The sequence below is a fragment of the Pedobacter frigiditerrae genome (genome assembly GCF_004331645.1).
Lineage (GTDB): Bacteria > Bacteroidota > Bacteroidia > Sphingobacteriales > Sphingobacteriaceae > Pedobacter > Pedobacter frigiditerrae.
Window position 1 is genome coordinate 57,672 of the sequence record NZ_SJSK01000004.1, and the last position, 461,373, is coordinate 519,044.

The 461,373-nt window shown below is 35.2% G+C and carries 403 protein-coding genes, 3 tRNA genes and 1 other RNA gene (2 of these 407 running past the window's edge); 228 read left to right on the top strand and 179 right to left on the bottom strand.

From position 1 onward, the window contains the following. The 4 genes from EZ428_RS15380 to EZ428_RS15395 form a co-directional block, all read right to left on the bottom strand. Nucleotides 1–1,406, bottom strand: partial view of an alpha-L-fucosidase gene (locus EZ428_RS15380; RefSeq protein ID WP_225871076.1) — the 5' portion only. It extends 487 nt beyond the left edge of the window; only the first 1,406 of its 1,893 coding nucleotides appear in the window; it begins with the start codon at nt 1,404–1,406; its stop codon lies off the left edge, out of view. Between the two features lie 223 nt (nt 1,407–1,629). Continuing rightward, nucleotides 1,630–2,094: a GNAT family N-acetyltransferase gene (locus tag EZ428_RS15385; RefSeq protein ID WP_131554080.1), complete on the bottom strand. Its 465-nt coding sequence runs from the start codon at nt 2,092–2,094 to the stop codon at nt 1,630–1,632. Between the two features lie 259 nt (nt 2,095–2,353). Further along, a complete protein-coding gene (locus EZ428_RS15390) occupies nt 2,354–3,628 on the bottom strand; it encodes a M16 family metallopeptidase (RefSeq protein ID WP_131554081.1) in 1,275 nt (424 codons plus the stop codon). Then, nucleotides 3,621–4,859 carry a M16 family metallopeptidase gene (locus EZ428_RS15395; RefSeq protein ID WP_131554082.1) on the bottom strand — a complete coding sequence of 413 codons (1,239 nt, stop codon included), beginning with the start codon at nt 4,857–4,859 and terminating at the stop codon, nt 3,621–3,623. Before EZ428_RS15395 ends, EZ428_RS15390 begins: the two co-directional genes overlap by 8 nt. Before the next feature lie 239 nt (nt 4,860–5,098). Here EZ428_RS15395 and EZ428_RS15400 point away from each other — a divergent pair, with 239 nt between their 5' ends. From EZ428_RS15400 to EZ428_RS15420, 5 genes are all read left to right on the top strand, one after another. Beyond that, nucleotides 5,099–6,223: a CofH family radical SAM protein gene (locus tag EZ428_RS15400; RefSeq protein ID WP_131554527.1), complete on the top strand. Its 1,125-nt coding sequence runs from the start codon at nt 5,099–5,101 to the stop codon at nt 6,221–6,223. 382 nt (nt 6,224–6,605) lie between these two features. Next, nucleotides 6,606–7,856, top strand: coding sequence for a 6-bladed beta-propeller (locus EZ428_RS15405; protein ID WP_131554083.1), 1,251 nt, complete (start codon nt 6,606–6,608; stop codon nt 7,854–7,856). A gap of 2 nt (nt 7,857–7,858) precedes the next feature. Next, on the top strand, nt 7,859–10,690 hold the full coding sequence (locus tag EZ428_RS15410) for a TonB-dependent receptor (protein WP_131554084.1): 2,832 nt from the start codon (nt 7,859–7,861) through the stop codon (nt 10,688–10,690). A gap of 83 nt (nt 10,691–10,773) precedes the next feature. Further along, the gene (locus tag EZ428_RS15415; protein ID WP_131554085.1) at nt 10,774–11,280 is read left to right on the top strand and encodes a hypothetical protein; all 507 of its coding nucleotides are present in this window, start codon (nt 10,774–10,776) and stop codon (nt 11,278–11,280) included. Between the two features lie 10 nt (nt 11,281–11,290). Beyond that, complete coding sequence (locus EZ428_RS15420; RefSeq protein WP_131554086.1) at nt 11,291–11,797, top strand: hypothetical protein; 507 nt, start codon at nt 11,291–11,293, stop codon at nt 11,795–11,797. A gap of 349 nt (nt 11,798–12,146) precedes the next feature. Here the strand turns inward: EZ428_RS15420 and EZ428_RS15425 are convergent, their stop codons facing one another. Continuing rightward, nucleotides 12,147–13,007 carry a ferritin-like domain-containing protein gene (locus EZ428_RS15425; protein WP_131554087.1) on the bottom strand — a complete coding sequence of 287 codons (861 nt, stop codon included), beginning with the start codon at nt 13,005–13,007 and terminating at the stop codon, nt 12,147–12,149. Between the two features lie 18 nt (nt 13,008–13,025). Next, nucleotides 13,026–13,745: a ferritin-like domain-containing protein gene (locus EZ428_RS15430; protein WP_131554088.1), complete on the bottom strand. Its 720-nt coding sequence runs from the start codon at nt 13,743–13,745 to the stop codon at nt 13,026–13,028. A gap of 119 nt (nt 13,746–13,864) precedes the next feature. Here EZ428_RS15430 and EZ428_RS15435 point away from each other — a divergent pair, with 119 nt between their 5' ends. The 4 genes from EZ428_RS15435 (at nt 13,865) to EZ428_RS15450 (ending at nt 19,510) form a co-directional block, all read left to right on the top strand. Continuing rightward, nucleotides 13,865–14,668: a LytR/AlgR family response regulator transcription factor gene (locus tag EZ428_RS15435; RefSeq protein ID WP_225871077.1), complete on the top strand. Its 804-nt coding sequence runs from the start codon at nt 13,865–13,867 to the stop codon at nt 14,666–14,668. Further along, nucleotides 14,658–17,591: a sensor histidine kinase gene (locus tag EZ428_RS15440; RefSeq protein WP_131554089.1), complete on the top strand. Its 2,934-nt coding sequence runs from the start codon at nt 14,658–14,660 to the stop codon at nt 17,589–17,591. The genes EZ428_RS15435 and EZ428_RS15440 overlap by 11 nt, the downstream gene beginning before the upstream one ends. A gap of 516 nt (nt 17,592–18,107) precedes the next feature. After that, on the top strand, nt 18,108–18,320 hold the full coding sequence (locus EZ428_RS15445) for a hypothetical protein (RefSeq protein WP_131554090.1): 213 nt from the start codon (nt 18,108–18,110) through the stop codon (nt 18,318–18,320). Nucleotides 18,321–18,391: 71 nt separating this feature from the next. Continuing rightward, complete coding sequence (locus EZ428_RS15450; protein WP_131554091.1) at nt 18,392–19,510, top strand: GNAT family N-acetyltransferase; 1,119 nt, start codon at nt 18,392–18,394, stop codon at nt 19,508–19,510. Here EZ428_RS15450 and EZ428_RS15455 read toward each other — a convergent pair. From EZ428_RS15455 to EZ428_RS15480, 6 genes are all read right to left on the bottom strand, one after another. Then, nucleotides 19,507–19,863, bottom strand: a complete 357-nt coding sequence (locus EZ428_RS15455; protein WP_131554092.1) for a helix-turn-helix domain-containing protein — start codon at nt 19,861–19,863, stop codon at nt 19,507–19,509. The genes EZ428_RS15450 and EZ428_RS15455 overlap by 4 nt on opposite strands. Nucleotides 19,864–19,884: 21 nt before the next feature. Next, complete coding sequence (locus EZ428_RS15460) at nt 19,885–21,240, bottom strand: UDP-N-acetylmuramate--L-alanine ligase (RefSeq protein ID WP_131554093.1); 1,356 nt, start codon at nt 21,238–21,240, stop codon at nt 19,885–19,887. Between the two features lie 142 nt (nt 21,241–21,382). Continuing rightward, nucleotides 21,383–22,222 carry a 50S ribosomal protein L11 methyltransferase gene (prmA, locus tag EZ428_RS15465; protein WP_131554094.1) on the bottom strand — a complete coding sequence of 280 codons (840 nt, stop codon included), beginning with the start codon at nt 22,220–22,222 and terminating at the stop codon, nt 21,383–21,385. 291 nt (nt 22,223–22,513) lie between these two features. Further along, nucleotides 22,514–23,275 (bottom strand): triose-phosphate isomerase, encoded by a 762-nt coding sequence (gene tpiA, locus EZ428_RS15470; RefSeq protein ID WP_131554095.1) that lies wholly within the window; start codon nt 23,273–23,275, stop codon nt 22,514–22,516. 420 nt (nt 23,276–23,695) lie between these two features. Further along, nucleotides 23,696–24,868: a putative sugar nucleotidyl transferase gene (locus EZ428_RS15475; RefSeq protein WP_131554096.1), complete on the bottom strand. Its 1,173-nt coding sequence runs from the start codon at nt 24,866–24,868 to the stop codon at nt 23,696–23,698. A gap of 70 nt (nt 24,869–24,938) precedes the next feature. Continuing rightward, complete coding sequence (locus tag EZ428_RS15480; RefSeq protein WP_131554097.1) at nt 24,939–25,187, bottom strand: type B 50S ribosomal protein L31; 249 nt, start codon at nt 25,185–25,187, stop codon at nt 24,939–24,941. 259 nt (nt 25,188–25,446) lie between these two features. Here EZ428_RS15480 and EZ428_RS15485 point away from each other — a divergent pair, with 259 nt between their 5' ends. Beyond that, a complete protein-coding gene (locus tag EZ428_RS15485; protein WP_131554098.1) occupies nt 25,447–26,049 on the top strand; it encodes a hypothetical protein in 603 nt (200 codons plus the stop codon). 50 nt (nt 26,050–26,099) lie between these two features. On the opposite strand, the gene EZ428_RS15490 is transcribed toward EZ428_RS15485, so the two are convergent. From EZ428_RS15490 to EZ428_RS15500, 3 genes are all read right to left on the bottom strand, one after another. Next, on the bottom strand, nt 26,100–27,227 hold the full coding sequence (locus EZ428_RS15490) for a hypothetical protein (protein ID WP_131554099.1): 1,128 nt from the start codon (nt 27,225–27,227) through the stop codon (nt 26,100–26,102). Nucleotides 27,228–27,407: 180 nt separating this feature from the next. Next, a complete protein-coding gene (locus EZ428_RS15495; protein ID WP_131554100.1) occupies nt 27,408–27,848 on the bottom strand; it encodes a hypothetical protein in 441 nt (146 codons plus the stop codon). Between the two features lie 91 nt (nt 27,849–27,939). Next, nucleotides 27,940–28,140 (bottom strand): hypothetical protein, encoded by a 201-nt coding sequence (locus EZ428_RS15500; protein ID WP_131554101.1) that lies wholly within the window; start codon nt 28,138–28,140, stop codon nt 27,940–27,942. Between the two features lie 1,005 nt (nt 28,141–29,145). On the opposite strand from EZ428_RS15500, the gene EZ428_RS15505 reads away from it, so the two are divergent. Together EZ428_RS15505 and EZ428_RS15510 are read left to right on the top strand one after the other, a co-directional pair. Beyond that, nucleotides 29,146–29,688, top strand: coding sequence for a hypothetical protein (locus tag EZ428_RS15505; protein WP_131554102.1), 543 nt, complete (start codon nt 29,146–29,148; stop codon nt 29,686–29,688). 208 nt (nt 29,689–29,896) lie between these two features. After that, nucleotides 29,897–31,516 (top strand): amidase, encoded by a 1,620-nt coding sequence (locus EZ428_RS15510; RefSeq protein WP_131554103.1) that lies wholly within the window; start codon nt 29,897–29,899, stop codon nt 31,514–31,516. A 277-nt stretch (nt 31,517–31,793) separates the two neighbouring features. On the opposite strand, the gene EZ428_RS15515 is transcribed toward EZ428_RS15510, so the two are convergent. Together EZ428_RS15515 and mce are read right to left on the bottom strand one after the other, a co-directional pair. Beyond that, nucleotides 31,794–32,084 carry a hypothetical protein gene (locus tag EZ428_RS15515; RefSeq protein ID WP_131554104.1) on the bottom strand — a complete coding sequence of 97 codons (291 nt, stop codon included), beginning with the start codon at nt 32,082–32,084 and terminating at the stop codon, nt 31,794–31,796. 235 nt (nt 32,085–32,319) lie between these two features. Then, on the bottom strand, nt 32,320–32,727 hold the full coding sequence (gene mce, locus EZ428_RS15520) for a methylmalonyl-CoA epimerase (RefSeq protein ID WP_131554105.1): 408 nt from the start codon (nt 32,725–32,727) through the stop codon (nt 32,320–32,322). 121 nt (nt 32,728–32,848) lie between these two features. On the opposite strand from mce, the gene EZ428_RS15525 reads away from it, so the two are divergent. The 6 genes from EZ428_RS15525 to EZ428_RS15550 all read left to right on the top strand — a co-directional run bounded on the left by EZ428_RS15525 (nt 32,849) and on the right by EZ428_RS15550 (nt 40,317). Continuing rightward, nucleotides 32,849–34,060, top strand: a complete 1,212-nt coding sequence (locus EZ428_RS15525) for an IscS subfamily cysteine desulfurase (protein WP_131554106.1) — start codon at nt 32,849–32,851, stop codon at nt 34,058–34,060. Nucleotides 34,061–34,250: 190 nt separating this feature from the next. After that, the gene (iscU, locus tag EZ428_RS15530; protein WP_131554107.1) at nt 34,251–34,664 is read left to right on the top strand and encodes a Fe-S cluster assembly scaffold IscU; all 414 of its coding nucleotides are present in this window, start codon (nt 34,251–34,253) and stop codon (nt 34,662–34,664) included. 148 nt (nt 34,665–34,812) lie between these two features. Beyond that, on the top strand, nt 34,813–35,139 hold the full coding sequence (locus EZ428_RS15535; RefSeq protein ID WP_131554108.1) for a HesB/IscA family protein: 327 nt from the start codon (nt 34,813–34,815) through the stop codon (nt 35,137–35,139). Between the two features lie 517 nt (nt 35,140–35,656). Further along, nucleotides 35,657–37,564, top strand: coding sequence for an AMP-dependent synthetase/ligase (locus EZ428_RS15540; protein ID WP_131554109.1), 1,908 nt, complete (start codon nt 35,657–35,659; stop codon nt 37,562–37,564). A gap of 600 nt (nt 37,565–38,164) precedes the next feature. Next, nucleotides 38,165–39,874: a lysine--tRNA ligase gene (gene lysS / locus EZ428_RS15545; RefSeq protein ID WP_131554110.1), complete on the top strand. Its 1,710-nt coding sequence runs from the start codon at nt 38,165–38,167 to the stop codon at nt 39,872–39,874. Nucleotides 39,875–40,107: 233 nt separating this feature from the next. Then, nucleotides 40,108–40,317 (top strand): hypothetical protein, encoded by a 210-nt coding sequence (locus EZ428_RS15550; protein WP_131554111.1) that lies wholly within the window; start codon nt 40,108–40,110, stop codon nt 40,315–40,317. A 227-nt stretch (nt 40,318–40,544) separates the two neighbouring features. Here the strand turns inward: EZ428_RS15550 and EZ428_RS15555 are convergent, their stop codons facing one another. After that, nucleotides 40,545–41,087 carry a DUF2892 domain-containing protein gene (locus EZ428_RS15555; protein ID WP_131554112.1) on the bottom strand — a complete coding sequence of 181 codons (543 nt, stop codon included), beginning with the start codon at nt 41,085–41,087 and terminating at the stop codon, nt 40,545–40,547. A 155-nt stretch (nt 41,088–41,242) separates the two neighbouring features. Between EZ428_RS15555 and EZ428_RS15560 the strand changes: the two genes are divergently transcribed. Continuing rightward, a complete protein-coding gene (locus tag EZ428_RS15560) occupies nt 41,243–41,791 on the top strand; it encodes a thioredoxin family protein (RefSeq protein ID WP_131554113.1) in 549 nt (182 codons plus the stop codon). A gap of 1 nt (nt 41,792) precedes the next feature. After that, entirely contained in the window at nt 41,793–42,479 is a 687-nt protein-coding gene (ung, locus tag EZ428_RS15565; RefSeq protein ID WP_131554114.1) for a uracil-DNA glycosylase, read from the top strand. Between the two features lie 41 nt (nt 42,480–42,520). Here ung and EZ428_RS15570 read toward each other — a convergent pair whose 3' ends face one another. Continuing rightward, nucleotides 42,521–42,991, bottom strand: coding sequence for an Lrp/AsnC family transcriptional regulator (locus EZ428_RS15570; protein ID WP_055133732.1), 471 nt, complete (start codon nt 42,989–42,991; stop codon nt 42,521–42,523). Nucleotides 42,992–43,098: 107 nt separating this feature from the next. Between EZ428_RS15570 and EZ428_RS15575 the strand changes: the two genes are divergently transcribed. Further along, the gene (locus EZ428_RS15575; protein WP_317126456.1) at nt 43,099–43,779 is read left to right on the top strand and encodes a metal-dependent transcriptional regulator; all 681 of its coding nucleotides are present in this window, start codon (nt 43,099–43,101) and stop codon (nt 43,777–43,779) included. Between the two features lies 1 nt (nt 43,780). Then, a complete protein-coding gene (locus tag EZ428_RS15580) occupies nt 43,781–45,637 on the top strand; it encodes an Nramp family divalent metal transporter (protein WP_131554115.1) in 1,857 nt (618 codons plus the stop codon). Here EZ428_RS15580 and EZ428_RS15585 read toward each other — a convergent pair. Together EZ428_RS15585 and EZ428_RS15590 are read right to left on the bottom strand one after the other, a co-directional pair. Beyond that, complete coding sequence (locus EZ428_RS15585) at nt 45,634–46,080, bottom strand: thioredoxin family protein (protein ID WP_131554116.1); 447 nt, start codon at nt 46,078–46,080, stop codon at nt 45,634–45,636. The genes EZ428_RS15580 and EZ428_RS15585 overlap by 4 nt on opposite strands. Before the next feature lie 2 nt (nt 46,081–46,082). Continuing rightward, nucleotides 46,083–48,365 carry a TonB-dependent receptor gene (locus EZ428_RS15590; protein ID WP_131554117.1) on the bottom strand — a complete coding sequence of 761 codons (2,283 nt, stop codon included), beginning with the start codon at nt 48,363–48,365 and terminating at the stop codon, nt 46,083–46,085. A gap of 157 nt (nt 48,366–48,522) precedes the next feature. Here EZ428_RS15590 and smpB point away from each other — a divergent pair, with 157 nt between their 5' ends. Further along, nucleotides 48,523–48,972, top strand: a complete 450-nt coding sequence (smpB, locus tag EZ428_RS15595; RefSeq protein WP_131554118.1) for an SsrA-binding protein — start codon at nt 48,523–48,525, stop codon at nt 48,970–48,972. A 63-nt stretch (nt 48,973–49,035) separates the two neighbouring features. On the opposite strand, the gene EZ428_RS15600 is transcribed toward smpB, so the two are convergent. Next, complete coding sequence (locus EZ428_RS15600; protein ID WP_131554119.1) at nt 49,036–49,692, bottom strand: protein-L-isoaspartate(D-aspartate) O-methyltransferase; 657 nt, start codon at nt 49,690–49,692, stop codon at nt 49,036–49,038. A 205-nt stretch (nt 49,693–49,897) separates the two neighbouring features. Here EZ428_RS15600 and EZ428_RS15605 point away from each other — a divergent pair, with 205 nt between their 5' ends. Further along, the gene (locus EZ428_RS15605; protein ID WP_131554120.1) at nt 49,898–50,578 is read left to right on the top strand and encodes a hypothetical protein; all 681 of its coding nucleotides are present in this window, start codon (nt 49,898–49,900) and stop codon (nt 50,576–50,578) included. Here EZ428_RS15605 and priA read toward each other — a convergent pair. Further along, a complete protein-coding gene (priA, locus tag EZ428_RS15610; RefSeq protein ID WP_131554121.1) occupies nt 50,575–53,052 on the bottom strand; it encodes a replication restart helicase PriA in 2,478 nt (825 codons plus the stop codon). The genes EZ428_RS15605 and priA overlap by 4 nt on opposite strands. Next, entirely contained in the window at nt 53,052–53,435 is a 384-nt protein-coding gene (locus tag EZ428_RS15615) for a DUF423 domain-containing protein (protein WP_131554122.1), read from the bottom strand. The genes priA and EZ428_RS15615 overlap by 1 nt, the downstream gene beginning before the upstream one ends. A gap of 90 nt (nt 53,436–53,525) precedes the next feature. Between EZ428_RS15615 and EZ428_RS15620 the strand changes: the two genes are divergently transcribed. Both EZ428_RS15620 and EZ428_RS15625 read left to right on the top strand, forming a co-directional pair. After that, complete coding sequence (locus EZ428_RS15620; protein WP_131554123.1) at nt 53,526–55,097, top strand: hypothetical protein; 1,572 nt, start codon at nt 53,526–53,528, stop codon at nt 55,095–55,097. Nucleotides 55,098–55,111: 14 nt separating this feature from the next. Continuing rightward, nucleotides 55,112–56,527, top strand: coding sequence for a DUF5723 family protein (locus tag EZ428_RS15625; protein ID WP_131554124.1), 1,416 nt, complete (start codon nt 55,112–55,114; stop codon nt 56,525–56,527). Here the strand turns inward: EZ428_RS15625 and tsaB are convergent. From tsaB to EZ428_RS15660, 7 genes are all read right to left on the bottom strand, one after another. Further along, nucleotides 56,524–57,213: a tRNA (adenosine(37)-N6)-threonylcarbamoyltransferase complex dimerization subunit type 1 TsaB gene (gene tsaB / locus EZ428_RS15630; RefSeq protein ID WP_131554125.1), complete on the bottom strand. Its 690-nt coding sequence runs from the start codon at nt 57,211–57,213 to the stop codon at nt 56,524–56,526. The two genes, EZ428_RS15625 and tsaB, sit on opposite strands and share 4 nt — an antisense overlap. Before the next feature lie 53 nt (nt 57,214–57,266). Beyond that, a complete protein-coding gene (gene yidD / locus EZ428_RS15635) occupies nt 57,267–57,497 on the bottom strand; it encodes a membrane protein insertion efficiency factor YidD (RefSeq protein ID WP_131554126.1) in 231 nt (76 codons plus the stop codon). Next, on the bottom strand, nt 57,484–57,879 hold the full coding sequence (gene rnpA / locus EZ428_RS15640; protein WP_131554127.1) for a ribonuclease P protein component: 396 nt from the start codon (nt 57,877–57,879) through the stop codon (nt 57,484–57,486). The genes yidD and rnpA overlap by 14 nt, the downstream gene beginning before the upstream one ends. 83 nt (nt 57,880–57,962) lie before the next feature. Then, the gene (rpmH, locus tag EZ428_RS15645; protein WP_055133745.1) at nt 57,963–58,121 is read right to left on the bottom strand and encodes a 50S ribosomal protein L34; all 159 of its coding nucleotides are present in this window, start codon (nt 58,119–58,121) and stop codon (nt 57,963–57,965) included. Between the two features lie 392 nt (nt 58,122–58,513). Continuing rightward, a complete protein-coding gene (locus tag EZ428_RS15650; RefSeq protein ID WP_131554128.1) occupies nt 58,514–59,248 on the bottom strand; it encodes a LytR/AlgR family response regulator transcription factor in 735 nt (244 codons plus the stop codon). Then, on the bottom strand, nt 59,226–60,287 hold the full coding sequence (locus EZ428_RS15655) for a sensor histidine kinase (RefSeq protein ID WP_225871078.1): 1,062 nt from the start codon (nt 60,285–60,287) through the stop codon (nt 59,226–59,228). The genes EZ428_RS15650 and EZ428_RS15655 overlap by 23 nt, the downstream gene beginning before the upstream one ends. 24 nt (nt 60,288–60,311) lie before the next feature. Further along, on the bottom strand, nt 60,312–61,127 hold the full coding sequence (locus EZ428_RS15660; RefSeq protein WP_131554129.1) for a LiaF transmembrane domain-containing protein: 816 nt from the start codon (nt 61,125–61,127) through the stop codon (nt 60,312–60,314). A gap of 244 nt (nt 61,128–61,371) precedes the next feature. Between EZ428_RS15660 and EZ428_RS15665 the strand changes: the two genes are divergently transcribed. Further along, nucleotides 61,372–63,645, top strand: a complete 2,274-nt coding sequence (locus tag EZ428_RS15665; protein ID WP_131554130.1) for a S9 family peptidase — start codon at nt 61,372–61,374, stop codon at nt 63,643–63,645. A gap of 55 nt (nt 63,646–63,700) precedes the next feature. Then, nucleotides 63,701–64,576 carry a ChaN family lipoprotein gene (locus EZ428_RS15670; protein ID WP_131554131.1) on the top strand — a complete coding sequence of 292 codons (876 nt, stop codon included), beginning with the start codon at nt 63,701–63,703 and terminating at the stop codon, nt 64,574–64,576. A 96-nt stretch (nt 64,577–64,672) separates the two neighbouring features. Here the strand turns inward: EZ428_RS15670 and mscL are convergent, their stop codons facing one another. Next, complete coding sequence (gene mscL, locus EZ428_RS15675) at nt 64,673–65,059, bottom strand: large-conductance mechanosensitive channel protein MscL (RefSeq protein ID WP_131554132.1); 387 nt, start codon at nt 65,057–65,059, stop codon at nt 64,673–64,675. Between the two features lie 179 nt (nt 65,060–65,238). Between mscL and rpoN the strand changes: the two genes are divergently transcribed. Then, nucleotides 65,239–66,711 carry an RNA polymerase factor sigma-54 gene (gene rpoN, locus EZ428_RS15680; protein ID WP_131554133.1) on the top strand — a complete coding sequence of 491 codons (1,473 nt, stop codon included), beginning with the start codon at nt 65,239–65,241 and terminating at the stop codon, nt 66,709–66,711. Nucleotides 66,712–66,811: 100 nt separating this feature from the next. Here the strand turns inward: rpoN and EZ428_RS15685 are convergent, their stop codons facing one another. The 3 genes from EZ428_RS15685 to EZ428_RS15695 form a co-directional block, all read right to left on the bottom strand. Further along, nucleotides 66,812–67,822, bottom strand: a complete 1,011-nt coding sequence (locus EZ428_RS15685; RefSeq protein WP_131554134.1) for a PorP/SprF family type IX secretion system membrane protein — start codon at nt 67,820–67,822, stop codon at nt 66,812–66,814. A gap of 2 nt (nt 67,823–67,824) precedes the next feature. Beyond that, nucleotides 67,825–71,298, bottom strand: coding sequence for a PKD domain-containing protein (locus tag EZ428_RS15690; protein WP_131554135.1), 3,474 nt, complete (start codon nt 71,296–71,298; stop codon nt 67,825–67,827). A gap of 137 nt (nt 71,299–71,435) precedes the next feature. Continuing rightward, on the bottom strand, nt 71,436–71,891 hold the full coding sequence (locus EZ428_RS15695; protein ID WP_131554136.1) for a response regulator: 456 nt from the start codon (nt 71,889–71,891) through the stop codon (nt 71,436–71,438). A 119-nt stretch (nt 71,892–72,010) separates the two neighbouring features. Here EZ428_RS15695 and EZ428_RS15700 point away from each other — a divergent pair, with 119 nt between their 5' ends. From EZ428_RS15700 to EZ428_RS15725, 6 genes are all read left to right on the top strand, one after another. Next, the gene (locus EZ428_RS15700) at nt 72,011–74,335 is read left to right on the top strand and encodes an Rv1355c family protein (RefSeq protein ID WP_131554137.1); all 2,325 of its coding nucleotides are present in this window, start codon (nt 72,011–72,013) and stop codon (nt 74,333–74,335) included. Then, nucleotides 74,322–75,044 (top strand): hypothetical protein, encoded by a 723-nt coding sequence (locus EZ428_RS15705; protein ID WP_131554138.1) that lies wholly within the window; start codon nt 74,322–74,324, stop codon nt 75,042–75,044. Before EZ428_RS15700 ends, EZ428_RS15705 begins: the two co-directional genes overlap by 14 nt. Further along, nucleotides 75,041–77,164: a sensor histidine kinase gene (locus EZ428_RS15710; protein ID WP_131554139.1), complete on the top strand. Its 2,124-nt coding sequence runs from the start codon at nt 75,041–75,043 to the stop codon at nt 77,162–77,164. The genes EZ428_RS15705 and EZ428_RS15710 overlap by 4 nt, the downstream gene beginning before the upstream one ends. Before the next feature lie 3 nt (nt 77,165–77,167). Continuing rightward, nucleotides 77,168–78,253: a hybrid sensor histidine kinase/response regulator gene (locus EZ428_RS15715; RefSeq protein WP_131554140.1), complete on the top strand. Its 1,086-nt coding sequence runs from the start codon at nt 77,168–77,170 to the stop codon at nt 78,251–78,253. 31 nt (nt 78,254–78,284) lie between these two features. Further along, nucleotides 78,285–78,677 (top strand): response regulator, encoded by a 393-nt coding sequence (locus EZ428_RS15720; RefSeq protein ID WP_131554141.1) that lies wholly within the window; start codon nt 78,285–78,287, stop codon nt 78,675–78,677. A 75-nt stretch (nt 78,678–78,752) separates the two neighbouring features. Beyond that, nucleotides 78,753–79,040 (top strand): hypothetical protein, encoded by a 288-nt coding sequence (locus EZ428_RS15725; protein WP_131554142.1) that lies wholly within the window; start codon nt 78,753–78,755, stop codon nt 79,038–79,040. 313 nt (nt 79,041–79,353) lie between these two features. Here EZ428_RS15725 and EZ428_RS15730 read toward each other — a convergent pair whose 3' ends face one another. The 5 genes from EZ428_RS15730 to EZ428_RS15750 all read right to left on the bottom strand — a co-directional run bounded on the left by EZ428_RS15730 (nt 79,354) and on the right by EZ428_RS15750 (nt 83,581). Continuing rightward, a complete protein-coding gene (locus EZ428_RS15730) occupies nt 79,354–79,821 on the bottom strand; it encodes a hypothetical protein (RefSeq protein ID WP_131554143.1) in 468 nt (155 codons plus the stop codon). A gap of 202 nt (nt 79,822–80,023) precedes the next feature. After that, nucleotides 80,024–80,887 carry an OmpA/MotB family protein gene (locus EZ428_RS15735; RefSeq protein WP_205945729.1) on the bottom strand — a complete coding sequence of 288 codons (864 nt, stop codon included), beginning with the start codon at nt 80,885–80,887 and terminating at the stop codon, nt 80,024–80,026. Between the two features lie 65 nt (nt 80,888–80,952). Next, nucleotides 80,953–82,053 (bottom strand): hypothetical protein, encoded by a 1,101-nt coding sequence (locus EZ428_RS15740; protein WP_131554145.1) that lies wholly within the window; start codon nt 82,051–82,053, stop codon nt 80,953–80,955. Next, complete coding sequence (locus EZ428_RS15745) at nt 82,037–83,143, bottom strand: hypothetical protein (protein ID WP_131554146.1); 1,107 nt, start codon at nt 83,141–83,143, stop codon at nt 82,037–82,039. The genes EZ428_RS15740 and EZ428_RS15745 overlap by 17 nt, the downstream gene beginning before the upstream one ends. A gap of 42 nt (nt 83,144–83,185) precedes the next feature. After that, nucleotides 83,186–83,581 (bottom strand): DUF1573 domain-containing protein, encoded by a 396-nt coding sequence (locus tag EZ428_RS15750; RefSeq protein WP_131554147.1) that lies wholly within the window; start codon nt 83,579–83,581, stop codon nt 83,186–83,188. 318 nt (nt 83,582–83,899) lie between these two features. On the opposite strand from EZ428_RS15750, the gene EZ428_RS15755 reads away from it, so the two are divergent. Continuing rightward, nucleotides 83,900–84,277 (top strand): VOC family protein, encoded by a 378-nt coding sequence (locus tag EZ428_RS15755; RefSeq protein WP_131554148.1) that lies wholly within the window; start codon nt 83,900–83,902, stop codon nt 84,275–84,277. 71 nt (nt 84,278–84,348) lie between these two features. On the opposite strand, the gene EZ428_RS15760 is transcribed toward EZ428_RS15755, so the two are convergent. Both EZ428_RS15760 and EZ428_RS15765 read right to left on the bottom strand, forming a co-directional pair. Further along, nucleotides 84,349–84,576 (bottom strand): hypothetical protein, encoded by a 228-nt coding sequence (locus EZ428_RS15760; protein ID WP_131554149.1) that lies wholly within the window; start codon nt 84,574–84,576, stop codon nt 84,349–84,351. 142 nt (nt 84,577–84,718) lie between these two features. Then, nucleotides 84,719–86,425, bottom strand: a complete 1,707-nt coding sequence (locus EZ428_RS15765) for an FAD/NAD(P)-binding protein (RefSeq protein WP_131554150.1) — start codon at nt 86,423–86,425, stop codon at nt 84,719–84,721. Between the two features lie 206 nt (nt 86,426–86,631). On the opposite strand from EZ428_RS15765, the gene EZ428_RS15770 reads away from it, so the two are divergent. After that, a complete protein-coding gene (locus EZ428_RS15770; RefSeq protein ID WP_131554151.1) occupies nt 86,632–88,086 on the top strand; it encodes an SDR family oxidoreductase in 1,455 nt (484 codons plus the stop codon). 125 nt (nt 88,087–88,211) lie between these two features. Here the strand turns inward: EZ428_RS15770 and EZ428_RS15775 are convergent, their stop codons facing one another. Then, the gene (locus tag EZ428_RS15775; protein ID WP_131554152.1) at nt 88,212–88,982 is read right to left on the bottom strand and encodes a 3-keto-disaccharide hydrolase; all 771 of its coding nucleotides are present in this window, start codon (nt 88,980–88,982) and stop codon (nt 88,212–88,214) included. A 199-nt stretch (nt 88,983–89,181) separates the two neighbouring features. Between EZ428_RS15775 and EZ428_RS15780 the strand changes: the two genes are divergently transcribed. The 8 genes from EZ428_RS15780 to EZ428_RS15815 all read left to right on the top strand — a co-directional run bounded on the left by EZ428_RS15780 (nt 89,182) and on the right by EZ428_RS15815 (nt 95,003). After that, nucleotides 89,182–89,544: a response regulator transcription factor gene (locus tag EZ428_RS15780; RefSeq protein ID WP_131554153.1), complete on the top strand. Its 363-nt coding sequence runs from the start codon at nt 89,182–89,184 to the stop codon at nt 89,542–89,544. Between the two features lie 61 nt (nt 89,545–89,605). After that, entirely contained in the window at nt 89,606–90,490 is an 885-nt protein-coding gene (locus tag EZ428_RS15785; RefSeq protein ID WP_131554154.1) for a MerR family transcriptional regulator, read from the top strand. Nucleotides 90,491–90,493: 3 nt separating this feature from the next. Beyond that, nucleotides 90,494–91,993 carry a phytoene desaturase family protein gene (locus tag EZ428_RS15790; RefSeq protein ID WP_131554155.1) on the top strand — a complete coding sequence of 500 codons (1,500 nt, stop codon included), beginning with the start codon at nt 90,494–90,496 and terminating at the stop codon, nt 91,991–91,993. After that, complete coding sequence (locus EZ428_RS15795; protein WP_131554156.1) at nt 91,990–92,826, top strand: phytoene/squalene synthase family protein; 837 nt, start codon at nt 91,990–91,992, stop codon at nt 92,824–92,826. The genes EZ428_RS15790 and EZ428_RS15795 overlap by 4 nt, the downstream gene beginning before the upstream one ends. Further along, nucleotides 92,823–93,338 carry a hypothetical protein gene (locus EZ428_RS15800; protein WP_131554157.1) on the top strand — a complete coding sequence of 172 codons (516 nt, stop codon included), beginning with the start codon at nt 92,823–92,825 and terminating at the stop codon, nt 93,336–93,338. Before EZ428_RS15795 ends, EZ428_RS15800 begins: the two co-directional genes overlap by 4 nt. Beyond that, nucleotides 93,323–93,847 (top strand): isopentenyl-diphosphate Delta-isomerase, encoded by a 525-nt coding sequence (gene idi, locus EZ428_RS15805; protein WP_131554158.1) that lies wholly within the window; start codon nt 93,323–93,325, stop codon nt 93,845–93,847. The genes EZ428_RS15800 and idi overlap by 16 nt, the downstream gene beginning before the upstream one ends. After that, nucleotides 93,847–94,317, top strand: coding sequence for a sterol desaturase family protein (locus EZ428_RS15810; RefSeq protein WP_131554159.1), 471 nt, complete (start codon nt 93,847–93,849; stop codon nt 94,315–94,317). The genes idi and EZ428_RS15810 overlap by 1 nt, the downstream gene beginning before the upstream one ends. Further along, nucleotides 94,314–95,003, top strand: coding sequence for a lycopene cyclase domain-containing protein (locus EZ428_RS15815; RefSeq protein ID WP_131554160.1), 690 nt, complete (start codon nt 94,314–94,316; stop codon nt 95,001–95,003). Before EZ428_RS15810 ends, EZ428_RS15815 begins: the two co-directional genes overlap by 4 nt. A gap of 34 nt (nt 95,004–95,037) precedes the next feature. Here the strand turns inward: EZ428_RS15815 and EZ428_RS15820 are convergent, their stop codons facing one another. After that, nucleotides 95,038–96,393, bottom strand: a complete 1,356-nt coding sequence (locus EZ428_RS15820) for an alkaline phosphatase family protein (RefSeq protein WP_131554161.1) — start codon at nt 96,391–96,393, stop codon at nt 95,038–95,040. A 348-nt stretch (nt 96,394–96,741) separates the two neighbouring features. Continuing rightward, entirely contained in the window at nt 96,742–97,587 is an 846-nt protein-coding gene (locus EZ428_RS15825) for a metallophosphoesterase family protein (RefSeq protein ID WP_131554162.1), read from the bottom strand. A gap of 213 nt (nt 97,588–97,800) precedes the next feature. On the opposite strand from EZ428_RS15825, the gene EZ428_RS15830 reads away from it, so the two are divergent. The 4 genes from EZ428_RS15830 (at nt 97,801) to EZ428_RS15845 (ending at nt 103,752) form a co-directional block, all read left to right on the top strand. Next, nucleotides 97,801–98,418 carry a sigma-70 family RNA polymerase sigma factor gene (locus EZ428_RS15830; RefSeq protein ID WP_131554163.1) on the top strand — a complete coding sequence of 206 codons (618 nt, stop codon included), beginning with the start codon at nt 97,801–97,803 and terminating at the stop codon, nt 98,416–98,418. A 58-nt stretch (nt 98,419–98,476) separates the two neighbouring features. Further along, nucleotides 98,477–99,445, top strand: coding sequence for a FecR family protein (locus EZ428_RS15835; protein WP_131554164.1), 969 nt, complete (start codon nt 98,477–98,479; stop codon nt 99,443–99,445). A 156-nt stretch (nt 99,446–99,601) separates the two neighbouring features. Then, nucleotides 99,602–102,934 carry a TonB-dependent receptor gene (locus EZ428_RS15840; RefSeq protein WP_131554165.1) on the top strand — a complete coding sequence of 1,111 codons (3,333 nt, stop codon included), beginning with the start codon at nt 99,602–99,604 and terminating at the stop codon, nt 102,932–102,934. Nucleotides 102,935–102,945: 11 nt separating this feature from the next. Continuing rightward, nucleotides 102,946–103,752, top strand: a complete 807-nt coding sequence (locus EZ428_RS15845; RefSeq protein ID WP_131554166.1) for a hypothetical protein — start codon at nt 102,946–102,948, stop codon at nt 103,750–103,752. 212 nt (nt 103,753–103,964) lie between these two features. Here the strand turns inward: EZ428_RS15845 and EZ428_RS15850 are convergent, their stop codons facing one another. Then, on the bottom strand, nt 103,965–104,603 hold the full coding sequence (locus tag EZ428_RS15850) for a DUF6266 family protein (RefSeq protein ID WP_131554167.1): 639 nt from the start codon (nt 104,601–104,603) through the stop codon (nt 103,965–103,967). Between the two features lie 407 nt (nt 104,604–105,010). Here EZ428_RS15850 and EZ428_RS15855 point away from each other — a divergent pair, with 407 nt between their 5' ends. Beyond that, complete coding sequence (locus EZ428_RS15855; protein ID WP_131554168.1) at nt 105,011–105,556, top strand: GrpB family protein; 546 nt, start codon at nt 105,011–105,013, stop codon at nt 105,554–105,556. 21 nt (nt 105,557–105,577) lie between these two features. On the opposite strand, the gene EZ428_RS15860 is transcribed toward EZ428_RS15855, so the two are convergent. Continuing rightward, nucleotides 105,578–105,931: a winged helix-turn-helix transcriptional regulator gene (locus tag EZ428_RS15860; protein WP_131554169.1), complete on the bottom strand. Its 354-nt coding sequence runs from the start codon at nt 105,929–105,931 to the stop codon at nt 105,578–105,580. Nucleotides 105,932–106,075: 144 nt separating this feature from the next. Here EZ428_RS15860 and EZ428_RS15865 point away from each other — a divergent pair, with 144 nt between their 5' ends. From EZ428_RS15865 to EZ428_RS15960, 20 genes are all read left to right on the top strand, one after another. Then, nucleotides 106,076–106,870, top strand: a complete 795-nt coding sequence (locus EZ428_RS15865; RefSeq protein ID WP_131554170.1) for an SDR family oxidoreductase — start codon at nt 106,076–106,078, stop codon at nt 106,868–106,870. Between the two features lie 21 nt (nt 106,871–106,891). Continuing rightward, the gene (locus EZ428_RS15870; RefSeq protein ID WP_131554171.1) at nt 106,892–107,206 is read left to right on the top strand and encodes a nuclear transport factor 2 family protein; all 315 of its coding nucleotides are present in this window, start codon (nt 106,892–106,894) and stop codon (nt 107,204–107,206) included. Nucleotides 107,207–107,325: 119 nt separating this feature from the next. Next, nucleotides 107,326–108,321 carry an SDR family NAD(P)-dependent oxidoreductase gene (locus tag EZ428_RS15875; protein WP_131554172.1) on the top strand — a complete coding sequence of 332 codons (996 nt, stop codon included), beginning with the start codon at nt 107,326–107,328 and terminating at the stop codon, nt 108,319–108,321. 30 nt (nt 108,322–108,351) lie between these two features. Next, nucleotides 108,352–109,185, top strand: a complete 834-nt coding sequence (locus tag EZ428_RS15880) for an AraC family transcriptional regulator (protein ID WP_131554173.1) — start codon at nt 108,352–108,354, stop codon at nt 109,183–109,185. Nucleotides 109,186–109,215: 30 nt separating this feature from the next. Further along, entirely contained in the window at nt 109,216–109,641 is a 426-nt protein-coding gene (locus EZ428_RS15885) for a DUF1801 domain-containing protein (RefSeq protein ID WP_131554174.1), read from the top strand. Nucleotide 109,642: 1 nt separating this feature from the next. Beyond that, on the top strand, nt 109,643–110,158 hold the full coding sequence (locus tag EZ428_RS15890) for a GNAT family N-acetyltransferase (RefSeq protein WP_131554175.1): 516 nt from the start codon (nt 109,643–109,645) through the stop codon (nt 110,156–110,158). A gap of 88 nt (nt 110,159–110,246) precedes the next feature. Beyond that, complete coding sequence (locus EZ428_RS15895) at nt 110,247–111,965, top strand: hypothetical protein (RefSeq protein WP_131554176.1); 1,719 nt, start codon at nt 110,247–110,249, stop codon at nt 111,963–111,965. Between the two features lie 4 nt (nt 111,966–111,969). Further along, complete coding sequence (locus EZ428_RS15900) at nt 111,970–112,449, top strand: GyrI-like domain-containing protein (protein WP_131554177.1); 480 nt, start codon at nt 111,970–111,972, stop codon at nt 112,447–112,449. Nucleotides 112,450–112,453: 4 nt separating this feature from the next. Next, nucleotides 112,454–113,047, top strand: a complete 594-nt coding sequence (locus EZ428_RS15905) for an HD domain-containing protein (protein WP_131554178.1) — start codon at nt 112,454–112,456, stop codon at nt 113,045–113,047. A 348-nt stretch (nt 113,048–113,395) separates the two neighbouring features. Further along, on the top strand, nt 113,396–114,148 hold the full coding sequence (locus EZ428_RS15910) for a DUF1835 domain-containing protein (RefSeq protein WP_131554179.1): 753 nt from the start codon (nt 113,396–113,398) through the stop codon (nt 114,146–114,148). A 114-nt stretch (nt 114,149–114,262) separates the two neighbouring features. Beyond that, entirely contained in the window at nt 114,263–114,907 is a 645-nt protein-coding gene (locus EZ428_RS15915) for a hypothetical protein (protein ID WP_131554180.1), read from the top strand. Nucleotides 114,908–114,988: 81 nt separating this feature from the next. Beyond that, a complete protein-coding gene (locus EZ428_RS15920; RefSeq protein ID WP_131554181.1) occupies nt 114,989–115,759 on the top strand; it encodes a hypothetical protein in 771 nt (256 codons plus the stop codon). A 14-nt stretch (nt 115,760–115,773) separates the two neighbouring features. Beyond that, nucleotides 115,774–116,358 carry a hypothetical protein gene (locus EZ428_RS15925; protein WP_131554182.1) on the top strand — a complete coding sequence of 195 codons (585 nt, stop codon included), beginning with the start codon at nt 115,774–115,776 and terminating at the stop codon, nt 116,356–116,358. Nucleotides 116,359–116,526: 168 nt separating this feature from the next. Next, nucleotides 116,527–117,282: a hypothetical protein gene (locus EZ428_RS15930; RefSeq protein WP_131554183.1), complete on the top strand. Its 756-nt coding sequence runs from the start codon at nt 116,527–116,529 to the stop codon at nt 117,280–117,282. A gap of 138 nt (nt 117,283–117,420) precedes the next feature. After that, nucleotides 117,421–117,873 carry a hypothetical protein gene (locus EZ428_RS15935; protein WP_131554184.1) on the top strand — a complete coding sequence of 151 codons (453 nt, stop codon included), beginning with the start codon at nt 117,421–117,423 and terminating at the stop codon, nt 117,871–117,873. Nucleotides 117,874–118,060: 187 nt separating this feature from the next. After that, nucleotides 118,061–118,708 carry a hypothetical protein gene (locus tag EZ428_RS15940; protein WP_205945731.1) on the top strand — a complete coding sequence of 216 codons (648 nt, stop codon included), beginning with the start codon at nt 118,061–118,063 and terminating at the stop codon, nt 118,706–118,708. A gap of 318 nt (nt 118,709–119,026) precedes the next feature. Then, nucleotides 119,027–119,407, top strand: a complete 381-nt coding sequence (locus EZ428_RS15945) for a hypothetical protein (protein ID WP_131554185.1) — start codon at nt 119,027–119,029, stop codon at nt 119,405–119,407. Between the two features lie 227 nt (nt 119,408–119,634). Beyond that, nucleotides 119,635–120,552, top strand: coding sequence for a helix-turn-helix domain-containing protein (locus EZ428_RS15950; RefSeq protein WP_225871079.1), 918 nt, complete (start codon nt 119,635–119,637; stop codon nt 120,550–120,552). A gap of 175 nt (nt 120,553–120,727) precedes the next feature. Next, the gene (locus EZ428_RS15955) at nt 120,728–121,411 is read left to right on the top strand and encodes a hypothetical protein (protein ID WP_131554186.1); all 684 of its coding nucleotides are present in this window, start codon (nt 120,728–120,730) and stop codon (nt 121,409–121,411) included. A 1-nt stretch (nt 121,412) separates the two neighbouring features. After that, complete coding sequence (locus tag EZ428_RS15960; protein WP_131554187.1) at nt 121,413–121,664, top strand: FUSC family protein; 252 nt, start codon at nt 121,413–121,415, stop codon at nt 121,662–121,664. Between the two features lie 62 nt (nt 121,665–121,726). Here EZ428_RS15960 and EZ428_RS15965 read toward each other — a convergent pair whose 3' ends face one another. Beyond that, nucleotides 121,727–124,144, bottom strand: a complete 2,418-nt coding sequence (locus EZ428_RS15965) for a TonB-dependent receptor domain-containing protein (RefSeq protein WP_131554188.1) — start codon at nt 124,142–124,144, stop codon at nt 121,727–121,729. A gap of 115 nt (nt 124,145–124,259) precedes the next feature. Here EZ428_RS15965 and EZ428_RS15970 point away from each other — a divergent pair, with 115 nt between their 5' ends. Genes EZ428_RS15970 through EZ428_RS15980 form a run of 3 tightly spaced genes read left to right on the top strand, consistent with a single transcriptional unit; the run spans nt 124,260 to nt 126,998 of the window. Then, nucleotides 124,260–124,937: a response regulator transcription factor gene (locus tag EZ428_RS15970; RefSeq protein WP_131554189.1), complete on the top strand. Its 678-nt coding sequence runs from the start codon at nt 124,260–124,262 to the stop codon at nt 124,935–124,937. Beyond that, nucleotides 124,934–126,184 carry a sensor histidine kinase gene (locus EZ428_RS15975; RefSeq protein WP_131554190.1) on the top strand — a complete coding sequence of 417 codons (1,251 nt, stop codon included), beginning with the start codon at nt 124,934–124,936 and terminating at the stop codon, nt 126,182–126,184. Before EZ428_RS15970 ends, EZ428_RS15975 begins: the two co-directional genes overlap by 4 nt. 52 nt (nt 126,185–126,236) lie before the next feature. Beyond that, on the top strand, nt 126,237–126,998 hold the full coding sequence (locus tag EZ428_RS15980; protein WP_165501792.1) for a phosphatase PAP2 family protein: 762 nt from the start codon (nt 126,237–126,239) through the stop codon (nt 126,996–126,998). Here the strand turns inward: EZ428_RS15980 and EZ428_RS15985 are convergent. Further along, nucleotides 126,995–127,591, bottom strand: a complete 597-nt coding sequence (locus tag EZ428_RS15985) for an HD domain-containing protein (protein ID WP_131554192.1) — start codon at nt 127,589–127,591, stop codon at nt 126,995–126,997. The two genes, EZ428_RS15980 and EZ428_RS15985, sit on opposite strands and share 4 nt — an antisense overlap. 122 nt (nt 127,592–127,713) lie before the next feature. On the opposite strand from EZ428_RS15985, the gene EZ428_RS15990 reads away from it, so the two are divergent. Beyond that, entirely contained in the window at nt 127,714–129,636 is a 1,923-nt protein-coding gene (locus tag EZ428_RS15990) for an LTA synthase family protein (RefSeq protein WP_131554193.1), read from the top strand. 25 nt (nt 129,637–129,661) lie between these two features. On the opposite strand, the gene EZ428_RS15995 is transcribed toward EZ428_RS15990, so the two are convergent. The 4 genes from EZ428_RS15995 to EZ428_RS16010 form a co-directional block, all read right to left on the bottom strand. Further along, nucleotides 129,662–131,434 carry an alpha-1,3-galactosidase-related protein gene (locus tag EZ428_RS15995; RefSeq protein ID WP_317126457.1) on the bottom strand — a complete coding sequence of 591 codons (1,773 nt, stop codon included), beginning with the start codon at nt 131,432–131,434 and terminating at the stop codon, nt 129,662–129,664. A gap of 78 nt (nt 131,435–131,512) precedes the next feature. Further along, entirely contained in the window at nt 131,513–133,726 is a 2,214-nt protein-coding gene (locus tag EZ428_RS16000; protein ID WP_131554195.1) for a glycoside hydrolase family 95 protein, read from the bottom strand. A 98-nt stretch (nt 133,727–133,824) separates the two neighbouring features. Next, nucleotides 133,825–136,170 (bottom strand): family 20 glycosylhydrolase, encoded by a 2,346-nt coding sequence (locus tag EZ428_RS16005; protein WP_205945733.1) that lies wholly within the window; start codon nt 136,168–136,170, stop codon nt 133,825–133,827. Between the two features lie 235 nt (nt 136,171–136,405). After that, a complete protein-coding gene (locus EZ428_RS16010; protein WP_131554196.1) occupies nt 136,406–137,821 on the bottom strand; it encodes a TlpA family protein disulfide reductase in 1,416 nt (471 codons plus the stop codon). 204 nt (nt 137,822–138,025) lie between these two features. Here EZ428_RS16010 and EZ428_RS16015 point away from each other — a divergent pair, with 204 nt between their 5' ends. Then, the gene (locus EZ428_RS16015; RefSeq protein ID WP_131554197.1) at nt 138,026–138,619 is read left to right on the top strand and encodes a dihydrofolate reductase family protein; all 594 of its coding nucleotides are present in this window, start codon (nt 138,026–138,028) and stop codon (nt 138,617–138,619) included. Nucleotides 138,620–138,705: 86 nt separating this feature from the next. Here the strand turns inward: EZ428_RS16015 and EZ428_RS16020 are convergent, their stop codons facing one another. The 12 genes from EZ428_RS16020 to EZ428_RS16075 form a co-directional block, all read right to left on the bottom strand. After that, nucleotides 138,706–139,977: a glycoside hydrolase family 88 protein gene (locus EZ428_RS16020; RefSeq protein WP_131554198.1), complete on the bottom strand. Its 1,272-nt coding sequence runs from the start codon at nt 139,975–139,977 to the stop codon at nt 138,706–138,708. Nucleotides 139,978–140,021: 44 nt separating this feature from the next. Continuing rightward, nucleotides 140,022–141,593 carry a DUF4955 domain-containing protein gene (locus EZ428_RS16025; RefSeq protein WP_165501793.1) on the bottom strand — a complete coding sequence of 524 codons (1,572 nt, stop codon included), beginning with the start codon at nt 141,591–141,593 and terminating at the stop codon, nt 140,022–140,024. A gap of 157 nt (nt 141,594–141,750) precedes the next feature. Continuing rightward, entirely contained in the window at nt 141,751–142,662 is a 912-nt protein-coding gene (locus EZ428_RS16030) for a DUF5017 domain-containing protein (RefSeq protein ID WP_131554200.1), read from the bottom strand. Between the two features lie 74 nt (nt 142,663–142,736). Continuing rightward, the gene (locus EZ428_RS16035) at nt 142,737–144,614 is read right to left on the bottom strand and encodes a RagB/SusD family nutrient uptake outer membrane protein (RefSeq protein ID WP_165501794.1); all 1,878 of its coding nucleotides are present in this window, start codon (nt 144,612–144,614) and stop codon (nt 142,737–142,739) included. A 19-nt stretch (nt 144,615–144,633) separates the two neighbouring features. Continuing rightward, nucleotides 144,634–147,834: a SusC/RagA family TonB-linked outer membrane protein gene (locus EZ428_RS16040; RefSeq protein WP_131554202.1), complete on the bottom strand. Its 3,201-nt coding sequence runs from the start codon at nt 147,832–147,834 to the stop codon at nt 144,634–144,636. 267 nt (nt 147,835–148,101) lie between these two features. After that, a complete protein-coding gene (locus EZ428_RS16045; protein WP_131554203.1) occupies nt 148,102–152,184 on the bottom strand; it encodes a hybrid sensor histidine kinase/response regulator transcription factor in 4,083 nt (1,360 codons plus the stop codon). 177 nt (nt 152,185–152,361) lie between these two features. Then, nucleotides 152,362–152,808, bottom strand: a complete 447-nt coding sequence (locus EZ428_RS16050; protein ID WP_225871080.1) for a DoxX family protein — start codon at nt 152,806–152,808, stop codon at nt 152,362–152,364. A gap of 68 nt (nt 152,809–152,876) precedes the next feature. Beyond that, nucleotides 152,877–153,566 carry a hydrolase gene (locus EZ428_RS16055; RefSeq protein ID WP_131554204.1) on the bottom strand — a complete coding sequence of 230 codons (690 nt, stop codon included), beginning with the start codon at nt 153,564–153,566 and terminating at the stop codon, nt 152,877–152,879. Nucleotides 153,567–153,584: 18 nt separating this feature from the next. Further along, entirely contained in the window at nt 153,585–154,427 is an 843-nt protein-coding gene (locus EZ428_RS16060) for an oxidoreductase (RefSeq protein ID WP_131554205.1), read from the bottom strand. Nucleotides 154,428–154,432: 5 nt separating this feature from the next. Further along, a complete protein-coding gene (locus tag EZ428_RS16065; RefSeq protein WP_131554206.1) occupies nt 154,433–155,215 on the bottom strand; it encodes an alpha/beta hydrolase in 783 nt (260 codons plus the stop codon). A 180-nt stretch (nt 155,216–155,395) separates the two neighbouring features. Next, nucleotides 155,396–156,766 carry an alginate export family protein gene (locus EZ428_RS16070; protein ID WP_205945736.1) on the bottom strand — a complete coding sequence of 457 codons (1,371 nt, stop codon included), beginning with the start codon at nt 156,764–156,766 and terminating at the stop codon, nt 155,396–155,398. Between the two features lie 179 nt (nt 156,767–156,945). After that, nucleotides 156,946–158,889, bottom strand: a complete 1,944-nt coding sequence (locus EZ428_RS16075; protein ID WP_131554207.1) for a sigma 54-interacting transcriptional regulator — start codon at nt 158,887–158,889, stop codon at nt 156,946–156,948. 421 nt (nt 158,890–159,310) lie between these two features. On the opposite strand from EZ428_RS16075, the gene EZ428_RS16080 reads away from it, so the two are divergent. From EZ428_RS16080 to EZ428_RS16105, 6 genes are read left to right on the top strand one after another with little or no spacing between them, the layout of a single operon-like run. Next, nucleotides 159,311–160,066: an SDR family oxidoreductase gene (locus EZ428_RS16080; RefSeq protein WP_131554208.1), complete on the top strand. Its 756-nt coding sequence runs from the start codon at nt 159,311–159,313 to the stop codon at nt 160,064–160,066. A 17-nt stretch (nt 160,067–160,083) separates the two neighbouring features. After that, nucleotides 160,084–160,872, top strand: a complete 789-nt coding sequence (locus EZ428_RS16085; RefSeq protein ID WP_131554209.1) for an alpha/beta hydrolase — start codon at nt 160,084–160,086, stop codon at nt 160,870–160,872. A gap of 31 nt (nt 160,873–160,903) precedes the next feature. Then, nucleotides 160,904–162,670, top strand: coding sequence for an amidohydrolase (locus EZ428_RS16090; RefSeq protein WP_131554210.1), 1,767 nt, complete (start codon nt 160,904–160,906; stop codon nt 162,668–162,670). Next, complete coding sequence (locus EZ428_RS16095) at nt 162,667–163,179, top strand: VOC family protein (RefSeq protein ID WP_165501795.1); 513 nt, start codon at nt 162,667–162,669, stop codon at nt 163,177–163,179. The genes EZ428_RS16090 and EZ428_RS16095 overlap by 4 nt, the downstream gene beginning before the upstream one ends. A 3-nt stretch (nt 163,180–163,182) precedes the next feature. Then, a complete protein-coding gene (locus EZ428_RS16100) occupies nt 163,183–164,202 on the top strand; it encodes an MBL fold metallo-hydrolase (RefSeq protein WP_131554212.1) in 1,020 nt (339 codons plus the stop codon). Between the two features lie 16 nt (nt 164,203–164,218). Then, entirely contained in the window at nt 164,219–165,157 is a 939-nt protein-coding gene (locus tag EZ428_RS16105) for an alpha/beta hydrolase (RefSeq protein WP_165501796.1), read from the top strand. Nucleotides 165,158–165,292: 135 nt separating this feature from the next. Here EZ428_RS16105 and EZ428_RS16110 read toward each other — a convergent pair whose 3' ends face one another. Further along, nucleotides 165,293–168,088 (bottom strand): tetratricopeptide repeat-containing sensor histidine kinase, encoded by a 2,796-nt coding sequence (locus tag EZ428_RS16110; RefSeq protein WP_131554213.1) that lies wholly within the window; start codon nt 168,086–168,088, stop codon nt 165,293–165,295. Nucleotides 168,089–168,436: 348 nt separating this feature from the next. On the opposite strand from EZ428_RS16110, the gene EZ428_RS16115 reads away from it, so the two are divergent. Both EZ428_RS16115 and EZ428_RS16120 read left to right on the top strand, forming a co-directional pair. Continuing rightward, on the top strand, nt 168,437–168,970 hold the full coding sequence (locus EZ428_RS16115) for a YceI family protein (RefSeq protein ID WP_205945738.1): 534 nt from the start codon (nt 168,437–168,439) through the stop codon (nt 168,968–168,970). A gap of 128 nt (nt 168,971–169,098) precedes the next feature. Continuing rightward, nucleotides 169,099–169,536, top strand: coding sequence for a DoxX family protein (locus EZ428_RS16120; RefSeq protein ID WP_131554215.1), 438 nt, complete (start codon nt 169,099–169,101; stop codon nt 169,534–169,536). 76 nt (nt 169,537–169,612) lie between these two features. Here EZ428_RS16120 and EZ428_RS16125 read toward each other — a convergent pair whose 3' ends face one another. The 3 genes from EZ428_RS16125 to EZ428_RS16135 all read right to left on the bottom strand — a co-directional run bounded on the left by EZ428_RS16125 (nt 169,613) and on the right by EZ428_RS16135 (nt 174,578). After that, entirely contained in the window at nt 169,613–171,862 is a 2,250-nt protein-coding gene (locus EZ428_RS16125) for a tetratricopeptide repeat-containing sensor histidine kinase (RefSeq protein WP_131554216.1), read from the bottom strand. Between the two features lie 700 nt (nt 171,863–172,562). Further along, the gene (locus EZ428_RS16130) at nt 172,563–173,615 is read right to left on the bottom strand and encodes an endonuclease/exonuclease/phosphatase family protein (protein WP_131554217.1); all 1,053 of its coding nucleotides are present in this window, start codon (nt 173,613–173,615) and stop codon (nt 172,563–172,565) included. A 96-nt stretch (nt 173,616–173,711) separates the two neighbouring features. After that, the gene (locus EZ428_RS16135) at nt 173,712–174,578 is read right to left on the bottom strand and encodes a DUF808 domain-containing protein (protein ID WP_131554218.1); all 867 of its coding nucleotides are present in this window, start codon (nt 174,576–174,578) and stop codon (nt 173,712–173,714) included. Between the two features lie 153 nt (nt 174,579–174,731). Between EZ428_RS16135 and EZ428_RS16140 the strand changes: the two genes are divergently transcribed. The 3 genes from EZ428_RS16140 to EZ428_RS16150 all read left to right on the top strand — a co-directional run bounded on the left by EZ428_RS16140 (nt 174,732) and on the right by EZ428_RS16150 (nt 176,408). Next, complete coding sequence (locus EZ428_RS16140) at nt 174,732–175,052, top strand: cupin domain-containing protein (RefSeq protein WP_131554219.1); 321 nt, start codon at nt 174,732–174,734, stop codon at nt 175,050–175,052. Between the two features lie 7 nt (nt 175,053–175,059). Then, complete coding sequence (locus EZ428_RS16145) at nt 175,060–175,848, top strand: SDR family oxidoreductase (protein WP_131554220.1); 789 nt, start codon at nt 175,060–175,062, stop codon at nt 175,846–175,848. Nucleotides 175,849–175,916: 68 nt separating this feature from the next. After that, nucleotides 175,917–176,408: a hypothetical protein gene (locus EZ428_RS16150; RefSeq protein WP_131554221.1), complete on the top strand. Its 492-nt coding sequence runs from the start codon at nt 175,917–175,919 to the stop codon at nt 176,406–176,408. 174 nt (nt 176,409–176,582) lie between these two features. Here the strand turns inward: EZ428_RS16150 and EZ428_RS16155 are convergent, their stop codons facing one another. The 4 genes from EZ428_RS16155 to EZ428_RS16170 form a co-directional block, all read right to left on the bottom strand. After that, nucleotides 176,583–176,810, bottom strand: coding sequence for a hypothetical protein (locus EZ428_RS16155; RefSeq protein ID WP_131554222.1), 228 nt, complete (start codon nt 176,808–176,810; stop codon nt 176,583–176,585). A 542-nt stretch (nt 176,811–177,352) separates the two neighbouring features. After that, nucleotides 177,353–177,910 (bottom strand): hypothetical protein, encoded by a 558-nt coding sequence (locus EZ428_RS16160; protein WP_131554223.1) that lies wholly within the window; start codon nt 177,908–177,910, stop codon nt 177,353–177,355. A gap of 156 nt (nt 177,911–178,066) precedes the next feature. After that, nucleotides 178,067–178,612, bottom strand: a complete 546-nt coding sequence (locus EZ428_RS16165; protein WP_131554224.1) for a hypothetical protein — start codon at nt 178,610–178,612, stop codon at nt 178,067–178,069. A gap of 449 nt (nt 178,613–179,061) precedes the next feature. Beyond that, a tRNA-Ile gene (locus EZ428_RS16170) sits at nt 179,062–179,135 on the bottom strand. 66 nt (nt 179,136–179,201) lie between these two features. Here EZ428_RS16170 and EZ428_RS16175 point away from each other — a divergent pair. Then, nucleotides 179,202–179,837 carry an HAD family hydrolase gene (locus tag EZ428_RS16175; protein ID WP_131554225.1) on the top strand — a complete coding sequence of 212 codons (636 nt, stop codon included), beginning with the start codon at nt 179,202–179,204 and terminating at the stop codon, nt 179,835–179,837. 3 nt (nt 179,838–179,840) lie between these two features. Here the strand turns inward: EZ428_RS16175 and EZ428_RS16180 are convergent, their stop codons facing one another. Beyond that, complete coding sequence (locus EZ428_RS16180; protein WP_131554226.1) at nt 179,841–181,091, bottom strand: carboxypeptidase-like regulatory domain-containing protein; 1,251 nt, start codon at nt 181,089–181,091, stop codon at nt 179,841–179,843. 34 nt (nt 181,092–181,125) lie between these two features. Here EZ428_RS16180 and EZ428_RS16185 point away from each other — a divergent pair, with 34 nt between their 5' ends. Further along, the gene (locus tag EZ428_RS16185; protein ID WP_131554227.1) at nt 181,126–181,443 is read left to right on the top strand and encodes a DUF962 domain-containing protein; all 318 of its coding nucleotides are present in this window, start codon (nt 181,126–181,128) and stop codon (nt 181,441–181,443) included. Between the two features lie 190 nt (nt 181,444–181,633). Then, entirely contained in the window at nt 181,634–183,913 is a 2,280-nt protein-coding gene (gene katG / locus EZ428_RS16190) for a catalase/peroxidase HPI (RefSeq protein WP_131554228.1), read from the top strand. Nucleotides 183,914–184,189: 276 nt separating this feature from the next. Here katG and EZ428_RS16200 read toward each other — a convergent pair whose 3' ends face one another. The 10 genes from EZ428_RS16200 to EZ428_RS16245 form a co-directional block, all read right to left on the bottom strand. Next, nucleotides 184,190–184,750: a DUF4082 domain-containing protein gene (locus EZ428_RS16200; protein ID WP_165501797.1), complete on the bottom strand. Its 561-nt coding sequence runs from the start codon at nt 184,748–184,750 to the stop codon at nt 184,190–184,192. Between the two features lie 28 nt (nt 184,751–184,778). Next, complete coding sequence (locus tag EZ428_RS16205) at nt 184,779–185,228, bottom strand: hypothetical protein (RefSeq protein ID WP_131554231.1); 450 nt, start codon at nt 185,226–185,228, stop codon at nt 184,779–184,781. A 36-nt stretch (nt 185,229–185,264) separates the two neighbouring features. Further along, on the bottom strand, nt 185,265–185,795 hold the full coding sequence (locus tag EZ428_RS16210; protein ID WP_131554232.1) for a hypothetical protein: 531 nt from the start codon (nt 185,793–185,795) through the stop codon (nt 185,265–185,267). 24 nt (nt 185,796–185,819) lie between these two features. Continuing rightward, nucleotides 185,820–187,352: an RICIN domain-containing protein gene (locus EZ428_RS16215; protein ID WP_131554233.1), complete on the bottom strand. Its 1,533-nt coding sequence runs from the start codon at nt 187,350–187,352 to the stop codon at nt 185,820–185,822. A 5-nt stretch (nt 187,353–187,357) separates the two neighbouring features. Next, on the bottom strand, nt 187,358–188,332 hold the full coding sequence (locus EZ428_RS16220) for a hypothetical protein (protein ID WP_131554234.1): 975 nt from the start codon (nt 188,330–188,332) through the stop codon (nt 187,358–187,360). A 17-nt stretch (nt 188,333–188,349) separates the two neighbouring features. Next, nucleotides 188,350–189,663, bottom strand: coding sequence for an OmpA family protein (locus EZ428_RS16225; protein ID WP_131554235.1), 1,314 nt, complete (start codon nt 189,661–189,663; stop codon nt 188,350–188,352). 19 nt (nt 189,664–189,682) lie between these two features. Beyond that, nucleotides 189,683–190,423, bottom strand: a complete 741-nt coding sequence (locus EZ428_RS16230) for a hypothetical protein (protein ID WP_131554236.1) — start codon at nt 190,421–190,423, stop codon at nt 189,683–189,685. Between the two features lie 86 nt (nt 190,424–190,509). Beyond that, on the bottom strand, nt 190,510–191,268 hold the full coding sequence (locus tag EZ428_RS16235) for a hypothetical protein (RefSeq protein WP_131554237.1): 759 nt from the start codon (nt 191,266–191,268) through the stop codon (nt 190,510–190,512). 80 nt (nt 191,269–191,348) lie between these two features. Then, the gene (locus EZ428_RS16240; protein ID WP_131554238.1) at nt 191,349–191,975 is read right to left on the bottom strand and encodes a response regulator transcription factor; all 627 of its coding nucleotides are present in this window, start codon (nt 191,973–191,975) and stop codon (nt 191,349–191,351) included. A gap of 57 nt (nt 191,976–192,032) precedes the next feature. Continuing rightward, nucleotides 192,033–194,222 carry a tetratricopeptide repeat-containing sensor histidine kinase gene (locus tag EZ428_RS16245; RefSeq protein ID WP_131554239.1) on the bottom strand — a complete coding sequence of 730 codons (2,190 nt, stop codon included), beginning with the start codon at nt 194,220–194,222 and terminating at the stop codon, nt 192,033–192,035. A 207-nt stretch (nt 194,223–194,429) separates the two neighbouring features. On the opposite strand from EZ428_RS16245, the gene EZ428_RS16250 reads away from it, so the two are divergent. After that, nucleotides 194,430–195,224: a helix-turn-helix transcriptional regulator gene (locus tag EZ428_RS16250; RefSeq protein ID WP_131554240.1), complete on the top strand. Its 795-nt coding sequence runs from the start codon at nt 194,430–194,432 to the stop codon at nt 195,222–195,224. 48 nt (nt 195,225–195,272) lie between these two features. Here EZ428_RS16250 and EZ428_RS16255 read toward each other — a convergent pair whose 3' ends face one another. Next, the gene (locus EZ428_RS16255) at nt 195,273–196,457 is read right to left on the bottom strand and encodes a proline dehydrogenase family protein (protein WP_131554241.1); all 1,185 of its coding nucleotides are present in this window, start codon (nt 196,455–196,457) and stop codon (nt 195,273–195,275) included. Nucleotides 196,458–196,552: 95 nt separating this feature from the next. On the opposite strand from EZ428_RS16255, the gene EZ428_RS16260 reads away from it, so the two are divergent. The 10 genes from EZ428_RS16260 (at nt 196,553) to EZ428_RS16305 (ending at nt 206,839) form a co-directional block, all read left to right on the top strand. Beyond that, complete coding sequence (locus tag EZ428_RS16260; RefSeq protein ID WP_131554242.1) at nt 196,553–196,759, top strand: RNA-binding S4 domain-containing protein; 207 nt, start codon at nt 196,553–196,555, stop codon at nt 196,757–196,759. Next, nucleotides 196,759–197,817, top strand: coding sequence for a 3-dehydroquinate synthase (gene aroB / locus EZ428_RS16265; protein WP_131554243.1), 1,059 nt, complete (start codon nt 196,759–196,761; stop codon nt 197,815–197,817). The genes EZ428_RS16260 and aroB overlap by 1 nt, the downstream gene beginning before the upstream one ends. Before the next feature lie 2 nt (nt 197,818–197,819). Next, entirely contained in the window at nt 197,820–198,761 is a 942-nt protein-coding gene (locus EZ428_RS16270; RefSeq protein ID WP_131554244.1) for a sterol desaturase family protein, read from the top strand. A 416-nt stretch (nt 198,762–199,177) separates the two neighbouring features. Continuing rightward, nucleotides 199,178–200,113 (top strand): hypothetical protein, encoded by a 936-nt coding sequence (locus tag EZ428_RS16275; RefSeq protein WP_131554245.1) that lies wholly within the window; start codon nt 199,178–199,180, stop codon nt 200,111–200,113. A gap of 294 nt (nt 200,114–200,407) precedes the next feature. Next, entirely contained in the window at nt 200,408–201,241 is an 834-nt protein-coding gene (locus EZ428_RS16280) for a prephenate dehydratase (RefSeq protein WP_131554246.1), read from the top strand. A gap of 92 nt (nt 201,242–201,333) precedes the next feature. Next, nucleotides 201,334–202,470 (top strand): chorismate mutase, encoded by a 1,137-nt coding sequence (locus EZ428_RS16285; protein ID WP_131554247.1) that lies wholly within the window; start codon nt 201,334–201,336, stop codon nt 202,468–202,470. A gap of 107 nt (nt 202,471–202,577) precedes the next feature. Next, a complete protein-coding gene (aroA, locus tag EZ428_RS16290; RefSeq protein WP_131554248.1) occupies nt 202,578–203,864 on the top strand; it encodes a 3-phosphoshikimate 1-carboxyvinyltransferase in 1,287 nt (428 codons plus the stop codon). A gap of 81 nt (nt 203,865–203,945) precedes the next feature. Beyond that, a complete protein-coding gene (gene aroC / locus EZ428_RS16295; protein ID WP_131554249.1) occupies nt 203,946–205,031 on the top strand; it encodes a chorismate synthase in 1,086 nt (361 codons plus the stop codon). A gap of 327 nt (nt 205,032–205,358) precedes the next feature. After that, nucleotides 205,359–205,964 (top strand): DUF1684 domain-containing protein, encoded by a 606-nt coding sequence (locus tag EZ428_RS16300; RefSeq protein ID WP_131554250.1) that lies wholly within the window; start codon nt 205,359–205,361, stop codon nt 205,962–205,964. Between the two features lie 128 nt (nt 205,965–206,092). Next, on the top strand, nt 206,093–206,839 hold the full coding sequence (locus EZ428_RS16305; RefSeq protein ID WP_131554251.1) for a LytR/AlgR family response regulator transcription factor: 747 nt from the start codon (nt 206,093–206,095) through the stop codon (nt 206,837–206,839). 1 nt (nt 206,840) lies between these two features. Here EZ428_RS16305 and EZ428_RS16310 read toward each other — a convergent pair whose 3' ends face one another. Both EZ428_RS16310 and EZ428_RS24005 read right to left on the bottom strand, forming a co-directional pair. After that, complete coding sequence (locus EZ428_RS16310) at nt 206,841–209,159, bottom strand: tetratricopeptide repeat protein (RefSeq protein ID WP_131554252.1); 2,319 nt, start codon at nt 209,157–209,159, stop codon at nt 206,841–206,843. Next, a complete protein-coding gene (locus EZ428_RS24005) occupies nt 209,149–209,310 on the bottom strand; it encodes a hypothetical protein (protein WP_165501798.1) in 162 nt (53 codons plus the stop codon). The genes EZ428_RS16310 and EZ428_RS24005 overlap by 11 nt, the downstream gene beginning before the upstream one ends. Before the next feature lie 56 nt (nt 209,311–209,366). Between EZ428_RS24005 and EZ428_RS16315 the strand changes: the two genes are divergently transcribed. Further along, the gene (locus tag EZ428_RS16315; RefSeq protein WP_131554253.1) at nt 209,367–210,119 is read left to right on the top strand and encodes a DUF6498-containing protein; all 753 of its coding nucleotides are present in this window, start codon (nt 209,367–209,369) and stop codon (nt 210,117–210,119) included. Between the two features lie 379 nt (nt 210,120–210,498). Here EZ428_RS16315 and EZ428_RS16320 read toward each other — a convergent pair whose 3' ends face one another. Beyond that, nucleotides 210,499–212,925 carry an alpha-ketoacid dehydrogenase subunit alpha/beta gene (locus EZ428_RS16320; protein ID WP_131554254.1) on the bottom strand — a complete coding sequence of 809 codons (2,427 nt, stop codon included), beginning with the start codon at nt 212,923–212,925 and terminating at the stop codon, nt 210,499–210,501. A 209-nt stretch (nt 212,926–213,134) separates the two neighbouring features. On the opposite strand from EZ428_RS16320, the gene EZ428_RS16325 reads away from it, so the two are divergent. The 4 genes from EZ428_RS16325 to EZ428_RS16340 all read left to right on the top strand — a co-directional run bounded on the left by EZ428_RS16325 (nt 213,135) and on the right by EZ428_RS16340 (nt 216,110). Next, nucleotides 213,135–213,527, top strand: coding sequence for a DUF1573 domain-containing protein (locus tag EZ428_RS16325; RefSeq protein WP_131554255.1), 393 nt, complete (start codon nt 213,135–213,137; stop codon nt 213,525–213,527). A gap of 63 nt (nt 213,528–213,590) precedes the next feature. Beyond that, on the top strand, nt 213,591–214,790 hold the full coding sequence (locus EZ428_RS16330; RefSeq protein WP_131554256.1) for a pyridoxal phosphate-dependent aminotransferase: 1,200 nt from the start codon (nt 213,591–213,593) through the stop codon (nt 214,788–214,790). 277 nt (nt 214,791–215,067) lie between these two features. Next, nucleotides 215,068–215,349 carry a DUF6922 domain-containing protein gene (locus EZ428_RS16335; RefSeq protein WP_131554257.1) on the top strand — a complete coding sequence of 94 codons (282 nt, stop codon included), beginning with the start codon at nt 215,068–215,070 and terminating at the stop codon, nt 215,347–215,349. Beyond that, a complete protein-coding gene (locus tag EZ428_RS16340; protein WP_131554258.1) occupies nt 215,349–216,110 on the top strand; it encodes a nucleotidyl transferase AbiEii/AbiGii toxin family protein in 762 nt (253 codons plus the stop codon). Before EZ428_RS16335 ends, EZ428_RS16340 begins: the two co-directional genes overlap by 1 nt. Nucleotides 216,111–216,205: 95 nt before the next feature. On the opposite strand, the gene ssrA is transcribed toward EZ428_RS16340, so the two are convergent. From ssrA to EZ428_RS16360, 4 genes are all read right to left on the bottom strand, one after another. After that, nucleotides 216,206–216,573: a transfer-messenger RNA gene (ssrA, locus tag EZ428_RS16345) on the bottom strand. 270 nt (nt 216,574–216,843) lie between these two features. Further along, nucleotides 216,844–217,170 carry a DMT family transporter gene (locus EZ428_RS16350; protein WP_131554259.1) on the bottom strand — a complete coding sequence of 109 codons (327 nt, stop codon included), beginning with the start codon at nt 217,168–217,170 and terminating at the stop codon, nt 216,844–216,846. A gap of 73 nt (nt 217,171–217,243) precedes the next feature. After that, nucleotides 217,244–217,807 (bottom strand): Crp/Fnr family transcriptional regulator, encoded by a 564-nt coding sequence (locus tag EZ428_RS16355; protein ID WP_131554260.1) that lies wholly within the window; start codon nt 217,805–217,807, stop codon nt 217,244–217,246. Nucleotides 217,808–217,864: 57 nt separating this feature from the next. Beyond that, nucleotides 217,865–218,947: a glycoside hydrolase family 18 protein gene (locus EZ428_RS16360; RefSeq protein ID WP_131554261.1), complete on the bottom strand. Its 1,083-nt coding sequence runs from the start codon at nt 218,945–218,947 to the stop codon at nt 217,865–217,867. Between the two features lie 394 nt (nt 218,948–219,341). On the opposite strand from EZ428_RS16360, the gene EZ428_RS16365 reads away from it, so the two are divergent. Together EZ428_RS16365 and EZ428_RS16370 are read left to right on the top strand one after the other, a co-directional pair. After that, nucleotides 219,342–219,794 carry a hypothetical protein gene (locus tag EZ428_RS16365; RefSeq protein WP_131554262.1) on the top strand — a complete coding sequence of 151 codons (453 nt, stop codon included), beginning with the start codon at nt 219,342–219,344 and terminating at the stop codon, nt 219,792–219,794. A 64-nt stretch (nt 219,795–219,858) separates the two neighbouring features. Then, nucleotides 219,859–221,157, top strand: a complete 1,299-nt coding sequence (locus tag EZ428_RS16370; protein WP_205945739.1) for an MFS transporter — start codon at nt 219,859–219,861, stop codon at nt 221,155–221,157. Nucleotides 221,158–221,254: 97 nt separating this feature from the next. Here the strand turns inward: EZ428_RS16370 and EZ428_RS16375 are convergent, their stop codons facing one another. The 3 genes from EZ428_RS16375 to EZ428_RS16385 all read right to left on the bottom strand — a co-directional run bounded on the left by EZ428_RS16375 (nt 221,255) and on the right by EZ428_RS16385 (nt 223,461). Beyond that, complete coding sequence (locus EZ428_RS16375) at nt 221,255–222,334, bottom strand: acyltransferase family protein (RefSeq protein ID WP_131554263.1); 1,080 nt, start codon at nt 222,332–222,334, stop codon at nt 221,255–221,257. A gap of 195 nt (nt 222,335–222,529) precedes the next feature. Then, nucleotides 222,530–222,736, bottom strand: coding sequence for a hypothetical protein (locus EZ428_RS16380; protein WP_131554264.1), 207 nt, complete (start codon nt 222,734–222,736; stop codon nt 222,530–222,532). Nucleotides 222,737–222,765: 29 nt separating this feature from the next. After that, a complete protein-coding gene (locus tag EZ428_RS16385; protein WP_165501799.1) occupies nt 222,766–223,461 on the bottom strand; it encodes an endonuclease/exonuclease/phosphatase family protein in 696 nt (231 codons plus the stop codon). A 326-nt stretch (nt 223,462–223,787) separates the two neighbouring features. On the opposite strand from EZ428_RS16385, the gene EZ428_RS16390 reads away from it, so the two are divergent. Together EZ428_RS16390 and EZ428_RS16395 are read left to right on the top strand one after the other, a co-directional pair. After that, the gene (locus tag EZ428_RS16390) at nt 223,788–230,180 is read left to right on the top strand and encodes an alpha-2-macroglobulin family protein (RefSeq protein WP_165501800.1); all 6,393 of its coding nucleotides are present in this window, start codon (nt 223,788–223,790) and stop codon (nt 230,178–230,180) included. Nucleotides 230,181–230,331: 151 nt separating this feature from the next. Next, on the top strand, nt 230,332–230,991 hold the full coding sequence (locus EZ428_RS16395) for a phosphatase PAP2 family protein (RefSeq protein WP_131554267.1): 660 nt from the start codon (nt 230,332–230,334) through the stop codon (nt 230,989–230,991). 537 nt (nt 230,992–231,528) lie between these two features. Here the strand turns inward: EZ428_RS16395 and EZ428_RS16400 are convergent. After that, nucleotides 231,529–233,304 (bottom strand): glycoside hydrolase family 9 protein, encoded by a 1,776-nt coding sequence (locus tag EZ428_RS16400; protein WP_131554268.1) that lies wholly within the window; start codon nt 233,302–233,304, stop codon nt 231,529–231,531. Nucleotides 233,305–233,451: 147 nt separating this feature from the next. Here EZ428_RS16400 and EZ428_RS16405 point away from each other — a divergent pair, with 147 nt between their 5' ends. The 3 genes from EZ428_RS16405 to EZ428_RS16415 all read left to right on the top strand — a co-directional run bounded on the left by EZ428_RS16405 (nt 233,452) and on the right by EZ428_RS16415 (nt 236,288). Next, on the top strand, nt 233,452–234,828 hold the full coding sequence (locus EZ428_RS16405; protein ID WP_131554269.1) for an exonuclease domain-containing protein: 1,377 nt from the start codon (nt 233,452–233,454) through the stop codon (nt 234,826–234,828). A 169-nt stretch (nt 234,829–234,997) separates the two neighbouring features. Next, nucleotides 234,998–235,885 (top strand): AraC family transcriptional regulator, encoded by an 888-nt coding sequence (locus tag EZ428_RS16410; RefSeq protein WP_131554270.1) that lies wholly within the window; start codon nt 234,998–235,000, stop codon nt 235,883–235,885. Beyond that, nucleotides 235,872–236,288, top strand: a complete 417-nt coding sequence (locus EZ428_RS16415; protein ID WP_131554271.1) for a DUF983 domain-containing protein — start codon at nt 235,872–235,874, stop codon at nt 236,286–236,288. Before EZ428_RS16410 ends, EZ428_RS16415 begins: the two co-directional genes overlap by 14 nt. Before the next feature lie 98 nt (nt 236,289–236,386). Here EZ428_RS16415 and EZ428_RS24010 read toward each other — a convergent pair whose 3' ends face one another. Then, nucleotides 236,387–236,539, bottom strand: a complete 153-nt coding sequence (locus EZ428_RS24010) for a hypothetical protein (protein WP_165501801.1) — start codon at nt 236,537–236,539, stop codon at nt 236,387–236,389. A 103-nt stretch (nt 236,540–236,642) separates the two neighbouring features. After that, nucleotides 236,643–237,242, bottom strand: coding sequence for an LURP-one-related/scramblase family protein (locus tag EZ428_RS16420; RefSeq protein WP_131554272.1), 600 nt, complete (start codon nt 237,240–237,242; stop codon nt 236,643–236,645). 160 nt (nt 237,243–237,402) lie between these two features. Here EZ428_RS16420 and EZ428_RS16425 point away from each other — a divergent pair, with 160 nt between their 5' ends. After that, complete coding sequence (locus tag EZ428_RS16425) at nt 237,403–238,248, top strand: CvfB family protein (protein WP_131554273.1); 846 nt, start codon at nt 237,403–237,405, stop codon at nt 238,246–238,248. A gap of 236 nt (nt 238,249–238,484) precedes the next feature. Next, complete coding sequence (locus EZ428_RS16435) at nt 238,485–238,682, top strand: cold-shock protein (protein ID WP_131554275.1); 198 nt, start codon at nt 238,485–238,487, stop codon at nt 238,680–238,682. A gap of 128 nt (nt 238,683–238,810) precedes the next feature. Here the strand turns inward: EZ428_RS16435 and EZ428_RS16440 are convergent, their stop codons facing one another. After that, nucleotides 238,811–240,256, bottom strand: a complete 1,446-nt coding sequence (locus EZ428_RS16440) for an ATP-dependent DNA helicase (RefSeq protein ID WP_131554276.1) — start codon at nt 240,254–240,256, stop codon at nt 238,811–238,813. 52 nt (nt 240,257–240,308) lie between these two features. Between EZ428_RS16440 and EZ428_RS16445 the strand changes: the two genes are divergently transcribed. The 3 genes from EZ428_RS16445 (at nt 240,309) to coaD (ending at nt 242,290) form a co-directional block, all read left to right on the top strand. Continuing rightward, entirely contained in the window at nt 240,309–241,130 is an 822-nt protein-coding gene (locus tag EZ428_RS16445; protein WP_131554277.1) for a DUF3822 family protein, read from the top strand. Further along, nucleotides 241,121–241,663: an RsmD family RNA methyltransferase gene (locus tag EZ428_RS16450; RefSeq protein ID WP_131554278.1), complete on the top strand. Its 543-nt coding sequence runs from the start codon at nt 241,121–241,123 to the stop codon at nt 241,661–241,663. The genes EZ428_RS16445 and EZ428_RS16450 overlap by 10 nt, the downstream gene beginning before the upstream one ends. Nucleotides 241,664–241,828: 165 nt before the next feature. Then, a complete protein-coding gene (gene coaD / locus EZ428_RS16455) occupies nt 241,829–242,290 on the top strand; it encodes a pantetheine-phosphate adenylyltransferase (RefSeq protein ID WP_131554279.1) in 462 nt (153 codons plus the stop codon). Nucleotides 242,291–242,295: 5 nt separating this feature from the next. On the opposite strand, the gene EZ428_RS16460 is transcribed toward coaD, so the two are convergent. Then, on the bottom strand, nt 242,296–242,919 hold the full coding sequence (locus EZ428_RS16460) for an NUDIX hydrolase (RefSeq protein WP_225871081.1): 624 nt from the start codon (nt 242,917–242,919) through the stop codon (nt 242,296–242,298). A gap of 253 nt (nt 242,920–243,172) precedes the next feature. Between EZ428_RS16460 and pyrE the strand changes: the two genes are divergently transcribed. The 9 genes from pyrE (at nt 243,173) to EZ428_RS16505 (ending at nt 257,271) form a co-directional block, all read left to right on the top strand. Beyond that, nucleotides 243,173–243,832 (top strand): orotate phosphoribosyltransferase, encoded by a 660-nt coding sequence (pyrE, locus tag EZ428_RS16465; protein WP_131554280.1) that lies wholly within the window; start codon nt 243,173–243,175, stop codon nt 243,830–243,832. Between the two features lie 46 nt (nt 243,833–243,878). Further along, on the top strand, nt 243,879–244,277 hold the full coding sequence (locus tag EZ428_RS16470; protein ID WP_131554281.1) for an SRPBCC family protein: 399 nt from the start codon (nt 243,879–243,881) through the stop codon (nt 244,275–244,277). Between the two features lie 127 nt (nt 244,278–244,404). Continuing rightward, on the top strand, nt 244,405–247,074 hold the full coding sequence (locus EZ428_RS16475) for a glycoside hydrolase family 78 protein (protein ID WP_131554282.1): 2,670 nt from the start codon (nt 244,405–244,407) through the stop codon (nt 247,072–247,074). A 110-nt stretch (nt 247,075–247,184) separates the two neighbouring features. Further along, nucleotides 247,185–248,894, top strand: coding sequence for an alpha-L-rhamnosidase-related protein (locus EZ428_RS16480; protein ID WP_131554283.1), 1,710 nt, complete (start codon nt 247,185–247,187; stop codon nt 248,892–248,894). Nucleotides 248,895–249,279: 385 nt separating this feature from the next. Then, the gene (clpB, locus tag EZ428_RS16485) at nt 249,280–251,880 is read left to right on the top strand and encodes an ATP-dependent chaperone ClpB (RefSeq protein ID WP_131554284.1); all 2,601 of its coding nucleotides are present in this window, start codon (nt 249,280–249,282) and stop codon (nt 251,878–251,880) included. 650 nt (nt 251,881–252,530) lie between these two features. After that, nucleotides 252,531–253,046 carry a DUF6646 family protein gene (locus tag EZ428_RS16490; RefSeq protein WP_131554285.1) on the top strand — a complete coding sequence of 172 codons (516 nt, stop codon included), beginning with the start codon at nt 252,531–252,533 and terminating at the stop codon, nt 253,044–253,046. 171 nt (nt 253,047–253,217) lie between these two features. Continuing rightward, nucleotides 253,218–253,838 carry an outer membrane beta-barrel protein gene (locus EZ428_RS16495; protein ID WP_131554286.1) on the top strand — a complete coding sequence of 207 codons (621 nt, stop codon included), beginning with the start codon at nt 253,218–253,220 and terminating at the stop codon, nt 253,836–253,838. 158 nt (nt 253,839–253,996) lie between these two features. Continuing rightward, the gene (locus EZ428_RS16500) at nt 253,997–256,483 is read left to right on the top strand and encodes a hypothetical protein (RefSeq protein ID WP_165501802.1); all 2,487 of its coding nucleotides are present in this window, start codon (nt 253,997–253,999) and stop codon (nt 256,481–256,483) included. Between the two features lie 140 nt (nt 256,484–256,623). Beyond that, the gene (locus tag EZ428_RS16505) at nt 256,624–257,271 is read left to right on the top strand and encodes an outer membrane beta-barrel protein (RefSeq protein ID WP_131554288.1); all 648 of its coding nucleotides are present in this window, start codon (nt 256,624–256,626) and stop codon (nt 257,269–257,271) included. A 61-nt stretch (nt 257,272–257,332) separates the two neighbouring features. On the opposite strand, the gene EZ428_RS16510 is transcribed toward EZ428_RS16505, so the two are convergent. The 3 genes from EZ428_RS16510 to EZ428_RS16520 all read right to left on the bottom strand — a co-directional run bounded on the left by EZ428_RS16510 (nt 257,333) and on the right by EZ428_RS16520 (nt 262,935). Further along, nucleotides 257,333–258,988, bottom strand: coding sequence for a M28 family metallopeptidase (locus EZ428_RS16510; protein ID WP_131554289.1), 1,656 nt, complete (start codon nt 258,986–258,988; stop codon nt 257,333–257,335). Between the two features lie 123 nt (nt 258,989–259,111). After that, entirely contained in the window at nt 259,112–260,320 is a 1,209-nt protein-coding gene (locus EZ428_RS16515; protein ID WP_131554290.1) for an MFS transporter, read from the bottom strand. Between the two features lie 110 nt (nt 260,321–260,430). Beyond that, entirely contained in the window at nt 260,431–262,935 is a 2,505-nt protein-coding gene (locus EZ428_RS16520; RefSeq protein ID WP_131554291.1) for a S9 family peptidase, read from the bottom strand. A 188-nt stretch (nt 262,936–263,123) separates the two neighbouring features. Here EZ428_RS16520 and EZ428_RS16525 point away from each other — a divergent pair, with 188 nt between their 5' ends. Next, nucleotides 263,124–264,002 carry a polysaccharide deacetylase family protein gene (locus EZ428_RS16525; RefSeq protein WP_131554292.1) on the top strand — a complete coding sequence of 293 codons (879 nt, stop codon included), beginning with the start codon at nt 263,124–263,126 and terminating at the stop codon, nt 264,000–264,002. An 80-nt stretch (nt 264,003–264,082) separates the two neighbouring features. On the opposite strand, the gene EZ428_RS16530 is transcribed toward EZ428_RS16525, so the two are convergent. The 3 genes from EZ428_RS16530 to EZ428_RS16540 form a co-directional block, all read right to left on the bottom strand. Continuing rightward, nucleotides 264,083–264,535 (bottom strand): 3-oxoacyl-ACP synthase, encoded by a 453-nt coding sequence (locus EZ428_RS16530; protein ID WP_131554293.1) that lies wholly within the window; start codon nt 264,533–264,535, stop codon nt 264,083–264,085. Nucleotides 264,536–264,647: 112 nt separating this feature from the next. Next, nucleotides 264,648–265,223: a nitroreductase family protein gene (locus EZ428_RS16535; RefSeq protein ID WP_131554294.1), complete on the bottom strand. Its 576-nt coding sequence runs from the start codon at nt 265,221–265,223 to the stop codon at nt 264,648–264,650. A 66-nt stretch (nt 265,224–265,289) separates the two neighbouring features. Beyond that, a complete protein-coding gene (locus EZ428_RS16540) occupies nt 265,290–265,847 on the bottom strand; it encodes a hypothetical protein (protein ID WP_131554295.1) in 558 nt (185 codons plus the stop codon). A 64-nt stretch (nt 265,848–265,911) separates the two neighbouring features. Here EZ428_RS16540 and EZ428_RS16545 point away from each other — a divergent pair, with 64 nt between their 5' ends. The 4 genes from EZ428_RS16545 to EZ428_RS16560 all read left to right on the top strand — a co-directional run bounded on the left by EZ428_RS16545 (nt 265,912) and on the right by EZ428_RS16560 (nt 269,961). Then, on the top strand, nt 265,912–266,616 hold the full coding sequence (locus tag EZ428_RS16545; protein WP_131554296.1) for a hypothetical protein: 705 nt from the start codon (nt 265,912–265,914) through the stop codon (nt 266,614–266,616). A gap of 251 nt (nt 266,617–266,867) precedes the next feature. Next, nucleotides 266,868–268,490, top strand: a complete 1,623-nt coding sequence (locus tag EZ428_RS16550; RefSeq protein WP_131554297.1) for an ABC-F family ATP-binding cassette domain-containing protein — start codon at nt 266,868–266,870, stop codon at nt 268,488–268,490. 125 nt (nt 268,491–268,615) lie between these two features. After that, nucleotides 268,616–269,242 carry a Uma2 family endonuclease gene (locus tag EZ428_RS16555; protein ID WP_131554298.1) on the top strand — a complete coding sequence of 209 codons (627 nt, stop codon included), beginning with the start codon at nt 268,616–268,618 and terminating at the stop codon, nt 269,240–269,242. A 53-nt stretch (nt 269,243–269,295) separates the two neighbouring features. Continuing rightward, the gene (locus EZ428_RS16560; RefSeq protein ID WP_131554299.1) at nt 269,296–269,961 is read left to right on the top strand and encodes a hypothetical protein; all 666 of its coding nucleotides are present in this window, start codon (nt 269,296–269,298) and stop codon (nt 269,959–269,961) included. Nucleotides 269,962–269,965: 4 nt separating this feature from the next. Here EZ428_RS16560 and EZ428_RS24015 read toward each other — a convergent pair whose 3' ends face one another. Further along, nucleotides 269,966–270,115, bottom strand: a complete 150-nt coding sequence (locus EZ428_RS24015) for a hypothetical protein (protein ID WP_165501803.1) — start codon at nt 270,113–270,115, stop codon at nt 269,966–269,968. A 133-nt stretch (nt 270,116–270,248) separates the two neighbouring features. Here EZ428_RS24015 and EZ428_RS16565 point away from each other — a divergent pair, with 133 nt between their 5' ends. From EZ428_RS16565 to EZ428_RS16575, 3 genes are read left to right on the top strand one after another with little or no spacing between them, the layout of a single operon-like run. Further along, nucleotides 270,249–270,878, top strand: coding sequence for an ABC transporter ATP-binding protein (locus tag EZ428_RS16565; RefSeq protein ID WP_131554300.1), 630 nt, complete (start codon nt 270,249–270,251; stop codon nt 270,876–270,878). After that, nucleotides 270,875–272,077: an ABC transporter permease gene (locus tag EZ428_RS16570; protein WP_131554301.1), complete on the top strand. Its 1,203-nt coding sequence runs from the start codon at nt 270,875–270,877 to the stop codon at nt 272,075–272,077. The genes EZ428_RS16565 and EZ428_RS16570 overlap by 4 nt, the downstream gene beginning before the upstream one ends. Before the next feature lie 4 nt (nt 272,078–272,081). Then, on the top strand, nt 272,082–272,525 hold the full coding sequence (locus EZ428_RS16575) for a hypothetical protein (protein WP_131554302.1): 444 nt from the start codon (nt 272,082–272,084) through the stop codon (nt 272,523–272,525). Between the two features lie 151 nt (nt 272,526–272,676). On the opposite strand, the gene EZ428_RS16580 is transcribed toward EZ428_RS16575, so the two are convergent. The 3 genes from EZ428_RS16580 to EZ428_RS16590 form a co-directional block, all read right to left on the bottom strand. Then, nucleotides 272,677–273,180, bottom strand: coding sequence for an FKBP-type peptidyl-prolyl cis-trans isomerase (locus EZ428_RS16580; protein WP_131554303.1), 504 nt, complete (start codon nt 273,178–273,180; stop codon nt 272,677–272,679). 327 nt (nt 273,181–273,507) lie between these two features. Beyond that, nucleotides 273,508–273,705 carry a hypothetical protein gene (locus EZ428_RS16585; RefSeq protein WP_131554304.1) on the bottom strand — a complete coding sequence of 66 codons (198 nt, stop codon included), beginning with the start codon at nt 273,703–273,705 and terminating at the stop codon, nt 273,508–273,510. Nucleotides 273,706–273,727: 22 nt separating this feature from the next. Beyond that, nucleotides 273,728–275,743: a thioredoxin domain-containing protein gene (locus EZ428_RS16590; protein WP_131554305.1), complete on the bottom strand. Its 2,016-nt coding sequence runs from the start codon at nt 275,741–275,743 to the stop codon at nt 273,728–273,730. Nucleotides 275,744–275,980: 237 nt separating this feature from the next. On the opposite strand from EZ428_RS16590, the gene EZ428_RS16595 reads away from it, so the two are divergent. Beyond that, nucleotides 275,981–277,078 (top strand): mandelate racemase/muconate lactonizing enzyme family protein, encoded by a 1,098-nt coding sequence (locus tag EZ428_RS16595; protein ID WP_131554306.1) that lies wholly within the window; start codon nt 275,981–275,983, stop codon nt 277,076–277,078. Nucleotides 277,079–277,307: 229 nt separating this feature from the next. Beyond that, nucleotides 277,308–277,913 (top strand): GIN domain-containing protein, encoded by a 606-nt coding sequence (locus EZ428_RS16600; protein ID WP_131554307.1) that lies wholly within the window; start codon nt 277,308–277,310, stop codon nt 277,911–277,913. 153 nt (nt 277,914–278,066) lie between these two features. Here the strand turns inward: EZ428_RS16600 and EZ428_RS16605 are convergent, their stop codons facing one another. After that, entirely contained in the window at nt 278,067–278,933 is an 867-nt protein-coding gene (locus EZ428_RS16605; RefSeq protein ID WP_131554308.1) for a glycoside hydrolase family 25 protein, read from the bottom strand. Between the two features lie 93 nt (nt 278,934–279,026). Here EZ428_RS16605 and EZ428_RS16610 point away from each other — a divergent pair, with 93 nt between their 5' ends. From EZ428_RS16610 to EZ428_RS16625, 4 genes are all read left to right on the top strand, one after another. Continuing rightward, entirely contained in the window at nt 279,027–279,440 is a 414-nt protein-coding gene (locus EZ428_RS16610; protein ID WP_131554309.1) for a hypothetical protein, read from the top strand. 10 nt (nt 279,441–279,450) lie between these two features. Beyond that, nucleotides 279,451–279,972 carry a hypothetical protein gene (locus tag EZ428_RS16615; RefSeq protein ID WP_131554310.1) on the top strand — a complete coding sequence of 174 codons (522 nt, stop codon included), beginning with the start codon at nt 279,451–279,453 and terminating at the stop codon, nt 279,970–279,972. A gap of 173 nt (nt 279,973–280,145) precedes the next feature. Beyond that, nucleotides 280,146–280,610, top strand: coding sequence for a hypothetical protein (locus EZ428_RS16620; RefSeq protein ID WP_131554311.1), 465 nt, complete (start codon nt 280,146–280,148; stop codon nt 280,608–280,610). A gap of 13 nt (nt 280,611–280,623) precedes the next feature. Then, entirely contained in the window at nt 280,624–280,881 is a 258-nt protein-coding gene (locus EZ428_RS16625) for a hypothetical protein (RefSeq protein ID WP_131554312.1), read from the top strand. Between the two features lie 253 nt (nt 280,882–281,134). Here EZ428_RS16625 and EZ428_RS16630 read toward each other — a convergent pair whose 3' ends face one another. Continuing rightward, nucleotides 281,135–282,505, bottom strand: coding sequence for a dipeptidase (locus EZ428_RS16630; protein ID WP_131554313.1), 1,371 nt, complete (start codon nt 282,503–282,505; stop codon nt 281,135–281,137). 172 nt (nt 282,506–282,677) lie between these two features. Between EZ428_RS16630 and EZ428_RS16635 the strand changes: the two genes are divergently transcribed. From EZ428_RS16635 to murA, 7 genes are all read left to right on the top strand, one after another. Beyond that, nucleotides 282,678–283,640: a GDSL-type esterase/lipase family protein gene (locus EZ428_RS16635; protein ID WP_131554314.1), complete on the top strand. Its 963-nt coding sequence runs from the start codon at nt 282,678–282,680 to the stop codon at nt 283,638–283,640. 55 nt (nt 283,641–283,695) lie between these two features. Next, nucleotides 283,696–284,229: a PH domain-containing protein gene (locus EZ428_RS16640; RefSeq protein WP_131554315.1), complete on the top strand. Its 534-nt coding sequence runs from the start codon at nt 283,696–283,698 to the stop codon at nt 284,227–284,229. Further along, nucleotides 284,229–285,734 carry a PH domain-containing protein gene (locus EZ428_RS16645; protein WP_131554316.1) on the top strand — a complete coding sequence of 502 codons (1,506 nt, stop codon included), beginning with the start codon at nt 284,229–284,231 and terminating at the stop codon, nt 285,732–285,734. Before EZ428_RS16640 ends, EZ428_RS16645 begins: the two co-directional genes overlap by 1 nt. A gap of 16 nt (nt 285,735–285,750) precedes the next feature. Next, the gene (locus EZ428_RS16650; RefSeq protein WP_131554317.1) at nt 285,751–286,320 is read left to right on the top strand and encodes a transposase; all 570 of its coding nucleotides are present in this window, start codon (nt 285,751–285,753) and stop codon (nt 286,318–286,320) included. Between the two features lie 641 nt (nt 286,321–286,961). Next, on the top strand, nt 286,962–289,247 hold the full coding sequence (locus EZ428_RS16655) for an ATP-dependent helicase (protein ID WP_131554318.1): 2,286 nt from the start codon (nt 286,962–286,964) through the stop codon (nt 289,245–289,247). A 403-nt stretch (nt 289,248–289,650) separates the two neighbouring features. Continuing rightward, nucleotides 289,651–290,325: a DUF4290 domain-containing protein gene (locus EZ428_RS16660; protein WP_131554319.1), complete on the top strand. Its 675-nt coding sequence runs from the start codon at nt 289,651–289,653 to the stop codon at nt 290,323–290,325. Between the two features lie 61 nt (nt 290,326–290,386). Next, entirely contained in the window at nt 290,387–291,712 is a 1,326-nt protein-coding gene (gene murA / locus EZ428_RS16665) for a UDP-N-acetylglucosamine 1-carboxyvinyltransferase (protein ID WP_131554320.1), read from the top strand. Nucleotides 291,713–291,987: 275 nt separating this feature from the next. Here murA and EZ428_RS16670 read toward each other — a convergent pair whose 3' ends face one another. Beyond that, complete coding sequence (locus EZ428_RS16670) at nt 291,988–293,349, bottom strand: pyridoxal-phosphate dependent enzyme (protein ID WP_131554321.1); 1,362 nt, start codon at nt 293,347–293,349, stop codon at nt 291,988–291,990. Nucleotides 293,350–293,481: 132 nt separating this feature from the next. Next, on the bottom strand, nt 293,482–294,573 hold the full coding sequence (dprA, locus tag EZ428_RS16675; RefSeq protein WP_131554322.1) for a DNA-processing protein DprA: 1,092 nt from the start codon (nt 294,571–294,573) through the stop codon (nt 293,482–293,484). Between the two features lie 158 nt (nt 294,574–294,731). On the opposite strand from dprA, the gene EZ428_RS16680 reads away from it, so the two are divergent. The 3 genes from EZ428_RS16680 to EZ428_RS16690 are packed head-to-tail and all read left to right on the top strand — an operon-like array spanning nt 294,732 to nt 298,610. Continuing rightward, the gene (locus tag EZ428_RS16680) at nt 294,732–295,100 is read left to right on the top strand and encodes a BlaI/MecI/CopY family transcriptional regulator (protein ID WP_131554323.1); all 369 of its coding nucleotides are present in this window, start codon (nt 294,732–294,734) and stop codon (nt 295,098–295,100) included. Then, complete coding sequence (locus tag EZ428_RS16685; RefSeq protein ID WP_131554324.1) at nt 295,100–296,599, top strand: TlpA disulfide reductase family protein; 1,500 nt, start codon at nt 295,100–295,102, stop codon at nt 296,597–296,599. The genes EZ428_RS16680 and EZ428_RS16685 overlap by 1 nt, the downstream gene beginning before the upstream one ends. A 4-nt stretch (nt 296,600–296,603) precedes the next feature. Further along, on the top strand, nt 296,604–298,610 hold the full coding sequence (locus EZ428_RS16690; RefSeq protein WP_131554325.1) for a M56 family metallopeptidase: 2,007 nt from the start codon (nt 296,604–296,606) through the stop codon (nt 298,608–298,610). Nucleotides 298,611–298,629: 19 nt separating this feature from the next. Here EZ428_RS16690 and rsmG read toward each other — a convergent pair whose 3' ends face one another. Then, nucleotides 298,630–299,265 (bottom strand): 16S rRNA (guanine(527)-N(7))-methyltransferase RsmG, encoded by a 636-nt coding sequence (rsmG, locus tag EZ428_RS16695; protein ID WP_131554326.1) that lies wholly within the window; start codon nt 299,263–299,265, stop codon nt 298,630–298,632. Nucleotides 299,266–299,300: 35 nt separating this feature from the next. Next, on the bottom strand, nt 299,301–300,422 hold the full coding sequence (locus tag EZ428_RS16700) for a glycosyltransferase (protein WP_131554327.1): 1,122 nt from the start codon (nt 300,420–300,422) through the stop codon (nt 299,301–299,303). 136 nt (nt 300,423–300,558) lie between these two features. On the opposite strand from EZ428_RS16700, the gene tgt reads away from it, so the two are divergent. The 5 genes from tgt (at nt 300,559) to EZ428_RS16725 (ending at nt 307,354) form a co-directional block, all read left to right on the top strand. Beyond that, nucleotides 300,559–301,689 (top strand): tRNA guanosine(34) transglycosylase Tgt, encoded by a 1,131-nt coding sequence (gene tgt, locus EZ428_RS16705; RefSeq protein ID WP_131554328.1) that lies wholly within the window; start codon nt 300,559–300,561, stop codon nt 301,687–301,689. Then, entirely contained in the window at nt 301,690–302,793 is a 1,104-nt protein-coding gene (locus tag EZ428_RS16710) for an LptF/LptG family permease (protein ID WP_131554329.1), read from the top strand. Further along, nucleotides 302,793–303,686 (top strand): DMT family transporter, encoded by an 894-nt coding sequence (locus EZ428_RS16715; RefSeq protein ID WP_131554330.1) that lies wholly within the window; start codon nt 302,793–302,795, stop codon nt 303,684–303,686. Before EZ428_RS16710 ends, EZ428_RS16715 begins: the two co-directional genes overlap by 1 nt. A 535-nt stretch (nt 303,687–304,221) precedes the next feature. After that, the gene (locus EZ428_RS16720; protein ID WP_131554331.1) at nt 304,222–307,029 is read left to right on the top strand and encodes a hypothetical protein; all 2,808 of its coding nucleotides are present in this window, start codon (nt 304,222–304,224) and stop codon (nt 307,027–307,029) included. A gap of 37 nt (nt 307,030–307,066) precedes the next feature. Next, on the top strand, nt 307,067–307,354 hold the full coding sequence (locus EZ428_RS16725; protein WP_131554332.1) for a LapA family protein: 288 nt from the start codon (nt 307,067–307,069) through the stop codon (nt 307,352–307,354). 428 nt (nt 307,355–307,782) lie between these two features. Here the strand turns inward: EZ428_RS16725 and EZ428_RS16730 are convergent, their stop codons facing one another. The 7 genes from EZ428_RS16730 to EZ428_RS16760 form a co-directional block, all read right to left on the bottom strand. Beyond that, nucleotides 307,783–308,664 (bottom strand): PorP/SprF family type IX secretion system membrane protein, encoded by an 882-nt coding sequence (locus EZ428_RS16730; protein ID WP_131554333.1) that lies wholly within the window; start codon nt 308,662–308,664, stop codon nt 307,783–307,785. Between the two features lie 103 nt (nt 308,665–308,767). Next, nucleotides 308,768–315,274: an MBG domain-containing protein gene (locus EZ428_RS16735; RefSeq protein ID WP_131554334.1), complete on the bottom strand. Its 6,507-nt coding sequence runs from the start codon at nt 315,272–315,274 to the stop codon at nt 308,768–308,770. A gap of 452 nt (nt 315,275–315,726) precedes the next feature. Then, nucleotides 315,727–317,472, bottom strand: coding sequence for a hypothetical protein (locus EZ428_RS16740; RefSeq protein ID WP_131554335.1), 1,746 nt, complete (start codon nt 317,470–317,472; stop codon nt 315,727–315,729). 485 nt (nt 317,473–317,957) lie between these two features. Further along, nucleotides 317,958–319,124 (bottom strand): trans-sulfuration enzyme family protein, encoded by a 1,167-nt coding sequence (locus EZ428_RS16745; protein WP_131554336.1) that lies wholly within the window; start codon nt 319,122–319,124, stop codon nt 317,958–317,960. Between the two features lie 39 nt (nt 319,125–319,163). Further along, nucleotides 319,164–319,577, bottom strand: coding sequence for an OsmC family protein (locus tag EZ428_RS16750; protein WP_131554337.1), 414 nt, complete (start codon nt 319,575–319,577; stop codon nt 319,164–319,166). 75 nt (nt 319,578–319,652) lie between these two features. After that, nucleotides 319,653–320,456: a 4-(cytidine 5'-diphospho)-2-C-methyl-D-erythritol kinase gene (ispE, locus tag EZ428_RS16755; RefSeq protein WP_131554338.1), complete on the bottom strand. Its 804-nt coding sequence runs from the start codon at nt 320,454–320,456 to the stop codon at nt 319,653–319,655. A gap of 44 nt (nt 320,457–320,500) precedes the next feature. Beyond that, nucleotides 320,501–321,085 carry a DUF1287 domain-containing protein gene (locus EZ428_RS16760; protein ID WP_131554339.1) on the bottom strand — a complete coding sequence of 195 codons (585 nt, stop codon included), beginning with the start codon at nt 321,083–321,085 and terminating at the stop codon, nt 320,501–320,503. A 219-nt stretch (nt 321,086–321,304) separates the two neighbouring features. On the opposite strand from EZ428_RS16760, the gene EZ428_RS16765 reads away from it, so the two are divergent. From EZ428_RS16765 to EZ428_RS16790, 6 genes are all read left to right on the top strand, one after another. Then, the gene (locus tag EZ428_RS16765; RefSeq protein ID WP_131554340.1) at nt 321,305–322,615 is read left to right on the top strand and encodes a Gfo/Idh/MocA family protein; all 1,311 of its coding nucleotides are present in this window, start codon (nt 321,305–321,307) and stop codon (nt 322,613–322,615) included. Between the two features lie 135 nt (nt 322,616–322,750). Next, the gene (locus EZ428_RS16770; RefSeq protein WP_131554341.1) at nt 322,751–323,545 is read left to right on the top strand and encodes a thymidylate synthase; all 795 of its coding nucleotides are present in this window, start codon (nt 322,751–322,753) and stop codon (nt 323,543–323,545) included. Between the two features lie 73 nt (nt 323,546–323,618). Continuing rightward, the gene (locus EZ428_RS16775; RefSeq protein ID WP_131554342.1) at nt 323,619–324,107 is read left to right on the top strand and encodes a dihydrofolate reductase; all 489 of its coding nucleotides are present in this window, start codon (nt 323,619–323,621) and stop codon (nt 324,105–324,107) included. A 107-nt stretch (nt 324,108–324,214) separates the two neighbouring features. Continuing rightward, on the top strand, nt 324,215–327,184 hold the full coding sequence (gene secDF, locus EZ428_RS16780; protein WP_131554343.1) for a protein translocase subunit SecDF: 2,970 nt from the start codon (nt 324,215–324,217) through the stop codon (nt 327,182–327,184). A 401-nt stretch (nt 327,185–327,585) separates the two neighbouring features. Next, nucleotides 327,586–328,938: an NAD(P)/FAD-dependent oxidoreductase gene (locus EZ428_RS16785; RefSeq protein ID WP_131554344.1), complete on the top strand. Its 1,353-nt coding sequence runs from the start codon at nt 327,586–327,588 to the stop codon at nt 328,936–328,938. Between the two features lie 38 nt (nt 328,939–328,976). Continuing rightward, nucleotides 328,977–329,840 (top strand): hydroxymethylglutaryl-CoA lyase, encoded by an 864-nt coding sequence (locus EZ428_RS16790; RefSeq protein WP_131554345.1) that lies wholly within the window; start codon nt 328,977–328,979, stop codon nt 329,838–329,840. 92 nt (nt 329,841–329,932) lie between these two features. Here the strand turns inward: EZ428_RS16790 and EZ428_RS16795 are convergent, their stop codons facing one another. Further along, entirely contained in the window at nt 329,933–330,358 is a 426-nt protein-coding gene (locus tag EZ428_RS16795) for a GNAT family N-acetyltransferase (RefSeq protein WP_131554346.1), read from the bottom strand. After that, nucleotides 330,324–330,830: a low affinity iron permease family protein gene (locus tag EZ428_RS16800; protein WP_131554347.1), complete on the bottom strand. Its 507-nt coding sequence runs from the start codon at nt 330,828–330,830 to the stop codon at nt 330,324–330,326. Before EZ428_RS16800 ends, EZ428_RS16795 begins: the two co-directional genes overlap by 35 nt. 212 nt (nt 330,831–331,042) lie before the next feature. Between EZ428_RS16800 and EZ428_RS16805 the strand changes: the two genes are divergently transcribed. Genes EZ428_RS16805 through EZ428_RS16820 form a run of 4 tightly spaced genes read left to right on the top strand, consistent with a single transcriptional unit; the run spans nt 331,043 to nt 336,438 of the window. Further along, the gene (locus tag EZ428_RS16805; protein WP_131554348.1) at nt 331,043–333,874 is read left to right on the top strand and encodes a TonB-dependent receptor; all 2,832 of its coding nucleotides are present in this window, start codon (nt 331,043–331,045) and stop codon (nt 333,872–333,874) included. Beyond that, nucleotides 333,865–334,662, top strand: a complete 798-nt coding sequence (locus EZ428_RS16810; protein WP_131554349.1) for a DUF4249 family protein — start codon at nt 333,865–333,867, stop codon at nt 334,660–334,662. Before EZ428_RS16805 ends, EZ428_RS16810 begins: the two co-directional genes overlap by 10 nt. A gap of 29 nt (nt 334,663–334,691) precedes the next feature. Beyond that, nucleotides 334,692–335,738, top strand: a complete 1,047-nt coding sequence (locus EZ428_RS16815; RefSeq protein WP_131554350.1) for a sensor histidine kinase — start codon at nt 334,692–334,694, stop codon at nt 335,736–335,738. 1 nt (nt 335,739) lies between these two features. Next, on the top strand, nt 335,740–336,438 hold the full coding sequence (locus tag EZ428_RS16820) for a LytR/AlgR family response regulator transcription factor (protein WP_131554351.1): 699 nt from the start codon (nt 335,740–335,742) through the stop codon (nt 336,436–336,438). Nucleotides 336,439–336,488: 50 nt separating this feature from the next. Here the strand turns inward: EZ428_RS16820 and fbaA are convergent, their stop codons facing one another. Continuing rightward, nucleotides 336,489–337,568, bottom strand: coding sequence for a class II fructose-bisphosphate aldolase (gene fbaA / locus EZ428_RS16825; protein ID WP_131554352.1), 1,080 nt, complete (start codon nt 337,566–337,568; stop codon nt 336,489–336,491). A gap of 208 nt (nt 337,569–337,776) precedes the next feature. On the opposite strand from fbaA, the gene accD reads away from it, so the two are divergent. From accD to EZ428_RS16860, 7 genes are all read left to right on the top strand, one after another. Continuing rightward, complete coding sequence (gene accD, locus EZ428_RS16830) at nt 337,777–338,622, top strand: acetyl-CoA carboxylase, carboxyltransferase subunit beta (RefSeq protein WP_131554353.1); 846 nt, start codon at nt 337,777–337,779, stop codon at nt 338,620–338,622. 304 nt (nt 338,623–338,926) lie between these two features. Further along, nucleotides 338,927–339,691 (top strand): type I methionyl aminopeptidase, encoded by a 765-nt coding sequence (gene map, locus EZ428_RS16835; RefSeq protein ID WP_131554354.1) that lies wholly within the window; start codon nt 338,927–338,929, stop codon nt 339,689–339,691. 10 nt (nt 339,692–339,701) lie between these two features. Beyond that, the gene (locus tag EZ428_RS16840; protein ID WP_131554355.1) at nt 339,702–340,064 is read left to right on the top strand and encodes a VOC family protein; all 363 of its coding nucleotides are present in this window, start codon (nt 339,702–339,704) and stop codon (nt 340,062–340,064) included. Nucleotides 340,065–340,101: 37 nt separating this feature from the next. After that, nucleotides 340,102–340,386 carry a hypothetical protein gene (locus EZ428_RS16845; RefSeq protein WP_131554356.1) on the top strand — a complete coding sequence of 95 codons (285 nt, stop codon included), beginning with the start codon at nt 340,102–340,104 and terminating at the stop codon, nt 340,384–340,386. After that, the gene (locus tag EZ428_RS16850; protein ID WP_131554357.1) at nt 340,367–340,765 is read left to right on the top strand and encodes a hypothetical protein; all 399 of its coding nucleotides are present in this window, start codon (nt 340,367–340,369) and stop codon (nt 340,763–340,765) included. Before EZ428_RS16845 ends, EZ428_RS16850 begins: the two co-directional genes overlap by 20 nt. Before the next feature lie 38 nt (nt 340,766–340,803). Beyond that, on the top strand, nt 340,804–341,532 hold the full coding sequence (locus EZ428_RS16855) for an N-acetylmuramoyl-L-alanine amidase (RefSeq protein WP_131554358.1): 729 nt from the start codon (nt 340,804–340,806) through the stop codon (nt 341,530–341,532). An 11-nt stretch (nt 341,533–341,543) separates the two neighbouring features. Next, entirely contained in the window at nt 341,544–342,008 is a 465-nt protein-coding gene (locus tag EZ428_RS16860; protein ID WP_131554359.1) for a YciI family protein, read from the top strand. A gap of 145 nt (nt 342,009–342,153) precedes the next feature. On the opposite strand, the gene EZ428_RS16865 is transcribed toward EZ428_RS16860, so the two are convergent. The 6 genes from EZ428_RS16865 to glmM all read right to left on the bottom strand — a co-directional run bounded on the left by EZ428_RS16865 (nt 342,154) and on the right by glmM (nt 349,097). Continuing rightward, nucleotides 342,154–343,158 (bottom strand): cytochrome d ubiquinol oxidase subunit II, encoded by a 1,005-nt coding sequence (locus tag EZ428_RS16865; RefSeq protein WP_131554360.1) that lies wholly within the window; start codon nt 343,156–343,158, stop codon nt 342,154–342,156. Nucleotides 343,159–343,160: 2 nt separating this feature from the next. Beyond that, nucleotides 343,161–344,498, bottom strand: a complete 1,338-nt coding sequence (locus tag EZ428_RS16870) for a cytochrome ubiquinol oxidase subunit I (RefSeq protein ID WP_131554361.1) — start codon at nt 344,496–344,498, stop codon at nt 343,161–343,163. Nucleotides 344,499–344,685: 187 nt separating this feature from the next. Beyond that, nucleotides 344,686–345,585 (bottom strand): MBL fold metallo-hydrolase, encoded by a 900-nt coding sequence (locus EZ428_RS16875; protein ID WP_131554362.1) that lies wholly within the window; start codon nt 345,583–345,585, stop codon nt 344,686–344,688. 60 nt (nt 345,586–345,645) lie between these two features. After that, complete coding sequence (locus EZ428_RS16880) at nt 345,646–345,855, bottom strand: hypothetical protein (protein ID WP_131554363.1); 210 nt, start codon at nt 345,853–345,855, stop codon at nt 345,646–345,648. 696 nt (nt 345,856–346,551) lie between these two features. Continuing rightward, entirely contained in the window at nt 346,552–347,700 is a 1,149-nt protein-coding gene (locus EZ428_RS16885; protein ID WP_131554364.1) for a cysteine desulfurase family protein, read from the bottom strand. A gap of 8 nt (nt 347,701–347,708) precedes the next feature. Beyond that, the gene (glmM, locus tag EZ428_RS16890) at nt 347,709–349,097 is read right to left on the bottom strand and encodes a phosphoglucosamine mutase (protein ID WP_131554365.1); all 1,389 of its coding nucleotides are present in this window, start codon (nt 349,095–349,097) and stop codon (nt 347,709–347,711) included. 170 nt (nt 349,098–349,267) lie between these two features. Between glmM and EZ428_RS16895 the strand changes: the two genes are divergently transcribed. The 3 genes from EZ428_RS16895 to EZ428_RS16905 are packed head-to-tail and all read left to right on the top strand — an operon-like array spanning nt 349,268 to nt 351,286. Then, nucleotides 349,268–349,999 (top strand): class I SAM-dependent methyltransferase, encoded by a 732-nt coding sequence (locus tag EZ428_RS16895; RefSeq protein WP_131554366.1) that lies wholly within the window; start codon nt 349,268–349,270, stop codon nt 349,997–349,999. Continuing rightward, nucleotides 349,996–350,559 carry a phosphatase PAP2 family protein gene (locus tag EZ428_RS16900; protein ID WP_131554367.1) on the top strand — a complete coding sequence of 188 codons (564 nt, stop codon included), beginning with the start codon at nt 349,996–349,998 and terminating at the stop codon, nt 350,557–350,559. Before EZ428_RS16895 ends, EZ428_RS16900 begins: the two co-directional genes overlap by 4 nt. Nucleotide 350,560: 1 nt before the next feature. After that, nucleotides 350,561–351,286, top strand: a complete 726-nt coding sequence (locus tag EZ428_RS16905; RefSeq protein ID WP_131554368.1) for a ZIP family metal transporter — start codon at nt 350,561–350,563, stop codon at nt 351,284–351,286. Nucleotides 351,287–351,289: 3 nt separating this feature from the next. Here EZ428_RS16905 and EZ428_RS16910 read toward each other — a convergent pair whose 3' ends face one another. The 9 genes from EZ428_RS16910 to EZ428_RS16950 form a co-directional block, all read right to left on the bottom strand. Then, nucleotides 351,290–351,742: a MarR family winged helix-turn-helix transcriptional regulator gene (locus EZ428_RS16910; RefSeq protein WP_131554369.1), complete on the bottom strand. Its 453-nt coding sequence runs from the start codon at nt 351,740–351,742 to the stop codon at nt 351,290–351,292. Then, nucleotides 351,702–351,917, bottom strand: coding sequence for a DUF5522 domain-containing protein (locus EZ428_RS16915; protein ID WP_131554370.1), 216 nt, complete (start codon nt 351,915–351,917; stop codon nt 351,702–351,704). The genes EZ428_RS16910 and EZ428_RS16915 overlap by 41 nt, the downstream gene beginning before the upstream one ends. Beyond that, nucleotides 351,917–352,873 (bottom strand): MBL fold metallo-hydrolase, encoded by a 957-nt coding sequence (locus EZ428_RS16920; RefSeq protein ID WP_131554371.1) that lies wholly within the window; start codon nt 352,871–352,873, stop codon nt 351,917–351,919. Before EZ428_RS16920 ends, EZ428_RS16915 begins: the two co-directional genes overlap by 1 nt. 24 nt (nt 352,874–352,897) lie before the next feature. Then, nucleotides 352,898–353,488 carry a dephospho-CoA kinase gene (coaE, locus tag EZ428_RS16925; RefSeq protein ID WP_131554372.1) on the bottom strand — a complete coding sequence of 197 codons (591 nt, stop codon included), beginning with the start codon at nt 353,486–353,488 and terminating at the stop codon, nt 352,898–352,900. Next, nucleotides 353,488–354,435 (bottom strand): CdaR family protein, encoded by a 948-nt coding sequence (locus tag EZ428_RS16930; protein WP_131554373.1) that lies wholly within the window; start codon nt 354,433–354,435, stop codon nt 353,488–353,490. The genes coaE and EZ428_RS16930 overlap by 1 nt, the downstream gene beginning before the upstream one ends. A gap of 70 nt (nt 354,436–354,505) precedes the next feature. Beyond that, entirely contained in the window at nt 354,506–354,835 is a 330-nt protein-coding gene (gene yajC / locus EZ428_RS16935) for a preprotein translocase subunit YajC (RefSeq protein WP_131554374.1), read from the bottom strand. 105 nt (nt 354,836–354,940) lie between these two features. Beyond that, entirely contained in the window at nt 354,941–355,384 is a 444-nt protein-coding gene (locus EZ428_RS16940) for a DUF1573 domain-containing protein (RefSeq protein WP_131554375.1), read from the bottom strand. 6 nt (nt 355,385–355,390) lie between these two features. Next, complete coding sequence (gene nusB / locus EZ428_RS16945) at nt 355,391–356,284, bottom strand: transcription antitermination factor NusB (RefSeq protein ID WP_225871082.1); 894 nt, start codon at nt 356,282–356,284, stop codon at nt 355,391–355,393. Nucleotides 356,285–356,378: 94 nt separating this feature from the next. Beyond that, nucleotides 356,379–357,467 (bottom strand): Glu/Leu/Phe/Val family dehydrogenase, encoded by a 1,089-nt coding sequence (locus EZ428_RS16950; RefSeq protein ID WP_131554377.1) that lies wholly within the window; start codon nt 357,465–357,467, stop codon nt 356,379–356,381. A 102-nt stretch (nt 357,468–357,569) separates the two neighbouring features. Here EZ428_RS16950 and EZ428_RS16955 point away from each other — a divergent pair, with 102 nt between their 5' ends. Both EZ428_RS16955 and EZ428_RS16960 read left to right on the top strand, forming a co-directional pair. Beyond that, on the top strand, nt 357,570–359,354 hold the full coding sequence (locus EZ428_RS16955; RefSeq protein WP_131554378.1) for an ABC transporter ATP-binding protein: 1,785 nt from the start codon (nt 357,570–357,572) through the stop codon (nt 359,352–359,354). A 131-nt stretch (nt 359,355–359,485) separates the two neighbouring features. Next, nucleotides 359,486–359,818, top strand: coding sequence for a DUF3276 family protein (locus EZ428_RS16960; protein WP_131554379.1), 333 nt, complete (start codon nt 359,486–359,488; stop codon nt 359,816–359,818). Nucleotides 359,819–360,230: 412 nt separating this feature from the next. Here EZ428_RS16960 and EZ428_RS16965 read toward each other — a convergent pair whose 3' ends face one another. Next, a complete protein-coding gene (locus EZ428_RS16965; protein WP_131554380.1) occupies nt 360,231–360,704 on the bottom strand; it encodes a DUF5362 family protein in 474 nt (157 codons plus the stop codon). A gap of 250 nt (nt 360,705–360,954) precedes the next feature. Here EZ428_RS16965 and ychF point away from each other — a divergent pair, with 250 nt between their 5' ends. Then, complete coding sequence (gene ychF, locus EZ428_RS16970; RefSeq protein ID WP_131554381.1) at nt 360,955–362,049, top strand: redox-regulated ATPase YchF; 1,095 nt, start codon at nt 360,955–360,957, stop codon at nt 362,047–362,049. A 385-nt stretch (nt 362,050–362,434) separates the two neighbouring features. Here the strand turns inward: ychF and mgtE are convergent, their stop codons facing one another. After that, nucleotides 362,435–363,808 (bottom strand): magnesium transporter, encoded by a 1,374-nt coding sequence (gene mgtE / locus EZ428_RS16975; RefSeq protein WP_131554382.1) that lies wholly within the window; start codon nt 363,806–363,808, stop codon nt 362,435–362,437. A gap of 319 nt (nt 363,809–364,127) precedes the next feature. Between mgtE and EZ428_RS16980 the strand changes: the two genes are divergently transcribed. From EZ428_RS16980 to EZ428_RS16995, 4 genes are all read left to right on the top strand, one after another. Continuing rightward, nucleotides 364,128–365,714, top strand: a complete 1,587-nt coding sequence (locus EZ428_RS16980) for a flavin monoamine oxidase family protein (protein WP_205945740.1) — start codon at nt 364,128–364,130, stop codon at nt 365,712–365,714. 16 nt (nt 365,715–365,730) lie between these two features. Beyond that, nucleotides 365,731–366,903 (top strand): pyridoxal phosphate-dependent aminotransferase, encoded by a 1,173-nt coding sequence (locus tag EZ428_RS16985; protein WP_131554383.1) that lies wholly within the window; start codon nt 365,731–365,733, stop codon nt 366,901–366,903. Nucleotides 366,904–366,920: 17 nt separating this feature from the next. Beyond that, complete coding sequence (locus EZ428_RS16990; protein ID WP_131554384.1) at nt 366,921–367,919, top strand: Hint domain-containing protein; 999 nt, start codon at nt 366,921–366,923, stop codon at nt 367,917–367,919. Between the two features lie 70 nt (nt 367,920–367,989). After that, nucleotides 367,990–369,000: a PorP/SprF family type IX secretion system membrane protein gene (locus EZ428_RS16995; protein ID WP_131554385.1), complete on the top strand. Its 1,011-nt coding sequence runs from the start codon at nt 367,990–367,992 to the stop codon at nt 368,998–369,000. On the opposite strand, the gene EZ428_RS17000 is transcribed toward EZ428_RS16995, so the two are convergent. Next, nucleotides 368,997–372,509, bottom strand: a complete 3,513-nt coding sequence (locus EZ428_RS17000; RefSeq protein ID WP_131554386.1) for a gliding motility-associated C-terminal domain-containing protein — start codon at nt 372,507–372,509, stop codon at nt 368,997–368,999. The two genes, EZ428_RS16995 and EZ428_RS17000, sit on opposite strands and share 4 nt — an antisense overlap. 135 nt (nt 372,510–372,644) lie before the next feature. On the opposite strand from EZ428_RS17000, the gene EZ428_RS17005 reads away from it, so the two are divergent. From EZ428_RS17005 to EZ428_RS17015, 3 genes are all read left to right on the top strand, one after another. Next, nucleotides 372,645–372,716: transfer RNA gene (locus tag EZ428_RS17005), tRNA-Arg, on the top strand. A 140-nt stretch (nt 372,717–372,856) separates the two neighbouring features. Further along, entirely contained in the window at nt 372,857–374,089 is a 1,233-nt protein-coding gene (locus EZ428_RS17010; RefSeq protein ID WP_131554387.1) for a YaiO family outer membrane beta-barrel protein, read from the top strand. Between the two features lie 5 nt (nt 374,090–374,094). Continuing rightward, nucleotides 374,095–375,249 (top strand): hypothetical protein, encoded by a 1,155-nt coding sequence (locus EZ428_RS17015; RefSeq protein ID WP_131554388.1) that lies wholly within the window; start codon nt 374,095–374,097, stop codon nt 375,247–375,249. Here the strand turns inward: EZ428_RS17015 and EZ428_RS17020 are convergent, their stop codons facing one another. From EZ428_RS17020 to EZ428_RS17035, 4 genes are read right to left on the bottom strand one after another with little or no spacing between them, the layout of a single operon-like run. Continuing rightward, a complete protein-coding gene (locus tag EZ428_RS17020; RefSeq protein WP_131554389.1) occupies nt 375,250–377,289 on the bottom strand; it encodes an LTA synthase family protein in 2,040 nt (679 codons plus the stop codon). Between the two features lie 9 nt (nt 377,290–377,298). Continuing rightward, the gene (locus EZ428_RS17025) at nt 377,299–378,732 is read right to left on the bottom strand and encodes a glycosyltransferase family 2 protein (protein ID WP_131554390.1); all 1,434 of its coding nucleotides are present in this window, start codon (nt 378,730–378,732) and stop codon (nt 377,299–377,301) included. After that, nucleotides 378,729–379,721 (bottom strand): HEAT repeat domain-containing protein, encoded by a 993-nt coding sequence (locus EZ428_RS17030; RefSeq protein ID WP_131554391.1) that lies wholly within the window; start codon nt 379,719–379,721, stop codon nt 378,729–378,731. The genes EZ428_RS17025 and EZ428_RS17030 overlap by 4 nt, the downstream gene beginning before the upstream one ends. A gap of 59 nt (nt 379,722–379,780) precedes the next feature. Continuing rightward, the gene (locus EZ428_RS17035; RefSeq protein WP_131554392.1) at nt 379,781–380,152 is read right to left on the bottom strand and encodes a response regulator; all 372 of its coding nucleotides are present in this window, start codon (nt 380,150–380,152) and stop codon (nt 379,781–379,783) included. Nucleotides 380,153–380,368: 216 nt separating this feature from the next. On the opposite strand from EZ428_RS17035, the gene EZ428_RS17040 reads away from it, so the two are divergent. Continuing rightward, nucleotides 380,369–381,571, top strand: coding sequence for a GAF domain-containing sensor histidine kinase (locus EZ428_RS17040; RefSeq protein WP_131554393.1), 1,203 nt, complete (start codon nt 380,369–380,371; stop codon nt 381,569–381,571). 48 nt (nt 381,572–381,619) lie between these two features. On the opposite strand, the gene EZ428_RS17045 is transcribed toward EZ428_RS17040, so the two are convergent. The 4 genes from EZ428_RS17045 to EZ428_RS17060 form a co-directional block, all read right to left on the bottom strand. Further along, nucleotides 381,620–383,029, bottom strand: coding sequence for an efflux transporter outer membrane subunit (locus tag EZ428_RS17045; RefSeq protein ID WP_131554394.1), 1,410 nt, complete (start codon nt 383,027–383,029; stop codon nt 381,620–381,622). 102 nt (nt 383,030–383,131) lie between these two features. Next, complete coding sequence (locus tag EZ428_RS17050) at nt 383,132–386,299, bottom strand: efflux RND transporter permease subunit (RefSeq protein WP_131554395.1); 3,168 nt, start codon at nt 386,297–386,299, stop codon at nt 383,132–383,134. Between the two features lie 4 nt (nt 386,300–386,303). Beyond that, nucleotides 386,304–387,500, bottom strand: coding sequence for an efflux RND transporter periplasmic adaptor subunit (locus EZ428_RS17055; RefSeq protein WP_131554396.1), 1,197 nt, complete (start codon nt 387,498–387,500; stop codon nt 386,304–386,306). A gap of 79 nt (nt 387,501–387,579) precedes the next feature. After that, nucleotides 387,580–388,179: a TetR/AcrR family transcriptional regulator gene (locus tag EZ428_RS17060; protein WP_131554397.1), complete on the bottom strand. Its 600-nt coding sequence runs from the start codon at nt 388,177–388,179 to the stop codon at nt 387,580–387,582. 151 nt (nt 388,180–388,330) lie between these two features. Here EZ428_RS17060 and EZ428_RS17065 point away from each other — a divergent pair, with 151 nt between their 5' ends. Then, on the top strand, nt 388,331–389,626 hold the full coding sequence (locus EZ428_RS17065; RefSeq protein ID WP_131554398.1) for a hypothetical protein: 1,296 nt from the start codon (nt 388,331–388,333) through the stop codon (nt 389,624–389,626). Between the two features lie 135 nt (nt 389,627–389,761). On the opposite strand, the gene EZ428_RS17070 is transcribed toward EZ428_RS17065, so the two are convergent. From EZ428_RS17070 to EZ428_RS17090, 5 genes are read right to left on the bottom strand one after another with little or no spacing between them, the layout of a single operon-like run. Then, nucleotides 389,762–392,176 carry a GAF domain-containing protein gene (locus EZ428_RS17070; protein ID WP_131554399.1) on the bottom strand — a complete coding sequence of 805 codons (2,415 nt, stop codon included), beginning with the start codon at nt 392,174–392,176 and terminating at the stop codon, nt 389,762–389,764. A 9-nt stretch (nt 392,177–392,185) separates the two neighbouring features. Beyond that, on the bottom strand, nt 392,186–395,791 hold the full coding sequence (locus EZ428_RS17075) for a BamA/TamA family outer membrane protein (protein ID WP_131554400.1): 3,606 nt from the start codon (nt 395,789–395,791) through the stop codon (nt 392,186–392,188). A 39-nt stretch (nt 395,792–395,830) separates the two neighbouring features. Next, on the bottom strand, nt 395,831–396,715 hold the full coding sequence (locus EZ428_RS17080; protein ID WP_225871083.1) for an SdiA-regulated domain-containing protein: 885 nt from the start codon (nt 396,713–396,715) through the stop codon (nt 395,831–395,833). Then, nucleotides 396,708–398,762: a polyphosphate kinase 1 gene (ppk1, locus tag EZ428_RS17085; protein ID WP_131554401.1), complete on the bottom strand. Its 2,055-nt coding sequence runs from the start codon at nt 398,760–398,762 to the stop codon at nt 396,708–396,710. The genes EZ428_RS17080 and ppk1 overlap by 8 nt, the downstream gene beginning before the upstream one ends. Before the next feature lies 1 nt (nt 398,763). Then, the gene (locus EZ428_RS17090; protein WP_131554402.1) at nt 398,764–399,969 is read right to left on the bottom strand and encodes a Pycsar system effector family protein; all 1,206 of its coding nucleotides are present in this window, start codon (nt 399,967–399,969) and stop codon (nt 398,764–398,766) included. Between the two features lie 179 nt (nt 399,970–400,148). Between EZ428_RS17090 and EZ428_RS17095 the strand changes: the two genes are divergently transcribed. The 4 genes from EZ428_RS17095 (at nt 400,149) to EZ428_RS17110 (ending at nt 404,750) form a co-directional block, all read left to right on the top strand. Continuing rightward, a complete protein-coding gene (locus EZ428_RS17095) occupies nt 400,149–401,318 on the top strand; it encodes an alginate lyase family protein (RefSeq protein ID WP_131554403.1) in 1,170 nt (389 codons plus the stop codon). A 72-nt stretch (nt 401,319–401,390) separates the two neighbouring features. Then, entirely contained in the window at nt 401,391–401,879 is a 489-nt protein-coding gene (locus EZ428_RS17100) for a TspO/MBR family protein (protein WP_131554404.1), read from the top strand. 64 nt (nt 401,880–401,943) lie between these two features. Further along, nucleotides 401,944–404,226: a patatin-like phospholipase family protein gene (locus EZ428_RS17105; RefSeq protein ID WP_131554405.1), complete on the top strand. Its 2,283-nt coding sequence runs from the start codon at nt 401,944–401,946 to the stop codon at nt 404,224–404,226. After that, on the top strand, nt 404,223–404,750 hold the full coding sequence (locus EZ428_RS17110) for a hypothetical protein (protein WP_131554406.1): 528 nt from the start codon (nt 404,223–404,225) through the stop codon (nt 404,748–404,750). Before EZ428_RS17105 ends, EZ428_RS17110 begins: the two co-directional genes overlap by 4 nt. A gap of 259 nt (nt 404,751–405,009) precedes the next feature. Here the strand turns inward: EZ428_RS17110 and tamL are convergent, their stop codons facing one another. Continuing rightward, the gene (gene tamL, locus EZ428_RS17115) at nt 405,010–407,433 is read right to left on the bottom strand and encodes a translocation and assembly module lipoprotein TamL (RefSeq protein WP_131554407.1); all 2,424 of its coding nucleotides are present in this window, start codon (nt 407,431–407,433) and stop codon (nt 405,010–405,012) included. Between tamL and EZ428_RS17120 the strand changes: the two genes are divergently transcribed. The 9 genes from EZ428_RS17120 to EZ428_RS17160 all read left to right on the top strand — a co-directional run bounded on the left by EZ428_RS17120 (nt 407,424) and on the right by EZ428_RS17160 (nt 411,890). Next, entirely contained in the window at nt 407,424–408,170 is a 747-nt protein-coding gene (locus EZ428_RS17120) for a TrmH family RNA methyltransferase (protein WP_131554408.1), read from the top strand. The two genes, tamL and EZ428_RS17120, sit on opposite strands and share 10 nt — an antisense overlap. A gap of 100 nt (nt 408,171–408,270) precedes the next feature. Beyond that, nucleotides 408,271–408,342 (top strand) — tRNA-Cys (locus EZ428_RS17125). Nucleotides 408,343–408,380: 38 nt separating this feature from the next. Beyond that, a complete protein-coding gene (locus EZ428_RS17130; protein WP_131554409.1) occupies nt 408,381–408,560 on the top strand; it encodes a spore protein in 180 nt (59 codons plus the stop codon). Nucleotides 408,561–408,786: 226 nt separating this feature from the next. Continuing rightward, nucleotides 408,787–409,344 (top strand): YdeI/OmpD-associated family protein, encoded by a 558-nt coding sequence (locus tag EZ428_RS17135; RefSeq protein WP_131554410.1) that lies wholly within the window; start codon nt 408,787–408,789, stop codon nt 409,342–409,344. Between the two features lie 67 nt (nt 409,345–409,411). After that, the gene (locus tag EZ428_RS17140; RefSeq protein ID WP_131554411.1) at nt 409,412–409,846 is read left to right on the top strand and encodes an SRPBCC family protein; all 435 of its coding nucleotides are present in this window, start codon (nt 409,412–409,414) and stop codon (nt 409,844–409,846) included. Between the two features lie 47 nt (nt 409,847–409,893). After that, nucleotides 409,894–410,442 carry a hypothetical protein gene (locus EZ428_RS17145; RefSeq protein WP_131554412.1) on the top strand — a complete coding sequence of 183 codons (549 nt, stop codon included), beginning with the start codon at nt 409,894–409,896 and terminating at the stop codon, nt 410,440–410,442. Nucleotides 410,443–410,448: 6 nt separating this feature from the next. Then, entirely contained in the window at nt 410,449–410,814 is a 366-nt protein-coding gene (locus EZ428_RS17150) for an iron chaperone (protein WP_131554413.1), read from the top strand. A gap of 4 nt (nt 410,815–410,818) precedes the next feature. Continuing rightward, complete coding sequence (locus tag EZ428_RS17155) at nt 410,819–411,217, top strand: GNAT family N-acetyltransferase (RefSeq protein ID WP_131554414.1); 399 nt, start codon at nt 410,819–410,821, stop codon at nt 411,215–411,217. A gap of 76 nt (nt 411,218–411,293) precedes the next feature. Then, complete coding sequence (locus EZ428_RS17160) at nt 411,294–411,890, top strand: hypothetical protein (RefSeq protein ID WP_131554415.1); 597 nt, start codon at nt 411,294–411,296, stop codon at nt 411,888–411,890. A 24-nt stretch (nt 411,891–411,914) separates the two neighbouring features. On the opposite strand, the gene EZ428_RS17165 is transcribed toward EZ428_RS17160, so the two are convergent. The 3 genes from EZ428_RS17165 to EZ428_RS17175 all read right to left on the bottom strand — a co-directional run bounded on the left by EZ428_RS17165 (nt 411,915) and on the right by EZ428_RS17175 (nt 414,222). After that, complete coding sequence (locus EZ428_RS17165) at nt 411,915–412,946, bottom strand: quinone-dependent dihydroorotate dehydrogenase (protein WP_131554416.1); 1,032 nt, start codon at nt 412,944–412,946, stop codon at nt 411,915–411,917. 161 nt (nt 412,947–413,107) lie between these two features. Further along, entirely contained in the window at nt 413,108–413,758 is a 651-nt protein-coding gene (locus EZ428_RS17170) for an NAD(P)-dependent oxidoreductase (RefSeq protein ID WP_131554417.1), read from the bottom strand. A 53-nt stretch (nt 413,759–413,811) separates the two neighbouring features. After that, entirely contained in the window at nt 413,812–414,222 is a 411-nt protein-coding gene (locus EZ428_RS17175) for an Rrf2 family transcriptional regulator (protein WP_131554418.1), read from the bottom strand. A 281-nt stretch (nt 414,223–414,503) separates the two neighbouring features. Between EZ428_RS17175 and EZ428_RS17180 the strand changes: the two genes are divergently transcribed. Both EZ428_RS17180 and EZ428_RS17185 read left to right on the top strand, forming a co-directional pair. Beyond that, complete coding sequence (locus EZ428_RS17180; RefSeq protein ID WP_131554419.1) at nt 414,504–416,414, top strand: ABC-F family ATP-binding cassette domain-containing protein; 1,911 nt, start codon at nt 414,504–414,506, stop codon at nt 416,412–416,414. Further along, nucleotides 416,414–417,667: a type IX secretion system plug protein gene (locus EZ428_RS17185; RefSeq protein ID WP_131554420.1), complete on the top strand. Its 1,254-nt coding sequence runs from the start codon at nt 416,414–416,416 to the stop codon at nt 417,665–417,667. Before EZ428_RS17180 ends, EZ428_RS17185 begins: the two co-directional genes overlap by 1 nt. Nucleotides 417,668–417,747: 80 nt before the next feature. On the opposite strand, the gene EZ428_RS17190 is transcribed toward EZ428_RS17185, so the two are convergent. Further along, nucleotides 417,748–419,223, bottom strand: coding sequence for an alpha-amylase (locus tag EZ428_RS17190; protein WP_131554421.1), 1,476 nt, complete (start codon nt 419,221–419,223; stop codon nt 417,748–417,750). 440 nt (nt 419,224–419,663) lie between these two features. On the opposite strand from EZ428_RS17190, the gene EZ428_RS17195 reads away from it, so the two are divergent. Further along, on the top strand, nt 419,664–420,185 hold the full coding sequence (locus EZ428_RS17195; protein ID WP_131554541.1) for an acyl-CoA thioesterase: 522 nt from the start codon (nt 419,664–419,666) through the stop codon (nt 420,183–420,185). An 18-nt stretch (nt 420,186–420,203) separates the two neighbouring features. Here the strand turns inward: EZ428_RS17195 and EZ428_RS17200 are convergent, their stop codons facing one another. The 5 genes from EZ428_RS17200 to holA form a co-directional block, all read right to left on the bottom strand. Next, on the bottom strand, nt 420,204–420,803 hold the full coding sequence (locus EZ428_RS17200; protein ID WP_131554422.1) for a hypothetical protein: 600 nt from the start codon (nt 420,801–420,803) through the stop codon (nt 420,204–420,206). Nucleotides 420,804–420,905: 102 nt separating this feature from the next. After that, the gene (locus EZ428_RS17205; protein ID WP_131554423.1) at nt 420,906–421,310 is read right to left on the bottom strand and encodes an EVE domain-containing protein; all 405 of its coding nucleotides are present in this window, start codon (nt 421,308–421,310) and stop codon (nt 420,906–420,908) included. Between the two features lie 104 nt (nt 421,311–421,414). Continuing rightward, nucleotides 421,415–423,979, bottom strand: coding sequence for a zinc-dependent metalloprotease (locus EZ428_RS17210; protein ID WP_131554424.1), 2,565 nt, complete (start codon nt 423,977–423,979; stop codon nt 421,415–421,417). A 98-nt stretch (nt 423,980–424,077) separates the two neighbouring features. Then, entirely contained in the window at nt 424,078–424,437 is a 360-nt protein-coding gene (locus EZ428_RS17215) for a VOC family protein (protein ID WP_131554425.1), read from the bottom strand. A gap of 59 nt (nt 424,438–424,496) precedes the next feature. Next, nucleotides 424,497–425,522 (bottom strand): DNA polymerase III subunit delta, encoded by a 1,026-nt coding sequence (gene holA / locus EZ428_RS17220; RefSeq protein ID WP_131554426.1) that lies wholly within the window; start codon nt 425,520–425,522, stop codon nt 424,497–424,499. Between the two features lie 79 nt (nt 425,523–425,601). Between holA and EZ428_RS17225 the strand changes: the two genes are divergently transcribed. After that, nucleotides 425,602–426,066: a type I restriction enzyme HsdR N-terminal domain-containing protein gene (locus tag EZ428_RS17225; protein WP_205945741.1), complete on the top strand. Its 465-nt coding sequence runs from the start codon at nt 425,602–425,604 to the stop codon at nt 426,064–426,066. A gap of 135 nt (nt 426,067–426,201) precedes the next feature. Here EZ428_RS17225 and EZ428_RS17230 read toward each other — a convergent pair whose 3' ends face one another. The 10 genes from EZ428_RS17230 to EZ428_RS17275 form a co-directional block, all read right to left on the bottom strand. Then, nucleotides 426,202–427,389 carry a Gfo/Idh/MocA family protein gene (locus tag EZ428_RS17230; RefSeq protein WP_131554427.1) on the bottom strand — a complete coding sequence of 396 codons (1,188 nt, stop codon included), beginning with the start codon at nt 427,387–427,389 and terminating at the stop codon, nt 426,202–426,204. Beyond that, a complete protein-coding gene (locus EZ428_RS17235; RefSeq protein ID WP_131554428.1) occupies nt 427,389–428,759 on the bottom strand; it encodes a 3-keto-disaccharide hydrolase in 1,371 nt (456 codons plus the stop codon). Before EZ428_RS17235 ends, EZ428_RS17230 begins: the two co-directional genes overlap by 1 nt. A gap of 59 nt (nt 428,760–428,818) precedes the next feature. Continuing rightward, on the bottom strand, nt 428,819–430,174 hold the full coding sequence (locus EZ428_RS17240) for a Gfo/Idh/MocA family protein (RefSeq protein ID WP_131554429.1): 1,356 nt from the start codon (nt 430,172–430,174) through the stop codon (nt 428,819–428,821). Nucleotides 430,175–430,417: 243 nt separating this feature from the next. Continuing rightward, entirely contained in the window at nt 430,418–430,948 is a 531-nt protein-coding gene (locus EZ428_RS17245) for a hypothetical protein (protein ID WP_131554430.1), read from the bottom strand. A 157-nt stretch (nt 430,949–431,105) separates the two neighbouring features. Next, a complete protein-coding gene (locus tag EZ428_RS17250) occupies nt 431,106–431,696 on the bottom strand; it encodes a hypothetical protein (RefSeq protein ID WP_131554431.1) in 591 nt (196 codons plus the stop codon). A 5-nt stretch (nt 431,697–431,701) separates the two neighbouring features. Then, on the bottom strand, nt 431,702–434,365 hold the full coding sequence (locus EZ428_RS17255) for a valine--tRNA ligase (protein ID WP_131554432.1): 2,664 nt from the start codon (nt 434,363–434,365) through the stop codon (nt 431,702–431,704). Nucleotides 434,366–434,665: 300 nt separating this feature from the next. Then, nucleotides 434,666–435,148, bottom strand: coding sequence for a hypothetical protein (locus EZ428_RS17260; protein ID WP_131554433.1), 483 nt, complete (start codon nt 435,146–435,148; stop codon nt 434,666–434,668). Nucleotides 435,149–435,161: 13 nt separating this feature from the next. Next, nucleotides 435,162–435,788, bottom strand: a complete 627-nt coding sequence (locus EZ428_RS17265; protein ID WP_131554434.1) for a Uma2 family endonuclease — start codon at nt 435,786–435,788, stop codon at nt 435,162–435,164. 52 nt (nt 435,789–435,840) lie between these two features. Further along, the gene (locus EZ428_RS17270) at nt 435,841–436,233 is read right to left on the bottom strand and encodes a hypothetical protein (RefSeq protein ID WP_131554435.1); all 393 of its coding nucleotides are present in this window, start codon (nt 436,231–436,233) and stop codon (nt 435,841–435,843) included. A gap of 2 nt (nt 436,234–436,235) precedes the next feature. Beyond that, entirely contained in the window at nt 436,236–438,194 is a 1,959-nt protein-coding gene (locus EZ428_RS17275; protein ID WP_131554436.1) for a heavy metal translocating P-type ATPase, read from the bottom strand. A gap of 258 nt (nt 438,195–438,452) precedes the next feature. Here EZ428_RS17275 and EZ428_RS17280 point away from each other — a divergent pair, with 258 nt between their 5' ends. Further along, nucleotides 438,453–440,489 (top strand): M13 family metallopeptidase, encoded by a 2,037-nt coding sequence (locus tag EZ428_RS17280; protein WP_131554437.1) that lies wholly within the window; start codon nt 438,453–438,455, stop codon nt 440,487–440,489. Between the two features lie 172 nt (nt 440,490–440,661). Here EZ428_RS17280 and EZ428_RS17285 read toward each other — a convergent pair whose 3' ends face one another. Further along, nucleotides 440,662–441,000: an MmcQ/YjbR family DNA-binding protein gene (locus EZ428_RS17285; protein ID WP_131554438.1), complete on the bottom strand. Its 339-nt coding sequence runs from the start codon at nt 440,998–441,000 to the stop codon at nt 440,662–440,664. Nucleotides 441,001–441,065: 65 nt separating this feature from the next. Between EZ428_RS17285 and mnmD the strand changes: the two genes are divergently transcribed. From mnmD to EZ428_RS17355, 14 genes are all read left to right on the top strand, one after another. Then, nucleotides 441,066–441,737, top strand: coding sequence for a tRNA (5-methylaminomethyl-2-thiouridine)(34)-methyltransferase MnmD (gene mnmD / locus EZ428_RS17290; RefSeq protein ID WP_131554439.1), 672 nt, complete (start codon nt 441,066–441,068; stop codon nt 441,735–441,737). 85 nt (nt 441,738–441,822) lie between these two features. Beyond that, the gene (locus EZ428_RS17295; RefSeq protein WP_131554440.1) at nt 441,823–442,938 is read left to right on the top strand and encodes an AI-2E family transporter; all 1,116 of its coding nucleotides are present in this window, start codon (nt 441,823–441,825) and stop codon (nt 442,936–442,938) included. Beyond that, nucleotides 442,939–443,244: a hypothetical protein gene (locus tag EZ428_RS17300; RefSeq protein WP_131554441.1), complete on the top strand. Its 306-nt coding sequence runs from the start codon at nt 442,939–442,941 to the stop codon at nt 443,242–443,244. Between the two features lies 1 nt (nt 443,245). Continuing rightward, on the top strand, nt 443,246–444,052 hold the full coding sequence (gene mazG, locus EZ428_RS17305; protein WP_131554442.1) for a nucleoside triphosphate pyrophosphohydrolase: 807 nt from the start codon (nt 443,246–443,248) through the stop codon (nt 444,050–444,052). Nucleotides 444,053–444,142: 90 nt separating this feature from the next. Then, complete coding sequence (locus EZ428_RS17310) at nt 444,143–444,610, top strand: hypothetical protein (protein ID WP_131554443.1); 468 nt, start codon at nt 444,143–444,145, stop codon at nt 444,608–444,610. 82 nt (nt 444,611–444,692) lie between these two features. Then, entirely contained in the window at nt 444,693–445,322 is a 630-nt protein-coding gene (locus EZ428_RS17315) for a hypothetical protein (RefSeq protein ID WP_131554444.1), read from the top strand. 841 nt (nt 445,323–446,163) lie between these two features. Beyond that, nucleotides 446,164–446,724 (top strand): RNA polymerase sigma factor, encoded by a 561-nt coding sequence (locus EZ428_RS17320; protein ID WP_131554445.1) that lies wholly within the window; start codon nt 446,164–446,166, stop codon nt 446,722–446,724. 4 nt (nt 446,725–446,728) lie between these two features. After that, on the top strand, nt 446,729–447,022 hold the full coding sequence (locus EZ428_RS17325) for a hypothetical protein (RefSeq protein ID WP_131554446.1): 294 nt from the start codon (nt 446,729–446,731) through the stop codon (nt 447,020–447,022). 6 nt (nt 447,023–447,028) lie between these two features. Then, entirely contained in the window at nt 447,029–447,589 is a 561-nt protein-coding gene (locus tag EZ428_RS17330) for a Spy/CpxP family protein refolding chaperone (RefSeq protein WP_131554447.1), read from the top strand. Nucleotides 447,590–447,665: 76 nt separating this feature from the next. Continuing rightward, nucleotides 447,666–448,448: a YHYH protein gene (locus EZ428_RS17335; protein ID WP_131554448.1), complete on the top strand. Its 783-nt coding sequence runs from the start codon at nt 447,666–447,668 to the stop codon at nt 448,446–448,448. Further along, on the top strand, nt 448,448–449,050 hold the full coding sequence (locus EZ428_RS17340; protein ID WP_131554449.1) for a toxin-antitoxin system YwqK family antitoxin: 603 nt from the start codon (nt 448,448–448,450) through the stop codon (nt 449,048–449,050). The genes EZ428_RS17335 and EZ428_RS17340 overlap by 1 nt, the downstream gene beginning before the upstream one ends. Further along, complete coding sequence (locus EZ428_RS17345) at nt 448,944–449,663, top strand: SCO family protein (RefSeq protein WP_205945742.1); 720 nt, start codon at nt 448,944–448,946, stop codon at nt 449,661–449,663. Before EZ428_RS17340 ends, EZ428_RS17345 begins: the two co-directional genes overlap by 107 nt. A gap of 134 nt (nt 449,664–449,797) precedes the next feature. Further along, nucleotides 449,798–450,505: a M949_RS01915 family surface polysaccharide biosynthesis protein gene (locus EZ428_RS17350; RefSeq protein WP_131554450.1), complete on the top strand. Its 708-nt coding sequence runs from the start codon at nt 449,798–449,800 to the stop codon at nt 450,503–450,505. A 75-nt stretch (nt 450,506–450,580) separates the two neighbouring features. Continuing rightward, nucleotides 450,581–451,105 carry a hypothetical protein gene (locus tag EZ428_RS17355; protein WP_131554451.1) on the top strand — a complete coding sequence of 175 codons (525 nt, stop codon included), beginning with the start codon at nt 450,581–450,583 and terminating at the stop codon, nt 451,103–451,105. Nucleotides 451,106–451,186: 81 nt separating this feature from the next. On the opposite strand, the gene EZ428_RS17360 is transcribed toward EZ428_RS17355, so the two are convergent. Beyond that, the gene (locus EZ428_RS17360; RefSeq protein ID WP_131554452.1) at nt 451,187–452,485 is read right to left on the bottom strand and encodes a DEAD/DEAH box helicase; all 1,299 of its coding nucleotides are present in this window, start codon (nt 452,483–452,485) and stop codon (nt 451,187–451,189) included. 144 nt (nt 452,486–452,629) lie between these two features. On the opposite strand from EZ428_RS17360, the gene EZ428_RS17365 reads away from it, so the two are divergent. From EZ428_RS17365 to EZ428_RS17405, 9 genes are all read left to right on the top strand, one after another. Further along, entirely contained in the window at nt 452,630–453,040 is a 411-nt protein-coding gene (locus EZ428_RS17365) for a hypothetical protein (protein WP_131554453.1), read from the top strand. 75 nt (nt 453,041–453,115) lie between these two features. Next, nucleotides 453,116–453,595 (top strand): RNA polymerase sigma factor, encoded by a 480-nt coding sequence (locus EZ428_RS17370; RefSeq protein ID WP_225871084.1) that lies wholly within the window; start codon nt 453,116–453,118, stop codon nt 453,593–453,595. Next, a complete protein-coding gene (locus tag EZ428_RS17375) occupies nt 453,592–454,962 on the top strand; it encodes a hypothetical protein (RefSeq protein WP_131554455.1) in 1,371 nt (456 codons plus the stop codon). Before EZ428_RS17370 ends, EZ428_RS17375 begins: the two co-directional genes overlap by 4 nt. Nucleotides 454,963–454,967: 5 nt before the next feature. Beyond that, entirely contained in the window at nt 454,968–455,396 is a 429-nt protein-coding gene (locus EZ428_RS17380) for a hypothetical protein (protein WP_131554456.1), read from the top strand. An 81-nt stretch (nt 455,397–455,477) separates the two neighbouring features. Further along, nucleotides 455,478–457,901, top strand: a complete 2,424-nt coding sequence (locus EZ428_RS17385; RefSeq protein WP_131554457.1) for an alpha/beta hydrolase family protein — start codon at nt 455,478–455,480, stop codon at nt 457,899–457,901. A 602-nt stretch (nt 457,902–458,503) separates the two neighbouring features. Next, complete coding sequence (locus EZ428_RS17390; RefSeq protein WP_131554458.1) at nt 458,504–459,343, top strand: ThuA domain-containing protein; 840 nt, start codon at nt 458,504–458,506, stop codon at nt 459,341–459,343. Between the two features lie 79 nt (nt 459,344–459,422). Then, nucleotides 459,423–459,896 carry a DinB family protein gene (locus EZ428_RS17395; protein ID WP_165501804.1) on the top strand — a complete coding sequence of 158 codons (474 nt, stop codon included), beginning with the start codon at nt 459,423–459,425 and terminating at the stop codon, nt 459,894–459,896. Beyond that, nucleotides 459,896–460,543 (top strand): hypothetical protein, encoded by a 648-nt coding sequence (locus EZ428_RS17400; protein WP_131554460.1) that lies wholly within the window; start codon nt 459,896–459,898, stop codon nt 460,541–460,543. Before EZ428_RS17395 ends, EZ428_RS17400 begins: the two co-directional genes overlap by 1 nt. Nucleotides 460,544–460,689: 146 nt before the next feature. Then, on the top strand, nt 460,690–461,373 hold the 5' portion of the coding sequence (locus tag EZ428_RS17405; protein WP_131554461.1) for a T6SS effector amidase Tae4 family protein. It continues 1,194 nt past the right edge of the window; only the first 684 of its 1,878 coding nucleotides appear in the window; the start codon lies at nt 460,690–460,692; the stop codon falls past the right edge of the window.

A 461,373-nucleotide genomic window follows, 5' to 3' on the forward strand; every position in this document is an offset into this window, starting at 1 on the left:
TTAGGAACCGAAATTTCTAAATCACTTGGATTAACCCTACTAAAATTTAATGATTTATTCGGCACAGTTAACAAATAAGCCTTAGTGATTTCACTTTGAAGTCCACCAACGATTAATTTCCCATTACTAGGCCAATTAAATACATGAAGGTAAAGTTTATTGTCCTTTTGTGTTGACACACCCCAAGGCTGAAGCGTTAATGGGGTTTTGGAGGTTCCGTGAATACTCTCACTGTTAACTGCCATCCACTTTCCAATTTCAGTCAATATTTTTTGGTCGGCAACATCAAATGCACCATCTCCTTTTGGGCCAATATTCATTAACAGATTGCCGCCCCGAGATGCTGATTTAGCTAATAATTGTATTAAAAAAGCACTGGTCTTGTGACGTTTATCAAATTTTGAGTATCCATATGATTCATTTGTTGTTGGTATCGCCTCCCAATCACCCTTAACAGGAAAAAACTCGGCAGGGCGATCCGCTGTATTTTGATAGTCGCCTAAATTAAGATTTGATGCCCTTGCCAATCTACCATTTACAACCACATTTGGATCTGACTTACGAATGGCCTCTAGTATCCTGATATTCTCTGAAAGTGGCAATTTTCCGGGTGTGTCGAACCATAAAATATCTGGATGATAGTTTTGGATCAATTCTAAAATTTGCGGGATAGCTTTTTCATTTACATATTTAACAGCGTTCGGCAATAATTCTGGATGTCGATCAAACCAGTTTGCGCCCCCAAATAGTAATTTATCCCCTCCCGGATTATTATATTCCCAATCATTTCCGGGTGCATCTGGATGTTCCCAATCAAATGCATGAGAATAGTAAAAACCAAACTTAATTCCTTGCTTTTTACAAGCTTCTTGCAATTCAGCCAAAGGATCATGTTTCCAAGGACTTTGTTTAGCTAAGGTGAAATCGGATACTTTCGAATCGAATAAAGCGAAACCATCATGATGTTTTGCTGTGATAATGAAATATTTCATTCCAGCTGTTTTAGCAGCTTTAACCCATTCATCTGCATTAAATTTTATAGGATTAAACTGATGCGCAACATCTAGGTATTCGGCACGAAAGATTTTTTCTTTCCGCATTAAATGTTCTGCATAGCCATCTACCTTTTTGCCTTTCCATTCGCCACCAGGCAACGAATAAACACCCCAATGGATAAACATTCCAAATCGAGCATCTGTCCACCATGCTAATCTGTTTGCGTTGTCTTTCTGAGAATCTTTCCACCAACCATTTAAAGCCTTATCAATTTGTTCTTGATCTCTTAATTTGGCTTGATTAAGCATGGCCTCTTCATCGCCTGTTTGCGCAAACAAAAGATTTGAAGCAAAAAAAAGGAAGAAAATCAGGTTATAGGTTTTTAGGTATTTCATAAAATCAATTCTCATCAGCTCATAATTTTAGTGTTGATAGAATCGAAAACCATCAATCTTTATTTGTACTGCTTTAACTACATCATATTCGAATGACGTAGTTTGGAAAACAATTATATCAAAAAGCAAGCTGAATAAAGTTCGTTAAATCAGCAAATAACTCTTCAATTTTGGCATAGAAGATTTATTTTTAATGAAACGACATAGAAGAGATATAACGAGAAATGCTGAAGGGAAGCTAAGTTAAAGGCTCATCCTGCTCGCAATGCTGCCTCAACTGTTTAGGGCCTTGTGGCCAAATAAAGGCAGTAGTTTGTTTTTTCCAGCCCATACTTTTATAAAAAGGATCTGCCCCCGGTGCTGCACTTAAATTTACAAAGTGATAATTCTCTAATTGATTGTTTAAGGTAGTTACCAAATACTTTCCTAAACCCTGTCCCTGAAAATCTGGATCTACCACGATATCGGCTAACATGGCGTAATATCTGCCATCGCCCACAACTCTGCCAAAGGCGATGATTTTATCACCTTCAAACACAAAAATGGTAGTAGTGCTGTTTTTAAAAGCCAAAGCTATTTCTTCCGCTTTGCGATGTTTCCACTCAATTTTATAGAATAAAGAAATTACATAGTCCCAATCTATGCTGTTTAAATCTGGGTTAATTTTATAAGTGTAAGCTGGGTTTTCAGTGAGATTGTTCATCAGTATTATAAATGTTCACTACAAACGAAAAGTAGTGGTAAATGTTTTAATTATGGTTGGTTCTTCATTTTACTATCGGTCAGTTAAACCAACCATTAGGTTAATTGAGCAATTCAGTTAACCTTTCTATCGCTTTGAGATACCCAGCCACTTGTCCCGAATTTACTTCGGGAAGCTGGGTATGACGAATATTTCAAACTATGTGCGCTATATTCCTGCTAGACGGACAGGCAGGCGCTCGGTTTGTTATGACGGATTATTATTTCTTACCCACCACAACTTTAGTCATCGCGTTCCAATCTAGATATTGATTTGCTGTTGCAATGATTTCTTCAGGTGTAATCGTTTTTACGGTATGAATGTATTTGGTGTAATAATCGTAATCCAGATCTGAGAAATAAATGTTTTTGAATTTATCAGCGTGAGAAAAAGCATTCTCTAAACTGCCCAACATAGAACCAAGCATGTAATTTCTAACTAAGCCTAACTCCTCTTCCGCTACTAGCTCTGTCTTTAAAATATTAATCTCTTTTTCAATCTCTTCCAAAGCACTCACACAAACTTCTGTTCCTACTTCTGTGGCGATAAAGAAATAACCAGCATGTCTTAAAGATGCAATACCTGAACCAATTCCGTAAGTATAACCTTTATCTTCACGAATATTAGCCATTAAACGAGAACCGAAATATCCACCTAACAAGGTATTTACGATTTGTAATTTGGCGAAATCTTCATGTTTTCTATTGATAGTTAAATTACCCATTCTAATGGCAGACTGCACAGCATCAGCCTTTTCTATGTAAACATCGCTACCTGCAATGGGTAAATGATTAAATTCATTTGCCACTGAAGCATTATGATTTTCCCAAGATTTACCAAAAAACTGATTCAATAAATCGAACTCTTTTGTTTCAAACTTACCTGCAGCAATGATGGTACAATTCTCTGGTTTAAAAGCCGCTTTAAAATAAGCCAATAAATCATCTCTCTTTAAATCATCGTAATGCGACATTGAAATATCAGAGCCATAAGCGGTTTCCCCAAAAATGGTATTGGCGAAGGTTTTACGAGCCAGAAAATCATTCTTCTGTAGATTTACCTTTAACTTTTGCTTTTGGTTCTGAATAAAAATATCCAACTCTTGTTGAGGAAAAATACTTTCATTTAAAATTGACCAAATGATAGGTAAAACCGAAACTAGGTGTTTATTTAAACTATGTAGTGTGATCGCAGTATGGTCAGCTCCATAATCTGTCTGCAAATATGCACCATAATAATCTACCTGTTCTGCTATTTGTTTGGCAGATAATTTTTTTGTGCCATTATTAATCAAACTGTTTACAGAAACTGCTTGTAGAGGTTTATTCTGGTCGTAATTTACATTCTGAAAGATAAATTCTATGCGAACTAATTCTTGCTGACCAGCATTTACCGTAAAAACCTTAATCCCATTGTCTAGTTGTTGGGCTTTTGGTTTAATAAAATTGATTTCATTTACCTGTATAAAATCAGGTGCTATGGTACGATTAAGCATTGGCTAAATAATATAAGGTAGAAGATTTTTCTTTTTTAAAGGTGGTTTTTGCTGCTTCCTGAATTTGTTCGGCTGTAATTACTAAATACTTGTCAATTTCGACATTTAACAACTGTGCATCGCCCAACAATTCGTAATAAGCTAAGTTCATTGCTTTATCCAACAAGCTCATTTCAGAGAAAACCATGATCGATTCAGATTTATTTTTCACCTTGGTCAGCTCATCATCCGTTACCAAATGACTAGCAATCTTTTCTAACTCTGCCCAAATTGCTTTTTCAGCTACCTCCATCTCTACTCCAGCTATCAATTTACCTTCAACAATAAATAAACCTTCATCTAAACTGCTAGACATATAGGCATTTATATCGCTAAATAATTGCTGTTCCTTTAACAGGCTGTTGTACAAACGAGAAGAATGGCCTTGCGATAAAATATCCGACAGCAAATCATAAACCTGGTAAGTTTTGTCTAATCTAGGTGGCATTTTAAACACAACATAAATGGCATTTAAAGGCACGCTTGCATTAACGGTAAGTGTCCTTGCTTCATTTTGCGGCTGTTCTTTAGGTAAATTTCTATTGTATTTATCTCCTGCCGGGATAGGTTCAAACCATTTCTCTGCAAGGGCTTTCACATCTTCGGTTTTCACGTTTCCACCAACTACCAGAATCGCATTTTGCGGCGTGTAATGTTTTTTGAAAAATGCTTTTACATCTTCCATTTTGGCAGTTTCTATCTGCGCTAAATCCTGGCCAATTGTTGCCCATCTGTAAGGATGAGTTTCATAGGCTAAAGGGCGTAACTTTAACCAAACATCGCCATAAGGCTGATTTAGGTAACGTTGTTTAAACTCTTCCATCACCACGTTACGTTGTGTGTCTAAGCTCTTTTCAGAGAAAGCCAAACTCAACATCCTGTCACTTTCTAACCAAAACGCAGTTTCAATGTTTTCTGCTGGCAAAGTGATGTAATAATTGGTAATGTCGTTACTTGTAAATGCATTGTTCTCACCGCCAACACGCTGCAGAGGCTCATCGTAGTTAGGTACATTTACAGAGCCACCAAACATTAAGTGCTCAAACAAATGCGCAAAACCTGTTCTTCCTTCTTCCTCATCCCTTGCACCAACATCATATAAAATATTTAGAACTGCCATTGGCGTTGTTGGATCTTCGTGAACCAAAACTTTTAAGCCATTGGCAAGTGTAAAACGATTAAAGTCTACCATATAATTTTTTAGAGCGGTAAAGATATATAAAAAGGTAAGATGGAAAATGTAAAATGAAAGATGTTTAGTCGGGATAATGTTAAATTGTTTGTTCGTTGACCGTTGAGCGTTGTTCGTTTGACCACAAGCGATGAACGACAAACGACAGACGATGAACGATGAACGAAAAACGCCAGAAAAAACGACAAACGACAGACGATGGACGAAAAACTTTCCGACTAAAACAATTATCTTTGTACATGAATACTGCCGAATTATTACAGCGGGCTTTGAATTTCGACTTTTTAACGAAAGAAGAAGGCGTTTTTTTATACCACAATGCAGAAACTGCAGAGCTGGCTTATGTTGCAAACGAGTTAAGAAAAATTCAAGTACCTAGTGGAAAAGTAACTTGGCAAATTGACCGTAACGTAAACACTACTAATGTTTGCATTGCCAACTGTAAATTCTGTAATTTCTTCCGCAGGCCTGGTCACGATGAAAGTTACATTACCGACATTGAAACTTATAAAGTTAAAATTGAAGAAACTTTTCGCTTAGGCGGAGACCAACTTTTATTGCAAGGGGGGCATCACCCAGATTTAGGTTTAAGTTTTTATGCTAACCTTTTTAAGGAGCTGAAAGAATTATATCCAGATTTAAAGCTACACGCTTTAGGTCCACCAGAAATTGCTCACGTTGCTAAACTAGAGGGAATTTCACATACTGAAGTTTTAAGGGAATTAAAGGCTAATGGCATGGATTCATTACCAGGCGCCGGGGCAGAAATATTAAATGATAGGGTTAGAAGATTAATTTCTAAAGGTAAGTGTGGCGGACAAGAATGGCTTGATGTGATGAGAGCTGCACATCAATTAGACATCACTACTTCTGCAACTATGATGTTTGGCCACGTAGAAACCATTGAAGAACGTTTTGAGCATCTAGTGTGGATTAGGGAAGTACAAAGTGAAAAACCTGAACACGCAAAAGGCTTTTTAGCCTTTATTCCTTGGCCTTTTCAGGATGATGGTACTTTATTAAAACGCTTAAGAGGTATTAGCAATAACGTTACTGGCGATGAATACGTAAGGATGTTGGCGCTTAGCAGAATTATGCTGCCAAACGTTAAAAACATACAGGCAAGTTGGTTAACTGTTGGAAAAGCGGTAGCTCAAATGTGTTTACACGCTGGGGCTAATGATTTCGGTTCTATCATGATCGAAGAAAATGTAGTATCAGCAGCAGGTGCTCCACATCGTTTTACAGCAAACGGAATTCAGACTGCAATTAAAGAAGCAGGTTTTGAGCCTCAGTTACGTGGACAACAATATAACTACCGTGATTTACCTAGCCAACTAGAAGAACAAGTTATTACTTATTAATGGATATTACATTTTCAGTTTTGAAAACTTTAAACCCTATTTAGAAATCTCTAATTAGGGTTTTTGGTTATATATCCCCTTAGCTAACTATTTAGAAGTTGTTAAATTTCATCGAATAAACTCATAATGAGTAGTCACCCTGAGCGTAGTCGAAGCCTGCCTGCCGGACAGGCAGGGGTTTAATGGAGGGTCTTCGACTCCGCTCAGACTGACATCATATTTATAATCTATTTTCAAACCATTTCTTAAAATAATCTCCCTAATTGTATCTTTTAAATTACCAAAATGTTAAAAATTGTAAAACTTCAGAGAATAACGTTCTTTTTAGTTATCATTGGTCAACACACAATTTTTAACCTAACTGAATAACAATTACCGCTCTATGAAACCGCTTAAGCTGTTCCTCTATGTTTTGCTCTATGCGCAATCCTTAACCTTATTAACCTTCGCTCAAACTGGTAAAATTGACAGTATCGGAATGGTTACTTTACGAATAGACCCTCAAAGTGCAAGAGGTGCTGCCATTTCTCAGATTTTTGATGAAGTAAAATTTATCCCTCTAGAAACCACAAAAGAAAGTTTATTTGGAAATATCGCACAACTAAAGATAGCTGGCAATAAGTTCGTTATTTATGATTACGACACTAGGTCCATCCTACTCTTTAGTGATGAAGGAAAATACATCAGCAAAATTGATGCTACCAAACTTCAAACTGATAAAGAAGACAAAGAAAAAGCACAGTCTTACGGTTTCAGAACCGTAAATGAAGAAGGGAAAGACTATATCGTAATCTTTACCAGCAACAATGTTCAATATTTTACAATGGATGGCAAATTCATTAAAAAAGTAAAAAACTATAGCTATTCTGACGAGATTACCATGTCTAAAGGTAATGTGGTTGCAAAACTAGGAATGTATATCAAAAAAGGAAAGGACAGTACTTTTTATAAGTTAAATGTCATTAATAAAGTTAAAAAAGATACCATTGGTTATTTTAAATTTGACACTAAATTATACGAAACGGATGATTGGTATGGTGATGGTGGAATTAGTCAATATGCTCCAAATGAAGCATTCTGGAGTACTTTTTATGATTATAACCTCTATAAAATAACACCAGATAAAGTTTCATTAGCCTATAAATTCGTGCTCCCTGCTATTAATACTCTACCTAAAGACTTTCTAACCAATCCAATCTATGTTAAGAAAAGATTCGATTATTTCGAAAAAAATAAAAAGGTTATACATGGTTTAGGGAAGAGCTATTTATTAGGAGACAACCTCTACTTAAGGTTTTCAAACGTTTTCTGGGACAAGGATCAAAAGAAAAACTTAATATACAATATCAAAACAAGCGAATTGATTTCTTTTCAAGATTTAGAACCTGATAGCCTTTCTTCCTTTTTACCTATAACCGATTCGGGCTTTGGTTATGATTTTGAAAATCGTGGTTTTTTGGCATTTGAGGATGGAAAGTTTTACACCAGTTATTCGTCTTTAGCCATGTTTGCTTTTAAAGAACGAAGTGCGGGTAAGACAACAAAGTATCCTCCACTCTTAGAAAATTACTTTAAAACTGGCGACAGAAAGAGTAACCCGGTACTAGTAGTCTTTAAACCAAAAACCAAATAATTATGCGCTTCCTTTTCGTTTTAACCATAGGTATGTTATGCCTATGCGCTTCCTCATCTTACGCACAACAACCTACAAATCCTTCTGCACCTACCACAGGAACAATAAAAGGAATAGTTCGCGATACGGCCCACAATTATGTACTAAAGGCTGCCACCGTTTCTATTTACCGTGCTGATAGTTCTGTTTTAAATTATCAGTTAAGTAATAATTACGGTGAATTTAAATTTACAAATGTGCCAATTGGTCAAATATTACGAATTGACATTAGCAATATAGGATATGAAACACTCCGTCAGAAAATAACAATTCCGAAAGGTGAAACCCTACTTGATTTAAAAACTTTAGTATTAAACCCTAGAAATGAGACCCTGAAGGAAGTGGTGATTAGCATACCTCCTATTACCTACAACAACGATACCTTAGAAATAAATGCAGCTGCCTTTAAATTAGATACAAATGCAACGGTAGAGGATTTGCTCAAAAAAGTGCCAAACATTACAGTTTGGGGCGATGGTATCATTACAGTTAATGGTAAAGAAGTGAAGAGTTTATTGGTAAATGGAAAACAATTTTTTGATGGCGATAATAAAGTAACGCTTCAAAATATACCAAAAAATGCATTAGAGAAAATCCAGATATTTAATAATGCAGACCGCAATAATCCATTAGACAGTAACCTTATTGCCAATTTAAAACTAAAAAAAGGAAAAGACAGGTCTTATTTTGGAAAGATTGGTATTGGATACGGAACCGATAATCATTACCAGCTTGATGGGAATATTAATTTTACCACACCAAAATTACAGCTCTCGATTATTGGAGCTACAAATGATGTTAACAAAATACCAAATGACATTAATACTTTAGTTCGAAACAGTACTTTCAAAGGTATAGGTACGAGTGTAGAATATCAACCAGATTTTAGGCAAACAGGTATTAATAAAGGAATTGTTGCTGGTGCTAAGATGAACTATAATTTTACTCCAGACAGTAAAGAGTGGAATAACAAAAGTTCGATGAGTGCTGATTATTATTTCAGAAATACAGAAACAAACAACAGTGGTAAAACTGATAACATTACAACCTTATCTACTAATAATAAAATATTTTCTCTTTCAGAAAATACGTCCGTTAACAATAGTGAAAGTCATCGTATAAATTCACAGTTTAATTACTTTAAAAAAAATCATCAAATTGACATCAGTGAATCTTTTAATACCGATAACAGCAGCAGTAAATCAATCAATCTTAGAAATGCATCTGATAACAATAACAAGCCAATCAGTACAAATGATGGAAGGAGTACTAGTAATTCGGACAGTCAAAATTTAAATTTAAGAGCAAATTATAGCTACAACAATTATAACAACTGGAAACAAAGATTTAAAGGTTTTAACTTAAGCTATAATTTATCTATGAATAATAGAAATAGCGATAGAAATGAAATTACCGAATTTAAAGATTTGTTAACCCCTACCTTAAATAGAGATTTCAACAGAAATTATCAAACGGATGCTAAAACCTTGAATCAGAATATCAATTTAACTGTTCGTGATTTGAGATCATTGATTTTTGGCAATAAAAATTTATCTGACTTTAATGGAGAAATAACGGCAAAACTTGATTTAGACAATAACAAAAACAACAATCAAGTACAAGATTTAAATAGCGGTACATATCAAGTAAACAATTACCTTTCCAATAATTTACAAACCAATCAAGCGGTTTTTACACCAGGGTTTTCTATCTCCAAAAACTTTAGCAAGAATTTAAGCAATCGTTATAATAAAAATTTAAGCATCAGATTTACTGCTGCACAACAATTGAGTTATCAAGACAATAAATCAATAAAAAGTTTTCAAAACATAAATAGAGATTACAACAATTTCATTCCAACAGCTAGCATTTCCTATTCTAATTACCAATACGGAACACATCAAACCAGCATTTCATTAAACTACAATACACAGATTATCATTCCCACGATTAATCAGTTGGCACCTTTAACAGATAGTACTAATTTATATAACCTACAAAGAGGAAACCTGAACCTTGTAGAAGCAAAAACCAAGTCATTAAACTTAAGTATTTACAGATATGACATGCGAAGTAAGAATACACTCAACTTTAGCGCAAACGCTTCAATTGGTTTAACTGAGGATGCAATTATTGACAGTTCGTTTATTGATGCCAGAAATAGAAGAAATAATTATTTGGCAAATGCTGATGGGACTAAATACGCTCGTATATATGGAGACGTACGTAAATCATTAAAGTTTAAATCTGCCGAGTTGAAATTTGGCTATACCACTAGCTTTAACGTTAATCGTACACCCAACTACTTAAATGGACTTTTTAATTTTTCTAACAATACTTCAACTGAAAATAAAATCTCTACTAACTTTACTTTCAAGGATAAATTTGCATTAGAAGGCGCCCAAAGTATTGGAACCAGTTCATCAAAGCAAAAATCGCTAAACACAGCATATAAGAATACAACACTTACTTCGAGCTTAAGTACTAACTACAATTTCACCAAAAAGTTTTCTTTGAATAGTAATGTAAGTTTTAATAGTAATAATCCTTCTGTTGGTGAGACCGTGAACTTTACAATTTGGAATGCAGAATTTAACTACCGTTTTACAAAAGGTAATAACGCAGAAATCAAACTATCTGCCTTAGATTTACTGAAACAAAACAGGGCTATATTTAACTTTGCAGGAACTAATACATTTACAACTTCTACCAGAAACGTATTGCAACAATATTTCATGGTAACACTGTCTTATTATCCACGCAAGTTTGGAAACAATGCAGCGGTTAAAAAGTAGTATTTAAAATAAAAATCAATTTTATTTTTATAATTTGGACTGCAGATAAGTAGGCCTTAATTTTTTATTAATAAAGTTCAATTATGTTCAAAAAAGCAACCCTTGTATTATTTCTTTCATTTATAAGCATATATGTAAATGCACAGGAAGGATGGTTTAAACAAAAAATTAATGAGAAAGTAACTGTAAACTTCCCTATTGAACCTAAAAAACTTAATGAGCAAAGTTATGGCTTTAAGGATAATGATGGGGTAGTTTTTGTAGTTTCATCTGTTGATCTTTTGAAGGTAACAGGAATGGCATTGGATGATTTTAATACACAAGTAAAAACGCAAGAATTCGCAGATGAATTTATGTCTGGTTTAACCCCTACAATGTCAAAGTTTACCTTTATGTCTGCTAAAATTACTACAATAAAAGGTAATACGGCTTATTATGTTACTGGAAGAGATGAAGCAAACAAAACCACTATATACATGAATATTGTTTTTGTAGACGGAACTGGCCATAGCATTACCAGTATGGTTCCAGATGGAAAAAGCACTAAAAACACAGATTTGTTTTTGACAAATATTTTCATTTCCAAGTAATTTGAGCCTAATGTTTAAAAAACTATCTATTGTTGTAATTCTAGTCAGTTTAAATTTTTGTGCAAATGCTCAAAAAGATTGGGTAAAACAAAAGTTTGATGAGAGATTAACCCTCTCTTTTCCCGCAGAGACGAAAAAGGTTTCAGAAAGCACATATATTGCTAGAGACAGTACCGGAACCGTATTTGGCGTTGTTGTGGTTCCGATTGATAAAAGTTCTTTTCTATCGGCAACAAGTACCGATTCTTTATTAACCAGAATTAAATTTATTGATGTTATTGTAGGTGATATCAAATCTAAGATGCCAAAATATGCCATCGGCGATATTAAGGTTAATCAGGTTAACAACGTAAAAACATATTCTCTTGAAGGTATAAATGAAGAAAATAAATCTACGGTATACATTAACATATTTTTAGTTAACGATATATCTTATTCCTTAACTTGTTTTGTTCCTGCGGGTATTAGCACCGCTAATAAAGATGTTTTCTTTAAAGGTTTTTCTATTAGCAAGTAAGAATAAAACTTATTTCCGCTGCTCGATGAACACATCAGTCCAGATAGCTATAACATATTGTGGCACAAGCATATCCGAATTGCATTATTCCCACAAAAGCGGGAACCCCCAAAGGGCTCAGCGCAGCTAATCGTAAAGCAAAAAGTTATTCAATTAGCCTTTCGATCGCATTAAGATACCCTTCCGATAGCTATCGGAACGAGTTGGGTATGACGTACATTTTAACGCCCTTCTATTTTGTGTCTACACCACAGGTAGCCTTCTATAGAAGCGAAAAATTTAAATTTTCTTGCAAAAAAAAGGGAAGAAAACTTACATCTTCTTCCCCACTTAGATAAACCAATTAAAACTACGATAATTTTCTTGTTTTGATGAAAATGTTTGCAATGGTTTTTACTGCAGAACCAGTTAAAAACTCATCAAAGCATTCTGCTGCATGAGTTTGTGTTACCGCAGTTCCATTAATTCCAGTAATTTCTATTCCAGCAATCATTGTATTTTGTTCGCCTGCATAAACAGCATTTACTTGTGATATACCTGTATCATTACCATTGGCCGAGTAAGAAATCCAAGGTTTTAAGGCAACCCCTAAAGATGCCGCGGTCATTTGGCGTAAGTGCGATGCATGGCGAGCCTCAACAGAGTGAATTTGCAAAGCTGTGGTTAAAACCGGCATTCCTTTTAACACAGGAGCTTGCCCTTTATATGCTCTAACACCTGTGTCTTCAAAAGCAGTCGCTACCTTTAAGAACGTTTGGTAATTGCTAAAAACATCTGCGAAAGCAGTCCCGAAAGTAGCGGCTCCAGTAAAATCAAAGTCGGCATCTACAAAAGGGGTAACAGCTGCAGCACCTAGAGCACCTTTTAATAAGTTTACGTGTGCCAACTCATGGTTACGAATGGTGGTAATTGCAGCATTTGAAGCCGTAGTTGGAAAAGAGATGGTAGAATTTGTTAAAGCGTGGTTGTAAAAATGGTATTCTAAGTATTCTAAAGTTAAAGCAAAGTTTAAAACTTCATTAACATTAGCCGGATTAGTTTGTCCGTAAGCTTTTTGAAACATTGAGCCTAAGGCTAATGGTAATGCGGCCAAAGAGATTTTCTTTCCAACATTAAAAAAGTCTTTCATTGCCGCTCTTCGTGGACTTAATCTTTCATAGATTTCGCCATCAACTTTTTCTATTTCTTCTAATATATTTACAATATTCATGATTTCTGATTTTTAAGGTTAAAGGTTGATAACATTGATTTTGGTTTTAACATACTTGCCAGCTATCGCCAAAACTTTATCTGGAGTTAATTGACCGTCTAATCCATTGGCATTATCTGCACCAAGTGCAGAAAGACTAGCTAGATCAGCAAAAGTTCCATTAGAGATCTGATCTCTAACCCAAGCAGCATGGCGAGCTTCTACAGAAACAATCTGTCCGGCAATTACTAAATAACCTGTATCTTTTAACCTAACGCCTGCTCCATTATAGGCAGCAACACCTAAATCTTCAAACGCTTGAGCCGCAGCTAACACGCTTGTGGCACTTGTAAAATCTATACTCGAAAAATCTACCGATAAACTACCAATTGCGGCAGTTCCCAATGCTTTCTTAAAGAATTCTCTATGCGCAATTTCGTGAAATTGAACATCTTGAAAATAATTTTTCTGAACAGTTGTAAAAGCTGATGGTGGTGCAGATGCTACCTGAATGTAAAATGCAGCTTCCAATTGCTCTAAAGCATAAGCATAATTTAACACACCAAAATCGTCTTTAAAATCCAGTGTTACACCACTTGTAACAATAGGTCTGTCTTTTCTACAACCTGCTGCAGTTAAAGCAACAATGGCTGCTCCTGCCCCTGCAAATTGCAAGAAAGAGCGGCGCTCTAGTTTAGCGTCCAAAATGCTGCTTTCTTTAAGCATTACATCTTGTTCTTTTTCGTTTAAATTTTCCATAAGAATGATTTTTGATTTAAGGTTCGTTTAAAGGTCTTATGCATACACTTACGGTAAATATTTTAATTCGGTTTTTGCGATAGAATAAATATTTCTTAATACCTCCATTTTTTGATAAATTGAGCCAAATAAAAACGACAGCTGTGTTAAATGCCATTATTGTAGACGACGAAGAATTTGCCCGCTCTTCTCTTTATTTTTTATTACAAGAAAATTGTGATCAAGTAAACATACTAGGCATTGCAAAATCTGTAGCAGAAGCCCGTACACTTTTAACTGCACATCAAATAGATTTAATCTTTTTAGACATTGCCATGCCTGGCGAAAATGGTTTTGAATTGATACCACAGGCACAAATTAGCAATGCCACTGTGATTTTTACTACAGCTTACGACCAATATGCCCTAAAAGCAATTAAAGCAAATGCCTTAGATTATTTATTAAAACCTATTGACATTGACGATTTAAAGGAAGCTGTTGTAAAGGCAGAAAAGTACATAAACCTGAGTAAAGCGGGTAACAACAGAAATGAAAGCTTAAAAAATTTAGCTGCAGATTTAACGGATAGAACCGCTATTAAAAAGATAACCTTACCAAGTGGCCAAGGTTATAGATTGGTAGATATTGATGATATTATACACATTGAAGCAGATAGTAATTACTCTGTTTTTCATTTAACTAATTTAGAAAAGATTGCCGTTTCTAAAGTATTGAAGGATTATGAAGAGATCCTACCAGAGAATAGGTTTGTAAGGATTCATAAATCGAGTATTGTAAATCTCAAATATATAAAGGAGTACAATTCTAAAAATGGCTTACAAGTAATATTAAACAATGGCGATGCCATAAACGTTTCTCGAAGAAGAGCTAGTGATTTTTTTGATAAAATAAAGAACTACACCGATTTTCAAAGTGAGAATTAAATTTCCATACCTATTTTTTTGTTTATCGGCATTCATTTTTGTTTCGGTATTAAAAAGTAATGCTCAAACTGCATACCTTCCACATTATACAACCAAAAATGGCTTACCAAGTAATAATTGTTATTACACCTTACAAGACAAAAAAGGTTTTATTTGGGTTGCCACCGATGCTGGCGTAAGTAGGTTTGATGGTGCCGTTTTTGAGAATTTCTCTGTTGATGATGGTTTGCCAGACAATCAGGTTTTACAATTAAGGGAAGATAGTAAAGGAAGAATCTGGTTTTTATCCTTAAACGGACAGCTTAGCTATTACTACAATGGAAAAATCTATAATCCAGATAACGATAAACAACTTAAACAATTAAATTTCAATGCAGTTATTGTTTCATTTCTAGAAGATAGTAAGGGCCGCATTTGGTTTGGCACCAACAAAAACATTATTGGTGTATGGGATGGAAAATCGTTAATCAAATACAGTTCGCCTAATACCGAAAAACAATATGCAAATGCCTTTATCAATGAAGATAAACAAGGAAACATTTGGGCCTATAGTACAACGGCAACCTTTTTATACATCAAAAGTAACTTCGTTTTAGTGGAGGATAAACTACTACCACTATCCTACAAAACCTTAACAAGAAAAGACAGAACTGTTTATTTTTTAGACAATACAGGCTTAAATATTAAAAATGGAAGTGAAACAGAGCTAATCTTGAATATCAATCCAGAGTTATTGACTAATAGTCCAGGTTATTTATATGTTGATAAAGAATCTATTTGGTTAAGCAACAATAGTGGTGTATATGCAATTGATTTTGATGGAAAAGTAAATCAATTGTTAAAGGATATAGATGTTAACCAAGTTATAAAAGACCAGGATAGAAATATTTGGTTTACTACAAAAAATGGAATTTATCGTTTGCCAGAAGCTAAGGAGCGATTGTACATTTTAAATAAAATAAATGGCTTAAGTAATGATGTAATTAAAAGTGTTACCAAAGATGGGAATGGAAAAATATGGATGGGCATTGGAAATGGTATCAATATCTTAAACCCTCACACCAAAGCTGTTCAAAAAATAAACCTCCGTGATCAAAAAAAATACAATCTTGTCAAACAACTAACATTCGATAAAAAGAACCAAACCATGTTCTTTTCATCAGATTATGGTTTGGGCTATCTTTCAACTAATAATCCATCTTCAACTGGCATTAGCTACCTTAAAGAAACCAATAATTCTGTTTTTGTAGTTAAAAATTTTAGTATCGATACAGGTTCGAGACTTGCTCTTTCCTTATCATCTGGTGTGGTAATCATTAACGATAGATTTAAAAAATTCGCATTTTCTTCCTTAAATTATGTAGAAAACAAAGATTACTTTAAAGATCGTTCCTACCGCGTTTATTATGATCATTTCCAAAACTTATGGTTCTCCAATACAAATGGTTTAACAGAATTTGGCAAAGGTCTTTTAAAGAAATATTATCAAAAGAATAGCTTATTAACCAAAAGGATAAATGACATTAAACAATTAGACAATAACATCATTGCATTAGCAACAGATGGCTATGGCATTGTTTTTATGCAGAATGGCAAAATCATTAAACAGCTTAAACAAAAAGACGGCTTAAACAATAACATCATTAACCGACTTTTTGTGCAGCATGATTTCTTATGGGCAATTAGCAATACAGGTGTCAATCGCATAGCAGTAAATCAAAACCAGTTTATCATTAGCTCTTTTGATTATGCGAATGAGTTATTATCCGACGATTTAAATGATATTTTTATAGATACTGATACTGCTTATTTTGCAACCAATAATGGATTAGTTTATTTTGCGCACAGTCAGAAGTCACAGCAAACAAAAGCACCAAACACTTATATATCATCCGTAAGTGTTAACAAGGAGCTTTTAGATTTAAGTTATTCAAGTTTTACGCTAAAGCCAGAAGAGCGAAACATCACTTTTAATTATAGTGCAATTGATTTCAAGAATAAAAAAATCATTTACCGTTATCGGTTAAAGGACGATGAAAACTGGTCGGAAACTAGAAATAGGCGATTAGAGCTCTCGTCATTAGAGCCAGGCGAGTATTGTTTTGAAGTTTCGGCCAAAAGCCAAGATAGCCAGTGGAGCACTCCAACCAAGATCAATTTTGTTATAGAAAAACACTTTTGGCAAACCTGGTGGTTTTTAATCATCGTGATGGTTATTGGTGCTTATTTATTATACATCATTACCGTTCGTATTACCAAAAGGCAAAAAAACAAGGAGCAAGAACAATTACTGCTCAAAAATAAAATCCTGATGTTAGAGCAACAGGCATTGCAGGCCATGATGAATCCTCATTTTGTGTTTAATGTGATGAATTCTATCCAGCATTACATCAATACACAAAACACCTCATCTGCAAATAAGGTATTAACGGGTTTCGCAAAACTGATTAGAAAAAACCTAGAAATCTGTACCAAGAGTTACATTAACCTGGAAGAGGAAATTGAATATTTGAATCTTTACCTGAGTCTAGAGAAATATCGTTTCGGGGAAAAATTCATTTATAGCATTAATGTTGATGGGCAGATTGACAAGGAAGAAACTCAAATCCCCTCAATGTTATTGCAACCCTATATAGAAAATGCCATTTGGCATGGTATCATGCCAAAAGAAGAAGGTGGCGAAGTTCAAATCAACATTGATCAAAAAGATGAAGATTATTTATGGATTAAAATCATTGATAACGGCGTTGGAATCAAAAATTCGTTATTAGCTAAAAACTCGGCTCACCAAAGCAAGGGAATGAATTTAACGCAAGAAAGAATTAATTTATTGAACAAAATTGAAGCAAAACCAATACAACTGTTTATAGAACAGAACGGAAATAGTGGTACTACCATCACTATTTTAGTCCCATTAAGTTAATTTTTACCGTTTACTCAATTATTCATACCACTTACTCAATAATCTTAAATCATTAGGCAATTAGCATTAAACTTGTTATAAGATATTAAACAAACAGAAATTGTTTGTTCAAAAAACGTTCTTATAGGATTGACAAAAGATATTTTTTAACCTAACCTAAAACTATATCTCAATTCAGGTTTCATTTGTGTGTTAAAAGCGTCCCAATTAAATTGAGACGCTTTTTTGTTTTAACGCATTTTCTCAGTCTTTAAATAGTTCAGTATTTTTACATTTTAATTAAAAGATTATATAGAAAGCTTTGATTTGTTTTCATTTCATTTAATCCAATAACATCGTTTAACGCTAACTACCTGCATTTCAGTCAAAGAAAAAATTAAAAAAAAGTTTCAGAAAAAATCTTTTTATTATAATTTTGATTTAAATATTAATTCTAAAAAAACAGGCTTCTTTCTATTAAAAGATTTTTGTAATTTAGAGTACCATTAATACTTTCTTACTATTAATTTTTGTTTTATGAAAGCGCCAAAAAAACCAACCGGTAAAGACATTATTAACAAACCCCTTTCTAGTAAAGAGGATGATGAGGATGAAGACGACGACATACTAGAAACAGAGGATCTGGATGATGATGTTGAAGTTGATGAAGAATTCGATGTGCCAATAGATGATATCAGCACATTCGATAGTTTCGATGACGATGATGACGATGACGACGATAGATATTAGTCTGAAATATAAAATATGATCAGTAAAAGCATCCTTATAGGGTGCTTTTTATTTTAATTAGCTACCATAGCATGAAGATTGTACCAGTTAAGGATAAAAAAAGTAAGCAAGAGTTTTTAAATGTTGTAGAGTCAATCTACCAAAACGATAAAAGTTGGATCCGTCCATTAGATAATGATATCGAAAAGGTATTTGATGTAAATAGTAATCCTTTTTTTAAACATGGGCAATGCACAAGGTGGATATTAAAAGACAATAACAACAAAACCATAGGTAGAGTTGCTGCTTTTATTAATGAGAAAAAAGCGCATAATTATGAAGTACCTACTGGCGGAATGGGCTTTTTCGAATGTATAAATAACAAAGAAGCTGCTTTTTTACTTTTCGATACTGCTAAAAACTGGTTGCAAGAAAAAGGTATGAAAGCAATGGAAGGCCCAATTAACTTTGGAGAGAACGATACCTTCTGGGGCTTACTGGTAGAAGGCTTTACGCCACCTTCTTATGGAATGAATTACCATTTGCCTTATTACCATCAGTTTTTTGTAGACTATGGTTTTATAACGGCTTATGAGCAATTAACCAATCACATTAACCTTACCATTCCTTTTCCTGCCAGATTTACCAAAATAGCCAACTGGGTGGCTGCTAAACCAGATTATAGTTTTGAGCATTTCAAAAAAGCAAATGCCGAAAAGTACATTAATGATTTAATGGAGATCTATAATGATGGCTGGCAAGATTTCGAAAACTTTGTTCCCATTAAAAAAGAAACTTTAACAGAGAGTTTCAAGCAAATGGAAGTAATCATGGACGAAAACCTAATCTGGTTTGCCTATGCCAATGGAGAACCTGCAGCTTTCGTAGTCATCATTCCAGATGCCAATCAAATGATAAGAGGACTTAATGGTAAACTAGGCCTAATAGAAAAGTTAAAGTTTGCTTACAAACGTTGGATTGGCGTAAAACGAATGCGTGCTATTGTGATGGGAACAAAAACTAAATTCCAAAAGCTTGGATTAGAGTCTGCCCTATTTATTAAACTAGGAGAATATGTTTTACCTAAAAACCAATATGTGGAGCTAGAGCTATCTTGGGTAGGCGATTTTAATGAAAAGATGATAGCTATACATGAAGCAACGGGTGCCACTTTTGGTAAGCGACACCTAACCATGCGAAAAACTTTTTAACTAGGGTTATTACTCCTTATTTCCTCGTATAGATCTATTACCTTTTTTTGAAGTTTGATAATCTCATCTTCTTGGTCAGCTAGCCTTTCTTTTAGCACCCTGACCTCAGTAGCACTACCAGGATTAACACTAATCCCTTCTTTTGCTATGATATCGAATATAGAAACCTCAAAAAGATTTGCAATTTGATTTAACCTAGAGATATTAATATCAGTAATGCCACTTTCTATCTTCGAAAATGCTGGAATGGAAATTTTTAAGCATTTTGCTGCTTCTCCCTGGCTCCAGCCTTTTTTTTGACGAAGCTGCCTTATATTCTTACCAATACTGCTGTTTTTACCAACGATGCCCATTGTTTAGTTATTTGATTTATACTAAACATTCAACTCTAATGCCAATTTAACCAAATCTATACCCCCAAAATTACCAGAGCTCATTAATAAAAGGTTTGTATTAGAAAAATCTAAGCTCCTTAAATAATTTTCCAGTGCTTCTGCCTCGCTAAAAAAGATGATGTTTTTGTCATTAAAAGATGTTTGAACATCTTGCTCATTTAATGGCTCCATCTTTTTATGTTTAAATGTTTTTTCATCAATATAAACGAGGGCAAGGTCTGCATCGTGCATCGTATCTTTATATTGTTGCAAAAATTCTTTGTTTAAGCTACTAAAGGTATGCAGTTCCATACAAGCTACTAGCTTTCTATTGGTAAATTGTGCTTTTACTGCACTAATGGTAGCTGTTAACTTAGATGGCGAGTGTGCAAAATCCTTGTAAACACTGCTATACTGAGTAGCATTTAAAAGCTCCAAACGTTTGGCAGCACCAGTAAAAGAAGAAATAGCTGTATTAAAATCTTCCTCATCTATACCTAGCTGTTCACATACCAATCTTGCTGCATTTAGGTTCATTAGATTATGATCGCCGAAGACTTGCAATGGGGTGTTTTGAGGCAAGAGATATGTTACACCATCAATTAATCTATGTGCCGGAATCGAGTAAGGAATCTTGTCTAGATTTGCTTTTGAATTAACAACAATCTTTCTTAATTCTAAATCATTTTCACAATAGATTAATTTGCCCTTGGGTAATATCGTGTCAATAAATTGAGTGAACTGGGAAATATAATCCTCAAACGTTGGGAACACGTTAATATGGTCCCAAGCAATGCCACTAATTACTGCTATGTTAGCTTGGTACAAATGAAACTTTGGTCTCCTATCAATTGGCGATGCCAAATACTCATCTCCTTCTATAATAATTACAGGAGCAGCATCAGTAACCTTTACCATGGTTTCAAAACCTGCCAACTGTGCCCCAACTAAATAATCGAAGTCTCTTTTATAATAATTAAGCACGTGCAAAATCATAGAAGTAATGGTGGTTTTACCATGGCTGCCACCTATCACTACCCTTAATTTATCTTTAGATTGCTCGTAAATATATTCAGGGTAAGAATAAATCTTTATGCCCATTGCTTGCACCTTCAATAACTCAGGGTTATCTAAACGAGCATGCATTCCTAATATAACAGCATCAAGGTCTGGCGTTATGTTTTCTTCAAACCAACCAAACTCGGCAGGTAACAAGCCATAATTAGCTAACCTGGTACTAGATGGCTCAAAAATCACATCATCAGAACCTGTAACCTTAAAACCTTTTTTATGTAAAGCAATGGCCAGGTTGTGCATCGCACTTCCGCCAATGGCGATAAAATGTATTCTTTTCATTCGTTTTTCTTTTTTCGTTGGGCGTTGTTCGTTGAGCGTTGTTCGTTTGGCGTTGTTCGTTGAGCGTTTGACAGTGGACGAAAAACGAAAGACGGTGGACGAAAGACGTTGATCATCCTAAACGCCTTAACTACTCCACATCTCAACTTTTCACAAACTTCGCCGCTACCCAATCGCCAATCTTTTTATGGTCTATGTAGTTTAATCCAAATTTAGCGCAGTGATCTTTAATCATACCTAGATCTGGTGTTTCATAAAAACCGCTAAAATAGATGGATCCGCCTTGCCTTAACACCGCAGCGTAGCTTTCTATCTGATCTAATAAAATGTTTCTATTGATGTTTGCCAAAATGATATCAAATTCTTGTTGAGGAATTACATCCTTACTACCGCAAAGCGATGTCAAGTTGTCAATCTCATTTAGGTTAGCGTTTTCAATCGCACTGCTATAACATACCTCATCATTATCAATGGCAACAATATCCTTCGCTCCTCTTTTTGATGCTAAAATACCCAATATACCTGTACCCGCCCCCATATCCAAGATTACTTTATCCTGCACATCGGCTTCTAAGATGTAAAGCATCATCATTGTAGTAGTTTGATGGTGACCAGTACCAAAAGCCATTTTCGGATCTATCACGATCTCATATTTGTATTGAGGCTGATGTTCGTGAAAGGTTGCCCTTACATAACAATCATCATTAATGATCAGCGGTGTAAAGTTCTTTTCCCACTCTTCATTCCAGTTTTCTGGAGCGATTGAACTTACTACATACTCATGTACTAATTCATCACCATAGCTAGCTAAAATAGACTTTAACTCCTCTTCATTAAACTGATTAGCTATGATAAAAGCATCAAAACCAGTTTCGGTATCTTCGAAGGTATCAAAACCGATATCGCCAAGCTCAGCAATCAAAATATCTTTTTGATATTCCTCAACATCAGTAAAACTGAAGGTTACTTTTTTGTATTCCATTAAACTATTTAAATTTTAAATTACCTTGATTCGTGCCTCCACTAACCAGGCCGTAAATATTAATCTTTCAACTTCGCTCAGGATGACAATTTACGTTCTCTCGAGACTGTCTAAAAATAAAACCACATAGACACATAGGATATTTGAAGTTTATGACAGGAAGATAAATCTTCTAAAACATAGCCTTTATGTACCTATTGCAATTCCCTTGGGCATCTTTGTCAGATTGGAATTTGCATAAAAACCATGTGCCTATGTGGTTAAATTATATTTTAATAAAATTTAGACAGACTAAGAATTGAAAGTTTTAACGATGTCTACAAAATCACGAGATTTTAAAGAAGCACCACCAATTAAGCCACCATCAATATCATGTTGAGCAAATAATTCAGCTGCATTTTTAGGGTTACAACTTCCACCATATAAAATCGTGGTATCATCAGCAACACTCATTCCGTATTTTGCATCAATTTTAGCCCTAATGAAAGCGTGTATGTCTTGTGCTTGCTCTGGTGAAGCTGTTAAACCTGTACCAATTGCCCATACTGGCTCATAAGCTAAAATCACTTTACCAAAATCTTCAGCACTTAATCCGAATACTCCATTTTCTAATTGAGTTTCTAAAACGTGGTAATAACTACCATTGTTTCTTTCATCTAAGGTTTCTCCAATGCAAAAGATAGGCACTAAATTGTGCTGTAAAGCGATCACGGTTTTAGATGCCAATAATTCATCAGATTCTGCAAAATATTGTCTGCGTTCTGAGTGGCCAACCAATACGTATTCACTACCTGTAGATTTGATCATCTTAGCAGAGATCTCCCCAGTATAAGCGCCACTTTCGTTCTGGTGACAGTTTTGCGCACCAATTTTAACCACGCCATTTCCTAACTGTGCTAAACTGTTTAAATGAATAAAAGGTGAGCAAATCACAACCGTTTGGTCGCCCTTTTTCTCATCCCTAACCATATTTACAATTTCCGAAAATAAGGATATGCCTTCGCTATATTCCAAGTTCATTTTCCAGTTACCAGCAACAATTTTCTTTCTCATATTTTTAAGTTTGTCATCCTGAGTATCATAGCTTGTCCCGACTTCTTCGGGAAAGGATCTCTAAGCTGAAATTTATATTTTATTATTTCTCTTTAAATTAATTTCTTCATCTCAAGGATAGAAGATAATCTATTAGTTTAGCTCAACATGCAGATATCTCCTCGCTGCCTGCCTGCGGTAGGCAGGCGCTGCGTTCGATATGACGGCTGAGTTTCGTATTCCGCTGTTCGACCTAAACCTCTAAACCCTAACCTCTAACCAACTTCCCACCTAGACAGTTAACCAATTAACCAGTTTCTACAGTTAACCTCCACTATAATCGTTGTTCGTTGACCGTTGGTCGTCTTTCGTTGCACCTACACCTAGACAGTTAACCAATTAACCAGTTTCTACAGTTAACCACTTACTCTACTCCCCACCTTAAAAATGCCTCAAAGCTTTCGTCCGCTCAAAAACCTCAGTTATTATAGCTATCTCCACATCATCCAACTCCATTCCTCTTCTATTGTAAACCAATTTAGCGGTCTCTAACATTTTATTTAACGTATATACCTCGAAACCGTGTGCGCCACCCCAAGCAAAATCTGGAATAAAATTACGAGGGAAACCAGCACCAAATACATTGGCACTAACACCAGCAACTGTTCCTGTGTTAAACATGGTGTTGATACCACATTTAGCATGGTCGGCCATGATTAAACCACAGAATTGCAAACCTGTTTTACGGAAACTTTCTTGCTCATAGTCCCACAATTTTACCTCAGCATAATTGTTCTTTAAATTAGAATTATTGGTATCAGCGCCAATGTTACACCATTGACCCATAACCGAATTACCCAAATAACCCTCATGGCCTTTAGAAGAATAACCCCAAATTACAGCATTATTAATTTCGCCACCAACCCTACTAAATGGGCCAATGGTAGTTTGAGGATAGATTTTAGCTCCCATTTTAACAGAAGACCCTTCGCAAAGTGCAAAAGAACCCCTAATGAAACATCCTTCCCAAACCTGGCTGTTTTTCCCTAAATAAATTGGACCCTGTAAACTATTGAAGGTAGAACACTCGGCCGTTGCTCCTTCTTCTACAAAAATGTTATCTCCTAAAAAAACATTGGTACTACTTAGCGTAGCTGATGTTTTGTCTTTGGTTAGCAATTTAAAATCTTCCCTTATCTCTAAATCATTAGACCTGAAAATGTCTTCAGGGAATTGGATATGTGTAAAAGGATAATCAAAACTCAACGTCTCAACAACAACCGACTCAACATTTAATTCAACAGTAGGTTGTTCCAATTTAATGGCTAAGCATAAGTTTCCAGCGTACAAACCTTGACCAGGCTTTAAGCCTAACACAGTGTCAATTAAAGCTTCGTTAGGGCAAACAGCACCATTGATAAATAAATCAGCTTGTTTTGCCGTGAATTTTGAAGAAAGGTAATCTTGAGTTTGAAAGCCGAAATCAGCATTTAAGTGTTTCGCCCATTTTTCGGCAATGGTTAAAATCCCGACGCGTAAATCGGCCACAGGCCTGGTGAAAGTAAGTGGTCTGAGCGAGCGCCAAGACTTATCATCAAATAGATTGATTGCCATAAGCAACAAAAATAAAAAAAGTCCCGAGCAATGCACGGGACTTTCGATTTTTTTCTGCTTTCGCTTGAAATTATTTCTTAGCGTAACGAGTTTTGAATTTATCGATACGACCTGCTGTATCAACCAATTTCATTTTACCAGTGTAAAAAGGGTGAGAAGTATGAGAAATCTCTAATTTATACAATGGATACTCATTTCCATCTTCCCATTTGATAGTTTCTTTAGTGTCAACACAAGATTTAGTTAAAAACTGATACTCGTTAGACATATCTTTAAATACTACAAATCTGTAGTTTGATGGATGCAAATCTTTTTTCATTTGAATATTATTTAAGTTATTTATGTTGAAACGTTCAAGAACCTAATTGCAATTTGCTGGCAACAATGCTTATGACGTTTCTGATTGTCTTTTCTATCTCTATTTTAGAGGATGCAAATATCATTATTTTTATTTTTAAATACAAATGGTATTTGGATTTTTTTGAGACACTTGCATTTATGAGCTCGATAGACTTTTGATTTAATTAAAAGTGGGCTGTTAAAGCAAAGAAAGGATATAAATAATTCTATCTTTAAAAATGGATATAAATTTATTAGATAGTGGTCCAAACTGGGCAGATGTTGTTACTGCTGTTACTTCAATTGCTGGTATTGCAATTGGAATATTTGGAACATTTTTTTTAATTAGAACTTTTAGGGAACAACAACGAACTACCAAGGAACAAGAGAAGTTAACAAAGGAACAGGAGCTTATTAAAGAAGATAATCGAACAGACATTAGATTAAGAAACCTACCTTATTTCGTATTCAGTACTCCTCGCTCAGGAGAGATTATGATTGGAGAACCAAAAGATCGGGCTGATTACTACTTCAATATGGTGTTGGATAAAAATTCCTGCGGTTTCTTCGAAATTATTTATTATCAAAATAATTCATTTCAAATAAATGCAAGAGGTTTTGATAATGGCTTAATGCTTGTCGAAAAATCAGTTATCAATTTTAATATGACCATAAGGGTACCAATTGATGGAAAGGATTTATTGCCGTTAGCTAAAAATGGCAAATTTACTTTACATTTTGTAGATATTTATGATAACGAATATGAACAAAACTGCTTTGTTACACCAAGATCCATCACGCAAGAGAAAGCTAAATATCTAGGGAAATTTAATAATGAATAAACATTTATTTTGAGGTTTATCTTCAAAACCTATCTATTATTATTTTAAATTTAGAATTCAACTTCATTAAATGCTATTTCTTGGGCAATGATTCTCACATTACCAGACAAATCAGTCAAATTTCTTTTGCGATAGTATTCTTCTAAATCACCTATTGGCATCCACCTACTACCAACATGGAATTTATTAAAAGCTTCTTCAAATCCTTGCTGAGTTAAAGATATCTCTTGAATTGAGTGTTTTAGAATCTGCTCAGTTGATGCTCTAAGCTCATTTATTTTGCAAAGAGGTATATGGTCTCCCATTGTCATCATTTTAGAACCCTTAGGCATAATTTTATTGGTAGGTCTTAAAAAAGCTGCACAATATGGAAAACGATAAGGGCTTGCCGAGGCAAATGCACTTGGAACCTCGCAATGATTACATGCACAAGTATTGGTATACATCCTTTCCAACTGTCTTTTTTCTCTTTCATCAAAAGAAAGACTCAATGTTTTCCAGGTTTTGTATTGCAAATGAGCAAACCTTACCATATTCAATCTTAAATCATAGCATTCATAAATTACATCAACACCCAAAACTTGTTCGATTTTATTTGGATGCGCAAGATAAAGCCTTAAAATTTTCCCATCAGGCAATCTGTAATCTTTTCTATCTACTTCTTCATCAATTAACTTGAACTCTTTTCTATTAGCTATATAAAAATCATGACTTAATAATTCATGTTCATTCATCTTACGCACATCAAAGCTTTTCAATGCACTTAATAATTGTTTTTTATAACCCCTATTAGCTTTAACATCCTTTGAGGATTTGGAATTCTTTTGAATGGTTGCATCACATTTATCAATCTCTTGTTGTATCATTGAGATAGCTGTGGAACTTAAAATGCTATCATAATTTTCACTTTCTTTAAATTCTATTTCTGCATCAGCAGATTCCTTAAATCTCTTAACAAGATCACTTTCAACTTTCTCTGGTAAGTAATCTATTATAGTATCGTAAATTGCAGGTGATATATCCTTAATATATGCAATTGCTTTCTGATATGTGGGTACATAATTACTTTTCAGCGCTACATTTAGAACATCTCTCATTCCAGTTACTATTTGAAATGCAGCATTTGCTTTCTCCTCGTCACTGAATTCTTCATTTTCAAAAAAATCTTCTTTTAGCATAATTATGGTTAAAATTTGAAATAGAAATAATTAATATATTATTACATATTTCATTGAGAGTATTTAGATTAGCTAAAGCTAATTGGAATAATCCATTAAACCTAAAATGTAAACGTTACGAACATTTGATAGCGAATACCTTATATCGCCGTAATTTTTAGGTAGCAGAAAACAGCTTGGTTAATTTCGCCTAGGTGCAGACCTTGTATGAGGTCTAACATAGGTGCCATCTTTTCTAGTATAGCCTTTTACTTGAACTGTGCCTCCACTATAAGTACTTTTTGTTCCGCTATAATTGGCTTTTGAATTTGTGTTATAAGCATAACCTTTTTCATTAGTGAAGGTTAATCCATCAGCTTGTTTTTTATTAAGTTTTGCTAATAGTCTCCATGAAGATTTATAGGTAGAATAACCCGAATAAACACCAAACGTAGTTAGCCTTTTTTCTTTGTTTCCTTTTACTACAAATGGCTTTTCAGCAGAAATTTTAAAAATTTCATCATTGCTGTTTGCTGTTGAGTAGACAGGTATTTCACTATCCGAAACTACTAGATAATAATTGGTTGTACATCCTGATAAGATTAATAGAATAAGGAGAGGTAATAAAGAGAATCTTTTCATAATAATTTAGTTTGATAAATCGCATGCAATGTATCGTTTAAATAACCTTATTAATTACGGTTAACCGTAAATTCAATTATTGTTGTCAATATCAAACCTTAATAAAACTCACCAACTGTTCTATTGGTATGCCCAAAAAGTCACTGGCTTGGTAAACCGTAGGTTGTTGCCATTTTTTCAATTCAAAAAAATCACGCATTTGCGCCATGATGTTTTGGCAGGTTCTATCCCCCTTGCCAGTTATTGCCTTTAAGTCGGCAGTGTAAAATATCAATCTTTTTAAAGTCTCCATTGTTGTTTCTCATTTGGTAAATGTTAGGTATAACAACACAAAGTTAATTACATATCAAGCATTTAGCGCACAACAGTGCATTTTTAGCAGATTGAAAATCGTCGAAGAAGCCCAATTACGAATTTCATAATAGCGCTTCTTAGCGCATTACGAAATTGGCAACGAGTTAGGGTTTTCGTTAGGCCTTGTCGGTTCACAACTCAACAAATTAACCCCTTAACAACTCAACAATTTCAAAAAAAACCATCATTTCACCGTCGCTTCACCGTCAATTGGATGTCGGTTCACCGTCGTAAAGCCAGTTTCGACGGTGAATCGACGGTATACCGAGCCTATACCGACGGTAAAAGCGGCTATTAACTCATAGATATCTCCTCGCTGCGCTCCGTTCGATATGACGGTATGAGAGCTGAGGGATTTGGGAGTTTGCAACCCTTCATAACACGACTAACTTTCCTAAGTACGAGGACGGCCTTGAATGCAAGGGAAGGAAGAATAGTTAATTGTTTAAAGAGTTAACCTCTCTCTAGCTTAATATCAGCAAGGTGGAGAAGTGAGGCTTTTTCAGCTGAACGGCTCAGCTTGCGGCTCAAAACAATTGACGTATTATTCCGACATGGCATTCACAGCCTTGAACTTTTGGTCCTTTTGGTTCAAGCCAAAAGGACTTGACCCCTTCGGCTGTCAAGAGCCGAGGCAAGCCTTTGCGTTGGGTAAGTTTTATATACAAAACCTCCCCCTTACCCCTCCGATTGATCGGAGTAAACTCTCCAGAGGGGGACAGCATAGTTCAAGAAAAGAATAACGCAGCAACATCAAATACGCTAGAAACGTAAAAATGCGTGTAAATACGCTAAAAGCGCCAAAAAACGAATTCCATCATTTTTACAAGCCTCACCTTTACACCATACATCAGCTACCGGTACAAAAAACAGATGTAAATAAATTAATTATTTAACAATTTAAAAATTAGAAAACATAGCTAAGTCTGAAAACAATGAAGTAATGTTTGGCGCTCGTGGACGAGTGGGTAACCTAGTGGTATTTAAAAACTTTGGGAGTAACCAAACGGTAATCTCTAGATTAAAGAGAAAAGTAAAAAATCCAGTTTATACCAATAAACAGGAAGAGGTAAAGTACAAATTCAAGGAGGCGGTAATTTACGCAAGAGGTATCGTCGGCGACCCAGATTTGTTGGCATTTTACCAAAAGTTTGCCAAGCCTGGCACATCAGCCTACAACTTGGCACTAGCAGATTTTTGCAAGGCGCCAGAAATCAGGTTAATTGATACCGACAACTACTTAGGGCAAATTGGTGACAAAATTAGGGCAAGAGTCATCGACAATTTTAGAGTCATGGCAGTAAAAATCTCCATTTACGATGCAAGTGACACCTTAATTGAAAGTGGTTTGGCTATTTTGGCTGCAAACAGCGTAGACTGGCTTTACGAGACAACCTTAGCAAATGGTAATTTAGCTGGCACAAAAATCGTTGCAGAGGCAACAGATATGCCTGGCAACACCACTTCTAAAACAGTAGTCATCTAAAACCGAAACATAACTCCTGAAGAATAGCTCAGGGGTTATGTTTTTTATGTCATTCCATCATCCTTATTTTTACTTCCCATCTTTCAAACTTTACTGACTTTTCCCAAAGGGACGCCTATGGCAGGGGCTTAACGCCTCAACAACTTCACGCCTCAACAACCCAACTTCCCAACTTTTTAGCTATATTTATTCCTCAATCATCCTAAAAATGAACAGAAGAAACTTTATCAAAAATGGCACTGCTGCTGGTGTAATCTCTACCCTTGGAATTGGTACCGCAAATGCTCTAGTTACTGAAACCGTAAATGCAAATGAACCAAGTTTTGCTGTCCACTTCGATCTAAATGAGGTAACGGTTAGGCAGTTGCAAGAAATGATGGAAAGCGGCAAGCTAAATTCTAAATCGTTGACTAAAAAATATCTGAAAAGAATTCAGGAGATTGATAAAAGTGGCCCGAAATTAAATGCGGTGATTGAATTAAACCCAGATGCATTAGCCATTGCTAGTGAAATGGATGCAGAAAGAAAAGCTGGAAAAGTTCGTGGCCCCATGCATGGTATTCCGGTTTTAATTAAGGATAATATTAATACGGGAGATAAAATGCAAACCACTGCTGGCTCATTGGCCTTAGTGGGTAATATCGCATCGGCGGATGCCTTTATCATCAAACAATTACGTACGGCAGGAGCTGTTATCTTAGGAAAGACTAATTTAAGCGAATGGGCAAACTTTCGCTCTAACAGACCTTGCAGTGGCTGGAGCAGCAGAGGCGGACAAACAAAAAACCCTTATATATTGGATAGAAGTCCGAGTGGCTCAAGTTCTGGCTCTGGCTCGGCAGTATCGGCTAATTTATGTGCGGTGGCCATTGGCACAGAAACCAACGGCTCTATCATTGCCCCATCTAGTTTCAATGGGGTTGTAGGTATAAAACCAACAGTGGGTTTATTAAGTAGAAGTGGCATTATTCCTATTTCTTTTACGCAAGACACTGCCGGACCAATGACTAGAAATGTTACTGATGCTGCCATTTTATTGGGTGCTTTAACAGGGATAGACGCAGCAGATGAAGTAACTAAAACAAGTGAAGGAAAGATTTATCCTGATTATACCCAGTTTTTGAAAACCGATGCACTTAAAGGCAAAAAGATTGGATTTGAAAAGTCATTTTTAAACGGTCATGAAGGTGTGGTTGGTTTATACAAAGCAGCAATTGAAAAATTTAAGGAACTTGGTGCCGAAGTTATAGAGATAGAGCTACAAAAGGAAATGCGCACCATTAATGCAAGTGTTTTACAGCCCGAATTTAAAGTAGGTTTAAATGCTTACTTAGCAACGGCTAACGCTAAAGTTAAAACCTTAAGTGATGTTATCGCCTTCAATAAAGCAAATGAAAGTACTGCTATGCCTTATTTTAAGCAGGAGAACCTAGAAAATAGTGATAAAGCTCCTGATTTAAATAGCAGTGCCTATAAAGAAGCCTTAGCGAAAGTTAATTCGGCTAAAAAAATCATCAACGATATAATGGAGAAAAATCAATTGGATGCTATTGCAGGTACCAGTTATGGTATTCCCTCACTAATTGATCTTTTTAATGGTGACTCGGGTGGTGGTTTCTATTTTGCATCACCAGCTGCCATGGCAGGTTTCCCTCATATTACCGTTCCAATGGGAAGGATCTACGAGCTTCCAGTAGGTCTATCCATCTTTGCCAGTGCCTACCAAGAACCTGTTATTTTGGGCATTGCTTATGCTTACGAGCAGGCAACAAAACATAGGGCAGCGCCTAAATTCATTAAGAATTCTAATTTTTCCTCTGGAATTTAGATATATTGATTTAACCATCTAAGACAGCTAAGAAAATCTAAGGTTAAAGGCCTGCTAAGCTGCCCTTGGATTGCTTAGATGGTAATTATTATTTGGTTCTTACCACCTAAGGCACCTGAGAAAACCTATTGTGTTTGATTTTAACCAGCTAAGACAGCTAAGAAAATCTAAGGATATTGAATGTGAGCTAAGCCACATTAAAATTTCTTATATGGTGATCATTTTTGTTATCGAAATCTATCTTTCGGACTTTCCGACTTTACTGACTTCCGGACTCCTAACCACTACTATACTTCTTCCAAGTTTCCACCTTCGCTTTTTGCCTTTCTATATAAGCATCGGCGATAATTTCTGCAGTGCTTTTACCTTCCGTATTTTCTAATAAATCTTTCAGTTTATATTGGTCTACATCTGCACGATACAAAACCTGCAGCAATTTTGGAAAATCGTCTTCTACTAGATATTCGAATGTTTTAATGAGTACTTCACGAAGATGGGCTTCGCTAATGTTTTCAGGAACATCGAAATGTTTAGAGATTAATTTAAGTAAAGAGGTCGTATCCGTCATTTTTTTGTTTGTTGTTTTGCGATATTTAAACACAGAGAACTCCGAGTGTTCCACAGAGAAAACTGAGTTTTGTGTAGTTCTGTTTAATTTTCTTTATATAAATTAACCGCAAAGGACGCTGAGAACGCTAAGTTTTTGTAAAGAACCATTTAGTCTTACACCTTTATTCATTCTGCTCTTTCGGACTTTACTGACTTTCGGACTTCCCGACTTTCCCAATGAACTAATGAACCAACTAAACCCACTTTATCTCCTGGCAAAGCTCAATCAAAACCCCATTTGCATCTTTAGGATGTACAAAACAAACCATTTTATTATCTGCACCTTTTTTAGGCGCATCGTTTAGTAAGGTAAATCCTTCGTTCCTTAGCCTTTCCATTTCTTCCAGGATATCATCTACCAAAAAAGCAATGTGATGAATGCCCTCTCCTTTTTTTTCTAAAAACTTAGCAATTGGGCTATCAGGCGATGTTGCTTCCAACAACTCGACCTTGTTTTCTCCAGGTTTTAAAAAGGCTGTATTCACGTATTCTGATGCAACTAGCTCAGTTTTATAACAATCGGTATTCAACAAACGTTGATAAATATCTATCGAACTAGTCAGGTTTTTTACGGCAATGCCGATATGTTCAATCTTATTCATGGTAGCTACGGTTAAGTGAATGTAAAAATGCGAGTTTTAACTATAGGTTCATAGCTATAATCTATTATTGTTAGGAAACTTTTTTTGTATCTTTGTGTATTAATAAGAACAAAAAAATATAATGGAACTTCCGATTTACTTAGATAACAATGCTACCACACCTCTAGATCCTAGAGTATTAGAAGCGATGTTGCCATATTTTACCACCAAATTTGGTAATGCAGCAAGCCGTAACCATCCTTTCGGTTGGGTAGCCGAAGAAGGTGTTGATTACGCTCGTGAGCAGGTGGCAAAATTAATTGGTTGTACCGAAAAAGAAATCATATTTACCTCTGGTGCTACAGAAGCCGACAATTTAGGTATTAAAGGTGTTTTTGAGATGTACTCAGATAAAGGCAATCACATTATCACTGCAACAACAGAGCATAAAGCAATTTTAGACACTTGTAAACACCTAGAAAAACAAGGTGCAAGAGTTACTTATTTAAAGGTTAAAGAAGATGGTTTAATTGATTTAGCTGAATTGGAAGCTGCAATGACGCCAGAAACAATTTTAGTAACCATCATGTATGGTAACAACGAAATTGGTGTAATTCAGCCAATAAAAGAAATAGCTGCCATTGCACATAAACATGGCGCTTTATTTTTTACAGACGCTACACAAGCAGTTGGTAAAATTCCAGTAAATGTAATTGAAGACGGCATTGACTTAATGGCTTTCAGTGCACACAAAATGTACGGACCAAAAGGTGTTGGTGCTTTATATGTACGCAGAAAAAACCCTAGGGTTAAAGTAACTTCACAGATGGATGGTGGTGGCCATGAGCGTGGCATGCGTTCTGGAACATTAAATGTACCTGGTATTGTTGGCTTGGGTAAAGCTTGTGAACTTTGTCGCTTAGAAATGGACGAAGAAGCTAAACGTTTATCAGCCTTACGTGATAAATTAGAAGCAGCTTTAACCACAATGGAAGAAAGTTATGTAAATGGTAATACGCAACATCGTTTACCACACGTAGCAAACATCTCTTTCAAATATGTAGAAGGTGAAGGCTTAATGATGGCAATGAAAGATTTAGCAGTATCTTCTGGATCTGCTTGTACATCTGCTTCATTAGAACCATCTTATGTATTAAAGAGCTTAGGTTTATCAGATGATTTAGCTCACTCTTCTATCCGTTTCGGCTTAGGTCGTTTCACTACAGAAGAAGAAGTTGATTACGCAATAGAGAATACTAAAAAAGCAGTTAACCACTTAAGAGACCTTTCTCCACTTTGGGAAATGTTTAAAGAAGGAATCGATTTGAGTAAAATCGAGTGGGCAGAACACTAGATAGATTGACGATTGTAGATTGACGTCCCGATAACTATCGGGATACGATTTAAGAACTACAGTTGCAACAATAAAAAGTTAAGTACAATTGAGATTGACGAATTACGATTAACAATCTTCAATTAAAAATATTAAATAGAACATTGATTTTGGAAAATCGTAAATCCAAAATCTACAATCTAAAATCAAAATGGCATATTCAGAAAAAGTAATGGAACACTATACCAACCCACGTAACGTTGGTACATTAAACAAAGACAGCAAATCTGTTGGTACAGGTTTAGTTGGCGCTCCTGAGTGTGGAGACGTAATGCGTTTACAAATTGAAGTAGATGCAAACAATGTAATTACTGATGCTAAATTTAAAACATTTGGTTGTGGTTCGGCAATTGCTTCTTCTTCTTTAGCTACTGAGTGGTTAAAAGGAAAAACAATTGATGAGGCTTTAACTATCGATAACATGGATATTGTTGAAGAATTGGCTTTACCACCAGTAAAAATTCACTGTTCTGTTTTGGCAGAAGATGCAATTAAATCTGCAATTAACGATTACCGCGTTAAAAATGGTTTAGAAGCATTTGAATTGGCTAAATCGCACCACTAAATAAGTATTTAGTAGCTAGTACTTAGTAGTTAGATATATTCAATAATCTAATTTTTATTAAGTAAAACTACTAACAGAGTAAAAAGTACAACGCACTGGTTTGTAACTAGGTCTAAATACTTCATACTAAATACTAATTACTAAAAATATGATTACGATAACCGATAAAGCAAAAAGCAAAATAGACCACTTAATTCAGGATTCTGAAATGGGTTCTGATTATTTTTTACGTGTTTCCGTAAAAGGGGGTGGCTGCTCTGGTTTGTCTTATAATTTAGACTTTGATAACGAAGAGCAAAAAGGCGATCAATTTTTTGAAGATCGTGGCATCAGGATAGCCTTAGACATGAAATCATTTTTATACCTAGCAGGTACAGAACTTGATTTTACCGATGGCTTAAATGGTAAAGGATTTGCCTTCAATAACCCTAACGCTAGCCGTTCATGCGGCTGTGGCGAAAGTTTTTCTGTTTAATAACAATTATTAAATTTCCTAGAGGGTCTCGAATTTCGGGACCTTTTTTGGTTTTAGGGTTTTATCACTTAAGGTACCTGAGAATACCGAAGGCTTTTTTACCAGCTAAGACAGCTGAGAAAATCTAAGAATATTTTTTACCACCTAAGAAACCTTAGAACACTGAAGAATGGTTTCCTTTTTATAAAGTTTTGTCATTCCGACTTCGGAGGAATCTGCTTAGTAGAGTTTAGCTGAATAGATTCTTCGCTGTGCTACCGATGTGAAATCGGCACACGTCTGAATGACAAAAACACTCAGGATTAAGTATCATAATTTATTTATCTCTTCAGTTTGCTCTATGATCCTTCATCTTTCCGACTCTCGGACTTCCCGACTTTCTGACTCCTCCATCTTCCCTATTTCCCATTCCCTCATCTAAAATTTTTACGTACTTTTGTAATCCGCTTTACTTTAGTCTTGTAGGTTTAGCGCAAAACCATTATCATTGTTTAAGCACAACCCAAATATTTAATACATGGTATCCTTTAACGAATTCTCTACAGTTCCTAGTTTATTAAGAAACGTAGTGGAGAACATACATAAACCAGAAGACACATTCTTAATTCATAAAAAAAATACAACTTGGGAAGAAATTTCTTTCAAGGACACTTTATTAAGAGCCGACGCCATATCTGCTTTCTTTTTAGAAAAAGGAATTGCCAAGGGCGATAGATTGGGCTTAATGATAGAGAACTGTCCAGAATATGTTTATTTCGATCAAGGCATACAACAGATTGGTGCTATCAATACATCAATCTATCCTACCTTATCAGAACACGAAGTAGAATACATTATTAATGACTCTGGTATTAAAGCTATCCTGATTGGTAATCCGTTTTTATTAAAGAAAATATTAAAGATATCAGCCAATTGCCAAGAATTAAAATACATCATTCCAGCTTTTGCAGGATATGAAAAAATAGCCATTCCAGAAGCTAATAAAGCGGAGATTATCCCTTTTACTACTTTATTAGAAAAAACGGTAAGTGCAGAAGAGCAAAAGTTAATTAATCTTAGAAGAAGAGAAGTTTTACCTGCTGATGTATCATCCTTAATTTACACCTCTGGAACTACAGGAACTCCAAAGGGCGTAATGTTAACCCACAATAATTTTGTAGAAAACGTAAATGTATGTTTGCAACAGATTCCTGTAATTGATGAAACGGAGACTTTCCTTTCCTTTTTACCACTTTCGCACGTGTTTGAGCGCACAGCTACTTACCATGTATGTTGTGCCCAAGGCTGTAAAATTGCCTTTGCTCAGAGCTTAGAATTGTTGGCTAAAAATATGGGCGAAGTAAGACCAACGGTAATGTCTTGCGTACCCCGTTTATTAGAACGTATTCATGATAAGGCCATTAAATCTGGTACAGCAGGTGGCGGAACAAAAGCCAAAATATTTACTTGGGCTTTAGCAACAGGGAACGATTATCGCGTTAAAAAAGAAGCGGGAAAAAACCCTGGCTTAATATTAGGCGCCAAAAAAGCAATTGCTGAAAAATTAGTATTCAGCAAAATAAAAGAGAAAACTGGTGGCAGATTAAAATTTATGATTTCTGGTGGTGCTGCCCTACCTAAAAATGTGGGCGAGTTTTTTGGTGATTTAGGCATCAAGATCCTAGAAGGTTTTGGGTTGACCGAAACTTCACCGGTAATGTCGGTAACCGAATACCACCGACAAGTTTATGGTACAGTTGGTCGTGTAATACCTGGCATTGAAGTAGGCATTCAAAACTACGATACCAAGGAAATATTAGCCATTCAAACTCACGAAAGCTTCAATGAAGATTTTGAGAGTGAAGAAGGCGAATTAATTGTTCGCGGTCACTGTGTAATGAAAGGTTATTTTAACAAACCTGCTGAAACGGCCGAGGCAATTGATAGGGATAAATGGTTCCATACAGGTGATATTGCTCGTTTTTATAAAGGTAATCTACAAATCACCGATAGGTTAAAGAATATGATTGTGAATGCTTATGGCAAAAATGTTTATCCCACACCTGTGGAGAACATTTATTTAAAAAGCCCTAAGATTGAACAATTGTTCTTAATTGGCGATAAACGTGAGTTCATTACTGCCATCATTATTCCGAATAGAGAAACTTTACAGGAGACTTTTAATTTAAAAGATTCATTCTTCCAAGAGGAAGGAGATTTTATCGAAAACCCAGAGATTAAAGAGTGGTTTGAGAAAGATATCAAAAAGATTTCTAACGAGCTGGCAAAGTTTGAGCGTATCAAAAATTTCAAAATAAAACGTAGTCCATTTAGCATGGAAGAAGGTGAAATTACGCCTACCATGAAGGTTAAACGTAGAATTGTAGAGAAAAAATACGCTGAAGCGATTAACGCGATGTATGAAGAAGGCGTAGAGGCTGAGTAGTAAGTTTCGTCACCCTGAATTTATTTCAGGGTCTTTTAGTCCGGATGCTGAAATAAATTCAGCATGACGTGTAGGATAAACCATTATGCTAATAAAATTTAAATAATGAATATTAACCTATAAAAAACGAAATCGATTACGAACAAGCTTTAACTAGACTTGAGTTAATTTTCGAATCAAAAAAAGGTTCTCCACAAGGTGATGAACTTGAGGTGTTAGGAATATTGATTGAGAAATATGAAAATGAGTATTTCCTATTAGGTTTGTAGAAATCGTAACAACCGAACCCAGTTCGTCATTTACCTCTGGTTGGTGTTATCACAAACCATTTTAGTATCATTTGACTTTTGAGGCTCATTCTTTCTTTTACGCCAAGCTTTAATGGTAACCTACCAGCACAAACTTTTGTTATCTAAACGGGATAGCAGCGGAAAGCCCGGAATGTAGCGTAGCGAAATGAGGACTTGCAGCGTATAGCCCGACTACCATTAATAGTAATTCTCATTTGCCTTTCTAAAAACTAAAAATGCTACAGCATTAAGATTACTTCGTGCCTCGCAATGACGAACTAATTTATTACTTTTGCACAAAATACTATAAATGAGTACAGGATTATCAGAACAGGAATTATTACGTCGCGATTCATTAAAACAACTTCGCGAGTTGGGCATCAACCCATATCCTGCAGAAGCTTATGAAATAAATGCCAATGCAGCAGACATTTTAGCGAACTACGAAAAAGATAAAACAGCATATAAGACCATCAGCCTTGCTGGTAGAATAATGGGACGTAATATCATGGGTGCAGCTTCTTTTGCTGAACTACAAGATGCAACTGGCCGTATTCAAATTTATTTAAAACGTGATGAGCTTTGTCCTGGTGATGATAAGACACTTTACAATACTGTATTTAAGAAGTTATTAGATATCGGCGATTTCATCGGAATAGAGGGTTATGTTTTTACTACACAAACTGGCGAAATCTCTATACACGTTACTAAATTCACTGTTCTATCGAAGTCTTTACGTCCTTTGCCTATTGTAAAACGTGATGATGAAGGAAACGTTTATGATGGTTTTACCAATCCAGAGTTACGCTATAGAATGCGTTATGTAGATTTAACGGTTAACCCAGATTATAAACAAATCTTCATTAATCGCTCTAAAGTGATTAACACGATGCGTAATTACTTTGATAATCAGGGTTGGATGGAAGTAGAAACTCCTATTCTACAAGCTGTTCACGGTGGTGCAGCTGCCCGTCCGTTTGGCACGCACCACAATACTTTAGATATGCCTTTGTTTTTGCGTATTGCGAATGAATTGTATCTGAAAAGATTAATCGTAGCAGGTTTTGATGGTGTTTATGAGATTGGTAAGATGTTCCGTAACGAAGGGATGGACAGAACACACAACCCTGAATTCACCTCAATGGAAATCTATGTAGCTTATAAAGACTACGTTTGGATGATGGGTATGGTTGAAGAATGTTTAGAGAAAATTGCCGTAGCCATACATGGCTCTCCTATAGTAAAAGTTGGAGAACACGAAATTGATTTTGCTGGTCCGTACGAGAAATTAACGATGTACGAATCGATTCAAAAATATACAGGTATCGATGTTTCTGAAATGACTGAGGCTGAACTTGTACAGACTTGTACAGCTTTAGGAATAGCCACAGATGATACGATGGGTCGCGGTAAATTGGTTGATGAACTTTTCAGTGAGAAAGTGGAAGATAAATTAATTCAGCCAACATACATTACCGATTATCCGATAGAGATGACTCCTTTAGCCAAGAAACACCGTAGTAAAGACGGCTTGGTTGAACGTTTCGAATTATTTGTAATGGGTAAAGAGATTGGTAATGCTTATACTGAGTTGAATGATCCAATTGACCAAAAAGAACGTTTTGAAGAGCAATTAAAATTAGCAGCCAGGGGCGATGACGAAGCAATGGCAATGGACGATGATTTTGTTCGTGCTTTAGAATACGGCATGCCTCCTACTTCTGGTTTAGGTATTGGCATAGACCGTTTGGTGATGTTAATGACAAATCAATCTACCATACAGGAAGTATTGTTTTTCCCGCAGATGCGCCCAGAGAAAAAGAAAATTGAGCTTACAGCTGAAGAAGCAGAATTATTTGCCTTGGTTAAAGAAGATCAGCAATATCTGCTAACCGATATTAAAGCAAAACTTGCTGATTGGAGCAATAAAAAATGGGATACAACTTTAAAAGGCCTAACTGGAAAAGGGATTTTAAAAGTTACAAAAACCGATGATGGTCTGTTTTTATCTGGTAAGTAGTTAGCGTCATTTCGACGATAGGAGAAATCTCTAAGTTATATAACCACTGGATTCTGTTTCTTATATAAAACTAACAGATATCTTACCGATAAATATCGGCACAAGCTCTCGCTTTGCTGCGTTCGACGTGACGGCGATGAGGCTTAACATAATCATAACAAAAACTTAAAGGCTTGTTGTATAAATATACGACAAGCCTTCTTTAATTTTAGGCAGTTGAAAATAAGTATGTTATGAATAGCACGAGCCTAGAAATTACCGAAAAAGAATATTGCATTAAACTGAGCAAAGAAACATTTGATCTTTCTTTAATCCGTCAGTTAATTAAACGCATACAAGCAGAGGAATTATTTTTCAGTCGTAAAAATGATTTTGAAGAAGATTTAATCAGCAGAAGTTCGTCAGAATTTGAGGAGAACTTTGATAGATTGGATGATAAGTAGGGAGTCCGAAAGTCAGTAAAGTCGGGAAGTCAGAAAGATTGTTGAGTTGTTAAGCTGTATGGAATTGAAAGACTAAAGCATGCGAACTATTACTTTGTGTTCTGTGACTCGCAACCTCCCTTGTATTTAGATAGAACCATCAGAAAATTAAAAAAACTAATAGATTCAAAAATCCGCAGGCTAAAGGTTATATATCCAAACCTCTGACTTGCGGACTTTAAAAACATTTAACGAGAATATCTCACTTGTTGTTGTTTATCCATCATTCCCATCTGATCTTTCATTTGTTTGATTTGATCAGCTAGTAATTTTTGTTTATCCGCTTTTTTAGCTTCTGCAAGGTATCTATTTGCCTCTAGCTTATTTCTTTTACCCATTGCAATACCAGCTAAACTTAATTTAGCCAAGGCAATGTTATGGTCCATATGTAATCCTAAATTTAATGCAGCCTTAAAATACTTTTCAGATTTCATAGGTGCTTTTCTAGATTCAATTAACCCGATTAATAAATTATAATAACCGTGTTGAACCCTGTTTAACTCTTTTTCGTAACTTTTTATTCTTCCTAAGAATTGCTCTGCCTTTGGCATATTATCTTTACGTAAATACCATTGAGCAATTAACATGTTTTCGTTGTAGAAATAAGTAATGAAAATGAATATGCTTAAAAAGACTAAAAGAATTCCCCAGCCCCAAAAGCCGAAGATAAAAAGTGCAACTGCTGCACCAACAAAAGCAAAGCCTATAATTAGGCGTATTAGATTTGGCATAGAATTATAATATTTGTGCAAATATCGTGTTTATATACCAAAAAATAGATTTAAAATTTATAATTTCATCAAATATTACAAACGAAAGAAATGGAAATTTTATAAAAGTTAAACCATTTATATCCATTACCGTCATACCTTGAAATTATAATTACATGAAGAACATACTTACTGCCCTAACCTTATTATTTGCCATGAATGCAGGTGCACAAGAATTAAATAAAAAAATTGAAGACCCAAATAGACATAAACAAGTCATGTTAAACTTGTGTACAAGAGAAGGAATTACTTCATTTCCAGAATTTAAAGAAAGTTACGACCCTAACTACGCTGCCTATAAACCAGATTCTACTGCATTCGCAGCTTTATCTAAGCTCATCAAAGGTAAAAAAATTACTATTGTTTTAGGTACATGGTGTGGAGACAGTAAATATCAGGTTCCTCATTTCTTGAAAATAATGGATGGTCTTAAAATTGATGAAGATAAAATTACCATTATTGGAGTAGATGGTGCTAAACATGCTGAAAATGGCTTAATTGACAGCTTGAAAATCACAAATGTTCCGACATTTATCTTCTTTGATAAAAAGGGAAAAGAGGTTGGCCGCATTACAGAGCATCCAAAAGAAACACTGGAAAAGGATATGCTTAAAATTTTGGCAGTAACCAAGAAAACTAAGGCATCAGAAACAAAAACCAAGTAATATGGCCGCAGCATTAGAACCGGGATGGTTAAATGTATTAAGCGACGAACTTGAAAAGCCTTACATGAAGGAACTTAAATCCTTTTTGCTTCAAGAAAAGCAAAAAGGATTTGTTGTTTATCCGAAGGGGGCTGACATTTTTAATGCTTTTAACCATACCCCATTTGATAAAGTTAAAGTTGTTATTTTAGGCCAGGACCCTTATCATGGACAGGGACAAGCGCATGGGCTTTCTTTTTCTGTTCAAAAAGGAATTGCTGTACCTCCATCCTTAAAAAACATGTACAAGGAATTGGCAGAAGAGTTCCCAGACTTCAAGACCCCGAGTCACGGTGATTTGACTACTTGGGCAGACCAAGGTGTTTTATTATTAAATGCAACTTTAACGGTTAGGGCAAACGAGGCAGGCTCACATCAGAAACGAGGTTGGGAAATATTTACAGATCACGTTATCTCACAATTATCAGCAAAAAAAACTGGCTTGGTATTTTTGCTTTGGGGTAAATTTGCGCAACAAAAGGAAAGCTTAATAGATACTAGTAAACATTTTGTATTGAAAGCTGCACACCCCTCTCCCTTTTCTGCTTACAATGGTTTTTTCGGTTCAAATCACTTTAAGAAAACAAATGAAATCTTAGAAAAAGAAGGCTTAGAGCCAATTAATTGGCAAATAGACCCCAACCCCTAAAGGGGCTTTTATATTTCTCCCCCTTTAGGGGCTGGGGGTAATTAATACTCCAAAGGCACAATTGGCTCTTTCTTGGTAGTAGACATGATCATCATGGTTTGAAATGTTTTAACCACAGAAATCTTACTGATTTTATCCATGATTAAGCGCTCATAAGCTTTGATGTCATTTACGTAAACCTTCAATAAAAAATCTGCCTGACCTGTTACGTGGTGACATTCTGTAATTTCATTGATCTGATTCACTTCATCCAAAAATATTTGAATGGTATTATTTTTATGAAAATCTAACTGAACTTGAATAAAGGTTTTAATACCTAATCCTAATTTTTCTTCATCAACTAAAGCATGGTAGCTTTTAATATAGCCAGACATTTCCAATTTACGAACTCGCTCCAAAGTTGGTGCAGGTGATAAGCCAATTTCTTGCGATAAAAGTAAATTGGTTATTCTACCATTTTCTTGAAGCAGTTTTAAAATTTTAAAATCGGTTTTATCTAGTTCTGTTGCCATAAAATTTGATTTGATGTTCAAAGGTAGTATACTAACGCAATGTAGCCAAATATTATTCTATAAAATTTAAGATTAAATACTTTTTATTTTATCAAAAATTTTTAGATTTGTCTAAACTTATAATTAGATTAACAAAAATGCAATCTTATACTGAAGAGAATTACCTTAAAATAATCTATCATTTATCTGTTATTAGTAATCCTGTGCAAACCAATGCCATTGCAGAGAAGATTCAAACCAAGGCTGCCTCAGTTACAGATATGCTGAAAAAGCTATCTGACAAGGAGTTGGTTGATTATGTAAAATACCAAGGTGTTACCTTAACAGAAAAAGGAAAACTTGCAGCGATAAACATCGTTAGGAAGCATCGCCTTTGGGAAGTTTTTTTAGTAGAAAAGTTAAATTTTAAATGGGATGAAGTACATGATGTAGCTGAGGAATTGGAACATATTAAATCAACTTTGTTGATAGAAAGATTAGATGAGTTCTTAGAATTTCCAAAAGTAGATCCTCATGGCGACCCTATACCCGATCAGCACGGAAACTTTGCCGCCATATCTTTTGTAAAACTAAATAGGCTTAAAGTAAACGACAAGGGCACTATAACAGGAGTTAGCGAGCACTCTTCTCCTTTTCTAAAACACTTAGAAAAATTAGGATTGACATTGGGAAAAAAAATAGAAGTTTCAGAAATTATAGATTTTGATGGTTCTGTAGAATTATCGATAGATGGGAATAAAATAAACATTAGCAGAGAAGTAGCAAAACACATATTAATTAGCAAATAAGATGGAGAAAAAATCACTAAGTGAGGTACATAAAAGTGTTGCTACGAACAAAAGAACAGGCTGGAAAAGGATTTTAGCTTTTATTGGCCCTGCTTATTTAGTAAGTGTAGGTTATATGGACCCAGGAAACTGGGCGACTGATATAGCTGGAGGTAGTAAATTTGGGTATCAATTAATTTGGATATTGCTGATGTCTAACTTAATTGCACTTTTACTACAATCATTAAGTGCCAGATTAGGTATTGTTAGAGGTTTAGACTTAGCCCAAGCATCCAGAAATGCCTATCCAAAATGGGTTAATTTCCCCATGTTTATACTGGCACAAACAGCCATTATTGCTTGCGACTTAGCCGAGATTATCGGTATGGCAATAGGTTTACATCTTTTATTTGGCCTGCCACTAATTTGGGGGGTTTCTGTCACCATTTTTGATACTGTTATTTTGCTTTTCTTACTTAACAAAGGGATGCGAAAGATGGAAGCTTTTATTGTTTCTATGGTATTTATTGTTGGTGTTTCGTTTCTTATCGAAATGTTTATTGTTGAACCTTCATTAAAAGAAATTGCTAAAGGGTTTAAGCCATCTATGCTTTCTGGAGAAGCTTTATATATTGCCATTGGTATAATTGGAGCTACTGTAATGCCACACAATTTATATTTACATTCTTCATTGGTACAAACCAGGAAATTTGAAAGAGATAATAAAGGGATTAAAGAAGCCATCAAGTTTAATTTTATTGATACCGCAATTGCCTTAAACCTTGCTTTTTTCGTAAATGCTGCCATCCTAATTCTAGCTGCTGCCGCCTTTTTCACAAATGGTTTCAACGATGTTGCTGAAATTCAAGACGCACATAATTTATTGAGCCATATTTTTGGACCGATTGCTCCTGCTTTATTTGCCATTGCTTTAATTGCAGCCGGGCAAAGCTCTACAGTGACAGGAACCTTAGCAGGGCAAATTATAATGGAAGGACATTTAAACCTAAGGATTCAACCTTGGCTAAGAAGACTAATTACTCGTTTATTGGCTATTATACCTGCTTTTTGTACAATATTATTCTTTGGTGAGGATGCTCTTGGTGGACTTTTAATACTAAGTCAAGTGGTATTAAGTTTACAATTAGGCTTTGCCATTATTCCTTTAATTCACTTAACCTCTGATAAAAAAGAGATGAAAGATTTTACAATTAAAACTTGGGTTAAAGTTTTAGCATGGATGAGTGCTGTAGTAATTGTAAGTCTGAATATAAAATTGGTTATAGAAGAAATTACAGGGTGGATTGCAGAAGCTGATGGTTGGTACATTTATGTAATTGTAATACCATTAGCCATATTGATTGGACTTTTATTGGTTTACATTTTCTTATATCCTCTTTTAAGTAAAAAACAAAGGGTTGGAAATGTACCTCATGGAAATGCTTTGGCTATTGATACGGTAGAGAAGATTAATTATAAAAAAATTGGTATCACGGTAGATTTCTCTAAAAATGATAGGAATACCATTCGTCACGCCTTAATTCAAGGTGGAAAAGATGCACATTATTATTTAATCCATGTTGTGGAAACCGCAGCAGCAAGGTACCACGGCCAAACAACAATGGATCACGAGACACAGACTGATACTGAAAATCTAGAAAAATACAGATTAAATTTACTTGACTTGGGTTATGAGTCCAGTGCACACATAGGCTTTGGGGGAACTGCAAAAGCGATAGCTGAAATCACCAAACAAAACCATTTAGAGTTGTTGGTAATGGGAGCGCATGGACACAAGGGTTTAAAGGATTTGATATTTGGAACTACGGTAGATTCGGTAAGACACAAAGTTACTATACCGGTTTTAATTGTCCGTTAGTATTTGATATTGTTAAGCACTTTAAATAAGTTAGTTGCTTTTATAAATCCTTTATGTTGATAAAGGATTTCATTAGCATTAGTTAATATATAAATTGATGGAAAAGTTAGCTTTTGCTTATTGGCTAGTATTATTGCCATTTCATGAAAACCTAAACTAGGATTAAATGAAAATTTATGGTTCTGGTAAACTATGGGCGTTTGGTCTTCAGCATTTAACTCAACAAAGTAATATTGTTGGTCTAATAACTTAATAATAGCTGGTTCTTTAAAAACAGTTTCGTCCATTGCCTTGCAATAGTTGCACCAACTTGCGCTCACAAAAACTATTATGTTTTTCTTTTCTATATTTTGAAGACTGTCTAATTGATTAAAGCTATAGATCTTTTGCGCTTTACTTGATAAAGAACTAATCATCAACATTACAATCAACAAATATTTCATTGTTATTTTATATTAAGTCTTACCCCTAAGAAACCTCTTATGCCTTGGTTAGGAGCATATACATAACTAGGGTCAAATGTTAAACCATAAGGATTCTCAGGTGTAACCAAAACTTGTCCGTTCTGGCCAAACTGTACATTCTTATCGAAAGGGTCATTAGAGCGAGCAATTATAAATGGCGTTCCCTTATTTGGCGTAAAATTCAGCAAGTTTTTTACACCTCCATAAATCTCCATATCCTTAACCCCATCATAAACCAATTGAATATTCTGTATTGTCCATGTTGGAGAAAATTGCCTACGAGGATCTAAATCGCTTAACAAGGGTAAACGCATTGGACTGTAAACATTTCCAGTATAATCTATCCCAAGATGGAGTTTGTTTATTTTATAGGATACTGCCCAGGTTCCAGAAAATTTTTCTGTTAAAATTTGCTGCTGTTTTATGCCGTTCTCAATAACGCTAACATCCTGGTAAGTTGTACCTACAGTTAATTTCAGACCTGAACTAAAAGCCATATCCAGGTTTGCTGTTAAGCCTCTACTCACTGCATAACCATTAAGATTATCATAAATAATTTGATTTGGATTAGAATCATAGTCGCCAATAATTCTATTATTAAAGTAAGTGTAAAATGCAGATAAATCTATTCCTAAAAACGAGCCACTTTTTAGATATACCTTTTTCAGAAAGTTTAAATTGAGGTTATAGGTACGTTCAGGTCTTAATTTATCATTAATTACAATATCCCTTGCTCCTGTTAGTGCCGCGTGATCTTCAGTAAAAATATTAACTACCCTAAAACCAGTCCCAGCATTTAACCTAATTATATTTTTATCATTTATGCTCCATTTATAGGCAAATCTTGGTGTAAATATATTGCCATGAATGGAGTTGTAATCATATCTCAGCCCTGCTAAAACAGAATGTTCTTTATTTAATTTAACTTCATCCTGTACAAATAAACCCGGCAAAAATGTTTTCTCTGGCATGTTTATTTGATTTGAAATATCATTAGATGCTGTTGCTGGGGTATTGTCATCATAAAAAGTATACCTAAAAGCCGCTCCAAAAAGTAAATCATTGTTTCCTATTTTTTTATCCCAAGTAAATTGTGAGAAAGCAATTTGTTGTTTAGCGATATAAGATGTAGTACCATACCTACTATCTTGATCATGGTTGGTTAACGAAAATGCCAAGAACATCCTCTCTCTAATTGGGAGTTGATAATTTCCAATTAGTTCTACTCTTTTGGTGTAAATACTCTCACCATAAACTTTGTCGCCACCTCTAAAAGATTTATTCCAATTCATTTCTCCACCCCACCTATCTTCGTACAAATATCTTCCAGCAATAGAAAAAAGTCTATTTTCTTTTCTGGTTATATTCCATTTTTGGAAAACTGAAACTCTATCTTGCAAAGTTACATCAGTAAATCCATCATGATTATGATCTACTTTGTTGCCGTATTTAAAATAGTTTATACCCGTTAAAAAAGATGTCTTGCGACTTAGATTTACTTTAAAACCAATATCCATATTGTATTCTTTATAGTCAGTTGCCATAAAATCAGCAGAAAATAATGAGGCATTTTGCACCTTTTTGGTTATGATATTAATTAAACCTCCAACAGCTTCACTTCCATATAATGATGAAGCAGGACCTTTTACCACCTCAATTCTTTCTACTAAGGCATTTGGTATTCCAGACAAACCGTAAACAGTAGAAAGACTGCTCACAATTGGCATTCCATCAATTAAAACCATAGTGTATGGTCCTTCTAAGCCATTAATATGGATATCTCCTGTATTACAGATATTGCAATTGAGTTGTGGACGTACACCATTTACATTTTGTAAAGCATCAAAAATACTTGGTGTTGGGTTTTTCTTGAAAAACTTTGCTGTGTAAATTTCTACAGGGACAGGGCTTTCTAATCTATTTACTTCTTTTTGAGTGCCAGTAATAACAACCTCATTTAACTTCTCATCTAATGATTCAAGCTGTATTTTTGATAGTGAAGTATCTGATTTTAAATCAATTTTAAGAATAATGGTTTTAAAACCAATTGCACTAATTTTCAGATTATAAATAGCCGGTTTGAGGTTAGCGTATTTAAAATTCCCTAAACTATCGGTAAAAACTGTAGCTTTTAGATCTGTTATTGACACAGAAATCCTACTTGCAGTCGCATCCGAAGACACAACACCTGCCAACTTATATTGTTGAGCATTAACATTTTGAAATATAAATAAAACTATTAATAGTGTAAGTATCTTTTGCATTTTAATAAATTAGTCTTACAAAAATATAAATTTAGATTAATCTAAAAAACAATTTAGACAATTATTTAAATATATTTCAGAAATGAGTTAAAATCTAAGTCCTATTCATATTGGCAATGTTTATTTCTAAAGAAATAACGATATTTGTTTTTACGATATGAAGAACGACATCCAAATAAAAAATAAGAGAGCATATTTTGATTACCACATCCTAGATAGTTATGTTGCTGGTATTGCACTTTTAGGTACAGAAATTAAGGCAATTAGACAAGGTAAAGCGAATATGACAGACGCCTTTTGTATGTTTATTGGCGATGTGTTATATGTAAGAAACCTTCATGTTTCAGAATATAGTCACAGTTCTTTTCATCACCATGACATTAAAAGGGATCGAGTTTTACTTTTACATAAGAAAGAATTAAAGAAACTGAAGATCAAAGGTGAAGAGAAAGGCTTCACGATAGTGCCATTAAGAATTTTCACCAATGAGAGAGGCTTTGCTAAAATGGAAATTGCGATTGCTCAAGGTAAAAAAGAATTTGACAAACGCGATAGCATTAAAGATAGAGAGAGCAAACGTGAGATGGATAGAGCGATGAAGGTTTAAACCCCCAACCCCCTAAAGGGGGGGATAAGAAAATTAAAAAGTCCCCTTTAGGGGATTTAGGGGTTACCAAGCTTGATCGCCCACCAGAGGAACAAACCTAAAGGTATCTAATTCAATTCTATCAAAGTCATTTTCATTTACCCGGATAACAGTTATCATTTTCTGAGTCTTCTCATCTCCTACTGGAATAACTAAAATACCACCAATTTTAAGCTGTTTTAATAAAATTTCTGGAACAAATGGTGCGCCTGCCGTTACAATGATTTTATCGTATGGAGCATATTCTTCTATGCCTTTTGAGCCATCACCTAAAAAAAAATTAGCCTTATAACCCATTCCAGGTAATACTTTTAAAGTATGGTTGTAAATATTTGGTTGGCGTTCGATAGTATACACCTTTGCACCAACTTCCATTAAAATACAGGTTTGATAACCAGAACCAGTTCCAATTTCTAATACTTTATCTCCTTTTTGGATATGAAGTAATTCGGTTTGATAAGCAACTGTGTAGGGCTGAGAAATCGTTTGTCCATCGCCAATAGGAAAGGCAATGTCTTTATAAGCCTGGTTCCAAAAAGTTTCATCAAAAAAGAAATGTCGCGGAACTTTGCCAATTGCCTTTAAGACCTTTTCATCTGTAATGCCCCTATCTTTAAGTAATGCAACTAATTTTTTTCTTCCTCCCTGTTCTCTGTAATTGTCAACGAATTTGTATGCCATTTCATTTCAAAAATAGCTGTTTAAACTTAATGAGAATAAATTTTTATCCACAAATGCATCTATAAAAGTCTAACAAGCATAAAATCAACGTTAAAATTTCTTCTAGTTTCTTGTTTATTGGCAATTCTTATAAACTATAAAGAATGGATTGCTTTTAAATGCTAAATAATTTCTACTTTTAGATTCGAATTTACTTTTTTGGCTTATGAAAAAAATATTACTTATCATAGTTTGTGTATTCTTATATTACAATGGGTTTTCTCAGGTTGAAGGAAATTATAATTATAGCATTGGCATAAGGGGATATTCTTTAATGCAAATGCCAAAAATTTTAAACCAAACCAATTCACAAGATTATACTGATACCTATCTTAATGGCTTTCTTGTTAAATTCAATGACAATCAAATTAGCCTTCGCTTAAATGGCAATTACTTTAGAAAAGACCTAAGCTTTCGTAATCAGTGCGAAAATTGTGAAATTGCAACAGGGAAAATGACGGATTTCGGTTTTAAAGTTGGATTTGAAAAAAGTATAAGTTATGCTAAGATACAGCCTTATTTTGGTGGCGACATGGGTTTTAGGGCCAACCATTTTACTGGGGAGATTAAAACTGCCAACCCAAAAAGCACTAGCGCTCCGTACAATGTTGACTCTGATAAAAATGGTTTTATTTTCGCACCAATCTTAGGACTTAAAATTAATCCAATTAGTCAAATCTCCATTTTTGCTGAAACAAGTTTAGATTTTTATTATTCTTACGAACGTCAAGAAACGATTCAGCAAGACGCAGCGAACACACGATCATTTGTAAAATATAACAAATGGGAATTTTTATTAAACCCAATTTCAATAGGAATTCAAGTACATCTTGTTGGAAGAAATTAATAAGGATCTACGTCAATCTGAGTAATTACACTCTTGAAGTCTTTTTGCGCGTTAAAATCTTTGATGGTTTCTTTTAAAACAGTTTTAACTTTTTGAATTGGTGCATTTTTTTCGACCTTAATAATAATTTGCTTGATATAGTAATTTCTAATTCTAGCTACTAAAGGTTGTTCTGGCCCTAAAATTCTATTCCCTAATTGTATTTTTAGAGCATTAGCTAGACTTTGGGCTGCAATATTTAAGACATTAGAGTCCTTGTGTTTTACATTAATGAATATCAAACGAGTAAAAGGAGGATAATTGAACTGTTTACGTTCTATCATCTCATCGTTATACATCTCTGTATAATTATTTTCTATTACTTGTTTAATGATACGATGAGAATCATCATAAGCTTGTATACAAACTTTACCTTGCTTATCTCTTCTACCTGCTCTACCTGCTACTTGCGCCAATAATTGATAACTTCTCTCAAACGCCCTAAAATCTGGGTAATTAAGCAAGGTATCTGCATTAATTACACCAATTAAACTAACATTATCAAAATCTAATCCTTTGGCCACCATTTGTGTCCCTATTAAAATTTGAGTTTTTTTGTCCTGAAAATCGGAGATGATTTGTTGCATTCCATTTTTAGTTCTGGTGCTATCTAAGTCTAAACGAGCAATTTTCACATCTGGAAAAATAAGACTTAGTTCCTCTTCTATTCTTTCAGTTCCAAAACCTTTTTGCTCAATGTGCACTGAACCACAGGCAGGGCAAATATTAATGCTACTTTGATGATAACCACAATAGTGACAATGTAATTTACCACTTGTTTTATGATAGGTTAAACTTACATCGCAATTAACGCATTTTGGCGCATAACCACAGGTAGCACAAATTAATATAGTTGCATACCCTCTTCTATTTTGAAATAAAATGATTTGCTCCTTATTCTCCAAAGCAATTGCCATGTCATCTATTAACACACTAGTAAAATAAGAAGTCATTTTTTTACGTTTGGTTTCTTCAGCAATGCTAACCACTTGTTGTAACGGTAGCTGAACACCTCCAAATCGCTCATTTAAAATAACTAAACCATACTTTTCTGTTTCTGCATTATAAAAACTCTCTATTGATGGTGTTGCCGAACCTAGTATTACTTTAGCTTGATGTAAATGACCCAGAAAAACAGCTGCATCTCTGGCTTGATACCTTGGTGCTGGCTCGTGTTGTTTATATGAAGACTCATGTTCTTCATCAACCACAATTAACTTTAAATCTTTAAATGGTAAAAAGACGGCTGAACGCGCACCTAACACAACTTGATAAGAACCATTTAACACTTTGTTCCAGATCTCTACCCTTTCATTATCGTTAAATTTAGAATGATAAACACCGATCTTATCACCAAAGTATTTTTTAATTCGTTCTACTATCTGCGTGGTAAGCGCAATTTCTGGCAATAGAAAAAGTACTTGTCCACCTTGTGCAATAGCAGTTTCAATTAGCTTAATGTATAATTGGGTTTTCCCAGAAGCTGTAATTCCATGTAGTAACACCACATCTTTATTTGCAAATTGAGCTTCAATATCCAAAAATGCCTTTTGTTGAGCAGCACTTAGCTCAAAATTGACTTCAAATTCATCATGAGCATCGTTTAATCTACTTACCTGCCTTTTCTCAACATTAAAAATATCTTTATCTATTAAAGATTTTAATGCAGCTTGTCCGCTACCAGATTCTTCTAACAATTTTTGTTTTGGAATGGTAGTTTCACTTTTAGAAAGTTTTAAATAGGCCAATAATGCATCTAATTGTTTTGGTGCTTTTTCTAAAAGTGAGAACAATTGTTTTAGGTTTTCTTCATCCTTGTAAAAAGGGTTTAAAGAAATGAATGATTTTAACAGTGGCCTGTATTTTTCAATAACTTCTTCAGCTATATAAATTACTTCCTTACTAATTAAAGAGTTGATAATTGGATAAACAGTTTTCTGTCCTAATAATTCAACCACATCATCAATACTAATGCGTTGCTGTTTATGCAATACATCAATTATTAAGCTTTCCTTTTCTGTCAAGTTTAATTCCAAAGGCAATTCATCTCGCAACACTAAAATCGTTTCACTAGCCAGTTTTAGCCCAGTTGGTAATGCTGCTGCCATTACATCGCCTTCATTGCATAGATAATAAGCCGTAATCCAGTCCCAAAACTCAAATTGTTTTGCTGTAATAACGGGGATTTCATCCACAACATCGATTATGTACTTTGCTTGATAAAATTCTGGCGGTTGCTGACCAATACTTTTAACTAAGGCTGTATATATTTTATGTTTTCCAAATTGAACAACTACACGTTTGCCCACTGCAACTTTATCATTGAGCTCAAACGGTACACGATAAGTATAATTTATAGCTAATGACAAAGGCAATATCACTTCTACAAAAAGTGTTTCCCTTTCAGAAAAATCCAATGAAGTTGCAAATTGCATTATTTATCTTTTAGTGCGGCAAGGAATAGACAAACCCAACCCAATATAAAACACAAACCTCCAATTGGAGTAATTGGACCAATGAATTGAGCAGAAAAATGATAAATATCTTTTAATGCTAAAAGATAAAGAGAACCAGAGAACAAGATAATCCCTAGTGTAAAGAAAATATAGGAAAGGCCGATTAATTTGTTTTTATAACGAGCAAAGGTAGAAAGGTATAAAAGTGCAAAAACGTGATAAAACTGATATTCGACTCCTTTTTGCCAAATTTCTAAAGACGTTACACTAATTAACGCCTTAAGGCTATGCGCACCAAATGCACCTAACATAACTGCTAGTCCACCCAAAAAAGCAGCAGTAAGGATTATACGTTTGTTCATGAGTAATCGGCTTAATATAAATGCTAAATTAAGAAAATGCCCTTATAATCTCTGTAATACCAAAATTAAATTAAATTTGTAGTTACGGTCATGAGAAAGATATACATAACATTAGGAGTTTTATTTTTGGGGGTAATTGCTATGGCCTATTTGTATTTTTCTAACCTAAATACAGAAGCAAATGCAAATAATATATCTTTAAATGCTGTTGCAAAAGAGGCTAGCCTTGTCTTCAGTTTTGATAACGATAAGAGCTTTTATGAAATATTACGTGGGCAGGATTTACTTCAAAATATTTTAGGAGAGAAAAAATCTAAAGAGTTAAAATCTTTAAGAGAAAACCTCATCGAGAACCATGAAATTTTTAATCAACTAGATGGACAAAAAATCTACATCGGTATATTACCTGGATTAGAAAACACAGTTGATTTCTTAATTAGCACGCAACTCAAGGCCAATTCCGATCCAATAAAAGTATTAGATAACCTAAAATCCAGTAAAATAAAGATAGAAAAGGTAAAGGATATTTATAAGTTAAGCTTTACGGATAGCACCAATTGTTTTGTAGGCATTAAAGATAAATTGATTTTAATTTCTAATTCGGCATCAACCATTGAAAATAATTTTACAAATCAAAAAATTGAAAAGGGTTTTGTTGATTACGTGAAAGCAAATTCTAGATTTAATAAAAATACTTTAGCAAATCTGTATATTAACTTTAATAACACACCATTATTACTCAAAAACCTACTAAATAGCAGTTTAACTGGAGAACTCCATATTTTTAGTCAGCAAAATACTTATGTTGCATTAAGTTATAATTTTAGTAAGGAGAAGTTATTATTTAATGGGAATACTGATGTAAATGACAATAATTACTTCAAGCTATTTTCTAAGATACCTGAGCAAAAAATAAATATCAATGTAATCCTTCCCACAAAAACGGCCAACTATGCTATTTACGCTATAAATGATTATACCAGTTGGCGAAAACAATTAATGGAATTACAAACAGGAAGAAGTGAAACTGAAAAGCTTAATAAAAACATTGCAAACATCAATCAAACTTATAGACTTGATATAGAACAAATTTTCATTAAATATTGTAATCGTCAGTTTGTTAGTTTTCAGCTGAATACTGGAGAGAAATTTGGGGCTGTAGCCTTAAATGATGGAGAAAAATTAAATCAACTTTTATTAGACCTAAGCGCGGAGTATGCAACAGATATTAGGATTTTTAAAGAAGCAAATATACCTTATATATTTTTTGGCGATCCATTTAAAAAGTTCGAAAGACCATTTTATACCATAATTGATAATTATTTAGTAATGGCAAACAATGCAAGCAGCATTAACTCATTCTTAAATAGCTATAGTAATGGAGACTTGTTAATCAATAATGAAGATTACAGAGGCTTAACAGATCAACTTTCTACATCTGCAACCATATCATTTTATGTAAATAATAAGAACTCAAATGATATTTTCGGAAGAAATCTAAAGAGACCATACTACAAACAGTACCAGTCTAAGGATGGATTTAAGTATTATGATGCGTTTTCTTATCAGCTCTCGGGAGGTAGTGGAAGATTTTTAAGTAATGTTTTGCTTTACAAAAAAGCAGAGAAAGTTATTGAGCCAGATACTTTAAACACAAATTAGTAATTTAGGTGATTATGAGAAAAAAATACTTTTTAGCATGTGTCTTATTACTTGTAATCAGCAACTTAAAAGCGCAACAATATGCATTATTTAATACACGAACAATGTTCGATGCCTTTGAAAACCCAGCTGCAAGGTCTTTCACTTTAGATAGTTCCGGTAAATTTGCCTCTAATTTCTTTTTCCCAAATTTTGCTGTAAATGCAGCTCATAAAGGTAGTGCTGATGATGTAATTAGGAAATTGGCCAATACAGGGATTTATGACACTGGAACCATACCTTTAGGTGCTGGAATAAGAAATAAGCTCTTCCAAAACTCTAATGTTTACCTAGCTACTTTCAGAATTTTTAGCTCCTATAAGTTTAATCAGGAAATTGGTTTTGCATGGCAAGTAAGAACAGATGCCTATGCAGATTACACCAATGAAACACTCGCTATTTTAGATTCTTACAAAAAATTTGATGCAGGCCCTTACGAAGACGTCTTTAACTCTAGCGGTTATCAGCAATCTTACCATCAATTTAGTGTAGGCATTAGAGAAAATTGGGATAAAAGACTAGCATTTGGCCTAAAATTAAGCCTATTAAGCGGCATAGCTTATAATAAAATCGACATTAACAATTCATATTTCTACCTAGACCAACTTAATAACAGATTAGATATAGGTGTAAATGGAACATATAAAGGCACTTTCCTTTATGAAGATGAGATTGAAAAGAAAATGCTCATTCCTACCTTTAAAAACCCAGGCCTATCTGTAAGTTTAGGCACAACCTATTCATCAAGAAGTGGATATTTTTTAATGGGAAACATTAAGGATTTAGGTTTTATAAGGTGGAACAAAAAATCTCACGTCGCTAAATTTAATACTATAAAAAGCATAACTGATGTAGCTAATGCTGATGTAACTGAAGAGGTATTGGAAATTGCACAAGATGCAGATGAACAGAAAAGGTTTCTTACCCCAACTAATGCAAAAGCAGATTTTTTAATTTCGAGAACATTTAATTTTTATAAACCCAGCGTCGTCATTTCTAAAAATTTGTTTCACCAGGGAGGAGATATTGCATTTGTAAACACATTTAAAACAGGTAATTTATCAGCAAGTTTAACACCGGTATATAATTTCAACAAATTCATTATGGTGGGTATTCAGGGCATGTACCAGACGCCAAACTTTGAATTTTTTCTGGGAACAGATAATTTAGGTAAGTCTATTTCTTTAGGTAGGGGAATAAATCAAAGTGATGCATTAGTTGGAAAAGGATATATTGGTGGTTCTATTTATATGGGCTTAGGCATAAAATTTGGGCAAACTGTAAATCATCCTATGAACTTGAGTACAATGCCTGGCGTAAATGGCGCAAGAGTTTATAAAGGATTTTTTAGAAGTATTTATGATTTCTTTGTAAAGCCAAAGCAGTTTTAAAGCACCTTGTTTTTGGGGGTGGTAAAAACGAAATCTTTTAAGTAAAATGGCTCGAAATAAGCAACATCTTCAAAGCTTTCATTCACGAAAGCTGCATTTGCAAGGTTGCTCATATGGGCAGCAGAATTAAAATTAACATTTGAAAAATGTGCATTTTGATGTATTAAAACAGGCGCACATTTGGCTGCGCCATCACCAATAAATGTTAAATAATTACTATCAAGCTCTAAAACAAAACTCTTTTCATCTACAATTTTTGCATTAACTGTCTCTACCTGATGAAGATGATTATCATACACTGCTGTAAAAACTTCCATTCGCCTAGCATCTATCATAGGGCAAATTAAACCGCCATAGTTAGGATGTTGAATTAAAAACCCATTTGCCATCATCTGCAAAGTATTAATAGCAATTAAAGGTTTATCTAAAGCAAAACACAAACCTTTAGCTGTGGAAACACCAATACGTAAGCCAGTATAAGAACCAGGACCCTTACTTACCGCAACCGCTTCTAAATCTGCATATTTAAGATTAGCAGTCCTCATGACCTCTTCAATAAATAGCGTTAAGCTAGAAGCATGAATGTTTTGAGCCGTTTCTTCCCTTAATGCAATTGTTTCTCCGTTAACAGAAATTGCAACAGAACAAACTTGGGTAGCGGTTTCAATTTGTAAGATGGTTGCCATTGCTCAAATATAAGAAGGTAAAATGGAAAATGTAAGATGGAAGTTATTTTTAGCTAGGGAACTGGATCATGTCCGTGTTTACCCCAAGGATGGCAACTTGCAATGCGTTTTAAGGTAAGCCAACCACCATAAAACGGTCCGTGTTTCTTAATGGCCTCTACACCGTATTGTGAGCAAGTAGGTGTAAATCTACAACTTGCACCTAACAATGGCGATAAAAGCAACTGATACAGCTTAATGATGCCTAGAAATAACCAAGAAAACAATAACTTAATTATTTTCATCAGCTGTAAATTGACTGGTTAACTTTTTTAGGGCATTAGCTAGTTTTTTTTCAAAGAACGCATAATCGTAATGCTCTTTTCCAATAAACTGTAGAGACAGTAATAATAAATCCTTGCGATTGGCTAAAGCACTATACAACAAGGCTTCTTTTTGCTGGCGATACGCTTCACGAGTTCTTCTTTTTATTAAGTTACGGTCTACCGCGTGTTTAAAACGCTTTTTAGCCACATTAATAACCACTTGAGCAGGATATTGATGTGGCTCTTCACTAAAAAGAAAAGTTAGCCGAAATGGATATAATAAAAAAGAAGAACCGTTTTTAAATAGCAAGTCTAATGACTTTTTGCTACATAACCGTTCTTCTTTGTTAAATTTGTTCATCTTTTTGATTGTTACCTACACAAGGTTTTGCAGACTAATTACTGCACCAGGTGCCAAAGGCATCCCTTTGGGACAATCAAAAATTATGCTTTATGACGACGCTCGTCAGAAACTGATAATCTTTTTCTTCCTTTTGCACGGCGAGATGCTAATACTCTTCTACCGTTTGCTGTAGCCATTCTTTCGCGGAAGCCATGCTTGTTTCTTCTCTTTCTTTGCGAAGGTTGGAATGTTCTTTTCATAACTGTATAATATCTTAACTAGAGTTTTTAAATAAGAGGTGCAAATATAATGCGATTTTTCTAAAAATGCAAGAGGCATTTAGTTTTATTTTTTATTTATTTCCAAAGTTGTTAGACTTAGAAGATTAATGGTTGTAAAACTACTTAAAGTCCTTTTAATGTAAATCAAAGATAGTAATTCTTTTGAATCTGTAGTTCCGCCCCCACTTCAACTTCTTGTTTTCGCACCTCAAACTTGCGGCTTTCTCGCTATGGTTAGATTTAAGTGCAAGTTTTGTGCACAGAACTGAGTTTCCTAAACCAGATTGGTAACGATAGCTCTTGAGCTGAAAGCGAAAAGGTTAAAGCAGGACAAGCTTTAATGGCTGCAGTAATTTGCTTTTCGAAAAAATCTACAAACCCAATGCGGCTTTCAGTTTCACGTATCCAGTTTTACTAACTGGCAACCAAATTCCCGATTTTAAGAGCACAATATAACTTTCTTTTTCCTTCAATTCTATTTTGGTTACCTCTGCCAAATTAATGATGTAAGAACGATGAATTCTAATAAACTGATTTGGATCTAATGTTTGTTCAAAGAAACTCATCGTTTTATTTTTATGGAAATTACCTTCTGTTGTATTTAATTTCACATAATCATCATCTGCCTCAATGTAATTAAGTTCAGTAACAGGAATTATTTTAATTACGCCTGCATTTTTCACCACAATCCTGCTGTTTTGTGCTGGGGATAACGATGCGCTTTCCAATAGCTCATTACTAGTTTCACCTTTGGCTAGTTTAGCAGGCAATTTCTGCATGGCTTGGTCAAAACGCACTTGCTCTATTGGTTTTAACAAGTAATCTACCGCATTAACCTCAAATGCTTTAATGGCATATTCATCAAACGCTGTGGTAAAAATAACAGCAGGGTGATTTTCTACCAATTCAAGCATCTCAAAACCACTTATTTTCGGCATCTGGATATCTAAGAAAATAAAATCTGGCTTGTGCTGGGTAATCGCTTTTAATCCTTCGAAACCATCGCTACATTCAGCAACAATTTCTATGTCTGGATACGATTTCAAATAGTGCTTAACCACATCCCTTGCTAAAGCTTCATCGTCAATTAGTATCGTTCTTATCATCTTTTTGAGGTATTTTAAGCGTAGTAATGTATAAATTATCGTTTTGCGTTTCTGTTTGTAAAAGATTGCTATCAGCAAATAACAAATATAATCTTCTTCTAATTGCAGACAAGCCAAACCCAGTTCCTTTACTCGCCTTCATTTCTAGGTCATAAGGGTTAGAAACACAAATAACCAAAGCCTTATTTTCAAGCTTTACTCTCATTGCAATAGTTATAGCTGTTGATGTGTTGTACAAACCAAACTTAATTGCATTTTCTACTATAGGCTGCAATAAAGTTCCTGGCAAACATAAACCTAAAGTGTCTTCTTCAATTTGTACATCAATATTTAACCTATGGCTAAAACGAACTTTTTCTATATCTAAATATAATTGAATATACTCCATTTCTTCGGCTACGTTTACCCAAACTTCATCATCACGCTTTAAAGTACCACGTAAAAATGCAGCTAATTTGGTAATCATTGTTCCTGCTTCAGTCGGATTTACAATGGTTAATGCATATACAGAGTTTAAACTATTGAATAGAAAGTGAGGCTGCAATTGGTGCCTTAACTTATTCAGTTCTGCTTCCTTTGCTAAATTTTGGGCAGTTAACAATCTATCTTGCGTGGCAGATTGTTCTTCTACCCTGTACCATAATATATTAGCCAAGGCACACCAACTTAAACACAAAAAAACTATTAATGCCCTATAAGGAAGGGAGAATTTCAAAAACTCAATATAATCAGCTTCTCTACTAAAAACATAGCTCAGACCATATTTTGCCAAGAAAACAACCACCAACGTAAGCACAATTGTCAGTAGTAACAGAAATAACATTTTCTCATTTTTAGGCTGATAATAGCCCAGCATGTTACTTAGGGTTATACAGCCAATGGCCAATAGACCATTACTAAGAATGCTATCGGCCAAGGCAATTTGCCAAGAAAAATCTAAGGTATAATAAATCAGAAAGGCACAAATCCCAATCCAACAGAGCAGTATAATACTACAGACAGATTTTATTTGTTTTATGGATAAGGGTGTTGTTGTCAAAACTCTAAGTTTAAGGTGAACTGATTAATAGTTTCTAATATCAACCCCACCAAACATCGCTATGCCTTTTATAATTAATAATTTATTTGGTCCTTCAGCTAATGGCTGAATACTCCTTTTATCGTCTAAACCTCCAAATATTGCAGCTATCTCAGATTTCACATGCCAACCTGGAGGGATGATTATTTTGCATCCACCAAATACGGCAGTGATGTCGATTGTAATTTCACCCTCAAAATCTGCCTGTGTTAAATTCAAATCACAACCTCCGAAAACGGCAGTGACTTCGCCCCCTTTAAAGTTCTTAGAGTAAATTGTTTGATGACTGCCACCAAATACGTTTACAGAATCTAAATAATCATTACTACTTGTTTTCTTTTCAGCATTTGGATTAAAATTTGGGTCTTCTGCTGGGTTAGCCAAATAAGGGTCATGTTCGCCAAATCTTGTTTTCCATTTATCACCTTTATTTTTCCATTTCGCTTTGTGTTTAAAGTCGCTTTTTGGTTTAAAGATTAAAAATAAACCTAATGCAATAATTAAGGCTGGCCATCCAATTTTATCAAAATCAATTGTATCATCAAGTGCTTCTTTTAAAGTAAAAAATGCACCAATGATGATTAATATCACACCATTTCCATTTTTAAAATTATGTTTAAATCCTATAAATAAACCTATTAGGATTAATATGTTGCTCCAGTGAAATATCCAACTAGGCAAATTTAAACCGCAATTATTTAGCAGTAAAAGTGAACCAACTCCAATTATAATTAATCCAGCCCAAACTTTTCCGGAGTTGTTCGCTGTATTTTTATTTTCGTTTATATTATTATTTTCCATTTCCTTATTCTCTAAATGTATATCCAAATGTAAGGGGAACTTTTACATTCGACAACCATACTTTGTTATTTACAAGCTTATTCTCGGTAAAAAGCATTAATTAATCGGTAAGTATTTTTGCTTTTTGTTAAAACCAATTGGCCAAGCGTTATAAATGATTAATTTAAGTTTACGATTGGTTAAATTATAGAAAATATTTTTTCAATTTTAATCGTAATCTTGATTATTCTAAAATCTTAATGCGATGATAAAACCCATCTTAATATACTGCCTTACTTTATTCTTTTTATTTTGCAATCCTTCAGATGGTAAATCACAGGGAAAAGTAGAAGATTATCAACGAGCCGAACTATTTAATGGCTTAATGCAAAACAAAATATATCATGCTCCTACAAACATCAAATGGCTGGCTGATAAGAGACAGTATTTCTACAGCATACTTACAGCAAAAGGAACCGAATATCGATTAGTGGATCCACACAGCTTAATACAAGCATCAGCTTTTGACCAAGAAAGACTTGCTGCAGAACTTTCTTCTCTTACTAATTCTAAGTTAGAAGCCTTTAAACTTCCAATTACGAATGTAGCAATGAACAATAATGCTACAGAATTGAATTTTAATTATGGCGATAAACAATGGACTTATGACTTGGCTACCTTTAAGTGCAAGGAAATAGTAAAACAAGACAACCAAAGGCAAACAGGATATTGGGGAGATAGACAGGGAGATGCTTTAGATAGAAAAGTAAAATCCCCTGATGGGAAATGGAATGCCTACATTAAAAACTACAATGTATACATTAAAGGCACAGAACCAACAGCTAAAGAATTTCAATTAAGTTTTGATGGTTCTGAAGGAGAATATTACAATACCGAGTTAGCTTGGTCTCCTGATTCTAAAAAATTAGCCACTTATAAAGTTCGCCCTGCTAAACCGCATTTAATTTACTTAATAGAATCCTCTCCTACTACCCAACTCCAGCCCATTCTACAATCTAGAAACTATTTAAAACCTGGCGATGCGCTAGCTCAGTCACAACCATCTTTATTTATCATAGATACTAAAAAACAAATAGCTGTTGACCAAAGTAAAATCCCAACCCAATATGCTTTAACCAATTTGCAATGGAGAACAGACAGCAGAGCATTTACTTTTGAATACAATCAAAGAGGGCATCAAAAATATAGTGTTGTAGAAGTTAATACAACGGGATTTGTTAAAGAATTGATTGCAGAGGAAAGCAAAACCTTTATACATTACAGTGGAAAAAGATTTAGGTATGATATTAATGATGGAAAAGAAATAATTTGGGCTTCTGAACGAGACGGATGGAATCATTTATATCTATACGATGGGGAAGGGAAATTAAAAAATCAAATAACCAAAGGAGAATGGGTAATACGAAGTATAATTAATGTTAACGAAAAAGAAAGAACTATTCTGTTTGAAGGTAGTGGCATGGAAAAAAGTCAAGACCCTTATTTTATTCAATACTATAAAATTAATTTTGATGGTACAGGACTAATAAAATTAACTACTGAAGACGGAAATCATAAAGCGTATTTTAGTGATGATTTTAGCACATTTATAGACACATATTCTCGAATAGATAAAGTACAAATAACCATTTTAAGAAATGGCAAAACTGGAAAGCTATTAAAAGAATTAGAGCAAGCAGACATTAATCCCTTACTTAAAACTGGATGGAAATTACCAGAAGTTTTTAGTGCAAAAGGTAGGGATGGCAAAACAGATATTTGGGGAATGATTATCCGTCCAAGTAATTTTAACCCATCAAAAAAATATCCTGTTATAGAATATATTTATGCTGGACCACATGACTCTTTCGTACCAAAAAGCTTTGTAAACGACTCAAGAGGCTCCTTACATGAATTGGCCGAACTGGGTTTTATCGTAGTGCAGATAGACGGAATGGGAACTTCTAACCGTTCTAAAGCGTTCCATGATGTGGCTTGGAAAAACTTAAAAGACGGCGGCTTTCCAGATAGAATACTCTGGATAAAAGAAGCAGCCAAGAAATATAATTACATGGATTTAAGCAGGGTTGGCATTTTCGGTAATTCTGCAGGTGGTCAAAGTTTGTTAGGAGCTTTGTTATTTCATCCAGACTTCTATAAAGTTGCAGTTTCCTCTTCTGGATGCCATGATAATAGAATGGATAAAATATGGTGGAACGAACAATGGATGGGCTATCCTATTGGTCCAGAATACGGCGAATCTTCTAACGTAGACAATGCTTATAGATTACAGGGGAAATTACTGCTAATTCTAGGTGAGTTAGATGACAATGTAGACCCTTCCTCAACCATGCAAGTAATAAATCAATTAGTTAAGGCCAACAAGAATTTTGATTTTTTAATGGTGCCTGGAATGAAACATTCTTTAGGTGGCGATTATGGTGAGCATAAAAGGCGTGATTTCTTTGTCAAACATCTATTGGGTGTTGATCCACCAGAATGGGCTTGGAAAACGAATATAACCATCCCCAAACCCTAAATATTTTATAGAGCTATTGATTTTTGATACATTCGTAGTTATAAACTAAATAACTATGATTAAAAGATTATTTATTGTCTTATTCATTTCTATCCCTCTGTTTGGAATGGCACAAGATCTCAGTAAGCACTATAAGATTTACGATGTAAAAAAACAAAAAACTATAACTGTTGATGATATAGTAACTGATTTAGCTACTGCCAACGTTTTGTTTTTTGGTGAAGAACACAATGATTCAATCGGACATTATTTAGAAGCTATGCTATTTAAAAAAATTGCTGCGGCTTATCCTGGCAAGGCTGCTTTAACCATGGAAATGTTCCATACCGATATTCAACCAGTTATAAATGAATATTTAAACGGACTTATTAGCGAGAAAAACTTTATTAAAGAAGCCAGAGCGTGGAATAATTACAAAGATTATAAGCCAATGATAGAAACGGCCAAAACCAACAAACTAGATGTAATTGGTGGTAATGGAGCTGCTAGATACAGTAATGCAGTTACCAGAGGTGGATTGGAGGTCCTAAATCAATTACCAGAAAGTTCTAAGCAGTTTATAGCCCCCTTACCAATAGATACTGCTACAGGACGATATTTAGAAAAATTCATTGAAACTTTAGGCGGTCATAGTATGGGAGGAATGAAAGTTTATCAAACTCAAAATTTCTGGGATGCTACCATGTCATGGTCAATTGCGAAATATGCAAAGGCAAATAAGGATAAAAAGATTTTTCAGGTTAACGGCCGTTTTCATAGCGACGAGAAATTAGGCACTTTAGCAAAGCTGAAAAAGTATGCACCTAAGCTTAAGTTATTAAATATTTCATCTTTCTCTGCTGAGGATTTTAATAATCCAGATTGGAAGAAATATGAAAATTTGGGAGATTATATCATTGTAACCGACCCAACTTTAAAAAGAACTTTTTAAATACCTTAAGCAAGAAAAAACCTCAAATTCATTAAAATCCTTCGACAAGCTCAGGATGACAATTCATGAATTTGAGGTTTTTGTAATTTATTAAGTTTATTTATTTTTCAATAAATCTCTTATCTCAGTTAAAAGTATTTCTTCTTTTGTTGGTGCAGGTGGAGCAGATGGAGCTACTTCTTCTTTTTTCTTAGCATTATTTACAACTTTAATAATTACAAATAAAACTAGCGCAACGATTATAAATGAGATTAATTGCGAAAGGAAATTCCCATATTTAATAGCAGTTCCTGCAATAGTCAACTTACTTAAATCTTCTAATCCGGCTGCCTTTAGCGCAGGCCCCAGAATGGCAGGCGTTATAATATCTTCTACCAATGAGCTTACTATTTTTCCAAAAGCAGCACCAATAATTACACCGACAGCTAAATCAATTACATTGCCTTTAATGGCAAACTCTTTAAATTCTTTAACAAACCCCATAAATACTTATAATTTTAGTTTAATTTTTTGATTTTGTTAGCTTAAAAGTAGTAAACTTTAAAACCAATTCAAGTTATTTTGCACAAAAAATAAGCCACTTATATTCATTTCATTATTATTATTCCTTAAATGTAAAGCAAATGTTTATTTTTGAACATTAATACCATCTTCCTTCAAATATGTTAAGACAAAATTTACAGCAAAAATTACTACAAAAGTTATCACCTCAACAAATACAATTCATTAAATTGTTGCAGGTGCCTACGGTTGCTTTAGATACACGCATTAAGGAAGAACTAGAGGATAATCCTGCATTAGAAGATCCAAGTTTAATGACTGCCGATGAGCCAGTTAGCGAATATGACGATTTAAATGAGCGTGATGATTTTGATCCCGAAGCTAAAGAAGACTCTTCAACAGATGAATTCAATGTAGAAGATTACTTACAAGACGACAATACCAACGACTACAGTACCTCATACAACAATGGAGATGATGATGAAGAGAAAAAAGAAACTCCAATTGCCATCGAAAGCACTTTTTTCGAAAGCTTACAAGAACAATTAGACCTTGTTCCTTTATCAGATACCGACTTTATTGTGGGCAAACAAATTATAGGAAGTTTAGATGATGATGGTTATTTACGCCGTCCTATTACTTCTATGATTGACGATTTGGCCTTCTCTCAAAACGTAATGGTTGAGGAAGAAGATGTTTTAGAAATGCTCAAGGTAATTCAAGGTTTTGACCCACCTGGCATTGCTGCTCGTGATTTGCAAGAATGCTTATCATTACAATTAAAACGCAAGGATGTAAACAATCCTATCATTAAAAAAGCCATTGCTATTGTAGAGCATCATTTAGATGAATTTACACGTAAGCATTACGATAAACTGGAGAAATCTGTAGGTTTAAATAACGATGAATTAAAAGATGTGGTAGCCGAAATTCTTCGTCTAAACCCGAAACCAGGAGATTCCAATCAGGTAACTACCAAACAACTTCAAATCATACCAGATTTTCACATCAGCAACAATGATGGGATTTTAATATTAACCCTGAATTCTAAAAATGCTCCTGAATTAAGGGTTAGTCGCTCTTACATGGATATGTTTGATCATTATGATAAAGCATCCCAAAAAGATAAAAAAATGAAGGAAGCTGTTCAGTTTGTTAAGCAAAAGTTAGATTCTGCAAAATGGTTTATAGATGCCATTAAACAAAGGCAGCAAACTTTACTTAAAACAATGAATGCGATCATGCATTATCAGTATGAGTATTTTTTAACAGCTGATGAACGCAAAATGCGTCCTATGATTTTAAAAGACATTGCTGATAAAATAGGAATGGACATTTCAACCGTATCTAGGGTAGCAAACTCTAAATATGTTCAAACGGAATTTGGCACATTTTTATTAAAATCTTTCTTTTCAGAGGCTATTCAGACCGAAAGTGGAGAAGAAGTTTCTAATAAAGAAGTAAAGAAAATACTGGAAGATTGTATTGGAAACGAAGATAAACGTCGCCCTTTGGCAGATGAAAAATTAACTGAAATCTTAAAAGAAAGAGGTTATAACATTGCCAGAAGAACAGTTGCTAAATATCGTGAGCAAATGAACATTCCTGTTGCAAGATTAAGGAAGGAGCTTTAGTTTCGCTTTGCGAATAATTGTACGCTTTACTGCCGTGCTGGCAGGTATTAAAATAATCTCGCCAATTTTTTAATACCTTAGTTAGTCAAACTTTACCAACTTACCACATCCTCATAGAGCTTAATACTTGATAAACGTTGTTAAGCTGTAATCCTAAAACAATTTCGTGGCTACCATAACTCACTTTGTTTAACTGTGACGTTGTGAAGTCATAGGAGTAAGTTAAATTTACCAGTTTACTCACATTCAATCCGGCCATTGCAGAATAAGAATCATTATGTCTGTAACTTCCCCCTAACCAAAACCTATCTTTAAATCCGAGTTTTAAGTTAACATCAACAGATAGTGGAGTTGGACTTACGTATTTCACCATAATTGAAGGAATGGCTGTAATACTTTCATCGATATATAATTTATAACCAGTTGTAAAAAAAGCATGGGGCACTTCTTTACCTGTTTTATAATTTGGATCGCTTGTAAAAGCCAGTTTCTGAGGTAAAATTTGTTGAACCGATGCACCAGCAAAAAAACGAGCGCCATACAACCAAACCCCTAAACTTAGATCTGGCTTAACCTGACTAACTATTGCATTATTTAATGCGGGATCATTTGGATTTTCTAATGTCAACTGATTAATATCTAATCCAATTCTCGTTACACCAGCTGCAGCACCAACAGATAAATTTAATGTCCCGGTTAGTTGAAGGTGATAGGCATAAGTTAAATTTGCATCTAACCGTGAAATAGGACCTGTTTTATCTAATACAACCGTTGCCCCCATTCCATGATGAGAGGGTGAAGCTGTATAGTTTTGACTATAATCATCTGCTCTAGGGTCTTCGCCCTTCTCTGGCATTGATAATGGATTTTTCCATAAATAATCTGGACTTAAGCTCCAATGAGCAGAAGCAAATGTAGTTTGAGGAGCGTTATCAATTCCAGACCATTGTTTCCTATATCCAGCTTTAAAATCTGTATAGTTTTCAATCCCACTCAATGCTGGGTTTAATAGAAAATTATTAAAGATATATTGAGTATACTGAGGCTTTTGCTGACCGAAGACAGAAATACTTATCAATGATAAAGCAAAAATGTAAAAAATCTTCTTCAAAACTATCTTATAATTGTTAGGTTTCCAGTAATGCTTTTTCTACCGCTATTTGGATTGATAATATAGTAATAAGTTCCGATAGGTAAAGGCTTATTATTATAATTTCCATCGAAAGGTACAGCATATCCTTTACTAAAATACACTCTTTCGCCATTTCTATTGTATATTTCTACATTAGCATTTGGGTAAGTATCTAAATATTTTACATTCCAAACATCATTTACCCCATCTCCATTAGGCGTAAAACTGTTAGGCGCATTAACACTCTGCAAAACATATACATATACATCATCTGTCATGTAACAACCCTGACTTGATGTAACTGTCAGTGTGTATTTGGTATCCTGCTCTGGATTTGCTATTGGACTTAAAACATCATCAGCACTTAATCCTATAGATGGTGTCCATTTATAGCTTAATCCATTTCCTCTTGCCGTAGCTGAGATTTGTTTTTGGCCACCTGCCAATAAATAGAAATCTGCACCAGCATCTACAGTTGGTACTGGATAAACTTCTATGGTTTGTGTTTGAGCATTGGTACAACCATTACTAGCAGTAAAAGTATAGGTAATATCATGAACTCCAATACCTGCAATTATCGGATTAAATAAGCCTGTTGTACTTACTCCTTTGCCGGTATACTCATAAGAACCCAATAAACCTCCGGTTTCTGCACCTGTAAATTGAACTACACCACCATTTAAGCAAACCGCTTCAAGTGCATCAAATTTTACCACAGGTGAAGCCAGTAAAATAACATCATGTATAATTTCATTTGAACAAGTACCTCCTGAATAAACAACCATTCTAACTTTTAAGGTTTTGGTTAATGGTGCGGTAAACTGAGGATAAATAAAATCATATAGCTTGCCTACTGTGGGATCTAAATCATCATCACCATACTTTACTCCGTCTATATACCATTGTACCTTAGTTATATTGCCAAAATCTACAGTGGATATATTTTTCAATGTAAACAACTGATTACTACATAAATTATTGGCATTTAAAGTCTCAAAATCTGCTTTTGGGAAAGAACCATTTACAGTAAAAGGTAGAGATAAAGTTTTTGCACAACCATTAACGTTGGTTATAATTAAAGTTACTGTATAGTTTCCAGGAGCATTATATTTATGCTTGCCATCTCTTTCCGTTGAAGTATTAAGTGCTCCAGAAGCGACATCTCCAAAATTCCATAAATAAGTAAGCCCTGTTGGGATCGTGCCATCATAATCTGTTGATGAATTAACAAAAACAGCTTGTGCATCTGCTAAACAAACATCAGGAATAATAAAATCGGCAATCGGTAAGGTTGTGATATTAACATCTAGCGAAAATGGTTTACTAATACAGCCTTTATCACTTTCTGCTACTAAGGTCACCGTATATTTTCCTGGAGCTGCATATTTATAATTAAATGGAGTTCCATCTCCTTGAATTGGAGCTTTACCATCGCCCATATCCCAAGTCCACTTTACAATAGTTCCGGGTGCAGCAATTGTTGATTGATTAATAAAAGAAATATCTGTATCTATACAAGAATTCTGGTTAACTACAAATAAGGAAGTTACTTTTGGATTAATTAATATATCTTCCGTAGCGACGTCAGATAAACAACCATTTTCTGCTCCAACAGAAAGTGTAACTGTAAAATTCCCACTTGCCGCATAAGTATGTTTAGGGTTTTGTTCGGTTGATGTTTTGCCATCTCCGAAATCCCAAAGCCACTTAGTGATTATTTTACCTGTAACCTGTGAGGAACTTACATCTTTAAAAGCTATTTCTTTGTCTGCACAACCTGAAGTAACTTTGGTAAATACCGCTTTTGGCAAGGGATCTACATCGAAATTAAAAATCAATTCAATCTCACTTGTTGGAAAACAAGTACCACCATTAGGTGGTATGGTTGCAGTAGCAGAAATTTGTGTTCTTCCTACAACAGCAAATGCCTTATTAACTGGGGCTGTATAAGTATATAAAGTTTGACCATTAACTGTAGACTGGACACCAATTGGCGCATTATCAATATAATCTGGTGTGCCGTCGCTAAATTTCCAAACCAGTTTTAGCAATTGATAAGGCAAGGTTAGCTTAAAATCTGCTGGCTGACCAATACAGGCAGATGCATTTTCTTCTCCTGTAGTTTTATTAAGCAACAACAAAAATTGCGTAGAAGCAAGGCTTGTTCCAGCAGAATAAGCATAAGATTCTGCATTACCAAAACCATAAGCAATAGCATTAAAACCATCATCAGCTGTTAATGTTAAACTCTCTTCAAACACTTGAATTTGGATATAGGAGTAATTTGCATCACCCGGCACTGGTTGCCAAATCCCATTATCAGGAAGATTGCCATTTAACTTAAAGGTAGATGTCTTTGCTGTTTTCATAAATATGTTTACATATTTAGTTTGAATAGCTTGGTTACTTGAAGAAAACACCGTAATATTCTTAATGTTAAATTCAGTAGGGTTCAATAAAACCATTTCAGGGTCTCCAATTATCATATTGCCTGCAATACTAGAACATGCTTGTGTTAGTGAATATTGGGCTACACTAATTAATTTATCTGCAGATACTAAAACAGCCTCAGTTAATTGTTGAGTTTCATAAAATTGTCCTTTGTTTATTTTCTGGACTAATCCATTTACATTAATATTGGTATTATCTTCTTGAGCTAAAACCCTTAAGATATACCTTCTACCTATAAAAGGTATTGCGCCATAATTTTTCCCCCAGCTATTAGTTGTATAAAGTTGTTGAAATAATGGGTCTCTAGAGCCTGTACAAGCTATGGTGAGCGAGGTACTTCCAGAAAAAGCAGCAAATCGCTTACATTGAGAGGTAAGTGGGTTTACCTCCACAAAAGTACCCGTTAGATCAGCACCCCCACCAGGTAAATATTCATAAACATCACCAGCTTTAGGCAATGAAACATTCCTTGTAGTACCATTAACCTCATGTATAACTAAATCTGTCTTATCTTCCGTTGCAACTAATACCAAAAAATTTCCACCACCACCATCTTGGGTATAATTCATAGAATAATACTTTTGACCTAGTGATTCTCTCGGTAAAATTAATGAGGCTGCAGATCGAGCCCCTGCATAAATATGCGCATATACAGCAACATTTGGTTTTCCTGCCGTCGTAACAACATGTATTCCTTTGTTAGTCAATACCGCATTACCTTCTGAAGCATTGATGTATGAATTTGCCCTCGGAACACTAAAAGTAACAATGGTATTTGCTAAAATCGGCTTAGTTTCGGTATAAGCACCGCAACTTACAGTAACTTCAGAATTAGCTTTACTCGTTACAAAAACATTCATGTTAGCCAAACTATTACCACTTGGATCATGTGTTGGAAAGGGAAGCCAAAAATCTGACCCCTCATTAGAAATATTCTGAGCCTTTGCTATCTGAAAAAAACCAGCAAAAAGTAGTACAATTATAGATGGTAATAGTTTCTTCATTTGACGAGCGACGGACAAAAAATTAACCCCCGTTTTACAATAATAATTATTATTATATTAAAGTAATGCTTTTGTTTAGGAAGAATCGACGAATTACCTAATTGCCTAGATAAAAACGAACTAAATTGCGTAAAGTGCTATGATAAAAGATTTTGCCTGGCTATAAACTCTAATTGGCTATTGGCAATCAAAAGTTTTTCTGTTAGTTCTTTATTCTCTTTTCTAAGGGTATAAATTTCCTTGGCTTTTTCTATATTGATCCTTAAATCTTCTTCCATCCAAGGCTTTTGGATATACCTATAAACTTGCCCCTTATTAATGGCATCTATAACTGCATCAATGTCTGTATATCCTGTTAAGATCATTCTTATTGGTTCTGGATGTTTTTCTAAAATAGAAGCTAAAAACTCAACCCCAGTTGTCCTTGGCATCCGCTGATCGGTGATAATGATATGAATGTCTTCCTTATCAAGTATCTTTCTCCCCTCCTCTGCAGACTCTGCTGTAAAAATTTTATATAACCTACGATAAGTTGCCGCAAAAGCACTTAGGTTATGGGGTTCGTCATCTACATATAAAATGTTTGTACTCATTTGTGCTGCCAATAAAAAGATAAAAATACTTTTTTATTATAACTCTTAAAAGACTAATTTAGTTGTTTTAACAATTAAAAGTATTTTTATTTATTATATCTCCCCATTTAAATACAAAAATGCATCATGAAACTGGCTTAAACCCTACTTTATCGCAGCTTATTTCAGAAACTTCCAGACAAAAAACAGTATATAAACCTGTATTTTTCAACCTGTTAGACACAGCCCAAAAAAGTGCATTCGAACAACTGATTTCAACTAAAAATAATTTACAAGTTTACGATCATATCTATACCCAAGTTGAAGAATTAATTAAATGTTTATACCCAACTATTGTTTTTTTACCACCTAGTGAGTTAGAAAAGGCTGTAAAGAATCATTTTGGAGAAAAATCCACTGATGATTTTGGGGTTTGGGTCTACTATCCTTGGGCAGAAAAATTAGTTCACCTTTTAGATGAGCAAGAATTTGCCATTGTTCGTACCAACAGAAATAAACATAAAATTACAGCTCAAGAACAGGCGCTCTTATCTCAAAAGAAAATTGGAGTAATGGGTTTATCCGTTGGCCAATCGGTTTCCTTAACACTAGCAATGGAACGTGGGTTTGGAGAGTTACGCATCGCGGATTTTGATGAGCTAGACCTGAGCAACATTAATAGAATTAGAACAGGGGTTTATAACCTTAAAATTCTGAAAACTGTAATTGTTGCAAGGGAAATTGCAGAAATAGACCCTTACTTAAATGTGGTTTGTTTTGATGAAGGCATAACTGACGAAAACCTTGATCGTTTTTTAACGGAAAATGGCAAAATCGATTTACTAATAGATGAATGCGATAGTTTCGACATAAAAATTAATGCCCGTAACAAAGCAAAAATATTTGGTATACCTGTTCTAATGGAAGGAAGTGATAGAGGCACTATCGATATTGAAAGGTTTGATTTAGAACCCGAAAGACCCGTTTTACACGGCATGGTTGAACATTTGGACATGAGCAAGTATAAATCGCTTACTACATTAGATGAGAGAATACCATACATTACTGCGGTAACGGGAGTTGAAACCCTATCCCCTAGAATGAAAGCCTCAGCTGTAGAAATAATGGCTACCATTTCTACTTGGCCTCAACTGGCAAGTGCGGTAACTTATGGAGGTGGTATCACTGCAGATTTATCTAGAAAAATCCTATTAGGCAACCTGAATATTTCTGGTCGTTTTTTCCTTGATTTAGATGAATTAATTGCTGATCCAGAAAAAACTACTGATCCAAAAACAACTACAAATCTAACGCCGCTTTCTCTAGAAAATATAGAAGACTTTATTAAAACCAATCGCTTGGCTTTTGACGAAAATAAGCAGCAGCTATCAGAAGACATTTTAAACGACTTGATAACTGCTGCTGGAAAAGCCCCATCAGGCGGCAACAATCAACCTTGGCGTTGGCATTATCAAAATGGCTTATTGCATTTGTTTTTAGAGCAAAGTGATGCGCAAGCTTATTTAGACCCTCAATATATTTCATCTTACATTTCAATAGGCTCTGCCATTGAAAATCTTTTATTAAAAGCAGCTCATCTAAATTTAGCTGTTAACTGGAATTTAACTCCTCAATTTGCACCAAATCATTTAGCCTGGTTTAGTTTTACCTCAAGTTATCAGCCTACTGAGCAAGAAATAACTTTAGCTAAACAAATTGATTTAAGACATACCAATCGTAAAATTACACCTAAGCAAGAAATTGATCAAATTGACTTAAACCAACTTTCAAGTCTTGTAGAACAAATTCCTAATGCCCAACTCCAATGGATCACTGATCCGGAAATGATTAAAAACATTGGCGCTATTTCTACTCAAACAGATTTACTAAGGATGTTTATTCCAGAAGCTCATGAAGACTTCATTACCAAAGAGATGCGCTGGGATTTAAACGAAGTACAAGCTAAAGAAGACGGAATAGGTATACACACCTTAGATTTGAGCAATAATGATTTAATAGGCATTCGCTTATTAAAAGATAAAAAGATGATTAGCTTTTTGCAGCAAATGAATGGCGGTAGTGGCTTTAAGAGACTAACCATGATGCAGTTCATGGCTTCATCAGCTATTGGCTTAATTACAATGCCAAAAGGCGAAATCAATTCATTTATTGAAGGTGGAAGGGCTGCGGAGAAATTATGGTTAGGCGCTACAGCATTAGAACTTCAAATTCACCCTATTAATGTTCCTTTAATATTTTTCTATAAAAACAGTGTTGAAGATAGTTTAGCTATTCCTTTGGAAAACAAGGCACAATTAACTTTGGCCGAACAAAATTTCAATCGGTTGTTTAGTCTTTCAACTGAACAACCTATCTTTATGTTCAGAATTTTTAAAGCCGCTCCGTCACCAGAAAGAACCATCCGAAAATCAATCTTTAAAACATTCTCAATTGGAAGAGCTTAAGCCACATATAGATAACCTTTACTTCAGGGCTTTTAGAGCAGTTGACGATCGTGCCTCCTGTATGAAATTTATAGAAGGCCATACCCATGTATTAGAAGTATTCGGCATCACTCAAATCACATCTGCTAAAATAGACTGGGTACTAAACCCAGATGTTTACGTTATTTTGGTAAGTGCCGAAAAAGATGGCAAGGCATTGGCTGGAGGAAGAATACATCAGGCCAATAGAAAAAATTCTTTACCCTTAGAAGATGCTGTTGGCAATATGGACGACAGGATCTATAAAATGGTTGAAGACAGAACCGATGCTGGCACAGGTGAATTTTGCGGTCTTTGGAACTCTTGGGAAATTGCGGGATTAGGTATTGGTAGTGTACATTTAAGTATAGCAAGTGTTGCTTTAGCAGGCATACTTAACTTAGATACTTTATTTAGTTTGTGCGCACCTGCCACTTATCGTAATTCTATTAGAGGTGGTTTTAGGGTAATTACGGAAATTGGTGTCAATGGTAAATTTTATTATCCAAAAGAAGATCTAACTGCCACAGCTATCTTAATTGATGATGTGCAAAATCTACCAGAAACACACGATGATATTAGAACAGCTATTATGGAATTGAGGAAAAATAACACCTTAACCCAACAACTACCGGCTAAAACAGGAGAAGTAGTTAACTTGCATTTTGATTTGAACCTAAGCAAAGAATGAAAAAATCATTAACGCTCTTCATTTTCATTATTATTTCATTCATTCACCCCAATTGGGCGCATGCACAAGAAAAAACCTCATTAAGTACTGAAGGTTTTAAGGCATACTTTTATAAAGACACCAGCAATAAAGCAACTATAAAAGACATAGTTGGTAAAGATTTTACCGCAGCAAATTCAGATATTTTAAACTTCGGTTTAGATAGATTTACGTATTGGATAAAAATGGTACCCACGGCAGAAAAGTATCATTCAAAACTTGCACTGCAAATAGACCAACCTAGATTATCATCATCTCAATTATTCTTTTACAATACCTCAATAACAGAAATACCTGAATATAACCCATTCTCCTCTACGCAAAAGAAGTTTACACAGGGAAAGATATATTTATTGCCTAAAAATTTAAGCAAAGAAAGTACGCTGTATTTAAAGCTAAATTCTAAAGAGGTATTTGTAGTTCCATTAAGCATCATTAAAGAAAATTCCTTATTAGACACTTTTACACTTAGAGGAATTGTATTTGGGTTTTACACTGGTATCATGGGTATCATGTTTGTATATAACCTATTTCTTTTCATCATAGTAAGAGATAGAAGTTATCTATACTACATTTTCTATATCCTTTCTACCTGGTTAACACAGGTAACATTACAAGGTTATTCTTCTAAATATTTCTGGGAACAGGGTAGTTTTTTAGATCATAACGCCATAATTATCTTCTCAAACTCGGCCTTATTTTTTGCAAGCTTATTTACCATTTCCTTTTTAAACACCAAAGTCTTTTCAAAAATATCCCATAAGCTATTTACCATAATTTGTTATGCTTCTTTTTTAAATGTTTTTGTATTATTCATCTTCGGAGCAGACATTGCATTTATTATCATGCAATTCATCACCCTGGTGGGAGCAATAATCGCGCTTTCAACTTCGTATGTTGTTTACTTTAAAAAACATTTTAAACCTGCTGGGTATTATTTGGTAGCTTGGTCTGTATTGTTACTGGGTGCTATCTTTTTCATCTTAAAAGATTACAGTATCATTCCATACAACAACTTCACTATTTATCTGCTACAAATTACTTCTGCATTAGAAGTGATGTTGCTTTCATTTGCATTGGCCGATAAAATTAACTTCTTCAAGAAGGAAAATGAAGTAGCACAAGCACAAGCCTTAAATGCTTCATTAGAAAACCAAAAGTTAATCAGGGAACAAAACATTGTACTTGAGAAAAAAGTACATGAAAGAACTGAAGAATTGCAAAGCGCAAACTCTACACTTAATATCACCTTAACAAATTTAAAGGAAACACAATCTCAATTAGTAGATGCAGAGAAAATGGCTGCTCTTGGTCAATTAACAGCCGGAATTGCTCATGAAATTAACAACCCTATTAATTTTGTAACCTCTAACATTAAACCCTTAGAATTAGACATCAATGATTTAAAAGATATTATCACTAAATACGAAGAAATTGATTTTGATGGTGACGTAAAGGCTCAAGTAGAAGAGATAGAAGCTTTTAAGAAACAAATAGACCTTGGCTTTGTTAATACTGAAATCGTTTCATTACTCTCTGGAATTAGTGAAGGCGCTAAGCGAACTGCTGAGATTATTAGAAGTTTAAGAAACTTTAGTCGGCTTGATGAAAGCGATATGAAACCTGTCGATTTAAACGAGGGTTTGCAGTCTACCTTGGTTTTGGTTAGAAACAATATGCCTGATAATTTAACCGTTATTAATGAATTGGGCAACTTGCCTAAAGTAGAGTGTCAGCCAGGTAAAATAAATCAAGTATTCATGAACTTGGTTTCAAATGCAATTCAGGCTATAAAAAGTAAAAAGGTACCCGGTGATGAAGAATTTTTAACCATTAAAAGTTGGTATGAAGAACAGCAGGTAAAAATTAGCATTAAAGACACTGGTATTGGAATGAGCGAAGAAACAAAACATCGAATTTTTGAACCATTTTTTACCACTAAAGATATTGGAGAAGGTACGGGCCTTGGTCTTTCTATTGTGTTCAGTATCATAGAGAAACACAAAGGTCATATAGATGTTATATCTAAACTTGGTGTTGGAACAGAATTTATTATTACCTTGAATGTAAATCCAGAATAAGCGATGCCAGCAAGAAACCAAAGTGTAAGAATTTTATACATCGATGATGAAGAAAATAACCTGCAAGCATTTAAGGCTAGCTTCAGGCGTCAGTATGAGATCTATACAGCTAATTCTGCAGCAGAAGGCTTAAAGATATTGCAAAATGTGGATTTACATGTGATCATTGCCGATCAAAAGATGCCCAAAACAACTGGTGTCGAATTCTTTAAAAGCATTGCAGAAACTTACCCTGATCCTATCAGAATCCTTTTAACTGGCTATACAGATATAGATGCCTTGGCCGATGCAATTAATCACGGTGATATTTATAGGTACATACAAAAACCCTGGAACGACTTAGAACTACATAACTCTATAAAAAATGCTTACGATGCCTATAGAGCCAAAGTAGATTTACGTAACAAGGTAGCAGAGTTAGAAAAAACAAACAACGAATTAAATAGATTTATATATAGTATATCCCATGAATTAAGAGCGCCTTTAGTTTCTGTTATTGGCATTGTTAATTTGGTTAAAATGGAAGGACTGTATGATTCTAGTGGTGAATATTGGGGCTTAATAGAAACTTGCTCAAATAAACTAGATTATTATATCCAAAAAACACTTCAATATTACAAAAACAATAAAAACAATACTGATGCTAGCGAGGTAGATTTTACAAAAATGATTTCAGAGCTAGTAGAAGTTTATTCTTATGCAGACAAAGACACTCAGTTTACCATCCATGTAGATCAAGAAATTCCTTTTTTAGGTGATGTATTTAGGATAGAAGTGATTCTTGGTAATTTAATTTCAAATGCCATCAAATACCAAAAAGTAACTGAGTTAAACAAAAAAGTAAATATTGAAGTAAATGTAAAGCCAGACTTAGCTCACATTAGCATTAGTGACAACGGAATGGGTATTTTAAACGAACACCTCGAAAAAATATTTACTCAGTTTTTTAAGAGTAAAGTACACCATGGTAGTGGATTAGGTTTATTTATTGTTAAAGAAGCTTTAAATAAAATTGATGGTCGAATTTCAGTAAGCTCCGACCTTGATAAAGGAACAACATTTAAGATAACTATTCCAAATATTAAATAACAGTTATCATCTATAATAGAATTAATAATTAATGTTAAACAAGACAAATAAGGTAATGCTGATCGATGACAACGAAATCGATTTAAAAATTAATGCAAAGCTAATTAGTTTGTTTAAGCTTTTTGATGAAACCATTATCTGCCAATCTGCAGAAGAGGCATTAGATTACCTTAATAAATATTCAAATGAGTCAGACAAACTGCCAAGCTTTATTCTTTTAGACATTCAAATGCCAGATATGGATGGTTTTGATTTTTTAGAACAATACAAAAACCTAAGTAAGACTTTTACCGACAGGTGTACCATTGCCATGCTGTCATCTACTCTAGATTTTGGAGATATTCAGCGGGCAGAAGCCAATCCTTATGTGGTTAAATTATTAAAAAAACCACTTTCCCTGCCAGAGTTAACCAAACTGGTTTAATTCCTATTTTCTCTTTTTTGGTAAAAACTTTTAATTAAGCGTTTTGTTATTATGCTGAACCTAAAATTAACCAAAATGGACAATTTAGAAAATATTGCAGGCTTAGGAAAAAACCACGACAAAGCCGCTCACGAAAATGACATCGCTAAAAAACAAAGCGAAGCCCAACCAGCAGCAGAAAATTTAGACATGATGCCTCATAGTGTCAATAAAGACGGCAATAAGGATTTCAAAGAAACTGTTGAATTTGATAAAGTTGCCAACGTGCATAATGAGGCAGCAGAATATGCTCAAAAAGAACACGAAAAGGCAGACAACTGGGAAAACACGAATGAAAACGGCCCTGATCAACCAACTTTTTAATTATCTAACATCTTTGCGAAGACCGATTTTTCATCGCCTGAGACAATCTGTTAATATGATTGCTTTGAAATTCCAATTAGATTTATTGGAAAACGATGGGCTGTAATTCTTGGCGAGTACAGCCTTGGGAATTCTTCGATATTTCATTTTCCGTCATTTCGACAGAGCGCAGCGACGAGAAATCTGTATTATAATAGCACCAAAATATAAATAACCCGAAACAAAAAGGATTTTCACTAATGTCCGGTTTAGGGAACAGGGGTTCATTAGTACATTTATTACTTATTAAAAAACACTCTACAAAGGCTACTTTTCAAGTTTCATCAATAAACAACACCCAATTTGTTCTCAGTTTTTTCTGGTAAAGATACTTTCGCTCATAGCTATCATTTTCATCACATTTATTATAAATAAAATACGTTGCTTTTCGTCCTGAGGAGTTTTCATTCCTCATCTGAAAAATCATTTGTGAAAATAATCCACAACTCCCTAATTCATTGTACTCACAACTAACTTCTTTGACCTCATTTTGAATCATTAATTTCGCCAAGTCATCATCATATAAAAAATTACCTCGAGGACTTTTTGTGCGTTTAGCTACAAAAACTAAAATAGCCTTGTGTCTTTTATAATTTTGTACAATTATTTCTCGTTGAATATAGGATACCATATTGTCAAAACCTGCCCTATGTTCTGTGAAATAGCTCTCATATTTGGCAGAATCTGTTTTACAAGACAAAATCATTACATAAAATACCATCAATATCATTTTCTTAATCATAGTTATCTATAATTTAATCTACTCTCACGCAAGTCTTAAAGCTGACGTTAATTCTAGGGTAGACTGTGCCCTAACAGAAACCAAAATACAATAATTCATTTAATAAAAGCCTAAAAAACAAAAGCCCCGACAAATGTCGAGGCTTTTTCATTAGAGGCATTCTTTAGAAAAGAACCCCTTAAATATTTAAACCGTTAAATGACTATGGTTTAGTTTCAGCCGGTGCTTTACCAATTAACTCCATGAACTGATCTAACTTAGGCGTAATGATAATTTGTGTACGTCTATTTTTAGATTTACCAGCTTCATTATCATTAGCAACCAAAGGATTGTATTCTCCTCGTCCTCCTGCCGTTAAACGTTTAGGGTCTACCTTATAGGTGGTCTGCAAAGCTTGAACCACTGACGAGGCTCTTAAAGCACTTAAATCCCAGTTATTTCTAATGTTAGGTTTAGCGATAGGCACATTATCCGTATTACCTTCAATCAACACATCGTAATTGCTATAGTCTGAAATAATTTTGGCAATTTTACTTAATGTAGCTCCTGCTTTATCAGATATTTCATAACTACCAGATTTGTACAACATATTGTCAGATAAAGAAATGTAAACCACTCCTTTTAATACCTGTACATCAACATCGCTCATTTCTTGTTGACTTAAAGAACGTGTTAAATTATTTGTTAAAACCACATTTAACGAATCGCTTTTGTTTTTAGCGTTTACTAATTGCTGAATGTATTTGTTAGAACTGTTAATCTCATCTACCAATTTAGAAATGTTAACGTTTCCTTGGCTACTTGAGTTTAAACATTTGTTTAAAGCTGCTTGTAAAGCCACAGCATTAGCTTTTTCTGCTGCAATTTGTTCTTCTAAACTTTTGATCCTGATTTTTCCACCAGACGCATCACTTTCGCTAGCTTGTAAACGCTGATTGAGTTGTTCATTACTCTGTTGCAGTTTAGTGTTTGTAGACTGCAGTTCTGCGAATTTTTTGTTACTCACACAGCCTGTAGCCATTACACCAACTAAACAAACTGAGGGTATTAATATTGATAATTTCATAATCTTTAATTTTTAGTTTCTAAAAGACTATGTTATAACAACCAATAGGAGTTAAAGTTTTTTATTTAATGCTCAACCTTAAAGCTTAAATAAGTAAATGTTTTGTTTTGCTGCTTATCTTTCCGCACATCCCTATCAAAAACACGGTTTAAGTTATTAGCAGCCAAATCCTCTAATCGGTTATCTATTTTAAGTTGATAAATACCTTTTCGCCAATTTTGTTTTGGTGTAAACATCCAAGACTCACCAGCATTAACCTTAACTTCTCCCCTTACGGTTTTACCTTTGTCATCCAATACTTCAATAGATTCTAATAACAGGTAATGATCTAAATATTCTCCGGTGGTAATGTTAAGGCTAGATCTTATATTAGGAATTGGTCTACTAATCAGCCATTTTTTTACATCCGGAATTTGATCATCTCTCTTACCTGCAATAAACTTCCTTTTATATTCTTTTGCCAATGCCAAACCTTGATGGTCTTTCCAACTTGGTGAAATAACCAATTGATAAGCTTGAGCAGTTTTTAAGGGATTACCCAATTTCTGATTTAAAATTAAATCCCTCTTTATACGGCCAGGATCTAACCAAACTGTTAATACCTTACCAGTGGTATCCCAAAGTTCAGGTTGTAGATTTAGAAACACATTGCGCATGGTATCTCCTTTTTTATCTAGCAAAGTGATATAATTTAAAGATTCGCCAGTTCGCATTGGCTTAGAAAACGCTATATATATCTTCAATAGATTTTCTGGAATGGTATCTACATCAGGGTAGATTTTTACAATCTTTGGCGCATTGTTTTTTGGAGTAGGAACCTGAATAGAACCAATGAGTTTTTCGCCATCATAAATTTGATATTGAAAACCGAAGGTTAAAGGAATAAGTGGCTTAAAAAGGACTATACTATCTTGATCCTTAAAAACACCTAGAATTGAAACTTTAGCAACAGCATTTTGATCAATAACTTTCAAGTCATCAATCGCTCCCTTTATCAATCCTTTTGGGATTTGAATACCTACTGGGAATTGTTTTGCATAAACAATGCTTAGTTTATTTTCGCTTTTTTTACAAGCTGCAAAAAAGGCCAATAACAAAAATACCAGGCCATATTTGAAACATAACCTGGTATTCTTTAAATTTTTAAACTTAAATGTTTTTACCATCCGAAGTCCAAAGGTCTAAATCTCCATTGGCTTTTTTCTGTATCAATACTGCCCTAGTATCATCCAATTTATCTAATTGCATTACTTTTTCATAAGGTAAGGCAGTGAAATTTACACCAGCGGTTGTAGCTACTTTTGAAGTTAATGAACCTTCAAATTTTTGAATCTCATCATAGCTTACTTTTGCAGCAGGTCTACGGTCATTAGCCATTACCAAAAAGTCTTTACTGTCAGTTTTTAACCAAATCATATCTGCTGGTGTATTCTGATTACCCATTTCAGCAATTGTTCTTCCTTTAGCACTTGCCCCTGGCTTTAAATCGTCCATGGCAAAAAGCACTAATGGTGTACAAGTATAACTTGCCACCACATAATCCTTACCAGCTATTTTGGTAACCGAGAAAGTACGGATTGGAGAAGTTGTCTCGTACCTACCATGGGCACCATGATACATTTCTAAAGATGATTCGTCTTCTTGTTTTCCAGTAAAAGGAAAGCCTATGCTTCTAAATGATGAACTGAATTCTTTATTGCTTAAACCACTCACCATCAGCTTACCATTATAGTAACCAAGGTCTGAGATGGATGAAACCCTTAATGGCCTACCCCTTTGGTCTTTTGCATCTGCCGCTGCAACGTTATTTAACGCAATTGAAGAAAAACTCACATCTTTTAATGAAACTGATTTAATCTCATTATCTGCATTAAGCATTAGCAAAAGAGGTGTTCCATCTGCACTTTTAACCGCAATGTACAATTTCTTAGAAATTGGGTTTACTGCAATATCAGTAATATTTATATTTTCTTTTGCTGTTCCTAAGGCCTCAGCAATTTTTACATCAATGTTTTTTAGTTCAAATGCTTTAGCGGTATTTACCTTTTTAGTGTCTTTAGTATCTACGGCAAAAACTGCCGCACTTTGAGAATCACCAATAAACAACACGCCATTAGGACCAAAACTTAATGCCGTAATTGATTTAATTTCTGGGGTACCAACAGTTAAACCATAAGGATTAGCTGCTTTGCGAGTACCTGCAAACAATAAAACGCCAGCCACTATGGCTGCTAGAAATAGATAAGACTTTTTCATAATTATTATTTTTATAATCAATTAGGCATCAGCCGATGCTTTTTATTTTGAAGTTACAGTAGCAACTACTTCACCTTTGATGTATACTTTTTTAACTGCTTCTGTAGCATTAGATCTGATGGTTGTTTCTTTTGTAAACTGACCAATAGCAGCTGCGTTATAAGTTAAGGTTATAGAACCAGTTGCTCCTTTTTTAATTGGAGTTTTTGTAAACTCAGCAACAGTACAACCACAAGTAGGCTCAACTGCACTAAGAATTAATGGTTTATCGCCAACGTTTGTAAATTTTAAAGTTGCAGTAACTGGAGTACCTTGTTTTACCTTACCAAAATCGTAAGTTTCTTTTTCAAATTTAAACTGAGGCTCAGTATCAACATGCATAGCTGTCATCGCAGTAAAACCTAGTACTACCGCAAAAAGGAGAATTAATTTTTTCATAATTTATAAATCTTAATCGAATATACATAAAAAGTAAATTAGCTAGTACTTTGATTATAAAACTTTTGTAAAAAGTATGTTAGACCACCATATAATAAAATAACCGCATAAATACATAGGAGGCATAGAAGGATATTGAAGTGTTATGTGGTAAAATTGTGTAAACACGCTTAAAGATCTTTTTAACTATCTACAACAAACAAACCTATGTGCTCCATATGCCTATGTGGTAAAAAACAGTTTGAGCAGGCTGGAAACTAAAAAACACCTATGTCGTCTATGTGGTAAAATCCCTAAATTTGAAAAACAAATCACCTTATGCACATAGACCACGCTACAATCCGTACCAATCACTTAAAGGAAACTAGAGATTTTATGGTTTCAGTATTTGACTTAGTTGAGGGCAAACGGCCCGAAACCATTGCTGCTTTGGTAGATGGCTATTGGTTGTACTGGAAGGATTCGCCTTTAGTACACATTATCAAAAGTCCTTCAGATACGGAAGAAATTGCAAACAACTCAACTGAAGCAATTGACCATTTTGCATTAATTATGGAAGATCACGAGGCCTTTAAACAAAAACTAATAGCGATGGAAGTCCCTTTCAAATTAATGGATGTTCCTGAACTAAAAATCAAACGCATCTTCTTGCATACGCCACAAAATATTTTGATTGAAACTATATTTAGATATTGAGGTAAAATTATGTTAAAACAAAGGTTGTTTGTCATCCAGAGCGAAGCGAAGGATCTATACGGCAAGTATTTTTATTTACGCATGTCTTTTTTAGTATGCGCTTTCCAATAAAATTTTCCGTCTTTTCCGCCTTCCCAAATATCACTAACCGCTTGTTTTTTAACAGGGATTTCTTTATCAACTAGCATTAATGCCTTGGCAACTCGCCTAAAACGCTTGTTCCATTTTCTTTTCATCAACTTTTCTGAGGTAGCTGTTGTAAAGCCGAAAAAGGGAGTTTTTCTTTTGGAGCGTGACATTTGAATACGATCACGAAAGATAACAAAAAAGCGGGAGCAATTCATCCGCCTTGCCCCCGCTTTATTTACTTAACCTATAATACTATACGTTTATTAAAGTTAAATATTATCGATATTCTTTAGATGTGTAAGTATTTGTTAATTAGATACTTTTAATAATTCTAGCAGAGGCTTCTTCAGAAAAATCAAGCCCAGAATAATCTGGATTAAAACCACCAATATAGGGTACAGCCATCATAAAAATCCTATCATTAAAAGCTCCATATTCATCAACCACATTAAAATTATCATTAATGGCAATCCCTGGCACTTTTAAGTAATAGTTGCCAGTTTCGGTTAATTCTATAGCTTCTTCATCATCAACTCTAGCTACTTCACCTTCTTCTTTAGACTTAAACTTTAATTTAGCGGGGCTAATCGTTCTATCATCTACCAAACTTTTAAATGGAAACTGATTATAGTTTAAATGAGGTTGACCAACACAGTCGATAAAAGTTTTGTAATAAACAGCTTCAGGCTTTCCATTTTCAGCTTGGTAATGATAAACAATACCTCCATCTTTTTTTACTTCTATTTCGCTATCAGCTCCAACTGAAATCAAGTCTAATACGCCGGCCTTGTGCAAAGCCAACAATTCTACACAAGAACTTTGAGGTACAAAAGCAATCACTATAGAAATTAACGGCATCAACGTCTTTTGCAAACGTAACATATCCTCCGCTGTTAAATATTTTGCCGGATAATTCATTGCAAAACTTAACATGGCCAACAACTCTTTCCAATAAACCGATTGTTTACGCTTAATAGATTTTTCTGCTTCTAAATATTCTGCCTTTAACAATTGAAAGGGATCTAGTCGTTCTCTCAAATCCATTAAAAAATCTACAAAACCTTCCATCCTCATTTCAGCAATTTGGCTGTAAAACTCAGGAGCCTTCGTTTTAATGATTTCCTTAAAATCCTTGTCGAAAATATAATCTAACGAAATAAAACCATCATTCTCTTGCCTATGGACTTGTATTTCTTCTTTACCTAATAGCGATTTACCAGAAAGCCTGGGATCTTCTAAATGAAACCTAACAGCAGGTAACATCCCATTTCTAGAATGCATGACCAATTTAAAACCCTCGCTTTGTTTATTTAGAACGTAAGTAAGTTCATCGTTTTTATCCAATTCGAACCTTCCGTTTTTTCTGCTTAAAGTTCTAATGGCATCAATAGCTGTTAATGAAGACCCTTTAATGGCTACGGGGTGATTAATTTGAAGTGATAATTTTGATGGTGGATAAGGAGAATCGAAATAACCATCAATCTTATCTTCATGCTTTTTAGGCCAATTATGCCCAGTGCAAACAATTACGTGGTCAAAAGTATAGCTGTTATCATCAGCCAATTTTACCTTTACCTTATCCTCTTTTGGTAAATCAACAATATCAGTTACGTTTGCACCTAAGTAAATGTTGGTTTGTAGTTCAACTTCATCAGCTTTTTGTTTCAAGAGCTCAAACTGAGCAGCAAGATATTTCCCGAAAAATAACCTTGGCAATACCCTGTATTCATTAAAGTGATTGGGGTCAATGTTAAATTTAGCTAAGTAATCTGCAGGCAATGTTTTTACCCAGTCTGCAATGTGGCAAACAATGGTAGGGATTTCATTATCAGAAACATTGGTAATATGTTCGTAGTTAGCACCTTCTGCACTATAAGGCATACCTGCCCCTAAAGTTTGTTTTCTTTCAAAAATGGAAATTTCAATATCATCTCGTTTGGCTTCTACAAACCTTTTATACATAAAAAGTGCGCTCGGTCCGCCGCCAAGTATGGCAATGCTCTTCTTTGTTTTATCCATTTAATGAAATTAATTCAGGTATCGTTATGCTAATTTTCTCTCTAAACCAAAAAAAAGTTAAATGGTTTCAATAAATATAGAAAAGGTTTACCACAAGAAACATAGCATATATAGTTTCAACTTACCCATACCTTTATACTAAGTAGTTTTATATCGAAACATCTTAAACGTCTCAGTGTTTCGTATATAAGTTTACAGTTCAATTTATGAAAATACTCTTAACAGGTGCAAATGGTTACATAGGAACTAGGTTATTACCTATCCTTTTAGAACAAGGTGTCGAGGTAGTTTGTATGGTTAGGGATAAAAGAAGATATGTAGCTGAAACTGAATTTGGCAATCAAGTAAAAATCATTAATGGTGATTTGCTAGAACCAGAAACATTAAAGAACATACCGCAGGATATAGAAATCGCTTACTACCTTGTTCATTCCATGTCTGGAAGTGGTGATTTTGCGGATTTAGAATTAAAGTCTGCACAAAACTTTGTTAAAGCTATTCAGCACACCAATTGCAAACAAATTATTTATTTAACAGGCATTGTTAATGATGAACAACTATCAAAACATTTAAGTTCCCGTTTGGCCGTTGAGGATGAACTGAAACAATCTGGCCTAGCTTATACTATTTTGCGAGCAGCTATTATTATTGGTTCTGGTTCTGCCTCTTTTGAAATCATAAGGGATTTAGCGGAAAAATTACCTGTGATGGTTGCACCAAAATGGGTAAGAACAAAATGCCAACCCATTGCTATTAGGGATGTGCTAGCCTATTTAAGTGAAGTGATGGCAAATGAAAAAGCCTACAACCAAATTTTCGATATCGGCGGACCAGACATTTTAACCTACAAGCAAATGCTGCTTCAATATGCTGAGTCTAGAGACTTAAAGCGATGGATTATTACCGTGCCAATCCTAACGCCTAAATTATCATCCTTATGGCTTAATTTGGTAACAGCAGTTCCTTATTCTTTGGCGAGAAGTTTGGTTGACAGTATGAAGAACGAAGTGATTTGCCAAAATGACCATATCAAAAAAGTAGTGCCCAGAAAATGTTTAACCTACAAAGAAGCACTCCAATTAGCCTTTGAAAAGATAGAGCAGAATTCTATTGTGAGCAGTTGGAAAGATGCCCTAAATAGAGGTTATTTAGAAACATCATTCATGGACCAAATTAAAGTACCTCAGAATGGAACTTTAGAATATAAAGTTAAAATGCCTTTTGAACGCAAAGCTGAAGAAGTTTTTGAGAACATTTGGGGCATCGGTGGCAATAGAGGATGGTATTACCTAGACTGGCTATGGAGTTTACGAGGCTTTTTAGATAAGTTATTTGGAGGCGTAGGCACAAGACGTGGGCGTACAAGTAGTACTACTTTACAAGCAGGCGATGTATTAGATTTTTGGCGTGTATTATTAGCAGACCAAACCAACAAAAGGTTATTACTTTATGCAGAAATGAAAGTACCTGGCGAAGCTTGGTTAGAATTAAAAATCATCCAATTTCATGGCAAATCTTATTTATCTCAAATAGCAACCTTTAGACCAAATGGCTTGTGGGGCAGAATGTATTGGTATGCCATGTTTCCTTTCCATTTGGTGTTATTTAAAGGAATGGCAAAACAGATTACACAATACAAGCCTGTAGAAATTATTCATTGATAATTTCTACAGATGGAGAAACCTACTAATAGTTAGGTTTTGTCATTCAGAGCGCAGCGAAGAATCTATTTAATGAATTTCACTCATAGATTCCTCCGAAGTCGGAATGACAAATTTTAAACCACCTACAACTCCCTAACCCAAATATTTCTAAAGCTGATTGGCTCACTCGGGTCACCATGCGATTGTAGCTTAATCGGACTAGCATCGTGTGCTTTTGAGTAACTTGGTTTACCAATATATTGTGTTGGACCAGTTAACTCGAAATTATTCTGCACCAAAACACCGTTAAATAAAACGGTAACTTTTGCAGGGCTTTTTAAAGTTCCATCTTGATTAAATACTGGAGCAGTCCAAATCACATCATAAGTTTGCCATTCCCCTGGTTTTTTATTGGCGTTTACCAATGGCGTAGTTTGTTTATAAACACTTGCAGCCTGTCCGTTTGTATAAGTTTTGTTATTGTACGAATCCATGATCTGTAATTCATACCCCGCATCACCAGCGCCAATAGAAGCCATAAATAAACCGCTATTACCACGATTTTGACCCGTGCCCGTGATATTACTTGGTATCAACCATTCTAAATGCAGCTGGTAATTATTAAATGCTTTTTTGGTTTCAATATTACCGGTTTTTTTGTCGACAGTTACCACACCATCCTTCACAATCCATTTAGCAGCACCTTTATCATTCACACTAACCCATTGATCTAAGTTTTTACCATCAAATAATATAATGGCATCAGATGGCGCTGCAGTATTTGTAGCCCCTGGTGTAACTACAACAGGTACTGGCGTATAAAATTCTGTGTCTTCGTGTTTCGCTTGTGCTTGTGCTTGCGTTGCAAAAAATGAGGCAGTTAATAAAGTAGTGATAAAGAAATAACGTTTCATTGTTCTCGTATTTTAAAGCTGGTTCTATATTTAGTTTTTTGAATTCCTAAATATCGTTTTTCTTGTTGGATTATTTTAATCGATTGAAAAAATTATAAAACTTAGGTCTCTAAATGTGGATAAATCAACAAAGTTGAAAACTCCTATAAACATCTGACATTCATTGAGGTTAAGTGTATATACATTAAAACATTGACTTATGAAGAAGTGCATATATGTTTTGGAAGACAACCCTGGTATAAGAGATATTATAGAATATTTATTAACCGAAGAAGATTATGAGGTATTTGCTTATGCCAACGCAAGTACATTTTGGAAACAAATAAACAATTTTATACCAGATATGGTAATACTAGATGTGATGTTGCCTGATGGAAATGGATTGGAGATTTGCAATCAATTAAAAAGCAATGCCAAAACCCACGACGTTCCAATAATGATGATGTCTGGCAATAATTACCTGAGCAAGGTTAAATCAAAATGCCCTGCAGACGAATATATCAATAAACCCTTTGATTTAAACGATTTTACCAATCGGATAGAAAGATATGTTCATAATTAATTTGAAATAAAACAATTTTAAGAAATCTTTGTCTAGATTTATATCGTAAATATCTAGACAAATGAAACTATCAATATCTAATTTAGAGCGGCTTTCAGGAATTCCTATTCATACTATTCGAATTTGGGAGCGTAGGTATAACGCTTTAACCCCATCTCGTTCTATCGGTAACACTAGATCATATAGTGATGCCGATCTGAAAAGATTACTTGATATCTCTAGTTTAAATCAAGCTGGATTAAAAATATCAGAAGCCTGTGCCCTATCACCCATAGAAGTTGATGATTTCTTAAAAAAAGACATAGCTAATACCATCAATGATAACATCCAATATGAGTTTTACATTAGCCAACTCTTAAAATTTGGTATAGCCTATAATGAAACTGCATTTGGTACTTTAATAACTCAAGCCATTACAGCACACGGTGTAGAAGATTCTTACCAGCAAATCATTTACCCATTATTACAAAGATTAGGTTTAATGTGGAGAAGGGACAACATCTGCCCTGCTCAAGAACATTTTATTTCTGGTATCATTCGCCAAAAATTAATGACTGCAATTGATAACATTCCTTTAAAAACCCAAACAAAATCATCATGGTTGCTATTTCTACCTGAAGATGAAGCACACGATATCCCGCTGCTTTTTGCTAGTTATCTATTGCGTGCAAACGGATTTAAGGTTCTTTACCTAGGTGATCGAGTTCCTCTTGAATCCTTGGAAGATGCGATGAAAAATTTTAAGGCTGAACATTTATTATTATTTATGGTTCGCCAAAGAACAATTGCAGATGCTACAAACTATTTAGCAGAAATAGAAAATCATTTTGGTGATGCAAAAATTCACCTAGCAGGAAATGAAAAATTAATCAATGGTCTTTCTTTAAGTAAACGAATTAGCCATTTTAAGTCTATTGATGAGTTTAGAAATCTATTACTTAATTAAACCATGCCTAAACAAAATACACAACCAAAAGTAGCAGTTATAGGATCTGGTTTCGCCGGTCTTAGCGCAGCTGCACACCTTGCAAAGGCTGGTTATTTAGTTGATGTGTATGAAAAAAATGATACAATTGGTGGTAGAGCTAGGCAGCTAAAAACAGACAATGGTTACGTTTTTGATATGGGACCTAGTTGGTACTGGATGCCAGATGTGTTTGATAAGTTCTTTAATGAATTTGGCTATCAGCCAAGTGATTTTTTCGAATTAACTAAGCTAGATCCTGGGTTTTCAATTGTATTTGGAGAAAATGATGTTGTCAATATTCCAGATGACCCAATTGCATTGGATGAACTTTTCGAATCGATAGAAAAAGGAAGTGCAAAACAACTGGCAGCTTTTATGAAAGAAGCTGAATATAAATACAATGTGGGAATGAAAAAATTGGTTTACAAGCCTGGCCTCTCATTCACAGAATTTATTGACCTAGACATTATAACAGGCGTATTTAAACTTCAACTTTTTCAATCTTTTAGCCAACACGTTAAAAAATATTTTAAACATCCAAAGCTGATTGCCCTAATGGAGTTTCCTATTTTGTTTTTAGGCGCAACTGCCGAAAACACCCCTGCTTTATATAGCTTAATGAATTACGCAGGATTAAAGCTGGGAACTTGGTATCCTAAAGGTGGCTTCTCAGCAATAATTAACGCGATGAAAAAAGTGGCAGAAAAACAAGGCGTTAACTTTTACACCAATGAACCAGTTTTGAAAATCAATGTCACCAATAAAAAAGTTTCACAGGTTGTACTAGCTAATAAAAAGGCAAAAGATTATGATGCTATTTTGGCCGCAGCAGATTATCATCATGTAGAAAATGTTTTATTAGGCAATGATTACAGGAACTACGATGAAAAATATTGGAATAAAAGATTGTTAGCTCCATCTAGCTTGATTTTCTATTTGGGGGTAACCAAAAAAATTAATAAGCTCGAGCACCATAACTTGTTTTTTGATGAAGACTTAAAAGTTCATGCAAATGAAATTTACCACGAGCCGCAATGGCCTAGCAAACCACTATTTTACGTTTGCTGTACCTCAAAAACTGATGATGATGTTGCCCCTAAAGGTCACGAAAATATTTTTGTACTGATGCCCCTAGCTACCGGTTTAAAAGATACGGAAGAGTTAAGGGAACAGTACTTTGAAATGATCATGGAGAGGTTAGAAAAACATACTTCAGAAGCTATCAGACCTCATATAGACTACAAAAAAAGCTACTGCATAAAAGATTTTGTTAATGATTATAATTCTTACAAAGGCAATGCATATGGCCTAGCCAATACTTTAATGCAAACCGCAAACCTTAAACCATCTATTAAAAATAAAAAGCTCAATAATTTATTTTATGCTGGACAGCTTACCGTCCCCGGGCCAGGAGTTCCTCCTTCTATCATCTCTGGAAAAGTGGCTGCCTTACAACTCAGAAACTACATCGATAACTTATGAAAGCCATTTTTGACAATTTATCTGCCGAATGCAGTAAGCTAACTACCCTTCGTTACAGTACAAGTTTTTCATTGGGAATCTATTTCCTCAATAAAAAGCTAAGGCAACCTATTTATGCTATTTACGGTTTTGTTCGCTTGGCTGATGAAATTGTAGATAGTTTCCATGATTATGACAAGGATTTCCTCCTTAAAAAATTCAAGAATGATTGTTATGAGGCAATAGAACAAGGTATTAGTTTAAATCCAATCTTAAACTCATTTCAGCAAGTGGTTAATGAATATGAAATTGATAGGGAACTAATTGACCTATTTTTGCAGAGTATGGAAATGGATTTAAACTATCAAACCTATTCGTCAGACAAATACGACGAATATATTTTAGGGTCTGCACAAGTGGTTGGCCTTATGTGTTTAAGAGTTTTTACAGATAAAAACACACAAGATTACGAGAAACTAAAGGATTCTGCAATGATGTTAGGTTCTGCATTTCAGAAGGTTAATTTTTTGAGAGACATCAATGCAGATTATAATTTGTTAAATAGAACTTATTTTCCAAATGTTAACTTATCACAATTTAACAATGTAGAGAAAAAACAAATTGAAGAAGATATAGAAAGAGAATTCAAGGCAGCGCTCCAGGGCATTAAACTGTTGCCAAAATCTGCCAAGAGTGGTGTTTACTTAGCCTATATTTATTATTTAGAACTGTTCAAGAAGATCAAAAGAACATCCGCAGAAAAGGTAATGAACAAAAGAATTAGAATTTCTAATGGACATAAATTCGGATTAATGTGCGATTCGTTGATTCGTTACAAAATAAACGTATTATGAAATTGTTGCTAGTTGCTTTATTAACGATTACTACAAGCAGAATGAATTTGGAGGAGATAGAAATAGTAACTTTGCGAAAACTTTATTATGAAGCCGCCGAGAGCAAAGCTGCAGCTGTAAAACTAACAAGTACGCTATCAAAAGTGAATGATCAATCTAAGGCTTTATTGATTTGTTACAAAGGTGCGGCACAAATGATGGAAGCAAAATATGCGTTTAGCCCCATTACCAAATTTAGCAAGTTCAGTAAAGGTAAGTCGGCAATAGAAAAAGCAATAGTTAAAGACCCAAAACAAATTGAGATTAGATTTATAAGATTTTCCATACAAACAAATCTTCCTTTCTTTTTGGGCTATAACGAATCTATCAAAACAGATAAGGAAATGCTCATCAATTCAATAAATAAAATTGATGATGAAAATTTGAAGCAAAATGTCGTTAACTATTTGTTAACCTCAAAATATTGTACAAGTGATGAAATCAAAAGAATAAGAAATTGGCAGAAAACGTAATACTTGTCGACAAGTACGACAATGAAATTGGACTTATGCCTAAAATGCAAGCACATATTGAAGGCGAGCTTCATCGTGCCTTTTCTATTTTCATATTTAATAGTAAAGGTCAGTTATTATTGCAACAAAGAGCTTTTGGCAAATATCATTCAGGTGGTAAATGGACAAATACTTGTTGTAGTCATCCCAGATTGGGAGAAAGCAACTTAGCGGCAGCACATAGAAGGCTTAAAGAAGAAATGGGAATGAGCTGTGAGCTATCTTATGGTTTTAATTTCATTTACAAAGCCAGCGTAAATGAAGGAATTTTAGAACATGAGTTTGATCATGTTTATTTTGGAATCAGTGATGATTTGCCCGAAATTAATACGGAAGAAGTATCAGATTATAAATATTTAGCTATAGAAGACCTGGCACAAGACCTATCGCACAAACCAGATTCATACACAGAATGGTTAAAGATTTGCTTTAATAAGGTTATAGAGTTCTATCCTCAAATATATAAGTAATGGAAACATTGGGTAACATAGGAATTGTAATAGGCACTTTCTTGGCGATGGAAGGAGTTGCTTGGCTAACGCACAAATACATTATGCACGGCATATTTTGGTTTTTGCATAGAGACCATCATCAAAAAGATCATGACGATTTTTTAGAACGTAATGATTTCTTTTTCTTGATTTTTGCCATTCCAGGGATTGTTTGTCTAGCATTAGGTAATTTTTATAATTATCCAATTGCGTTACACGTTGGAATAGGTATTACCTTATATGGCATTTGCTATTTTTTGGTCCATGATATATTTATTCATCAGCGTTTTAAAATATTTAGAAATACAGACAATTGGTATTTTAAGGCGATTAGACGAGCACATAAAATGCACCATAAACATCTCAATAAACAACATGGAGAGTGTTTTGGAATGCTTTGGGTGCCGTTTAAATATTTTATGGAAAGCAAAAAAACTAAAGCGGCATGAAATACACTTATTTATTGATTGATTTTTTCACCATTATCATTCCGTTTATATTTTCATTTCATCCTAAATTAAAGTTCCACCGAACCTGGAAATCTTTCTTCCCAGCAGTTATTTTAACTGGCTTAGTTTTTATAGCTTGGGATATTTATTTTACTTACTTGGGGGTTTGGGGCTTCAACCCTACTTATACCATAGGGATAAAAATTGGCAATTTACCCATCGAAGAAATCCTGTTTTTTCTTTGCATCCCCTATTCCTGCGTATTTACATATCACTGCCTCAATCTATTATTAGATCTTAATATTAACCAAAAATTAGAAAATATCCTTTCTATTTTGTTTATGATATTGGGGTTATCTGTTGGTTTTATTTTCTTAGATAAAATATATACAGCAGTGACTGCCTTTGGTTTTTTTGCCTTAATAGCTATCGCTAAATATATTTTAAGGGTAAATTGGTTAAGTAAGTTTTATTTCGTTTATCTCATTTTATTAATTCCATTTTTAATTGTAAATGGACTTTTAACAGGAACTGGCTTGGCAGCGCCAGTGGTTTGGTATAATAATACAGAGATTATTGGCATTAGAATTTTAACCATTCCTATAGAAGATGTTTTTTATGGGATGGATTTAATTTTACTGAATTTGATAATTTACTTGGGCATGGAGAATAAACTAAAAGCATAAAAAGCAACCAGAGGCGGTTGCTTTTTATGCTTAATTATTTCTTTGCCGGTGCGAGCAAGCCTGGATATAAAATCCCGTCTGTTTGAAGATTTAGATTCAATAACTTGGCAATTAATGGTGCAATGTCTTCCTGACCCATTAAAGGTAAAACAGTGCCTTGTTTAATCCCTTTACCAAAAGCAACAAAACCTGTTTGTATTTCTTTAAAATCTGTTGGCAGATAACCATGTGTCCCTCCACTTGCTGGCGCAATCATGTCACCAGTTGCCGCGGCGCCAAAACTAAATCCTTGATTTGCCGCCAACGCCAAAAAAGCTGTAGGATCACCTTGAGCCTTTGTTAAGGCTTCCTTATCTAACACATGAAACATTCTTTTAAAACCTTCTGGAAGTTGCTCAAGCGCTTGTTTTATTTTCTCTAAACTCGCTTTATCTTTTGGGTCTTTAAGGTGTAAAAAAGAAGAGCCACCACTTTGTTGGAAATAAGCTTTCCATCCTTCTTTATTTGCATCATCATATAAACCCAATTTGGCTAACAACACGTTTGGCTTAAATTGAGTATGGATATCTACAAAACCATGATCGCCTGTAATGATAAAGGTGGTATTTTTACCATATCCTGCCGCTTCTACTGCATCCATAATGGTTTTTACGGCAACATCTGCACCTGCTACTGAAGACCTCACTTTATCACCGTCTCTACCTTGCTCGTGTTCAAAATGATCTACAAGGGCAATGTGTATAGCCAAAAAGGCTGGCTTATAACGTTTCAAAATGTAAGCTGCCATTCTAGCTTTATTCTGATCGCTGGTATAATAATCCAACGTTGCTCCATATTCGGCGAATTTGCCTATTGCATAATCTTGTACTTCTTGAAAAAGCGCTTTAGGGTTAGATTCTTGTAGCATTGCTTTAATCTCATCTTTTTTCTCGCCTTTATCCTTTGGTAAAATCACATATTCTGGTAAATTATAATCAATAGGTGCGCCAACAGTTACGGGCCAGCTTACTCCTGCTGTGGTTAAACCTGCTTCTTTTGCAGCTGTCCAAATGGTTGGCACTTTAATATCCTTGTAATACCAAAACCACTTACCCGAAATACCTAAAGGCTCAACAGGTGTATTGTAATAAATACCGTGTTTGGCTGGCAACACACCGCTTACCATGGTAGTATGGGAAGGATAAGTTACAGTGGGAAAACTTCCTCTTACACCCTCTGCGTATGAACCCGTTTGCATAGCCTGACGGATGTTAACCATCCCCCATTGTGGATCTAAATAAAATTCAGGTCGTAACCCATCAATACTAATGAGCACTACGTGATTTTCTTGGGCACTTGCTTGGTTTATCGAATACCAGCATAAAAGGATAAGGGCAAATATTTTTTTCATGTTTATTATTTTACCACGAAAGTATCGGCCTAAAATGCCCTTAAGGTTTTATAAACATTAAGAAAATGTTAACCTGATCAAAGGTTCATAATGCTGAAAAGGATTTTAAACGCAAAGGACGCCAAGGGCGCAAAGCTTGGCAAATAATTTCTTCTTGCTCTTTGTTCTTTGCGGTTTATTTTTTTTGTGAACTGTGCAGGAAAACCAGCTATGGAATACTGCCTTTGTTATTTAAACCTGTCCCGATAGTTATCGGGAGAAACGGAAAGTCTCAATTCTTTATTGAGCTTGGAGTTAAAAGCAGTACCAACTTGCCAAAAACCACTACCATTCGTTTTCGAATTTAAATTATAACTTGGTCTGATTCAGCGTTGGTGTTTTACTGGCGTTAACCTGAAAAGTGTTTATTTTATCATCTTCAGTTATCTCTACCATTCTGAAACCCTTATAATTGGTGCCCCAGTTACCGCCAATATGCGCATCAAAAAAGTGTGGTAATTTGTTAGTATAAAATACCGAATCAAGACTATGATCATGGCCATGGAAAACTGCCTTCACATTAGAATAACCATGCAGCAAACTCACCGTGTCCTTACATTCAACAAACGGACTTTCTGGCACCCAAAAGTGAGGTGGGATATGCAAAATCACAAACACCGTTTTTAATGAACTAAATTTGTCTAGTTCTTTTTTCAGGAATGCATTATCCGGACAACGGTAAGTACCTTTTGTATCAGATGTGTTGGCTAATACAAAACCCACTCCATTTTTTTGGAAACTATAATTGTCTTCATAACCAAACGCGGCTTTCCAAATGGCAGCATCTGCATGATCGTGATTACCTGGCACAGCATACACAGGCATCTTTAATCGATCATGGTATTGTTTTTTCAGTTCGGGCAACAATGCTGGCGCATCGTGCACCAAATCTCCATTAAAGATTAAAAAATCAATTGGTTCCTCTGCGTGAGTTTCATTTACCCATTGTACAAAATTCTCATGATCCTTTTTAAAATCAGTCCCTGGCTGACCGTAATGTCCATCTGAAGCAATGGCAAAGCGTAGTTTCTTAACGGGATTAAATTGCTGGGCCGTAGTAGTACCTACGCTCGCAACTGCTTTAATGGCTGGTGCAAAACAGGCCATCGCTAATCCTGCTAAGCTTCCTTTAATAAAAAATCTTCTATCAGACATAACCTTTAATAAATCAATTTCAATATTAGCCTATACATAAAAACTTGACATCAAATCTATGTTATTTATAGATTAAGACTAATATCCAAAATAAAAATTATTTCTATCCGTGTGTCTTATACTTTCATAGCTATAAGGCTGATGTGAGCCTCATTTCTTAACATTCTATTAATATCTCCAACATTATCTTTGCCCAGGTTAAATACCAAGCAAATGGAACACTTAGGCGAACAGGAACTTCTGCAGCTGATCAGGACTGATGATTATACTGCTTTTGAAGAATTGCATCGCCGTTATTATAAATCTTTGTTTACCCTAGCTGCTAAAAAGATTGGGGACCAAGATGACGCTTATGATTTGATGCAGGATATGTTTATTGAACTTTGGGAAAAACGAAGAACATTTTCAATTAACAATCCATTGCAGAACTATCTCAAAAATAGGCTCTGGTTTAAGCTTTCCGGTTATTTTAGAACTAAAGGATTCAAAGAAAAACATTTCCGCAATTTTACCGATTTTTTACAACAGCAACACGCTATCGCTCCTTATATGGACCAGCAGGAAATGCGGGAAATGGACCTTCAATACGAAGTTGTAATGGAAGTAATTAACCGAACCATTGCAGAAATGCCCGATAAAATGAGGAAAGTTTTTCTGCTGAGCCGCAGCAATCAATATTCTATTTTAGAGATTGCCCAACAGCTCAATATCTCTCCAAAAACAGTTAAGAATCAAATTAACATTGCACTTAACCGTATTAGGCAGGCTACCTCCGATCCTTCTATCTCTGCTTTGGAACTTATTATTTTAATTTGGTTAACAATTAGATAACACAAACTTAACGATTAGTTTCTGGGCCTTTTAGCTAAGTACTGCTTATTACTATTGTATGCAGGAAAGAAATCAACTTATAGTACTTTTTCAAAAATATCAGCAGGGCTTGGTAAATGAAGAAGAAAAAACGATGATCGCACGCTGGCTCATCCAACTAGAGCTAATGGGAGAGCAGCTAACGCCAATAGAATTACAGGCCAAGGCAACACTTTCAAGAAGCGAACTTAAAAACCTCTTCTTCCCTACCGAAATACCCAAAGTAAAAGTTGTACGTTTCCCAGTTTGGTTAAAATCGATAGCTGCAAGTCTCTTCATCGCAGTTGCTTTTGGAACCATTTATTACGCCAATCATCATGAAAAGGAGTTACCACTCCTAAATACCTTCCAGCAAACAGTTACGCAAATTGGTGAAATGAAGGTCATTACCTTACCCGATGGTTCAAAAATTACTTTGAACAACCAGAGTAGGTTAAAATATCCCGCTCGCTTTAGTGAAAAAACTAGAGAAGTTCATTTAACTGGAGAAGCATTTTTTGAAGTCGTACATGATTCCAAAAAACCTTTCAAGGTTTTTACTGACAAGCTGAACATACAGGTATTGGGTACTTCCTTTAACGTAACTGCCTACCCAGAGGATGAGCAAATATCAGTTGCAGTAGCAACAGGGAAAGTTGGAGTAATGGATAAAAGCAACAAACAAACTGCTGCACAATTATTACTTCCAGGAGATCGACTTTCTTATCACCGTCTGAATCAAAAATTTAGCAACTCTAAATTGGCAATCTCAGACATCAACTCCTGGGATGTAGGGAAACTAGTGTTTAAAAATGAAACGCTTGAACAAATTACCAAACAATTACAACGCTACTACAGCGTAAAATTCGTATTCAAAAATGATTCTTTACTCAAGAGACAAATCAGCCTAAGAACAAATAACCAGCAACTAGCAACGCTAATGAAGGCTTTAAGTCTTTCTGGTAATTTCCGTTACAAAATTGAAGGCGACCAAATTACACTTTGGTAAGCACAATTAAATGAAGAAAAGGAGGAACAAGCCTATGTAAAACAATCGTCCATTCCTATCAGAATAAAAAAGAGCGAAAGTGGTGGAACACTTCCGCTCAAATACAAGTTTTTCTGATCCATCATTTTTCAAGACAATAAACCATTTAAAAAAACCATGCACAATTCTACAAAAATTAATGTAATTAAACTGCTTTTTGCGATGACGAGATTTACCTTTCTGGTAACTATACTATCCATTACCTTAACAGGAGTGCTGTTGGGCGCTGAGGCAAAATCTCAAGATTTAAACAAAGTTAAAATAACCTTTGCAGCCAAAAATACCACTATAGCCAAGCTATTTGAAAAAATAGAGCAGCAAACTGGCTTCGCCTTTTCTTTTGCCAAAAAAATTGGCGATCAGTCCATTGTATCATTCCAGGCAAAAGACATGTTATTATCTGACATACTAAAGGAACTAGCAATAGTTAAACGTCTTAAATTCACACAGTTTGACGAACTTATCGCCGTTAGTGAGCTACCAATACCTCCAAAACCAGGCCGTATATCTGGAAAAGTAACAGACGATAGAGGTGAGCCTTTGCCAGGCGCATCCATCAAGATCATAGAAACTGGGCAGGTGGCTCAGAGCAATACCGATGGGAGCTATGTCATTAACCTCCAACCTGGCATATATACCCTAGAATATAGCTATATCTCTTTTCAAACCCAGCGCGTTACAGAGGTAGCTGTTACAGAAAATCGAAATACGCCATTAAATATCTCGTTAAAAACTGCTTCAAATGGACTAAAAGAGATTGTTATCACCTCTGATTACAAAAAGGCATCTATTGCGAGCCTATATAAACTGCAGCAAAATACAGCTTACCTGTCAGATGGAATTTCTGCCGAGCAAATCAGTGCTACTCCAGACAAACATGTCGGTGAAACCTTAAAACGCATTACTGGGGTAAGTACAACCGATAACAGAAGAGTTGTGGTCCGTGGTATTGCCGAACGCTATAACGTTTCACTTTTAAACGGAAGTACATTGCCTAGTACTAGTGTGCAGCAACGAGATTTTGAATTTAACCTGATCCCTACAAATTTGGTAGAGAATATAGTGGTCGCCAAATCTATGACAGCAGATATGCCTTATGGCTTTGCAGGAGGATTGATACAGATTACTACTAAATCGGTACCTAACGAGAATTTTCTGTCCTTTAGTGCAGGAACTTCGTTTAACTCACTCACAACTGGAAAAGATTTTATGGGTTATGGCAGAGGAAAGTATGATTATTTTGGTTTTGATGACGGCGAAAGGGATCATTTTCCTGAAGGAATATTTAATCTTGGTGGATTTGACCCTAGGTTATCAGATGCACAAAACAAAATAAAGGCCGCTCAAGTTGGCGAGCAGAATAAAAGAATTGGTGGCACAGAAAGATTGGGCACCAGAATTTTTAAAGCCATGCCTTCTCAAAACTACCAGGTGAGCTTGGGCAGATCTTATGCGCTAGACAGTACAAGTAGAAAAAGAATTGGATTTGTAGCATCGGCAAGCTACCGTAATACCCAATCTAACGATGAAATTGCTAGCATGCGTAGAGGAGATTGGAGCCAACAACCAGTCAGGGGCGATGACCCGACCGATATAAATACTGGAAATATATATGGTTTTAACACTACGATGGCCTTACTTGTAAATGGTGGTTTTAAAACGCCAAGCCATCAAATCAATACCTATAATCTGTACACTCGTATTTTTGATAATAGGTTTAGCAGGATCACAGGTTGGAGCCATGAAAACCCTAAAAACGATGGCGACATGAAATTTCCAGGTACAGCAGAAGATGATCGCCCTAAATTTACCGACCTGTTGCAAAACAAATTGAGTAGCACGCATAAAATTGGAAAAATAAAAATAGAATGGAGTGCAGCAAGAACCGTTTTGAAGTCGATAGAAAAAGATGCCGTATCAGCATCGATTAATACTCGCGAAATTGGCAACATGGCTCCATTTTCTTATTATGTACCAAATAGTTATTCAGATCCAGGTTTTGGCGCTGTACATCGGGATCAATATACTTTTAGAGAACAAAATTTTGATGCAATTCTTAATGTATCTTATGATTTTAGAATTGGCAGCACCTCACATACATTTAAAACTGGTGTAAACTACTTAAAGAAACACGCCGAATTTAATTGGGGAATATTACCGATCAGTATCGGATCCAAGTCAACCGTACCAATAGCCCAAATTCCAATCCAACAATGGGGAAATTACATGGATATGAGTGGACCAGGAAGTAACCTATTCTATTTTCCAGCTAATTATTCCTTAAATAAATTTGAGGCTGAAAGTGCCAATAAAGGTGGTTTCGTAATGATGGACCATAAGTTTTTTTCTAACCTGAGAATAGTTTATGGTTTAAGAGCAGATTATTACAAGTTGGATACAGTAGTAAACGCTGCCAGTTTATTAAGAGATAAAAATAACAGATTGATATTTGCAGAAGAAAAAGACTGGCGTGTCATGCCATCTGCCAATATCACCTATAGCCCTGTTAAAGAGTTAAATATAAGAGCCTCTTATGCTAAATCGGCAGTAAGGCCAGGTATGATGGAAAATTCTAGATTCTCTCGTTTCGATCCTGATTATGGTTCACAAGTAAAAAGTAGTGGTGTATCGAGTACCATTATAGATAATTATGATGCCAAGATAGAATTGTTTCCAGGAGCTGGAGAGTTATTATCAGTAGGCTATTTCTATAAATATTTAGACAAGCCAGCAGAATTTTACCGTTTAGACAGGGAAAATAATGGAGTAGGTTATATCAATATTACTAATTCTGATTGGGCAAAAGTAAAAGGATGGGAATTTGAGCTGCGTAAAAGCCTTGGTTTTCTTGCTGATAAAGTTCCTTTCTTGGGCAATGTATTTTTGAGTGGCAACCTAACGCTCCAAAAATCTACAGTGAGGGCAAGAGAACTGCAAGTTAAGGTATTGGCAGATAACACAGATTCTTTATATTATACCTATATCAAACATCCTCGTGCACTTTACGGCCAGGTGCCCTTGCTTTACAATGCAGGATTGCAATATGTGGGCAAAAAACTGGGACTTAACATAACCTATAATCATGCAGGCTATAAAACTTTTATTACAGCCAGTCAACCAAATTTGGTGGAATATGAAAGACCACGTTCCCAGTTTGATGCACAGATCAGCTATAAATTCCTAAAAGGAAAAATGGAATCGAGACTGAACATGAGTAACCTACTGAATGCTCCTTTCAGGCATTTCATTAACGATGGAAGCACTTTTGACATTATACCTGATGGTGTAGGTGAAGAATGGCAAGACAGGTATAAATATAAATTTGGCTTCACTGAAAAATTTGAAGAAGGTTATGTAGATCCATTAACCAATAGGCGAGTTGGCGACAGGCAAAGTTCTACCCGTTACTTGGGCACCACATTTAGCTTATCTCTTACCTATAACCTTTAATTATACAAATCATGAAAATATATAAAATACATTACCTATTGGTTCTCTGTTCGCTATTACTATTGGCCAGTTGCGAAAAAGATGGCGAAATTGTAGTGAAAAATGTAAAAGCCCTTAAACCTTTTGAGTTGAGGGGATATGTAGTTGGCGATACGCTTGAACAATATTTTGACGGGAAAAAGATCCGCGATTATTATGGCAAAGCTATGCTTGGAACTGTAAGACCAGAACTTGCTTTTACAAATGATGAAATATTGATGCAATTTAAAAACAAACGCACAAAAGAATTAGTGTATGAACAAAAATTTAGCATTAAAGATGCTGATAATGTAGTACCCAAGTTTTTTTATGATGGTTCAAAGTTTTCTAATAAATATGAATATCCTACTGCACAAGGAAAAGACTATTTAGTTAACTTCTATCTTGATGCTCCGAAGGGATTAGAAGCGGTAGATATTGCTACAGATGTATTGGAGTATTATATTGATGCAAATAATCAATTGGTGATTGTTAACGTTACAAGCTTTCCGATTGCAGCGGATTTAAAACCAGGCAAATGGACGCCGTACTATACGCTCACACCGCCACCAACACCCAATCCCACGCAAGCTGGCACCGATTTTTATCCCGTTATTACACTCAAAAATTCTAAAACAAAAAAGTACGTAATTAATGATAATGCTTTTGACAGCTCAATACAGATGGAAATCCCAGATCAATGGACATCTCAAGGAAAAACACAAAGTATGCATATATTGGGAAAAATAAACTCACTCAAGGCCTATTATTTTGAGGTTAATGATTTAGTTCAATATTAATAATTATGAAGAACCCCTAGCTTACTACAAAACATAATAGCATCAATTAATCCCAATTTGCAGCGGAATTAATTGATGCTATTTATGAACTCTCATCTGATTAGCTAAACAACAAATTCCATTTCCAAGAAGAAAACCCCAGTTAGCTCCAAAGTATGCATCAAAAAAATGTGGTAATTTGTTGGTATAAAAGACCGAATCAAGACTGTGTTTTAAACAATTACACAACCTACATAGCTACTCATCGCAATTTTCTGTCGATCATCTGAGATAAAAGAAATCCAAATGTGAAATTCATTACCTTTTTCAGATGAATCGATTTCAATGGTTTCCATGCAATCACGTCTTCTCGCACCACTCAGTTTGCCATAAATTCGCTGATCTTTTACATTATAGGCCATGACCATCACTTGGTCTGTTGCCCTAGGCCATACATTGCCTGCATTATTTGTCCAACTGAAATGAAAACCCACATCGTCCGTTAATACTGTTGGGTTTTCTACACCAATTAAACTGCCATAAGTTAAACAGACTTTGGAGCAATCAATGTCTCCATTTGCCTCCTGTGCATAAAGCATGTTGTAAGATTTGGCTGCATTGTGTGCAGTCATCATCCTCAGCTTAGATTCTAGATTGTACCCTACCCTTACGAAGGGAATTAAGGGTCGGAGAAAATCCTGCATCTTGTTAAAACCAGACCTGCACGCCTTTTGATCGGCTGTGCCTTTTTTGTTTTTTACACTCTTCTTAGGTAACCCTCTCATTACCCATTGTCCATTGAGTGGATAGCCAACTACGCTACCTACTTTTCCTGTGAAACCACCGTTGATTCCGTTTCTAAATGTTGCCATAATTTTTTTAAGATTATGGGATGATTGATACCAAGTTATGTAAAGAATCGTAATGTTGTATCTATTTCTACAAATTTAACTCGGGGTTAAAACGGGGTTTGGTCGGATATGTTTGTCACAAGTCCGAACAAAGTCCGAACCAAGTCCGTCTAAAGTCCGTTTTAACTAGCACGCTTTTACGACTTCTTTACGAACCTCTATTAACTAAAGGTTAATAGAGAATTGGAGAAAAAATGAGAAAAATATGGAGGACCTATCCAAATACAGTAAAAGTGTAGATGAAAAATTTGCTCATTTTAGGAATCAGATTTCAGGATAGCCGGGTGATTTTAATTTAGCTTATCGATATCTTATTTATGCAAGCTATTGTATATATTTAGGTGCTGTAGATCATTTTAGAAAACAGAATGCTAATAAAAAAATACACATCAAATTGGATCAAGGATTTTAATGACATAAGAGGTGTAATCGACAATGGGCTACATGGATTTGTATATAGTATTGAACACGTTGGAAGTACAGCTGTGCCAAATTTAGATTCCAAACCAATAATCGATATAGATATTATTTATGCCGATGAAGCAGATTGGCATAAAATAAAAGCAGGATTAGCAGCCATCGGATATGACCATCATGGAAATCAAGGAATTGAAGAACGTGATGTTTTTAAAAGGAATGGAAAATGTACAAATGAAACTTTAGATACCATAAAGCATCACCTCTATGTTTGCCCTGTTGGAAGCAAGGCATTAGAAAGACATATTTTATCTCGGGATTTTTTAAGAAAAAATGACTGGGCTAGATCGGCATATCAACAAATGAAATATGAATTGGCCGAAAAAGCGAATCAGGATAGAAAGAGATATGCAGAATTGAAGGAACTAAATGTTAATGAATTTATTGATTCAATTATTGAAAAAGAACGCACAACAATGGGTTTAAGAAATAATTAATTAATAACAAATTTATTCCACTTACCCCTTTTTCAAAATCACACTCCTCAAACGTTTTTCATTTTCATCACCCCAATTTCCTAAAGCTGAAATGACAGGAACCAGGGTTTTGCCGAAATCAGTTAAACTATATTCAACTTTTGGCGGAACAACAGGATAGATTTTCTTCATGACCAATTCGTGTTCTTCCAGCTCTTTTAATTGGATAGTTAACACCCTGCGTGAGGCATCTGGAATTTTACGATGTAATTCGCTTGGGCGTTGATGTCCTTCATTAATGAACCACAACAAACGGATTTTCCATTTTCCATAAAGCACTTCGCCAATCAAGTCTAGCCCACAATTCAAATTCAAGGGTATCTTTCTATCATTCATAGGTTAAAGTTAGCCCAATGTTCCAAGCTCTACAATAGGGGAAAAAATTATCCCTATGCAATTCGATTTTCCCTTATTGTATAAACTGATGATACACCTCAATTTTGTAATGTTAATTAAACGCTAACAAAAACAATTAGAAAAATGGAACAAGAATTTAATTTTAACAATGAACTATCGGGTAAAATAGCCTTGGTAACAGGAGGTACAAAAGGCACAGGAAAAGCTATCGCAGAGCGCTTACTAAAAGCAGGTGCTACAGTTATTATTACTGCACGAAACGCACCAGAAAAAGAAAACAGCTACTTGCATTTCATCCCTTCCGATTTAAGCAAGGCAGAAGGAGCACAAAAAGTAGTAACTGAAGTTTTAGAAAAATATGGAAGGTTAGATATTCTAATTAATAATCTAGGTTCTTCAATAACTCCTGCCGGTGGTTTTGCTTTATTAACGGATGAAGATTGGGAATCAACCCTGCAAGCTAATTTGCTTGCTCCCGTACGACTGGACAGAGGATTTTTACCACAAATGATTGAACAAAAAAGTGGGGTTATTATTCATATCGCCTCTATCCAAGGCAAACTACCATTATACGATTCTACATTGCCTTATGCAGCTTCAAAAGCAGCATTGATAAATTACAGTAAAAGCTTATCAAATGAAGTAACACCACAGGGTGTTCGTGTGCTCACGGTTTCGCCAGGATGGATAAATACGACTGCATCTAAAGCTTGGCTTGGTGAGATTGCAAGAAACGCAAAGAGTAGCGTAGAGGAGGCTCAACAAAGTGTTATGAATGCCTTGGGTGGAATACCTTTTGGAAGACCTGCCGAGCCAGAAGAAGTAGCAGAGTTAGTTGGCTTTCTTGTTTCGCCAAGGGCTAATTATTTGACAGGAACAGCATTTGTAATTGATGGCGGAACAATACCAACTATTTAATAATCATTAAAAATCAACAAAATGAATTTACCAAATGTAGTCTCAGAACTAATAAACTCACAAAACAATTTTGACAGCGCAACCTATGCTCAGTGTTTTACCGAGACAGCCGTAGTTTTCGACGAAGGAAAAACGCACAATGGAAGAAAAGAAATAGAAATTTGGATAGAAAAGGCAAATAAGGAATATCAAGCAACGATGAAACCGCTTGAATATTCAGAAATCGAAAACACCTTGAAAACTGAAGTTTCAGGAACGTTTCCTGGAAGTCCAATTACAATGACTTATCATTATGAATTTGAGGACGGACTAATTAAATCACTCAAAATTGTTTAACCCCTAAAACATCCCTAAACCCCTGACCGTTTAAACAAAGTACATTCGGACGTTTAAACAAAGTCGTTTATAACTATACCCTTTACTTTTGTTCCATCAAACAATTAAAATTTAAAAAAATGGAACAGCATAATTATCAAGGTGCATTACAACAACCTATAGGTTCAGGATTTAATGCTAAATCTACAGCTAGTGAAGTTATCAAAGGGATTGACCTTAATGGAAAAATTGCCATTGTAACTGGCGGAAATACAGGGATAGGTTTAGAAACCGTAAAAACACTTTCAGCCGCTGGCGCAACAGTGATTGTACCTGCAAGGGACATTGAAAAAGCAAAAAGAAACTTGGATGGTATTAGACGTGTAGAAATAGAACAAATGGATTTAATGAACCCTAACTCTATTGACACTTTTGCTGAAAATTTTTTGGCTTCAGGCAGACCATTGCCTCTGCTCATTAACAATGCAGGTATCATGTGGGTGCCCTTACGTAGAGATCATCGAGGTTATGAATCGCAACTGGCGACTAATTATTTGGCCTTGTATCAGCTAACGGCTAGGTTATGGCCAGCCTTAAAACAGGCAAATGGTGCAAGAGTAGTGAACGTATCTTCTGGCGGACATCAATTTTCAGATTTTAATTTTGAAGATCCTAATTTCCTACATCGGGAATATGAAACCTTACTGGGATATGGACAGTCAAAAACAGCAGTCAACCTTTTTTCATTGGAGTTTGACAACTGTGCAAAAGCACATCAAGTGCGAAGCTATTCGTTATGCCCTGGTGCGGTTGGTGATACTGAACTTGGGAGAGAAGCGCCAATTGATTTGTTTCAAAAATTAGGCTACAGCGATGCAGAAGGAAATATATTACCCGAAGTTAAAGCATCCTTAAAAACAATTCCACAGGGAGCAGCCACAACGGTTTGGGCGGCAACAAGCCCAATACTAAACCGTATTGGAGGGGTTTATTGTGAAAATGTTGATATAGCCGTTTTAAGTGCTAATGCAGCCCTTATAGGTGGCATTAAATCTTATTCTTTAGATGAAACCAATGCCAAACGATTATGGAAATTAAGTGAAGAGATGACAGGAATAACATTCGACTTTAATTGATATTTCGTAACTTTCTACCACACGAGCAATATGGATTATCAGGTAAATTACATCAACCCCGAAATTAAACTTTCTAGTTATACTGGTAAGTTGTTTAAAACGGAAGCCGCTTTTGATGACCATTTGCTGGTGTGGTTAATTACGGGAGAAACAAAAATTATTCAGGCAGATGAAAGTTTTGTATTTGGAGCGGGGAGTACTTTTTTAATTCCGAGAAATCAATTGGCAACCATTATCAATATACCAAAAGATGGATTGCCACACAAGGCAGTCGCCATGCACTTAACAACCAAAAGATTGAGGGATTTTTATGGCCATGAAAATGCAAGGCAAAAAGTCGTTCTTCCTAAAATTTTCAGTTTTCATCAGCATCCTTTATTAGCAAGTTGTTTGGCTTCGCTAATTCCTTATTTTGAAATGCAGGAAAATTTCCCAGAGCACATCGCATCCTTAAAAATTACAGAAGCAATTGCTATTCTTAAAACTATTGATAAAGATATAGACACTGTTTTAGCCAACTTTGAGGAGCCTGGCAAGATTGATTTGGCGGCTTTTATGGAAAAGAATTTTATGTTTAATATGCCATTGGAAAAATTTGGCTATTTAACTGGTCGAAGCCTGACAACCTATAAAAGAGATTTTTATAGAATTTTTAAACTTACACCCCAACGTTGGTTAACCAAAAAAAGGTTAGAATTAGCACATTATCAGCTTTACGAAAAGAACAAAAAACCAATTGAGGTTTATTATGAAATTGGTTTTGAGAATTTATCACACTTTTCTTATGCATTTAAAAAACAATTTGGATACTCGCCGACTGAACTGATGGAAAAAAAGTCTATCATTAACAATGGTTTAGTGTAATAAATTAAAGCAATCCGTAATTTAGATGACATGAACGTAACGAATCAAATCAAAGAATATATTGAAAGTCAACCAGAGCCAAAAAGTAGTGAAATGCAGGAGTTGCATCAACACATCCTAAAGGCATTACCTGATTGTAAATTATGGTTCTTAGATGGTAAAAACAGTGAAGGTAAAGTTGTTTCTAATCCTAATATAGGTTATGGTTTGCAAACCATGAAATATGCTGATGGTAAAACCAGGGACTTTTATCAAATTGGATTGAGTGCAAATACAACAGGAATCTCTGTTTATATCCTTGGTATTGAGGATAAAAAATTCTTGGCCGAAACCTATGGTACTGCATTAGGCAAAGCGAGCCTAACCGGCTATTGCATTAAGTTTAAGAAGTTAAAAGACATCAACCTTGATGTACTCGAGGAAGCAATACGATATGGGGTTACACAAACACTTTAATATGTTAAATAAAAATTTCACACCCTTCCCTATTTTAAAAACTGAAAGACTTACCCTCAGGCAATTAGAAATTGGTGATGACCAAGAAATTTTCACCTTGCGTTCTGACAGTGAAATCAATAAATACCTCGACAGAAAAAGAAGTGACAGCCTTGAAGATGCTAAGAGCTTTATAAATAATATTCTTACTAATGGTGCCTTATATTGGGCAATAACCTTAGGAAACAATAATAGATTGATTGGCACAATATGTCTTTATGGTTTTTCAGATCAAAATCGCAGTTGTGAAATTGGATATGAGCTTTTAACAAATTTTCAAGGCCAAGGCATCATGCAGGAAGCTGCAAAAAAAGTTATTGATTATGCATTTAACACTATTGAGGTTCAAAAAATTGAAGCTTTCCTTCATAAAGATAACCAGCGTTCTGTACAACTACTGGATAAACTTTCGTTTAAGAAATCAGATAAAGCTGATGAGACAAATCCAGAGTTAATAGGATACTATTTGACAATTTAAAATAAGAAATCATTTAGTATTTTGATATTTGAGGCTTGAAAAACGCTGTAAATATTCATTACTAAATTATAAGTCTAGATACGACTCAATGAACAAACAATTAACGATCTTATTAGTATTACTCCTGTCTTTAACCAGCACTTATGGACAGAAAGTTTACGAGCCACAAATCCTAATACTTGCACCAGACCTTACCAAATATGAGCCATCGTTTGAAAAGGAGATCGTAGATTATAATAAAGAAATTAAGAAAAAAATAAACCTCTCAGAACGAGAAGCAACGCTTAATTCTCCTGACTTTAAAAAGCAACCTGAGAACATACAACTTATAAGCAAGAGTGAAATTGAGTTTTCTAAAGACATTGATTTTTTTAAGCAGGCAAGCATTATAGCTGAAAGTTTTTTGACCTATCGTTTCTATGAGAAATTTCCTAATCTATTAATAAAGCTAAAAGATGCTAAAAGCAATGGCACATTAGGCAATTTAAAAACCTATGCAGACGCTGAGAAACTTCAATATGTTTTAAATTTTGCGTCAATTGAACTTTATAAAGAGAACAAGATAAATTATGCGAAAATTAAAATTCAGCTCTATGATAACATTTCAAATTCAATTATCCTCGAAAAAGCATACATCGGCGACTGGAACAACCCTGGCTTTGAATTTACTTGTAAAGACAAAACAATTAATTGCACTTTAAGTAATGCCTTATCACAAGCACTTGCAGAAGTTATTCATACCATAGCATCAAACAGCCCTACACTAAAAAGAGAAAGACAATTACAAGAAGAAAGATTTGAAGCTTTAATGAAAGATTATTTCAATCGATATTTCGATAAACAAGACTTAAAAGCCATCATTTCTTCATTAGATAGCAATGTTAATACTGAAATAGCATATCAGGCACTTTTTAATGCGGATAAAAGTAAATTTGTAGCCTTCTTTTTAGAGCAAGTTTCCACGCAAGACTTTAAAGCTTTAAAGGACAGTAAAAAGGATAAAAATGTAAAGATCATTTCAGATAAAGGGATAAAAGACAAGGGTTTTTTAGATGATATTCCAAAAACATACGCATATATCGTTAAAGGCGTAAAGCACAAGGATAAGTGGTACCATGAGAAATCTAATGTCACTTATTTTAGTGCCAATAGCTCAAATGAGGGACAACAAGAATTCTTTAATAATCTACAACAATGGAACTTTTTTAAAGAAAACTCAACAGCATTTAATCCAGACTTTTGGGAAACTGAACTATTTGAAAAGGTGCCAGATCTTAGAAAAGATCCCGACTGGGAAAAATACGGAACATCTATGTGGAAAACAGATGAAATTAACAACAGACCCTATATCGGTTTATATAAGATAGTTGCAAATAATTTCAAAAAGGAACTAGAAAAGGAAAATTCAATATTTGATAAGAGCAAAACAGCTTTATTTGCTCAGTTTTACCAGGATCTAAAGGCCAAAAATCCACAAGCATATCAAAAGATATCAGAACATTCTTTAATCTATCCCACAAATAAATCAATTGTACTTAACCCAACTTTAATTACAAGTAAAGATGGGAAAAAGACTATCCATTATTTTGTTATACTAGCCAATCAAAATAATGTTTTTGAATGGACCTATTTTGAGCCAAAAAAGATAACGGATGATTTATATGGAAGTGAGGTTGTAGACCAGATCAGCGGACTTACGGATTGGAATTTTTCTGTAGACAATTTAAATGATATGGATTTCTGGAAGAAATACGTTTTACTGCAAGCAGATGGCAAATACAAATACTTAAGTGAGGTTAGACAATAAGTAAATGACACCAAGAATTGAAACATTAAACGAAAGGAAATTAGTTGGAATGCGCCTAACCATGAGTTTTGCAGACTATAAAATCGCTGAACTTTGGCGAAGCTTCTTGCCTAGGCGAAAAGAAATAACCAACAACTGCACAAATGATTTAATTTCATTGGTTGTTTACGAAGCAAATCATTTTACACATTTTAGTCCATCCAATCCATTTGAAAGGTGGGCTACTATTGAAGTGGCAGACTTTGAGCATATCCCAATAGGAATGGAATCGTTTATTATACCAGGCGGACTTTATGCAGTTTTTGACTATAAAGGCCTAAATACTGACCCCTCCATCTTTCAATATATTCTGGGGACTTGGTTGCCAAATTCGGACTATATTTTAGACAATCGACCACATTTTGAAGTTTTAGGCGAGCAATACAAAAACAACGACCCCACATCAGAAGAAGAAATTTGGATACCCATAAAAACGAAATTATAACATCATGCAAACTGAGGATTTATTAAAACAGGTAGCTTTCATCAAAGAGATTGACAAGTTAAAATATATCCAACGAAAGACTAAATTGTTCAATAGCGACAGGTATGAAAATGACGCTGAACATAGTTGGCATTTAGCCATGATGACCATTGTATTGGCTAATCATGCTGATAAGCCAATAGATGTATTGAAGGTCTTGAAAATGGTTTTGATACACGATATTGTGGAAATTGATGCAGGTGATACTTTTATCTATGATGCTTCAAAAAATCACAGCAATATAGCAGAAGAATTGATTGCCGCTAAACGAATTTTCGGACTTCTACCCACCGCGCAAGCACAAGAATTTATTGCCATTTGGGAAGAATTTGAGGCAGGCATTACAGCTGAGGCAAAATTTGCAAAAACAATGGATAGGTTTGAACCCTTATTGCAAAATACCTCAAACAAGGGTGGTACTTGGGCAGAATTTAATGTACCCTACCAGCAAGTTTATGATAAGAAAAAAGCAATTAAAGATGGCTCTGCAACCATTTGGAATTATGCAGAACAACTACTTACTGAAAGTGTGGAGAAGGGGATTTTAAATAATAAATAACTCCCGTCATCCGATGAATATGGGTAAAATTCAGGTTTCATCGGATGACTAACAAGTAGCAATAGTATAGTGTCAACCGATGAGATTTACAGGGCGCATTATCCCAAAGGGACTCCTTGGGAGTACTCATCGGATGACAAGTGAGTGCGTCATGCTCAGCTTGACTGGGCATCTTAATGCATTTTCACTTTTCAATCGTTCGGTGTCTCACCAACCGAAACACCATACTAATTAAGCGAGTGGAGGCACCAGCCGATAGGCAAACTAAAGATCCTAATTATTCGTTTGAGGGCATTAATAAACTTGTGTATATTTAGGAGTTAGCAGTAATTCAAAAACATCACAATCATGATTCATCATATTTTAAACGGAGATGCTCTTGCCTACAGTTTTCATAATTCAAAAATTACTGGAGATATCATCGTTTTCAGAGAAGCACTTATTGATGGAAACTTATCAGGCGATAATTTAAATGACTTTTGGCATTCAAGGGCTAAATACATTGGAATACCAGCAGCAGCATATCACAACAATGTTGTAAAGGAATTTGAGAAAATAATGAATGCTCCTGACAATTCCGAATTCAACCTTTGGTTTGAGTATGATTTGTTCTGTCAGGTTAACATGTGGTTCGTGATTTCAATTATCAATCGTTTATCAATAAAGAAGAAAGTTTCTATTGTTTATACTTCCCATTTAGACAAAACAAATAAACAGTTTTGGAATGGTTATGGGCAAGCAAATTCAACTGAACTTGTCATTTGTTTTGCTAACAGAACGCTTTTAGATAATACTGACTTACAATTAGGGCAAGACTTATGGACTGCTTATCAAAGCAACAATCTTGACGAATTAATTCGCCTTGCAAAAAATCAATCTTCTGCTTTCCCGTATTTGCAAGAAGTAGTTGAAGCTCATGTTGACCGTTTTCCAAAAAATGGGGCAAAAGGAAGACCTGAAAAAGTTATTGATGACATTATACAAAATGGTGTTACCGACTTTAATGATGTGTTTAGAGAGTTTTGGAATAGGGAAAGTATTTATGGTTTTGGTGACACTCAACTAAAACACCTTTATGATAAAGTAATGCACAATCGCTAAATTGCTTTGGCGTAAAGGCGATTGACGAGATAGGAATAACATTCTTTGCAAATTTCGGCTGGTGGAGACACCAGCCGATAGACAACAAAAACTGAAAAGCAGAAATTAAAACCCGTGATATTTATTATAATTTTTTTAGTTGCCATTGTTATTGGAACCACAATTGGCGTTTATTATATAACTAAATGGTTTGGCTATCCTAAGGCAGCAAAGTATGTAACCATGATCTTTGTTTCATGTCTTTTGTATTTGGTAGATATGGCGGTTTTTGAAGACAGGCTTTTTTCAAAAGGTGATGCAAAGGCACTTGTTGGCGATACAAAAAAAGTATTTAAAAAACGTACGGGTTTATCAATAAGTGACTCTATTAGCAACATTGATGTGAATGACAACTACGAACTACTGGAGGGAGAATTTAGTATTGTCTTCAAGACAACAGAATCTCAAATTAAGTCATGGCTAAATGGCAAGCCACCTTGGAATAATATAAAATGGCATAAGGGTCAAATTCCTCATAAATTAGGGGCTTCAGTTAAATTTAATTTCGCAGACGGAGTTGGTTTGGGGATTTATGATAATGGCGAAAGTATCTATTTAGGTGATAAGGATTTGGTAAAATTACTTAATGACACTACAAATTACTATAGTTACGTGGAAGATTGTTGTTCTGATGAAAAAGGCTTAAGATTTCACGATGGAAGACTTTTGATACTTCAACCGCGAACCAGAATGATATATTATTCAGTTTGGGATTTTTAGGGAACAACAGCTGCTAACATAGGTTTTACAAATTTTTGGGTAATAGTTGCTATGCGAGTTCAGTAATTATTTATTAAGTTAGTGCTTGCGATAATTGAAGTAAGTAAATTCAAAAATTTGCAAAGCCACAAAACCTTAGTGGCAACTCTAAAAGACAAGACAACATTGAAACTATTCAACTTCATAAAGCGACAACCCAAAACGGATTTCTCACCTGAGCAGACGATAAGACGTTTGGTTGACTATATGCCCGACTTTTATAAGACACACAGTCAGTTTATTAATTGTGTTGAATTTTTAGACAACAGAGAATGGGAGCTTGCACTCGACAGTTTAATCGAACTTGCGAACGAAACAGAGCATTACTTTTCAGAAGACTTTTGGCTTGGACTTGCAGACGCTGCTGATAAAATGGATTTAACAGATGAAGCAAAGTATTGTCGAAAGCAAATCAATCGAAACGAACGAGACATAAAATTAAAGACACCATTTGGCTGGACAACTATAAAATTTGACGACACACATTTTCAACACCATATCTCGGAGAAACTTAAAGAAGAATGGGCAATTGAAAGACGTGAAAAAGGTAAAGTCCAAGAATTAATAGCGAAAGAAGGAGTGCATCTAAAATCACACGGACGAAGCGGTTTTTTATACATTACAGACAATGGTAGAATTGCCGAAGTTGAGTTTGAATTAGGAATGAATGGGCTTATTATGTATTTCAACAGTTTGACAAATTGGTCATTACCGACAAAGCAAACACTAACCGCTAACGAGAAACAGAAAATAAAAATTGATATTAATAACTGGGCGACAAAAACAAAAAATGCAATCGAATTTGACGACTGAAAGAAGAGCAGATAATGAAAAAACTTTTAACACTAATAATTCTATTTGTAGGACTAAATCAATCATACGGACAAACCCTAACTTATGATGACTTTAAAAGTTTAATTCCTTATCTAAAGACAGAAGACTGGAAATCTGCATTTAAAGAATCAAGCAAACTATTAACAGCAGAAAAAGACACCTCTGATTTTCATGCTATTATACTATACATTAATATTTTTTCTGCTGCTGGTATGGTTACAGAAAACCAAATGTCTTACAAGGAGCTTGAACAAAATGTAATGAAATTTCAAGGACAAAAGATCATCATGCCTGCTCATCCCGTGACAACAAAAGACGGTGCTTTAAGCCAACTAAAATTTGAAGTAACAGATTCAACAAATACAGCTTTTACTTCTGCGGCAAACTCCACAGGTACAAACATTCTTTGTTTTGAAAAATTTATATTCAAAGACAAAGTTAACCTTGACGATTTTACTGAGAAATCAATTGTTCGCTGTGGTGGAACACTTGAAAAAATAGAAACCAATCCTAATAAATCATTAATTTGGATTTTACGATTGACAGTTAAAGACGCTTTTGCGAGAAAGGCAAATTAACACCGCCATCCGACAAGTCGCGGAGCGTTACTTGCAATTTTGGCACTTATTTTTTTTGGTATAAACGGTTCTAGTTTTTCATGCAACCGTCGACACCTTTACGGTCCCAAAGTTAAATTTGGCGAGCTGTTAAAGTTGTGTAGATTACTTAATGCTTTTACAAAAACTATGAATTGGATTAAAAAAACATTTGGAAGCCCTTTTAAAATCTATCTCTTCGGAATTATACTATTCTTAGGATTTTGTGTTATAGGAATTCCGATTCTAAGCATAGGACATTCTGGAGGAGAACAAGTTCCCATGACTCTTATTGCCTATGCTTTAAATTACTTTATATATGGGCTTTTTTTTATTAGTATTTTAACCTCTATCCTATTTTGGATTTGGTTTAAAAAATATTGGTATATTAATTTGATAATATTTATTTTAACTGGGGTTTTAATAGTTCCAAGTTTAGTCTCCGAAATTTATGACGACAGACAACCTGATTTGACAGTAAAATATCTAAGGCCCGTATCTAAAGCTGTATTCTTGAAAGATAGCCTAAATGCTGAATTAGCCATTGACTGTTTAATAGTCTTTAACAATAGACTTTATGGTGGGACAGATGTTAATGATGGAGTACTTGACACTATAATTTATTCTCCATCTGGAAATCAAATCTTCATCATTTATGCTAATAAATTTGAATCGAATGATTTGGGGAATGATTTAGATCCAGCATATTTTTCAGCTAACAAGCGGGGCAAGGATAATGAATGGGAATTAGAACCTGGGCTTAACAAAGTCCAATTAAGCGGCAGCTACCAAACCATAAAGGAGCTAAAAGAAGCTGTTAGAAAATTCTATTTCAATGAATATAAATTTAAACCAAGTGACAGTTTGGAAGAAAACTATTTTTGGAAAACAAAAAAAGATCGTTAATAATTGCACCTAACAACGGTTAGCAAAAGTGGCGGAGAATCTCTCTACAACCCTTAATCTTTTAGTAACTTTATCTAAACCGCCACCATTGCCAAGCCGCAAAAAACGTTATACGAAATATTAAAAACTCTGCTAATAATGAAACTCTTCATTTTTTTCATCTCAATACTAATCATTAGTTGTTCTCGAGAAGACACAAGAAGTGTAATAGCGATTAAGCCTGAATGGAAAGAGTTCAATTCCAAAGATTCAATTCCAAAACAGCTGAACGCTGTTTTATTTGCATTAAACGGTGAAACAAAAATTGCAAATCCAAATGAAGATTATAATGCAACTGATGTTGTTGAGATTGAATTACTCGATCGAAAATTGCGGTTATTGTCAAAAAAAGACAGTAATTGGAGAATGATTTATGAGGAAGGTGGTATTGCGAACTATGATGTCTACATAGAATGTGAGATTCGTAATGATTCTCTCTTCAACGTAAAAATCGGATATCCATCTCAACTTATAGAAACTAATGATAATCTTACAGCATTTTTAAAACAAGGAAAAATGCAATTGCATAAAATGAAAGTTAGTTATAAGTAAATAATTCGTACAACAACAGGTTTAGAAAATTGCTAGCAAAGTCCGCTCACTCCTTTCATCACTTTTTATTAAATTTAGTGCTGTATTACAGAGGCACTATATATAATTTCGTGATTTCCTAAATCTGAAAAACGGTAACAGTCACTTCAAACTAAATGCTACACACAACACCTCAATTGATCCACAAATGGAAAGTTTAACAATAAAGCAAATGGTTAAGAAACATTCGGTTTTGATATGCTTGGTCATTTCCGTGATTTTGATCGTTATAGCAGCCTCAGTTTATCCCGGTGGCTCATTGCTCGACAAAAATTCTATAGGTTTTGACTGGTCAAAAAATTTCATAAGTAATTTGTTTGCAGCAAAAGCGATAAATGGTTCAGTAAACCCTGGCCGGATTTGGGCAGTTATTGGAATGGCATTTCAATCGGTTGGTTATGGTATCTTTTTTATCAACATGTCAAAAAAAATACCTTTAAGACTATGGGCTAATATTTTAAAATTTATAGGCGCTGCCAACATCTTACTTATTTTCCTAATTGCAACACCGTTGCATGACCTGGGAACAATATCAATCATTTTAACATTGTTTGGTCTATTTACCATTACTATATTTATCCTAAAGTCAAAACTTCATTTACTTAAATTCTGCTGTATCATTTGCTTACTCACTTTTTACTGTTTCTTTTCTCTATTCGGTTTTGGTTATATGGATTGGGCAATCATCATGCAGAAGGTATATAATGCAAGCTCGATACTATTAGTTTTAGGATTAGAGTATTTCACTAAACATGAAGACTTTAGCCAGATTAAATCGGAAAAACAAAAAACATAACTCGAGTTTACCAAAAAGCAACGGTACGTTACAACGCAGACACATTTGTGGTAAAAATAGGCCATCGCAAAACGTTAACGGTAATTTAAAATGACTGACAACACGATTAAAAAAAGGACAATTATTACAACATTCATTTGTGTCGTTTATCTCCTGCTCACATTTTTTTTCTATCATATTGACAAGCATTTAACTGGAGCTGTTTTCATTATCTTGACGCTGCTCATCCCTACATTTTTTATTGCTATAGTAGTTTACGCTATCAGCGGAATAAATAAAATCTTTCGAAACAGAAAAAAATTAACTTTAATGCAGTGTTTGCCCGCAATTATTACTTTAACCACCTTGACTTATGCAATTTTCAGTCCATACCGACTTGACTCTGAAAGATTAGAAAGCGAAGTAGAAATTAGGGCTTGTTACGAAGGAACGCAAAACCAAGCTTACATCAAATTCCGAAAAGACAAATCATTCGAATTAAATTGGACTGGCATTTTTGGTTATGATGAATGGTGGACCGGGCAATGGAGCAAAAAGGGTGACTCCTTATTGTTAAAATATGATGGTAAAAGAGCCAAGCAACTTGGCGACACAATTTTAATTGCCAACGGATACTTAAATCCAATAGGGCATTCGGTTGACAAGGCAAAATTTCCACGACCAATGTTTTATCTTGGATATTGCAGAAATGAAAATTAAAATGGTAAACAGACGATAAAGAAAAACTATTTTTCTATCGGTCAATGAGACGCCAGCCGATAGGCAAAAGAAAAAATTGACACAGAAATAAAAAAAAGACAACAATACACCTAACAGTTATAGAAATACAACTAAAAGTAGCGCATAAACAACTAATGGTAGCGGACAAAAATGTTCAACAACAATGAGGCAGAATAACTTTGTAGCATCAATAAAAACATAAAATTATGATGCTAAATTCAAAAACAATTGGCAATAAAATTGCCGAAGCTAGAAAGAAAATTAACCTTTCACAAGCAGAACTTGCTCAACAAGTTTCAATCAGTCCACAAGCAGTAGGAAAATGGGAACGTGGCGAATCTATGCCAGACATCTCCACTTTAAACAGACTCGCAGAAATTCTTGGAGTTGACCTGAACTACTTCTCTGACAGTTTTAAGACAAGGGAACTTGAAACCACAACTTATGAGCAATTTAACAAGCCCACGGCAGAGAAAATAACTCCAAAACCAAAAAATAAAGCAGAATGGAATTGGGATATGTCTCAAGGAAACTGGGTTGATGCTGACTTTTCGGGTTTAAAGAACTTGAAGGAGAAATTCAGTTCTTCAAACATGAAAAACTGTAAATTCATGAGCTCTGATTTGTCGGGACTTATTCTAGGAAAGAATAATATTGAATTGTGTGATTTTTCATTTTCAGATATGAGAGACAGTAAAATTCAATCTTCAAACCTTTCAAATAATAATTTCAATAAATGTTCTTTTATAGATGCTGAACTTTTTAAAAACAATATTGAAAAATGCAATTTCTCTGAAGCAGACTTTTCGGGTACAGAAATTACAGAAACAAATTTTGAGCGCAATGATGTTAATGATGTAGTTTGGAAGTTCACTAAATTTCTAAAGTCTAACATAAGCAATGTTACTTTAACAGGAACTTTTGAGGATTGCCATTTTGAGCACTGTGCTTTTTATGGCGTTAAGTTTGAAAACGCAATCATTCTAAATACCTTTTTCAAATATAATGAAAGGTTTAAAAAAGTTCAATTTGTAAACTGCAAGGTGGACAGTATAACTTATGCATTTTTGAAAAATAACCAAGCAAATTTAACAGGAATTAGTATAATAGAGATACCGGAATAAAAAACATAACTCGCAACATTATTTTGTCAAAATGGCTCGAAAATCTTTTATGAAATGTTAAATTGCATAAAGTTTATTCGAGCCATAGGCTTAGCGTAACAGCACGTTATATGCCATTTTAAACAGACAAAGAGTTCAACAATTTAATGCCCTGTACTAAACGTAAAAGAGGATCATGCAAGAAGAAATTAGTAAACATTCAAGAAAAATCTACAAGACAGTAAAGGATCCAAAGCATACTTTTAGCGAAAAAGCTAAAGAAATTACGATTGAAATTTTTATAATCGTTTTTGCTGTATCGCTTTCTATTTGGCTGCATGGCTGGAGTGAACACAGACACGAACAAAAGGAAGCAAATAAATTCTTGAAAGAATTAAATGAAGACCTTGCTGCTGACATTAAGGTACTTGAGGAAAACAAAAACACAGCAACCATGCTGAATAACGATTATAAGTTTATGCTTGCTTTGAAAAAGAATAAAACAAGCGACAGCCTTATTGGTTCACATACTAATTTTTCACTGCTAAGTACAAATTTTAATGTAGGGAGATATGAAGGTTTTAAATCTAGTGGAAAAATTGGAACCATTGAAGATGACAAAATAAAAAACAAAATATTAAGTTACTATCAGCAAACTATACCCAATTTAACCTCTAGGGTAAACTTCATCAATGCAGAACAATTAAGGATACTGGATGTAGATGCAGGAAATCTTTCGCTAAATGATGTTTATACTACCCAAAGGATGCAATCAAAGTATTTTAACCTTCAGTACAATACAAATTCTCTTATAGCCACGTATGAAGAGGTTATAAAACAGCTTAATGAAATCATCTTGGAAAACAAAAAGAAAGAATAAAATGATAAAAAAACCACTATCAGCATTAACAGATCAAGAACTCTTACAAGAGGCAAAAAAAAGGAAATCAACTGCCATAATCGATGCGGTATTAATTGGATTTTTAATAGGCGTTGTGTTTTATAGCATAGTAAAAAGCAGCTTTGGATTTTTGATGCTCATTCCTATATTTCTCGCTTATAAGCTGATTAATAAACCAAAACATGATAACAAAGAATTGGAAGCTCTTTTAAAAGAGCGGAATTTAAAATAAAAGGTGAAGAATGTTATTATGGTGTTTCAGCTACATCATCCCACTATTGAACCAATGAATAGTTAAAACTTATAACTATACCCCAATCTAAACACCTGTGTTTCGTAATAATCCGTACTTATTAGATTAAATCCATTTCCTGAGATGTTTTTATGAATACGTAATGTATTTAGAATATCTGTACCATTTAAGAATAATTCGCCTTTACCTTTTTGAATTTGCTTTTTAAAGCCCATATCAACTGAAAACCTCGAGCCAATTTTACCTTGTGGAATTAAATCTGGTGCTAAATAAACAGCAGTCAACTGAAATTGGGTTGATGGTTTAAACTTAAATGAACCATTAAATTTTACATTTCCAGAAGTTATACTTTCCTCAGCCATGCTATAAACTGTAGGTATAGGATAGCGATTGGTTACACTGAATGCCTTAATGGTATTTTTGTAAACTGCTCCACTGGTGTTAAAAGAGAACCAAGGCGTTAACTCCTGTTGTAAAACAACTTCTCCTCCAGTATTATAACTCTTGCCTGCATTTTGAAAGATATTGTACAAAATTGTATTTCCAGTCACCTGGGTGGCAATCCGGGTAATGGTAGCATTTATCATTTTATGATATAACGAAGTATAAACATTTCCTTTTTTCCAATTTAATCGATAACCTAATTCTATGGTATTGGTAAATTGAGGTCGCAATGTCGGATTACCAACTTTTAACAATTCTGGTTCATCATACTTTGGAAAAATACGGATATCAACTTCGTTTGGCCTGTCTACCCTTCTATTAAAGAACATTGATAACTTATTTTTATCATCAATTTTATAAGCGAAACGTAAGTTGGGAAATGGACGGGCATAATCATAACCATCACTTTGGTAAGTATTATGATTTGGGTTTACATCATATTTTACTTTTACATATTCAAATCTTAACCCTGCCTCTAGCTCCACATGGTTATTCTCAAAAATATAGTTTCCGTAAACTGCTGGTATGGTTTCCTTATAGTCTGCCCATCCACCTGCATTGGCATCAATTGGAGAATTTAAGCCAGGGAAAAATTGCATATTAGTTGGTATAGTTCTCCTTCTAAATTTAACACCAGTCTCAATTCTACCTTGTTTTAAAGGTTTAATGTAATCTAGGTTAAAATCTGCAACGTGTTCATCAGACAATAAGGCAAAAGAATCTTGACCAGTAAACGTAGGCATGATATTGGTAAAGAAATATTTTTCGTCCTCCCTATGCCAGGTGTAATTAAAGCCAGCATTTAATAAATGTCCGGGTTGTTTAAATTTATGCTGATAGATGGCAGATCCTGTAACCGTGTATTTCACTTCATCTTCTAAAAACTGCCATAAACGCAAACGTTGAGTTAGGCTTGCATTAAAATAAGGTATATCTCCCCTGTCTAATATCTTTTCTCTATTAAAATACCCAGAAAAAGTAAAAGAATTTTGCTCATCAGGATTATAATCTACACCAGATTTTACAGTGGTAAATGTAGTTGTCCGGTTACGTTTAACTTGTTGATTAATAACCGTTCCATCGGTATAAGTTCGGCTTGCAAATTCATTTCTATTTAAGGTTTGCGTATAAAGCCAATCGCCCTGTAAAAATGTGTTTAACTTATTTTTTCTATAGTTAAGTGAGACCGATGGATTTAATTTTGGCGTTGCCTGGTATTGCGGTCTAATGCTTGGCAAATTTTCTTTTCTCTCCCATAAAGTACCTAAACCCGTTGTCAATCCAATTTTACCATTAAAACCATCTTGTTTGTTCTTTTTGTAAATGATATTGATGATACCCGCATTACCATTTGCATCATATTTAGCAGACGGGTTATTGATGATTTCTATTCGCTCAATTGCTGATGCTGGAATATTATCTAATCCTGTTTGTGAACCAAAGCCTGTAATTGCATTTTGTTTCCCATCAATTAGAATGGCTACTTTATCGTTACCACGCAATTGTATTTTCCCATCTTGTATAGTTACCCCAGGTAAATTCTGCATGGCTTGTAAAACTGAACCACCCACCTGACTTACATTATTAGCAAGGTTAAAAGATTTTTTATCCATTTTATCTGATAAACCATCAGTATTTTGAGCAATAACGGTAACCTCGTTTAAGGTTTTTGCATCTGCGTCAATAGCAATATGACCAAGGTCTAAAAAAGCATTTAAGTTACCAGTGGTGATGTCTTGTGATTTGCTTAAATAACCAATATATGTAATGGAGATGGTGTAAGTACCAACAGCTATATCTACCAATTTAAAACGCCCTTCTTCATCAGTAATGGTACCTACTATAAATTTTTGATCCGTTTTGGTTTTAAGGATGATGTTGGCATAAGGAATGGGGGCCTTGCTTTTACTATCTAAAACCAATCCGGAAACTGTTGTTTTAATAGTTTGTGCATTGGCTGCAAATCCAACCAAAAGCACAACAAATAATAATTTAAAGAATTTAAAGATTTGCATATTTAAAGATATTATATATTTAGGTGCATAGATAAAATCTAATTCTGTTTGAATTTGGTAGTTGGTAAAATTTTAAATCAATTTTTCTACAGAATTATATTGTTATTTTGCTTGTATGAAACTCCTGATAATTGAAGATGAAGAATCGCTTAGAGACAGCATGGTCTCCTACTTTAAAGGAGAAGGAAATATCTGTGAGATTGCTGTAGATTACCCATCTGCTATAGAAAAGATAAACCTTTATCATTACGATTGTATTTTGATGGATTTAACTTTGCCAGGTGGTGATGGACTACAAGTACTGAGAGAATTAAAAAAGATAAACCGTAAAGAAGGAGTATTGATCATTTCGGCACGACATTCTTTAGATGACAAATTAAATGGGTTAGATTTAGGAGCGGACGATTACCTAGTTAAACCTTTTCATCTCTCGGAGCTTAAAGCTAGAGTAATGGCTATTGTCCGCAGGAAAAACTTTAGCGGCAATAACATCTTAATTTTTAACGAAATAAGAATCGATGTCATGGCAATGGAAGTTAAGATTAATGATAAGTTACTTAACCTTACCAAAAAGGAATATGACTTATTGATCTACTTTATTTCTAATCAAGGAAAAGTAATTACCAAAAATGCCATTGCTGAACATTTATGGGGAGATGAAATTGACTTATCAGATGACTTTGATTTTATTTATACGCATATTAAAAACCTAAGGAAAAAAATTGTGGAGGCAGGCGCTAAAGACTACATCAAATCCATGTATGGCGTGGGCTACAAACTAGAACAAATATGAAATTAGCACAACGGTACAACAGGGCAAACTTGCTTACTTCATCCATAATTTTGGTTATAACAGGAGTAATTTATTATATCGCCATTCACTTTATATTAACCAATAAGCTAGATAAAGATTTAGTAATTGAAGAAAAAGAGATTCAGGCCTACGTTTTAAACTATGGAAAACTACCTTCTCCAGGCGATTTTTTGCATCAAAAAGTAGCCTACGTAAAACTTGGCAATAAAAAAGTTAATAGAAATTTCTTTTACGACAACTATAATAGAGCAAACGAAAAAGAAAGCGAACCAGGTAGAACACTAATCACCTCTGTAATTGTAAATGGCCAAAACTATCAAGTTAGCATCAGTAAATCAAGGGCAGAGTCTGAAGATTTAATTCGTTTAATCTTCTTTATCACGCTTGCCGTAACCATACTGCTATTAGTTTCTTTATTACTAATTAACAGGTTTTTACTCCAAAGCATTTGGCGTCCCTTTTATGCTACTTTAAATACTATGAAAGCCTTTAACTTAACCGCAAAGACCGATATAAAAGCGCAACAAACAAACATAGAAGAATTTAATGAGCTGAATATTGCAGTTGGCAGTATGGCTGATAGCGTAAAAAAAGACTATAAAGAGCTTAAAACCTTTACCGACAATGCTTCTCATGAAATGATGACTCCCCTAGCTGTAATTAACTCAAAGCTAGACTTACTATTACAAGGCGAAGCATTAAATCCTCAGCAAGGAGAATTAATAGATGAAATTTATAATTCGGTGGGCAGATTGGGCAGATTAAATCATTCGTTATTATTATTAGCCAAAATAGAAAACAAACTCATTCCTGAACAAGAAACATTTAATTTAAAGGATTTAATAGTGGAGAAAATCAAATTGTTTCAAGAATTAGTGAATGGAAAAAATATTACACTCACTCAAAACTTATTAGACAAAGAAATAATGATGAGTAAATACTTAGCTGATATCTTGTTAAATAATCTTTTAAGCAATGCAATCAGGCATAATTATAATAATGGTACTATTACAATTGATTTAAATAAAACTGAATTGATTATCTCTAATACAAGTAAGGACAATACTTTGGATCAAGCCCAGGCTTTTGAAAGGTTTTACAAAACACCATCATCAGAAGGTATGGGTTTGGGATTGGCAATGGTTAAGCAAATTGCCGGGCTTCATCAATTTGACATTACCTACACTTATCAAGATAAGCTGCATATTTTCTGCTTAACGTTTTAACACTACAGAATTTCTTCAAGGTTTGGATTTAGCTTAGATGCAAATCCATACCATGAAAAGCATATTGTTATTGCTCTTTCTATTAGCGATAAAATTAAATGCTCAAGAAATTGATAGCAATAAGGTTGAGGCTGAGGCTAAGTTTGAGCATAACCTTTCCAACCCTAAGAAGTTTGAATCATATATTATCCCTAGTTTATTTGTTAGTTATGGAGTAATATCTCTTGGCAATAATGCCATAAGAGATTTAGATTTCAGCACTAAGGCAGAGTTGAGCGAAGATCATCCAAAATTTGCTGCTCACATTGATGATTACATAGAATTTTCGCCATTATTTGCCATGTATGGTTTAGATATTGCAGGTATTAAATCTAAAAATAAGGTTGGCGATCAAAGTGCGATGGTACTGATGACTACCGTAATTACAACGGCTGTGATTACCACCTTGAAACATCAAGTACATCGTTTAAGGCCTGATGGTTCTAGTTATAACTCCTTTCCTTCTGGACATACGGCTACTGCTTTTGCAGCTGCAGAATTATTTAATCAAGAATTCAAAGGTCAATCACCTTGGTTTGGTTATGCAGGTTACACCATTGCAAGTGCAACTGGAATATTGAGAATGTACAATAACAAACATTGGCTAAGTGATGTAGTTGCTGGAGCAGGATTTGGTATTTTATCAACTAAACTTACCTACGTTATTTATCCCTATCTCAAAAAGATTTTCAAGGTTAATGAGAGGAAGTTAAGCATTGCCCCCGCCTACCAAAATGGTTCTTTAGGTTTTGGCTTAGGTTATAAGTTAAATTAACCCTGCATTTTCCGTAATAATTTTTGAATGTTTTTGTCTTTAAGAGGTTGAAGTTTTTCTTTTCCATATATGGTAAAGTATTCATGAGAAGTTAGCATTTCTAAGTTCATTAGGTTCCACTCCTTATCCTGATAAACAACATTCAGTAGTTTTTCCCATTCTAACCTCAATGCGTTTTCAAATTCATTATAATCTTCCCTAGAAAGATGATAAAAATCTGCATCACAAATTACCATCTCTATTTTATTTTTCGGCGATTGGGGGTATGTTGTTGCAGAGATACAAGAAACAACCTTATTTACAAATGCACGGTCCATCTTTAGTTCTTTTAAGAATTGTTTAGCAATCTTAATACTAATTTTTTCATGTCCCTTATATTGTGTGGTATAGCCAACATCATGAAACCAGGCGGCAACTTCAACTATCAACAGTTCCTCTGCTGATAAATTTGTTCTTTCTGCAATTTCTATTACAGCATTTACCACATTTAAGGTGTGGTTTTGACTATGAAAATAGAGTTTTGAATCAAGCTCATCTTTTAATAGCCTACCTACAAACTGCGAAACAACCTCTATTAATCCAATTCTATTCATACGCCTTATTTAAACAAGGATAAGTTGAAAATCTGAAGAGATTTTGAAGTATAGGCTAACACAATACAAATTCAGATTTTCTTCAGAATTCGAGGGTATATTTGTTCTCAAACCAATCATTAATGCGCTCCAAAATCAAGATTCATCCAATCCTTAAAAATAGGTTTGGCACTGTTTTATTAGCAGTTTGCTTATTTTGCCTAACATCATTACTCACTAGAATTACCTTATTGGTTTTTTCAAGTGCATCGTTCGACTGGACTATCATTAATATACTTCGTGTTTTTATAGTCGGCTTAATCTTCGATTTAGCAGCAGTATCTTATGCCATTATACCTCTGGTACTTTACCTATGGCTTTTCCCTGCCAAATGGTTTGATAAACGATTCAACAAAATAGTACTGCTGGTTTATTTTTTCATTATCACTACTACACTTATCGCTAATGCTATTTCTGAGTTTATTTTTTGGGAAGAGTTTTCGGTGAGGTTTAATTTCATTGCTGTAGATTATTTGGTTTATACCACAGAAGTAATTGGAAATATCCGTCAGTCGTATCCCATTAACACCATTCTTGCTGTCTTATTCATTTTTTCTGCATTAGTTACCTATGGCCTAAAAAACCTGATTTGGCAATCGACCAGCAAGCAAACCAAGTTTAAACAAAGAAGCAAAATAGCATTATTGATTCTTTTGGTTCCAGTAGCCACTTATTTTTTGGTAAACCATAAATGGAAAACACAAAGTGATAACCAATATGTAAATGAACTCTCTGGCAATGGGATGTATGATTTCGGCTTTGCTTTTTGGCACAATGAGTTAGATTATGATACATTTTACAAAACCTTACCCATACAGGATGCTGTTAACCTATTTAGAAAAACTTTTATAAAAGATACTTTACAAAAAACTGGCAGCTACAGTGAAAGAAAAATATCAAGTGCTGAGCAACCAAAGCAAATGAATGTGGTTTTAATAAGCGTAGAAAGTTTAAGTGCATCATTTTTGGGCAGTTTTGGAAACACACAAAATATCACACCTTGTATGGATTCTTTAGCCAAACAAGGAATGTTATTTACTAACCTATATGCTTCTGGCACTAGAACAGTCAGAGGGCTTGAAGCACTTTCGCTTTGCATTCCACCTACTCCAGGACAATCTATCGTTAAACGACCAGACAACAAAAATCTATTTACACTTGGTGCTGTATTTAAAGAAAAAGGTTACCACAGTAGGTTTATATATGGTGGTTATAGTTATTTCGATAACATGCATGAATTCTTTTCTCAAAACGGTTATGATGTAACAGATAGAGATGCATTAAAGGATTCAGAAATTCATTATTCTAATATCTGGGGTGTAGCAGATGAGGATTTATTTACGTTATCATTAAGAGAACTTGATAAAGACTATAAGGCAAAAAAACCATTCTTTGCACAGATCATGACGGTATCCAATCACAGACCCTATACTTACCCAGACGGAAGGATTGATATTCCATCTCATACCGGTAGAGAAGGTGCTGTAAAATACACAGATTATGCCATTGGTAAATTTATCCGGGAAGCTAAATTGAAGCCTTGGTTTGCCAATACCCTTTTTATTATAGTAGCTGATCATTGTGCCTCAAGTGCTGGCAAGGTAGAGTTACCTGTAGACAAATATCATATCCCAATGATATTTTATGCACCTCATCACATTAAACCTTCAAAATTTGAAAAGTTAACGGCACAGATAGATATTGGACCTACGTTATTGGGCTATTTAAACTTTAGCTATAAAAGTAAGTTCTTCGGACAAGATGTCTTTAAAATGAAAGACAATGAAGAAAGAGCATTCATTAGCACTTACCAAAGTTTAGGTTATATCAAGAACAATCAACTTGTTATTTTAAATCCTAATAAAAAAGTAAAATCTTATACACCCGATTTTATAAATGGCAATTCAAAACCTGTTGGGGCTAATCCTTCTCTAATAGATGAGGCAATAGCTAATTATGAATTGGCATCTTATCTCTATAAAAATAAGTTATATGGTTTTAAATAAGTGTTTACAGACAAGATTTAGTGCATTACTGAGGCTTCAGTTCAACTAATTCTCCATCAATCTTATTAACATCCATAGCCAGGTTCACTACCCTCTCTAATAAAACTCTTTTTTTGTTGTGGTGAAAAGCTGGGTAGGTCTTATTGGTGAAAATCTTATTATGACTAAAACGAAGTCCGTCTACCGACTTTGCGTAAAGGATAGGTTGATCGAAAGTTTCGAAGGTATTATTCTCTATCTTGATTCCAGAGTGAAAGTATTTCTTTTGTTCTTTTAGGTTAGGAATTTCGGGATAAATAGAAATTACGGCACTTGTAAACTGGTACATACTTGTTAAGGCATTCACAAACTTATTATTAGAAATGGTAACATCTGTGCAGGTTCCTGTTTCGTACCAACCATTGGCATCCCCACATAAAAGGATAGCGGAGCCTGAGGTATGATCAAAAAGATTGTGGGTTACCACAACGGGTTTAGGCGTACTGAACAAGGCGCCCCTTGCCCTATTGTTACGAATGATATTACCAGTAAAACTAACTGAAGGTGTCCATGATATGTTCTCTATTCCGATAGCTGTTTTAGCAGGATCTATTGCTACGTCGAGCGGTTTACTAAAGGTTATCTTAAATTCTTTCATAGGGGATTTCACATCACCTTGTACAGGTGAAATAGACGTAATGGTATTTTTTGTGTCCCAAAGTTCCATTGTGTTGGATCTTATGAACTGAACCGTGTCTTTTACATTACCCCAATCGAAACCATAAGACTGCCCATGCATGTATCTTCCAATAACGGTATGGTCATCTATTTTTTGGATGATTTTAAGATAGGTTCCGTGAACATTAATCGCATCATCCATCATTCCTTCATATAGGCCATTTTTAGAAATGATCTTACCCCAGCATCCAGAAAAATGAGTAGCATCAGCTTGGGTGGTAAAATACCTGGAATCATTTTTCCCTCTTAAACAGACGCCAAAACCATCCATGTAAATGTTCTCGGTTAATTGAGCTAATAGCCCCATTCCTTCTGCATAATGAACTTTCACGTTCTCAAAGCTAATATCCTTACCCTTATGCACAAAGATTCCTGGCGATGGCCTTGGGCCGCTCCTCATGGCAATTACCGTTCCAGGCACCAGTTTTTTATTCTTCCAACGTACACTGATCTTGCCTGGAGAAATTTCAGTAACTCCTCTGGTACCTACAGCAATATCTCCAGTATTGAAAACAATGCGTTTGGTATCTTTCTCAAATGCGATACCTGAGCCTGGGCGCATTTCCCAACCTTCTCCACGGTTGTAAAACACGCTATCCTTTATTTTATAATCTACCCATGGCGCTACTTGGTAAATGATATTTCCTTTTAGGGTATCGTTTTCGATAATTTGGATTTGGGAGATTTGTGGTTTTTCAAAATCAATAGAAAGGTTTTTAATCTTTACGTTAGTACTTCCAATTAGTGCAATTGGCAACATTCGTCCATGAAACATCAAGTCTGCACCCTTTCCATCAAGCGTCAGGTTTTTCCAATTTTCTAAAGCTATACCAACTATTTTGGGATTATCCTGATCATGGTTAGAAATGTAATATTCTCTTTTTTCGGCACCTTCTGGATAAAAATCATAACGACCTTTTTGAAATTGAATAACAACAGCTACCTGCTCATTATTCTCACTTTTAATCTTTTGAAGTACGGTAATTAATAATGCTGAAGTATTCTTCCCATTGCCGGGTAAGATGCCATAATTGGCTAACTTATAGATTTTGGTCTTTGTTTGGGCTTTTAATGAGTTCATCAAGCAGATGCTCATTAATAGCAACAACATAATTTTGCTATAGGAATTAAAGTTAAGCTTACGATTAGGCATATTAAATTAATTGAGTTTTACTGAAAGTATTTCTTTAAGTTCTCCGTTAATACGAAGCTTTACTTTTTCAGGATTTTTAGAATAGATCTGATAACTGGTCACCTTTCCATTTAACCATTTACAGTTTACGGTAAAGCCACCTCTTGCTTTAAGTCCAGTAAACTCCCCTGCTGTAGCCCAAGCTTCTGGAATAGCAGGCAACAACTGAACTTCACCAGCATGGCTTTGCAATAACATTTCGGCCATTGCAGCACTGATTCCAAAATTTCCATCTAATTGAAATGGAGGGTGATTGGCAAATAAATTCGGCAAGGTATTATAGGTCAGTAGTCCTCTAATCATCATGCCTGCCTTTTCGCCATCCCCTAATCTTGCCCACAAAGCAGCTCGCCATGGCCAGGTCCAAGAACGTCTACTATCACCAACTGTAGACTCAACAGTAAAAGGTTTATTTATATTTTTGCCATAGTTACCACTTCTACTTCTTAAAGAAATAATGGCTGCATTTGCTAAATCTGGCGTATTCGTCGTGCTAATTTCACGTCCTGGATATACGGCAAATAGCTGTGAGGTATGGCGATGCTGATCATCGGGATCATCACGATCTTCTTGCCATTCTTGTAGTTGCCCCCACTTACCAATTTTATTTGGGGCAAGCTTTTGCTGCATTTCTGCTATTTTCTTTTGATAATCAGCATCTATACCAAGTTCTTTAGCAGCCAGCAGGTAATTTTGAAACAAGTCCCATACGATCTGTTGGTCATGCATTACACCATCTTCTCTCGGCCCATGTTCTGGCGACCAGCCATTCGGCACCAATAAAGTCCCATCCTTACTTAGCTTTAAACGATCTTCCCAGAACTGGCAAAGTTCTTTTAATATGGGATAAGCAGTATTTTGCAAATACGATTTATCTCTGGTAAAATCCCAATGTTCAAACACATGCTGGGCATACCATGCGCTAGCAGGAATATTCCATTCCCAACCGTTACCTCCAAAAATACTCTGGCTTGTTCTTGCTGTCCAGCCTCTTGTATTTTCACCAAAGGCTTTACGCGTAGCAATTCGACAAGGTTCCTGAGCGGCTACTATAAAATCGATAAGTGGCAGATGGCATTCAGATAGATTAGTTGATTCTGCTGCCCAATAATTCATCTGTATGTTAATGTTATTATGATAATCACTTGCCCAAGCCGGCGTATTGCTATTATTCCATAGTCCTTGTAAATTGGCAGGAAGACCTCCCGGTCTAGAAGAGCTTACCAAAAGATAACGACCATATTGAAAAAGCAATTCTTCGAGGTCTGGATCTTTAACACCAGTGGCATATTTTTTTAGCCTTGCATCAATTGGAAGGTTTAATTGTGCTTGCGCTGTTTCGCCAATATTAATGATAGCTGCATCAGTTAATTTACTGATATCCTTGATATGCCTACTTAATAGCTTAGCATAACTCAGTTGTTTTGCAGTTGTTAATTCCTTGTCTATTCTTGGCATTGGATCGTCACCTCTCCATCCTAAACTATAGCTGGGCTTATAATTGGTACCTGCATCCAAATAAAAGATAATTGAATTACAATTTTTAAAGCTTAGGGTATTACCTTCAATATCAACAGAACCGCCATTTTTAACCAACTTTAACTTTGCAGCATATTTTAATTGATTAGGCATTTCTCCCATAAAACTCAATCCATCTGTACTTGCAGTACTTATTGCACCTTGCGCTGATTGCATGGAAACCTTGCCTGATAAAGCTCCTTTTCTATTCGCGGTATACCTGAAAACAATAACTTGATCTGGATAACTGGCAAAAGCCTCACGAGTATAGGTAACTCCATTTAACTCAAAAGTGGTAGTATGTATACCAGTATTGATATTCAACTCCCTACGATAAGCTTTTACGGCATCTATTTGATCAAAGTTTATGATAAACTCTCCAAAGTTTCGGTAAGAACCAAATCCACGATCACCAGTTTGGTATTCGCCATCCCAATTGTTATCGCCAGACCAAAGGCTTTGTTCATTAAACTGGATGCGTTCTGTTTTAACACCTCCGTACAACATTGCTCCCATACGTCCATTACCAATAGGCAATGCTTCTGGCTCCCATTTTTCGGCAGGTTGCTGATACCAGAGTTTATTTTTGTTTCCAGTATCGGCTTTAGCTGTAATTATGCTGAGCAATAACAAGAAGAAAGTAAGGTTCTTAAAGTTTTTCATTCTTTAATTTAAATTAGAAATATTTAAAATTAACATCAAGCATTAAAGCTACACAAACGTTTGTTTTTGATTAGCATGGATTGAGGCCCTTAAACGATTTAATTTAGATTAGCGATTAAGATTTCATTCAATCGTTTATTATAAACCTTTAAACCAGAAACTAATCCATGAGCTGCATTTTTGGTATCTCCTACCTCACTTAGAGGAAATATAAGGGTTTGCATCCTGCTTATTTTATCTTTTGTATTGGCGAAGCTTAACTTTTTACCTTCCATTTTTTGGACTAGCTTTCCATCCACATATAACCAAGTGCCTTTTTCATTTCCTGTAATTACAATTTTATAGGTTTTATCTTGTTCAAATGCAAAATCGAAAATATCAGTATAATTCTCTCTACTAAAACCTAATCTTAAACTATCGGCTTTAGACAAAAACACCCTGGCATTTTCAGAGTTAAACAAGGTGACATCAACATTGCTTCCTATAGCGGGCTTTAAAGAAAAGGCAACTGAATAGGGATAGCCAATTTCCTTTAAAGGCAATTGGATTGATTTTGATGATTTAGCAAGCAGTTCGTTTTTTAAAACCAAGGAATCAGCATCTGCTGAAGGAACGACACCTCGCATATTTAGGCCTGGTCCCTCGCCAATGTTAATACTGTTTTTAGCAAAGTTATTCCAGTCAGACTGCGCTGTTTTTCCTACCCACATTTTTTCTGCTAACACTTGCATTGCAGGAAAAACCCTTTGATGAACATCTTTCATTGTAATCCCATTCCCTACATGATCATTCCATACCGCAAACATTCCTCCCCTTATTTTTGGATGCCCCATTAAAAAGGTTACATTTCCAATTTGATTAGGTTCCCAGGTTTGATAAAGACGTTTCACATTCAAGAAATCATAATAATAGCCAGCAGCCGGAACAATATATAGGGACCCGTCTGGTGTACTGATCTGATCGTAACCCAAGCGAACCATTTCTTTAGGTTCTGCATAACCATTGTACCAAGCATTCATGGTTACTCCTTCAGCAGTAACAGGTGTATTCCCCTGAGCGTGTGTTAATGCACCCCAAAGTCGTACCTTTTTACCAAAACCCTTTACGAAACGGATATAATGATCGGTAAATGCCCTAAAACTTTCTGCTTCTTTTTTTGAATATTCATCTGTTCCAATATGCACTTCAGGATCTACAAACACAGGATCTTTTCCGCCTATATATTCTTTAAAAACATTATCTATAATCTCATAAGTTTTAGGGTTGTTGATATCCAAGTGATCCATTCCATAAGCTTTACTTCCTATCTCTGGAAACGCTTTGGTAAATGCCAATGAGTGTGCGGGCACATCAATTTCAGGTATAATGCGTATGCCATACAATTGTGCTTTTAACTGCAGTTCTTTAAATTCAGCTTTGGTATAATGACCATCCCTTGCTGTCAATTCCGGATAAGTACTACTTTCCAATCTAAAGGCAGAATAGGTTTTATTCCAATCGCCTTCAAAAAACTGCTTAAAACCATTGTCGTTTAAATGAATATGAAAATCGCCCATTTTATAATAGGCCATCATTTTTACATAGTGTTTTAGAAAGTCGAGCGTAAAAAATTTACGACCAACATCGAGCACCAAGCCCCTCACTTCATATTTTGGATAATCATGCGCCTTACCCTTAACAATTTGATGATGTGATGGATCTTGTTCTAACAATTGCAAAATGGTTCTGGTAGCCCAAAAAGCACCTTTATAATAAGGAGCTCTGACATGTATGGTTTGATCGATAGCAATGCTATAACCTTCATTGCCTAAGTTTTTTTGTGTTACATCAATACCAAGAACAATATCTCCTGCCTTTGCCTTACCCTTAGCAATGCTTATTGTAGTATAACCCGTTAATAGTTTAAGCTCTTGCAAAAAGATCATTGCTGCCGGTGTTAACAATTTTTCGGCACCTGCGCTAATGATGATCCTACTATTTGGCAATAATTTAAAATGACCATTTCCGCCATTCCACTCTTGCAAAGAAGGGATTACAAAAGGCTGCTTGTTTATACCTGTCTGCGGACGAAACTGTCCTGCTACCATTACGGCTTGTTGAAACTCATACGCCTTGTTATTTTGTGTATTCTTTAATTTAAACACCAATTGAACTTCACAATCAACCAATGGCTGATAAATTTTTCCCTTTAAATCTATCACAGGTTTTCTACTGGAGCCATAAAGAGAAAGCTCATACCCCGCAATTGGTTTCGGAATTACCAACTGACGAGTACCTTGTGCTATTTTAGCTGAAAAAGACAATCCCGCAATTACGGTTTTAAAGGCTGTTGAATCGGCTCCATCTAGTTTTTGTTCTTCTATCTGCTTCGATTGTTGGGCTTTGCTGAACTGAAAACTCAAGAAGATCATGCTGGCCATAAGCCATTTAATTTTCAAAGACATTTGATGTGTTTTTTAGGATCGGGTATTTGGTTTAATCTAAACTATCAATATTTAACCCAAAGGAAGATTTAAACACCACACAAACGTTTGAGATGGAAGTAAAATGCATTAAGATAACCAGTCGAGCTGGGTATGACGAATCTTTAAATTTACGTCATTCCCGTGCAAACGGGAATCCCAAATGGCTCAGCGCAGCTAATCTCTACCCGTGGCTGGTGTCCTCACCAGCCATATACTATTCACTAATATAATCTGCGATGTACTTTTCCCAGTTAACACCAAAAGGTATAATTACAAATTTTCCTTGCGGACTAATTAAGAATTTCGATGGCCAAGAAGAAACATTGTAATTGGTTTCGATTACATTATCAGACATCACCACTGGAAAACTATACTTAAATTGATTCATGTATGCTTTTACAGCTGGCTCATTATCTCTACTTGCAATGGTAATGACATTAAGTTTTGGCAACTGGCCATTTTGGGTTTTTAGATATACCTTTTGCAAATCAGGGTGTTCTGCCCTGCATGGCCCGCACCAAGTTCCCCAGAAATCTATTAATGTCCATTGATTTTTCTGGTTACCAAGCTTGTATGGGGTTCCATCTAATTGAAGCAATGCAAATGCAGGTGCAGTTTTAAACGTGGTATTGAATTGATTGAGCCATAACTCATTAAATCTAGCCTGATCTTTGTAAAGTGCCTTTGCTTTTGCCTTGAAAGATGGATCATTCATAGACAACGCCATGATGGTTTTAAATTTCTCCTCATCATTAGCCAAAGTAGCTAAATAATCATCGGCGAAGGAATATTTTTCTTCTCCTAATAAAAAGATCATATCATAGAAATAGGCATGCGAAGCAGTTTTATCAATCATATCAGGACTGTATTCATTTGCCAACTTTAGAAATGCCATTTTTTCAACCTTATCCTGAGTATTTTGGGCAGCAATAAAGTTTGTATAGGCAAACATGTACCTGTACCAAGCCCTAATTTCTTTAGTTGACCTTGTCAGTTCGTTTGGATCTAACTCCTTTTGATTCTTTTGAAGATTGCTATAAATTAACTTAAAAAGTTTATCGCCAGTTGATTTGAGTGCTGCATCAGCTACCATTAGTTGGGCAATCAGTAAACCATATCTTGCTTTTCTTTCCGCGTAAAAATCGGTTTGAGCTGATAAATAGGTCAAGTACTCCTTACCAATTGCCAATAATTTGGTAGGGTCTTTCTGATTGTCTTGCGCTTCTACCCATTTAGCTACTACATAGCTATTATTTTTTAAAAAAGGATTAGTGTCGTTGCCAAATCGACTTAGTATGATATGTGCATTCTTTTTTTCCTCCTTCATTAAAGCAAATACCGAATCGATGGTCATGTTCATCTTTTTAATATGGGCCAAAAATGAAGTATCGGTTTTCATCTTTTCTTGTACAGCGCCAAGGAAAGACTGAGCGAAACTATTGTGCAACAAATCTTCAGCAGATTGCTGGTTGCTTGCAGCTAGTTTCTGCATGAAATATACCGCGGAGTCTGGTTGTTTGTCCTTAGTTCGTTGAAAACTATTAAAGTAATTAATCTCATCCTGAACGTTTTGAGCTAAAATAGCGAAGGATAAAAATAGGAGCGGAATAAAAATGGCTAGTCTTTTCATAAAAGGATTTAGTTCTAAGTTTTGAAATTAACAAAACATTTAGAATTACCATCTCTTAAATATTTTAATCCATAAATTTTGTCTTAATCTACCACTAAGATTGGCGCAATCATACTGCAACAGTATTTCTTTATTAACGACCTTGGCTTAGCAAAAACAATGTTGAAGATAATTTAGTTATAACATTAGAAAGGAGATCATACCATGAGAAAAATAATCGTGCTATCAATGATCACGTTAGATGGGGTAATGCAAGCCCCAGGTGGTCCTGATGAGGATACATCTGGCAATTTTAAATATGGAGGTTGGGTTGCGCCATTTGGCGATGAAGATTCAGACAAGGTAATGCAAAGATTGATGAAACCAGCAGATATTTTATTGGGCAGAAAAACATTTCAGATTTGGGAACCCTATTGGCCTAAAAACACAGCGTTTTGGCCAACTATAAACGAGGTAACAAAATATGTAATGTCTACAACCCTTACCCAATCTGAATGGGAAAATACAGTTTTCTTGAATAGCTTATCAGACATTGAACAGCTGAAAAACTCAAATGGTGCTGATCTACAAGTTTGGGGCAGTGCAGAGCTGATTCAGCTGTTACTTAAGCATGATCTAGTTGATGAGCTTTGGTTAATGATCCATCCAATAACATTGGGTAAGGGCAAAAAAATATTTACCGACGGACCGTTTCCCGCAGCATTTACTTTAATAGAGAGTACTGTTACGCCTAGTGGGGTAATCTTTGTGAATTACAAACGAGCTGGAGAAGTAAAAACAGGTAATGCAGGAGCTTAGAAAGAAACCAGCATGAGCATATACATTGCTTGTATGCTCATACTAGTTTCATTAACAAATAAGTAGGTTTATAAGGTAATCCTGTTCTAACGTAATTTAGCATACCGCAGTAATGCTTCAAGAAAGTAATAATCTGCATAAACTAGGGGTACATCAATTTCAGTTTTATGAGGTAAACTACCTACGCAGTGTTTTAAGATAAACCCAGCATTGGTGCCTGTTTTTGCCAAATATTCATCACCAGATAATGATTTAAGCATTTGTTCGGCAGGTTTAAAATACTTGCCATGACCATCCTTAGAGAAAGTACTTAACTCTAGCAAAGCTGAAGCCACTAAGGCAGCAGCAGAAGCATCGCGTGGGATGTAGGCTAATTTATTGGCATTATAATCAAAATCTGGTGTATAACCTTTTTGTTCGGCATTAAAGTCCCAATATGGGATTTTATCTTTTGGTAAGTTAGGGTGATTGATATAAAAGTCAGCTGCTTTTTGAGCTGCTGCTAAAAAACGTTTGTCTTTAGTTTCCCTGTACATCATGGTAAAACCATAAATGGCCCAACCTTGCCCCCTACTCCAAGTCGAATTGTCCGCATAGCCTTGGTTGGTTTGCTGGTGCAATACTTTACCATTGGCATCATAGTCAACCACATGATAAGTACTAAAATCTGCTCTGAAATGGTTTTTCATTGTATTTAAGGCATGGCTCATGGCTACTTTCTTATACTTAGGATTACCTGTAATCTTAGAAACATAACAAAGCATTTCCAAATTCATCATGTTGTCTATAATCACTGGGTATTGCCAGGTAGTTTTCTGGTCCCAAGATTTTTTTGCGTTCCATGATTTGATTAATCCAATTTTGGGGTCAAAACGAGTTAAAGCAGACTCGGCAGATTGGATAAGTATCTTTCGGTATTTCTCTAACTTTTTAGGATCCTTTTCAAACCTCATTGCATTGCCAAAGGAACAATACATGACAAAACCTATGTCATGATGTTGCGTTAAAAATTGCGCCTGCTCCAGTGCTTCAGTCCATTTAGTGGCTGCAGTTTTCCATTGCGGATTTTTAGTATAGTCGTAAAGGTACCACAAGCTGCCAGCAAAAAACCCTTGGGTCCAATCCCACACATCTGTTGTTCTTAATGAGCCATCGCTATTAGTGGTGCGAGGAAAACGAGTGATATCGGTTGATGTTTTGAGCAAATCATTATATTGCTTTTGGGCAACTGTAAAATCTTTCTTAATCAACGTTGATTTAGGCGATTGCCATAAAAATGAAGAAGCTGTTACAGCAACTACAAATGCCGATACCAGCAGTAGGTTTTGTTTTTTGATTTTTAAATTAGTTAATTTCATTTTGTGTTTTTGAATGTGAAAGATTGCTAAAGGTTAATTAACAGCTACTTTAACTGCTGTAACCAAGTAGGCACTTTTTTTAAACGTTGTTGTAATTGTGCTTGGTAAAGTGAGATGGGAGTGACTTGTTTATCCAATCCTTCTAAATAGCTTAAATTCTCCCTTTTAAAAGTGGTACCCTTACTTATAAATCCAGCAACAATAGGTTGCACCATTTTAAACCAAACATCTTCTTTGTCGTCTGGCCAAAAATTAAAATCTTTAATGGCTGCGTTGGTTTGTTTATAATTCCAAAACACTAATCCTTGCAAGTGATTGGGCAAATTTTCTATGGCCCCTCCTTGATGCCCCGCCATGAAACCTCCAGTAACATTGTCTAATAAAGTATTTCTGGGCTGACTGGCATGTGATTCAAAGGAGGTGTTGGCTGGATAAGTGCAATTATAAATTACCGTATTAACTGCCCCATGTGAGCTACCGAAAGAGTGCCACTGTGAAGCTTCATCTACTAAATTGGCCAACAAAACATTGGTAGAATGATTGGAAGTAATGGCCTCATGACCAGCATTGCCTGTAACTGTACAATTTAAGATACTTACATTGGCACTTTGTTGTACAATGGCTGCAATACTGCAATTAGTGAACCTGCAATTGCGCATCCATGAATTGGTAACTCTTGAGAACATGAAAAGGTTAAATCCACTGTCATCTTTCCAAGAAGCATGGTGCACAAACTTGGTTTGCCAGTTGCCCACAAAGGAAATATCTTCAATACCAACTTCTTCTGCATTTGCAAATCTCGAAACAGTCCAACCATATTTTGGATCTATATTGATTGCTATCGGTGCATGCAAACCAATTGTTAAGCCATCCATTTTAACTACTTGATAGTATAAACAAACATCTACTCCTTTTTCTACAAGGTATTTCCAATTTTGGTTAAGTTCATGTTTGCCCAAAGTTTCTTGAATTAATGCAGGCGAGTTATTTAACATCTTTAATGCAATCCAATCCCCCACCTTTAACTGGCCAATTTTATCGAGAGTTAATTCAATAGCTCCAACCTTAGCCGTTTTTTGTACCTGACCAACCTCCATATCCCTGCCACCAGCGGTAAAGGTTATCATAGGTCTACCAGTCCACATTTGCTTTGGATTTATTGGAGCTAACATCTCCTTCATGAATAATTCTGTTCCTCCTTGCCCTGCACCACTGCCCCGAAAAATGATGTTACTCCCTTTTGAGACAATGCCTTTAACTTGAGCCGTATCTTGATTAATTAAAAACCTACCCTTTGGAAAAAAGACAATCCCAGATCCATTTTTGTTGGCTGCATTAATTGCTGCCTGAATAGCATCCTTATCTGAAATTTCATCATTTGGTATGGCTCCATAATCAATAACATTAAACACCTTGTAGTCTTTCATATCGGGGATGGCTTTTACACCACTGTGGTAACCAGCATAGGAGAAATCTGGCAATATAGATTGTTCTTTATCTTTTTGATAGGCTTGGAACAATTGTGATGGTACAGTTGATTGTCCCATTGCAAGGTTCACTACAAATAGCGTAAACAAAAGAGTGCCACTAAATATTTTTTGATGAATTGAAATCATAAGATTTTTAAAAAGTATTAGGTTAGTCATAATGGCTAAACATAAATCAAGCCCAGCGTTATTAAAAAACACTTTATCTGGTATGCATAAGCTTGATTATTGTTAATGAAATTATATTGGAAGAAAAGTCAAACCCCTTCGTATCTAGTCGAAAGACCTAAGGGATAATTTCGATATCAAATTCTTTCATCACCTGTTTATTATCATTTAAAGTATTGTTGCTAGCAATAAAGATCACTTTATATTTTCCTACAGCAGTGTATTGAAACGTATAGTTTTTTAATGGTGCCGAAGTGAGGTTTTTAATCGGGATACTCACATCTGGCGCCACCTTAGTTAAATCTAGTGGTTTGCTTATGGCCCAAGTCTCATTGGTAGGTGCAGTAGCTCCACCACCTATAACCTGAATTTGTGTAGCGGAGGCAATCCAACTACCACTTGCTGGTGTTCTTACATTTCCATATACCGTCCATGAAATATCCGAAAGACTAGTAACATTAACGGTAGATCCATCAGGCAACAAGTTGTTGACAGCAAAATTCTTAAACGTCCAAGTTTTTTGAGTAGAACCAGTAACTCCATTGTATTTCAGAGCAAGGTATAATGGTTTTCCAGCTACATATAAATCTGAAAGTACTATTTTTCCTGAAGCTGTATTATCAGCACCGGTAGAAAGTATGGCCCTATTGGTAATATCTGTCCAATTTGCATTTACCACACTGGCCGAATCAAGTGCCATTAGGTTATTAGATGCCAACAATTTTAAGGTATTGGTCTGTACACCAAATTGTGCATATGATGTAAACTGAAGACTCGGCTCTCCGGCTGCAGAAGTACGATTTTTATTGGCATAGGTAAAGCCTGCCGTACCTGGATAGGTTATAATTGTGTTTGCATTTCCTGTAGTTGTATATTTACAGGTATCACCAAGCTTAAATACGAAGGCATTGCCATTTTTAGACCTTGCATTGCTTAGTTGGATGTCCCAATTTGGTTCTTCAACTAGTAAGGATTTTTCGCAGCTTGCAAAGAGGCAAACGAAAAGGGTAAGTATGATAAAGTTTTTCATCTATTTATAGTTTATTTTTAAAGGTGATGAAGCCTACCTACTACAGGCAGGGCTCATGTTAATTTAATTTAGGTTTACCAACCAGCATTTTGCACCAGTGATTTATTTAAATTAAGTTCATAATCAGGAATAGGGAGCCAAATATTTCTAGGCGCTACATTTCTTGCCCCAGTTAATCCATTTGCACTGGCACTGGCACCGTTAGCTTCACAATAGATCTTAAACGTAATCATGTCCTGATAGAAATTGCCCCAACGGGTAACATCGTTTTTGCGTAATGACTCCGCATTAAACTCACGTAATCTTTCATCACGTATAGCAAGCTGGAAATTTTCCTTACTTAAACCTGTGATTAAATTAGCTTCGGTACCTGTAGTAATAGTTGCCGTTGCAATTGCTCCCGTTCCATTTCCACCTGTAATGGTTACAGTAGGTGCAGCGGTATAATAGCTTCCAGTTGCAATAATACCCGGACTGGTTATATTGATCCCCGTTACTCTACCCGCAGAGATAGTTGCGGTAGCTGTGGCACCAGCACCACCCCCACCTGTAATGGTTACCGTAGGCACCGTAGTGTAACCAGTTCCTCCGTTAGTAACGCTAATCGTTTTAACCACATTACCATTTAAAATGCCATACCCCCTTTTGCGAACCATGTTAATGGCATCATAAGCTGTTAAGCTACCCCCTGTTGGTACAGTACTTGACCCAACCAGCTCATTTGCAGCTTCAGCATACATTAGTAAAATATCCGAATAGCGAATTACAGGCCAGTTTATGCCATAAATCCCCAAGTTACGTGCTTCTGCTGGCGCATATTCTCTTCTAAATTTACCCGATGGCATTAACCAAGGATTAGTTACCGGATTTTTCACCCTAGCACCAGAAGAAATAGCATAAATATAGTTTGAGCAATTCCAATCTCTTCTTAAATCAAAGGAAGTTTTAGGTGTAGAAGTGCTACTGGCATTAACCTCATAAGCATCAAATAAATTACGCGTAACGTATACCCAACTCACGGCACTGTATGAAGATGGATCATTGGCAACAATTGTAGAAGGAATCCCGAAGAAATTTCCAATATCATTAGCTCCCTTTGTTACCGTTCCAGCTGGAGCGGTAGCAAAACCCCATTCTAAAATGTTCTCTTTAACATCATATTTATCTTGCATTAGATTAATAAATACCTGCTTATAATCTGGGTTTAGTGCGTGTTGACCTGAGTTGATCACTTTTGCACAATAATCTACAGCGTTTTGGTATTTAGTAGCATCATTTACAGGATAACCTGCCATATACAAGTATGTTCTAGCCAACATGGCCTGTACTGCTGTAACGGTTACCACATCATTATAACCCAAACTTGCAGATGTATAGCCCTGTAATAAACCTTCGGCTTCTTTTAAGTCTGTTTCAATCTGTGCATAAACTTGCTTTGGATTAGATGCAGGAATATCAATATCGGTAATAGATGAAGGTTTTAAACTGATCACTACATTTTGAAAATGTGTAGTTAAAAGCCAATAATAATAAGCCCGCAAGAATAAAGTTTGTCCTTTAATTCTATTTCTATTGGTCTCATTCATAGTTGGCTTATTGATATTATCCAATAAGATATTCGCATTATTAATTCCCTGATAGCAGGCCAACCAAATGGCATGTACGTTTACATTTGAAGGCGTGAGGGTATATCTAAATCCTCTTGAATCTCCATCAGCTGCTCTATTAGATAGTAATTCATCGGCTGTTTCATAGTAACCTGTTAATATCTGTCCGTATAAGCGGGGGCTCATCATAGGCCCATAAACACCGTTTAGCGCCTGTTGCAGTTGTTCTTGTGTATTAAAATAATTCGCTGGTGTATAAAAATCAGTTGGCTCTGTCTCTAATGCTTTTTTGCAAGAGCAAATACTGATCACAAAGCAGATCAGAAGTATATATTTTAGTTTCATGACATTCATAATTTTTAGATTAAAAAGTAGCGTTTACACCAAATACAATAGTTAATGAATGTGGGTATCCTGCGTAATCAAACCCTGGCGTGAGGTTACTCTGTCTAGAAGAGATCTCTGGATCCATACCTGAATATCTGGTGATAGTAGCCAGATTTTGTGCCGAAACATTAATGCGTAAATTGTTCATCCCCCATCTTTGAATGGTGTTCTTAGGTACAGTATATCCAAACGAGACTGTTCTCAATTTTAAATAAGAACCATCCTCAATTACCCTCGAGGAATAGGCTGCAGCTCCCTGTCCACCTGCCCTGAAATAAGTATTGTTGGGATTAATTGGTGTCCAACGTTCTGCATAACTTGCAAATTGATTTAAGTTAGGGTTTGCTACGATACCACCTTCAAAAATGTATCTATTGGCATTGATTACGTCATTTCCTACAGACCATTGCAACAATACATTCAGGTCAAATCCTTTATAGCTAAAGTTATTGGAAAAACCACCGGTATATTTAGGCAATCCATTTCCAATAACGGTATAATCAGAACCATTAATTAATAGGTCTCCATTAATATCCTTGTACTTCACATCTCCAGGTTGCACTGCAGTTCTTGCGGCTAAATTGGTTGTTACATTAGATTTAAGCAAATAGGTGCCGTTGGGCATTTTATCAAAATCACCATACTGATAAACACCATCAGAAGCCAATCCGTACATTTGCCCCAATGGGTTTCCAACCATAGATATATAAGGGAACAAACCGCTATAAGTAGTGTTAAAAAAGGTTCCATTACCCGCTAAGAGGTAATTCTGGTTATCTGTTAGTGCCAAGATTTTGTTCTGGTTAAAACTGATATTGAAATTGGTAGACCAGCTAAAATCTTTGGTTACAATATTTCTCGAATCAATTGAAAGCTCTAATCCTTGGTTTTGCAAACTTCCAACATTTTTAAATCCAGCACTTCCCTCTACTCCTATTGAGTAAGGCAACGAGGCATTTAATAAAAGGTCTTTGGTTTTTTTGCGATAGATATCGGCTGTAACACTGATCCTATCTTTTAGAAAACCTAAATCTAAGCCAATATTAGTTTGCTCACTGGTTTCCCACCTCAGGTTTTCATTACCAATAGCAGAAAGATAAGTTCCGTTTTGAGCAGGCTGATTATTAGCAGAATACCAATAGTTTGTATTTGACAACTGCAGTTGTTGCATATAGGCAAAATCGCCTACTCTATTGTTACCAGATTGACCGAAACCTACACGCAACTTTGCATTTGAAATCCAATTAAGGTTTTTCATGAATTCTTCATTGCTAAAACGCCAAGCTCCAGATACAGAAGGGAAATAACCCCACTTACTTCCTGGAGGGAATTTCGAAGAACCATCAGCTCTAACAGAAGCTGTTAATAAGTACTTAGATTTGTAATCATAGTTTACCCTGGCCAATACCGACTGCATGGCCCACCTAGAGCTATTAGAAACCCTGCTGGTATTAGCAGCGGCAGCTAAGTCAAGCCCATCCAAACCTAAATCTTCATTAGGTAATTGAAAAGCAGTGAAAGACCTGTTCGAGCTATTGTTACCTTGTGCATTATAGTTTACTAAGGCGTTAAAATTATGGTTCTTGCCAAGTTTAGCCTTGTAATTTAAAGTGTTATCTGACAACCAACTTGCTTGATTTGCAAAACCAATGGTTCCATTAGGACCAGATGCCACATACTTGCTACCTGCTTGTGTTTTAGAGTTGTTTAGGATGTTGGTTTCGACATTATTTTTGGTAATGCCCCCAGCTACTCTAAAGGTAAGATTCTTTAAAATGGCATATTCTGCATAAGCATTGGCGGTTAGGTTATTCGTTTTAAATCTTGTTTGTTGATTTTGAAGGTTAAGTAAAGGGTTTACCCGATAATCTTGATTATTGCCAAATTCATTAACTGGATCGTAAAAATCTACCAATGGATCATAGTTTTTTCCCGAAACAGATACACCATTAGTTGGTCTTTGCCCCCATACCGAATAAAGAAGTACAGATGAGGCATAAAAATTGGTGGCACTTACCGGAATACCAAACTGTTCGCTATTAGCATAATTGGCATTTATCCCTGCTTTAATTTTGTTATTGATCTTCTGATCTAAAACAAACCTACCTTGATATCTTCTAAAACCACCAAACTTCACAATACCTTTCTGGTTGTTAAAATTACCAGAAATAGCATACTGGGTACCCTCCGTGCCACCTCTAATGGCAATATCGTGGTTTTGATTTTGCCCTGTTTGATAAACATAATCCTGCATATCAAGGCTTGTAGCATTTCTATACGAATCTAGTGTAGTACCATTTTTAAGATAGGTAGAATCTGCAAATGGCGAGTTAAGATCTTTAACATACCTTACAAATTCGTAGGCATCCATTAACTTAATTTTTTCTGGTACCTTTTGAATTCCGTAATAGGCATTATAAACAACTTGAGGGGGGCCCGATTTACCTTTTTTAGTGGTAATTAAAACTACCCCATTAGCTCCTCTGGCACCATATATAGCCGTAGCTGATGCATCTTTTAATACATCTATTGATTCGATGTCAGATGGACTGATAGAATTTGCATTAGAAGATTCAGAAGGGAAACCATCTACTACATACAGCGGCGAATTATCTTGTGTAATGGAACCCGCTCCCCTAATTATAATATTAGCCACAGCACCTGGTTGCCCATCGCTGCTTTGTACCTGAACGCCGGCAACTCTACCCGCCAAAGCTTCATCAAATGATTTTACTGGAGCTTTAGCAAAATCTTTCATGTTTACAGAGCCAATTGACCCTGTTAAGTCGCTTCTTTTCTGGGTACCATACCCCACAACAACCACATCATTTAGGCTTGTTGAGCTAGGACTCATTGATACATTAATGCTTGTCTTTGTTCCTACTATTACTTCTTGTGTAGTATAACCAATATAGTTAAAAACTAAACGGTCTGTGGCTAAAGCCTGAATTTTGAATTTTCCATCTTTATCCGTTTGAACACTTTGCTTTGTGCCTTTAACCAAGATAGATACCCCCGGTAGCACTTCGCTTTTTTCGTCTATCACAAGACCCACTATCGTTTTCTGCTGACTATAAACTTTAGTAGTTAATAATAAAGAGATCAAAAGAATCAAAAGCTTAGGAATAACCCAGCACCTAAGTCCTCTCACCCCACGTTCATTGTAAAGTTTGTTCATAATTTTAATTGTTTAATTTGGTTAGTGGCTTTTTTATTGTAAAGCCTAATTACAACACATCAAAATTACCTAGCTATAGCCAAAATAGGGGGTTGATATTAATTTTTATAGGGGTAATAATTGGTGATTTAGCGCTAATAATAGCTTTTTTATAAAAGATCGCCAATTGCTTAACTAGATTAACACCGTTGCCTTCTACAGTTTTTTTGGTGCTGAAATAATATTTTAAGCTATTGATTTGAGATGATAATTCAGTTCAAAAGGGAATTACTCGTTTGTCTTTTTGTTATATTCAGAAGGTGCAACCCCATATTGCTTACGGAATTCTTTACTGAAATATTTTCTGTCGTTAAAGCCAACAGCATAAGCAACTTCTGCAATATTTAAGTTATGCTCTGCTAAAAGTTGTGCAGCTCTTTTTAGCCGCTGAGATTTGATAAAATCAGCAATGGATAACCCCGTAAGCACCTTAATTTTTTTATAGAGTACCGTTTGGCTCATTCCAATATTTTCTACCAGGCTGCCAACATTAAATTCTGGATCTTCCATATTCTCCTCAATAAGCAGCATCAGCTTGTTTAAGAATTTCTCATCTGGCGATACACATTCAAGCTGTCGGGGGGTGAGCATGATTTGCCTGATGTATTTTTCCTTTAAACTTTCACGCCCTTGTAAAAGGTTGCGAATACTTAATTCAAGCACTTGAATACTAAAAGGCTTAGTGATATAAACATCTGCCCCTGCCTCTAAGCCATCAACCTGGTGCAAGTGTGAGGCCATGGCTGTAAGCATGATCACGGGAATATGATTGGTGCTTTCTTCGGCCTTTAAGCGGCTGCAAAATTCTAATCCATTAAGCTCTGGCATGGTTACATCACTCACAATAAGATCAGGAATATGCTCAATTGCCTTTATCCAACCTTCCAGACCATTCACACTCTCTAGGATATGGTAAGTTGACTGTAGAGACTGCACAATAAAGCCACGTAACTCGTCATTATCCTCTACAACCTGAATGGTATATTTTTTTTCCACAATTATTACATCAAGAGGGCCATTTTCATTCAATACCATTATTCCGGGAAGGTGAGCTTCAGGCTGAATTACCATCTCTGTTGCTAACAATTCATCTGGTTTAAAATGAGCCTTACCCAATAATAGCGTTACAGAAAGGGTCGTATTGCCATTACTTGCACTAGAAGATGGAGTACTTGAAACAGCAATTTCACCGCTGTGCAAGTCTACAATATTTTTTACAAGGGCCAAGCCTATCCCCCATCCCTCTATAGTAGCAGAGCCTGAATTAACCTGATAAAAATTGGTAAATATTTTATCCTGCACCTCCAGTGGAATGCCTATACCTGTATCGGCAATAACAACCTTTACACTTTCAGTTTCTTTAGCAATAGAAAAACTTATTTTACCACCATCTGGGGTATATTTAAAGGCATTAGACAAGATATTATAAAAAACCTTTTCCATTTGGCCAATGTCAAACCAGGTATAAATCTGCTCTTCCTCGCAATTAAAACTATAAGCTATATTTTTAATCTCTGCAAGCCCCTCATAAGAATTATAAATGCTACGACAAAACACAACAAGGTCATTCTCTGACACCTGCAATTTAGCATTCCCAGTTTCTATCTTTCTAAAATCCAACAATTCACTGATGAGGCGCAACAGCCTGTCGGTATTTCTTTTAATACCATGTAATTGATGATTAACCGTATTGTTTTCCCTTGTTAATTTGATCAACTTTTCTAGCGGGGCAAAAATCAAGGTAAGTGGCGTACGTATCTCATGTGAAATCCTGGTAAAGAAATCGAGTTTCATCTGATAAAGTTCCTGCTGTCGCTCATTGTTCAAATGTTCAAAATAAAGCTCAGATTCGAGGCGCTGTTGCCTGCGGGTAAACCGGAGGATGAAATAAAACAGGAAGGAACCTGCGATAAAATAAAGCGTATAAGCCCACCAAGTACGCCATACTGGTGGTAGAATACGTATTTCAAGCCTTGCTGGTGTCTCATTCCAAAGACCATCATTGTTACTGCCTTTTACCAAAAAGGTATATCTTCCAGATGGCAAATTGGTATAAGTTGCCGAAGAGATAGCTCCTTCATTCCAATTTTTATCAAATCCCTCTAATTTATATTTATACCTATTCTTTCTGGGCTTGATATAGTTTAATGCAGCAAACTCTATGGTAAAAACATTTTGCTGAGAAGAGAAGGTTATTTCCTTAGTTAAACTCATTGCCCTTTTTAACAATCTATCGGCTGCATTGATCATGACAGGCTGATTAAAAAGCTTCAATGAGGTAAATACAACGCGTGGACTAAAATGATTTTCCTTGATGTGATCGGGATAAAAAGAAACCAAACCATTATAACCACCAAAGAACATTTGCCCTTCGCTGTCTTTTAATCTGGATGTATTATTGAAGACATTTCCTGGAAGCCCATCGCTGGTATTATAAACTTTAAAGGTGATGCGTTGCTTGTCAAATTTTACCAAACCATTTTCAGAGCTCAACCACAAAAAAGCCTTATCATCTTCTAAAATAGCTAATATATTATCTCCTGGTAATCCATCTTTCTCAGCATAGGTTCTGAAAGTCTTTTTTAGCGGGTTATAAGCACTTAAGCCGCCATGATAGGTACCGATCCAAATTGTACCTTGTTTATCTTCGAAGAAACAATTTGCATAACTATTTGCAAGACCAGGTGTTGATCCACCAATAAAAGTTACATAGTTGCTTGAGCCTCGTGGACGATATTTTATGCTATGCCTGGTTCCGATCCAAATGTTGTGTTTCGAATCCTCAAATAATATGGCAACTTGTTTATCTATATTGTTAATGCTCTTAATGTCTACAGATTTAAATTTTCCAGTTTCAGTGTAAAAGCGATCTAGCCCTAACTGCGTACCCACCCAAAATTCACCCTCACTATCTTGAAACACACAATTTACTTCATCAGAACTCAGCGAAGTCTGATCAAAATCCCGACTTCTGTAATGAATAAAATCATTTTTATTTGGCCTGAAGAGATTTATTCCACCCAAGGCCGTTCCTATCCAAACCCGTTGCGATTTATCAATTAAAATAGATTTAACCAGATTAGAACTCAGGCTATTTGTGTCCTTCACCGTGTTTTTATAGGCAATAAAGCTATTTGTTTCCCTGTTAAAGTAATTTAACCCACCGGCTTCGGTACCAATCCATAAATTATGCTTTTTATCCTCAACTATAGTACTGATAATATTGCTACTCACACTACTTTTATATTTATTGTCTTGGTAAACTTCAAATGGAGTAACTATGGTATGCACCACATCTAACCCACCAAAATAGGTACCGATCCATACAGAGCCGCAGTCATCCTCATAAATATCATGTATAGAATTTTGGCTTAGGCTAGATGGGTTTGCAGAATCATGCACATAATTCTCAAATTTTTCTGTTTCAGGATCTAGTATGGATAATCCTTCTTGTGTACCAATCCATAATTTCCCTCTTCTATCAACTAAAATTTTACGAACATGGTCATTAACCAAAGAATTGGAGGAATTTTCGCTGTGTAAAAAACGCTTAAATGAGCTTTTGCTTTCCTCATACAAACTAATCCCATCGTATTTAGTACCCACCCACAACCTTTTCTTTTGATCTTCTGTAATGGTTGTTATCAGGTTCCCACTTATTGAATTGCTATCTTTTGAATGATTAAAGAAAACACTGTGATATCTCCCCTTTACCTTGGTCAGTTGAACCAAACCAGCGGTGGTACCCACCCAAATGCGGTTAACATGGTCCTGAAAAATGGCCTGCACCTGATAGGGTACTTTAAGACCAAGATTAAATGTCTTAAAAACTTTATTGTTTTTATCGGTTGAATAGGTTAAACCATTATTACTACCCAGCCACAGCACGCCTTCACGGTCTTTATAAATACAATTTGCCCTATCCACACCTGTAACGCTATGGGTAAAAGATTCGCTTTCGGGATCAAATTTATCTAGCCCCCATAAAGACCCTACCCACAAGACCTTGTCATTATCTAATGTTAATGCCTTTACAAAATCATTAGAGGCAATACTATTTTTATGCTGTGGGTTATTTTTAAATACTTTTATCTCTTTACCATCATACCTATTCAATCCATATTTTGTACCAAACCACATAAAGCCTTGGGCATCTTTTACGATAGAGAGTACTGAGTTTGGGGAAAGACCATTTTCTACAATCAAATGGTTAAAGACCAATCGATTTTGAGCATAGCCCAATAAGCCTGAACCGCATACAAAAAATACGGCAAAAAAATATCTAATGCTTTTAATGGATAGCATTTGCATATCGAGGTTCTATAACTTGGCTTATCATGAGTAACAAATCTAAATATTCCATTAGATAAATAAGTCAAAATTTATAATAACATCAGCTTGTTATTCAACAATACCCTCCCTACCTAAACTTGACCAAAAACAGGCTGTACCATAATATGGTAAAACCCATTGCTCGTAACAAATAGCTCAACCCTTAAATTTCTTTGTTAAATGGCTTAATGCACCAGTAGACCAAATCGCCCATAAAATAAGTACGGGTTGAAAAAACAGTCTTGCCAACCTTTTAGCATCTGTATCTAGTCCAAATGCATTGGTATGGTTTAGGTATTGTGCAATGTTTCCAGGAAAGATCAGCACATAGAATATGGCTAAGGCTATACCTACCTTTATCCTTTGTTTTTTCCAGAAAACCATACCCAAGCCCAACGCTGCCTCTACAATACCCGAGAGGATAACCGTTAAATCCTTACTCAAAGGACTCCAGTTTGGCACTTGCGCCTGAAATTCACTGCGCTGAAAACTGAGGTGACCTACGGCAGCAGCAATCATGAAAACACCTAAAATTATCCTAAAAGTCTTTTGAAGGGTTGTGGTTTGGTCTTGAGGCTGTTGCATATCGATATTCCTACACATTTCGAGCCAAAATCACAACAAAAAAAGCCTGTCTGTCGACAAGCTTTTTTATAAATCATGCAAGCAGTTTAGTGTTTAACCATTTCCCTACTGTACTGTACCCCTATTCCGTAAGCCCCTCCATATTTAACCACAAGGTCGTTAACTGGTAAATAGGTTTCTTGCCTAGCCCAATCTCTTTGCAACTCTAGTAAGTATTGCATGGAAGTAATGGGATGTGCTCCAGCTTGTACCATCCTTGCAATTGCCATTTCATGTGCTTCCTTTGTCAGATCTCCACTGGCATCGGTAATTACATACACATTATAACCGTCGCTGATGGCCGATAGTACTGGCCCAACTACACAGACACTTGTCCATAGCCCCCCCATCACTAATGTTTTTTTCCCTTTGACAACAACCGCTTTGTAAAATGCTGCATCTTCCCAACTGTTCATGGTAGAGCGGTCTATATAACCAGAAGTTTTTTTCGGATAAAATTCTTCAATTTCTGGAAATACTGGACCGCTAAATGATTTTTCGGCAACGGTGGTGACTATGGTAGGCACCCTGAAAATTTTAGACGCACCGGCAACAATTGCGGTGTTATTTCTAAGTTGATCAATGGCAATACTTTTTGTGGGGAAGGCCATCTGCCCTTCATGATCTATTAATATTAAGGTGTGGTTAGTTGGGTTTAACAACATTGGACTAGGTTTTTGGGCATATGCGCCAAATGATGCGATGCCTATGAAGGCTGATAGTATTATCTTTTTCATTGTTTTATGATTTAAAGTTTATTGGTTAAAATCTGTAGAAACGGAGAGTTGTAAATGAGCAGCCATTTGTGTTTTGAGTTGTTCTATTTTATAACCTGCATACTTTATGGCATCTGAGCCTAAAAGTATCCTGAGCGGCGGGTTTTCCATTTCGCTTATTTTATAGATCACTTGTGCCGCTTTCTCTGGATCGCCTGGTTGGTTCCCGACAATCTCTTGAGAATGCATTCTTTTGATTTCACTGATCTCCGTATATTCAGTAAGCTCTTTGGAAGGCAATGCTACTGAGCCATTTTTAAGAAAGTTGGTTCTGAAATAACCGGGCTCTACTATGGTTACCTTCAACTTAAAAGGAGTTAGCTCTTCTGCCAAAGCTTCAGAAAATCCTTCCATGGCAAATTTTGTAGCACAATAAATACCCCAACCCTTTCCTGCAATAAGCCCAAAAACGGAAGATATATTGATGATATGGCCTTTACCTGCCTTTCTCATTCCTGGTAAAACAGCTCTTACCATACCTAAAGCAGCAAATACATTGATATCAAAACTAGCCTGAACTTCTTCCTTTGAAGCTTCCTCAATTCCTGCCATCAGGCCATAGCCAGCGTTATTAACCAATACATCGATGCTTCCAAAAGTTTCTTCTGCAAACATTACAGCTGCTTGGATACTGGCTTCATCAAGTAAGTCTACTTCTATAGGTAAAAAATTTGCCGATGAGATACCTACTACTTTTTTTAAGGACTGTACTTTTCGGGCAGTTGCCACCACATTATCGCCATTGGCCAGCGCCATTTTTACTATCTCTAAACCAATGCCTTGAGAGGTTCCAGTAATTAACCACGTTTTTTTAGTTTCCATGCTTCTTATTTCCCTCCTTTTGATGCTAGTAAAATCACATCGGCTATTGCCTTAGGATTTGAAATATAGAGACTGTGACTACCCTTTATCTCTATTGTTTTTGCATTGGCCGCCTTGTACATTGAGCGCTCCAGGTCTGGATGAATGCTTTTATCTGCTGTTGCCACAATTGCATAAGTGGGCTTAGTTTTCCAAGCCGCAGTGGTAATTGGCGTTAAAAATGATTTAACGTTGATGGGTTGTTGAGAATCTGCCATAAAATTGGCTTTTTCAACACTTTGTTCTGGTGCGAAACATTCCCTGAACTTGGCTTTATCAAAATACAACAGGCCATTTTTATCTGGGGGTAAGATTCCGTTCACTGGCAATTGTGGCCCCGATTGGATGAGCGAAATTGCCGATTGTTTGGCATCGGGCATAAAAGCAGCCACATATACCAGCCCAACTACCTTGTCTGCGTTACCTGCTTCGGTAATTACTACGCCACCCCATGAATGCCCGACTAGTATAACCGGTCCATCTTGGGCTTCAATTGCTCTATTGGTTGCAGCAACGTCATCTTCCAATGAAGTTAAGGGGTTTTGAACAATGGTAACATTATACCCAGCCTTTTTCAATTGATCATAAACTCCAGACCAACCCGAACCATCTACAAAAGCACCATGTACAATTACAATGTTTTTAGCTTCTTGTTTACCTTGGGCCATTAATGAACCTGCAGCGGCAAAAAACAGTAGCAAGGAAGTAGCAAGGAGCTTCGTTTTCCTTAAAGTTGTTTGTGTTTTCATTTTATTGTTTTTAGTTTTTAATTAAGTTCTTAATCCTAATGCAAGCTAAACACCAAACAATTAACATACTGTAAATCAATATTTTAAAAACAAATTCAATGCACAAACTACTATATTTCGTAACTTTTAATAGTGAAATGGCTAAATGAAGCGTGTGGGCCAAGGGGAACGAGCTAGAATTTAAAATTTAAAAGTTGCTGTAGCGCCAAGCATAGTGATATCCTTACCGCTCCCACTCTCTTTCAGGTAACTGCCACTATTAAACCAGGTAAATTCTGCCCTAAAGTATAGATAGTTAGTAGGTACATACTCCAATGTTGAGCCTAGCTGTGCACCAATATATTTTGAAATAGTATTTTTTCCGGAGTAGAGCAATCGGCCATTTACGGCATAAATTCCATCATTTTTTTGCATTCTCCAGAATACATCATAATCTTGTATAAATGTGATTGTTTTAGAAAGTGAAATTTCAAGATAAGGATGTATATCGAAGAGATTAGCAGGACCAATCAATGCAGCAAGGCCAAAATACCCACCTCTAGGAAACAATGGATTAAAGGTATTTAACTCCTCATCTCCATAAACTTTGTCTCCGCTGATCGCTTCTGTTTTTAAGCCAATCTTTGGTTGGTAAGGAACGTTAATTAATGAGTAAGACAGATTTGCAGACATAGTCCATGCTGAAATATCTTTACCTGAAAAGTTCCCAAATTGATAGAGCCCTTCAGTGTCATATTGAAAACGAGCATAGCTACGTGCAGCACGAAGTCCTAGGGAATGCCTCATTTCCTGTCCCTTTCCTTCGTCAAAAGCCGAAGATTTTCTTTTATATCCAAAGTAATAAACATCTAGGTTATCAAAGGGCAATAACTTTGACAATGCTCCATAAGCGCCCCAAAACCTTATTGCTTTCGAAGGATCATCATCAAAAATTCCTTTTTTAACTTGTACATAATTGGTAAAGAAGGCATCTAATCTAATCTTATTAGAATTAAATATAAGCTTTGCACCATCAAATGACTGCCTATTATTCGGGGCTTCCCTAACCGATACTATACGCTGCGAGCCGTATGAGATCTCTTGTCTCCCCAAACGGAGCACTATCGTATTTTCTTGAATTGGAAGATTGATATCCACAAATGCTTGATGCAGATCAAGTGGATTTTGATTAACTGGCGAGGGTTCTTCGATTTCCCCATTGCTCATGCCACCTTGTAGTTGTACAAAAGCTCTCAATCCTTTGCCTACATGCAAATCACCGTGAAAAAGATATCTTGATAATACAAATCCATCATTATCTTGAACCGCATCTCCCCAATCAGGGTTGGTATACTTAAAGTATTGGGTTCTAAACTCACCGCCAAAGCTAGCATACACCTTTTTATTAGATGAAAGTGGCAGAAACTTGATTTTTTTGTACCAAGTATTGGTATCTGTAGCAAGGTGTTGATAGTCTTCATCATACCTCAGTTGTTTAAACTTAATGTTTTGAGCTTTTACCATTATGGGAAGCAACACCAATAATGAAATCAATATTTTTTTTATCTGCATGGTTATCGATATTTGTTATTACCGATAACCAATCCATATGCCGTAAGCAAATATCTTGTCCTTTGTACATCCAGTGCTTTTTAAAAAACTATCTTGCTATATTTAGAGAAACCAACACATCAAATGGCGAAATAAAGTAATTTGCCTTTTCACTTCACTAAAAACTAGTTAAGCCCCCTCTAACCAACATGTTTTCTCACGATGCCCAATCTTTTCATTTTTGAATTTAGTGTAGTTGCTGGCACATCCAAAAGCTCGGCTGCTCCACCCGGACCAGATATCCTGCCACCACTTTTCTTGAGTACAGTTAAAATATAATCACGTTCATTTTCGTCAATGGATTTCACATGTCCGTCTTCCTGCTGCACTAGAGGCCGATCTGTAGGCGTATTGGGCAAGATTACCCTGTCTATGTTATTTTCCCGACTTAACAGGATATTTCTTTCCATGATATGCTCTAACTCTCTTACATTTCCCGGCCAAGCATAATCCTCTAATTCCTTGAGCGCCTGGTCTGATAGCTTAACCTCTGCTTTTCCAACCATAGCCCCATACTTTTCTAGAAAATGCGCCACCAATATGGGTATGTCACCTTTTCTATCTCTCAAGGGGGGCAGTATAATTGGGAATACATTTAGTCTGTAATAAAGATCTAGCCTAAAACGACCCGCAGCAACTTCCTTTTCCAGATTGCAATTGGTGGCGGCTATTATTCTTACATCTATCTTGATGGTCTCTCTCCCGCCAAGCCTTTCAATTTCCCTTTCCTGTAATACTCGTAATAACTTTGCCTGTGACTCCAATGGTAACTCTCCCATTTCGTCCAAGAATATCGTACCACCCGATGCCTGCTCAAATTTCCCGATCCGCCTTTCTATTGCCCCGGTGAAAGCTCCCTTCTCATGCCCAAATAGCTCTGATTCGATCAGGTGTGTGGGCAATGCAGCGCAATTGACCACGACTATAGGTTTCTTGGACCTTGGGGAAAGTTCATGTATGGACTTGGCAAACCGTTCTTTTCCAGTACCACTTTCACCCAAAATAAGGACAGACGTTTCTAGCGGTGCAACAATGGATAGGTGATCTAATGCTGTAAGTAAAAGATGGCTTTTACCAATAATTCCCACAAAACCGTTTTGCTTTACATTAGCAGCATACATTTTATTGGGGTTTACCTGAAGGTTTTCTCTTGGTGCTCTTTTAACATCCTTAACTATACCATCAAAGGTTAATGACATTTGTTTTTGCAGGCGATTAACCAGCGTTAAGTGACGATTGTTATATACATCGTTCTTACGACTATAAAAAGATAAGGTAAATCCTGCTCTCCCCTCAATTGGAATAAACATGACCAAGTTAGATGACATACCAAAAGTTTTGGCAACCAGTTTTTTTGATGGATTGATTTTACATACTTCTTCGAAATCGGCTAGGTTATAAATGGCCGATCTGGTATCTTCTGATGCTGGAACTTGGTACTTAGTAAGGTCCGATGATTGAAGCCCTGTCATGGTCATCAGTTCCTGAGTTCCGATAGCTTGGTATTCATTAAAGCTCAATCGCAAGAAACAAACACCATCGTATGGTATGCTATCTAGGTTTTTCATACCTATGGCAACAAAATCGAAAGGAATATGTGGCTGTATCGTCTTGGATATTTTCAGAAACTTGTCTTGCCAATTAATTTCTTGTGAAATAATATCCGTAATTACCGACTGCAAAGCTAGTTCTGTATCACGCTTAAGAGAAATGTTCTGATGATGCAGGTATTGTGCAATTTCCAGGCTTACCAATACATCTTTTTCTCGGAAAGGCTTTACCAAGAAGCCGTAGGGTTGCGTACTTTTTGCTTGCTCTAATATTTTTTGATTCGAATTAGCAGATAGGTAAACAAAGGCAATGTTCCTTTCCAACAACTCTTTGGCTAAATCAATACCTGTAAGTTTACCTTCCAGATGAATGTCTAACAAGACCAATTGGGGGGTGTGTTTAGCGATAATCACTCGGGCCTCTTCAACTGAGCTTGCTATGCCACAAACTAGGTAGCCAGCTTTTTCCAATATCATAGAAAGATCATTGGCGACAATAAATTCGTCTTCTACTATCAATATTTTTATGCCCATGATAGTTTTTCTTTAATTTGAGAGCTAGACTTTGAACAATAAATAGCGTTAAAATGCATGGTTCAATTTTAAATTTAGATTTTGTATAGCTAGGGATGCAAAATAGATGCCCAATAAATTCTAATGCTTTTAGGTCAATACAGTTACCTGAGAGATGGTAAAATGGCTATTTTCCGTTAAATGGCGAAATATCGTCAATTAACCAATCACAGTGTATTAGCCTACTCTAAATTCGTTTAAAAAACCGAAGCTACCAAATATGGTGAAATAATGGACTGAACCATATTTCGCTATCTCACATCGTCACTCGACGAAATACAGTAAGGACACACCAATGAATTAATGTCAAAATGCTATAAATCAGGTAATTGAACATATGGTATTGCTATTGTATTTATCGGTTCACGTATAACAACAAAGCATGAAAAAATTATTCAATAAAATAGCACTAATTACCGGGGGAAACAGCGGTATTGGCTACGCAACTGCAAAATTGCTAAAGGAACAGGGAGCAACCGTGATCATCACCGGTAGGGATGAAAACAAGTTAGCCAGTGTTTCAGCTGCATTAGGTGTCATGGCAATTAAATGTAATCAAGATAGCCTAGCGTCCATCAATCAAATGACTAGCGAAATACAAGGTAAATTTGGTCAACTGGACATTATTTTCCTTAATGCCGGAATTGCGGAGTTCTCGCCGTTTGAACAGGCAAGTGAAGCCCATTTCGACAACCTTTTCAATGTGAATGTAAAGGGCGTGTTTTTCACTTTGCAAGGATTAATCCCTTTGCTGAAAGAAGGTGGTTCAATTATTTTCAATACTTCTGTAAATGCTCAGCTAGGGATGCCAGGATCAGGAGTATATGCGGCAACCAAAGGGGCATTGTTAAGTTTAAACAGGGTTCTAGCAAAGGAACTTGCCGACAGAAAGATACGTGTCAATGCAATTTCGCCAGGCCCGGTACAAACACCACTATATGACACCCTGGGAATGGCCACCGATGCAATCACAATGATGGGTCAAATCCTAAGTCAAAAAATCCTTCTTGGCCGTTTTGGCCAACCTGAAGAGATAGCAAATGTGGTTTCTTTCCTCTCTGGCGACGAATCAAGCTTCATAACTGGAACGGAAATCGTAGTTGACGGTGGCTTTACCGTAAATGCCATAACAGGCTAACAACTTAATCTTAGATTATGAAAATAAAAACTTTAGCACCCAGAAATATCGTCTTCATTACAGGAGCATTTGTAAGCAGTAGCAGTTGGGACCAATTGCAAATTTTCTTTAGGGAAAGGGGATTTGAAACCGCTACCCCTGCATGGCCATTCAAAGAATCTTCTGCCAATGCACTTAGATTGAGGCATCCAGATCAAGAAGTGGCCTCAACAAGATTGGCAAGTTTAGTAGAATACTATACAGCATATGTTTCAAAACTCCCAGAAAAGCCAATCCTAATTGGCCACTCGATGGGTGGTCTCTTGGTTCAACTCCTTATCCAAAAAGGACTCGCTTTTGCTGGTATTGCCATTCACTCCTTACAGCCACAAGGCATTTTTACTTTCAAGTTTTCTTTTTATAAGGCTGGATGGGGCCCCTTAGGCTTTTTCACCTCCACAAAAAAAACCTATCTGATGTCTTTTAAGGAGTGGCAATATGCATTTACCAATTGTATGCCTTATGAAGAACAAAAAGAGGCCTATTATAAATTTCTAATACCAGAATCAAAGCTAGTTGTGCGTGATGCCATTACAAGTGTAGCTAAGGTTGATTTTAAGAAACCCCATGTACCCCTGCTCTTCATTTCTGGTAGCATAGATAGGTTTATTCCCGCTTCGCTTAACTATTCAAACTACAAAAAATATAGCCATAGTGGTTCTATTACAGCTTATAAAGAATTTGAAGGAAGAAATCATTTTGTGTTGGGACAGCCCGGCTGGGAGGAAAGTGCAAATTATATCCTTGGTTGGATAAGCAACCTATAATCATTAATCACACTACATAACATTAAAAGAGATGAATTGCAAAATCAAATTCTTACTCCTACTGGCCATTTGCCCCTTGTTATTATTTGCCCAAAAGGCCGATCTCATCATCATTAATGGGAAAATTGCCACTATGAATAAGGCAAATGAATTTAGGCAAGCAGTAGCTATCAAAAATGGAATTATCCAAGAGGTAGGCCTATCCGCACACATCCTTAATACCTATAAAGCAAAATCTACAAGAATAATTGATGCTGGTGGAAAAACGGTTATACCTGGACTTAATGACAGTCACATGCACATTATCAGAGAGGGATTGCACTACAACAGTGAGCTTCGCTGGGATGGGGTTAAAACTCTTAAACGTGCAATGGAAATATTAAAAGAACAAGCACAGCGTACTCCCCCAGGTGTTTGGATCAAAGTAATAGGCGGATGGAATGAGTTCCAATTTGTAGAGAAAAGACAACCTACCATTGATGAAATTAATGAAGCTGTACCAGACAAACCTGTATTCATTACTTATCTCTATGGCAAAGCATTTCTTAACAAAAAAGGAATTGAAGTATTGGGTTATAATCAAAATACCCACTACGAAGGAAGCCTTTTAGAAAAAGACAAGAATGGTAAATTAACAGGGTTAATGTTTGCCAAGGAGACGCCAAAAGCACTCTATACCACATTGGCACTTACTACCGTGCTTAACCATGAAGAAAGGTTAAACAGTACGCTCCAATTTTATAGAGAACTGAACAGTTTCGGGCTAACCAGTGCTGTAGATGCCGCTGGTGGTGGACAAAATTATGATGCAGACTATGGGGTTGCAGCAGAATTAGCCAAACAAGGAAAATTGAATGTAAGGACATCCTATTATCTCTTCGCACAAAAAAAGGGAACTGAATTAAAGGATTATCAAAAGTGGGTAGCAACTACCTATCCCAATAAAAACGACCATATGCTGATGGCTAATGGTTATTCAATGGAAGGCGCCGGAGAAAATATCGTAGCGTCTGCAGCAGATTTTGAGAATTTCCTAGAACCTAGAATTGTCCTTTCTGACAGTATGGAGACTGACCTTGAACCCATAATTCGCCTGTTGGTTAAAAATAAATGGCCATTTAGATTACATGCCACCTACGGCGAATCTATTGAACGGATGTTAAAGGTGTTTGAAAAGGTAAATAAAGATATACCATTTAATGGCTTAAGATGGTGCTTTGACAATGCAGAAACAATAACAGATGCACAGCTGCTAAGAGTAAAGCAATTAGGAGGAGGTGTTGCCGTACAGTTTAGGATGTACTTTCAAGGAGAGCTTTACAACAAGATGTACGGCAAGCCAGAAAGGCAACTCCCTCCCATTAAACAGATGCTAAAATTGGGCATTCCGGTTGGTGTTGGTACTGACGCACCAAGGATTTCTACCTACAACCCATGGATGTCCCTCCATTGGTTATTAACGGGAAAAACAATTGGAGGAATGCAATTCTGGCCAAAAGACCAAGTACTAGACAAGTACACAGCACTAAAATTATACACAGCTGGTAGCGCCTGGTTTTCTGGGGAGGAAAAATTAAAGGGAAAAATCAAAAAGGGAATGTACGCGGATATGGTAATTCTTTCTGGCGATTATTTCCAACTTCCAAACGATGAGATCAGAAAACTCGCGGCAAAAGTTACTATCGTAAACGGTAAGGTAGTTTATGCTACAGCCGAATATAAATCGCTTGACCCAGGTATAGCAGCTGTTATACCATCATGGTCGCCAGTAAAATATCATGGAGGATATCAAAGATGAATAAGCGCATAAAAACCCTTTCAATAGTACTGTTAATATTGGGATGCCAATTTGCAAAAGAACTAAGCGCACAAGAAAAATTCAAGGTTTTCGGAATGGCCATCAGCGTAAAAGATTTAGAGGTATCCATTAAGTGGTATCATGACATACTTGGCTTCAGGGTGCTACAGAGGTCTGAATTTCCACTGATCAACGCAAAAACTGCCTTTATAGAAGGTGCCGGCATACGCCTTGAGTTACTAGAAGTGAAAGATTCTTTTCGCGAGGCATCACTTTTTGCAGACCCACCAAACCATATGCGCCTGATCGGAAACAAGGCTCTCATACTTTATGTGGACAACCTTAACCAGATTACAAAGGAACTAGAAATAAAAAAGGTTGTGTTTGCCTTCAAGGAGGTAAAGCTGAACGACAAGGGATTAACAAGCACGCTTATCCGAGATCCTGATGGAAATTTCATCAGCATTTTCGGCAAAAAGGGAATGATTCCAATTAACCAAAAAAAATAAAAAATGAAAAAGAAAAGACTATTTATTTTAATGTTCTTATTGAGCTTGCTCAACTTAAAGAACATCGCCATGGCTCAGCTGCCACTGCCCCCACACGTTCCCATTTGGGATGCGAACAAAGTGGAACTAAAACTGCAGAAAATAACAGCAGATGCTTATGCCATTATCCCCTCAACCGCAGTCACGGAAACCTCAAAAGGTATACCACAAGCTACAACGGGTGGATTTATTATTGGCGAAAAAGGTGTGTTGTTAATCGAGGTGATGATGACCAAAAGGCTTTTCGACCAGCAAATCAAATTGATTCGTTCGGTAACCGACAAGCCCATTCTTTTTGCAGTGAACACCAGTGACCATGGCGATCACTGTTTCGGCAACTACCTATTACCTCCAACAACACTGATTATCCAGAATGAGTTTGCCAAAGATAACCTTGCAGCAAACTACGAAGGGATTAAACAGTTTATGGTAATGCTTTTTGGCACGAACAGGGGTATAGAAAATACCGTTTATCGCCCTGCAGATATTGTTATTCCAAAAAATAGTAATCTTAAGATAGACTTGGGCAAAGGAAAAATCATTGAACTGATGAACGTGGGCACTGCACAATCTCCAGCCGATCTGTTTGTATGGATGCCATCAACCAAGGTATTTTGGGCAGGAAATCCTTTCATAGCGGAAAGCCCCACCATCCCTTGGTTGTTCGATGGCTTCTTCTTGGAGCCAGCAGAAAACCTCAAAAAAGTTTACGATTTCTTACCAAATGATGCCATCGTAATTCCAGGGCACGGAAAAATGACCAATAAGGCAGGTATCAAATACACCATTGATTATGTAGAGACCTTAAAGACTAATGTAGAAAAAGCAGTTGCAGAAGGACTAAGCCTTGAGCAAGCAAAGGCATCCATCAAAATGCCAGAATTTAACAAAGGTTACGTGCTTTTCGATTGGTTGCATTTCAATTTTAATCTTCCAAATGCCTTTAAAGACATCAGTGCAAATAAAAAATCAAACATTAAATAACCTCAAAAATAAAATCATGAAAAAAACAGCAAAATGCTTGATGGTGCTTACCGCCATCTATCTCCTAATGACAATGACTGCAGACAAGGTTCTTGCAGCGACAACAGTGAAGGCTGCAAATCCGCCAGCTAATTTTAAACACCAATACGCCACAGTAAATGGCGTAAAAATTCACTATGTTATCGGTGGTAAGGGAGCCCCTTTATTATTAGTTCATGGATTTGGTCAGAATTGGTACATGTGGAACCGCTTATTGCCAGAACTTTCTAAACACTTTACCGTAATAGCGCCAGATTTGAGAGGTGTGGGAGAATCCAGTAAGCCAGCTGGGGGCTATGATAAAAAGACAATGGCAAAGGATATGCATGAGTTAATGAAAAAACTGGGTTATAGCAGTATAAATTTAGCAGGCCATGACATTGGTTTAATGGTTGCTTATGCGTACGCTGCCCAATTTCCAGGTGAAGTTAAAAAATTGGCATTAATGGATGCATTACTTCCGGGGGTAGAACCAGTTTGGAGCCAAGTAAAGGCAGGTGCATGGTGGTTTGGTTTCTTCGGGATGCCTAATTCTGGTGAAATTGTTTCGGGTAAAGCTGGCCTTTTCCTAACCAGCTTCTGGCCTTTGGTTGGTTATGTTAAAAACCCATTCACCGTTGCAGAAAAAAATGAATTTATCAGAGCATATAGTGTTACAGGCGCTACAACTGGAGCATTTCATTGGTTTGGTGCTTTTCCGCAAGATGCGAAAGACAACGTAGAACTGATGAAAACAAAATTGCCTATGCCATTGCTTGCTATGGGCTCACAACATTTTGCAGCTCCATTCTTAGCGAGCCATTCTAAACTGGTTGCCACAAATGTGAAAGAATCAATTATAAAAGACTCTGGACATTGGATTGTACAGGAACAAACGGCACAAACATTAAAAGGACTACTTGATTTCTTTAAATAGGTTCATCAAGACAAGAAAAGGGTTTATGATTATAATCATAAACCCTTTTTATTGATTTAGTTCACTGGTTCATTTGTTCATTAGGCCTACGCCTTAAACTTTCAACTCTAAACTTTCAACTCCAAACTCGCAACCTCAACTCGCCATTACAGATAGGTAAGCCGTTTCGCCACTCATTAAATTCACCTTAAAGTTAATGTGGATGCTTAAACCGTTATTATTTAAAAAGCTACAGTTCCCGCCTAACTGCTTGCTAAGACCTAAGATTAGGCTCATTCCTAGTGATTTGGCTTTTTTAGGATCAAAACCTGTAACCAATCCCTTTCCGTTATCCTTGATCATCAGCGTTAGCGCATCTTCACCGATGGCAGCAAGAGAAATTTCTATCTTAGGATTTTCAGTATCTTCAAATGCATATTTAATGGCGTTGGTAATTGATTCGTTTAAGATTAACCCTAAGGGAATAGCCTGGCCAATGTCTAAGCTCAAGGGTAGCATGTCTATCTCAAAAATCACTTTTGTATCACGATTCATTGAGTCAGAAAAATAAGCGACCATCTCGCTTACATAATCCCTAATATTTATGCACGACATTGATTCTGATTGGTAAAGGCGTTGGTGTATCATTGACATTGCTTGCATGCGATGCTGACTTTGCTTGAGGGCCAATAAAGCGACATCATTATCCAAGTAATCGGTTTGCGCCCGGAGTAGGCTAATCACAATTTGTAGGTTGTTTTTCACCCGATGGTGGATTTCTTTCACCAGCCATTCCTTTTCTATGATCAGGGATTCTTTCTTTTCTACCAATTCTTGCAGGGAACGATTTTGTTGACTTATCTCTTCCTTCTGTGCATTCAGCAGCTTATTGGCCCTTTGCTTGAGCCGATAACGACTCAAGAGAAGGGAGACAACAATCGCTAAAAGCAAAATACCTCCATAGGTTAAACCTTTATTGATTTTTGCTTGCGATAATAGCGTTTGTTGCAACTTCGCTTCTTTTTCAAGTCGTTTAATGTTTTGATCGTTTTCTGCCGCCCTAAGTCTAAAAACAGTAAAATCGCGATCTCTTCTCTGATCTTCCAGTGCAGAAATTTTTAATTCCTGTTGTCTTTTTTGCTGGTCGAGCCTCATCTGCAAACTAGTCTGATGGAGCAGTGTCTGATGTAAGAGATCTTGCTTCTCCAAAATTTGGATATTTTTCTGCTTCAATAGAATATCCTTATCCTTTTTGTCGGTTTCATATTGGATCTGCAGCTCTAAATATCTTTTTTTGTTGGTGGTATTGTAAATGGTATCATTGATGGCTTTATATTTCAGAAAGTGATTAAGCGCACTGGCATAATTTCCACCTGCAGAATCTATCCTGTAAAGGTAGAGCTGTATGTTTCGCTGATCATTCGCTGTTAGCACGTTATGAGGGATGTTTTTTAAAGTTTCCAAATATGGTTTTGCTTTATCCCATTGCCTGGTCCTGAGGTAAAATCCAGCAATCAAGTCAATCGCCTTATTCTTGAATGTCGATCCCAGTTTGTCACTGACTTGTACAGCATCAAGATAATATTTCTCTGCAATGTCAAACTTTCCTAGTTTGGCGTACAATCCTCCTCTAATTACAGGGAGTACGGTTTGCTCAGGACCAGGTTGCGGTGGATATTTTTTTTCCATTTTATCAATAAAATCCAGTGCTTCAACCACTTTCCCGTTTCTTCCCATCACATCTGCGATGGATCGAACCAAAACCAGCGCTTCGCCGGGAACTAACCTTGTTTTTTTCTCTACCAACTCAAACGCGAGTTTAAAGGTCTCCATACTTTTATCGAGCTGGTTCATCGCCAAATATAGTGCACCTAATTGCTGGTAAGTAACTGCCAATCTGCTAGTCTGTTTGTATTTTACAGCGGCATTGATTGATTCAATGTAATAACGCAATGCTTTCTCATTATTACCATAATCTATACAAATATTGGCAAGACTCGCGTAGGCATAAACAATTACTGGACTTTTAGTAACCTTGAACAATTCTATAGCTGGAAGCAGTTCCTTTTCCGCTAATGTGTTGTCATTTTGAGTACGGTAAAAGTTTGCTTTACATAGCATAATCATGGCTATGGTATCCTTATGGTTCAGCTTGGTATAAATTTTAATGCATCGATCTGCGCCACTGATCAATTCACGGGAATATTTGGCAAGATGCGGAAGATTTGACACCAACATGGTAAGTGTTCGCCCAGCCATCCGTTCATCCCCTTTTAACTCGTAAGTCCTGATGAGCTCCTTATAGATTTCAACGCCTTTATCGGTATCTCCTACCGTAAGCTGAAACATAGCAAATTGTGATTTCACCATTAATTGGACAGTCGTTGAACCGAGATTCTTGGCAATCGCATCAGCTCTATGCAGGTAAATAAAGGTACTGTCGATATTTTCTTTTGTTCGCCTACGTGCCACTGCTTGTTTGGCCAAAGAGATCCATAATGCAACCTGACTTTGCCTCCCCAGATTTTTTAGTCGGCCCTTGGTAGTTTTGATATCGCCTTTGGCAAGGTAAACTCTGGCTTCCAGCAGTTTAGCAAAATCCATACCTTTAGCATAGCCAATATTAACACTTAATGAATTTGCACGTTTAGCAAAAAGGATGGCACTATCTAGTAACTCAATTTGATCTAAATATTGATCGAGCTGCTCATATCCTTTGTCTAATAAATTCTTAACCCTTAGGGTATCTTTTGTGGAAAGTTTTTGATAACCTTTTGATTGATGCTGCTGTGCAACCGCTGAAGTACACATTAAACATATGAATGCTAACAAAATGTGTCTAAAGCAAGCTTTTTTAATTCTTCCGCAAATTAAAAACGGGGCAAATCGGGATTTTGCAGCCAATAATAACCGAATTGATGTATTGAGGGTCATAGATATGGAGCGAATCATAGGCTGACGTGAATTATATTTGAGGTTATCCACTGAAACTTTGGCTCTTTTTTCTCCATAGATCGAGATAACCTCAAATTGAAGCCATTAATGTACCATAGTACACACACCTGATAATCAGATGGTTAATTAACGGCAGCAATCGCCATTTGACGAAATCTCGTATTTTGACGAATGAACATGAAAACGTTCCTTAAGAAAGTTTTGTAGTTCGACGACATGAGGTGATTTAATGTCAGCGATTAGCGAAATAACGCAAGTGTTTTTTCCTATATAGTAAATAAATATCTGAATTACAATAACTTACATTTATGGACAGTAATTTGTAATGGCTATTTTAAAAAAATTATGACAACACATTGGAAAATTGATCCTTCTCACAGCGAGATTGAATTTAAGGTAAGGCACCTTATGATTACGACCATTACTGGTCACTTCGCTACTTATAACTTAGAAGTAGAAACTGAAGGAGACGAGTTTACAAATGCAGCTAAAATCGAATTCACTGCTGATGTTAATTCAATAGGTACAAATAACCAGCAACGCGATGAACATTTAAAATCTGCTGAGTTCTTTGATGCAGAACTTCATCCAAAAATCACTTTTATAGGTAATCAATTAGAAAAGAATGATGCGATATATCTTCTTCATGGGGCACTTACCATTAAAGGAGTTACCAAAAGCATACCACTCGAAGTAGAGTTCGGTGGCATTATCGTTGATCCCTATGGTCAATACAAAGCTGGTTTTACCATTACTGGAAAAATTAGCCGAAAAGAATTCGGTCTGGTATGGAACCCGATGACAGAGGCTGGACAGGTTGTTGTTGGTGATCAGATTCGAATTAACTGTAACATACAATTGATCAAAACCGAAGCTTAACCTTAAATCACAATGAAACGGCTTATCCATTTGATTGTAGCTTATTGGCTTTCCAAAAACTTCAAAAAACATTAGGTATCAGTATCAAATGGATAACCGTAATTTTTCACCCACCTTCAAACGTCGTCATGATCAAATTCAAGAACTTGCTACTTCCTATTACCAGTACTAAAACAATGGACTTTTGTATGCTGTTCTTCAGAATAGCCATATCTTTAGAACTCATATTTGTACATGGCCTTAAAAAAATTGGAATTAATGGTTTGCCCGAAACAGTACCCAATCCATTTAATATGCCCCAAAGCCTAAATGAAATTATTGCCATTGCAGCAAATCTCTTTTTTCCTCAACTGATTATCATGGGTCTTTTCACAAGGCTTTCTACGCTTCCAATACTAGCAGTTACATTAACAGGCTACTTCATCGTGCACGGAAATGACTCCTTGCTTGAAAGAGATATTCCATTCATGTTTAGCCTAGGTTACCTAATGATTGCCTTTGCGGGCCCTGGAAGGTATTCTCTTGATCATTATTTCTTTGGCAACAAAAAAGCAGCAGAAGTTTAACTGGTCAATTGATTAATTGTGGGTTAACTTATTGGCATTCTATCTCAACTACTAAACTATAAATGCTATCACAATGCTAAAAATCCCTTTTAAAGGTGATATTAATGGTACATCCTTGGTTGCTGCTAAACTCCAAACTTCCACCGAGTTGCTTGCATAAACCACGCATTAGGTTAAGCCCCAAAGATTCAACTTTGTTAAAATCGAAACCAGGTGAGAAACCAGTTCCATTGTCTGCTATCGTTAACTCGTAAAAGTTGTCATTGCTTTTTATTATTTTGATGTAAATAACTCCAATTTCATCGGGTCCGTAGGCATACTTAATGGCATTGGTAATTGCTTCATTAAGTATGAGACCCAGTGTTACTGCCTGTGCAACATGCAGGTCTATCGATTCAAGATGTTTTTCAAAGGTTATACGGTTATCTAGCGAGTAGCTTCCTTTCAAGTAACCAATCAATTCTTCAATATAGGCAGGGATGCTAATCAGCTCGAGGCTTTCAGATTGATATAACTTTTGATGGATCAAGGCAATGGCATGGACTCTATTTTCGCTGTTTTGTATGGCTACCAATGCCTCATCATTATTAATGTAAATAGATTGACTATGCAAAAGACTGGTTATAATTTGCAGATTATTTTTTACCCGATGATGAATTTCCTTTAACAACCATTCCTTATCTTGTAACAAATCATCTTTTTCGGCGATAAGCAAGCTTAAGGAAGCATTTTTGAGATCTATTTCCTTCGATTTTTTTTGGTTAATGCTAAAGCTATTGTATAAAAGTCCAATCACAAGAAAAAGTAAGAAAACACCCGATAGAATCCAATTACGAGTAAGATTTGCCCGTTTGATATTCTCGTTTTGTATCTGCTGGTCTTTTTTTAAAATCCTGATATCATTTTCCTTTTGCTTAGTGGCATATTTGATTTCCAGTTCTGCTATCTGCTTACTTTTAGTTACATTAAAAATAGAATCACTAATATTCTTGAAGGTATTTAAATGATAGAGTGCAGATGGATAATTCTTATTGGCCGAATCAATTTTATATTGGAGATAATGATAATCCTTCATCTCAGCAGCGCCCCCCTGAACAAAATCTTTTTCGCTGATGTATAGGGATGCTTTTTTGAATTGTTTTTGGTTGACATAAAACTTGCCAATGTCATAGTTAGCTATCTGCAGGACAACTGGGTGTGTCGGAAAGGCTCTATATCTCTTTATCATATTTATATAGGCATCTTCGGCCAGTTTAACCTTACCCAGTGCCTCGTAACAATAGGCTTTCATTTGAAACAAGTTTGCTTCATTATCTCCACCTATTGGTGGAAATTCCCTCGCTAGATTGGTGATGTAAGCCAATGCTTCAGTAGCTTGTTTAAGCTTGATATGTTCTTGTACTAAAAAACCTGTGGTTCGATAAATAGACACTTGCGAAAGCTTTTCCTTTCTTCTCACCTCAATTGTTTTTTTATACCAGAAGATACTTTTGGCAGAATTCCCCAAGAACTGGTAAATTTCGGCCAGTTCACCATAAATAAAACTCTTTTTCCTATTAGTGGTATCATTGGTTTTAATCATCCAGTCGCGTGAAGCTAGTGCATAGTATAAGGCATTTGATAGGTTGCCTTTATATCGATAATAACGTGCTAGTTGTACATAGGCATAGTCTAATTCTGCAGCGCTGGTGTGTTTATATTCTTTTATTAGGGAAAGGTAAAGTTTTGGCAATGTGTCTAACTTCCCTGAATTGGCAATTAGATCAATCATCCACTCTTTAGTTTTGATGAGCATATTAATTTTCTTGTACCTGAGCGCCCGACTTTGTAGAGCTTTTAGATAGCTCAGTTGATCCTTTGCATTTCCATGATACTCTGCTGTTTTATTAAGTACGCCCCAACAGTTGAGCTCATCATCTATGAAATTATTTGATGAAAAAAAACCGATGGCCTTGAAGATTTTTTTTCGTCCATTAACTGTATCTCCTGCATAACATTCGGCTTCGCCTATTCCGCTCAAAACAGTCATCTGCCAATAATTTTTATCTGCCGTCTTATAAGCGTTGGCTATTTTCATGGCCAAATTGTAAGCCAGGAATGTTGAATCGCGATGTTCTGGATGCTTATATTGGATAAACAGATAATTATGGGCTTTGGCGAGTTTATTTAAGGCACGTATTTTTGATGTATCGTCCTTGCTCAACAACACATCCAACCTTTCCTGCTTGGTTAACTGAGATAAGGTTTGTGCAAAACTAACTTGGCAAAAAAAGATTGCTGTGGCAAAAAATAAAATCTTCCTTATCACATTGAGGTATATTGGCATCTAAAAATTTATTGAGCGTGTATGGCTAATCACCTTTCAGCGGGACTTACTCGTAAATACCACACCAATATAACTAATTATCTCACATGGGCTAAATAAATTGGTAAAAAGGACAGAGCATAGGGTGTTTATGCAGATAACTCCTAGCCCTATTAATATTTAGTTTCTTTAGCAAGGAGTGGTTTTCCCGCTGCTTCTATTTTCCATCTCCAAACCTCTTCTTAGCCAAGTTTTGTCGAAGTAAAACCGCGTTTCTAGCGTTCCTGTAGGCCAAAACCTACTCTAATCGAGTAAATTAGCATCAACAGCCCTGTTTTCTAGGGCTTTTATCGAAGCAGTACCCTACTAGGTGCCTACAAGGTGCCTACTTAGTAGCTTGTAGTTATAGGCCCTGGCAAGAGCAGAGTTAGACCGCGGTAAGGGCTGAGTTGTTGAGTTGTGGAGTTTTAGCAATAAACGAAAAAGGTGTTTGAAGTTTAAGCTATATAAGAGCGATGCGAAAGCATTAACTAAACATTAGTGGAGACTTAGCGGTAGTAGTACCATCCTACGTCCATCCTTCGTTCATCCTTCGTTCATCTTACGTTTACCCTTCGTTCTTACAGGCTTTGTGGTATAGGCGAATAAACTCCAATGGAGCGTTATGAGGAAGGTAGTAATTTACGAAAAAAGGAATGAAAAAAGCTTTTTCGTACAAAACTTAGGTTGAGGTAGCTGCATTTAACTTCTCATCGGCAATTTCCAAATCATTGGCATCTGCTATCGGTTTTTCGTTCAGCTTTTCGGCAGGTGGATCATACTGTAAATTTACACACATGGGAAAATGGTCTGAACCACAGCTCTCCATTCTTTTGATACCCGATAGGGTAAAATCTGCAGAGCAAAAGATATGGTCTAATGGAAAACGCAGAAAAAAGTACTTGGCATTAAAGCTATTAAAAAATCCTCTTCCCCTTCTCGGGTCCAACAAACCACTTACTTTTCCAAAGAGCTCAGTAGTGTAACTCCAGGCCACATCGTTCAAATCGCCCATTACAATTACAGGCAGTTTGCAAGTCTTTGCCCTTTCTCCTATCATTAAAATTTCTTTATCTCTTTCGGTAGAGCGAGGGTTTTCTTGTGGAACGGGTGGCTTTGGATGCAAACAATATAACCTTACCCACTGCCCCGCCTTTAGTTGAACATCTACCTCAATGGAAGGAATATCATCTTCCACTAAAAAATTAATACTTCCCTCGCGTAAGGCTAACCTCGAATAAAACATCATCCCATAGGTATTTTCGAGCGGTAGCTTGAGCTGATGCGGATAGTGCTTGCTAATTATATCAATCTGATCTTGCCACCATTGGTTGGTCTCTACCATCAATATTACATCAGGATCACATTTTTCAATCAATCGAAGGTAACTTTCGCTCTTCCGGTTATCTTGGTAAACATTGGCTATTAATAGTGAAATATTATGATCGCCATTTGGTTTTCTTGCCGCTATGATCTGTTTTTTGGCGAAAACGGTAAATGGCAAAATTTGATAGGCCAGGTAACAGGCATTAATTAAAAGTACCAAAAACACCACTTGCTCAGCAACTGTAACAGGTAAAAAACAGGCGTTCAATACAATCAATAGGGCATTTACTGTTAATTTCTGTAATCTTGGATATTCAAATACCCTAAAGATCCAAAAATCGTTACGCACCAATGGGATCAAGGTTAAGCACACCATGAAGAGAGAGACGTAGAAAAGTGTTTGATGCATGAGGGAGATTGGTTTGGATAAAAATTAAAAGTAGGTATTTATTCGGCTTAACTAAGGCCTAAATCAGCTAAGCAAGGAGAGCAGCCATTACCCAAATTATTTCCTGAACAAGGAATAAAGCTTTTTACCAAAATACACAAATACAACAACAATAAGCCCGGCGATTAAACCGATCCCAAATTCGGTGATGATACTTGGAATGGATGGAAAAAGATGGTGCAGAAAGGGTATATTATGGACAAAAATACCTCCAGAAACCAATATCAATGCAATGGTACCAACAAAAGCCAATACCTTGATGATAATAGGAAGAGCCTTCACCAAGAAAACCCCCAAGGCATTTAAAATTCCCTTTTCGCCAGAGCTTTTAATGAGCCTAAAGCCTAAATCGTCCATTCTTACAATGAGTGCCACAATACCATAAACGCCAATAGTTGCTAGTAAAGCCACTACCGAAACCGTCAAGATCTGGATGGTTGTACTACTTTCTAAGGCTGTACCCAAGGCAATAATCACAATCTCTACAGACAGGATAAAATCGGTAAGCACTGCCGACTTCACTTTTGCTTTTTCTGCTACTGCAGCATCTTCAATCACGTCGGTGGCGGCTGGGTGCACCTCCTTTTTTTTATGGAATAGGTACTCGACTATTTTTTCGACCCCCTCATAGGCTAAATAAAAGCCTCCAATAACCAATATAAATTTAATGGCGACGGGAAAAAAGGCATTTAGCAATAACGCAATAGGCACAATGATTAACTTATTCAATAAAGACCCTTTAGTAATTGCCCATAAAACTGGAATTTCTCGAGAAGAAAGAAAACCCGTCGCCTTCTCTGCATTAACGGCTAAATCATCGCCAAGTATACCTGCCGTTTTTTTGGTTGCTACTTTTGCTGCCAAGGCAACATCATCCATTAAAGCTGCTATATCATCTAAAATTGCAAAAAAACCTGAAGCCATATCTTATCTTTTTCGTAATGTCGCAAAATAGACAATCGATCTGCCTTATGCAATAAAGAGGTTAAATGATTGCAGCATTTGCCCAAGAATTTTACATTTAGCCATCTCTCCGTAAATTCTGATTTGCTAAATTTACCCAAACGATAAAAAAATATGATAGCAATAGATACGCTTCCCGTTAAAGACGTAATTCCTGGTTTCCATGGCAGGTTTGTGCATACCAAACACTCTACCCTTGGTTTTTGGGAAATTGATAAGGGGTCAATCCTCCCTGCCCATAGCCATTTGCATGAGCAGATTACCGAGGTACGGGAAGGGCAATTTCAGCTCACATTTAATGGGGAGACAAATGTATACAGCCCAGGGATGATTGCTGTTATCCCTCCATACGTGGAGCATAGTGGCATTGCGCTAACCGATTGTAAACTGCTTGACATTTTTCTTCCTGTTAGGGAAGATTACAAAGCCTTATAACCAACCTATGAAAATAGAACTGAAAGATAAAAACGCCTTAGTGGGTGCAAGTTCGCAGGGCATCGGCCTTGCCATTGCAACTGAGCTTGCGCAATGTGGCGCAAATGTTACCTTGATGGCTCGTGATGAGCTGCGGATGGAACAACTCATCAAACAACTCCCAAGCATTCATCCAAATCAGCGCCATAGCTATCTGAAAGTCGATTTTTCAGACTTCCAGTCATTTGACACCAAAATCACAAGCTTTTTCGAAAACAATACCATCGACATTTTGGTAAACAATACCAATGGTCCAATGGCAGGAAAGGCAACCGAACTGGGCATAAATGAATACCAGCAAGCCTTTGACTTGCTTTTCAAGTCTGTTTGTCAGACCACTTTGCTTGCCTTAAAGCACATGAAAGCTCAAAAATTTGGCAGGATCATTAACGTATCCTCCATTTCTGTTAAGGAACCCATTGCAAACTTGGCGCTTTCTAACAGCATCCGTTCGGCCACTGCGGCTTGGGCAAAAACACTCGCAACAGAGCTTGCAGCAGATGGCATCACCGTTAATAACATCATGACAGGCCTATTCTATACAGACCGCCTAAAACACCTGATCGAAACCGAGGCCGAGGGATCTGGAAAAAGCCATCAAGAAATCAAGGACCAAAGGGAAAGCCAAATACCGATGAAGCGCTTCGGGAAACCGGAAGAATATGGCCATTTAGCCTGCTTTTTGGCCTCTGAATATGCCAGCTACATCACGGGTATCAATATTCCAATAGATGGCGGACTCGGGAAGAGTAACTAGCTTCCTAATATAATTTCGGGACAGCTATGAGCTCTATTAATTATTTTTCAGACAACTAACTTTACTCTATGAAAAAAAAATTATTATTTAAATATAGTTTACTGCTACTGACTGCTTTGCTTATAGAGTGGTTGCTTCTCTTGTATTCTCCATTCAATATACCAAAATATATTCCAAGCACTCCTCTTCGACTTGATGGTCTTCTTCTATTTGTAACGATCCTGCTTATTTTAATCTTTTCAAGTAAAGAGTTTTTAAGACAACATCCAAGCGCTTCGATCTACAAACTCACTACATTAGGAGCAATAACTTGTTTAATCTCGGAGACAATCTTTCAAGCTATTCGCCAGCCTTTTTTGAATGTAGAAGGCTTCAATGAAAGATTGCAATATCTTTTAACTGGGGTGATTGGTATTTCGATATTTGCAGCAATCCTATCATTTTTTGTAGCATTTCAATTAAAAACACGACGTACCTTCTATTTAGTACTGATGATAATTGGTTTTGCTGTTTTGGTAAACTTAATTAAGTATTTTTTCCCGTCACTATTCACTAATTAATAATCTTGGTTAAAGAAAACGTAATTGCTGATCACGTATTTATTTTTCCTTTGGTTGGTGTTATCACCAACCACTTTTATTTAAATATGTTCCATAATGAGTAATCAATGTGTTTTCTTCGGCATCTAAATAATATTTAGCTGAAGAATAGATGTAATCTTCTGGTAAATTACATCATCCTTTACGGACTGGATTTTGATGGATATAATCTAATTTTTGTTCAAGAATTTTTCTACTATTCATTGTTGCATTAAAAGGCCTTCTTCCCCAAAAATGATAGTTTCTATCTGCTTGAGAGCTTTTGAAATTTTCTAATTCATTGGGATGATTTGCAATCAGATTAAATTTTAATTGCTGAGCTGTATATTTTAAAAATTGTTGCTGAAGCTTTTCTCTAACCACAAATCTTGTCTACGCCAAAGTATATGTACGTGGTTTGGCATTAAGACATATCCATAAAGCCAAATTCTTTTATCATTTACCAAAAACTTTAAGCTAGAAAGAACAATCTCCATATGTTTCTCCTTGGATAATAGATTTCGCCAATTTAAACAGGTTGCTGTGAAGAATTCTATGTTAGAGTGCATTAAGGCAATATAAAAAACTTTAATTGTTTTTTGGTTGGTGATAATACTGACCTCAACAGACAGGTCAACAAAACCACTAGTATATTATCGGATTTAGGCAATTTTAAGCCCACAAATTCTTTATCATGCCGACATCCGACACATCAGCCCAGAACACGGATTCAGAGTCTTAAAAAACCTTAAAATCAGCCGATTAACCAGTTTCAAGCGAAACGGAGTGACCACTTTGGAGCGTAATAAGTGGCCACTTTTGGCATAACCCCCAGTTTGCTGTAATATACTTTTCTAGCCATATCAATTTAGTTTAAATTCAGCAATGTTTCTAGCAATTGACAATAACGTATTGCAAATCCACTCTTAGCTGCAGCTCATTTTAATAAGTTTGTTTTGTTCTAATTTTATTTCTCTATATCCACCTTCAATATATTCTATAATTTCAATTGGATAATTCAAAAGTGCTGTATGTTCAGTAAAGTCATTTTCATTCCACTTCTTTAATATAGGTCGATAAGTTTCAACGTGGGCACAAAAGTCCTTAAAGCATGCAGGGAATTCATTTCCAATAATTAAATCACTATTCTTGATAATTATCTCATATGCTTTTTCATTGATTGGAATAAAAATCGTCTTCATCCAATTTCTCCAAATTTCCTTTTCTTCTTCTGTCGGAGGATTATTTTTATCAAAATATGAAATGATGTTGCTTCGATATTTATTCCTAAATTCTATCCAAGAAGCGTTTGATGAAGACATTAAACTTAACAATGGCCCGTAAAATTCCTTTAACTGACGATTAATTCGTTCAAGTTTGTCTTTTCTGTTTGCGATGTTAATGTCATTTGCATATTTCGCTAAATAGCCAATGACCGCTAAGGCAATAGTGACAATTGTTGTTATTATAAATTTATCATCCATAATTTCAATTTGTTTAAGTACATCTAACGTTTTGTAGATTTGCGATGCGGCGGATTTTTAGCACAAATGTTCAATAGAATTACTGCTGAACCTTGCACAAATATTTTATAGAAGCACTTCAGCCGCCATATTGCCAAACCGATGTTGATGGCAGTTTTATTGAGAATATTCACCATTTTCTTCTAATTGAAAATAGTCATCAGCCTGAGCTACAACATTTTTCGCAGGGCAAGAAGTGTAATCACCACCATCACTTCTATGGCAAACAAATGCCTTATTGCTGTTAAATGTTACTTCAGCAATTTCACCTGGTTTAATAATTGTTCTATAAAATCCACCTGTGTCCCATTCTAAAAGCAAGTGAATGTTTTTTGTTTCGCTCATATTTTCAAATGAAGCGTAGCTGTCTCTGACAATTTTCCTAGGATATTGTGGGTCTGGACGTTTTGGACAATGAGCACTCAACATAACAATTCTGGCGTCACGAGATATTTTGTTAAGTCCTTTTTCTTTTAATAGCCGCTTAATGTCATTACCAAAATTGGTCGATGTTTTGATGTTTTCTTTGGAACTCTCAAGAAAAAACAATAACTCATTAAGATTATCATTGTCCCTGAAAATCTTAATCAATTTTGAAATCCATTCCGTTGACCATTCAACATAAAGCTCTCTGTCATCTGGCAGTAGATTTAAATCTTTCATTTTTTATCTTTTAAATGCTTACTTCTTAATACGGTGTTCGGCTTGTCCGTTATGTGTTAATGTAAAAGTCTGTGAATTAAATCAAAGCAGTGTTTTAGCTATAATTTCAAGGATTATTATGTGTCCGAAAAATTACCGCCAACTTGCATATAGGTCTTACATCATCAGACCTATCCATCCATTTTTCGGTAGATAGGTCTGATAATGATCATCCTTTTTTAAATATATTTAAAAAAATGTAGATTTTATATCTCTAATTTATGCTATACAATATAGTATGATAAATAACCAATAGGCGTATAAAAAATTCGGGCACAAAAAAAGCCTAATCAGTTAAGATTAAGCTTTCTTTATCAGTGCGCCCTCCTGGGCTTCCCGATGAAGGATCGGGATAAACTTCTCGCCCATCTATGCATAAAAAAAGCATCCTATTGGATGCTTTTTTTCAGTGCGCCCACCTGGGCTCGAACCAGGGACCAAAAGATTATGAGTCTTCTACTCTAACCAACTGAGCTATAGGCGCCGAAAACGTATTAGGTTTTGCGAGTGCAATGTTACATATTTGCATCGAATTTTGGAAACACTTTTTATGGAAAATATAAAAAATATTATTTTCGATTATGGCAATGTCATCTTCGAGATCAACTTTAAAATCACGCAAGAAGCTTTTAGTCAATTAGGTATATCAGATATCGATGCATTTTTTGCCCATAAAGGACATAACTCCTTATTTGACGATTTAGAGATGTCGAAGATCAGTAGAAACCAATTTAGGGACGGAATTAGGGCTGCAGCCAATAACCCTAGCCTTAGCGACGAACAGATTGATGCCGCTTGGAACAGTTTATTAATTGGCGTTTCTAAAGGAAACCATGACGTTTTACTGGAAGCAAAAGCTAAATACCGCACTTTTTTACTGAGTAATAGCAATGAAATTCACTACGATTGGATAGTTAATCACATCCAAGAACAATTTGGCATTAGCAACTATGACGATTTATTCGAAAAGGCCTACTTTTCGCAACACATGGGTTTACGTAAGCCTAACCTTAACATTTTTGAGCAGGTTATTAAAGATAACAACCTAGATCCCGCAGAAACCCTTTTTATTGATGATAGTCCGCAACACCTAGCCGGTGCCAAAAAAGCTGGCTTACATACATTATTGATGGATAAACACCCAGAACAATTAAGAGAATTCTTAGAAACTAATGCTATACTTTAGCTATCACTTATCGGGGTCATAATCCCAAGGTAAAACTTGGGCTATCCTTCTTTCAGACATATTGCCGTAAACAAACAATCTTAATTCTGGGAAATAACCATTGCTCTGCACACTTATCCCTCCATCTTCAACAAAATACATGTAACTGCTTTGGTCCTTAGTTTTACCATGACTATCTTTTGCCACAACAGTTTCAACTGGCTTTACACTCATATTTTGCCTAGCCAATTCGTTAGGCTTGTAAGTTACCATTATGGTATCCTTAAAATTAAATTTAACCACATCTAACTGCCTATTTAATACAGCTAGCTTTCTTAAAGAAACTCGCGAAGTATCTAGGGCCACAATATCATTTTGTTTCATGATCATTTGATAATAGCCAATGGTATCACGATCCTTAAAGAGATATTTGATATCATAATTTGGATTATTTTTCTCTGCGTAAATTTCTGCTATTTTCAATTGAATGATTTTACGAACCCGTTCCTTTTCCTTGTTTTTATGAGTCCGATAAGCATAAAGCCTGAACCCATCATTAGTTAAGTTATTCTGATAAACAGACCTCATGAAATGCATTTGAGACCCATAATAGGCAGAGGCTCTCCATGCCCTTACCATGGCCTCTTTTCCTTTTGTAATTAGCAGCTCTTCAAAAAATGTAGAGTATTCAAATTGCAATACGTCTGTGTTAAAAGCATATTTAAAATTTTCTAGATCTAATTTAATGCGATAGGCTAGCATTGAGTTTTCTATAACTAATGGTTCTTTTGCATAAGCTATTAACTCATTTGATTCTTTGTCGAAATAAAAAGACAACGTCTCTGGATTCTTTATTTTTGCATTCACAGCAAAATGAAGATCTGTTCCCATTAATATCTTAGTAAATAGATCTCCCCATTTGTTAAAATTTTCACTTTTAATCTTTTTACCTTTAACAACAACTTCTTTTAAAGTATTGCTTTGAGGTTTTAAAGCAATTAAAAGTATTTCATTTTTATTTGGCGTAATGAGTACTATTTTCTTTTCGTAATTTAAGTGAGAAGCTACTAGTTCTACTTTTCCATTGTATGGAACACTGAGGATAAATTTCCCATCGTTGTCTGTAGTGGTTCCAATTGTGCTACTATTGATGTAGATGGTAATTCCAGCAAGACTTACATTGGTCTTTTCATCAACGACCTTCCCTGTAATAATAGTTTGCGCTTGAGTTCCTACAGCTAAGAACAACAAAAAAAAGATTAATATTTTTTTCATAATTTTAATATTGAAATATAACTAAAGATTTAGAATGAGCGAAAAAAGATTTACATCCCTAAAAGAATTCTATCCTTTTTATTTAACTGAGCACAGAAATTTAACCAGTCGCATTTTACATTTCATCGGCACTGCCCTATTAATCTTATGTGTTATTGCCGCCATGCTTTTTCACGACTGGCGGTTTTTGGTAGTTGTTCCATTTATTGGTTATGGATTTGCTTGGGTCGGGCATTTCTTCTTCGAAAAGAATAAACCCGCCACATTTCAATATCCTGGTTATAGCTTGGCAAGTGATTTTATGCTTTTTTGGGATTTATTAAGCGGTAAACAACCATTTAGGGTCAAATAGTTTTTGCCTATATCCCTATAGATAAAAAGCTTTTGCTTTCCCAATCCATTCTATATAGATTTGTTTACAACGAGAAAGCAATCTATTCTAATTGATTTATTGATTGCTTTCACTAAATTAGTTTGCATCCTTTTTTAAGGATTTACCAAATATCTGAACAATCGGCTTCTTTTAAACAAAACAATGTACAATGGAAAATAACCCAAACGGCGACATCAGCAAATGCCCATTTCACAATGGTAGCATGAACAGCAATGCAATTAATGGCGGTACAAAAAACCGTGATTGGTGGCCCAATAAATTAAATGTCCAAATCCTTCGTCAACACTCCTCTTTATCAAACCCAATGGGCGATGACTTTGACTATGCCGCAGCATTCAATAGCCTTGATTTAGAGGGTTTGAAAAAAGACCTAACTGCTTTAATGACAGATTCGCAAGATTGGTGGCCTGCAGATTTTGGCCATTATGGTGGTTTATTTATTCGCATGGCTTGGCATAGTGCTGGTACTTACCGTGTAGGCGATGGTAGAGGTGGTGCCGGACAAGGGCAACAACGTTTTGCCCCATTAAACAGTTGGCCAGATAATGTGAGTTTAGATAAAGCTCGTCGTTTGCTTTGGCCTATTAAACAGAAATACGGAAATAAAATATCTTGGGCAGATTTAATGGTACTTACAGGCAACGTAGCCTTAGAATCAATGGGTTTTAAAACCTTTGGTTTTGCTGGTGGCCGTGCCGATGTTTGGGAAGCTAGTGAAGATATTTATTGGGGTTCTGAAACCACTTGGCTAGGTAACGATGAACGCTATTCGAGGGGAAAAGAAGGTGTTGCAGCACACGGTGTTGTCTCATCTGATGAAAATGCGGATGGAAAAGAACACTCTCACGATTTAGAAAAACCGTTAGGCGCTGCGCATATGGGTTTAATTTATGTAAACCCAGAAGGACCAGATGGAAATCCAGACCCAATTGCTGCAGCAAGAGACATTCGTGAAACTTTTGCCCGTATGGCAATGAATGATGAAGAAACAGTGGCCTTAATAGCAGGCGGACATACATTCGGAAAAACACATGGTGCAGCTTCTTCAGACCATGTAGGCAAAGAGCCAGAGGCTGGAAGCATGGAACAGCAAGGTTTTGGTTGGAGTAATAGTTTTGGTTCGGGAAAAGGACCTGATACCATTACCAGTGGATTAGAAGTAACATGGACAACCACACCTACACAATGGAGTAATAACTTTTTCGAAAACCTTTTCGCCTTTGAATGGGAATTAACCAAAAGTCCTGCTGGCGCACACCAATGGGTGGCAAAAAATGCAGAAGCCATCATTCCAGATGCCTATGATGCTACTAAAAAACATAAACCAAGTATGCTTACTACCGATTTATCTTTAAGATTAGATCCCGCATACGAAAAAATATCTAGACGTTTCTTAGAAAACCCTGATCAGTTTGCTGATGCTTTTGCTCGTGCTTGGTTTAAATTAACACATAGAGACATGGGGCCAAGAGCACTTTACTTAGGTCCAGATGTGCCAGCAGAAGTATTATTATGGCAAGACCCTATCCCTGCAGTAGACCATCAATTAATTGATGATAAGGATATTGCAAGCTTAAAAGAAACGATTTTAGCAAGCGGCTTATCAGTTGCTCAATTGGTAGCTGCAGCCTGGGCCTCAGCTTCTACTTTTAGAGGTTCTGACAAACGTGGTGGTGCTAATGGTGCTCGCATCCGTTTAGCTCCTCAAAAATATTGGAAGGTAAACAGCTCAGCTTCGTTGGATAAAGTATTAAGTGTTTTAGAACAGATTCAAAATGACTTTAACGGCGTGCAAACAGGTGGCAAAAAAGTTTCACTGGCAGATTTAATCGTCCTGGCGGGATGTGCTGGAGTTGAAAAAGCAGCAAAAAATGCTGGTCACGATGTTAAGGTTCCTTTTACGGCTGGCCGTGCTGATGCCTCACAAGCAGAAACTGATGTAGAATCTTTCAGCGCAATGGAGCCATTGGCAGATGGTTTTAGGAATTATCAAAAAGGTAACTCTAGCATTTCTACTGAAGCTTTATTAATTGATAAAGCACAATTATTAACCTTAACTGCTCCAGAAATGGCAGTTTTAGTAGGTGGTTTACGTGTGTTAGACACTAATTTCGATGGATCTAAACATGGTGTCTTAACTGATAAAACAGCGGTGTTAACTAACGATTTCTTTGTGAATTTGCTAGATATGGAGACCGCGTGGAAATCTGTAGACCATTACCAACAATCTTTTGAGGGTAGAGACAGAAACAGCGGTGAGCTAAAATGGACTGCAACTCGTGCCGATTTGGTATTTGGTTCTAATTCTGAATTAAGGGTAATTGCTGAGGTGTATGCGAGTAGCGATGCAAAAGACAAATTTGTAAAGGATTTTGTAGCTGCCTGGAATAAGGTAATGAACTTAGATCGTTTTGATTTAGCTAAATAAATAAGCAATGTATACTTTGTCAATCTGTAAAAGATTGGCAAAGTTTTCTTCAATATGAAACCAGAGCAAAAAGAAAAACTAAAAATATGGGTTAAAAAGCTCGGCTTTTGGGGTTTTATGTTTTTCTTGGTTAAAGGTTTAGTTTGGTTGGCTATTGGCTATTTTATAGTGAAGTAGGTTTGGCATGTTATAAGCTTTCCTATCTGCAACAATCCATAAAATTTGAAATGCTATAAAATTTAGAATTATAGCTATAAACGGCCTCCAGCATCCACTTTAATTAGCTACTTCCCATTCAAAATCCAAATCAATTAGGCCATGTAATACGTTATCGATTTTAAACTCAGGATAACGTTGATATTTACCTTCCGCATAAACGCTACTGGTAAGGCTTATTTCTTGTAGTTTTAACGGCAACCTGTCAAATGTTAAAACGTGGTAATAATACTGCCTTACGTTAATGGTTAAACAATAGGTTTTATTGGCTTTTACAGGGATTTGAAAATAACCAAAGTTGTATTTGCTCGGATTACCATTATTATAAGTGTAAGTGTCAATCAATTTTTTTTCATCGGCATCCCAAAGAGATAAACGCAAATTGCCTGTTTGAGGATTTTTGATACGAATACCTCTAATACGCCCATTTTTATGGGGTTTAAATTCAATGCCCAACTCAAAATTTGGCTCACCATCTTCAACTATTCTATACTGGGTTGGGTACTGATTAAATGATTTGGCAAAAATGCCTTCTTCACCATTATAGCTGATGCCATTTTTTAAAACGGTACAACCAAAAAACAAGCAGCTTGTAATTAAGGCTAAGCAAAATTTTCTCACTTTATGATATTTTAAATTTATTATAAAATTATCCTCCCTCAGCGGCTCTCTTATTTCTTCTTTCTTCAGCAGCTCTTTCACGAGCTAATCTTTGTCTTTCTTCTCGGGCTCGTTGTGCTGCTGCTTTTTGCGGGTCGTTTCTTTGTGTAGAGGAGTTGTTATTAGGTTGTCTTTCTGCACGCATTGCTTCTAATCTTCTTTCTTTTGCCGCTTCCTGATCACGTTTTTTCTGTTCATTCTCGATATCACGTTGTTTGTTTGCTTGCTCTCTTTTTTCCTTCATTTTTCTCTCCTTTTCTCGTTTACACATCACGTAGTCCATAGTTTCCCGATTAACTTCAGCTGATGTTTGACCTTTTTTGTACTTAGGTAGCGGGCAAGGAGCATCGTCGCCCTGTTCGTTTGTTTTTTTTTGAGCCATAGTTGCTGTTGCCAATCCAATTAAAATTAGCAAAGCGGATGTTTTTAAAAGTTTCATTATATGTAGATTTATAGGTTTACCAAAGAGAATTATTTAGGGGATCATATTCATTGTTATCTCAGCAGAAGAATTATTGGTTTTTGATAGCTCATTCTGACTGCCAACACCTGTAGGAACAATAACTAACCTCAATTTTATTTCTTTGCCGTAGGCATTTTCGGGTGTGTTTCTAAATATAAATACCTGCTTTACTAATTCATCTTTTCCCATTGCTACGGCTGGTATTGGCACTTGTGCAGATTGTATGTGAATCATGGTTTCACGAATATCATAACCCACTCTATGTGCTGCTTTATAGCTATATTCTGCATATACCATACTTGGTTTGGCGTTTACCATTCCAATGTTTTTTACAATAAAATTGATGGACATTCTTACATCTTGTTTTGTTCCAGGAACTTTTTCCACGCCAGAACCACCAGTTACAATTACAGGTATAAGATCGAAAGTTAAATCTGGCAAGGCTCTAGAAGCTGCAACATTAGGGTTAACAACTACATCAGTTTTTTTACCTTTTTGCGCATTTGCACTACATAACCCACTTATCAAAAGCGTAGTTATCATTAATAATTTTTTTATCATCACGTTTTATCTAATAATTTGAAATGTTTTTGAACGGCTATCTCCTGTAAAATAATGGATTGGTGCAGCAACTTGATCCACTAAAACCCTGGTTTCGCCACCAATGGTTAGTGTAATTTTAAGTTTGTCTAAATACCAGTTGTCGGCTCCAATACCACCGCCACCAGTATGCCTTAGCACAATATCTTCAATATCATCAAAATTAAAGGGTGCAGCAGTAATGGTTTTAATAGTAGTTTTTTCAGTAAAGTTGCGCCAGTTTCTGCCTGCGTTTATATTGTTTAGTGCAATATTTCTTACTGGTCTAATTTTTAATCTAATCAATATATTTAGGTTGTCATTTCCTCCACGTAAATCATCTCCGCCAGTTAAAGTTTCTATTTTAACGATTGGATTTACAACTGCTGTTCTTGGTGTTGGCGTAGCAGGATTGCTTGCACTTATGCTCGATAAAACTCCTTTAAAAACTTGCCCTTCGCTTGAACCATCCCCACCTTCGTAAACGAATCTAAAAAGCGGTCTGGTAATACCTTCAGAACTTACAAAATCGTTAAATCGATGGGTTTTTAGCATGCCGTTTTCTTTTATTTTAGCAGTGGCTGATATTTTATTTACGTTCCAGTTATCTTTTTCGGCAATGTTGAATATGGTAGTGGTGGGTGTGCCACCATTTTTACGGTTTCTGTAAACATGTATTTCTCGAAGGTCATCAACAGTAATATCTGCAGGCAAAGGAACTGTTACTCTTTTTATAGAGTTATTTGGCCAATTTTGGTCTTTGTTCGAATTTAATAAAATCGCATCGGCTTTGTTTCTAATTAAAATTCTTATTTCTACATTTTCCTGAAAAGGTTTCATTTCCAGGTTATCGGCACCAGTTTTAAAATCGATATCAATTTTATTAGCTGAAGGTGGCGCTACAATAACCGGCTCACTGCGTAAAGTTCTATCTGCAACCATTGGTGTAGCCACAGGTGTTCTGCTTACCGTGCCAAGTGGTACAGGAGTAAACACCCAAATTATATTGGTGGTTTTGTCGTACTCAACAGGATTATAATCTCTATTTTTATAATCAAAAAGTACTGCTGTGCCACCAGTATTTACATCTCTAAATTGTGTGCCTAAAAAAACTTCATTTCTGCTGGTAAGCACCTTTGGCTGTATGGTATAATAAACATCCTTATCTGTTGTAATGTAAAACTGCTGAAATCTTTTATTGGTACCGGCCATTAAGGGTTCTAGCTTCACTGCCGGACTTATGCCAGAAAGTGTACCTTGTAATTCGCTAAAAGTAAGGTACTTGTTGCTTTTAAGGTTTTTAATAGTGAAATATTTTGGCATTCCGGGTACGGCAATTACATCAAAAATTTGCTCGGTACAACTAAAATTCTCACAGCCATTTGCTAAAATTAAATTCCATGTTGCATTGAATTGCATAACCTTGCTATTTGCATCTAATTTAATGGTATAACGCCCTGGCCTAAGTTGTGCAAGTACAATTGTTGGGAAAAGTAGGAGAAGAAAAATGAGCTTTTTCATAATGTTTATTTGCTAAAATGAATTCTAAAGTCTTTAATTATGCTATAAGCAACACCAGATGCGCTACCGTAATTATTATCTGGATTGCCTTTTACAGTAAAAGGTTTTGATGAAAAATACATGCCTGCATTTTTGTAATTAATCAAGTCGGTATCAATAGCTAACATTTTTACATTAGATGAATAATCAGTCGCTAAATCGCTAGTCTTATGCCCAACGCTAATATTTGGCACCACTTCTACAAAAATATTTCCGTTTTGTAAAGCATAATTACTTACCATAAATACAGCTTTTATAGCAGGTTTATTTGATGCTACTGTACTTGAAATAACCGGAACAGTTGCACCAGAATTAAAAATAAAATCTCTGATTTGATTTGCTTCGGCTCTTTCTAAACCAATTTTCGAGAACATAGTAGCTTGTGTTTTGTAATTGCTTAGCGCTGTTCCATTTTCGTTAACAATTGGGCAGGCTACATAACTGCCATCGGCTAGTTTTTCTATTAGCCTAACTTTTACAGTACCAGCCATTTTTTTGCAATCGTTATTATGTATGGGTAAGGAGAAACCACTAAAGCTTATGTTTTGTGTATTTGCAGCTTTTATGGTGATAGATAAAATATTGCTTTTAAATACGTTACCAAAGGTTGGATAATCGCCAGTACAAATTAAAGTACGCTGAAATTCATCATCAAACTTGATATAAGCAACATGGCCTGGAGCAACTTTTAGAGATATATTGCGCTTATTGGTAAATGGGTATCTAAATGGGTCAACAACGTTTGCGTATTTTGCTACCCGACCAGCAAAATTGGGTTGCTCGTAAATTTCCACTCTATCTATATGCGTAGTTGTGGGTAATTGTATGGCTTCAATTGGCAACGGATTTCTATCAATTGGAGTAACAACTCTAGGATTTATTTGTGCACTTACGCCTATACAAACTAGTATAAGGCAAAAAATGATTGATAATTTTTTCATGGTATTTAGTTTTAGTATTATTTAATTTTTACGAACTCAACCCTGCGGTTGTTTGCCTTATTAATTTCGCTGGTGTTTGGCATTGCAGGTATGCTCTCGCCTTTGCCATCTGTTTGCATACGGGTTGTAGCTATCCCAAAATCAGTGCTTAGCATCATTTTTAAAGCATCAGCACGTTGTTTTGAAAGTTTAAGGTTGTCTTTCTCATCGCCATCGCTATCGGTATGGCCAATTATTTTAATTTTAACGATAGGGTTCTCTTGTAAAATAACTGCGATGGATTTGATTAATCCTAATGATTCAGGTTTGATATTTGCCGAGTTTACATCAAACAAAATACCCGATGAAACAAACTTGCCTTCGTTAATCAATTTGTTTCTGGTATCAGGATTGCCTACTGCCAACCTTAAATTGTTGATGTAGTATTTGTCTTCCTCTTTCTTGAAATTTCCAGTTTGAAATAAGATGCTATTGTATTTTTTGCCATCAAAAAAGGCATTGGGTAAATCCCATACTTTTTCTTGATTTAAATAAACACGTAAACGGTTTTTTTGTCGCCAAATACTAACGTGAACGGTTGGCTTAACATCGCTAATAAATTCATTTTGCATGGCTTTATTCTTATCGCCATAATTGCCATTTGTATACACCTGATAATTGGTGGTGCCTTTACTATTTGAGGTAGACACCGATTTAGGATGGATGCTTACTTCTATACCATTTCTACCTAATCGATTAAACTGTTTCCATTTCACGTAATCCGTATTTGGGTTTGCCAGTTCGGCAATAGAAAAACTGAATGGATTGCTATAAAAATTGAAGTTAGCGCTGCTGGTTACATCAAATTCTAAAGTAAAATTATCAGGCAGATTATTGATAAACTGGGGCATAAACACACCGTTTTTACCTACATTAAACCAATGTTCGCCATTTAGCTCTACAATTTCACCACCGCTGTTGGTGCTCCATTTGGTCGGGAAATCGCCCAAATTATCTTGGCTAAAATTTTCTACCACTAAAATTTTATCGCCCTGCACAAAATCGAATTTCCTTAGAATATCAGAATTTTGTTGTGGTGCAGGGCTACTTTCTTCAGGCTGTTGTTCGGTTGTTCGGTTAGTTAATGTATCCGCCTTTGCGGCATTTTTAGCTTTTTTGCCTTTAAAAATACTACCAATTCCTTTTTCAATTTTATCGATACCTGCATTTACACCTTTGTTTAAACTTTCGTTAACTCGGCCTTCTGCATTACGCTTAATTTCCTTTGTGTTAATTTGTGCCTGGGATACACTAGAAATTAACATTAATAATATAAATAATTTAGTTGCCATTATTAATTCAATTAAGGGGTTAGTTTACTATAATATTAAAAGTGCAAGGAGGACATTTTTTGTTCTTGCATAGAGGATTAATTACAAATCTATATTTGCCGGCAGTTGTAAATGGCGAGTTTACACCATCTATTTTAAAATTCAGAAAATTTTGGACTGTACCGGTACCTAAATTGGTTAGCTTAGCATTTAATATAGCATCGCAATTACCATCGCATTTATAGCCACCTTTAAATGAAAAGGGCTGGTCTTTTTTAAGGTTGATGGTTGACCCACAAGCAATAAGTTTTGAAACATTGTCTATAGCTGCATAAATATTATCCCAACCTGCTTTGTTACAATTACAATCTGCAACTTCATCGCAGGTTACCCCAAAATAAAACTTTACACCTGGGCATTTTTTGCCTCCACAAACCGGGAAAATCTCTAAAATGTAATTTCCGCCAGTTTCAAATTCATATTGCAAAGGAAAGGTGAAATTAGAATAGGTTTTGATAATTGCACCAGCAGCGTTTTTCAACGTAGCATTAAGTTTAACTTCGCAAACCTGCCCCGTGTAGCTGCATTTATAACCACCGTTTAAGGTAAACGGTGTTTTACATTTTACGCTAAACTGATGCCCATCTCTAACAGTTTGGTTAGTTTTCTGGTAAGAAAAAACAAAAGGATTAAAACCGTTAGGATTGCATTCGCATTTTTGTGCATTAGCGATATGGCTAATGGCAACAAGTAAGATTAGAAGAATTAATAGTTTTTTCATAATATGATGTTTAAGATGGATAGATAATGATTTAAAATTTTAATTACGCAAGGTGGGTAGTTGCTTTGTAGACTGTAGATAATCTATTACTTTTTGATGTATTCGAATGTTTCTGTATTGCTACCAACCATCACACGTTTTGTAGCATAACCATCAGTATTATACTCGTATGTATAATTTGTTGTATTAGTAGTTCCAATACCTGCATTAAAAAAAACCACCGTTAAATAGTTATTGGAATTTATAATGCCCGATCCATAACCCACAGGGTACAAAAGCGCATAAGACTTTTTATTATCGAAATTACTGTAAGTAGCTCTACTTTGTAAAGAGCCAGTGCCATTGTATTTTTTTATTTCGACTATATTTTTTCCATCGGCACTTTTGGTATACAAAGCAGATGAAATAATACTATTACTAGTATTATATGTGGTTGATTTAATTTCGTTAACTAAATATTCGTAAGTAGTATAACCTTCAGATAATCCTGTTGCATTAATAAATAACGTTGTGCGAATTAATTTACCTTCAATATTGTATGTTTTTAATTCTCTGATATCGGGTTTTAAAGTTGATACATAATCATATACAGCATCTATTACAGCACCTTCATTGGTTAAAATATTTATTTTGTAAGTGTAAGAAGGGTCTGTGGGTTCATAAGTGCTCGCAAATACCATACTGGTTGGTTTATTCTGAGTATCATAAGACCAAGTTTCGGCACCTATATATGTGGTTAGTTTACTCAAATAAGTTTTTTGCTCAGCTACAGGTTCTGCATTTCTGTTTTTCTTACAAGAAGTAAACATTACAACACAAAGCAGCATTAATATTTTTGTTTTCATTGCAACTAGTTTAATGTGTTAACTAATCAAAATTAATCTGTTAGCACACAGCCATCAATACCATAAAAGGGTGATGCAGCTTAGTTTTGATTGTATTTATAAATGGCTTCGGTGGCGCTATTTACTTGCAATTTTTTATATATTTTTTTGATGTGGCTACGAATGGTTTCAACAGAAATATCAAGCTGGCTGGCAATCATTTTATAGCTAAAACCTTTTACAACATGTTCTAAAATTTCAGTTTCGCGAAGTGTTAATAATTCTAAGGTATGTTTATGGGCTTCTTGTTTTTTGGGGATAAAAGAAAGTACCTTTTTTGCAATGCTGCTAGTCATTGGCGCACCACCTGCCATCACATCGGTGATAGCGACAGGTATTTGGTCAAAATTCTTCTTTAAAATGTAACCATTTGCACCAGCACAAATAGCGTTGAAAATGTTTTCCTCATCTTCAAAAACGGTTAGCATAATTACATATACCTTTTGGTTTGTTATTCTTATTTTCTTTAAAGCTTCTACACCATTAATACCAGGCATATCAATATCCATTAAAATTACATCTGGTGTTAATGTTTTTAATGTTTCTTCAATCGTATTAGCATCTGGCATTGCTTTTAAGAGATTAAAACCTGCATTCCACGCTAACATGGTTTCTATGCTAAACCTTAAATCCTGATTGTCTTCAAATATTAATACATCTATTACCATAACTTCTAATCTTTCAGTTCAAATTTAATTTGTTGAATTTCCAACCTATAACCCCAATTAGGGTAGTTTTATTAAAAGTTGTAATAGCGTGCCAGATAATTCGTGAGTAATTGTTAGCATTCCATTGATAGCCAATGCCCTTTCTTTCATACTTCTTAATCCTGTACCAGATGTTTCGCCCTTCCAAGTACCATTGTCTGTAATATTTAGTTGTGCGGTATTTTTAGATGTTTTTGTAAACCTTATAGTTACCTCATCTGCATCAGCATGTTTACAGATATTAGTTAATGCCTCTTTATAAATCAGTAAAATTTCTTTGCGGTATTCTATGGGCAATGATTTAGTTTCTAACTCTTCATCTGCATCAAATAGCAAATTAATATTTAGTGGCTCTAATGTTTGCGTAGCGAATTCTCGCATCCTGATAAAGAGATTTTTTAATTTTTCATTGTTCGGTTGGATGCTCCAAACAATATCACTCATACTTTGCTGAATTGTTTTACTTTGTGAAGCTATTTTGCCCAATATTTTTTTTGCTTCATCTGCATTCACGTCAATCGCTTGTTGTGATACCTTACTTAAAATATTGATACTTGTTAGCGTACTGCCAATCTCATCATGTAAATCCTTACTTATGTTGTTTCGAATGTTAAGCAGTGCAGTCTGTTGTTCTAGCTTTTTCTTTAATTGATAACGATTAAAAAAAGTAAAAAGTAAAAGTGTCAACAATATAAAACCTCCTAATAATAAGTTTCGAGTGGTTTTTTCGTTAGTCAGTTCACGTTCTTTAGCTTGTTGTTCTGTTTTGGCCAAACGCAATTGTTGTTCTTTGTTTATGGCATTAAGGTTCTGCGTTTTTATTTTTTCATTCTGTTCATCCAATCTTAAATCCTGTAATTGTTTCTCTTTTGATAGAAGTTCTATTTCACTTTGTTTTTGCCTCGCCAGTAATATATTGCCGGCAATTAATGCATTTTGCTTTTCAATCTGTAGTTGTTTCAAACGCTCAGAAGTAACTAATTTTGTAATTTCTGTATCTTTTTTTTCCGTTTCGTACTTAACTCTTACTTCTTCTATTCTAGATAAATTACTTCTTTCTATAATGCTATCTCGATATAAGATATGCTGTTTATAATTTTCATAAGCCTTTTGAAAATTTTTCTTCGAGATATAGAAATTACTTAGTTTTTCGTAGGCATTGCTAATGTTTTCTTTGTTCTTTAAAGACTTAGATAAAGCCAGAGCCTTGTTGTAATACGAAATAGAAGTTGTACTATCATTAATATTGTTGGCTAAATTGCCTGCAGAAACATACAATCGAGATAAAATTTGCTTGTCATCTATTTTTTCCGAAAGCTCAATAGATTTTGTTTGCCATTGTAAAGCAGCTTGATAATTTTTTGTACTAATAATTTCATAGGTAGACATGCCCGCATACGCACTTGCCATCAGTTTTTTGTTATCAGTTTGTTCTGCATGAGCTACCGCTGCTTTTAGGTACTGCTTAGCGAGTACATTTTCTTTCTTCAATAAGTAGAGTTGACCAATGTTCATACTGGCAATAACTAGTCCTGGTTTATCATTAATTTTCTCCCTGATAGAAATTCCAGTTTTTTGGTAATTGATGGCATCATCAATTTTGCCCATTAAATAATAAACCGAAGAGATATTGCTGTAAGTTTCGCCAATACCTCTTTTATTGTCGTTTAACTCGTGTAGCTTTAAAGCATTAAAGAAATTATTAATCGCTTTGTCTTTATCTCCAATGGCTAAAAAAAGAGAACCTAAATTACTGTAAACCTCGGCAGCTTTTTTAGACTCCTTTTTGGCCAAACTCATTGTTAATGCACTATTATATTGGTGGTTGGCTAAATCATTTTTGCCTTCTTCCATATAGTAGATGCCTCTTCTATTATTTAAACTTATTAATAAAGTGGTGTCTTTTAATTGATTGGCAATTGGTGATGCCAAATCATCATAAACTTTAAATTCCTTAAATTCTCTTTTTTTGATGCTTATTTCTGCAAGTAAATCGTAAACCGATGCTTCGATTTTTTTATTTTTAGCTTGTTTAGCTTTCACTAACTCAGTGTTAAGTAAGGTAGTGGCCTGATTGTAATTTCCAGTATTGATGTAATTATTTGCACTGATCAATAAGTGCTCAAAAGATGAATTGTTTTGGGCATAACTATTTTGTATAGTAAAAAGAAATACAAAAAACACTTTTAAAAAATCTTGAAAAAGCATAGTTAGATAGTTGAGGCATTGTTATTTTAGAGTGGATTAGTGTTCTGACTTTTGTGATGTTTAGTTTTAACATATTCACAAAAAACGGTTTTAACCATTACCCTCTACACTCAAATTTAATCGTTAAACAAGGACTAAAAAATAGTAGATATCTATCATTTTTAATTGATTACAAAAAAGATTATCTTGGATAGACCTAACTACACTATGAAAAATTTAAAACCATTAACTACTGAACAGTTTGAGAAAAATGCAAAATCAGATAAAGAATTAGGTATTATAAATTATGAGGCTTTTTTTGAAACCCAAATAAAAGAAGCTCCTAATTTTGCAATAGGACCCTATTATTGGTTTATTGGCGATAATGCGAATATGCTAATTACTGTAGCAAGCAATAATATTGGCGAGCTTAGTCCTTTTAGCAAATCTGAATGGGAAAATAAACCTGCATTATTTTTTGTGGAAAATATTCATCCTGAAGATAGCTTCTATGTGTTATCTGCCATCCAATACGCGATGGATAGAATTATTGAGCTTCCTCCAGATAAACAATCAAATGTTCGAATCAATATATATGCTCGAATGTTAAATGCTCAAAAAGTATTTCGTTGGGTATTGATACAAATGCCTGGATTGTATGTAAATAACGGCAACCTTACTACTTGCGGCTTGATGATGGTTACTGATTTAACACACTTTAATTTTAATGGAAGACCTATTTTAATGACACTTGTGAATGTTATAGATGGTAAAACCGAATATTACTACTTGGCTCTGGGAGAAGGGTTAACTCTAAAAAATGTTGATCTGCCAATTATAACTAAACGAGAAAGACAGTTGTTAAATCTAATTCTTAGAGGATTAAACAGCCCTAAGATTGCGAACGAATTATGCATTTCCTACTCTACTGTAGAAAATCATAAAAGAAATTTGCGTAGAAAAACGAATACAAAAACATCAGCTGAATTAGTACACTTTATAATGAGCAATAATTTGTTATAAGCCTAATTTTTATAAGCGAACTGGTGCAACTTCGATTTGCATCTGAACTTAAAGCCTTCTCCTAGCTTTCTCCTTACTAATTAACCCTAACTCCCTACCCGTTTGTCCGGCAACAGAAGTATTTTCTTGTGCCCTTCTAAACAAATAAGGCATTACTGCTTTAATTGGCCCATAGGGAACATATTTGGCAACGTTATACCCTGCATCAGATAAGTTAAAGCTCAAGTTATCGCTCATGCCCAATAGCTGCGCAAAATAAATATGAGGATGGTTGTGTGCAATGTTATTTTGATCTATCAACTCTGTTAACAAACGAGAGCTTTCTTCATTATGTGTACCACAAACAATGGCAATTTGGTCTAGGTGTTTAATGCAGAATCTTAAACTTTCATCATAATCTCTATCCGTTGCTTCCTTGTCTGGTTGTATTGGCGATGCATAACCCATTTCTAAAGCACGTTTGCGCTCTTTTTCCATATAAGCACCACGCACCATTTTAACGCCTAAAATAAAGCCAGTTTCTTTGGCAATTAAATAATCTGCTTTTAAATCTGCCAATTTATCATGGCGATACATTTGGTAAGTATTGTAAACGATTAATCCTTCTTTGTTGAATTTAATAATCATATCTAACGCCAATTCATCAATGGTATCTTGTACCCATGAATCTTCAGCATCAATCATTACAGGAACTTTTTTATCAAACGCAGCCTGACAAATTTTTTCGCAACGAGCTTTCACCCTTGCATACTCTTCAGTTTCTATAGCAGTTAGTTCTTGCTTTGCATCCAATTTCTCTAATAAAGCAAATCGGCCAATGCCTGTAATTTTAAAAACAGTAATGGGAACTCTTGGGTCTCCATCTGCCCTATTTATGGTTCTAATGATTTCTTCGCAGGTAAAATCAAATACTTCTTCTTCATCCTCTCCTTCTACAGAGTAATCTAAAATAGTACCTACATGACCTAAGCTTAGTTGCTCAATTGTTTTTTCGCATTCTTCGATGGTCTCCCCGCCACAAAACTGCTTAAAGATGGTAGCCTTAATTGCTCCTTTAATTGGAAAACCAACATTTAACAAAAAATTAGTTATCGGCGGACCAACTTGTGTTAAAAAGTTACTGCTAATGATTTTAAAAAGCCAATATGCTTGGTTTAATTCGCCATTAGTTTTATTGCGAAACGCGATTTCTGTATTGTCAAAATTGATTTTTTTTCTGGGCGATGATTCCATTTGTGATGTTTGGTTAGTCAGAAGTTTGCAAAAATATAAATTACAACCGTTGTTAAGGCAAAACACTTTATAAATAATTGTAAATTTGCAGCACAATGATAAAATTCAAACTCGAAGGCGAATTTATTCCGCTAATTGCACTCTTAAAAGCTACGGCACTGGTTCAAAGTGGTGGTGAAGCTCAATCTATAGTAGAAGAAGGTTTGGTAAAGTATAACGGAACGGTTGACTATAGAAAACGTCTTAAGGTTCGCGTTGGTGATAAAGTAGATTTCATGGGCAAAATAATCGAGGTAATTTAATGGAACCAATTAAAAGCGCTGGGCATTCCATTTACTTCGAATCTGGATTAAGCCCCTTAAAAGACATATTAGAAAAGAATAAATACAGTAAGGTTTTTGTTTTTGCAGATACCAATACCGCTGAATTGTGTATCCCTGTTTTCAGGTCGTTATTAGATGATTTAGAAGATTTCGACATCATTGAAACCGATTCTGGCGAAGAAAACAAGAACATAGACTTTTGTATCGGCATTTGGAAAACCTTGCTAGATTTTGGTGCCGACCGTAAATGTTTGATGATTAACTTAGGTGGTGGTGTAATTACCGATATGGGTGGCTTTGTGGCATCAACCTATAAAAGAGGAATAGATTTCATTAATATCCCAACTACTTTATTGTCTCAAGTAGATGCTTCTGTTGGCGGTAAAACCGGAATAGATATAGATAACGTTAAGAACATGGTGGGCACATTCAGCTTGCCACAAGCTGTATTTATAGAAAATACTTTTTTAACTACTTTATCTAAAAGAGAAATGTTATCTGGCTTTGCCGAAATGATTAAACACGGTTTAATTGTAGATGCAGCTTATTACGAAGAGTTAAAAAACAGCGATTACCAAAACATTACGCCACAAGCTATTTATCGCTCTGTGGAGATTAAAAACGAAGTAGTAACAGAAGACCCCTTAGAAAAAGGTTTACGTAAAATATTAAATTTTGGACATACCATTGGCCACGCAGTAGAGAGTTATTCGCTTTCTAAAGACAAAAAACCTTTAACGCATGGTGAGGCGATTGCAATTGGTATGGTTTGTGAAGGTTTCCTTTCTGCAAAGTATTGCAATTTAACTGAAGATGAATTAAAGGATTTAACTGCTTATATCACTAGTATTTATCCAAAATATAACATCAAGGAAAAAAGCTTTGCTGCATTGATTGGTTTAATGCAAAGCGACAAGAAGAACGAAGAAGGTCATATCCTGTTCTCTTTATTAGAAAAAATTGGCCATTGTACTTTCAACTGTAAGGTAACTGACAAGGATATCTTAGCCAGTTTGAATTACTATAATAGTTTGTAAAAATGAAGTTTACTGGTAGCGATATTTCTGTAGGTGGGTTGTTTGGGTTTGTAATTGTTTTAACCTTGGTTGAAATGTATATCAGTTACATACACGACAAAAAAATATATACCAAACGAGATACTTGGACCAATATCTATTTAATGACTGTAGCTGTGGTTATTAATTTGGGAATGAAAACCGCTACCTTTTTTCTTTTAGAATATTGCTATCAGTTTAGGCTTTTCCAAATCACAAATATTTGGGTTTATTGGATCATTTTAATTCTAGCGCAAGACTTCTTATATTGGTTTTTACATACCGTAGGTCATTATATCCGTTTCTTTTGGGCAATGCACGTTACGCATCACTCCTCAGAACATTTTAACTTAACCACTGGTTTCCGTTCTACGGTTTTTGAACCACTATACAGAGTTTTCTTCTATTTGCCTTTGGCCTTTATGGGTTTTACGGCAATGGATATCCTTTTTGCATACCTAGTAACTCAAATTTACGGCAACTTAGTGCATACCCAAGCAGTTGGTAAATTGCATCCTTGGTTCGAGTATATATTTGTAACGCCTTCACATCATCGTGTGCATCATGCTAGTAATGTCCGCTACCTAGATAAAAATATGGGCATGGTTTTAATTCTTTGGGACAGGTGGTTTGGTACTTTTCAGGAAGAATTACCAGAAGATGCCATTAAATATGGTTTAACCACACAACCAAAAGATACTGGGCCAGTTAACATCATTTTCCACGAGTTTATTGCTTTAAAAAATGATGTTAAAAAAGCACCAACTTTTATGGATAAGATTAAATACATCCTATATCCTCCAGGCTGGAGCCATGATGGCAGCACACAAATTGCCAAGGTCATGCAAAAGCAATTGCGAGATGAAGAGAACTTGAAAGATAGCGAGACTGTGCAATCAGAAAAGCAAGGGTTAAAGCAGGCTTAACTCTTATAACAATTTGTAAACCGTAAAGTGGCAAAGAGCGAAAAGAAATTATTTGCCAAACTTTGCGCACTTAGCGCTCTTTGCGGTTAATTCCTTATTTCTTTGTGATCCTGTAGGTGGTTTTGTCCAGCCAAGTATCCCTACCTCAGTTATATGAACCCGATAGAGTGTAGGTATTTTTATGCTGAGCGAACTTGCACTGAGCGCAGTAGAAGTGGAAGCACAAATACCGAAATAATGGCAGGGCAGAAACTGCAACTAAATACTGACATTGTTTTTCAGTCAACTTAAGCAGCTAATATGGCACAAGAGTACTAAGGTTTTCTTCTGGGCATTCTAGAAATGTAAATACCAAAAAGTAGGTATTATTTATCAAGTTAAAACTGGTATTTTTGTTTCAACTTAATGCTCTTTTTATGAAACCTCTTAAATACATTATCCTATTCTATTTTCTGGTTGCATTTGCACCAAAAAGCCAGGCCCAAAACATGGATAACATTACTGCTTTACTAACAGAAGGTTATACCATTGAAGAGTTACACGGACTAACAGATGTATTAACTATCGATAATCATAGATCTGTGCTTGAAAAAAAGGGATTTAAATTTGAAAAAAATGATACTGAAAGTGGCTCCTATGTTTACAAGAAAAATGACTATGTAAGTTTTTACGTAAATTATGAGAAGGGCAAATTAACCTCTGTTCATTTTAAATCTTCACCTCAAAAGTTTTATAAAGCAATCGCCGAAATTAAAGATAACAGCAAATTCACTTACTCTAGCGAAAAAGCCAGTGGAACTGGAAAACTTATCTATTACAAATATTCAGGACATAGCATGTCTACCAATGATAATTATTACAGGGTTACTATGTGGCCTAAGGAGGAGTCCACAACTAGCAGTTCATCTACAACAACCCCAACTGTTAGTCCAGCTCTAGCTCCTACAGCAATAGAGACCTATTATTCGGCAAAGGAAATTGCAGATGCGATGAATGCTAACATTGGATGGGCCAATATTAATTTTTCCAAGCCAACTTATGAGTTTGAAGTGAAAGGAAGTATGGATATGGACAAACGATCAATTAGGTTTATCTCAAAATCAAATGTGTTGTATGTACAAATGAACATACCTAGAAATGGAGAATGTGATTATGGCTTAAAGGAAGTAAAAGCCAAATGGACTGGACAAGCAGGAGGTGGTTCTGGAATATACGATCAATATTATTTTACATTTGAGTATCCATATAGTTGTGGCGGCATAGACTACAAAAATATATATGTTACTTTCAAAACCAAGCCATCCTTCACTAAAGCTGGAATAGAAGCGTGGATTAGAAAAAATGCTTACTAATGAAATATTTGTAAGCATTTGGAGGCAACATGACCATCGTAATGGGTTTTCTAACTAACAAATTTAATTCTGTTTAAAATATTTTCAAATAGTTCTTGACAAATTAAATTCTGAATTGTACATTTGGCATCAAGAAAGAAAAAATGCAATTAACAAACACATATTACTTTGGTTACTTCTACTATTTTAGTAAGAGCCGGGGCTAGTATGCAAAAAGATAGATAAAAATATTAAAATGTATAAAAAAGTCCCGGCCTAAAGCCGGGACTTTTTTGTTTAACGCCAAATGCAATAATGAAGACAAAAACAAGAGTAGCTATACAGGGTATCAAAGCATCGTTTCACGAAGAAGCTGCATTTAAGTTTTTTGGTAGAGATATCGAAACCATAGAATGTAATTCATTTAAACAAACTTGCGAGGTTTTAGAAAATGACAAGGCTGATTATGTCATCATGGCCATAGAAAATTCTATCGCTGGTAGCTTATTACCTAACTACACTTTAATTAGGGAATACAATTTTACTGTAAGTGGCGAAGTTTATCTTCCTATCCAATTGCATTTAATGGCACTTCCAGGAGTTAAATTCAAAGACATTAAGTTTGCCACCTCTCACCCTATCGCTATTAGACAATGTGTTGATTTTTTTGATGATTACCCAAACATTCAAGTAATTGAAAGTAGCGATACTGCGGCTTGTGCCAAAAAAATCAGGGATGAGCAATTAACTGATACCGTTGCCATTGCCAATACACTAGCAGCAGAATTATACGGCTTAAATATTATTGAACGTAGAATAGAATCTAATAAGAAAAACTATACTCGTTTTTTAATCCTTCAAAAAGAAAAAATTGAAGACAATAAAGACATCAATAAAGCTTCTATCTGTTTCCAAGTTGGCAATTATGTAGGTGCGTTAGCTAAAGTGTTAAATATTTTTGCTGAACTAAATGTAAACTTAACCAAGATCCAATCTATGCCTGTGTTAGGTAAAAGAAACGATTATTACTTCTATATAGACATGGAATGGCAAAACATGGAGAACTATGATACAGCTATCCGTAAAGCCCTAAAATACACGGTAAACTTTAACATCATGGGCGAATACCAAAAGAACGACAGCGTTTAAAACAGTCCGAAAGTCTGGAGACAGAAAGTCCGAAAGACATTTCTAACTACTAATTACTATATACTAAATACTTACATACAAATCCCAAAAAAATGAAATTACAATTAAACATCCAGCCTTTAGATAGTTGGATTAACATCAAAAACGAACCATTATTAATCTCTGGACCTTGTAGCGCAGAAACTGAAGACCAATTATTATCTACTGCTCATTTATTAAAAGCAACTGGAAAAGTTAGTGTTTTAAGAGCTGGTATCTGGAAACCACGTACGCGTCCGGGAGAATTTGAAGGAATTGGCAGCATTGGTTTACAATGGTTAAAACGTGCCAAAGAAGAAACTGGCTTACCAACAGCAGTTGAAGTTGCAAACGCCAAACACGTAGAGGAAGCTTTAGCAGCAGGCGTAGACATTCTTTGGATTGGTGCTCGTTCTACCGTAAACCCTTTCACAGTTCAAGAAATTGCTGATGCTTTACAAGGTGTTGATATCCCAGTATTGGTAAAAAACCCTGTAAACCCTGATTTACAATTATGGATTGGTGCTTTAGAGCGTATCAACAAAGCTGGTATCACTAAATTAGGTGCTATTCACAGAGGTTTCTCTTCATTCGAGAAAAGTGCTTTCCGTAACGAACCAATGTGGGAACTAGCTATCCAATTGAAAACTTTATGCCCAGAATTGCCAATCATTAACGATCCAAGTCATATTTGTGGTAACCGCGAGTTAATTCCTTATATCTCTCAAAAAGCATTGGATTTGGACATGCAAGGTTTAATGATTGAGTCGCACTTAGACCCTTCAGTTGCTTGGACAGATGCTAAACAACAAGTTACTCCAGCTGCACTGGCAGAAATGGTGAGCAAGTTTACTTTACGTCAGCCTGAATCTAAAAATGAAGAATTTACAGATAAGTTAGCTGATTTAAGAAAAGAAATTGATAAAATCGACGACCTAGTATTGCAAAAATTAGCCGAGCGCATGAGCATTACTCAGAAAATTGGTGAGTTTAAAAGAGATAACCAAGTAACCATTTTACAGGTTAACCGTTGGGATGAAATCATGCAAAAACGTACTTCATTTGCTAAAGCACTAAAATTAGATGTAAACTTTACGGAGAAATTCTTAGAATTAGTTCACGGAGAATCTATCCGCAGACAAACAGAAATCATGAATGCTGGTAAAGCTGAAGCAGGAATTGCAGCAGAAGCGCACGTAGAAACGAAATAGTTATTGGTTAATTGTTTGAATTGGTTAAGCGGTTAACTGCTAAACCGTAAGCTTTGATTCGACAAAACATCTAAATACTAATTACTATATACTATATACTAAAAATAATGTCTAAAAACGTATTGCTTTCTTTTACGGGAAACAAACAGATTGATACAGAAATAAAACTAACAGGTTCTAAAAGCGAATGCAATAGAGCTCTAGTTATTAGTGCACTAAGCAAAGGTTCGGTAAGTGTAGAAAACTTATCTGTTGCCGCTGATACGGTTACGCTTAACAAAGTGCTTAATGAGTTGGGAGAAAAAAGTTTAGAGCTTGGAAACGTCTCAAATCTCAAATCTCAAATCTCAAATCTAGTTGACATCGGTCCGGCAGGTACGGCAATGCGATTTTTAACTGCTTTTTTAGCAATACAAGATGGTAAGTTCTTCTTAACAGGAACTGAAAGAATGAAGCAAAGACCTATTGGGATTTTGGTTGAAGCTTTAAAAAGTATTGGAGGGAATATTTCTTATGAAGAAAATGAAGGATTCCCTCCTTTACAAATTCTTGGCCCTTTTAAACAAACATCAAAAAATGTTAAAATAAAAGGTGATATCAGCAGTCAATACATCTCTGCTTTATTAATGATTGCCCCTTCTCTCCCATTGGGACTAACTTTAGAGATTGAAGGCGAATTAACATCAAAACCTTATGTGGAGATGACTTTAACAATGTTAGCGCAAGTTGGAATTAGAAATGATTGGAATGAAAATACCATCACTATCGAACCTCAAACTTTTAACAGTGCTAAACTTTATGTAGAACCAGATTGGAGTGCTGCTTCTTACTGGTATGCCATTGCAGCATTGGCTGATGAAGCAAGTATCTTTTTACCAGGATTAAATGGATATAGTCTACAAGGTGATAGTAAAATCACCGAGATCATGGCAAACTTTGGGATCACCTCTCAATTTAAAAATGGTGGCGTTTATCTGAAAAAAGAACCTAAACAAATAGAACGTAAAATATTTGATTTAAAGGAATGCCCAGATCTAGCGCAAACCATTGTGGTTATTTGTGCTGCCCTAGGTCATGATGCTACCTTTACCGGATTAGAAACTTTAAAAATTAAAGAAACCAATCGTGTTTTAGCCTTACAAACTGAGTTGGCTAAAATTGGCGTAAAATTCATCGAAAAAAACTTAAGCTATAAATTAGATTGCTCTGGCCTGCATTTCCCAGAGAAAATAACAATCAGCACTTACGAAGACCATAGAATGGCAATGGCTTTTGCGCCGCTAGCCTTAAAAATCAACCAAGTAGAAATTGAAGAAAAACAAGTCGTAGAAAAATCTTATCCTTACTTTTGGGATGATTTGGAGAAGGCGGGGTTTTCAGTAGTTAGTACTTAGTATAAAGTATTTAGACTGGACTCAAAAATTACAAGTAAAAATCAATCTAACTACTAAATACTAACTACTTTATACTTACTCATGTCAGGCAATTCATTCGGTAAATTATTTAAAATCACAACTTTTGGCGAATCACATGGTGTAGCTATCGGCGTTATCATTGATGGCTGTCCTGCAGGATTAACAATTGATATCGACTTTATCCAATCAGAATTAGATAAACGTAAACCTGGTCAATCTAAAATAACCACACAACGTAAAGAAAGTGATCTAGTTCAGATTTTATCTGGAACTTTTGAAGGTAAAAGTACAGGTACACCCATCAGTTTGCTAATTCCGAATGAAGATCAACGTTCCAAAGATTATGGGCACAATGTAGATGTATATCGCCCTTCTCATGCCGATTATACTTATGATGCAAAATATGGTATTCGCGATCATAGAGGTGGTGGTCGATCTTCTGCTCGTGAAACTGCTGCTCGTGTTGCAGCAGGGGCTATTGCTAAACTATTGCTAAAGGAAAAAGGAATTGAGATTTTTGCGCACGTAACCGCAGTTGGACAAATTAATGCGCCAAACTTTAATTCGAATAACTTAGCCGAGGCTTTGGCTGTTAGAGAAGAAAACATTGTTCGTTGTGCCGACCCCGCAACGGCAAACCAAATGATAGACTTTATCGATTCTGTTAGAAAAGATGGAGATACTGTTGGTGGTAAAGTTGGTTGTATCATTAAAAATTGTCCTGTAGGTTTAGGAGAACCAGTTTTTGATAAGCTTCATGCAGATTTAGGAAAAGCCATGCTGAGCATTAATGCTGTTCATGGATTTGAGTATGGCTCTGGTTTTGCAGGAAGCGAGATGAGAGGATCTGAACACAATGATGTTTTCCTCGCGGGAGACAAGCCTAAAACACTAACTAATTATTCGGGCGGTATACAAGGTGGCATTTCTAATGGAATGGACATTACTTTTATTACTGCTTTTAAGCCAGTAGCAACAATCATGCACAATCAGCAAACCATAAATGCTGCCGGTGAAGCTGCAGAAATTAAGGGAAAAGGTCGTCACGACCCTTGTGTAGTACCTAGAGCTGTGATTATTGTAGAAGCCATGGCTGCTTTGGTTTTGGCAGATCATTTATTGAGACAGAGAAGTAATCGTTTATAGTAGTTCATTAGTGTCATTGGTTCATGAGTTCACTGTTTCATTGCCCCCCTGCTAAATATCCTTATTTATAGTGTTTTTTATTTGGGTTTCCATTGTCGATATTTAAATTTTGGTGTGCGTCGTACCCAACTTGATTGGGTATCTTAAAGCGATAGAAAAGAAAAATCTATCAATTTCGACTTACAATTCCCTCCTGACAGCTATCGGGATTCACGGGCATGAGGGAGTGTAAATAAAACTGGGGTCCGTCAGCGACATTGGTTTATGAGTTCAATTGTTCATTCTTCATTGCTTCATTATATTCTCTCAGAAATATATATTTGTACCATGAAATACCTTATCATCCTATCTTTTTTGATCAGTTCTACCGGTTTTGCACAAAGTTACAACGAGCTAATCACCAAACATAGAGAAGAATATAAAGCTGATTTTATTAAAGACAACAACTCTCCTCTTAGAAAATCAGACATCAAACATTTAAATTTTTACAATGCGGATAGCAATTATAGAGTTGTTGCTGAAGTTATGCTGTTAGAAAATCAGAAAATTTTTAAAATGCCAACCTATGCCGGAACAACTGCCGATTATATCCGTTATGCAAATTTAAAGTTTCTATTGAATGGTAAGCCTGTACAACTAACTGTATATAAAAACATCGCACTTTCAGCTAATCCAGCTTACAAGGAATACCTTTTCTTGCCATTTACCGATCAAACTAACAATAAAGAAACCTATGGAGGCGGTCGTTATATCGATTTAAAGTCTTCTGCAATTGCTAACGGCAAAATAGAGTTTGATTTTAACAAGGCCTACAACCCCTATTGTGCTTACAGTGATGGTTACAGATGTCCGATACCACCAGAAGAAAACGACCTAGCCATTTCAATTTTAGCCGGAGAGAAACTATTTACTGGAGAAAAGAAACATAAATAAAATTTTAAACAACTGTATTTTAAGTCGTTAACCTTGATAATTTAGATGACCAAAACCTTTAGCTCTATTTTATAATTAACTTAAAAGAAAAGCTATTTTAGTAGTTGTATTTAGATTATATTTAAGCAATGACAAATTATAAATGTTTAATTGTAGATGATAATGAAATTGAGCGTGCTGCAATAGAAATGCATCTGCGCAAAATTAATCGGCTAGACATTGTTGCTGTTTGCAATAACGGAATTGAAGCCGCAGATGTCTTACTGAATCAACCTATCGACATTGTATTCTCAGACATCGATATGCCTGAGTTATCTGGAATGGCCTTGTTAAAAAGCATAAAAAATGCGCCAATCTTTATTTTCATTACTAGTTTTACAGAATATGCCGCCGAGAGTTTTAACCTAGATGCATTAGATTTTATTGTAAAGCCCACAACCTTCGAACGTTTGTTAAAGGCAAGTACAAAGGCTATAGAATACCTTGATTTAAAAAGTGCAGCAAGCCCTAACAGCAATCCGCTTCCCCTACCAGAATCTGAAGATTTTTTCTTTATCAAAGAAACAAAGGGATTTACTAAGCTTAAATACGACGATGTGATCTACATTGAAAGTATGGGCGATTTTTCTAGAATATATACTGCCCAAAACAATCACATCACACTAATTAACCTCAAAAACCTGGAGCGTCAATTACCTGCAGAATTTGTTAGGATTCATAAACAATATGTAATTAATGTAAATCAAATTGCCACCATATCAAATTATGAGGTGCTGTTAAATCATAATCATGCTGCTCCAATTAGCTTAATTAACAGAAAAGAATTAATAGAAAAGATAGCAAGCAAAACTTTATCTAGGCATATTAAAGAGTAGTTTAAACAGCTTTTGGCAAACTTAAAGTAAAAACACTTCCACTATTAAGCCTGCTATTTGCCTGCAATGATCCATTCATCATTTTTGTGAATGTTTTACATAAAATTAAACCAATCCCAGTTCCTTTCTCTTTATTTGTACCGTACGTACTTTTACCTGTCTCTAAATGGGTAGAAGTATTAAAGTTAACCACTTGTTCAGTAGGCATTCCTATCCCATTATCCATTATACTGATTTTCACTTTTTTACCATCCTTTATAGAGTTCAATTCAATTACCCCATTATTCGGCGTAAATTTAATGGCATTACTGATTAGGTTTCTAACAATTAAGGAAGTCATGTTCATATCTGCTAAACACAATGTTCCCGAAGGGATATTATTTTGTATGATGATTGATTTTTGGTTAGCTATAGTTAACATAGAGTTGATCACTTCCTGAATACAGAGCTGAATATCGAATTTTTCTATAATTGGCTCAAAACCTTGCATCTGGCTCGATGCCCAGTTCAACAAGTTTTCCATCATTGAAGAAGTATAACCCAATGTGTTTTTAAGATTGCCAGCATACCTGGTTAATTCATCTTGACTAATATTTCCTTCTTCTAAAAGCTGTATAAAAGAAATTAAGGAATTAACAGGAGAACGCATGTCATGGCTAACTACGCTAAATATGGTATCTTTTACCTTACTCAGGTTCTCAAGCTCTCTTTTTTGCTCAGAAACCATCCTATTTAGCCTTGCTGTTTTGCGCTGTGTGTAAAACACAAATGCTCCAGATAAGAACAAAACAGTGGCAAGTACAACTAAAAAAGTATTCACATTTTTATTAATCCTCAATTCATTACTTTTCAGGTCAATTTCTTTCTCTTTTTCTGCCTTAGCCAATAACGCTAACAATCGTTGTTCATCTAATGCATTTTTTTCGTTTTCTAAGTCCGATTGTCTTTTTAGAAAAGTAATGCGCTGTAAACTTTTTTCTTTATCACTTAAAGCTAATTCTTGTTTTCTTAGTGTAAGTTGTTGCTGTTGCTGTCTTGCCAAAAAAACCTGTCTCTGTAGCTCAACATCTGTCATTTTCTGTTTAAGTTGATAATCATTTTCCTTGATGGTAAAATCTAGTTGCAACTGTCTCCTTGTAATTTCATTCTCTTTTTCCTTATTAAAGATTTGGTCCTTAAATGAAATGTACGACCTGTAATAATTTAAGGATTGGTTAAAATTACCTTGTTTTTCTTCTATTAAACTTAGTTTCTGATAGGCGTTTCTTTGTACTTCTAACAATTTGTGTTCTTGGGCAATCTTTAAGGCTTCTAACAATAAGTCCGTTGCCTTTTTATATTCATTTTCTTTAAAATAGAAATCGCTTAAAGCCAATAAACTAATGGCATAATAACTTTTATCATCTTGTTTGTTATTGTACGCTATTGCTTTTAAATAAGACTTAAGTGCTAACTCTTGAGTTCCAGTCGCTTCATAAACGGTTCCTAAATCTTGGTGGATAGGCCCTAAAACCGATGCATCTTTTAAATCTTCTGCTACTTTTAAACCTTTTATTAGGTATTCTAACGCCTTATTATATTTTTGGTTTGAGGCAACACCTAGCTTTGTAAGCTCAGTTTCCGATGCCTGAATAAAAGTAGAGCCCAGCATGCTGTAAACTACTGCCAAACCCCTGTTGCTTTCATTTCCAACGCCAAAAACCTTTAATGCTTTTTGTAAATAATTGTAAGCTTCTACTTGCTGGTTTAAGCTCTGGTAAATTTCTGCAACGTTAACATAACAACTCGCTAAATCTCCATCGTTTTTAAGCTCCATATATATTGGAATAGCCTTTTGATTAGCTTCTAATGCTTTCGCATAATCTGGAATACCATTGTATAAGGCACCTAGATTTAAGTAGGTGCCACCCACCATGTCTAAATTATTCATTGCCGCATAAACTTCTATGGCCTTATAATAATTCCCTTCAGCTTTTAGGTAATTGGCAAAGCCGTGATAAAAAAGCCCTAAATTATAATAAGCATCTGCAACATATTTTCTTTGGTTGATCTTATTTGCCAATGCGATGGTTTTATTTACATAAGCTTCACTTTTATCAAAATTTTTGAGTTTCATGAATTGTTTGTAAGCCTGTTTTACAATAACCAGTTTCGCCGAATCATCTTTTAAATGATTTTCATAGGCATTGACAAGACTATCTGCTTTTTGTTGTGGAGTTTTTACTTGAGCATGTACAGCACCACAAAAAAACATCAAGCTATTGAATAACAAAAACTTTAATGAAAGATGAAAAATCGCTGTTTGAAATCTATTTTCCATTGCCAGGATTGAAAATCTGTGGTGTTAAAATACCATTAGTATGGTATACTATAAATGATAAATAGCTAGCAAATGGAAATTTAATCCACACTAAAAACTGGCTCAAATACATGACAAATACATTTGGGATGAACTGTTCAATATAAGACATTTTTTTTAAGCGATACCATATCATTTTAAATTTTAATAATTTGTATATTCAATAAAATGAAACCTAGTCTTTTTAATGCACTAATTCCTAGCTTTTCCAATGTATTCATTTGGCTCAATGCTATATTGATGTTAGTTGGAATATTTGTGCTTGGTTGGGAACCTGAGGTGGTTATTATTGCCTATTTTTTGGAAACAATTATTATAGGCGTAATTCACGTTTTTAAGCTACTTGTTGTACTTCGTTTTGGTGCTCAACAAGGGATAGATCCAACTAAAAAAGATGTTTTTAGTGGTTTTTCTGTCATCCCATTTTTTATCCTCCATTACTTCTTCTTCATCTTTGTTCAATCGATTTTCATCTTTGAGATGTTAGAAGATATGATTCCTAGTGAAAATGGAAGTTTCAATGTTTTTAGTAATTATGCCTATTTACTTTCGCAGCACGATGTTTTCATGGCATTTTTAACATTGGCGTTTAGCAATGTGGCAATGACTTTTAAGAACTTCATTTTGCCTGGAGAATTTAGAAGAACAACAACTAGCAAGCTCTATTTTCAGCCCTACGTCCGAATTTTCATACAACAGTTCGTAACCATTTTTGCGTGGTTTTTTATGTTTTTAAGTAGCAGTGCGATGGCTGCTGCATTATTAATTATCATTTTTAGATTAATTGTCGACTTATTCCTAAACAAGGCCAGTATGGATAAGACTTTCAAAGCACAGCTGATGACTAGGCTTAAAAAGAACCAGAAGTTTGAAGATGCTGAACAAACTGAAAAGAGCTTTGATTCTTTTTTGGAGAAGTAGGTTGTGATTAAAGAGGATAGCTACAAAGGCACTAAGACACAAAGTTTGGTAAATTAGGTCTTAGTGGTTGTTACAAAATGCTTGAAAAACAATGTTTGTATTTCATAGCAGTTACAGCCCCGCCAATTGTCGGGCTTATATAACGAAGGTAGAAACTTTTGGCTTAGTTTTTCCCCCTCAAGTCTTTTATGCTTAGCGCCCTATAAGTCATTTGAAACACAGACTTTTGTTTAATAAACCTGATGGAAGCGAAAATACTTTTTGAATGCGCAGCACAAAAAGATTGTAGCGAACAGCAGGGCCAAGAAGCCACAAAGAATTGGCATTGTTTTTCAAATACTCTTTGTAATCTTTGCTCCTTTATCCTTGTTGCTTGCTCCTACTTAAACAACTCAGGAAACTGATCTGGTTTGCTTTCGTTCATCATGGCGTAAACCGCTTCAATTACGTCATCTACAGATGGTTTGCTGAAATAATCCCCATCTGAGCCATAAGGCGGACGGTGAGCCTTTGCAGTTAATGTTTTAGGTTGTGCATCTAACAAATAGTAACCTTGTTGCTCTTCCAAAATCTGCTGTAAGATAAAAGCTGTTCCACCTCCGGGTACATCTTCGTCAATAACCAACAATTTATTGGTTTTCTGTAAAGACTTTTTACAAAGTTGATCAGTATCAAAAGGTAAAAGCGTTTGTGGATCTATAATTTCAATTGAAATACCTAATTGTTCCAATTCCTCAGCAGCTTCTTCTACTATTCTGAGCGTAGAACCATAAGTAACAACCGTAATAGCTGTACCTTCTTTAATCAATTCTGCCTTGCCCAAAGGAACCGTAAATTCGCCCACATTATCTGGTAATTTCTCTTTTAAACGATAGCCATTTAAACATTCTATAACCAATGCTGGTTCGTCTGCCCTAAATAATGTATTATACATTCCTGCGGCTTGTGTCATGTTACGCGGAACACAGATGTGCATGCCACGTAAAGATCCTAAAATCATCCCCATTGGTGAACCTGAGTGCCAAACACCTTCTAAACGGTGACCACGTGTACGTACAATTACAGGCGCTTTCTGACCTGCCTTGGTACGGTATGATAAACTTGCCAAATCATCACTTAAAATGTTTAAGGCATATAACAAATAATCTAGGTATTGTATTTCGGCAATTGGCCTTAAGCCACGTAAGGCTAAACCTATACCCTGACCAATAATAGTAGCTTCTCTAATTCCAGTATCTGTAATCCTTAAATCGCCATATTTAGCTTGCAGACCCGCAAAACCTTGGTTTACATCACCAATGTGTCCTAAATCTTCACCAAATGCTACCAGACGTTGGTCGCGAGCAAAGTTAGCGTCGAAACAAGCGTTTAACAACTCTCTACCATCTAACATTTTACTGTCTTCGTGGTACTGCGCATCAACTTGATCTACCAAAAACGGACTTTCTTTTCCATCTGTAAATAACTTAGAACTGTATTTTTCTTCGTTAATTTCTGCTTGTGCTAAGTACCATTTTACTAAAACATCCCTATCTGCAGAAGGTGTGCTTACACTTAAACGAATGGCTTTACGAGCTGATGATAAAACTTCCCTTCTTAAGGCATCTGGCGTTGAAGCCAGTTGATTAGCAATTTTAATTAACGCGGCGTTTCCATCTGCAAAAGCATGGATCATTTTGATAACCTGACCTTGCTCTTGTTTAATGTTAACCAAAAACTCGTCCCAAGCTTCTTTTTGTATAGCTTTTATAGCACGTTTGGCTTCGCTTTCTATTTCGTTTAATTGTTCATCTGTGGCAATGGCCGATTCTATCATCCATTTGCGCATCTGTATAATACAATCGTGCTCTTTTTCCCAAGCTAAACGATCTTTTTCTTTATATCGCTCATGTGAGCCAGAAGTAGAGTGACCTTGTGGTTGTGTAACTTCGGTAACGTGTATTAAAACAGGGACATGCTCTTCTCTACAAATATTAATTGCTCTTTCGTAAGTTTCGCATAAAGCAGGATAATCCCAGCCTTTTACCTTGAATATCTCGTAGCCGTTTGTGCCCTCTTCTCTTTGGAAACCTTTTAATATCTCTGAAATGTCCTCTTTTGTGGTCTGAAATTTAGCAGGAACAGAAATTCCATAGCCATCATCCCAAACAGAAATAGCCATTGGCACCTGTAAAACACCAGCTGCATTGATAGCTTCGAAAAACACCCCTTCAGAAGTAGAAGCATTTCCTATGGTACCAAAAGCAACTTCATTGCCTTTAACAGAGAAGTTTTTTAGGTAATCTAATTCTGGGTTTTGCTTAAATAACTTAGATGCATAAGCTAAACCAACTAAACGAGCCATTTGACCGCCTGTTGGGGCAATATCCGATGAACAGTTTTTAATGTCTGTTAAGTCTTTCCAAGAACCATCATCGTTTAAAGAGCGTGTAGCAAAGTGACAATTCATTTGTCTACCAGCCGATGAGGGGTCTGCTTCTACACTCGGATTGGCGTATAACTGCGCAAAAAATTCCTTTATAGTAGAAATTCCTGTAGCAAATGCAAAAGTCTGATCTCTGTAATAGCCTGAGCGCCAGTCACCTTTTTTAAAGGCTCTTGCCATGGCAATTTGAGGAACTTCCTTCCCGTCTCCGAAAATACCAAACTTCGCCTTACCAGTTAAAACTTCTCGTCTACCTAAAATACTAGCCTGACGACTCTCTACAGCTATTTTATAGTCATTAATTACGATTAATTTAAAATCATCGAAACTTAATTCTGAGGCATCAATTTGATTAGTTGTAACTTTTCCTTCTGACTGCATATTGGGAATTGGTTAGAGGGCAAAGATACAATTCTTTCTAATTCCCTATCAATTTGATCGGCAAATAATATTTGGAATGCTTTTTGTTTTAACATATAAAACATTAAATTTGTTTAGACCATAAAAGATGAAAGTGTTATGATTTTATTAAGTCTTAAAATGACTAAATTTATAATGGCTCATCGCAATTAAAACTAAAAAACGCACAAATGAAAAAGTTAATTTTGTTATTCACCATGATATTAGGTTTTGGTGTTGCAGTAAATGCTCAAACCAAACCAGCCGAGTTTAAATTTGAAACTGAAGTACATAACTTTGGCGACATTGCATTAGGTAAGCCAGTATCTTTTACTTTCAATTTTACAAACACCGGAGAGGCTCCTTTAATTATTTCTAAAGTGGAGACTACATGTGGTTGTACGGTATCTGAATACACACAAACACCTGTTAAAAGTGGCGAAAAAGGTTTCGTAAAAGTTACCTTAACACCGTCTGGACCAGCATTGCCGTTTAATAAAGGCATTACCTTAACTTCAAATGCCAGAACAGCTACAAAGGTGCTGGTAATTAAAGGGAAGTATATAGAAGGCAATACAAAGTAAAATTTTAAAGATATTTCAATAAAAGCCCCGTTTATCCAACGGGGTTTTTTATTTTTGTGGCCTATGCCAAAAATATCAGAAAAAGGGTTTCAAATGCCCGCATCGCCTATCAGAAAATTAACGCCATTTGCAGACAAAGCAAAAGCTGCTGGTAAAAAAGTTTATCATTTAAATATTGGTCAGCCAGACATTGCCACACCAGAGGGAATGTTAAACGCCATTAAAAACATAGATTTTGATGTTTGGGCTTATACCCCATCTGAAGGTACTTTGACTTATAGAAAAAAGCTAACAGAATATTACAATAAATTAGGTTACAACATTACACCCGAAAACATTCTGGTAACTGTTGGTGGTTCTGAAGCCATTACCATCGCCATGCAAACTTGTGTAAACGAAGGTGATGAGATTATTATTCCTGAACCATTTTACGCCAACTACAACGGTTTTGCTTGTATGAGTAATGTGGTGGTTAAGCCTATCTTATCTTATATAGAAAATGGTTTTGCCCTGCCTCCTATTGCAGAGTTTGAGAAACTGATCACTCCAAAAACCAAGGCTATCATTATATGTAACCCTAATAACCCAACGGGATATTTATATTCTAGAGAAGAGTTAGATGCCTTAAAAGCTTTATGCTTAAAGTACGATTTATTCTTATTCTCTGATGAAGCTTACCGCGAATTCTGTTATGACGGTCGTGAGTTTATCTCCCCAATGCATTTAGATGGATTAGACGAAAACGTAGTGATCATGGATACGGTTTCTAAACGTTACAGTGCTTGCGGCGCTCGTTTAGGTTGTTTAATTACGAAGAACAAGGAAGTAATAGCTTCTGGCTTAAAGTTCGCACAAGCAAGATTAAGCCCAGGTATGGTAGAGCAGATTGCTGGAACCGCAGCCGTTGATACACCTGATAGCTATTTTGAAGAAGTAAATAAAGAATATACCTTGCGTAGAGATACCTTGGTAAAACGCCTTAATAACATTGAAGGGGTATTTTGTCCTAACCCAGGTGGTGCATTTTATGTAGTGGCTAAATTCCCTATTGATGATGCCGATGCTTTTTGTCAATGGATGTTAGAGAGCTTTGATCACAATGGCGCTACTGTAATGATGGCACCAGCTACCGGTTTTTACTCGAGTCCAGGTTCTGGTAAAAATGAAGTAAGAATGGCTTATGTTCTAAATACCGATGATTTAAATGGAGCCATGGATTGTTTGGAAGTTGCTTTAGCGAAATACCCAGGAAGGGTTTTGTAAGTTTTTGTTTGTTTAGGGGTTATAAAGAGATTAGGGTTTAGATGCTTCTGCCCTTACCTAGCGCCGTCATATCGAAATGAGCTTTTCGCGATTGAGATATCTGGTAATTAACCCCTACCCCTATATTATAAAAAGAAGGCCTTGTTATTAAAACAGGGCTTTTTTTTGTGGATCCGAAGGCTCATTGGCAAGCAATTTGCTTGATTATGAATATATTAGAAGTTTATTTATTTAAAATTTACAATTAACATTAAAGTATATCATTATATTTGTATAAATGAAATCGGTAAAAAACATAGCAGATATCCTTCCTAAAGATCTTTTTTGGGATGTAAATCCATCAAACTTGGATGTTCAGGAGGATAAGGATTTGATTATCCCTCGGGCACTGTATGCTACAACCGAAGATACATTTTCTAAAGATATTAGCCGTTTAGAGGAGCTCTACAAACGTAGTGAGATTGTTGAAGAGCTTAAAATCACTAAAGAGCGTATCAGCAATAAAGTATGCAAAATGGTAGCCCAGCGTTATCATGTTAGGCATTTTTCACGCTACTAGTGGCGGCAGTATCCCCAGAACTTTTTGAAACCATCGTTGAGCTCCAAAATCTTCCAAGCCTTAATGATGCGATTTTAGCTGGTGGAACAAATCTTGCTATTCGGTATGACCATAGGGAGTCTGTTGATATCGATCTATTTTTTTCTGATATTGTAGGCAAAGCTCACTATCAAAAAATTACGGAAGAAATAAAACAATATTTTGATGAGAGGGCAACACATATTCATTTTCCCTGTGATGAAAGTGACCAATTTATATTTTTGCGCTTTTGGATTAAAACAAGAGATTTAAACATCAAAGTAGAGATTATGCAGAATGCAAATTTCTTAGATAAGCCAGAAATTGTAAATAGTGCAAAGCTAGCTTCAAAAAGAGATATTGGAATACTTAAACTAATGACCGCAGCAAATAGAGGAAGTTTTAAGGATATTTACGACTTAGACTATTTAACAGAAGATATATTATTAAGTCAACTGATGTTGGATTTAAAGTATAAACAAGAAACTTATAATGGTAATGAGTATCGTACCATATTTGATTTAGATGGAGAAGTCAGTCCAGTTAAAGACCCTTTGCGCTTATTGCTTTTTGAAGAAAAGTCTGCTAAGCGAAGGGATAGACCAAATCATAGTGACTATAGGATATTGCCACAAGCAAATAGCAAAAACTTACTAACTGCTAAATCAAGTTATCGAACAAAGGTTCGAAAATTGTGCGATGAGCTTGGCATCGAATTCCCAGGGATAATGCCTTTAAATTAATTAGCTTTATATAAGAAATGTATTACTCCTTATATGATTTACTAGCAATAATTAAAAAACCACTTAATCATCTATAAATTAAGTGGTTTTTTAATTTGTGGAGCCGAAGGGGTTCGAACCCTTGTCCAGTTGTGTGATAAATTATGCCTTCTACATGCTTATTTTCCAATTAATTGTCGGGATGAGGCGGGCTGGTAACCGACCTTGCCATTCTCCTTAGATACTTTGTTTCGCGATGATGTCGTACCCTCATCAAAGCTAGCGCTGTTATTATGATGCCTCTATTACTAACCTAACAATGCAGCAGTTAGCGAGACAAAAGCTTACGAAGTTCTAAACTAGGCAGCTAAGGCGTAAGTATTTTCGCCAGATATAGTGTGAACGTTCTCTTTTAAGTGCTCTCCGTACAACGCACTGCATGCTAACATACTCAGCGCCACCCTGTCAAATCCAAAACGGCCCCTTTTTGTAATTTTCAGTTAACGGTTTATAGTTCTCAGTTATCGAACAAAACATCAAACAAACCATCAATAGAACCACAAATATACAAAATAAATGCCAATTTCTGATTTGGTAATTTAAAAAATGTCCTTCGACAAGCTCAGGATGCATTTTTTTTTAAAATTTTATACAAATCCCATCAACTTTCTGAGTTTGTCGAAGACCAATTACAATACTCATCTCTGTCGATGAGACACCGACCGATAGGCGCTATGCCACCAGTCTAATAAAACTAATGCGACACCACCTTCAATCCAATTATCGAACTGATTAAAGTAAAAAGGAAAAACAGTCGCCAAAAGGTGGCTGGTTCCCTAAAAACAAAAATCCCCACTAATACAGTTCCTACTGCTCCAATTCCAGTCCAAATGGCATAAGCTGTTCCTATGGGCAAACTTTGGGTTGCTTTAACCAAGAGCAACATACTAATGGTTAATGCAATTAGAAAACCTCCATACCATACAAACGTTCCGTTTCCAGTAGCGTCTTTAGCTTTCCCTAAGCAAAAGGCAAATGCCACTTCAAATAAACCCGCAATAATTAAAATAATCCAGTTCATGGCTTTTATATAAGATACAAAAATCGGCAACTGAATTGGCAATCAATTTTACAAATGTTAAAAAATAAAAAAATTAGCGTTGCTCTGCCCTTATTCTACTCAAACTAACTTGAGACATACCCAAGTAAGAAGCAATGTAACCGAGTTGTACCCTGAGTAATAGTTGCGGTTGATCCGTAACGAATTGATGGTATCGCTCATTTGCGGTTTTAAATTGCATGGCAATGAGGCGTTCTTCGGTTTTGACTAATTCGTGTTCAGCTAATTTTCTGCCCCAATTGGCTAGATGGACATCCTTTTGATAAGCTTCTTTTAATTGCTCGATATTAAACTCATAAAGTTCGCAATCTTCCAGCAGTTCGATATGCTCATAACTCTTTTCGCCCGAAATGTAGCTCTTCATGGAAAGCACCGGTGCTCCCTCTACGCCAAACCAAAAAGTAACTTGACTGTCTTTATGGTCTGCATAAGCTCTAACAATACCTTTTTTAATGAAATAAATGTTTCTTTCAATGCAATCTGCCTTAAGCAAAAGATGTCCTTTTGGGTAACTCACCAATTTAGCGATCACCTTCAAAGTTTCCTTCGAAGATTCTGGTAATAAGTACAGCCTGGTTATGATATCATCAAAATTCATAAATTGATTGGATTGAAACACCAAATCTACAAAAGCTTTGCCCTTTTCCTATCGGTTCTATTTACCCAACACCTTCCACATCTCTTCCACTAAACCATCCTTAGACTTATCATCAATCAACTCCCAAAACATGATACCACCTAACTTTTTCTGCTTCACATAATTTGCTTTTGCGGCGATGGATTTTTCATTGTCAAAAGTGGCAAACAATTGCTTAGCAGGATTATATTGGTAAGGTGCCTTCGCTTTTTCATCCCAAAAATATTGGAAGCCAGCAGTATCACTAAAATATTTGTTGAAATCTTTAAAACTTACCCCCTGTTTAAAAACCCCCGACTGGTACAAACCATTGTTAATTGGCGCTACCTTTTCCCAAACCCTACCATAAATAGCTGCTCCAGTAATTAGTTTATTTGCTGGAATTTTATGTTTTAATAACCAGTTGACACATTTATCAGTCGATTCTTGATCTTTTCTGTAACCGTATAAAGGCGTATGGTGACCAGTAACCGTTGCATACCCACCTACTAAATCATAGGTCATTAAATTAATAAAATCTACCAAGGGATGAACTTTAGGCCAGTCTACAGATTCTTCTAAATATTTAACAAAACCACCTGCAGCAAAAGTTAGGAGATATCGAGTTCCCATTTCGGCTCTTAAAACCTTAACCAATTCTGTGAAATTATCTCGGTCGGCTTTTTGAAATTTATGTCCAGGGAAACCTTCAATGGCAGGATATTCCCAATCTAGGTCTAAGCCATCTAAATTGTATTTCTTAAGCAAGGCTACCGTTGTTTTTGCAAATATTTTCCGGTGATTGGCGGCTGCAAATAAATCGCTGCAAGGTGCACAACCACTCCACCCACCCATAGAAACCATGATCTTTAATTGAGGATACTTCTTTTTTAAGGCTACGATTTGCAATACATTTTGCTCTTGTTTTGCATCCCTTAACATCAAGGTATCGTTTCGCAGTTTAACAAAACTGTAAATGAGGTGCGTTAATTTATCCAACGGATATTGCTGCAAGCGTTCGCTATTACCTGTATAATAAGCTATGATGTTATATTTTGGCTTTTGTTGGGCAAAGGCAATTTGGCTTAGGGCAAAGGCAAAAAGAAGGAGCAGTTTTTTCATTAACCTAAAGATAAATATTAGCCACAGATTAAACAGATTTTATCATCAGAAACCATTACTGCTTAGCAAAACTTCAACGCTACCCATTCATTACTTTTTCTGTCCCAAAACAATTTATGCGTTAACTAATGGTTAATACCAACATCGTAAAACCTTCGTAAAAGGGTATCGGTTAAGACGGACTTTAGACGGGCTTAGTTCGGACTTTGTTCGGACTTATGACAAACATATCCGACTGAAGTCCGTTTTAACCCCGAGTTAAATATGTCGAAATAGTTAAGCTGTTATTATTCCTTTACGAAGGAGGCATATTTTAGACATTGAACATTCCCCTAGGAATTTTAACTTTTTCATTTTACGTTTGACCTAAGCTTAATTTAATTCTCTTACGATTATGAAAAATTTACTATTTGCACTTTTACTCTTTCCTATTTTCAGCTTTGCTCAAGTTATACCAGAAAAGGCAAATTTGATTACAGTGATGAATACGGAAACTGCTTATGCAAATTTCACTGATGTAAGACTTTTATTGACCAAAAAAGGGATTGAAATCGCCAATCTGGATAAAGACGCTTTTGATATAAAAACTGGATTAATAGAAGTTAAAGGCTCAGGGAGTGGCTATTATGAATTCTTTTGCAGGGATAATCAAATTATCATCAGTGGTAAAAGCAAAAAGAGTTTTGAAAATACTCAGGGAGAAAATAAAACTGCTACAGATTTGGAAGCCATTGTTAATACCGGAGCAAAAGATTCACCAACAAGACTTAGTTTCGAAGCCATGAAAGAGATGGCCAAGCTTTTTGGGACAAAAATAAAGTATGAGGTTTCTAAATATTATCAATAAGTATGATCAGCTTTTAACAAAAAGGCATATAAAAACATAGGTTAATTTCTTTAGCTTAGAAACAATGAATCAGATCCCTTCAAATAAAATCTCAACTTCCCGCCTTAAGGCCATTTTTGGTGGCTCTGTTGGTAATTTGGTAGAGTGGTACGATTGGTATGCTTATTCTGCTTTTGCGATTTATTTTTCTGCCTCATTCTTCCCGAAAGGAAATGCAACGGTACAATTGTTAAATACAGCCGGCATTTTTGCATTGGGCTTTTTAATGCGTCCACTGGGTGGATATATTTTCGGGAGATTGGCAGATCGGGTTGGTCGCAAAAAATCAATGGTATTTTCTGTACTGTTAATGTCGATGGGTTCTTTGCTGATTGCCTTTATTCCCACTTACCAAACCATTGGCATTGCCGCTCCTATCCTTTTGCTAACTGCTAGGTTATTACAAGGTTTAAGCGTGGGTGGCGAATATGGTGTTTCTGCAACTTACCTAAGTGAAATGGCCACAAAAAGCAGAAGAGGTTTTTATTCGAGCTTTCAGTATGTAACCTTAATTGGCGGACAATTATTCGCATTGGCCGTTCAATTGGCTTTGCAGAAGCTATTTTTAACAGAAGCGCAAATGTTAGACTGGGGTTGGCGCATTCCATTTGTAATTGGCGCCATACTTTCCTTAGTGGCTCTTTATCTAAGGAAAAATTTAGAAGAAACACAAGCATTCGAGAATCAGAAAAATCATACGAGCGATAAAAAAGGAACGATTAAAGCCTTGTTGAAACATCCTAAAGCTGTGATTAAAGTTATTGGATTAACCTTGGGTGGTACTTTGGCTTTTTATACCTACACCACTTACATGCAGAAATTTTTAGTAAATACAATGCATTTAAGCAAGGAAGATTCAACATTGATGTCATTTAGCACTTTATTCATTTTCGCTTGTCTACAACCAGTATTTGGTGCTTTATCTGATAAAATAGGGAGAAAACCTTTACTGATTGGTTTTGGAGTTTTGGGTACTATCTGTACGGTTCCACTTTTAACCTTATTAAGCAATACCACATCTCAATTTCAAGCTTTTCTATTGTTGATGTTTGCCCTGATCATTGTGAGTGGCTATACGAGTATTAATGCTATCGTAAAAGCAGAGTTGTTTCCGGCAGAGATTAGGGCGCTAGGCGTTGGTTTACCTTATGCCTTAACCGTAGCTATTTTTGGAGGTACGGCAGAATACATCGCCCTATGGCTTAAAGACATACAACACGAAAACTATTATTATTGGTACATTACCGCATGTATTTTCATTTCACTAATGGTTTATGTTTTCATGAAGGATACGAAAGAGGTATCTGAATTAGATAAGGATTAGGTTTGCCACAGATTAAACAGATTATTTTTTACTTACCAAATCTATGTCTACTATGTTTCTACCTGCCTACCGGACAGGCAGGTGTGGTAAACAGCATTTAAACTTTCTTAAGCTTATATCGATTAGGAAAATATCTTTCTCTTATTTTCAAAAATGGATATTCTATCGCTTTGCTTACTATGATACCTCCAATAAACGCAAACACTACATACGAGATATAAAATACTGTATGTCCGTAATGAAATAGTTTTAAGCTTAGCACCAAAAAATGGATGTGGAATAGATAAATAGAATAAGAATAAGCGCCAATGTAAGATAATGGTTTAATGATTTTTAAGAACGTTGGGTTATTATAATCAATTAAACAAACCATCACATAACCAAAACAAATTGGGTTTAGCGACAAGCTTATGATTGCTTGCAAAGGCGTATCCCATCTGCCATAAATAAAGTTGGTAGAGATAAATAAAAGGCACAAAGTGAAATAAAATGGTCGGTATTTATTACTTAAAATCCTTTGCATCAATTCCTTCTTGTAATTGGCTACAAAGGCAATCAGCACACCAAAAAACATGGCATCAAACCGCAAGTGACTTGGGGTGTAATCTCTGTCGAAATCGTAATTATGGTAAGTTAAAAAGTTATACGCCCTACCAAATACACCGACAGCTAGTAAAATTAAATAAAGTAACAACATCGATTTTAAGTTCACTTTTTTCAACTTGATCAACACCACAAAAGCAATGGCCAATAGTACATAAAAATGTTCTTCTACACTAATAGACCAGAGGTGACCATTGTTGTTTTTGGTATAATTGGTAATGAAAAATACTTCGTGAAAAAACCGGTTTAGTTGTTGAGGATATTTGGCAAAATTGGCACTATACCAAAATTGGTAAATGAGAAAGAAATAATAAGCTGGATAGATTTTAAAACCTCTTCTAATTAAAAACAACCTGATGTTAAAAGTCTGATTTGCCTCGTATTCTTTTATAATTAAACCTGCAATTAAGTAACCACTTAATACAAAAAACAAATCTACACCTACCCAACCCCCAGTTTGTATGACCGAAATAAATGCACCGAAAGCCGTGGTGTCATGAAAAGGCACATGGTGAATAACCACCAATATTACCCCCATAAACCTCAAAAAATCTAGTTGTAAATTTCTTTTCATTCAAGTCCATAGAATGAATATTTGGTTTCCATTCTAGAAAGCTATAAATATAGATGAAATTTCTATTTGATTAACTAACTTAACTATATGAACAATTCATCTGATAATTATTACAACAGTTTAACTTAAGAGTGTTAATTTCGGTCGGTGAGGTAAGCAACGATTGGACTTTGAACTAGTAGTGAGACCAATGAACTAATGAACCATTGAACTAATGTACATTACCACAATTCCAGCACGTAAATTAATAGCCGTAACTGCTTTAGGTATTGGTTTATAATTTGGGTTAGCCGGAATGACATGACTAAAAGTATCATCGCTAATTTTCGCAATGGTTTCTGGGGCAATAATGGCTGCCCCTAGCGTTACTCCTAAATTCTTAATTAAACTCTTACGATTCATGTTATTTATTGAGGGATTTATATTTGGTTCTATTTCACTTGGTAAACTGAAACAACAGGCCTATGATCTGAAGCATAGGTCTCTGGTATTACATAATATCCGCTTACATTCCAGTTTGCATTTTTTAAGGCAATGTAATCTATTGTCTTTTTAGGGAAATCTTGAGGAATGGTATGGGCACAACTAGCGGTGCAACTTCTTTTATATTGTTGGTCTAATAAAACGATTGGCTCGGCTCTTGCTTCACAATTTAAATCGCCAACTAAAATAACAGCTTCCTTTTTTGAACTTAATGTTGATAAAATGCTTTTCATTTGCGCCACACGATTGCTATCAGGTCTGGTTGCATCTAAATGTGTGTTTGCAAAAATCAATTGTGTTTTGTTTGGCAGGGTAACCGTTGCATAAGAAAGCACCCTTGCCTCTGCTTTTATCACCTGTGGTAAATCTACTTTTGTACCATTTTGAAGAGGAAATTTACTTAAAATAGCCACTCCATATTCGCCACCATCATGATCAATTGCCTTAAAGAATTGGTAGTTCATTCCCGTTTTCTCGGCCAACACTTTAGCTTCGTCAACATTACCAGAACGTTTGGTAAAGCGATCTACTTCTTGCAGGCCAACTAAATCTGGATTTTCTTTTTTAATGACTTCAGCCACTGCATCCAAGTCAATTAAACCAGGTTTAGCCGGTGGATTTGCATGATGAATATTATAAGTCATCACCTTTAAAGTTAAACCTGAGTTTGTTTGGGCATTTGAACTGGAACTAATTTTAGCCGAACAAGCGCAAAATAAAATGATAGTGAATAAAAAAATTAGCTTTCTAGATGAGTGATACATGTTTCATTTTGTTTCGTAGCTCAAATTATCAATTAAATTTAATAACCAAAAATTACATTCGTCTTAATTTTATTACAAAATCGAAAGTTAAACCTTTTGTTGTTATTGATATCTTTTCAATGACGTTAAGTAATCTCTATTTTGTAGGGTTGAAATTATTTTATGGAAATCTCTACCAAACACCATCTACAAATAAAACGCTGCTTATGAAAATGCTTTTACGCTTCTCCTTTTTATTAATCTGCTCACTCCTTCTCAATTCTTCAGTATTTAGCCAGAAATACACCATTGATGATTTTTACAAGGTGGATTCAATTGCAAATCAGGCTAAGCCAAAAGATGCATTGGCATTAATTGAAAAAATGAGTGCTCAAGCTCGTGAAGATGGCAATTCGCCGCTGTTGATTAAAGCTGTGATTTATAAAATGATTTTTCAAAGTTACTTGGAAGAGAATGCATTTGATAAAATTTTGGTCGATTTAAGAAAGGACATCAGCCTTGCGAAACAACCAGAAAAAAGTATTTTACAATCTCTCTTGGCAGAAACTTATTGGAAATTTTATCAGCAAAATCAGTGGAAAATCTCACAGCGAACAAACGTAAGCGCTAATATTGGTGATGACATTAATACTTGGTCTATCGCTAAATTAACTGAAGAGACCACTAAAAACTACCTTGCGTCATTAACCGAGACAAAACTTTTACAAAATACAAAAGTAGATTTCTTAGACAACGTTTTGGCTGGCGACAAGTACAATAGGTCTTTTAGACCAACACTTTACGATCTATTGGCACATAGGGCTCTGGATGTTTTTGTTAACAGCCAACTTACCTTAACGCAAGCAGAAACAGAAAACATAGATTTTAATGACCCTATTTGGTACGCCGACAGGAAAAGATTTATAAACACCAATTTACCGCAAAGCGACAGTACAACATTTAACATTTCGGCATTACAAATTTTTAAAAATTTAATATCTTTTCATACTTATGGAGATAATAGCACAGCATTGGCTGATGTTGATTTGAGAAGGATGAAGTTTATCTACACAAGAAATAATAGTCCTGAAAATCAAGAGTTATACTACAAAGCACTACAATCTTTAGCCAACAAGACTGAAAATTCTGAGGTGTACGCAGATATTTTGTACGAGCTAGCATTGGTTCATAAAAATGGACAATTAAGTATTGACACCAACAAGCAAAACTTAGTTAAGTCAATAGAATTGATCAATAAGGCAATTAAGGCTTATCCAAAAAGTATTGGCGCCAAAAATGCTGAAAATCTTGCTAAACAAATAACCAGTAAAGAATTAAATACAAAAATTAAGCAGTATAATTTACCTAATAAGCCAGCTCAAATTTATTTTTCTTACAAAAATGTTGATACGATTTATCTAAAACTTTACAAAAAATCGCTTGAAGACAACTCATTTAATAACTTATCAGATAAACAGAAATTTCTTCAGTTTCTGGCTAAACGTAAATCCTTAAAAGAATGGTTTATAGTTGTAGCTAAATCAAACGATTACCAAAACCATACTTTGGTTGATAAAATTGATGGTTTGCCTTTTGGTAATTACATCATCATTGCAACAAACACAAAATTAGATGAGGTAGAAAGGATTTATACTTCGGCAAACTTTGGTGTTACTTCATTGAATGTAAACAACAGATTTGTTGGAGATACCACTAGGCAGTACTTTATTACAAATAATGCAAATGGAAACCCAATTAAGGGTGTAAAAATTAAGCAGTACAAAAATAGATACAATGAAAGTCCGTTAAGCGGCATAGAGATATTTACTGATCAAGATGGTTTTGCCGCCCATGAGCAAGTCATTTCTGCATTTGACAGAGCTATCGTTTCCTTCGGAAAAGATTCTGTTCAAATTAATTTAGAAACTTATAGATACAATTACAGAAATTACAACGACGACGATGATGATGATGAGAAAAAGGTAATTTTATTTACGGATAGACCTATCTACAGACCTGGTCAGGTTGTTTTTTACAAGGGCTTATTATTAGCAAAAGGTAGAGATAAAAATAAAATCCTAGTTAATGAAAACGTATCAATTGCTTTTAAAGATGTAAATAGAAAAGACATTGAAAAAGTTGAAGTAACAACTAATGAATATGGCACCTTTCAAGGTTCTTTTATAATTCCGATAGGGAAATTAAATGGCCGAATGGAAATAAACACAGCCTATGGAAGTATTGATGTTCAAGTTGAAGAATACAAAAGACCAACTTTTGAGATTGTTTTTAACAAGCCTAATCAGAAATACAAATTAAACGACAGCATCAAAGTTCAAGGCAAGGCTGCTTCATTTTCAGGTTATACTATTGCTAATGCAAAGGTTTCCTATAAAATTTTTCGCAGGGCGATTTATGATTATAGCTTGGACTATATACAACAAACAGCCCTTTATGGTTCACAAGCTTTTGTAAGAACACAAGTGGCCATCGGCAAAACCAACACAAAAAACGATGGTAAATTTGAACTAAGTTTCTTGGCAAAGGCTCCAAACAATAGGCTTAATTATACTTTTGACATTGAAGCCGAAATAACTGACATCAATGGAGAAACAAGGACAAAGTCCAGTTCAATTAATGTCGGCAAAAAAGATATTCAGCTATCTATTTCAACAAGTCAGATTTTATTTTTAAGCTCAAAACTAGATAGTATTTCTTTTAATGTATCTAATCTAAATGGCGAACCAATAATGGCTAAGGTTAAAGCAGAATGGTCAATGCTTCAGTCGCCAACAAGGTTGATGAATAAAAGTCCATTTTATGCAGAAAACTACACATTAAACAAAGAAGAATGGCCTAAGACTTTTCCTGATGATGATTACAACAATGAATTAGAGCCGGCAAAATGGTCAATTAAACACATTCAGTACAATCAAGATCTAACGGTAAGCAACGGAAATGGGGAACTCAATTTCAGTTCAAAAAACCTTATTCCAGGTTACTACAAAATAAAATTAACAGCTATCAATTCTTTAAATGATACCCTTTCTATTGACAAATATTTAATTGTACAAGGGCAAGAACCACAAAAAATTGAAACTAAAATTGAGCTGGTTGTTCCAGAACTTAATGCAATAACAACTTCAGAAAGCGCCATTTTTAGAGTGGCTGGTTTAGCCAACAATACCAAAGGATATTATGAAGTTTATTACAGGAATACCATTGTAGAAAAAGTTTGGTTAAATCTATCGCCTAAACAAAGTATCATAAAAATAAAACCTAAGGATAACTGGGAGGATAGCTTTGCAGTACAGTTTTCTATGGTTTATAACGGAACAGTTTATAATTATCTAGAACACGTTAACATTATCGATAAACAAAAACAATTAGACATTAAATTTTTAACCTTTCGGGATAAATTACAGCCAGGAGAAAAGGAGAGCTGGAAACTTAAAATCAGCAATAAAAATGGCGAAAAACAAATGGCAGAAATGGTTGCTACTTTGTACGATGCATCTTTAGATGATTTGAAGAAAATGGATTGGAATAGAAGTATCAATTCTACTTTTAGTTACGATTTTTATGCTTGGGCATACAGGGCAAATGATATCAATGACGGCTCAGAGTTTTGGTTCTTAAGAAGTTATGGCACCTACTATTCTCCAATTATCAGAACCTATGAAAACCTTAATCTCTTTGGTTATGGCTATTATGGAGCTTATAATAGCGGTTATCAGAATTACATACGCAGAATCCAATCTCAATCTAAAAAAGGCATATCGCCTGAGGCAACTAAAAAATTAGCAGAGCTTGAAAAAGGAAAAATAGTTTATGGAATTGTATTTGATTTTGGAGGCTATGCTGTTCCAGGTGCTGCAGTAAAAACTGGAAAATTATCTACCGTTACCAATAATTTCGGTGTTTACGCTATTGATGCAAAGGTTGGAGATGAATTAACTGTTGCATTTCTTGGCTATAAAACAGCGAAAGTTAAGATTGGGCAAAAGAAAAGACTTGATGTTACTTTACAATCTGATGGCAGCTCCTTAAATGAGGTGGCAGTAGTTGGGTATGGCGCTACTAAAAGAAAAGAGAGTGTATCAGCTTCTGTTTCAACTATTGTGGGAAGTGAGCAATTAAAAATTAGAGGTTCATCAAGTTTAGATGGTAAAGTTGCTGGAGTTTCTTTGCCCGCTGATATGGTTAATAGAATATCGGGAAAGGAATTTAAGGGAGATACTGTAACATTTAATGCAGATTCTTATGGTGCCGGCAGAAAGCTCAATAAAATAATTCCCCGTACCAACTTCAATGAATCCGCTTTTTTCTATCCCCAATTAAAAACAGATGAGAACGGACAAATAAACATAGAGTTTATCATTCCGCAATCTCTTACTCGTTATAAAATGATGGGCTTTGCTCATACAAAGGATTTAAAAACAGCAAGCATAAGTAATGAGCTAGTCACACAAAAACAATTAGCTATTTCTGCTAACGCACCACGCTTTTTCCGAGAAGGTGATACCATATCATTTAGTGCAAAACTGAATAACCTTTCTGGAAAAAAATTAAATGGTGATGCTTATTTAGAACTAAAAAATGCCTTAACAGGAAAAGTAATTCAGATTTTAGCTGCAGGCAATCAGCTTAAAAAAGATTTTATTATAGAAAATGATGGAAATGAGGTTTTAAAATGGCCGGTGATTATACCATCAGGAATTAGTGCCATTAGCTATAAAGTAGTGGCACAAGCTGGCAAGTTTAGCGATGGCGAAGAAATGACCATTCCGGTTTTACCAAACTCGATGTTGGTAACCGAAAGTATGCCGATTAATGTTCGTGGCAATACCAGCAAAACGTTTAACATGGAGAAATTGATTAACTCAAGTTCTTCAAAAACGATGCGCAATCAGGCTTTAACATTCGAGTTTACTTCTAATCCGGTTTGGTATGCAGTGCAGGCACTACCCTATTTAATGGAATATCCTTATGAATGTGCAGAGCAAACTTTCAGTCGTTTTTACGCCAATAGTTTTGCAACAGGAATTATCAATAGCTCTCCAAAAATCAAGGAGGTTTTTAGTCAATGGCAAAACACTAATAATGGCGAAGCGCTTTTATCTAACTTGGAGAAAAACCCAGAATTGAAATCAATTTTATTGGAAGAAACACCTTGGGTTAGAAATGCTGATAATGAAACCGAAAGGAAGAAAAGATTAGCTGCCTTATTCGATTTAAATAGAATGACTTATGAGTTAAAAAGCAATTTCGAAAAGCTAGAAAAAATGCAATATAACGATGGCTCTTTTCCATGGTTTAATGGAATGCCAGGTAATAGATACATTACCCAGCACATTGTTTTAGGAATAGGGCAGCTTAAAAAGTTAAAATTGATAGATGAAAAGACCTACCCTACGCTAAATACAATGCTTAATAAAGCTTTTATTTATTTAGATAGAGAGTTGGTAAAAGATTACAAAGACGAGATAGCTGGTAAACATTTTGGTTACATGCCATTGCATTATTTATTTGCTAGAAGTTATACCAATCAAATCAATACCAATCCAGATTTTATTAAAGCAAAAGACTATTACCTTAAAAGAATTACTGCCAATTGGAAAACATTCGACAGCTATCAACTAGGACAAACGGCTTTAGTTTTACATAGAAATGGAAACAAAGTTGAACCTGCAAAAATTATGACCTTGTTAAAACAAACTGCTCAACAGAGCGATGAAATGGGAATGTATTGGGCAAAAAATATAAATGGTTGGTGGTGGTACCAAAGTCCAATAGAAACTCAATCATTATTAATTGAAGCTTTTGATGAAGTAGCATCAGATCCTAAATCTGTTGAAGAAATGAAAATTTGGTTGCTTAAAAACAAACAAACCAATGATTGGAAAACAACCAAGGCGACCGCAGCAGCTTGTTACGCTTTATTAATGAAAGGATACGATTTACTTGCTGAATCTGCAGAACCTGAAATTACAATTGGTAATAAAACGATGGTTGATTTAGGTTTTACCAATGCTCCAAAAGAAGCGGGCACTGGTTATCAGAAAATTACCATCGCAGGTGCGGATGTTAAACCAGAAATGGGAAAAGTAGAAGTAAAAAACAACAATAAAACCATTGCTTGGGGTGCTTTGTACTGGCAATATTTTGAGCAATTGGATAAAATAACGCCAGCAAATACTGGTGTTAAAATCAAGAAACAATTGTTTATTCAAAATTCTACCACTAAAGGAAATACTTTAACTCCCTTAACATCAACAAATGTACTTACACCTGGCGATTTGGTAAAGGTTCGCATTGAAATTTATGCAGATAGAGATATGGAATATGTGCATTTAAAAGACATGCGCTCGGCCGGTTTTGAACCTGTAAATGTAATTTCTCAATATAAATATCAAGATGGTTTGGGTTATCATGAAAGTACAAAAGATGCCAGCACCAATTTCTTTATTGGTTATTTACGCAAAGGCACCTATGTTTTTGAATATGCACTAAGGGTAACACATTCAGGTAATTTTGGCAATGGGATTACTTCATTGCAATGTATGTATGCGCCAGAGTTTACAACGCATAGCGAAGGGATTAGGGTGACGGTTAAATAGATTGATTTTTCCCGCTGATGACGGTAATTACACAGCTAAAACAAAATCTGCGTCATCTGCCAAATCTGCGGGAGAAACAACTGAAATGTATTAAGTTATAAACCCCTAAAACTTTTTTTGATTAGCTTTGGTTTAAATCATAAAATTATTGATGCGCATTAAACCTACCTTTTTAATCATTTCACTTATTGCGTTAATCATCAGTTTTGTTTTGCTGGGCAATTTTGTGTCACATCACCCGGTGCCATTATTCGACCATAAAATATCTTTATTTGTTCAGAAATACCATTCAGACCCATTAGATAAGATCATGCTGGGCATCAGCATTTTTGGCGAGCTACCCTATTCTCTCTTATTGGTTATTATTATCGCAGGGTTATTTTATGTCTTTAAATACAAAAGGGAGGCTTATTTTGTAGCATCAATTTTACTATCTGGCTTGATTATTTTAGGTGTAAAAAATATAATAGATAGACCGAGACCAACAGCTTTTTATGTACGCTTGGTAGAGATAAATAGATTTCATAGCTTCCCTAGCGGACATGTACTGTCCTACTTTCTCTTTTTTGGCTTTATGATTATTTTGATGAGGGAGTTGAAAGATATACCTAAAGCTTTGCGTAGGGCGGTCACTTATTTCTCTTGGTTTTTGATTTTAACGATTGCTTTTTCTAGAATTTATTTAGGAGCACATTGGTTTAGTGATACTGTAGGCGGATTTATCCTTGGTTTAATCTGCTTATTTCCGCTTTGTTATTTTTACTTTAAAAAGAAACGGGGACAAGTCCCTGAACCCATCCCCGTTATCTAAATTAACGCTCTCATATATATAGACGAGCAAAATTTTAGATTATTATATTCTGTATTAAAATTTTCTTACTCCTTTTAGCTCTATACTTATCTCGTCACCCTGAATTCATTTCAGGGCCTTCCTTGCAAGCCAGATGCTGACCACGAAGTAGCTATAAGACAATTGAAAATACCAAAACTACTTGTAAAACGATTTCAGCATGACGAATTTATAGAAAAAAGAAACGGGGATAAAACCTGTGGTCCTATCCCCGTCATCTAAATTAACGCTCTCGAATATATAAACAACCAAAACTGTAAATTGTTGTGTTGTGTTTATTTTTTCTTACTCTTTTTAGCTCTACCACTAGTTCGTCACCCTGAATTTATTTCAGGGTCTTTCTTGCAAGCCAGATGCTGAAACAAGTTCAGCATGACGAGATGGCTTAAAAAAAGAGACGGAGATAAAACCTAAGTCTTATCCCCGCCATCTAAATTAACGCTCTCGTATATATAGACGATCAATTTTTTGTTTTATTACGTCGACCGTAAAATATTTTTATTTTTTTTCTGCCATTGCGCTTATTGCTTGTAAAAAGTAAGCTGCATGTGGTATCCATTGTTCTGTCCACCGCCATTCGTTGCCACTTGCACTGGCTTTGAAATCAATCCCACTTCCATCGGCATTGCCATCTTTTCCAGTAATCCCATTAGAAATTCCCCCACGTTCTGAGCCATGACCAAACAAAGAAGCCATATAAGGCACATTATTCTTCCCAAATTGGTACATGAAACACATTTCGTAAGGATTGCTTCCTAAAATCCATGAAAGCTGTTGGGAGGCATATTTAGCTAGCTCTGGTTTAATCCCCAGCCCACCATTAGCAGGATAAACCAATCTCCCCCCAACAATAGCAGCCATTGCCAAAGAACCTAACCTGGCATTTTCACCTTGCCACCACCAGCCACTTTCATTTTCGTGAGGAATAAAAAAACCTTCTTGATATTCTCCTTTCAATAAAAAACTTTGTCGGGCATAGCCAAATGGATTTTCTGTATTGGAGGTTATAGCTAAATTATAATCCAATGCTTTTTTGATGACCACCAAACTATGGTTTCTTAAATTTAAATCTTTTTCTTTTTGCAAATAACGAGCTAAGGCGATGATAGGTAAACCTGCATCTGCAGCATGGTAAAAAGGCCTGTTGTTATCATCAGCAATAAAATAACCTTTAATTGTCATTCGTTTTTCTAGGTTAGTTGCACGTTTTCTGGCTTCATCCCTATAAATTGTTTCATCAGATGCCATCCACAATTCTGTGGCAGCTAAAAGCGCACAATAATCATCTATGATGTTTTCTTTGCCATCATCTGTATACTTTACATTATTAACCAATAAGTGTGCAAATGCTTTTTTTGCAATGCTTAGGTATTGTGCAGAAGTAAAAGCGCCATCTTTTTTCCAACGAGAAATTCTAGCCAAAGCTGCGATTGCCATTCCTCCACCCTCTCTAAACGCACTTTGATATTTATTGGTCACTTTGCTATCCGCGTTTAATCCAACCACTCTTCTTGCATTGGGGTCTTTATTAAAAAAACTAAAAACCGTCATGTAAAAATATTCTTCCTTAGCTAAAGACCTTACCAAATAATCTGCACCCCATAAGGCTTCGCTCGTTAGCGAATCTTTAACCTGCATTCTGGTTAATAAAGTTGGGATTGCCTCGCTTGCTTCAACCATAGACCATGTAACCAAAGGGATTTGTTGTGGCATCATAAAATTGGTATATGCCAAATGAGAAAAATATTTACTGATATCTCCAGAGGCATCACACCACCCCCCAGTTAGATCAACTGTGCTTGTACTTCCTTGTAAAATTATATGTTTATCAGCCGCTAACTCTTCTGTTGTGTTTGCTCGCTGTTTGTTGTAATAATGAATGATAGATGGAATTGTTAATGTTGCTAAGGCATCCTCAGCTATTTGAAATGGAAACGAAATAATCTGTTTACCCTTTACGTTGATGTTAATACTGTACTTACCTTTTAAGTGGTAATTTGAAAAATCAACTTGGTAATAATACTTATTGGTATCCCAACTTTTTACTTGTTCTGGCCTACCCAATTTACCTTCAAAAACAGTTTTTTTAGTGGTAACATCTATTAATTTGAAAGCAATGGGAGTCGATATCTTTTCATCCATCCCAACAACTGCTGTTTTAGGGCCTTTACTATCAAAACCAACTTGGTTAACATAAATAGTTTGCGCATTAACATTAATTGAATAGATTAAAAGTAACAATAGGTAGAAAGCAGAGCGATAAAATGATTTCATATCATTGATTAATAAGGGGATAAGCACGGAAAATTAAGCTTAATATTTGGAAATATAAAATCCAAGAATTGATATCAGCATAACAATTTTACATTATATTTTATTACTAATTTTTTTAGCATATATTTGTTTAACCATTCATTAATTATGTTGTACGCAGTTGTAGATATTGAAACCACAGGAGGCTATGCATCAGCACATGGCATTACGGAAATTGCCATACATATTCATAATGGTCTAGAAGTAGTTGATACTTTTGAAACCTTAATCAATCCTCACCAAGATATCCCAATCCATATTCAGGCATTAACTGGAATCGATAATGAGATGGTTGCAAATGCACCAGACTTTAGAGATGTTGCCGAAACTATCTATAACTTATTATGCGATAAAACATTTGTTGCACACAATGTAAACTTCGATTATTCTTTTGTTCGTCACCATTTAGAAGCTTGTGGTTATAGCTTAAATGCTAAAAAGATTTGCACCGTAAGAATGAGCAGGAAAATATTCCCGGGCTTCCCCTCTTACAGTTTAGGCAAACTTTGCAGCTCGTTATCAGTTCCGTTAAATAACCGTCACCGGGCTGGTGGAGATGCTGCCGCAACTGCCATCCTTTTAGGGATGTTAATTGAAAATGATACTGCTGGTCTGTTAGGTGAAACCTTAAAGAAGACCTCAAAAGAACAAACCCTACCTCCTAATCTACAACGCGCAGAAATTGATAAATTACCAAATACACCAGGCGTTTATTACTTCAAAAATGAAAAAGGCAAAGTTGTTTATGTTGGTAAGGCTAAGCAACTCAAAAAAAGAGTTTGTACACATTTTAGCGGACATAGCATTAGTCAGCAACGACAAAACTTTTTAAGGAGCATTCATAGCATAGATTTTCAAACTTGCGGCACAGAGTTGATGGCTTTTATTTTGGAAGCTGCAGAAATTAAAAAGCTTTGGCCAGAAAATAACAGGGCAATGAAACGTTTTGAACAAAAATATTCGCTTTATCATTTCGAAGACCAAAATGGATACATCCGCCTCGGTATTGATAAGTACAGGAAAAATGGCGCTATACTGTATAGCTTTAACAACCTGTTAGAAGGCCATCAACTATTAAGGACAATTGCAACCGACCATCAGCTTTGCGAAAAGCTTTGTTTTATTCAAACACCTAAATCAGCTTGTACTGGTCACGCAGAAGGCACTTGCCAAGGCGCTTGCATAGGTGAAGAAAGTTCTGCGCTCTACAATTTTAGGGTAAAAAGAGCCATAAAAGAACTACAAGACTTATTACCATCTTTTGCCTTAATAGACGAAGGTAGGTCTGTAGATGAGAAGAGTTGTTTATGGGTAGAAAAAGGTAAGTTTTATGGAATGGGATATATATCAGACCACTGCGATGTAAATGACTTAAAAACCTTAAAATCTGCCATTACGCCTTACCCATCAAATGATTATATCATGAACATGATTTTATCTTACGGTAATCAGTTTCCGCAGAAAATGATACAATTAACCCCTTAATAAATCTATAAATTAAGTTTGTCATCCAGCCGAAGGAAGGATCTCTAAAGGGAATTTATTTAATAGATCCTTCGCTGCGCTCTGGATGACAAGATGACATCAGTAAAAAATACCATCTTAACTAAATATAATACCTTTAGTAACAGGTTATAATTTGGTACTTTTGTATATGAAATCTGATATTCCTGTTTACGATATCCAAAACTTTAAGGCTTATAAAAATGATAACATTTTGGTAAGCAGGTTTGGATATTATTCAAAGCAACATCAGCACTTACATTCTGCTCATCGACATACCTTTTACCATTTGGTATTTTTTACTGAAGGAAGTGGTAATCAACAAATAGATTTCAAGAAGTTCGATGTAAAACCTGGCTTAATCTATTTTATGATACCTGGTCAGGTACATAGTTGGGATTTTGCAACTGAACCAGATGGCTATATCATTAATTTCTCTACTGATTATTTAGGTTCGTTTTTATTAAAGCCAGATTATTTAGAGAGCTTCCCATTTTTCGGCGGGCAACCAGACAATCAGGTAATAGAATTGCCGACAGATATCCAACAAAAGGCCATTTCAATTTTAGAAGACATTTTAAAAGAGGGACAAAATGAACATCCCATTAATGATGATTTGGTTAAAACGTTATTATTAAGGTTATTCATTGAGGTTTCAAGAACTGCAGATGTAAAACAACAAAAAAACAAAAATTCTTATAATCACACTTTGTTAAAGAGTTTTCAGCATTTAATTGAGACAAATTACGCAACGCTGAAGCTACCTAAGCAATATGCCGAACTGCTATACATTACCCCTAATCATTTAAATGCATTATGCAACGATTTTTTAGGCGTTTCTGCTGGAACTTTAATAAGAGATAGGGTTATTCTGGAGGCTAAAAGATTATTAATCAATTTAGATTTGATGGTTTCTGAAATAGCAGATAAACTTAACTTTTCAGACCAATCTTATTTCATCAAGTTCTTTAAAAAATACGAAGGAATTACCCCTGAAAAATTCAGGAAATTAAATACTACACAAAATGGAAACAAATAAAGAAAATAAAGGATTGTATATCTCCCAATGGAGTGGAATTGTAAATGCAAAATGTCCGCGTTGTAGGGTTGGGCAAGTTTTCAGCGGACCCACTTATGGATTAAAGATTCAAAAGATGAATGAAAACTGTCCGCATTGTAACCTAAAATTTGAGCGTGAGCCAGGTTATTTTTATGTCGCCATGTTTGTAAGTTATGCCATGAATGTTGCAGAAATGATAACAGTAAGCGTTGCTGCTTATATTTTAGGATTGAAATTAGATTACGACAATCTTTGGTATTTTGTGATCCTACTTTTTGGAACAACATTGGTTTTCTCACCATTTAACTATCGTTATTCGAGAATAGCCTTGTTATATTGGTTATCGCCAGGCTTACATTACGAACCCGAAAGAAGTAAATAGGATGATAAGCTTTGGATTATAATGGGCCGTACATTCAAAAACTAAGTTTAAGTCAATAAGGTTTAATTCACCTGAAACCTGCAAATCAGCGGCAACCATTAATCTTCATGCTGTTCTTCTTCAATCTGTTTTTCAGCTTTATCTTTACGTTTTTCAACATATTTTTCTACTACAGGCGTTGCGTGAGCACTTTTAGGTTGTTCTGTATGCTCAACTGATTTTTCTTGAGGTCTTTGCTTTTCTTTAGACATGAAATTGAGTTTAAACTATAATTATAACAGTTGAAAACCCTGCAAAGTTTGCGCAATAAAAAAGCCCCAACTATTTTTGAGGCTTTAATCGTTTTATTGCTTTTTATTTGTTCTCTTTCAAAACCATATCAATAGTAATTGCAGTTGCCACAATAGCTACCTTATTATTGCTTTCTGCATAGTTAGGGTCTATCGACACATTATATTTATCTGCAGTAGTAAAAATTTCTTTCATGGCACCTGCCCATTTTTTACTGATTTTTCCCATTTCAGCACCTGCTGGATTCACAATTGAGAAATTCCATGCTTTCCAATCGCCAGTAATTTTTGCAATATTAACACTACTTGCATCATTAATCAGAAACTCCGGCTTAAAGAACTTGAACTTTTGATTGATTAGGCCAACAACAACGCCATTGGCATCAGAAACCGTAATTTTCGACATCCAGAAAGTCCAACCTCTGCTTATTGTGGCTTGCAATTGGTCGTTAGCATCAGTAATTTCCAACTGGAAAGGCATCATTTTTTTGTTAATCAACAAGGTAAGCACTTTATGCCATCCGCTCATGCGTTGCTTAATTATACCAATTTGAACGCCTAGTTCATTGTAAACTTTATATTCATTTGTAAACTTCAAAAAGCTTACCTTCTCGTCTATGAAATATTCATCTCCGAGAAAAAATGTTGGAATTGATTGACTCATTAATTTTTTTCTGCTTTGGGTTTAAGTAGACTAAAGTAGCATTTTTTTAATTCCACTAATACTATTTCAAACTAAAAATTCCCAATTAAAGAATGCTTAACTTTGCGGTCATAAAAACATAACAGTCATTGAAGAAAATGGCTTAACTAACAAGTAAATAATGATAGAAATAGGAAAATTCAACGACTTAAGGATAGTTGCCAAGAATAGTGATGGTTTAAGTTTATCTGATGGAGATAGAGAAATCTTACTTCCATATTCAGATGTGCCAAAAAATGCTGAGTTGGGTGATACTTTAAAAGTTTTTGCATTTGTAAATAAAGATGGAAATACCATTGCAACTACCCAAACAGCTTTAGCAGAAATAGAAAGTTTTGCATGCTTAACAGTGGTTGATTCAAGTGAAGATGGTGCTTACCTGGATTTAGGAATTGGAAAAGACATTTACGTGCCCGTTCGTGAACAAAAAAGGCCAATGCATAAAGGCGAAAGTTATGTGGTTTATGTTTACTTAGACGAAAATAATCAGCGCATGTTGGCTTCATCGAGATTAGATAAGTTTATTGATGAAGAGTATTTTGACTTTGACGAAGGTGATGAGGTGAGTTTATTAATTTGTGATAAAACAGACCTTGGCTTTAACGCGATTATTAATAATAGAAATATTGGCTTGTTATACCATAACGAGCTTTTTGCCAATTTACAACCTGGAGAGAAACGTAAGGGTTGGATTAAAAAAATCCGTATTGAAGGTAAAATTGACTTGAGTTTACAACCCTTAGGCTATAGTCATATTTTAGATACTAAGGACGTAATTTTAAAAGAATTAAAAGAAAATGGCGGTAAAATCGCTTTGGGTGATAAAAGTACACCGGATGAGATTTATGACCGTTTTCAAATCAGCAAAAGTGCTTTTAAAAAAGCAACTGGTGGTTTATATAAGGAACGAATCATCTCAATTAGTGATTACGAAATTAAAATTGTGATCGATCAATTGGCAGATTAGTTAATAAAATTTAATTTCTAAGAAAAAAATTAAATTATTGCAAACCTTTTTCAGGTTTCAAACGTATCATATATTGAGTAGGATCTACTTAAGGGAGTTTTTTTGTAAGGTGTGGCTTGAGAGAGTCACACCTTTTTGATTTTATTTAAGTTATCAAATTGTAATTGTATGAAAATAATTTAAGCTTTTATATTGAAATTGTTATCTTCACTTTTTAATTTAATAATAAAGAAGTTATGACAGGTACAGTAAAATGGTTTAATGATTCTAAAGGCTTTGGTTTTATAACCCCAGAAGAAGGTGGTAAAGATATATTCTGCCATCATTCAGCTCTTAGCGGACAAAGATCTTTGCAAGAAGGACAAGTAGTAGAGTATGATGTGAAAGAAGGAAAAAAAGGTCCAGAAGCAGAAAACGTAAAAGTAGTTGGATAAGTAGTAAAATTTTTTATTTATTTATTTGATGCAAAAAAATGTTCCGATTGTTATCGGGACATTTTTTTTCCCCTTTATTTTTGCCGCTCATTTGCAGATTAATAAATCGCAAACTTTGGCACTCATGATTATTCTTCCTGACTTGTGGCAAATAAATTCTGTGAGAAGTTAACCAAAAATAACTCTCTTTTTGCACGAGTTACACCCGTATAAAGCCATCGTAAAAAATCTAGGTCAATCATTTCGTCAGTTAAATAACCTTGGTCTACAAAAACGGCATCCCATTGGCCACCCTGTGCCTTATGGCAAGTTACGGCATAAGCAAATTTGATTTGTAAAGCATTGTAATACGGATCAATCTTTATAGCTTCCATCTTGTCTTTTTTGCTCGATAAATGTTCATAGTCTAACATTAATCCTTCAAACATTTGTTTACTTTTTTCGTAAGGTAGATTTGGGGTTTCTGCTTGTAAAGTATCTAAAATAACCTTACAAGAAACGGTTCCTACTTCTGGGAAGTCTAAAAAATCTAGACTTACTTCTGCAAAGCGAAGTCCGTAACGTTCTTCTTCCTTTCTAACCCTAATCACCTTAGCCATATCGCCATTGGCAATAAAAGCTGTTTCCTGGTTTTCTGGCAACCAAAAATAATTATTACGAACCACCATGATTTGGTCGCCCCCACTTAACTCTTCATCCCTGTATAACAGCCTTGCCCTAATCTGATTATTGTAGACATTAGCCGATTTATTAGAACGACAAACCATCAAAGAGTTTTCAATACCAAATTTACCATAAGCGTATTCTAATCCTTCTACAAGCTTAATTCCAGTCATACTAAATATATCCTTATAGCTTTTAGTCATAAACTTTGGCAAGGCTTTATTTTCCTCATCATAAGTATTTATCAGCTTTCTCAACATGGTTGCATTCGCTAAAATACCCGATTTTTTTTCTTGCCTAACTACTTCCTTTAGCTCAACCGCACCAGTGTTTAATCCGAAATTATTGGCTAAATATTTCTCGTTTAATGCTGGGCTATCAATACTGCCAACTGGCGGAAGCTGAGCCGTATCACCCACAAATAACAAAGAGCAATTTTTGTCTTTTCCCGTTGGTCCTGCTTGATAAACAAATGCTATCAAATCCTTTAAGAATGAAGAACCACTTTGCGGATTCCATTCATCGGCAATCATAGAAGCTTCATCAACAATAAAAAGGGTGTTTTCTGCTAAGTTTGGTGCCAATTGAAAAGCCATCTCAGTAGCAACCGCACTTTTTTTACGATAAATCTTTTTGTGAACAGTTAAGGCCCTTTTGCCAGTATAATTGCCAATTACCTTTGCTGCTCTACCTGTGGGCGCCAGCAACACCACTTTTAAGTTAAAATAGGGCAATGCCTTAACCAATGCAGCCACAGAAGTAGTTTTTCCTGTACCTGCATAACCTCTTAAAACAAAGCATTTTTTTGTGCTACTATGTTTTAAAAATGCAGTAGCCCTAGTGCAAAAAACCAATTGCTCTTCGGTAGGCTCAAATGGATAAGATTGGGCAATTAAATTGGCTTTGTCCATTTAGCAAAGATGCGATGGTAATGTTATAGAAAAAAGTTATTTTTGCCAACATATGGATAACAACAGCATCTTGTTAATAGACCCAACATTCGACCCAGCTTCGGCTTCGGCTTGTAACCTATTGGTTAAAGTTGGTTTAGATAACTTTTCCTATGCAATTATTAATAAGGAAACCAAACAAGTTAATGCTATTTTTGATGAGCAAGAATGCGAAAATGGTGCTCAAAAATTTGCAGAGCGGTTAAAAACAGATTCTTATTTGAAATTACCTTATCAGCAAGTAAAGTTTGCCATTCATACTGAGAACACAATCGCCATTCCGAATGATTTATTTAATGAAAAAGATTTAGAAAGTCATTCCCAATTTTTTACTGAAGCACACGCTGGCAATTTATATAGCCAAGCTCAAAACCACTTCGGTTTTACAACAATTTTCACATTACCAAAAGCAACTGACGAAACTTTAGGAGAATTTACCAATGGAAGGAAATTTGAGCAAAATGCGGGTTTACTGTCATTAGCAGAAAAACTAGAGGCAACAACCTTAGTTTTAGATTTTACAGTTGCTTCATTTAATGTTTTGTTTATTAAAAACCAACAAGTCGTATTTCAACAATGTTATGAAATAGAAAATGTTGAAGAGTTTAATTATTACATCTTATTAATAATTAACCAATTGAATATTAACCTAAAAGAAACGGCATTAAACATAAGTGGGATTATTAATGAAGGTGATGAAAAATACAATTGTCTCTTAAAATATTTCAGCAAAGCTGATTTTATTGCTATTGCCAACGATTTAAATCAAGAAGTTTTAGATGACATGCCAGCTCATTATTACAGCAGTTTATTAGCCCTTGACCAATGCGTATAATAGGCGGAATACTAAAAGGAAGACAGTTCAATGCCCCGGCTAACTTACCTGTCCGTCCGACTACAGATATGGCTAAGGAAGCCTTATTTAACATCCTATACAATACTTACGATTTTGAGGAATGTGATGTATTAGATCTTTTTAGTGGAACAGGGAGTATTTGTATTGAATTTGCATCAAGAGGAATAAAACACGTTAGAGCGGTTGATTTGCATAGGGGTTGTGTGGCTTGGATTAAATCGGTATCAGAAAAGTTCGACTTGCCTCAGATTGAACCTCAACAAGCAGATACTTTCAAATTTTTGGCGCAAGACAACCATCAATACCATATTATTTTTGCCGACCCACCTTATGATTTACCAAATATCCCAATGATTCCCCAATTGGTGATGAAACATAATTTATTGGTAGAAAATGGCACTTTGATAGTGGAGCATCCACCTTTTTTAAAATTAAACAACTTAGCGGGCTTTACAGAGGTAAGGAAATATGGCAATAGTTCATTTAGCTTTTTTGAAAAGGTTGAGGGATAAATAAGTATTGCGTACAGCGAATTGCGACACTAACACTTTAAACATTTTCACAGACAACGTCAAGAATTAATCGTTATTTGGAAGAATAACATAAAACTCGGATTTTTCTGACTTCCCGACTTTCGGACTTTTTCATCTTTCAGCTTAAACCTATATATTTACCTTATGAAAATCGCCTTATTTCCAGGTTCATTTGATCCAATTACCATAGCTCACGTAGATATTTTAAAAAGAGCATTGCCCTTATTTGATAAAATTGTGGTAGGTATTGGTTTAAATAGCTCAAAGCAAAATTTTCTATCTGCAGAAAAAAGAGAGGAAATGGTAAAAACTATTTTTTCAGGAAATGATAACGTTGAAGTTCAGCTTTACGAAGGTTTAACAGTAGATTTCTGTAGAAAAATTAAGGCGAAATACATGGTAAGGGGCATTCGTTCTGCATCAGATTTTGAATATGAAAGGGCAATTGCACAAATCAATCAGACCATGATGCCAGAAGTAGAAACCATTCTATTGTTAAGCAAACCGGAATATTCAGCTATTAGCTCAACCATTGTAAGAGATATTTTAAGAAACAATGGAGATGTGAGTCCGTTTGTCCCGAAAGAAGTGATTGAGTTTTTATAGGGGGTTTAAACCAAACTTTCTGCTGCTAAAACATCCAAAATTAAAGGATAAGTATTATTCATTTTGGCCTTGATCCCATCTGGACCAACCCAAGAAGCCGTTGTAATTCCTTCATCAGTTTGAGGAATCAATTTTGGTTTTCCCTTTACAAACATTTTATACCAACTTGTCCGTTTTAAAATCACTTTACCATTTATCTCATAAATGTGATAGGTTTTGCATAAACGTTCTTCACGTTTTTCAATTTTTACACCGCACTCCTCTTCTACTTCCCTAACCGCTGCAACTTTAACTTTTTCGTTTTTTTCTACTTTACCCTTTGGCAAGTCCCATTTTTTGTTTCTAAAAATGAATAGAAATTCGCCCTTGGCATTTTCTACTAAACCACCAGCCGCTTTAATAATGGTTAGTTTCTTTTTAATAGTTTCGAATAGTTCTTTGGGGTTTTTACTTATTAAAATAAAGTCTTTACTACTTCGCTTTTTTAAGTTTTTGTAAAAAGATAGAAAGTCAAAATCAGCAGTATCTAATTGTTCAATTTTTGATATTTGTTTGGGCATAACACCAGTAACCAACAAGGTGTTATTATTGATATAAATTCGGTAGTTCTTCATAATAGTAGCTCTCATAACAGCGTCATATCCTAAATACAAGAACAAATGTTTTTGTTTAAATTTTATATCAACTGTAAGTTTTAAAAGTATTAAAAAAATATGAATTGAAAAGCGCATTAGATAAAGAAAGCCAATTAAATAAATTAAACAAGAGCATTTTAAAGCAATCATCTATATCTCAATAAGTTGAACTTAATAGTTTTAAGTAAATCTGTTTTGTGTGGGAAACTTAGCATTTAGATTAAGATAAATTGATTATTTTTGGAACATGTATAATAAAAGTGATATTGAATTAAAGGTAGCTGAATTTTTATTACAAATTAAAGCCGTTAAACTACAACCAAATAACCCCTTTACTTGGGCTTCAGGCTGGAAATCGCCAATTTATTGTGATAACAGGATTACGCTATCTCATCCTCCAGTAAGAACATATATCCGACAGAAATTAGCACAGCTGATACAAGAAGAATATGGTGCTGTTGATGTAATTGCAGGTGTTGCTACAGCTGGTATTCCGCAAGGTGTTTTAGTTGCACAAGAATTAGGTTTACCTTTTATTTATGTGAGAGCTAAAGCTAAAGAACACGGTACCGGAAGTTTAATTGAAGGAGAAATAGTGGAAGGGCAACGTGTAGTAGTAATTGAAGACTTAATCTCTACAGGAAAAAGCAGTTTACAAGCAGTAGATGCCTTACGTGCTGCAGGTTTATCTGTTGCTGGATTAGTTGCTATATTTACTTATGGTTTTGACAAGGCCGATGAAAATTTTGCCAGTGCGAAATGTAGGTATTCGACATTATCAAATTATACATCTTTGATCAGTTATGCTGCTGAACACAGTTTTATTCCACAGGGTGAAATTGATTTATTGAACAAGTGGAGACAAAATCCATCAGAATGGGGACAAGAAGAGGTCTTAAAACCCTAAGTCCTGAGTTTGGGTTTGGAAGTTGAATTGACATTAAAATAAAATTATGACCATTATAGAAAGTACTACAGAAATAAATTTACCTATAGATAAGGTTTATAATTTTTTGGAAGATTTAAATAATCATCAACAATTAATGCCCGAGAATATTTACAACTGGTCTTCTACTACAGATGAAGCAAGTTTTACTATTCAGAACATGGCTAAATTGGCAATCAAAATATCTAGTCGTGTGCCTAATAGCGAAATTATAGCTATTCCGACAGAAAAACCACCATTTGATGTAGAATTGAAATGGACAGTTAGCCCTAATGATAATGGCGGAACGACTGCAAAACACATACTTTCTGCAGATTTAAACATGATGATGAAAATGTTAGCGGCTGGCCCACTTCAAAAATTGGCGGATTACCAGACAAATAAACTGAAAGAAGTTTTAGGGTAATAATACTAGTAATAATTTAAAACACCATCAGGTTTTGATGGTGTTTTTTTATGACTTCGATTTTAAGGTGAAGCTACTCTTGTTCTTTAATTCATTTTTAATACCTTAGTTAATCAAATATTTCAAAATGACTTCATCCAAATTCTTAAGTCGAATTACCTTTTTGCTTTGTTCGCTTTCTTCTTTTAGCACTCTTGCCCAATCTCCAATAAATTTAAAAACAGAATATTTAGTTAATCCAATTGGGTTAGACAATCCAAATCCTCGTTTTATTTGGCAAATGGACGACAAAAGAATAGATGCTAAGCAAACAGCCTATCGCATTTTAGTGAATACCGATTCACTTGCTTTAACGCACGGAAAAGCGACACAATGGAATACTGGATGGTTGCAAACAAGCGCTTCATTAAAAACTTATGCTGGACAATTACTAAAACCTTTTACTAAATATTATTGGCGAGTTGACATTGCCGACAAAAACAATATAAAATCTACCAAAGTAAAAATTGCAAGTTTTGAAATAGGTATGATGAATGAGAAAAATTGGCAAGGCTCGTGGATTTCAGACAATCAAAATCCAGCAATAAAGCCTGCTCCTTATTTCCGGAAAACATTTGAAACCATAAAAAAGATAAAATCAGCTCGGGCGAACATTGCTGCTGCTGGCTTATACGAGCTTTCCTTAAATGGAGAAAAAGTTGGCAATCACAGAATGGATCCAATGTACACTCGTTTCGATAGGAGAAATTTATACGTTACTTATGATGTGACCAATCAATTAAAAAATGGCAAAAACGCTATTGGGGTTTTGTTGGGCAATGGTTGGTATAACCATCAATCAACAGCAGTTTGGGATTTTGAAAAAGCCCCTTGGCGCAATAGGCCAACTTTTTGTTTGGATTTGAGAATCACTTATTCTGATGGCACAATTGAAACCATCAAATCGGGAAAGGATTGGAAAACTGCTTTAAGCCCTATTATTTTCAATAGCATCTATACAGCCGAACATTACGATGCTAGATTAGAACAAAATGGTTGGAACGAAGTTGATTTTGATGACAGTAAATGGAAGCGTGTGATTTATCGCTCTGCGCCATCAGATAAAATAGTTGCCCAGGCTTTACATCCAATTAGAAATATAGAAGAAATTAATGCTAAAAGCATTAAGAAATTTAATGATACCACTTACCTATTTGATTTGGGAAGGAATATTTCTGGCGTAAGTAAAATTAAACTAAATGGCCCAACAGGAACTGTAGTTAGGTTAAAACATACAGAGCGTTTATATGCAAATGGCAGGGCAGACATGTCTAATATTGATGTACATTATCGCCCAACAGATGATAAAGACCCTTTCCAGACTGACATTTTAATTTTAAGTGGTAAAGGCGAACAAAGTTTTATGCCTCACTTTAATTATAAGGGCTTTCAATATGTGGAGGTCAATTTAAGTCAGCCTGTAGACCTAAAAAAAGAAGATTTAGTAGGTTATTTTATGCACAGCGATGTTCCGGTAGCTGGAAGCGTAAAAGCATCTGACCCATTGATAGATAAAATTTATTACGCTACTAATAACTCCTATTTATCGAACCTTTTTGGTTACCCAACTGATTGTCCGCAACGCGAAAAAAATGGGTGGACAGGTGATGCGGCTATTGCCATAGAAACTGGTTTATATGGATATGATGGCATTACAATTTATGAAAAGTGGCTGGCCGACCATAGAGATGAGCAACAACCAAATGGAGTTTTACCATCAATTATCCCAACTGATGGTTGGGGTTATGAGTGGGGAAATGGACCAGATTGGACCAGTACAATTGCCATTATTCCTTGGAATATTTATCGTTTTTATGGCGATACCAAAATATTAAAAGACAATTATGAGAACATCCGCAAATATGTAAATCACATTGACGAAACCTACCCTACTGGCTTAACATCTTGGGGCTTGGGCGATTGGGTACCCGTTAAGTCTGTTTCGCCCGTAGAGCTAACGTCAACCTGTTACTATTATGCAGATGTTGTCATTTTGGCTAAAACAGCTAAAATTCTAGGTAAAACCGATGACTATAAAAAATACACAGCATTAGCTTTAAAAATCAAAAATGCATTTAATGCTAAGTACTTAAATAAAACTACTGGCATTTATAATACTGGTTTGCAAACAGAATTAAGCGTTCCCCTATTTTGGGGCATCGTGCCAGAAGAATCAAAAGCCTTGGTAGCAGAAAATTTAGCTAAAAGAGTTGAAGCTGATGGAATGCATCTAGATGTTGGCTTGCTCGGCACGAAAGCCATTTTAAATGCTTTGAGCGAGAATGGTTATGCAGAAATTGCTTACAAAGTTGCCTCAAAAAAAACGTTTCCTAGTTGGGGTTGGTGGATTGCCAATGGCGCAACAACACTATATGAAAACTGGCCAATTGATGCCAAATCGGACATATCGATGAATCATATCATGTTTGGAGAAATTGGAGCTTGGTTATATAAAGCACCTGGCGGCATCAAGCCGGATGACAACCAACCTGGGTTTAAAAATGTAATCCTACAACCATACTTTGTTGAAGGATTAACTTCTTTTGAAGCCACTCACGATGGTCCTTACGGGAAGATTGTTTCATCTTGGAAAAGAACCCCTAAAGGAATAAACTATAAGGTGTCTATTCCCGCAAATTCTAGCGCAACAGTGAAATTAGCTATGGCAAGGGGATTAACAATTACCGTTAATGGAAAAGTAATGCCAAGTGGAACTTTTGATTTGCAAGCTGGAGAATATCTAATTGAGCTGAAATAAACTATTGAAGGTTGGTGGGGACACCAACCTTGGAGCTACTTCCTTGAGGGCTACTTCCTTGGTTGGTATCCCCACCAACCAATAATCAAATACCTTAAATAGCTATGCTAATGAAATATTTTACCTTTTTAATTTGTCTGTTTTTTTTAACAAATACCTTTGCTCAAAAAGTTAAAACTGGCAACGAACGCGTTACAGAATATGTAAGTGCCAATAGAGTTTTGTGGAAGGCTGGTCTTGTTAAAAACGAAGCTCAATTATTAAAAACTGGAACCGGACAAGCAGATGTAAGCAATAAAAGTATTTGCATTTTAGAGAATAAAAAAGAAGGTAAAGCAAGCATACTCTTAGATTTCGGTAAAGAGCTACAAGGTGGCGTTCAAATTGTAACTGGTATTTGGGGTGGAAATAAACCCATCAAAATTCGGTTAAGGTTTGGAGAATCTGCAAGTGAGGCCATGTCTGATATTGGTGGGAAAGGTGGAGCAACAAACGACCACGCCATTAGAGATTTAGAAACCGTTTTGCCTTGGCTGGGCATTGCCGAAATTGGAAATACTGGTTTTAGGTTTGTAAGGATTGATTTAGTTGAAGAGGATATTAAATTGGTATTAAAAGAAGTTAGGGCAATTGCCAAATACCGAGATTTAGTTTATCAAGGTTCATTTAATTCTAGTGATACCCTACTCAACAAAATTTGGAAAACCGGGGCTTATACAGTCCAGCTAAATATGCAAGATTATTTATGGGATGGCATTAAACGCGACAGATTGGTTTGGGTTGGAGATTTAAACCCAGAAATATCTACCATCAATGTTGTTTTTGGTTATAATGAGGTAGTACCAAAATCATTAGATTTTGCAAAAAACACAACACCTCTACCAGAATGGATGAACGGAATTAGTGCTTATTCCATGTGGTGGATTATTAATCAAAGAGACTGGTATTACCACAATGGAAATTTAAAATATCTGCAAGAACAGCAAGCTTATTTAACGCCATTAATAAATCAGTTAATTCAAAAAATTGATAAGGACAATAGGGAGAAGCTTGATGGACAAAGATTTTTAGATTGGCCATCTAGCGAGGATCCAAAAGCTATTCATGCTGGCTTGCAGGCAATGATGGTTTTGGCTTTACAAGCAGGTGGTGATTTATCAACTAAATTAGGAGATCTTTCAACTGCTAAAAAATGTACGGATGCTTTAATCAGATTAAAGAAATATATTCCGGCACATAATAACTCGAAACAAGCTGCAGCTTTGCTGTCATTGGCCAAATTATTGGATGCCAAACAAGCTAATCAGGTTCTGAGTGATGGAGGTGCAAAAAATTTCTCTACCTTTTTTGGTTATTACATGTTGCAAGCTAAAGCCAATGCTAATGATTATCAAGGTGCGATAAATATTATTCGCGAATACTGGGGAGCAATGTTAAATCTTGGTGCTACTACCTTTTGGGAAGACTTTAATATGGATTGGACAAAAAATGCAGGCAGAATTGATGAATTGGTTCCTGATGGAAAAATTGACATTCACGGCGCCTATGGTGCTTACTGTTATATAGGTTTTAGACATAGCCTTTGTCACGGTTGGGCAGCTGGGCCAACACCTTGGTTAACCGAGCATGTTTTAGGTATTTCGGTTGTCGAGCCCGGCTGTAGTGTCGTTCGCATTAAACCAAATTTGGGCGATTTGAAATTTGCAGAAGGTTCCTTTCCTACTCCAATGGGATTAATTAAGGTTAAACACCAAAAAATGGCTGATGGAACAATTAAATCTATCATAGATGCACCAAAAGGAATTAAAATTTTGAGATAAATTGTATTTAAGATTGGAAAAATAGCACAAGTGTTCTGAAGAGAAAATTAAACACATAGGCACATAGTTGACACAAAATAAAATGTTCAAATCTATGTGTTTAGAAATAAGGCTTTAGCCACAGCCCAAGAACTACTGCTTTTGTTATATAAACCTTATTGAAATGGAGAGCCTCATTTTTTCAATGAGCTTGCAATGGAAAGAAGGACTGCACTGGCCAAAAAATTACAACCACTGATTTTCTAAACTTTAAATATTCAGCCAAATTTTCAGTATAAATTACTTATTTACAGTCATTTAGTCTTAAAAAATAAATTCTTACAGACAAAATTTCCGAATAGTGGAGTAAAAGACCTATGGCATTTGTTTTGAATAAAAGGAAGATATGAACTTCAACAACTTTACAATCAAAGCACAAGAAGCTATTCAAAAAGCTTCTGAAATAGCGCAGGGCAATCAGCAACAAGCTATTGACACTGCACACATATTAAAAGGTTTGCTAACTGTTGATGAAAACGTAGTTTCTTACGTGTTAAAGAAACTAAATGTAAACCTAAACACAGTTGAGCAAAACTTAACTACAGCTATAGAAAAACTACCAAAAGTGACGGGTGGTGATGTTTATTTGTCAGCTAACGCCAATTCGGCTTTGCAAAAAGCAACTTCATATTTAAAGGAGTTTAAGGATGATTTTGTATCAGTTGAGCACTTACTATTAGGCTTATTGGCGGTTAATGATGCCACATCTAAACTACTAAAAGAACAAGGTGTTAACGAAAGGGACCTCAAAAAAGCAATTATAGCGTTACGTGGAGACAATAGGGTAACCGACCAAAATGCAGAAGCCACTTATCAGGCTTTAAATAAATATGCCCGTAACTTAAACGAGTATGCAGAGAGCGGAAAATTGGACCCTGTTATTGGTCGTGATGAAGAGATTCGTCGTGTAATTCAGATCTTATCTCGTAGAACGAAAAACAATCCGATTTTAATTGGAGAGCCAGGTGTGGGTAAAACTGCTATCGCAGAGGGTATTGCATTTAGGATTATTAAAGGTGATGTTCCTGAAAACTTGAAAAGTAAAACGGTTTATTCATTAGATATGGGCTCGTTAATTGCAGGCGCAAAATATAAAGGTGAATTTGAAGAACGTTTAAAAGCTGTAGTTAAAGAAGTAACGCAAAGCGATGGCGATATTGTTTTATTTATAGACGAGATACATACCTTAGTTGGTGCGGGTGGCGGTGAAGGCGCAATGGACGCGGCAAATATTTTAAAACCTGCATTGGCCAGAGGAGAGTTAAGGGCAATTGGTGCAACTACCTTGGATGAATATCAGAAATATTTAGAAAAAGATAAGGCTTTGGAGCGTCGTTTTCAAAAAGTAATGGTTGAAGAACCTGACACACAAGATGCGATTTCTATTTTGCGTGGTTTAAAAGAACGTTATGAAACTCACCACAAAGTGAGGATTAAAGATGAAGCAATTATCGCTGCCGTAGAAATGAGCCAAAGATATATTGCTGATCGTTTTTTACCAGATAAGGCCATTGATTTAATGGATGAAGCTGCATCGAAATTGCGTATGGAGATGGATAGTGTTCCGGAAAATGTTGATGCTTTAGACCGTGAAATTATGCGTTTAGAAATAGAACGCGAAGCCATTAAAAGAGAAAAAGACGATAAAAAAGTAAAAGAACTTTCTCAAGATATCGCCAATTTATCTGCAGAGCGTGATGAATTAAAAGCAAAGTGGCAAGGTGAAAAAGACTTGGTTGATGCTGTTAATAGTCAACTAGAGCAAATTGAAGCTTATAAACTAGAAGCAGAACAAGCAGAACGCGCTGGAGATTATGGCAGAGTTGCCGAAATCCGTTATGGAAAAATTAAGGAGGCGCAAGATAAAGTTGAAAAACTGAAAGTTGATTTAGAAAGTCAGCAGAGCGAAAGCAGGATGCTTAAAGAAGAAGTTACTGCAGATGATATTGCCGGTGTGGTTGGGCGTTGGACAGGTATTCCTGTTACGAAATTGATTGCCAGTGAGCGTGAGAAATTATTGAACTTGGAAGATGAGTTGCACAAACGTGTTGCTGGGCAAGATGAAGCAATAGAAGCCATCTCAGATGCCATTCGTAGGTCTAGAGCAGGTTTGCAAGATAAACGTAAACCAATTGGTTCATTCATTTTCTTAGGGACTACTGGTGTTGGTAAAACAGAATTAGCAAAAGCATTGGCTGAGTTTTTATTTAATGATGAAAATGCAATGACTAGAATTGACATGAGTGAATATCAAGAAAGACATGCTGTTTCTAGGTTAATCGGAGCGCCTCCAGGCTATGTAGGTTATGATGAAGGTGGGCAACTAACTGAAGCTGTTCGTAGAAAACCCTATTCGGTTGTGTTGTTAGATGAGATAGAAAAAGCGCATCCTGATGTATTTAATATCTTGTTGCAAGTATTGGATGATGGTCGTTTAACAGATAATAAAGGCCGTGTAGTGAATTTTAAAAACACGATTATTATCATGACATCCAACATTGGTTCGCATTTAATTCAAGATAACTTCAAAAAATTAGATGATGAAAATCGAGAGGAAGTAATTGCAAAAACGAAGAATGAGTTGTTTGAATTATTAAAACAAACCATTCGCCCAGAGTTTTTAAATAGAATTGATGAACTTATTATGTTCACTCCTCTTCAACGAAGTGAGATTAGAAACATAGTTGATTTACAATTTAAGCACGTACAACAAACATTAGCAGAAATGGGCATAACTATGGAAGCAAGTGTTGAAGCGCTAGATTGGTTGGCAGAGTTAGGTTATGACCCTCAATTTGGTGCAAGGCCATTGAAAAGAGTAATTCAGAAAAGAATTTTAAATGAATTATCTAAGTCTATTTTAGCTGGAAAAGTAGATAAAGACAGTAAAATAAAGCTGGATATGTTTGATCATCAGTTTGTGTTTTTGAATGAGAATGAAAAATAAAAGAAAGCCCCGAAAAAAATCGGGGCTTTTCTTTAGTAGTTAATTATACAAAGTTTCTTTAAATTGGCTATCGTCAATTCCGTAAACAACCTTTCCATTTGTTCTAGGGCTTAATGCAGTTACACTTAAAGTTTGTTTGGTTTTAAGGAACTGCATTAAACCTTTGTCGTCATTCTTATCTTTACAGCTCTATAAGGTGCAATTTTCTATAAACAGGTAATCTGTTAAATAAAATTAATTGTAGGGTATTGTAGGCATCTTGTCCGAAACCTTCTCCAGAAAAGTGTCAACTGAAGATTAAAAACACATTGGGATGATGTTTTGATATGTTATAAATCAGTTCCCCTGTTTTGTATATCCTGATGATTCTTTATTATTACCTGTTCCCTCTTTTTGGTTAATCTAACTTTCTTTTGATCTACCCAATACACTTTGTGCCACTAGAATTGTTTTTCTATCAGCGTTGGGCTGGAATGGCAAATGGTGTTTTTAAACAGTGCTTACGTTTGCTTAATAATTAAAAACAATGTTTTTTAACGATAAATATTAATGCCTAAATACATTTTTTTAACCTGCAGTTTAAATCAATTAGTTGCTTTAAATTATCAGTATTTAAGTATTACTTTTGGCTGCTTATAAAAAAAATACCTATGAAAAAAATTTTTACAGGCTTCCTGATACTATCAGCAAGCTACATTAATGTAAGTGCACAAACAGATGCTTACAAAGGAAAAAAAGATTTAAGGTACCATATTGGTGCAAATTTACAAAAACTGGGAACTGGTATAATAACCTCTTTAGATTACGGTCTTGGCGAAAGTTTTTCTATCGGTGCCCAAGCCGGGTACACTTTAGGTGTTAAAAAGATATCAGGACTAGACAAGGCAGGATTTGGTGATCGATTTGATTTAAAAGCTAGGTTCACTGCCAATCTTGGCAGTGTAATTGGTTTGCCCTCAAATATTGATGTTTACCCAGGTTTAAATTTAGGTTTAAAAAACTTTGGGGGCCATGTTGGAGGAAGAGTTTTCTTTTCTAAGGGTTTCGGACTTTTTACAGAAGCACAGTTCCCAATTGCAAAGTACAACTCAGATGCTAGTAATTATGAAAAATTGAATAACCAATTTTCATTTAACCTAGGTGTTGCCTTCGATTTAGGAAAATAAAGAAACATTTTAACTTAACACATTGATAATCATCCTCAAGTTATATTGAGGATGATTTTTTTTATCTTGATTTCCAATAGATTAACTTATTTTTCAGTTACAAAACTAAAATAATAGTTATTATTTGTTTTTTTATTATTATCATTGATATACACAAAAAACAACACACAAATGAAATCTAAACTATTAATCATGGGCGTATTATGCGCCACCGCGTTCACAGCTAACGCACAAACAAAAGGCACTAATGCTTTAAGCTTTGGAGTAAATGTAAATACAGAAAAGTACAAAAGTCCTGGGGGAGAAAATGAAACAAAGGTAAATTCTTATTCAATTGGTTATGGCAATTTCATTAAGGATAATACGAAAATTGGTTTTGATCTAAATTATTCAAAATCCGAAAATTCGAATGGCATTTACAATAGTGACATAAAGAACTACGGGGGTAATTTAACTTATCAAAAATATTTTCCTCTTGTAAAAACCTTATTTGCCTATGCGGGTGGACGAGGAGGCTATAACTATGGAAAACAAGAAAATACCAGCCCATCTCAAGTGACAGCATATACTAGCAATACTTATAATGTTGGTGCATTTGGAGGTATAACTTGGTTTCTATCAAAGAGATTTGCATTTGAAACTAGTTTATTATCTGCAAATGCTAGTTATACTAAAACAGAGCAAAAAGAGAATTCATCAGGCAATACATTTGATTATAAACGCACTTCTTTTAATTTAAGCAGCGAAGGTTTTATTAATAATCTAGGTTTTAAGATTTATATCTTATTTTAATTTTCAACAACCACAACAAAGCCGCTGTATTCGATAAATCAGCGAATCAGCGGCTTTTTATTCCCGATTTATACTTCTCTAAATAAATCGTATTTTAGTTTCACAATCACTAATGAATGCTGAAACATCGACATCTACTACTTTTGTTTTCTCTTTTTTTGCTTACTAGCTTAAATGAATTCAGCTATGCGCAAACAAATGAGCTTAACTCAAAAATTATCAATGAATACGATAAGATTAGAGAAATAGCGCCAAGAGAGAAGCTATACATCCATTTCGATAAATCTATTTATTTACCAGTAGATACAATTTGGTTTAAGGGTTACTTAGTAAATACAACGTTAAATAATTCCTCAGCAATTAGCGGCTTAATTTATACAGAGTTGATTAATGCAGATGGTGAAGTTGTGCAAACCCTAGCATTGCCTACCATTCTAGGATTAACTTGGGGAGCATTTCCTCTTAAGGAAGAAACTTATCCGCCAGGCAATTATACCTTTAGAGCCTATACCAATTGGATGCAAAATTTTGGGGACACCTATATATTTAAAAAAGAAATTAAAATTTTAAACCTCGATGCCGATCAACAAGCTATAACTCAAAACGGAAAAAACGCTTCGAAGAAAAACATAACTAACCAGCTAACAAATACAAGAAATAAGCAAGAAATAGATATTCAATTTTTACCAGAGGGAGGCTCTTGGATTGCTGACCTACCTCAAAAAATGGCTTTTAAAGCAATTGATAAATCAGGAAAAGGCATTAAGATTAATGGAGAAATTTTCGATTCTAAACAAAATAAGGTTACCGATTTCAAGTCCAACACACTGGGAATGGGCTATTTCACTATGTTTCCTAAACTAGATGAAACTTACACTGCAAAAGTTAACTTTCAGAATGGTTTAGCAACAAAAAATCTTCCAAAAGCCACTGCAAAAGGTACAATCATAGCACTTCGAAGTAGTAAGAAATCTGATTCACTAATAATTACCGTAGCTTCCAGTTTATCAAACCAGCCGTTAACATTAATTGGACAATCAAGAGGGGTAATATGCTTTACAGCTAACATCAATGCTAATGATGTTGGAAGAACAGTAAGAATAACTAAAGATATTTTCCCAACAGGTGTTTCTCAAATTTTGTTATTGGATGATAAAAAACAAATTCTAAATGAAAGAAACTTCTTCCTTAACCTCAATGATGAGTTAAAGGTCAATATCTCATCAAGCTCTTTAACCTATAATGTAAGAGACAGCATTCCGATTCACTTAAAAGTTTCAGACTATTTAAATAATCCTGTAGAGGCTTCTTTTTCAATAGCAGTTACCGATGATAATCAGGTATTAAAAGATAGTCTAAGTGAGAATAACATTCTAACTTATCTACTAATGACTTCAGATTTAAAAGGTGAAGTAGAAAACCCAGGATATTATTTTCAAAACCAAAGTGATGAAATATATAATGATTTAGACGCCTTAATGTTAACACAAGGATGGGTAAGTTACAATTGGGACATTACCAAAAAACCACTTTTAAAAGCCGAAAAAGAGTACACAATCAGCGGAAGAATCATTAACATAATGAACAAACCTAGTCCTCATGCAAAAATCATTTTATTGGGCAAGAATAAAACAACGATGATGTTAGATACATTGACAAACCAAAACGGCGAATTTGTATTTGATAAGCTACCTCTTATGGATAGTGCTTCGTTTGTTATCCAAGCACTAAACGCTAAAGGAAAAAAAGGAACATTGGGAATTACTGTAAATGAGTTTGTAAGGGCTCCATTTATACTACCAAAGAAAAGCTACATTGAAAATAACGAAGTTATAGATAGTATTGTTGCCCAACAAATTGATGCGAAAAATGAGGTTTATAAAGCAGCATTAAAAAGTGGCATTTCTTTAAGAGAGGTTAAAATAACAGGCAAAAAAATAATTAGGGGTTCTAAAAATTTAAATGGTGCTGGTGAAGCTTCTCAAACTTTAACTGAAGAAAACCTAAGCCAGATTCCTAAAAAATCACTTTATGATGCCTTAGCAGAAAAAGTAAAGGGGTTTAGAGAAGGCATGCGAAGAAAATCTAATATCAGAGATTATTTTGTAAATGGAGATTTGGCAAGATTTATTTTTGATGGAGTTGAAATAGATTTTTTCTTCTCACCAACAGGATCACCTGGTGGAGATGAATATTATCATTTTGTTAAAGGATTTCTAGATTATTATAATGCAGAAGATATTAGAGGTATTGAAGTTTTGTCTAACGGTTATTCATTCAGATATAAGAATCAGTTCATGGAGCCTTTAGATGATAAAACATACTCATTTATCGAAATTACCACTAAAACAGGAGCTGGTCCCTTTTTAAAAAAATCAGCAAATATGTATCTCATTAAGCCATTAAATTATGGTAATAATAAGGTTTTTTATAGTCCGAAATATAATAGCACAAATAAAAAAGAAAAACTACCAGATTACAGATCTACCATTTATTGGAACCCGAATGTTTTAACTAATGTTAATGGAGAAGCTGATGTTTCTTTCTTTTCCGCCGATAAAAAAGGAACATATACCGTGTGGATTGAAGGTATAGATACTAAAGGCGGATTGGGTTTGAGAAGGATGAGGTTAACCATAAAATAAAATCGAACATTTAATTTAGGTTTACAAAAAAGCTTCCATATTACCTGTATATCAATAATTTATAAAAAAAATATTACACGTAGACTATTGCATCTTTTATGAATATTGTTTAATATTGATTACACACAAATTAAATCGATATGAAAATTAAATTCCTTATCATGGCTACGCTATGTGCCATCGGATTTGTAACACATGCGCAAATCCAAAAAGGCTTAACAATTGGTGGCTTAAGTTTAAGCTTTGGCACTACAGACCAAAATTCAAATGCCACGAGGTTAAATTCCTTTGCCATTAATCCCCGAATTGGATATTTTATAAACAATAACCTTTCACTTGGAATGGAGTTTAATTATAACATATCAAAACTTAATGGAGAATTTTATGATTATTTTGACACCAACACAAATTCAATACAAAGTAGCTTTGGTTTCAAAGAAGAGAATTTTGGGCTATCTCCATTTGCTCGATATTACATCCATATTAAAGAAAACTTTAAATTTTTCGGCCAGGCTAATTTAACTTTTCAAATTAACAGCTATAAAAACATAGATGATACTGGGTATTTATATAGAACTGATTATACCTTTAAAGGTTTTGGAGCAAGCTTGAGCCCAGGCTTTGCATTTTTGCCATCTAGAAAGTGGGATATTGAGTTATCGTTTCCTTTAATTGGCTATTTTAACGAAAGAGGTACTAACCAAGATTATCATTTTAGAAGAACTAGGAACATACAACTAGTGCTTGATAATTTTACCCCAGCATTTGGTGTAAATTTTCACTTTTAAGCATTACTAAACTTCTATTATCAATTAGCTAATTAGCACATTTTGCTAATTAGCTAATATTTTACTTCATACTTTTCTCACGTATCGCTTTAAATTCACTTCCTTCTTTCCAGCTTGGAAAAGTTGTTTCGTTACTTAAGCGATAACCAACACTAAACAACAATCTTAAATCTTCTACCATACCAGAAAAATCCCATTTGGCAGGTTCAAAATTATCCGCTGGTGCGTGATAACGATTAGTTGTATAATCTTCTTTTTGAGCTTTACCCCAAGCTAAACCTTTGGCAACATTATCATCTCCAGTTTCTGTGTATAACGCTGGGATACCAACTTTCGCAAAATTAAAATGGTCTGACCTAAAGTAATATCCAGCCGATGGGTTTGAATCTTTAACCACAACCCTACCTTGTTTTTTAGCCGCTTCTACTAAATAATCTTCCAATTCAGATTGTCCAAAACCAACTGCAATAATGTCCTTGGTTTTTCCATTAGCTTGCATTGCATCTATATTGATATTTGCTACTGTTTTATTTACAGGAACCAAGGGATGAGACCCATAATATTCTGAGCCCAACAAGCCCTGCTCCTCTGCAGTTACAGATAAAAATAGTATTGAACGTTCTGGCAGTATCTTAGCTTTTTTAAAGGCTTCAGCTAATACTAATAAAGCCGCCGTCCCTGTTGCATTATCCACGGCACCGTTATAAATCGAATCGCCATTTACGGCTTCTCCTTTACCTAAATGATCCCAGTGTCCAGAATAAATGATATACTCATCAGCTCTTTTAGTTCCGGGTAATACAGCTGCCACATTGTGGGATATAGATTTTTTAATTGTGTTGTTAATGGTAGTTGATACATTTAATCCTAAATCAACAGCCTTAAAACCTTTTTTACCTGCTTGAAACATTAAATCAGCGGATTTACCTGCCATTCTAAACATCGCTTTTGCTACATCTTGTGTAATCCATCCCTCCATTAAAGCTCTCGATTTATTACCGTCAGCAGATTCTAGATATAACTTAGACTTAGACCACCCACTTCTAACCACTGCCCAAGGATAACTTGCTGCCTTATCTTCGTGAATGATAATGACGCCTGTTGCCCCTTGACGAGCTGCTTCTTCAAACTTATAAGTCCAACGCCCGTAATAAGTCATTGTTTTACCTTTAAACAAGGTTGAATCAGAAAACCCTGGATCATTTACCATTACCACTACGGTTTTTCCTTTTACATCTAAACCTTCGTAATCATTCCATTTATATTCTGGAGCAACAATTCCATATCCAGCGAAAACCATTTCAGAGTTTTCTACCTTTACTTGTTCGGTTACATGACGAGTTGCGCCAACAAAATCGTCTAAAAACTTCAAACTCTTAATACCAAGTCCTTTGGTTGTTTTAATGGTTAAATCACTTGGAGTAGATTTAATATCGACCATTGGTACATCTTGAAAATAACTTTCTCCATTACCAGGCTTTAGTCCTAGCTTCTTAAATTCTCCTTCTAAGTAATTGATAGTTTTGGTTTCGCCGTCAGTAAAGGGTTTTCTTCCTTCAAAATCATCTGATGCTAAAACGGCAATATGTTTTGAAAAAGCAGTGTCATTGATTGTTTTTAAGGCTATAGAATCTGCCACATCTGAACCTGATTGTGATGATTGACATGATGAAAAATAAACTGTTACAGCTAGCAAGCCTAATATTTTGCGATACATAAATTAGTGTTAGGTGAATAGTTGAAGTTAAAGAAATAAATTCATAAAAAAACCGCTGCCCTTGCAACGGTTCTATTATCGTTTTCAATACAAATCAACAATCTACTTGATATTAATGTTCGATTAGGCTTTTTTAGTAGTAGAAATATTTGGCAAAAATGCCGTTAACAAACCTATTAATGGTAAAAATGCACAAACATTATAAACGTAAGTGATACTAGTCGAATCGGCCAATTTACCTAATAAAGCCGAGCCAATTCCTCCCATACCAAAGGCAAAGCCGAAGAATAATCCTGCAACCAAACCTACCTTTCCAGGGATTAATTCTTGAGCATATACCAATATTGCCGAAAAAGCTGAAGCTAAAATTATTCCGATAGGAACAATTAAAACACCAGTCCAGAATAGATTAGCGTGTGGCAATAACAATGCAAATGGTGCAGTACCCAATATCGAAGCCCATATTACGTATTTACGTCCAATTTTATCACCAACTGGTCCTCCAATCAATGTTCCAGCTGCAACAGAGAAAAGAAATACAAATAAATAAACCTGCGAAGTTTGAACAGACACATGGAATTTCTGAATTAGATAAAAAGTGAAATAGCTGGTTAGGCTAGCCATATAAAAGTATTTCGAGAAAATCAAGATCAATAAAATTGAAATAGAGAAAATAACTCTTTTCTTACTTAAATTGTGTCCTAAAGTTTTGGCTTGGATTTTAACTCTTTCACTTAATCTTACTAAATAACCTTTGTACCAATTACCAACATAAGTTAAAACCAAGATAGCCAATAATGCAATTAAGGAGAACCAGACTACACTAAACTGACCATAAGGAACAATAATCCACGCAGCCAATAATGGTCCTAGTGAGCTTCCTGCATTACCACCCAATTGAAAAACAGATTGCGCCAAGCCCCTTTTTCCGCCAGATGCGGCATGAGCCATTCTTGAGGCTTCTGGATGAAAAATTGAAGAACCTGTTCCAATTAAAGCCACAGCAAACAAAATCATATAAAAATTAGAAGATTGAGATAGCGTAATTAATCCTATTAAGGTAAAACCCATCCCCGTAGCTAATGAAAATGGTTGTGGCTTTTTATCTGTATACAAACCAACAAATGGTTGAAACAATGAAGCCGCCATTTGAAAGGTGAAAGTGATTAAACCTATTTGCGTAAAGCTTAAATGATAGCTATTTTTTATGATTGGATAAATTGCAGGTATTAAAGATTGTATGGTATCATTTAATAGATGAGAAAAACTTAGGGCAAAAAGTATTGGAAAAACTGTTTGTTCAGCTAGTAATTTTGGAGATAGATTATTCATTTGCATTCGTTTATAGGGCAAATTTAGAAATTTAACTAAGTGAGAGAGTTTATGTTTCTACATAATTAAGTCAAATAAAAAAGGCTCCAACTTGGAGCCTTGATTAGTTTTTATTGTTTTCTTTCTATTTCTCTATCCATCTCTGTGATATTCACATTGGTTGATTGAGAAAAATCACCTAACAAATAATTATTAAAGTAATCTGCTAAACGCCAAAACATATATTCTGTCATATCGCCAAAACCGTGACGTTGACCAGGAACAATCATGTAATCGAATCTTTTACCTGCTTTAATTAAGGCACTTGCCACTCTAATTGAATTTGCTGGATTTACATTATTATCAATATCGCCATGCATTAATAACAAATGACCTTTTAGGTTTTTAGCTAAATCTGGATTTTTATCGATAGCATATTTGAAAGTAGTATCGCCTTTGGCAGAAACAATTTCTTTAACACCATGGTGTTTCTCGCTCCACCAACGGTTATAAATGCTATTATCATGATTACCAGCTGCAGAAACAGCAACTTTAAAGAAATCTGGATAAACAAGCAAAGCCGCTGTTGACATAAAACCACCACCAGAGTGACCAGTTATACCAACTTTATTTGCATCAATAAAAGAATATCTATCTGCTAATTGCTCAATGGCAGCTTTTTTATCAGCCAAACCATAATCACGTAAGTTTCCATAACCATAGGTATGGTACCATTTAGAACGAGCCGGATTACCACCTCTATTTCCAACTGTGATGACCACATAACCCAGTTGCGCTAAACGGTCAGTTCTATCCATACTTCTACCAAAAGATTTGTTTACCGCTTCGGTTTGTGGACCTGGATAAACGTACTCTATAATTGGATATTTTTTGGTTGGATCGAAATTGAATGGTTTATACATTACACCATAAATATCGGTAACGCCATCATCAGCTTTAACTTTAAACGGCTCTGGAAATTTATAACCCGCAGCCATTAACAATGATAAATCTGCAGTTTCTAAATCCATAACTTTATTACCTAAATTATCCAATAAAACTGATTTAGGTACAGTGTTAACACGAGAGAAATTATCAATAAAAAACTGCGCCTCATCGTTCATATTCACAGCATGGTCAAAATCTCCGCTGTTTAACAATTTCATACCTGTACCATCAAAATTAATGCGGTATAAATGCATAAAATATGGGTCTTCCTTACCTTCACGACCATTCGCAGTAAAATATAACACCCTATTTTTTTGATCTATTTGAACAATGCTTTCGCAATGGAAAGAACCAGAGGTGATTTGATTTTTTAATTTCCCCGCACCATCAAATAAATAGAAATGTCCCCAACCATCACGCTCACTCCAATGGATAATTTCTTGTCCGCCGTTTATTAATCCCGGTCTTTGAACTTCTACATAAGTATTAAAACGTTCATCGATAATTTGAGTTACAACACCAGTATTTATGTTAATGGTGCAAATATCAACACGTTTTAAGTCTCTACTAGTACGAGAAAAATAAAATTTTTCATCATCACCTAACCAAATAGATGGGCGAAACTCATTATCTCTATCCTTGTTTAAATTTTCCTTTCCCCAGGTAGAAATGCTTTGATCTTTAAAAGCAGTAGTATTTATTGTTTTTTGAGTTTTTGCTGCAAAATTAAACAGTACAAATTCATCAATTGGAGATTCTTTTTCTCCAGGCATTTGATATTTATAAGTTTCTAAGGTTGGTCTACCAGCAGAAACACTATTAATAACCCAAAGGTCTTTTACCTTCCTAGAATCTGTTCTATCTAAAACAAAGTATTTCGAATTTGGCGACCATAGTACGTAAGCTCCTCTCCTCTTTTTATCGTTTTTAACAACCTCTTCATTATTTTCTCCATCACCATCGCTACCGTAAGAGTAAAATTTAACCCCATCTTTTGTTAACTGATGTTCTACAATTGTACTGTCTTCTTCATTTTTCACAGCTTTTTTGTAGTTTTCTTTATCCATCCAGTACAAGTTGTAATTACGAGAAAAAATTACGGCCGAAGAATCTGGGGCTACTGAACCCCAATTTGGTTTCGCTTTTGGTTTTTCGTAATTCTTAACTTCTGTAAGTTTGTTTGAAGCCAATTCGTAATTAAAGAAAAAGATTTTCTTCTGTAATGAATCTGCAGCTTTTTTATCCTTCCTGTCTTTTTTCACTTCATCAATTGTACTTTTAATTTCGAAATTGATGCTCTTTTCATCTTTTGCAAACTTTAAGTTTTCAATTGGCAAATGCTGTGCATCAAAAGGGTCACGAATAATCATTGTTATTTTTGAAGCTAATTCTTCGCTATTAAAAAGTAGTTTTTTACTCTTTGCAACGGGTTCAACTATATACCATTGTTTGCCATTTGGAGTTTCATACTGATACCAAAATCTATTGGTTAATTTTAACCAATGTGGATCAACAGCTGTTGAGTAAATGATTTTCCTGAGTTTAGTTGGCGAATAACGAGCTGCAGCTTGGTAATTTGCTTTTTCTGGAGCTTGTATAGTTTCTGTTAATGAAATTGTTTTTGTTTGTGCAAAGGCCTGAGTGCCAATTATTGAAACAAAAGTTAAGAGAAAGTAGAATTTCTTCATTGATGATTGTTGTTGGTAAAATAAAAGGCCTAATTTATTTAAAATGTGTGTTTAACAATCAATTTTATTGTAATAAAAGAGATAGCAAAGTTTGAAACTATTTAAACATTTAAGATTTTATCAACAGTGTTGAAATTTATATCTTAAATCTATATCGATTTTATAGTTTTGCGGTATATACTGTACTTATGAAAATGAATTTTTTATCAATCATTGCAGCCGCACTAATTTTAGTAGCTGGCTGTCAATCTAAATCGCAATCTACTGCAGAAGAAACTGCAAAAGACGGCACCACAACAGCAGTTGAAGCAAATGGCACAACTGAAAAAGTTGATGTTTCTAAAATAAAAGTTGCCGATGCTAAAACAATTTTAGAGCGTAAACAAGTTCCAATTTTATGTTACCACCAAGTACGTAACTGGAAAGCAACCGATGGTAAAGTGGGTAAGGATTACATTGTAGAAATTCAAAATTTTAAAGATCAAATGAAGATGTTGGCTGATAGCGGATACCATACCATTTTACCAGATCAACTTTATGCTTATTTAAATACTGGTGCTAAATTACCTTCTAAGCCAATTATGTTAACCTTTGATGATACTGATTTAGATCAGTTTACCATTGTAAATCCGACATTGAAAAAGTTAGGCTACAAAGCTGTTTATTTTATCATGACGGTTTCAATTGGTAAAAAAGGTAAGTTTGTAGATTATATGTCTTCAGACCAGATTAAGCAATTAGCTGATGAAGGTAACGTAATTGGAAGTCACACTTACGACCATAAAAACTTCAAAAAATATGCTGGTAAAGATTGGGAAGAGCAATTAGACAAACCAACAAAAAGGTTAGAAGAAATTACTGGAAAGAAAATGACAGAATTTGCTTATCCATTTGGTTTATGGAATGCAGAAGGAATTCCTGAGTTGAAAAAACGTGGTTTCAGAATGGCTTATCAGTTATCTACAAAGCGTGATGAGAAAGATCCATTATTCACTATCAGAAGAATTATTGCTAGTGGGTATTGGAGCCCTAAGACGTTGAGCAATAGCATTAAGAATAGTTTTTAATCCAGGAAAGGGGAAATAGATCAGTTCTATTTCCCCTTTTGCTTTTATACCTATTCCCTATTTTCCCTTCTTTTTACAATTTAAGCCACCTCTTTTATTTGGTATTTTTTGCCATTAAAATCAAACGAAGCGCCTTTTTCTTTTCCCAATAATAATTTACCAATTGGTGAAACAGCAGAAATAGCAAAAACCGTGTCTTTGCCAAGCTGTAGTTGTCCGGCACTAATGCTCAAGTAAAAATTGCCCTGGCTAGTGTAAACTAAACTTCCATTTCTTGCTGATTCGGAAAATGGCGCATCCTTAAGGGAAGCCAGAACTCGCTGATTTTCCTCAGCGTCTATTAACAATCTTTTATTTCTATCAATATCTTGCTGCATCATTTCTCGACTGGTCTCGTACTTATCTCCAGCGCTACTTTTTGTGTCATCATTACTTGCTTCACGAGCTTGTTTCAAAGCGGTTTCAGCTGTATTTATTCTTTCTTCAATAAATTTTAAACAAAGTTGATATAGGGAATCTTTGATTTCTTGCATAGTTTATTTGGTTTGTGCTATTTTAAATATATTAAATTTTAACTAGCAATACCAATGGTTTTAAATTATTGTTAAATTGTGTGATTGCTAACTGAACATTGAGAACTGAAAACTACTTTTCAAGCCACTTCACTTTTTCTGCAATTGGTGTTCTATTTGCATCTCTAGATAATTCTTCGTGATAACCCATATAAAAAAGTCCAAAACACTTTTCATTTTCACCTAGGCCAAGGAAATCTCCCAAGTTATCAATTAATGGTGGAGAGCTCCAATAAGCACCAACATTTAAGGCTTCTGCAGTTAATGCCATATTCTGAACGGCGCAGCCAACCGCAGCAATTTCTTCCCAAGCTGGTAGTTCATTTGGGTGAAATTGAATGTTTATCGCTAAAATGCAATCTGCCTGATTAGTTTTTTCTGAAAAGCTATTATATTTTTTCTGCAAAAATTGATGTGTAGGAATAGTGTTTTTATATAAATCACCTAGTGTTACTCCTAATCTAGCCTTTGCCTCCCTTCTAATGACAACAAATCTCCAGGGTTGGGTTAATTTATGCGTTGGTGCATAATTAGCGCTTTCTAATATCTGTTCAATTACAGCAACTGGGATTTCCTTTTGAATATAACTTATAGGAAAAATACTTCTCCTACTTTTTATAATGTTTGATAAAACTTCGTAATTACTCATAATCAAAAATAGAAGTTTAGATGTTTTGAATTGTTTAGTTGCTGTAATAAGTCTAAAAATTTTATACTAAATACTTTCTAACTGCTTTCTTATCTGTTTAACTTTTGAATAAAATCCAACACTCTCTTTATCTACCAAATAATCCATTGTTTGTATTAACTCATCTTTAATCCAACTATGCTTTGAATTTAAATTGGCTAAGATATTTAAGCAATGAGACTTAATGGCTACTGTAATTTTCTCATCAATTAACCAACTAAAAACGATTTCCACTAGTTTTTCGGTATCATATTTCCGAATCAATTCTTTTATAACTAGAGGTGCTTTTCTATCTGTCATTAACGCTAAAATTTTCCCATAATGCCTGCGACAAGAAAGATTATTTTGAGATGAAAACACACTTAAAAAATATGTTGATTGTGGCATAAACCTTTCTAAATTCTTGATATAGACATTTTCTAAAATCCAAGCAGCCCTAAAAGCAATCTGTTCATTTTTATGAAATGAAATCTCTATCAAATCCTTTACTTCAAATAATATATTACTTGAAGATGAGGAAAATCTACCTATCTCTTTTTTATTCAGTGTTTTACTCAACTCAACTATAATTTTAGTTTTTTCCATAAAAACTTGTTGCAAAAAATTTTAATACTTATCTTTAAGTGAAATTAACATTAAACAATTTATTATGAAAGCTATTGCATTTCCAATAATGATCACTGGTGCTTTAATCGCCGCAATTATCAATCCTGGAGAGCTTGTACAAAAAACAAAAGTTCTCGCTGATAACTCTAGAGTAACCTATAATGTAAACGATAAGAATAAACTAGATGGGGCTTATTTTGTTGAAAACACTCAAAGAAACGTATGGCTTAGAGGAACCTACAAAGAGGAAAAAAAATCAGGCAACTGGTATGCTTTTAATAGTGATAAAACAGTGTTCATGAGATATAACTACGACTTAAAAAAAATGTTGTATCTTGATACAGTTGCCATAAAAAAGGCCGAAATTTCGATAACAGATAAAAATGATGAAGCTGCCAAAAATGCCTCTGCACCGCTACCTGTATGTTCAATTGATCAATATCTTTCTATTCTAGGACAAGCTGCTAAGGTTGGATACCCAAAAGAAAATCTTGTATATAACCAACCAATCGATATAACAATTGTTGCAAAAATTAAATCTTCTAAGGATGTAAGTTATGCTGTTAATTATACAATAAAAGGAGTGTTATACGCTTACACAATTAACAACCGAGACATAGACCTAAATATAGATTGGATCCCTTCTACCTATAACGGCAAAGAGGTAGAAGCTGAGTTTAAAGTACCTACTAAAATTATTTTTAATGAAAACGGTAGTGGCATGAAACGATTTGTTTGGAATTATTAATCAAACGCTAAATTATAAAAGCAATCTTCGGATTGCTTTTTTTTTGATCGTATTTTTTATAAAAACCATTATTTTCCTTTAGTAAGCCTGATTGTAGCTTACAAACAGACGAAGGAACGAGGGCCAAAGTAAAGCGAAAAGCAGAACTGATTTTCGCTTTAAAAACCGCGACCCTTTTTCAAAAACCATTTACTCCCCCTCTTTAAACCCTCAACCTTTTTAACTACCTTTGCATTTTATTTCAGAACAATATGATTTCAGTATCAAACCTATCCCTTCGTTATGGCAAACGCACTCTTTTCGAAGATGTTAACGTTAAATTTACCCAAGGCAATTGCTACGGCGTAATTGGTGCTAATGGCGCAGGTAAATCTACCTTCCTAAAAATTTTAAGTGGAGAAGTTAATCAAACTTCTGGCTCTGTGGCCTTTACTCCTGGTGAGCGCATGGCCGTCTTAAAGCAAAACCACTATGAGTTTGATGAATTTTCGGTTCTTGAAACGGTAATGATAGGACACAAGGAATTGTATGATATCATGAAAGAAAAGGATGCCATTTATTTAAAGGAAGATTTTACCGATAAAGATGGTGAGCGTGCAGGTGAATTAGAAAATATTTTCGCCGAAAAAGATGGCTGGAATATGGAAAGTAATGCAGCAACTTTATTAAGTAATTTAGGTATTAAAGAGGAGCATCATTACAAACAATTAAAAGAATTAGATGGTAACCAAAAAGTACGTGTCTTATTGGCACAGGCTTTATTTGGTAATCCTGATATTTTATTACTGGATGAGCCTACCAACGATTTGGATATTGATACCATTGCTTGGCTAGAAGATTTTTTGGCAGATTATCAAGCTATTGTTTTAGTTGTAAGTCACGATAGGCACTTTTTAGATGCTGTTTGCACACACATTGTGGATATAGATTTCAGCAAATTAAATGTTTACACTGGTAACTATACTTTCTGGTACGAATCAAGTCAATTAGCATTAAAGCAACGCAGCGACCAAAATAAAAAGACTGAAGAAAAAGTTAAGGAATTACAAGAGTTTATTAGGCGTTTTAGTGCAAATGCCTCTAAATCTAAGCAGGCAACATCACGTAAAAAAGCTTTAGATAAAATCGACATCTCTGAAATTAAAGCATCCAGTAGAAAATATCCGGCTATCTTATTCAACAATTTAGCAAGAGAAGCGGGCGATCAGATTTTACAGGTTGAGGGTTTAAGTAAAACTGCGCACGGCGAGGTTTTATTTAAAGATGTAAACTTCATGGTAAACAAAGGCGATAAGATTGTAATTCTTTCTCAAAATAGTTTAGCCACAAGTGCATTCTATGATATTTTAGCAGGAAGAGACACGGATTATAAAGGTGATTTTAAATTTGGTGTAACTATTAGCAAGGCTGATATTCCAAATGATAACTCTGCTTATTTTGAAGGAAAAGACGAGAACTTGGTAGATTGGTTACGTGAGTATTCTGGAACTGATGCTGATGAGCAATTTGTAAGAAGCTTTTTAGGCAGAATGCTTTTCTCTGGAGACGAAGTTTTGAAAAACGTAAAAGTGCTTTCAGGAGGTGAGAAAATGCGTTGCATGTTCTCAAGAATGATGCTACAGTTGGCTAACTTGTTAATGTTTGATGAGCCAACCAATCACTTGGATTTGGAATCTATAACTGCTTTAAACAACGGAATGAAAGATTTTAACGGAACGATTTTGTTTACTTCTCGAGATCATGCCTTAACTGAATCTGTTGCAACAAGAGTTATCGAGTTAACGCCAAAAGGAAGCATTGATAGAATGATGACTTATGATGATTATATCAACAATGAAGATGTGGCTAGGTTAAGAGAAGAGATGTATAAATAGTTAATTTTTAGCTTTATTATTTAAAAATTTAACTCGTAATTAAGTTTTAAAAGGAGTTTTGAACATGTTTCAAAACTCCTTTTTATTTTAGTTATATTTATTTTGACAGTTAAATTCATCTACCAATGAGTACCCCAAAACCATATCCTACCGAAGAAGATTTCCCAATCATTTCTAACGTAAATGAGATAGATTACTCGGCTACTTATAGCTATGCAAATTATATGCGTTTTACTTTTGATGAGCGAATGGAAATCATAAAGGGTCATATCTTTAAAATGAGTGCTCCAAATAGGTATCATCAAAAAACATTTGGAATTATTTTTAATAGACTTTATAATTTTTTAGAAGGAGATAAATGTGAAGTTTATGGTGCACCCTTTGATGTTCGCTTGCCTAAAAAAAGTAAGGAGGATAAGGATATTTTTACAGTTGTACAACCTGATGTTGTAGTAGTTTGTGACCAAAGTAAATTAGATAAACGTGGCTGCATAGGCGCTCCTGATATTGTTGTCGAAATTTTATCGCCTGGTAACAACAAAAAAGAATTGCAAAACAAATATGAAGTTTACGAAGAAGCTGGTGTAAAGGAATATTGGATTGTTAGCATTAGTGATGAAACATTCTTTAAATATGTTCTAAATGAAGAAGGAAAATTTATGCCCACAAGATTGTTAACTGTTGGAGATAAAGTAACTACTCTTATTTTACCTGGCTTTGTTTTAGATTTAGAACAAGTGTTTAAGAATTAATTTTTTCAAAACTCTTTTGTAATTTACAACATTCTGTTACTTGCTATTCTAAAATGAAAAAAACGCTCTTCACCTTTATCTTTATTTTACTTTGTTTTATTGTCAACGCCCAAAAAAGTGATTCTACACATACACATTATGCTTTTTACAGAGGATTTTCTACACATGAAACCGAACTCAAATCTAAAAGAGGCATCTTAAATGGAGAGTATATCATTTATAATGGGAGAAAAAACATAGGAGCTATCGGCAACTACAAAAATGATGAAAGAGTGGGAAGATGGGTATTTTATTCTCAAAAAGACTCTATAGACCAAATCTACAATTATACCACCAAAATATTAGTATTTAATAGACCAGACAAACGTATTAGATTTCATATAGATTCTTTAAAGGATGGAGATAGAGTGGTTTATCCTGCAAAGATCATGGGATATTTAGGATTATTTCTATTAACCAGAAATTACACACCACCTTTTGAAATACAAAAAAAGGTAGGTGAATTTAATTTATATTTTATTTTCACCCTCGATAAAGATGGAAAATTAATCAAATACGAAACTAAAGTAGCTTCTTTAAATTTTAATAAAGTAGAGGCAGTTAATTTAAAGAAATTAAAACCTGAAGATTTTGATTTTAGCCCAGCCAGGGTAAATGGTAAAAATGTTGCCAGCGTTATGATTTTTGAGAGCACATTAGGAGTAAACCTTAATCATTAAGTTTTTAATCATCCATTTTCTCAGCATACTTCTTAAGCTTGTTACCTCTGTATTTTCTATTTTTCACATGATCATACCAACCATAATACCTATAAGCCAATAAAGCTACCAGTAAAGGAATACTTGCAACAAGAATTATGGCTTCTATCTTCATTAGTTTAATATTGATATTTAAATTTACACATTTCCTTTAATTAATCGCAGTAGCAAATACTTTACAAGCTTAAACTCTGCTATTAAATTGTATCTGTTATTTTTGTAACAGAAAATGAGTTTTATAAAACCATATGATTTCACTAAAATCTGTAGTACACAGTTATAAAGACACAAAACCAATTAGTTTTAAGGATTGGCAAATTAACAACGGTGAGCAATGGTTGCTACTGGGTGAATCTGGGAGTGGAAAAACTACATTATTACACATTCTAACTGGAATCTTAAAACCAAAACAGGGAGAAGTTAATATTAACCAGACTTCTATCTACAGTTTATCTAGCAAAAATCTAGATCAATTTAGGGGACGCAACATCGGAATTATCTTTCAACGCCCGCACTTGATAAAAAGCTTGACCATTGCAGAAAATTTACTTTTAGTACAAAGCTTCGCCAAACTTCCTGAAGACCATAAACGTATTGATGAAGTTTTAAATTCTTTAGACATTATCCATAAAAAAGATGCTTATCCTTCTACTTTAAGTCAAGGTCAACTGCAACGAGTTTCTATAGCGAGAGCAGTAATTAATAAGCCTGCCTTATTAATTGCAGATGAGCCAACATCTAGTTTGGATGATAAAAATGCAACAGCAGTACTGGAATTATTAATGGAACAGTCTGGTTTAAATCAGGCTACATTAATTGTGGCAACCCATGACAAAAGAGTTAAAGATGCATTTACCCACACTTACAGTTTAGCATGAGCCCATTTAAGATAAGCTGGAAAAGCATATGGTCTAAACCATTATCGTCTGGATTAAATATTATGTTGATTGCCTTTGGAACAGGTATTTTAACGATTTTGTTATTAGCCTCAACTCAAATAGAAGAGAAATTAAACAACAACTCTAAAGACATAGATTTAGTTGTTGGTGCTAAAGGCAGTCCGCTACAATTAATATTAAGCAGCATTTATTATATCGATTTTCCTACTGGGAACATCCCTCTAAAAGATGCGAATGAATTATCCCATAATCCTTTTGTAAAACGAGCAACTCCCCTAGCCTTAGGCGACAATTACAATGGCGTTCGTATTGTTGGTACAGATAGTAATTTCATCAGCCTTTATGGCTTAAAATTACAAAGTGGTAAATTTTGGAATGCAGATTTAGAAGCCACAATAGGTACAAACGTTGCTAAAGAACAAAACTTAAAAGTTGGCGATACTTTTTTTGGCGCTCATGGACTAACCGAAAACAAAGATTTACATAAAGACCATGCCTATAAAGTTGCTGGTATTTTAGCCCCGCAAGGAAATGTAACTGATAACTTGATTTTAACCAATATTGCTAGCGTTTGGAAAATGCACGAAGAGGATGTGATGGAAGATGGAAAAGGTAAAATGGAAGATGGCACCGGGAATAGAGAAATCACATCCTTATTAATCCAATATCGTTCTCCAATGTCTGTAGTCATGTTCCCAAGAATGGTTAATCAAGGCACAAATTTACAATCAGCATCACCAGCGATGGAAAGTACAAGACTATTTTCTTTAATAGGTGTTGGTGTTGATACCTTACAATGGTTTGCCATATTAATTATGCTAATTGCAGCTATCAGCGTTTTTGTAAACCTATACAATTCGCTAAAAGAGAGAAGTTACGATTTAGCCATAATGAGAACGCTTGGCGCTTCAAGAACCAAGCTTTTTGTAATTATAATTCTAGAAGGACTAATCTTAACCATTGCCGGGACAATTGTTGGAGTTGCACTTGGGCATATGGCTTTGGAACTGATTGCTCATTATCAGGAAAGTAGTCAGGCGAAATTAACTGGTATGGTTTTTATTACTTCTGAAGTTTATTTATTGCTTGCTGGTTTAGCTATTGGTATATTTGCATCAATTATCCCTGCAATGCAGGCTTATCGCTCTAATATTTCTAAAATACTTGCTAAAAATTAATATAATGAAGAAACTGAGTTTTATATTTTTATTATTTATCGGCTTTGCTTTTTCTGCCAAAGCACAACATGATCCAAGCGACCAAATTTTATCTGCCAATTGGGACGTAATTGGAAGTGTAGATTTTAAAACCGTAAAGGACACTGAAATGTATGCTATTTTTGGCCCTGAGATTAAAAAGTATGCTAATAAACCTTTTGAATTAGAAGGTTATATCGTTCCAATTAAAGACGGAATGAAACAGACTAAATTCATGCTTTCTACTTTACCAATCAACCAATGTTTCTTTTGTGGTAAAAACGGCATTCCAGTTATGGTAATGGTTGAATTAACTGAACCTATAAAATTTACTTATCAAACCGTTAAAATTAAAGGAAACTTAAAGTTAAGCACTGCAAATTCTATGGATGTGCCACCAATTAGCTTAACCGCAGCTAAAGCACTTTAAATTTTAACACAAACCTAATTTATTTTGTCATTGCGAGTTTCGAGGAATCTATGACAAGAATTTAATTAGCTAGATTCTTTGCTCAGAATGACAAAATAAAAAATGCCTCGACAAATTAATATCGAGGCATTTTTTATATCAATTAATACTTTTAGTGACCTTCGTGACCATCAGCTCCGTGAGCGTGACCATGACTTAATTCATCAGCAGTTGCTTCACGAACAGTTAAAACTTTACCAGCAAAGATTAAGTTTTTACCAGCCATTGGATGGTTTAAATCTACATTAATAATATCTTCATGCACACCAGTTACACCAGCACGGAATTGATTTCCTTGGTTATCTTGTAAAGGAATAACGTCGCCAACTTTTGGCAATTCACCAGCTTCTTTAAACATATCAATTGGCAAATCTACGTGAGCAGTTGCATCAATTTCTCCGTAACCATCTGCTGCAGAAAGCTCAAAACTATACTCATCACCAGCTTTTAAGCCAGCTAAATGTTCTTCAAATTTAGGCAACATCATGCCTACGCCATATAAGAACACTAATGGTTGTTCTTCATTTGCTTTTTCAACAAAAACTTGCTGACCTTCTGGAGTAGTAGTGTGTAGTTCATAAGTTATAGACACTACTGTGTTCGCATTAATATTCATTCTTATTTGTTTTTATAATTTTTAATACCTCTGGATTTGTTTTCCAGACTTCGGCAAGTTTATTTTGCTAATACTTAAAGATTTTAATAGTCCCTTTATAAATGCTGGGCAAAGATAAGCTAATTATTAGGTTAACAAAAAAGGTGTTTAATTGTTGCAAAAAAATGTTTAAAATCTACTTGCTGAAGGAATTGTATAAAGAACTAACCATATAAGGACATTTTAGGAAATATAAGAAACGCCTCCTTGGCTTAAATGACCTTATATTACTTATATGGTTCAAAAACAGAAAGCATTATAGTTAAGCTTTTTAAAAATTGTTGAATATTATTTCCTATTCTTTATCTGCTCATCAATAAATTCTTCTCTAATTTGAGCCAATTCTTTTTGCTTTTCAGCGATTTTAGCTACTGCAATATGCTTTTCAGATTTATCTCTTATAGCTGAATACGCTTTTTTAAGCTTGGCAATTTCTTTAACCAATGATTTTCTTTTTGCAATAATGCCTTCTTCCTTTTCAAACATCGTGCAATCTACCTAAATTAGCTTAAAGCCCTCTAATGTTTTTTACTGCCTCGGCAACCGTAGTTACTGGCAATTGACATGTTTTATCTCTACACACATAAATTTTTGTTTCCTGGCTTTCTTTATCCTTTAATAATGGGAGTTCACTTTTCCCTCCACCCAGTATAATTTTATTAGGGATATAAATGTTGTTGAGTTCATTTTTAATTTCACTAATATCAACACCCATAATTGCAATTTCATTTAGGCCATGCACTTCATTTAGCAACTGTGTGCACCAATTAGAATAAGCAGAGCCGTAAGCTTTTATTCTTGGCAAAACCGATTTAAGCATAGCTGATGCTTTTTCTCTATAGCTCTCATTATCAAAAAATAATCCTAATTTTTGCAGGTTTTGTGCCATTACAGAGTTAGAGGCCGGAATAACATTATCCATTACTTCGTGTTTGCGGGCAATTAACTCCTCACCATTGCTTGCTGTATAGAAGAACATGTCATTTTCTTCATCATTAAAATTAAGCAACACATAATTGGTTAATGAATTCGCTTCTGCTAACCAAACTTCATCAAAATCAACTTCGTATAAGGAGATTAAAGCTTCAATCATAAAGGCGTAATCATCTAAAAAGCCAGGAATTGTTGCTTTTTCATTTTTGTAATTGCGATACAATCCACCATCTGGCGTAACCATGTTTTCTAAAATGAATTCCGCAGCAAGTTTAGCTCTATCATAGTACATCTCGTAATCTAAAATTTGAGAGGTATCAGCCAAGGCTTTAATCATCATCGCATTCCAAGCTGTTAGACATTTATCATCTAATCCAGGTCGCACACGATTACTTCTTTCATCTAATAATTTAGCTTTTGCCAGTGCCACTTTATCGTAAAGCGTTTCTATATCTATATGATGTTTTTCTATGAACTCTTCATCAGTTGATAATCTTCTCAAAATATTGGTTTGTTCTTCCTCCCAATTTCCTTCTTCAGTTACGTTGAAATATTCACCTATTAACGCTGCATCTTCACCAACAACTTTATCAAAGGTGACTTTATCCCATACATAAAATTTGCCCTCTACTCCTTCGCTATCTGCATCTAAAGCCGAATAAAACAAGCCATTTTCTGCACTCATTTCTCTAAAAGCCCAATCGATGGTATCTATAACTATCTGTACAAATGGCTCGTACTTTAAGCATTGATAAGCTTCTGCATACAAACCAATTAGTTGTGCATTATCATACAGCATTTTCTCGAAGTGAGGAACGTGCCATTTATCGTCTACCGAGTACCTAGCAAAGCCACCTCCAACTTGGTCATAAATTCCGCCTTTTGCCATTTCCTCAAGCGTAGAACAAACAGCCATGAACGTAGCTTCATCAGGTGTTAAAAAACTATATCGCAGTAAAAAGCTCCAATTATTAGGCAAGGGGAATTTTGGCGACCTGTTATATCCACCTCCATCAATATCGAAATGGCGTTTCCAAGGTTCAATAATTTCCGCCAGATGCGATTGCGCAAATACAACTTCTTGATTTGAAGGAATAATTTTCTCTGATTGTTGAATGCCTTCTGTTAACCGCTCTGCATAGTTTAAAGCCTTTGCAGGTTCATTTTTCCAAAGGTCTGAAACATTTAATAAAATACTTATCCAATCATTCTTTCTGAAATAAGTACCTCCATACACTGGTCGTTGGTCTGGTAAGCAAATAGCATTTAATGGCCAACCCCCATTTCCATTCATCAGTTGTACAGCCAACATGTAAATTTGGTCTATGTCTGGTCTTTCTTCTCTATCTACTTTAATGCAAACAAAGTTTTTATTCATGACTTCTGCAACTTCAAAATCCTCAAAACTTTCATGTTCCATTACATGACACCAATGACAAGCAGAATAACCTATGCTTACTAAAATAAGCTTATTCTCCTTTTTGGCTTTTTCTAATGCAAGCGGCCCCCACTCGTACCACTCTACAGGATTGTAAGCGTGTTGCAATAAGTATGGAGATGAAGCGTGGATGAGGTTATTGGGTTCTTGCATAAATTGGGAATTGAGTAATGGGTATTGCGTATTGAGACAAAATGTAAAGCTATAAATTATCTACAAACCTATTTAGATTTAGTTTTTCATCTGGCTGTAATTTTGTAATTAAACGTTATGAAGCGAATATGATTTATCTATTTATTGTGTGATTGAAAATTATATGATTTCCTTTTTATAATTAACTTTAGCAGTAGAACATATCTCTATACTCAAATCGCAATACGCAATACCAATATGAAAATCACACATACCGAAATCTATCGTTTTAGCATCCCAATGGAACCTTTTGTAATTGCAACCGGCACAATGCATTTCGCCCAAAATGTGTTGATTAGAATTTATACTGATGCAGGTATTCATGGCGTTGGTGAATGCTCTGCCTTTCCGATGATTGTTGGAGAAACACAAGAGACTTGCCTAGCCATGGCAAAGGATTTTGCTCAAATTATAAAAGGTAAAAATCCCTTAGAAATACCCGAAAGGATGCAAGATTTACTAGCTTATGCAGACCATAATGCCACCATAAAAAGTGCATTTGACATGGCATTGTTTGATATTGCTGCAAAAAACGCAAAACTACCTTTGTATCAATTTTTAGGCGGATACAAAAGTACCATAGAAACTGACATGACCATTGGTATTGATACCCCAGAAGGAATGGCACAAACTGCTTTGAAATATCAGAAAAATGGGTGTAGGATTATCAAAATCAAACTAGGTAAAAAAGTTCAGGATGATATTGAACGAGTAAAACAAATAAGGGCTGCTGTAGGCAATGAAATGATTCTACGTTTAGACGCTAATCAAGGTTGGAGCTTTGATGATGCATTGTTTGCTTTGGGAGAATTAGAGCCTCAAAATATTGAATTCTGTGAACAACCAATGCGAACTTGGTTTGATGACCAGTTGCCAGAGCTAGCATTGAACTCTCCTATTAAAATAATGGCTGATGAAAGTTGTTACAATCACCATGATGCTAGAAAATTAATAAATAGCAAAGCTTGTGAATATTTAAATATCAAATTTGCAAAATCTGGCGGCATATTAGGTGCACAAAAAATCCACGAAGAAGCTTTACAACACGGTGTTAAATGTATGATTGGCAGTATGCTTGAAAGTAGAATTGCCTTGAGTGCCAACTTACATTTTGCTTTAGCCAGCGCCAATGTGGTATTTTTCGACTTGGATACCTGCTTACTCGGACATTTGGTTGATCCCGTTATTGGCGGATTAACTTACGATGGTTATTTTCTAGATGTTCCAGACAGTATTGGTATTGGAGCAGATGCAGACCAAGAGTTTCTGAAAACTTGTGAAAATTGGGTGGTATAGCTCGTCATTTCGAAATGAGCAAAGCGATTGAGAAATCTATTGGTCTTTCGCATTTTGAGAACAGATATCTCGGTCGTACTTTCTTCGATATGACGATTTACTTGTTTTCGTCTAGTTAAAAATGGCGTTCGTCGATATTTACGAAGTTTTCGTATAAAAGTGCAATACTGCGTGCAACTTTTTTTAATTGTGGTCGTCTTATCTACAAAAACCCACAAATTATTATATTATGAAAACTTCAATCAAAACAATCATTGCTACTGGCTTTATCGCGTTAGCAATCACATCTTCAACAGTTTATGCAAACAACACAGTTGATCCAATTGTAACTGTTAATGAGACTACTGTATCTGCAAGTGCTGTTAAGATATCTTCTATTAACAAATTAAATGTTAGTGGAAATGTAGAAGTGACTATTATACAAAACTCAAAATCTAAGGTATTATACACGAACGAAGGAAACGAAGAAGTTTCTGTTAAAAAAGTAGGCAGTTCTCTATATGTAAGTTCAAAAAATGGTCAGGCAGGAAAAGTTACTATTTATGTAGATGACATTTATAGAATTGAAGCTTCAGGCGATGCTTATGTTTCAGCAAATAGCCAATTAAACCTAAAATATCTTCAAGTTTTTGTATCTGATAAAGCGAATGTGAAATTAAATGCAAATACAGAGAGTTTATATACAACCGTTAAAGGTGAAGCTAAATTAGGTCTAAAAGGATCCACAGATTTATACACAGTAGACATGGATAAATCTTCTAGAATTAGCTTAGATAAATTTAAATCTAAAAAAACAGAAATGAAATCGGATGTGTATGTTGCAAGTAGAGACTAACAGACACCAAATAAATTGAAAGCCTATCAAAAAAATTGATAGGCTTTTTTCATTAGTATATTATTGTTTTTTAATGGTGATGAAGCCCGGCCTACAGCAGGCAGGTATCATGAGCATATTCATTGTGTATTGTAAATGTTTGCTCATGATGGTTTATTGAATCAAGATTTTAGAAAAAGCTAAACTATCGCCGTTAAAAGCATTAAAATCTACTACATGATTTATTCCATTGATCCTCGCCTTATCAGAATGTTGCCAAAATTTATAAGCATTATTTGCCAGTTTTAGCTTAGGCTGATGGTAATGTGCCACCCAAAATGGATATTTATCATAATAACCCATTAAGTGATCTTTATAAAACCGAATACCCGAATAGATGATAGGTTTTACTTTGGTTTTTTCCTCTACCTGAATAATAAAGGCATTTAATTCCTTCCTCATTTTTTCTGGAGAAACGCCATCTAAACTTTCTATATCTACAACAGGAGGTAAATCACCTTTTTCAAAGCTAGCAGTTTGCAAGAAAAAATTGGCTTGCCATAACCCAGACCTTTTTGGTCTAAAGAAATGATAAGCGCCAACTTTTATTCCGGCTTTTGGCGCTTCACGCCAATTACGTTGAAAATATGGGTCGACACTTAATAAACCTTCTGTGGCTTTGATAAAGGCAAAAGTGATTTTTACATCATCATCTTCCATTGCTTTTACCTTAGTCCAATCTATTTTACCCTGGTAATAGGAAACATCAATACCATGAACAGTATATTTTTTGGGGATTTTAATGTCAAAACTTTCGTAAGTCCTGTAGTTTTTGTCTTCGCCTGGATGGCGTACCCAGAACCAAGCAGATGAAGCTACTTTTAATATATAACCGTAATAAAATGGAGAAAGTAAAACCAATAATAATCCAGCAATCGCTATTTTCCATTTCGTAGCACTCGATTTATTTGTCTTTTTACGAGTACTTGGCTTTCTTGTTGTAGGTTTTCTTGCTGTAGGCTTTCTCTTTATTGGGGGCATTTACAAATTTGCTAAAAATTTACAGGTTAAAATAAATTGATTATTGAAATTTAATTTAGCAATCGGATGCTAAACATTTATATTCGTTGATAAATGTTTAAAAACGACTTGAGTTACGCCAAGCAGCGAGTTATGTGCCATTCAAATCGCCTACCCACCATGACGCTAAACCAAACTTTCAAAAACTACTCATTAAACGACGGACGAATTGCAAAATTCGATTTCGAATTCAATGCTAAAGAGCTAAATATTGAACTTGAAATAAGAAAAAGGATCATCAAAGAAAAATTTGAGCCTTGTAAGATTTTACTAACATTTTCAAACGTTAAACTCTTTGACATAATGGAGGACTTTCCTACTGACGGCCAATATTCTGACATAACAATTTTGGAAGTAGAAGATAATAGCATCTATGCTTCGTTTGACCCTTATAGTAACTCTGGACTACCAAATGAGCAGGATAATTGGATAGTTAGAGCTGGAAGCTTAAGCATATTGGAAATCTAATTTGAATAACTTGAAAAAGACACTTTATAAAATAATATTCTGGACAGCATTAGCATTTATTGCACTGACACTGCTAAGTTTGACGATTGGACAGGAATTGCCTTACGAATTTGCAGACTATAGATTACAACAAAAGTTTTATGACATAATAATTCAAGGTTTACCAATTGCTGTTTTGCTAACACTTTTCGGTACTATAAAAAAAGCAAACTCTAAGACGAGGAATTGGTCTTATATAAGCTTGACAGCTCTGATTTCATTTGGTTGCCTCGTTTCGCAACTGTTTCTATTATTCTCTTTTGGGTTTGGAGCTTGGACAACAGTAAGTACGATTTACAGGCACAAATCTGAAAATATAGAAATAAAAGAACAACTTTATGATATCGGAGCTTTTGGTTACGGGGGACGAAGAACTGTAGAAATAAAACCTTTTTTAAATTATTGGATTGAACCCAAATCAATTGACACAATGAAAATCAATAAAAATGATTGGAAACTTGTAAATGAACAAGGCGATATAAAAACACCATAAATACATGGATGCGTAACGGCATATAACAGGCGTTTTACAAAATTTGGTTGAAATTCCTTTTACACCGTTCAGATTTTCTAGTAATTTTAACCGAGCCACCAAAATTCGCAAAGCCCGAAACCGTTATAGCAAATTTGATAAGCAAAAATTTTAAACTGTTACCAATCGATAAAATGAACATAAAAGAGTTAAACAACAAACAAATCAATTCTACTGACACTAAACAAAGTAAAATTTACGCTCAATTTGGAGGATTACTGAGCGAACTGAAAAAAAGAGAAGCACCCGAAAATATTGGAAAGTCAATAAATGAATATGTAGATGAAATAAATTCTTCACCGCTTACGGGAAATCAACTGACTAAACTATTAAAGCAAAAACAAACGGAAATTTTAAAACAGATTGAAAAGGAGCTTAAAGTTGTTCCGAAAAATCATTATAGGACTTTATGGATGCTATTTGGAATGAGTGGAATTGGCTTACCAATTGGGGTCGCTTTTGGACTTAGTATTGGTAACATAGGACTTTTAGGATTAGGCTTACCAATCGGTATGATTATCGGGCTTGCTATTGGCGCTTCGTTAGACAAAAAAGCATTAAATGAAGGTCGACAATTAAACATTGAAATAAAAAATTAGCTTTTATTTTTTAATGGACATTGAAGATCGATACGGAGATTTGCAAGAAATTTATTTTAAATCTGATTCTGGTGACATTATTGTAAATAATCTGAATAAAAAAACTGCTGAAATTTTGCTGGAAAACAATAGGGTATTTGTAATTGAGAATAACCAAAAATTAGAACTTGAAGAGTGGCTTGATCCAGATTCAAAAATGAAATATAACCTTGATGTCTATGGTGATGATGGAAAGAATAATACAAAAGTTCACTTAGAATTTGAATTCTAAATCCACACAACATAAGCTTAGCATTAACGCTTTCACCTTCCCCCCTAGAAACACAATAACACAATACCTTGTTAACTAAACCCAACAGCATCAAATAGCTCGAAATGAAGTGAAACCTAATGAGGATTATAGGCAATGGCCCCAAAGGGGGTTCCTTGGGACGGGGCTGCAGCACCAATGAAAAACTGAAATTCATTTACAAAAAAATCCCTGCCTAGCAAACTAAACAGGGACTCTTATATTAAAAATATACTTATTTGCTCAATTCTGCAAAGTATTTATGGAACAATGGCAAAGTCTCAATGCCTTTGTAATAGTTGTAAATGTCATATTTCTCATTTGGAGAATGTAGCGCATCGCTATCCAAACCAAAGCCAAACAATACAGATTTAATTCCTAAAACATCTTCAAACAAAGCTACAATCGGAATACTTCCTCCACCACGAGTTGGAATTGGTTTTTTACCAAAACTATCTAAAATTGCTTGTTCTGCAGCACGATAAGCCACACTGTCTGTTGGTGTAACAACAGGTTCGCCACCATGATGTGCGGTAACTTTCACTTTTACATATGCTGGTGCAATGCTTTCGAAATGTTTGGTAAAAATTTCAGCAATTTCATCAGAACTTTGATTAGGTACCAAACGCATAGATATTTTAGCATTTGCCTTACTTGGCAAAACGGTTTTAGCACCTTCGCCAATATAACCGCTCCAAATACCATTAACCTCTAAAGTTGGTCTTGTACCAGTACGTTCTAAAGTACTGTAACCTTTTTCGCCCCAATCGGCTTTAATATCTAAGTCTTCTTTGTATTCTGTTAAATCAAAAGGCGCTTCATTCAATGCTTTTTTCTCTGCATCCGTTAACTCTACAACTTTATCATAAAATGCCGGAATAGTGATATGGTTATTTTCATCGTGCAAAGAAGCAATCATTTTACATAAAATTGTTGCCGGATTTGCCACAGCGCCACCATAAACACCAGAGTGTAAATCACGGTTCGGGCCAACAACTTCTACTTCCATGTAAGCTAAACCACGCAAACCAGTTTCAATTGATGGATTTTCCATGCTAATCATCGAAGTATCTGAGATTAAAACCACATCTGCTTTTAATCGCTCTGCATTTGCTTTAACAAAAATACCCAAGTTTGCAGAACCAACTTCCTCTTCACCTTCAATCATGAACTTAACGTTACACGCTAAAGTGTTGGTTTTCATCATCAACTCAAAAGCTTTAACGTGCATATAAAATTGGCCTTTATCGTCACAAGCACCACGGGCATAAATCTTTCCATCACGAACAGTTGGTTCAAAAGGAGGAGTTTTCCATAACTCTAATGGGTCTGCAGGTTGTACATCATAGTGGCCATAAACTAATACCGTTGGTAAATTTGCATCAATTAATTTCTCCCCATATACAATAGGATAACCTGCTGTTTCACAAATCTCAACTTTATCAGCCCCAGCATCTTTTAACTTCTGCGCTACAAAATCAGCAGTTTTTAATACATCGTCTTTATATTTTGGGTCGGCACTAACCGATGGAAAACGCAATAATTCAAACAACTCATCTAAAAAGCGTTGTTTATTATCCTCAACATATTTCTTGATTTCTTGCATAACATATTTATTTTAGGCAAATATAGGTTTTTCAATAAAAGCATTGCGAAAACAATATGATCAAATATTCGTAAACAAACTTTAACTAAAAGCAAATCAAGCTCATAAATAGCAATTAATATTTATATTTGTAGCTGGTTAGCTCTATTATGCGCTAGAAAATATTTTAAGGATGAGAATTCGGGCATTAGCGCTATGCTTTGCACTTTTAATAGGTTTTTCTATACATTCCTCGGCCCAAATTACAGGTGCGAGCTGTCCAGAGTCGGCCAAATTTTACTCAAGAGATAGCGTTAATGTGATCACTTTTGGCGCTAGTACAGTAGCAGGAGTAAATGGCTTAGATTTTCAAACTTATTTAACTACCAACTTTCTGAACTGCTACACCAATAAAACCATTAACATTCAAAAGTATGGAGTTTTTGGAGAAACAACCACAAAGGGATTAGCACGAATTGATAATGCTATTGCTTACAAAACAGGTTTTATTGTAATTTTAATTGGTGCAAATGATGCTTTAGAAATTGAGGCAGGTCGACAAAAGATTGCAGAAACTGAAGCTAGCATGAGAACATTGATTGTTAAATCGCTTAACCAGAATTTAGTGCCAATAGTTTGTACCATTCAAAATTTTGATGACAGAAATGATGCTCGCTTGAGAAGGGTAAATGTTCAGGTTTTAAACATTAATAACTTATATAAAAAACTTGTTAAGGAATATGGCGTTTATTTAGCAGATCTAAATGCAGCTATTAGAAGAGATTTCACGCTTTATCAAGATATAGTTCACCCTAATGCTCGTGGAAATAGGTTAATAAGTTTTGTGCTTTTTGATGTGATTAATAAGATTATCGCTGAGCGATTTCTGGAATTTACATTAACACAGAATTACCCAAACCCAGGTAGAGAAAGAACTTCTATAGATATTGTAATGCCAGAGGCAGATAAAGTTGAGCTTAAGATTTACAACCTTCAGGGAAATGTGGTACAAACCGTATTAAATGAATACCTAAATACCGGTAAACATACTATTGAACTTAATCTAAGCCTTTTGGCGCCAGGCATATATATATATAGACTTGTTTCCTTGTCCGGATTACATACAGCAACAAGAAAGATGATCGTTGTGCGCTAGCACATTGCGAAGTTCCCTTCTTCATCACTATATTAGCATAAATCTATTAGCGAATATGCAAGAGTTTACAAATGAAACTTTCGACCTTGAAAGTTTACCTAAATATCAAGAAATTGAGTTGACAGCTCCTCACCCATCTTACTGGAAAGTTATAGTGATTAATATCATTATCTTTTTATTCTTTTTAGGTGCGGGGTTAACCAGTTTAGTTTTACTAGCGGAAGATTTAAAAGTTTCAAGCTATATAATTCTTAGTTCTTATCTAGCATTTGCCTTTTTACTCTTTCTTTTATATCGTGCAAGTTTCAAAAAGAGAGGTTTCGCCTTGCGTGAAAAAGACATTGTTTACAAAAGCGGCATCATTGCCGAAACCACAACCATAGTTCCCTTAAATAGAATTCAGCATGTGGCGCTAGATGAAGGTCTTTTCTCGAGAATTTTCAAATTAGGTAAACTGCAAATCTTTACTGCAGGCGGACAAACTGGTCATTTACATATTGCAGGTATCGAGATTGAAAAAGCCAAAAGTATTAAGGAATTGCTGTTAAGGAAACTAGACCATATTGAAACTTTAACTGAAAATCAATAATGAATTACGATTTCAGTAAACCTCAAAGACAATCAGGCTTTGGCATTATAATAATGGCTGCCAATACCTTACAACATTTAATTAGGGCATTAATTTTTCCTCTAATCTTTGCATTTGCAAAGGCAGATAAGCAATATTTCATTTATATCGGATTGGGATTACTTGTCTTGGTTGTCATTCTTTTTATTTACTCCTATTTTGATTATAGAAAATTTACTTTCTTTTTAGATGAGCAAAAACAAGAGTTTGTTATTCATAAAGGAATTTTCAATAAAACACAGTTAACTGTTCAGTTAGATAAAATTCAGCAAGTAAATATTAACCAAAACTTATTGCAAAAAATTATTGGCATTTATGGTTTAAAAGTAGATACAGCTGGCAGCGAGGGACAAGAAGTTAGTATTAAGGCTATAGATGAACAAATTGCAAATAGCTTAAGGGAACATTTATTGAGCCGAAAAAGTATTGTAAATAATGAAACTGCAATACAAGAACAGATCATAAACCAGGAAGATACTCCTTTTTTAAAAGTTAGTCTGGGTACTTTATTAAAAGTTGGCTTAACTTCAAATTACGGAAGTACAATAGCTTTATTATTAGCATTTATTTATCCGCTATTTCACAATGCCAAAGAGTTTTTAAAGGCTTTTGACATGGATCAAGGCCAAATTGAAAATGCCGTGGAAAGCTTGTTTACACTTTTTTCAATAGGTATTTTAATCGCAGTTATTCTTTTTCTCATTCTTGCCATTAATGTGATTAGAACATTTGTTAAATATTTTGAATTTCATATTAGTAAACACAAACATTCATTACTCATATCTCATGGTTTATTTGCCAAGAAAAACACCTTGTTAAGTCCAAATAAGGTTCAAATTACGGCTTACAGCCAAAATTATTTTCAGAAGAAGATGAATCTGTTGAATATGAATTTGAAGCAGGCATCTTCTGGTGAAGCTAAAAAAGGAAAAAACCTAGAAAGTAACAATTTATTAATACCTGGTTGCAACCCTACAGAAAGAGACGAATTGATTAAAATGATAATGGGCGAAATTCCTGCAAAGGGTAAAATGTTTATTCCTGATTGGAGGTTTTTAAACTTACCCATCTTTTTCAGAGTTGTTTTTCCTATCGGGATTTTTATGATATTTTGGGCTTTTATTCCAGAACTTAAGCCATATTATCCAGCTGCAATTATTTATTTTATAATGGCAGTGCCGATGATTTATATCAGTTACAAAAGGCATCGATTAACCGTTAACAAGGAATTTATCATTAAAAGAAGCGGTATTTGGGATGTTAAGCATTCTTTGCTATTTCCTCATAAAATACAAGCAATAACCACCTTTCAATATCCTTGGCATAAAGGTGTAGATGTTGGTCACGTTAATTTACATACCGCTGCAGGAGTTATTCATTTTAAATACGGTAATTACACCGAAATTAGAAAGTTGGTTAATTATTGGTTGTATCAGATAGAAAGTGGTAGTGAAGAATGGATGTAATTAAGAGTAAGGAACAATGAGCAGGGATGTGATTAACAAATCAAAATACAATCCATTAATACATAACCGGCAATCTATTAGATTAAAAGGCTATGATTATAGTAAGGAAGGATTATATTTTATAACAACCTGCTGCAAAGATAGGACGCATTTATTTGGAGAGATAGTCTGTGATGAAATGATTTTAAACGATGCAGGAAAAATGGTTGAAGGCGAATGGTTAGCATTACCAAATCGTTATAATAATATCAAATTACACGAATTTATTGTAATGCCCAATCATTTCCATAGCATTTTAGAAATTATAGAAGGGGCTACCCTTGTGGTCGCCCCTATTGAAGGGCAACCACAAGGGATTGCCCCAACAACAGTAGGAGAGATAGTTGGTTCATTCAAATCAAAAACGACGGTTGAATATATTAATGGGGTTAAAAATCTAAATTGGAAACCATTCGACAGTAAAGTCTGGCAGAGAAATTATCACGAAAGTATTATTAGAAGTGAAAATTCCTACATAAACATATCATCATACATCATTAAAAATCCAGCAAATTTTAAAGAAGATAAGTTCTTTAATCGAATTTGATGGTTCGACTTGTTATTCCTGTGTTTCTTATACAGCCTTAACCATTCTAATCTTCTCAAACCAGCCATAAAGCTTTTTTTTCACAGCGAATTTGAGCGGAGCAATGCCTACCAAGACGCAGCATACCGACATTAGCTTGAAAAACCGTCCCGCTATCCTTATAAGTTAACCTCTTCCCCTGATCATACGTTTGCTATGCGGTGATAGCCCAAAATGCTTTCAAGACTGTAGCTCCTGCGCTATTAAAACTACATAGCTTAAGGAAGGGTTATTACCTGGATAGTAACAAGATATATTCAGTTCCTACACTTAGTTTTATTTAATTTGAATATTAGACGTAGTTCAGTCGAATACATTTGTCATAACTACGTCTTAACTTCGACCAAACTACGTCTAAAATACGACTAAACTATAAAGGCTTTACGATACAGTTATGATTTTATTAAGAATACACTTCCATGAAAAGTCAAAACATAATGGATATGGTGTGAATTGCAGAGTTGTTGATTAATTATTAAATACCGCTATGTATAAAAGAGAAGTTTGGTGTCTTGTATAAAATTCTTCCTTTTAAATTACCAACACCTTTTCATAACAGCGCATAATTTCTTATTTTTGAAGTTCAAAAAGAAGGAACGGATTTGGATTATTTAGCAGGATTAAACCCACAACAGAGAGCAGCAGTAGAAAATACCCAAGGACCAGTAATGATTGTTGCAGGTGCGGGTTCGGGCAAAACGAGGGTTATCACTTACAGAGTTGCACATTTAATAGAAAAAGGTGTTGATGCCTTTAATATTTTGGTATTAACCTTTACCAATAAAGCCAGTAAAGATATGCGTGAGCGTATTGCAAAAGTGATTGGTAATGAGGCTAAAAACATTTGGATGGGAACCTTTCACTCTGTTTTCGCTAAAATTCTACGTGTTGAAGCTGAAAAAATTGGTTATCCATCTAACTTTACTATTTACGATACGGATGATAGCAAAAGTTTAATTCGCACTATTTTAAGGGAAATGCAGCTAGACGATAAATTATATGCTGCAAACGTAGTTTACAACCGCATCTCATCTGCTAAGAATAATTTAATTTCTGCAACTGAATATTTAGAAAACGACCAACTTCAGGCCGAGGATGCTGGCAATAAACGTCCGCTTTTAGGATTGATTTACGACACTTATGCTAAACGTTGCTACAAAGCTGGCGCAATGGATTTTGACGATTTGTTGTTTAAGACCAATGTTTTATTAAAAAATCATCCAGACGTTTTAAATAAATACCAACATAAGTTTAAGTATTTAATGGTTGATGAGTACCAGGATACTAACTTTTCTCAATATACCATTGTTAAAAAACTAGCCGCTGCTAACCAAAATATTTGTGTGGTTGGTGATGATGCACAAAGTATTTATGCTTTCCGTGGTGCAAACATTCAAAACATTTTAAACTTCGAACGCGATTACCCTGATTTAAAGGTTTATAAGTTAGAACAGAATTATCGTTCTACACAAAACATAGTTGAAGTTGCCAATAGCATTATTGCTAACAACAAAAATCAGTTAGAGAAAAACGTATTTTCAGACAACGAAAAAGGTGATAGAATTAAGGTTTCGAGAGCTTTTTCTGATAATGAAGAAGGAAAATTAGTTGCAGAAGCGATAGTACAAGACAGGTTAAATGCGGGCATAAGCTATAAGGATTTCGCGATTTTATACCGTACCAATGCTCAAAGTAGATCAATGGAGGAAGCTTTGCGTAAATTAAATGTGCCTTATAAGATTTATGGAGGTTTATCTTTCTATCAACGTAAAGAGATTAAAGATCTAATTGCTTATTTCCGATTAACTTTTAATCCGGCAGATGAGGAAGCGATAAAACGTGTAATAAACTACCCTCGTCGTGGTTTAGGAGATACAACAGTAGAGAAAATATCAGCTGCTGCCGACCAACATGATATTACAATGTGGCAGGTCATCTGTAATCCGCAGCAATATATACAAGGTAGAATTGCGAATCAACTGAATGATTTTGCAGTAATGATTCAAAGTTTTGCAGCTGAATCTAAAAAGTTAAATGCCTACGATACCGCTTTATATATTGCACAACATTCTGGTATTTTAAAGGAACTGCATACTGATGATAGTGTTGAAGGACGTTCACGTTATGAAAACATACAGGAACTATTAAACGGTATTAAGGAATTTTCAGACCGCGAAGATATTGAAGATCGAAGCTTAGCGATTTTTATGCAAGACATTGCTTTGCTAACTAACGATGATAATGATAAAAACAAAGACGCTGATACGGTTTCTTTGATGACCATTCACTCTGCCAAGGGTTTAGAGTTTAAGAATGTATTTATAGTTGGATTAGAAGAAAACCTCTTCCCTTCTCAAATGTCTTTAACATCTAGGGTAGATTTAGAAGAAGAGCGCCGATTGTTTTATGTGGCCATAACTCGAGCAGAAAAGAAGTTAACTATTACTTACGCTACTTCTCGTTACCGTTGGGGAACTTTAACCTCTTGCGAACCAAGTCGTTTTATCAACGAGATTAATCCATCATATTTAGAATTAGAAGTTGTTAAACCTGCAAAAAGCAGTTTTGGTGAGAACAGTTTTGACAGTGAGCGTAAAACTTGGAGTCAACAACGTGAATTTACGCCTAAACCTTCAACTAGCACTACGGTTATTAGGCCAAAAACCACTTCTATTTTACCAAAAGCTCACATACCAACTGCTGGCTTTGCGCCAAACGCTGCAAATGAGTTTCAAAATGGAATGGATGTAGAACACGAGAAATTTGGTTTTGGTAAGATTGTAAACCTAGAAGGAATTTTGCCAGATGTAAAGGCAACAGTGTTTTTTCAAGGTTTGGGGAATAAACAGTTATTATTGAAGTTTGCTAAGTTGAGGATTGTTAAATAGTTTTTAACCGCAAAGAAGCAAAGAGCGCAAAGATTTTTTAGTCATCGTCATGCTCAGCTGGACTGGGCATCTTAATGCTAATGCAGGCAAAATCGACCGCAAAGAAACGAATAACGCAAAGATAGTTGTCGTCATGCTCAGCCTGACTGGGCATCTTAATGCTAATGCAGGAAAGTCAAAACAAAACCTTTTAATCGCATTAAGATTCCCGTTTTCACGGGAATGACGAACTTTCTAAATAATTTATATATCTTTGAGTTATTAAGGGCTTCAGCATTTCGATGAATTCTTAACCAAAATTTCTCATTTTAAGTAATGGCTTGTTTCTCAAACATTTACTTTTTGTTTTGGTTATTTCATAATGTGCCCAACAATAACTAATTTTCAATAATTAATTTATTCAATGAATTTCGATTATAACACAACTCGTAGCGATTTGATTTTGGCCGAATATGGTCGTAATGTACAAAACATGGTAAAGTACATTATCGATTTGCCAACTAAAGAAGAGCGCAATAAATATGCACAGGCAGTTATAGATTTGATGGGTTTTTTAAATCCACATTTGCGTGACGTTGCCGATTTTAAACATAAACTTTGGGACCATTTACACATCATTTCAGATTATAAAATTGATGTAGATAGCCCTTATCCAAAGCCAACACCAGAAGAAGCTAGGTTTAAACCTGCACATATTGGTTATCCTCAACAGAAAATCAGGTATAAACACTATGGTAAAACTGTAGAAAAACTGATTGAAAAAACAATTGAGGAAGAAAATCCAGAGCGTAAAGCAGCTATGGTACAAGGAGTTGCTAACTTCATGAAAATGGCTTACGTACAATGGAATAAAGACAACGTTTCTGACGAAGTAATTTTTAAGAATTTACGTGAACTTTCTGGGGGTTTATTAGAACTTGACGAAAATGTAAACTTGCAAAAAGTAGAATTTAGACCCCAAGTAAATAGACCAAGCAATAACAATCGTGGTCGCCAGAATAACAACAACAAAGGTCGCCAAAATAATAACGGTGGTAGACCGCAACAAAAAAACAATAATCCAAAACAAAGATATTAATCAAATTAAACCGTTATTGCTAAGGATGAATAGTCCTTCAATAACGAAATATTTATAAAATATGAATGCATTCGAAATTATAGGTGGTAAAAAACTAAAGGGAGAAATTACTCCTCAAGGTGCAAAAAATGAAGCCTTACAGATTTTATCGGCTGTTTTATTAACCGATCAAAAAATTACCATCAGTAACATACCGGATATTAAAGATGTAAACAAACTGATTGAACTATTGGGAGATTTAGGTGTAATTGTTGAACGCATCAATAAAGACACTTATACTTTTGAGGCCAAAGACATCAATCTTGATTTTTTCGAATCTGATGTTTTTAAAGCAAAAGGTGGTGGTTTACGTGGCTCAATTATGATTGTTGGCCCTTTATTGGCTCGTTTTGGTAAGGCAGCAATTCCTAAACCAGGTGGCGATAAAATTGGTCGTCGTCGTTTAGATACTCACTTTATTGGTTTCGAAAAACTAGGTGCAAAATTTGTTTACGATTCTAAAAAAGCCTTTTTTAATGTAGATGCTACCAATTTAAGAGGAGCTTACATTTTATTAGATGAAGCATCGGTAACTGGAACAGCAAACATTGTAATGGCTGCTGTCTTGGCAAAAGGTACAACCACAATTTACAATGCCGCTTGTGAACCTTATTTACAACAATTATGTAAAATGTTAAATAGAATGGGTGCTGATATTAAAGGTATTGGCTCTAATTTGTTAACAATTGAGGGTGTTAAAAAACTAGGTGGCACTGAACATAGAATGCTACCTGATATGATTGAAATAGGTTCATTCATCGGCCTTGCTGCAATGACTGAATCTGAAATTACTATCAAAAATGTTTGTTACGATGAGTTAGGCGTAATACCAGAAGTTTTCAGGAAATTAGGTATAAAATTAGAGCGCAGAGGCGATGACATCTTTGTCCCTTCTCAAAAACATTATGAAATTGATACTTTCATCGATGGCTCTATCTTAACCATTGCAGATTCTCCATGGCCAGGTTTTACGCCAGATTTATTGAGCATTGTTTTGGTTGTGGCAACTCAAGCTAAAGGAAATGTACTTATCCATCAAAAAATGTTCGAAAGTCGTTTATTCTTTGTAGATAAACTGATTGACATGGGGGCACAAATCATTTTATGCGATCCGCACCGTGCAACTGTTAATGGTATCGACAAGAAATATCAGCTTCGTGGTATCAGCATGACTTCTCCTGATATTCGTGCAGGGGTTTCTTTATTAATCGCAGCTTTATCTGCAGAAGGAACCTCAACAATTTATAACATTGAACAAATTGAGCGTGGTTACCAAGATATAGATATCCGTTTACGTGCTTTAGGTGCACAAATTAAACGTGTAGAAGGTAGTGGACCAAGCCATTAAAAGCTAAAAGGTGAAAGCCTAAAGACTAAAGCCAAAAATCCAGCTTTGATTATTTCAGAGCTGGATTTTTTATTTGAAAGGCAATTGCAGTGGTTCTTATTTTAGTTCGGTACTGCCCTCGCTACAATTTTTTTTGTCCTTCGACTACGCTCAGGATGACAAAAAAGTATTTTCGCTATTCAGGTTTAGATACAACAGTTCTGTTTCCAAACAAAATAACAAACTATCTAAAACTCGTTGTTCTCTGTGATTTCTTTGCGTTCTCTGTGGTTAAATTAACCAGAAATAGCTTCAATAATATCGTACTGCGTTATAATCTCTATTTTTCCTTGTTCGTCTTCTACCAAGACAGCACTGTTGTCTTTATTAATCATCGACGAAATTTTGTCGATTGAAGTATTCAAATCAACAAATGGTAAAGAAGCCGTCATGATATCTTTAACTGGACTCGATTTTAAAGAAGGATTTTCTAACAACGAATCTAATACATTACTTTCAGTAACTTTTCCAATAACCATTCCTTGTTGCGTAACTGGCAATTGAGAAATACTTAATGTTTTCATGATATTAATAGCTTCAACAATTGTCTTTTCGCAATCTAAGGTAACTACCTCTTGATTAGAACGTTTAGCTAAAATAGAACGAGCTGTTAACTTTTCATCTTTTAAGAAACCACGCTCACGTAACCAATCTTCGTTATACATTTTACCCATGTATCTGCTACCATGATCATGGAAAATAACCACAACTACATCTTCTGGCTTTAATTTATCTTTTAACTGTAGTAAACCTGCAATGGCAGAACCAGCAGAGTTACCTGCAAAAATTCCTTCTTTACGAGCAATTTCACGAGTCATTAACGCAGCATCTTTATCGGTTACTTTTTCAAACAAATCGATGATGTCAAAATTTACGTTTTGAGGTAAAAAATCTTCACCAATACCTTCGGTTATATAAGGGTAAATTTCATCTTTATCTAAAATTCCCGTTTCCTTATACTTTTTAAAAACGGAACCGTAGGTATCAATTCCCCAAACTTTAATGTTAGGGTTTTGCTCTTTTAAATATTTGCCTGTACCAGAAATTGTACCTCCAGTGCCTACACCTACTACTAAATGCGTTATTTTACCCTCAGTTTGTTTCCAGATTTCTGGCCCCGTTTGTTCATAATGGGCTTGAGTATTAGCCAAATTATCGTACTGATTCGGTTTCCATGAATTAGGCACTTCTCTCTCTAAACGAGATGAAACAGAGTAATAAGAACGTGGATCTTCTGGGTCTACATTTGTTGGACAAACTATAACTTCAGCACCAAAAGCACGTAAAGCATCTACTTTCTCTTTAGATTGTTTATCTGTTGTGGTAAAAATACATTTGTAACCCTTAATAATGGCAGCCATGGCCAATCCCATTCCAGTATTACCAGATGTACCTTCAATGATAGTTCCTCCCGGCTTTAAAACACCTCTTTTCTCAGCATCTTCAATCATTTTAACCGCCATGCGGTCTTTAATTGAATTACCTGGATTAGTAGTCTCAATTTTAGCTAAAACCGTAGCTGGAATCTCTTTAGTAATGTTGTTTAATTTCACCAAAGGCGTGTTGCCAATGGTTTCTAAAATATTGTTATACCACATATTGCAAAAGTAAGCAATGGCATTTAGTATTTTATCAACTAATAATTATTCGATAGAATATTTCGAATATTATAATTTATAAAAATAATGTTCTTTAATCTATCAATTCTATATTCATTATATACTATAAAATTAGGCAATTTTATACATCTTACCAGGAAGAGAAATGATTGCCCCCTGCATTTCTAGTGTTAATAATATAATAGCAAGTTTACTTTGAGCCATATTAACAGCTAAACTCAACTCATCTATACTTAAAGCATTCTCTTTTAATATCAGATATATTCTTTCCTCATCCTTAGTTAAGTCTAAAGGCAGTTGTACTTGAATTTCAGTTTTTTTAGGCACTTCGTCATCCCAGCCCAAATAATAAATTAAATCCATTGGGTTATTAATTAAAGCTGCCCTATTGGTCTTGATCAAGAAATTACAACCTTCAGAAAACTCATCATTTACGCGACCAGGAAAAGCATAAACATCTCTATTATATGAATTAGCCAATTCAGCAGTTATCAAAGCACCACCTTTTAATGAGGCCTCGACTACCACAGTAACATCGGCTATGCCTGCAATAATTCTATTTCGCTTAGGAAAATTCTCTCTATCTGGGTTCGTACCTGGCAAAAATTCAGTCAATAATCCACCGTTGTGAACCATTTTTTGTGTTAACTCTTTATGTACTGCCGGATAAATTCGATCCAAACCATGCCCCAAAACTCCCACGGTAGGAATTTCAAAAGCTAAACTTTCTTTATGTGCTGCCGAATCAATGCCATGCGCCAAGCCACTCATGATAATTACATCATAAGCCTTTAACACTTCAGCCAGTTGTTTACAAAGCAGTTTACCATAGGTAGTAGCATTTCTAGTACCCACTACACTTACTATCCTTTTATGATTTAAATCGGCTGTTCCTTTATAATAAAGCAATAATGGAGCATCATAACAATTCCTTAGCCTTTTTGGATAGTTATCATCAGCATAAAACAAAACTTGAATGTCGTGCTTTTCAATAAACTCGATATGTTTTTCAGCTTTTTCAATCGCATCATTATGCAAAATAGCATTTACTCTGAACTCTCCTATCCCATCTAATTTTAGTATTTGTTCTTTAGTCGCGGTAAAAACTGCTTCGGCACTACCAAAGTGAATTAACAGGTTTTTGGCCACCATTGGACCAACATTTTTTATCAAACTTAGGGCTATTTTGTGTACTAAACTCATCAAATCTAAAGTAAACAAATAAATGAGTAGTAAAATAAATAATTTTAATACGCTGTAAATCAAATTATTAAAATAAAAAACACAAGCAAACTATAAAAATAGTTTGTTAACTATAAAAATAGTAGTAAATTTAATTTAACAATCAAGAAAATTATATAATGAGAGAGTTAACAAAAGCAGAAGAACAAGTCATGCTAATCCTTTGGGAAATGAAGGAAGGCTTGGTAAAAGATGTGATTGATAAAATGGAACCACCAAAGCCTGCTTATAATACGGTGTCTACTGTAGTTAGGGTTTTAGAGGGAAAAGGATTTTTAGACCACAAGGCAATTGGCAATACTCATATTTATTTCCCTTTAATATCTGAAGAGCAATACAAGCATTTTGCCTTTGACAAGGTGATGAACAATTATTTTGAAAATAACTATCAAAGCCTGGTATCCTTTTTAGTGAAAGAAAAAAATATGGATATGAACGAGCTTGATGAATTAATCGCTTTGGCAGAACAACTTAAAAATAAAAATTGATGGCTACTTTAGTCGGCTGTATCGCGAAAACCATCAAAACTACATTGGTTGCGCTTGCTGCATTTTGTAGTATGACCTGTTATGCGCAGCAATTAACTGGAAAGCTGGTCAATTTGAATGGCAATAAGTTTACCGTTATTTCTTCTGATGATGGTGTGTCTTTTGTGAAAGATACCATTACCACAATTAATGGGAAGTTTACCCTCAATTTAAAGATCAAAAAAACTCAATATATTACCCTTGATTTTGATGATTTTTCTTGGAGCAATATTTTTATATCACCCAAACAAATCCTTGAAATTAATGCGGATTGTAGTAACTGGGAAGCATTTACAAACACCCAAAAATATAAAGGAACAGCTGCAGCTTACAATAACCACAGCGCTTGGCTACAAAAAACAATGGCTGCAAAAAAGCAACAGATTGACATGAAAACTTATCATTTAAAAAAGGATGATTTCGTAAAATCGGTCGATCATTATTATAAAGTGACAGATAGTTTAACTAAAATCTATCAACAAAAGCTTACTTTATCAGAAAGAAATAGCGCTTTATGGAAAAATTATCTGGTGATCGACAGTATTGAAAATGCCTATACCAGATTATCCTTTTTTAGATCTTATGCTGATGCTGTTATAAAGGGTTATGGTGCTAAATCTGCTTTTGCACAACAATATATCGAACCAAACTTAACCATCACGGAAGATGCAAATTACATCACGGCTCCCGCTTACCGCAATTTCTGGATTTCTTACCTACCATTTAAATATGATGTTACAGCATTCAAAGCAGATACAAGCAAAACTTTTACACATGAGCGCTACAAGTATTTTGCTGAGATTCCTAAAATAACTGCGTCACAGCTGAACAGTAGCTTAACAAAAATTATCAGTTTCTATTATTTGCAACATCTAGCCGACGAATACAAAAAAGCAACAGCCGAACAGTTGCTAATTTTAGATCAATTTTCTTCGTTTATCTATGCTAAAATAGACGATCAAGTGGTAAGTTCTCCTTATTTAAAAAGAGTAAATGAAGCCAAAAATTATCGTTTACAATCTCTTCCAGGCGAACCATCCTTTGATTTTACACTTGTTGATACAGCGGGGAAACAATATACACTTACCGATTTTAAAGGCAAACTGGTTTATATCGATGTATGGGCTAGTTGGTGTGGGCCATGTATTGCTGAAATGCCAAGTCTTAAAGCTTTAAGAGCACAATATCAAAAAAATGATAACGTGATCTTTATTTCTGTATCTATTGATGATAATTATAAGAAATGGGTGGAAAAGGGTCTGACTGTACACAAGCCAGAAGGACTACAACTTTGGGCTAAAAATGGGTTTGACAGCAGCTTTGCTAAAGATTATAAAATTACAACTATACCGCAATTTATGCTGATAGATGGGCAGGGTTTGATTGTTGATTTAAACGCACCTAGACCAAGTGATATCAAAAAAATAAGTCTTCTAATCAATGAAACTTTAACGAAATAACATTATGAATTGGTTATATTATTTACTAGAAGCAAACCTGTATTTGCTCCTATTTTATGGCTTTTATCGTTTGTTTTTACAGAACGAAACCTTTTATAATAGTAACCGCTATTTTTTATTATTGAGCAGTGTTACGGCGTTTGTATTGCCCATCATGCAATTGGGGTTTTTAAAACCAACACCAATTATAGACAATAACCTTTTTCCGCCGCCTATCTTATACACAGAAGAGCAATTAGCTAAAATGACCTTTGCACCCGTTCAGGAAACATTTAACCTTATAGAGTGGTTTTATCCCGTTTATTTGATAATTGCATTAGGTTTTGCCATCAAACTAAGTATTAGCCTTTTCAAAATCATTCACCTTTGCTTAAAGGCTAAAAAGGCAAAAACAGGCAAAATCACATTAATTGAACTCAAAGAACAAACAACAGCTTTTTCGTTTTTCAATCTCTTATTTATTCATCCGCATCTGGCGGAAAAACAAACTGTTTTAAACCATGAAATGGTGCATATTAAACAAAAGCACAGTGTGGATATCTTGTTTTTTGAACTATTACAAATTATTTGCTGGTTTAACCCTATCATCCACTTTATTAAAAAAGACATTAAACTATTACATGAATACATTGCCGATGAATTGAGCACCAATTCAGGAATTCAAAAACACGAATACGCCATGTTTCTCATCGAAAATTCTTTTGGTGTAGTACCAATACCGCTTACAAATCAAATATTCAATCAATCAATATTAAAAAGGAGAATTAACATGTTAAACAAAAAAAGAACAGCTGATTGGGCAAGGCTCAGGCTTCTGTTAACATTACCACTAGTCGGGGCTATGCTCTGTACATCAACAATGGCATTTACTAAAGATTATGGTTATGTAGACTTGCTTCCGGAGAAAAGCAAAACTGCAGAAACTATACCACAAGAAGTGCCACAAGTAAAAGAAGTTAAACAGACTGCACCCAAAGTAAAAACTGTAAAAAGGGACCAGGTTAAATTCCCGCCACCAATTGTTAGTCAAGCCTATTATTCACCAAGTAAATATGACAAATCAACTAAAAAACAGACTTCTTTAGAAAATAAATTAATTATAGTTAATGGCAAGGAATTAACCTACAAAAACGACTTTTATGGTGTAAGTGGTGCTGATAAAATCATCACTTTGAAAAGTGCAGAAGCCATTAAAAAATATGGCGATAAAGCCAAATACGGAGTAGTAGAAGTTTCAGGAAAAAGCTTGAAGATTATAAATACCCCAACTGACAAAATTAAATTCCCGCCACCCATTGTAAGACCAGATAGAGCCTATTTTATTCCTAAAAGGGATTATAATTCTTCTTCAACTAATCCTCCATATATTGAAAAAAGGTATGTTGTTATGAATGGTCAACCTGTTTCAAATTTGGATGAATTTTATGGTGTAAGAAATGCTAGTCAAATTATATACCTTAAACCTTCAGCAGCGGTTTCAAAATATGGCGATAAAGCCAAAAATGGAGCTGTGGAAATTACTGGAGGTGAAGTAAAGTACCTTAAGCTAGGGGAAGTCCCACCTCCACCACCAGTTGAAGACCAAGTGAAGTTTCCTCCTCCAATTGTAAAGCCTGATAAGAAAAGTCTAAAAAGTGCACCCGCTCCACCACCTGCTTATAAAGTGAGAGAAAAAGCACCAAGGGTAACTGAAAACCGCAATATTACAGGCACAATAAAAAGGGAAATAGATAGTGCTGCAAATAGATTAACAGGTACTGTTAGAGGATACCAAGTTGATAGAAAAAATAATATAAATAGAGTTAAATCTCTAGATGGTAAGGATGAGGTAATTGCAATTGAAGGTTATCCTATTAATGATGATGGAACTAAAATAAATGAGGTTGAATTGAAAAAGAAAGGAAACCAATCTAAAAAGTCACCAATTTTAACAGAAGGATATCCAATTAACACTAATGGAGAAAAGATAAAGGAAGTTAAGGTAACAGGAAGGCACTCTAAAGTAAATTAGGAACTAAGAGAAAAGCTAATTACTGCGGTATATAAACCACATATTTAGTTTCAAAAAATTCTTCATCAAAATAAGCTGAAAGCGGATATAATTCTGCTTTCAGTTTTGATTCTTTAATTTCCTCCGTTAAATCGCCTCCCTTTAAGTATAAGATCCCATTTTGAATGGCATTTTTATTCTCCCTAGCAAATTTACCTTTAATCCAAGGGTAAAAATCTATTAATCGTGTAACTGCTCTAGAAACAACAAAATTATATTTATCAGTTACTTGCTCGGCCCTTAAATGACTTGCTTTTACGTTCTTTAAACCCAAGGCTGCCGCAACTTCTGTAACCACTTTTATCTTTTTCCCTATAGAATCTACCAAATGGAATTGTGTTTCTGGGAACAAAATTGCCAATGGAATACCTGGGAAACCTCCTCCAGTACCTACATCCAGTATCTTCTCTCCTGCTTTAAAGCTGCAGAATTTCGCAATAGCCAAAGAATGCAGAATGTGGCGCTCATACAACTCATCAATGTCTTTTCTAGAAATCACATTGATTTGAGCATTCCAAAAACTATACAAATCATACAATTGTGTAAACTGCGCAATTTGCTCTTCAGTAAGGTTTTTAAAGTATTTTAAAATGATATCAGGTTTTACTTCAGACATTGTATTAAAATTAAAGCCCCTTTAGGGGTATTGGGTTATTTCCACTGTACTTTTTTAACAAATATAGATAGAATAGCGTTAAACACTAAAAAAACAAATAACAGTATATCTAATATAGGGAACCACCAACTCAATTCGCCATAATTTAATCGTTTCAACAACCTAGGATAAACAAAACTCCGAATTAATATACTTAAAGCCAAAACTCCTAAAGCAATATATCTTGTAGTTGGGATGCAACTCGCAGCAATTAATAAACCATAAAACAGAAATTGAAATATAACTTGTACCGAAAGTATAAACCTATGTTTTGGTTTGTACATTTTTCCGGCACCATAATGTCTTTTCTTTTGCCTTAAATAAGTAATGAATGAAGCCTTAGGCTCACTCCAAACGTGAGTTTCTCTATTAATCCTTATTTCAGTGTTATTACGATTTGCATTAGCATTTACAAACAAATCGTCATCGCCAGACGGGATGTGCATATGTGCCGCAAAGCCTTTATTTTTAAAAAACAAGGCTTTTTTATAAGCCATATTCCTCCCTACTCCCATATAAGGCATTTGCTTTAGCGCATAAGAAAGGTAATTTACAGCAGTAAAAAATGTTTCGAACCTGATTAAGCTATTCAGTAGTCCAAACTTTTTAAAATATGGCGAATAACCTAATACTATCTCAGTATTTTCATTCTCTGGTTGTTGCATTCCCATTAGCCAATTAGAAGAAGCTGGCTCACAATCGGCATCTGTAAATACCAACCAATCATATTGCGCAGCCTTTATACCCATGGTAACTGCAAATTTCTTTCCTGCAATAAACTTATCGCCATCAGCAACCGTAACCACTTTTAAGTTTTCGTATTTCTTTTCAAAATCTTCCAAAATATCAGCTGTTCCATCCCATGAACGATCGTTCACTACAATAACTTCAAAATCTGAATAATCTTGATGAAGGATACTCGGCAGGTATTTTTTTAAATTCTCTGCTTCATTACGAGCACAAATAATTACACTTAAAGGATTTCTAGCTCGTTCAGAAACTTGGTCTATCTTCACTAAAGCCAGTTTTAAGTGCACAAACAAACTAAAATAAAGCTGTACTAAAAAACAAAAAGTAAGGGCGCCCAATAGGCAAATCTCTATTATATTTAATTCCACTATTTAAATTTTGAAAGCTAGCAAATCTCTCATTTTTAATCTGTAAAGTGGCTTTATGTTGATAAAAAATTCAATAACCTGATAAAAGGAATATTCTTGCTATTTTTGTCAGATTTTTCGAAGAAGATAAACACACATGAAATTTACTTTACAGGCAAACGACCCGTTATCAAAAGCTAGGGCTGGAACAGTTACAACAGCGCATGGCAATATCCAAACACCTATTTTTATGCCTGTTGGTACTGCCGGAACAGTTAAGGCAGTACACCAAAGAGAACTTAAGGATGATATTAAAGCCCAAATTATTTTAGGAAATACCTATCACCTATACCTTAGACCAGGATTAGATATTATTGAGCCAGCTGGTGGATTACATAAATTTATAGGCTGGGACAAGCCTATTTTAACAGATAGTGGTGGTTATCAGGTTTACTCTTTAAGTAAAGTTCGTAAGATTAAAGAAGAAGGGGTAACTTTTCATTCGCACATAGATGGTTCAAAACATTTGTTTACGCCAGAGTATGCAATGGATATACAGCGTACCATTGGTGCAGATATCATCATGGCATTTGACGAATGCACACCGTATCCTTGCGACTACAAATACGCTGCAAACTCCATTAACATGACCCATAGGTGGCTTAAACGTTGTTGCCATAGGTTTGATACCACAGAACCAAAATATGGATTTGACCAGACGTTATTTCCTATTGTACAGGGTTCTGTTTATAAAGATTTAAGAGTAAAATCTGCAGAATTTATTGCCTCAATGAATAGAGAAGGTAATGCAATTGGCGGATTATCGGTTGGCGAACCCGCAGAAGAAATGTATGCCATGACTGAGGTAGTCTGCAATGTTTTACCTGTTGATAAACCACGATATTTAATGGGCGTTGGTACACCAATCAACATTTTAGAGAATATTGCGTTAGGTATAGATATGTTTGATTGTGTAATGCCAACCAGAAATGCAAGAAATGGGATGCTTTTCACAAGGAATGGAATGATTAACATTACCAATAAAAAATGGGCTAATGATTTTTCTCCAATTGATGCTGAAAGCGATTTATATGCAGACCAAGTGTATTCTAAAGCATATTTAAGGCATTTAATGCATTCAAAAGAAATATTAGGTGCTCAAATTGCAACATTACACAACCTACATTTCTATTTATGGTTAGTAAATGAAGCCAGGGAAAAAATCATTGCTGGCGAATTTTACGATTGGAAAAACAAAATGGTAACTATATTAGGCAATAAATTGTAAATGAAATTCATCAAGCAACGCTTAAAAATCATAGATAGCTTTATCATAGGCAAATACCTAGGCACTTTTGTATACACCTTGGTCTTGTTTGTGGTTATCATCGTGATTTTCGATTTATCTGAAAAATTGGATGATTTTTTAAAGCGTGACTTGAGTATTTGGCAAACCATTACACAATATTATGCAGGCGCAATTCCGTTTTACGTGAACATGTTGTCTCCACTTATCAATTTTATTGCGGTTATATTTTTTACTGCAAAAATGGCCGACCAAACTGAAATTGTACCTATTTTGAGTGGCGGAGTTAGTTTTAATCGATTTTTAAGACCTTATTTAATCTCTTCATTTATTATTTTTTCGGTTAATTTGGTTTCAAACCTTTACATACTTCCTTATACCAACCAAATTAAGAATAAATTTGAAAATGAGGTTGTTAACGAAAAAGATCCTTCAGTAAAAACCAATATACACATGAAGGTTGATAATAACACTTACATCTATATTGACAATTTTGATAATAAAACAAACATAGGTTATCGTTTCTCACTTGATAAATTTCAAGGTGATGTTCTAAAGAAAAAGCTCATTGCAGACCGTATTGAATGGGATTCTTTAAAGAGAGTATGGAAAATGGTTAATTACTCAACCCGAAACATAGATGGCTTAAAGGAAAGTATGGTTTATGCCAATTCTAAAACAAAAGATACCATTTTAGATATGAAACCTGACGATTTCTCTGCCTATCAGAACGTTTTTGAAAGTATGAGTGGTAAAGAATTAACAGACAAAATCAAAAAGGAAAGAATTAGAGGCTCTGGTATCATGAGTGATTTACTTTTTGAGCAATATAAAAGATGGTTCCAACCCCTATCTGCCTTTGTATTGACCTTAATTGGCGTTGCATTATCTTCTCGTAAGGTGCGCGGAGGTGTAGGATTACCCCTAGGAATAGGTATTATTTTAAGTTTTGCCTATATCGTATTTAACCAATTTGCTAAAATGTTTTCTACCAAAGGTGGCTTACCACCTCTTCTAGCTGTATTATTGCCTACCTTATTTTTTGGACTTTTAGGATTATATTTGTTGCGTAGAGCACCAAAATAATGAATCCGACCCCAAAAGCCAGCGACAATAAAAACTTATTAATCCTTCACCTAACTGTTTTTGTTTGGGGCTTTACAGGCATCTTAGGGGCATTAATTTCAATTAATGCTGTACAAATGGTATGGTACAGGGTTTTAATAGCCAGTATCTCTCTATTCGTTTACTTTATGCTTACTAAAACGAGCATTAAAGTAACCAAAACCCAATTTCTAAAGTTCTTTTTTACAGGAAGTATTGTTGCTATTCATTGGATATTCTTTTTCCACGCCATTAAAGTTGCTAATGTTTCTGTAAGCTTAATATGCCTCTCTTCAGTTACGCTTTTCATAGCCATATTAGAGCCGCTAATGAAGAAACAGAGAATCTCCAAAGGCGATATCTTTGTAGGATTATTAATCATTCTAGGCATTTATCTCATCTTCAAATTCGAATCTAAATATACTTTGGGCATTATTTTCGGACTATCTTCTGCTGTTGCGGCAAGCTTATTTTCGACAATAAACTCCACTTTGGTACAGAAAAACAACCCAAGTATTATAGGTTTTTATGAATTAAGTGGTGCTTTTTTTTGGATTACTTTGTATCGTTTATTTGATAAAAGCTTACTTGAAGAGACCTTCAATTTAAGTTTAGCAGACTGGTTTTACCTGTTCGTTTTAGGTACAATTTGCACTGCTTTAGCCTACGTTGCCGGCGTATCTGTTATGCGAACCTTGTCTGCTTTTAGGGTAGCTTTAATTACAAATTTAGAACCTGTTTACGGTATCGTTTTGGCCTTCATTTTGTTCGGTTCCAAGGAACAAATGACAGGCGGATTTTACTTAGGTTCTCTCCTAATTTTAGCAGCGGTGTTCATCTATCCCATCTATAAAAAGCGTAAAAATCGCAGCTAGTTTTCTTCTACACCCATAGGGTAGGGGACAAGAAAATGTCAGTCAAAAACCGTTATTATATAGCTTTACATCTTTGCTAAAACCAAATGTATTAGGAGGTGAAAATAGACCTAAATTATTCTATAAAAAAGCCACACAAGCTTAATGGTTTTTACCTTTGAAAACGTACCAAAAAAGAACCTAAAATAGATTCGTAATCCTTCGATTTCAGCTCATTCTTTACAGGTAGAGCAAACACCTTATCAACAAAAATCGTATACATTTTAAAAATGTGAAGAAAAAATTTGCTTTAAATTCAATAGAAATAGTGTATCTTAACTTCGTTATTTGAATGAACAATACAATTATACAAAATCAACACAAAAGCAGTTAAAATCCTAATATTTCATCCAAAATTACCACAAAATAGTTAATTTAACTAAAGCAAATATTAAATTGATAATCAATTAATTAAAACAATATAGTTAAATTAAAATATCAGATAAATCAATTAAACAAGAAACTAAAAAACTAAAAATATTAGCACTCTTTCTATATGATATTTAAAAACAGTAATACAAAATTGATAATCAGTATTTTAACTACAATTTTATCAAGTATTATTTCAGTTAGCTGTTTTGGACAGATTTTCGACAGTGAGCAAAACCCACTTAGTGTAAAATGGAAGAAAATTTACACGAATGGCTTTTCTATCATCTACCCTACCGAGTTAGAAAATGACGCACAAAGAATGGCTAATACTATCAATAAAATTTACCCCTTTGTTGGCCAGAGTTTAGGGCGTCAAAAAACCACCATTCCAATTGTACTTCAGAACCGCGGAACAGTAGCAAATGGCTTCGTTCAACTAGCTCCAAAAAAGTCACAATTTTACACCACTCCTCCTCAGCAATTTGATAGTCAAGATTGGCTAAACAATTTGGCAGTTCACGAGCTTAGGCACGTTGCCCAATTCGATAAAATTACCGGAAGTGAAAAATTATTTTTAACCGAAGAAATCTACTTTGCCTATATGGGTATTACCGTACCCACATGGTTTTTTGAAGGTGACGCAGTAAGCACCGAAACCTCTTTAACAAATGCAGGTAGAGGAAGGCAACCATCATGGATTATGCCTTTCAGAACTTCGCTCCTTAGCAGCAAAAATTTCTCCTACTCCAAAGCCTACTTCGGCTCTAATAAAGGCCAAACTCCAGGTTACTATCAACTCGGTTATTTGATGAGTTCTGATTTGAGAAAAAATTATGGAAAGGGAATCATGGACAGCTTGCTAAGCGACATCCATGACAAGCCAATCAGACTCTATCCTTTTTCTCGAAGTCTAAAAAATTACACCGGTAAAAACACAAAAGATTATTATTTGAAAACGGCTGCTCAAATCAAAAGCGACTGGCAAAAACAAGACGACCAAAACAAGAGTGAAAATTATTTAAGCTTAAACCGCCCTGCGAAATATGCCAGCAATTATTATTTGCCTACCGAAATTTCTACAACGCAAATTCTTGCCCTTAAACAAACGAAAGGAGACGTGGCAGGGTTTGTATTGGTTAATCCCGACAAAAGCGAAGAGAGGCTATTTAAAATCGCTTACCAGGAACAACCTTGGTTTAGTTATGGCGATGGCAAAATAGTTTGGGACGAGATTAGATACGACCCTCGATACAAACAAAGAAGCTACAGCGTAATCTGCATTTATGACTTTGCTACAAAAACAAAAAAGCAATTAACTTTTAAATCGAGGTACTTCTCTCCTGCCCTTTCTGGAGATGGAAAAAAATTAATTGCCGTTCAAATCGATTTGAGAAATAAATCAAACTTAATTGTTTTGGATACGCAAAGCGGAAAAATTCTAGAAACCATACCAAATCCAGAAAATTTAATTCTCCAAACGCCAAGCTTAAATGCAAATGGTTCGAAAATTACCTGGATTAGCGTAAGTGAAAAAGGAAAAGCTTTATGGCTTTCAGAAAATGGCAAATCGACCAAGTTGATAGCCGAAACAAATCAGCAATTAAGCAGACCAATGTTTTTAAACCAAAATATCGCATTTAACGCTCATCTAAGCGGAGTTGACAATGTTTATGAGGTTTTGGTCGCAGACAAAAAGATAGTCGTCCTGACGGCCGCTAAATTTGGTGCTTTTAATCCAAATTTATCAATAGACGGAAAATCAATTTTGTTTAACAATTACCAATTGATGGGTTATGAAATCGCTAAAACTCCTGTCGACCCAAAACCAGTTCAAGAAAATCATTTTGTATATTTCGGAGAAGCAGCAGAAAAGCAAGAGAACTCCAGAAATGTTTTCGACAAAATCCCTAACGAAAACTACGATTCAAAACCTTACAAACCTTTGGCTCATCTTTTCAATTTCCATAGCATTAGCCTTTCAACTGACGATGACGACAAATTAAACCTACAACTAAAGTCTAACGACTTGCTTAATACCTTCGATTTTTACACCGGAATTGGCTACGATGATGAATTGAGAAAAATAGAATACAATGCAGGTTTCGCCTACAAAGCATTATACCCAGTTTTAAGTGCCACTTTTAAAAATAGGCCAAGATTAGGCTATTACAGACAAGGTACCGTCATTAACAAAGCCGAATGGAGAGAAAATTACTTAAAAATTAAAGCAAGTATTCCAGTTAGCTTTAGTGCATACAACCACAACTACAGTTTTGTGGGTGAAGTTGGCACCAGCTACACTCAAAGAAATTTCGAAGCGAAAGAAGCACTGCTCTTTAACAAAAACATCAATTTCCCAATGACTTACCAATTCGGATTTTCGCACAGCGTACGTGCAGCAGAGCGAGATGTCGCCCCAAAATGGGCACAAACTGTAACTTTTAGTTATTTTAACCAACCATTTGACAAAAGCTTAAACGGAGATTTATTCGCTTTTGAAAGCAACTTCTATTTTCCAGGCATTGCAAAAAGCCACTCATTTACCGCAGGCTTTAACTATCAAAAAACTTCTGGAACTCTAAATTTCAACAACGAAATTAATACCGTTTACGGTTACAATCAGATTACTGCAAAAAGCCTTTTAAGAAATACATTATTGCTGAATTATCGTTTTCCGATTGCTTTTCCTGACTTAGAAATTGGCTCATTAGCTTACATCAGAAACTTTAGGGGTGGTTTTTTCAGCCACTATGAAAACATTGGTTCTGAAACTAATTTATCACAACCTAAAACTTTTGGCCTCGAATTGCGTAGTAGCATGAACTTGTTACGCTACCAACCAATAGTTGATTTAGGTGCAAGATTGGTTTTTGTAAATCAAATCTACAATCAAAATCCTATCTTAGAGTTCACATTTAACTATAGTTTTTAACCCCTAAATCCCCTAAAGGGGACTTATACTCAATAAAATGAAAGCAAAAACCATCTTCATTATCATTATTACCGCATTATTAACAACCTTTCTCGTAGTTAATAGCGACGCCGTAGAATTTAGTTTCATTGTTGGCGAACCAGTTTCTGTTTCTAAATTAATTGTGATTGGCATATGTGTTTTAATCGGCTTTATCATTGGCTTTATTGTAGGCAGGCCCAGAAAAACAGTTAGCACTTACGATACCGAAATCGAAAAAGGATATGCTGGAAATACAGAAAATAAATCTAGTTTAAGCGACGAAGACAGGGATTATATTAGTTAATGCCTAAATCCGCTAAAGGGGACTTTGTAAAGCTTGAATGCATAGGCGCCCTAACGAGAAGTACTCTTTAGGGGTAAAGCAGTTTCCTATTTTCATAGGGAATTTCTGCCCCGCTACCTCCTGCCTACCGGTAGGCAGGGGTTTATTTTCGCAGGCTCCTGCAACTATTTATGTTTGCTCCTAGCAGTTGCCAAGACCCACCAACTTTGTTAATTAAACCCTGGCTGTCCGGCAGGCAGGCTTATTGGAACGAACACGTTCGGTTAACCCTTGAGGTTACCGGAAGTAAAGTGGAAAGAAGGGCTAAAAAACCGATGAAACATTGGCATTGTTTTTTATAACAAAAAAACCTTAATGATTACGCGAAGGTTTTTATCTACTTGTGAATACACCCACCAAGAAAGAGATGAAGTCCCTTAGAGAAAAGATTAAAACCTCGCCCTTAAGTTAATCTCAAATGACCCATTAGTATAATTGCTCAATCCAGCCGTTTGCGTAGTATAAGAACCATTAATCAGGTAATTCCCCTTATAATCTAACCCTAATCCGAAACTCGCACTTTTACTACTGTGATACATTCCCATAATTATCACTTGCCTGTTAGCGAGGGTTAACTGGGTTCCAGCATCTAGCACATTGTCAAAGCCTTTAATACCCCTGTACGCGAGTTTTGGCTCTACCCCAATCCCATCCACACCTTCGCTTATTGAAATTTTATAACTTATAGCCGAGTAAAATGTTGAATAATCTGCAAGCTTTATCTCATTCCTCTTGAAGAATTTTTTAAGGTTGGGCAATGCAGCCTCAACTTTAAGCTTGGTTGATGAGTAAGCCAAGCCAAAATCACCATCCATATAGGTCTCTCGCTGGTTATAGTTTGCCGTAAGCGGGTCGTTTGTATTACCAACAATTTCATTATCTGCCAATCGCTGGTTCATGAAACCAAACGAAATACCAAAATGCAATTGCTGGTTTGCATCATTTAATGGCAAATGATAGGCATAAGTCCCAACAACCCGAGTTTGTCGCTGTAATCCAGCCTTGTCGAAACTGACATTCAGCCCCAAGCCTACCTTGTTCTTACTATAGTCTGCAGTTAGGTTTTGTACTAAGGGTGAGCCTGGAATATTACTCCATTGCTTACGAAAAGACATGTTAACGGTTAGGCCCTTCTCTTGCCCTGCATATGCTGGGTTACCCAAATACAGGTTGTTAAAATACTGAGCAGATAATGGGTTTAGTTGCGCAAAACTATTTGAGCATAGCAGCAACACCATTAACACAGGGACATATAAAACAAACTTTTTCATTTTCTTATTTCTTTATTTATTCAACCAATACTAATTTGCCTTCTGCGCCTGCAGATTGCCTCATACTTCGCAATGACGCTCAAAATTCATCTTCTTTTACCCTCTATTCCCTTACTATGGTAATGAAACCCTTCTGTTTTAGTCTATTCGTTCCAAAGTCTATCACATAGTAATAGGTATCCTCTGCCAGTGGCGAACCATTTACCGTACCATCCCAGCTGTTCTTATACCCCATTTGGGTAAATAATATTCTTCCTGCCTTATCAAAAATGGTTACCAGGTTGTTCGGGTACATATCGATGTTCTCAATCACCCAGAGGTCATTGACGCCATCTCCGTTTGGCGTCAAAATATTATTTGCCTTTATGGCCTGGAAATCATCCCTTACTTCTACTGTATAGTTCTTTGTTTCGATACAACTGTTGGCATTGGTAACCGTTACCGTATAGGTTGTGGTAGTGGTTGGGCGAATGGTAAGTACTGCTGTGTTTTGTCCAGAAATTATTCCGTTGGCATTACTCCAGCTGTATATTATACCTCCAGTGGCAGTTAAAACCGCAGTTTCACCTTTACTTACGCTACCTGCCTTATTGCTGGCAATCACTGGAGTTGGTTTTGCATAAATAGTCAAATTACCATTCAAATGAACAAAGCTATAGTTGGCAGATTGGCCTCCAATTGGGCTTAGAATAAAATTGCCCGCCATCGAATTGCTATTTGCCGTTGTAGATACGGTTGGTTTTGCAGTTAAGCTATTCTCATTGTCGTTTAACTTGAAACCTTGGTAACTGCTTGTAAAAGTTGGAAGACTAAGCCCTTGACATACCTGTTTGTTCTCAGCAGTTACTGTTAAAACCGCCTTTGTAATACCAAGATTTGCAGTTGTATAGTTTATGATATAATTCGTACCTGCAGATAATGAACCTAGGCTAACAGCATAACTGCCAACATTCTCACCAATGCTTCTTGTTAATGTTCCAGTCAACACATCTGTTGCTACTAGTCCAGTAACTGTATAGGTTAAGAGAGGGTCCATTTCTCCATATACTTTAGATTTGGCTTGTGCGATGATAGTTAAGCCAGCCTTTGTAATAGTTAAACTCCCACTTTGATAGCTTATGGCATAATTATTAGAAGTATAACCACTTGGCACGATGAAATAACTGTTTACGTTTTTTGCTCCTTGAGCTGTACCCAGATAGGTTAAACTACCTTGAAGTGATTGCTCGTTCTCGCCATTTACAAAACCAAGATAACTGATACCATTGCCCCCAACAAAGGCAATATCATCATAAACTTTATTGACATTATTAGCCATTATACTTAGCGCTTTTTTCTGCACGTTCAGCGAAAAGTTGATGGACGTAGCTGCTTGGCGGTTGGCATCGCCCGGTTGGCTTGCCGTTATAACCGATGTTCCGGCACCAAGAATTTTAACTAGTCCGTTCACATCAACTGTTGCCACCAAAGGATTACTACTTGCATAACTTACCACCAAACCAGATGTGGTAACTGCCTTGGCATTGATACTTGCATCTCCATAAGTGGCGCTTAACGTGCTGCCTGCTGTTTGGCTGTTAAAGGTGATTACATTATTACCCGACGCTTCGATACTCAATGTGCCTGCTACATAATTAAAGTCATAATTGGCAGCGCTTAATCCGCCTGGAAAAATAGTATAGCTACCTTTGTTCACAGCACCCAGTGCCGTGCCAGCGTAACTTAGCGTTCCCGACAATACTACCTGTGTCTCACCGTTCACAAAACCCGAATACGATACACCATTACCGCCGCTATAGGCATTGCCGTCATATATCTTGGTAAAATCGTTGGCGCTAACAGTTAGCACTTTTTTGGCTACCGAAAGGTTAAAACTGATTGATGTTGCTGCCACATAATTGTTATTGCCAGGTTGGCTCGTTGTAATGGTAGCTGTCCCGACACCAACAATGTTTACCTGGCCATTGACCGTTACTGTGGCCACTGCGGCATTACTACTCTGGTAACTTGCCGGCAAGCCAGAGCTTGCCACTGACGAGGCATTGATACTTGCATCACCGTAGGTTTTATTGATTGTTGAGCCGGTTGTTTGTGCATTAAAGGCAAGCGTATTGTCTAGGCTGTTACCAATGGTAAGTGTTCCATTTACATAGCTAACATTGTAGTTAGAATTGCTCAATCCCGATGGGATGATGGCATAATTACCAGCATTGATAGCACCTTGCGCCGTTCCACCGTAAATTATTGTACCCTGTAGATTGGTTTCATTGTCTCCATTGGAAAAACCAACAAAGCTCAAGCCATTGCCACCACTGTAAGCCATTCCATCATAAGTTCTAAATTGGTTGTTTGCAGTGATGGTTAACGTCCTTTGGCCTATGCCTAGGTTGGCTGGCGTATAGTTTATCGAATAATTACCTCCAGCAGATAATGAACCTATGTTGATAACGTAATCTCCTACATTTTCTCCTGTTGTTCTTACCAGAACCCCAGTTAGCCCATCTGTACCAACTAAACCCGTGCTGACATAAGTTAATGCAGGATCTGCATCTCCATAGATTTTGGTTTTGGCCTCGGCGGTTATAGACAGACCAGCTTTTGTGATGGTCAAACTTCCATCCTGATAATTAATTGCATAATTGTTAGCTGTGTAACCTGTTGGGCTGATGAAATAACTGCCCACGGCCGTTGCACCAATTGCGGTACCAGTATAACTTAAATTCCCTTGTAGGTTCTGCTCATTTTCTCCTGTTACAAAACCTGTATAACTAACTCCGTTACCAGTTGCATAGGCTTGTGCATCATAAACCTTGTTTGCATTGTTCGCTGTAATGGTTAATGCTTTTTTCTGTACATTAATGATGAATGAGATTGGTGTAGCTGCCACCTGATTGGCATCTCCGGACTGACTTGCTGTAATTGTTGTACTGCCTGCAGCTAAAACAGTTACTGTTCCATTATTGCTTACCTGTGCCACAGCTGGGTTACTGCTCACATAAGTTACCGTCAGTCCAGAACTCGCAACCGCTGAAGCATCAATACTTCCATTGCCATAAGTTACATTTAAATTTGCGCCTGCAGTTTGGCTATTAAAGGTAATTTCATTGCTACCAGATTGAATGATATTGAGCGTGCCAGCTATATAGTTCAAATCATAATTGTTAGCTGATAATCCCGATGGGATGATTTGATAAACACCCGTATTCACAGCGCCTTGTGATGTGCCTGCATAAACCAAGGGACCCGTAAGTACTGCACTACTCTCTCCATATGCAAAACCTGTATAACTTACTCCGTTTCCGCCAGTATATGGTGTAGCGTTAAATGTTTTACTATAATCATTCGCTTTTACATCGAGGGGCTTTTTATTTACTTGTACCGTAAAACTGATCGACGTTGCAGGTTGGTAGTTTATATCTCCAGCTTGGCTTGCGGTAATCACGGCAGTTCCTGTTCCCTTGATTTCTACTTGGCCCTGTGCATTAATACTGGCAACCACAGTATTGCTACTTCCGTAACTTGCAGAAAGATTCGAACTGGCCACCGCTGATGCATTGATATTACCATCTCCATAGGTTTTTACTACTGTAGCACCACCTGTTTGTGCATTAAAGTTAAGCACATTTGCAATACTGGCAGTTACCAATAGATTCCCGTTGGTATAGGTAATGTTATAATTATTGGACGTGTATCCCTTCGGTATAATTGTATAGTTACCAGTATTGATAGCACCTTGTGATGTACCTTCATAGGCTAGTATTCCATTTAATGCATTGATTTCATTATCGCCAAGGGCGAAACCAGTAAAAGCAACTCCATTGCCACCACTGTAAGGTGCACCATCATAGGTTTTGGTTTGGTTGTTCGCTTTTACGGTTAGTGCTTTTTGTGTTATTGCACCAATGTTCGCAGTAATAGCCGCTGTGTTGGCTATTTGATAGTTACCTACTGCTGTACCACTTAGGCTTACATTATCCAGAGGGATGTTGATGGCTTTGCCAGTACCAACATTTTTATCATTATAATTAGCCGTGGTACTAGTTAATAAAATAGATAAATCATCTGCGCCCACAATACTGCCAACTGCAAAACTCAAATCGCTTGTTGCAATGGTAGCATCGGTATTTGCATCGTATTGTTTACTTACCAACGTTGAAGTTAAGACAAGCGTTACTGGCCTTTTATTAATGCTTAAACTGAAAACCACAGGGGTTGCTGGGTCGTAGCCACTACCACCAGCCTGACTTGCAGTAATGTTTACCGCACCTATTTTTTTAATGTTGATTTTCCATCTATTCCCATCCGTTGCATCTTGGTAGGCTTCGGCTACGCTATTATCTGCCGAAACGTAGGTTAAGGTTAAACCAGAGGTTGAGGTGCCGCCTGGCTCAAAGGCGGTGTCTCCGTAGGTTTTGGTAAGGTTGGCTATTGGGTTAATGGTTTGTGGTTGGCTTTGGAGTTCGTACGCACCTAAGTCTATATTTATCCCTTTTAAACGAGCATTGCCCGCAAGGTCTTTATCTGTAGCGAGACTGTTATTTGCTGTATTTCCATCAGCGGCCTCGTACAAGCTGTTACTACCCGCACCAAGAGCTTGGCTGTTAAATCTGAGGGTAAAATCATCATCTGAAGTACCTAGAATATTGTCAGTTCCATCGATATCAGTAAAGAGCGGGTCTTGATTAAGCAAGCTCGTACTGACAGCATCTAATGCGAAACTTGAACCCAATGAGCCAGAGTGCTGTAAAATAGAATGCTTAAAACTAACATGGGGCACACTGCCTAATTGAATAGCATTATTACCATTATAAATAATAGAATTGATAAAATTTATTCCAAAAACACTTCCGGTGTTTGTTGAATTTAATAGCCAATTAAGGATAGGACCATTGGGCGATTGATTATTTATGAAACTGCAATTCATAAAATTCGATGTCGTGCCACCAGGCAGGTTGATTCCCCTGATAAAAATAGCTCCGCCAGCATCATTACCGGAATTACTTGCAAAAACAGTATTGTTTACGGTAGTTAGTCGTTCAGCGAATATTGCTCCTCCAGAAGCGGAAGAAGCATTATTTGTAAACTGGCAATTATGTAAAGAAATAGTACCTCCCGAACTCAAAATAGCTCCACCAAAGCCATTACTACCATCCACCGAGGCATTACCAGTAAAATTGCAGGAGAAAAAGGCCAAATTTTCGGTATTTTCACTAGACAAAGCTCCTCCTGCCTTGGCCAGATTTCGTAAAAAAGTCAATTTGTTCAAACTGAGTATAGCGTTTCCATTAGTAAAAATTGCTCCTCCGACATCTGCACGATTATTTTGAAAGACTAGGTTGTTTAATACGGGTGCACTATTCATCAGGCACAGCCCTCCTCCCCTATGTTGAAAGATTTGTTGCGTGTTAATGTTCAATGAAACTACTTGGTCGGCATTGCCACCAGTAATTGTAAATCCATCAAGTTCGGATGTACCTACATTTCCTGCAGAGATAACCACATGTCGGGCATTATCGCTGATGTTAGTATTGTTTAATGTAGCCCCAGAGCCTGTCACCATATCATCGTTACTAAAATCTCCACTGAGGGTGCTTTTGTTTATAGTGATAGATAAGTTACGTTGAGCAAGCGTAGATTCATTACCTGCAAAGCCACCATATACTTTTACATTATTTACTAATAAAAAGGCATTACCTCTACCTTGATTAGTACCAAAGTTTGCACCATCTTGCGGGCTATACTTTGGTTTGTAAGTGCCCCCAGCTACCCAAATTTCTTTGATGGTGGTATTAGTTTTAGCAGCAAGAAGTGCATCAGCTAATTCAGGAACGGCATTAGCCCAACTGCTACCATTAGCACTTCCGCTATTTATAGCTCTATTAACATATACAATGTTTGCATTTGGAGTAATTAGGGGAGTATAGGGAACTGCTTTTTCCTCTACTTTAACATCATCAATCAATAGCAGAAACTTATCCACCGAGTTATTTCGAAAGGCAATACGAATCTTCTGGCCTTTATACGCATCAAGTGCAATCTCACGATTGGTCCAAGAAGAATTTTCTTCTGCAATAGAAAATACCCGAACAGAAGCGCCCAAAAGATTACCATAACTTCCGGTAGGCACATTAGGGCTTGCCATGATCCTTACTTCATATCCATCGCGATAAACTGGATCTTGGGCAACTGCATTCCAATTTAATCGGATTGTACCTGATGTAAGGGGAATTGTTATTTCAGGCGTCCACATCCAATCATCTGCTTGCCCTATCGGCGAGTAGTAAGATGTACTGAAAGCCGCAGAATCAATTACAGAATGAGAAAAATCATCTCTTCTTTCCCAAGCTTGATTTACATAATTCACCAATGGGTTAGGAGTGCGCCCATCAAGATTAAATAATAGCCAACCGCTTGGAAAAACATAGGTTCCAGCACCTCCTGCTGTTGGTCCGTTAGTATGATCAAAGTCTTCGAAAAAAATAACCTGCCCATAAGCTGGAAGCATCCCAAACAAAAAAGAAATGAGCAAAATGAGCTTCCGTAAGGGATTAACAAAACCACTAGACATATGTGTTTGCATCTTCAAAGTTATTAGTAACAGTTTTTTCATAGTGTTTCAGATTTGTATAATGCGTCGTTCAAAAAACCACCACACCATGCACATTGCAATTAATGCAATAAGCATAATGACGACTATCCATTTGTAGTTTTTTGACTGATGCATAGGATAAAATTGACCACTTCTAGTTTTAAAACCAAGGTTTTGGGGCGGACAAAAAGCGGACAAAGAAGGTGGCAGGTTGGAAGGCTAAAGCTGAAAGACTAAAGATTGAGAAGGTGGATGAAGGGAAGGCGGAAGGAGCAGAAAGACTAAAGACTAAGAGGCAGATGGTTTAAGTTGGATGATTTAGGGCATCAAATCATAGATTTCTCCTCAACGAAAAATATCATTCGAAATGACGATAAACATAAACGACAGAGCTGGTTTAAAGGCACCGCTATCAGAAATAGCCGACTTGAAAGATAAAGCGCTCTATACTCCTTTCGGAGAGTGATGGAGGCCTAAACTAACCTACAAACAAAATCTTCTAAAACAGCAGTATTACCTAGACTTAAACGTTGTTTTAACCTGCGCTTGCTCCGACCCACACTATCTTTGCTGATGCCCAAGGTATTTGCAATTTGATTAGTGGTTAGTTTTAAGCATAAAAGTGTAGCCAAACGTTCCTCAGCGGGGTTAATGGTTGGTAACATTTTTTGCAATGAAGATAAAAATGAGGGATAGGCTTTTGAAAATTCTAACCTAAATTTTTCCCACTCGGTATCGGTTACCAGTGTGTATCGTAAAAGACTTTCGTTCAATTGTTCATTTCCATCAACCAATTGTTTTTGTAGGTTAACAATTAACTTTTCTTTTTCGATAATATTTTCTGTAAAGCTTAGTATTTGCTCTTTTGCTTGATTTGCTTCTTGTTCTGCCAGTTTTTGCCTGCGCGCTAATGTTTCTGCTAAATGTTTTTGTTGCAACATTTTACGGTTGTAAAACAACAAGGCTATCACAGTTAAAAGTACAATGGCTATTAATATAAAATTTCTGGTTAAACGCTGGTTTCTAATTGTATTGTTTGCTTCGTGCAGATGATCTTGCATATCATCAAAAGCTATACTTGCATTAATAGCAGATAATTTGCCGCTGTTTATATTTTCTGTTAAGCTATCGCGGTATTTTTGGTGTAACGCATAATATGCAAATGCGCTATCTGTTTCTTTAGTTGCCTTAAATGTATCGGCTAAACCTTTAGAGGCCAAAACCTTTTCCTTTAGCAAGTTATCTGTTATGGCATAACGATAGGCATTTCTAAATTCGTTTAATGCATTGCCATAGGCTTTGCTTTTTAAATAAATGGTACCCAAGTTGTTTTCGGCTATTGCCGCATTGTTAAAAGATTTTAGCCTTAAACTGGTTTTCAAGTGCTCTTTTATTAATGGTAAGGCTTTATCTTCTTGATTTTGCAAGGCTAAAATCCGGCCAATATTGCCTTTTGCAATAGCTATCCATAATTGTTGATTATCTGTCTCTGTGTGAGGCTTTTTAATTAAAGTATCTAATAATTTTTGATAATAATACTTTGAGCTGTCTATATTGCTAAGTCTAAAATAAGAAGCACCAATTATGTCTATTTGCAGAATATGTATATTTGGGTCTGTTCCTTTTTTTTCTTCGCTGGTGAAAGATAAAAATTTAAGTCCGTAGTTAATGCTTTGCTTATAATCTTCATTTAAATATAAACCAAGGCTTACATTATAGTAACGGTTGGCCACATAAACAAAATGGGAAACACCTATCTTTTTCTGTAACTCAATAGCTTTTAAATTATATAACACATAGCTACTTGCGTAAGGTGATAATTCTGCATACTGTGCATATAGCTCCGCCATAAGTTGATCATCATTTAGCTTGCTAGCTATTTTTATGCACTTAGTTAATAATGTCCCTCCTTTTGGGAGTTCTGATGATTTCCAAATGCCTAGTTCAATTCTCCCATAAACATCAAACATTGTAGTTCTAATCCATAACCTATCATCTGGATTATCTTTTAGGTAGGCATACATCTCATTTATAATCTGATGATATCCTGCTACGTTTCTATTCTTTTTTAGTAAACTATAGGTTTTTTCTGCTTGGTGGGTTTGCGAAGTATCAGCTACTTCCCAAGCTTTTATATAGGGTGCTATCAGTTTACTTTGTGCCTTAAGCTTGAAGCCACAAAATAAAACGCACAACAATAAAGAGAGCGATAGCCTCATTATTAGGTTTCGGATTAACTAAAGATAAACAAACTGGGATGCACTCCTAATGGTTGTAAATTTAATGTTTTTAGTTTTAAAATCACAAAATAGCCCAAGTCTAGATAATAAAAAAAGCTGCTGAAGACAAGAACTTTCCTTTAGCATACATTGGAGGTTGAAAAGCAATTTGCTTTAAATAGCGTTCTTTAGTCCCCCTTTATTTCGTGCCTTGAAGAAAGGCACCCATTAGAATAAGGGTTTATTTTACACAGGTTTTTGTTGTAGAGGAACTCATTTCGAGCAACTATATTACGACACTCCCAGCAACTGCCAAGTACTACCAACTTTGTTATTAAACCTTATTGAAACGATCTTCTAGTGGTAACCCCTGCGGTTACCGGCAGTAAAGTGGAAAGAAATACTGCAAAGCCTATGAAACACTGACATTGTCAAAACAAAAAAACCTTAACGATTTTGCTAAGGTTTTTCAATGCTGTTAACTGCTAACCGTTAAGCGCTCCTTTAATGTCAGCTATAATATCATCAATATGTTCTAATCCAATCGACAAACGTACCGTTCCCTGCTCAATTCCAACTTCCAAACGTTGTTCTTCGGTCAATTTTGAGTGTGTACTTGTTGCTGGGTGTGTTGCAATTGAACGTGTATCTGCCAAGTTTGCAGAGATAGAAAACATTTTCAATCCATCCATAAATTTACGAGCACCTTCTACCCCATTTTTAACAACTACAGTTACAATTCCTCCACCCTGTTTCATTTGTTTTTTAGCAATTTCGTATTGAGGGTGAGATTTTAGGAATGGGTATTTCACTAACTTAACTTGTTCGTGACCTTCTAAAAATTCAGCAACCTTTAAGGCATTTTCGCAATGTCTGTCCATTCTAATTGCCAATGTTTCTAAACTTTTAGATAAAATCCAAGCATTAAACGGCGATAAAGATGGTCCACTATGACGAGCAAAATTCATTATTTCAGTTATCAAATCTTTGCTTCCTAAAATAATACCACCTAGCACACGGCCTTGACCATCAATATATTTAGTTGCAGAGTGGATAGAAATATGTGCACCTAGTTTAATGGGCTGTTGCAAGTATGGCGTTGCAAAACAGTTATCAACCACTAATAAAACGTTATGTTTTTTTGCTAAATCACCTAAAAATTCCAAATCAATAATATCAATACCAGGATTTGAAGGAGTTTCCACAAAAAGCATTTTGGTATTCGGCTTGATTAGTCCTTCCCAATCTTGTGGTTTATCTAAATCAGCATAATCGAAAGTAACACCCCACTTAGAGAACACATTGGTTAACAACTGGTGTGTTGAACCAAAAACCGAACGGCTTGAAACAATATGATCGCCACTTTTTAAGAAAGCGCCAAACGTAGTAAAGATAGATGCCATGCCCGTTGCTGTAGCGAAACCATCTTCTGCTCCTTCTAACAAACACATTTTCTCTATAAACTCAGAAGTGTTTGGATTAGAATAACGGCTATAAACATTCCCCTCTTTTTCATTAGCAAACAAAGCACGCATTTCTTCTGCATCATCAAACTTATAACTTGAAGTTAGATAGATAGGTGAAGAATGTTCTTTGTGTAAACTTCTTTCTGTTTGGGTACGAATAGCGATGGTTTCAAAATTTTTGGACATGTTGTGTATTGCGTAATGAGTATTGCGTATAGCGAAACTCTATTTATTTATGGTATAAGTAAAGTTAATTTTTGCAGAGCGACCTAAGATATTTGCAACCGAACAGTATTTATCAAAGGTTAAAGCCAAGGCACGTTCTACTTTTTGTTCATTCAAATTTCCAGCAAGATTAAACTGGATGTTAATTTCTTCAAAAATTGCAGGTTCTTCATTTACTCTTGAAGCATTAATATTGATTTTGATATCTGCTAAGTCTTCTTTTTGCTTGGTAAGGATATTGACCATATCAATCCCACTGCAGCCACCCAAACCAATCAATAAGGTTTCCATCGGCCTAAAACCCTTTCCTTCTCCGCCAATTGCAGGATTTGCATCTAACTCAACAGTAAAACCGCCTTCGTTGCTTGCTTCAAAATTAAATTTCCCGCTTTTGCGGATTAGATTTATTTCCATTTGTTCAGTACAAAGTATTTAGTAATTAGTATTTAGATAAATACTGCTTTGATTTTTCAGCTTTTACCTTTATGCTTAAATGCCGTAAAAAACCAAGTTATCTTTTTCCAATTCTGGCAATCTAACTGGCTTCTCAAAAATAGCGTAAACAGATGAACCGCTTCCACTCATTAGCGCAAATGTAGCACCTGCAGCATAAAGCTTTGTTTTTATTTCGTCAATTTCTGGATATTTTTCAAAAACAGAAACCTCAAAATCATTTAAAATATTGGCTTTCCAATCACTTAAGGGCAAATGTATTAAATCTTTTAGGGATGTGGTAGGTTCTTTAACTTTTACTTTGCTGTAAGCCTCGGCAGTTGAAACGTGAATTGGTGGTTTAACCAATACCATAAAATGATTGGATAAATCGATTTCCAAATCTTCAAATTCATCGCCTTTGGCAAAGGCATAAGCTGGTTTGTTCTCAATAAAAAAAGCACAATCCGCACCTAAAACCCTTGCGTAGTCTTGCATTTTTTCAATTGACAAACCTAAATCAAACTTGTCATTTACTAATTTGATTAAAAAAGCAGCATCGGCAGAACCACCTCCTAAACCAGCGCCAACAGGAATATTTTTTAACAAAATAATTTGTTGGTGAGGCAAACCAAATTCATTCTGCAATGCCCTAAAGGCTTTCACACAAATGTTATCATCAGGATTGCCTGGTATTTCAATTCCCTTTATAACACACGTTGTATTTTCAGAATCAATCAATTCTACTACATCATGTAACTTAACAGGATAAAAAACCGTTTGAAGATTATGATAGCCATCAACACGCTTCTCTGTCAAAAACAGTCCAAGATTTATTTTAGCATTTGCAAAAGCGAGCATCTTATTAATTTACGATTTTAGATTGGTGATTGACGATTTTATTCCTAAACCTTATATTGATAATGACCAATGATTTTGAAGGAGAAAAGGCAATCTTCCAATACTTGGCCACCACCTATGTTATGAACAATTAAGAATCTTTTTCCGTCAGCAGACTTTTTATTTACCACCAAACCAATATGAGATATGTTACCACTTAAATTCCAACACACAATATCTCCTGGTTTATAGTCATCCACATTTTTAGTCATTGATTTTACAGTTCCTTTTCGCTTAAAGAAAACCATTAAGTTATAAACTCGCCTATGGTCTATGTTTGCATCAGGCTTTTTCCTGCCCCAATCTTTTGGGTAAAGCTTAAAATTCTGCTTCATATCTTCGTGAACATTCTTTTGCAAGTCAGTGCCCAAAGCTCTGTAAGCCCTAATCACCACATCGGTACAAACACCTTTACCGGCAGGCACATCTCCATTCGGATAAGGTATTTTAAAATAAGCAGGGTCATAAACAACTTTTTGCCTTGTTAAGGAAATTGCAGCATCAGAAAGTTTTAGTGCTTGTTGAGACTGCCCAAAAGCTTGAAAGGCTACCAAAAAGAGAACCAAAAATGAATGTAGTTTTCTGGACATATAAATCTACTTATGTTGCTCCAAATCTAATTCAATTTTATGGCATAGAAAAGTTTAGCACAATGTTTAGGCCTCCGAGAGTGCTAATGTGTACAACAAACAAAAACAATCGTTTCTTTAACGTTTATTTTTTAATGCTTTTGCTATTTACATAGAATGATTTATTATATTGTGTCCGCTATTGTTAAAGAACCAATTATAAATCCTAACCTGAACACAATGAAACGTAGAAACTTCATCCAATCAAGCTCCATTTTATTAGCAAGCACTGGCTTGGCATCGGTAATGCCTTTAGATTTACTAGCATCTGCTACCCTTGCAGATAAAATTCGTTTTGCCGTTATCGGGGTAAACGGAATGGGCTGGTCTAATTTAAATGCTTTGCTAAAGGATTCAAGAGCTCAGTGTGTTGCAATTTGCGATGTGGATAAGAACGTTTTGAATAAAAGAACTGCTGAATTAGCCAAAAGAAATATAAGTGTAACTACAGCTTCCGACTATAAAGCAATATTGGAAAACAAAGATATTGATGCCATTGTAATTGGAACACCAGACCATTGGCATTGTAAAATAATGGTTGATGCTCTTGCAGCTGGCAAAGATGTTTATGTAGAAAAACCTGCTGGCAACTCCATTCAGGAGTGTAACATCATGGTGGCTGCTCAAAAAAAATACAATAAAGCAGTACAAGTTGGACAATGGCAACGTAGCCAAAAGCACTTTGCTGATGCCATGGCTTATGTTCACTCTGGCAAGTTGGGTAATGTGCGCTTGGTAAAGGCGTGGGCATACCAAGGATGGATGAAAGCGATACCTATTGTAGCTGACTCAGCTGTGCCAGAAGGTGTAGATTATGCTGCTTGGCTTGGTCCTGCAACTAAAAGACCATTCAACAAAAATCGTTTCCATTTTGAATTTAGATGGTTTTGGGATTATGCAGGAGGGTTAATGACAGATTGGGGGGTACATATGATTGATTTTGGTTTAATAGGTATGAAAGCTGAAACTCCAATAAGCGTTGTTGCTTCTGGAGGTAAATTCGCCAATCCTAATGATGCTTCTGAAACACCTGATACTTTAACTACTATATTTCAGTTTAAGGATTTTAATCTGCAGTGGGAACATGCAACTGGAATTGATGGGGGTCCTTACAATAGAAACCATGGCGTTGCCTTTATAGGTAACAACGGCACATTAGTCGTAAATAGACAAGGCTGGGAAGTAATACCTGAAAAAGCCGATGGAAAAGACAAAATTGAACGTGTAGAATTTCAAAAATCTGTTGACAATGGCTTAGAAAAACACACCAGCAATTTCTTAGATGTGATACAATCTCGAAAGTTCGAAGACCTAAAAGCGCCTATTGAAGCAGGCTCTCATATTGCAAAAATTTGCCAAATGGGCAATATTGCTTATAGACTAGGTAAAAAAATATATTGGGATGCTGAAAAAAATAGATTTACTGATAGCGAAGCCAATAAATACCTTGCTGCCGCCTACCATAATGGCTATAAATTGCCAACCGTTTAGTTCGTAACTTCCTTTTAACAGTTTCTTCGTTAGGAAAATACACAATGTGGAAAAAGCATTAAGATTAAGATTATTTAAATTTCTAGTTTTGTAAGAAATAAAATTAAAAGTCCCGATTTATCGGGATTAGATGGTATGAAACAATATTTAGATTTAATGCAACATGTGCTAGATAATGGCACACAAAAGCACGACAGAACGGGTACGGGAACAATTAGTGTTTTTGGATATCAAATGCGCTTTAACCTTCAAGAAGGTTTTCCGATGGTAACTACGAAAAAGCTACACCTTAAATCTATTATACATGAATTGATTTGGTTTTTAAGCGGTGATACGAATATTAAATACCTAAAGGATAATGGTGTTAAAATATGGGATGAGTGGGCTGATGAAAACGGAAACTTAGGACCTGTTTATGGTTCGCAATGGCGCTCTTGGCCAAAACCAAATGGCGAAAAGATTGACCAAATTACTCAAATTATCAATACCATTAAAAACAACCCAGATTCGAGAAGAATTATTGTTTCTGCTTGGAACGTTGCAGAAGTTGAGAACATGGCACTTCCACCATGTCACGCCTTTTTTCAATTTTATGTAGCAGATGGCAAATTAAGCTGCCAATTATACCAACGCAGTGCAGATATATTTTTAGGCGTACCTTTTAATATTGCATCTTATGCTTTGCTAACCATGATGGTTGCACAAGTTTGCGGGTTGGAATATGGAGATTTCATCCATACACTCGGTGATGCTCATTTATACAACAACCATATTGAACAAGCAAATCTTCAGTTAAGTAGAGACACCAAGCCTTTGCCTAAAATGTACATCAACCCAGCGGTAAAAGACATCTTCGATTTTAAGTTTGAAGATTTTACTTTAGAAAACTACGACCCACATCCACATATTAAGGGAGCGGTAGCAGTGTAGTCTTTCGTTGCTCGTGTATCGTTTTTTGTCTAACAACGAACGAAAAACGACCAACGACCAACGAAAAAAACTAATGAACAAATTATCCATCGTCGTAGCCATCTCAGAAAACAATGCCATAGGCAAAGACAATCAGTTGTTATGGCATTTACCTGCAGACCTTAAACATTTTAAGGAAATCACTTCAGGTCATACCATTATCATGGGTCGCAAAACCTATGATTCTATTGGTAGACCATTACCTAACAGGAGGAATATTGTAATTACTCGCAAATCAGATTTACAAATCGAAAACGTTGAAGTTGTAAATAGTTTAGAAAAAGCAATATCGCTTTGCAATAATGAAGATGAGGTATTTATAATAGGTGGAGCAGAAATTTATAAGAACGCTATTTCTTTGAGCAATAGGATTTATTTAACAACGGTTCATAAAGAATATGAAGCTGATGTTTTTTTTCCAAAAATAAATGCAGGTGAATGGTTAGAAACCTATCAAGAATATCACGAAGCTGATGAAAAAAATAGCGTAGCTTACACTTTTTCGACGTTAGAACGCAAATAAGAAAACTTCCTTAATAAAATTACAATAAGGTAACTATTATTTAAAAAAATAGTTAGATTTGCCGACTTGTTTAAAAACAGCAAATAGAAAAAATTATACAACAAAAAATGCAAGGTAAAGGTTTTATTAAATTTATGGCAATACTATTGGGTATTGTCTGTCTGTATTCTCTTTCGTTTAATCTAGTTACATATAATGTAGAAAAAGACGCCAAAGCGTACGCCAAAGGCGACACAATCAAAGAAAAAGCATATTTAGATTCAATGGCTACTCAGCCAGTTTATCCAGTATTTGGCTTAACCTATCAGCAAGTTAAAGGTAAAGAGATTAACCTTGGGCTTGACTTAAAAGGTGGCATGAACGTTACCATGGAGATTTCTTTAGCTGAGCTAACTAAATCTTTGGCAAACAATACTACAGACGCAAACTTTAACGAAGCATTAAGAAATGCACAAGCAAAATTAAATGCTGGTGGAAGTGATTTCATTTCTCTATTTGTTAGCGAATACGAAAAACTTGTTCCTAATGGGAAGTTAGCAGATTTCTTTTCAACTCAAGATAATGCAGCTCAATTAAAAGCAAACGCAAGCAATGCTGACGTAAAAAGTTTCCTTTCTAAAGAAGCTAATAGTGCAATTGACCGTTCATTCATCATCTTACGTAGTCGTATTGATGGTTTTGGAATGGTTAGTCCTAACATGCAAAAACAAGAAGGTTCTAACAGAATCTTTATTGAGATGCCAGGTGTACAAGACAAAGAACGTGTTCGTAAATTATTACAAGGTTCTGCTGAATTACAATTTTGGCAAGTTTATCAAAATCCAGAAGTTTATGGCATTTTAGATAACATCAATAAAACACTTGCTGCTAGTCTTAAAGATACTGCTACAGTTGCCCCTGTAGCTAAAGCAACAGATACTGCTAAAACTGATAATAAATTAGCTGGTCTTGGTAAATTAAATAAAAAAGACACTTCAGCAACTGCTAAAAATGTTGATGCGGCTAAAGCAAGCCCGCTAATTGGTACTTTATTAGAGATCCAGGCTTACAAAGACCAAAACGGCCAAATTCAATTGGCTCCTGGTGCTGTTGTAGGTACAGTGCTACAAAAAGATACTGCTAAAGTAATGGCGTATTTTGCTAAGCCAGAAATTAAGCCTCTTATTCCAGGTACATTGAAATTCATGTGGGGTCTTAAACCTAAAGATGGAACTAAGCGTTTTGATTTATATGCAATCAAGGTAACATCAATGGATGGCAAACCAGCTTTAGGTGGTGATGCCATCTCAAATGCTCGTAGCGATTACGGTGAGGGTAACAAACCCCAAGTTTCTATGAACATGACTGCTGATGGTGCTGCAAAATGGAAAAAAATCACTGCAGAAGCAGCAGGTATTCCTGATGACCACTCAGATGATAAAGCAATTGCTATCGTTTTAGATAACACAGTTTATACTGCTCCTACTGTAAACGGAGAAATTCCAAATGGTAGTTCGGTTATCTCTGGAAGTTTCACGATAGATGATACTAAAGATTTAGCTAACATCTTAAAAGCTGGTAAATTACCTGCTCCTGCTAAAATCGTTTCAGATTTCGTGGTTGGTCCTTCATTAGGTCAACAAGCAATTGATAGCGGCTTGGCTTCATTTGTAATTGCATTCGTAGTTATTTTAGCCTTTATGGCTTTATATTATAATAAAGCTGGTTGGATTGCCAACTTAGCCTTGTTAATTAACTTATTCTTTATCATGGGTGTTCTTGCAGCGTTTGGCGCTGTACTTACGTTACCTGGTATTGCTGGTATCGTGTTAACAATTGGTTTATCGGTTGATGCGAACATTTTGATATTTGAACGTGTAAGGGAAGAGCTTGCCCACGGTAAGAGTACGGGAGTTGCAATTAAAGAAGGTTTTAAACATGCAATGTCTTCAATCATCGACTCAAACGTTACCCTATTCATCTTGGGTGCCATTTTGGCTATCTTCGGTACAGGACCAGTACGTGGTTTTGCGGTAACTTTAATGGTTGGTATTGTAACGTCATTATTTGCAGCGGTATTAATCTCTCGTGTAATTTTTGAAAGCTTAATCGCTAAAAAAGCAAATATCTCATTCGATAATCAATTTACTAGAAACGCCTTTAAAAATATCGCCTTCAACTTTGTTGGACGTAGAAAATTATACTATATTATTTCTACGGTTATCATCATTGCTGGTATAGGTTTTTATGTTAAAAATGGCGGATTAAATCTTGGTGTAGATTTTAAAGGTGGTAGAACTTACATCGTGAAGTTTGACAAACCAATGAGCACTGAAGAAGTTGCTCACAAATTGGTTCCTCATTTTGAAGGTGAAGAAGCATTGGTTAAAACAGCTGGTACTGACAATTCATTAAAAATCACTACCCCTTACCATATCCAAGATCAGGATCAAGGTGCTGATAAATTGGTAGAAAATGCATTGGTTAAAGGTTTAAATGAAACTGGGGCCAAATTCACAATTGAAAGTCAACAAAAAGTTACTCCTACTATTGCTAGTGACATTATTTATGGCGCATACGGAGCAATCATTTTCTCTTGTATCGTAATGTTTATCTATATCTTGGTTCGTTTCAAGAAATGGCAATATGGTCTAGGTGCAGTTATTGCATTATTCCATGATGTATTATTGGTATTGTCATTCTATACTATATTAGATGGCGTATTACCTTTCCCATTAGAAATTGGACAAGATTTTATCGCTGCTATTTTAACGGTAATGGGTTATACCATGACAGAAACAGTAGTTGTGTTTGACCGTATTCGTGAGAAACTAGGTGAATCTGGTAAAACTGATGTTTATGGTGCAGAAAGAGATACTTTAATCAACTTCGCATTAAACAGTACATTAAGTCGTACTATTTTAACATCATTAACCGTATTCTTCGTGTTATTGGTCATCTTTATATTCGGTGGTGATAGTATCCGTGGATTTATATTTGCTTTATTAATTGGTCGTATCATCGGTACATATTCATCATTATGTATCTCTACTCCTATTGTAATCGATTTATCTAAAAACGAAGCGAAAAAAGCTTAAACCCCTAACCCCTAAAGGGGAATAAGGTTATAAAAAAAGGGTCTCGAATTTCGGGACCCTTTTTGTTTACGGCGTTTTTAAATTAACAGCAAAGAAGCAAAGGTCGCTAAGATTAATTTTTCCTTTAGCATAAGATAAACCACAAAGGTACAAACAGGACTTATATTCTCTTGACTACCATATATGGTTTCAAACCAATGAAACTACTCTTTTCTTTGCGCTCTTCTTGTCTTTGCGGTTATTAATTAGTCCGGTAAAAGATAACTCTGTGTTCTCTATGGAAATCTCTGTGCTCTCTGTGTTAAATAACGTAGCATTTTCTTAAACTTGTTTAACATTTATTGGCTTAATAACTTAGTATATTTGTTAAACTAAATGATAGGTTCATTAGTTTATCTACTATGGAAAACGCAAAGCAAAAAATAGTAATTGTTGGTGGTGGTTTTGGCGGCATTGAATTAGCAAAAAGACTTAGAAAAGAAAACGTTGAGGTAATTATTCTCGACAAGCATAATTACCACACCTTTCAACCTTTATTATATCAAGTTGCTACTGGTGGTTTAGAAGCAGACTCTATTGCATTTCCAATTAGAAAGATATTTAAAGGGCAAAAAAATCTAACTTTTAGGGTTACAGAAGTGCAAAAGATAATTCCAGAAGAGAATAAGTTAATAACCACAATTGGAGAAATTAGCTATGATTTTTTAGTAATATCAACAGGTTCTACAAGTAATTTTTTCGGACAAGATGAGATTCAGCAAAATGCAATGCCGATGAAATCTATACCAGAGGCATTAAACTTGCGTAGTCTAATCTTGCAAAATCTCGAAGCATCTCTCATAGCAAAAGACCCACAAGAAAAAGCGGGATTATTAAATTTTGTGGTAGTTGGTGGTGGTCCAACAGGTGTTGAAACTGCTGGCGCATTGGCAGAGTTAAAGAAACACGTTTTAAAGAACGATTACTCTGAAATAGATATAAACCAAGTTAACATCTATTTAATAGAAGGTTCTCCAGAATTATTAGGTCCAATGTCTCCTCAGGCACAAAGAAAATCTCAAGAGTTTTTAGAGGAAATGGGCGTAACTGTTTATACAGAAGCAAGAGTAAAAAGTTATGATGGTAAAAGCATTGCTCTACTTGATGGTAGAATTATTCCTTCTGCTACTGTAATTTGGAGTGCTGGCGTGAAAGGAGTTGTTTTAGATGGCTTAAAGCAAGAATGTACTGTAAGAGGAAATCGTTTGAAAGTAGATATGATTAACAAGGTAGACTGTTACCAGAATATTTATGCCATTGGCGATGTGGCTGCGATGATAACAGATGAAACTCCAAATGGGCATCCAGGTGTTGCTCCTGTCGCCATACAACAAGGAACTCTACTAGCCAAAAACTTAATCAATATCATTAACGGTAAACCCACAGAAAATTTTAAATACTTCGATAAAGGTTCTATGGCAACAGTTGGTAGAAACAGGGCGGTTGTAGACATTGGCAAAATTCGTTTTCAAGGTGTATTCGCTTGGTTTACTTGGATGTTTGTTCACTTAATGACCCTAGTAGGTTTTAGAAATAAATTGATTGTCTTTGTAAATTGGGTTTGGAGTTATTTTAGCTACGATAGAGGCACAAGATTAATCATTAGACCCTTTCTTAAAGGAGATAAATGGAAAGCTATAAATAGTCCGGAAGTAAAGAAGTCGGAAAGTGTAATTAGTCTGGAAGTCGGAAAGTCCGAAAGTCCGAAAGTTTAATTCGAAACATTTTCCATTTTACCTTTTCCATTTTCTATATGTTTCAAAAAATAAAATTAGTAGAATGCCCTCGTGATGCGATGCAAGGTTTGCACGATTTTATTCCGACTGAACTAAAAGCTGAATACATCAATTTATTGCTTCAAGTTGGGTTTCACACCATGGATTTTGGAAGTTTTGTTTCTCCAAAAGCTATTCCGCAGTTGCGAGACACAGAAGAAGTGCTAGGGAAATTAGATTTATCAAACACTAAATCAAAATTACTTGCCATTGTGGCTAATTTAAGAGGCGTAGAAGACGCCGTTAAACATAAAGCCATCACTTATCTCGGATTTCCTTTCTCCATCTCAGAAACGTTTCAACTACGCAATACTAATTCTAGCATAAATCAATCTTTAAACACGGTTGAAGAGATGCTCAACCTGTGTGATAAAAATAATAAAACAGCTGTCGTCTATTTATCTATGGGTTTTGGCAATCCTTATGGCGATGAATGGAATGTGGAAATTATAGAAAAATGGGCTGATGAATTAGTAAAAAGAGGCGTTAAAATACTTTCATTGGCCGACACGACTGGAGTTTCCACTCCAGAGAAAATAGAACTCATTCTTCCAGCGTTGATAAAAAAATTCGACCAAATAGAAATGGGTATCCATTTGCATAGCACACCTTATACACGATTAGAAAAAATTGAAGCTGCTTACAATGCTGGTTGTAAACGTTTTGATAGTGCATTAAAGGGTTTTGGCGGCTGCCCTATGGCTAGCGATGATTTAACTGGAAATATGGCTACCGAAGATTTGATTTCTTTTTTGCAAAGCAAGGGTGAGAATTTAAATTTGAATATGGAAAAATGGAATGAAGCGATGGTTTTATCTTCAAGAGTTTTTAGTGGGAATTAATTTTTAACATTAAGAAATTAAGTGCCATTAAGAAATATTAAGAGTTATTACTAAAAACTCTAATCTTCTTAATTCCTTAATGTTAAAAACCCTTAAACCTTCTTCACCATTTTAAAATGTTGGATACCTGCTTCCTCAAATTGTTCTCCCTCTGCTACAAAACCAAATTTGGCATATAAGCTCATGGCATCTAATTGAGAATTTAAGTAAATATAGTCTGCATCAGCAGGTAAATCATCTAAAGCAGTTGCAATTAGTGCCCTTCCCACTCCTTGCCCCCTAAACTCCTTAAGTACTGCAAAGCGTTCTAGTTTATAACCCTTATCCGTTTTACGCCACCTGCAAGCCCCACAAGGCTGATGATCTGATAAAGCTATAAAATGATGAGATACATCTTCATTTTCCCATTCCAGTTCTGGCGGGCAACCTTGTTCATCAACAAAAACAATTTTACGAATGGAAAAAACCTTTTCTAGTTCTTCTTTAGTGAGCGCTTTTTGTACGAGAAGTGAGTCCATCTTTTTTTGGTTTTTTATAGTGTTTAATATTTTTAGATTTCTCTGTATTTAACTCTTCGGCTGCATCAATAGAATGCGAACAATGAATATCCGTTTCTCTTTTTGCTAATGCTGCTAATTTAACGTAATATTTATGGAGTTGGTCTAGCTCATCTTCGGTTAAATCTTCAATATCAACCATTCTATTGCTAGTATGTTCTTGCGCAGCAATTAATTCATTTAACTTTAACTGAATGGCTTTACCATCTTTGTTTTGCGCTTTCTGAATTAAAAAAACCATCAAAAAGGTAATAATTGTTGTCCCTGTATTGATAACCAATTGCCAGGTCTCAGAATAATCAAACAATGGCCCCATTGCTGCCCATATTACAACTACACCTGCGGCCATTAAAAATGCTGGAGAACTGCCAGTAAATTTAGTCGCCGCATTAGCAAATCTTTCAAAGAGGCTAATACCTTTTTTATTTTTCATTTCTAAATGTTTAGGTAATCAAATATAATCTATATATCAATTAGAATTATGAGATAACTAATGACAAATCATAAACAAGAAAGTTTAACCAAACCTAGTTATTGTAAAGCAATCAAATCTTCTATAAAAATCTCCGTTTCATAGGCTCATATACTTCATTTGTCGCAATTAACATTTGTTAACAAGCGCTTTTTTAAAATTCGCCTTCACATATGAGGAGAATTTTATTATTATTTAGCATGAGCTGCGCCTTTAGCCTTAGTGCTTTTGCCCAGCGACCATTAAAAATTGATGCAGTGATTAGTGGTTTTTTTACTATACCGATGGAAACGATGTTAGATACCATCGCCAGAAAAAGTAAAATTAGGTTTATTTATGACCATGAGATGATTAAGAATATTCAAATTACTGATCAATTTCATGAAGAACCTGTTAAAAATGTATTGTCTAAAATCTTTAAAAGCAACGACCTTCATTATTGGGTAGAGTCTGATCAAGAAATCTATATCATTAAAATGCCTGAAGATTTACCTCGGCTTAAAAAAATGGCATTGGTTGGAGATTCTTCCTTGTTCTATTCCAATCAGTATGTAAAATCAGAGAAGAAAAACTTACCAATCTTAAATACAAAGGTAAACACTGAAGTTAACGATGTAAAACCACAAAAAAAGGTTGAACCATTTACCATTAATGGAAAAGTAATAGATCAAAACACTGGAGAATCATTGCCATCAGCAATCATTAAAGTTAGAAATACCAATATTAGCACATCTACCAATTCAGATGGTTACTTTACCATTTTGCACGTCCCATCAGACACTTGTAAGCTAGAAATCAACTATGTTGGTTACAGAAGAGACACTTATGAGCTCAACAGTGAGAACATAAAAAAAGAAATTGTAATTGGATTATTCATTTCGGTAAAGTCACTAAACGAAGTAATTGTTGTAGGCAAAAAGGGAGAAAGCGTCATGACAACAGACAAGCGGAGAGTAAGTGTGTTGCAAATTTCTCCAGCAAAGCTTGATGAATTACCAAATATTGGAGAAAGAGATATTTTACGTTCTTTCCAGTTAATGCCGGGTATTAGTGGCAGCAATGAATCTTCTTCTGGAGCTTATGTTAGAGGTGGAACACCAGATCAAAATTTGGTGCTTTTTGATGGTTTTACTGTTTATCAAGTAGATCACCTTTATGGCTTTTTTAGTGCTTTTAATAGTAATAGTGTTAAAGATGTAACCATGTACAAAGGTGGTTTTTCTAGCAAATATGGTGGACGATTATCTAGTGTAACGGATATTGTAGGCAAGGAAGGGAATAGTAAAGAATATAATATAGGTGGAGATATCAGCCTTTTAAGTGCTAATCTTTATTTAGAAAGACCTATTAATGATAAATCTACCTTGCTTTTAGCCTACAGAAGATCTTACGAAGGTCCTCTTTATAATAAAATCTTCAATAAATTTAACACAACCACTATTTCTACCACCAGCGGTCCTGGAGGCGGACCAGGTGGAGGCATGGGTGGCCCTCCAGGTGGTGGCGGAAGAGGCGGTTTTAGTCAAACGGTAAGCACACCGGCTTCGGCTTTTTACGACTTAAATGCAAAATACACTTATGCTCCCGATCAAAAAAATAGGCTCTCTTGGAGCGTTTACCAAGGAAATGATAATTTAGATAATAGTAAAACCATAGAGCTGCCTTCATTTATTTCTAGTGGAGGAGAAATTACCAATACCGATAAAACTACTTATGGCAATTTAGGCTCTAGCTTAAAATGGTCTAGACGTTGGACACCCAAAGTCTATTCAAACACTTTGGCCAGTTTCTCTACTTACCATAGCGATAGGGACAATAGCAATAAGGTTACTGTTGCAGACTCACTGGGCAATGAAACAGAGTTGAGCAATGGTACTTTTGAAAAGAACAGGCTGAGGGATTTTAGTGTGAAATCTGATTGGGAATGGCAAGCTAAAGATAAAATAAAAGCACTTTTCGGTGTATATGCTTCAAACCAAGATGTTTCTTACGAGTATAGCCAAAACGACACCAGCAAATTAATTGACCAACATACCAAGGCAAATATTGGTGGGCTTTATGGAGAAATTGAATTTAGCCCTGGCAAAAACTTGCAAATTAAGCCAGGAATTAGAACAACCATTTACGACCAAACTGGGAAGGTTTATTTTGAGCCACGTTTATCAGGAACTTATACTTTAAATGATAAATTGACCTTAAAAGCATCAACTGGTAAATTCTTTCAATTCACTAATAGAGTTATCAGAGAAGATATCTTATCAGGCAGTAGAGATTTTTGGGTACTTGCAAATGGAAGCTCAATACCTGTAAGTTCGGCATACCACTATGTTGCAGGTTTTAGCTATGAAGCTGATAAATTTTTAATTGATATTGAAGGATATTACAAGACGCTAAATAACTTATCTGAATATTCGCAAAGGCAAATTGGAAACAGGAGAACTGGAATTTCTTTAGAAGAGCATTTTTATACAGGTTCTGGTTTTACAAAAGGTATCGAGTTTTTAATTCAAAAAACAAAAGGTAAATACACAGGGTGGATAAGTTATACCCTTGCCGATGCAAAAAACAATTTCGAAGCCTATGGAGGAGAATTTGCAGCTAGCCAAGATACCAGACACGAATTAAAATCAGTTAACTTGTATCACTATGGTAGATGGACATTTTCTGCCACTTGGATCTTCGCCACAGGTAAACCTTATACTGCACCTTTAACGAGTTATACCGTTAACGACTATAGTGGAAACGCAAAGACATTTTTAACCATAAGTGATAAAAATAGTCAACGTCTTCCCTCCTATCATAGATTAGATATTTCTGCACTGTACGATTTAATTAAAGTTGATAGCCGTAAAGTAGGTAGCATTGGCTTCTCCATCTTCAATGCCTATAACCGAGGCAATATATGGTATCAACAATATTCAATTGTTAACAATCAAGTGATCACATCAAACGTAAACTATTTAGGGCTTACACCCAACATAACACTCAGCTTAAAATGGAAATAAATAAAAACCTGAAATACCTATTTACTTTAATATTCATTGTTATCGTTTACAGCTTTTCATCTTGTCAAAAAGATGATGCAACTGCAGATTATGCTCGACCAGTTGTAGAAGCTTATTTAATACCTGGTCAAGCTTTGCAGGTAAAGGTATACTATCAGAAATACCTTGAGGATACGATTTCTTATGGATTTCCGATTACGGGATTGGCGCTCAAAGTTTCTGATGGAACAAGCAATGTTTCATTAACAGAAACCAAATCTGGTGTTTATACTTTCGCTGATCCAAATTTCATTAAGGATAACAAAAGTTACGCATTAAGTTTTACCTATTTAGATAAAACGATAAGCGCACAGACTACCATACCAACTAAACCCGTAAATTTCAAGGCATCAAGTACGCAGCAAGAAGTACCAGCAATGACATTTGGTTCTACACCAAAAACTTTTATACCTGTAATGTACAGCTGGGCAAATGCTATATCAGATTATTACATGTTATCAATTCAAAATATAGAGACCTACCCAACTGCCATCTCCAGAAACACAAGGTTAAAAAGCGAAGTTTTGGTTGGTCAGGTTTCTACTTATAATACAGAAGCCATGAATTTTAGTTATGCGGGTAATCATAAGGTGTTATTGTTTCATATCAATAAAGAATATAACGATGCCTTAAAAAACATAAGTGGAAATTCACTTAATTTAACAAATCCATCAACAAATGTGACCAATGGTTTAGGTATTTTTACCGGCCTTAGAGCAGATACTTTAGACTTGTTTGTTTACCAGTAAAACATTAATAAGCAACACGATAACTAACCATGGTAAAATTAAAATCTTGGCGTTTTTTTAACATCACTATCCCCCTATTATTTTGGGTTATTGTATTTAGTTTGCCCTATTTTTTGGGAGCAGATCACTTTCCTAAAGAATTTCGTGAGCAACACTTAAGGAGTATGTTAGTCTCTAACCTACTTCTCATCCTCATTTTCTATGTACATAGTTATCTAATTTATCCCCTTAGAGAAAAGAAAAATGGCATATTGATTTATATTAGCCTGTTACTGGTATGTATGGCTATTTATCTTTATACCAAAGATTTCTTTAGACCAGATTTCCCAAAAAAAACCATATTTATTGACAAAGGGCCAAGGCAATTTGAACCACCCCTATTAAACATTATGTCTATTTTTCCTTTCCTTTTTGTAATTGTTGCCAGCTTTTGCCATCAATTATATTTAGACAAGGTAAAAAGAGAAAAACTAATCAAAGAGCGTGAAAACATCTATTTAAAAACAGAATTGGCCTTTCTTTCCTCGCAAATCAGTCCTCATTTTATGTTTAATATTTTAAATACTATGGTGGCAATGGCGAGAAAAAAATCAGAGGAACTGGAATCATCACTCATCAACTTATCTCAGTTAATGCGTTACATGCTCTACGATACCAATGGCAAACCAATTCATCTTATTGATGAAATAGAATACCTAAAAAGCTATGTTAATTTGCAAATGATTAGGTTTAAGGATGATGTAAATGTTAATATGCAATTGACAGGAAATTTCAAGAATTTACTAATTGAACCTATGCTGCTTATTCCTTTCATTGAGAATGCATTTAAACATGGGATTGGAAACATTCAAAACCCAAATATTGATATTTCCATTCAAGTAGAGGACAAAGAACCATCCTTGAAGCTGATGGTTATCAATAATGTAACATTAATGGAAACAAAACCAGAGAAAAGCTCAGGAATAGGGTTAAATAATGTTAAAAGAAGGCTAGAATTGCTCTATCCCGGCAAGCACTTATTCCATACCCAACAAAAAGATAATACTTTTATAGCAATACTTCAAATTACCTTATAAAATGAATTGCATTTTAGTTGATGATGAGAAACCTGCGCTAGAATTATTAGAGGACAATGTTAAACAAATACCTTTTTTAAATCTAATAGCCACTTGCCGTAATCCCTTACAAGTAGCCGACCTACTAGAAAAAAATGCTATTGACTTGATTTTTTTAGATATACATATGCCAAGCATTAATGGGCTTGAATTACTAAAAACAATTAAAAATCCGCCAATGATTATTCTAGTTACTGCCTATGAGGAATATGCAATAGATGGTTTTAATTTAGATGTAGTAGATTATTTGGTGAAGCCAACTCCATTTAATCGTTTCCTAAAAGCGGTAAATAAAGCCCAAGAACTTCATTTGAGCAAACAAAAGAGAGTTTTACCAGAAAATGATCATGTATTTGTAAATGCAAATTATTCATTAATAAAAGTAAAGATACAGGACATTGCTTTTATTGAAGGACTTAAAGACTATGTGAGAATTCACCTAACTACAGGTAAACCGATAATCACAAGATTAGGACTAAAGGGACTAGAGGAAAGATTAGGTGCAAGCAAATTTATCCGTATCCATAAATCTTATATTATTGCGTTAGATAAAATTGAATCGATTCAAAAAACCCAATTGGTTGTAGCTGGAGAAGAAATCCCAGTGGGCAATGGTTATCGCGATTTACTATACGAGTATATCAATCACAAAAACTTATAAAAAAGGGCTTCACTTTAAAATGAAGCCCTTTATACTTTTTGTTAAGTTGCTTACAACTTATCGTTTGCGTTAATGCAATTTAAATCTTCAAAAGCACCTGTTAAACGTTTAACAAATTCTTCTTCACCTTTGCGTAACCAAACACGCGGGTCATAGTATTTTTTATTTGGCTTATCATCTCCATCCGGATTACCAATTTGACCTTGCAAAAATGCTTCGTTCTTTTTGTAATAATCTAAAATTCCTTGCCAAAATGCCCATTGCATATCAGTATCAATATTCATTTTAATTGCACCGTAAGAAATAGCCTCTCTAATTTCTTCTTGAGATGAACCAGAACCACCATGAAAAACAAAGTTGATAGGTTTCTCTGCTGTTAAACTATATTTTTCTTTGATATAATCTTGAGAATTCTTTAAAATGATTGGTTGCAATTTAACGTTACCTGGTTTATAAACACCATGAACATTACCAAAAGCCGCAGCAATTGTAAAACGGTCACTTACTTTGCTCAACTCATCATAAGCAAAAGCAACTTCACTTGGCTGAGTATATAATTTCGAGCTATCTACATCACTATTGTCAACACCATCTTCCTCACCACCAGTTACACCTAATTCAATTTCAATGGTCATTCCCATTTTCGCCATGCGTTTAAAATATTCAACGCATATTTCCATGTTTTCTTCAATTGGCTCTTCAGAAAGGTCCAACATGTGCGATGAAAATAAAGGTTTACCAGTTTCAGCGAAGAATTTTTCGCCATGCGTTAAAAGACCATCAATCCATGGCAACAATTTTTTAGCCGCGTGGTCTGTATGCAATACTACTGCAACACCATAATGCTCTGCCAATAAATGAACATGTTTAGCCGCAGAAACCGCACCTAAAATACACGCATTTAAATTATCGTTATTTAAAGTTTTACCTGCGTAAAACTGTGCACCTCCGTTAGAAAGTTGAATCATTACAGGCGAATTTACTGCCTTTGCAGTTTCCATTACCGCATTAATGGTATTGGTTCCTGTAACGTTTACTGCTGGTAATGCAAATTGATGTTTCTTAGCCTGCTCAAACAAATCTTGTACAGCAGCCCCGTAAATTACGCCTTTATAGCCTTTTAAACTCATTTCTATTTAAATTTGATATGTCGAAGTTATAAAAAAAATCAACAAAAACTACATTTTTTACCTAAGTGTACTTTTTACAATAACTAAGTGTATTTTTAACAATAACTAATTAAATTTTTTATCAAATTCCCCAAAACAGTTCCACAAAAACAGGTGTTATTGTTAAAAAATTTTTCGTTTCTTTGTACTCGCATTTTTAACTAGTAACATGGCTTGGTTTAAGAGAGAAAAAAAAGGTATCAGTACTACAACACAAGAAAAGAAAGAAGCACCAGATGGATTGTGGAATAAGTGCCCTAACTGTAAAAAAGCACTGCACAGCGCAGATTTAATAGAAAATAAATACGTTTGCCACTATTGCGATTATCATTTAAGAATTGGCTCTAAAGAGTATTTCCAAGTTCTTTTTGACGATAATCAGTTCACCGAATTGTTTGCCAACCTAACTTCTGGCGACCCATTAAAATTTAATGACAATAAACCTTATACCGAAAGAATAGTAGAAAGTCAGGCTAAAACTGGCTTAAAAGACGCTATTCGTGCCGCTCATGGTAAAGTTGATGGCCAGGAATTAATGGTTGCCTGTATGGATTTTGCCTTTATTGGAGGTTCTATGGGTTCGGTTGTTGGAGAAAAAATTGCTCGTTCTATCGATTACAGTATCAAAAACAAAGTTCCATTCTTAATGATTTCTAAATCTGGTGGAGCTCGTATGATGGAAGCAGCATTTTCATTAATGCAAATGGCTAAAACATCGGCTAAATTGGCTTTGTTAAGCCAGGCAAAAATTCCATATATATCTTTATTAACAGACCCTACAACTGGCGGTGTAACAGCTTCTTATGCTATGCTTGGCGATATTAACATTGCCGAACCAGGCGCTTTAATTGGCTTTGCTGGTCCACGTGTAATTAAAGAAACCATAAAGAAAGATTTACCAAAGGGATTTCAAACTTCAGAATTTGTATTGGAACATGGCTTTTTAGATTTTATTGTTGATAGAAGACAAATGAAAGCTAAATTGGCTACATTCTTGAAAATGATGAAAAATTAATTAGCTAATTCACTAATTGGCTAATTAGCTAATTGTTACGAAAAGCAGGGTTCGAAATTCTTAGGAATGTCAGCCCTGTTTTTTTGCTTTACTCCTCCCGATGAATCGGGACCAGTGTTCGCGTCAATCCCTGTCAGCCTTTGGATAAAGGTTATTACACATAGATCTGTGTAACTATTTGGGGTTTCTTTGCAAATGCAAAAAACATTTAACAATCGGATTATAAAGACTTATATTCGTTTATAACCGATAAAACGGATTATTTCGTAATATTTGAGCTTAACATTATACCAATTAAAAAACCATGTCAATAACACAAGAATCAGAGTTAATAGGGATGAAAAAGGCAAGCGAAGCGGTTGCCTACACTTTGAAGGAAATGAGAAATTTTGCCCAAGCAGGTATGTCAACAAAGGAATTGGATAATTATGGTGGACAAATCTTGAATGATTTAGGCGCAAAATCAGCACCTTATTTAACCTATGGTTTTCCTGGTTGGACATGCATAAGCGTAAATAATGAATTTTGTCATGGCATACCTTCAGACAAGAGCATACTTAAAGAAGGAGATTTAATTAATATTGATGTTTCAGCTGAATTAGGTGGTTTTTGGTCTGACAATGGAGGCTCATTTGTAATTGGTAATGATGTAAACCAGCACCAGAAATTAGTTGAGGCTTCAAAACAGATTTTACACAAAGCAATTCATCATATAAAAGGCGGAGTTCGCATTGCGGACATTGGTTTCTTAATTGAAACTGAAGCTAAGAAAAGAGGTTACAGGGTCATTAAAAACTTAACAGGACATGGTATTGGGAGAAGTTTGCATGAAGCACCTAACGAAATAGCGAATTATAGAGATAAATATAATTTAACAAGGTTTAAGAAAAACTCAGTGGTTGCAATTGAAACATTTATTTCTACAACTTCTACTTATGCCAAAACCTTGCAAGACGGCTGGACAATGGTAGGCAATATGGGTGGTTTTATGGCGCAACACGAGCATACTATTGTGGTTACCGATGGTAAACCAATCATATTAACAGCGATGAATGAAATATGGAATTAATCATGATACAATGAAATTCGAAAAACTAGTCCCCAACATCTTTTATACAGACATAAAAGATGGTTTAAGAATGTTTGTTGATTGCCTTGGTTTTACCGTTGGCCATACAGATTTAAATTCACAACAACCCTTATGCGTTTTAGATAAAGATGGCTTGAGAATAAATCTTTTTCAAAGTACTAAATTTGCTAAGGAACATCATCCAGAATTCAGGTTAGAAACTAAAAACATTGAAGAAATTTATCAAAAAGTCTCTCAATCACATCCAGAATTCCTACATCCAAATCTTAGTAAAATCACACTTCGACCTTGGGGTGCAAAAGAATTTGCCTTGATGGATAATCAAGTGGGGATTATTATTCAGGAGTGGTAGATAAAGTAAATTTAGCCGCTAATTAATCATTGAAAATATGACGGAAATAGAAATTAAGGAAATAGAAGACCGTTATAAATTGGCTTCACCTGGTCCATGGAAATCTTTAATTGAAGGACGAGATGTCGAAAGTGGAGACAGTTTTATAATGACAGGTATTGCTGAAGGCGAAGATATTTGGAGTGAAAAAAGAGACGAAGATATTTATTTGATTGGCGCAACAACTGCAGATCAAGACTTTATTGCACATGCTAGGCAAGATATCCCGAAATTACTTTCTGAAATTAAGAGACTTAAATCAAATGATACATCAGCCATATGAAAATCGAGTAAAACACAAAGCAGATTTTAGAGTAAAATATAAGTTCAAAAGACCTGAAGACGGTGGTAGGCATACAGGAGAACCTCGTCAAGGAATTCGTTCAGATTTCTCATATGCCGAAGAGACAGGAAATGGGATGTATATGATTTGGCCAGAATTTGAGGATGAAAATGGGAATGTGTTACTTTATAACGACAAACCAGTTCCCAATTCAGGAACTGCAAGAATGTGGATAATTAATAATGAAATGAGACCTTTTCACTATGAAAAAATTAAAGTTGGGGTAAAAGGACATTTTAGAGAGGGAGGTTTATTCTCAGCAGATTGCGAAGTTATTCAAATATTAGATTTGAAAACAAACCCTACAAAATTTAAATAGTTGATAATTCATATATTTAATCTAACAAATCACCCAAAATGAAGAAACTATTTCTATCCATATTCGGTTTAATTCTGCTTTCTAGTTTTACATTCATTGATATAATTAAAAAGAAAGCAGTTGTAGTTTGGCAACCTTCTCATCAAACAGATACAGGTGTAGATTTTAGTGAAGCCAAAACATGCAATGGCATTGTTGAAGCAGCAATGGTTAGTAAACCAAAGCTAAAAGAATATAAAGTTTGGAGTTTGGGTCAAGAAAACTTGCACCATCCAAATGTGGGAAGTAATACGATTATTGAACATACTTCAGCAGTAATAGATGGTAAGATATCTGGTTATGCTTATGAATTGCAGGAATCTAACAAAAGAAAACCAGATGTTTTTATAGCGGTTCATAATAACGGAGGTACCAAACGCAATGCGATTTGGGGTTTTATTCATGATGGCGACCAATATGAGGCAGAGAACAGAGAGTTGGCGGCAAGATTAATTGCTGCAGTGAGTGCCGTGACCACGCTTGAAAATAGAGGTGTGCAATTAGATAGCTCAACAGGGAGAAATGATTACACTTGCAAAAGTACCGGCAAAAAAGCCTTTTATAGCCTCGATGAGCATATCAATACTGCCAAGTATCGTGTACTTTTAGAAGTTGGAGATAATGGAGTTAGTAAAGAATTTTTAGAAAGCCCTGTTAATCAGAAAAAAATGGGTGAAGCTATAAAAGCTGAATTGGTAAAATGGTTAACCGAAAAAAATCTAAACTAATATAAATCAATATGAAAAAAATTACGCTTTTAATATTTTTATTCTGCGTATCATTAATTGTTAACGCACAAGCTCAAAAACCAAATCCAGATTACGATGCTGCACTAGCTAAACAATATGAAGCAGATGATTATGGAATGAAGATGTATGTTTTGGTTATTTTAAAAACTGGCTCTAACACTACAGAAACCAAAGCCAAAACAGACAGTCTTTTTGCTGGTCATATGGCAAATATGGGCAGACTAGTAAAAATAAATAAATTGATTGTAGCTGGGCCGATGGGTAAAAACGATAAAAACTATAGAGGTATATTCATATTAAACACTAAATCTTTAGATGAAGCAAAAGAATTACTAAAAACAGATCCTGCTGTTAATGCGAAAGTATTAGATGTAGAAATGTTTAACTGGTATGGTTCTGCTGCCCTCGCTGCCTATTTAACTGCAAGTGAAAAAGTAGGGAAGTTTAAATTTTAACTAAAATTCTCAGAAAGATTTGTCATTCTGAGCCTGCAAAGAATCTAACTAAATAGATTCCTCCGAAGTCGGAATGACAAAAATTATTTTTCTTTGCGTTCTTAGCTTCTTTGTTCCAAAGGAACTCCTATGGAGCGGTTAAAAACTACTCTTCCTTTTGCTGAAACTTATAAAACAAGTATCCTAAAAAAGGCAAAATTAAAAAACTACCTAGTACCAACGCCCAACCTAAACTTTCTACCGTTTTAATTGGCGCTATGCTTTCGTAAAGTGAAATAGTGTCTCCATTTTTTAATCGGATGAAATTTGGAAAATGAGCATAACTAATCGCCACCAAAATCATGGTAACCTGAAAGCCAGCTAAAATTCGCAATACTTTTGTTTTGCCTTTTAACAACAGATACCATAATAAAACCAGAGATAAACTGGCTAAAATTACAGCTAGTAATGCCACATCATTTTGAAATACCCAAGTCATTAAGGGTACATCCTCAAAATAGGCTGCAGTAAAAACCATCGCACCAAAAACTACAGCCCCAACATTCATGAATTCTGCTTTTTTGATGAAGCGCTTTTTATCTTCATCAGCCTTGCTCTCTCCTATTAAATAAATTGCGGCCAAAAAGCCACAAAGCGTTACTGTAAACAAGCCAACTGCAATAGAGAACCAATTTAGCCAACTGTAAACATAAGCACTTACAAAGTCTGTGGCTTGTGTATCTATCTTGCCCGAAAGCACGCTTCCCGCAATGATGCCTAAAAACAAAGGTGTAATGAAACTAGAGTAAATGAAAATCTTATTGTAAACTTCCTGCATTTGGTCTTTAACTGCATCGTAATGCCTAAATACAAAAGCTGTTCCCCTTGCTATAATTCCAATTAACATAATGGCTAAAGGAATATGCAGGTAAACCGACATCGTTGTATATATTTTCGGGAATGCAACAAACAAAATAACAATGGTAATAATTAACCACATGTGATTAGCCTCCCAAACTGGACCAATGGCTTGGTTCATCGTTTTACGTGTCTTACTTCTATTTTTTTGAGAAGTAAACAGTTCGATAATTCCTGCTCCAAAATCGGCTCCGCCTAGTAAAAAGTAAAGCAAAATAGCCAAGCACAAAAAGATGATGATTACATAATCCATAATTAATTTGCTTTAGCTTGAGTAGAAACTATTGGTTGACTATATAAAGTAGGCACCATTTTTATTTGTCGGTACAACAAAAAGATAACAATGATATTTAACGATGCATAAATAGCTGAGAATAGGTAAAATGACCAAGCAATTCCTGGCATTGGCGTAACGGCATCCTTAGTACGCATGACACCATAAATTATCCAAGGCTGCCTACCAACCTCTGTAACTACCCAACCTGCTTCTAAAGCGATGTAACCAAGTGGTATCGCGAGCACAAATAACTTTAATACCCACCTCCTATCCAATATGGATTTTTTACGTAAAAGAAGCGCAAAGTAAATCAGCGAAATCAGTACTAATAAACTCCCAATGCCTACCATGATCTGAAAAGCATAATGAGTTACCGCAACTGGTGGGTGTTCATCTACAGGGATTTTATCCAAACCTTTTACCTCCGATTTAAAATCTCCATAAGCTAAGAAACTTAAAGCACCAGGGATTTCAAGGGCATATTTAACTGTTTTAGTTTTTTCATCTACAATACCACCAATTAATAAAGGTGCAGGTTTTTGAGTTTCATATAAAGCTTCCATCGCTGCAAGCTTAGCTGGCTGTCTCTTTGCTACGTCTTTTGCAGAAATATCTCCACTTATGGGTTGCAGAACAGCACAAACCGTAGCAAAAGTAACGGCAATTTTAAACGCTTTATAATGGAAATCTGCATTCTGTTTTCTTAAAATCATTAAGGCGTGTACACCGGCTACTGCAAAACCAGTAGCGGTAAATGCTGCCAAACACATGTGCAAAGCCTGACTAAACCAAGCCTTATTGAACATTGCTGCAATTGGGTCTATGTTTAAATATTCGCCGTTTACAAAATCAAAACCAGCCGGACTGTTCATCCAAGCATTTGCAGCAACCACTAAAATTCCTGATGCTAACCCACTTACACCAACCACTACACCTGTAAACCAATGAAACCATTTATTGAGTTTGTTCCAACCGTACAAGAAAAATCCTAAGGCAATAGCTTCAATGAAAAAGGCGGTTCCTTCCAAAGAAAATGGCATCCCGAATATCGGTCCGGCGTGCTCCATAAACTTTGGCCAAAGTAAACCCAATTCAAATGAAAGCATTGTTCCAGAAACTGCTCCAGTTGCAAAAAAGATAGCTACGCCTTTGCTCCAAGCTTTGGTAATATCTCTATAAACTTCATTTTTGGTTCTTAACCATTTGTAATGCGATACAGCCATAAAAAATGGCATCACCATACCAATACATGCGTAAATAATATGAAAGCCTAAAGACAAGGCCATTTGGGAGCGGGCGGCTAAAAAATCATCCATAGAAAAGGGATTTTGATAGAGCAAATATACCCGATAGAATTTTGAATTCTTTAGCTATCAGCAAAATAGCAAGGAAAATTTTAATAAAGAATGTTTATGAATTACGATTCGATAAAAAAGAAAGCCACAGATTCGCAGATTATTTATTATAAAATCTGTTAATCTGTGGCTGTCAACATAAAATAGTTTAGCCAGTTGTCAATTCCGTATAAGCTGCAGTTAAACTACGTACAATACCATCGCCTTGCCACTCTGGTGCACCTGGAATTGTAGTTGCTTTTAAAATTTCTTCTTTGGTTTTACCAGCTTTCATTTCGGCTTTTACAAAAATCATCAGACTTTCTAAATAGTTTCTAAATGCTTTTACATTTTCTTTATCACCCACCACTTTTTCAGGGTCTAAACTATGTCCAGTAATTACGATGGTATCTTTGTCGAATTGATTATAAATTTTATCTAATGCAGTAATCCAGTTACCAATATGAGCACCATTTTCTTTGTCTATGTATGGGAAGCGGCGATTAAATACTAAATCGCCAACGTGAACAATGTTTGCATTTTCGAAGTGATAAACCACATCGCCATTGGTATGACCAGAACCATAATAATAAGAACTGATTTTTTCTTTCCCTACTGGCGCTTTCCATCCTTTACCAAAAGTTACATCAGGAAAAAGTTGTTTATCTTCAGTTTTAGCTTTTTCTGCAGCTAACTTCATATTTACTAACGCATTCTCGTGTGCAACTACGTGTTCTGCCAAACCTTTAAAAGCAATGTTCCCTGCAGTATGATCGCCATGATGGTGCGTATTCAATAAATACTTAAATGGCTTTTCTCCTAACTTTTTCAATTCCTCTATTACGTGTGGTGCAGAAGCAGGAAACTGTGAATCTACTACCACGAAACCACTCGAACCATTTAACCAAGCGATAGTCCCACCTTGTTCGGTAAAGATACCAACATCATTTCTTAAGGCTTTAAACTGATAAGCTCTACCAAAATCTGTATTGGCAAAAACATCACTTTTGTAAAAGGCAAGCACTGCTGCTGCCAATACCGAGTTTTGAATAAATTTTCTTCTTTCCATAATAGGGATAAATTAAAAAACCACGAACTATGTCGTGGTCTAAATGTAATAAATTTTAGGTTAAACTCCGCTTCCAGGTATGGTACCAGGTTCGTGACCATCTCCAAAAGCATTACTCGTTCTTCCGTGCTTCTTTGTGAAATCGCTAGTAACTTTTGATGAAGAGTTTTTCTCTACATTCTCTTCGTTTCTAGGTGTTTCTTGATTTGTATCTGTTACGGTTGCATCTTTTTTAATAGCACTCCCGTCTTTTTTTTCATTCGTTTCCATAACATTTGTTTTTAATAGATATGCTTAAATAACAATGGATGAAATGTTTTGTTTGTGGCATTTTATTCTCCATAGTTGTTGTGGCTCTATCATCAAAAAAGATAATTTATGTTTATTTGAAAAGCAAATGATAAGCAGTCGTTATCTTCAGTCCTATCCCAAAGGGACTCCATTGGAGCCAATGCTGCAATCTATTTTGTTATGCGTCATTTCGACTGCAAGGAGAAATCGGTAAAACAGCAGCACCAAATTAACAGATACCTCAATCGTTCCTCATTTCGGCACGACGCTGAGCAAAAACAAAAAAGATTTTCGCCTATGTCAGCCTGCCTGCCGGACAGGCAGGGTTTAGGATATGCAGGTTTGTGCTACTATTTAGGTTTACGCCTAGCAGTTGCCAAGAACCACCACCTTTGTTAATTAAACCCGATTGAAGCGGAAAATTTTGTCATCCTGAGCCAAGACCACATTGAGCTTGCCGAAGTGTCGAAGGACAAAATTTATAGCGAAAAGCGGGACTGTATTTGCGATGAAATGTTACCATTCTTTTTCAAAACAACTTAACTATTGATTGGTGAGGACACTAGCCAAGGAGCTTAAAACCAACACTGTTTTCCCAATAAAAAAGCCTCAACAATTATGTTAAGGCTCTAATTCGGCTTGTGAGCACACCAACCAAGGAATATATGATAAAAATTAAGCTAAAGCATTTTGCTTAACCACCATTTTAACTTTTTCTAAAACGTAATCTAAATCTTCTTTTGTAGTAAATTTACTGAAAGAGAAACGTACAGAAGGCCGATTTGGGTCGGCTTTGATGCCATTTAGAACGTGAGAACCAATATTTGAACCAGATGAGCAAGCGCTTCCGCCAGATGCGCAAATACCGTTAATGTCTAAATTAAATAATAACATATCTGCCATATCCATTTCTGGGAATGAAACATTTAGCACAGTATAAAGGCTTTTAGCAGCTTCGGTTTCGCCATTAAAACCAATACCTGGAATTTCAGCAATCAATTGTTCTTTTAAATAATCTTTTAGACCTTGGATATAGGTTTGATGTTCATCCATTTCTGCATAAGCAATTTCCAATGCCTTTGACAAACCAACAATTCCGTAAACATTTTCAGTTCCACCACGCATGTTACGTTCTTGAGCTCCACCGTAAATCATTGGTGGAATTTTAATATTGCTATTCACATATAGAAACCCAACACCTTTTGGCCCGTGTAGCTTATGCGCTGCACAAACTATAAAATGAGCTTTTAGTTTACGTACATCATGCGGATAATGTCCCATGGTCTGCACTGTATCAGCATGATAAATTGCATTGTATTTTTCGCAGATATCACCTACTTTTTCCATATCTGTTAAAGTACCCAATTCGTTATTGGCATGCATTAGCGATACAAAAGTGCGGTCGTTGTTCTGTAATAATTCTTCTAGGTGATTGTAATCGATGTTACCTTTTTCATCGATATTTACAAAACTTAACTTATCTATCACACCATCCTTTAACAACATAGCTAGCGTATGTTCTACAGCATGATGTTCTATTTTAGAAGTAATTGCATGTTTAATTCCATAAGCAGAAATACCGCAGCGAATTGCTGTATTATCAGCTTCTGTACCACCAGAAGTAAAAAATATTTCTGATGGAGATGCATTTAATAAGCTAGAAACTGTTTTTCTTGCCTTCTCTACTAATGTTCTTACCTCTCTACCTAACGAATGAATAGCAGATGGATTACCATAAAAGTTCTCCATTACATTAGTCATTTCTGCTATTACAGCTTTATCTAATGGCGTAGTTGCTGCATTATCTAAATAAACACGTTTCATTGGCTTTATTAGTTAAGTTGTAATATTTCCTTAATGTCTGAAATGATTTTATTAGCTAGATTTTCTGCTACGGTTTCATTTTCTGCTTCACTATAAATACGAATAATTGGCTCTGTATTTGACCGGCGTAAATGAACCCACTCATTAGCAAAATCAATTTTTAAGCCATCTATAGTACTAGTTTGCTCATTTTTATACTTCTCTTGAACCTTAACCAATAAACTATCGATATCCATTTCTGGGGTTAAGGTGATTTTATTTTTTGAGATATGGTAAGCAGGGTAAGTACTACGTAAACGTGAAATAGTAGTGCCTTCTTTTGCCAAATGCGATAAAAATAAAGCAATACCAACTAAAGCATCTCTACCGTAATGTAATTCTGGATAGATAATTCCGCCATTTCCTTCACCACCAATTACAGCGTTTGTTGCCTTCATTTGGTTTACTACATTTACTTCACCAACTGCTGAAGCATTGTAGGCACTACCAGATTTTTCGGTTACATCTCTTAAAGCACGAGTTGATGAAAGGTTTGAAACTGTATTACCCGGTGTGTTTTTAAGTACATAATCTGCAACAGCTACTAAAGTATATTCTTCGCCAAACATTGTTCCATCTTCGTTAACAAAACAAAGTCTATCTACATCAGGGTCTACAACAATTCCTAAATCTGCTCTTTTAGCTTGAACAACTTTTGCTATCTCAGTTAAATTTTCTGGTAACGGTTCTGGATTGTGAGGGAAATCGCCATTTGGCTCACAGTATAACTCATAAACCGTTTCCACTCCTAAGGCTTTCAGCAAGGCTGGAATAAATATTCCGCCAGTAGAGTTTACACAATCAATGGCAATTTTAAAATTAGCTTTTTTAATAGCTTCAACATCAACCAATGGCAATGCTAAAATTACATCGATATGTTTCTGTAAATAAGTGTCGTTAGCAACAACTTTACCTAAATCATTCACATCTGCAAAAGCAAAATCAGCATTTTCAGCAATTTCTAAAACTTCTTTTCCATCTGCATCATTAATAAATTCGCCTTTTTCATTTAATAATTTTAAGGCGTTCCATTGTTTCGGGTTATGACTAGCGGTAAGAATAATTCCACCACCAGCATTTTCCATCGGAACGGCAATCTCTACAGTTGGAGTTGTAGATAAACCTAGGTCTATTACCTCTATTCCTAAACCCTGAAGTGTTCCGATTACCAAATTATTAACCATCTCTCCCGAAATACGAGCATCACGGCCAAGTACAATTTTTTTGTTTTGAGTTTTGTTAATTACCCAAGAGCCATAAGCTGCTGTAAATTTAACAATATCGATTGGGGTTAATCCATCGCCAGATTTTCCGCCAATAGTCCCTCTAATTCCTGATATAGATTTTATTAAAGTCAAGTTTTATAAATTTTTTCAAAAATAATAAAAATTTAAGGAAAGGGTTGTATTAAAATGCACATCCAAGTAATTTTTAAAGCCTTTTTAAACAGCTTAAAAAATTAAATTCATCGCCGTTGAAATTCAAAATACTATATTTGTTCATCACAAAACGTTAACTCCTCAGCGTAATGCAGCGAAAATGGTTTCAATATTGGTTTAATTCTCCTTATTATCACATACTTTACAGTCAACGTAATGATGAGGAGGCAGAGTTTTTAATTGATAACCTTTCTGCATACCTTACTCCAAAAAAAAATAGTCGGATTTTAGATATTGCTTGTGGTAGAGGTAGACATTCTATTTATTTGAATAAAAAAGGGTATGATGTTACTGGGATAGATCTATCTGAGCAGAGCATTAAATATGCACAACAATTTGAGCAGAAAAACCTCCATTTTTACGTACATGATATGCGTAAGCTATCGTATATAAACTATTTTGATTTTGCCTTTAACCTATTTACCAGCTTTGGATATTTCGATACGGAAAAAGAACATGTTAACGCTTTAAAAGCTTTTAGAAAAGGGTTAAAAGAAGATGGGACACTAGTTATTGATTATTTTAACACGCAAAAAATCATCAAAAACTTAACCAATCAAGAGACTAAAACAATAGATGGTATCGAATTCCATTTACATAAGTTTGTTTCTGAAGGGAAGATTATCAAACACATCAACTTTGAACATAAATTAAAGGTTTATGCTTTTGAAGAGCGTGTTCAGGCTTTTTTCTTAGCAGATTTTGAAAGAATGTTAACTAAAAGTGGATTAATTATAACTGAAACTTTTGGCAGTTATGCCTTAGCACCATTTAATGAAATAAAATCAGACCGTTTAATACTTGTTTGTAAAAAAGCATGATAGCAGAGTTACAACAGTTTGATACAGAATTATTCCTTAAAGTTCATCGTGGTTTAAGCAATGGGTTTTTTGATTGGCTAATGCCCTTGGTTAGGAATCGTTTCTTCTGGGCACCGCTTTACCTATTTATCATCGCCTTTTGTATTAGACAATATAAAAAACAAGGGCTCATTATGATTGGGATGATCCTGGTTACATTTGCCATGGGCGATTTAATTGCATCTAGAATCATAAAACCTAATGTGGCAAGAATTAGACCTTGTAATGAAATTAGGTTGGCAAACAAAATCATTCATCGTGTTCCTTGTGGTAGTGGATACAGTTTTCCATCATCGCACGCTACCAATCATTTTGCTATTGCCATTTTTCTAATTGGCTTATTTTACAAAAAATGGAAACCCATTTTACCATTAGGTTTAGGATGGGCATTTTTAATTAGCTTTGCACAGGTTTATGTTGGTGTACATTATCCAATAGACACTTTTGCAGGAGCCATTTTAGGAACCTGCATAGGCTTATTTACATTTTATCTTTACAAGAAAATAAAACCTATCACATAAAATGGAAATCTGGAAATTCCTTGTTTTATTTTGCTGTGCACTTTTTGGAGGCTTAGCTATCTTTTTGGTAAAAAATGATAAGTCTCAATTATTAAAATTGATTTTATCTTTTAGTGGCGCCTATTTATTTGCCATAACAGTTTTACACTTAATTCCAGATGCCTATAGTGGAACTGACAAGGAAGAAATTGGTATTTTTATCCTGATTGGCTTTCTATTACAGATATTCTTAGAGCAGTTTTCTGAAGGTGTAGAACATGGACATATCCACAAACATCATGATGGCCATGCTTTTCCGTGGGGCATTATGATTAGTTTATGTTTACATGCTTTTTTAGAGGGAATGCCATTGGCTAAAGACCAGAATAACGAATTGATTTTTGGGATTTCATTACATCATATTCCTGCTGCCTTTGCCTTAGCGAGCATTTTAGTTCAAAATCATTTTAAACCTAAAGGAGTTGTTTTATACCTAATTATTTTTGCTATCATGGCACCTGCCGGATATTATTTTAGCATTAGCTTAAGCAATGGTAGCATTAGTGGAATGGAACCTTATTTTAACAAGGTAATGGGAATTGTGATAGGTATATTTTTACATATTTCTACCACAATCCTCTTTGAATCTAGCGCAGACCATAAAATTAATAAGCGCAAAATGTTAGCAGTTTTATTGGGAATTGGCGTTGCCTTAACTGGCTTTTTTGCTGCTGGGCATAGCCACTAATAACTAGCCACGCATTTTATCTAATAAGGCATTTAATTGTTCAGCTTCTTCAATGGTAATATTTAGAGCAATAAACTGAGAAAAATCAATTTCCTTATCCATCTTTTTTAATAAGGCTAATCCCTTGTCTGAGATAACGACATCAACAGCACGTTTATCGTAACTATTCGTTGATTTTTCAGCAAAACCTTTCTGAATTAATCTATCAACAATTCTAGAAGTGTCGCTCATTTTATCTAAAATCCTATTTTTAATAAGATTAACCGTTGCAGGACTCGGGTATTGACCTCTTAAAATCCTAAGTACATTATATTGTTGGGTGGTAATATCAAAAGGTGTTAAGACATCTTTAACTTTTTGATTACTCCAATGATAAGTGAAAATAACGTTTACTAACGCTTGTTGAAAAACATTCTCAAATTTTGAAGTTTTTACTTCTTTTTGTAGTTGGACCATTAGTGCCTGCTTTGTTAATTGATGGTTTTGGGGAATTTTGTCCATTATCTTTCCCATAATTCCACGGACAATGTTTGCATTTGTTCTTACAGCAATACCCTCTTTTAAGGTGATATGCTGCCGTAAAAACCATTAGACCTTGGTCATTGAAATAATAATCAACTCCTTCTTCCATCAATTGAGCAATTTAACTACCAATTTAGAAGCAAAGTGAGATTGCAACTGTGTGCCACTTCCATGGGTTGTCCAAACCTCACGTGGCTCTACCTCTTCTATCGTTTTTAATATCGCTTTCCAATCAACATGATCAGAAATATATAATTGAACTTCGTTGTTATTTTGTAAATGTTTCCAACCTGTGGCAAAAATCCTTACCACATTTATGGCTTTAATGTAGCTATGATAAACCATTGGCGGAACAATATAAATCATATCCGTTTGGTTGTTTTTCATTACTTTCCTATCATAAACTTCGTACTTACCTAAATCGACACCTAATTGCTCGTAAATTTTAACAAATGGCACAATACCATGATGAACCAAAATTCTTTTTTGCGGGCAATGCTGATTAATCATGGAGATTAACCTTTGACTTTTGCCCAGTGCGTAAGAGCCCAACATGATATTTGGCTTAACGCCATTTAGCTTTTTGATTTCTGCAATTGCATCTGGATGTTCAGTTGCGGGATTTGCAAAAGTAGTTTCAGTAATTAAAACATCAGCTTTAATGAACTCGATTGGCTCACAAGTAGAATCTTCCTCTAGCTTATAATCTCCTGTATAAAGATATTTTACGCCCTTATATTCCATTAAAACCAGTGCGGAACCTAAAATGTGCCCAGCAGGATAAAAACTTATCTTAACTCCGTTTAAATTAAATACTTCCTCAAAAGACTTGATGAAGAAATCGCCTGCAGCGAACTTTTTATAACGATGTTGCATAAACACCGCAGTGGCTTTGGTGCAATACACATTTTGATTACCCCCAACTGCGTGGTCTCCATGTGCATGAGAAATTACAGCATCAGTAAATGGCTCTTTTGGGTCTAGGTAAAAATTACCATAAGTGCAAAATAAGCCTATTTTAGTTTGAACGATAAAATCGTCTATAATTTCTTTTTGGTTTAACATAATGATGATAAAGCAGCTTAATGATTATTGGTTCAAAAACTGCTGATGTAAATCTAAAACCTGCAAAATAACAGATGTATTTTCCGTATTATCTATAAAATAATCAGCCATTTTAGCTTTTTGCTGGTCTGTGAATTGTTTGTCTATTCTTGCCTGAACTTGTTCGGCAGAAACAGCATCACGCTGCATAACCCTGCTTATTTTCAATGTTAATGGTGCCGTTACTAAAATGTTTTTATCGCACATTTTGTAAGAACCACTTTCAAATAACAAAGCTGCTTCTTTTAGCGTATAAGGAACCGATGATGGAATTGCTAACGCCCATTTATCAAAAGCCCTAAATACTGCGGGATGCACTAAGGCATTGAGTTTATCAAGTTCTAACTGATTATTGAATACGATACCAGCAATGTGTTTATTGTTTAATATGCCGTTCTCAAAATAGCTTTCTTGACCAAAGGTTGATTTAACACCATCCATCAAAATCAAATCTGTAACCATCAATTGCTTGGCAACTGCATCAGCATAAAAAACAGGAATGCCTAAAGTTTCGAATACTTTACAGACCGTGGTTTTTCCACTTCCAATTCCACCTGTAATTCCAACCTTGAGCATTACTTTTCTATAATAAAATTGATTTTATTTGGCACTACTTTTACCAATTTACAATAATCTGGGAAACGCTTAATTTTAACTGTAAGCTTATGATGTCCAAGAATTTTCCATTCATTGATATCAACAATAGCTTCGATAAAATCTTCATCTACCTCTTGATAGCTCGATAAGGCAACCATAAAAGTTACTGCTATCTTTTTTGGGTATAGCTTAATATCGAAAAAATCATTATTGTTAATTACCCTTAAAGGAACTTCTACCGTTTTCTCAGTAAACTCATCAACCTTAACCTTAACACCTACGCTAGAGGGATAAATGCTGATGTTGTTTGAACTATTCTGTTTTAAAGCAATTCTTGTACTTGTTGAATTTTGTAAATCAGCTAGTTTTAAGGTATCTGTGTACCATTCATTAATCTTAGCTAATTCTTCTAGTGGACCAGAAATATTAACATAAGAAGGGGTTAATCGAGTTTGACTAGAAAGACCATATTGCTTAATGAAACTAAACTTAGACAACAATTTAACAGGCACTCTTTTGCTTGTTCTTTTCGAAAAATCAAAATAAAGTGTATCTGGTTTAACTGAAATAATCTTTTGTGAAGTTTCGAGTTGTTTATTTACCTGAAATAACTGCTCAGAGAAAAGGATAAAATTGCGATTGTTTAACTTTTCTAAACTAACTGTTATAGACTGGGGGTTTATCCGTAACCTAGAAAAAAGCAATTGCCAACCTGTTCCCTCTACCTGAAGGTCAACAGCATCTGGTTGTAATGCCTTAAACGCTTTTTTCTGGGGTTCATTTATATAGACCAATTGTGTTTTAGCGGTATATACATATTTGTTATTAAGCGCCATAAATAACCAAGCCGCCACTGCAAAACCTACGCAGATAATGAGCTGCATGAAACGTTTTCGTTCTATCTTAGTTAATTTTATAAGTGGCATTGCGTAAAATTACAAAAAAAAGCCGCTCTCCCGAAATTGAGGAAGAGCGGCTTTAATAGTCAAAATCTAATTAAGCTTTTGTAGCTGGTGGAGTTGTAGCTGCTTTTGTAGCATCTAATGAAACAGCCGATTTATCAAAACGAATTTTTGTTCCGCCTTCAACCTCAATTAAAAAAGTTGTATCGTTTGCGCCCACAATTTTACCATGAATACCTGCAGTAGTAACGATTTTATCGCCAATACCTAAGCTTTCTACTAATTTTTTGTGGTCTTTAGCTTTTTTTACCTGTGGTCTGATCATGAAAAAGTAGAAAACTACCATGATTGCACCCATCATTATCAAAGTACGGTAATCGAAACCTCCAGCTGCCGCTGCGTCTAATAGTATTGTTGATGTCATTATTTTATATTTTATTGTTTGTTAGATATATTGTTGAGTTGTAATTTGTTAAGATCAAGTTTCCGCCAATCGGTCTCTCACTTTTTGAGAGATTAAGTGGGGCATTTATTTCTTTTCTTTCACCTCGCCTACTAAATGTAGTTTGTCAGCCTCTGGATTAGCGTTAGAGAAAATGGTTACTTGTTTATCTTGCATGCCTATTTTACCAGCACTATCAAAAACAACTTTAATTAAGCCTTCTTCACCTGGTTTAATGGGAGTTTTTGGATATTCTGGAACCGTACATCCACAGGTTGCAGTAGCATCTGTAATAATTAATGGTGTTTTCCCTGTATTCTTAAATTTAAAATCAAACTGTACTTTTTCACCTTGTGTGATTACACCAAAATCATAAATTTCTTTCTCAAATTTAACTTTAGGAGCATCGGCTTCAGCAACAGTAGCAGTAGAAGAACTAGCTACAGCAGCAACTTTATCGTCTAATTTTGATTTTTGCTTACATCCTGTGAAAGCTATTAGTGCAAGTAAAATGATGAATAAGTTTTTCATGTTATATTATTCTTCTATAAGTCCTCTACCGATTTTCTTAATGCTATTTGTTCTTTTTAAATCGCTTAAAATTTTATCTAAGATACCATTAATGAAAGAGTTACTTTTCGGCGTACTGTAATCTTTTGATAGTTCTAAATACTCATTTATGGTAACCTTAACAGGAATTGAAGTAAAATTCATCATTTCGCAGATTGCCATTTTCATCAAAATAGTATCCATTAAGGCAATCCTTTCAGATTCCCAGTTTTTAGTTCGTTCTGCAATTAATTCTTGGTAAGTATTGTCGTTTTTCAAGGTAAACACAAAAAGATCTTTCACAAATTTGCTATCCTCAACCCAATCAGCACTTATTGGCGTTAATTTATTTTTAAACGGATCTTCAGAAGTAAAGTTCTTTAACGTTTTTGCAATCATCCCTTGCATTACTTCCCTATCTACAGGCCAATTGATAAACTTATCTTCAAACGCTTGGATAATATTTAAGTTCTTCAATAAGATTTTACGGAAAATGAACTTGATGATCTCTTTAGAACTTTCTAAGTCTTCCTCAGTTTCTTCTAAGTAAGCCGCATATTCTTTGGTCTCTTTTAGTTTAATAAAAATTGATTTTACTAAATCTGGATCCGAATGCCAATTAACTTGATATTTATTTACTGAGGAAGTATATTCTGGATTCTGCTTTAAAATTACGGCAAACTTATTATGCAATAATTTCTGATTGGGATTTAAATCTTCTGCTGTTGGCAAATGTTTATTTGCTCTTTCGATGGCATCATTTGCAGTATATTCAGTAACATCTACTATTAATGCTAGCATGCGAATATACATTTCAAAAACACTGTCTATGCTTTGCATTAACGTTTTTTGACTGCTTACGCTATCTTTTTTGTCTGTCATGTGCCATGCATAAATATTTTGCAAAGCTTTTATTCTTAAGTGTCTTCTGTTTAACATGAATGTAAGAACGAGTGGTAATTTTTACCGTTTATATTTAATATGATGATTTAATTTTTTTAATGTCACTTATTCTTTTTTCCGCGATGCGAGCCGCAGCCAAATTTGTTGGTATTTTTTCTGTTTTTGATAGCTTTATTACTTCACGAGTGGCATCATAAATGTGCTCGGTTAACTGCATGGTACGCTTTTTACCGAAACCTGTTAACTCCGAATAACAATTAATTAAACCACCAGCATTTATCAAATAATCTGGCGCATATAAAATTCCCTTATCTAATAATAACTGGCCATGAATGTCTTCATCTGCCAATTGGTTATTTGCAGAACCTGCTATAATAGAGAATTTCATATTCTTTATGGTTTTATCATTAACCGTTGCACCTAAGGCGCAAGGCGAATAAATATCAGCACCAATAGTAAATATCTTATCTGCATCTATAGGTTTTGCCTTATATTTTCTAGCAACTTCCTGTAAACGGTCTTGGTTAATATCGCTAACGTAAACTTCTACGTTTTCTTGTCTTAATAATTCAACTAAATGTTCGCCTACGTTGCCAATACCTTGCACAACTACAGACCTACCTGCAAGCATGTCAGTTCCAAAAACTTCTTTAACGCAAGCTTTAATCCCCAAAAAAACACCCTTCGCCGTAATTGGTGCTGGATTACCCCCACCACCAATAGATTCTGGTACACCAGTAACATGTTCGGTTTCCATACGGATATATTCCATGTCTCTAGTGGTTGTACCCATATCTTCAGCAGTGATAAACTCACCGTTTAGATTTTTGATGAAACGACCATAACTACGCATTAAAGCCTCAGTTTTCATCTTTCTAGAGTCGCCAATAATAACAGCTTTACCACCACCTAAATTTAATCCAGTAATGGCAGATTTGTAAGTCATTGCTTTAGATAAACGCAATACATCCTCCAAAGCCTCGGCTTCAGAGTTATAGTTCCACATTCGGGTTCCGCCTAAAGCAGGACCTAATGTAGTATCATGAATAGCAATAATGGCTTTTAATCCGGTATCGGGGTCATTACAAAACACCACTTTTTTGTGGCCTGATGCACTTAATTGGTCTAAAACAGAAGTTACGATAGAACTATTACCAGACATACAAATTTGTTGAATTGATAGCGGCAAAATTAAGATAAAAAAACCATTATTTTACTTAGTTTTTATTAAAAAAAGAAACTCTTTTGGCTAACTTTACCAAAAATGAAGCATCTATTCTTTTTAAACAAATACTTCTATAAATATAAGTGGTGGATAATTCCAGGCGTTTTCTTTGTCATCATCTCTAATATTTTTGGTGTGGTACCTGCTCAAGTTGTTGGCCATGCCTTTAATTTAATAACAGAGAACATTGCCATATACCAACTTTTTGACGGTTTTGAACGTCAAGAAATCATCTATAACATCTTTAGCAATAGCTTGTTCTTTTTTGGTGCATTGATATTGATTCTCTATTTAATGAGAGGTTTATTCTTGTTTTTCATGCGCCAAACCATCATTTTAATGTCTAGGCATATTGAGTACGACATGAAGAACGAAATTTATGCACACTATCAAAAACTAAGCTTGGGTTTTTACCGCAGAAACAATACTGGAGATTTAATGAATCGTGCTACCGAAGATGTAAATAGAGTGAGGATGTACGTTGGCCCAGCTATCATGTACACCATTAACACGGCTGTTTTATTCTTGCTGATTATCTACTTTATGTTTGATGTAAATAGCACATTAGCTATTTATTGTTTATTACCGCTACCCATTTTAGTGGTTACCATTTATTTTGTAAACACTTTAATCAACCAAAAGAGTGAGCGAATTCAAGAGCAATTATCACGATTGTCTTCTTTTGTACAAGAAAGGTTTTCGGGCATCAGGGTAATTAAATCTTATGTAAGAGAAAAACAAGTACAAGATGTTTTTGCATCCGAAAGCATTGCTTATAAAAACAGTTCTATGAATCTGGTTAAAGTTCAGGCCTTGTTTTATCCTACCATGCTTTTATTAGTGGGCTTAAGCACTATTTTAACAGTATATATTGGCGGTAAACAAGTAATTGATGGCGCCATCACACCAGGAAACATTGCCGAGTTTATTGTTTACGTCAACCAATTAACCTTTCCAGTAACCATGCTAGGTTGGGTAACCACACTAATTCAAAGAGCAGCAGCATCACAAAAACGGATCAATGAATTTTTACAACTCCAACCAGACATTACATCCAGCAATGCTGAAGAACCTGTATTTGATGGAAAAATTAGCTTCAAAAATGTAAGCTTTACTTACCCAGATACTGGAATTGAGGCTTTAAGAGAGGTAAGTTTTGAAGTAGAAAAAGGACAATTTGTAGCAATTATTGGTAGAACGGGTTCTGGAAAGTCTACTTTGGCAAACCTCATCATGCGGATGTATGATACCGATGCGGGCCAAATAGAGATAGACGGCAAGGAATTGAAGAACTTAAACCTCAACAACTTCAGGAATCAAATTGGATTTGTGCCACAAGAAGTTTTTTTATTCTCAGACACCATTAAAAACAACATCGCCTTTGGCTTAAGCGCTATTGAAGAAGGGCAAGTTGAGCAAGCTGCGAAAAATGCTGCTGTTTATGATAACATTGTAGACTTTGATTTGAAATTTGAAACGATGTTAGGCGAACGAGGCATTACCTTATCTGGCGGACAAAAACAACGTGTTTCCATAGCTAGGGCATTAATAAAAGAACCTAAAATATTAATATTTGACGATTGCCTTTCGGCAGTTGACACCAAAACAGAAGAAGAAATTTTAAGTAACCTGGGTAAAATCATGAAAGGCAAAACCAGCATTTTAATTGCCCATCGTATTTCTACCATTAAAAACGCAGATAAAATCATTGTTTTAGACGATGGAAAAATTATTGAGCAGGGCACACACAATGAACTGCTTGCTAATAATGGCGCCTATGCCGAAATGTACGACAATCAATTATTGGAAGAAGAAAATCGATAACAAACTGAGCTTAACTTAAAATTGCGGTTAATACGTATTTAATTTATTCGAAAATGATACTAATTTCTATTTTGATTTAATAATTATTGCTTTATATTTACCGCAACCTTAAACTAATAGCACACACAACAATGGGAGATTTTGACAACAAAGAGAGAGAAGAGGTTTTTAGCAAGAAAGTAAGAGCGGGTAAACGCACCTATTTTTTTGATGTAAAGGCAACACGTTCAGGCGATTATTACCTTACTTTAACAGAAAGTAAAAAGAGATTAGAAGATGGTGTATTTGTAAAACATAAAATCTTTTTATATAAAGAAGATTTTGAAAAGTTTACTGAAGGTTTAACTGAAACTGTAGAGTATATCAAATCTCATCAGGATGTAGTTGAAAAACGTTATGAATATTCTGAAAATGCAGAATATACGCATACGCCAAAAACAGATAGCGACGATTTTTCTTTTTAAGAAAATCACATATTAAAAAAGTCCCGACCAATTGGTCGGGACTTTTTTTGTGTCCTGAAAAATTGAATGTCAAATTCATAAGATATTGTACCAGTTACCTAACCAAGGTTAGTGTTACCCTCCGCTAAGGATTGTCTGATATCTCTTTTACACCAACAGGGGGTTAACAGGGACACTACAGGGATATAACAGGGAGTTAACAGGGATTTTACCCCTGTTAACTCCTATTAAACCCCGTGTTTAGTTTGTGTTTGATAACTGCAACTCTTACATGGAGTAAAGAGAATGGTATGACACCGATTGAGATGAATTAAAGCTTGCATTTAATAGGCACAAAAAATCCTTGCCAGATTTAACTGACAAGGATTACATTTTTACACCTCAACAAAGGCCGAGTAGGCATTCATTCAAATTATCCCGCTGCGCTATTTCCAAGTACAGCACCAACAATAGTAATGATGTATAAGCTCAAGATAATGATGGTTATAATACCCCAATATTTAAATAGCGATTTCATTTTACCCATTGCTTCATTCAAGCTATCTTGTTCTCCATATAAAATACCAACTTTAGCTTTATTAGCATATTTAAACATCAATAAACTTGGATAGAATATAGCAAAAGCATAGATTAAAAACACAATCGTAATAACCGCACTGCCAGCTTTTGCAAGCTCTCCCGTCATTAAAGCAAGTTCTGGGCTCGAGCTCATGATTGCCCCAAACATAAAAGCACAAACAACAAGCAATCCCGTTAATACAAAACCAACGATAGCCAAAAAACTGGCCCATTTTGCTGTTTCATAAATATAACTCCTAATTTCTTCTGTAACAGCTAAAGCTTGTTCTTCTTTGGGTTCTAATTGCGTTTCGTTAATTTCTTCCATTTTTAGTTTAAATTATTCTCAGTTATCAAATATAAACATATTACCATTGTTAATGTTTAGCATTGAATTATTTACTAGGCAAAGGCCTTAAAAATTAATATCTTTGCGCCCTTTAGAAAGGTTGAAGGTTGAAAGTGCAAAACCGAAAAACAGAGCTAAAATCGGTGAAATCATTTTAATCAGTGAAATCATCCCGAAGGGAATACAAAAAGTAAAATCGTAAATCGTAAATCGTAAATTAAAAATATAAATGGCATTACAATGTGGTATAGTTGGCTTACCAAATGTTGGTAAATCAACCTTATTTAACTGTTTATCTAACGCAAAAGCTCAAGCAGCTAATTTTCCGTTCTGTACAATCGAACCAAATATTGGTGTAATTACCGTTCCGGATGAGCGTTTAACCAAACTAGCTGATTTAGTAAAACCTAACAAAGTACAACCTAATACAATTGAGATTGTAGACATCGCAGGTTTAGTAAAGGGTGCATCTAAAGGTGAAGGTTTAGGTAATCAATTTTTAGGAAACATTAGGGCTACAAGTGCAATTATACACGTTTTGCGTTGTTTTGATGATGGAAACGTAATTCACGTAGATGGTTCTGTTGATCCAATTCGTGATAAGGAAATTATTGATACTGAATTACAGTTAAAAGATTTAGATACCGTTACCAAACGTATCCAGAAAGTAGAAAAAATGGCTAAAACTGATAAAGAAGCCAAAAGAACTTTCGATATCCTTTCTGTTTTTAAAGCACATTTAGAAACTGGAAAATCTATCCGCACTGCTAACGTAGAAAAAGATGACTTCGATTTTATTGAAGATTTGGGTTTATTAACCCAGAAACCAGTAATGTATGTTTGTAACGTTGATGAAGCTTCGGTAATTGACGGTAATAAATATGTCGATTTAGTTAAGGCTAGTGTAGCTGAAGAAAATGCTGAGGTTTTAGTTATTTCTGCTAAAATCGAATCAGAGATTGCTGAATTAGAAAGCTACGAAGAACGTCAAGAGTTTTTAGCGGATTTAGGTTTAACTGAATCTGGTGTAAATAAACTAATTAGAGCTGCTTATCGTTTGTTAGATTTATACACTTACTTTACTGCTGGTGTGCAAGAAGTAAGAGCCTGGACTATCACAAAAGGCTTCACTGCCCCTCAAGCTGCCGGTGTAATTCACACAGACTTCGAAAAAGGATTTATTCGTGCCGAAGTTATTAAGTATAACGATTTTGTAACCTTAGGTTCTGAAGCGGCGTGTAAAGAAGCTGGAAAATTAGGCGTAGAGGGAAAAACTTATGTCGTGGAAGATGGCGACATCATGCACTTTAGATTTAACGTTTAAACCTCACCCCGACCCTCTCCTGAAGGAGAGGGAGACAAGTTGCCTATCGTTTGGTGTCTCACCAACCGGAACGATAAAATTTTAAAAGCTACTTCAGTTGAAGTGGCTTTTTTTGCTACAAATATGATGAAATCAATAGTTGTTTATCCTTACTTGAAGTAGTATTAAAGCATAGTGGTTAATTAATCATCCTTCGTTCATCTTACGTTCATCCTTCGTTTATCCTTCGTTTATCCTTCGTTATAACAAGCTCATCGCAAGCTTCATCGCTCGCTGTAGTATTAATAAAGACCGTTGCTTGGCACTTCACTATAACCACACTCTTGGCTTATAATGGAATGAGGGAATTACCCCCATAGGTAGTACTCTCAATGACGAAAAAGCTTTAAAGCAATATACCCTTTAAAAACAACATCGCAAAAGAAAAGTAAATGATTAAGCCAGTAACATCTACTAGCGTTGCTACAAAAGGCGTTGATGAAGCAGCGGGATCGGCGCCTAGTTTTTTAAGCAATAAAGGCAACATCGACCCCATTAATGTTCCCCATAGCACAACACCAACTAACGAGCAACCCACTACCAAGCCAATTAAAATATAATGTTCGCTAAAAGAGGGCATGATAAAATGCCAAGCTAAAATTACACTGAAACTCAGCAGACAAAGTGTTGAGCCTAAGAAAATGCCCGAAAGAATTTCTCTTTTCATGACATCCCACCAATCCTTAATGGTTACCTCTCCCAATGCCATGGCCTGGATAATAAGCGTAGCTGCTTGCGAACCACTGTTACCACCACTAGAAATAATTAAAGGAATAAACGTTGCCAGAATAACAACCTTTGCAATTTCATGTTCAAAGTTCGACATCGCTGCAATGGTTAGCAATTCACCAAAAAACAACACGATTAGCCAAATCACACGTTTTTTATAGAGTTCAAAAACAGAAACATCTAAATAGGGTTCATCCAATGCTTGGGTACCTCCCATTTTTTGTATGTCCTCAGAATATTCCTCGTGGGCAATCCATAAGATATCATCAATCGTTACAATACCTAATAGTACATTTTGGTCGTCTATTACAGGTAAAGCCACTCTATTATTCATCTTAAAAACATTGATAGCTTCTTCTTGAGGGTCATTTACCTTTAAAGCAATTAATCTATTATCTGTCAGCTCACCAATTTTAACTTCGGGGTCTGCCAATAGAATTTCACGAATTCGAATATCATCCAACAAAATGCCATCCTTATCAATTACGTAAACAACATCAATGGTTTCAGAGTTTTTGCCATATCGGCGTATATGTGAAAGCACTCTGCTAACTGTCCAGTCTATTTTAACGGCAATGAAATCTGGCGTCATCATTCTGCCCACACTATCTTCTTCATAACCTAAAAGGTGCAGCGCCTCTATCCTATCGTTATCTGACAAAAGAACAAGCAATTTTTTAACAGCATCTCCTTTTAATTCCCCTAAGAGTGCAGTTCTATCATCTGGAGGCAATTGCCTGATAATTTCAGTTAATTTATTGCTCTGCAGCTTTTTAATGATACGCTCTTGTGTAGGGAAATCGAGGATACGAAAAACGTTAACGGCCCTTTTTATGGAAAGTGTTTCGATAAACTTAACAGCGTGTTGCGGAAGCTCGTCTATTAAATGTTCTACATCTGAAATATTCAGTTCATTTAAATAGGTTTTTAACTGCCTATCACTCTCATTTTCCAACAATTGCAATACTTCGTCTACCAGCAGTTCTTCCATAACCCAATTTTAGTTCATCGTTCTGCAAATGTGGCTTTTTCTTTTTAAAAAATCCAAATTAAAATTTTAGAGAAATTTTAGCTAAACAATAAAAATAAAACACAAAATTCAAATAATGAAGGCTTATTTTTCATTAATTTTCAATTCAAGATATGATTTAGCGTAAAATTTAAGCAAAATATAACACCCTACATTAGAGACACTACCAAACTAGTAGTTATGTCACAACATTTATGCTTAAAAAATTGCATAAATCATATTTTCGCTCAAAAATATTCATTTTTATTTTCAATATTTGCTATAATAAGCTCCGGAAATTTTGAAATCTATATCAAGACGCGATTTTTTAAGCAAAAGTGGTCTTTTAGCAAGCGCTAGCTATCCAGCAATGATTGCTTTAGGCCTTTTAAAGTCGGCACCTGCCCATGCATTTAATTTAGAAAAAAAAGGAAATGGCAAAAAGGTAATCATTTTAGGAGCCGGCTTAGCCGGATTGGCCTCGGCTTATGAGTTAACCAAATTAGGTTACGAATGTACCATTCTTGAAGCGAGGGAAAGAACTGGCGGACGCTGCTGGAGCATTAAAAATGGAAGTTCACATTTAGAGCATGATAAGCCCTTAGTTTCTGCAAAATTTGATGAAGGATTATATTTTAATGCCGGTCCCTCACGTATCCCACATAACCATGAACTAACCTTACATTATTGCAAGGAATTAGGTGTTCCTATTCAGGTTTATAACAATGTTAACGAAAGCACTTACTTTTTCGCCGAAGGGAAAGGTGCACTTTCTAATAAAAAGGTACGTAATAGGGAAATTCATAACGACATAAGGGGTTATATGGCAGAAATGCTTTCTAAAACAATGGATTCGAATTTAGATAGTGCCTTAACCAAAGAAGACGGACAAAAAATTATTGAATATTTAATGGCAGAAGGTGGATTGGACGTAGATAAATTATATAAGGCATCTGCCCGAAGAGGATACATCGAATCGCCTGGCGCCGGGAATAAACCTGGAATTATTACTGACCCCTACAAATTGGCCGACATTATCAAATCGGGTTTAATGGATCCGGATTTTTACAATGTTGCCGAATACACTTACGAGTTGCAGATGACCATGTTTCAAGCTGTGGGTGGGATGGACAAAATTGCACAAGCTTTTGAAAAGAAAGTTGCACCAATGCTAAAACTAAATGCTGAGGTATTAGCCATCGACAATACAACTGAAGGGGTAAAAATTATTTACAAGGACAAAACCGGAGAACACGAGTTACAAGGAGATTTGTGTATTTGTACCCTACCCTTACCTGTATTAAGCAATGTAAAAAACAATTTTTCTTCAGAAGTAAATCGAGCTATAGATTTTATAGAATATAACAAAACAGGTAAAATTGGCTTACAGTTTAAACGTCGATTTTGGGAAGAAGATGAACATATCTATGGCGGTATAACACATACCAACAATGAATTAACCCAAATATTTTATCCATCTTATGATTATTTGAGTAAAAAAGGAATTCTAATTGGTTATTACAATTTTAATGAAAAAGCTGCGCTGGTAAGCGATTTAAGTTATGCCGAAAGAGAAAAACTAGCGCTGCAAAAAGGAAGATTGATCCATCCGCAATATGACAAGGAATTTGAAAGTTCGCTTTCTGTAAGTTGGCATAAAACAAAATACAGTATGGGCGGATGGGCTGTTTATAATACCGAGACCAGGAAAAATTCTTATCCCGCTATGCTTAAACCAGATGGCAACATTTATTTTGCTGGCGAACATTTAACTTATTTAAACGCATGGATGGCTGGTGCATTAGAATCGGCAAGAAGCGTTGTGACCGATATACATGCTAGAACCACAGAATCAAGATTAAAATACCCAACCCAAACAAAAGGATAACCTAAAACAAATTATTATGGCAAACACATTTAACCGTAGAAGCTGGATCAAATCCACAGCCATTATGGCCGGAGCAGCAACCTTCTTTTCTGGAGCATTAAACAAAATCTCAGCAATGCCACGCAGCATTCAGCAACGAGTAATGAGCGACAGCTTTGCCGATAAATTTGCGGTTTTAAGAGCTCAACCCACCATGAAGGCTAGGTTGTCTGCTAATGAAAATCCTTTTGGACCATCTAAAGCGGCTAAAAAAGCAATGAAAAAAGCCTTAGATACCAGTTATCAATATCCTTTCATGCACATGCGTGAGTTAACCAGCAAAATTGCTACTCATGAAGGCATACAACAAAGCAATATCATGATGGATGCTGGCTCATCTCCAATATTACTTGCTGCATCCTTATTTTTTGCAAAAAATGGCGGAGAGATAATTTCTGCTGACCCTTCTTACAACGACCTTCCAGCAGATGCTGAAAAACATGGCGCTAAATGGATAAAAACACCATTAACAAGCGATTACAAAATTGATTTAGATGCAATGGAAGCTAAAATCAATGATAAAACAGCATTGATTTACATCTGCAATCCCAATAATCCTACAGCTACTATTCTTGATACCGCTAAACTTGCTGCATTCTGTGAAAGGGTAAGCAAAAAAGTACCTGTATTTATTGATGAAGCTTATATTGATTACTTGCCAGATCCAAAAGCCGCTAGTATGATTGACATGGTTAAAAAAGGTTCGAATGTTATTGTAGCAAGAACATTCTCTAAACTCTATGGCTTCGCAGGATTGCGTTGTGGCTATATCGTTGCTTTGCCAGAGACCGTAAGAAGTTTATCCGCTTACTCAACTGGCATGATGAGTTTAACTGCCCCAACAATTGCTGCCGCCACTATTGCTTATCAAGAAACAGAATTTTTAAAAGATGCTTTGGCAAAAACAACAGCATCAAAAGAATACCTCTATAGTGTGCTAAAAGCCGAAGGTTATGATTACATCCCATCTTCGGCAAATTTTGTAATGTTCCCTATCAAAATATCCGGAAATAAATTTGCTCAAGAAATGAACAAAAGAGGCGTAAGCATTAGAACTTGGAAGTTTAGCGACAAAGAATGGTGTAGGATTAGCATTGGCAGAATGGATGAGATGAAGGCATTTGCAGAAGCATTCAAAGATATTTCATAAACAAACAATTTAATAAAATGAAAAAATTGCTACTTATTTTAAGTTTGAGCATCGTAATCAACTTTGCTCAGGCTCAACAAAAAACTGTAAATCCACGACCAATTACAATGGTGGAGTATGAAAAAGCTAAAAAATATGCCATCGCAGATTTGGATAAAGACACCTATATTAAATTTGACAACACATACATTTTAGATAGATACGAGGCTAGAAAGCCTTATTTTATTACTGGAGATGATGGATTAAAAAAGCGAATCGATCTATATAAATTGTTAGCTAAGGAAGGGATGCAAGAATTAGGTGTAATGGTGTTTTACACAACAGAGAAGGGAAAAATCTATCAGGCACTAATTCCTAATTTTACTGCGGAAGGCACAGTATGGGAAAAATACTTTCAAGACATTGACAACATTAATAAAGAAGAAAAAAACTTTATCCTAAAGTTATCTTATATTATATCAAAAGAACTAAGTTATCAGCAATATAAGGTTTTAAATAGTGGGAAAAACCTATCTGAAGAAGCTGCAACTTATGGTAGTGATATTTGCTTTCCTGGTGATGAAGAAGTTACAATGGCAGATGGTTCGAAAAAATTGCTCAAAGATATTAAAGCTGGCGATGATGTTTTAACGATAGATCCATCTACAAAAAAGACTGCTGTAGTAAAGGTTAAAGAGTTAACGGAGCATGATGCTAAAAACTATGCCTTAACCAAGTTAACTTTAGTTGCAGAAAAGAGCATAAAAACTTCAACTGCAACCGAAATTAAATTAAGTACCAAAGTGTTACAAGCTACACCAAATCACCCCATGCTTACTAAAAAAGGCAATTTAAAAATTGGAGCAATACAAGAAGGTGAAGAAGTGCTTTGCCTAAACGAATTAACAGGGAAATACGAAGCTTTTGTAGTATGGAAAAAGGAAGAATTTGCTGGTGGCACACAAAAGGTATATAACATGGTTGCCTCTGCCGGCTCTACTTTTGTAATGAACGGCGTGATGGTAATGCAGAAATAATTGTTTAGAATATACTATAGAATTAGTTACAACTTATTATCTTAGCGAGATAAGTTGTAATTAATTCTTAATGAAACATTTTTGTGCTTTTATTATCGCTCTGCTCATCTGTAATTTGAGCTACGGACAAGAAACCCCTCGAAGCACTCAATACATTTTCAATAATTATTTACTAAACCCTGCCTTATCTGGTATCGACAGTTATATTGATGTAAAATTAGGCTACAGAAAACAATGGTCGGGTTTGGATGGAGCGCCTAGTACCCAATATGCCTCACTTAGTATGCCATTGGGTGAAGATTTTGTAAGAAGCTCAATAAATTCATTTAATTCTAAAGGCTATAATCCATTAAGCAGAAGTTATGTAAACTCATACACGGCAGCAGAACCACATCATGGTATAGGTTTAATTGCAATGACCGATAAAGCTGGCTTAATTAGGCAAAGTAGTTTCAACCTCACTTACGCTTATCATCTTGGCATTAGTAATGATGTAAACTTAGCTGTTGGCGCATCCGCAGGGGTTAATTTTTTAAGTTTTAATGCAACTGACGTAATTGCCCAAAGCAATACCGACCCTTTATTTACAGCAGACTATAACAATAGATTTAGACCAGATGTAGGTTTTGGTTTATGGTTATACAGTCCGAGGTTTTTCATGGGTGCTTCTGCAAAACAACTGTTGGGTTCTAGAAGTGTAATTGAAGATAATAAATCGGTATCGTTACCTTATCAATCTACTACCGTTTATGCAACTGCTGGATATAAAATATTTTTGGATGAAGACATCGCCATGATTCCTTCATTTTTAGCAAGCTACCATCTAAATTCTCCAGCTGCTGTTGATGCAAATTTGAAGTTAGCTTATCAGGATAGATTTTGGGTTGGCACAAGCTATAGAAATAATGACGCATTCTCAATGCTTGCAGGCTTCAATGTTGCATCATTAGTTAACCTAAGTTATTCTTATGATGTAAATACTTCAGCATTGCGCGCTGTTAATCGAGGCACACATGAAATTGTATTAGGCTTTTTGCTTAATAACCGTTACCAAGTTAGATGTTCTACTCGTCAGTTTTAACGTAACAAAGTAATACTACCACTTATTGGTTTACATTCTGAGCGTAAATCTATCACGTAAAAATAAACTCCTGCTGGCAAGTCCTTACCTCTAAACCTGCCATCAAAAGGTTTCGTATAATTACCTATAGATTCATAAACCAATTGTCCATCTCTTGTATAAACCTTAATGTTGTTACCTTTATAATCTGGCAAACCATTCACCATCCAGAAATCATTCAATCCATCACCATTGGGTGTTATTACGTTTCCTAACTCTAAGTTATCATGCGTTACTTCAATATGCATTTTTGTAAATGTACTTTCACAAGAGCCTAATTTTCTCTTGATATAATAATCAGCAGTTTTACTTACCTTAAAGTTGAAAACACCATTTGTAGTTTCCAAAATCGGTTTATCATCGCCCATATCTGCAAATAATTGATAGGTTCCCTCTTGCTTTCCTATAATAGGCACAGCAATGTCAGACACATAGCAAATCCTAATATCGTTTACAACAGGAGCTTCTATTTTAAATGGCTCGTCTAAAACTTCATAAACTTGACTGATGGCATAACCACAACTTGATTTGTCCCTAACTTCTAAACGATATTTACCGCTACCTACATTTATCAAATCTTTAGTGAATTGAACCGCATCACCCGCCTCATCAATCCATTTATAATCATAATCTGGCACACCACCAACAACTTGAATGCCCTTTACGGAACCACGTTTTAAGCTACAACCATCTTTTACCGTAACTCCGCTATTTGGTGATATTGTTAATTTTGGTGTTGCTGTAATTGCAAATGGACCATGAACAGATTGGCAATTATTAATATCCCAAGCGTATAAGGTATAACTACCTGCCGGGATATTTTTGATCTCTGAAATTGTGCCAGGGATAATGGTTCCAGCTTCATTTCTCCATTCAAATCTTGAAGGTCTTACTGTTGAAGTATAATTAAGTGTGATACTGCCATTAATAAGCTCGCAAGTTGTATTAATTTTAGTTTCTGTGAATGTAAATAATTGTGGCTCTAAGGCAGTAACAATAAACGACCTGTTAATTGCGCAAGTATAAAGCGTGTTACTTGCCGTAAGCGTGTAAGTTCCAGGTGCTAAATCAGTTAAACCAATTTGCATACCTGTAGAATAAACTCCTTTTTTAAGAGAAACACCAGCAGCATCTTTCCATTCATAATAATCTGCATCTGTTATTGTCGGACTACTAATCATACCATTGTTCAATCCGCATCTGCCAGGAGTAATTGCGCCACCACTAATAACTACCGTATTGTAAATATTGATATTATATCTTTGGGAAACTGGAGAACATTGACCTTGATCGTAAATCATAATGGTATAACCACCACCTTCTACATTTTCTAAGTCTAATGATGTAGAAACTTCCGTAGTGCCTATTACCCCTGTTACAGGATCATGTTTAAACCATTTGTATGTTGCAGTTCCTGTTACATCATCCCAAACAATTCCTTTTATAGAACCATTTGCTTTTCCGCAAGCTGCTGCTACCGGTACACCTTGTGTTTTAATCTTAGGCTGTGGTTTTCGGCTAATTGTTATTGGATCAGAATCTAGTTTACAGCCTGCATCATCAGTAACACGAACAAAATATGTACCTTCTGGTAATGAAGCTGGATTATTATTGCTAACAACTGCATTAGCTGTATTTATCCATTGGTAACGAATTGTTCCCTTACCTCTTAAAACTTCTGCAGTAAAAGTAAAAACAGTTTGGCCACAGGCTGGAGCTGGAGGTATAATTGTTGGTTTAGTTAACTTTTGATCCTTGACAATATGTATGCTTGAAAAAGCTTTACAACCATCATCAATTGTTACTTCATAAGTACCTACATCTAAACCACTAATGCTTTGTGTATTTCCTTTTGAGGTACGGCTGTTATCTGTTTCTATTTTAACCCAACTAAATGTAAACCCTTCACGGTCTTCTGGAATAGTTATCGAACCATTTCCATTGCAAGTTACAGGCTCTATAATTGCTTCATTTGGCAATAAATCTGCTGTTGAGAAAGGTGATGTTGTTGCATTTAGTAAACTAGCGGTTGCTGTAACATTTCCACTTACAGCCCCATTATATTCCCATTTACCATCACTTCCTGCCTGTACAGTTTTAATGTATGTTTTACCTTCACAAATGCCATTACAGTTTTGAGAGAAAAACAATTCGACTTCAGAGTTAGGTGTCGCTTTTCCTGAAACATAATCCGCACGTTTTTTCAGAATTTGAATGTACGGCTGGAGAATACTTAAAGTTTTTCCTATTCCGAATGTTTTATTACAATACATACTATTTCTAGTAATCTTTACTGCTTTTGATGAAGTTGTTTCTATCCCGAAATTGTTATAGGAAATAATATTTTTCTCCGCAGTTGCCCCTCCTCCTACTGTTCCAATTCCATTAATACCAATCTGAACTCCAATGCCATTACCCATATCTAGGTTACCATTAACGTCTGTTCCAATGGCGTTTCCTGTTAAAATAAAATCAGAATTGACAATGGAAACCCCTACTGTTCTATTCCCACCAATTACATTATTACGCACATAGAGTGCCGAATTAACCGCATCAACCTTAAGCCCAGCGATTTCTAAAGAAGAAGAGGAAAGAAAAATAGGTAGTTCATGAAAATCCTTTTGTCCAGTTACATCAACACCTATTTTATTGTTTATAATATTGATATCAAATCTTGTACTTGTAGAACTAAATCTTTTAATATCTAAATTTATTCTGTTTGCTGCGATTACATTTCCTTCTCCAGCATTATCGCCTCCAACATCTAAAGAGCAATCATACAAACTTGCAGATACTCCATAAACGTTCGTATTTGCGGTTATTCCATCGTAAAACAAACCGATTATATTAGACCTTATCTTAAGTTTGCTCAACGGATTAGGGGTTACAAATACAGTAGAATTCTGAATAAGAATCCCGTTAATGTTTCCACTTATCACATTCCCTTTTCCTGGGGCACCAATTGTAATGTCATTAGACCTATAATCTATAATTATTCCAGAACCCTGACTTGTATTTACTGATTGCAGATTTGTAATTGTAGCAAAATTCCTAAGGTATAGCCCATAAACTTCTACCGCTGTGGTTTGCACACTTGTAGACGAAAACTGGCCAATAATTAATCCAGAAAACGTAGTATTTGCATTTTCTGGTTCTATAATGATTTTTGCCCCAGAAACGCCTAGCGCAGCCCAATTTTGTGAACTTCCATCTATAATAGTATTAGAAGTTATGATTGGCAATGCCGATCTTAATCTAATTGTTCTGTTTGCATTATCTGTTGGATCTCCAGAAAGTTGAAAATTTATGATATACGGAGATGTCCTATTAGCAACCGCTGCATTTAATAAGCCTTGTCTCAGCGTTCCGGGCCCGTTATCTGCAGTGCTTGTTACGTTATAGGTTTGAGCATTAATCTTAGCAAAGGAAAGCACAAGAAAAACAAGAATAAAAATAGATTGAAAGCGCATAAAATATTTTGAAGAGGCAAAATACAATTTTCAGCATATATTGCCTAACAGTTTAGTTAAGATTATTAACTTATTCTAAATACGAATTAATACAATCTATCATTTAAACAGATGTTTCTATATATTTGCAGAAATGTTCCCGTAGTTCAATGGATAGAATTATGGTTTCCGGTACCATCGATATGAGTTCGAATCTCGTCGGGAACACAAAGGCTTGCAATTTGGCAAGCCTTTTTTATACATTATAAATGCTATTTAGTTTAACAACATTAACTCAAACATTGCTTTTTTTGCTTTTTTAGTTAACTTTAAACACGTGTCAATAAGACAGAAAAAATAGCTAACCGATGAAATTTCGCATATCCCTTATTACATTTTTACTTTTGGCCTGTAGCATCTTCACCTTCGCTCAAAGTGCCGACGATCTTTTTTCACAAGCACGTAAAGCAGCATTTGAGGAGTCAAATTATCCAAAAGCAATCAGCTTGAGTAGAATCGCACTGCAAGGAAGCCCTGATTATGCAGACATACGGGTATTTTTAGGAAGACTATATACCTGGAGTAAAAAAACAGATAGCGCTAGGGCAGAATTTAATTACATCATTGATAAACAACCAACCTACGAGGATGCCTATGTTGCCCTAGGTAATTTAGAGTTCTGGAATGAAAACACAACTAAAGCCTTGACCGTTGTTAACAAAGGTCTTAAGGCTGTTACTAATTCTGAACCTTTAAATTTATTAAAGGCAAAACTGCTCAATGATTTAAAACGTTGGGAAGAGGCTGATGTGTTATTGGCTGATATCTTAAAGAAGAACCCAGGGTTAACGGAAGCACGCTCTTTAGCAAGTAGGGTCAAGAAAAATAGTGCAAAAAATAAGGTTGGTGTTAATTATAGCTTCATTTATTTTGATAAGCAGTTTGCAGACCCTTGGCATGTTGCGAGTATTGATTATAGTAGACAAACTAAATATGGTTCTATTGCTGGCAGAGTAAATTATGCGAACAGGTTTAACAGCAGTGGTTTGCAATTTGAAATTGATGCCTATCCTAGAATTTCGAATACTTTTTATGCTTATGTAAGTGGTGGTTACGCAACAGAGGCGGGCGTATTTCCAAAATATAGAGCTGGATTTTCCCTGTATGCTAACTTGCCGAATAGTTTCGAAGCGGATGCCGGATTTAGATATTTGAGGTTTGGTGACAATACTTTTATTTATACTGCATCCATTGGCAAATACTACAAGAATTTCTGGTTTAACTTCAGGACATACCTAACCCCTTCAACAAGTAACGTTTCTCAATCATTTTCGTTAAATACAAGGTATTATTTTGGTGGTGCTGATGACTATTTAAGCTTAAGTTTAGGAACTGGCATATCGCCGGATGAGCAAAACAACGTATTGATTAACACTACAAATTACAAGCTAAAATCTAACAGTATATCTTTGGGCTTAAGGAAATCAATCAAAACATTTAATATTTTAACATTTAATATAGGTTTAGAAAATCAAGAATATTTAAAAGGCGTTAAGGGCAATCAGTTTGATGCGAGCATAGGTTACATTAGAAGATTTTAGTGATCATGAAAAAAAACAAGCTTGTTCTCTTTGTAGCCTTCATTTTTGCTATTCCAGTACTGATGTTCATATTTTGGTTGGTTAAACCCAAAAAGAAAATGGTAGTGGCCATTATAGACAAAACGGTTTTAACAAGAGATGGACAAGAACATATTTCCTTAACCTGGATTTTAAATCACGAGAGATTAACCAAAACCAATACAAAAAGATATAATATCAGTAACGACTATTTCGGATTTTTCCCTAAAGACAATGAAAAGTTTAGACTTAAAGGCTTAGAACGTTTTACTAATAATCAATTAAAACAGTTAAGTGAGGATGCTGATATTGCCTATTTTACCGACACCTATGGCATCTACAAGAAAGAGTGGTATAATCAACATACCGATCAGCGTAGCTCTGGAATATTATATGGGGGCTTGAGTGAAAAGGATTTAGATTTTTTAGCGTTAATGAAAGCTAAAAAAAAGCTTATCGTTACAGAATTTAATACCATTGGTTCTCCAACCACTCAACAAAACAGGAGCCGGTTTGAAAGCATGTTTGGTATGCATTGGACAGGATGGACAGCTAGATATTTCGATAGCCTTGATACCTTAAGAAATACTGAACTTCCGAAATGGTTAGTTAAAAACTATAAAACCTCCAATAATAATAAATGGACGTTTAAACGGGCTGGCATTGCCTTTGTGAGTGATCTTGACCAAGTTGTAATTTTGGAGGATACCACGCACTTAACCAATGATATCCCTATGATTGTGACCAATAAGTATGGCATTGAGGAGTTTGGTTTGCCAGAAAGGATGAAATATCCATTTTGGTTTGATGTGATCATACCGAACAACAAGGTCAATCAAAATATATCAAACTTTGAAATTAGTACTAATCAAAAAGGAAAAGCAGAATTAGCGAAGTATGGCATTCCTGCTAGTTTTCCTGCAATTTTAATGCACAAAGGAAACGATTACCAATTCTATTATTTCTCTGGAGATTTTTGTGACAATCCATTATCGATGACCACCTCCTACTTTAGAGGTATAGAATTTTTTAAGTTCTTGATGTATGATACAGAAGACAAAATGGAACGCAAGAGTTTTTTCTGGAATTTTTACAGGCCACTTATGACAACCATTTTAAAGGAACAAGCCAACAAAAAGTAGTTATTGTTTATTTGGAGAATAATTCTTTATTAACGAATCTGGCCATATTTTGGCGCCGTTAGCTATTTTATTATTTCGCTTTTTAAAGCTTGCGAATTTGTTTTTCATTTCATTAAGAACACTTTCATCTTCAACAGCCACTTCTTGCATATCACTGTTCAACTTGAATAAAGTATTTCCATTTAAGTGATATTCTCCCATGACAAAGTCCAACATATCTGTTTTTGTTTGAATCATTGGGTATTGATGTACGTTCCTAAAATTACGGGCAGTATCTAATCCTGTTCCCATCCAACTTGACTGAGTTGGGATTTTCATCTTATAATTTGTTTTTAAGTAGGCTAAAATGCTTGGCGTTATATCAAAATGTGTTGAGATGGATTCCATTTGAGCAGTACGTTTTAGCATTGGTGAGAATATGATCAATGGAACATGATAGCGATCAATTTTATTATTCATCGGTATTTCTGGCATCCTATGGTCGCCAGTAATCACAAAAATCGTATTGGCATAATCACTTCTTTTTTGATACTTAACAAAGAAATTTCGTAGTGCATCATCTGTATACAGGACACTAGAATACTGCAGTTTATAATTACGATAGGCTACCTTCTTTTCCTCTTCGAAATTTAGCTGCCTCATTCTTGCTTCAAATAACTTGAGGTACTTGTCTTGGTTATTGATTAAAAATGGATTATGCGTTGCAACTGTTAGAACCACACTTAACTCAGGCTTTTGAGCCACTTGGTTTCTTGTATTTAAAAAATAATTAAACAACTGATCATCAGCATAACCCCATGTAAAACCATTTTGCACAGGTAATTTTGTATATCCATTCGGAAAACTTACGCCATCCCTTATTTCATCAACTGCATTTTTTTGCAAGAAGGTTTTCATGTTATCGAATTTTGAATCGCCGCCATAATAAAATGAAGTACGGTAATTATTATGCTTCAATAAACTGTATAAAGACAAATGATCTGGCATTTGATCATTTAATTCAAGAAATCCATTTTTGGCAAATGGCAGAGATCCCATTAATGACGGTAAAACAGCAAATGTTCTACCACCTTCACTTAAAATGTTTTTCCAGTACAAACTTTTGTTAGCAAGAGAATCTATAAAAGGCGTAAAATTACCCAAGTATGCACCTTCATTAGTAAACGCCCTGCCTAATCCTTCAACCAAAATAAAAACAATATTTGGTGGGGCTTTACCGGGATTTATAAAAGGAGTTAGTACATCAGCCGTTTGCTCTTTATGCAAAAAAGGATATTCACTCTCATTAACATATTCAAAATTTACTAAGCTCGAATTACCACTTTCATAATCTGCTATGTAACCATCACTGTAGATATCTACGTCATCAGTTTGAGGAAAGAAATAATCATAAGATGCTGAAAAAAAGTAATCAGACTTATTTATAACAAGGTTATTTGCAAAATCTGACTGAAAAGCTGTACTGCCAATTGAATTTGCATTAACAAGCAATAATAGAAATGAAATTATCGGAAATGTCATAGCGATCTTTCCGGATATCTTAATTCTTTTTGGGAAGAATCTCAAGACAAATATTATTCCTGCAAGCAGCAACAAAAAACCCAAGATAATCCAGGCGTTTAAACTTCCAGAAGCACCAACAGTTTGTTTAATATCTGCAATAGAATAGCCGTACAAATCGCCGCCTAAAGGTAACAAAGAAGCATTAAAATAATTAATCAGTAGTAACTGGGTTATTGCCAAAAGAAAAATTAAAACATAACTGATAACTATAGCAGACTTTTTCGAAACGAAATATATAATCACAAACAGCAAATATTCTAACCATAACCATTTGAGCCAAAAAACCACACCTTTAATTAAAGAAAGTCCAATTACACTAAAGATATATTCTGGAAATTCATGTGTAAATCCATTAAATAGAACTTCAAAAACACTTAATGTCAGTAGAATACCCAACCACACTAAAAAAATTCTAGCAAATTCTTTAGTCACATTATAAAGTTGTCTCAATTTTTTATCTCTTGAACCCTTATCCATATCCACAAATTAACTATTTGGTTTTTTTGGTGTAGAAAGCCCTTGCCTGGTCATTTCTCCCCACGAGTTCTTCTTTTGATAAAGATCTATATTTCCCTTAATGGAAGACCATACAACAAATGGATGAAAAATAAATGGCTCCATTAATGCAGTTCCAATTAACTTAAGTATATCTCTATACCTATTGTACTGATTATAAGTTAACACCTCCATTAGAATAGCAAAAATAGAGTACATGATACCAAAGCTAAAGACCAAAGCAAGTAAACAGAAGAAAAAATACCAATTAGTTAAACCAAAAAGTGCAAGAATAATAAAGCAAGACATTCCTACAAATTCTATTATGGGCGCTAAGTATTCAAAGAAGAACCAATATGGATAACTTAGCATTCCTAATAATCTATACTTAGGGTTAAAGAACATAACTTTATGCATTCTCAATGTTTCAATAGTTCCTCTTGCCCATCTATTTCTTTGTCTACCCAAAATCTTAAAGGATGCAGGGGCCTCTGTCCAACACAGTGGATCTGGAATAAAACTAACGATGTAAGGCTGTTTAAGTTCTTCCATATACCTCCTCATTCTCACAACAAGCTCCATGTCTTCTCCAACGGTATTATGATCGTAGCCACCACATTTCACGGCAATCTCTTTATCAAATGCTCCAAATGCTCCAGAAATTAACAAGAGCCCATTTAATCTGCTCCAAGCCATTCTGCCCAACAAAAATGCCCTAATGTATTCAAGGGTTTGCATTCTAGGCAAAAAAGAATTTGGAAGGTTTATTTTAACTAGCATTCCATCTTCAATGGTACACCCATTTGCAATTCTTATTACTCCTCCTGTGGCAATAACTCTTTTATCGGTATTTTCTAAGAATGGCTTAGCTAGTTTAAGCAATGCATCTTGTTCAAGTATACAATCAACATCAATACAAACGATATAATCTTTTTGTGATATGTTTATACCAACATTTAAGGCATCGGCCTTGCCACCATTTACTTTATCTACAACTATTAATTTCCGGTATTTTCTAGCTCTACTCTTATAAACGCCTCTAACTGGCTTGGTTGCTACTTGTTCGTTAACAAAAAAATCACTCTTATATAAATCATATGCAGCAATAAGTTTTTCTAGCGAATCGTCTTTACTTCCATCATTAATTATAATTACTTCTAGATTATTATAATGTATAGATAATAAAGAACGCACATTCTCAATAACGTTAGCCCCTTCATTATAAGCAGGAGCTAATATGCTAATACCAGGTGCTTGCGTAGCACTAGCTAATGCCCTATAGTCTGTAAAACTATTTTTAAATAGATATTTTTTAATTTCTCCTATAGAATATAAACCAATAAACACATATAAGCTTAATAACACTATAGAATATGCTAAGAAAACATATGTAAGCATATCTACTAAAATTGATTGCCAAGTCATATCAACTCTCCTTTTATTTGCTTAATGATTTGATCTAACGGATATTGATTGCTTTGAGGAAGATTTTCTACTTCTGTTAATCCTTCTGGATTAATATTTGCAATTGTACGAACAATCAGTCTTTTCAATTCGTTTTCATCTTGACCCAAGAATTGGATCAAAACAGGAATATCATCATCATAACCAACATCTTGCAATGCCTTTACAATGGCTTTTTGATTCTTTAAGGTTTCAAGCGGGTATTTATCTATTAAAACCTTAGAAGTTTCATTGGTATAAATTTTTTCTAAAGTATAAATTGCTTCTAATCGAATCACCTCATTTGGATGATTTAACAGTTCGGTTATTCGATCATAAAGCTCAAAGCGATGGTAATTTCTCACTAATTTTAGAGCAAACACAATTACGCTCATGTTAGTAGAATTAAGCCACTTTTCGATGCCACTGAAATTATCTGGCGCAAGGCGAGAAAGCTCTTGCAATAATTTTATTTGTTGCCATTCGGAAATTTGGTAACTTACTACATCTAAGAATCGTAAACCTTCAAACCCATACAATTTAACAATTGTAGTTTGGGCTTCCATCCTCACTAAATCATTTTTATTATTGGTAGATCTATAAATTTTATTCAAATGAGTTTTCTGACCCATTATACCAAGCTCTTGAATTGCCTTAGCTTTTATATGCCACCGCCTACTTCTTAGTCTTTTAACAGCATATTTATCTAAATTAAGTTGATTATAAAGGTTTTCTAAATTAACTGCTGCAGTACCTGATATATTCTTTTTTGCTGATAAGAGCTCTTGAGTTAGAATAGATCTAAAATTATCATTAGATAACATTTTCGCCGTTCTAGCGGTAATGGGAATTAGCTTAATTTCTTCAGTTTGCTCTAAGAAAATAGCATTTCTAATTAATATATCAGCCATATTCTTCAGTTTCTTATACCTGCCATCCCTCACTTTTTTGATGGTCAAATTAATGAACATCCAGAGAATCATTAAAAATGTTACGCAAATAAAAAATAAGATGGCAACCTCAAAAAAAATCATCTTGAATTTATAGCTGCAAATCTCTTAACCCTTACAGAAAGTTCGCTCGGGCTAAATGGTTTTGTAATAAAATCATCAGCGCCTAATTGAAAGGCTTCAAGTACAATGTCTTCCTGCCCCATTCCAGATAGAACTATGATAGGAATCTTTTTACTTTGACGATTTTCAGTTAGATATGCAACAATTTCTAGGCCAGACACATAAGGCATCATGATATCTGATATCACTAAATCTGGTGTATGTTGTTCAATTTTACTTAAGGCATCGCGTCCATCGCTTGCAGAAATTATTTCATGACCGTCTTTCTTTAACCTTAACTCTAAAGTTTTTAGCATTAACTCGTCATCCTCTGCAATTAATATTTTCATAGTCAAATAATTATCATCAAGTACAATAAAAGAGAACATTAGCGCATTTAAACAGCGTTTATTTGAACAAATCTAAGTTATCAATTTAAAACTTGTTTACCAATTTGATAAATTATTTAATATCTATGAAACAAAATTTCTTTTCAAAATAATTTATTATTTAGTGATGAAAATAATAGCTTTGGTACTAGTACGTTAATCATTATTTATATAAACATGTCAAGTTCAAACAACCCAGTTCCATTAAATGAAATGGAAAGAATAATTACGCTTTCCGATTATGATCTTGACTATTCTGGCTTAGAGAATAATTTTAAGGACATTATACATTTAGCAGCTAGGGTGGCTGGCACAGAGATATCCTTAATTAATCTTATCGACTCATTTACGCAATGGTCTATTGCTCATCATGGTTTAGATGTTGAACAAATGCCAAGGGAAGATTCAGTGTGTCAATACACCATAATGGAAGAAGACCATTTTGAAGTTGAAGATCTTTCTGCTGATGCTAGATTTACAGATAAATTTTATGTAGACAAACCACTTAGCCTACGTTATTATTTCGGCATACCTTTAAAAACAAGTACTGGTTTTAATATTGGAGCCCTATGTGTTTTAGACACTAATTTTAAAAAACTTACGCCAGAAAAGGTTGAGCTTTTAAAGTTAATTGCAAATGAGATTGTAAATCGATTAAATACCATTAAGCTATTACAGGAGTTAAAAAGCAAGTTAAATGATGCAAAGGAAACTCATAAACGAGTTGCACATGATATTAGAGGCCCATTGTCTGGTATAATTGGTATTTCAGAAATCATTAGTGAAAGGGGCAATGAGAACCAGCTTGATGAAGTGATGGATTTTGTAACGTTAATTCATAAAAGTAGCAGATCAATTCTTGATCTAGCTGATGAAATTTTAACAGAAGAGAAAAAGAGATTAGGCGAACCACAAGGTGATGGATTTAATTTAACCGTTTTTAAAGAAAAACTAGAAAAACTATACCTACCTCAGGCCCAAAACAAAAACATTGCTTTAAACATAAATAACGATCCAAAACTTGCAACAATACCTATTTCAAAAAACAAACTATTGCAAATTGTAGGCAATCTGATTTCAAATGCCATTAAATTTACACCACAAGGTGGAAGCGTTACTGTTGATTTGGATCTTGCTTTAGAAATGAGCAAAAAGACTTTAAAGATCACAGTTTCAGATACAGGTGAAGGCTTGACTGAAGATTCTATATCAAGTATCCTTAGCGGCACGCAGGGCACTTCGCAAGGCACTGGAGGCGAAAGTGGTTACGGATTTGGATTAGCCATGGTAAAACATTTAGTTGATACCTTAAAAGGCAAAATGGAAATTACTTCTGAAGAAGGAAAAGGAGCTAAATTTGTAGTTACCATATCTCAATAAAAAAGAATGCCGCTTAAATAAGTGGCATTCTTTTTTATTTACCTAAAATTACTGCCAACCACCACCAAGTGCTCTATATAAAGAAACACTTGCATTTAATTGAGCTGTTTTTAATGTTGTTAAATCTAATTCTCCTTGCAGTAAATTTCCTTGAGCAGTGATAACTTCTAAATAGTTAGCCATTCCGCTTTTAAAAAGTAAGTCTGAATTTTTAACAGCCAACTGTAAAGTTCTTACTCTGTTTTGAGCAATTGAATACTCAGATTTTAAGTTTACAATTTTTGCTTGTTCGTTCGAAACTTCAACCACTGCTCCAATAACTGCTTGTCTAAATAGTAAAACCGATTGATCTCTTTCTACTTTTGCCAATTCGAATTGCGTTTTTAACTCTTTACGTTGAAAAATTGGTTGAGTAATTCCTCCGCCAACAACGCCAAATAAGGAAGCTGGAATATTAAACCAATTGCTAGCTTGAAAAGAATTTAGCCCACCACTGGCAGAAATAACTAAGCTTGGGTATAATCTTGCATTTGCAATACCAACTTTAGCGTTAGCAATTTTTAATCCCAACTCTACGTTTTTTACATCTGGCCTGATGCTTAACATTGTTGCTGGCACACCAGTTGCCAATTGCTCTGGAACTGTTAATTGTTCTAATGTGGTTGCACGTTCTATGGCTGAAGGAAATCTTCCTGTTAAGGCACTTAATGCGTTTTCTTGAATGCTTATTTCTTGGGTAACTTGGGGAATCAACTGAGACGCTCTTAATTGTTGTCCTTCTGCTTGTTGAATTGCCAATGAAGTAACCTGACCAGCATCAAACTGCATTTTTATCATTTTTAATGTATTGTTATTTAACTCAACATTTCTTTTTGCAACAACTAATTGTGCATCTAACATTAATAACCTGTAAAAACCTGAAGCTACTTCAGCTACAATTCTGGTTTGTACTGCTTTTTTAACTTCGGCTGATTGTAAGTATCCAGCGTATGCTGCTTCTTTTTGTTTCTTGATTTTGCCCCAAATGTCAGCTTCCCAAGTTAAAGCTAAATTAGCATTGTAATCTTCAATATGGTTTGTATTTAAAAATTGAGAAGTGCTCAATCCATTCAAACTGTTATCTGATGGTCGATTTGAATTTGCAGTAATTTGTAAATTCAATTGAGGAATATTACCCAGTTTCGCTCTCTTTAAAATCAGTTCTGCGGCATCGATATTTTTTAAGGCAATTTGCAAATCGAAGTTTTTTAATAGCGCACTATCAATTAACGAACGAATTGAAGGTGTACTAAAAAAATCCTTTAACGGCAATGCGCCAATGCTACTTGTATCTGTACTCAATATATCCCTAAAATTTCCAGGGATATCTTCTTTTGGTGCTAAAACTTCTCTAGCGATGCCACAACTACTCAAAACGAGTAGTAATAATGCAAAAGATATATTTTTAAATGTATTCATTTTATTAAATTTTAATTATACCATTTCCTTAACCACAAGGAAATTAGAGGCAAGAACTCGCTCAAAATAGGTTGTTCTTGCTGTTGTGTTTGTGAATGCTGATTAGTTTCCATAATCTTCTGAATGATGCTCTGCATGTGCAACTGCTATTGGTGCCCCAGTAACTTTCTCTTGTAAAAACTGGAAGATGATAAACAATACAGGAATGACAAATACTCCTAAAACAACTCCAAAAACCATCCCTCCTGCTGCTGCAATACTAATTGAGTGATTTCCTAAAGCCGATGGACCAACTGCTCTCATCATCGGAATCATACCTACAATAAAGGCTAATGATGTCATGATAATTGGACGTAACCTTAACTTTGCTGCCTCAAGCGATGCTGCCAATAAAGATTTACCTGCTCTTCTTCGCTGAATAGCAAACTCTACAATTAGGATGGCATTTTTAGCCAGCAAACCAATGAGCATAACCAGTGCTACTTGCACATAAATATTATTTGAAATTCCTGTTAAGCCAATTGCAGCAAATACGCCAAATATTCCTGTCGGGATTGATAGGATTACCGCCCAAGGCAAAATGTAACTCTCATATTGAGCTGATAACAAGAAGTAAACAAACAATAAACAAAGAATAAAGATGATAGCCGATTGCCCGCCAGAAGAAAGTTCTTCTTTGGTCATTCCAGAAAATTCATATCCATAACCACCTGGCAATTGTTTCGCCGCTACTTCTTCTACTGCTCTAATCGCATCGCCAGAACTAAAACCTGGTTTTGTCATGGCATTTAAACCTATCGAATTAAATAGGTTATAACGTGATGCTGTCTCTGGTCCGTAAACTCTTTCCAATTTAACCAAGGTATTAATTGGAACCATTTCGCCAGTTTTGTTTTTCACAAACACACCATCCATTGCGGCAGAATTAGCACGGTCAGTTTTATCAGCTTGAACAATTACCCTGTAATATTTACCAAACCTGTTAAAATCTGATGCTTGTGCGCTACCAAAATAAGCTTGCATTGTTTGTAAGATATCTTTAACACTTACACCCAATTGTGCTGCTTTAACTTCATCCAATTTCATTTCCAATTGAGGATAATCAGATTTGAATGAGGTAAACGCAAAGGCGATTTCAGGACGTTTCATCAGCTCTGCTATGAAATTGTTAGAGACTGCACTAAACTTATCCAATGAACCACCAGTTTTATCTTGCAATACCATATCCAACCCATCTATATTGCTAAAACCTGGAACAGTTGGAAAAGTGAACACAAAGAAATTAGCGCCTTTAATAGCTGATAATTTGCCCCTAACCTCGTTCATGATTCCATCTATATCTTTTATTTTACCTCTTTCATCTGTTAATTTTAAAAGCACAAATAATACGCCCGATGATGGACTAGATGATTGCGTAAGCATATTAAAACCTGATAAACCCATCAGGGTCTGTTTAGATTCCATCGTGCTTAATAAACTTTCTGCTTGTTTAATTACATCGGTTGTACGGTCCAAAGATGCACCTGCAGGCATTGACAATGAGATGGCTAAAAAGCCTTGGTCTTCTGATGGGATAAATCCTGATGGTGTTCTTTTAATCATCACACCTGTGGAAATAATTACCACAGCTAAGCCAACCAATGTTAACCAACGGAAACGAACTAAAAATCTTAACGTATTGGTATATTGATTAGTAATTTTCTCAAATCCTGAGTTAAAGCCTGCAAAAAATTTCTCTTTAAAAGTTTTCTTTTCCGCACCTGCGTGATGATTTTCCTTTAAAAATAACGCTGCCAAAGCCGGACTTAAAGTTAATGCGTTTACTGCAGAAATTACAATCGCAATAGCCAATGTAAAGGCAAACTGTCTATAAAACAATCCTGTTGAGCCTTCCATAAATCCAACTGGTAAAAACACAGCAGACATAACTAAAGTGATGGAAATAATTGCTCCAGTAATCTCACTCATCGCTGCAGCAGTTGCAACTTTTGGTGCCAAATGGCGATGTTCCATTTTTGCGTGCACCGCCTCGACGACCACAATTGCATCATCGACTACAATACCAATTGCTAATACTAAAGCGAAAAGTGTAAGAAGGTTAATTGAGAAACCAAATATCCACATGAAGAAAAACGTTCCCAAAATGGCTACTGGCACTGCAATGGCAGGGATTAACGTAGAACGGAAATCTTGCAAGAAAATAAACACCACAATGAAAACCAAAATAAAGGCTTCAATCAAAGTATGAATTACTTGGTCAATCGATTGGTCTAAAGCATTTTTAGTATTATATAAAATCAAATGTTTAACTCCTTTCGGGAAGTTTTTAGCTGATTTTTCCATCAGCTTTGCGATGGCAATTTGAATTTGATTAGAATTAGAACCAGCTAACTGTACTACGCCAATATTGATACCCGGCTTACCGTTAACCCTTGTGAAATTGGTATAAGAATAAGCGCCAAATTCTATTCTCGCTAAATCTTTTAATCTTAAAATGGAACCATCAGCATTAGCTTTGATAACCATTTCACCGTATTCTTCTGGTTTGTTTAATTTCCCTTTATAGGTAATTACATACTCAAAAGACTCCTTACTGCTTTCGCCAAATTTACCTGGTGCAGCTTCTAAGTTTTTATCCTGAATAACAGCCATTACTTCTTTTGGCGTTAATCCGTAGGTTGCCATTTTTGAAGGATTTAACCAGACCCTCATCGAATAATCTTTATTACCACCAAAAATAGTGGCAGAACCTACACCAGGAATTCTTTTAATATCTGGAATGATATTGATTTGGGCATAATTAGCTAAAAATGTTTGGTCGTAGTTTTTCTCATCATCTGTGAAAAGGTCTACAACCATAATTAAACTATTCTGCTGCTTAGCAGTAGTTATACCAGCTTGCACCACTTCTGTTGGCAACTGGCTTGTAGCTTGCGAAACCCTATTTTGGACGTTTACCGCAGCTTGATCTGGGTTTGTGCCCAATTTAAAGTAAACTGTAATAACCAATGAGCCATCGTTACTTGCTGTAGAGCTCATATAACTCATATTCTCTACTCCGTTAATTGCTTCCTCTAATGATGGAGCAACCGAACGTAATACAGTTTCTGCATTTGCACCAGGATAAAAAGCCATAACCTGAACCGCAGGCGGTGCAATATCTGGAAATTGTTGTAGTGGTAATTTAGATAATCCCAGCACACCCAGAATTACTAAAAGGATAGAAATAACCGTTGCTAAAACCGGTCTGTTTAAAAATATTTTGAACATCTTATTATTTATTTGAGGCGTTATAAGCCGTTACTGTTTTTGCTTTTTCAGGTTGAATTAAATCTCCTTCTTTCAAGCTTTCGAAACCTTTAGATACAATTTGGTCTCCTGATTTTAACCCATCTTCTACCAAATAATTTGTACCACTTGTACCCAGCACTTTAATTGGTTGTTTACTTATTTTGTTGTCTTTACCTACTGCAAATACAAAAACCTTATCTTGAATTTCGATTGTTGAGGCTTGCGGTACTAAAAGGATATCGCTATGTTCTAAGCTTAATCTTACTTTACCCGTATTGCCCGACCTTAATAAACCTTGCCCATTAGCAAAACTGGCTCTTAATGTAATTGCACCAGTTGTTTTATCAAACTGGCCATCTATCATGTCAATTTTTCCTTGAGAGGGATAAATAGTTTGGTCGGCTAAAACCAGAGAAACTGCAGGTAAATGTTTAATTCTATCGGCAACAGAATTACCTTGATATTTTGCATTAAAATCTATAAAATCTGTTTCTGCTAAAGAGAAGTAAACGTGTACTTCGTGAACATCAGAAAGCTGGGTTAAGGATTCAACATCTGTTGGACCAACCAAACTACCTTGTTTTTTAGGCAGCCTGCCGATGTAACCACTAATAGGCGCTTTAATTTGAGTGTAGTTTAAATTGATTTGTGCACTGTTTACATTAGATTTTGCTTGTTCTACATTTGCCAAAGCTATTTGATGTGCTGTTTTAGCAGTTTGCAATTGAAAAACCGAAACTACTTTTGCTTGAACCAATGGAGTTAACTTATCAATTTCTAGTTGAGCATTTAAAACCGATGCCTGTGCAGCGTGTAAAGACGCTTTTGCAGTATTTAATTGCGCTCTGAAAGGAAGCTCAGAAATTTGAAACAACAATTGGCCTTTGTTTACTAACTGTCCTTCGTTGACAAGAACTCTGTCTATGGTACCGGCTATCTGAGGTCTAATTTCTAAATCTGTAGCACCTTGAATAGAGGCTGGATAATCTACAAAGGTTTGTTGTGAACTTTGGCTAATTGTAATTACTGGCAATGCCGGTGCTGGTGCCGCAGCCATTTGATCTGGAGCACTAGTACAACTAGCTAAAAACAAAATTGTTGTAATTAATAATAAAAATATCCACTCATTAAATAATTTAACATTGTTAGATATTGGGGCAAGTTTGGAGATATGATTCATAATTATTGAGATTTTAATTTGTTTATTTTAACGATTATAATTTATCTAACAGTGTTAGATTATTGGGCAAAAAAAATGATTAGTCGTTTATGGTTTTAATGATAGCCTTAATCGCGCTTCTTAAAATTTGCTGATTAATTTCATCATTAGCTCCTTTTTGAACTAAATTGATAGATACTAAACCATGTATTAACGACCAGAAAGTATAATATTTTAAGCAAGATGTATCTTCAGATACAGGTTGTTTAGTCAGTAATTTTTCAATTGCATCATAAAACAAATCTGTTGTATACTCAGCTTCAGGCATTTTAGTATATAGCTCGCAACAATTCACTTGTACGCCATACATCAATTGGTAAAATTCCTTTTCAGCAAAGGCAAAATCCCAATAAGCTAACCACATTGCTTCCAACTGTTCTTCTGGATCTGTTTTACTGTCTCTAGCAGCTTTTACCTTTACACCTAAATGTATGTAGCCCTGTCTGGTCAGTTCAAATAAAATGCCTTCTTTATTGGAGAAGTATTCATAAATAATCGGAGCTGTATATTCAATTACATCAGCAATTTTGCGCATACTTAAAGCAGCCCAACCTTCTTGTTTTACAATTTGTAAAGCAGCATCCAGAATACTCTTACGAGTATCTTCTTTTTGACGCAGAATTCTTTCTTTACTTCCCATTATTATTTAAGTGCCATAAAATAATCTAACACTGTTAAGCAAATGTATAAACAGTTTTAAAAATACGTATCATTTATTTGTCAGATAAAACAGAAAGTGCATTTAACAAACATTAACAGTCTTTTTTGAAGGATCTTTTTTACATTTAAAGATGGAAAAACATTCAGAAAACTCAAAACCTTGGTTAATTAGCAAAAGATTTTTTACACTGCTATCTATATACTTTGCCTTTTTGATGGTAGATTTTACAAGTAGCGATGAATTGTTTCCTCATTTTGTATATGTGTTAATGACACCATATACAGAATTTTGGCATTGGATAGTGCCTTGGTTTGGCGAACACGTTTTGCATTTGAGTTATCCTATTACTGTTAAACCAAATGGCAGTGGCGATACCACTTATAATTATGTGTTGCAATTATTATGGATAATTTTTGCGCTAATCATCACAACAGTTTGGACGATATTAGATAGAAAAAGACCGTCTTATTACCAATTTCAATATTGGTCGAGAATAGTTATTCGTTACTTTTTAGCCTATATGCTTTTTGTTTACGGATTTGTTAAAGTCATCAAATTACAATTCCCTTTTCCAGATTTGATAAGATTGACTGAACCTTATGGAGATTCTACGCCGATGGGTTTAGCCTGGACCTTTGTAGGTTATTCATCAGGCTATAATTTATTTACAGGCGGAGCCGAAGTTTTGGCTGGCATTCTTTTATTCTATAAACGCACCACACTTTTTGGCTCCTTGGTTGCAATGACCGTTATGGCAAATGTGGTTGCAATGAATTTTGCCTATGATATTCCTGTAAAAATATTCTCACTCAACTTATTAATAATGGCTGTTTGGATAGCTTGGTATGATAAGGATAGATTAATCAATTTCTTTTTCCTCAATAAAGTTACGGCTCCATCTGTAATTGAATATCCTTATCACACAAAGTGGAAAAAAATTGTTCAACTTTCATTAAAGTCGATTGCTATTTTATTTGCCTTATACTCTACCTTATATAGTAATCTTAACACTGCAAAAGAATATGGTGATGCCGCACCAAAACCTCCATTATATGGAATTTATGATGTGAAGACTTTTAGTTTAAAAGGAGAATTACTTGCGCCACTTACCACAGATTCAACTCGTTGGAAAAGAATGATAATTGGTTATCCGGGTTATGTCCGAATTACAAAAATGACAGATAGCAATGTTTGGATGAAACTAAAGGTTGATACGAATGCTAAAACCCTAAAACTCACATCTACAAAGGATAGTACTAATCAATATAACTTAGGATATAAAAAACTAGGAAAAGACCAAGTGATTGTAAAAGGGTTAATGGGAAAAGATTCTGTAAGTATTCAATTTAAGCAGTTCGACCATACCCAATTCAATTTGGTAAAAACTGGATTTCATTGGATTAACGAGTATCCTAATAATAGGTAAATAATAGGCCTATAGTTTTTACTTCGCATTTCTTCATTCCTGTTAAAACGGGAATCCTAAAACACTAAACAAACCATTAATTAGATTTTCATCGCATTAAGATACCCAATCAAGTTGGGTATGACGTAAAATTGACTATAAGGTCTTATTCAATTTTTTAAACGGATTTTTCTTTATAGACTTTTTAATTTTTGTCCATTGCTCATCAAAGAAATCGCATGACATGTAATTTACACCAACACGTAAAGCCTTTAATCCGCTTACACCTTGTAACTCCTCTAGGTCTAACATTTCCAAGTCATCCTGTAAAAAACCTTGCTCCTGTAGATATTTGATGTATTCTAAATATTCATTGGCTTCATAAGTGTTAAAATAAACCAAGGCAATTTTACCAGGTTGTGTTAATCGCTCTTCTGTTCCTTTGACTAAAACTTTATCAATTCTTTTCTTAACAACCTCATAACGAATGTTGTATGCACCCTCTACGTCAAATCTTCTCTCATCATTTCTAAAACTGATGTCAATTGGATTACTGTGAATAAATATCAACTGTGTGGTCAATAAAGACCTAGGCATCTGGCTAACCAAACTGTTAGTTAAACGAGCAACCTCTACCATTGCGGTTAATTGCCAAAGGCGAATATTTTTTAAGTACAATAAATCAAATGGCACATCGGGTGCGATGTCTTGACCGATGTAGATATCATATTCTACACCATCAGTTCTAAACTTTGCAAAATAACAAGGATAGGAAGCCTGCAATGTTTGTTGTGCATCTTCAAGATATTCGCTAACCGCAGTGTTAATAAACTGCATCGATGTTTCTAAAGTCCGCCTGTTTTCAAATGCAATACCACTATCAGAATTGATATTAGAAAAATAAGTCTGAACCGTTTCTTTTGCTTGTGGATGACCTTTTACAATATGTTTTAGCATTGGATAGACTTCCAATTCTAAGAACTCGTTTAACAAGGCTTCCTCACTTGAGCTAATTGCATCCTTAATTCTATTTAACCAATCTTTACAATTAAATAAAATTTTATCAATTAAATCGAGTGGAACTATTACTCTTAAATCCGTTAATGTTTTATTTAAAAGTGCTAATTGAACTTTCAAATCTTCCTTTAATGCATAATTACGTTCGATTGTAGAATTACGAATATCTATTGCACCAAAAAGTGGATAGAGCCCCTTAAAGGTTACCGTTTCAATCTCTGCAGTTTTCTTTTTCCCTTTGTTATTTTTAAGGAAATCCCATACTACTTGATTAAATTTCCATTGTACGGAAGGCTGTAAAGCAGTAAATTTATCTTTCAGAACTTCATCCATTTTAAAGTTAAATTCTTCTATTCTATACTGCAATAATTGCCCTAAGAGTGGTAATGCAGAATGAAGTCTTGACACCAACTTTTCGTCTACCTCCAAGCTTTCTCTCGAATAAATTTCCATTACACCAGCCAATTGATTATTGTAATAGATTGGCAAAAATGAATAAGATTGTATTCCATTTCTTCGTAAAACCTCTAAAAATGGGAATTTTTGAATTTTAGCATCCGTTAAATTATTAAATAAAACCGGACGTGGATTATCTTTATATTCATCAACCAAGGCAAAGAAAGACTCTTCTAATAAATTATATTTTTTACCAGAATCGAGCAATATACTTTGAGAGTTTTGCTCATTATCAAATACAAACTTGTTGTTAACCATTAGAAAAGGCAACAAACCAAATTCAATGTGGCCATCTCCTGCTAAGGTTTTTAATGCTTGTATAACATGCTCATAAGCTTCGTTTTCATAAGTGTGATTAACTAAGGCATTACGAATACCATCAATTGCATGTTGCAAGGTTACATCTGATAGGGTTATTACCGTAAAACCATCAAACTTAAATTTGCTCAATGGAATAATCTCCTGCAATAAATCTATTTCTGTACCTTCTTGAATTTGAGCTGCTACTAATTCGAAATTTAATTCAGGTAAATCACCGTCATAAGTTATATCTATAAATTGTGTGTCAGCATTTATATTGTAGAACTGTGTTAAATGAGTTTCTGGATTGGTGTAAGCATATAGAATTTCGTTTTTAAGGATTGTAGTATAGTTATAGAACCTATTCAAAATCATTCTATAAATAAACTGCAATTGTTGTTTTTCTTTCGAAGCTTCTTCTTCCTCCCCCTTTTTTTGCTGAGCGTGTAGAGAAAGAATATCATGAAAAGCATCGGTACTAAAGAAAATCTTATCCGGAACTGGTGTACTTAATGCCCAATACAAATCTTTCTCATTAGCCATTAAAGGTGTTAAAATGGTAAAGATTAATTCAAGTGTATCTTTGTAGTTCTCTAAATCTTCTGCATGGATTTCATTACGAAGCGAATCTTCTTTTTCTATCTTTTCTAATAAAAAACGATAAAACTCTGCCTTTAATGTCTTCTCTGTTTTAAGCCTTCTCTTTAAATAAGAGATTAACGGTCTAAAAGACAGCGTAGCTTCTACCTGGCAACTTATCTGTTCGTTATTATTAATCTGGATTACACTCGTGTTCATCTCTTTCTTTTAATACCTAAAACTCATAGAAGCATAAGGATACCATCCTTCTTTAGAATGTCCCATTACAACACGGAAAATTGCTAATGAAGCTGGTGAAAAGTATAAACCTCCCCCTACTCCGTGATGCCATAAATCTGATTTTTCATTACTATTCCAAACCCTACCAACATCATAAAAACCCATTAATCCAACTTGGCCTGGCAAAACATAACTAACAAAATCTCCAAGTTTCGCCCTTAACTCTACATTATTGTAAAAGCTGTGCTGACCAGCAAATCTAAATTGACGATAGCCTAATAAATTTCCTTGTCCGCCTAAAAATAAGTTCTGATAAAATGCTGGCTTGCCAACAGTTATACCTCCACCAAATCTATCCGCTAATACAAATTTAGCTCTTCCATCGAGATTTTTATATAGCGCGATACTTGCCGTGAACTGTCCGTAAGAATTTGCGTACTTATTTAAGCTTTTATAAGCTGCCCATTTAAAATCAACATAACTTCCTAAAGTTGGCAAAATGTCGTTATCTCGTGTGTTATTAACGAAATTGACTACAATTCCACCATACAATTTGTCCTTCTCAATCTTCAAACTGTCGTAAGAATGGAGTTGTAAATTATTTGTAATAAAACGACCAAGGTTATCATCTGCATCGAATTTGTAATATTGAAACAGTGTTCCAATACTAAAAGTAGATTTTGGCCTTCTCCATCTAAGCCCCGGTTCTAGTTGATAAATGTTAAACCTTGCTCTATAAAATCTAATGCTGTTTGCATCTCTATCATATTTAGTTTCGTTACCAACACCGAAAAAATTCTGCGTATTGTCAGGTGCATTAGCAATTGCTTTTAAAACAAAATCAGCCTTGCCCACTGCCTTTAACCAATCGCCGCTATAATTAAACTTAAATGCTCCTGTTGCAAATGAATATAAGAATGAAAAATGTTGCGAATTTCCATACGGCTGTCTTCTAAAACCAGGATTGATAATTTTATAGTTTAAGCCTAACAATAAACCATCATCATTATTAAAACCAACTGCTGCATTTAAAGATGAACGGCTATACATATCCTTACCTAAATAAGAGACATTGGAAGTATCTACCGCCATTTTTTTACGAAGCATATTTTCATCTTCGCCTGCAAATGTAGAATTCCCGTTCTTTCTGCCAAACAATTGAACGGACCTTGATGCATTTGGGATATTGTAGTATTTTTTACCTGCACCAGCAATAATTCTTAGTTTAATATTTGATGTTTTATTGTCTAACAGCAAGCTATCATTTCCATCTTTAGTGTATAAACGAATCTCTTTCGTTACTTCAGGGTCAAAGTTTCTACTAAAAATCTCTTCCTTAATATCTCCATCTTTTGAGATTTTATTGATTTGAACCTTTAAACGCTGACCGGCAGAGTCTGTAATTAAAACACGTTCGTTTTTATCACTTGTTTGTATGTCTACTATCCGGTTAAAGAAATGATAATAATCATTCATTAATTTTGGCATTGAAGCTCTTCTTTCTTTTAACCTGGTTAAAAACTGATCATGGCGCAATTTGTAATTAGGTTCTGGCAAATGTTTTAATGCCTTTTCAAAAACATCATCAGTTAGTTTTGCGCAAAAATCTTTAATTACTTTATCCCATTCGGCTTCTGTAAACTGAGACATTAAACGACTATTCATCGCTCTGCCCTCCCATAAAAACCAGTCAATTTTTTTAATCTCACGCTCATAGCCTTGCATCATAGGTAAAAGTGAAGAACCTTGTGCATAACGCTGAATAAAGCCATCAGAACTATAAAAAACTTGGTCACGGTCTCTTGGTACTGCTAAATATTTCTTTCCTTTTTCAGTTTTTTCAGGATAAAATCTCCATTGGTCTTCATGTCTATCCCAATCGCCCACCATTACATCTAAAGCCCTTGCTCGCAGCATTAACCCTGCATCGTAGGTGTTATCATTGTCTTCATCAAGCTTTTTAAACATTTTTGCAGTGTTGTCAGAATCGCCAATTGGCTCTCTTTCTTCTAACAAGCACAAAGTATTGGCAAACATTGAAGAATAGTCACCCAAATTAGCATCAGGCGAAACCCAACCGATAATTGGCGTACTATGTGGAACGTTTACGGCTTTAGCTAAAGTTGGCACAACCAAAGCCCCAAAAGGATGTTGGGCAGACATATTGTCCTTAATGATGTCTTTAGCAAAAGTTTCTCTTAAACCTTGTGGCAATAAAACTTCTGGATATTTCTCTACACTTCTTAAAACCCATTCTTTTCCATTTTTATCTTTTAAACGAAGAGATTTAGATTGATTGCCGCCACCCAATTGTGTTGGTGTTAAACCGCCCTTAACTTCAGATATTCTTAAAACAGGAAATTTTGTGTCCATCGCATAATCCTTACGATAATTTTCTCCGAACAGAAAACGATGAACTTTACCTACACTATCATAAGCTGGGTGGACTTTTATGGTAATGCTATCGGCTTTAATGACTTTGTATTCGCTTTGCTGCTTAGCCATTATCTCTTTGTATGGTTGCGTATAGCTAAAAACCTTTTTTACGCCAGTATCTGCATAAACATAATATTCGTAACGCATGTTATTGTTAAGCAATTGGTCTGCGATAACATAACCTTGGTTCATCTCTTGAAACAAAGAATTTTTTCCCTTTTTATTAGGTGTCATTTTAGAACCTGCGCCACTTACAATTTGCAGCTGTTCTCCTTTAATTAATTGCAAGCCATGTTCATGACCAGCCGCATAAATTACGTTAGGCTTCTTACCGAAAACAGAATTAATCTGTTTCATCATGTCTTTATAGGCAGGGTGATTTAAATCTTCTGGGCTCAATAAAGTAGAACGCAACATCGGATAAATAGAACCTATAACAGGCAATGGTATTGCTAGACTTTTATTTAATGAGGTTAAAGGCAATAAGTGATTTCTCCAGGTAAAATATCCACCGTGTGCTCCATAGCTTTGAAATGGATGGTGCGAAGCCAAAATGATAATCTTATCTCTATTTTGTTCCATCAAATCTTCCATACGCGTAATAACTTCCTCTTTAGTATTACAGTCGCAATCTGCTGCTGGATTACTTTTATTGTATGGAAATAACCACCATTCGCTATCGTAGGCAATAACAGTTAATTTATCAGTTAACTTTATGGCAACCGGATCTGGACAACCATTTGCAGGAATTAACCTTAAAAGTGGATCGTTAAATGATGCTAAATAATCACTTTGTGCCTGTATTTTTGCTAAACCATTTGGTCCAGATTTATCCCAATCATGGTTACCTGGAATAAAATAAACAGCTGAACCAGCTTCACGCATTGGTTTAAATTGAGATTGGAGAATTTTACTGGTTTCAGCAAAATCGCCATAGCCAGGAATTGCCATCCCAACCGGGTAAATATTATCTCCTAGATAAAGTGTGGTAGTTTTTCCCTTAATTACATGTTTCGCCGCATTTTTTAAAGATGCACCTTGGCCATCGTTCATCTCTCCGGCATCACCAATTAAGATAACCCTATACCTAACATCGTTTTGAGCAATTACAGTTAAGCCCTGAAATAAACATATAATTAGAAGTAGCCTTTTTAACATATTGATATTTTGAGAGTTAAGAACAATATAATTTTAAATTTAAGGTTTTTTATAATCAAACCTTAAAATATTCCCTACAGTTGTTTCACTTCCTTCGTTAGAAATATATAGATTACCAGCATTATCAAACGCAATACCTTCTGGTTGATTAAACTCGTTAGAACTTAAATGATAAACTGCTTTAATTTTCCATTTAGAATCGGCAACAACTAATGCTTTATTAACTGAAGAAACAATGTACCATTCTTTTGTTAAAGGATTTACAGCTAATGCCGATGGATGAAAAGTTCCTTTCTTTTTGCCAGATAAATTGTCAACTTGACTAACATCTATACTAAAATTACCGGCAGATTTTAATGTGCCATCGCTTTGCAACGTTAATACATAACCACTAGTAACTTTAGTATCTTTATCTTGTTTGCAAGTTTTACACAATACGTAAACATTACCTGTGGTTTCATCAGCAAATAAGCCTTCGTAATCTCCTTTTGGGAAAAGCCCCGTTGTTTCAGTAACTTTTGAAACCTCTGCATTTTTAGTTTCGCTTAACGGAAAAGAGTATAAATCGCCATTGCTTTTGAGCATGATCACCCAACCTTTTGCAATTGTCACATCTTCATAATCGCCTTTTTTACCAAACTTTGTCTTTGTTTCATCTTTTGTACCTAATGGAAGACTGAATAAAGCTCCATCTTCATCCATCTCTGCATAAACAATTTTATTATCGCCTTTATTGAATGCAATTCCTGATATTTCTTGTAGAATATCTGGCATACCATATTTCTGAGGCTTTGTTAAATCATAACCAGTTGGGCTAACTGGACCTTTTGATTTTGTTTGAGAACAAGATAAAATAGCAAAACTAATTAGCGATGCTGATAAAAGTAAATATTGTATTTTTCTGATTTTAGGGTGATTAGACATTGTATTTCTCTTTTAATAATTCATAAATACGATATTGAGATTGCGTTGGTTTATGTTTTGTTACGACAGGAATGTTAATCATTTTGTCATTTATTTCTACTGCTTTAACATTATCTAAGAGCTGAAGTTTTAAAATAGATTTTATTTCTGCTTTTATCTCCTCGCTAAAAATCGGAAAACACACTTCTATTCTTCTGTAAATGTTTCTGTTCATCCAATCAGCACTACCAAGATAAATTTCTTCATCTCCTTGATTATGAAAAACAAAAACTCGTCCATGTTCTAAATATCTATCTACAATTCTTACAACTTTGATGTGATCACTCATTCCTTTTACACCCGGAATTAGCCTACAAATACCTCTAATAATTAATTCTATTTTAACACCAGCTTGCGATGCTTCATATAGTTTAGCAATTAAAATCTTTTCTTCTAAATTGTTAAGTTTGATGATAATTGACGCCTTTTCTCCAATTGAAGCATTCAAAATCTCTCTATTTATCAGATTTACAAAGGTTTGCTGTAAGTTAAATTGTGCAACCAATAAATACTCAAATTTTATTAAATCTGGGTCTGTAGGTTTAACACGTTTTGCCAGAAACATAAATAACAATTCCATTTCCCTTAACATACCCTGATGAGCAGTCATTAAAATATGGTCTGTATAAAAATTAGCTGTTGTCTCATTAAAATTACCCGTGGCAAATAAACCAGTATAGACCTTACGATTGTCGACCGCTCTTTTAACCAAGGCAATCTTTGCATGAACTTTTAATGCGGTAACACTATAAACAATATCAACTCCAGCCTCTTTCATTTTTTTAGCCCATTTGATGTTGTTTGCTTCATCAAATCGAGCTTTTAGCTCTACCAACACAAATACTTTTTTGCCATTTTTAGCGGCGCTGATTAAAGCATTTACAATTTTAGAATCGCTAGCAACACGGTATAAAGTCACGTAAATTTCTTCAACTTGTTTGTCTGTAGCTGCCTCATTAAAAAACCTTAAAACACTATCATAAGATTGATAAGGAGGATTAACGAGCATATCCTTCTGTAAAATTTCTTCATGTAATGATTTCTCTTTTACAACTTCAGGATAATTAATTTTAGGCCAAGATTGGTTCTTGAGACTTTTATCATTTGCAGGAAAAGAAGATAAATCTTTTAAGTTATGGTATCTTCCTCCTTCAACAATGTTTGCTTTTTGAAGATTCAGCTTATCTTTTATAAACTCCATTGTAACTTCTGGCACACCAGGTTGATGTAAAAACCGAGTTGCCAAACCAAAATCGCGTTTTTGCAATTGCTTTTCTATCTGCTCTGCTAAGTTTCCTGCATATTCATCTTTCAAATCAATTTCTGCAGTACGAGTAATCTTAAAACTAAAACATCCAGTAATTTCAGCATCCTTAAAAAGTATATCAAAATTATTTCTTATGATATCATCCAAAAAGACGATAAAAGTTTCTTCGCCTTTTTCAATTTTATAAAATCTTGGTAAATTATTACTCGGAATGTTTAATATGATAGTTTGTAGCTCTCCATCCTCAATTAAATTAATTAGAAAATAAAGCTCATTATTATTAGGGAAAAAAGAAGATTTCGCATCAGCCAAATTTACAGGTTGCAAAAATGCCAAAACCTGACTCAAGAAATACCTTCTAACCTCTTTGCATAATTCTTCAGGAATATCTACGCCATAAATAAAGTTAATCTTATGAGCTCGCAGTTGCGGAATAATGGTTTCTCTTAGCGCTTTGCCATATTCTTGTTGCTGATTCCGGATAGCTTGATTGGCATTCTCCAACAAGTCATCGGAAATTGAAATGTTATTTTTTTCCTTTCTACTTAGTTTCTCCAATGCCAATAAAACTGGCATACGCACACGGTAAAACTCATCCAAATTGGAAGAATAAATGGAGAGAAAATTAATACGTTCTAACAAAGGGACATCAGCTCTGCTCGCTTCTTCAAGTACCCGTTCGTTAAAAGAAAGCCAACTTAAATCTCTGTCAAAAAATTCATCTTTTACAGTTGTGGGCATTCTAACTTAATTTACCGTAACCAATATAAGAAAACACATAAGCTAAAACCGCAGCAATTAAGCCAAACATAAAAATGTTGTAGGCTATTCTTATCAGCTTGTATTTTCTGCCTAAAACTACACCTTGCGAATAAACATCAGTAATTAGCGTACCGTACAAAAACTCATTGTCGTTCATCACTTTTACCATTCCTTTAGAATAATCGTTCAAAGCCATTTTGTAGAAATTGCCGAAAAATAACAGGTTCACTTTTTTACGTTCTAAATCATTATCGGTAAACAAACCATCAGGAATTGAAGGTCTTGTAGCCAATATTGAAAATATTATGGTTGATAAACTCACCATTAATAAAATAAAAGTAGGTACTATTAAAAAGGCATTATCTTCTAATCTTCTTAATACCAAACTCACTATTAACGAAAGAATGATTGAGTTTACAGTAATTAGCAATTGCGCTTTATTATCAGCCATATCACTCAAACGTTGGTTATTAGAAGATGTAATACGAAACATAGTTTCAATCCCCTTATCGGGTCTTTTTTTATCTTTTTTGGTTAACAGTTTTTCTTGTATAATCGGTTTATCATCTTTTTTAATTTCAACTTCAGGTTCTTCTTTTAACTTATTTCTTAATTTTTCAATGTTTACAGTTTTTTGGTCGTTAAGTAGCAATACACAATAATCTGTATGATATTGCTGACTTTCTAAAAACTCGATGTCTCTTTTACGCCACTCATTTTTGCTGATATCTTTATTGTAGAGCAACTCAATTTCCTTGTGCATCAGCTTTCTTTTTTTGCTAAAATCTTCCGTGCCCAAATGAAATAAATCACCATCGCACAAAATATTTTCTAACTGATTAGTAGGTTTTTGAGGCATTTTTGTTGACAGAATTACCTGCATAACAGCATCTCTAACATCTGCAGGAACATCATTTTTCTTTAGATAATCAACTGCTAAATCTGCACCAATTTGCTCATGGTTTTGCGTGTCTTCAAAATATCCTGTATCATGAAACCAAGCTCCAGTCATTACAATAAAAAAGTCTTTATCGTTTAATTGATAGTGATTGGCAATTTGCATAGTTGCCTTAACTACATCTTGCGTATGTTCTAAGTTATGGTAAACCAGGTTTTCATTGTGATGAGTATGGAAGTAATCCATTACAAATTCTTTCACATCTTCTAAAAGGCGTTTGTATTTCATTTCTATTTATTTGAGAAGTATTTTGATGGTTTATTTTTTTCGTAAAACGATAGATTTTTCAATTTCTATATAATTAATTACATATTTACGAAAGATAAGGAATTTTATTCATGGCATATCAAAAACCCCATAAAATGAAAATTGTTTTATCTATGTATTATTCTTAATCAATCCTAACAATGAAATTTTTTAAAGCTTTTTGTTTCCTAATTATTTTACTCTTTACTATCGGATGGAAGAATGACGATTCAATTAAATCAGCCATTACGGCCACACTTCGTAAACAAACATTAGATGAAGCGAAATGGGCTTTGCAACAAAAACCAATTACTGTTAGTGCAGAAATTGCTAGTAGAAGTGCCGGTGGCAAAAATGATTTTTATTCTGAAGGTGATTATTGGTGGCCAAATCCAGAGAAACCAGATGGCCCATATATTCAAAAAGATGGATTAACAAATCCACAAAATTTTGTTGCCCACAGGTTGGCTATGATTCGGTTTAGTAAGATAATTGGGGCATTAGCTTCTGCTTACAAAATAACTGGCGATGAGAAATACGTTAAACAAGCTGTTATTCATGTTAATGCTTGGTTCATCAATCCAAATACAAAAATGAACCCTAATCTTTTATACGCACAAGCCATTAAAGGTGTTGCCACTGGGCGAGGAATTGGAATTATAGACACTATTCAGTTAATGGAAGTTGTGCAAGGAATTATTGCCATTCAAAATGCCAAGTCATTACCAAAGACAACTATTGATGGTGCAAAAAAATGGTTTGCTGAATATTTAATTTGGTTAACAACACATCAATATGGTAAAGATGAAATGAATGCAAAAAACAACCATGGAACTTGCTGGGTAATGCAAGTAGCTTGTTTTGCTAAATTTACGGGCAATAAAGAACTCTTAAATTTTTGTATTGATAGATATAAAACAGTTCTACTACCTCAACAAATGGAAAAAGATGGGAGTTTACCTTTAGAATTAAAGCGCACTAAACCTTTCGGTTATTCTCTTTTTAACCTTGATGCTTTTGCAACAATTTGTCAGCTATTAAGCACAAGGCAAGATAATCTTTGGACTTACAAAACAAAAGATGGAGTTGGAATTAAAAAAGGTGTAGCGTTTTTATATCCTTTTATTGCTGATAAAACCAGATGGCCATATGCAAAAGATGCCATGCACTGGGAAAGTTGGCCTGTAGCGCAACCATCTATCCTATTTTCTGCAATTGCTTATCAAAACAAGGAATGGTTTAATACTTGGCAAAAAGCAGAACACAGTCCAAAAAACGAAGAGGTAATTAGAAATTTACCAGTTAGGCACCCACTAATTTGGATTGATTAGATATTGTACAAATATTAAAACAAGCCTGCTAAATCTTTGTTAACATTAAGTTAAATTAACATCTAATCTATAATGAATAGTCGTAGTAACAGATTTCAATTTTTTCCGTTTATAATCTGCCTTTTAATCCCATTAGCTATTGGTGCAATTGGTGGTTTTTTAACTTTCGAATCCGTTAAAACCTGGTACACAACTTTAAACAAACCATCATTTAATCCTCCAAATTGGATATTTGGTCCTGTTTGGACTACCTTATACATTTTAATGGGTATTTCTTCTTATCTAGTTTGGCAAAGACGAAAGATTGTATCTGGATATTCTTGGGCAGTTGGTGTTTATTTACTGCAATTGTTGCTTAATTTAATGTGGTCTTACTTATTCTTTTACCAACAACAGATTGGTTTCGCACTCATAGAAATTGGCATTTTATTGTTAACGATAATTGTAAATACATTTATTTTTTATCGCATAAATAAAATAGCTGGCTTGCTATTTATACCTTATATTCTTTGGGTCAGTTTTGCGTCTTATTTAACTTATTCTATTTTTATTTTAAACTAATTTAAAAAGAAAACGATATTTTTATAGGGTGATGTATCCTAAAAAGCTATTCGTTTTATTTCTTATGCTTTTGGTGCTACAAGTTAAAGCACAAAAGGTTGGCTTAGTTTTAAGCGGCGGTGGCGCCAAGGGTTTGGCTCATATAGGTACACTTAAAGCACTCGAAGAAAACAATATTCCAATAGATTATATTACGGGAACATCAATGGGTGGTATTGTTGGTGCAATGTACGCAGCAGGTTATTCTCCTACACAAATAGAGAAAATAGCATTAAGTGCTGATTTCCAGGATTGGGTGGCCGGAAAATACAAAAGTGATTATAGTTATTACTTCCAGAAAACGAACGCAAACGCTTCTATTCTTACCGCAAAATTATCAATTGATACAAGTTTAAGGTTAAATTTTAGGTCCAATATTGTAAATGATATTCCGCTTAATTTCGCTCTTTTAGAATTATTTTCACAAGCATCAGCCATTTCAAAAGATAATTTTGACAACCTATTTGTACCGTTTCGTTGTATGGCATCTGATGTTTTATCTCAAAAAAGTCTTACAGTTGGCAAAGGAAGTTTAGCAGAGGCAGTTAGGGCAACCATGACGGTTCCTTTGGTATATAGGCCAATTAAACTAGATGGAAAATATGTTTTTGATGGTGGCTTATACAATAATTTCCCTGCTGATGTGATGAAAACTGAGTTTAAACCAGACTTTATTATTGGTGCAAATGTCTCATCCAAAACATTTAATACTTATCCAAAAAATGATGACAAGTTAATGAACAGATTTTTGGTATATATGTTTCTTTCCAAATCCGATTCTACTTTGGTTGGCGATAATGGTATTTATATTCAGCCAGATTTAATTGATTATACTACTACCAATTTTACACCTGTTGCAGAGCTAATTAAACGGGGCTATGATGCGACAATGACTGATATGGCAAATATTAAAAAAGCAATTGCAAGAAGAGTTAATAACGAAGAATTAACCTCAAAACGATTGATTTTTAATCAGCGTAAACCAGATTTAGTTTTTAGCAATGTAACCGTTTCTGGCGTTAATTCTCAACAAAAAAAATATATAGAGCGGCTTTTCAAAAGTGATAACGCAACCTTCAATTTAGCAGATATTAAACGAGGTTATTATAAATTAGTGGCCGATGAAACTTTTGAAACTGTTTATCCAAAAATATCATATCATCCAGAAACAGACAGTTACAATTTTGAAATTGTAGCACAGCCGAAAAAGAGTTTCAAGATAGATTTTGGCGGTAATATTTCATCAAGACCAATAAGTAATGTTTACTTGGGTTTACAATATAATTACCTTAATCGTAAAGCTTATACGGTTGGTGCTAATTTTTATTCGGGAAGATTTTATGAATCTGCGCAGGTAAGTGGTCGTTTAGATTATCCATCGGGATTACCCTTGTATCTCGCAGCAGAGCTGACTTATAATCACTGGAATTACTATAACACAAGTCAGATTTTTATTGAGAATCCTCATCCAACTTATATTGAACAAGCTGACAGGAAAATTGACTTGAAATTTGGAATGCCTTTAAATCGCAATGCCAGACTTACTTTAAGCGCAGCTTTTATTAATAATAACGATAGGTACAGCCCTACTAATACCTTTGCTGTTGGGGATATATTAGACAGAACTGTTTTTAATGGATTAAAAGGTAGTTTAACATTTGATAAAAATTCCTTAAACAGAAAACAATATGCGGATAGAGGACATAGTTTTTTATTAAGCGTTAGTTTTACTACGGGGAAAGAAAATTATACACCAGGAAACATTTTTAGAACATTAACATCATTTACAAACCAACTTGCCATTCAGCGTACTTTTAGAGAATGGGGAAGCATTAAATTGAGCGATGAACATTATTTTCTACATTCTAAAAACTATAGCTTAGGCTATTTGGTCGAGGGTGTAATTTCCAATCAACCATTGTTTTTTAATTATTATTCATCTCTTTTAGCCGCTCCGGCTTTTTATCCATTGCAGGATAGCAAATCGTTATTTTTAGAAAACTTTAGAGCAACAAGTTATTTAGCTGGAGGATTAAAAAACATATTTCACATCAAAAAGAACTTCGATTTTAGATTAGAAGGCTATTTAATGTTACCTTACAAAGATTTTCAAAAAGAAGGACTACAGGGCGTAAAGTATGCCGGTGCCATTAGTAAATGGCGTTATGCAGGAACGGCTGGACTAGTTTACCATACTCCAGTTGGACCAGTAAGTTTTAGTTATAATTTATACGATGATAACAATAAAAGAAACGGAGTTTTACTACATTTAGGTTACCTAATTTACAATAAACGGTCTATAGAATGAGAAATATAATTGTATTGTTTTTAATGTTAATTTGCAGCAGTTGTTTTGCACAAAATGCCGATATCAATAACTTTTTAGTGAAGGAAAGTTTATTAAAAAACAGCAAACTTGCCATAATTGCAGCTGATTCACTTGAAAATCCGTTGGAGCAAATTAATGGAACTTATACTTTTAGTGTAAGTGGTTTTACACAACAATTAACCTTTAATGATGGTGTTGCCATTTTACCATTGGCGATTGATAAATCTACTTTTGTTTACATCAAACATCAAAATGACAGAGGTACACACAGTAAATTACTGTATGTTTATAAGAAAGAAGGAAATTTAAATCCTTTCACAATCAGCAGAATTTTCTTGATTATCATTCCTTTAATTATCGTTGTTCTTGCTTTTGCCTTTAAGAAATTCATTTACATTGCCGTTGTTTTGCTCATTATTTTTATGATTTTTAGCTACAGCAACGGTTTGAATATTTCTACCTTCTTTGAAACTACTTTTGATTATTTAAGGAATTTGGTGTAAGAAGTTTATTGGTTCATTAGTATCACTAGTTCATTTGGCGTGATGCAACTTTAAATAGTAGCACAGGACTTTGTTAAGTAAACTGGATTGAAGCGACATCCTTTATGATTGTCATCCTGAGCCTGTCGAAGGATAATTATAAAGATATAGCGTAAAAGCCAGACTAACTTTAACAGGTTCACTGGAATTGCTTTTCGAATGATTTAAACTCAGGATAGATTATTAATCAATTCGTAATTCCTAAATCCAAAATCGTCAATTAAAAAGGCATTCCTATACCAAAATTATATTGCATGAAACGATATCTATCTGGAGAATGGTCTGCCAAATACCTAGCTTTAAAATCTCTTGCTCCGTTAAAATATTTCCCAATAACCCATTGTTCTGAACCAGCAAATTGAGGATCTTTAAGTTTTAAGCCTAAATCGAATCTAAACACAAAAAACTGAACATCGTACCTAAAACCAAACCCCGTTCCAATAGCTATTTGCTCTCCCAATCGTTTAAAATCGAAATAAGTTTCTGGCCTAGGATTATTTGGAGAGATATTCCATACGTTACCTGCATCAAGAAAAGTAGCACCTCTTAATTTACCTCCAAAAAGCTTATTGATTAACATGAATCGATATTCTAAATTGGTTTCAATTCGCATTTGGCCCAGTTGGTCAATACCATAAGATGCCTTTCTAGCAGCCTCACTTTTAATTACATCCCTGTTGTAATTACCAGGACCTAACGTTCTAGCTTGCCAAGCACGTACACCGTTTGAACCACCCGCATAGAATAATTTTTCGAATGGTACAGAAATAGAGTTTCCGTAAGCATAACCTACGCCACCATTTATTCTTGCAACAAATTGTCTTTCTGCACCTAAACGCTTGTACCAACGTAAATCTATTTCAGGCCTAACATATTGATTAAATGGCAAACCGAAAATTGTTCCGAAGTCACCATTTTGAGGGTCATGTTTATCTCCTGCCAAGCTAGATATACCCGATAATAAGTTACCGGCAATATCTATGTTTCCTCTAAAATAAATGAACGTTCTATTCTCTAATAGTTTATCAGCGTTTAGAGAATACGCATATTTCATCCCTAGGGTAAAATCTTTACGCCCTAGCAATTGGATGTTATAAGAACTATTTCTTAAAATTTCTTCATTAACAATGTAGTTTGGATTTGTTTTATCATTGCTATCGATTAAAACACTACCAAAACGATACTCAAAATTTAGAGGAGTGAATGAGTGAAGTTTAGATTTTGTTTCTACCCAATCGTAGCTCACAGAATTGATAAAAATGCGTCGAACAGTAATATCTTTTTGTAGGGCATACAAATAACTAGTAGAGAAAGTTGTGTATGGCATTCCATTTTTTCCCATCATAGGTATGCCAAAAGGAATCATTAACCTTGGAACAGTTAAACCAGCACTAACTGAAAAATCCCTTTGATAGATATTTTTAAAGATAGGAACACCTTTTTCATTAAGCATTTGCAAACCGCCCTTTATTTGAAACTGAAATCGCTCTGCTCCTCGTAAAAAATTATTATCTGTGTAGGTATTACTAACGTTAAAACCTAGTGTTCCACTGTTAAAAGGAACCTCAATTTCCATCCTATCGCTTCTTCTTTTTTGCGGAATTAAGAAAATAACGGGGTCAATTTTAGCGGTACTATCCTTAGCTTTATTGTAATCTATTTTAACATTTTTAAACACATTTAATTCGTAAAGCCTATCATAGGTTAAAACTTCCTTTCTGATATCGTAAGTTTCTCCTTCCCTAATGAAATCGTAGCGTACAATGGGGTTTCTTCTAAACCTTTTTGAAAGGTCTGTAAATTTAATGCCTCTAAAAGCTTTTTTGTTTTTTAACGAGTCTGAAAGTTTATCTAAATCAGTAAAACCTTCTGAATTTTCGGCAATAAGAATATTTGTTTCGCCTATACTATAGGTCTTGTGTTTTGTACCATCGAGTGGATTTTCGATAATTAACTTTACACCTACCTTGCTATTATTTTGATTTGAATCTGGACTATAACTAATATAAGGACGTACAAAATCATAATATCCATTTTGACGCATCAGCTGATAAATTTGTTCTCTTTCGTAGGTTAGAGAATCAGCATCATATTGTTTGCCTACACGTAAATGAGTAAAAGACTCTTTATTTGAAAGGTAAAGGTTTTTAATGGTGGTATCGGTAATTTGATATGTAATTCCATTTATAAAAAATGGCGGACCAGGCTTAGCCACGAACCTCAACTTTGCTTTTTTGTCTTTTACTTCGATTTCAGATTTCACCTTTGCCATAAAGAAACCCTTGCTTTTTAAGTATTTCTCTATTTGGTTACGCGAAATCTCTACCAATGCACTATCTAAAATTGGAGGTGGATCGCCAAGAGGTTTGATATTACTAGTTTTATATTTGCCATTTTTAGTATTAAAAATATTGTAAATACCCACATTTAAACCTAAAATGGATGGCCGAATGTCTTTTTGGATATAATTATAGGCATTCTCTTCATAAGCTTTATCAATGCTATCAATTTTAACCTTCTTAACTATAGATTGATAGTCTTCAATATATTTTGTTGAAGAACATCCTGCCACAAAAACAAGAATAAATAGTAATATTGTAAGAATTTGTACCTGCTGCTTATAGTTATTATTGTATGCTTTCAAAATCTCAAATCAGTTTTATAAAATCGCTACATCAAAAGAAGTACCGCAAAGAAAGTGGGATATTTATTATTGAAGGTATAAAATCTATCACAGAATTCATAAATTCAAGTTATCAGTTAAATAGCATCTATTATACTCATGCTTATGCTCCACTATTGCCAAATAACCTCACAAATATAAAGTTATTTGAAGTAAACAACGCCGAATTAGAGAAGATTAGTACTTTGCAAACACCGCAAGGAATTATAGCCCTGGTTCATATCCCTGCTAAACAAGAAATAGACCTCAATAGTTTGAAGAATTCTTTCTCTTTAGTACTGGATGATGTACAAGACCCTGGTAATTTTGGGACCATTATTCGTACTGCCGATTGGTTTGGGATAAAAAATGTGATTTGTTCTGAAAACACAGTTGAAGCTTATAATCCCAAAACAGTACAGTCTACCATGGGTTCTTTATGCAGGACGAATGTAAGTTATACTGACCTCAACTCCTTTTTATCAAAAATTAAACTCCCGATATTTGGAGCTTTATTAGAGGGAAATGATATTTACAAAACAAATTGGGGCAATGAAGGGTTAATTTTGTTGGGCAATGAAGGACATGGAATCAGTGATTTACATTTAGAAAAAATTACAACTCCAGTCACTATTCCAAGGTTTGGCAAGGCCGAATCACTAAATGTTGCCGTATCTGCAGCCATATTTTGTAGTGAATTGAGTAGAAATAAGAAATAAATTGAAATAAAAAGCAATCAGCTTTGCATACTAACTTATAATTGTTATTTTTGTGCCCCGTAAGGAAAGGCATTCCTTTGGAACAACCTTGAATTTAAAAGGTCGAGTGGCCGAGAGGCTTAGGCTCAGCTCTGCAAAAGCTGCTACAGCGGTTCGAATCCGCTCTCGACCTCAGATTAACAATAATTAAAAGAAATAAAGCTTATTATCATGGCAGTAACAAGATTAAAAAGAAAAGATAGATACAATAAAAATGTTTCTCGTTTAGAAGTTAAAACTTTAAAATTAGCTACTAACTTAGAATTGGGAAGCCGTTCTAAACAATCTAAAACAGACCAATTAGCTAAAAACAATGCAATTTTAGCTCAATTAGTTGCAGCTAACGGATAGTTAGATTTTTTCTTTAAAAGATTAAAAAAGCATCTCAGATTTATTTTTGGGATGCTTTTTTGTGCTTTAAGTTTTTTTATTAGTTCATTGGCATCATTAGTTCATTGGCCATAAGTCAATAACTAAATTCTTATTTCATTTTCTGCCCAACTATTCCTTGCCCTTACACCATGTTTTAACGCAAAAAATATTATTGCCATTGCCTCCTAAAATTTACCTTTATTAAATGGAACCTCAATTCTTCGAAAAACCAACATTGTTTAGAGAATGGTTAAAAAAAAATCATCAAACCAAAACAGAATTATTAGTAGGTTTTTACAAGGTTGGAAGTGGAACACCAAGTATGTCATGGCCCGAATCTGTTGATGAAGCACTTTGCTTTGGATGGATTGACGGCATCAGGAAATCCATAGATGAGAAAAGTTATACTATCCGTTTTACGCCCAGAAAGCCAACTAGTATTTGGAGTGGCATTAACATCAAAAAAATGGATGAATTGATTAAAAAAGGTCTGATGCAACCAGCAGGTCTAACCGCTTTTCAGCATCGAAAAGAAGAGAAATCAGGGGTTTATATTCACGAAAATGAAGCTAGAAAACTAAACTTAGCATTTGGGGAAAAATTTAAAGCCAATAAAAAGGCTTGGGATTTTTTCTCTACACAAGCTCCATCCTATCAAAAATTGATAATAGGCTGGATAATGGGTGCCAAACAAGAAGCCACACAACTCTCACGACTAGAAAAAGCAATTGCTGAAAGTGAGCTTCTAAAAAGAATGAGATAAATTAATGAACATAAACCTATTCCAAGTGTTATTTACTTTTAAATAAGATACATCTAAAATAATTATTATGAAATCAGAAAATGTTGTAGTTGAAAGAACATACAGTGCTCCTATTGATAAAGTTTGGAGTGCAATAACAAATATTGATGAAATGAAAAACTGGTATTTTCAATTAGAAGATTTTCAACCTAAGGTTGGTTTTAAGTTTGATTTTATTGGCGGGCCAGAAGACGGCATACRAKATCTCCACCTATGTGAAGTGACAGAAGTTATTGAAGGAAAAAAAATAACTTACACTTGGCGATATGATAACTATCCAGGTAATTCAATTGTTACTTGGGAATTGTTTGACAAAGACGAACAAACTTTATTACAACTTACACATACTGGCCTAGATACACTTGCAGAAGGTGGGCCAGATTTTGCGAAAGCCAATTTTGTAGAAGGCTGGACTTATTTTGTACATACTGCCTTAAAAGGATATTTAGAGCCCGAAGTTTAGCATCATAAAAGAGTTTGCATTTTTTGAATTAAAGTTTAATTTTAAAAATGGAAAATTCTGAAATGACATCACCATTGCCACTACTAAGTTTTAAACCTGACGGTGAATTAGACATTAAACCTTCTACAACTTCATCAAAAACTGATTTTGATTTTTTTGAAGGAAAATGGAATCTTCATAACAAGAAACTAAAGACAAGGTTTAACAATTGTAATGAATGGGTGGAGTTTTTATCAACTCAAGAAATGTACAAAATTCTAAACGGAATTGGCAATATAGACAATTTCTTGGTAGATTTTGATGGAGAAAAATTTGAAGGAATGACCGTTAGGCTTTTCAATCCAAAAACAAAATTATGGAGTATTTATTGGGCAGACTCTAACAATGGTATATTAGATCCGCCAGTTGTTGGTTCATTTGAGAGTAATGTTGGGCATTTTTTTGCAAAGGATATTTTTGAGGGAAAAGAAATAATTATGGCATTTCGATGGGATGCAAGAGACCTGAACAATCCTATTTGGAGCCAAGCCTGTTCTTTAGATAAGGGAAATAACTGGGAATGGAATTGGTATATGTTTATGAGTAGAATTAATTAAAGCTTTATGGAAACAAGCAAAATAACAACCATTGATGAATATCTAACTGGGTTTCCCACTCTTACAAGAGAATATTTAAACCAAGTTAGGGAAGCAATACAAACTGCAGCTCCTGAAGCTGAAGAATCAATTAGTTATGCAATGCCTGCCTTCAAATTAAAAGGGAAATCCTTAGTATATTTTGCAGGATATAAAGGTCACATTGGTTTTTATGCTACACCAACTGGACATAAAGCATTCGAAAAAGATTTGTCGGTCTATAAACAAGGTAAAGGCTCGGTTCAATTTCCGTTAGACAAACCAATGCCTTTAGATTTAATAGCTAGAATTACAAAATTTAGGGTTGAGGAAACATTAAAAAAGAAAAATTAGACTTATGGAAATTAGCTATAAAACCGATGTCACACCATCAACTAGTCAAATAATCGAATTATATGAAAGTTCCGGTCTTCCTAGGCCAATACATGATGTAGAAAGAATAGCAGCAATGTACAAGAATTCAGATTTGATCGTAACTGCTTGGGATGGCGAAAATCTTGTAGGAGTTTCTAGGACAATTACAGATTGGGTATGGTCTAGTTATCTTGCAGACTTAGCGGTAAGTCCTAACTATAAAAAATCCGGAATTGGTAAAAAATTGATTGAAATAACCAGAGCAAAACTTGGTGAACAATCAATGGTTTTATTGCTTTCTGTTCCCACAGCGATGGAGTATTATCCAAAAGTAGGTTTTACAAAAGAAAACAGGGGTTTCATCATTGAAAGAAGTAAATAAATAGCAATATTTTTTTTTGAAAAGGTGAGAATAATGATTTGATATATTAAATTGGGTCAAAATTAACTCAGCTCTCATGATTGTTTACGGAACATCCACTACTAAAATTGCGACAGAAACTATACCAGATAAATGCTTAAACTGTAGCAACCAATTTACTATACAATTAAACGTTTTTCAAAGATATGTACACCTGTTTTGGATTCCATTTCTTCCTGCCGGAAAAATTGGTATTTCACAGTGCACACATTGCCATGAGGTTTTAGAACAAAGTAACTTCACTTATAACCTAACAGAAACTTATAAGAATGCTAAATCAAATTCTAAAACTCCAATTTGGATTTTTTCTGGCTTTTTAGTGGTAGCATTTATCATTGCTGGCGGAATGCTTTATAGCAAACAGGATGATGCAAAAAATGCTAAAATCATATTATCTCCACAAAAAAACGATGTCTATGAAATTAAATTACCTAATCAAAGTTACACGCTTTACAAAGTTGAGAAGGTTGTTGGAGACAGCGTATTTTTAACGCCAAATAAATTTGAAACAAATCAAATAAGCGGATTATCAGACTTAGAAGAAAAAGGCTATAGTGAAGAAGTTTTCTCCTTAGTTAGAAACGACTTAAAGGATATGCTCGAAAAAGGCAAAATTATGGATATCAATAGGTAATTGAGCTCCAGAAAGCCATTCAAATTACTTAACCAATTCCTTACAAATCCTTTTTACCAAACCAGGTCCTTCATAAATAAAACCCGTATACAGTTGCACTAAAGCTGCACCAGCTTCAATTTTATCTTTCGCATCTTGCGGAGAATGAATACCTCCAACTCCAATAATTGGAAAAGATTGATTAGATTTTTCTGATAGGTAACGAATAACTTCAGTAGAGCGTTGAGTTAATGGTTTTCCACTTAAACCACCCATCTCACTTTTCACTTTTTCGTCTGTATAAAGTCCGTTTCTATCTATTGTAGTATTTGTTGCAATAACTCCAGCTATACCAGTTTCTTGAACAATTTCTACAATATCGTCTAATTGTTCGTTAGTTAAATCTGGTGCAATTTTTAATAGTATAGGACGAGAAATATCGTTTTTTAAATTGCGTTGTTGCAAAGTATTTAGCAATTCTTTTAAAGGTTCTTTTTCTTGTAAAGCTCTTAATCCTGGTGTGTTTGGAGAGCTTACATTGACCACAAAATAATCTACAACATCAAATAAGCGATCAAAACATTTAATGTAATCGCCAGTTGCATCTTCATTTGGCGTATTTTTATTTTTGCCAATATTACCACCAACCACAATGCTAGGGTCTTTGTCTTTCAGCAATCGCAAACGTTCTGCCATAACATCAACGCCTTTGTTATTAAAGCCCATTCTATTGATTATTGCACTATCGTCTTGCAACCTAAACATCCTAGGTTTATCATTACCAGGTTGTGGTAAAGGTGTTACCGTGCCTACTTCTATAAAACCAAAACCAAGATTGCTTAAAGCCTCTACGTATTCGCCATTTTTATCGAATCCTGCAGCTAAACCAACCGGATTTTTAAATTTGATGCCAAAAACTTCTCTTTCTAAACCTTTTAAATGAATATCATAACTACCTCTTAGAATGGTTTTACCTAAAGGGAAATAATCGTGAAACCATTTTAAACGTTTTACAACAAAGTGATGAACATTTTCTGGGTCGAACTTGAAAAAAATAGGTTTGATGAGGCGATACATACTGCGAAGATACTTAAGAAGATGGGAAATGTAAAATGGAAGAGGGAAAAGGGGAAAATTTAGAATCAATATTGTTGAATTGCTTTATTGTTTGGGCAAATCGCAATACACACATCTCAATCACATCTTCCAACTTACCTCTTCAATTTAACATTTCTTCATTAGTATGCTGCCGTAAATTGCTCTTGGTGATGTGCTTTATTTTCCAATTCATCTGCTATTACGATTGCCAAATCTTCTACCGATAAAATAGAACGACCTTCTTCATTAAATACAGGACTTGTTTTACCTAAGCGATATTTACCTGTGCGACCAATAGTAATTCCTGGGTGCATTTCTATCGCTGGACTAAAAAACAACCAGTCTAATTCTGTTTCTTGTTTAAGCGTGTTAAAATAATCCCTTACTGCTGATGCACCTGGATAAATTTCTGCCGGGAATTGAGGTGCATCAACCAGTTGGTTACCATCAATTTCCAAAGTTCCTGCCCCACCTATAAAGATATAACGTTTTACTCCAGACAATTTTACTGCCTCCTGAATTGCTGTTGCCCCTGTGATGGTGTCATTATAAAGATTTGGGTTTGTCCACCCTGCATTAAAAGCGCTAACCACAGCATCAGCACCTTTTAATGCGGCAGCTAATTGCTCCTTATCTAAAACATCAACTGCTACTTTGGTTAGTTTTTCATCAGTGCTTTCAATTTTATCCAAGTTGCGGGCAATGGCAATTACTTCGTTTCCACGACTTAATAATTCGTTAAAAATGGCTGTTCCCACAAACCCTGTGGCGCCTAAAATTGCTACTTTCATATTATTTATTTTTATATTGTAATTAATTTTATTACAGTTTAGCGTAAAAAATTTTACTTGAATTTTTGACTAAAATCTGCCAAGCTTTGTTTGCTCAACTGTTCAATCAACACTAATTCTGTATCGTTATATAAATTATTTAAATGTTCATTAATGTCTTTTCCAACAGGACATTTTGGATTTGGTGTGTTTTTTTGATGGCCTAAAAGTGATAGCTGTCTAACACTTTGGTAAACTTCGCCCAGGCTAATTTCCTTTGCAGATTTAGCTAAAGATGAACCCCCATTTTTACCTTCTTTGCTTTCTACAAATCCGTGGTTACGTAAGCTACTTAATTCTTTACGCACCATTGCCGGATTGATATTAATGCTTCCAGCTAAATACTCAGAAGACAACAATTCATCCTTCGCTTTATCAAGCAAGGTTAAAATATGCAGAGCAATGGCAAATCTTCCGTTGTTCATTCTGTAATTATTTTTATTACAGTACAAAGGTATAAACAAAATTTATAAATCCAAATTCAAATGGAAGATATATTAATCCATTTTCCATCTTACTTCTTCCATTTTACATAATTAGTAGTTGCAAAAGCCGTTGTTAAATAAACCCTGTTGTAGCAAAAATCCCCCGATCCTTTTCGGGGATCCCAGCAAAAAACGCGACTGATTTTGCCACTAATTACTGCCTTTCATTTTCAAAAAATAGAATTGAAAACAGGCTTAAAAAATCGTATTTTTGCAACGAAATGATTTCTATAAACGACTTAACCTTCCTAATTGGCTCTAGAGCCTTATACGACGAAGCAAACTGGCACATTAAACCAGGCGACAGAGTTGGACTAATCGGCGCTAATGGTACCGGTAAGTCTACTTTACTTAAAATTATCGTTGGCGAATACGCTCCGTCTTCTGGCAGCATTTCGATGGCAAAAGATTTAAAAATTGGCTATTTAAACCAAGACTTACTTTCATACGAATCTCACCATACCATTTTACATGTAGCAATGGAGGCTTTTGAACGCCAAAACCAGCTACACGATGAAATTGAAGAGCTATTAAAACAGATTGAAACTGACTACAGTGAGGATGTTTTATACAAATTAAGCGACAAACAACAAGAATTTGAGGCATTGGATGGATATAACATCGAATACCGAGCAAATGAGATTTTAGCAGGTTTAGGTTTTAGTACTGAAGACCAACACCGTCCGCTAAACACCTTCTCTGGAGGTTGGAGAATGCGTGTAATGTTGGCTAAAATCCTATTACAAACTCCAGATATTTTATTACTGGATGAGCCTACCAACCATATGGATTTACCATCGATTAAATGGCTGGAAAACTATTTAGGAGGTTTTGAAGGTGCTATTGTAATTGTTTCTCACGATAGGTATTTCTTAGATAAAATTGTTCGTAAGACAGTAGAATCTAGAAAAGGAAAGCTGACTGTTTATGCAGGAAATTATTCATTCTATGTGGAAGAGAAATCTTTACGTGGCGAAATTCAAAAGGGAGAATTTAAAAATCAGCAAGCAAAAATTAAGCAAGAAGAAAAATTAATTGAGCGTTTTAAAGCTAAGGCGAGTAAAGCTAAAATGGCGCAAAGCAGGATGAAAGCTTTGGATAAAATGGAGCGTGTGGAAGATGTTGATGATGATAATCCGACTGTAAACTTTAGCTTCAAATTCTCTAAACCCAGTGGCAGACACGTAATTAAGGTTGAGAATGCGACAAAAGCATATCCAAATATTGAAATTTTAGAAGATGCCGACGGCTTAATTGAAAAAGGCGATAAAATTGCTCTAATTGGAGCCAACGGTAAAGGTAAATCTACCTTGTTAAGAATGATTGCCGGAGCCGAAGGTTTTACTGGAAAAATTGAAACTGGTCATAATGTAACAACTACTTTCTTTGCACAGCACCAATTAGAATCATTGCATTTAGAAAATACCATTTTAGAAGAATTACAAGCATTTGCACCTAAACATACAGATACAGAATTACGTTCTATTTTAGGATGTTTCTTGTTTACTGGCGACGATGTTTTCAAGAAAATCAAAGTGTTATCTGGAGGTGAAAAATCGAGGGTTGCTTTGGCGAAATCATTAACTACAGATTCGAACTTCTTAATCCTGGATGAGCCAACAAATCACTTGGATATTCAATCGGTGAACATCTTAATTCAGGCTTTACAACAATATGAAGGAACATTTATCTCTGTTTCTCACGATAGATATTTCTTGGATAATGTGGCCAACAAAATCTGGTTTATTGAGGAAGAAAAAATTAAGGAATATCCGGGAACCTATGCAGAATATGAAGAATGGAATAGTAAAAGGGTAATTCCTACACCAAAACCAATTCCGGTTAAGCCAACTACAGAAGAAAAGAAAAAACCTGTTGAACAGGCTCCTGCAAATGCACAACAGCAACTAAAAAAATTAAACGACAAATTGAAAAGAACTGAAGATGAAATTGCAGCTTTTGAATTGAGCGTTAAACTAGTGGAAGCTGAATTAGCAAGGGAAGAAGTATTTTCTAATCAACATAAATTAGATGAAGCCAACAAAAGGTATTTAGCTGAAAAAGCTTTATTAGACCACGCTCAAAAAACTTGGGAAGAATTGGCTTCTGAGATTATGGAGTTAGAGGCATAATGAAAAAATTAGGGTTGATACTTTTTCTTGTTGCGTTCTTCTTAAACGTAAATGCACAAATAGTGTATGACAATAAAGTGTATCAACCTTACATTAAAACGGTTGAATGCTATAATACTAAAAAGGAGCAATCATTCCCTATCATCATTTTACGAGGTAGCGAAACCATTACTTTTGCTTTTGATGATTTAAAAGGTGGCAATAAAAACTACAATTACACCATTGAACATTGTACCTACGATTGGAAACCTTCTCGTATTAATAAATTAGATTACTTAGAAGGATTAAGTGAGGATATTATCTTTAATTACAAATTTTCTTTTAATACGCTTCAAAAATTTACGCATTACTCATTGGTTTTTCCTAACGACCAGATTAAACCAAAAATTGCCGGCAACTATTTACTAAAGGTATACGAAAATAATGATCCTCAAAAACTTATTGTAACACAACGCTTTTATGTCGTAAATAACACTGTAAATGTTGGCGCAGAGGTTTTACCAAGTAGTTCTGTTGAGTACAGGTTTACAAAGCAAAAGGTAAACTTCTCTATATTTTACCAAACTTTAATTCAAAATCCTTCTACTGATATTAAAGCAGTAGTTATGCAAAATGGAATTCCAGAAACAGCTATTACTAATACCAAACCTACTTTTGTTAGGCAAAATACCTTAACCTATAACGAGATTAACGGTAATGAATTTTGGGCTGGCAATGAGTTTAGAAAATTCGATTTCAGGAATTTTAGGTTCAAGGCAGAACACGTTCAAGATTTTTATAGAGACACCGCTAACCAAATAGTTCTATTTACAGATTTACCCAACGGGACTGCCAAATACAGCACCCAATTTGATGAAAACGGAAATTTCTTTATCCGCAATCAAGATGGAAGAGATAACATTACAGATAGCGATTATGCTAATATTTTATTTACTTTAAATGCTACACCACCAACACCAAAAGGTAATGCTTATGTTGTTGGTCGTTTTAATAATTACATTTTAAACGACGAAAATAAATTAAGCTACGAGCCGAGCAGAAAACGTTTTTATGGTAATTTAAAGTTAAAACAAGGCTTGTACGACTTTAAATATGTTTGGCTAGATGAGAATGGAAACTTTGACGATAAAGTTTTCGAAGGCTCATTTTTTGAAACAAATAACAGCTATCAAATATTGGTTTATTACCGTAAACCCGGTAGTCGATGGGACGAATTGGTTGGGTTTAATAGTGTTAATTCGATTAAAAGGTAATTTGTTCATTAATCTAGGCATATAAAAGCTATGTTCACTATTGAACTTTTCCATTCCCAATGAACAAATGAACTATTAAACTAATACACCTTCACTACCCAAACCGAAATACTTCCTGCCTCACAGAAAAATTCTCCGTAACCATCTCCGTCAATAAAAACTTCTTCATTTCGTTTTCCTAAAACATCAATAAAGGTTTTTCCAGTAAAATGCTTTCCAATTTCCATTTTTTTAAACCCTTCATCACCGTTACTCATTAAAACTGCAATACCAGAATTTGGATGTTCCTCATCTCCTGTCCTAGTCCAGCCAATGCAGTTATTATGGTCTAAATAATCTTTCTGCTCACCATAAGCCAAGTTATCTCTTACTTTTAAAAGCTGAGGCAATTCTGCCAAACCAATTAACTCTACCTGCTGACCATCATCTTCATATTTGGCCCCATAAACATCAGTATAAAACACACAAGGAATTCCCGCTTCACGCAATAAAATCATACCGTAAGCCAATGGCCTAAACCAATATTCTATAAACGATTCTAAAGCTTGCATGGGCTGAGAATCATGATTATCAACAAAAGTGACAGCCAATAAAGGATTACGATGTGCTAAGGTATTTTCGAAAATACAATTCAAATCATATTCTTTACCAGCTTTAGATGCCAAATAAAAATTATGATGCAATAAGGAATCGAAAAGCTGGGTTTTCCCACCAGTTATTTCAATATATTTCTCTAATTCTTCAACACTTTCAATGTTCCAGTTTTCAGATACGATGAAAAAATCTTTGTTGCACTCAGCCTTCATCCATTCTACCCACTCAACTAAAAATTCTGCTGGGATATGTTTTACTGCATCCAGTCTAAAACCATCCAAGTTACAGTTTTCAAAATACCATTTACCCCATCTTTTTAATTCTTCCCTAACAGCAATATTTCGAAAATCTATGTCATTAAACATCAAATAATCATAGTTTCCCAATTCATGGGATGGAACATCTTCCCAACCCTCGCCATATTCGTTTTGTATGGCATATATTGCGGTTTCTTTAATGTCCTCTGCATAATCTACCCCACTAAAACACTTGTGGTCCCAAACAAATTCAGAATAAGCACCTGCTCTGCCTGGAAAAGTAAATTTCGTCCACGCTTCAATTTCCATATCCTCAGAAATAAATTCGTTTCTATCCTCATCATTTACCTTTCTAACCTTAATTTTTTCTATCTCATCTCCACCGGCTTTATGATTAAAAATGGTATCCGCAATTACGTTTATGCCATTTTTATGCAGTTCATTTATTGCATTAATGTACTCTTCTTTATTTCCATATTTGGTAGAGATGCTATTTTTTTGGTCAAATTCGCCTAAATCAAACAAATCATAAGTATCATAACCTATAGAGTATCCACCATTGCTTCCTTTATATGCCGGCGGCAGCCAAACTCCAGTAACACCCATGGCTGCTAAGTTTGCCGCTTCTTTTTTTGCCTTAGTCCATAAATTATCTGATTCATTGTAATACCAATGAAAATATTGAATGAGCGTTTGATTTTGCATAGTAAATTTTAGATTTCGATGCGTTTATAACGGTAATTTAAGTTTAATGTTTGAGTTATTTTAAATTAAACATAAGAAGTTATGATGCGCTACCTTCATCTTCTTTACTCGTTAATGTTTGATATCACTTGAAAAGCAAAACCTGTTTTTCATTGGTTAGCTGAGTCCCACTCTCGCTTCAATCCCCGAAAAATCGGGGATATTTACGCTAAATCGGGTTTAGTTAACCTCTGTTCTGCACCTATGAAGCGCTTATAAAGCACAGTCGATTATAAATAGCCCTGTCCCGATAGCTATCTGAAGGAGCGAACACAAAGCGCAGCGAGTAAAGCTAAAGCAGGACTAACCTTAAAAAAAGCACTATTACCGCGCTTCAAAAACAAGATTTTATTCAATAAATGTACGAACACCTATCTATTTTCTGTATTTTCGCCCCCAATATGAGCACAAAATCTAAAAGTCCAAAAAATTCCTTCACAATAATGAATGAGTTGGTATTACCGAACGACACCAACACCCTAAACAACTTAATGGGGGGTCGCTTATTACATTGGATGGATATTGCCGCAGCTATTTCTGCTCAAAAACACTGCAATAGAATTGTGGTTACAGCATCGGTAGATAATGTATCATTTAAACAACCCATTAAACTTGGAGATGTAATTACCATAGAGGCAAAGGTTACGCGTTCGTTTCATACCTCTGTAGAAGTTCGTTTAGACGTTTGGGCAGAAAACATTCCTTCTGGAACAAGGGCAAAAAGTAACGAGGCCTATTACACTTTTGTGGCAGTAGACCAAAGTGGAAGAACCATCCCTGTACCAGAATTAAAACCTGAAACCGAAGATGAAGTTGAATTGTTTAATGGTGCCTTACGCCGTAGGCAACTGCGCTTAATTTTAGCCGGCAAGATGGAACCAAATGACGCTAGTGAACTTAAAGCTTTGTTCTTTAAGGATTAACACCTCAAGGAGTTTTTTTTACCGGCGATTAATTTTATTACTTTCTGATATAGCTTTAATCTTTGCTAATTCTGCCTTTGTATCTGGCTTTATGATGTAAGTATAGGAATGGAATTTTAGTTGGTCTATTTGTTTGTCATATTCCTGCTTACTGCAATTTAACCTAAACTTTGCAATTTTATCATCGTAAACTGTTAGTGCTACCGTATTTAAAATGGCATTACCCGCTAATGAGAAAATTGCAACTCCAACTCTTGTGCTTATCTCTTCAGCCAATGTTGGTTCAGTTTGTCCTGGTTTTAAAACTTTAATATCAGAATTTGGTATTTTTTCATACCTGTCATCTTCAACATTTACATCCTTAAAAAAATTTTGAAGTCCTCTCTTTTTAAAAACTTTTATGGCCACTACCTTAATATCTTCGGGCTTAAAAGAAACGAGCTGATTATTGTTATTTTGTATAACCAAACTATCTTTTGTAACAAGAAACAACAAGCCTTTTTCGATTCTGTTATTTGATGTTACTTTGGCAAAATAAATCCTTTGTTGTGACTTTACATTTATTGCTAAAAGCAATAAAATTGCAGCAATTGGCACTAGTTTTAATACAGGCTTCATAGAATAGATAGGATATTCTATAATTGTGCAATTACTTTGCCAAAAAAAATGAAACTTTTAAATCGATGTTTGTATAATGCCTTCAAATAAAATATTAGTATGCTAGCTAGCCATTTCTAAGATTTTATCGAATTCTGTGGCTTTTAGAGGCATAACAGATAGTCGGCCCTGTTTTACCAATGAAATGTCTTTTAAGCTATCTTCGGATTTTATTTGCTCTAGAGTCACTGGATTTTTTAAGGTCTGGAATGGCACCAAATCTACAACTACCCAATTTTTATCATCTGTTGTTGGGTCTTGGTAAGCTTCTTTAACAACTTTTGCAATGCCTACTACATTTTTGCCCTCATTACTATGATAAAACAGTACCAAATCCCCTTCTTTCATCTCTCTTAGATTGTTACGAGCCTGATAATTACGAACGCCATCCCAAAAGGTACGCCCATCTTTATTGAATTTTTCCCAACTGTATTTAAAAGGTTCCGACTTGACTAGCCAATGTTTCATATAATAATTTATAAAGTTCGAATTTACAATTTATGCCTGAATTTCTTCATAAAAAAAGCGTCCCGACTTTACGTCGGGACGCTTTTAATTTATCTGAAAAATTATTAGTCTTTCTTTTTATCTAAAGCACTTTCAATACGGTCTGCCAAATCTAACAAATGGTATTTGCTTAACGAATCTGCCTGAGACGATGCAGCTCCTTTAATGCTGGCATCAAGGTCTCTTAATTGACCTTTAACCACAGACATTACATCACTTTGTGAATTGCTTAAACCACTTGACGCACCTGCACCTCTACCAGCAAACACAACTTGAGTTGATGCTGCTGGTGCGGGAGGATTAACAATAGCAATTAATTTATCTACATAAGATTTTTGTAAGTTACGGCGATAAACATCTATAGCTGAACTAGATTTCAACTCTGTGAAAATAGCACCATTTAAATCAGTAAATAAATCAGTGATTTTGTAAGCTGTTGCACCATCAGTTGCTTCTGCGGTTACCAATTTACCCAAGGTACTACTTCCTAATAATCTATTTAAAGTAGAACTTTGTAATCTAGCTACAACTTCTAAAGGATTTGCATCAATATTATCTAAAATTGGCTGATTTAATAACCATTTTGGGGTAGTAAACAGTTGTGCATTTAAGAAGTTCATTGCTTCTTTTTGAGTTGTTGCAGGTGTACGTTCGTAGACTGAACCAGCTTGATCTACAGTTTTAGGGTTTTCATAAACACCACCAACATTTTTAGCTACATGCCCCATGTAACGACCAAATTGTGAAGTCAATTGACCATACATATTTGTTAAGTTATCATAATTTTCGCCTTTTTCTTTTGTCCAAACTGGCAAGTTTGTTAAGATAACTTTTAAGTTTTTAATACCGTACTCAGAAGCTTTCATAGCATTATCGCTCAAATCTTCATTTTGTGAATGAGGATCATCTGGGTTAGTTTCAGTACCGAACCATAAACGTCTGTTTTTAGTAGATTCTATGGTCAACTTATCTAAAGCAGTCATGTCAGCATCAATGGTTTTGTTATCAGGGAAATATTTATAACCCCATTCAATTGCCCAATTATCATAATCGCCAATACGTGGGTACAAACCTTTTGATGTAATGTTATCTTCTGGTTGCGCAACATAGTTGAAACGAGCATAATCCATAATAGATGGTGTATGTCCATTTGCCTCAACCCATTTTTTGTTACGTAAGTTTTCTACAGGCACAGTTGAACTAGACCCATAATTGTGACGTAAACCTAAAGTGTGGCCAACTTCGTGAGAAGAAACAAAACGAATTAAATCACCCATTAATTCATCACTGAAAGTCATTTTACGAGCTCTTGGGTCTACAGCTGCAGTTTGGATCATGTACCAGTCATGTACTAACGATTGAACATTATGGAACCAGTTAATATGGCTTTCCATGATTTCTCCAGAACGTGGATCTGATATACTTGGTCCACTTGCATTTGCAATTTCTGATGGTTTATAAACGATAGCCGAGTGACGAGCATCATCAATGCTCCAAGTAGAATCTTGTGCAAAAGTTGGTGCTTCTTTTCCAATAACTGCATTTTTGAAACCAGCTTTTTCAAAAGCTTTAGCCCAATCGTTAACACCTGCTATTAAATATGGAACCCATTTTTTTGGAGTTGCAGGATCTATATAAAAGATAATTGGCTTAATTGGCTCTACCAATTCGCCTCTTTTGTATTTAGCCATATCCGCTGGCTTAGGTTCTAATCTCCAACGTTTAACCATTTCAATTTCTTTAACACCTTGTGGGTTAAGATCAAAATCTGTGTATCCTACAGTAAAATAACCAACACGAGCATCAAAATAACGAGGCTTCATTGGCACTTTGGGCAAAATCACTAAAGATGTATTTAATTCAACAGTTGATGATCCAGTAGAAGCACCAGCGCCGCCACCTGCCGGAGCACCACCACCAAATGGAGATGCCGCTGCAGCTAATGTATAAGTCTTAACAGCTGTGATTTCTACATTGGTTGGGAAACTGCGAACATTAGTTACATAACTACGATCTGCCAATTGAGTCCCTAATCTGAAACGAGTTTTTGAAGCTGCAGAACTGAAATAGAAAATATCATTATCGCTATTTAAATAATCAGTAACATCAATTACGCTTCCTTTTTTATCACCAGTATATGCTGCAATATTAAATGCCGCAGCAATTGGCTGAATGTTTGAATTTTTTAAAGATTGGTACATTGAAGTAGTCGAATCTGGTCCATAAGTTCTGAAGCTGATCTTACGCATAAAAATTCTGTTGTTTGGACCTTTTTCAAATCTAATTACAGAACTTCCAATTTGATCGCCTGCATATCCTTGTGCTGCTCTTACTTCTGCACCAGATTTAGAAATACGGCTTACCACCAAGATATCTCTATTTAACGTAGTGTCAGAAATCTCAAAGAAGAATTTATCATCTAATTTATGGGTAGTGATCATTCCTTTTCTAGTAACTGCCTTATTGGTAATTACTTGATCATAAGGTTTTGGTTGTGCTCTAGTTGCCGCACCACCTGGCACTCCAGCTCTTCGAGTAGTGTCTGCCCCTGCACCTTGTGGTCTAACTTGAGCTTGGGTAAAAGACATTACCCCTAAAGCCAATAAAATGGTTAGTAAATTTCTTTTCATGTTAATAATAAGTTAATGTTGTAAATATATGCTGAATGCCTCCAATTGCTGAAGAATAGCGATAACTTATTAGTTACAAAAGATAATATCGAAAAATGTTAAGATGTAAATTCAGGATTTTCTATTAACCCTATCACATTACCAAAAGGATCGTATATGCTGGCAACCCAGATTGCCCCACCTACATTTTTTGGCGCTTCGTGGACTTTTATACCTAAAGTTTCGAATTTGTTAAAACAAGCTTCAATATCATCTACACCCCAATATGTTATTGAAGCATTTCCATCTTGATAACTTGATGGATCCGGATCTAGTCCAAGTTCAAATCCACCAACATTATAACCTACATAAAAAGACTCATCAAAGTAAGGTTCAATCTCAAAAACAGTTTTAAACCATTCTTTAGCTTTAGTTAAATCTGTAACGTGATATACTATGGTTCTTAGTCCTTTTAACATATGTTGATTGTTTTATTGTTGAATTGTTTTAGTACTAAATACTAACTACTTTATACTAATTAATGAATCATTTTAAAAAGCATTTCCTTCAGCAATTCGCCATCAGTTGTATTGCCTGTACTATCTAAGCCTTTACTTTTTAAATCGTATTCTCTTAGTAAGCTGATAATATCAAATGTTTTTGCATCGTTAAAAGTTCTTGCTGCAGTTTCGTAATCCTTAATAAAATACGGGCTAACACCTAGTTCTTTCGCTGCATCATTTTTATTTGGCAAGTAATGATATTTTAAAATCTTGGTAAAATAAGAATTCAAATTTGCCATTACCATCACCATCGGATTAGCCTTTGGATTATTCGCAAAGTAGTTTACGATCTGATTACATTTTAAAACATTTCTAGTTGCCAAAGCTTTTTGTAGCTCGAACACATTGTATTCTTTACTAATCCCAATGTTTTTCTGAATATGTTCTGTAATAATTGTAGTTTCTTTGCTGATATTTAAACAAAGTTTCTCAACTTCATTTGCAATTTTAGATAAATCTGTACCTAAATATTCAGCCATCAGTGCTGCAGCCTGCGGAGCAATCTTATACCCTTTTTCTTTAATGTGCTCCTCAATCCAAGGCATTAATTTATAATCACGAACTAAATCAGATTGAAAAACAACCCCATTACTGTTAATTGCTTTGTAAATCTTTTTACGTTTGTCGAAATTAGCGTACTTATAGGCTAAAACGAGGATAGTGCTTGGTAAGGGTTTTTCGAAATAATTTAAAATCACTTCAGCTTCCTTACCACTTCCTTCAGTTTCTTTTGCCCACTTTAAATCTTGTGCTTCTTTTACGATAATCAGTTGATATTCAGACATCATTGGATATCGCTTTGCAGCATTCAAGATGGTAGCCATATCAGTATCCTTTCCATATAAAACGGTTTGGTTAAAGCCTCTTTCGCCATCACTTAACACATTATTCTCCATATAATCAATTACTTGATCAATATAATATGGCTCTTCGCCTTGCAATAAATACAAGGGTTTAAACTTTCTGGCTTTTAAGTCTTTTATAATTTCTACGGCACTCATTTGCGGTAAATTTACAACTTACGATTTACGATTTACGATTTTGACTGAATAGTTTATTCACAAATATTAACTTTGAGCAATGTCAATATTTAATCCAACCCCTCTTAATTTACCCAATTATCCCTTCAAAATTACCCAAAGGGACGATTTGTATTTTATTTTTGATGAAATAAGGAAAAAGCATTTGGTTTTAACTCCTGAAGAATGGGTGAGGCAACATTTCATCCGTTATTTGTTAAAGGAAAAAAGCTTTCCCTCAGCCCTGCTACAAATTGAAGGTGGTTTGAGTTTAAATCAAACTAGAAAAAGAAGTGATATTTTGGTTTATGATAACCAAGGGGAAAAGATAATGGTTATTGAATGTAAGGCGCCATCTGTTGCAATTACGCAAGCCACCTTTGACCAAGCAGCTAGATATAATTCCGTTTACAAAGCTCGTTGGCTTGTTGTTACAAATGGTTTAAACCATTATTATGCAAAAATTGACCATACCAATGGAAAATTTTTATTTGTGAAAGAACTGCCGAGTTATAAAGAATTGTAGAAAAAGTCAGGAAGTTTTTAGTCCGAAAGTCCGTGAAGGGATAGAGATAATCTGTTGAATAAATTGTTGTATTGTTAAATTGCTTTATTGTTGCGAGATTGCTTAGCCAATTTCCCCCGACTTCCCGACTTCCTTCTAAAAATAATCCTTCTTCCAAAACTGCGTTTTCCCAGTATAAATTGCTTCATTACACATGGCCACACAAATTGAGGCTTGTGTTCCGGTATTGATATTTGAAACTGGCGTTTTGCCTTCAGTTATCGCTTTATAAAACTCTTCTAGGGCATAAAAAGTTCCGTCTTTTGTTGGTTTATCTAAAATCGGAATTCCTCCATCAGTATTAACAACCAATTTAGTTGCTCCTGTTACCCCATCTACAATGCCTAATTGTCTTTTGGTTTCTAATTCTGGGTAAAAAACACCTGTATCTGGCAATAAATTAACAGATCCTTTTGTTCCCTTTATTTTAAACAAATAACCATCGTGGGCATTACCGCAAGTTGCACCAAAATTACCTATCATTCCTGCATTTTTATAGCGAAAAACCGCCTGAACATTGTCGTAGGTTTCTCTTCCATCTTTGTAGACATCAATTCCACCTGTCCCAATAATCTCATCTGGTTGTGTTTCAAAAGCCCAATTGATAAAATCGATCTGATGTGACAAAAGCTCGGCAGGTAAACCACCTGAGTATTCTTTATACATCCGCCAGTTAATTTGTCTTTCTAAACTTGGTTCTTTAACTGGTCTACGCCAATTCCAATTCCTATCCCAACGGCAATCTATTTGCGAAACTTTACCAATATATCCACTTTGTATCATTTCCTTAACCCTAAAATAAAGAGGAGAATAACGGTATTGATAACCAACCTGGAAAACTTGTTTAGGGTATTGCTTAACCAGCTTTCTTAATTCCAAAGCTTGGTCAATGTTATAAGTCATTGTTTTTTCTACATAGACACTTTTGCCAGCTAAGATGGCATCTTTGGCAATTTTATAATGTTCGCTTAAAGGAGTGGCAATAAAAACAGCTTCAATTTTCTTATCGTCTAGAACTTTTCTGTAATCTTTTACAGCAATTGCCGATGAAGGAACGTATTTTTTGGTTTCTTCTAACCTGAAATCTAATACATCGCAATAAGCAACAGTATTAAATTGACTGGGCATTTTTTGGATGACAGAGAGCACCCCTTTGCCTCTATCGCCACAACCAATCATAGCTATGTTAATTGGAGCCAAAGCGGCTCCAGCAAAAAGATTTTCGGCCACTAATATACCCGACCCTAATAAAGCTGATTTTTTAACAAACGAACGACGATGCATTACAAAGTTTTGATTTTGATAGTTCTAAAGCTAACTTTATTTCCATGATCTTGCAACAATAAATGTCCTTTTACAGCCTCACCGAAGTTTTTCCAGTCTTTATATTTACTAATTGCAACAAGCTTTCTAAATTCTTCAGAACCTCTGGTATATTCCAAAACTTTTACGCCGTTTAAATAATGTTCAACTTTATTATTAGGATAAACCACAACTCTTCCTCTATTCCAAACACCAATTGGTCTTGGGCTACCTAATTTTTTATCTGCTTTAATTAAATCATATAACGATGAAAGTGTTCTATTTCCTTCGCGTCCTAATTTTGCATCTGGATGTTTTTCATCATCTAAAACTTGGTATTCTAATCCTATTGCAGAGCCTGTACTTTTTTCAGCTAAAGTAACGAAGTATTTAACACCACTATTTGCACCTTCTGTTAACTTAAATTCAAATGACAAATCAAATGCTGCAAACTCTTCCTTAGTGACAATATCACCTCCATTGGTAGATTCGCCTCCGTTAGATGGCAAAACACTTAGTTGTCCATTTGCAATATCCCATCCTTTAGCAGGAAATTCTGTTTTGTTCGCACCAACCCAACCTTTATTTGTTTTACCATCAAATAACAATTTATAGCCATTTGCTTTTTCTTGAGCAGACAAAGCATTTGGTGTTAAATTAACTACATAAATAGATTTTGGAAAAGCTGATGGCTTTAGGTTTGTAGTTTGAATTTTGATATTCTTAAAATAAACTTTCTTCCCCTCTAAATGAGTTTTGTTACCAATTCCGTGAACTTGTAGCCCAATAAATCCAGACTTATCTAAAGTATCTATTACATAAGATACCGGAATGCCATTTACCCAAGTTTTAGTTTCGTTACCAATACATTCTATTTTATAATGGTTAAACTGCTCTGATTTATAGGCGGTTTTTGCTGCTGGATTTGTCTCTAATGGGTATAACCATAATCTTCTCGCTTCATCATAAATACCACCAGTCCAAGCCCTTGGAGTTGGATCAATTTCCATTTGTCGACCAAACACCAACCCTGCTCCTTTACTTCCAGCAGGGTCAAAATGACTTCTTGTCTGTACGCCCGAATTAGTTTCAGTACCTTCTAATTTTACGTCCAATTCTAAAACAAAATCTCCATATTCTTTTTCTGTCACTAAAAATGAATTTGGTGAGCCTGCCGTCATTGTACCGATTATCATTCCATCTTCTATAGCGTAAGGCGCTTTTCCAACAACTTTTTTCCAGCCATTTAAGGTTTTACCATCAAACAATGGTTTCATTTGAGCATCTGCTGCTGATACTAATCCGACTAAAGAGAGAGTTATTAAACTGATTTTTTTGAGGTTACTGAACATATTTATTGGGTTGATTTTTATTAGAGATGCTTCGACAAGCTCAGCATGACAAATTATTGTTAATATTTAAAGATTTTTCCGCCTGCCATTACTTCTTGTGTTTTTTCATCGAAAGTAGCTTTTGCTCCTGTACGTACGGCTGCGTTAGTCATAATGTTAGCAATTGAATGATAATATCCTGCTTCAACTGGTGCATTAGGGGTTTTTCGACTCCTTACACATTCCATCCAATTACGCATATGGCCTGAAGTTAAAGGATCACCTCCCATATTTGCATCACTTGCTGTTTTTATTTCTTTTGTTGATAGATCAAATGGCGCTAACAAATTAGGTTTCAATCCCATTGCCGCAGCTTCTTTTTCCTTTAATCCGCCATTTGGCGATACTTTATTGGTAATTAAGTTTAATTCGCCACCATTTGAATAATATACCTCACCAACACTGCCCACGCTATTTTGCATTCTTGAGGTAAAGGTTACTTGAAAACCATCACTCCCATCTGGCTGACCGTAATCAAAAACAGCTACCATGGAATCCCAATTTTTGCGTCCATCTTTCCAAGTGTAAATTCCGCCATTGGCAACTACACTTCTCGGATGTTTTAATTTAGTAAACCAGTGTACAGTATCAATTTGGTGAGACATCCATTGACCAGGCATCCCCGATGAATAAGGCCAAAACAACCTATATTCTAAATATTTTCTTGGATCAAATGCATCATCAGGTCGATTAACCAAAAACCTTTTCCAATCTATGTCTTCTCGTTTCAACTTGGCAACTAAATCTGGTCTGCGCCATCTGCCGGGCTGATTAACATTCCAAACTAAATCTACAGCCGTAATGGCTCCAAACTTACCATCTTGAATATATTGAGCCGCAGTTGCATAATTTTCTCCACTTCTGCGCTGTGACCCAATTTGAACTATTTTTTTACTTTCATTTACTGCTTTTAAAGCCGCTCTAGCATCAGCCATTGTTTCTGCAAAAGGTTTTTCAATGTAAGCATCACACCCAGCTTTAACGGCTTCCACAGTATGCATCGCATGCTGAAAATCGGCAGTACTTACAATTACCGCATCTAAATCTTTCATTGCATAAAGCTCATCATTATTTCTGCAAGCTTTTATGTCGTGACCCATTTTTTCTTTAATATGGGCAACACCTAAATCTCTTCTATAATTCCATAAATCTGAAAGCCCAACAATATCAAAATTGAGTTCTTTGCTATGATTTTGAAAACAAGGGAAAAGGGTTTCTCTAAAACGGTCTGAAAATCCTGCTACACCAACTCTAACCCTGTCGTTTGCACCAATAATTCGATTGTAGCTTTTAGCACTACTAGTTAAAGTACCCGCATAAGTTGCAGCAGCAATCAAAGCTGATTGCTTGATAAATTTTCTTCTTGTATTGTCCATTTCAGCTAACAATTAAATGATTAGAAAGTATATATCTGGTTAGATTAAAATGATTTAACCCAAGTCAATAATATGATTTTTTAAGCAAAAACCGCAATAGCGAACGTAAAATTTTTGCGCAATCGTTTCTAATTTGATTAGAAGCCGTTAAGCAAAGAAAAAATAAGCCGCAGATTATAAATTGTATAAATCTGCGGCACAAAATTATTTATCGGGTTATAAAAATCTAGGCTCTAAGAATAACTATAATGCCTTAGCCTCAATATTCCAAAAAGTATATTTCCCTAAAGTATAAACTGGCGTTTCTCCACCGTGGAAAAACTTTACATCAGCACGTTTACCTTGTTTATAAATCATCCCTTTTAGGGTATATTTTTTATCAATCGTTAAATTAGCAGCCTGTTCTGCAGTAATAATGCCTTTAATTTCTAACTCTAAATCATTTAAAAGTGATTCCTTTGGTCTTGCAGCATCTTTAAAACTTTTAAAAGTTGCAATTTTTACAGGTTGGTCACTTACAGTTGTATCTGATATTGCAGTAAGTTGCAAAGGAAAATCAGTTAAAAAATTAGGCTCATTACTTAGGTTAATCATTTTGCGTTTGTACTTATCCGTTACATCAGCTTCATTGTTTACATTTTTTGTCCATTGTGGATTAGTTTCACTAAAATTACTTACCTCTTTTTCAATAAAAATTTTAGAATCAGCACCTTTACGCTTCTCAGAACAGGCGATTAATACAACTGCCATTACAAAATATATTAACTTTTTCATTGGTTTTATTTGGTATTTATTGGTTAAAAATTATTCACCTAAATTAATATTTAAATGTAATGAAGGAAAAACTAGCGTGTAAGATTATCGTTAACATCATAAAAAAAGCCCTTTGAAAAATCAAAGGGCTTAAATTCTAAATTAATATTTGTAATTTTCAATTCAACTTAGCCATTCTTTCTGTAGTAGGAACAGGCGTTAATTCCTTAACCTGCATTGGATAAACACCCAAAACATATATATTACCACCAGTCTTTTTATAATAATTTACATCTGCACGTTTGCCTTGTTTATAAATCATTGACTTAAGATAATATTTGCCACCTAACTCCAAACCTTGCGCTTCATCAATAAACTGGAAAATTCCATTTATTCTTAACTTCATTCGGTTCAGTATCGATTCTTTAGGTCTTGACAAATCTGTATAAGTCTCAAAAGTTGCCATTTTGAAAAGCTGTTCACCCATTAAAGTATCTCTAATATTGGTTGCCTGCAGGGGAAAGGCAGTTAAGAAATCTATATCATTACTTAAACCTTTAATATGTCTTTGAAACGAATCTAACGCAAGAGAAAACTTTAAGCTATCTTCACTATGCAACCCAACGCTTTTGTTTACATATTCAATTAACCTATTTTCTAAAAAAATCTTCGATTGATAGGTGATTTTTTCAATTTTTGGCTTTGGTTTACTACATCCTAAAAAGACAGTAACCGTTGAAATAAATAGAATTATTAATTTAATTTTCATTTGCGTTAACCTTCTAGTAATGCTAAACTTTCTGTAATCGTTTTTATTTTCGATTCAGCATCTGCCTTTTTATTTCGCTCGTTTTCAATAATCTCTGGTTTTGCATTTTGCACGAAACGTTCATTACTCAATTTCGCATCAACAGATTTTAAGAAACCTTGTAAATATTCGAGTTCTTTAGTTAAACGTTCTTTCTCTGCATCTAAATCTACATTTTCGTTTAGCACGATGAAAAATTCATCATTACCCACCATAAAACTAGCTGCACCTGGAATTTTATCGTTAACTATTTCTACTTCACTAATATTAGCCAATTTGAAAACGATATTAATCCACTTCTCATAATCTAAACCAGAGTTAACTTTAATACTTAATGGTAACGCATCTTTCGGAGAAATCTGACGAGTATTTCTAACATTTCTAATTTCAGAAACTAACTCTTTTATCAGATCTCCTTCTTTTAACAGTTGCTCATCGGCTTTGCCAATTACAGGATAATCTGCTACAATGCAGCAATCCATTTCAGTTCTTTCGCCAAATAGTTCATCGTGGTATAATTCTTCGGTCAAGAACGGCATAAACGGATGCAATAACTTTAAGATTTGCTCGAAATATCTAATAGTTATTCCTTTAGTTTCTGCATCTATTGGATGTTGATAAGCTGGTTTAACCATTTCCAAATACCAAGCACAGAAATCATCCCACACTAACTTATAGCTATCCATTAAAGCTTCAGACAAACGGTATTGTTTAAAATCAGCCTCAATCTCTGCCAACGCCTGGTTAAATCTATTCTCAAACCAAGTAATAGCTTGCTGATTAGGATTTTCTAGGTTTTCATCAACTTCCCAACCTTTAACCAAACGGAAAGCATTCCAAATTTTATTGGCAAAATTTCTTCCTTGTTCGCAATAAGTTTCATCAAACATTAAGTCGTTGCCAGCCGGCGATGACATTAACATACCAACCCTTACACCATCCGCTCCATATTTTTCAATTAGGCTAATTGGGTCTGGAGAATTCCCTAGTTGCTTAGACATTTTTCTGCCCAATTTGTCACGAACAATACCTGTTAAATAAACATTGGTAAAAGGCTTTTTGCCCATAAACTCGTGACCAGCCATGATCATTCTAGCTACCCAAAAGAATAAAATTTCTGGAGCAGTTACCAAATCATTGGTTGGGTAATAATAGTTGATGTCTTTATTATCAGGGTTTTTAAAGCCATCAAAAACAGAAATTGGCCACAACCATGATGAGAACCAAGTATCCATTACATCTTCATCTTGTCTCAAAAATGGCTCTAATTGTTTTTTAAACCCAGCTTTATCTGCAGTTGCATCTTCAAAGTTTTTCTTTTTCCAAAACTCTTCCAAAGCTTCATCTTTAGTTTTAGCAACTACCCAATTTCCTTTATCATCATACCAAGCCGGAATTTGTTGTCCCCACCACAACTGACGAGAGATATTCCAATCGCGAACATTTTCCATCCAATGACGATAGGTATTCTCGAATTTATTAGGGATTAAATTTACATCGCCATTTAAAACATCGTCTAATGCAGGCTGTGCCATTTCCTTCATCTTCACGAACCACTGCATAGAAAGTTTTGGCTCAATTGCTGCATCAGTACGTTCAGAGAAACCAACTTGAGATTTGTAATCTTCTACTTTCTCTAAATGACCAGCTTCTTCTAACATTTTGGCAATTTTTTTACGGGCTACAAATCTATCTTCACCAACCAAAATAACTGCTAATTCGTTTAAGGTTCCATCATCATTTAAAATATCAGTAACCGGTAAATTGTGTTTTACGCCTAACTCATAATCATTTAAATCGTGTGCAGGTGTAACTTTTAAACAACCTGTACCAAATTCAATATCAACGTATTCATCTTCAATTACTGGAATCTCATGATTAACCAACGGCACAAAAACTTTTTTGCCTTTTAAATGCTTAAAACGCTCATCGTTCGGATTGATACAAATTGCAGCATCAGCCATAATCGTTTCCGGACGAGTAGTTGCAATCGTTAAAAACTGGTCAGTAGTTCCAGCAATTAGATATTTGATGTAATATAATTTCTGGTTTACTTCCTTACGAATAACCTCTTCATCAGAAACAGCAGTTTTACCAGCTGGGTCCCAATTAACCATTCGCACACCACGATAAATCCAACCTTTTTTGTATAAATGGATAAACGAATCAATTACCGCTTCAGACATATCGTCTTCCATCGTAAAACGAGTTCTATCCCAATCGCAACTTGCGCCTAATTTCTTTAATTGTTCTAAAATAATGCCACCATATTTCTCTTTCCACTCCCAGGCATATTTCAAGAATTCTTCTCGCGAAAGATCTTTTTTGTTGATTCCACGTTCTTTTAACATCGCTACAACTTTTGCTTCTGTAGCAATTGAAGCGTGGTCAGTCCCAGGAACCCAACAAGCATTTTTGCCCTGCATACGAGCTTTACGAATCAATACATCCTGAATGGTATTGTTTAACATATGCCCCATGTGCAACACACCAGTAACATTTGGTGGCGGAATTACGATGGTATATGGATCACGTTGATCTGGTTCAGAGTGGAAAAACTTCTTGTCTAACCAATAGCTGTACCATTTATCTTCAGTTTCTGTAGGATTGTATTTTGTAGAAATGCTCATTTATATTGTTGGTGTGGAATTGAGCTTGTAAAAATACGTTTTTAGGCTCAAAAGACCAAAGCAGAAATGGGTCACTTTGTCAACTTTTATAGCGAGGTTGCAAGTAAGTTGACAAAATTTATTTGAAAAGTATAGGCAGTGAGATTTATTAATGGTAGTCCTGCTTTTTGTTCCAAGTCCTCTCCAAATGAAGAATCAGGATTCGGGCTTTCCACGTCAATCAGGTTTAGAGAAATGTAGGTAATGTAAAATACCAGAATTGCAATCTTTAAAGATTACGGTTAAGCATTGTGAATTGAATTATTTATGATTGATTAAATAAAACAAAGAAGAGCCAAAGGCTTTTGCTAAATCATCCATAGCATCAAAAGCATCAGTAAACATATTATTCTTAGTTTTTATCCCCGCAGGTGTAAATCTTCCATTATTAGAAATCTTAATGTATGCGCCCTTAAATTCTTTACCGCCAATATACATAACTTCTCCTGGTTTAACACCACCTTCCAATTGTATTTGTTTCTCTCGGCAAACAATATTGAAATTTGCTAGGGCTCCTGTTCTCGAGATTTTAATATCTTTAGTTTTTACAGTGAACTTCTCTTTATCTTCAATAGCTATTTTAATTTTTTTTTTGCCTAAAATTGATTTAACAAATAAAAAATTTTCAAGACTGTTTCTTTCATTACTGATAAGTATAACATTAGCTCCTTCCAATGGAATTGTATCCTGAGCATAACTTGTTATACATAAAAAAAGCCCTAGAACAATCAATAAATTTTTCATAAATGCTCTCATATTAGCCCCCAAAAACCTCATCCAAGTTTAAAACAAAACCTAGTAAAATAGAAGAAGTTATTTCCTCGCCTAAAGTGAAAATTTTTGATGGCTGAAATTTACCAAATTCATCCAAAGTGTAAATTAAAATACTTTGGTCACTTTGGCTTACAACCCAGTATTCTTTTACACCAAACTCTTCGTAAACCTGGTATTTATGGAATAGTTCTTTTTTGTTATTTCCTGGAGATAAAATTTCTACAACAATATCTGGAGCGCCAATACACCCTTTATCATCTAATTTGGTTAAATCACAAACTACACAGATATCTGGTTGCAAAACAGTAAACACATCCTTGTCTAACTTGCTTTTCTTTGGGAAACGAACATCGAAAGGAGCACAATAAATTTTACAAGATTTATTCTTTAAAAAGTTTCCAATAGCTAAAGAGATTGAAAAAGAAACCTCTTGATGAACTCTAGATGGGGCGGGACTCATTTTAAAAACTTTCCCTTTAATTAATTCCACTCTTTCGTCAAAAAGCCAGTTCAAATAATGCGAATAGCTATAAGTTAACGATTCATCAACATCGTTGAAACTATAAACTTTCGCGTCAGTTAAATCTGGATATGTTTTTTCGGCAGCCATCAAACCAAATATATTAATAAACAGCTCATTATAAAAATAAAATCAAATAAAACTACTTCTCAAACACATTAAAATTCAGGTCTTTAGGCACGCCTAATCTTAGCCTTTCATCATCGAAAGAAGTGCCAACTAATGGTCCAATTAAATTTTTCTCAAAGTTTAAAGAGATTTTATTTTTTAAAGGAATAATGTAATAGTATACAACATTTTTATAATCTAATGGATGTTGTTTTACAATGATAAACTCCCCATTCTGTCCTACGGCTAAAATGTCTTTTTCAATTACTGTCAAAACATTCCCTTGATTGTCAACATAGACAATTTCTAAATCAGAGGTCTCATTTAAACTGTAAATTTCATAGCCACCTTTTAATTTTTTATCTACACAACTATGTAATGTTGAGGCAATCATTAATAACAAAATCAGTTTATATAATATTCTCATATTTAAAACTTCATTTTCTGAATTCTAATGGCATTTAAAATCGCCAAAAACGCAACACCAACATCAGCAAAAACAGCCTCCCACATGGTAGCTAAACCACCTGCTCCTAAAACTAAAACCACTGCCTTCACAGCAAATGCAAGTCCGATATTCTGATAAACTACACTTTTTGTAGCCTTACCAATTTTAATGGCAGTAGCTATTCTACTTGGTTGGTCATTTTGTATCACCACATCTGCCGTTTCTATGGCTACATCACTTCCCATTGCTCCCATTGCCATTCCTAAGTCACTTAAAGCTAAAACTGGCGCATCATTAATTCCATCACCAACAAAGGCAACTACTCTGGTTTTATCCTTTTTAATTTCTTCTAATCTACTTACCTTATCTTCTGGCAACAAATCACCGTAAGCAATATCAATTCCTAATTCTTTGGCTAATTTCTCTGTTATTGCGCTTTTATCGCCACTAAGCATTACAATTTGGGTTACACCATTTTTGTGCAAATCTTGAATAGCTTGTTTAGCGTCTCCTTTAACTTCATCAGCAATAATCACATAACCTGCGAACTTATCATCAACTGCTAATAGAACTATCGTTTCTACTTGTCCATCCAATTCTTTAGGATAATCAATTTTTAATTTTTTAAGCAATTTTGAATTACCAGCAGCTACTTTCTTTTTATCAACAACAGCTGTTAAGCCGTGACCAGCAATTTCTTTAACATCTTTTACTTCTAATAATTTTTTATCGCTATGGTGGCTAACAATAGCTTTTGCAATTGGATGTGTAGATTTACTTTCAATGGAAGCCAGAAAACTGAGAAATTTAACTTCGTCTATTTCGGCTTTAATTTCCTTAACCTTAAAAACACCGTGAGTTAGGGTTCCAGTTTTATCCATTACTACCGTATTAACTTTGGTAATTACATCTAAAAAGTTTGACCCTTTAAATAAAATTCCGTGAGCAGAAGCAGCACCAATTCCTCCAAAATAACCCAAAGGAATAGAAATAACCAAAGCACAGGGACAAGAAATAACCAAGAAAACCAATGACCTATATAACCAAGTCTGAAATTGATAATCAGCTATAATAAAGTATGGCAAAACAACCAATGCGACAGCTAAAAAGAAAACTATCGGCGTATAAATTTTTGCAAACTTTCTAATGAATAGCTCTGTCTTTGCTTTGCGTGAAGTTGCAGATTGCACCATCTCTAATATCCTAGAGAGTGCACTATCAGCAAATTCCTTGGTCACTTTTAAAGTAATAACCTGGTCTAGATTTAACATTCCCGCTAAAACTAGTTCTCCTTTCCTAATAGTTCTTGGTGTACTTTCTCCAGTTAAAGCAGCAGTATTAAAACTTGCGGCAACATTTATCAACTCTCCATCTAAAGGTGCTTTTTCTCCAGCCTTTAATTGTATAGTTTCTCCAATTTCAACTGTATCTGGTTTTACGGTTTCAAATTTTTCATTTCTAAAAACATTTGCTGTATCCGGTCTAACATCTAATAAAGCTTTAATATTCTTTTTTGCTCCTTCAACTGCGGCACCTTGAAATAACTCACCAACTGTATAAAACAACATCACTGCAACAGCTTCTGGATATTCTCCCAAAGCCAATGCACCAACAGTTGCCAAAACCATCAACAGAAATTCTGTAAATACTTCGCCCTTGGCGATTGTTTGTATTGCTTCTTTAATAACAGGATAAGCAACAGGAATGTAGGCCAACAAATACCAAGCTACACGGATGTAACTTTTGAAGAAGTCTACCTTAAAATAATCAAAAGCTATTGCGCTAAGCAACAATACTAAACTGAAAATTGCAGGCAAATAGGTTTTAAATGAAGAAGCATCCCCATGGTCATGACCACCTTCATCGTGGTCATGATGAGTATGGTCGTGACTGCAGCAACCATCATCTTTTTTATCGTGAAGATCTTTGTGTTTTTCCATTTTCTATTTAGAATAATTCAAAATTAGGCTTTTTAGGTTAGATTTTAATTTTCGCACAATAAAAGATGTTAAAATATGTTAAATAGATATTAAAAGATTCAAAATATGAAATCGTTCAGGTTATCCGTTTTTAATATCGACATCTTTCGCAGAATTGGGTTAAGTAAAATATACTACTGGTTTAATAAGTAATATTTCTATTAACTTGTTTTACTTTATCTAGTAATTCTTAATTTTCGACTTTATAAAACATAAAGTATGAAAATTCAACTCAAAAATTATTTTGCAGTTCTAGGAATTTTGGCAGGCAGTTTTTCAGCCAATGCTCAAAATACACAAAGAAAATACATCGACCCAGCTAATATGGATTTAAGTATTAAACCGGGAAACGATTTTTATCAATATGCAAGCGGTACATGGATAAAAAACAACCCCGTTCCAGCAAAGGAAACTCGATGGGGAACATTTAATGAACTTCGAGAATTTAACGCACAAGCTGTTAGAAGTTTAGTGGAAGCCGCGGCGGCAGATAAAAATGGTCCAGCAGGCTCAGTTTCTAAGCGCGTTGGTGATTTTTATGCTGCTGCAATGGATAGCTTAACCATCGAAAAATTAGGCTACACTCCTATTAAAGCAGACTTAGAAAAAATAAAGCAAATTAATAGTGTTCAGGGAATGTTAGAACATACTGCTTATATGCGTACATCGGGCATTGGTGGTGGCATGTTTGGTTTTGGTGTTGGGCAGGATAGAAAGAATGTAACCAAATATTTAGTAAATATTTCTCAAGGCGGAACAACACTTAACGATAGGGATATTTATTTAAACGACGACCCTCGTAGTCAGAAAATTAGAGCGGCTTACAATGTTTACATGACGAAGTTATTTTCTCTAGTTGGAAATAGTGAAGCAGAAGCTAAACAAAAAGCTGAAACAGTTTTAAAAATAGAAAAGGCATTGGCTCAAGCTCAAATGAGTCGTATTGAGATGCGTGACCAATACAAAACTTACAACAAGCTTACGGTTGCAGAGTTTAGCAAGATTACGCCAAGCATCAATTGGAAAAGTTTGATGCCTAAATTTAAAGTAACTGGACAAGATACAGTATTGGTTAACTCTAAATCTTTCTTCGAAAAATTAGATGGGATGTTAACTTCGGTGCCACTGGCAGATTGGAAAACTTACTTAGAATGGAACATTTTAAAATCTTCTGCAAATAATTTAAGTTCTCCTTTTGTTAATGCAAGTTTTGCGTTTACACAAGCGCAAACAGGTCAGAAAGTAGCAACTCCACGTTGGCAACGCATGTCGTCTTTAACAGATGGCACAATTGGCGAATTATTAGGGCAGCTTTATGTAGCTAAATATTTCAAGCCAGATGCTAAAGTGCGTATGGACCAAATGATTGTAAACCTGCGTAAAGCGTTCGAAATTAGAATTAATGGTCTAGAATGGATGAGTGATGCGACTAAAAAGAAAGCATTAGAAAAATTACATGCTTTTACGCCTAAAGTTGGCTACACCACTAAATGGCAAACTTATACTGGTTTAGTAATTAATAGAGGAACGTATTTCCAAAACCTACGTAATGCTGGTGTTTGGGGTTACAATGAAAACATTAACAGATTAGGAAAACCTGTAGACCGCACTCGTTTCGGAATGACACCCCCAACCGTAAATGCTTCTTACAGCCCAACAATGAACGAAATCGTTTTCCCTGCAGGGATTTTGCAGTTCCCATTCTTCGACCCAAATGCAGATGATGCTGTAAATTATGGTGGTATTGGTGCCGTAATTGGTCACGAAATGAGCCACGGTTTTGACGATACCGGTAGTCAATATGACAAAGATGGTAACTTAAAAAATTGGTGGACTGATGAAGATCGTGCTAAATTCAATGAAAAAACAAAAGCTTTAGGCGAGCAATTTAACGCTTACACTGTTGTAGATACCATCCACGTTTTAGGCAAATTAACAATGGGCGAAAACATTGGAGATTTAGGTGGATTAAATGCTGCTTACACTGCCTTTAAAATGACTAAGCAAGGTCAAGGCAATGAAAAAATTGATGGATTTACACCAGACCAACGTTTCTTCTTATCATGGGCACAAGTGTGGAGAGGCAACATTTTACCAGATGCTGCAGCGCAATTGATTAAAACAGACCCACATTCTCCTGGTCCATATAGAACGATTGGAGCGCCTGTAAATATGGATGCTTGGTATAAAGCGTTTGATGTACAACCTGGAGATAAATTGTACAAAAAACCAGAGGAGAGAATTAGATTGTGGTAGAATTGTTAGCCACCTAAATAAATAATCGTCATTTCGACAGAGCGCCTGCCTACCGCAGGCAGGCAGCGACGAGAAATCTTCAAGTCATTTCCCACTTCTGAAACATCAGTTTGTAGTTAAATTTGAAGATTTCTCCTCGATGAAAAATCTCGTTCGAAATGACGATTTTCTTTTACTTATATTTCTCTTGAACCTTCTTAGGCAACTTAGCTAATACCAAAGCTCTAGAAGTTTCTACTCTTTTCTTTAATTCAGTAACACTTAAAATATCTAAATCGGCAATTTGAACCCACTGTTTTTTTGCCATATGATAAGCCTGTTGAATTCCATCACGAGCTGTGAGTTCTTCAAACTCCTCAGGTGTGCATTTGGTAGAAAAGCTGTTTCCATCATCTATAGTAATGATTACGAATATTTTTTCTTCAATCATAAAACAAAGATGTTCCCATTTCATCCCTTCAGTTGTTCCTGGTAAACTCAAACAATATTCTCTGAAACTTTCTATGTCCATAATTTGAATAGGTTAAGGAACAAAGATAAAAGACAAATGACAGTTTAATATTTTATTTTTACCAAATGAATATCCTTACCAAAACTGCTGATGGCTCTAATACTTTATTTAATGAAACTGTTGGTGAGCATTACCACTCTTCGAATGGTGCCTTGCAAGAGAGCAAACATGTGTTTTTAGAGGCAGGATTTAAGTTTGCCATCGATAAAAAAGACACAAAAGAAATTTCTGTTTTGGAGGTTGGTTTTGGAACTGGGTTAAATTTTATTTTAAGTTTTGCGCATTGCGAAGAAAATAACATCAAGCTTAATTATACAGGCATAGAGGCTTTCCCGCTTGCAGAAGAAGTGATAAAGCAAACTGGTTATGATGAATATGTCCCGGAAAATGTTTGGCAAGGCTTTATAGCTAAATATGAGAATGCTTTAATAAGGAAACAAGCGTTATCATCGCAATGCGAACTAGCAATAGCAAACACAACTTTGCCCAATTTTAAAAGTTCAACAAAGTTTGATGTGATATATTTTGATGCTTTCTCTGTACAACACCAACCAGAAATGTGGACTGATGAGATGATTGCCCATACCTGTAGCTTCCTAAAAGTTGGTGGAGTTTTTGTAAGTTATTCTATTACTGGCAACTTAAAAAGAGCAGTAAAAAGCTGTGGTTTAAAAGTAGAAAAATTGCCTGGCGCTGCTGGTAAAAGAGAAATGCTTAGAGCAATTAAACAGTCTTGAGTCAGTAGTCTTAAATCTTGAGCCATTTCCCATTCTCTATTTCCTTCCCACAAAAAATCTTTTATCTTTATTGAAATTATCTACCATGAAAGAAATTTCCTTGCCATTTGTTGCCAAACTAGCTTTAGTGCTACTTTCTATTATCATGTTGGGTTATTTGGCAATTCTGGGTAAAAGCCTTTTGGCTCCCCTACTCTTTTCTTTATTAATGGCATTTTTGCTTTTACCATTTGCTAATTTTTTAGAGCGTAAATTGAGTTTCGGAAGAAGCATTGCTACAATAACTGCTGTAATCTTAATGATTGCAGTACTTTATGGCATACTTTATTTTTTAGGAAATCAAATTGGAGAATTATGGGCAGATTGGCCATTGCTGGTTAAACAGGTTACCAAGGCTTTTGATGACATTAGACATTGGGCGGTAGCTACTTTTCATTTAAATCTAGATAAGATGAAGAGTCCGTTGACTATGGATAACGCAGAAAAAGCATTAGCTACTAGCGCAACAATTATCGGTACGACTTTAATAACACTTTCATCAAGCTTGTTATTTCTAGCATTTACCTTACTTTTTACGTTCTTTATCCTTAATTACAGGAGATTATTATTCACCTTTTTAACTACTGTTTTTGCAGAAGAACATAAAACAAAAGTTGTTGAGATTGTAAGTCAAATACAAAGTATTATAAGAAAATACGTCTCTGGATTATTTCTACAGATGCTAATTGTTTCTACATTAATGATTGTTACTTTATCATTATTTGGCGTTAAGTACGCCATCTTACTTGGTCTAATAGCCGGCATCTTTAATATCATCCCCTACTTAGGAATTTCTACAGCTTTATTAATTAGTGCATTAATTACTTTCGCAACAGCTGGAGCTGCAAAAGCGTTATTGGTAATTTTAGTTTTTGTAGGTGTTCATACTATTGATGGCAATATCCTAATGCCTTTAGTGGTAGGTTCTAAAGTTAAGATTAATGCACTTTTTGCCTTTATTGGCATTATAGTAGGCGAAATGATTTGGGGAATTTCTGGTATGTTTTTATGTATTCCTTATCTAGCGATGCTAAAAATTATTTTCGAAAGAGTAGATGGACTACAGCCTTGGGGTGCCTTACTTGGCGAAGGTCATAAAACACCTAGAAAAAGACGAACCTATAGAATTACTAAAAAAATAAAACTTGAAGACGCTGAATAAATGAAAGCCGAAAAAGAAAACAGGTCGCCACATATTTTAAATACTTCTGCTAATTTATTAGGCTTTTGTTTCATTGTTTTAACATCTGTTAAGATTTCAAAACTTGAAGAATCATCTTTTATTGATGAAGGAGCTGCCTTAGCCATTATCATTTTCATGAGCAGTTGTTTATTATCTTTTTTAGCCATGCGAAGTACAACTGTGCGTGCTACAAAAATGGAACGCGGTGCAGATATTTTATTTCTTATCGGATTAATCGTTCTATTTATAACCACAATGCTTATTGCCTTTAACATTATCAAATAATATGCCTGCAAATATTCCTCCTCCAGCTACCTCAAGTCCTGATACCGCCTTTTTAAGATTATTAACTGTTCTCGATACCCTTCGTACGCAATGCCCATGGGATAAAAAACAGACGATGGAAACTTTGCGTCATTTAACCATCGAAGAAACCTACGAGCTTTCTGATGCAATTTTAGAAGGTGACAGTCAAGAGATTAAAAAAGAGTTAGGCGATTTAATGATGCATTTGGTTTTTTATGCTCGGATTGGAAGTGAAACCAATGATTTCGATATTACTGATGTGCTAAATGGTGTTTGCGATAAATTAATCAATCGTCACCCTCATATCTATGGAGATGTTGAAGTAAATGATGAAGACGACGTAAAACGAAACTGGGAGAAAATTAAGCTGAAAGAAGGAAATAAATCTGTTTTAGGTGGCGTTCCAGCTGGCTTGCCTGCTTTGGTTAAAGCCAGCAGGATTCAAGAAAAAGCTCGTGGAGTAGGTTTCGACTGGGATGAAAAAGAACAAGTTTGGGCAAAAGTTGAAGAGGAATTACAAGAATTTAAGGATGAGTTTAACATCGCCGAAAACGAAAACATAGATAAAGAAAAAGCGGAAGGAGAATTTGGCGATTTACTTTTCTCTTTGGTTAATTATGCCAGATTTATAGATATCAATCCTGAAAATGCCTTAGAAAAAACCAATAAAAAATTCATTAAACGTTTTCAGTTTCTGGAAAGCAAGGCAAAAGAAAATGGCAAAGCTTTGCAAGACATGACATTGGCAGAAATGGATGTGTATTGGAATGAAGCGAAGAAGTTGTAGCCCCTCTAACCGTCACCCTGAATTTATTTCAGGGTCTTTCATACAAGTTAGATGTTTAAATAATATCAGCATAATGAATTGATAAAAAAGATGATGAAACCTCAACCTATCACTTTCAAAAACACCGTTAAAGCCATACTACTTTCTGTTGCGTTATTAATTTTATCTAAAAAAAGCTATAGTCAAGTCAGTTGGGACAAAGCAGCATTTCATCTTTCGTGTAAGAAAGCAGAAAATAATTGGAAACCCTTGATATTAAATGGACAAAAATTTAGGTATTGTTTTTTAGCAAAAGAATATAAAGACACCAGTGAAAAAGGAATAGACAATTTTGAAGGTATAATTCTATTAGACATTGATAAAAAAACTACAGACAGTTTAACAGCTTGGAAAATATGTGAACTTGTTAGTAAAAAAATTAAGATTGATAAGTTTATAGCTTTCAGAACTTGTGAAGCAAATAAAATTTATTCCTCTTCCACAGGCCCAAGAAATGAATCTGAAAAGCAATATCTTATTGATAATACATTTGGAACTTACACAAGAACAAAAGACTAGCCCGTCACCCCGAATTTATTTCAGGGTCTTTCATACAAGCCAGATGCTGAAATAAATTCAGCATGACGAATTGATAAAGAAAATGAAACCCCAACCCATCATTTCCAAAAAATCTTTCAGAGTTATCCAACTTTTCAGGAACATTAACTCCTACGGAAAGGATGAAAAATCTTTTGAAGATAGAAAAGACAAAATAGCTTGGAAACCAATTGAATCTACTGCTGGTTTTGTAAAGGATAATGTAGTTCATTTACCCGAAACCATTTTAGAGCAACCTAATTTTGAGCATTGCGATTTAATTTTGCTAATTGATGATAACTTTCAAACATTTCAAAACGTAGTTTATACATCAGAAAAAAACATTTGTTTTAGAAACAAAAGCATAAATAAGTTTGATTTCCTCCAAATCAAATTAGACGAAAAAGTAGAACTTTATTTAAAACCAGGATATTTTGAAGTTGGTTTCCCAGAACGCAATGAATTTAAAGTTTGTGAATTAACCTTAGACAAATCAGTTTCTATTAAAATAAACGGAAAAAGAGATTTTTCGTTAACCGGTAGAAGAGCAAGAACCTTTATAGAACAAGAATATATCTTTAATTACATTGGCGATTTTACAACAATTCAAATTGAAAAAGAGCCTTTTACTCCTATTGTAAAAAATGTTCCAACGGAGAAAAAGGTTGTAGATTTAATGAAACCACTGTGGTAAACTCTTCTTTGGCTTATGCAGCCTACCATTGTTTATTGCACAAGTTTTCGTTTCTAAATCCGTACCGATAGCTATCGGGAGTAATGAAAAGCTCCCGATTCTTCCCAGATGAAATCCTATCGTGTGGACATAAATATTCAGGTTTCTTTTTACGCACCACCTGCTGGTAGGTATGCCACAAGACATCAAATTTTTCCATAGGGTTACATTTAGGTGTGCTCAAGAATGTCTCACATTATTGATGCATCAAAGCATTCAAAATACCTCGTAAAAGGAAGGCGCCAAGTTCGTCAACTGATAGTATCAAGATTGCTACTGCATCGCTACTTCTTCGTAACAGAAATGCAATGAGTCCAATATGTGTCCAATATGAGTCCAGTATGTGTCCAACTTTTTCCACAAAAACTTGGATTCATAATATAGGTATTTTACATTTACTATGATAACACTTCGATTCTGTTGCGACTCAGAACTTAAGCAGTAGCGACGACGTTTAAACTTGATAACAAACAAAAGACAAAGGATTGGTAGCAATAGAATTCGAATAGGCATACATCACGCTTTACGATTCCCGTTCGCACGAGACTGACGTCACATTTTCAGACTGGTGTACATACCATAGGGCCTTGATTAGGAACTAGAAAAACCGGGACTTATAATGTAAAGCGGGACTGATTTAAGCGATAATTATTAGTTTGCATTTCCAAGTCTTCGACTCCCTAAGAAGTCGGGACAGGTTCGCTGAGACTGACATTCAATAATTAAAATAATCTCCTTCTTTTAAATATCTTTAGTAAACCGAAGGATTTTAAAAATCCATACGTCTAACCTCAAATTGGTATTGAACGAACAAGATTTAATTCTGCAATTAAAGAAGCGAAATGAAGCTGCGTACCATCATTTGGTTAACGCTTATCGCAGACCTGTGTTTAATACAGTTTTAAATATTTTACAAGACAGTGAAGAAGCTGACGATACTGCACAAGAGGTTTTTATAAAAGTTTATCACACAATTAATTCATTTAAAGGCGATAGTTCATTAACAACCTGGCTTTACAGAATTGCAGTTAGAAAAGCGTTAGATAAACTTAGACAAAGAAAAAATAGGCAGCGGTTACAAAAGTTAATTCCTTGGTGGATGCCGAATGATGAAAATCCAAATCAGGTTTTTCATCACCCCGGAATTGCCCTAGAAAATAAAGAACGAGCGGCAGAGTTGTTTAAAGCCATAAATGACTTACCGGAAAAACAAAAAGTAGCTTTTACGTTGATAAAAGTTCAAGGTATAAAGTACGATGAAGCGAGTGAAATTATGCAGCAAAGTATAAAAGCGATTGAATCTTTAATATCGAGAGCTAAACAAAATTTACAGAAACAATTACAACACTATAAAAATTCTTAATGTTATGGAACAAGACAAAACACCAATAACTGACGAATATTTAAAAAGCTTAGAAGGAATTGAAGCGGCAGAACCAAGAGATTTTTTCTATTCGAGATTCACATTGCGATTAGCAAATGAGCAAACACAAAAAGACTGGGTTTTCCCATTAAAACCTGCTTGGATGATTTGCACTTTGGCTGTTTTTCTACTGATAAACACGTTGTTATTAACCCAAAAAAGTAAGCCTCAAAAAACCGACGAATCTTCTATTGAAGGTTTTGCCAATGCTTACGACCAAAATATTTCATCTTATTAAAAGACCATGAACTCAAATAAAAAGATTTTAACTGCCTTAGTTGTGCTTTTGCTCATCGCAAATGTGGCAACAATTGGGTTGTTTTGGTTTAAAAAAGAAAATAAACCTCAACAGTTAAAAGGCGGACCAGCAAAGTTTATCATTAAAGAACTAGAGTTAAATAAAAGTCAGCAAGAGCAATATTTAGTCTTGGTTGAGGAACACCAGCAAGGTGTTCGGCCGCTTAGGGATGAAATTAAAGATGCAAAAGATGCTTTTTTTAGTCTTTTAAGCCAACCAAACGTTACAGAAGCCGAAAAGCAAACGGCAGCAAAAATGGTAAGTGTTTCTACAGAAAAACTAGATCTATTGACTTTTAATCATTTTGCAAAGGTGCGGGCAATCTGCAATCCAACACAACAGAAAAAATTTGATGCCATTATCAAACAAGTCATGCAGATGATGGGCGAGCAACATCCAAAAGGTAGAGGGCCTCATCAAGGTCCACCTATGGACGGCCCTCCTCATAATGGCCCGCCACCACACGAAAGACCAGAAGGAGAACTTCTACCACCCCCACAAAATTAATTTAAGCAAAGCGAAGGATTTCAAAATTAGCTACGTCTAACAAGAAAACCCATTAGAAACCATTTAATTAATCAGTATGAAATCCATCCGCTTTAACTCATCAATCGCTTTGCTTGCTATTATTATCTTATTAGCTTGCAAAAAATCTAGCACAACAACTACCGGTACCGTTACTAATCCGGTTATAGTTACAAGTGTTGGTGCCAATGTTCCAGAGATTTACAAGAAAATTTACGGCGCATCAAGTATTACATCTGATGGGACTTACATCACCATAAAAACAACTGGTTTACCAGACCATAAAAGTGCGTATTATGCTACTACCAATACCCTTTATGAAGCATTTACAGGCACAACCTTTGGTGGTTTTACCTTCAATAAAAACCCTAATAGTATGGTTTCCCAAAATTATACTTTTAAAATTCCCTTAAATCCAGCAGTTAATGCAGCACATACAGCTACACCAATGGGACCAATGGGGGTAGCCATTAATGGAATTCCTTTGTATAACCAATATGCAGGTGGTGGAGCTGCTTTAAGTGGAGAAATTGTAAGTTTTGATCAAGGTTGGGGTCATCCAGATCCAGGCTCAAGATATCACTACCATGTTGAGCCAATTAAATTAACAACAGCAAAAGGCACAGATGCTTTAATGGGCTTTTTATTAGATGGTTTCCCTGTTTATGGCCCTAAAGAGAATGGCGCAACAGTGGCAACTGCAAGTTTAGATGCCTACCATGGCCATACAGGTGTTACTGCAGATTACCCAGCAGGCATCTATCACTACCACTTTTCTACAGATGCACCATATTTAAATGGAAATGGTTTTTATGGAACAGCAGGAACAGTAACTTTTTAATGCTCAAATATAGTTTCTATATCTTTTTGCTGATCACTCTTTTTGTACTGCAAGCTTGCAAACATGAGAAGAGTGATTATTTAAAAATCATTAAAAACGTTCCGGTAAACCATGTAAATGCAGATAGCTGGGATTTTAAGAACGTTGCAGATACAATTTATTACAAAGACAAACGCTTTTCCGGAATTCAATTTGCATTATATCCTTCTGGCGATACTGCTTTTATAAAACCTTGTTATGCAGGCTTGCAAGAAGGCATTTCAAAAACTTGGTATCCAAACAAACAATTGGCAGATGAGCGATTATACATCTCGGGCAAAAAAGAAGGTGTACACAAGGGTTGGTGGCCAGATGGAAAATTAAAGTTCACTTACGAATTTGATAACGATGAATTTAATGGAGTGATAAAAGAATGGTACAATACCGGAAACCCTTTTAAAGAATTTCACATGGTTAAAGGTTACGAAGAAGGCAGCCAAAAAATGTGGTGGATAAATGGAAAAACAAAAGCAAATTACATTATTAAAAATGGAAGAAGATATGGCTTACTCGGTACAAAAAACTGCATTAACGTTGCAGATAGCGTTTTTATTAGTCGTTAACATAATTTTTAATGCTTGTACGGATAAAAGTGAAACAGAACGATTACCTTATTACAACAAGCCAAATTTTACGCCTTTATTCATTGGTAATAAAGATTCTGTGAGTTTATTGGTACCACATCAAATTGCAAACTTTGCCTTTAAAGACCAAAACAATCAAACCATTACCCAAAAAGATGTGGAAGGTAAAATCCACATTGCAGATTTCTTTTTTACAAGCTGTGGCAGCATTTGCCCCGTAATGACAAACCACATGAAAAAGATTGACTCAACCTACAAGGATGACAAAAACGTGGTGTTACTATCTTACAGCGTTACACCTTGGTTGGATAGTGTTAAAATTTTAAAAGTCTATGCAAAGCGGTACAATGTAACCAATCCAAACTGGCACTTTTTAACAGGTAGTAAATCCGATATTTACACCCTTGCCAGACAATCTTATTTTGCCGAAGAAGATTTAGGTTTCACCAAAGACAGCACTAACTTTCTGCATACCGAACATTTCTTGTTAATAGATAAAAACAAAAGAATTAGAGGTATTTATAACGGAACACTTGAGTTAGAAATTAATCAACTGATAAAGGATATTGCCATTTTAAGACAAGAGGATTAAACCTGCTTTTGTAATACTGACGTAGTCAAAGTTTATCAACCACATAGGCACATAGTTAAAGCTATTCTATGTTCTTTATGTGTCTATGTGGTTAAATTATCATTTTATATATTTGCCATTACAAATACCAAGAGATGAAAAAAATATACCTTTTATTAATACTAAGCATTTTTGTTTATCAAGCAAATGCTCAAACTGAAGCAACAAGTAGCAAAATACTATCTAAAACAGAAACCGACGAGTTTTTTACCACAGCCTTTAAAAAGAAAAACTTAATCAACTTCCCAATATTTAGAGCCTATACCTATACTGATAAAAGCGGAACCTATAATGTTGCCCTAACCGAAAGTGCCGACACAGTTAACAAGGAAAAAGATACTGTCAACTATACCATCAAAGCATTTAATTTTAAAGTCGACAAAGCCGTAACCTTAAAGAAATGGGAAATAAACGATTTTAAAACCCCAACCTTAAAAGGTGATGAAAAAGAAACTTCTATTTGGTTCTGGACAAAATATTGTGAGTTTAATGATTTAGATGGTGATGGTATAATAGAGCCGCTTATTGTTTATGGAACTTTCGGTGCAAACGGTTATGACGATGGCAGAGCAAAAATCTTAATTTATCATAAAGGTCAGAAAGTAGCGATTAGACACCAAAATAGTGTTTTAGACCCGACCAGAAAAACCCAAGTAGACCTAACTTTTTATAGCTTGCCAACAACCATACAAACTCATCTAAAAGAGTTGATGGAGAAAATGGTTAAAAACAAACATGCCATCTTCCCAACTGCTTATGTAGATAAAATGGATAAAAAGGCAACTCAAATCGCTAATGAGTAAATAATTATTCGATCGTTTAATTTTCAGTTAATTATGTATATTTAATTAACTAACGTAAACTAAAATTTAAACGAAATGAAAAAATTATCCTTTCTATTTTTAATTGCTGCAGTTTTTGCAGCATGCCAAAACAAAGAAACTACGGCTACAACTGGTTCAAATGCTGATACCACAAAGTATCCTTATACTATTAAAGACCCAAAGGAATGGGAAATGAATACAGACCCAGCAAATTTATTGTTAGCCATGAATACGGTTAAAGCCTTCGAAAATTTGGATACTGCAGCATTAAAAGCATTTATTGGAGATAGCATCCATTTAGTAGTGGATAGTTATGAGTTTAAAGGGTTAAAAGCCGATTTCCTTAAAACAGCACAAGGAGAGATGGATAAGTACAAAAGCATTACCATTAGCTTACAGGATAGAGAATCTGTAATCAGTAAAGACAAATCCGAAGAATGGGTTAGCTTGTGGTATAAACAAGTTTCAGAGTTGAAAGATGGCAAAAAAGATAGTGTAAACTTTTTCAACGACTTAAGAATCAAAAACGGAAAAGTTATCATGTGGAGTGAATATATGCAACATCCAATGGCAAAATAACACGCTTTTTACCACATAGGTACATAGAAAAGAAGGTTATAAATCCATTCTATATTCGCAATGTATCTATGTGGTTAATTATTATCCGTGTTTCTTTTTCTTATTCATTATCGCCTTTTGACCAATACCATAGTTGGAAGTTTTAGAATTGCTTTCCTTCTTTTTATGATATGCTGCATCACGATGATTTTCTTCATCTTCCTGCTCGGCTAATATTTTATTCTTTTGAGCCTTAGCTTTGGTTACTTCTTCTACCAACAAATCGGATGGTAAATCTGCCACTTCAATTTTCTGACCAATTGCTTGTTCAATTTTACGAACCTGAGGCAACTCTAAATCTGTTGTAAAAGTAATGGCAACTACTTCTTCATCACTTTGCTTAATTACCCTGTTTAAGTAAGTTTCCTTTTGTACAGGCAATTCAAAATGGAAAATAAACGGAATGCCTTCCAAATCCATTTGCTGTAAACCTTCATTAGCCACAATTAAAACACGAGCTTCACTTATCGCCTTAAAATCTTCGATATCGTCAAACCCAGCCTCATCAAAAAACAAAGGTTTGTAAACAAAAATATCATCGGCCTTGCCATCAAATAAATCTTTTGATAAGGTTTGAGCCGTTAAACGAGTGTTTACAAAAACTACCACTTTATCAAATACTTCTGCATCCTTTAAAAGCAGGTTAAGTAAATTTAACTTTGTTCTAAAATTAGGCACATGGTATAAAAGCTGCGTATGCGTTTCGGTTTCGTTCTCCTCTAATTCATCAACTTCTATTGTAGTAGGTAATTTCATGAAATTCTCAATCATTAAATCGAGTCTGTCATGCATTACATCAGTAAAAATTAAATGTTGGCATTTCTGTATGCTATTAGCCAATTCGTTAATAGGTAATTGCATACCCAACTTCACCATTTCTGCGGCATCGTCTACCACAAACATTTGAATTTTATTGGTATTTAGGCCCAACTTCAAATAAACTGCTCTAGCTCTAGAAGGAACTGCAACAACAATATCTACTCCATCAGTTAACTCATTAATTTGAGCTTCCATTCCGCCATCTGCGTGAATTCCTACAATACGGATAGTCTGATTTCTATTTAAAAGCTGAAATTGCTCCATCACTTCTAGCACCCTTTCTTTAGTAGGCACTAAAATTAAGGCTCTTGGCGCTTCTTCAAAACCATATTTTAAACGCATTAAAACACCTAAAATATAGGTGGTTGTTTTTCCGCATCCCTCTGGGCCAATAGCTATGATATCTTGTCCGCCTAAAATACGTGACATTGTTCTAGCCTGAATTTCTTTTGGACTGAGGTAACCTGCATCTGTCATTGCTGACACTAATGGTTTGCTTAATTTTAATTGTTCTAAAGACACTTTTCGCTCTATAAATTGATAATGAGCCAAATTTACGGAAAATAAAAGGGACTAGCGTAAAAGAGCAATTATTATTAAAAACCATTATTTTTCTTTAGGTGTAGCGTTTAACGATTTCCTTACGTATGGATTGTAAAACCTATAATGATGAAGAAACTAGTTTACATTTTTATGCTGATGCTTTTATTTACAGCCTGCAAAAAAGAAAATAATGCAAGAGATTTTAAAGGTACTTATACAGGAACATTTAGAACTATCGTTAACCAAAACATAGTTAGCACAGATTTCGAAATGACTTTAATTGATAAAACCTTTAAGGTTAACAAAGGAACGAAGTTAGCCAGTGGAGCATTTAAAGTTGAGGATACTAAAAGTGTAACATTTGCAGATCAAAATACTTGGACAGCAGATTTCGACTGGAATTTAATATTAAATGGCACTTATATTTACGAAGCTAAAGGAGATAGTTTAATTTTGACAAAAAGTTTAACAATAGCCTCAGATGTTAATCCGTCTATCACTTATCAATATAGATTAAAGCGTTCGAAACAATAAATGTCCAAACCCCAAACACCTAACCTTGAGGAGTTAATACATTATTGCAAATCAGGTGATCTACAGTCCCAGGAAATGCTATACAAGCATTTTTATGGCTACGCTTTGGGTATTTGTTTGAGGTATTTATATAATAGAGAAGATGCATTAGAGGCCGTTAACGATTCATTTATTAAAGTTTTTAAATCAATTGACAGTTTTAGGGAAGATGCTCACTTTAAGGCTTGGTTCAGAAAGATTTTAGTGAACACAGCCCTAGATTATAAAAGAAAAAACATGAGGTTTAGTCAAGCCATAGAATTGGTAGACACAGAGCCACAAACCACCTATTCATCTGCTTTAGATAACCTCTCTGCAAAGGATATTTTAGGCTTGATGAAAAATTTAAATGAGACGCAAAGTTTGGTGTTTAACTTATATGAAATAGACGGCTATTCTCACAAGGAGATTGGGAAAATGTTGAATATTCCAGAAAGCTCATCTCGAACTTATTTAACAAGAGCTAAACAAACACTGCAAAGTTTATTGATTACTCATTCAATATATAAAAGATGAAAGATATAGATGAAGAATTAGTATCGCAGATTAAAACTGTTTTCGAAAATTTTGATGATGAATTAAGCGACAACGGATGGGCGAAACTACGAGAAAAATATCCTGAAAAACAAAATAAAAAACTACCTATTTGGTGGATAAGCGGAATTGCGGCGGCTATTTTAATAGCTCTTGGCTTATTTTTCGCATTAGATAAATCTGCTCAAAAAATAGATAACGGACAGCAAATAGTAAAACAACAACCAGTCATCAAGCACAAAACTGACAGCATTATTAATAGACCTTCAATTGCCAAAAAACAAGAAACAAAACCTGCAGAAAATCCCACAGGAAATACTGCAGATAAATCACCACTTGTAGCACAAAAAACTGTACCTAAGGCATCCACTTGGGGAAAACCAATTGTAACGGATGTAAAAAAAGAAATTGTAATCGCTAAAGTAGAACAGCCTATTAAAAATGAAACCCTCACTAATCAGAAAGTAGTAGTTGTACAAAATCCAATCAATCAAAATGCTATTGCGGCAAACAAAGTTGATACAGCCCAAAAGATAAATAACCAAAATCAAGTAATTGCAAATAATAATGGAGCAGTAGTTAAAGATCCTGTAATCGTTAAAAAAACAACTGAACAGTTTTTAAACGACCAAAGTAAAATCTTAGCTCAAAAACCTAAGGAAGAACGAAAAACAAAAGAGACCAAAAGTTCTATTGAGGTATTTAGTGGTACATTTTTAAATTATTACGCAGATAATGCGGCTAAATTAAATGCAGGCTTTGGCGTAAATGCCAATGTTAAATTAACTAAAAGCTTGTTCGTTAGTTTCGGTGCAGGTGTTAGCCAAAATAAAATAGAATATCAAAAGAGCATTCCTAGCGAAGTTTCTCGCTCTATGTCTTCTTATTCTTTTGATGCGGCAAATGCAGCTCCAAATAATAACCCTGGTGCTTCAAATAGTACGAGCATTTCCGACATCAGCATAAATGCCCAATTGTTAAATTTTGATATACCTGTAAGCCTTAAGTTCTATCCTACCAAAAAGCAAAATTTCTATATAGCAACAGGAATTAACTCGAGCACTTACCTATCTCAAAAATATACCTATGGATATAATTTAAGCAATAAAAATGTTTTAGGTATAACACAAACTGCAAAGCAAGAAGAAACTGAAAAAAGCAGGATTAACGGGTTTGATTTTGCAACCAGTGCTATTTTCGCCATAGGCATTAACCAAAGTATTGGGAACAACAGCCTTACTTTCGAACCTTACTTTAAACCGGCTATTGGCAATATGGGCGAGAAAAACCTAAGGATAAACACAGTAGGCTTAAACTTAAAGTTCAATTTCACCTCGAACAAAAAATAAACGTTATGAAATTAATCAAAACCTACTTAGTAATGTTATTGGCAGCTCTTACCTTTATAGGCTGTAAGAAACAAACTAGCTTGGATCTGTCTGGCACTTACACCATAAAATCAAGTGCAAAATTATTTATTCCCAAAAACAGAAACATAGCAACGCTAACTGCTTCAGATTTTGCAGATAGTCGCTGTCCTGCTAATGCAATTTGCGTTTGGGAAGGTGTCGGTACAGTAAAAATTAAATTTAAAGACGAGGTTAAAGAGCAAACCATAGAACTATGCACTGGAGGCTGTGCTGTGGTGTCAAAATCTAAAGCTCAAGATATTACTTTAAACAACTTAAATTATACAGTAGAATTAACCGAACTATCTCCTTATCCAGGTACTGGAACAGCAAATTCAACAAAAAAAGCCACCATCGTCATCAAAAGGAAATAAAGTATCATATTTTTGATACATAAAGACTGGTTTATTCAATATTTTGTAAGTTTATCCTATCGGGAAACTTAAACTAACAAAATGAAGAAAATTATCCTAAACCTATTATTAGTTGCGCTAAGCGGAAGTGCTTTCGCTCAAGACGCAATTAGCTATCAAACGCCACCAAAGGCAATAGCAGACCTATTATTAGCAAAACCAACTCCCGGTGTTAGCATAGACAGTAAAGCTGAATGGATGTTGTTTAGCGAACGTAATTCTTATCCCTCTGTTGAGGAATTGGCAATGCCAGAATACCGTATCGCTGGTATGCGTATCAATCCGAACAACTATTCAGCAAGTCGCCAAACCTTCATCAATAACTTTAGTTTAAAGAATATTAAAACCGGCAAAACTTTAGCTGTAACAGGTTTACCTGTGCCATTATATGCAGGTGCTGTGAACTGGAGTCCAAGTGAAACTAAAATTGCCTTTACTAACACTACACCAACAAAAGTTGAGCTATACGTTATAGATGTGGCAACTGGAAAAGCAACCAAAGCTAACAAACAACCTATAAATGCAATCATGGGTGGTGGCGCAACATGGGTTGATGACAACACTTTGCTTTATAGAGTAATTACCAAAGCGGCAACCCTTGCCCCTGCTCGCCCATTAGCTCCAAAGGGACCAACCATTCAGCAAAATTTAGGCAAGGCTGCGCCAAGCGCAACTTTACAAGATTTAATTAAAACACCTTATGATGAGCAATTATTCGAGTTTTTTGCAACCTCTCAATTGGTTCAAAATAAAGCTGGCATAGAAACCCCAATTGGCAAACCTGCCATTTATAGTGGCGTTACCCTATCTCCTGACAAAAACTACATGATGGTTCGTACCATTAAAAAACCTTTCTCTTATCTAGTTTCTGCTGGCGGTTTCCCTTCAGTTTTAAGCATTACAGATAGAACAGGGAAAGTGGTTAAAATGCTTGCCGATTTACCATCTACAGAAGAAAGACCTTCTGGTTATGACAATGTTCAAAACGTACCTAGAGGTTTTGACTGGAGAGATGATGAACCGGCAACCGTAACCTGGACAGTTGCTTTGGATAGCGGATTAATCAAGAAAAACGTTGAGTACCATGATGCGGTAATGCAATTAACTGCTCCATTTAATGGAACTCCAAAAGAACTTTTAAAGACTAAAATGCGTTTCGGTGGTATCAGCTGGGGAAATCCTACCCTAGCCTTGGTTAGAGAAAACTCAAGAACTAAACAAACTTCTAAATTAAGTCGCTTTAACCCAACAACTGGCGCTTTAGAAACTTTGTACGAGTTAAGCACAAATGATGCTTACAACAATCCAGGTTTTCCTGTAACGGAGAAAAATAAATACGGTCGACAAGTAATTTTAACTACCGATGGTGGTACAAAATTATTGTTAAATAACACTACTGGTGCATCTGCCAAAGGCGATTTACCTTTCTTGGCAAAATTTGATTTAGCTACCAAGAAATCTGAAATTTTATGGAGAGCACAGCCAGGTACTTTTGAAATGGTTACTGATGTTTTAGACCCTCAAAAACTGGTTTTACTAACCCGTAGAGAAAGCCAAAAAGACGCGCCAAACTATTTCATTAAAAACTTGATGTTGCGCATAGCGGATGTTCAAATCACCAATTTCACCAACCCTTATGCACAGTTAGCAGGTGTAAAAAAAGAGAAAATCTCTTACAAACGTGCCGATGGCATTGATTTAACAGGAGATTTATATTTGCCAGCTGGTTATAACAAAGAGAAAGATGGACCATTACCTGTTTTAATATGGGCTTACCCTCGCGAATTTAACTCTGCTGCAGATGCTGCTCAAATTAGAGGTTCGCAAGATAAGTTTACTACTATAAGTTCTGGCGGTCCCTTATTTTTTGTAACCCAAGGTTACGCAGTGTTAGACAATGCCGAAATGCCAATTGTAGCTAAAGATGGCAAAAAACCTAACGATACTTTTGTGGAGCAATTAAAGTTAAATGCCGAAGCTGCAATTAACAAATTAAGCGATATGGGCATTGGAGACAGAAATAGAATGGCAGTTGGTGGTCACAGTTATGGTGCATTCATGACAGCAAATTTATTAGCTCACACTAATTTATTTAAAGCTGGTATTGCTCGTAGTGGTGCTTACAACAGAACTTTAACTCCTTTTGGTTTCCAAAACGAAGATAGAACTTATTGGCAAGCACCAGAATTGTATTACCAAATGAGCCCATTTAGTTATGCAAATAACATCAAAACACCAATCCTTTTAATCCATGGCGAAATGGACGATAATCAAGGTACCTTCCCTATCAATAGCGAGCGTTTATTTAATGCTATTAAAGGTCATGGCGGTACCACTCGTTTTGTGTACTTACCTTACGAAGCGCATGGTTACAGAGCCAAGGAAAACATTTTACACATGCTTTGGGAAATGAACACTTGGTTAGATACTTATGTTAAAAATGCTAAACCAACAGTGGCCAAGTAGATTTGAGATATGAGTATTGAGATGTGAGACATCACGCTTTAAACATCCGATGAGTTTTATAATTCATCGGATTTTTTTTACCTGTCATCCGATGAGTATAAAGCACCTTGCAAATCTCATCGGACGACTAAGATATTAGTTGTCTTTTTTGAAAAGTAATAGCAGTAATTCGTCTGAAAGTCCTGCCCTGTTTTCCGCTTTAGTCCCGATGAAAAATCTGGAGCTATCGCTGCAATCAGGTTTAATTTACGCAGGTTTTTGCTACTATGAGGGGTTGCAGTGCGCCAAGAACCACAAACTTTAATCACTAAACCTGACAGTCGCGAAAATCCTTTTTTGTCATCCTTAGCTCCGCCTGTACTGAGCTTGCCGAAGTGTCGAAGGACAAAAAAGATTGCAGCAAATGGCAGGACTGTAATTGCTATAGAACACTGACGTTAATTTTCAAAAACCTCTTTTAACTGCATTAGTTGGTAACGATGATATTCGAGCAAAGCGATTTCATTGCTTACAACAAAACATTAGAGGTACTTAACGATTATAAACTCATCATTTTGTATTAATTATTACCTTTACTTCATCACTCAAATTAAACCATCTCAATGAACCTAAAAACTTTAACCAAGGCTTTATTATTGTTTATTGTTTGTTATACAATAGCTAGTTCATCATTTGCTCAAAAACCAAAGTTTAAGGTAATTGCTTTTTACACTGGCAAAAATGACCAAGCTCACGTAAGTTTTGTACATGAGGCAAACAAAAAGTTTCCCGAGTTAGCAAAGAAATATAGCTTCAGTTACGACTCTACAGCTAATTGGGATAATCTAAATGCAGCATACTTATCAAATTATCAAGTCGTTTTATTTTTAGACACCCGTCCCGAGAAACCAGAACAACGTGCTGCATTTGAAACTTACATGAAAAACGGAGGTGCATGGATGGGGTTTCATTTTTCGGCATTTGCCTTAACTCCATCAGCTTATACACAAGATTGGGATTGGTACCATAATGAGTTTTTAGGTTCTGGGCAATATGGCAGTAATACTTGGCGACCAACATCTGCAATTTTACGGGTAAATAAAAAGCACCCTGCTACCAAAAAACTGCCAGAAACCTTTAAAGCTCAGCCTAACGAATGGTATAGATGGGAAAAAGACTTACGCAAAAACCCAGATATCGACATCTTAATGTCTATCGATTCTACAAGCTTCCCTTTAGGCACAGGACCAAAGACGCATGAGATTTGGCAAAGTGGCTATTATCCTGTAGTTTGGAGCAATAAAAAATATAAAATGATTTATGTAAACATGGGCCATAACGATATGGATTATGAGCATAAATACAATACATTCACTACTTCCCTATCTCAAACATTTGACAATGAAACACAAACCAAAATGATGATTGATGGCTTGTTGTGGCTGGGGAGTGGAAAAAAGTAGAAATCGTTATCCGTCCATCGTTTATCGTCTGTCGAGTAACCAACAACGACAAACAAACAACAAACAACGAATAAAAAATATGGAACAAGCAATCAAAGTAATCAAAGCATCGAGAAGCAAATTATTAAGCCTAGTAGAAGAGCTTTCTACAGAAGAATTAAATTATATCCCTACTGGATTTAACAACAACCTAGCTTGGCAAATTGGCCATATTGTAGTTAGTCAGCAGATATTATGTTATAAACTAGCAGGACAAAAATTTATCATTGAAGACGAGTTAATCGACTTATATAAAAATGGTTCGAAACCAGAAAGAGCATTTAGCGAAGCCGAAATAGCTCAAATGAAAGGCTATTTGCTAAGTACAATAGATCAGTTAGCAATTGATTTAACAAATGGAACTTTCGATAACTATACACCCTATACCATTTCTACTTATCCCGGTTTAACTTTAACCAATGTAAGTGATGCAGTAACATTTATTGTTTCCCATGATGGCTTACATTATGGCTGTAGTTTAGGGTTAAAAAAATTAGTTAAAAACAGGGCTTAATGAAGAGGGTTTCATTGTTGTTAATGTTATTTATCTTGTCTAAAGGTGTTTTTGCTCAAAAAACATATAAGGATAAATATTTTGGCATTAGCATTAATGAACCTAAAAACTGGATTGTTAAAGACAATAGTGCTTTTATAGATAGTTTAATAGGCGATAAAGTAAATGACAGTTTATTAGCTAAGGAAATTGAAGTTAATAATGGCTCACTCTTACTTGCTACATTCAATAAATATGACGAAAAGAAAAGTGGATTTATACCTATAATTCAAATTAACGTACTAAATAATCCCTCTGTTTTATTTAATGATTTTGAAGTGGACATGAAGGCCAGTGCAAATCTATATAAATCATTATACCAAGATTTTTCATTCATAACACAGCCCCAATCAGTTACCGTTAATGGAAAGAAATCAATCTATTTTAGTGGAAAATTTACACTAACAGGCACTAGGACTTTTCAAGTAAATATTGGCGGAAATAACTATGAACAAAATCAAACTTTAAAATATTTAATTCAAACAAAAGTGTATGCTATCCCCTATGGCAACTATTTTTTCCAGTTAAGTTTTACGGATAATTTAGACGTTAAGGATGATGAAAAACTGTTTGAAGATTTGCTCACTTCTATAAGAATTGGAAAATAACAGCCAAGATTAATCTATATATTAATGTTAGAACTCGAATAGAAAATATAGCTGTTCGAATAGAAAATAACCATGTCTGTATAAAATTCTTTCTTAATATAACCTCATTAATTACTTTCATTTTGGAAAACAAAAAACTAAACAAAATGAAAAACAAAAAACGCTTCTCTATGGCAGGGCTATGCAATGTCAAACCCATTTGGAAAAATTATTTTATACTTTTTTCTCTGATCCTTTTAGGATTATCCTTTAACTCTTGTAAAAAGGATTTACTTGTACCTGGAATGCCATCAGAAAACGATGGTAAACAAAAAATTAAAACCATTTCTTATACCGAATTTTTAAATTCCATTAATCTAAATAAGACCGGGACTTTAAAAACTACATTATCAAATGCTGCAAAGGGTAGCCAAGGAGCTGTAATGAATGTCAATTCAGGCTCAAATGGCTTTAATATCAATACTGACAGCATTAAAAGACTTACACTTGGCGACACAATTAGCTATGTGATAAGCTTAAAACCAGAAACACGTCATGCAGTTCAATTCCGCAACTTAACTATTCAGGTTTTAAATGATAATACAACTGCTTTCTTAACCACATATGTACCTACTCAAGAATGGGTAAAAGATTGGAAAAGCAAAAAACATTTAGGGTTTAAGGGAGAGATTTATGCAAATAAAATTGACTTGTCAGACATCCCTAAAATTAATGGACTGAACAGTTCAAGCCAAGGTTCAAAAGGAACTACAATGTCTCAAGGAAATGCTACTAGCGAAATCTTCATAAACCATAATAAGATTAGCCTAGCGCCAGGTGAATGTGAAGAA

What these genes read in the sequence shown, in the direction of transcription:
- tpiA (WP_131554095.1), bottom strand. Translation starts at nt 23,275, where the DNA reads ATGAGAAAGAAAATTGTTGCTGGTAACTGGAAAATGAACTTGGAATAT.
- EZ428_RS15695 (WP_131554136.1), bottom strand. Translation starts at nt 71,891, where the DNA reads ATGAGTACAAACATTTTATATGTAGATGACGAACCCCATAACCTAAGT.
- tsaB (WP_131554125.1), bottom strand. Translation starts at nt 57,213, where the DNA reads ATGGCAACCATCTTACAAATTGAAACCGCTACCCAAGTTTGTTCTGTT.
- EZ428_RS16120 (WP_131554215.1), top strand. Translation starts at nt 169,099, where the DNA reads ATGATCAAATTCAAGAACTTGCTACTTCCTATTACCAGTACTAAAACA.
- EZ428_RS16805 (WP_131554348.1), top strand. Translation starts at nt 331,043, where the DNA reads ATGAGGAGAATTTTATTATTATTTAGCATGAGCTGCGCCTTTAGCCTT.
- EZ428_RS17325 (WP_131554446.1), top strand. Translation starts at nt 446,729, where the DNA reads ATGGAACAAGACAAAACACCAATAACTGACGAATATTTAAAAAGCTTA.
- EZ428_RS16000 (WP_131554195.1), bottom strand. Translation starts at nt 133,726, where the DNA reads ATGAAAAACTTTAAGAACCTTACTTTCTTCTTGTTATTGCTCAGCATA.
- EZ428_RS16535 (WP_131554294.1), bottom strand. Translation starts at nt 265,223, where the DNA reads ATGAGTAATTACGAAGTTTTATCAAACATTATAAAAAGTAGGAGAAGT.
- EZ428_RS16130 (WP_131554217.1), bottom strand. Translation starts at nt 173,615, where the DNA reads ATGCATCAAACACTTTTCTACGTCTCTCTCTTCATGGTGTGCTTAACC.
- EZ428_RS15985 (WP_131554192.1), bottom strand. Translation starts at nt 127,591, where the DNA reads ATGAATAGAATTGGATTAATAGAGGTTGTTTCGCAGTTTGTAGGTAGG.
- pyrE (WP_131554280.1), top strand. Translation starts at nt 243,173, where the DNA reads ATGTATAATAAAAGTGATATTGAATTAAAGGTAGCTGAATTTTTATTA.
- EZ428_RS15910 (WP_131554179.1), top strand. Translation starts at nt 113,396, where the DNA reads ATGATTCATCATATTTTAAACGGAGATGCTCTTGCCTACAGTTTTCAT.
- EZ428_RS15925 (WP_131554182.1), top strand. Translation starts at nt 115,774, where the DNA reads ATGAAAAAACTTTTAACACTAATAATTCTATTTGTAGGACTAAATCAA.
- EZ428_RS16035 (WP_165501794.1), bottom strand. Translation starts at nt 144,614, where the DNA reads ATGAAACTAAAATATATACTTCTGATCTGCTTTGTGATCAGTATTTGC.
- EZ428_RS16370 (WP_205945739.1), top strand. Translation starts at nt 219,859, where the DNA reads ATGAATCAGATCCCTTCAAATAAAATCTCAACTTCCCGCCTTAAGGCC.
- EZ428_RS16715 (WP_131554330.1), top strand. Translation starts at nt 302,793, where the DNA reads ATGAATCCGACCCCAAAAGCCAGCGACAATAAAAACTTATTAATCCTT.
- EZ428_RS24010 (WP_165501801.1), bottom strand. Translation starts at nt 236,539, where the DNA reads ATGTCTAAAGAAAAGCAAAGACCTCAAGAAAAATCAGTTGAGCATACA.
- EZ428_RS17090 (WP_131554402.1), bottom strand. Translation starts at nt 399,969, where the DNA reads ATGAAATACAAACGCCTTTTAGAAGATGTGAAAGAATTTGTAATGGAT.
- EZ428_RS15495 (WP_131554100.1), bottom strand. Translation starts at nt 27,848, where the DNA reads ATGAAAAGATTCTCTTTATTACCTCTCCTTATTCTATTAATCTTATCA.
- EZ428_RS16740 (WP_131554335.1), bottom strand. Translation starts at nt 317,472, where the DNA reads ATGAGGCTATCGCTCTCTTTATTGTTGTGCGTTTTATTTTGTGGCTTC.
- EZ428_RS15690 (WP_131554135.1), bottom strand. Translation starts at nt 71,298, where the DNA reads ATGAAGAAACTATTACCATCTATAATTGTACTACTTTTTGCTGGTTTT.
- EZ428_RS16600 (WP_131554307.1), top strand. Translation starts at nt 277,308, where the DNA reads ATGAAAACTTCAATCAAAACAATCATTGCTACTGGCTTTATCGCGTTA.
- EZ428_RS16080 (WP_131554208.1), top strand. Translation starts at nt 159,311, where the DNA reads ATGAAAAAATTATTCAATAAAATAGCACTAATTACCGGGGGAAACAGC.
- EZ428_RS15410 (WP_131554084.1), top strand. Translation starts at nt 7,859, where the DNA reads ATGCGCTTCCTTTTCGTTTTAACCATAGGTATGTTATGCCTATGCGCT.
- mscL (WP_131554132.1), bottom strand. Translation starts at nt 65,059, where the DNA reads ATGGGGTTTGTTAAAGAATTTAAAGAGTTTGCCATTAAAGGCAATGTA.
- EZ428_RS16160 (WP_131554223.1), bottom strand. Translation starts at nt 177,910, where the DNA reads ATGGATGATAAATTTATAATAACAACAATTGTCACTATTGCCTTAGCG.
- EZ428_RS17190 (WP_131554421.1), bottom strand. Translation starts at nt 419,223, where the DNA reads ATGCAAAATCAAACGCTCATTCAATATTTTCATTGGTATTACAATGAA.
- EZ428_RS17180 (WP_131554419.1), top strand. Translation starts at nt 414,504, where the DNA reads ATGATTTCTATAAACGACTTAACCTTCCTAATTGGCTCTAGAGCCTTA.
- EZ428_RS15835 (WP_131554164.1), top strand. Translation starts at nt 98,477, where the DNA reads ATGCAGGAAAGAAATCAACTTATAGTACTTTTTCAAAAATATCAGCAG.
- EZ428_RS16515 (WP_131554290.1), bottom strand. Translation starts at nt 260,320, where the DNA reads ATGAATAATCTATCTCCAAAATTACTAGCTGAACAAACAGTTTTTCCA.
- EZ428_RS16505 (WP_131554288.1), top strand. Translation starts at nt 256,624, where the DNA reads ATGAAAATTAAATTCCTTATCATGGCTACGCTATGTGCCATCGGATTT.
- EZ428_RS15965 (WP_131554188.1), bottom strand. Translation starts at nt 124,144, where the DNA reads ATGCAAATCTTTAAATTCTTTAAATTATTATTTGTTGTGCTTTTGGTT.
- EZ428_RS17335 (WP_131554448.1), top strand. Translation starts at nt 447,666, where the DNA reads ATGAAATCCATCCGCTTTAACTCATCAATCGCTTTGCTTGCTATTATT.
- EZ428_RS16135 (WP_131554218.1), bottom strand. Translation starts at nt 174,578, where the DNA reads ATGGCTTCAGGTTTTTTTGCAATTTTAGATGATATAGCAGCTTTAATG.
- EZ428_RS15855 (WP_131554168.1), top strand. Translation starts at nt 105,011, where the DNA reads ATGCTAATAAAAAAATACACATCAAATTGGATCAAGGATTTTAATGAC.
- EZ428_RS16065 (WP_131554206.1), bottom strand. Translation starts at nt 155,215, where the DNA reads ATGAAAACACAAACAACTTTAAGGAAAACGAAGCTCCTTGCTACTTCC.
- EZ428_RS15555 (WP_131554112.1), bottom strand. Translation starts at nt 41,087, where the DNA reads ATGCCAAATCTAATACGCCTAATTATAGGCTTTGCTTTTGTTGGTGCA.
- EZ428_RS15845 (WP_131554166.1), top strand. Translation starts at nt 102,946, where the DNA reads ATGAAAATATATAAAATACATTACCTATTGGTTCTCTGTTCGCTATTA.
- EZ428_RS16575 (WP_131554302.1), top strand. Translation starts at nt 272,082, where the DNA reads ATGAAGAAACTGAGTTTTATATTTTTATTATTTATCGGCTTTGCTTTT.
- smpB (WP_131554118.1), top strand. Translation starts at nt 48,523, where the DNA reads ATGAAGAACGACATCCAAATAAAAAATAAGAGAGCATATTTTGATTAC.
- map (WP_131554354.1), top strand. Translation starts at nt 338,927, where the DNA reads ATGTCAATAACACAAGAATCAGAGTTAATAGGGATGAAAAAGGCAAGC.
- EZ428_RS15420 (WP_131554086.1), top strand. Translation starts at nt 11,291, where the DNA reads ATGTTTAAAAAACTATCTATTGTTGTAATTCTAGTCAGTTTAAATTTT.
- EZ428_RS16450 (WP_131554278.1), top strand. Translation starts at nt 241,121, where the DNA reads ATGCGTATAATAGGCGGAATACTAAAAGGAAGACAGTTCAATGCCCCG.
- EZ428_RS17020 (WP_131554389.1), bottom strand. Translation starts at nt 377,289, where the DNA reads ATGGATAAGGGTTCAAGAGATAAAAAATTGAGACAACTTTATAATGTG.
- EZ428_RS17330 (WP_131554447.1), top strand. Translation starts at nt 447,029, where the DNA reads ATGAACTCAAATAAAAAGATTTTAACTGCCTTAGTTGTGCTTTTGCTC.
- coaD (WP_131554279.1), top strand. Translation starts at nt 241,829, where the DNA reads ATGAAAATCGCCTTATTTCCAGGTTCATTTGATCCAATTACCATAGCT.
- EZ428_RS17370 (WP_225871084.1), top strand. Translation starts at nt 453,116, where the DNA reads ATGCTATACAAGCATTTTTATGGCTACGCTTTGGGTATTTGTTTGAGG.
- EZ428_RS15870 (WP_131554171.1), top strand. Translation starts at nt 106,892, where the DNA reads ATGAATTTACCAAATGTAGTCTCAGAACTAATAAACTCACAAAACAAT.
- EZ428_RS16640 (WP_131554315.1), top strand. Translation starts at nt 283,696, where the DNA reads ATGCAAGAGTTTACAAATGAAACTTTCGACCTTGAAAGTTTACCTAAA.
- EZ428_RS16090 (WP_131554210.1), top strand. Translation starts at nt 160,904, where the DNA reads ATGAATTGCAAAATCAAATTCTTACTCCTACTGGCCATTTGCCCCTTG.
- EZ428_RS15590 (WP_131554117.1), bottom strand. Translation starts at nt 48,365, where the DNA reads ATGCAAAAGATACTTACACTATTAATAGTTTTATTTATATTTCAAAAT.
- EZ428_RS16990 (WP_131554384.1), top strand. Translation starts at nt 366,921, where the DNA reads ATGAAAAAATTGCTACTTATTTTAAGTTTGAGCATCGTAATCAACTTT.
- EZ428_RS17250 (WP_131554431.1), bottom strand. Translation starts at nt 431,696, where the DNA reads ATGAAAATTAAATTAATAATTCTATTTATTTCAACGGTTACTGTCTTT.
- tgt (WP_131554328.1), top strand. Translation starts at nt 300,559, where the DNA reads ATGAAATTTACTTTACAGGCAAACGACCCGTTATCAAAAGCTAGGGCT.
- EZ428_RS17225 (WP_205945741.1), top strand. Translation starts at nt 425,602, where the DNA reads ATGTCAATATTTAATCCAACCCCTCTTAATTTACCCAATTATCCCTTC.
- EZ428_RS15525 (WP_131554106.1), top strand. Translation starts at nt 32,849, where the DNA reads ATGGAACTTCCGATTTACTTAGATAACAATGCTACCACACCTCTAGAT.
- EZ428_RS17295 (WP_131554440.1), top strand. Translation starts at nt 441,823, where the DNA reads ATGAAAGAAATTTCCTTGCCATTTGTTGCCAAACTAGCTTTAGTGCTA.
- rsmG (WP_131554326.1), bottom strand. Translation starts at nt 299,265, where the DNA reads ATGTCTGAAGTAAAACCTGATATCATTTTAAAATACTTTAAAAACCTT.
- EZ428_RS16320 (WP_131554254.1), bottom strand. Translation starts at nt 212,925, where the DNA reads ATGCAGTCAGAAGGAAAAGTTACAACTAATCAAATTGATGCCTCAGAA.
- EZ428_RS16855 (WP_131554358.1), top strand. Translation starts at nt 340,804, where the DNA reads ATGAAGAAACTATTTCTATCCATATTCGGTTTAATTCTGCTTTCTAGT.
- EZ428_RS15425 (WP_131554087.1), bottom strand. Translation starts at nt 13,007, where the DNA reads ATGAATATTGTAAATATATTAGAAGAAATAGAAAAAGTTGATGGCGAA.
- EZ428_RS17040 (WP_131554393.1), top strand. Translation starts at nt 380,369, where the DNA reads ATGTCAAGTTCAAACAACCCAGTTCCATTAAATGAAATGGAAAGAATA.
- ung (WP_131554114.1), top strand. Translation starts at nt 41,793, where the DNA reads ATGGCCGCAGCATTAGAACCGGGATGGTTAAATGTATTAAGCGACGAA.
- EZ428_RS17355 (WP_131554451.1), top strand. Translation starts at nt 450,581, where the DNA reads ATGAAAAAATTATCCTTTCTATTTTTAATTGCTGCAGTTTTTGCAGCA.
- EZ428_RS17380 (WP_131554456.1), top strand. Translation starts at nt 454,968, where the DNA reads ATGAAATTAATCAAAACCTACTTAGTAATGTTATTGGCAGCTCTTACC.
- EZ428_RS17045 (WP_131554394.1), bottom strand. Translation starts at nt 383,029, where the DNA reads ATGAATACATTTAAAAATATATCTTTTGCATTATTACTACTCGTTTTG.
- EZ428_RS16250 (WP_131554240.1), top strand. Translation starts at nt 194,430, where the DNA reads ATGAAAAATTTAAAACCATTAACTACTGAACAGTTTGAGAAAAATGCA.
- EZ428_RS16400 (WP_131554268.1), bottom strand. Translation starts at nt 233,304, where the DNA reads ATGAAATCATTTTATCGCTCTGCTTTCTACCTATTGTTACTTTTAATC.
- EZ428_RS16745 (WP_131554336.1), bottom strand. Translation starts at nt 319,124, where the DNA reads ATGTCCAAAAATTTTGAAACCATCGCTATTCGTACCCAAACAGAAAGA.
- ispE (WP_131554338.1), bottom strand. Translation starts at nt 320,456, where the DNA reads ATGCTCGCTTTTGCAAATGCTAAAATAAATCTTGGACTGTTTTTGACA.
- EZ428_RS16960 (WP_131554379.1), top strand. Translation starts at nt 359,486, where the DNA reads ATGGGAGATTTTGACAACAAAGAGAGAGAAGAGGTTTTTAGCAAGAAA.
- EZ428_RS15515 (WP_131554104.1), bottom strand. Translation starts at nt 32,084, where the DNA reads ATGACGGATACGACCTCTTTACTTAAATTAATCTCTAAACATTTCGAT.
- EZ428_RS15995 (WP_317126457.1), bottom strand. Translation starts at nt 131,434, where the DNA reads ATGAACTCATTAAAAGCCCAAACAAAGACCAAAATCTATAAGTTAGCC.
- EZ428_RS24005 (WP_165501798.1), bottom strand. Translation starts at nt 209,310, where the DNA reads ATGTCTTATATTGAACAGTTCATCCCAAATGTATTTGTCATGTATTTG.
- EZ428_RS15780 (WP_131554153.1), top strand. Translation starts at nt 89,182, where the DNA reads ATGAAGAAGTGCATATATGTTTTGGAAGACAACCCTGGTATAAGAGAT.
- EZ428_RS16095 (WP_165501795.1), top strand. Translation starts at nt 162,667, where the DNA reads ATGAATAAGCGCATAAAAACCCTTTCAATAGTACTGTTAATATTGGGA.
- EZ428_RS15800 (WP_131554157.1), top strand. Translation starts at nt 92,823, where the DNA reads ATGAAATTGTTGCTAGTTGCTTTATTAACGATTACTACAAGCAGAATG.
- EZ428_RS16275 (WP_131554245.1), top strand. Translation starts at nt 199,178, where the DNA reads ATGAAACCTCTTAAATACATTATCCTATTCTATTTTCTGGTTGCATTT.
- EZ428_RS16010 (WP_131554196.1), bottom strand. Translation starts at nt 137,821, where the DNA reads ATGAAAAGACTAGCCATTTTTATTCCGCTCCTATTTTTATCCTTCGCT.
- EZ428_RS17025 (WP_131554390.1), bottom strand. Translation starts at nt 378,732, where the DNA reads ATGACTTGGCAATCAATTTTAGTAGATATGCTTACATATGTTTTCTTA.
- EZ428_RS16085 (WP_131554209.1), top strand. Translation starts at nt 160,084, where the DNA reads ATGAAAATAAAAACTTTAGCACCCAGAAATATCGTCTTCATTACAGGA.
- EZ428_RS16650 (WP_131554317.1), top strand. Translation starts at nt 285,751, where the DNA reads ATGAGCAGGGATGTGATTAACAAATCAAAATACAATCCATTAATACAT.
- EZ428_RS16420 (WP_131554272.1), bottom strand. Translation starts at nt 237,242, where the DNA reads ATGAGTCAATCAATTCCAACATTTTTTCTCGGAGATGAATATTTCATA.
- EZ428_RS16490 (WP_131554285.1), top strand. Translation starts at nt 252,531, where the DNA reads ATGAAAAAAATTTTTACAGGCTTCCTGATACTATCAGCAAGCTACATT.
- EZ428_RS17160 (WP_131554415.1), top strand. Translation starts at nt 411,294, where the DNA reads ATGATTGTTTACGGAACATCCACTACTAAAATTGCGACAGAAACTATA.
- EZ428_RS15765 (WP_131554150.1), bottom strand. Translation starts at nt 86,425, where the DNA reads ATGGATAAAACAAAGAAGAGCATTGCCATACTTGGCGGCGGACCGAGC.
- ychF (WP_131554381.1), top strand. Translation starts at nt 360,955, where the DNA reads ATGGCATTACAATGTGGTATAGTTGGCTTACCAAATGTTGGTAAATCA.
- EZ428_RS16770 (WP_131554341.1), top strand. Translation starts at nt 322,751, where the DNA reads ATGAAACAATATTTAGATTTAATGCAACATGTGCTAGATAATGGCACA.
- EZ428_RS15540 (WP_131554109.1), top strand. Translation starts at nt 35,657, where the DNA reads ATGGTATCCTTTAACGAATTCTCTACAGTTCCTAGTTTATTAAGAAAC.
- EZ428_RS15405 (WP_131554083.1), top strand. Translation starts at nt 6,606, where the DNA reads ATGAAACCGCTTAAGCTGTTCCTCTATGTTTTGCTCTATGCGCAATCC.
- EZ428_RS16870 (WP_131554361.1), bottom strand. Translation starts at nt 344,498, where the DNA reads ATGGATGATTTTTTAGCCGCCCGCTCCCAAATGGCCTTGTCTTTAGGC.
- EZ428_RS17205 (WP_131554423.1), bottom strand. Translation starts at nt 421,310, where the DNA reads ATGAAACATTGGCTAGTCAAGTCGGAACCTTTTAAATACAGTTGGGAA.
- EZ428_RS15385 (WP_131554080.1), bottom strand. Translation starts at nt 2,094, where the DNA reads ATGAACAATCTCACTGAAAACCCAGCTTACACTTATAAAATTAACCCA.
- EZ428_RS15905 (WP_131554178.1), top strand. Translation starts at nt 112,454, where the DNA reads ATGCAAACTGAGGATTTATTAAAACAGGTAGCTTTCATCAAAGAGATT.
- EZ428_RS15720 (WP_131554141.1), top strand. Translation starts at nt 78,285, where the DNA reads ATGTTAAACAAGACAAATAAGGTAATGCTGATCGATGACAACGAAATC.
- EZ428_RS17120 (WP_131554408.1), top strand. Translation starts at nt 407,424, where the DNA reads ATGCTTTCAAAATCTCAAATCAGTTTTATAAAATCGCTACATCAAAAG.
- EZ428_RS16915 (WP_131554370.1), bottom strand. Translation starts at nt 351,917, where the DNA reads ATGGAAGAAGGAGTTGATTATTATTTCAATGACCAAGGTCTAATGGTT.
- EZ428_RS16880 (WP_131554363.1), bottom strand. Translation starts at nt 345,855, where the DNA reads ATGGAAACGAATGAAAAAAAAGACGGGAGTGCTATTAAAAAAGATGCA.
- EZ428_RS16905 (WP_131554368.1), top strand. Translation starts at nt 350,561, where the DNA reads ATGGAAATCTGGAAATTCCTTGTTTTATTTTGCTGTGCACTTTTTGGA.
- EZ428_RS16355 (WP_131554260.1), bottom strand. Translation starts at nt 217,807, where the DNA reads ATGAATTTTGATGATATCATAACCAGGCTGTACTTATTACCAGAATCT.
- EZ428_RS15930 (WP_131554183.1), top strand. Translation starts at nt 116,527, where the DNA reads ATGAATTGGATTAAAAAAACATTTGGAAGCCCTTTTAAAATCTATCTC.
- murA (WP_131554320.1), top strand. Translation starts at nt 290,387, where the DNA reads ATGAATGCATTCGAAATTATAGGTGGTAAAAAACTAAAGGGAGAAATT.
- EZ428_RS16610 (WP_131554309.1), top strand. Translation starts at nt 279,027, where the DNA reads ATGTTTAAAAACGACTTGAGTTACGCCAAGCAGCGAGTTATGTGCCAT.
- EZ428_RS17310 (WP_131554443.1), top strand. Translation starts at nt 444,143, where the DNA reads ATGATGAAACCTCAACCTATCACTTTCAAAAACACCGTTAAAGCCATA.
- EZ428_RS15880 (WP_131554173.1), top strand. Translation starts at nt 108,352, where the DNA reads ATGGATTATCAGGTAAATTACATCAACCCCGAAATTAAACTTTCTAGT.
- EZ428_RS24015 (WP_165501803.1), bottom strand. Translation starts at nt 270,115, where the DNA reads ATGAAGATAGAAGCCATAATTCTTGTTGCAAGTATTCCTTTACTGGTA.
- EZ428_RS16930 (WP_131554373.1), bottom strand. Translation starts at nt 354,435, where the DNA reads ATGCCACTTATAAAATTAACTAAGATAGAACGAAAACGTTTCATGCAG.
- EZ428_RS16605 (WP_131554308.1), bottom strand. Translation starts at nt 278,933, where the DNA reads ATGCCCCCAATAAAGAGAAAGCCTACAGCAAGAAAACCTACAACAAGA.
- EZ428_RS16545 (WP_131554296.1), top strand. Translation starts at nt 265,912, where the DNA reads ATGAAAGCTATTGCATTTCCAATAATGATCACTGGTGCTTTAATCGCC.
- EZ428_RS16180 (WP_131554226.1), bottom strand. Translation starts at nt 181,091, where the DNA reads ATGAAAAAAATATTAATCTTTTTTTTGTTGTTCTTAGCTGTAGGAACT.
- EZ428_RS16735 (WP_131554334.1), bottom strand. Translation starts at nt 315,274, where the DNA reads ATGAAAAAACTGTTACTAATAACTTTGAAGATGCAAACACATATGTCT.
- EZ428_RS16025 (WP_165501793.1), bottom strand. Translation starts at nt 141,593, where the DNA reads ATGATTTCAATTCATCAAAAAATATTTAGTGGCACTCTTTTGTTTACG.
- aroA (WP_131554248.1), top strand. Translation starts at nt 202,578, where the DNA reads ATGTCTAAAAACGTATTGCTTTCTTTTACGGGAAACAAACAGATTGAT.
- EZ428_RS16115 (WP_205945738.1), top strand. Translation starts at nt 168,437, where the DNA reads ATGACAACACATTGGAAAATTGATCCTTCTCACAGCGAGATTGAATTT.
- holA (WP_131554426.1), bottom strand. Translation starts at nt 425,522, where the DNA reads ATGAGTGCCGTAGAAATTATAAAAGACTTAAAAGCCAGAAAGTTTAAA.
- EZ428_RS17100 (WP_131554404.1), top strand. Translation starts at nt 401,391, where the DNA reads ATGAATAGTCGTAGTAACAGATTTCAATTTTTTCCGTTTATAATCTGC.
- EZ428_RS16165 (WP_131554224.1), bottom strand. Translation starts at nt 178,612, where the DNA reads ATGAAAGATTTAAATCTACTGCCAGATGACAGAGAGCTTTATGTTGAA.
- EZ428_RS16225 (WP_131554235.1), bottom strand. Translation starts at nt 189,663, where the DNA reads ATGGCAACTAAATTATTTATATTATTAATGTTAATTTCTAGTGTATCC.
- EZ428_RS17075 (WP_131554400.1), bottom strand. Translation starts at nt 395,791, where the DNA reads ATGTTAAAAAGGCTACTTCTAATTATATGTTTATTTCAGGGCTTAACT.
- EZ428_RS15850 (WP_131554167.1), bottom strand. Translation starts at nt 104,603, where the DNA reads ATGGCAACATTTAGAAACGGAATCAACGGTGGTTTCACAGGAAAAGTA.
- EZ428_RS17065 (WP_131554398.1), top strand. Translation starts at nt 388,331, where the DNA reads ATGGAAAAACATTCAGAAAACTCAAAACCTTGGTTAATTAGCAAAAGA.
- EZ428_RS15975 (WP_131554190.1), top strand. Translation starts at nt 124,934, where the DNA reads ATGAAATTAGCACAACGGTACAACAGGGCAAACTTGCTTACTTCATCC.
- EZ428_RS17315 (WP_131554444.1), top strand. Translation starts at nt 444,693, where the DNA reads ATGAAACCCCAACCCATCATTTCCAAAAAATCTTTCAGAGTTATCCAA.
- EZ428_RS17215 (WP_131554425.1), bottom strand. Translation starts at nt 424,437, where the DNA reads ATGTTAAAAGGACTAAGAACCATAGTATATCACGTTACAGATTTAACT.
- EZ428_RS17010 (WP_131554387.1), top strand. Translation starts at nt 372,857, where the DNA reads ATGAAATTTCGCATATCCCTTATTACATTTTTACTTTTGGCCTGTAGC.
- secDF (WP_131554343.1), top strand. Translation starts at nt 324,215, where the DNA reads ATGCAAGGTAAAGGTTTTATTAAATTTATGGCAATACTATTGGGTATT.
- EZ428_RS16750 (WP_131554337.1), bottom strand. Translation starts at nt 319,577, where the DNA reads ATGGAAATAAATCTAATCCGCAAAAGCGGGAAATTTAATTTTGAAGCA.
- EZ428_RS16395 (WP_131554267.1), top strand. Translation starts at nt 230,332, where the DNA reads ATGCGCATTAAACCTACCTTTTTAATCATTTCACTTATTGCGTTAATC.
- EZ428_RS16630 (WP_131554313.1), bottom strand. Translation starts at nt 282,505, where the DNA reads ATGCAAGAAATCAAGAAATATGTTGAGGATAATAAACAACGCTTTTTA.
- EZ428_RS16125 (WP_131554216.1), bottom strand. Translation starts at nt 171,862, where the DNA reads ATGCCAATATACCTCAATGTGATAAGGAAGATTTTATTTTTTGCCACA.
- EZ428_RS16215 (WP_131554233.1), bottom strand. Translation starts at nt 187,352, where the DNA reads ATGAAAAAGCTCATTTTTCTTCTCCTACTTTTCCCAACAATTGTACTT.
- EZ428_RS16910 (WP_131554369.1), bottom strand. Translation starts at nt 351,742, where the DNA reads ATGGTCCAACTACAAAAAGAAGTAAAAACTTCAAAATTTGAGAATGTT.
- EZ428_RS17170 (WP_131554417.1), bottom strand. Translation starts at nt 413,758, where the DNA reads ATGAAAGTAGCAATTTTAGGCGCCACAGGGTTTGTGGGAACAGCCATT.
- EZ428_RS16785 (WP_131554344.1), top strand. Translation starts at nt 327,586, where the DNA reads ATGGAAAACGCAAAGCAAAAAATAGTAATTGTTGGTGGTGGTTTTGGC.
- EZ428_RS16520 (WP_131554291.1), bottom strand. Translation starts at nt 262,935, where the DNA reads ATGAAGAAATTCTACTTTCTCTTAACTTTTGTTTCAATAATTGGCACT.
- EZ428_RS15390 (WP_131554081.1), bottom strand. Translation starts at nt 3,628, where the DNA reads ATGCTTAATCGTACCATAGCACCTGATTTTATACAGGTAAATGAAATC.
- EZ428_RS16375 (WP_131554263.1), bottom strand. Translation starts at nt 222,334, where the DNA reads ATGAAAAGAAATTTACAACTAGATTTTTTGAGGTTTATGGGGGTAATA.
- EZ428_RS16270 (WP_131554244.1), top strand. Translation starts at nt 197,820, where the DNA reads ATGAAGTTTACTGGTAGCGATATTTCTGTAGGTGGGTTGTTTGGGTTT.
- EZ428_RS15415 (WP_131554085.1), top strand. Translation starts at nt 10,774, where the DNA reads ATGTTCAAAAAAGCAACCCTTGTATTATTTCTTTCATTTATAAGCATA.
- EZ428_RS15485 (WP_131554098.1), top strand. Translation starts at nt 25,447, where the DNA reads ATGGATATAAATTTATTAGATAGTGGTCCAAACTGGGCAGATGTTGTT.
- EZ428_RS16645 (WP_131554316.1), top strand. Translation starts at nt 284,229, where the DNA reads ATGAATTACGATTTCAGTAAACCTCAAAGACAATCAGGCTTTGGCATT.
- EZ428_RS16920 (WP_131554371.1), bottom strand. Translation starts at nt 352,873, where the DNA reads ATGTTAAACCAAAAAGAAATTATAGACGATTTTATCGTTCAAACTAAA.
- EZ428_RS15935 (WP_131554184.1), top strand. Translation starts at nt 117,421, where the DNA reads ATGAAACTCTTCATTTTTTTCATCTCAATACTAATCATTAGTTGTTCT.
- EZ428_RS16245 (WP_131554239.1), bottom strand. Translation starts at nt 194,222, where the DNA reads ATGCTTTTTCAAGATTTTTTAAAAGTGTTTTTTGTATTTCTTTTTACT.
- EZ428_RS15865 (WP_131554170.1), top strand. Translation starts at nt 106,076, where the DNA reads ATGGAACAAGAATTTAATTTTAACAATGAACTATCGGGTAAAATAGCC.
- EZ428_RS15620 (WP_131554123.1), top strand. Translation starts at nt 53,526, where the DNA reads ATGAGAAAGATATACATAACATTAGGAGTTTTATTTTTGGGGGTAATT.
- EZ428_RS16690 (WP_131554325.1), top strand. Translation starts at nt 296,604, where the DNA reads ATGAATTGGTTATATTATTTACTAGAAGCAAACCTGTATTTGCTCCTA.
- EZ428_RS17070 (WP_131554399.1), bottom strand. Translation starts at nt 392,176, where the DNA reads ATGAACACGAGTGTAATCCAGATTAATAATAACGAACAGATAAGTTGC.
- EZ428_RS16350 (WP_131554259.1), bottom strand. Translation starts at nt 217,170, where the DNA reads ATGAACTGGATTATTTTAATTATTGCGGGTTTATTTGAAGTGGCATTT.
- EZ428_RS16985 (WP_131554383.1), top strand. Translation starts at nt 365,731, where the DNA reads ATGGCAAACACATTTAACCGTAGAAGCTGGATCAAATCCACAGCCATT.
- EZ428_RS16940 (WP_131554375.1), bottom strand. Translation starts at nt 355,384, where the DNA reads ATGAAAAACTTATTCATCATTTTACTTGCACTAATAGCTTTCACAGGA.
- EZ428_RS15490 (WP_131554099.1), bottom strand. Translation starts at nt 27,227, where the DNA reads ATGCTAAAAGAAGATTTTTTTGAAAATGAAGAATTCAGTGACGAGGAG.
- EZ428_RS15585 (WP_131554116.1), bottom strand. Translation starts at nt 46,080, where the DNA reads ATGAAATATTTGTTGATTGTAATGTTGATGATTAGTTCTTTATCAAGT.
- EZ428_RS16775 (WP_131554342.1), top strand. Translation starts at nt 323,619, where the DNA reads ATGAACAAATTATCCATCGTCGTAGCCATCTCAGAAAACAATGCCATA.
- EZ428_RS16100 (WP_131554212.1), top strand. Translation starts at nt 163,183, where the DNA reads ATGAAAAAGAAAAGACTATTTATTTTAATGTTCTTATTGAGCTTGCTC.
- yidD (WP_131554126.1), bottom strand. Translation starts at nt 57,497, where the DNA reads ATGAAAATAATTAAGTTATTGTTTTCTTGGTTATTTCTAGGCATCATT.
- EZ428_RS15710 (WP_131554139.1), top strand. Translation starts at nt 75,041, where the DNA reads ATGAAAAAATCATTAACGCTCTTCATTTTCATTATTATTTCATTCATT.
- EZ428_RS16325 (WP_131554255.1), top strand. Translation starts at nt 213,135, where the DNA reads ATGAAAAAGTTAATTTTGTTATTCACCATGATATTAGGTTTTGGTGTT.
- EZ428_RS16015 (WP_131554197.1), top strand. Translation starts at nt 138,026, where the DNA reads ATGAGAAAAATAATCGTGCTATCAATGATCACGTTAGATGGGGTAATG.
- EZ428_RS15570 (WP_055133732.1), bottom strand. Translation starts at nt 42,991, where the DNA reads ATGGCAACAGAACTAGATAAAACCGATTTTAAAATTTTAAAACTGCTT.
- EZ428_RS16405 (WP_131554269.1), top strand. Translation starts at nt 233,452, where the DNA reads ATGTTGTACGCAGTTGTAGATATTGAAACCACAGGAGGCTATGCATCA.
- EZ428_RS16230 (WP_131554236.1), bottom strand. Translation starts at nt 190,423, where the DNA reads ATGAAAAAACTATTAATTCTTCTAATCTTACTTGTTGCCATTAGCCAT.
- EZ428_RS16435 (WP_131554275.1), top strand. Translation starts at nt 238,485, where the DNA reads ATGACAGGTACAGTAAAATGGTTTAATGATTCTAAAGGCTTTGGTTTT.
- EZ428_RS16300 (WP_131554250.1), top strand. Translation starts at nt 205,359, where the DNA reads ATGAAATACCTTATCATCCTATCTTTTTTGATCAGTTCTACCGGTTTT.
- EZ428_RS16480 (WP_131554283.1), top strand. Translation starts at nt 247,185, where the DNA reads ATGAAATATTTTACCTTTTTAATTTGTCTGTTTTTTTTAACAAATACC.
- EZ428_RS15970 (WP_131554189.1), top strand. Translation starts at nt 124,260, where the DNA reads ATGAAACTCCTGATAATTGAAGATGAAGAATCGCTTAGAGACAGCATG.
- EZ428_RS16760 (WP_131554339.1), bottom strand. Translation starts at nt 321,085, where the DNA reads ATGTCCAGAAAACTACATTCATTTTTGGTTCTCTTTTTGGTAGCCTTT.
- EZ428_RS16205 (WP_131554231.1), bottom strand. Translation starts at nt 185,228, where the DNA reads ATGAAACTTTTAAAAACATCCGCTTTGCTAATTTTAATTGGATTGGCA.
- rpmH (WP_055133745.1), bottom strand. Translation starts at nt 58,121, where the DNA reads ATGAAAAGAACATTCCAACCTTCGCAAAGAAAGAGAAGAAACAAGCAT.
- EZ428_RS17340 (WP_131554449.1), top strand. Translation starts at nt 448,448, where the DNA reads ATGCTCAAATATAGTTTCTATATCTTTTTGCTGATCACTCTTTTTGTA.
- EZ428_RS16280 (WP_131554246.1), top strand. Translation starts at nt 200,408, where the DNA reads ATGAAGACAAAAACAAGAGTAGCTATACAGGGTATCAAAGCATCGTTT.
- EZ428_RS17240 (WP_131554429.1), bottom strand. Translation starts at nt 430,174, where the DNA reads ATGGACAATACAAGAAGAAAATTTATCAAGCAATCAGCTTTGATTGCT.
- EZ428_RS15900 (WP_131554177.1), top strand. Translation starts at nt 111,970, where the DNA reads ATGACACCAAGAATTGAAACATTAAACGAAAGGAAATTAGTTGGAATG.
- EZ428_RS16580 (WP_131554303.1), bottom strand. Translation starts at nt 273,180, where the DNA reads ATGAATATTAATGCGAACACAGTAGTGTCTATAACTTATGAACTACAC.
- EZ428_RS15940 (WP_205945731.1), top strand. Translation starts at nt 118,061, where the DNA reads ATGGAAAGTTTAACAATAAAGCAAATGGTTAAGAAACATTCGGTTTTG.
- mnmD (WP_131554439.1), top strand. Translation starts at nt 441,066, where the DNA reads ATGAATATCCTTACCAAAACTGCTGATGGCTCTAATACTTTATTTAAT.
- EZ428_RS16965 (WP_131554380.1), bottom strand. Translation starts at nt 360,704, where the DNA reads ATGGAAGAAATTAACGAAACGCAATTAGAACCCAAAGAAGAACAAGCT.
- EZ428_RS16385 (WP_165501799.1), bottom strand. Translation starts at nt 223,461, where the DNA reads ATGACTTATAATATTCATCATGCAAATCCACCGGCTAAACCTGGTTTA.
- EZ428_RS15535 (WP_131554108.1), top strand. Translation starts at nt 34,813, where the DNA reads ATGATTACGATAACCGATAAAGCAAAAAGCAAAATAGACCACTTAATT.
- EZ428_RS16445 (WP_131554277.1), top strand. Translation starts at nt 240,309, where the DNA reads ATGGATAACAACAGCATCTTGTTAATAGACCCAACATTCGACCCAGCT.
- EZ428_RS16285 (WP_131554247.1), top strand. Translation starts at nt 201,334, where the DNA reads ATGAAATTACAATTAAACATCCAGCCTTTAGATAGTTGGATTAACATC.
- EZ428_RS16790 (WP_131554345.1), top strand. Translation starts at nt 328,977, where the DNA reads ATGTTTCAAAAAATAAAATTAGTAGAATGCCCTCGTGATGCGATGCAA.
- rnpA (WP_131554127.1), bottom strand. Translation starts at nt 57,879, where the DNA reads ATGAACAAATTTAACAAAGAAGAACGGTTATGTAGCAAAAAGTCATTA.
- EZ428_RS15450 (WP_131554091.1), top strand. Translation starts at nt 18,392, where the DNA reads ATGAAGATTGTACCAGTTAAGGATAAAAAAAGTAAGCAAGAGTTTTTA.
- EZ428_RS15980 (WP_165501792.1), top strand. Translation starts at nt 126,237, where the DNA reads ATGAAAAGCATATTGTTATTGCTCTTTCTATTAGCGATAAAATTAAAT.
- EZ428_RS16670 (WP_131554321.1), bottom strand. Translation starts at nt 293,349, where the DNA reads ATGTGGTATAACAATATTTTAGAAACCATTGGCAACACGCCTTTGGTG.
- EZ428_RS16460 (WP_225871081.1), bottom strand. Translation starts at nt 242,919, where the DNA reads ATGAGAGCTACTATTATGAAGAACTACCGAATTTATATCAATAATAAC.
- EZ428_RS16260 (WP_131554242.1), top strand. Translation starts at nt 196,553, where the DNA reads ATGATAAAATTCAAACTCGAAGGCGAATTTATTCCGCTAATTGCACTC.
- EZ428_RS17015 (WP_131554388.1), top strand. Translation starts at nt 374,095, where the DNA reads ATGAAAAAAAACAAGCTTGTTCTCTTTGTAGCCTTCATTTTTGCTATT.
- EZ428_RS15615 (WP_131554122.1), bottom strand. Translation starts at nt 53,435, where the DNA reads ATGAACAAACGTATAATCCTTACTGCTGCTTTTTTGGGTGGACTAGCA.
- EZ428_RS17050 (WP_131554395.1), bottom strand. Translation starts at nt 386,299, where the DNA reads ATGTTCAAAATATTTTTAAACAGACCGGTTTTAGCAACGGTTATTTCT.
- EZ428_RS15825 (WP_131554162.1), bottom strand. Translation starts at nt 97,587, where the DNA reads ATGTCTGATAGAAGATTTTTTATTAAAGGAAGCTTAGCAGGATTAGCG.
- katG (WP_131554228.1), top strand. Translation starts at nt 181,634, where the DNA reads ATGGAAAATAACCCAAACGGCGACATCAGCAAATGCCCATTTCACAAT.
- EZ428_RS16140 (WP_131554219.1), top strand. Translation starts at nt 174,732, where the DNA reads ATGATAGCAATAGATACGCTTCCCGTTAAAGACGTAATTCCTGGTTTC.
- dprA (WP_131554322.1), bottom strand. Translation starts at nt 294,573, where the DNA reads ATGAGTTTAGTACACAAAATAGCCCTAAGTTTGATAAAAAATGTTGGT.
- EZ428_RS15775 (WP_131554152.1), bottom strand. Translation starts at nt 88,982, where the DNA reads ATGAAACGTTATTTCTTTATCACTACTTTATTAACTGCCTCATTTTTT.
- EZ428_RS17235 (WP_131554428.1), bottom strand. Translation starts at nt 428,759, where the DNA reads ATGTTCAGTAACCTCAAAAAAATCAGTTTAATAACTCTCTCTTTAGTC.
- EZ428_RS16850 (WP_131554357.1), top strand. Translation starts at nt 340,367, where the DNA reads ATGATACATCAGCCATATGAAAATCGAGTAAAACACAAAGCAGATTTT.
- EZ428_RS16150 (WP_131554221.1), top strand. Translation starts at nt 175,917, where the DNA reads ATGAAAAAAAAATTATTATTTAAATATAGTTTACTGCTACTGACTGCT.
- clpB (WP_131554284.1), top strand. Translation starts at nt 249,280, where the DNA reads ATGAACTTCAACAACTTTACAATCAAAGCACAAGAAGCTATTCAAAAA.
- EZ428_RS17130 (WP_131554409.1), top strand. Translation starts at nt 408,381, where the DNA reads ATGGCAGTAACAAGATTAAAAAGAAAAGATAGATACAATAAAAATGTT.
- EZ428_RS16315 (WP_131554253.1), top strand. Translation starts at nt 209,367, where the DNA reads ATGAAACCTAGTCTTTTTAATGCACTAATTCCTAGCTTTTCCAATGTA.
- EZ428_RS15990 (WP_131554193.1), top strand. Translation starts at nt 127,714, where the DNA reads ATGCGCTCCAAAATCAAGATTCATCCAATCCTTAAAAATAGGTTTGGC.
- EZ428_RS16625 (WP_131554312.1), top strand. Translation starts at nt 280,624, where the DNA reads ATGGACATTGAAGATCGATACGGAGATTTGCAAGAAATTTATTTTAAA.
- EZ428_RS16530 (WP_131554293.1), bottom strand. Translation starts at nt 264,535, where the DNA reads ATGCAAGAAATCAAAGATTCCCTATATCAACTTTGTTTAAAATTTATT.
- EZ428_RS17285 (WP_131554438.1), bottom strand. Translation starts at nt 441,000, where the DNA reads ATGGACATAGAAAGTTTCAGAGAATATTGTTTGAGTTTACCAGGAACA.
- EZ428_RS17390 (WP_131554458.1), top strand. Translation starts at nt 458,504, where the DNA reads ATGAACCTAAAAACTTTAACCAAGGCTTTATTATTGTTTATTGTTTGT.
- EZ428_RS16660 (WP_131554319.1), top strand. Translation starts at nt 289,651, where the DNA reads ATGAATTTCGATTATAACACAACTCGTAGCGATTTGATTTTGGCCGAA.
- EZ428_RS16305 (WP_131554251.1), top strand. Translation starts at nt 206,093, where the DNA reads ATGACAAATTATAAATGTTTAATTGTAGATGATAATGAAATTGAGCGT.
- aroC (WP_131554249.1), top strand. Translation starts at nt 203,946, where the DNA reads ATGTCAGGCAATTCATTCGGTAAATTATTTAAAATCACAACTTTTGGC.
- EZ428_RS15395 (WP_131554082.1), bottom strand. Translation starts at nt 4,859, where the DNA reads ATGGTAGACTTTAATCGTTTTACACTTGCCAATGGCTTAAAAGTTTTG.
- EZ428_RS16560 (WP_131554299.1), top strand. Translation starts at nt 269,296, where the DNA reads ATGAAAAAAACGCTCTTCACCTTTATCTTTATTTTACTTTGTTTTATT.
- EZ428_RS17365 (WP_131554453.1), top strand. Translation starts at nt 452,630, where the DNA reads ATGATGAAGAAACTAGTTTACATTTTTATGCTGATGCTTTTATTTACA.
- EZ428_RS15950 (WP_225871079.1), top strand. Translation starts at nt 119,635, where the DNA reads ATGATGCTAAATTCAAAAACAATTGGCAATAAAATTGCCGAAGCTAGA.
- EZ428_RS16595 (WP_131554306.1), top strand. Translation starts at nt 275,981, where the DNA reads ATGAAAATCACACATACCGAAATCTATCGTTTTAGCATCCCAATGGAA.
- EZ428_RS17230 (WP_131554427.1), bottom strand. Translation starts at nt 427,389, where the DNA reads ATGCATCGTCGTTCGTTTGTTAAAAAATCAGCTTTATTAGGGTCGGGT.
- EZ428_RS16050 (WP_225871080.1), bottom strand. Translation starts at nt 152,808, where the DNA reads ATGTGTAGGAATATCGATATGCAACAGCCTCAAGACCAAACCACAACC.
- EZ428_RS15725 (WP_131554142.1), top strand. Translation starts at nt 78,753, where the DNA reads ATGGACAATTTAGAAAATATTGCAGGCTTAGGAAAAAACCACGACAAA.
- EZ428_RS15770 (WP_131554151.1), top strand. Translation starts at nt 86,632, where the DNA reads ATGAAAATACTCTTAACAGGTGCAAATGGTTACATAGGAACTAGGTTA.
- EZ428_RS15740 (WP_131554145.1), bottom strand. Translation starts at nt 82,053, where the DNA reads ATGGTAAAAACATTTAAGTTTAAAAATTTAAAGAATACCAGGTTATGT.
- EZ428_RS16175 (WP_131554225.1), top strand. Translation starts at nt 179,202, where the DNA reads ATGGAAAATATAAAAAATATTATTTTCGATTATGGCAATGTCATCTTC.
- priA (WP_131554121.1), bottom strand. Translation starts at nt 53,052, where the DNA reads ATGCAATTTGCAACTTCATTGGATTTTTCTGAAAGGGAAACACTTTTT.
- EZ428_RS17275 (WP_131554436.1), bottom strand. Translation starts at nt 438,194, where the DNA reads ATGGAAAAACACAAAGATCTTCACGATAAAAAAGATGATGGTTGCTGC.
- EZ428_RS16585 (WP_131554304.1), bottom strand. Translation starts at nt 273,705, where the DNA reads ATGTTTGAAAAGGAAGAAGGCATTATTGCAAAAAGAAAATCATTGGTT.
- EZ428_RS15510 (WP_131554103.1), top strand. Translation starts at nt 29,897, where the DNA reads ATGAACAGAAGAAACTTTATCAAAAATGGCACTGCTGCTGGTGTAATC.
- EZ428_RS15665 (WP_131554130.1), top strand. Translation starts at nt 61,372, where the DNA reads ATGATAAAACCCATCTTAATATACTGCCTTACTTTATTCTTTTTATTT.
- EZ428_RS16710 (WP_131554329.1), top strand. Translation starts at nt 301,690, where the DNA reads ATGAAATTCATCAAGCAACGCTTAAAAATCATAGATAGCTTTATCATA.
- EZ428_RS16440 (WP_131554276.1), bottom strand. Translation starts at nt 240,256, where the DNA reads ATGGACAAAGCCAATTTAATTGCCCAATCTTATCCATTTGAGCCTACC.
- EZ428_RS15605 (WP_131554120.1), top strand. Translation starts at nt 49,898, where the DNA reads ATGAAAAAAATATTACTTATCATAGTTTGTGTATTCTTATATTACAAT.
- ppk1 (WP_131554401.1), bottom strand. Translation starts at nt 398,762, where the DNA reads ATGCCCACAACTGTAAAAGATGAATTTTTTGACAGAGATTTAAGTTGG.
- EZ428_RS16525 (WP_131554292.1), top strand. Translation starts at nt 263,124, where the DNA reads ATGAAAATGAATTTTTTATCAATCATTGCAGCCGCACTAATTTTAGTA.
- EZ428_RS17195 (WP_131554541.1), top strand. Translation starts at nt 419,664, where the DNA reads ATGAGCACAAAATCTAAAAGTCCAAAAAATTCCTTCACAATAATGAAT.
- EZ428_RS16020 (WP_131554198.1), bottom strand. Translation starts at nt 139,977, where the DNA reads ATGAAATTAACTAATTTAAAAATCAAAAAACAAAACCTACTGCTGGTA.
- EZ428_RS15700 (WP_131554137.1), top strand. Translation starts at nt 72,011, where the DNA reads ATGCATCATGAAACTGGCTTAAACCCTACTTTATCGCAGCTTATTTCA.
- EZ428_RS16040 (WP_131554202.1), bottom strand. Translation starts at nt 147,834, where the DNA reads ATGAACAAACTTTACAATGAACGTGGGGTGAGAGGACTTAGGTGCTGG.
- EZ428_RS16005 (WP_205945733.1), bottom strand. Translation starts at nt 136,170, where the DNA reads ATGTCTTTGAAAATTAAATGGCTTATGGCCAGCATGATCTTCTTGAGT.
- EZ428_RS15960 (WP_131554187.1), top strand. Translation starts at nt 121,413, where the DNA reads ATGATAAAAAAACCACTATCAGCATTAACAGATCAAGAACTCTTACAA.
- EZ428_RS17245 (WP_131554430.1), bottom strand. Translation starts at nt 430,948, where the DNA reads ATGAAAAAGTTAATATATTTTGTAATGGCAGTTGTATTAATCGCCTGT.
- EZ428_RS16240 (WP_131554238.1), bottom strand. Translation starts at nt 191,975, where the DNA reads ATGGTAATAGATGTATTAATATTTGAAGACAATCAGGATTTAAGGTTT.
- EZ428_RS15735 (WP_205945729.1), bottom strand. Translation starts at nt 80,887, where the DNA reads ATGAAATTATCAATATTAATACCCTCAGTTTGTTTAGTTGGTGTAATG.
- EZ428_RS17155 (WP_131554414.1), top strand. Translation starts at nt 410,819, where the DNA reads ATGGAAATTAGCTATAAAACCGATGTCACACCATCAACTAGTCAAATA.
- EZ428_RS15820 (WP_131554161.1), bottom strand. Translation starts at nt 96,393, where the DNA reads ATGAAAAAAATATTTGCCCTTATCCTTTTATGCTGGTATTCGATAAAC.
- EZ428_RS15715 (WP_131554140.1), top strand. Translation starts at nt 77,168, where the DNA reads ATGCCAGCAAGAAACCAAAGTGTAAGAATTTTATACATCGATGATGAA.
- EZ428_RS16030 (WP_131554200.1), bottom strand. Translation starts at nt 142,662, where the DNA reads ATGAAAAACTTTATCATACTTACCCTTTTCGTTTGCCTCTTTGCAAGC.
- EZ428_RS15400 (WP_131554527.1), top strand. Translation starts at nt 5,099, where the DNA reads ATGAATACTGCCGAATTATTACAGCGGGCTTTGAATTTCGACTTTTTA.
- EZ428_RS16045 (WP_131554203.1), bottom strand. Translation starts at nt 152,184, where the DNA reads ATGCAAATGCTATCCATTAAAAGCATTAGATATTTTTTTGCCGTATTT.
- coaE (WP_131554372.1), bottom strand. Translation starts at nt 353,488, where the DNA reads ATGCTCAAGGTTGGAATTACAGGTGGAATTGGAAGTGGAAAAACCACG.
- EZ428_RS15600 (WP_131554119.1), bottom strand. Translation starts at nt 49,692, where the DNA reads ATGGCATACAAATTCGTTGACAATTACAGAGAACAGGGAGGAAGAAAA.
- prmA (WP_131554094.1), bottom strand. Translation starts at nt 22,222, where the DNA reads ATGGAATACAAAAAAGTAACCTTCAGTTTTACTGATGTTGAGGAATAT.
- EZ428_RS17300 (WP_131554441.1), top strand. Translation starts at nt 442,939, where the DNA reads ATGAAAGCCGAAAAAGAAAACAGGTCGCCACATATTTTAAATACTTCT.
- EZ428_RS16795 (WP_131554346.1), bottom strand. Translation starts at nt 330,358, where the DNA reads ATGGACTCACTTCTCGTACAAAAAGCGCTCACTAAAGAAGAACTAGAA.
- EZ428_RS15460 (WP_131554093.1), bottom strand. Translation starts at nt 21,240, where the DNA reads ATGAAAAGAATACATTTTATCGCCATTGGCGGAAGTGCGATGCACAAC.
- EZ428_RS16950 (WP_131554377.1), bottom strand. Translation starts at nt 357,467, where the DNA reads ATGTCTGGTAATAGTTCTATCGTAACTTCTGTTTTAGACCAATTAAGT.
- EZ428_RS17055 (WP_131554396.1), bottom strand. Translation starts at nt 387,500, where the DNA reads ATGAATCATATCTCCAAACTTGCCCCAATATCTAACAATGTTAAATTA.
- EZ428_RS16070 (WP_205945736.1), bottom strand. Translation starts at nt 156,766, where the DNA reads ATGCAGATAAAAAAAATATTGATTTCATTATTGGTGTTGCTTCCCATA.
- EZ428_RS16800 (WP_131554347.1), bottom strand. Translation starts at nt 330,830, where the DNA reads ATGAAAAATAAAAAAGGTATTAGCCTCTTTGAAAGATTTGCTAATGCG.
- EZ428_RS16255 (WP_131554241.1), bottom strand. Translation starts at nt 196,457, where the DNA reads ATGGAATCATCGCCCAGAAAAAAAATCAATTTTGACAATACAGAAATC.
- EZ428_RS17030 (WP_131554391.1), bottom strand. Translation starts at nt 379,721, where the DNA reads ATGTTCATTAATTTGACCATCAAAAAAGTGAGGGATGGCAGGTATAAG.
- EZ428_RS16185 (WP_131554227.1), top strand. Translation starts at nt 181,126, where the DNA reads ATGAGCGAAAAAAGATTTACATCCCTAAAAGAATTCTATCCTTTTTAT.
- EZ428_RS16865 (WP_131554360.1), bottom strand. Translation starts at nt 343,158, where the DNA reads ATGGATTATGTAATCATCATCTTTTTGTGCTTGGCTATTTTGCTTTAC.
- EZ428_RS16680 (WP_131554323.1), top strand. Translation starts at nt 294,732, where the DNA reads ATGAGAGAGTTAACAAAAGCAGAAGAACAAGTCATGCTAATCCTTTGG.
- EZ428_RS17060 (WP_131554397.1), bottom strand. Translation starts at nt 388,179, where the DNA reads ATGGGAAGTAAAGAAAGAATTCTGCGTCAAAAAGAAGATACTCGTAAG.
- EZ428_RS17265 (WP_131554434.1), bottom strand. Translation starts at nt 435,788, where the DNA reads ATGGCTGCCGAAAAAACATATCCAGATTTAACTGACGCGAAAGTTTAT.
- EZ428_RS15815 (WP_131554160.1), top strand. Translation starts at nt 94,314, where the DNA reads ATGAAATACACTTATTTATTGATTGATTTTTTCACCATTATCATTCCG.
- EZ428_RS17145 (WP_131554412.1), top strand. Translation starts at nt 409,894, where the DNA reads ATGGAAAATTCTGAAATGACATCACCATTGCCACTACTAAGTTTTAAA.
- EZ428_RS16055 (WP_131554204.1), bottom strand. Translation starts at nt 153,566, where the DNA reads ATGAAAAAGATAATACTATCAGCCTTCATAGGCATCGCATCATTTGGC.
- EZ428_RS16425 (WP_131554273.1), top strand. Translation starts at nt 237,403, where the DNA reads ATGATAGAAATAGGAAAATTCAACGACTTAAGGATAGTTGCCAAGAAT.
- EZ428_RS15560 (WP_131554113.1), top strand. Translation starts at nt 41,243, where the DNA reads ATGAAGAACATACTTACTGCCCTAACCTTATTATTTGCCATGAATGCA.
- EZ428_RS15785 (WP_131554154.1), top strand. Translation starts at nt 89,606, where the DNA reads ATGAAACTATCAATATCTAATTTAGAGCGGCTTTCAGGAATTCCTATT.
- EZ428_RS16415 (WP_131554271.1), top strand. Translation starts at nt 235,872, where the DNA reads ATGGAAACAAATAAAGAAAATAAAGGATTGTATATCTCCCAATGGAGT.
- EZ428_RS17280 (WP_131554437.1), top strand. Translation starts at nt 438,453, where the DNA reads ATGAAAATTCAACTCAAAAATTATTTTGCAGTTCTAGGAATTTTGGCA.
- EZ428_RS15790 (WP_131554155.1), top strand. Translation starts at nt 90,494, where the DNA reads ATGCCTAAACAAAATACACAACCAAAAGTAGCAGTTATAGGATCTGGT.
- EZ428_RS15730 (WP_131554143.1), bottom strand. Translation starts at nt 79,821, where the DNA reads ATGATTAAGAAAATGATATTGATGGTATTTTATGTAATGATTTTGTCT.
- EZ428_RS16105 (WP_165501796.1), top strand. Translation starts at nt 164,219, where the DNA reads ATGAAAAAAACAGCAAAATGCTTGATGGTGCTTACCGCCATCTATCTC.
- EZ428_RS16335 (WP_131554257.1), top strand. Translation starts at nt 215,068, where the DNA reads ATGAAATCGGTAAAAAACATAGCAGATATCCTTCCTAAAGATCTTTTT.
- EZ428_RS16885 (WP_131554364.1), bottom strand. Translation starts at nt 347,700, where the DNA reads ATGAAACGTGTTTATTTAGATAATGCAGCAACTACGCCATTAGATAAA.
- EZ428_RS16590 (WP_131554305.1), bottom strand. Translation starts at nt 275,743, where the DNA reads ATGCAAGAACCCAATAACCTCATCCACGCTTCATCTCCATACTTATTG.
- EZ428_RS15550 (WP_131554111.1), top strand. Translation starts at nt 40,108, where the DNA reads ATGAATAGCACGAGCCTAGAAATTACCGAAAAAGAATATTGCATTAAA.
- rpoN (WP_131554133.1), top strand. Translation starts at nt 65,239, where the DNA reads ATGTTAAGACAAAATTTACAGCAAAAATTACTACAAAAGTTATCACCT.
- fbaA (WP_131554352.1), bottom strand. Translation starts at nt 337,568, where the DNA reads ATGAGTTTAAAAGGCTATAAAGGCGTAATTTACGGGGCTGCTGTACAA.
- EZ428_RS16685 (WP_131554324.1), top strand. Translation starts at nt 295,100, where the DNA reads ATGGCTACTTTAGTCGGCTGTATCGCGAAAACCATCAAAACTACATTG.
- EZ428_RS17080 (WP_225871083.1), bottom strand. Translation starts at nt 396,715, where the DNA reads ATGTCTAATCACCCTAAAATCAGAAAAATACAATATTTACTTTTATCA.
- EZ428_RS15885 (WP_131554174.1), top strand. Translation starts at nt 109,216, where the DNA reads ATGAACGTAACGAATCAAATCAAAGAATATATTGAAAGTCAACCAGAG.
- EZ428_RS15890 (WP_131554175.1), top strand. Translation starts at nt 109,643, where the DNA reads ATGTTAAATAAAAATTTCACACCCTTCCCTATTTTAAAAACTGAAAGA.
- EZ428_RS15475 (WP_131554096.1), bottom strand. Translation starts at nt 24,868, where the DNA reads ATGGCAATCAATCTATTTGATGATAAGTCTTGGCGCTCGCTCAGACCA.
- EZ428_RS15745 (WP_131554146.1), bottom strand. Translation starts at nt 83,143, where the DNA reads ATGAAAAAGTCTTATCTATTTCTAGCAGCCATAGTGGCTGGCGTTTTA.
- EZ428_RS16110 (WP_131554213.1), bottom strand. Translation starts at nt 168,088, where the DNA reads ATGATTCGCTCCATATCTATGACCCTCAATACATCAATTCGGTTATTA.
- mce (WP_131554105.1), bottom strand. Translation starts at nt 32,727, where the DNA reads ATGAATAAGATTGAACATATCGGCATTGCCGTAAAAAACCTGACTAGT.
- EZ428_RS16555 (WP_131554298.1), top strand. Translation starts at nt 268,616, where the DNA reads ATGAGTACCCCAAAACCATATCCTACCGAAGAAGATTTCCCAATCATT.
- lysS (WP_131554110.1), top strand. Translation starts at nt 38,165, where the DNA reads ATGAGTACAGGATTATCAGAACAGGAATTATTACGTCGCGATTCATTA.
- EZ428_RS16840 (WP_131554355.1), top strand. Translation starts at nt 339,702, where the DNA reads ATGAAATTCGAAAAACTAGTCCCCAACATCTTTTATACAGACATAAAA.
- EZ428_RS15875 (WP_131554172.1), top strand. Translation starts at nt 107,326, where the DNA reads ATGGAACAGCATAATTATCAAGGTGCATTACAACAACCTATAGGTTCA.
- EZ428_RS17350 (WP_131554450.1), top strand. Translation starts at nt 449,798, where the DNA reads ATGAAAAAAATATACCTTTTATTAATACTAAGCATTTTTGTTTATCAA.
- EZ428_RS15430 (WP_131554088.1), bottom strand. Translation starts at nt 13,745, where the DNA reads ATGGAAAATTTAAACGAAAAAGAACAAGATGTAATGCTTAAAGAAAGC.
- EZ428_RS15760 (WP_131554149.1), bottom strand. Translation starts at nt 84,576, where the DNA reads ATGTCACGCTCCAAAAGAAAAACTCCCTTTTTCGGCTTTACAACAGCT.
- EZ428_RS16730 (WP_131554333.1), bottom strand. Translation starts at nt 308,664, where the DNA reads ATGAAAAAGTTTGTTTTATATGTCCCTGTGTTAATGGTGTTGCTGCTA.
- EZ428_RS16550 (WP_131554297.1), top strand. Translation starts at nt 266,868, where the DNA reads ATGATTTCAGTATCAAACCTATCCCTTCGTTATGGCAAACGCACTCTT.
- EZ428_RS16470 (WP_131554281.1), top strand. Translation starts at nt 243,879, where the DNA reads ATGACCATTATAGAAAGTACTACAGAAATAAATTTACCTATAGATAAG.
- EZ428_RS16210 (WP_131554232.1), bottom strand. Translation starts at nt 185,795, where the DNA reads ATGATAACTACGCTTTTGATAAGTGGGTTATGTAGTGCAAATGCGCAA.
- EZ428_RS15505 (WP_131554102.1), top strand. Translation starts at nt 29,146, where the DNA reads ATGTTTGGCGCTCGTGGACGAGTGGGTAACCTAGTGGTATTTAAAAAC.
- EZ428_RS17400 (WP_131554460.1), top strand. Translation starts at nt 459,896, where the DNA reads ATGAAGAGGGTTTCATTGTTGTTAATGTTATTTATCTTGTCTAAAGGT.
- EZ428_RS16410 (WP_131554270.1), top strand. Translation starts at nt 234,998, where the DNA reads ATGAAATCTGATATTCCTGTTTACGATATCCAAAACTTTAAGGCTTAT.
- EZ428_RS17385 (WP_131554457.1), top strand. Translation starts at nt 455,478, where the DNA reads ATGAAGAAAATTATCCTAAACCTATTATTAGTTGCGCTAAGCGGAAGT.
- EZ428_RS16955 (WP_131554378.1), top strand. Translation starts at nt 357,570, where the DNA reads ATGAAGCATCTATTCTTTTTAAACAAATACTTCTATAAATATAAGTGG.
- EZ428_RS15480 (WP_131554097.1), bottom strand. Translation starts at nt 25,187, where the DNA reads ATGAAAAAAGATTTGCATCCATCAAACTACAGATTTGTAGTATTTAAA.
- EZ428_RS16145 (WP_131554220.1), top strand. Translation starts at nt 175,060, where the DNA reads ATGAAAATAGAACTGAAAGATAAAAACGCCTTAGTGGGTGCAAGTTCG.
- EZ428_RS15750 (WP_131554147.1), bottom strand. Translation starts at nt 83,581, where the DNA reads ATGAAAAAATTAATTCTCCTTTTTGCGGTAGTACTAGGTTTTACTGCG.
- EZ428_RS17375 (WP_131554455.1), top strand. Translation starts at nt 453,592, where the DNA reads ATGAAAGATATAGATGAAGAATTAGTATCGCAGATTAAAACTGTTTTC.
- EZ428_RS15755 (WP_131554148.1), top strand. Translation starts at nt 83,900, where the DNA reads ATGCACATAGACCACGCTACAATCCGTACCAATCACTTAAAGGAAACT.
- EZ428_RS15840 (WP_131554165.1), top strand. Translation starts at nt 99,602, where the DNA reads ATGCACAATTCTACAAAAATTAATGTAATTAAACTGCTTTTTGCGATG.
- EZ428_RS16390 (WP_165501800.1), top strand. Translation starts at nt 223,788, where the DNA reads ATGAAAATGCTTTTACGCTTCTCCTTTTTATTAATCTGCTCACTCCTT.
- EZ428_RS17200 (WP_131554422.1), bottom strand. Translation starts at nt 420,803, where the DNA reads ATGAAGCCTGTATTAAAACTAGTGCCAATTGCTGCAATTTTATTGCTT.
- nusB (WP_225871082.1), bottom strand. Translation starts at nt 356,284, where the DNA reads ATGACAGACAAAAAAGATAGCGTAAGCAGTCAAAAAACGTTAATGCAA.
- EZ428_RS15500 (WP_131554101.1), bottom strand. Translation starts at nt 28,140, where the DNA reads ATGGAGACTTTAAAAAGATTGATATTTTACACTGCCGACTTAAAGGCA.
- EZ428_RS16235 (WP_131554237.1), bottom strand. Translation starts at nt 191,268, where the DNA reads ATGAAAACAAAAATATTAATGCTGCTTTGTGTTGTAATGTTTACTTCT.
- EZ428_RS17035 (WP_131554392.1), bottom strand. Translation starts at nt 380,152, where the DNA reads ATGAAAATATTAATTGCAGAGGATGACGAGTTAATGCTAAAAACTTTA.
- EZ428_RS15580 (WP_131554115.1), top strand. Translation starts at nt 43,781, where the DNA reads ATGGAGAAAAAATCACTAAGTGAGGTACATAAAAGTGTTGCTACGAAC.
- EZ428_RS15455 (WP_131554092.1), bottom strand. Translation starts at nt 19,863, where the DNA reads ATGGGCATCGTTGGTAAAAACAGCAGTATTGGTAAGAATATAAGGCAG.
- accD (WP_131554353.1), top strand. Translation starts at nt 337,777, where the DNA reads ATGGCTTGGTTTAAGAGAGAAAAAAAAGGTATCAGTACTACAACACAA.
- yajC (WP_131554374.1), bottom strand. Translation starts at nt 354,835, where the DNA reads ATGACATCAACAATACTATTAGACGCAGCGGCAGCTGGAGGTTTCGAT.
- EZ428_RS15955 (WP_131554186.1), top strand. Translation starts at nt 120,728, where the DNA reads ATGCAAGAAGAAATTAGTAAACATTCAAGAAAAATCTACAAGACAGTA.
- EZ428_RS16810 (WP_131554349.1), top strand. Translation starts at nt 333,865, where the DNA reads ATGGAAATAAATAAAAACCTGAAATACCTATTTACTTTAATATTCATT.
- EZ428_RS16720 (WP_131554331.1), top strand. Translation starts at nt 304,222, where the DNA reads ATGATATTTAAAAACAGTAATACAAAATTGATAATCAGTATTTTAACT.
- EZ428_RS17110 (WP_131554406.1), top strand. Translation starts at nt 404,223, where the DNA reads ATGAGAAATATAATTGTATTGTTTTTAATGTTAATTTGCAGCAGTTGT.
- EZ428_RS16475 (WP_131554282.1), top strand. Translation starts at nt 244,405, where the DNA reads ATGACTTCATCCAAATTCTTAAGTCGAATTACCTTTTTGCTTTGTTCG.
- EZ428_RS17165 (WP_131554416.1), bottom strand. Translation starts at nt 412,946, where the DNA reads ATGTATCGCCTCATCAAACCTATTTTTTTCAAGTTCGACCCAGAAAAT.
- EZ428_RS16310 (WP_131554252.1), bottom strand. Translation starts at nt 209,159, where the DNA reads ATGGAAAATAGATTTCAAACAGCGATTTTTCATCTTTCATTAAAGTTT.
- EZ428_RS15795 (WP_131554156.1), top strand. Translation starts at nt 91,990, where the DNA reads ATGAAAGCCATTTTTGACAATTTATCTGCCGAATGCAGTAAGCTAACT.
- EZ428_RS16220 (WP_131554234.1), bottom strand. Translation starts at nt 188,332, where the DNA reads ATGAAAAAATTATCAATCATTTTTTGCCTTATACTAGTTTGTATAGGC.
- EZ428_RS15860 (WP_131554169.1), bottom strand. Translation starts at nt 105,931, where the DNA reads ATGAATGATAGAAAGATACCCTTGAATTTGAATTGTGGGCTAGACTTG.
- EZ428_RS15445 (WP_131554090.1), top strand. Translation starts at nt 18,108, where the DNA reads ATGAAAGCGCCAAAAAAACCAACCGGTAAAGACATTATTAACAAACCC.
- EZ428_RS16860 (WP_131554359.1), top strand. Translation starts at nt 341,544, where the DNA reads ATGAAAAAAATTACGCTTTTAATATTTTTATTCTGCGTATCATTAATT.
- EZ428_RS17345 (WP_205945742.1), top strand. Translation starts at nt 448,944, where the DNA reads ATGGAAAAACAAAAGCAAATTACATTATTAAAAATGGAAGAAGATATG.
- EZ428_RS17135 (WP_131554410.1), top strand. Translation starts at nt 408,787, where the DNA reads ATGGAACCTCAATTCTTCGAAAAACCAACATTGTTTAGAGAATGGTTA.
- mazG (WP_131554442.1), top strand. Translation starts at nt 443,246, where the DNA reads ATGCCTGCAAATATTCCTCCTCCAGCTACCTCAAGTCCTGATACCGCC.
- EZ428_RS16540 (WP_131554295.1), bottom strand. Translation starts at nt 265,847, where the DNA reads ATGGAAAAAACTAAAATTATAGTTGAGTTGAGTAAAACACTGAATAAA.
- EZ428_RS16495 (WP_131554286.1), top strand. Translation starts at nt 253,218, where the DNA reads ATGAAATCTAAACTATTAATCATGGGCGTATTATGCGCCACCGCGTTC.
- EZ428_RS16875 (WP_131554362.1), bottom strand. Translation starts at nt 345,585, where the DNA reads ATGGAAAGAAGAAAATTTATTCAAAACTCGGTATTGGCAGCAGCAGTG.
- EZ428_RS16845 (WP_131554356.1), top strand. Translation starts at nt 340,102, where the DNA reads ATGACGGAAATAGAAATTAAGGAAATAGAAGACCGTTATAAATTGGCT.
- aroB (WP_131554243.1), top strand. Translation starts at nt 196,759, where the DNA reads ATGGAACCAATTAAAAGCGCTGGGCATTCCATTTACTTCGAATCTGGA.
- EZ428_RS17105 (WP_131554405.1), top strand. Translation starts at nt 401,944, where the DNA reads ATGCTTTTGGTGCTACAAGTTAAAGCACAAAAGGTTGGCTTAGTTTTA.
- EZ428_RS15810 (WP_131554159.1), top strand. Translation starts at nt 93,847, where the DNA reads ATGGAAACATTGGGTAACATAGGAATTGTAATAGGCACTTTCTTGGCG.
- EZ428_RS16565 (WP_131554300.1), top strand. Translation starts at nt 270,249, where the DNA reads ATGATTTCACTAAAATCTGTAGTACACAGTTATAAAGACACAAAACCA.
- EZ428_RS17095 (WP_131554403.1), top strand. Translation starts at nt 400,149, where the DNA reads ATGAAATTTTTTAAAGCTTTTTGTTTCCTAATTATTTTACTCTTTACT.
- EZ428_RS17150 (WP_131554413.1), top strand. Translation starts at nt 410,449, where the DNA reads ATGGAAACAAGCAAAATAACAACCATTGATGAATATCTAACTGGGTTT.
- EZ428_RS17260 (WP_131554433.1), bottom strand. Translation starts at nt 435,148, where the DNA reads ATGAAAAATTTATTGATTGTTCTAGGGCTTTTTTTATGTATAACAAGT.
- EZ428_RS17185 (WP_131554420.1), top strand. Translation starts at nt 416,414, where the DNA reads ATGAAAAAATTAGGGTTGATACTTTTTCTTGTTGCGTTCTTCTTAAAC.
- EZ428_RS16765 (WP_131554340.1), top strand. Translation starts at nt 321,305, where the DNA reads ATGAAACGTAGAAACTTCATCCAATCAAGCTCCATTTTATTAGCAAGC.
- EZ428_RS16815 (WP_131554350.1), top strand. Translation starts at nt 334,692, where the DNA reads ATGGTAAAATTAAAATCTTGGCGTTTTTTTAACATCACTATCCCCCTA.
- EZ428_RS16365 (WP_131554262.1), top strand. Translation starts at nt 219,342, where the DNA reads ATGAAAAATTTACTATTTGCACTTTTACTCTTTCCTATTTTCAGCTTT.
- EZ428_RS16995 (WP_131554385.1), top strand. Translation starts at nt 367,990, where the DNA reads ATGAAACATTTTTGTGCTTTTATTATCGCTCTGCTCATCTGTAATTTG.
- EZ428_RS16360 (WP_131554261.1), bottom strand. Translation starts at nt 218,947, where the DNA reads ATGAAAAAACTGCTCCTTCTTTTTGCCTTTGCCCTAAGCCAAATTGCC.
- EZ428_RS16725 (WP_131554332.1), top strand. Translation starts at nt 307,067, where the DNA reads ATGAAAGCAAAAACCATCTTCATTATCATTATTACCGCATTATTAACA.
- EZ428_RS17395 (WP_165501804.1), top strand. Translation starts at nt 459,423, where the DNA reads ATGGAACAAGCAATCAAAGTAATCAAAGCATCGAGAAGCAAATTATTA.
- EZ428_RS16510 (WP_131554289.1), bottom strand. Translation starts at nt 258,988, where the DNA reads ATGTATCGCAAAATATTAGGCTTGCTAGCTGTAACAGTTTATTTTTCA.
- EZ428_RS16570 (WP_131554301.1), top strand. Translation starts at nt 270,875, where the DNA reads ATGAGCCCATTTAAGATAAGCTGGAAAAGCATATGGTCTAAACCATTA.
- EZ428_RS16060 (WP_131554205.1), bottom strand. Translation starts at nt 154,427, where the DNA reads ATGGAAACTAAAAAAACGTGGTTAATTACTGGAACCTCTCAAGGCATT.
- EZ428_RS17255 (WP_131554432.1), bottom strand. Translation starts at nt 434,365, where the DNA reads ATGAGCATTTCTACAAAATACAATCCTACAGAAACTGAAGATAAATGG.
- iscU (WP_131554107.1), top strand. Translation starts at nt 34,251, where the DNA reads ATGGCATATTCAGAAAAAGTAATGGAACACTATACCAACCCACGTAAC.
- EZ428_RS16820 (WP_131554351.1), top strand. Translation starts at nt 335,740, where the DNA reads ATGAATTGCATTTTAGTTGATGATGAGAAACCTGCGCTAGAATTATTA.
- EZ428_RS17210 (WP_131554424.1), bottom strand. Translation starts at nt 423,979, where the DNA reads ATGAAAAGAAATTTACTAACCATTTTATTGGCTTTAGGGGTAATGTCT.
- EZ428_RS16895 (WP_131554366.1), top strand. Translation starts at nt 349,268, where the DNA reads ATGCAGCGAAAATGGTTTCAATATTGGTTTAATTCTCCTTATTATCAC.
- EZ428_RS15895 (WP_131554176.1), top strand. Translation starts at nt 110,247, where the DNA reads ATGAACAAACAATTAACGATCTTATTAGTATTACTCCTGTCTTTAACC.
- EZ428_RS16075 (WP_131554207.1), bottom strand. Translation starts at nt 158,889, where the DNA reads ATGGGCATAAAAATATTGATAGTAGAAGACGAATTTATTGTCGCCAAT.
- EZ428_RS16620 (WP_131554311.1), top strand. Translation starts at nt 280,146, where the DNA reads ATGAACATAAAAGAGTTAAACAACAAACAAATCAATTCTACTGACACT.
- EZ428_RS16635 (WP_131554314.1), top strand. Translation starts at nt 282,678, where the DNA reads ATGAGAATTCGGGCATTAGCGCTATGCTTTGCACTTTTAATAGGTTTT.
- EZ428_RS15650 (WP_131554128.1), bottom strand. Translation starts at nt 59,248, where the DNA reads ATGATAAGAACGATACTAATTGACGATGAAGCTTTAGCAAGGGATGTG.
- EZ428_RS17175 (WP_131554418.1), bottom strand. Translation starts at nt 414,222, where the DNA reads ATGAACAACGGAAGATTTGCCATTGCTCTGCATATTTTAACCTTGCTT.
- EZ428_RS16900 (WP_131554367.1), top strand. Translation starts at nt 349,996, where the DNA reads ATGATAGCAGAGTTACAACAGTTTGATACAGAATTATTCCTTAAAGTT.
- EZ428_RS15660 (WP_131554129.1), bottom strand. Translation starts at nt 61,127, where the DNA reads ATGGAAAATAATAATATAAACGAAAATAAAAATACAGCGAACAACTCC.
- EZ428_RS16380 (WP_131554264.1), bottom strand. Translation starts at nt 222,736, where the DNA reads ATGAATCGTAAGAGTTTAATTAAGAATTTAGGAGTAACGCTAGGGGCA.
- mgtE (WP_131554382.1), bottom strand. Translation starts at nt 363,808, where the DNA reads ATGGAAGAACTGCTGGTAGACGAAGTATTGCAATTGTTGGAAAATGAG.
- EZ428_RS16330 (WP_131554256.1), top strand. Translation starts at nt 213,591, where the DNA reads ATGCCAAAAATATCAGAAAAAGGGTTTCAAATGCCCGCATCGCCTATC.
- EZ428_RS15830 (WP_131554163.1), top strand. Translation starts at nt 97,801, where the DNA reads ATGGAACACTTAGGCGAACAGGAACTTCTGCAGCTGATCAGGACTGAT.
- EZ428_RS17270 (WP_131554435.1), bottom strand. Translation starts at nt 436,233, where the DNA reads ATGAGAATATTATATAAACTGATTTTGTTATTAATGATTGCCTCAACA.
- EZ428_RS15625 (WP_131554124.1), top strand. Translation starts at nt 55,112, where the DNA reads ATGAGAAAAAAATACTTTTTAGCATGTGTCTTATTACTTGTAATCAGC.
- EZ428_RS15670 (WP_131554131.1), top strand. Translation starts at nt 63,701, where the DNA reads ATGATTAAAAGATTATTTATTGTCTTATTCATTTCTATCCCTCTGTTT.
- EZ428_RS17000 (WP_131554386.1), bottom strand. Translation starts at nt 372,509, where the DNA reads ATGCGCTTTCAATCTATTTTTATTCTTGTTTTTCTTGTGCTTTCCTTT.